This window comes from Ruegeria sp. B11, from assembly GCF_056539785.1.
In genome coordinates this window covers 1-461373 of sequence record NZ_JBQFVO010000002.1, presented here as the reverse complement: position 1 = coordinate 461373, position 461373 = coordinate 1, and the positions used below count along the sequence as shown (strand labels likewise).

The window sequence follows — 461373 nt, the reverse complement described above, 5'->3', positions numbered from 1 at the left end:
ACGGCAAGCAGCGAGATAACAGCGCTGGATGCATTGCAGGTTTTGCGCATGTCGGTTGGCCTTGATCCGACATGGGGTCCGGCAACGGCCGAAAATTACATTGCGGCCGATATCACCCGGGATGGATCGGTAAACGCGTTGGATGCGCTGGCAATTCTTCAGGTTGCGGTTGGCCAGCCTTCTGAGCACAACGCTGAGTGGGTTTTTCTGGATGCAAATGCGGATCTATCCGAAATTTCACGCAGCAACGTCACCTACGAAACCGGAGCAGAGGTCACAATAGTTGATAGTGATCTGTCGGTCGACATGACCTCAATACTGCTTGGCAATATCGAGGCAGTTTGAATGCGACTGCGTGACCGGTGCTATTCTCGAAACGCGCGGTAGAAGTAATCTGCCAATGGTTTGACCAGGTAAGAAAGCGGAGTGCGTTCATCAGTTTTGATCATGGCTTCGACAGGCATACCTGGCAACAGTTCCTGACCATTCAAACGGTCCAGTTGTCCTTCGTCAGGCACAACTTCAGCACGGTAGAAGGTAAAGCCGCTTGTCTCATCTGTGAATGAATCTGCTGATACATTGATCACACGGCCATTCAGCTCAGGCGTGTCGCGTTGATTGAATGCGGGAAAGCGCAGGGCGACTTCCTGCCCGCGATGTAACTGATCCACATGCAACGCATCCACCCGTGCTGCGACCAACAAGGGCGTATCCTGTGGCACTACATACATCATCGGCTCACCCGGCTGGATCACAGACTGGATGGCAAAAACCTGACTGTCGTAAACTGTGCCAGCGACGGGTGCACGGATGTCTAGACGCGACAAACGCTCGGAAAGGGAAAGACGACGTTCCGCCAGTTCTACAACGCGAGACTGCACATCCCGAAGCTCGGTGATGGCTTCTTCGCGCCGCGTGGCCTGTAATTCAACAATTTGAATCTCGGTCGTGGCGATCTGGCCTGTCAGTCGCGCAACTGTGGATTCGAGGCTGCCGATTTGCCCTGTTAGATTTGCCTCTTCCCGCTGCAATGCAGAAACGCGGCTGGCCTGTGTCAGGCCGCGATCAAGCAAACCTTGCTGATCTTCGAGCTCCGTTCTGATCAATTCGACCTGAGTATTCAGTGACGCCAATTGCGCCTGCGTCCCCTCAATCTCGTTCTGGATCTGTATCTTCTGTTTCCCAAGCTGGTCGATCTGCTGGGTCAGCGTTTCCAACCTGGCGTTGAACAGACGTTGTTGGCCTTCCAACAGATCGTCGTCGATCGATTCGCGGGCTTTGAGCTCTTGCAGATTTTGCTTTAACGTATCTGCGTTCGCACCATCCCGTTCAGCCTCTAGCCGGGTCTTTCGGGCAAGTAACTCAAATAGCTGAGATTCCACGATCGTTTGCTCCGAGGCCAAAAACGTATCGTCAAGCCGCAGCATCATGTCCCCACGCGCCACTGCGTCACCGTCACGTACGAATATCTCGCCTACAACGCCACCATCGGGGTGTTCGATGACCTGACGATTGCTCTGAACTTCGATCACACCTTGCGAGATAATAGCACCGGCCAGCTCAGTGCGGACGCTCCATAATCCCAGTCCCAGGATCAAAACTGCCAGAGCCAAAAGGCCGACAAAAGCGGGCGCTTTGATACTCCAAACGGGACGTGAACTCTTGTCTGCCATTATTCACCCACCTTGTTCAGGTGCCTTTTGATAACGTTGGCGTTTTGGACCATCGTGTTCAAAACTTCATCGCGCCCACCGGATTTGACGATCTGGCCTTTCTCGACAACGACAAGATCGTCGCATTCCGAGATCGCTTGAGGCCGGTGCGTCATGATAATCGTGGATTTGCCCGCGCTCTTGAGCTCGCGGACCGCATTGTTCAGGGCGAGGGTTCCGTCTGCATCTAGGGCCGAGTTTGGCTCATCCAGAATCAACAATACCGGATTACCATAGAGAGCGCGCGCCAATGCGATCCGCTGTTTCTGCCCACCGGAAAGCTGGCTGTCATTGCCCTCCAGGAAGGTATCGTATCCTTTCTCAAGTCCCAGAATCAGCTCATGTGCATTCGCTGTTTTCGCCGCTGCAACAACCGCTTCGGGATCAGGGGTTTGTGACATCCGGGCGATGTTTTCAGCAACCGTTCCGTTGAACAGCGTCACTTGCTGCGGTAGATATCCAATATGCCGCCCCAGATCGTCGGGTTCGTACTGATCGAGTGTCGCACCGGCCAAACGAATTTCCCCAGCGGCCGGTGGCCAAAGGCCCAACAACGCTTTGGCAAGCGTTGTTTTGCCTGACCCGCTTTTCCCGATCACACCCAGGGCCGTGCCAGGGCGCAACTCAAGAGATGCGTTCCGCACTGTCGGGATCTTCGCGCCCGGAGGGATCACCGTCAGTCCTTTTGCGACAAGATGCGCCTTGGGATCGGGCAGTTTGGTACGAGACGATTCAGGAGGCGTTGAATCAAGAAATGAGTTCAGGTTAATCCATGCCGTGCGCGCGCGTTCGATCATCGACCATTGACCCACCGCCATTTCGACCGGAGCCAAGGCGCGACCCAGAAGGATCGTACCTGCGATCATAGCACCGGGCGTCATCTCGTTGCGCAAAACCAGCAACGCGCCGAGCGCCAGCATAGCGGATTGCAGAAACAGTCGCAGAGACTTCGTCAGCGAGGTAAAACTGCCGGTCCAGTCGCTTGCAGATATGGATTGAGACAGCGCTTCGGTGCGCTGGTTCAACCAGCGTTTTGAGACATCTTCCTGCATGCCCTGAGATCTGACGACCTCGGCAGCTTGTCTGGCGTGTTCAGAGAAAGAATTTGCTTTGGCAGAGGCGATTTGAGCATCTGACACTTTGCGATGGGTCAACGCTTGGTTCAGCAGCGCGATAACAATCAGAAGCGTTCCACCTGCGACGGCCAACCAGCCAAGCAACGGATGGAACAGGAAGATTGCGGCCACAAAAATCGGCGTCCAAGGGATGTCCATAACCGCCAACAAAACGGGCGAGGCGCATAACGCGCGGATCGATTCCAGATCTCGCAATGCAGTCGCAGGTGCTGATCGAACCTGTGGGAACAATGCGCGTCGCATGGTCCCTTCAAACACGCGTTCATCGAGTGCTGATTGAAATCGCGCTCCGAACCGAGCCACGATTCGGCCGCGCGCATAGTCCAACATCGCCATCAGCGCATAAAGCAGCGCGACAAGCAAAAAAAGCGCTGATAAAGTCTCGACCGAGCGCGACCCAAGGACCCGATCATACACTTGCAGCATGAACAGCGGTCCGGTCAGCATAAGCAGATTGACAAAAACGCTGAAAATGAAGGCAAGCGCCAGGAAACTGTTCCCTTGGTTGCGCACCTTTCGCAGCTCATGACGCTGAGGCGGGGTGTTGCGGTTTTTCAAGCTCACGCGTTTTGGCCCTTGATTGCTCACAATTGGAACTCGTCAACAGCCAATCTTCCTGTACCCGAAGGCGGCCTGACATTTCCCGCAACTATATCTGCCTACCTGCACCGGAACAACGCGCGTTTCATGCGGCGCCAGTTGTTTAGGCGGTGTTCGTACCGATGAATTGATTGGAATGGCAGGAAAGTGCCGACATTTTTGCCTTGCGGGTCCAATTCTCAGCGCATTCATCCAGCGCTTAGGACACCGTCAAACCATTCAGAGTTTTGGTCCCGCGTAAGCGGTCATACGAGCGACAGCCGTTCCTAAGTACCATCCGCCAGATGTTCCGGCCCAGCTACGCAGAGCCGGTCGCAGTTTCATTTAAGCACGAACAATATTTTGCTCAGAGGTACGGTATTTACCGCGGGTGTCGATGAGGAGCTTCGCGTGTTTTTTGATCAACTCATAATCAAAGGCATCGTGATTGGTCGCCAGAATAACTGCATCCTGCTGCGACAGAACCTCAGGGGTAAGGGTCTCAGATGACAATTCGAAGAAGTGTTCCCGCATCGTGGGAAACTCGGGCACATGGGGGTCCGAGTAGCTGAGGTCTCCTCCATTGTCTCGGATCAGCTCCATCAAGGTGACAGAAGGGCTCTCTCGCATGTCGTCGACATTTTTTTTGTACGCAATGCCCAAAACCATGATTTTACTGCCACGAATCGCTTTGCTGCGATCATTCAGCGCATTGGCGAGTTTGCCAAACACATATTCCGGCATCGCCGTGTTCACTTCACCGGCCAATTCGATGAAGCGTGTGTTGATGCCGTATTCACGTGCTTTCCAGGTCAGGTAAAATGGATCGATAGGGATGCAGTGCCCTCCAAGTCCCGGACCCGGATAGTAAGGCGTAAACCCGAAGGGTTTGGTCGCGGCCGCGTCGATAACCTCAAAAATATCGATCCCCATGCGGTCAGCAACGATTTTCATCTCGTTCACGAGGCCAATGTTTACCGCCCGGTGGATATTTTCCAGAAGCTTTGTCATCTCGGCAGTCTCGGTCGAGCTTACCGGTACGAGCTTATCAATCGCGTGCTCATAAAGCGCGATACCCGCCTTCAGGCATGCCGCTGTATGTCCGCCGACCACTTTTGGTATTGTATTGGTCGTAAAATCCGGGTTGGCGGGGTCTTCGCGTTCGGGTGAGTAGACAGCAAAAAGATCCTCACCAACCTCAAGTCCATTTTTCTCAAGCCGAGGCAAAACTTCTTCTTTGGTTGTGCCTGGATAAGTCGTGCTTTCCAGCGCAATAACCTGACCCGGACGCAAATGATCTGATATTTGGTCACACGTATCGGTGACAAAGCTCAGATCTGGCTCGCGATATTTGTTGAGTGGAGTTGGTACACACAACATAATGCCATCCGCCTCAGCGATGCGCGAGAAATCTGTAGTGGCCTCGAATCCACTTTTTCGCGCCTCTGCAATGCGGTCATCGTCGATATGCTCAATTGAGCTGTGACCGGAGTTTAAATTCTGCACCTTTGTGGTATCCAGGTCGAAGCCAATCACCCGGTATCCAATTTCGGTATATCTGAGGGCCAGGGGTTGTCCGACATATCCCAGTCCAACAATCCCGATCACAGCCTGCTTCGCAGTAAGCTTTTGTAGCAGGTTGTTTAGTGATGTCTGTGTCATGATAAAATCGCTCTTTATCTAAGTCTGCGCAGGATAGTCAGAGGGGCCCCAAATACGAAGTCGCGTCTCTACTAGTTGCTTTGTTGAAAAAGGCAATGGGTATTTGGGTCGCAAACAGATTTGGCGATTGTAATCTCGCTAGGCACAGAAGCGATTGATTCCCCTATTGGGAAATGAACGGCAGTTGGGCTCAGTACTCATAGCCAATAGATGACGGTTGCGGCGAGCGCGATTGCCGATAGGAAGACTTTGGGGCAGCGATCGTATCGGGTTGCGACATGCCTCCAATTCTTGAGCCTGCCGAACATGATCTCGATCCGGGTGCGCCGCTATTATCTTCGCATGTCGTAATTGTCCGCAGTTATTCACTGGTTTCAACCGGGGGTACAGGCCCGTATCCCTTTGTCTTTCAACGCTTCTCGAAACCAATCAGCGTCACAACCTCGGCCCCCGAGCGGTAGTCGACATCTGGCAGGCTGCTCAGCAAAGCCCGCGCACCATCATGGTCGCTGACTTGACCGGCAGCAACAGAGAGGTTTAGCGGACGCATCTGGCTGTCGCAGATGGCGTGCAGCTTAGTATTCAAGCCGCGCTTCGTGCGATCGATCAGATCACCACACCCCCTTTTTGACGCCCAAACTGTACGCCGTTTGGTGGGTTTCAAGTAGGTCGCGTCGATCATAACAATCCTCTCCTCGCCGCGCTCAGCGGCCAAATCGTTCATCATCTGCGAAAAGATACCCTTACCGCTCCACCGTTACCAACGGTTGTACAGGGTCTTGTGTGGCCGTATTCCGAAGGCGCGCACCGCCAGCGTAACTCATTGCGGTTGATGAAAATAATTCCAGTTAGGACGCGCTAATCATCAACGCGGGGTTTGCCATGGAGCTTTGGGAGATAGGGCTCGAGACGTGCCATCCGCGCGTCGTTCAACCAGAAGAGATCAGACCTATTCACCATTCGTTTTGTGAACAGTGAATCAGGCAGCAAGGCGGAAATCAATGGGTCCTGAGCCTAGGCATTAGCAGAAGTACTAAACGAGTAGATTTCCCATCCACAGTCTTTCAGTAATGTTCCGTCGAAACTCGCGCAGTCGCCTGATATTGAATTTTGCCTTAGAGTTTTCTTGCGATGTAAAAATATGCAAAATACCTTTTTCGGATAAAATGGAGCTGCGCGATAGATTGAGGGATCTCAACATTTTTTTTGCATATTTACTCTTCAGATTTTCATTTTTTTGAAGATTGTTTCCGGAATAAGGGTGATGATCATCATGATCAGCCTCCAAATCGAACGAACATATATCACATTGCGTCCTTTGATCAGTGCGCGAGAAATGGCTTCTGCTACTTCTTCTGGCGCCGCAGTAAGACGTGCAGGCAGGTCCATGCCCTCTGTCATTCGCGTGGCCACAAAGCCTGGCAGAACCGTAAGAACATGGATATTCCGACGAGCCATGCGGTTACGCAGACCGGAAAGGAAGGCCGTGAATCCGGCTTTGGCCGAGCCGTAGACATAGTTGGTGGCACGCCCGCGCAAACCTGCAACAGAGCTGATACCAACGATTTTGCCCGAACCGCGTTGATCGAAGCGATTTGCCAAGACAGCCAGAATGCTGGCGGGCCCTTCATAGTTGGATCGCATGACTGTCACTGCAGCATCCACATCTTGTTCATTCTCTACTTGGTCACCCATCAGTCCGACAGCACAAACAGCGATCTGGGGGAGCTCGGGTAGATCGTCGACAAAACTTGCATGCGTTTCGAATGCGAGAGCGTCAAAGACGTGAAGAGTAACCGGCACATTATAACGCAAAAGCAAATCCTTCTGTGCCGTTTCCAAATGTGCGGGATCTCGCAGTGCGAGCTGTATTGGATGACCGCTTTTTGCGAATTCGTGGGCTATCGCAAGACCAATGTCGGATCGTGCCCCCAAGATTAGCACTGCACCTTTGCTCATAGTTTGAGCCTTTCTGATTGTTTTGAACGAAAACTGCTGCTTAGCCCGGCTTCATCGCGGCGGGCGGCGAAAGCAGCGGCGCGTGGATCAGAACGGTGCAAAGTATCGGCCGGCATTCGGCTGTCTTTAGCTAGATAGAACCGGCCGCCATGGTCCATCGTGATTTGGTCGAGCTGCGACATCAGCGAAAGCGTTCGCTGGTTTACCGGGAAATCCAGAGCCAATGTGTAGCCCAACATTGGGAAAGAAAATGCGCTGTCTTGCTGGCCGAACCGCTTTAGCACCGCCAAGAAAGATCCGGCCCCTGCGGCGGATGTGGCTTGAAGTAGCGCAGTTAGGCCGCGTTTGGAGTGCTCCAGAGGTAGCGCACATTGGAATTGCATTAGTCCTTTGCGCCCATAGATCTTGTTCCAGCCGAGGATAGCATCGAGTGGGTAGAAATAACTGTCCCAATCCACCAGTGTTTCGCCGCTTTCGCGAGAGCCATTCCAATAATAGAGCCCATTGAACCCTCGCACAGACAGTCTGTTTAACAGTCCTTGCGGAAAGTCGAACGGAATAGACAATTTCCTTTTCGTTGGAGTTTCGAAAGGATACCTCAACTTGTCCCCTGATAAATCGGCGCGCGTGGCGTGCTCCCCCAGCATCAAAAGAGAACGACCGAGTTTGTCATCCCGGCTTAGGCAGTCGATCCACGCTACCGAATATGTTGCGTCCTGAGTTGCTTCAAATGCATCAAGCGCTGCATCTAGATTTGGCAACGGTCGCAAGGTTTGACGTATCCAGGCGCTTTCGACTGGGCGTAGACGAAGAGCTGCGCGCAAGATGATACCCGTAAGCCCCATTCCACCGGTGGTCCAGTTGAACAAATCTGCATTTTCCTGCGGCGAACAGCGCTCTATCCTACCTGCTGGTGTGACGACATCAAGCCAGTCCACAAAAGCGCCAATACTGCCCTCTTTGTGGTGGTTCTTTCCATGCACGTCTGCAGCGATCATGCCTCCGAGCGTGACAAATTTCGTCCCCGGTGTCACAGAAGGAAACCAACCTCGTGGAAGGAATGTTGATATCACATCAGCCAGCAATACACCCGCCTCGGCGACTAGAATGCCAGCCGACGCATCAAATGAGAGCATCCGATTGAAATGACGCATCGAAACGGTCTTATTCGATCCAATGGCGCTGTCCCCATAGGCACGGCCATTTCCACGGGCAATGACGGCATGCTCGGATACCAATGCAGACAATTCCGCCTCGTTCCGCGGAGCCTCGGAAGTGCCCTGATAGACGGGAAATCTGCCCCATCCTTCAAGCGTCATGCTGGTTTCGCTCTCTGCGAGTCTGTGAAGACAAATCGGCGATCTAAATGGTATTTAACCACATAACCAATTGTCAGGCCGATGATCGCTCCGATTTCTCTCATCAAGTTGGATTTCCAGATCACCCAGAACGTGGTTTCTGTTGCCCAGAAAATCAATGTCGTGACAATTCCCATGGTGGTATAGAGAGTAAATTTCCGACTGTGCGCGCGGATGCTGCGTGATGTATCGGCGAAGATCCAGCGCTTGTCTAGGAAGTACTTGATTAGAAGCCCCACAAGCGTGCCGCAAAAGACAGCAGATGCAAATCCCCAGGTTGACGAATTGATCGACAGTACCAAGCGTTGCATTCCCAAATTGGCTATGGTCGCCAAGACTGCGAAGACCGTATACCGAAATACTAGGACCTCCACACTCACAATACTGTGCCTCCGATAACAAAGCTAACCATCAGGATAACGCAAATCTGGCTTGTGCGGTCACGTGCTGCAAAAACAACTGGATCATCGTGCATTTGTCCTCGATGCGTTAGCATCGCTATCCGTGATATCCAATAAAACAAGATGCCGCAAATCGCTCCCAAAACTAGGGGTTCGGAGTAGAGAACCATCACGGAAGGAGAATTGATATAGAGCGCCATCACCAATATCGAAACGTAGCCGGAGGCAACTGACATCATTGAGACTACAGGCAAATCTTCGACCTGGTACCCCCTGCCTTCAGCCTTCAACTTGCCACGTGCTGCATTGTCGATTAGTTCGGCCTGCCGCTTGACGGCAGCCAATGAAAAAAAGAAGAATGAAGAAAATACTAGGAGCCATACCGATAGCGGAATGCCTGTGGCCACAGCCCCTGCGGTGATCCTCATCGTATACAGGGCGGCCAGCGTACAAATATCGATGATCATACGGCGCTTCAGCGATAGCGAATATGCCGTTGTAATGATGAAGTACACTGCCATAACAAATACAAAGGGCCAACCTAGGAGCGTGGCAATTCCCGTTCCTGCCCCCATAAGCACCACGAGCATCAGCGCGCCATGCGAAATGGGTAACGCACCTGATGCAAACGGTCTTTCTCGTTTACGCGGATGGGCTCGATCTGCGCGTAGATCCAGAAGGTCGTTCGTCACATACACGCTTGATGCGATTAGTGAAAACGCAACGAAAGCCCCGAGGCTATGTAATATCGCAGAAGCCGAAAAATCATGTGCCGCAAAGGCTGGCAAGAAAACGAGAATATTCTTCAGCCATTGATGTGGCCGGATCGCCCGTAGGTAAGAGCTAAAGCTAGTTTGACTAGTTTGGAGGTGTTCAACACGCGTATCAATCGAGTCGACGACTTTGCGCAGAGACGGTGAGACATTCACCGTGACTGCTTGGCTGGAATGTTCCCAGATGGGCAAATCCGCTGTCGCATCACCCATATAGGCATAACGCCCCGAACCGAAATGCTCCTCCAAGAAAGCGGCCTTGTTAGCCCCTTTGAGGTTCTGCTTTCCATTTGAGCCATGTACTTCGTCGAAGATATTAAGATGCTTCGCGATGCAATCGGCAATTTTTTGATCGCTAGCAGTAACCAGGGCGGTTCGCCCTCCCGCTCTACGCCAACTCTCGATATATTCAATGACCTTCAAATCATAGGGGAGGGTTGACGAGTCGATATCTGCGCGCGCGGCCAGTTCGCGTTTTAGAGCTGATCTGCCCGCGCCCAACGCCTTTATTGCGCGAAACGGTGTGCGCCAGTTTGACGAGAAAGCTGCCCAGAAACTTTCGTGCAGCATATCTGATCTGAGCAGGGTGCCGTCGAGATCAACCACCAAGGTGTCTGGAGATGTGGTTTGCCGGTTTAACATAATACAGTCTTGCTCCAGACAGCATGAGGTTTCACGTTTGAAATCAACTCCTTGAAATCGGCAAAATATATTTGATTTAAGCCCGTGCAGCTATTTGCGATAATGAGGTGGGGGTGATTTAGATGCATTGCTAATCTCTGGCCAATTTGACGCTACAATGCGTAGGTGCCACTCGGGTTGCTTCTTCTGGCACCGGTTTATTGCAAAGCATCCGGTAGCTTCTTCTAGCTGGCAAAGTTACAAGCGCGTAGGCTCAGGTGTACTAATTTAACAAGTATCTTAGGCAATAATAAAATACTAGCAAGATAACTCCTCAAAGCTGTCTAAGTATCATTTGTGCGTCTAAGCTAAGCTCCCGCGGTGTCGCGAGAAACGTCGCATTTGACGCATGTATCAGCCAATAAAATTGGATCCGAAATCGGGCCCGAGTGAAGAATATGGCATATGGAAGCGCTACACCGACACAGAGTACCAGAAACAAGTACTCTATGCGTGGAAACGGGATTCGTCGTCGCATGGCCAAAAGGGCTGTTAGTGGTAGTATCAGGTTTATATAGCTGATAGCAGGATCGCCTCACGCGTATCAATTCTAGTGTCACGATGCATCGATTTTGTTAGCACTGTATATTTAGCAGCTCGGATAGCTGAGCTTTGATTTGAGCGGTCCTTTCGACGCTCTGTAGCCGATGGAAACTTAGGAACGAGAAAGGCATCTTCGCGCGGATGATGGCTGGGCTCGCTGCCGAACACTGCAAGCAAAAGACTGTTATGATCGTGCAATCCATCCGAAATTGCACCATACCGCGACGAGTATGGCTGCCAAAATGGGATGTGGTCGTCTGATTGGTCAAACCAAGGGCGGTATGAACACCAAGCTGCGTGCGATCTGCGATAGCTAGTGGCTACCGGTCAACCTGCTTGTCACCGCCGGACAATTCAGCGACGACGTTGGTGCACACTCGCTGCTTGGCAGCTTTCCTAATTCGAATGGCAGTTCGGGGATCGCGGCTACGATGCTGACTGGACCCGAGAAGCGTTGTGAGACGAGGGGGCACGTGCCTGCATTTCGGGTCGAAAGCAACGCAAGACCCCAGTCAAATATGCCAAAACGCAGATACGAGCGGTGAAACCGCATCGAGATCGTGTTCGGCGGGCTAAAGGGCTGCAGGCGCTTGGCGACGCGCTTCAAGCGCTGTCCAGAGGTCTGTCCCTTTACCATTGCTCTCGTGGCGGCCGTCATCTGTTGGTTATGAAGGTTGACCCTACTGTTAAGTTAATCTGAACCCGCGTCAGTAAATCAGTCACGAGATATCACGTGGAATTTATACTGGCCGTGTGTTAGCGCGGTTTTAGGCAATTATTTATTTGGAGCTACCGTGAAAATCGCAGTTGTAGTTGGCGCGCGCCCTCAGTTTATTAAATTGGCTCCGGTGAGCAGAGCACTTCGTTCCATGCCGGGAGTAACAGAGGTGCTGATTCACACAGGACAGCACTATGACGATTCGATGTCTAAGATTTTTTTCGACGAACTAGAAATTGCAAAACCCGACATCAACCTATCGGTGAACTCAGGCAGTCATGGTGCCATGACAGGACTGATGATGCAGAAACTTGAACCCGTCATTCAAGAACATGAACCAGATGCGCTCCTTGTTTTTGGAGATACGAATTCAACATTGGCTGGTGCATTGGTCGCCTCAAAACTTCATATCCCGGTGGCGCACGTAGAGGCCGGGCTGCGCTCATTTAATCGAAAGATGCCCGAAGAAACGAACCGAGTTCTAACGGATCACGTTTCCGACCTTCTGTTCACGACTTCCAGCGACGCTGTGGAAAATCTGCGAAGAGAAAGCATTTCGGAGAGCAAAATTTTTGAAGTCGGTGACGTGATGTTCGACGCAGCACTACACTTCGGTGAAAAGGCCAAGCAGAAATCAACAATTTTGGCTGACATTGGGTTAGACGCAAACGGATTCATACTTGCGACGATCCATAGAGCTGAAAATACGGATTCGCCAGAAACGTTAACAAACATTGTTGATGGTCTGGAGGCGGTTGCAAAACAACATCCGGTTGTCTTGCCATTGCATCCACGTACTGCCGCAAGGATAAAAGGAATCGGTCGTAAATTCGAACATGTCCAAACGATAGACCCAGTCGGTTACTTGGATATGGTCGCTCTAGAAAGCAATGCGGTGCTGGTTGCTACGGACTCTGGCGGAGTGCAGAAAGAAGCGTATTTCTACGGCGTCCCTTGCGTAACTCTTAGAACGGAAACAGAATGGGTTGAGCTTGTTGAAAGCGGCTGGAATCGTATCGTTTCGCCCATAGAAGGGGATATCGAGGATGGTATGCTAAGTGCGATAGGGACTAGCGGAAATCAGATAGAAATCTATGGTGATGGAACCGCTTCGCAACAAATCGCACAGATACTAGCCGCGCGAGTTTAAATACCTTCATAGAGCGCCGCCAACTTCTTGGCTTGCGCAGGCCAGCTGTAGGTCTCCCAAAGCTTCCTTCTGTTGTCGACGCTTAACGTAAAGCGTTCGGGATGGTCCAAGACATCCCGAATAGCTTCAGCAATGCTCTGAGGATTTGTTTCGTCCATTGCTCGTCCGAAACCGAGAGACTCTGCAAACCGACGCATTTCTGGAAGATCTGAAACACAAATTGGTACGCCAGCAAATGCTGCCTCAAAAAGCTTGTTGGGCATTGCGTAGCGGTGATTGAGCGATACGTCCTGAAACGGGCATATAGCGAGGTCTGCTGTACTAATTGCGACTGGTACATCTGGAGCTGCCACAGGTGGAAGCAAGGTAACGCGATCATCCACACCTAAGTCATGAGCGACACTCATGAACCACTTGTCGTTTCGGAGGTGCCGTGGGCCCATCGAAGCTAAGTTGACTTCGGGAAGATGAACCAAAGCCTCAAGAACTTTATCTAACCCACGATGTGACATTTGAATGCCACCAGTAAAAATAATCAAGGGCGCCCCGTCAGCAACGTTTGCCTGAGCACGGATAGAAAGCTGATCCAACGCCTTTTCTTTACGACTATCCATGTAATCGACATCTATCTCTGGAGCATTGAGGATAAGTGTCGGACTATCTTTGAAGCGTTTGGCATACAAATCTGCGATGGACGACGATACGGTGATCATATAATCGACGAAGGGGAGGCAATCGTCTTCTAGGTTTTCTGCAAAGTTCGATCCATTCGACGGATTCTTTGTAGCGCGCGCGGGCTCATACTCATGGGCGTCATAAACAAGTTTTGCGTTGAACTGCCTGGCAAGTACGACGCCTGCAGGGAGACAATATATATCATGAGCGTGGATGACATCAGGGACCTCATCAAATTTAAGGTGGCAAAGGTTTTCTGCGTAAATCAATGATTCCAACTGATAGAGTTTAAAGAAATTTTCTCTGACTTTTCGGGCCATCAACATAAATGACTTGAGGTTTTTCGGGCCTTTTCCAAATCCAAGTCCAAGCCGTGTTTTCCAAAGCAGCCGTTTGTGTACGAGTTTTCTAGCCCGCCTTTCATCACCGCCGAAGTTTTTGTAGTACATCGGGTCAAGCTTTTGGACGTCTTCGTCCGTCAGAAAGGTCTTCAACCAGGTTTTCAAAGAATTCAGCTGAATAGCGGATTCGACATACGGTACGACACGTTGCTCGACTTGAGCGGACGTGCGCTCCATAAACGAGAAACGTTCAAGCAATTTTTCAGTGATGTTCTCACAAGACTGCCAGTTGAATCGAGTGATCCGAATGCCATCGATGCTGTCTTCTTGCGGCAAGCCCCCTGGCCAGTCGCAGAAGATATGTACGTTATGACCCGCTACTTGAAGCGCGCGCGCTTCTTTGAGAACACGCGCATCCGCCGTTATCTCGTGGTAGGTAAGACAGAATACGGTTTTTTGAGATTTCGGGCGGGTGTCTGACATCGGTCGAAGATCAATCTAGCTCTGACAATTCCGAACCGCTCTAACAGAGGTTGATCGGGGTTTCCAGCTTGATTGGCGATGCTTGAAATGCCTTCCACTATTGACTTCCCAAAGAATTTCTTGGAAGCGCTGTAGCACAATTTGAGCACTTGGGACGCACCGAATGAGCAACTTTGCATTAATAGGAACCGCAGGATACATCGCGCCGCGCCACATGAAGGCGATAACGGATACCGGAAACACGTTGTTGGCTGCTCTGGACACAAGCGACTCCGTTGGAATTATCGATAGCCACTTCCCTGATGCACATTTTTTCACAGAGTTTGAGCGTTTTGATCGCTATGTTGACATGTTACGTTGCAGCGAAGCGGGCAAAATTGATTATGTCTCGATCTGCTCGCCGAATTACCTCCACGACAGCCACATGCGGTTTGCCCTTCGTTCAGGCGCCGATGCGATCTGTGAGAAGCCGCTGGTATTGAACCCAGAGGATATCGATGGCCTGGAAGCGATCGAACAGGCGACCGGACAGACCGTAAACACGATCCTGCAGTTGCGCGTACATCCCTCGATCATTGCTCTTAGGGACAAGATTCGAAACAGCCCCAAGGATACCAAGTACGAGGTCGATCTGACTTACATCACGTCCCGTGGACGTTGGTATCTGGAGAGCTGGAAAGGGGATGTCCGCAAATCTGGCGGTATTGCCACCAACATCGGCGTGCATTTCTTTGACATGCTGCACTTCCTCTTCGGAGACCTTCAGGCGAACCATGTGCATCTCAATGCCCCGACCAAGGCCGCGGGCTATCTTGAGTTTGAACACGCCCGGTGCCGTTGGTTCTTGTCGCTGGACGTAAATGACGTTCCTGCAGAGGCGCGAGAAACCGGAGCCAGAACCTATCGCTCCATCACTATTGATGGGGAAGAGATCGAATTCTCGGGCGGATTTGCCGACTTGCACACGCGAAGCTACGAAGAGATTCTGAACGGGAACGGGTTTGGATTGAATGAAAACCGGCCTGCTATTGCGATGGTCAGCCATATCCGCAATGCCTCGATCGAAGCAAGCAAAGGTGAGCAGCATCCGAAGCTGATGAGCAGCACGGTACTCTGATCAAACGGATCGTCTGCATGTTATCCCACCACCCATGACGTTTTGGGCACTGGGCAATACAGGGAAACGGTCCGCCCAGTTATTAGTACTGCGGTAATTCGTGCCAAACAGACCCGTTGTATTAAGTCTTTGCCGACGAATAAACATGGTCGAGCGGTGCCGGATTATGTATGGGAAACTGCAGAGGTACAGCTTGCAGAAATTCCTCAAGAACCAATAGGGCGTTTTAGCGATGCAATTTATTGACCTGGCGGAACAACAGAAACGTATCAAGGATCAGCTTGATGCTGGCATTGCCAATGTGTTGGCACATGGAAAGTACATTCTTGGCCCAGAAGTGGCTGAACTAGAGGCACGGCTGACTGCCTTTACGGGAGCTAAACATTGCATCACTTGCGCCAATGGAACGGATGCATTGCAAATTGCCTTGATGGCGCTTGAGGTCGGGCCGGGGGATGAGGTCGTCACGCCCGGATTTTCATATATCGCCACGGCTGAAGCCGTCAGATTGCTGGGCGCAAAGCCGGTTTATGTCGATATCGACCAGACTAGTTATAACCTTGATCCCAACAAGCTTGACGCTGCGATCACACCCCGGACAAAGGCAATTATACCGGTGTCGCTGTATGGCCAACCTGCTGATTTCGAACGAATTAACGAGGTAGCTGTGGCAAACGGCTTACCTGTCATCGAGGATGCTGCTCAGAGCTTTGGCGGATCTTTGCGTGGCAAACGGTCAGGAAACCTGTCAACGATTTCCTGCACCAGCTTTTTTCCATCGAAACCCCTTGGCTGCTACGGCGATGGTGGTGCTATCTTCACCTCGGACGATGATCTGAGCATCATTCTTCGCCAGATAGCCCGGCACGGGCAGGACCGGCGTTATCACCATATCAGGGTTGGCGTTAACAGCCGTCTGGACACATTGCAGGCTGCGATCCTGCTGTGCAAGCTGGATATTTTCGAGGATGAACTGGTCCTGCGAGACACCGTCGCGGACCGTTACAAAGTGCTACTGAAGGAAACCAATATCGCCGCTCCGACGCTGATGGAGGGGGCGACCAGCGCCTGGGCGCAGTACACGATACGCGTGGACAATCGTGAGGATGTGCAAGCTAAGCTCAAAGACGCCGGGGTTCCGACCGCTGTGCATTATCCACTGCCGTTGAACAAGCAACCAGCTGTTTCTGACCCAAATGCCGATTTGCCTGTTGGCGATCAGGCCGCCGCAACAGTGATTAGCCTGCCGATGCACCCGTATCTGCAGGAGAATTCGCAAGAGCAGATAATCGAGGCACTGAAAAAAGCGATCTGATCGCGCTGACGGTTTAATCGGTGCTGGGGCCGGCGAATTCAGGTTTAGGCAGGTTCGCAGGTTCTATTTACCGTAATATGCGCGATACCAGTCCACGAAGGCCTGTATGCCGTCCCTGATTTCGGTTTTTGGGCGATAACCGGTCAGGCGATGCAGCAGATCGGCATTGGCCCAAGTTGCAGGCACATCGCCCAACTGCATCTCCATATAGTTTCGGATCGCGGGTTTGCCGAGGCTTTCTTCGATGGCGTCGATGAAATCCAACAAACGCACTTTGTCTGAATTTCCAATGTTCACTATGCGATAGGGAGCGACCGGGCTCAGGCTGTCACCTTCGGCGATGTCTTCGGGGGCTTTGGGGCGAACAGGCACAACGTCGATCAGCAGAGAGATTGCGCGCACCAGGTCATCCACATAGGTGAAATCACGATACATGTCGCCGTGGTTGTAGATGTCTATCGGGCGGTCGTTGAGGATCGCGTCCGTGAATTTGAAGAACGCAAGGTCCGGGCGCCCCCAAGGACCGTAGACTGTGAAGAAGCGGAACATTGTTGTCGGAATATTCCAAAGATGGGCATAGGAGTGTCCCATCGCTTCATTTGCCTTTTTGGTGGCTGCGTACATAGTGAGTTGATGATCTGCTTTTTCGCACTCGTCGAAGGGCATGTCAGGATTTGCCCCGTAGATCGACGAAGTCGAAGCCATCAGCAGATGCCGCACTTTGTGCCGCCGCGCAGCTTCCATAACGTTGAACGTCCCGACAACATTGCTTTCGACATAGGCGCGCGGGTTTTCCAGGCTATATCGGACGCCAGCTTGCGCTGCGAGATGGATGATCACGTCCGGTTCAAAAGCATCAGCGATCTGGTCGAACTTGGCGGTATCTTCCAGCATCCCTTCATCGCACGAAAAATTTGGGTTCTCCAGCAACAGCGCATGTCGGCTCTGTTTGAGGCGGACATCGTAATAATCAGTCATCCCGTCAAAGCCATGAACCCGGCAACCGTTCTCAAGCAAAAGTTTGGCAAGATGGAACCCGATAAATCCGGCAGTACCTGTGATCAGAACCTTTTGCATGAGGTATTTCCTTGTTTCGGGGCATCGCGCGTGCGTTCGAAGGCACATATGACGCCAAGAGCCGAAGGGCTCAAGCGGTCATTTCTTGGCTGAGCGAGCATGCATCACTGGTGGTGTGCATTGCAATCTTCAACAAGCCTTCAACCGGGCCAAGGAAGCGAGTAGGTTTTGACATTCGTAAAGAACCTGATGGCCTCGATGACCCCTTCTTTGACACCATTGCCCGAATCCTTGATGCCGCCAAAGGGGGACATTTCGATACGGTATCCGGGTTGTTCCCAGATATTGCAGGTGCCCACGCTCAGCCCATTGATGTAGGCAATTGCGCGGTTCAGGTCATTGGTACATACCCCCGACGACAGGCCGTACACAGTAGAGTTCGAGATGCGCATGACCTCGTCATCGTCGTCGGGCACGCGAATGATGGGAATAATGGGGCCGAAAGTTTCCTCCATCACTAACGCAGAGTCGTGGGGAACGTCGTCGACCACGATCGGCGGCAGCAGCGCGCCCTGACGTCCGGGATGGTAAAGGACTTCTGCTCCCTCTTTCTGGGCCAAGTGAACACGATCTTCGAAAAGCTTGGCCGCATCCTCGTGGATCACACAACCCAGCTCGGTCTCAGGATCCTGCGGATCTCCGAATCTGATCTTTTTGGCCTTCTCCAGCACCAAAGGCACAAAGGTGTCCGCGACACTCTCTTGCACCAGTATTCGCTTGATCGCAGTGCAGCGTTGTCCCGAATTGCCGGTGGCCCCGGCTACGGCGATCGTTGCTGCCCTGTCTAGATCGGCATCGTTGAGGTCATTCAGAACAATCAGTGGATCATTACCTCCCAACTCCAGCGCCTGACGTTTGTAAACCGCCTTCTCTGCGATCATCTTGCCCACGCGAACACTACCGGTGAAGGTTATGATGTCGATGTTTTCATTGGTGATCATCTCATTCCCAATGTCCTGTGGCCAGCCAGTGACCACCTGAAACATCTCAGGCGGCAGGCCTGCCTCATAAAGGATATCGGCCAGCGTCAGGCAGGTCAGAGGCGTCAACTCGGTCGGTTTGCAGACCATGCAGTTATTGGTGGCGATCGACGGAGCAACCTTGTGGCTGACCATGTTGAGTGGATGGTTGAATGGAGTGATCGCGCTGATTGCGGTCACAGGCTCGCGCATCGTGAAAATCTTGCGGGCTTTACCATTTTGGGTCAGATCGCACGCAAAGATTTCGCCATCATCCTTCAGTGCCTCGGCCGCCGCAAATTGAAAGACATCCTGCGCGCGCTTGGTCTCGTAGATCGCGTGTTGATGGCAGATGCCAAGCTCAAGCACCAGCCATTTGGCGAGGTAATCGCGACGTTCACCAATCAGCTCTCCAGCCCGTTGCAGGATTTGGCTGCGTTCATAGCGAGTCAGTTCGGGCTTGTAGTGGGCCGCAATTTCGAAGGCGCGGCGCGCGTGTTCAGCCTGCCCAGCGGGCACATGGCCCACGACCTCATTGGTATAGGGGTAGTGAACCGGGATGGTCTCAGCGGTAATGATGATCTCGCCACCAATTCGCATCCCTTCATTACGGATTTCGGTGACTGCCATGGCAAGAACCATCCAATGAAATCGGACCGCGTACCGGTCTATTACTCTGAAAACACATCAAACGCCTTCAACGCCTTGGCGCTGTAGGCGTAAGACGGGCCGCCGCCCATATAGGTGGCCATTGCCAGCGCTTCGCACAGCTCTTCGCGGGTCGCACCCAGCCGCACCAATGAGCGGATATGGAAGCCGATGCAACTGTCGCAGCGCGTCGCGATGGCAATCCCCAACGCAATGAATTCCTTTGTTTTTTCACTCAGCGCACCATCTGTTTTGGCCGCCTTACCCATGATGCCGAAACCACGCACGGTTTCGGGCACTTCTTTCGAGATTGCACCAATATTGGCCTCGGTCTCGGCCATGAAGTCTTTCCAGTCCATCTTATGCTCCTTATCCGCGCTCATCTGCGCCCATCCGGCGCTCGAGCCAACGCACACCGGCGCTGATGATCAGTACCAGCACCAGATACTCGAAGATCAACAAGGTATAGATCTCAAGCGGGCGGTATTCCGTCACTACCAGCTCATTCGCACGGCGTGTCAGTTCTTGCATGCCGATGACGCTGGCGAATGCGCTCATCTTCACGATGTAGATGAACTGGTTGGCCAGCGGTGGCAGAATGCGCCGGATCGCTTGCGGCAGGATCACATAGCGCATGGTCTGAAAATAGTTCAGGCCAATCGTCTGCGCCGCCTCGCTTTGCCCTTTGGCGATAGATTGTATACCGGCACGGTAGATCTCGGCGGTAAAGGCGCTGTCCGATATCGCAAGGGTGATAATTGCGCCCCAGAAGGGATCGATTGGGATGTCCATACCCATCGACTGAAAGACAATCGGCAATCCGTAGAACACCCAAAACAGCATAGGCAACAGAGGGATCGAGCGAACGAACTCGACATATATGCGGTTTAACAGCCGCCAGCCGCGCTTTTCCGATAAACCGGGCAGGGCGACCAGCAGCCCGATGACAATCGACAAAATCGCCGCAATCAGCGAAATCTGAATGGTCGCACCCATGCCCGAAATCAGGAATTTTACATTGGTCCAGCCTGAAGCCGTGGTTGGGTCAATGACGTACCAACCCCAGGTCTGTGAGGACGAACAGCCCGTGATCAGCAAGAAAAGGGGAAGGAAGAGAAGTGTTTTTTTCATCGGACCCAACTCAATGCTGCAGAATTTGGCTCAGGAATTTCTGACACCGCTCAGACTTTGGATTGGTGAAGAAATGCTCGGGCTTACCTTGTTCGACAATCTCGCCTGCATCCATGAACACCATGTTGTCGGCCACTTTTCGGGCAAATCCCATCTCATGGGTCACCACAACCATGGTCATGCCTTCCTCGGCAAGTTCGACCATCACGTCGAGCACCTCGGAGATCATCTCAGGGTCGAGCGCCGAGGTGGGTTCGTCGAACAAAAGGACCCGGGGCTCCATGCAAAGCGAACGGGCAATTGCCACTCGCTGCTGCTGTCCACCCGAAAGCTGTATCGGGCGCTTGTCGGCCTGATCGGGTATATGAACACGTTCGAGGTAGTGGCGCGCTTTGTCCTCGGCTTCTTTTCGGCTCAACCCGCGGGCCTTGATGGGGCCAAGGGTCAGGTTTTCCAGCACTGTTAGATGCGGGAACAGATTGAATTGCTGGAACACCATGCCAACTTCTGACCGGATGGTGGCTGCAGATTTGGCATCATCGTTCAGTTCGACCCCATCGATGCGGATGGTGCCCTTTTGATGTTTCTCAAGCTGATTGATGCATCTTACGACCGTTGATTTACCCGATCCGGATGGGCCGCAGATCACAACCTTTTCACCACTGTTTACTGTCAGGTTGATGTTCTTGAGCACGTGAAATGTGCCAAACCACTTGTCTACGTCGACAAGCTCGATCGCTGCGTTTGGCATCTGCTGGCCCACTTGTGATTACTATGAGTTAATTAGTTGCTTGAGGTTATCTTTTTCTTTACGCTTAAATCAAGAAGCAATGTCGTGATGAAAAGACTAACGCCACCAACGGGAGAACCACATGAAACGTTTTGTTAAAGTCGCGGCTGCGGCTGCGCTCGGTCTTGTGATCAGCGGCGCTGCGCAAGCTCAGTCGGCTCTGAATGAGATTTTGGATGACGGCGTGCTGAAAGTGGGGACAACCGGTGACTGGAACCCGATGTCACTGCGCGATCCGGCGACTAACAGCTATAAAGGCTATGATATCGACATCATGAACGCGCTGGCCGCTGATCTGGGTGTTGAGGTCGAATATGTGCCCACCGACTGGAAAACATTGGTCAATGGTGTGGTAGCGGGGAAGTACCACATCACCGGTTCGGCTTCGATCTCACCTCCGCGCATGAAAGTTGCAGGGTTTTCCGACAGTTACATCGCGGTTGAGTTGTTTCCCTACACAACCAAGGAAAAGGTCGACAAATTTGATGGCTACGACTCGATCAACAAGCCAGACGTGAAGGTTGCTACTACCCTGGGCACCACCTTTGAAAAGCGCGTGCGCGAATGGTTCCCCGATGCGGATATCAAAGTGGTCGAAGCTCCTGCACGTGGTTTTCAGGAGGTCTTGGCCGGTCGTGCAGATGTGTTCATAACCTCGAATATCGAGGGATCGACCCTTGAAGCAAAGTTCCCGGTCGTCCGCGTCAAGAATGCCGGTCCACGTTCTCCTTCTCCCATCGCGATGCTGTTGCCGCAAAGCGATCAGGTCTGGATCAACTATGTGAACAACTGGATTGAAGTGAAAAAAGCCCAAGGCTTCTTTGACGAAAACCGGGAACGCTGGGGTCTCTGATCAGAGGCCCTAGTAACTGGAGCGCCTGCGAGAGTTTTCAAAGTCATGAAACTTGAGCACATGACATGGTACGAGGTTGACACTCGTATCAATGCTGGTGCGGCCGTGTTGCTGCCGGTTGGATCGACCGAGCAGCACGGCCCGATGGGTCGCATTGGCACCGACACGATTTGCGCCGAGGCTGTCGCGCTCGCTGCCGCCATGCAATGCGAGGGTATCGTCGCTCCGGCGCTGGCCTACACGCCAGCGCCTTTCAACGCGGGATTTCCCGGAACGGTGTCTATTTCAGCCGAAACCTTTCGCACCATCGCAGATGAGGTGATCCGGGGGCTCTTGGAGCAAGGTTTCGTTGGAGTGTTCATAGTGAATGGGCACGGGGCCAATCTGGCGCCTCTTCGGCAGATCGAAAGCGAAATTGCCGATGGTCAATTGCTGATCCGTAGCTGGTGGGAGCCGAACGCAGTGAATGTTCTGCGACAGCAGCTCTATGGAGATTGGGAAGGGATGCACGCCACCCCCTCGGAGATTGCCATAACCCAGTCTTTGCTTGGACCATTGCCTGCCAATCAGGCCGCTGAGCCGCCCCAGAAACTCAGCGCCGAATACATCCGGGATCACGCAGGGGATCGCCATGGTCCACCTGACGAGCATCGCGCGGACTTCCCGGATGGCCGCGTTGGATCGCATTCAGCTTTGGCCAATCCTCAGGATGGCGAGCGTCTGCTGGCGATAGCAGCTGCGGCTATCGCTGCCGAGTTCCGGGCATTCGAACAAGGCCTCTAGTCACGGAGCGCCTGCAACGGGTGTCGCGGCCCTATCCTGCTTCGACCCCAAGCCCGTCAGTCGACAGGTCATCGAGTTTCGGCATCAACCGTAACAGTTCTTGCGCGTATTCGGTTTTCGGACTGGCAAACAGATCGCTGGTGTCCTGAACCTCGACGATTTGTCCCTGTTTCATGACCGCAACTCGGTCACACATCTGGCGCACCACAGGTAGGTCGTGGCTGATGAACAGCATGGTCAGGCCCAGATGCTCTTGCAGGTCTTTCAGGATGTTCAAAATCTGCGCCTGGATTGAAACGTCGAGCGCGCTTGTGGGCTCATCGCAGATCAGGAACCGGGGTTGTGTCGCCAATGCGCGGGCAATCGAAATACGCTGGCGCTGACCGCCCGAGAACTCATGCGGATATTTCAGCCCGGCCTCTGACCCCAAACCCACTTGATCCAGCAATTCGTCCACGCGGCGCTTGACGTCGGCACCTTCCATCAGGCGGTGATGGCGGATCGGCTCAGCCACAATATCATCCACCCGCATACGCGGATTGAGAGACGAGTAGGGGTCCTGAAAGATCATCTGGATGTTCTTGCGGTACTCTTCCTGCACCGCACGATTGCTTAGATCGCTAACCAGTTGCCCGTCAAAGGTGATGGTGCCACCGTCCACTGGATAAAGCCCTGCGATCATACGCGCGACGGTGGACTTGCCCGATCCGGACTCGCCGACAACCCCAAAGACTTCGCCCGCGCGAATGTCAAAGCTGACGTTGTCGACAGCGGTGAAGTAGGTACGATCCCAAGGCAGTAATCCACGCTTTTGCAGGAATTTCTTGGTCAGGTCGCGGATTTCAAAGATCGGTTTGCTGGCGTCGTTATTCACCTTGGGCCAGTGGCGTGCCATATCCTCGATCGCGAAACGCGTTTCACGCCCGCCATAGCTGATCTGAGGGAAGCGATGCAGTTTCAGCGTCGGGCGTGGTACGGCGGCGATCAGGGACTTGGTGTATTCGTGTTGCGGCTGGCCCATCACCTGTGCCGTGGTGCCGCTTTCAACCACCTTGCCCGCATACATCACGGTCACGCGGTCAGTTGTATCGGCGATCACGCCCATATCATGGGTGATCAGGATGACACCCACCTGACGCTCTTGTGCCAGTTCCTTGATAAGGTCCAGAATCTGGGCCTGAACCGAAACATCCAAAGCTGTCGTGGGTTCATCGGCGATGATCACATCCGGTTCGGTGCAAAGTGCCAGAGCAATCACCACGCGTTGCCGCATGCCGCCCGAGAACTGGTGCGGGTACTGATCCAGCCGAGTATCCGGGTCTGGGATGCCAACGCGGTCGATCAAATCACGGGCGCGCATGCTTGCTTCGGCCTCGGATCCACCCAGATGGGCCTGGATCGTCTCGACCAGTTGTTCGCGCACTGTAAATAGCGGGTTCAGCGACGTAAGCGGGTCTTGAAAGATCATCGAGATCTTCTTGCCGCGCAGCCCGCGCATCGCCTCGGCATCGATGCCGCTGATCTTATCGCCGCCCAGCTTAATCTGGCCGCTGGCAATGCGACCTGGGCGTTCCAGAAGGCCCATCACGGCAGCGCCGATGGTGGATTTACCTGCCCCGGATTCGCCCACAAGCCCGTGGATTTCGCCGGGTTCTACAGAAAGGCTGGCGTGGTCCACTGCGGTAAATAGCTGGCGGCGGGTCGGGAATTCGACGGTGAGGTCTTGGATGGTCAGAAGGCTCATGAAATCACCGCAGTTTTGGGTTCAGCGCGTCGCGCAGCCAGTCGCCCAACAAGTTGACCGACAGGGCGAGGGCCAGAAGCGTGCATGCCGGGAAGAACAAAATCCACCATTCGCCCGAGAACAAGAAGCCTTGCCCGATCCGGATTAGTGTTCCCAGCGACGGCTGGGTCGGGGGAGCGCCCACACCCAGAAAACTCAATGTGGCTTCGGCAATTATCGCCAGCGCCAGCGAGATGGTGGCGATGACCAGAACCGGGCTAAGGACATTGGGTAGGATGTGACGGAACATGATCGGGAACGATCCACGCCCGATCAGGCGCGCGGCTTGTACATATTCCTTGTTTTTCTCAACCAGAGCAGCACCACGGACGACGCGTGCGAACTGCACCCAGTCCGACAACGCAATTGCGATGATGAGAACATAGATTGCCATCTCATCGCGGTATTCCGGCGGAGTGATCCCTTTGGCGATCCCAAAGATTAGCATCGCGACCAGAATGGCCGGGAACGTCAGCTGCACGTCTGCGATACGCATGATCAGCGTCTCGATCCAACCTCCGAAATACGCAGCGATCAGACCGAGGATCACGCCGATGATCAAGGCAAGAAGCACAGCAGAGGCACCTACGAACAATGAAATGCGCAACCCGTAGAGGATGGTCGAGAACACATCGCGCCCTTGGTCATCTGTGCCTAGTAAAAAGGTCTCTTGCGTGAACGCATTGGGCGTACCTGGTGGTGTGAACCCGTTCATCAGGTTCAGTGTTGCTGGATCGAACGGGTTATATGGCGCGATCAGCGGGGCAAAGATCGCCGCCAGCACCAGAATGACCACGACCAAAGATGCGATCATGGCTACGGGAGAGTGCCGGAACGACCAAGCGAAATCGCTATCCCAGAACTTGGCCGTGCGCGATTTAGGCGCGACTTTCGGGGTTTCCATCGTTTCGGTCATGTGGCCCTCGCGTCGACACGCAGGCGCGGGTCAATGGCATAGTACAGAAGGTCGACAATCAGGTTGATTGTCACGAACATCACTGAGATCAGCATCAGATAGGCAGCCATAACGGGGATATCCACGAACTGGATCGCGTTGATGAACAGCAGTCCCACGCCCGGCCATTGGAACACCGTTTCGGTGATGATGGCAAAAGCGATGATCGACCCCAGCTGCAGGCCCGTGATGGTGATCACCGGCACAAGAGTGTTCTTCAGCGCGTGGCGGAAATTGATCACCCGGTCCGACAGCCCTCGGGCGCGGGCAAAGCGGACATAGTCGGCGCGCAGAACCTCCAGCATCTCGGACCGGACAAGCCGCATAATCAGTGTCATTTGATAGAGGCCCAGCGTGATTGCAGGCAATATCAACGCCTTGAGCCCCGAGGTCGTCAGAAACCCGGTGGACCAACTGCCAATCATAACGGTCTCGCCCCTCCCGAAACTGGGCAGTAGGTCAAGTTCAACCGAGAAAACATAGATCAGCAGGATACCTATGAGGAACGTCGGCAGCGAAACCCCGATCAAGGAAACAGTCATGATCACATTGGCAGCGATCCCTTGTCGTCGGATTGCAGTAAAGACACCGAGGGCAATGCCCATCGTGATCGCAAGAAAGCCGGACACAAAGGCCAATTCCAACGTCGCCGGAGCGCGCTCCACCAGGATGGTCGAGACCGGTCGCCCCTGGCGATAAGACACACCGAAATTGCCCTGAACAGCGCCTTGCAGGAACTTGGCGTATTGCACAACAAAGGGTTGGTCCAACCCAAGTTCGGTCCGTAGGCGGTCAATGTCGGCCTGCGTGCGCTCTTGCCCCAGCATGTTGTCGATCGGGTCGCCAACAAATCGGAACATCGAAAAGGCGACCAACCCCACGACCAACAGCACTATGACGGACTGGAACATCCGTCTGACGATATATGCGAACATATGTTTCCCTCGTAGATCGGTCTCTCTAGGCCGACCTTGACCAGATGGTCAAGAGAGTGCTGTCAACCCAACGCGACGTTGCCGCCGATCAATTCACATTCACCCAACGCAGCAGGAAGAAGTTGTCCGGACGCTGCGTGACCTCGACATTGCTGCGCGTGCCCCAAACCAACGGCTGGACATACATCGGCACATAAACGTGTTCGTCCTGATAGATTTGGGTAACCTCGTCCAGCATCGCCTGACGCTTGGCCTCATCCAGTTCTGACTGGATCATCGGCAACAGCTCATCGACACGTGCATTCGAGAAGCCGCCGAAGTTCCAGCTACCCAGCTTTTTCTCTTCGTTCGGGGTTGCGACAAGGAACCGGACCGGATGCTCGGCGTCGAACGTACCGGGGCTCCAGCCCAGCAGGTACATGTCGTAATTATCTTCGCGCAGTTCCGGCCAATAGTTCCGCACTGGCATCGCGTCCAGCTCGGCGGTGATCCCGATCTGAGCCAGCATACCAACGACGGCCTGACAGACGGCCTCGTCATTAAGATAGCGGTCATTGGGGCATTTCAGGCCAAATGAGAAACCATCTGCATATCCGGCCTCGGCCAGCAGGGACTTGGCAGCTTCCACATCAAACGCGGGGCGTCCGGCGTTGGCTTCGGAGAACCCGCTCATGGCTGGGCTGACGAGCTGCGATGCGGGCTCGGCATTTCCGCGCATGATCGTGGCCAGAATGGCGTCGACATTCACCGCTTGCGCAACTGCCTGCCGCACGCGCGCGTCACGGAACGGGTTGGGTTTGCCCGCATCGACTGTGTATTTCAGCGTGTCAGCCTCGTGGTCGAAGCCCAGCATGATCACACGCGCTTCAATGCCCTGGATGACATCGACCTCTGCGTTCTGCTGCAGCCGTGCGACGTCCTGAATGGGGACCGGGTTGATCATGTCCACATCGCCCGATAGAAGCGCCGCTACGGCCGTGGCAGGATTTTGGATCGGATTAAATTCTGCACGGGTGATGTTGTGTTCAACATCCCCCCACCAGCCTTCATAAGGTTCCAACACGGTCTTAAGACCCGGCTCGCGCTCGGTCACCTTGAACGCGCCGGTGCCGTTGGCGTTGATGGTGGCGTAGTTTCCGGTTTCTTTGTCGGGGACCACGGCGTCGTTGGCCTCAGTCCAGTCTTGATCCATGATCATCCAGTTGGCAATCGATGACGGAAACAGCGGGTTAGGTGCTGTGGTCATGATATCAACGGTGTAGTCATCAACTACAATGACGTCACTGACAGGAGCGAACCAACTGCGCGTGTCCGCCGCCTCACCCGAGGCGCGTTGGTAGCTGAACAGCACATCTTGCGCGTCAAAGCTGCTTCCGTCGTGAAAGGTCACGCCCTGACGCAGATTGAACCGCCATCCTTCGCCGTCGCCGATTGGCTCCCAACTGACAGCCAACGCGGGCTCAACGCTCATATCCTTACCGCGGCGGACCAGCCCTTCGTAGACGTTGTTCAGGAACCCGAGAACTGGGGCCGAGTTGACAGCGTGAGGGTCCATGGTCTGCGGATCGGTGGTCGAGGCCCACTTAAATTCGGCCGCCTGCGCGGCGCTTGCAAGCAACATGGTCAGGCCGATTGCACTGTTTCTGAGGATCATGGCGAAATCTCCCTGTTAGCGCTGAAACAATCCAGCTTTTTCGCTGCCACGTAAAGCCGTTCCTGCACCGAGATCACAGGTCCGTTACCGACGGCGCAAACAAGAACAGGGCGCGTTTCCGCGCCCTGCATACCATCACAGAGGATAGTTTAGTTCATCTCAAAGTATTTGATCTTCGGTGAATCTTCCGGCTCGACGATGGTGCCCACGCCCGATTTCATGCCCCAGTTCAACACCTGATGGTGGATCGGGATATAGAGCTGTTCATCCTGAACAACCTGCCAGATATCACCGATCTGCTGATCACGTGCGGGTAAATCAGTTTCAGAGGCAAGGGCCACGATTTTGGCATCCAGATCCGGGTTGGAGTAGCGTGTGCCATTCCACGAGCCGTACTTTTCGCCCTTCGAATGGACGAGGAAGTTGAAGATGTACTCCGAGTCATAAGTCGGAACACCCCAGCCCAGCATGTAGAAATCTGTTTCTAGGTTGTTGATCAACGGGAAGTGCTGGGCTTTCGGTTTGGCGTCCAGGTTAACTGTGACGCCGATCTGGGCCAGCATTCCAACCGCTGCCTGACAGATCGCCTCATCATTGATGTAGCGGTCATTCGGGCAGTTCAGGGTCAGCGAGAATCCATCAGGATAGCCTGCTTCGGCCATCAACGCCTTGGCCCCTTCGATATCGGTTGACGAGGACGCATCCATATCTGCATCCCAACCATTCACAAATGGAGGTGAGATCATGCCAGCAGGAGCAGACTGACCACGCATCACGACCTGTTTGATCGCATCACGATTGATCGCCTTTGACATCGCCTGTCGAACGCGGACATCAGCCAGCGGGTTCTTACCATCCACATTGTCCGAGGTCAGATCAGCATCGCCCATGTTCATGCCAAAGAAAATCACCCGGTTCTGCGGCGCGGTGCGTACGTCCAGACCATCGGTTCCGGCTACACGCTCGAGGTCCTGTACGGGCACGTCCTGAATGAAATCAACCTCACCCGACAGCAGCGCGGCAACACGGGTCGCGGCGTTCTGGATCGGGGTATAGATGATCTCGGTCACCTGCAGCGGGAACTCATCCTTGCCCCAATAGCCGTCATAGGCGGCCAGGACGGTTTTCACGTCGGGCTCGCGGCTGACCAGCTTGTAGGGACCGGTGCCATTGGCGTTCTTGGCCGCAAACGTGTCTTCGCCGCCCTCATAGTCCTGAACCTTGACGGCGTTGTTTGCCTCGGCCCAACCTTTGTCCATCATGAACATGTTGGTCAGATTGTTGGGCATGATCGGGTTCGGGCCGTCAGTTTCGATCTCGATCGTGAACTTGTCGGGCGCACGCACCTCTTTCACAGAGGCCAACAGTTCCTTGTAATCCGAATCCGGCGTCATTGCGCGGTTCAGCGAAAACACGACATCCTCGCTGTCGAACTCGGCTCCGTCGTGGAAGGTAACGCCCTCGCGCAGTTTGAACACCCAGACATTCGGATTTTCTTCCGATGGTGCCCATTCGGTCGCCAGCGATGGAACCAGTGCACCTGAGTGATCACGCATGACCAGCGTTTCCATGATCTGGTGCGCCATGGCCGAGGTCGGGCCTTCGTTTTGCGCATGCGGGTCCAGCGTCAGCGCATCACCTGCACGGGCCCATCGCAGCGTCTCCGCCGAAGCGCCCGCCGCGATCATCGCCGTTGCACTGGCGGCAAGCATCAGAGTTTTGAATGACATAAGTCGTCTCCCCAGTTTTTGTTGTGGCCGCATTTTCATACGGTTGACCGAATTTATCGGCCATCATGGGCCAGCATCATCCAGATCATGGTCCGAGTTGCAACACCCGAATGTTAGCGCCCTGCTTTTCTTTCTGTCTGCCGGGGCTTAGGTGAATGTAGGTCATGCAGAAACACGCCTCGTATTTAGCCCTATGACAGGGTTGCCGCCTAACGTTTATTGAAGGCGTCTCTAAGAGCGTCACCAAAGGCCCCGTTCTGGGTGCTCTGACCCCCATGGCTGCGCCGCTGTTCCCCTGGCTTGGGTGTTCGTGCCGGTTTGCCCTTGCCACGGAGTGCATTGCCCTCGCGTGCCGAAGCGCCACCGTCCTTGCGCATGGACAGCCCAATGCGCTTACGTGGAACGTCGACTTCGACCACCGTCACTTTGACAACTTGCCCGGTTTTGACCACCTCATGCGGGTCCTTCACGAACCGATCGGCCAGTTGGCTGACATGAACCAACCCGTCCTGATGCACGCCAATGTCGACAAACGCGCCGAAGGCGGCGACGTTGGTGACGGTACCCTCCAGCACCAACCCGGGCTTCAGGTCCGTGATTTCCTCAACCCCGTCCGTAAACGACGCTGTTTTGAAACTGGGTCGCGGGTCTCGGCCGGGCTTCTCCAATTCGGTGAAAATATCCCGAACCGTAGGCAAGCCGAAGGTTTCACTCACAAACTGCTCGGCGCGCAGGTTTTTCAGCGCGCCTTCATGCCCCATGATTTGGCGAATGTCGCGCCCACATGCTGCCACTACCTGACGGGCGACATCGTAAGCCTCGGGGTGAACCGAGGAGGCATCCAGAGGCTCTGAACCGTCACGAACTCGCAGGAAACCTGCACACTGCTCGAAGGCGCGCGGACCAAGGCGGGCCACCTTCAGCAAATCCTTGCGAGACGCAAAGGCACCATGAATATCTCGGTGCGTGACGATCGCCTCGGCCAATCCCGGTCCCAGACCCGAGACGTGAGAAAGCAAGGGGGCTGAAGCGGTATTCAGATCCACGCCCACAGCGTTCACCACATCTTCGATCACCGACTCCAGTGACTGTGACAAGCGGTGCTGATCCACATCGTGCTGATACTGGCCGACGCCGATGCTCTTGGGTTCTATCTTGACCAGTTCAGCCAAGGGATCCTGTAGCCGGCGGGCAATCGAGACCGCTCCACGTAGCGAGACGTCGAGGTCGGGAAATTCGCGCGCGGCAAGCTCGGATGCCGAGTAGACCGAGGCTCCAGCCTCGGAAACGACGACCTTGGTGGGCGCTTTGACGGTCTTGGGCAGAAGCGACAGCGTATCGGCCACCAAACGCTCAGTCTCGCGGCTGGCTGTGCCGTTGCCGATGGCAATAAGCTCGATTTTATGTGTAGTGATAAGGTTCAGGATTGCCGCTTGTGCACCACGCAGATCATTCTTGGGCTGAAACGGATATAGCGTATCCGTTGCAACCACCTTGCCGGTTGCATCCACCACGGCGGCTTTAACCCCGGTGCGAATGCCGGGATCCAACCCAAGCGTCGGACGTGCCCCCGCCGGAGCAGCGAATAGCAGATCCTTTAGGTTGCGCGAAAACACTTGAATTGCCTCGTCTTGTGCGCGGCTGCGCAGGTCGGCCATCAGCTCGACCATCATCGAAAGCGATAGCTTGACCCGCCATGTCCAGCCCGCGACCTTGCGTAGCCACTTGTCACCAGGAGTATCACCGCGCGTGTTCAGATGAGCCGCAACCATGGCCTCGGCCCGCGCGGCTCCCGCTTCGGGTTCGGGAGCAATGTCGAGCGTTACGATCCCTTCCTTCGAGGCGCGCAACAACGCCAGCGCTCGATGCGACGGGGTTTTCGACCAAAGCTCGGAATGATCAAAGTAATCGCTGAACTTGGCACCTTCCTGTTCCTTGCCCTCGACGACCTTTGCGCTCAGCAACGCCTCACGTTGCATGAAGTTTCGGAGCTCTCCCAGCAAAGCAGCGTTTTCGGTAAGCCGCTCTGTGATGATGTCCCGTGCACCATTCAGCGCGTCTTTGGTCGTGGGGACAGCCTCAATCAGATACCCTTCAGCCAGCCCTTCTGGTTCAGCCAACCGGCCCGACAGAATCGCATCGGCCAGCGGCTCCAGACCATTCTCGCGGGCAATCATCGCCTTGGTCCGGCGTTTGGGCTTGTACGGCAGATAAATGTCTTCCAACTGCGCCTTGGTTTCGGCTTGGGCGATCGATTTCACCAGATCGTCCGTCAGTTTCCCCTGATCCTTGATCGAGGACAGAATCGCCTCGCGCCGGGCCTCAAGCTCACGCAGATAATTCAGTCGCTCGGAAAGGGTGCGCAATTGGGTATCATCCAGCCCGCCGGTCACTTCCTTCCGATAACGGGCGACAAAGGGCACGGTCGCACCTTCATCCAACAACCTGACCGCGGCCCCAACCTGTTCCGCGCGGGCGTTAATCTCGGTGGCGATGGTGCGGGCGATACGGTCCAAAGGGGCCTCCTGACTTGCGGTTGGAAGATCGTCTTAGCCACCGGCACGCACAAGGGGAAGAGGCTGCGCTGCGAAAAGCACCTCTGCACAAAAAATGCACGACCCTTACGCGGTGATCTGCACCTGCCTAGGCCAGACAGAACCAACACAAACAAGGAGCAGTTAAATGGGACAGTTCATCGTGCGCGGTGTACCGACATCAGTTTTACAAGATAGTTGGTGGCTGGACACCCCTGATCGAGGCACAAACCGAGCCGATGGCTTAGCGGAACCCGGCAATCGCCACGCTTTTTTGGGTTTGGTGTTTCTGGTTGCGCTCGCCGATTTTCTGTTTTTCGACCATTCTCCTGGCCTTTCAATCGCACTCTTTACGTTGGCGGTTTCCGCTGTAGTGTTTGCCTTGCTGCGCCGCCGTGGTGGACTTGTCGGGCCAACCCTTCTTTTGCTGCTTAGCATTCTTCCGGTGGTGGAATATGTTCAAGCCCTGTCCGTAGCTTTCTTGCTGGGTGGATCGACCATTGCGCTGTGTTGGGCCGTGCTGGGCAATCATGAGGTCGCTTCGGTTCGCCGGTTTCTGTCTCTGTTTCCAATATTGGCGCTCAGACACGGGATAGAGGCGGTTCAGAAAGGTCATTCGGTTTCCCGCGTTGACGGGGTTACCCTTCGTGCACTGCGCAACTGGAGTTTCCCGATCGGAGGCGCACTGATCCTTGCTTCGCTGATGGTTGCGGCCAATCCGGTCTTGTCTGATTGGATCGATCGGATTTGGCGATTTGATATGCGGTTCGACCGACTGCTATTCTGGATCGGGGCGGCAATCACGATCTGGCCCTTTCTTGCGGTCACCTTGCGGCCTGACTTGCTTACCCCCCGATTTGGCCCCGGACGCAAGCGCCCATTGCCTGCCTTTGGCCTGAATGCCCAATCCGTTGCTAATGCGCTAATGGTGTTCAACTTGCTGCTGGCGGTGCAAACTGGGATGGACATGGTCTTTCTCTGGGGCAACGCCAAGTTGCCCGAGGGGATGACCTATGCTGAATATGCTCATCGCGGGGCATACCCACTCTTGGTCACAGCTTTGCTGGCGGGCGCATTTGCCTTGGCCGCGCGACCCTATCTGAACGAGCGGCAGGGGCTGACAAGATGGATGATGCTATGGCTGGCGCAGAATGTACTGCTGGTGATCTCATCGCTGATGCGCCTGTCGCTTTACGTTGATTTCTACGGGCTGACCTATTTGCGTGTTCATGCGGCAATCTGGATGGCGCTGGTTGCTGTGGGCTTGTGTCTGACCGGTTGGCAAATTTTACAGGGTAAATCGAACCGTTGGTTATTGCTGCGATCTGCGATCCTGGGGATTGGCGTGCTCTATGCATGCTGCTTCGTGAATTTTTCAGCCTTAATCGCCCGTTGGAATCTGGAAAATCCGATACGGTTTGATACCTACTACGCATGTCAGCTCAATGAGATGGCGGCGGCAGAGTTGCTGAAGGACAAACGGGTACGCGCTTGCGCAACCCCTCCGGTCGTCGACAATTGGAGGAATTGGGGCTTTCGCGCAGATCGGGTGATCCGTAATCTGGCCGTCGAACCCATGCCGGAGAAGGTAGATGAAAATCCTCGTCGTGGATGATGATCCACGCCTGCGAGAGCTGGTCTCGATCACGCTTGAGCGCGCGGGCTACCAGACGGTTACCGCCCGCGATGGCCAAATGGCGCTAACCCACGCGATGCGGGAAGCGCCTGATCTTGTCGTGCTGGATGTCGGCCTGCCTGAGATCGATGGGCTTGAGGTTTGCCGCCGCTTGCGGGCACGCTCGGACGTACCAATCTTGTTCCTGACCGCGCGTGATGACGAGATTGATCGCATTTTGGGCCTCGAGTTGGGAGCGGATGATTACGTGACCAAACCTTTCAGCCCCCGAGAGTTGGTTGCGCGGATCAAAGCCATCCTGAAACGCAGCAAACCGGGTGCTGCAGAGCTTCTCCTGCGGCATGGCCCGGTTGAAATGGATGTGTCGGCGCATTCGGTTCGGGTCGACGGCAATGCGCTTGCCTTAACCGCAACCGAGCTGTCGATTTTGCGTCGCCTGATGCAAACGCCCGCCGCCATCGTCTCGCGACCACAATTGGTTGATGCGATTTATGGCGCAGGCAGTCCGGTCTCGGATAGGACACTGGATAGTCATTTGCGGAACTTACGACGCAAGTTGGGGGATCAGGGCTGGGCCGGTGCCATCGAAACCGTGCATGGGATCGGATTGCGGATGGGTGCATGGCCGGGCTGAGACGCAAATGGCGCCCTTCGCTGGGTTTTGTTCTTGGCGGAGGTCTCGCGGGTACGCTCGCCCTGTCTCTGCTGGGTCTGATCGCGCTGCGGTATCTTGGACCTGAGATCGGGTTTCGAAACGCTGCGGGCTTGCTGGCGATCGTGATCGGATGTGCGACCGGAGTATTCGGATACCTTATGGTTCGGCTTCTGCTCCGCCCCATAACGTCGCTGGCGACCTATTCAGGGGCCATTGAACAAGGGCAACGCGCCGAGCCGCCCGATCACTACGGCACACAAGAACTGTCGCGCCTCGCCGGTTCGGTTCTGAGCATGGCGGATACACTGCAACGGCGCGAAGCTTCGATCCGCGTCTTTGCAGATCATGTCACGCATGAGTTGAAAACCCCTGTCACCGCGATCCGTGCGGCAGGAGAGTTGTTGGCCGAGGCCGAAACGCTCTCGGAGCAGGATCACGCATTGCTGCAACAGATATTGGGCGCAAGCGATCAGATGCAAACGCAGCTCAGCGCTCTTAACACGGTTGCACAGGCACGAGTGCCGGAACACCATGGGGAGGCAAGCCTGAACGATCTTGCCGATCAGTTAAGCGCTTCGTTTCCCGAACTGGACATCAGCATAGAAGGCGGCGATCAGGCATTGAACCTTGCAGCCTCTGGCCTGAAAATTGCCCTGCAACATCTTCTGGACAATGCACGCCGTCACGGGGCAAGGCAGGTGGTCCTGCACGCAGAACTCGGTCGATTGGTTGTCCAAGACGATGGTTCCGGCATATCCGACGGTAATCGGGACCGCATCTTCAACCCATTCTTCACAACCGCGCGCGAGAAGGGAGGGACCGGGATGGGCCTGACCATCGTTACAAACCTGTTGGGGGCACATGGCGGGCGGATTTTGCTGGTGCCTTCCAAGACCGGTGCGCGATTTGAGTTGGTGTTTCCGGGTGTGTGATATCACTCAATAGCCCAAACTAATTCGACCCGTGTCAATTTGCGCCGCTCAATACGATTGATCCCAAGCCAATCCTCATTTAAGGGAGGCCCTGTCAAATCAGAGTCACCCGTGGGGCCGTCATGTCCCCTTTGGGATTGGTGCCTATGTCACGGCGGCACATGCTCTTGGATCGCACGCCCCTGAAAGGCTTAAAAAAGGTAAGGGAATATGGCAGAAAAATCGAACTTCGACGTATTGTATACCATTGTAGACGAAGCGCCCGAGCTGGCGAGCGCCTCGTTCCTGCCCATTATCCGCAAGTTTGCGTCAGCAGCCGGTGTCAGCGTCGGAACCAAAGACATTTCGCTGGCCGGGCGTATTATCGCGACCTTCCCCGAAAAGCTGACAGACGAACAGCGTATTACTGATGATCTGGCTGCTTTAGGTGAGCTGGTGAAAACACCGGACGCAAATGTCATTAAACTGCCCAACATCTCGGCGTCGGTGCCCCAGCTGGTGGCAGCCATCGAAGAGCTGCAATCACAGGGTTATGACATTCCGAACTACCCCGAAGAGCCTTCGACGGACGACGAAAAGGCGATCCGTGCGCGTTATGACGCCATCAAGGGTTCGGCCGTGAACCCGGTCCTGCGCGAAGGCAACAGCGATCGCCGCGCAGCGCGCGCTGTGAAGAACTATGCCCAGAAGAACCCTCATTCGATGGGAGAGTGGAGCGCGGACAGCAAGACCAAAGTGTCTTCGATGCCGGGCAATGATTTTTACGCCAATGAGAAATCGGCAACGATCACTGCGGCGCAAGCCGGCGATGCCAAGATTGAGTTTGTGGGCAAAGATGGCAGCGTTACGGTACTGAAAGACGCTTGGCCACTGGCCGAAGGCACCGTGGCCGACGCAACATTCATGTCGGTCAAGGCGCTGTCGTCGTTCCTGACCGAAGCCATTGAGGACACCAAGAAAGACGGCACCATGTTCTCGCTGCACATGAAGGCGACGATGATGAAGGTCAGTGACCCGATTATCTTCGGCTATGCAGTCAAGGCGTGGCTTGCCCCCGTGTTCGAGAAATTCGGTGCAGAGCTGGACGCGCTGGGTGTAAACCCGAACTCGGGTCTGGGGGACCTGCTTGAGCGGGTTCAGGGCAACGCAGACATCGTCGCCGCAATCAATGCGATTAAAGGGGATCGTCCGTCGATGTATATGGTGGACTCGGACCGTGGCATCACCAACCTGCATGTCCCGTCTGATGTTATCATCGACGCCTCGATGCCCGCAGTGATCCGTGCTGGCGGCAAGGGTTGGGACGAAACCGGCGCCAAGGGCGATACTAACTGTGTGATCCCTGACCGTTGCTATGCACCGGTGTATGACGAGGCCATCAACTTCTTCAAAGCCAATGGTGCACTGAACCCAGCCACCGCAGGAGCCGTCGCCAACGTTGGATTGATGGCGCAGAAGGCCGAGGAGTACGGCTCGCACCCGACGACGTTTGAAGCGCCCGCAGATGGTACAATCCGTATCGTTCTGGCCAATGGCGAAACGCTGCATTCCCATGACGTCGAAAAGGGCGACATCTGGCGCGCCTGCACCGTCAAGAAGGCCCCGATCGAGAACTGGATCCAGCTGGCGATGGACCGTCAGCGCCTGACCGGGTCCGAGGCGATCTTTTGGCTGGATGCCAACCGCGCACATGACGCCGAGCTGATCAAGTATGTCAAACCAGCGCTTGAAGCTGCAGGCGTGGCCGACAAGTTCTTGACTATGGCCCCGCGTGAAGCAACCCGCCAGTCGCTGGAAACTATCACGGCGGGCAAGGACAGCATCGCCATCACCGGTAACGTATTGCGGGATTATCTGACCGACTTGTTCCCGATCCTCGAACTGGGGACGTCGGCCAAGATGCTATCAATCGTTAAACTGATGAATGGCGGCGGTCTGTTCGAAACCGGTGCAGGTGGTTCGGCGCCGAAACATGTTCAGCAACTGGTTGAAGAAAACCACTTGCGCTGGGACTCCATGGGTGAATTCTGTGCGCTCGGAGAATCCCTGAACTTCCTCGCTGACAGCAAGGGCAACGCCAAAGCGGGCGTCCTGGGCGCCGCTGCCGAGGCTGCCACGCAGGGAATTTTGGATAACAACAAGTCACCCAGCCGCAAAGTCGGCCAGCCGGATAACCGCGATAGCCACTACTGGTTCGCTCGTTACTGGGCCGAAGCTTTGGCGGGGCAATCCGATGATGCTGGGCTTGCCGCCGAGTTTGCACCGCTCGCGAAAGAGTTGGCGGACAAAGAAGAACAGATTTTGTCCGAGTTGGCGGCAGCGCAGGGCGCACCCGCCGATCTGGGTGGATACTACCACACTGATCCGGCCAAAGCGGCTGCGGTGATGCGGCCAAGTGCAACCCTGAATGCGATCATCGGATAAGCCAGGGTTGCATAAACGCCTAAAGAGAAACCGGTCCGAAGAGGGCCGGTTTTTTCGTGCCCTGAAAAAGAAAAAGGCCAGCCCCCATAGCCAGCCTCTTTCTGAGTGAGTGGCGGGGCTTACGCCTCACCGGTGCAGTTGAGTTCATCCTACGCTTATCGTTCACGCTGAATATTCGGGGATTCCCGTAGACGGCCGCCTTTTATGAGCGATTAAGGATAAAAATAATCATTATGTATGCGCAAATAAGACCAAATGCTGACTGCGCCACGTCTGAGGCCTAGTCAGTTGGCTTTGCCGTTGTCATTGAAGATACTGACCCACCGACAAAAAAAGGGCCAGTCCGAAGACCGGCCCCAAAGAAAGGTCATAACGACCGAGGGATTAGTTTGATGCTGCGTTCAGCTTTTCATTTTGTTCGCGCAGCGTGTCGGAAATAATCGCGTACCATTCGCCGGACTCGCGCATCTCGATCAAACCCTTGTTCATCATCGCGATGTACTCGCGCGCGAATGGATTGGTGCGGTGTGCAAGGAAGCTCATCGAAGACAGTGTCGAGACATACGGGTTCTCAACAATGTCCGCCGAGGTCAAACCCATGTCTTTCATTGTCGAGGCAAACAGATCAACTTCGAATGCAGCCACGTCTGCTGTACCGGTCAATACGGCATCGAGACATTCGCGGGCCGAATTGGGTTGGACCACGGTTGTGTTCTCGCGGTTGAGCCCTTGTTCTTCCAGCACCACCATGCTCCAGCCTGCCATGCGGCAAACGGTCGAGCCCTCAAGGTCGGAGAAATCTGTCGCCTTTGCGTATTCGCTTTCAGGCAAAGTGAAGAAACCACCGACAATGTCATATACCGGAACCGAAGCGACAAATTGGGTACACCGGGCTTCGGTCTCTGCAGACCACTCATAGGAGCGGTTGGTACAATCCGGTACAGTCCACGCGATCGAAATATCAAACGCACCCAGTGGCAACAGTGTGTCCAGATGCGAACTCCAGTCATCTACAAAGCTGACCGAGAAATCGCGGCTGTTACCAGCACGCTGAAGGCTTGTCGTCGCCAGACGGGTCATGATGCCACCGCCGCTCAGATCTTCAGTAGTGAACGGTTCCCAACCGTTGCCAGCGACCATCTTGATCGGAGGCGCGTAGACATTCGAGCGCTTGACGCTTGCAGCACGTTGTTCTTCTGCCGCGATCAGTTCTTGCGCGCTCTGACCGTTGGGCAGGCTGCCATCCTCACAGGGCAGCGCCAGTACCAGACCGGGGGTTAGCGAACCGGGATTGGTGATTGCGTTGCGGTTAGCGTTAAAGATCGGCTGATAGTTTGAGGTGCCGTAGGCGGCAATGGCGATGGTCGCCAATGTGTCACCATCCTGAACCGTATAGTTGGAGCAGGCCTCTTGAGCGGCGGCTGCACCTGCGCTCAGGGCGGTGAAGGCTGATGCCGACAGTACTGCTTTCTTCAATTTCTTGTTAAACATGTCCACTTCCTCCAGACTTTGTTTCGTTGGGCCAATCAAGGCCTTAGCCATTTTCCATTTGATAGCGCAGTGCGGTAGATACGATGTCGCGCCACTCGCCTGATTGCTGCATGATCGCCAGACCCTGGTTGAGCGTCTCAAGGATCGCTTCCCCATCCGGATTATCTTTGTGGGTCATGACGTTAAGCGACTTGATTGCCGCTAGGTTGGGGTTTTCGATGATCTGATGTTCGTAGCCCAGACGCCCGATTGCTTCGACCGCCAGATGCGCTTCGATCGCGACGATATCGGCTGTGCCATCCATGACCGCGCGAAAACAATCATCGGGTGAAACGGGGCGCATCAGCGTGATTGCAGGCTCGTAAAGACCAACTGCATCCATATGCGACAATGACCAACCTTCCGGCCTACAGATCGTTGTGCCCGCGAAATCTGCATAAGTCAGTGTCTCTTCGTAACCCGAACCGCTTTTTGCGAAGAACGTATCAACGACCTCGTAGAATGGGTTTGAGAAATTATAGGTTTCGCACCGTGAACGATCATTTTCCGACAACGTTGCGGCTTGTTCACAGTTCGGCCGCGACCAAGGGAATGTGGCGTCAAAGGCGAGAGTCGGCATCAATAGGTCCAGATGCGACGACCAGTCATTAACGAACTGAATCTTGTAGGACTGCTCGGGCGCGGCCCGCAGCATCGCGGTTTCAACCAAGTTGGTATAAAGCCCACGATTTGGCAGCGCTTCATCCGTGAACGGGGCGTAGTTACCACCCGTGATCAACAAAATCTGACGGTCACGAATTTCAGGGCTTTCGCCACCATCCGCGTTGCGGATCAATGCGGCACCTTCCGCACGCGCTGCTTCGATCTCTTTCTTGGCCGCAGCCTTGGCCGCGATTACGGCTTCTTCGCTGGTCTTTTTAGCTTCGGCCTCTGCAGCGGCCACGCGGGCTTCGGCCTCGGCAATGGCTTTTTCAGCCCGTTCCTCGGCAGCTTTGACCAGTTCCGAGGCCATTTCGGCAGCCATGCGGCCAGCTTCGGTATCCGGCAGTTGCGCCGCGCGCCCGATATCTTCAAGACAAGGGAAAGTCAGGACATCACCGACGCGAATGATATTGGGGTTCGACCCTATCGTTTCCCGGTTCGCATCATAGATGACCCGGTAATCTTCCGTCGCGTAGACGGCAATTGCCAGTTCCCGCAAGCTGTCACCGGGCTGGATTTCATAAGTCGAACACGCCTCTTGCGCCGATGCTGCACCTGTTGCAGCAGCAAGAGCGAGGGTGGATATGATAAGATGGTTTCGCATTTTGTCCTGTTTCACTGCCTGTCTAAGTCTGTGCCGGTTTGACCACGGCGATTGAAATGTTGTCCTGATCCGGGTCTGCCTTTGCATGCAGTGCTTGAAGCAGCGCATCAGCAATATCGCGAGCCGGGGAATGAATATGCGTGCGCACCAGCGTTTCGATCTCGGAATTGCCGAGATATTGCAGACCATCACTGCCAAGGATCAGTACATCTGCCGCAATCAGCGCTAATGGTTGTTCCGGACAATCCACTTTTGGAATCGCAGCCCCCATGATCACCGAAGTCAGTTGGTTACGATCCGGATGGCCTTGTGCCTCTTCCGCGCTCAGTAATCCTTGTGCGAGCTGTTCGTCGATCACCGGGGCCATCGAGTGATCTTCGTTGACCTGTGACAGGGCATCATTGCGGAACAGGTAAAGTGGACTGTCACCGATCGAGATCCAGAATACTCGTTGATCCAGCATCAACATGCCCAGAAGGGTGGAGCCCAGATTGACCTCGTTTTCCTCACTATGGCTCGCCATAGCGGCGTTGGCCTGCATTGCGGCCAACGGCAGAGCGTCGAGCAGTGCGCTCTCAGCAAGGTCGGGCCCATCCAACTGGGCATCCATCGCATCGCGCCAGGCTGAAATGACCAACTGCGAAGCGACTTCACCCGCTTCATGACCACCCATACCGTCGGCAATCACGACATAACCCGCGTCTGCCGCGTCAGAGACCCGCGCAGCAATCGCGTCTTCCTGCGAGTCGCGCTGACCCTGGTCCAGGATCAGGGCAATATCATATGCAGGGGTCGCCAGCATTAATCGGCATCCCGCCAGTCAAAGCCGTCATCACAGAAAGCGGTGAAGCGGATCGAGGTTTCGCTGATCCGGATCAGATCGCCGCTGGACAAGGCTATGGTGCTGAGCACAGGCTTGCCATTCAGGCGCACCAAGTTGGCCTTGCCGCCATGGCCCAGATAGCATTTCCGGTCCTCTGGGTCATATGCGATGACGGCGTGATTGCTGCGAGAGATCCCGGTGTCGCCGAAATCCAGCTGAATAGCCTGATCGTCATTCCGACCGATCTGCATCAATCCCTCGGTCAAGGTAATCGCGGCACCCCGACCCGGTCCGGCGGTCACGACCAGCCAGCCAACCGGGAATGTCTGTTCGGCCGCTTCTGTCTTTTCAACGGGCTCAGCTGTTTCCATCAGCTCCTGAACATGCGTGTCTGCACGCTCGAAACCCAAAAACGTCGTCTTCACACGAGAACGCCGATCTTCAGCCGGTGCAGGTGCAGGTGCGACCATGGCGGGTTCCGGGGTTACATCAACAGGCTCCGGTTCCGGTGTGGGTTCTCCGACGATTTCCACCTCGCCCGCAACTTCAGATACGACTTCAGGTTCGATGGCCTCTGGTTCTTCTACGGTGACTTCGGGTTCATCGTCCTGAACCTCGTCTTCCGCAGTCAGATGAAGCGTGACAATCTGTTCATCTTCTTCGACCTCTTGAACCTCGGCCACTTCTTCTTCGGTCGCCTGATCTTCGATCTGGTCTTCCGAAAACTCGGGCATCGGTTCTTCGGGGATCAGTTCGTCTGCTTCCTCGTAGCTGTCCGAGCTAACGTTTCCACCCGCAAGGGCCGCGCGCAGGGCGTTGAAATCCGCAATCGGAGCGGCGCTTTCTGTTTCGACCGCTTCCGCAACGGTTTCGGTTTCGGTTTCCACCGCATCTTCTTCTTTCGGTTTTCCGGCACCTTCTAGAAGCCGGCTCAGAGGGCTTTTGTATTTGAACATGGTGTCGTCACCTTCTTTGATTTCTGATGCGGGGTTTTACCCGCGGGACTGCTACAAACCGCTTCGCCGTAGGCGCAGGGCACTGATGAAGAGGAAACAGAGAAACATTTACGTCGCGACGGGTTGGTCCCCGACGGGGTGACGCGATGGGCGGCACCCCCAGCACACTGACCTGGCGATAGTCACATCAACTGGGCGATCACTCCTGCGTTAGTTGCATGACCGCAGTACTTTCAGCTCCGTTGCGCAGAATGCTTAGGCGCGCCTCGGGTTGGTTGTCGGAAACAAGTTGAGCAAGGATGCCGTCCAGACTCTCGGGCTCATTAATCGAGACACCAGTCTGTGTTTCGCGCAGCAGCACATCCCCCCGCTGCAAACTGCCAGCAACTTCTTCCGGAACAGATGCGACGACGGTTTGCCAACCTGCCTCGCCCGCATGAGCCACATCAAACGAATAACCGTTCAGAAGGCCAAAACTGCGGAAGGCGGGCAGGGCCAGCAATCCATTCTGCGCGCGCGTTTCGCCCAGACTGCGATAGCGCGCTGCTACACGGATATACCCGTCTGGATCGACCGAGAAATTATCTAGAACATACGATGCAAGCGTTGTGTCCGGACGAATAGGTTCACCATTCAGAGTAAAAATCGTAGCGCCCCGTTCGACCCAATCCCCGATCACCGACCTATCTTGACCGGCGTTCAATCCATTGATGGCAATGACACTCCCGGTCGAGCTGCGACGCTTGGACATCGTGAATGGAATCTCAATATCCCAGTGCCCAAATGCAACCTGGTTTTCGGCTAGATTTACCGGCGTCGCAGGTGCGATGGGTGTGATGTCTTCAACCGTAGGTTCCGTCACTTCAGGTTCCACTACTTCAGGTTCCACCAAAGCGATTTCTTCGGGTTGCTGCTCTGACACAATGGCGGCTTCCGGCACCTCATTAGCCTGCTCGACAGGTTGTTCCTGCGCCGCTTCTGGTTCTGACGCCAAAGCGACTTCGGCCTGTTGCGGCTCTGTTGTGGCTTCGGCGGTCTGCTCGACGGGTTCCGGAGCTGCTTCTGCGGGCACCGGAGTAGTCGGAGCCTCTGCAGTCACCGGAGTTGCCTCGGGCGATTTCTGATCGCCCGTCATTACGAAGTATCCACCTCCGGCCAGTGCCGCCAATACAATCGCGATACCCGCGATCATCTTGCCACTGCCGCCCGAGCCGCTTTTTACAACGGTGTCGACTGCAGCAACGGCCTCGTCCTGAGGTGCAAATTTAGCAAGAGTGTCTTCCGTTTTTTCCTCGTTCCCGAGGGCCAGATCAGAGTTCCCGGCCAGCAGCGCGGTCACGACGGCCTCCGCATTCTCGCTTTCGGCTTTGATCCGTTCTTTTTCGGCCTCTTCGTCTTTGCGATCCATGCCAACAATGACCGAAACAGGGCGATACGCGAAACTGTCGAACATCACACCGGGACCACGGAACATACGCAGCCAGTCCAATGCGGTTTGCACACGGTCAGTGGCGTGCACTTCCATTGCTTTGTCGATCGCCTCAAGGAACCCGTCAGGATAACCTTTGAATCGCCCTGTCAGCGGTTCATAAGGATCGTCTTGGCCGTTGTTGAACGCATTCAAACGTGTCTGGCCATCAATCGGTCGCTCGCCGCTGATCGCATGATACAGCGTTGCAGCCAGTACATAGAGGTCACTGCTGGGGCCCTGATCCGCGCCACGCACATAAAATTCGTGCGGCGAGTACCCGTCCTTAATCACGCGCAGCGTCAATAGCGCCGCTGACTTGTGTGCCGCCTGCTCGCGTGCTGCGCCAAAGTCGATCAGGATGGGTTCGCCATTCTCATCGATCAGGATATTGTCGGGTGAAATATCGCGATGTAGCATGCCGCTTTGGTGAATGAACGACACCGCAGACAGCATTTTTTCGGTGACCTGAACGATAAAGTCCGGTCCGCTCTTGTTTTCGGGTTTTTCGACATAATCCAGAAGATCGCATCCGCGGATCAGGTCCATCGCGATATAAGCGGTGTCGTTGTCCTCAAACACCTGATGCACGTCGACGATGTTGGGATGAACCAGCCGCGCATGGTTGCGTGCTTCCTGAATGAACAGGTCGATAATGGAGCGCAGGTCTTCTTTGTGGTCAGGGTTGGCAGGTTCGACCAGATCACCATTCCGCTGACAGAGCGCCCCCGGATAGCATTCCTTGATGACCACATCGCGATCCAGACTATCGCGCGCGAGATAGGTGATCCCAAACCCGCCGTTGCTTAGGAACCGGAGGATTTCATACTGTCCGCGCAGCAGCTTTGCGCCTGGCTGCAATACTTCGATCTGAGGTTCGTCGTGCGTTGCGCCGACCGCCTGGTTGTGGCTCATTTCTTCCCGCCCATTCTACTCGTTTATTGCGGCATAAATAACCAGGGCTTCAGCCCGCGAACTCACAACCAAACACAACCGCAGGACACTTAAGACGGTTAGACGTTTCAAATTTGACTTTATTGGGGCCGCCTGATGGCTTCACTATGGATCACAAAAAATGAAATCGCCTATATAGTCGGTCCAAACCTTCATTACACTATATGTTGTGTTTGCCTGATGGAAGAAATGGATTCTATACCGCCGAAATAGAGGCTTGGTCCACGAATTCGAAACAATATCGCGGCGATTCCGAACGCTTCGAATCGCTGCGATGCGGCTCAATTCAAGCGGGAAAAACTTATGTGCCGGTTCTTGGGGGCGCCGACGCAACAGAGCTGCCCGCCCAAGCCAGATTGTCGCTGAGCTGTGCGAGAATGCTTATTGCATCCTTCAGCGGTGCGTCCCCGGTTTCAAACTGCAGCAACAGCAACAGGTCAGTGGCCTTTTCAAACTCGGCCGGAATCCAGTCTGCTTTGGGATCGATTTCGGTACCAGATTCTAACCTTTCGGCAAAATCCTCGACGATTTCCTGACAGCTTTGCAGGAAGGCCGCCGGTTCAATATCTGAGCTTTCGCGCAGATCGTTGTAAATGCTGGCGATGGCCGCAAGCCAGTCTTCAAGGATTGGATTGTCCAGGGGGGGCAGGGCGGCCTCTAGGCTTGCCTGCACAGTATTGCCGTCGGCCTCAGCGCCATCTGTCGAAGCCGCACCAGTAAGGTTCTCCAGATAAGGCATAAACTCTTCAGCCAGATCTTTTTGGGCGGCCTCAAGATCATGGCGACGGTGATCAGAGGCAATGTGCAAAACCTGTTCTGCCAAGTTCTGCCCGCCACAGGTTTCCCACAAAGCAAAGTCGGGTTCAGGCTCTTGTTCCATGGCCCGTACCGCTACCGGGGTGCCGATGGTCACAACCGCGCGAAACAAATCGCCCTTCTCCTTGTTCAGGCGTGCGACTACCCGATCCAGAGCATCCCGCACCGGAGGCAAATCGGCATGTGTTACAGCCAACAAGCTGTTATTGCGCAGCTTTTGAGGGACCTGCGACCACAAATGGCGTTCGGTTTCACGCCAGGCGTTGGTGCCATTGGTGCACCAGATCGCACAATCCACATAGTCGAGCAAATTTAGAGTCTGTTTGTAGGTATCATCCAGTGCACCGGCACCGGGCAGATCAAACAGCGAAATCTCCTGCAGGGCAGGGGTGTTCAACCCGACCGAGATGAAATCGGGTTCGTCCGCCGCTGCCTTTTCCAGCGCTATACCCGAATAGACTTTGGGTTCCTTGTCCCACCAACCAACGGTTGTCTCAGGCGTATCAGCATAGGCCACGATCACCAGGGGCAATTTCAGATGCTGCGGCCCGGTGGGCAGAATGTCTGCCCCCGCCAGCATGTTGGCAAGGCTGGACTTTCCGGCTCCAAACTCCCCGGCAAAACCAATGGAAACCGCGTTCGAAAGCCGCTCGGCATGGGCCAGCGCGCGGGCGCGCATATCATCCAGCTCTGCCGATGAGGGAGCATTTTCGGTGGCGGTCAGGAAACGCTCTAGCTGGCGCACTTCCTTCTCGGTTCCGGGGAATTCAATCATTCTGCGGCCTCTGCCTGTCGAGTGTCCACTGGTGCAGTTCCGTGTACCGCCCCTAGTTCATCGCTGATGCGCCGCGCTTCGTCAACCGCACGTTGCGCTTCGGCGCGCGCGTTCGACCCATCGGGGCCTGCGCGATGTTCCAGATGCCCGGCCAGCAGCGCCATATAATGGTCAAGAACGGTTTTCATCCGTTCGATAAGGTCGCTTCTGGCGGTATCTACAAGATCGTCTCCGATCATCTCAAACTCTTGAACGATCATCCGTTCGGCGCGGTTCAACACACTGCGACGCGATATCAGTCGCGACAGCCATGTCACACGCAACTCAACCGTGATGCCACGCGTCAGTGCGCTTGTATTCGGACGGAACCAACGCACCGCGCTGGTATTCATGCGATTGTCCGCGGGTTCCTGCCATCCGGGCAGGGCGCGCAAAGCAGCATTGGTCTGCATATCGATTGCGTAAAGCTCACTAAGCATGCGCTGCCGCACCACCTGGGTCGCGCCCTGGACAAGCTCGCGCATTCGCTCACGCAGAGGCGTAAAGTTCAGCTCGGTATCTCCGTCTTTGGCCAGCAAAGGCGATTGCCCATCAGGGCCGCGCACAACGATCGAGACAGCCTCGGCGACGGTGTCATCCATAACACCTCGCAAATTGGCCAGTACATCGTCCATATCATTGGTGATGGCCTTGGATTTATCTTCAACTAGCGCGCGCAACTCAGAAAGCGTTTTGTTGTTTTCTTCGACATCCGCTGTGTCGGGACCATCCTTTTCTTCAATCGCACGAAGCCGCGCAGTGCTGCGCTCAAGCTCACCTTGGGCAAAACTGTTGAGGTGCTGCCACGCAATATTAAGCTGTTCTTGGCGCGGTCCTTCGGTCAGGGCTTTGGTCACATGACGGCGCAGATCGGGCAGGCCCGACGCGATCATCGCGGCAAATCGCAATACACCTTCGCGGCTGATGGGGCCGGGGCCTTGCTTGATCTCTTCGACGCCGTCAAGATATTGCTTCATCTGTTCGGGATGCGCCCGCAGCCACGCCAATATCTGATCATGGTCGATTCCGGTTTCATCCCCGGTCAGCGCATAATGGGCCCATTGGGCGCTGCCCATCAGAACGTCAATCTCCGAGTTGCCAAGCGCCTGTTCGAGCCCATCCAATACGTCAGTGCGCACCTTGCCGGCATCTTCGGCGCCACCACCCAATTCGTCCACGCGGTTGATGAAGACCACGATCTGACCAAGCTCTAGCGCTTGCATCAGGCGGAATAGCTTCAGATCGGCCCGCGACAACGCCTGATGCGCAGACAGCACGACGACGAAAAAGTCGGATTCCTTGAGATACTGGCGCGAGATCTCTTCACGGATCAGCAGCGGGTCATTGACACCGGGTGTGTCTGTGACTGTCACCGGATACGGAAAATGGCCAATGTCAAAATAGACCTCGGCCTTACGGGTGATGTCGCTGTAAAGGCCCCGATCTGAACCGGGGTCATACTGGTCTTCATCTGTCGGGTCATCCCCGGCGCAGACATAGCGCGCCAGGTCATCCGAGGTCAATTCATCCAGATCGTGATGCTCGCCAAGAAGGTGTTTGTAGCTTTCCCCCAAGCGTAGCTTGGCGCGGGTTTTCATTGCCTCGACCTGCTCTTCGATCATCTCGCGCTTGTAGCTGTCCTCTTCATCAGGGAACATGTTGCGTAACTCTTCACCTTCGGCGATCAGGGCCTGCCATTGGCGATTGTCAAAGAAATGAAACTCGGCGCCCGACGTCCGACCGGACGGATGACCGAAATGCATGTCGGTGATCACTGTCGTCCATGGGTTCACGTCCGAGGGCAGATATTCTGCGTGCCCGGTGAAACCGTTGATCAAGCGCGATTTTCCGGCCTTGATTTGACCTACGAATGCTATCGAAGGCTTGAGGTTCGACAAGTCGTCAACGATGCGCGAGATGAAGTGACGCGTTTCGTCATTGCTCGTCCCGTTCATGTCTTCTGCGATGCGAATAAGCTCGCGGCGATTTAACTCACTCATAAGATTTACCCTGGTAACTCGTATTTTGTTTAACTTTGCAAAGTGGACACTATTTGGCAGGAACGCGGTTATTCAACGGCGCTATTCAATGTTTTCCATAGGTTGACGACAGCGCCCAGCTTGCGGGCGTCATGAACGGCGGCGGCGGTTTCCTGACCGTCGCGCAAGATGGCGAGACCCGCGCCTTGTCCACCTGTCGGACGAATGACGATCAGCTGCGGATCAGTTAAAGCATCGGAACCATCGGCCTGCCATCCGGCCAGATCCCGGGTGAATCTGGTCAATATATCCGTGCCCGGATGTGTGTCTTGGCCCTGCGCACACAACCCATCAAATTGCATCTCGTCTTCAGTCGACCCGATCAGTATTCGACCTAATGCGAACCGATCCGCGCCCTCAAAGAATTTTCCGGCAATACTGGTGGCGCCTTGTGACGCAGTTTCTGGCTGAGCTTCCGGTTCTAAGGTCTGGTCGGAAACGATGGCCATGCGCGGCTCATCGGTTAGTTCAATCCGCGCGCAGGCCGCTTCGACCTCCGAAAAGGTAACCCCTACGTCATCAACCTCAAGCGCCGTATCCGGGCGCAGAGAAACCAACTCAAGCGGGCCGGGTGCCGTTGCAATTTCCGACACCACTTGCGCCAGTCGTTCGATCAGTTTTTCGCGTGCTTCGGTTTCAAAATCCGGGACAGGGCCCGAAGCACAGCGGAACACGTCGGTGACCCGAGAGCTGTTGACTTCGATAGCCAAAGTTGCCCCGTCAGCCGCCGTAAATTCCAAACGCCGAGGCAAGATCGTGCCCCGGATGGCCCCCAGCACCTCATTCCGGCGTAACAGTGCGCTGCTACCCGATAGGTAGATTGCAGGCGATAAGCGCGCGACCGAAGTCCGCCCGATCCCTTCGAGCATATCCAGTATTTCACTATCCATCATGCGTGACCCCCTCTGGTCCCGTCTACACCGCGGCCGCCACCGGCCCGAGGCTGAGATGTGATTTCGTAAGCGCCAGCCCGACATTCGCGCTGTCGCGGCAGATATAGCATACCACGTGATCAGGATATTCTGTTGTCCTGAGAAAGATGTGCAGCCGGTCGTTTGAGAACACCGCGATTTCCCCAAATCCGGGGTGTTCAGTATCGTCGATTTTTGCCGCACGCAGAAGTTCTTCGAATCCCTTCATACCGCGTCCCTGAAACAGATTAGCTACTGCAAGTGCGAGATTTTCGAGCGCATCAGCGCTGTCTTGGTCCGACGCGTCGACGCCCAATAACATGCCGGTCTCCATGTCGACATACCCGGCTGCGATGCAGTCGGGTATGGTTTCGATGGCCGAAGCCAGAGCAGATTCAATCGACATTCAGATGCCCACCTTCGGGTTTAATCTAAATCGCATGCCACTCCGCTCCGCCGTTTTTGCGAGCCTCAGAAACGGCGCGCGGTATGTCTTGATTCCGCTTAGCGTCATGTTCCAACGCAATCTGGTCAAACTCGGACAAGAATGCTGCAAAGGCGCTTTTCAGGCCATTTGCATCGTCAGGCAGGTTCTCACGCGCCACGATTTCACCCCACATTGCTGCAGCACTGAGTGGCGTTTCTATGAGGCGATCGCCCAAATCATCTGCCTTGTCATCGGCTGCATCTTCAATCTCTTCGGCAGCAGCTTCACCCACCATTGATACGACGCGGTTTGGAGCCAGCGCATTCGATTCGGGCTCCGGTTCATATTCGTCTGCCGAGTTTTCCGACTGTTCCGCCAACAGGGCCGTAATCGACGAAACCGATACTTCGATATCTGATGATTCTTCGGCGTCTTCTGACGGCTCTTGTTCGGTGTCCGCAGCTTCGACTGCTTCCGCTTCGTCCTCTTCTTCGCCCAAGACGATCAGTTCGGCATCTTCCTGCTCTTCCTCATCATCGTCATCCATGAAATCAAACTCATCCACGTCGGTGATGGGGTTTGCCAAGAGGTTCAAATCCAGCGGATCTTCCGTCTTGTCAGAGAACAAGGCACGTAAGTCTTCATCAGCAGGCTCCGCTTCGGTCGCCATTTCCGCGCGCATCCGCTCGGCTTCTTCTGCATCAATCCGCGCCTGTCCGGATTCCTCGGTGCGACGCTCCACGCGGGCAGGGCGTACCGGGAAACTTGTAACCACATCATTCTCGGCAGAGTCATCTTCCATCGGCGTGACAAGTTTCAGCGGTGCATCGCCAGAGGTTTTCTCGGGCCGCGATGGCTGAACTTTGGGTGCGTCTGACAGGGATTTGTCAATTTGATAGCGCGACAGCATATCCGCACGGCTGTCCATGATCTGCTCAGTGATCTCAAGGAAACTGTCGACCATCTTGCCGCCGCCGCTGCGTGACCACAACTCGGCGTCGCCGGTTTTGTCACGGGCCATGATGGCATCACGGGCCGAGAACAGGATCGTGCGATTGAACAAATGACCCGCTTCCCGATTTACACGGCGTAAGACCTTTTGACGGTCTTTCTGATTCAAGGCATCTGCGCGCGTCACCAATAGCAGCGACTTGTGCTGCAGACGTTCTGGCAGCGAAACCCAAGTGGCACGTTCAGTCTCCCGCCAAGCTTGGGTCGAGTGCGTGCACCACAACACACCATTGGCCTGGCCAACTGCGCGTTGCCAGACATCCGTCGAAATCTTCGGGTCCGAAATGCCGGGTGTGTCGATCAGGTCGACCGCCTCAAGAATGTCGGCTTCAAGGAAGATGCGAATGAACTGGGCGTCGTTGACACCAACCTGTTCAAGCTGATCCAATTCGATATTCTGCGTACTACCATCATGGCGTTTGATATAGGCGGGTCGATTGCCCCAGCTGAACCAGATCGGCGGCAGTTGCGTCGCTGTGACCTGCGTCGGCAGTGCCTGTTTGCGCAGCAGGAAATTCATCAACGTCGATTTGCCTGCACTGAATTCCCCCATGAGCGCAAACACAGGTTTGCGGCGGGACCACTGCTCGATGCGGTTCCAAGCCTTGGGAGAGACGAAGCGGGTTTGTGATTCTTTTACCATAACTCTTCTTATGCTGCTTCGTTACTAAGGTCTTTCAGGATATCGCCCAGAATATCGTCACGTGATTTCTGCGGCTTCTGCTCGGCCATCTGGGCCGCAGCCCTTTCAGGCGATTGCGAGATGCTGAGCAGCGTGTCCTTCTGTTCGGCAATAAAGTCGGTCAACGTGGCCCGCACGTTCTCTAAGACGGCGGCGATCTGGTTTTCCTCGATGTCTTTGGTGATCGAGTTCGCCTCCGACGCGATCAGTCGCGTATAGTCTGCGGCATAAGCTTCAAACCCTTTGCGGCGTTGCCACCAACGTCGCCACCATGTGCTCTGCAGGTCCAGTGCGATTGTGCGGCCAATCCCTAATGGCGGGGGTACACGCGGCACGATCGGGGCTTCGATGTTGAATTCACCTAAGTGGTTGCCCAGCAGCTTCTGATACAGTGCCTCGACATCCGCTGCAGCAGCCGAATACAGAGCACCGGCATCCTTACGCATGGATCGGGCAAAGCTGAAATATGCCGCCTTCTGCAAGGTGCGCAGACCTGCCGGATCATATTGCCATGTACCCTGCTCACCATTCTGTTCCAGATGTGAGATCAGAGAATCCGTCGCACGTTTGACAAAATTTGCTTCTGCAGACGCAAGTCGCTCTAATACCTTGTCGCGCAGCTTGGTTGTCAGTTCCGAGGCTTTCTTTTCGTACTCAGCCGAAACCTTTGCGATCGCTTCTTCGGGCGACGCACCGTCCAGATCCCGAACGATACCGTCAGAGTTAGACAGCGTCTTGGCCACTGCAGTAGCCCGGATCTGGCTGGCGATGTTGCGCGCCCGATGGCGAACGCGATCCAAAAGACGCGTTCCTGCACCCTCAGCGATACGCTCATTCATGGCGAGCAGCAGATCAGGCAATCCTGATAGCGCCCAGATCTTATCCAGCGATGCAGCCTGATCGCCAAATCCAGCCGCCAGGTAAAAGGTGTTCAACGCCTCGCGCGATTCCTCAGTTAGAATGTCCGGGTTTCCGGTCAGCGCAGCCTCGGCCCACAGAGCGCTGCCAAAAACAACGCTGGTGTTGGCGTCTATGTTGTTCTGTTTCAGTGTGTCTTGAATACGATCACGTATCTCAGGCACTTGATTGACCGGGTCTGACAATTCATCGATGCGGTTCACGAACAGGATGATCTGGCGGTTCTCGAACTGTGCGATGATCCGCATTAGCGCCATGTCCATCGTGGTCAGCGCCTGGCTGGCAGCCAAAACAACAACACACACCTCTGATCCACGCAGGCTGCGTAGGGTGATTTGTTCGCGTACCATAAAGGTATCGTTCACACCTGGGGTATCGCAGAGCTTGAGCGAGATCGGATATTGCGGGATATCCATGAACAACTCGGCCGATTTAGTCACATCGGCGAAACGGCCCGTCTTGGGGTCGATATCCGGGTCATCCTCATCCCCGAGGCAGACATATCGCTGAATCAGTTCATCGTCGAAATAATCATACTGGTGGCTCTGACCGAGAATCAGGTCAAAGTGCTTCCCAAGCCGCTCTTCTGATTTGGCCTTCATCTCGCCGATTTGACGGCGAATATCGTCCATCTCATCATCGGCACCGGCTCGATTGGCCAACTCGCCCAGACGACCGCCGCCAACCATCAGATTGTCCCATTCTTCCTGCTCGAAGAATGTGAATTTGGAACGGGTGTCGCCTTCTGTGCGGGTGTTGATGTTCAGCGTTGTAACCACCGAGGTCCACGGGTTCACATCCGAAGGCAAAAGATTTGGCCGCCCGGCCAATATGTTCACGATCGAGGATTTGCCGGCCTTCACCTGCCCGACCATCGTGACACTGGCGGTGAAATTCTCCATTTTGGTCTTGAGCGCAGCCAGCCGTGCGGAAGACCGCGCATCCGCCACCTCTGTCAGTTGGTCGATCTGTGTCGTCAACGAGGTCATTGCCTCTGTCATCTCAGACAGGGACTCGTTTCCGACAGACAGAAGGTGGTCGTTACGCGCCATGGTCAGCCTCCGGTACCAGTTGCAGCGATGTGGTTCCCTGCCCCGTCAGGCAGGCTTGCAAGCGTGTCGATTCGTGCGATCAGGTCCAGCGCGTTGCCGAGGATTGCGGCCTCGGTTCGCGGTGAAATCGATTCATATGCGAAAGAATCAGCCAGAACTTCGATTGAACTGAAGCCTTCACCATTTTCCAAACAAGCCACACGGCGTCCGGTCGGAAAATCATCTGTTTTGTTGGCAGGCAGCGGCATGCGGGCATTAGCCAGCAAGTAGCGATTGCCCGAATGCGTACGGAGAGCGACGCCGAATCCTGTGCCAGGGTGCTGACGGTTCAGGGTTTTCAGTTCGCCAATAAAGCTTTCACGCGCAAGGCTGACAGCGTCTTGCTCGGAAGCAACGGATTTGATCTGGTTGGTCACGACAGAGACCCTTGTTCTGGAGTTGAGCAGAAACTCGCACGGTGCCAGAAGGCAAAAAGACTCATTAACTCCTGCGCCCAATCAATTACGATTACCGCGGTGTTATTTTGACGCGAATAGGATATTTTGGCGTTTGAAATGTGGCACAATTATGATGGCGTCTCATAGAAAAACCTCAACCTATGAGAGTGTAAGCCACGACGTTGACGAGTTGTCCAAGTTTTTATGGCTTTGATTGCTTGTTAAAAAGTCCGAGGTTCCGTGGCGTCAAGGATTTACATGCTGCTTCTTACTTTTTTGAAATATATAGAAATAATTTCTATTTCTGTGATCGAAGGAACCTCTGATTGAAATTCGATACGAAACCACTCACCTCAAGTTACACTTTTTTGAAATGTGCCCCACACAAAGTAATCTCTGAGCGACTCAACGTATGCGAGTTTAAGATAAAGAGAAAAATTGCGATAAATGTTCGCTAAATGGAAACAAAAAGAAGGACCAGAAAACGGGCCTTCACACAGGTGAAATTACGACCAAAACCAGCACCTGAGCACTGTTCGTGCTGAAAAGACTGGCCAAACCGCATTCTCACTGTCCAAGGCACGTTCTTTAACATTTGGCACATGCGAGTTCTGGTTAAACTTACTTGGGCAAAAGATTGTTTCCAGCGAGACGATAATAAACTGCCCTCTCGCTTGATTTTACCTCTCGCACTCATTCAAAAGCTTTGCTATTCAGCGCGTCGTCGCGGTGCTTCGGCATCGGGTTGCGGGTGTGGCGAAATTGGTAGACGCACCAGATTTAGGTTCTGGCGCCGCAAGGCGTGGGGGTTCAAGTCCCTCCACCCGCACCAACACGACTTCTTACCATCAATGTGACTTATCGCTGGCGAACTTACGCAGTTCAAACGCCGTAGCGGGCCATAAACATGTCGACGGCCTGCAATGCGACCTCGTCGATTTCGTTCTGGTCAAATCGATTTTGGATACCGAACGCCGCGCGGCCCCATAGTCGGACTTTGCACAGTTCAGAAAACTGCTCGGCCGCGATGTTGACGTCTTCAACCGCCAACTCACCTTTGCTAACCGCCTTGGTCAAATATTCGGCCATCTGGCGTTGGCCGTTCCTCGGTCCTGCTTCATAAAACGCTTTACCAAGCTCGGGGAATCGGTCGCGTTCGGCCACACATATGCGAAAGACCTGTTGCGCGAAGTCCGAGACGAGAAAAGCCGTAAGCTGAGTGGCTGCTATCGTCAGCACCTCGCGGGCTGGCTTGGTCTCATCGATCATCGACAGGATGCGCTCGGACATCAGGCGACATTCGGTCTGGGCAACCTCGGTGAACAACAGTCGCTTGTCGGGGAAATAGCTGTATAGCGTTGCCTTCGAAACACCCGCCGCACGCGCGATGTCATCGACGCTTGCACCTTCAAACCCATCCGCCATGAAAACCTCTCGGGCCCCACGTAACACCTGGTCGAATTTACGGCCTGTACGCAGGATGGTGGCGGCTTGGGTCATGGTGTCTCCGGATTGCGATATCCTGCAACACTATAAACCGTTCGGTTCAGTTTCAACGCTTTTCACTCCGATAGCGGTTTTGGCACAACGTTACGGCTTCAATCGTACCGCCGACCGTGCGTCAACCTTGCGAGCCTGACCAGCCATGTTAACACGTTGCCATGGTCGAGATATTTCTGCGCACTCTCCCCTTTTTCGCAATCATCGGCCTGGGGTTCTGGGCCGGACGCAGCCGGTTTTTCCCTCCCGAGGCGACAGCATATCTAACCAAGTTCGTGTTTTTCTTTGCTTTGTCGGCTATGCTATTCCGGTTTGCCGCCACCCTGCCCTTTGCCGAAATTTTCAACGGTCGGCTGGTTCTCGGGTATCTGATCGGCACTGCTGGCGTCTATGCGCTGGCGACGGCTATCGCTTATCTCCGAGGGCTGGACATCCCCACCGCCGCGGTCGAGGCGCAATGTGCTGCTATTGGCAATGTTGGGTTTCTGGGCCTGCCCATGCTTGCGCTTTTATTCTCCGATGCTGCCATAGGTCCAGTGATGTTGGTGCTGACGGTTGATCTGGTTGTGTTTTCCTCATTGATCGTGATCCTGATCAACGGTGGCCGCGATGGTCGACTCAGCCTGGGGACGATGCGCCTGATCGGGATTGGCCTGCTGAGAAACCCCATGATCTTGTCAATCTCCGCCGGATTGATCTGGTCTGCGTTAGAGGTGCCTGTACCAGCCCCGCTTAATGATTTTCTGACAATTCTGGGCGGTGCGGCTACGCCGGGGGCGCTGTTTGCCATCGGGGCGTCACTGGCAGACAAATCGGCCGAGCGCATCCAGATCGCGGGCTGGTTGAGTTTTTGCAAACTGGTGCTGCATCCGTTTATCGTGGCACTTATGGTGATTTGGCTGATCCCGGTTGCCTCATTCCCTGCGATGGTCGCAATCGCGGCGGCGTCTTTACCAGTTGCAGGCAATGTTTACATGCTGGCTGCGCACTACGGTGTGGCCCCGCAACGGGCATCTGCTGCCATCCTGTTATCTACCATCGCCAGCATTCTGACCGTCCCGCTGGCGATAGGATGGGTCAGCGGATTCTGATCTTCACCTTTTCGAAAAATGAGCTTTCCAGAGGTGGCTGCACTTTACGCCGACGCTGCAGAGCGGTAGCCATGGCCCGGACACAACGTAAGGATCAGCTTGATGGAAACCCTTTCGGAAAATGCCTGTTTTGGTGGTGTGCAGGGCGTTTATCGCCATGCTTCCTCGGCCTGCAAATGTGATATGACATTTGGCCTTTTTCTTCCAGCCGAAGCCAAGGACGGCCCCGTTCCTGTTCTGTGGTATCTGTCGGGCCTGACCTGCACCCATGAAAATGCCATGACGAAGGCGGGTGCCCAGGGTTGGGCGGCCGAACAGGGCATTGCGCTGGTGTTCCCCGACACTTCACCACGCGGCGAAGGCGTGGCAGATCACGAAGACTATGACCTTGGCCAAGGCGCAGGGTTCTATGTCAATGCCACGCAAGGCCCTTGGACGCCTCACTTCAACATGTGGGATTATGTTGCCGAAGAGTTGCCGGCCCTTCTGGCCGAGAACTTTGCGATTGATCCTGATCGTCAGGCCATCACAGGACATTCGATGGGTGGGCATGGCGCATTGACGCTGGCGATGAACCTGCCCGGGCGTTACCGGTCTGTTTCGGCCTTCTCGCCGATCTCGAACCCAATGGGGGCGGATTGGGGCCGCAAGCAACTCAGCGCGTATCTGGGCGATGATGAGACCGCATGGGCCAAGCATGACGCGTCGGCGATGATGAAAAGCACAGGCTTTGACGGACCGATCCTGATCGACACCGGTGCAAACGATCAGTTTATGGATCTGTTGCGCCCGGAGGCACTGGCGCAGGCAATTGCCGAGCGTCGCCAGCAGGCCACCTATCGCCTGCAGCCCGGCTATGACCATTCCTACTATTTCGTGTCCACCTTTATGGAGGATCACATCACCTTCCACGCCGAAGCGCTGTATGGGGACTGAGGCATGAGCAAATATGACTATGACCTGATCATCATCGGCTCGGGCCCTTCAGGCCGAGCGGCGGCGATTCAGGCAGGCAAATTGCAGCGCCGGGTGCTGGTGATTGACCGCAAAGATCGTTTTGGTGGTGTCTCTGTTCATACCGGAACGATCCCATCGAAAACCTTGCGAGAGACGGTGCTGAACCTGTCAGGCTGGCGCGAGCGCAGTTTTTATGGGCGCTCCTACCGGGTCAAGGATCAGATCAGCGCAGAGGATCTGAAAGCACGGCTGCACATGACACTCGATCATGAGGTCGATGTGCTGGAGCATCAGTTCAACCGCAACCATGTTGAAACGCTGAACGGGTTGGCGACGTTCACGGGGCCACACGAGATCGAGGTGGCTACGGATGCAGGCGAATCCACGCGTCTGACAGCAGCCAAATTCCTGATCGCCACCGGCACCAAGACCTACCGGCCAGATTACGTGCCTTTCAATGGCAAAACTGTCGTCGATGGGGATGATTTCCTTGAGATGGAGGAAATCCCGCGTTCGCTCTGCGTGATCGGTGCGGGCGTGATCGGCGTTGAATATGCAACTATGTTCTCGGCGCTTGATGTCCGGGTGACGTTGATCGAACCGCGCGAGACGTTTCTGGATTTCATCGACAAGACACTGATCCACGATTTCACACATCAGATCCGTGAAAATGGCGTCGATCTGCGGTTGGGGGCAGCCGTCGAGAAAATAGAAGACGCCGGTAGCCATGTTGAGATCACGCTGGACAATGGGCGGCACGTCCGGGCCGAGATGCTGCTGTTTGCAGCCGGCCGGATGGGGGCGACCTCGGCGCTGAACTTGGACGCGGTTGGCATTGAAACGGATCATCGCAATCGTATCAGCGTGGACCGCAAGACCTATCAGACCTCGGTGCCGCATATCTATGCCACCGGAGACGTCATCGGGCATCCGTCGTTGGCCTCAACTTCGTTGCAACAAGGGCGGGTCGCGGCCTGTCATGCGCTGGAGACTCCAACCCTGCCGGAAAGCCCCTGGTATCCGTATGGGATCTACTCGGTCCCCGAAATCTCAACCTGCGGGATGTCCGAGGAAGAACTGCAGGAGCGTGGTATTCCCTACGAAGTGGGTGTGGCCCGGTTCCGCGAAACCTCGCGCGGGCACATCATGGGGTTGGAGCATGGCATGCTGAAGATGCTGTTCTCGCTCAAGACCCGCCGGGTCTTAGGGGTTCAGATTGTCGGCGAAGGCGCAACCGAGCTGATCCATATCGCGCAGGCGGTGCTGAACCTGAAAGGCACGGTGGACTACTTCGTGCAGAACACGTTCAACTATCCGACCCTTGCCGAAGCTTACAAAATCGCGGGGCTGGATGCCTTTAACCGGATGCCCATTCCGGACGAATTCAAGGTGCGCAAATCGACGCCAAAGGCAAAGTCAGCGCCAAAGGTCAAAGAGGCGTGACGACGCTATACATCGACGGGGATGCCTGCCCGGTCAAGGCCGAGGCTGAACGGGTGGCAACCCGGCACAAGGTGCCGATGGTTCTGGTCTCAAACGGAGGCCTACGCCCCTCCGCCAACCCGTTGGTGCAGGTAGTGATCGTCGCCTCGGGAGCAGATGAGGCGGATAAGTGGATTGCCGAACGCTGCGGCACCGGCGATATTGTCGTTACCTCTGATATACCGCTGGCCGCCAAGTGTATTGAAGCCGAAGCACGCGTGCTTCGGCCCAGTGGTGAGGCTTTCACCGCGGCCAATATCGGTCAGCAATTGGCAATGCGCGATCTGATGGCGGACCTTCGCGCGGCAAACCCGCTGGGGACAGGTGGCGGAGGAAAACCATTTGGCAAAGCCGACCGTTCGCGTTTTCTGGATGCGCTTGAGCGCGAGATACGCGCTGCCCTTCGCAGGTAGTGCTCCCGCCGGTCAGAGACGCATCAAAGATGCATATCCTTCCGTTGGGCTGGGCAGCGCGTGCCGCGCGGCGGTTGGCGCTTGCATCTCTGACCTGCGCTTGGTTCAGTCGGTGGTGATTGAACTGGTATGGGATTAAGTCATGGCCATTGAAGCCGTCATCTTTGACATCGGAAATGTGCTGATCGAGTGGCAGCCCGAGCGCTATTATGATCGGGTAATCGGCGAGGATCGTCGTCGCGCCATGTTTGACGAGGTCGATCTGCATGGGATGAATGATCTGGTAGATCAGGGCCATCATTTCACGGATACGATTTACAATTGGGCGGACAAGTACCCGGAATGGCGCGATGAAATCCGAATGTGGCATGACAACTGGATCGAACTGGCCGCGCCCGAGATCCCACATTCAGCGCGACTGCTGCGCGCGTTGCGGACCAAGAAGATCCCGGTCTTTGCCCTGACGAATTTTGGGGTTCAGAATTTTGACTATGCCACTACTGTTTATCCGTTTCTGAATGAGTTTGATCGTCAATATGTCTCGGGTCGGATGAAGACGGTCAAACCTCATATGCCAATTTACGAAATGGTTGAGGCCGATTGCGGCATCCCTCCCTCGGCGCTTTTGTTTGCAGATGACAGGATCGAGAATATCGAAACAGCAAGGGCGCGCGGATGGCAAACGCACCACTTCATCGATCCGCAGGGTTGGGCGGATCGATTGGTTTCTGAGGGGCTGCTGACCGCTGAAGAGGCCGCATAGCTCAGGCTGTCACGCCGGTTGGTGAGCGATTTTCGCGGATGGGCAGGTGAATGATGGCGCTGAACGCTCCGATAGCGACGCCGATCCACCAAACCATGGTGTAATCACCGAATTGGTCGTACATGCGCCCGCCTAACCAGATGCCCAGAAAACTGCCGATCTGATGGCTCAGGAATACGATCCCGTAGAGCGTGCCCATGTACCGCAGGCCATAGAGATGTGCGACAAGGCCAGATGTTAGCGGTACGGTCGCCAACCAGAGCGACCCCATCACAAGCGAGAATGCGATCACGGACAAGGGCGTGATTGGGAACACGATGAAGGCACCTGCGGCAAGCGTTCGGCCGGTGTAAACCGCCGCGAGCAGGTACTTCTTCGGAAAGTGATTTCCAGCCCATCCGGCTAAAAGGGTTCCGCCGATATTGGCCAACCCAATCAACGAAATCGCAATCGCCCCCAAGGCTGAAGTTGTGGTGATCCCCATCGAATGTAAGAGGCCTCCGGGTTGGATCGGGCCGCACATCTCGGTGACGAAGGCGGGGAAATGGGCTGTGACAAAGCCCAGTTGATAGCCACAACTGAAAAAGCCGATCGCAATCAGCGAATAAGACGGGTCGCGGAATGCCTTGGACAGGATCTGCCCCATACTCTCTTCTAGCTCCGTCCTGCTGACGGGCTGAGGCGCGCGCATGAATGGCAATGTCAGGATCAATGCAAGGATAGCCACCGCAAAGATCAGAAACACTTGCTGCCAGGGTAAGAAAGTCAGCAACCACTCTGCTGTGGGTGCGCCAATGACTTGCCCGAAACTGCCCGCTGCGGTGACAATCGCCAATGACATCGAGCGGTTCGCATCCGATGAGGCACGACCTACGACCGCAAGGACCACGCCAAACCCCGTCCCAGCGATCCCGAAACCCACGAGCCAGGCATACATCTGATGTTCAAACGGGGTAACGGACCATGCCGTCAGGACCATTCCCGCCGTATAGGTCAGAGCGCCCAGAACGATGGCGCGCCGATCACCTATCTTTTCCGCAATGGCGCCAAAGATCGGCTGGCCGATCCCCCAAGCCAGGTTTTGTATGGCGATCGCCATCGAAAAATCGCTGCGTAGCCAGCCGAACTCATCTGCAATCGGTATCTGGAACACACCAAAAGAGGCGCGTACGGCAAAACTGACTGTAATTACGATGCAGCCGACGATCAGGATCGGGTTCAGCAAACGGGTGGATTGCGACATTAAGGCTCCGAAGATTGGTTCCAGCAGACGTTAGCGGTACAACTCGGCGCGTCAATTCAGGAGTTTTGTGACGCCAGTTCAGCAAAATTGATGTGTCTGGAAAAAAGGTTTCTTTTCAACACTCGAAGCGATCGGTATGGCTCAACTCATGACGGATCTAATTTCACACTATGAAGATCTTATTGCTGATGGGACACTGACCCGGGACGACGCGCAAGAGGCTGTGCTGCCCAGGTTTGAGCGCATTCGGGCAGCCTTGGCCGAACCGGTTAAACGTGGATTATTCCGCAAAGCGCCGCCTCCACCCAAGGGTTTGTATCTTTGGGGAAGTGTTGGGCGCGGCAAGTCGATGTTGATGGACATGTTTGTCGAGACATTGGGTGAAATCCCAGTTCGACGGGTGCATTTTCATGCGTTCATGCAGGAAATCCATACCGGTCTGCACAAGGCGCGTGAAGACGGCGTTGAGGACGCGCTGGTCCCTGTGGCCGATGCAGTCATCAAATCGGCGCGGGTGCTGGCCTTTGATGAGATGCAGATCATCGATATCACCGACGCGATGATCGTGGGGCGGTTGTTTGATCTGCTCTACAAGGGTGGTGTCGTTATCGTTACGACTTCGAACAGACATCCGGATGATCTATATAAGGATGGGTTGAACCGGCAGCTTTTTCTGCCTTTCATACAGCACATCAAAGAGCAACTGGAAGTGTGGGAGTTGGTTTCACCCACGGATTACCGGCAGAACCGACTTGAAGGCTCGCCGGTTTACTTCACCCCCATTGGGCCCGAAGCGCGGGAGAAGATTCGTGGGGTTTGGAATGATCTGTCGGGTGGACCGGCAGAAGAGCTGGCCCTTCAGGTGAAGGGTCGCGAAGTTGTCCTGCCCGCCTTTCGCAACGGCGTGGCGCGGGCCTCGTTCTATGATCTGTGCGGGCGAATGCTGGGCCCGGGGGACTATCTGGCCATCGCAGAAGCGCTGAAGGTGCTGGTGCTTGAGGACATCCCGCGTTTGTCACGCAACAATTTCAATGAGGCCAAGCGCTTCGTCATCCTGATCGACGCGCTCTATGAAGCGAAGGTCCGGCTGATCTGTTCTGCCGCCGCGGAGCCCGAGATGCTCTATGTCGAAGGGGAAGGCACGTTTGAATTTGAGCGTACGGCCTCGCGCCTGCGCGAGATGCAGGACAAGGATTGGGGTAAATAGGGGGTGCTGCCCTGGCGCAGGATTTTTTTCATCAGGCGTTTTCTCTAAGGATGTTTCCCGCAAGATAAAGCGACCCGCAGATCAGAATGCGTGCATCAGGGGTTTGAGCGGTGATCGCGGCGAGCGCGTCTGTGACGCTGTCTGCTGTAGTGGCGGTCAGATTCACCTTAGCAGCAGCGGTGGCGGTTTCGTCCGCGCTCAGTGTATTCTGCTCACCCGGGATCGATACGGCCGTCAGGCTGTCTGCCCTTTGGGCCAATGGCGCGAGATAACCGGTGACATCTTTGGTATTCAACATACCACAAATCAAATGCGTGGGACGTTCTGGTAGTGACGCTAAAACCTCGGCCAAAGCAGTGCCTGCAGCCGCGTTGTGACCGCCATCCAACCACAACTCAGCTTGAGGGGCCTGCTCAACCAGAGGACCGATTTTTAGTCGCTGCATGCGCGCGGGCCATTCGGCCTTGGCCACAGCGGCCTCGTAGGCATCATCGCCCATTTGCAGGTGGCGCAACGCAGCCAGAGCCGCGCCTGCATTTTCGATCTGATGAGCACCCAGTAGGTTTGGCATAGGCAGATCGCGCAAACCGGTTTCGTCCTGATAAATAAGGCGACCGTTCTCAGTATGAACATGCCAGTGCTGCCCGTGGACCAATAGCGGAGCGCCCAGACGGGCTGCGGTATATTCGATGACTTCCAGCGCCTCATCCTGCTGCGGGCCGACGATGCAGGGAACGCCCGGCTTGATGATTCCGGCTTTTTCAGCGGCGATCTTGCCCAAAGTGTCGCCCAGGAACTGCTCATGGTCGATCGAGACGGGGGTGATGACCGTCAACTCGGGCCGTTCAATCACGTTGGTGGCGTCCAGCCGCCCGCCCAGCCCGACTTCGAGCAGCGTATAGTCAGCTTTGGTGCGGGAAAATGCCAGCAGCGCGGCGCAGGTGGTGATCTCAAAATAGGTGATGTTTTCACCACCATTGGCGGCGTAACACTCATCCAACACTGCGGTGAGGTCGGGCTCGGAAATCAGCTCACCTGCCAGCCGGATTCGTTCATGAAACCGGGCTAGATGGGGTGAGGTATAGGCATGGACCGCTCGCCCTGCGCCTTCAAGACCCGCCCGGATCATGGCTTGGGTCGAGCCCTTGCCATTGGTTCCAGCGATATGAATGACCGGAGGCAGCTTAACCTGAGGATTGTCTAGTGCCGCCAGCAAACGCCATACCCTATCCAAGGTCAGGTCGATGATCTTGGGGTGCAGCGCCATCATCCGGTCTAGGATGGCATCCGAAGATGGGGAGGTCATTTTTCGACCGCGTCCTCGGTGGGTGCCTCGGTTGGGGCTTCTTCCGGCTCGGGCGCAGGAAGGTCGCCTTTGACCGCAGGGGGCTGCTTCATCAGCATTCGGGTGATGGTGATCAGCTCATCCCGCATCTCGGTGCGTTTGGTCACTCGGTCGAGCATCCCGTGATCCAGCAGATATTCAGCGCGCTGGAATCCTTCGGGCAGTTTCTCACGAATGGTTTGTTCGATCACACGGGGTCCGGCAAAACAAATCAGGGCATTGGGTTCCGAAATATGAACGTCACCCAGCATCGCATATGAGGCTGTGACGCCGCCTGTAGTCGGGTGGGTCAGGACGACAATATAGGGCAGGTTTGCTTCTTTGAGCATCTCTACGGCGACCGTCGTACGCGGCATTTGCATCAGGCTCAGAATACCTTCCTGCATCCGCGCACCGCCCGCTGCAGAAAATAGGATCAGGGGCCGCTGTAGCCTAACAGCCTCCTGTGCTGCAGCAATGATGGCATTGCCTACATACATGCCCATCGATCCGCCCATGAACGAAAAATCCTGCGCGGCAGCCACGATCGGGGTACGGCCGATTTCGCCAACGGCGACCAGCATCGCTTCTTTCTCGCCGGTCTTTTTCTGGGCCGCCTTCATACGGTCAGGGTATTTTTTCTGATCCCGAAACTGCAGGGGATCGTCTTTCGGTGCCGGGACATCAACCTCGGAAAAAATACCGCCATCAAACAGATGTTGGAACCGATCGCGCGGCGTGATTGCCATGTGATGGTCGCACTGGGTGCAGACATTCTGGTTTTCCGCCAATTCGCGGTGGAACAGCATGGTTCCACACTCATCACACTTGTGCCAAAGGTTTTCGGGCACTTCGCGGCGCGAGAAGATCGAATTGATCCGGGGGCGGACGTAGTTTGTGATCCAGTTCATGTCGGAACCTTGATAATGCGGCGTTGACGTCAAATAAGACGCAATGCCGGGAAATGCAATCAGCGCCTGAGGACCAATCTTGCGGTGAGCCACCCCACGATCATCAGCGCAAAGTCGACTAGCAACCAAGGTCGCAACGCTTCGGCGTCCGATGCCTCATAAGGAAGATGGAACAAGGCCAGGCCACCAAGGTTGTCGGGAAGCGAAATGACAAGCAGAGCCGCGATGTTATTGAAAAAATGCAGCGCAATGGCGGGGCCCAGCGTACCCGCTCGCGCGGTCAGATCGGCGGTCAAAAGCCCAAATGTCAGCGCCCAGATGGCAATCAAGACCGCATTGTCTCCGACCGTCGCGGGGCTGTAGTGGCCAGCTGCGAACAAGATTGATGGCAGACCCATCCAGATCAGCGGAGACCGAAACCGTGCGGCGAGGCCCTGTTGCATATAGCCTCGGAACAGGATTTCCTCGGCGCTGGTCTGAATCAGCACCGCAACAGCGGATAAGGGAAGCAGCAAAAGCCATTTGGTTAACGCGAGATTCGCCACCAATGGTGCACCAAGGTCATAGGGGGGGAGTATGAATATGACTGCACCCAGCAGAAGCAATGCGCGAACAACGCGCCAAAACTGCCAGATTGCGATGGATTGTTCGCCCAGGACCGAGGCAAGTGACCGGTGCTGAAATAATCGTGCCCCCAACGCCACGCCAATAGTGACAAAAATAAAGCTGGAGAGCACAATAAGGAGCGCTGTTGGCGACGATCCATTCAAGAATGTGACCGCCGACCCTGATGAGCCAAGACTGGCAACGATTGCGAACAAGATTGCATTGAGCGTGACCACAACCACTGAGACCAGCGCAAGACCAGCCAACAAGCGCCATATCTCGGGATATCTGCGGGCGGCACCTAGTAATTGCTGATGACTTGAATAGGTACCCCGCCTTTCGTTAGTGCTCATCGGATTGCTCAGCACTTACAGAAGGCAGGTCATCCCCAATTGGAGTGTTGGGGTCACGCAACCGCTCGGACACCGTGGACAAATATCCGGCCACGGTTTCAAGCAACCTCATCGCAACGCCCGCGTCACTTTCAATCACAGCACGCAATTCCTCCGCGCCGATCCGCAGGAACGAGCAATCCGTGAGGGCTACCAAATCCAATTGTCGCGGCTCATTGGTGATAATCGCAAGATCGCCGATAAGGCGCCCGGGTTCTACTATCGAGAGCGAACGCATTTCACCGTGTTCATTCAGCCAATTCAGGCTCGCCGAACCCGAAATACACAAATACGCCGCATCGGGAGCCTGGCCACGTGCGAAAATGGTTTGACCTGCCGCGACCTCGTACCATTGGGCCGAAAACGCCAGAAGACGCTGGTTGCGCCCATCGACTCGTGAAAACAACTCGGTAGAAGAAATGATCTTGAGTTTCCGGCTCAGGTCGTCCGTCCCGGTATCTTCGGCATCGGTGGACACGCGCGAGACACCATCGATGCGACCGTCCTTTATTTCAACAAACAAATCATAGGCTTCCGGATGGGCAAAATGATCCTCCATAAAGATCATAATCGAGTCGGGTAATAACTCGCGCAGCTTCAGACGGGTCCGCAGGCGGCTTTCAGAGTCGTGGCTGGCCAGTGCCTTGTCGAGTATCAGGATATCGGGGCGTTTGATCCCGGCACGAGAAAAGGCAGCACGCTCCTGAAACACTGTCGGAAGGTTATTCCCACCTAACCCGGACGGCAGGTCGTAGATGATCGCGGCGGCCCTTCGGCGCAGCCCGGCCTCGTTCAGAACCTCCGCGACCAGATCTTCGATCTCTTCTGCATGAGCACCAGCCATGATGGATACCCGACCATACAGAGCGTTTTCCATTGCTGTCAGGCGGGGAACGTAGACGTCCGGTGACACCGGCACGAACATCGCACCCATAGCGCCCCGCAGCCGTTCGGCCTGACTGTGACGAATGGAAAGGATTTTGTCCTTGTACTCCTCAGGGAAACTCGGGCCGATTTGTTCAGCGGTCAGCATGAATGGGACGGTCAACAGCAGCGCACGTTCCTGATCGCCGATGGCTTCCTCGCCCTTGGTTTTGCGGCGCTCTTCGATATCGAGCAGACGGTGGTACATGTCTTTTGACATGCCAAGCCGCAAGAACAATGGGTGATCGGCCCCATCTCGCCCGAAAGTCTGGTTTAGGGTTTCCAGAACGGCCTGAGCGATGCTGAGCGCGTCATCATCAAGGCCATTGCCCGTAAGCAACGACAGAAACCGGTGGTCCCCCGCCAGAATGTCCGGTGCGATATCATGCGTCGGTGAAGCGAACAGCAGGTTCCCGCCCAAGGGCACGGCGGGATTGAACTGGTCAGGATCGAACCGATAGACATACTTGTCCAACCCGCGCTCTTGCAGGCGTGTCGCAACGGTATCTCGCAGATCGACTATTTCTTTCGCCAGTACCGGGTGTACTTCCGGGTCGAACTGAGAGCGCAAAGTGCGCCGGAACATAAATTCATCAATGCCCATCGCTTCGACAAGCTGGAACCACCAATCACGAATATCCTCGATGTCATCAAGACCCGCGAGGCTTGGGTCGATCCATTCATCGGACAGTGAATCGGGTGGGTTCCCGGCGCGCACGGCTTCGATCTGGCGGCGTGAGGGGGCCTGCAATGCACCACTTTCGTGTTGAGGATGCGTGCGCAGCGGCATTAGCAGGTTATCACCCAATGTTCCGTCGAACAGGTAAGGGCGTGAATAGGCATAGCCGATCCGCGCCGCAATCACCGCCTGATGCAGGCTGTTGAGGTTGTGGCCAGCCATCAGAACCTCGCCTTGAACCGGCAGCACTTCGCGCGTCAGCAACTGCGCAAGCGCACTGCGTTCCGAAGCGTGTTTCGACTGAATCGCAACCCGAGCGCCTTGGGGAATGGTAAGATCAATATCCTCAAGGATGGTCTTGCCGTCATCATCACGAACGGTCACGTTGCGCAGTTCGATATCGCCGGTCAGGTGCGGGATTGCCTCGGGGACGCCCTCAAACAACTGTTCGGGTATCATATTCGATGGGGCAAACCGTTCGGTCACAATTTCCCAGCGCAGTGACATGTCCTGTACTTGGTTGTAGTAGGTCAGAAGATCCTTCCAAGGGCCGCTGAGGTCTTTATATGCACCCAACGCGGCGACCAATGCGCCTACTGTCACCTCGCCCGTGATCGCCAGATAGCCGCCTACTGAATAGAACAGGAAGGGTGTCATCTGAGTGATCAGATTGTTGAGGAACTTCATGAAGAACTTCTTGTTGTAGATCTTAAAGCGGATCTCGAACAAGGTTCCTAGCCGATGGCTGAATTGCGCCAGACGATAGCGCCAGCCGCCATTGGTGCGCAGATCGCTGATACCAGCAGCACTTTCGCCAATCTCAGAGCTCAGCCGCCGGACCTCCTGAATGCGATCCTTGTTTAGAAGGTTGATCTGACGCTGCAATTTGGGAATCAGCCAGGCCTGCAAAGGGATCAATGCAATACTGGCCAGACCAAACCACACGCTTTGCATGAAAAGAAACGTGACGATCGTCATCATCTGGCCGAACTGAAAAACGGGCTGCGCGATGGCATCTCCCATCAACCCGCCCATGGGTTCGGCCTCGGACGTGATCATCGATACCAGTTCACCTTGGCTGGTGGTGGCGAAATAGGATTTGGGAAAGCGCATCGAGCGGCTGATCAAGGTAAAGCGAAGGCGACGCAACATCCGCTCGGCGAGAATGCCTTTCATGGTATTGATGCGCATTTTCATCACGCCACTGGCGATGACAGTTGCCAAAAAGGCAAAGCACAGAATCAGCAGGTACTGCACCTGTGTCACGGTGATACCGAGTACTGTCACGGTGTCTGCGGGCGCACCAATCGCGTCGTTGATGATCTGCTTGGGAAGCTCCAACGAAGCGTAAAGGAACGGAAATGACAGAACGGTCAGCAATAGTAGGACCAATTGCTGTTTTTTCGAATGCTTCCATATGAATGAAAATAGGGTGGGTTCCATTCCCCTGCCTCATGATGAGCCTGCATGATCCGGGACAAATGCCGATTGCCCGAGCGCCGACGGTAAGCCTCGGCCCGAGCTATTGCAAGAATGGCGGCTCTTTGCGACGCAGAAACCAGCTGGATAGGAGATCACATTTAGGATTCGGGAAGATTTATCCGCTAATCAAGTAAGACTGGTTTGTCCCCTGCCCCGACTTTGACTAAAGAGAGGCTGTCTTGAAAGATGGGGCGATGGGCAGGTTACTGGATCGATATATTCAACTAAAGGCTCTGGGGCGCTGGCAGCGTGCCGCGCAGCAGTCTGACCACCTCGCACTGCCTGAGCTTCGCCGCCAACGTGATGACGCCCGGCGGTTGCGCGGCAAACTTGAACAAGCAATTCAAAAAGCTGATGCTCGCCTGATCCAACCCTTGATTGGGGCGACGCAGTTTCCAAAACCCCTGGGAACGGATTGGTCGTGGCGACCGGACCTGTGGCGGACGCCACTGATCCGCAAAGGTATAGCCTCGGCCCCGCGCAAGGCGCGGATGGATGGGCAGGTCATCCTGTTTCACGATTGCAGCCAGGTCGAGATCGGGCTGCAGCAAATCCGAAATCGGCGAGACAAGGATTTGGCGCCTTTCAGTCTGGCCGTTGAGGTATTTGATTTTCAGGGATCTTTCCTGTCGCTTTCCATTGATCTGCCCACGGATGCCGCCATAAATCTGTCCCGCCAGCATCTGATGCGGGTCGACACTCTGGTTGAGTGCGAGCGTTCTACTGTTGTCTTCGCCCGCCTGAACATTCAGCATGGCCCTAATACCGAGCAGGTTCTGCGCGAACTTGATCTTTCAATACCTGCGGCGACTGTAGATTTTGATCTGGCCCATCTGAACGTGAATGAGCGTCGAATTGAAAAACTCTGGCTGGATCTGATCATTGATCAACCCGCGATGAACCGTGTGGTGTTTCGTGACCTGACATTCTGCCGTTACCACCGGGCCGATCTGTAAAGGGTACTCAATGTCTCATACCACCCTGACACCAATCCGCTTCGAAAACGGCCTGTGGGAAGGCCATTTGACCAGCGAAAGCCCCCCTCAGATCAAGGTGCTGTTTCTTGGTGAGCCTTTGACTGATGTGGAGTTGGAACCAGCAAAAGATGGCTGGGCCTTGCGCATCCCAGTGCCGCCCGCCGCCCTGTCGGAAGGTGTCCATACTGTCGTGATTCACGATGGAACAACAGGCCATAAGCTGGGGGATTTCACCATCATCGCCGGTTCACCCGCCGCAGATGATCTGAGGGCCGAAGTCGCTTTGTTGCGCGCCGAGTTGGACATGTTAAAGCGCGCGTTCCGCCGCTCTCAGGCATCTCAAAGCGAAACCTGACCACAGTACCGATAGGATTGTCCCTATCTTTTCAGGTCCATACGTGCATCATTGGATTGGCCTATGGATCGCAACAGCATCATAAAGGTCATCGCGCTGATGGTGACGGGTTTCGGGATCGGGATCGATTTTACCGGTGCCCTGATGCTGGTCCCGGCAATCGAAAACAGCTTTGACGCCGACATCACCAGCACCCAGTGGGTTCTGAATATTTACGCTCTGTTCTTTGCAATGACGATGGTGGCCGGAGGTCGCCTGGGTGACATGTATGGTCATCGCAAGATGATGATCATCGGTCTTTCGATCTTTCTGTTTGCGTCGGTTTTATGCTTTGTCTCACCCGGTTTGGACTACCTGATCGGCGCACGCGCCTTGCAGGGGATCGGGGCGGGATGCGTGTGGCCCTGCACGCTTGCATTTGGAGCCACCAAAGTGTCGAAAGAAGAACACCGCGCATTGGTGATGGGGCTGATACTGGCGGGTGTCACCACGGGTAATGTCTTTGGACCGATGATTAGCGGCGCGGTGGTCAATCTGGGTGATTGGCGGTTGTTTTTCCTCGCCAATGTGGTGTTTTCCAGCATTTCGATGACGACTGCGATCCTGCTGATGGAGCGTGAGACCGAGCATAAGAAAGGTGAACACATCGACTTTGCCGGGATGGGTATCCTGTCTTTTGCAGTTTTGCTCTTGCTTTACGGTTTGGACGTTGGTGCCGATTGGGGCTGGACTTCGCTGCCGCTTTTGCTGCTGTTTTTTGTCAGCGCCGTTTTGTTCTTCCTGTTTCCGAAAGTCGAAAAGAGGGTCAAGGAACCCTTGCTAATGCCTCAGTTGATGCAGAACCGAGAGTTTCTGATTACCTTGGGTCTGAATATGTTCAACGTCTCGGCAGCTTTTGTCGGGCTGCTTTATTTTCCGCAGTATATGCAAAAAGTCTTGGGATGGTCTGTGTTCCAATCGGCGCTGGGTTTGGCACCGCTGACGGTGTTGCTAGCGGTCGGATCAATCGTCTCGGGTACGCTGTATAACGATTTTGGGCCCAAGCGACTGCTGTTTTGGGGGTATATTTGCGCCACAGTCGGGGCGGCAAGCGTTGTCATCATGCCTTCCGGGACCGGATATTTTCAGATTCTGCCCGGAATGGCGCTGATTGGTTTGGGCGCAACGCTGACGGTCGGGCCTTCGGGAACAGCCGCTGTATGCGCGGTCAAGCCGGAACGCGCCGGACTGGTTGGCGGCCTGAGTTTCATGACCCATCTTGTCTATGGGGCAATCGCGGTCGCCTGTGCGACGGCGGTCATGTATGTGACAAGCCTGTCCAGCCTGAAAACCCGATTGACCGCGTCAGGCATCAACATGTCCGAGGCTGATCAGAAAGCGATCAATGGTGGAACGCTGAACACAGACTCGGCAAAAGCAGTGCTTGAAAAGTTGAATTCAGGTGAAACTGAAAAGGTTCAGGCCGCCATTGCGGCGGCCTTTGATACCGGAATGAATATGGCTTTTGTATTCGCCACGATCTCAGTCGCTGCTGGAATCGTCCTAGCGCTGATGCTGGATGAGAAAAAGCTGCACAAGGTCGAAGGGTAACCCGTACAGGTGTAAGTATGGGGCCGCTGGTGGCGGCCCCTACCCTTTATTGTGACGGTCCAGTCGGATTGAATGCGGACAGGCCTTTGAGGATATCGATGGCATATGCCAGTTGATAATCCTCTTCGCGCAGCTCTGCGGTGGCTTCAGCTTTGGCGCGATCCTCTTCAATCTGGCGAATCTCGTCCTCGCTGAGGCTGTCATTATTCAGGCTGCCGCGCAGATCGGCCTCGGACCGGGTGCGGGTGTTTGTATCTTCCTCTTCCTCGTCAACCGGGTTGTTGCGTGGTTGTTCGACGATGATGTCCGGGCTGACGCCAAGCGCCTGAATCGAACGACCCGAGGGCGTGTAGTAGCGAGAGGTTGTCAGACGCATAGCCCCGTCACCCCGAAGCGGCATGACCGTCTGCACCGATCCCTTGCCGAAGCTCTTAGTACCAACCACGATGGCGCGATTGTGATCCTGCAAGGCGCCCGCGACAATTTCCGACGCCGAGGCCGAACCACCGTTGATCAGCACAACGATGGGCTTGCCTCCGGTCAGATCGCCGGGTGTTGCGTTGAATCGCTCACCATCTTCGAGATTGCGACCCCGGGTCGAGACGATTTCGCCCTCATCCAGGAACGCGTCAGAGACCTTAATGGCCTGTGTCAATAGCCCGCCCGGATTGTTACGCAGATCCAGAACGATGCCATTGACGTTTTCGATGCCTCCGGCCTCTTCGATCTGTTCTTCCAGTCCTTCCTTGAGGTTCGGATAGGTTTGGTCATTGAAGGTCGTGACACGCAACACGACACTTGTACCTTCGGTACGTGCACGAACTGCGGTCAGCTTGATCGTGTCGCGAACGATCGTCACGTCGAATGGCTCCTGCTCGCCTTCACGCACGACTGTGATCACGATTTCCGATCCCACCGGGCCGCGCATCAGGTCCACGGCTTTATCCAGCGTCAGCCCCAAAATACTCTCGCCATCCACATGGGTGATGAAATCGCCCGCTTCGATACCAGCAGCATCCGCTGGGGTGTCATCGATGGGCGATACAACTTTGACAAAGCCTTCTTCCTGCGTGACTTCGATACCGAGCCCGCCAAACTCGCCACGTGTCTGCACGCGCATCTGCTCGGCATCATCAGGCGACAGGTAGCTGGAATGTGGGTCTAGCGAGGTCAGCATCCCGTCAATCGCAGCCTCGATCAGCTCGTCGGTTTCTACCTCTTCGACATACTGGGCGCGAATACGTTCGAAAATGTCACCGAACAGATCAAGTTGTTCGTAAACACTTGCCTTGTTCTCGGCCTCTTGCGCAAGCAGAGGGCCTGCGATCTGTGTTGTTGCGACTATCCCTGCCACGGTGCCGGCCAGTCCGGCCATCACAAATTTCTTCATACTCGTTTATCCATCCTTGTCCGTCCGGAACCATGATTCCGGGTCCACTGGGCTGTTATCCTGTCTTACTTCTATATAGAGCGTTTCTGACCAGTCAGTTCCAGTGCCATCACCGCTTGTTGACATAATAGCGCCGATTTCCGGAGTTTCACCCGGCATCAAACCTACCGGAGTACCCTCGGGTATCACTTCCCCGGTCAGACCATATACCTCTTGCAGACCTGAGAACACGAATAGCAATCCGGGCTGGGGTTCAAGGATCACAAGATTCCCGAGATCCAGCAAGGGCCCGCGGTAACGGATCGTGGCAGCCGTTGGCGCGGTGACCAATGCGCGGGGTCGCGTGCCCAGCACCAGCCCGGGGCGCGTTACCCCCGCTGCGTCCGTTTCGCCCGCCCAGTGCAGCATGACCCCTTGTGCGGGCAAGGCGATTTGACCTTTCCGGCCCGAGACATCTGCATTTGTATCTTCAATCTCACCATCGGTGATCTCGGATAACCCACTGGCAAACCCATCCAGCGTTTCGGTCGAGGATATCAGGATCGCTGTACGCACAGGATCTTCTACGAAACGGCGAGGCAGATCGGTCCGGTCCGCTATCGCCTCACTAAGCTGCGTGCGGGCATCCTGAACACCCTCCAACCCTTCGGTCAGCGTATTGGCAGCGTTTTGTTGAAGCTGTCGCAGCGTCTGTACCTCTTGCAATTCGTTTGCAAGCGCCTGAGCCTGCGCGTTCAACCCAGGCGTGACTTCGGACAACATCATACCAGTGCGCGCGGCCCCAAGTGGGCCGGACGGGTGCAGCATAAGTACCGGAGGCGCGGTGGTTTCGATCGTCTGCAGAACACCTAACAGCTGCGCCACCTCCTGCTCTTGTACCTGCAATTCTGCAGTCAATTGCGCCTCGCGCAAGGCCGCGCGGCGCAGGCCGTCGCGCATGGCGCTCAGACCAGCCTCGTAGGCTTTTATGGTTTCGGTCAGAGCTTTGACCCGGTCGCGGGCAGATTCGGCCTCAGTCAACGCGATCGAGGCTTGCTCCAGCATCTCGGCCGCTTCTAGTGCCGCCTTTGACGGGCTGGTTTGGGCGACGACAGGGGTGGCCCAAACCAGCGCTGCAGCAACGATCGGGTGCAATCTCATGTCAGCAAGCTTTCCCCTGTCATTTCAACGGGTTTAGGCAATTCCATAAGCTGCAACAAAGTTGGAGCAAGATCGGCCAAGCGCCCATCGCGCAGGCTTGCCCATTCGGGGCCGCCGACCAGAACAACAGGCACGGGATTCAGCGTATGCGCCGTATGTGGACCGCCCGTTTCCGGATCGACCATCATTTCACAATTACCGTGATCTGCGGTCACAATCATCGCACCCCCGACCTGCTTCAGCGCTGCAACCACCTGCCCCAGACCTTGATCAACAGCTTCACAGGCTTCAATCGCAGCTTGCAGATCACCGGTATGACCAACCATATCTGGATTGGCGTAGTTGGTGACGATCAGATCATATCCGCCGTGGATCGCCTCGACGAACTTTTCTGTCACTTCGGCCGAGGACATCTCGGGCTGCAAATCATATGTCGCCACTTTGGGCGATTTGGGCATGAAGCGATCCTCGCCACCCTCGGGCTGCTCTTTGCCACCGTTCAGGAAGAAAGTGACATGAGGGTACTTCTCGGTTTCGGCCAGCCGGAACTGGCGCAGGCCTTGCTTGGCAACCCATTCGCCCAGCGTGTTCACGATATCCCGCTTGGGAAATACGGTCGTCATATAATCGTTATGGCCATCGGAATACTCAACCATGCCCAGTAACGCCGACAACTGCGGGCGCGGACCGGAGTCGAACTCGGCAAAACCGGGCTCCCCAATTGCCCGCAGGATTTCTCGGGCACGGTCGGCGCGGAAGTTCAGGCAAAAGAACCCGTCACCGTCCTTAATACCGGAATAACCAGCAAGAACCGTGGGCGCGATAAACTCGTCGGTTTCGGATTGGGCGTAGGCATGGTCGACGGCCTCATGGGCCGAGGCCACGGTGCGCCCCTGACCTTTGACTATTGCGTCATAGGCCTCGGAGACGCGTTCCCAGCGATTATCGCGGTCCATGGCAAAGTAGCGCCCACAGACGGTGACGACCTTTGCGCCATCGGGCAACCGGTCTTCGAGTTCGGCGATGTAGATAAAGGCCGATTTCGGGGCCACATCGCGCCCGTCGGTGATCGCATGTAGCGCCACAGGCACACCCGCATCGGTAGCCGCTTTGGCGGCAGCTACGATGTGATCCAGGTGCCCGTGCACGCCCCCATCCGATACCAGCCCCATCAGATGCGCTGTCCCGCCTGCAGCTTTCACCTTAGCGATGAAGCTCTGCAGCGCCTCATTGTGAAAGAAAGAACCGTCTTCTATGGCTAGGTCAATCTGCCCCAGATCCATCGCAACCACGCGCCCAGCCCCGATATTGGTGTGACCAACCTCGGAATTACCCATCTGACCACTAGGTAGACCCACATCCGGCCCGTGCGTTATCAGTTGCGCATGAGGACCTTCAGCCATGAGAGCATCAAAGGTTGGCGTATTTGCCAGATAAGGCGCATTGGCCTTGGTGTCGTCGGATAGGCCCCAACCATCAAGGATACAAAGGACAACGGGCTTTGGGGCGGTCATGAAAGCTCTCCGATTGAGGCGGCGTTGCTGTCTTCTACCCCCTGCCCGCTCAAGGTTGAACCGTCATTAGGGCCGCGAATGAAGAATTAATCTGTCTTGTAGTCCCCAAAGGGTCGCGCTTTGCGGTTGCGGTATTTAACGGTCAGCTCAAGCGGCATCTCGTTTTCGTCGTAAATACCGATCACCACGCCTGTTCCTCGGCTTGATCCACGCATGTTTAGCAGTTGTTCTTCCGACCGGGTCGTGCGCTGCGACTGGCGCCGCGTCCAGGTGAACAGGTAATCATACATCTCGGCGATGATGTCTGCATGTTCATCGCTTTCGCCCAGGTCCGTCAGCTCGCTCGGATCATTCTCTAGATCAAACAAAAGCGGGCGATAGCCCCCTTCACAATGGATCAGCTTCCATTTCTCGTTTGCAACCATGAACATGACCGCATCCCGAACCGAGGCGTTCAGTGTCTGCGCAATGGGGGATGCGGAGTAGTCGTACTCACAAATCACCACATCGCGCGGAGTGCTTTCGGCCTGACCGTGCAGGATGGGCAGCAATGAATGCCCCTCCAAAATGTGCCCTGCAGGTTCACCGCCTGCGATGTCTAAAAACGTAGGCGCTAGATCGATGGATTCGACCAATGCATCGCATGTGGTGCCGCGCGTGGCATCAGCCTCGGGCGATGGATCATAGATGATCAGCGGCATTTTGGTCGAGGCGTCATGGAAGAAGGTCTTCTCTCCCATCCAGTGATCGCCCAGAAAATCCCCGTGGTCCGAGGTCAGCACGATCATCGTGTCCTGCATTCGTCCGGTCTGTTCCATCCAGTCAAACAGCCGCCCCATTTGGTCGTCAGCCTGCTTGATCAGGCCCATATAGGCTGGAATCACGGCCTCGCGTACATCCTGACGCGAGAAGGTCTGGCCGATTTTCGTATCTATGAACGCTTTCAGCACCGGATGAGCGTTCTGCCGTTCAGCTTCGGACCGAATGACAGGCAGAACGTGTTCGGGACCATACATCGAGGCGTAGGGTTCTGGCACAATATAGGGCCAATGCGGTTTGATATAGCTGAGGTGGCAGCACCACGGCCCCTCATGGTTTTCAATGAACTCCATGCCGCGAGAGGTGAGATAAGGCGTTTCGCTGTCTTCCTCGGCGATATTCGCGGCCTCTGACGAATTCTTCAGGAACCAACCCGAAAGCACATTGCCCTCTTCATCCAGCCCCGAATTGGCGAAGTCGTGCCAGGGGTTGTCACTCTCATAGCCTTTGTCTTTCAGATACTCGTTGTACCTTTTGGCGCCATCCGGGTCATAAAACCCATCCGGCCCTTCGGGGCGCATCCCGTCATCGCGCTCAAAGACATCAAACCCGCATTCAGCGACGCGTGCCCCGATCAGGCTGTCGGGCTCAAGCCCCAAACGAGCCATACCCTCGGCGTCTGCGCGCATATGAGTCTTGCCAACCAACCAGCAATCCATCCCTGCCTTGCGCAAGTGATCGCCCATGGTGACCTCACCAACTTTCAGCGGGATTCCGTTCCATGACGCGCCGTGCGAATGCACATAGCGGCCGGTATAGGTCGACATACGGGAACTGCCGCAGATCGGAGACTGGATGTAGGCCCGCGTGAACCGCACACCCATCGAGGCGAGACGGTCAATATTTGGCGTATGCAGATGTGGATGCCCGTAGCAGCTGAGATAGTCCCAGCGCAATTGGTCGAACATGATGAAGAGGACGTTCTTGGCTTTGTTCATGCCAAGAGGGTTATCCTAGCCTTCCATCTGTTGCAGCATCTTTTTCGCACGCTTGCACTGCAACTGGTCGCGCAGAGGGCTGTCGGGATCGATATCCTTTTGGCAGACCACACATTTATCGGCACCCGAGATCGCGTTCAGGCCACCGCAGCTGCCTTTGATGGTTTTGCCCATCAACATCACACCCAGCGCCATGCCAACCATGACGATCAGCAACAGGAAAAAGGCCAGAATAAAGGTGCTCATAGCGGTTCCTACCGGTCAGTTGGTCCCCAGCGCATCCTTGAAGGCGCTGCTTTGTACGGTGATATAGGCTTCTTCTCCGCTTGTCACATCCCGAGAGATGAAGAACACGGCAAGTTTATGCTCTTCGGCCAGTTCCAGACCCTTTTCCAGACCCAATGCTAGCATCGCCGTTGCCCACGCATCCGCCATCATGGCGTTGTCTGCTAAAACAGTAACCGAAGTGGTGCGATGAGTAATCGGGCGGCCCGTCGTCGGGTCAATGATATGCGAATAGCGCACCCCGTCCTGTTCGAAGAAGTTCTTGTAATCACCCGAGGTCGCCATTCCCAGATTGTCGAGCGGCACGATCAACTGGATTGATTGCGCGCCAGTCTCGGGTTTTTCGATCCCGATCCGCCAGCTTTCGCCTTTGTCATTCGCGCCCATGGTCACCAGATCACCACCGATCTCGACCATATAGTTCTCGATCCCGGCCTCGCGCAGCTGTGCGGCAACCGCATCGATGCCATAGCCTTTGGCGATCGCAGACAGGTTGATCCCGACTCCGGCATCTGACTTGGCCATAGTGCCCGCTCCGCGATCCAAGTCTAACAGCCGCGCTTGCCCCACTTGCCCAAGCGCTGTCGCGATCTCGTCATCTGCCGGAATTGGGTCTTCAGGTTTTCGCGGTCCAAACCCCCACAATTCGATCAGCGGACCAAGGGTAACATCAAACGTACCACCGGATTTCTCGTGAACCTCATTTGCGGCCTCGATGACGAAGGCAAATTCGTCTGACACTTGCATGGGGTCCGTGCTGCCTGAGGCCGAGAAGGTCGAGACCTCGGAATTCGGGTCCCAGTTGGACATCTTGGCATTGACCTGCGCCAGGGTCTCCTGAACCGCTTGCCCCAGCGCTGCTTCGTCTAAATCATCGCCGATTGCGGTGATATTGAACGTGGTTCCCATCGTCTCGCCAGACAGGCGCACCACATCCGGTTCTTTGCCAAACAAACAGGCCGAAACAGTCAAAAGTAAGGCCAGTGCGATCAGTGGGCGCATGGTGCAATCTCCCGGGAGTGTTCTTGCCCGGCATATGCCAGTGAGCCTGTTCAGAGTCAAACCGGCCTCAAATCTTGAGCGGCAAAAACGCCAATGTGAAAAGTCCGATTGCTGCCGGGATGCCAAACAGCCAAGCGCGCTTTTGCCAACCTTCCGGTTGCTGTTTCCAAACCATGCGAAAATTATGGCCGCAGACCACCACGATAAAGAATATCAGCGCGGCAACTGGTGGCGTCAGATACAGGTTGCTCACAAGCAATTTCCTTTTGAAGTGGCCAAGTTACGCCGGTTTTCGAAATTGCACCCTATACAGGGCCGGTCCCTGCGGTAAGGTAGGTTGTAAGGACAATACCGGTGAAAGAGGAAACCGCCCATGGCCCCAAGCTCTTACCAGCCTCCGATACGCGGCGACAAGGCCGCGGCGACAACCCGCAGTCAATCAGTTGAGACCAATCTGTCGCATACCCAGACAACGGTTGCGAAACTGATGGAAGGTAAAGGGGATGCCGTTTTTTCGGTGCGGCCCAACGACACGATTCACTCGGTCGTGGATATCTTGCGCGAAAAACGCATCGGGGCTGTTGTTGTGACAGATCAGAATGGTGCCCTGCAGGGTATCCTTTCCGAACGTGATATCGTGCGCCGCATGGCGGAAACGCCCGGCCAGACCCTACCCCAATCCGTGGCTGATCTTATGACGACTGAGGTAAAAACCTGCAGCCCCGAAGATTATCTGAACGACGTGCTGAAAACCATGACCGAAGGCCGGTTCCGGCATATGCCCGTACTGAGTGATGGAAATCTGCGCGGGGTGATCACCATTGGCGATGTGGTTCATTTCCGCTTGAAAGAACTGGAATATGAAGCACTTAGAATGAAGCAAATGATCGTAGGCTAGCGACTTACACCGATACGCGCGCGATTCCGGTGTGCGCGGTCGAGATAAATCGGACAGAACCAGGCGAGATTTCCGCAGCCGTCAACTGATCGGTGATGAACGCACCTGTATCAATCGAAATGACATCATGCTCGACCCGAGCTTCGTCGACGATGGTATGGCCATGCACCACCCATTGCTCGTCTTTCCGGCGTTTCTTGCGGAACTGAGGATGCCCCCAAAGGCAAGTTCTGTCCTGTTGCCGATCGACCGGCTGCGAAGGATCAAGCGCGGCATGAACAACCGTTACATTCCCGCTCGTCCAGGTCAGCGGCCGATCATGCAGCCAGTCCAAAAGCGGTTGTCCCATCGCTTGCTGCAGTTGTTCGGCAACGGCTTGCGGGTTGGACTGGTCAATATCAGCAAGCCCAAACGAAGCCAAAGTCTGAGCACCGCCATTATACAGCCAGACACGCTCCATCCGTGTTGGATCAGACAAAAACCCAAGCAGCATATCTTCGTGATTGCCTTTCAGGCAGATCGCCCGGGTTTCAGGGTTCGTGTCGAGGTGGTGTAGCTGACGCAACACCTGCGCGCTGTATCCGCCCCGGTCAACATAGTCGCCTACAAACACCACCGGACAGTCGTTATCCAGCGCAGGTAGGAGCCGTTGTAAAAGATCCAACCTCCCATGTATGTCTCCGATTGCGTAGAATTTTTCTGTAGGCGCCAATGAATACAGATTCACCGGCTGATCAGACGGTGTTTGAGATGCGATAAGCCTTTTGATCCATCCGGTTAACATAAGACCTGCTGCCTAATGCGGAAAAATATGGAGCAGCATTCGCCAAATGCAGACGTTGATATTGGCAGCCTGCCCAACATCAGACCTAAAAATGAAAATGGTCGGTCCCAAGGGTTGGAACCGACCGATGCTGTTTATCCGCCGAAATCATCGAGCATGATGTCTTCGCGGTCCACGCCCAGATCCAGCAGCATGTTGATGACCGACTGGTTCATGATTGGCGGACCACACATGTAGTATTCGCAATCCTCGGGTGCGGGGTGGTTCTTCAGATATTCCTCGAACAAAACGTTGTGGATAAAGCCAGTGTAGCCTTTCCAGTCATCCTCGGGCTGGGCGTCCGACAACGCAACGTGCCATTCGAAATTGTCGAATTCCTTGGCCAGCGTGTCGAAGTCTTCGACAAAGAACATCTCTTTCTTCGACCGCGCGCCGTACCAGAAGCTGATCTTGCGGTTGCGGTTTTCAAGGCGTTTGAGCTGGTCAAAGATATGGCTGCGCATTGGGGCCATACCAGCACCACCACCGATGAAGACCATCTCTTTTTCTGTCTCGCGAGCAAAAAACTCGCCAAAGGGACCTGAGATTGTGACCTTGTCGCCCGGTTTCAGGTTGAAAATATACGACGACATCTGACCCGGAGGGATACCTTCGGACCCAGGAGGGGGCGAAGCCACGCGGACGTTCAGCATGATCATGCCTTTTTCATCCGGATAGTTTGCCATGGAATAGGCGCGTTCGATCGGTTCGGCGACGACGGATTTGTACTGCCATAGATTGAAGCGATCCCAATCCTCGCGGTATTCTTCTTCTACGTCGAAATCCGTATAGGCGAGCTGGTGTGCAGGCGCTTCGATTTGGATGTAACCACCAGCGCGGAAGTTCACGTCCTCACCTTCCGGGAGGTCCAATGTCAGAGCCTTGATGAAGGTCGCTACGTTCTCGTTCGAACGCACCGTGCATTCCCATTTTTTGACGCCGAAGACCTCTTCGGGAACTTCGATGTCCATATCCTGCTTGACTGCAACCTGACAGGATAGCCGGTCACCACAAGACGCCTCGCGCTTGGTGATGTGGCTTTCCTCGGTCGGCAGGATCGAGCCACCGCCGGAATGCACGCGCACGCGACATTGCGCGCAGGTGCCACCACCACCACAAGCGGAGGGTACGAATAGCTTCTCTGCCGCAAGCGTCTGCAGCAGCTTGCCACCCGCCGGGACCGAGATTGTTTTCTCACCATTGATGGTGATGTTCACGTTACCGGTTGAAACCAGCTTGGACCGCGCCGCCATGATGATGGCAACCAGACCAAGAACGATAACGGTGAAAAGGGCTACACCTAAGCCAAAGGTTTCCATTCCGCCCTCCTTACAGTTTCACGCCCGAGAAGGACATGAAGGCCATCGCCATCAGTCCAGCGGTGATGAAAGTGATGCCCAGGCCTTGCAGACCATCGGGAATGTCCGAATACTTCAGCTTTTCCCGAACACCCGCCATCGCAGTAATCGCCAGAGCCCAGCCAAAGCCAGAGGACAGACCGTAAGTCGCCGCTTCGGCAAAATTGTAGTCGCGTTCCACCATGAACAGTGAACCACCCAAAATGGCGCAGTTTACAGTGATCAGCGGCAGGAAAATCCCAAGCGCGTTGTAGAGCGGGGGGAAGTACTTATCCAGCACCATCTCTAGGATCTGAACCATCGCTGCGATCACGCCGATATACGAGATCAGTCCAAGGAAAGTCAGGTCCACATCCGGGAAACCTGCCCAAGCCAGCGCACCTGGTTTCAGCAGATAGTTCAGCAGCAGATTATTCGCCGGCACGGTGATGGCCTGCACCACCATGACCGAGATGCCCAGACCCAGCGCAGTTGAAATCTTCTTCGAAACAGCGATGAAGGTACACATCCCCAGAAAGAAGCTGAGCGCAAGGTTTTCGACAAAGATGGCCTTTACGGCCAGTGAAATCAGACCTTCCATCAGTGGGCCTCTACCTGCTGGATTTTGTATTCACGCTCTTCCACCTGGTTCGGCTTCCATGTGCGGAAGGCCCAGATGATCAGACCGATGATGAAGAAAGCCGACGGCGGCAGCAGCAGCATGCCGTTGGGCACATACCAGCCGCCGTTGTTGACGGTCTCCAGAATGGTGACACCGAACAGTGACCCGGCGCCAAACAGCTCACGAATGAAGCCGACCAGCAGCAGGATCAGACCATAGCCCATGCCGTTGCCCATGCCGTCGATAAAGGACGCGACCGGGGGGTTCTTCATGGCAAAGGCCTCGGCCCGGCCCATCACGATACAGTTGGTGATGATCAGGCCGACAAAGACCGAAAGGGTTTTCGAAATCTCAAACGCATAAGCCTTGAGGATCTGGTCCACCAGGATCACCAGCGAGGCGATGATCACCATCTGCACGATGATCCGGATTGAGCCGGGGATCTGGTTGCGCAGGCACGAGATGAAGAAAGACGAGAACGAGGTCACGAAGATCACCGCCAGCGCCATCACCATAGACACCTGCAGTGACGAGGTCACCGCCAGCGCCGAACAGATGCCCAGCACCTGCAGCGTGATCGGGTTGTTGTCGACAAGCGGGTCGACCAGCATCTCTTTCTTGGTCTGAGACATCAGAGCTCTCCTGCTTGCAGTTTGGCCAGGAACGGGGCGTAGCCCGCGTCGCCCATCCAGAATTTCACCAGGTTATCGACACCAACCGACGTCAGCGTGGCACCAGCCAGCGCATCGACATAGAAATCGGGGCCTGCCGCAGGCTGCGACTTGGCAACGGTGATTTGCAGATCGCCTGCATCATCGCGCAGCTTTTTGCCATTCCACAGCGCCTTCCAGCGAGGATTGTCCACCTCGGCGCCAAGGCCCGGTGTCTCACCGTGCTGATAGAACTGCAGGCCGTAGATATCGTTGCCGTTGTTTTCCAGCGCGATGAAACCATAAAGCGTGGACCAGAGGCCATAACCGTGCAGCGGCAGGATTACCTTATCAAGCGCGCCTGCATCATCACGCAGCAGATAAATCACGCGGTACTTGGACTTGCGCCCGATCCCAGCCGGGTCATCGTCCAAAGCGACGCTCAGTTCTGGATCGCTGGCAGCAGCGATATCATCAAAGGTGGTCGCGTCGAACTGATCGTCAACGAATTCACCTGTAGACAATTCCAGTACATGCGGCTCAAAGGCAGCGAATGCCTCGGTCACATCAATGCCTGGTTCGTAGATGCCGGCAACTTGCAGAACGTTGACTTGCTTATCCTTCAAACGGTTGATTTCCTGCACCGGGCGCAGGCTGACCGCAGCAGCAGACACGACCATCGAGGCTACAAGGCAGACGGCAACGGCAACAAAGATAGTCTTGCCAACCGAATCTGGCGAAGCAGCCAGAAACTTGGCAATCGCTCCCTTGGGTTCATTGGATTGCGTATCAGACATGGCGACGCGCCCTCCGTTTGATGTTTGCCTGGACGACGAAATAGTCGATCAGCGGCGCAAAAACGTTTCCGAACAAGATTGCCAGCATCATACCTTCTGGGAAAGCGGGGTTAATGACGCGGATCATCACAACCATGATACCAATCAGCGCGCCATAGATGTAGCGGCCCATATTGGTGTGACTGGCCGAAACGGGCTCAGTTACCATGAACGCCAGACCAAAGGCGTAGCCCCCAAGAACGATATGCCAGTACCAAGGCATCGCGAACATCGGATTTGTGTCCGATCCGATCAGATTCAGCAGAAGCGTGAAGCCTATGGTGCCCGCAAGACAGCCCACAATCAGGCGATAATTGGCAATCTTGGTCGTCAGCAGGAAGGCCAGGCCGATCATGCAAGCCAGCGTCGATGTCTCTCCAAAGCTACCCTGAATTTGCCCGAAGAACGCATTGGCCCAGGTGATCCCGTCGGCGGCCAGTGCCTGAACGCCTTCAGCAGCGGAGATGCCCAATGCAGTCGCACCGGAAAATCCATCCACCGGGGTCCAGACTGAATCCCCCGACATTTGCGCGGGATAGGCGAAATATAGGAAAGCGCGTCCGACCAGCGCTGGGTTGAGGAAGTTCTTGCCCGTGCCGCCAAATACTTCCTTACCGATCACGACACCGAAAATGATGCCTAACGCGACCTGCCACAATGGCGCTGTCGCAGGCATAATCAGTGTGTAAAGCATCGAGGTTACTAGAAAACCCTCGTTGACCTCATGGCCGCGCACAGTGGCGAAGATGACCTCAAAAATACCGCCCGCAACCAGTGTGGTAATGTAGATCGGAAGGAAATACATCAATCCATGCATCACATTGGCGAAAATGCTGTCAGGGTTCAGCGAGATGCCGAACACCTGCAGGATCGCAATCCGCCAGCCTGTTGCCGAATCCGTTCCCAACGTAGCAATGGCCGAGTTTGCCTGATAGCCAGTGTTATACATCCCCCAGAGGATTGCGGGGATCGTAGCAATCACGACATAGGTCATGATCCGCTTCATATCCACGTAAGAGCGCGCATGCGGCGCGACGGTCGTGACGGTTTTCGGAGTGTAGATAAAACTTTCCACCATCTCGTAGATGGGGAAATATTTTTCGTACTTGCCGCCCTTGGTAAAGTTCGGCTCGATCCGATCGAAGAAGCTGCGCAAACCCATGTGGATCAGCCCTCCTTTTCAATCTTGGTGAGGCAGTCGCGCAGCGCCAGCCCATATTCATATTTCGCAGGGCAGGCAAAGCCCACAAGGCCCAGGTCTTCTTCGTCCAGTTCCAGTGCACCCAGCGCCTGCGCGGTGTCGGTGTCCATCACCAATAGCGCCCGCAGCAATTGCGTCGGCAGATAATCCTGGGGCATAAGCTCTTCGAATACACCCGTCGGCACCATCGCGCGGCGACCACCATTCAGGTTAGACGTGAATGAATAGAGCTTCTTGGCAAAAGCCGATCCCAAAACAGGCTGTACCGCATATTTCGAAGGCATAGGAAGAATCCAGCCCAGTGTGTGCTGATCATGATCTTCGCGAATAATGCTGATCTGGCGCGCAAAACGGCCCAGATAGGCGGTCGGACCATCGGCATGCTGCCCCGACAAGATCGACCCCGAGATGATCCGCGCGATCCCGTCGACGTTCACTTCATCCCGGGTCAGGTCATCCGTCGACGCGCCCATCACGGTGCGGATCAGGCGCGGCTGGCGCGCGCCCGGTCCAGACAAAGCAATCACGATGTTTGAATCCAGATGACCGGTCTGCATCAGACGACCGATCGCGATCACGTCCTGGTAGCCAATGGTCCAAACCTGCTTGTCCCCTCCCAGCGGCTCAAGGAAGTGAATATGAGTTCCAGCAAGGCCCGAGGGGTGTGGGCCGGAAAACGCAGCCGCTTCGATACCTGGCAGATCGGAACCGGGGATGGATGCCCCCTCTTGCTGGCACAGATAAGTCTTGCCGTTGGTCAGGTTTGAGACAGCTGCGAGACCAGCCGCAAATGCCTCGCCCGCATCCGCAATAACCAATGCCGCATCACCTGCCAGTGGATCGCTGTCCATGGCTGTCACGAAGATTGCTGTAGGCTTGGAGCCTGGTTCGGGCATCTTTGAATAAGGACGTGTCCGGAAAGAAGTCCACAGCCCGGCCGCGCAGAGCTTAGCCGTGACACCTTCGGCAGTCTCGGCATCGCCGGTGCCCGAGAAATCTATGCCGGCGTCATTGGCATCCGAAACCTCGATCACCACGCTCTGCAATACACGTCGCGCCCCGCGATTAATTGCCACGACTTTGCCAGTCAGCGGCGCGACCATCATCGCGTCGGGCGCATCCTTGTGGCAGAACAACGGCGTTCCTCGCTGGACCGCGTCGCCCTCTTGCACCAGCATCTTGGGCTTTAATCCGATATAATCACTGCCCAGAACGGCAACCGACGAGAATTCAGGCCCCGGCTGGATTTTCTGTTCGGGCGCGCCTTCAACCGGCAAATCCAACCCTTTTTTTAGTTTGAAAGTTTGCATGTTGCTACGTTCTTCCAAGCCTTTGTCCTGCGCCTGCTGCGCGCCATCTTACAATGATGCCAGGAAATAACACGAAATTTCCCGTCTGTCCGGTCGCGAAAGCGCCATTATCCGACCAGAATCCGCAGGCGTATTTCCGATCACGGCTCCTTTACGCGGGGATGAGTGCAAACGCAAACCTGTTACCGCCCAAAATCGAAAAGGAATGTCACATTCTTTTGAGCTTACGGTCGTTCAGAACAATTTGCCCATTTAATTTGCGTGTCGCACAGGCTGATCAACCGGTGTAAGCAACCACAATGGACAACAATGATAAATTCGAGATTTTTCTGATTGCCACTCCAGGGCTCGAAACGCCTTTGTGTGCCGAGGTCATCGAGCGCGGATTCTCAGGCGCCAGGATCGTTCCAGGTGGTGTTGTGTGCCGTGGCGATTGGCCGGAAGTCTGGCGCGCCAATCTGGAATTGCGCGGTGCCAACAAGGTTCTGGTGCGACTGGGCAGTTTCCCCGCCGTGCATTTGGCGCAATTGGACAAGCGCGCCCGAAAATTTCCGTGGGCGAGTTATCTCAGTCCAGACATTCCCGTGAAGGTCGAAGCAACCTGCCGCAAATCTCGTATCTATCATGCGGGAGCGGCGCGACAGCGCATCGAACAAGCCATATCCGAGGGGCTCGGCACCTCAGTCTCACCCGATGGCAAAGTCCGTGTGCTGCTAAGAATCGAAAAAGACATATGCACGATCTCCGTCGACACATCCGGCGAGCCCTTGCACAAGCGCGGTCATAAGCCTGCAGTCGCCAAGGCCCCGATGCGGGAAACAATGGCTTCGATGTTCCTGCGTGAGTGTGGGTTTGACGGGTCTGAACCGGTTCTGGACCCGATGTGTGGCTCTGGAACATTCGTTATCGAAGCGGCTGAAATTGCACTTGGTCTGCCCCCAGGCCGCTCACGTCAGTTCGCATTCGAAGATTTGGCAAGCTTCGATCCAGATGTCTGGCAAGATATGCGCGCCCAAACCGATCCGCCCGAAACAGAGCTCAGGTTCTATGGCTCAGATCGTAATGCAGGCGCGATTGAGGCTTCCCGCTCCAACGCCCAGCAAGCACATGTGGATCATGCCACCCGATTTCAGCACTGCTCGGTCAGTGACATCAAACCACCAGAAGGCCCAGCTGGGCTGGTCATCGTCAATCCGCCCTACGGGGCACGCATCGGTGATGAAAAGCGCCTGCGGTCGCTCTATGGCAGTTTAGGCAAGGTATTATCCAGTCGTTTCCAACGATGGCGTGTGGGCATCATCACCACCACACCCGGACTTGCCCGCGCAACGCGATTGCCAATGCTTCCCCCCGGCCCAATCGTTGATCACGGCGGAACAAAAATCCGACTGTATCGAACAAATCCGTTGCAGTAACTCAGCGAAATCGCAGATCAGGACAACGGTTTCAATCACCCCTCGAATCCAGCGACGACATATGTGTGTACGCCCAAAATCCCTCTTGCACATCAATATGACGAGGTATAGATCACGCGCCACGGTCGGAGTGTAGCTCAGCCTGGTAGAGCACTGTCTTCGGGAGGCAGGGGTCGGAGGTTCGAATCCTCTCACTCCGACCAAATAAAAAAGGCGCCCAAGGGCGCCTTTGCTGTTTGCAAGACAGTGATCCGAGGTTCATTGAACCTGAACGTTAATCGAACTCCAACGCATTGGCAGCTTTACGCAAGTGATCCGGGCTGTAGCGCGCATAGACGGACGCGGTAATACGTGAGTCTGAATGGCCGAGAAACTGGGCGATCTCATCCATCGAGGCGCCAGCCTCAGCCATATGAACTGCAGCTGTGTGCCGCAGCACATGCGGTGACACATCAGGTAGGTCCGCAGCGACTGCGGCCGCCTTGAAGCCTTTCTTGATCGACTTTATCGATCCTCCTGCCCATTCTACGACATAGTCAGACAAGGCCGCTTTCTGAGCGTTCAAAAGCACAGCATACAGGCTCTTTGTCATGGGGACGATGGCCCTGCCCTTCCTCTGTCCTTCGCCATTGCGGAGGTTGATCTGACGGCGATCGAAATCCACCCGATCCCATGTAAGTTCTAACACAGCCGTTACCCTAGCCGCCGTAGATAACATCAGCCAAATAGCGAGCTTGATGTGCGGTGCACATTCGACAGCCAAGAGCCGTGAAATCTCCTGACGCGTCAGAAATCTTTCCTTGGGAGCCGGTTTGCTGGGGCGCTCAATATAGGGTGCCCTATCAATGAGACCGGTTTTCTCAGCCCAATTCAAACAGGTCCTCAGTTTACTGAGCTGAGTCCAGATTGTGCCATCCTGGATACCTGCCTTCCGCCGATCGACGATGTAAGCTTTACAATCCTGCACGCTAATCTGATCCGGACGAAAGGCTCCAAACCAAGGCAGCACAGAACGGCCGGTGTATTTCATGCTTTCATGCGCCGGCCGACCCTCGACTGTTGCACTATACGCCTTCCAAATCGTCGCCACGGTCAGCTCATCCTTTCCTGCTGTCTGGGCAAGGAGGACATCACGAGCTTCGGCCTCCGCGCGTTCGAGGGTGTCCGCGTCAAGACGATACCGGCGTCTGCGTCCATCTTCCTCATACCAGACAACGACGAAGCGGTCGTTGAGCCGACCAATACTATATTCCTGCACTGCTCATATTCCTCAACCTTGTGTGCCGGGATGCGAAACTGGCGTTGAACTCTGAAATATCCGAGCTGGCCGGATTTGCAGAGCTGACGCACAGTCTCAGAACTGCAGCTCCAACGCTCTGCGAGAGTTTTGGGGGTATACGGCGGGGACAAATTGCGCTCCTTCATTTTGGTAAAACTTCTTACCCTATAGCGTTCTCGACGTGGGATGCGTTTGGGATTTCCAAAAATCTTCTAACCCATTGCTAAAAAACAAAAGAAAATTGCGTCTAGTGCACACGAAATTCGAACATCGGCATGGGAGAAACCGTTCCGCTGAACGATTAACCCCGTCTGATCCCGCTAAATACTCTTGTGATTTTCTGCCAATGAACGGGCAATAAACAGCAGGCTACTTGCATCTTCGTTGATAGCCTAAGGATTGATATTCAAGAACCGGGCTAAGCAGCAATTGAAATGTCGACCAATCATTCACGCTTGATCACGCTATTCTGCGCATAGTGTCTCTACTCCAAATCCACAGCGCCTGCATTGGGCAATTCCAGCACAGTTTTGCCGGACCGGACCCAAGACGCTAGGCAAGACAAGTTGTCAGCGAGCATTTTTTTCGCAAGTGCACATTCCCAGACGATCGCTACACGCCAGCCTAAGTCGAGCAGATCAACCTTCGCCCGGCCATCGCGCTCGACGTTTCTATCAAATTTTTCCTGCCAGAACTCGGTATTGCTCTTCGGGATCGTTGCGAACCGGCATCCGTGGTGTCGGTGCCAGTAACAACCGTGGACGAAGATCACCACTTGATGGCGGGCTAGGACGATGTCAGGGCTGCCCGGCAACTTGCGGACATCAAGGCGGAAGCGGAAGCCTTGTGCATGGAGAAATCGGCGGACCAGTAGTTCGGGTTTCGTATCCCTTCTTCTGTTCGCGGCCATCATCTTAGACCTGACATCCGGACTGACGATATCTGCCACGAAATTACCTCCTTTCCCATCTTTCCTTTTGCGATCATGTGGTCCAGTAATTGGAAAATGAAAGAGATATTCGGAATTGTCGATCTGTTCTCGGGGCCCGGCGGCCTTGGAGAGGGCTTTTGCGCCTATAGAAGCCATGGCTGCCGGCAGTTCGAAATTGACGTTTCCGTAGAGAAGGACCCGATAGCACACGCAACATTACGGTTGCGGGCTTTCCTGCGTCAGTTCGATGGGGGCTTCCCGCCCGAATACACTGACTTTATGAACCAAAGTGGCACTGAGCCGGACTGGGCGGACCTCTACCCGCGGGAATGGGCGCTGGCCGAACGGGAGACATTAAATCTCACGCTGGGGGACGCGGAAACCACCGTCGCACTGGACCAACGTATCGACGAAATACGAAAACGACGCGGTGATCGCATTGTGCTGATCGGTGGCCCGCCTTGCCAAGCCTATTCTCTCGCCGGCAGGGGCAGGAAGCCGAGTGATCTGGGTTACGTCGCGCATGATGAGAATCGCCATCTTCTCTACCAAGAATACATCAACGTGCTCAGGAAGCTGCGCCCGGCAGCTTTTGTGATGGAAAATGTCAAGGGCATGCTTTCGTCCAGCATCGAGAAGCGCAAGGTCTTTGACCTGGTGACCGACGACCTGAGGTCAGGTGGCGGTGCGGCGGAATATCAGTTGTTCCCATTGTCCGGGAGCGCGGACCGGCATGGACATGTGCAGCCGAAGGATTTCGTTGTCGCGGCGGAGGACCACGGCGTTCCGCAGGCGCGTCATCGGGTCATCATTGTCGGCCTAAGGCGTGACCTTATCTCGGGTATGGATGAGTTCGAAGCGCCTAGGCTGGACGGCGTTCCACGGCGAACCTCAGTTCGCGATGTCCTCTCTGAAATGCCACCCCTCCGAAGCGGGATAAGCACTCGGGGCGGATACGTAGATGATCTCATGGGTTGGAAGCGGACAGTCGCGCGAAGTGCGACGAAGATCGCCACCATGTCGCACGGTTTGGAAGGAGATTCCGCAGAAAAATTTGTGAGGGCTCTGGGTGCCGTTGACAGATTGCAAAAGATAACCGTCGAGAAACGCAAGGGCACGAAAGGCGGAACGCTGTTGCCGGAAACCTGCCCTGACGATCTGCGATCGTGGCTGGAGGACAGTCGCTTAACCCGCCTTTCACTTCATGAGACCCGAGGACACATGGTTAATGACATAGAGCGATATCTTTTTGCCTCTTCATGGGCCATGGCGACGGGTATTTCGCCGAAGGCACGGGATTTCCCGGATGAACTTGCCCCGAAGCATAACAATTGGAAATCGGGCAAGTTTAACGACCGATTCCGGGTGCAGCCGTGGGACCTTCCATCGTCCACGGTGACCTGTCACCTGTCGAAGGATGGGCACTATTTCATTCATCCCGACCCAGCTCAGTGTCGGAGCATGACCGTCCGCGAGGCGGCAAGGTTACAGACCTTCCCGGACAATTATCACTTCAAGGGGAACCGGACTCAGCAATATGTCCAAGTCGGCAACGCCGTGCCGCCGTTCCTCGCGCGGAAGATCGCGGCGGCGTTGCACCCAGTATTGGCAAAGGTTTTCGACGCGCCCGCGCAGCCTACCCGGGAATTAGGGAAAGTGACGATACCTGCATGACCGATCGGTTTGGTGACGGAGATGCCTCATATCACGAGGTTCGCCCGAACGCCGGGGCGCTGATCGAGAGCCTTCGAGACATCGGCTACACAATGTCGAGTGCGCTGGCTGACATCGTTGATAATTCGCTAACCGCCAAAGCGACCGAAATTTCGATCCGGGTTCACTCCGACCCGGAGGATGCCGCAATAGGCATCGTCGACAATGGGAACGGCATGTCGCGAGCGGAACTCCTCGAGGCGATGCGTCCGGGGTCCCGATCGCCCACGGAAACGCGGAATACCGAGGATCTGGGGCGGTTTGGGCTCGGTCTAAAGACAGCGTCATTCTCCCAGTGTCGTCGCTTGACGGTGGTGACCCGCTGTGAAGATACCGTTTCAGTGGCTATCTGGGATTTGGACCTTGTCGTCGCCCGAAATGCGTGGGTTGTCGAAACACGCGCGTCGGCTGAGACCATTCGCTTTGCCAACTTGCTGACAAACGACGGCACGCTCATCCTATGGGAGAAGCTCGACAGGGTCGGTTTGGAACTGGGAAGTCAGAACTTCTTACGTATAATGGACGAGGCTTCGAAGCACCTTGAGCTAGTGTTCCATCGTTTCATGAAATCCGAACATGGGCGAAAAGCCGTTTGCATCAACATGAACGGACGAAAACTGGTGCCTGTCGACCCGTTTGCGGAATGGCATGATGCGACGATCAGGCAGGCGGAGGACCGTCGGATCGCAGGCGGCACGGTCACGATCCAGCCGTTTATACTGCCGCACAGAAACAAGGTTTCCTCAGAAGCGGAATGGAAGAGAATGGGCCTTTCAGAAGGCCACATGAAGTCGCAGGGCTTCTACCTATACAGGAACAAGCGCCTGATCCGCCATGCGACTTGGTTCCGGATGGCGCCACAACACCGGTTGACCCAGCTCGCGCGCGTCCGGGTCGACATTGGAAATGAGAGCGACGCGGCTTGGAAGATCGATGTGCTCAAGGCCTCCGCATCACCACCGCCGGCGCTACGGGATTATCTCAGAAGACTGATCGAGGGTCTCGGCGGAAAGTCCAAGCGAGTTTATCGCAAGCGAGGCGCAAAGCTGACAGATGAGAATCCGCTTCCACTCTGGCAACGGACGAAGACAGACAATCGGATCAGCTATGCGTTGAATGGCGATCATCCTTCAATGGCGGCATTCGCAGATAGCCTGACGGAAGCGCAGGAGAACGCATTTGGAGAGATATTGCGGCTTATCGCGGCGGGATTGCCGATCGAGGCGCTCTATCACGACATGGCCGAGCACTTTTCGGATATCAAACAGGAAATTCTCGATGAGAACGAGCTTCGGTCAAGTGGCCGACAATTGATCGATCAGCTGAGGGAAATGGGACATGGAAACAAAGATATCGCAGCAATGTTGAAGGTTGTCCCGCCCTATGCGGGAAACGAGCAGATAATAACTGAACTACTCGAGCAAGAGAAACTAGCACCATGAACATCCTGACGCTGGACAATATCCGCGGTCTAGTCCGAGATTTTATGATCGAGGCTTACCGGACCCAAGAGGAATTGAGGACCGAGATCGAGAAATATGCTCCGCTCGCGCGTGACGAGGTGAAACGCGAGGATCTTGACGAACTCTACGATGAAATGCGTATTCGTCATGGCGTTCTCGTCGAAACGGGAGCGGCACTTGTGGCTCCGGGTTTCACGCCATGGTTCGACGCAAAGCGGCGTCAGAATACAGACTGGTTCTACTGGGAACGTTACCGGACACAGCTCGCACAATCCGGCTTTCCAGGACCGGTTCTTGAAGCCATGAACGAGAAAACCAACCGGGTCATCGAGCTCTGCGGCGATCCGCAAGGGGACGCTCCCTTTGATCGCCGCGGCATGGTGATGGGCGATGTGCAGGCCGGAAAGACTGGAAATTACACGGCGCTTGTCAGTAAAGCCGCCGATGTAGGCTATAAGGTAATCATCATTATCGCTGGGATTCATGAGAATCTGCGAAGTCAGACCCAGACGCGCATCGACGAAGGCCTAATTGGGCGAAATAGCGATGTCTCGAGGTTGGAGAACATCCGGGACGACGGCCGTGTGGGAGTCGGGTTGATCAATCCCTCTCGGGAACCGAGTGCCATGACTACGCGACAAGCGGATTTCCGGAAGGGACAGGCCGATCAGCGTATTCCGCTTGTGAACATGGAAAAGGAGCCAATCGTCTTCGTCATCAAGAAGAATGCCAGCGTCCTTAAGAACTTCCTAACTTGGCTGAAGGCATTCAACCTTTCCCACGGCGGTGAGACGATCAATCAACCCATGATCTTGATCGACGATGAGGCCGACAATGCCTCGATAAACGTCGCGAAAGGGCCGGAGGCAGTCTCGCGGATCAACGGCCAGATCCGCGCCCTATTAAATCTCTTCAGCAAAAGTTCCTATGTCGCATTTACCGCGACGCCTTTTGCCAACATCTTCATTGATCCTGACCTTCAGCACGAAAAGGCTGGACGCGACCTTTTCCCGGAACACTTCCTCATAGCGCTTGACCGACCCGGAAACTATTACGGTGCAGAAAAGGTCTTCCTAGGCGACCCCGAGGATGAAATTGAACGCCCGACACGCGACATCGAGGATAACGAACCGCATCTACCTTTGAAAATGCCTAAAGGACATCAAGTCCGTGATCTTCCCGAAAGCCTGATGACGGCTATCCGAACATTTATAGTTGTTGGCGCAATACGCGATCTCCGCAAGCAACGCGACAAGCATCATTCGATGCTGGTGAACGTTTCGCATTTGACGGCAGTTCAAACTGACGTTGCGAATCTCATCCGTCATCGCCTTAACGAGATCATTCGCCCGGCACTGAATCTGCATTGTTCGCTTTCAACTAAGGAAGCCGAGGCGAATGCCGAGGTGGCCGCTATGCGAAAGATCTTCGATGAGGAATACGCAAATGCAGAGGTGAAGTGGGACGACGTCCTGCCACTCCTTGATCGGGTTGCCGGACGGGCCGCGGTCTATGAGGTCAATAGCAAATCGGGCGAAAAGCTGGAGTATCCGGATATAAAGGACCCGGAAAACGATCAAGTCACCGCTATCGCGGTGGGAGGGTATTCTCTATCGCGTGGTCTGACGCTCGAAGGGTTGACCATCAGCTATTTCCTTAGAAATTCCAAGGCCTACGATACGCTTCTGCAAATGGCACGCTGGTTCGGCTACCGCCCCGGCTATGAGGATCTTTGCCGCATTTGGATCAAGGATGAGGCCCGGCGCTGGTATTCCCATATTGCTGAGGCTTCCGAAGAGCTGCGTCAGGATCTGCGTTACATGGCGGCATCAGGAGCAAGTCCGCGAGACTTCGGTCTGCGCGTTCAGCGTCATCCGTCGGCCTTGGAGGTAACGGCGCGCAACAAGGCAGGTAGCGGCCAAGAAGTCATTGTTGATGTCAGTTTATCGCGGAGCCGCATCGAGACTACCGTGATCCATGACAACCACCCCGGTGACGAAGCCGAAGAAAACCGGAAAGCGGCGATCCGACTTCATGATCGCCTTGCTGATCGTCCCTCAAGGATGGACGGCGAGAGCAGGGTTTTCGAGGCAGTCCCCTCGGATATCGTGAAGGACTACCTTCAGGATTTCCGAAATCATTCAGATGCCGAACGAACACAGACAGAACCGGTCATCCGATACATCGAGGAGCGAGAGGACGAAAATCTCGATAAATGGGACGTCGTCTTTGTAGGTAGTGAAAAGCCGGATGCTGCTACATGGCACGGTTTTGGCTACCCCATGCGCACGCAGCGCCGGACGCCGGCCTCCCGCGAGGACGGCAAGGTGGTCGCGACCAGTCGCCGCTTCTCCTCGCGCGGGGTGGTCCGGTTCGGTATGAACAAAGAAGTATTGGCCACCGTGCGCGAGGAAGCGAAGAATGAAAATACCAAGAACATCGCGGACAGCGCATATCTCGCCAAACGGTCGCGACCGATTCTCGCGGTTCATATCATTGCACTTCAGGACAAGGATACCGGGAAGTTGCTTGAAGAACCACCTGTGACGGCGTGGACCATCGGCTTCCCGACATCGAGTAAGAAGGGAAAGACTGTGAGTTATCAAGTTAATACGATCTGGTGGCAGCAGAACCGCGGCGAGATCGACGAGGAAGTTGGAGAGGCGCTTGACCGAGAAGAGTGACGATCCGTGGTCGGAAATTCCGACTTCGCCAGCCGGCACCCGTCTGAATGGGCGACTAGTAGCGGAAAGTAGACCTTGGGAGGTTTTTCGTGCGCTCGACCATCGCGGGCGGCGCATCTTATTTCTTGTTCACGAACCGGCCGCGACCTCTGGTATCGCTCTCCCGAAAATTGCCGGGCTGGATATCGAGGCACGGCTGCGCTCTGAAGACGACAAGGTAATTCTCTCGGTCGCCCTGGAAAGCCCGGACGACGCGGACATCTTCACGCGCCTTTCGGCTGACATCATCGAAACGGTCGCCAAGGCGGGTGACGAGTCGACAGCGGTCCAGTCTTTCATCGGAAGGATGTGGAAATGGCATGCGCTTTTGAAAGGCGCGCGGAAAACTTTGTTGAGCCGAGAAGCGCAACTCGGCTTGATTGGTGAGCTTTGGACGATCTTGAATGTCATTGTGCCAGTAAGGGGGTTGGACGCGGCAGTTGAAGGATGGCGAGGCTCGCAACGAGCCCCGAAGGACTTCGAGCTCTCCGATCTATGCATAGAATGCAAGGCGCGTGGTGCAGCCGCGCGCAACAAGATCCGGATCACGTCGGAACATCAACTAGCCGATGTGCCCGGTCACAGTTTGATCCTACTCGTTCACACCTTTGCCTCTGCAGCTGAGGATGACGTTGGCGCGATCGATCTGCACGAGATCGTTCGGCAAGTCCGAGCCACCATTGCTTCCGACGCCCCCCAGGTTTCGAAGACATTCGAAATGTCCCTCGAAGAAGCAGGCTACGACGGCACACACGAATACGAAATGAGGGTGCTACATCGCGCAGTAGACGCCTACATGGTCGAGCACGGCTTTCCGCGCATCGTGCCCGGTGTATACCCCAACGGCCCGATCGAGGTAGCCTACGACCTCCCGTTGGCGGACTTGGGTCCATTCCATTTGGGCGAAGCAGATTTCGCCCGTCTTATAGCGGGAGCATGACAACATGAGCGATGTCGATCAATATCCCGATATGCTACGAGAAGACGTCCGGCTTCTGTCCGAAGCAAACGGGACGTCGATGGAAGAGGCATTTTTCGCACGGGTTACCGATACGATAACCGGTTCAGGCGAGGTCGATACCCTAGAGTATTTTCACCATCGGGGCACACCGCAATCCGGTATCCGGGTGGACGGTTGGGGTGGCGACCCGCGCAAATCGAAGCAATTGACTCTTCTCGTTGTTGATCATGCTGACGATCCGAATGCGCCGACGTTGACTGGCACAGAATTGAACAACCAGTTCAAGCGGCCTCTCCGATATTTGAAGGCGGCCCTGGACGAGGATTGGCGAGATCGGCTCGAGGAGACATCGCCGGGATTCGAGTTAGCCGACATGATCGCAGCGCGTTGGTCAACGGTAAAGAAGATCCGGCTTCTCCTCCTCACCGACCGCAAACTCAGCAGCCGCGTCGATGGTCGTGAGATGACGGAGTTCTTAGAACGTCCGGTCAGTTACAGCGTTTGGGATGTGACCCGCCTCGAGCGTATCGAGAGTTCCGCGATGGGGCGCGAGGACATTATCGTGGAACTCGACCAGCATGGAGGCGCGATCCCTGTGCTTCCCGCTCATATGCCGGACTCCCCCTACGAGGCATATCTCGCCGCACTTCCCGGATCGGTTCTCGCCTCGATTTATGATCGATGGGAAGCTCGCCTTCTCGAACAGAACGTGCGCGTGTTTCTGCAAGCGCGCGGCAACGTAAACAAGGGCATTCGAAAGACGATCGAGGAAGATCCTTCCATGTTTTTCGCCTACAATAACGGGATCACGGCGACAGCCGAGGCTGTCGAGATCGAACATCGCAACGGCGTCCCATTAATGACCCGCCTGACGAATCTGCAGATTGTGAATGGAGGGCAGACCAGCGCATCCATCCACGCCGCTCTACGCGCCGGGACAGATCTGTCAAAGACGTTTGTCCAGATGAAGTTGTCCATCGTCGATGCGGAAAAGGCCGAAAAGATCGTGCCGGACATTTCCCGATATGCAAACAGTCAAAATCGGATCGCGGCAGCGGACTTCTTTTCCAATCACCCCTTCCACGTCCGAATCGAGGAAATATCGCGCCGGCTCTACGCCCCTGCGAAAGACGGCAATTTCACGCAGAGCCGATGGTTCTATGAACGCGCGCGCGGCCAGTTCGCAGACCGCCGCTCCCGCCTGACACCGGCTCAGCGGCGTAAGTTCGACCTCGAACATCCTAGGGCACAGCTCTTCACTAAGACCGATCTCGCCAAGGCCGAAATGGCATGGCGTGGCCGCCCTGAAATCGTGAGCCTCGGCGCGCAGAAGAACTTCGCCCATTTCGCGCACGCGATCGGCAAGGAATGGGACAAGAGCGATGAGGCTTTCTCGGAAGAGTGGTTCCGCAACGCGGTATCGAAGTTGATTTTCTTTCGCAAGACCGAACGGATCGTCTCGGATGCAGCCGGTTCATGGTATACCGGTGGCCTCCGCGCGAACACGGTTTGCTACGCGATATCGAAGCTTGTCCGTGACATCGAACAGCAGAAACAGTCGATCGACTTAAAGAAGATCTGGAATGCACAGGACCTACCCGACCCGCTGATCGATATTCTCGATCAATACGGAGAAGCCATGCACATGCATCTCCTGTCTCCTCCGACTGGTGGCAGTAATCCGACGGAATGGGCCAAACGGAAGGCGTGTGTCGAGGCCGCGATGGAAATCGAACTCGATTTCCGCAGCGACATTTCGGACTTTCTGATAGGCACTGCGGAACGTCGCGAAAGAGCTTCGGAAGGCCGTCGCGATCAACGCATGGTTGACGGAATTCAAGCGCAGGCAACAGTTGCAGAAATTGGATCACATGAATGGGCTTCTTTGCGGGACTGGGCACGCAGTTCCAGCATGCGTCTCACTCCCACCGAGAATGGTATCCTAGAGGCGGCTACACAGCTTCGGCTGCGACCTTTGTCAGAAGCGCAGTCGGTCAAGGCGATGGCAGTTATGGAGCGGGCGCGAGAGCAGGGATACGCACCCTCAAGAAAATGACGAAATGTGCAACGCTTGGTAGTTGAATCGCCGGGACGTATTGTTCCCTAGTCAGATGGTGCATCAAAGAGGGCATGCTTCTTAACCGGACTGAGTTTGTCCCGAACAAGTTCCTTATTAGTTGTTCATTGACCCGTTGATTGTGGCGCGGGATTTGCCGAAACGCGTTTCAGATATTGCTAGGACAATTGTTAGTTTGGCCGGTTAGTTTCTTGTGGACGACCTCCGAGTTGCGCCCCTCAAACGACGCAAAGGCGAACCTAAACAGATTGTAGACGCGGATCTCTCATTCTTAGCAGCCTCCTTCCTTCCGATCGCGTTCTCCCTCGCGTGGCCTTCGGCCTCTCTCGGTCCGATGAGCACCTCCCTTCGGTCGGCGCTCAGCCAAGTCACTTTCCTAGCTATAGAGTTCTGATTGCTGGCAACTCGTTCCCTTCCTCCAAGCGATAGAAAAGCATTACGACCCAAGTGCAGGTCGCATTAAGATGGCTTGAAAAGGAAGTAGCTGGTCACCTGCAGCGTTGCAGACAGGCCCCTGGCGGTTACCTAGATGTTCATGAACTCCCGAAACACAACGAATTTTTCGAAGTGCGTCTCCTCTGCGTTCATTTTCGTAATATACCGGATAACTCCAGCAGATTCAATGCTCTGGCAGTCAAAAGACCCCTGACGCACTAGGCTCAGCCAATGCATATTCCCGATCTCGGGCAAGCGCTCGGTGCGAGCGGCTCGTGCGGAAGACTCGATGTCTGGATCCACTTGCACAATCATGTGCCAGTGGGGGTTCACATCCAACTTTTCCGGGAAGGCAAACCATACCAGTCGCTCGTCCGGGCGCTTGCCCCACTTTGGCCCATTAATCTCGCGGTTTACACGTGCATCCCACTCTTTCAGCAACACACGCATTTGCGTATACCCCAAGGGTTGGTAATTAGATGCCAGCGTGATGAAGTGGGTGAAATCGTAGTCGAGCAATTTGGTGCGCAGCTCCCGGCGCATGCGCTGATGCAGGGAATGGCACCTGCTGCGGCCATTTTCGTCCCAAACTGCCCAGTCCTTCATGTATTTGGCTCCTTGGATGATTTTGTTCTAGATAAAATTATAGCAAGCTCGTTCTCGGGATGCGTAACCTCAGACAAAAAGTTTCCACATCCCGAGGTGCCGGAACTGACCGAGCAATCGGGAAACTCGCCAGACCTACTGAAGGGCTTTCTAGAAAGCACATTAGGTTACCGTCTGCAGGCACAGGTAGCAATCGTCCCCATGGACCAGACAACTGTCATGCTTTCGCAATCAAATTGGGTCACCTGAATTTTGCCAATCACAGAATGATACATGCACGCTGAGCGTGTTCAGCGTTTGGTTTGTTGTTCCACAATGCCAAATCGCTAATGGGAGTTTTGGACCATCCAAACGCTGTGGCGCCAGAACCCATCCCCTTTATCATGCGCCGGGAAACCTAGGACATCGATATTGTTGGGCTCTGGCGAACGGTCTAAAGCGAAGCGCTGAACCATTCCTCACTCACTTGAGTGATCGGGCCCATTGTTTGCGAGTCAGCACCCATCAGACAGATCCAGCTGTTGCTGGTCTCCATTTTTTCAAACCCGAATTGCCCCTTCGACTCACGCTCTGGCCGACCACAACAGAGCCGATAACTATGGCTGCTCCTATAGACTGAGTGAGGCTAAGCGTTTGTCCCAAGTATACCCAGCCGAGCACGACAGCTGTTACAGGACTCATCATGCCGAGCATCGAGACTGCACTGGGCTCCAGGCGCGCAATGCCACGAAACCAAAGCGCATAGGTTGCTGCAGCACCGATCAACCCAAGCCAAATAAGGCCGGCGACATTTGTCGCGCTGAGCGCAGGTAGAGACGGCTCAAGGAACAGTGCGACTGGCAGCAGTATCAAACCACCGGCTGTTAATTGCCACGCTGTGAAACTCAGCGCCGAGACCGGAGGTTGCCATTTCCGGCTGAGAACAGTGCCAGCAGCCATTGACGCAGCTCCTCCCAAACCCGCTGCTATACCGATCCAATCAAGTTGTGCTTCTGGTCCGATCAGCAGCAGAGACACACCCATTACGCCAGTCGCTGCGGCGCCGAGCGCACTAAGTCGGATTGGGGTTCCCAACCATCCCCACGCCATCAAAATCACGATCATTGCTTGCAACGATCCCAGGGTGGCGGCCACACCACCGGGCAACCTATACGCAGCAACGAAGAGGAGCACCCAGAACAGAGCGAAATTGAGGCTGCCTAAAACGAAAACTCGACCGAGCCATTCGCGTGATGGAACACTGCGCGTCATTGCAAGCAGCAACAAGCCAGCAGGCAGAGCTCGTAACGCAGCCAGGGTAATCGGATAGCCAGCCGGGAGCGCTTCGGTAGTTACCAGATAAGTGCTTCCCCATACCGCTGGGGCGAGTGAGGTGAGTAGAATATCGGTTGAGCGTGACATGGTATGTCTCCCGGCTGAGGCGTTTGAGAATTTGAGTGAGACGTCAGAGGCGCGCGGGTTACGCTGCTTTCGCTTGGAGGTTTGATCCAACGAGGCACGCTGCAATACTTGCAACATGAGCGCCCTGGAACCGCGCTCCGGCTAGGTCGGTTTCAGTAGGTGTGCGGGAACCATCAGCACCGGCGATCGTTCCGGCACCATATGGTGCGCCGCCAATGATTTCTTCTGATGTAGTCTGGCCAGCAAATGTGTATGGCATTCCGGCAATCAGCATCCCAAAGTGTTGAAGAGGGACTTGCGTTGTCAGAAGGGTGGCCTCGTGCCCACCGTGTTGCGAACCTGTTGATGCAAAGACCGCCCCGACCTTACCAACCAGTGCGTTCCTTGCCCAAAGCCCTCCGGCCTGATCAAGGAAAGACTTCATTTGGCCAGCCATCATGCCAAATCGGGTCGGTGTTCCAATGATGATTGCATCATAGTTTTCCAGATCTGTCGGCAAGGCGGCAGGTGTATCATCTACGACATAGCCAGCCTGCTGGCGGACTTCCTCAGGGACAGTTTCGGGCACACGCCGAACGTCAACTTCGGTGCCGGGAACACTTCTGGCGCCTTCAGCTTCGGCATCGGCCAATGTGCGGACGTGGCCATAGCTTGAATAGTAGAGAACGAGAATACGTGACATAGGATACCTCTCAGGGCTGTGACTTGTTCCCTGAGAGAATGGAATTTGTTGCGCCGCCAATTAAGTCGCGCTCTTTGACATCACTCTTTACCTGTATTGAATAATGTCAGGACCTGAGAGCCAGACGCAGATGATCAAGAAAGGCTGTGACCTTTGCATCCATTCCCAAGCGAGATGCAGTAACGGCGAATACTTCCGGCGCGGGCAGTTCGTGGTCAGGAAGAACTCTCACCAAGGCCCCGCTAGCTTCAGGAGCATCAGAAACGAACTCGGGCAGAGTTCCGATGCCTTGCCCGGCTATCAGCAGATCACGCAAAACGAGGCTGTTACCAACCCTCACACGCGGATCAAGTTCCAATGATGTGACGCAGTTGGCAGCCGAGAGCTTCCAGCTCGTCAAATGATCAGCAAGCAAAAAGCCGATGATTGCGTGGTTTTTCAGATCCGCCGGCTGGGTCGGCGTCCCGCATCGCTCCAAATAGTCAGGAGACGCAAATATTCTTTGCCGCATCACGCCGATCCGTCGGGCAACAAGTGCCGAATCCGGCATGGCAGCACGGATACGTATCGATAGATCGAACCCGCCCTCGACCATATCGATCACCTTGTCGTCCATCGAAAGAGTAAATCGCAGATCGGGATAGGTTTCCAAGAACTCTGGAAGCATCGGTGCGATAACGGTTTGGCCGAAGGAACTTGACGCATTCACCCGAAGGTGCCCACGCATCGCTTTTGCACCTTCCCTGATGGTCTGTTCCGTTTTTTCGACAGCGTCGAGTATTCCAATTGCATCTTGGTAATAGAGACTGCCGGTGTCAGTCAGTGACATAGATCGGGTCGTTCTGGTGAGGAGGACGGTTCCCAGACTTTCTTCCAGAAGCTTGATTTCTCTGCTGAGAAGCGCAGGAGAAACACCAAGGTCTTCCGCCGCACGGGCAAAGCTGCCGCGTTCAACGATACGGCGAAAAGCTTGCATGACTGACAGTTTGTCCAAGTTATCACCCTTCGAAAAAGCTGCTTTTGATGTGTTACGCGATAGATCGGGTCTACGACATGCCCAAACTCACATTCTTTCAGGTCGAGCTGATCCAGTTCAATTCTGTTTGCGGAGCATCCATCACACCTGTGAACTTGAGCTCGGGAACAGTTTTCGGTTCTGAGAGCTCCTCCCTACAATCTCCCGTCACCAGCCTCCCTATTAGATTACCAGCTTTTAGGACGGACATAGCACTACTTGGCATATCTAGGCACAGTCAGCCTCTATACGGTGCAGCTCACTATTCACGACTAATCCCCCACTATTAGCAATCGTCGGTTTCTTCTCTCCGGAGTAGCTCAATACACTGCCTGGCATAGACCTGTGCTTACGCTCTCAATGTGGTTATCTCTCAGGAGCGTTGTGAGCAGGCCTGAGTTACGTCCGTTCACTTATGTGTGTGGGCAGTCTGGTCTGTGTTTCGTCGCTGTGCGCGCTTTTCTGGCCTGTTTTCGGATATGTGTTTTCTGAGAACCGTTGTTTTTATGGGTTTGTCTGGTTCAGTAGTTTACATTTTGGTCTGAAAAACCTGATTCCGGTCCAGATTTGTCAACTTAATGTAAACTTAGTGTAAACCTTTTGGCCTGATTTGAGGTGTTTTTAGGTCGAAAGGTTTACATTCCGTCGATCCCGGGAAGGCGAATGTAAACCTTTGTCAACCTTGTGCAGCCTCAGTTCAATCAGCGAGGGACCCGGCGAGGCAGGGTTCACCAGCCATTCCTCGCCGCAATCTCGGAAACCCATTCCATTTTTCTTTGTGAGGTCGACAAAGGCGCCTCAATAGCTGCACTCTCTGTAAGGTAGGTTCAGGATCTCTGCCGTTGCTCACGTCGCGCAGGAACCGCAACCAGGCGCGCTCATTCAATGTCAGGACATCTTTCTGGTCATACATGGCTCCTACCTCCCGAAGATAGTCTTGATCGCCGTCTCTGACCGGCTGGTCAGCCGAGGATCGGTGTTGTTGGAGGCCTTGCGTATTGCTTTCAGCCAGCCAAGTTCATTCGACGTGATAGGTTCTCCGAACACCTCGACGACTGCCTCGGCTGCAGTCAGGCCGATCGACTGCTCAATTGCGAGGCGCATAAGGTAGGCAGCGTCGCATTCCAGAGCTTTCGCCAAAGCCGGGACGCGATCCAATGCTACCTTGGAACCACCCTGCTTGATCATCGTGATCATGTTCGGGTTGACGTATCCCACCTGCGCCGCGATCTCGGCTTGGCTCTTGGTAGGTTTCAGTTCGAGCACCCTCCGTTCGACATACTTCGCCATCCGGGTGTCTCCATACGGTTTGTTTATCATCGCTATCCTCTCATAAGTGATGCAGCACGCGCTGCATGTCTTTGATATAGCGACGGTGAGAATGGGAAATTGCGGAGGGAAAAAATCAATCAACTAAAATGTTTAGCCGATTGGCAACGACTCATTCTAACTCGGCCCATCTATCCGGGCGGAAAAACAGCGGTCTTTTTCACTGTTCCATAGACAAAGCTGGTATCGATCGAAGCTATCCCACCGATCGGATGAATTCGGTGACGAATAAATTCCTCGTAGGCCTCGAGATCCGATACCAAAACCCGCAACTGATAGTCCATCGCCCCGGTCAACACGTGGCATTCAAGAACTTCATCAATCATCCGAACACGCTTTTCGAAGTTCTGAACGTCCGTTTTATTGTGTCGCTCTAACCGGATACGAACGAAGACGGTAATGGCCATCCCATACGCGGCAGCGTCAACGTCGGCGCTGTATCCCTTTATCACTCCGTTGGCTTCAAGGTTTTTGACCCGACGCAAACACGGTGAGGGAGACAGGTTCACTTCGTCGGCAAGATCCTGGTTCGTCATGCGCCCGTCCCGCTGCAGCGCTCGAATAATCTGCCTATCCTTAGCGTCCATTTCACCCTCTTTCTTGGCAGAATATGCCAATATCGCCGATCAAGTTGGCATATTTAGCAACCATTAGCTCAAAGTAAAGGCGCAAACTGGCTCCAACATGATTCAGGAGCTTGCAATGACTCGTTCAACCGGATTTGCCACCCGCGCCATTCACCACGCTTACTACCCACTGGAAAATGATGGTGCGCTGACACCACCGCTGCATTTGACGTCCACGTTTACCTTTGAAACCGCAGAGGCTGGTGGAGAGATGTTCGCCGGCGAGCGTGAAGGTCATATCTACAGCCGCATTTCGAACCCCACATGCGACCTTCTTGAACAACGCATTGCCGTGCTTGAGAGGGCCGAGGCCGGGTTAGCTCTATCAAGCGGCATGGGGGCGATCACGGCAGTGCTCTGGACGCTGCTGTCGCCAGGTGACGAAGTTATCGTGGACAAAACGCTCTATGGCTGCACCTTCGCCTTCATGCGCCACGGTTTGGCGAAATGGGGTGTTACGATCACGCATGTCGACATGACAGATCCTGAGAACTTGAAAGCGGCCGTTTCTGACAAAACCCGCGTTGTCTATTTCGAAACACCGGCCAATCCGAACATGCGCTTGGTGGACATCGCCGCCAGCGCAGAGATTGCGCATTCGGTCGGTGCGACGGTTGTCGTCGACAACACTTATGCCAGCCCGTATCTGACCCGCCCGATCGAGCATGGTGCAGATATCGTTCTGCACTCCGCTACCAAATACCTGGGCGGACATGGCGATGTTGTCGCCGGTCTGGTTGTCGGAACTGCCGAACAGATTGCTGAAATCCGCCTTGTTGGGATGAAGGACATGACAGGTGCAGTGATGGCTCCTTTCAACGCAATGTTGATCCTGCGAGGGCTGAAAACACTAAACCTACGTCTGGATCGTCACTGTGCGTCCGCCAAGGTCGCCGCGGAATTCCTCGAAGCGCACCCCGCCGTCGGTGAGGTTTATTTCCCCGGTCTTGAGAGTTTCGCCCAGCATGATGTCGCACAGCGCCAGATGTCCCAACCCGGCGCTATGATTGCATTTGAAATTAACTCCGGCCTGTCCGGTGGGATTGAGTTCATGAACCGCCTGAACATGATTCAGCGCGCTGTGTCCTTGGGCGACGCGGAAACACTGATCCAGCACCCTGCATCTATGACGCATTCGACGTATACCCCAGAAGAGCGGGCCGAGCATGGGATCAGCGATGGCCTGATCCGCCTGTCCGTCGGGCTGGAGGATGTCGAAGATATCCTTGCAGACCTAGAACAGGCTTTGCCCTACCCTGCTCGCAGCGCCGCCTGAACCCGGAGACCGCCATGCACATTGATCCCACCCAACTGAAGATCGTCGAACAGCGCCTGCTGTGGTTGTCTCATTGGATGATCCACCATGCCAACCATGTCCGACCAAAGGTGGATGGGATCAAGATCGGTGGCCATCAGGCTTCGTCTGCTTCGATGGTGTCGATTATGACCGCGCTCTATTTCTCGGCCTTGCGTCCAGAAGACCGGGTTGCAGTCAAACCCCATGCCTCGCCAGTTTTTCACGCGATGCAATATCTCATGGGCAATCAAACGCGCGAGAAGATGGAGAATTTTCGCGGGTTCGGGGGTGTGCAAAGTTATCCCAGCCGGACCAAGGATATCGACGATGTTGATTTCTCGACCGGGTCAGTGGGTCTGGGTGTCGCGATCACCTCGTTTGCCTCGATCATTCAGGATTACATCAGGGTCAAAAGCTGGGGCTCAGACGCCCCAATGGGACGTATGGTGGCCCTCGTGGGCGATGCCGAACTGGACGAAGGCAACGTTTACGAGGCGTTGCAGGAAGGCTGGAAGAACGACCTGCGAAACACGTGGTGGATCATCGATTACAACCGACAGTCACTGGACGGTATCGTCCGGGAAGGGCTGTTCGAACGGATCGAGAAAATCTTCGATGCGTTCAGCTGGGATGTCGTGCGTGTCAAATATGGGGTTCTGCAACGCGCGGCCTTTGAAGAGCCCGGCGGCAACCGCCTGCGTGACTGGATCGATGCGTGTCCAAACCAGGACTACTCCGCTTTGACTTTCATGGGTGGCGCGAATTGGCGGCAGCGCCTCTTGGACGATCTGGGGGATCAGGGAGATGTGACCGCTCTGATCGAACGGCGCACGGACGCGGAGCTCGCGGCCCTGATGGAGAATCTCGGCGGCAACTGCGTCGAGACCATGGCCCAGACATTTGCCGCCATCGATCATGATCGCCCAACGTGCTTCCTAGCCTACACCGTCAAAGGATGGGGCACCCCCATTGCGGGCCACAAGGACAATCACGGCGGGCTGATGAACAATAGCCAGTTTGCCGCGTGGCAGTCGCATATGGGTGTGCCGAAGGGCGAAGAATGGGAGCCGCTTGCAACAGTGCAGGACCCAGAAAAGCTCAAGGATTTCCTTGCAAATACGCCTTTCTTTGCCAAGGGTCCGCGCCGCTATTTTGATGGCAAGCTGGAAGTGCCGCCAATCGAAATCGACACCAGCCGCGAAATCTCGACCCAGATGGCGTTTGGCAAGATCCTTGACGATCTGTCCAAAGGCGACGGCCCAATGGCCGAACGCATAGTGACGACCTCCCCAGATGTGACAGGCACGACAAGCCTTGGTCTTTGGGTGAACAGGCGCAAGCTATTTGCCCGATCCGAACAATCCGACGCCTTCATAGAACACCGGATCCCTTCGACGGCGAAATGGGAATTCACGCCCGAAGGGCAGCATATCGAGCTTGGTATCGCCGAAATGAACCTCATGTTGCTTCTGGGAGCGGCGGGCCTGTCGCATTCCCTGTTCGGTAAGCGGCTGATCCCAATTGGCACCGTCTATGATCCATTTGTCAGCCGCGGCCTCGATGCGCTGAATTACGCCTGTTATCAGGACGCGCGCTTCATGCTGGTTGGCACACCATCGGGCGTTACATTGGCCCCCGAAGGTGGAGCGCACCAATCCGTTGGAACAACGCTGATCGGGATGAGCCAAGACGGGCTGGCCGCTTTCGAACCCGCCTTTGCCGACGAATTGGCAGTGATCATGGAGTGGGCCTTTGATTACATGCAGCGCGACGGCGAAGGACAGCCCGACGAACGCACATGGCTGCGCGATGAAACTGGAGGGTCTGTTTACCTGCGCCTGACCACCAACCCGATTGAACAGCCCGGCAAACGTGTCGACGATGAGTTCCGCCATGGCGCCATCGATGGGGCCTATTGGCTACGAAAACCCGGGCCCAATTGCGAAGTTGTAATTGCCTATCAAGGAGCAGTCGCGCCGGAGGCAATTAAGGCCGCCGGTATGATTGGCGAAGGCCGTCGCGACATTGGTGTGTTGGCCGTGACATCGGCAGATCGCCTGAATGCCGGATGGACCGCCGCTCAACGAGCACGTTCGCGTGGTAATCGAGCGGCACGCTCTCACATCGAAACCCTGATGTCCGACCTTCCGCCACACTGCAAGCTTGTCACCGTTATCGATGGTCATCCTGCAACTCTATCCTGGCTCGGGGCAGTGCTTGGACATCAGACTATTCCCATGGGCGTCGAGCATTTTGGTCAGACCGGAACAATCGGCGATCTATATCGCCACCACTGCATTGACGCAGACGCTATTCTGGAGAAAGTGAATGGGCTGACCCATGGCAGGGCTCTTCACCGTGCATAATTGGGCTGGACCTGGGCAATAATGTAGAGAACAAACTAGCACTGAGCATAGACCAAGAAAACTAGCGGACCATGTAGACAGTGCTCTTAGGTTCAATGAACCTGCCGAACCTGAACTTGGCTGGTTTGATTGGCGATAACGCCCGGAAAACAGGGCTCCTTTGACTAAAAATCAATAACTTGGCCCTCTGCACCGGTCTTCGGGAGGCAGGGGTCGGAGGTTCGAATCCTCTCACTCCGACCAATAAAATCAAGTGTCAAATGCAACGGTGTATTGCGTTTTGACAGTGGATATTACCTTTCTACTAACTAATGTTGCCTGCGGCGGTTTGAATTTCTGCTATTTCGAATTTTCAATAAAATGACCTGAACCAGTCTTGGGCAAACCGTCAAGATGCTCCGATGCAGCTCGTCGTTCATGTCACTCGCTACAAGCGCGTTGGCCGCGTTCACGCGAACTCATTAACCGCTGGGCAAACCTTGCTATTGCTATTGTACAAGGCATGCCCTGCCCGTGCATTTCTCGAAACTAGTGCCGTGATGTCTTAAGGCGCGCTTGACCAATATTGGGATCATGTTTCCCAAGGTGGATTTGAGCCAATCTCTGCGATCAGAAAATCCATGAATACCCGAACTTTGGGGGATAATACGTTGGACTTGGGATAGATAAGCCATAGTACATTGTCTTCCGTAGCCTCAAAATCTGGCAGAATTTGCATCAACCGGCCCGATTTCAGGTGATCATACACGCTCCACAGTGCGTTCAGGGATATTCCGGCGCCGGCCAGAGTGGCGCAGACCTGGCTTTGGCCGTCGTCTATGATCAATTGACCCTTAGCCATCGCTGGGTCAAATGCGGTTTTCTCACCTGCCTTACCCGTTAGCGTGCGCAATTGGCGATTTTGGAAAGCGATCAGGTGGTGGCTTTTCAGATCGGCAGGTGTTTTGGGTGTGCCGTATGTGTCAAGATAGTGCGGCGCGGCGCACAGTATGCGTCGGTCATCAGCCAATTTTCGGCCTTTCAGGCTGGTGTCGACAAGCGGCGCATTTCTTAGTGCAAGATCGTAACTCCCCTCGATAAGATCGAACTGCATATCCGACAGGCGCAAATCGAGCGTCAGATCGGGGTGCTGTTGAAGAAATTTCGGCAGGATTGGAGCAATGTAGAGCTGAGCAAAGGTGCTGGGCGCAGCGAAGCGCAATGTACCGCGGATGGTCGCTGTTTGTTTGCCCAACGCCGTAAGTGCCGCCTCTTCCTGCGCAATAATCTCTCGGGCGAAGGGCAGGAAATCGGCACCTTCAACAGACAGCGACACCTTGCGCGTTGTGCGATGTAACAGTTCGGAACCCAGGCTTTGCTCCAACTTGGCAAGCTTTGCGCTCGAGACAGCTGGAGCCATGCCCAAAGCGCGCCCCGCCGCACTGATGTTCAGCCTTTCTGCCGCCGCTACAAACAATCTCAGCGCGTCTGTATCAAGCCCCATTATATCGAAAACCCGAATTATCAATCCATGAATGGGCAGTTTATACGCAAATAGATTAGCGTTAAATCCCCTTCATGGATGCAATTCGGCATGGGAAGGAGACGCAGATGACGCGGACAGCCACTGTCAACTACCACGTTCACAAGCCCTGGCGGCAAGCCTTTGAACTAGATGCAGGCGGGATTGCTGGTAATTTGATTTCGCCCGAACTGGCCAGCACGGCTGTTGCATTGACAGATGCCCGCACCACGAGCAACACAGTTACATTCGCGTCTGATGCTGTTGAGTTCGCGCTGCTGGAAACGCAGATACAAGATTTTACCGGCGAGGTCTGGAAACCGACATACGATGCGGAGCTAACGGCAATGCTCTCGAACAAGTTAGGTGCGCGCGAGGTTGTGGTTTTTGATCACACGGTTCGGATAGATGACCCAGGAGCGACGCGCAAACCCGCGCGCAACGTCCACAGTGACTATAGCAAGGACGGAGCCGAACAGCGGCTTGTCGATCTTTTGGGTGCCGAGGCCGCAGCGGAGTGGGCGCGCGGTCACTATGCTTTTATTAATGTGTGGCGCCCTGTGAATCATCCTATCAACTCAGCACCCCTGGGCTTTGTTCGCCCGTCATCAGTTGAACCGTCTGACTGGATCTTACTGGACCTGATCTATCCCGACCGCAATGGGCAAATAATGGGGCTGGTAGGAAACCCCAGGCATGAATGGATTTATCAATCGAAGATGACGCCGGATGAGGTCGCGATCTTCAACATCTATGACAATCAAGGTGCTCCGTCGATCGCGCATAGTGCGCTTGATATGGTCGAAGATTCAAACGTCAACACCATTCGCAAAAGCATCGAGAGCCGCACATTGGTGCGCTATTAAAGGAGAGCCGGACATGTTGGATAAAATGCAGCCTGCTGATTTTGCCCAAATCAACGTGGCCTATAACCAGGTATTTCGACCGGGACGGCTAAGCGTTGGCCTTGTGTTGCCGCTCGAAGCATATGCAGTCGGTGCAGAGCCGACGCTTCGGGATCATCTGGAAGCGGCTCGGAAAGCGGAGAACCTCGGGTTTGCATCACTTTGGCTGCGCGACGTGCCATTCAACGTTCCAAGCTTTGGTGATGCAGGACAGATTTTCGATCCATTTGTCTATCTGGGTGCGCTTGCTGCGGTGACGGACCGAATTGCCCTTGGAACGGCGAGCGTGATCCTGCCATTGCGTCACCCCGCTCATGTAGCCAAGGCGGCGGCGAGCGCGGATGTGCTCTCGGGCGGACGGTTGCTCTTGGGTGTAGCCTCCGGGGACCGGCCTGAGGAGTATCCGGCTATGAACCAGAGCTATGATGACCGCGGGGCACGTTTCCGCGACAGCTTTGACTACATCCGCGCCGTTGGATTGGACTATCCCGAGCGTGAAAGTGCGCAGGGTACGCTGTCTGGCGGGATTGACCTGCTGCCAAAGCCGCATGGGACCCGCCTGCCGATGATTATTACGGGTGGTAGCCAGCAATCCCCCGATTGGGTGGCGCAGAACGGCGATGGTTGGATGACCTATCCGCGCAATGCGACTGCTCAAAGGCAGGTTATTGCGGACTATCGGAGGCGCGGGAAGGAAGCGGGCCAGCCAGACAAGCCTGTCATGCAATCCCTGTATATCGATGTCGTTGCCGATCACGCCGCACCACCGCGCCCGATCCATCTTGGGTTTCAGTCTGGCACCGATTTCCTGCGTAGCTATCTACGTGAAATAGAAACGCTTGGGGTCAATCACGTTGCACTGAACCTACGGTTCAATCAAGCGCCCATCGATACAACGCTCGAACACCTGGCGGATACCGTACTGCCCGACTTTTCCTAAAGGATCAGATCAATGACCAAGACTATACTCATTACAGGTTCAACCGACGGCATTGGTTTGCTCACGGCAAAGAAGCTGGCCGCCGATGGACACAAAGTACTTCTGCATGGACGCAGTACCTCCAAATTGGACAGCGCTGCCACCGACGTCGGCGGCTATGTCGAAACTTATACCGCTGATTTGAGCGATCTGTCCGCAGTGCGAGAACTGGCTGAAAGCGTAAAGGCCAAACATGACAAACTGGACGTGTTAATCAACAATGCAGGTGTGCTGAAAGCTCCGCAAACTGTGCTTGCGAATGGGCAGGACATCCGCTTTGTCGTCAACACACTCGCACCCTATTTGCTCACAGAATTGCTGATGCCCATCATTCCCGCCGACGGGCGCGTCGTGAACCTGTCATCGGCAGCGCAGGCCCCGGTGAATATAAATGCACTGGAGGGCAGTGTTCCGCTGGCTGATATGGAGGCTTATGCGCAAAGCAAGCTGGCGATCACCATCTGGACCCGGGAATGGGCCAAATCTCTGCCCGATGCACCCGTCATGGTCGCGGTAAATCCGGGATCGCTGTTGGCCTCAAAGATGGTGAAAGAAGGATTCGGCCTAGCCGGGAACGATATGAACATCGGCGCTGATATCCTGATTGACGCAGCATTGGGTGATCGGTTCGCTGATGCGTCAGGTGCCTATTTTGACAATGACAGCGGTGCCTTCGCGAATCCACATGCCGCAGCACTAGACAAAGCACATGTTGCCGACGTCATGAACTCGATCAGAGGTTTGATTAACCAGACCAACTGACCCGCGCTGCGCTAAATCCAGACGCGCTTCCAACTTTAACCTCCCTTACCCCTCGCGCGTGCCGCGTCGAGGCCCAAGAAAGGACTGTCTGATGAAATATGAGAGCTTTCAAACCTTTGACGTTGCTGTTGAAAACGGCATCGCAACAGTCACATTCAACTTTGGCACCGTAAACGTGCAAGGCCAGGAAATGCTGGCCGACCTCAACAGTCTGGCCATGCGGCTAGAGCGAGACCGCGAAACCAAGGTCGTGATCTTTCAATCCGCCAACCCGGAAATCTGGGTCTGCCACTACGATACCGAGCTGCTCAAGGATATGTCGACTGAGGCCGTATCCCGCGAGGACGCACAGCTTTTGGACCTTCAATCGGTCTGCGAGCGGATCAGCAAGGTGCCACAAGCCACCATCGCAAAGCTGGAAGGGTTCGCACGTGGTGGCGGACACGAGTTGGCGTTGGCGCTCGACATGCGATTTGCGGCGCGGGGTAAGTACAAGTTCATGCAGATGGAAGTTGGAATGGGCATCCTGCCTTGCGGCGGCGGTGCTTCGCGCATGGCACGTCAAACCGGCCTTGGAAAAGCGCTTGAGATCATCCTGAGCGCACAAGACTACGATGCGGATGATGCAGAACGTCTGGGCACCATAAACAAGGCTTTGGAGCCAGATGAGATTGGCCCGTATGTGACAGCGCTCGCCGAGCGGATCGCAAAATTCCCGGCAGAGTCGATCAATGCCTGCAAGCAGATGGTCTATGAATCCATTGACAAACCAATTGATGAAGCGCTGAAGGCCGAAGCCTATTGGCTGTATCAGGCCACAAGCAAAACCCCGGCGGTCAAACGGTTCACCATCGCGGATGAACAGGGTCTGGAACACGACATCGAAAACCAGCGCAAGTGGGGCGATCTGGTTATGCAGGTTCAGGATATCAACTGATCCGTCCTCCAACACAATGATCACGTCAGGCGTGCGCTGTTCAATGCCGCGCCTGACACTTCGTCAAAAAAAGGAATATCCCAATGAAAGCAATGGTTCTGAACGACTACGGACCCGATGCACCGTTCGAGCTTGTAGAAATGCTCGAACCGGTCGCAACGTCTGGGCATGTAGTCGTCAAAGTGGCCGCGACCAGCGTCAATACCGTCGATACAATGATCCGAAGCATGGGCGCGGATCTACCTCTGACCCCCAATTTGCCCGCGGTCCTTGGCATGGATTTTGCTGGCACAATCACAGCCGTTGGCGAAGGTGTTACAGGTTTTTCCATAGGCGATGAGGTGTATGGCTGCGCCGGTGGTTTGATGGACCTCCCTGGTTCGCTAGCCGAGTACATCAATGCGGATGCCCGCCTGATTGCACACAAACCCAAGACGCTGAGCATGCGAGAAGCCGCGGCGCTGCCTCTCGTGGGCATCACCGCCTACGAAGGATTGACGCGCGCCGGTGTCGGCGAAGGGCAGACCGTTCTGGTTCAAGGCGGTGCTGGTGGCGTTGGTCATGTTGCCGTTCAAGTTGCGCGCCACTTTGGCGCAACCGTTTCGGCAACAGGTCGCGGAGCAGATCAGTTAGCCCTGATCGAGGGTCTCGGTGCGCGCGCGTTGGATTTCACAACCCAAAAGGTCGAGGACTACGTGGCCGAACACACTGATGGCGTGGGCTTCGATGTGGTGTTTGATAGCGTGGGTGGGCCTAACATGACGAACTCGTTCGAAGCGGCCAAGCTCAATGGCCAAGTCGCCTCAACCGTCGCGATGGTCGAGATTGATCTGACACCTGTGCATTTCAAAGGTTTGTCTCTGCACGTCGTCTTCATGCTGATCCCGATGATGCATGATGTCGGGCGTCAATCCCATGGTGACATCTTGAAAACTCTGGCGGAAATGGCGGATGCGGGCCAACTCAAACCAATTGTTGACGAACAGAGGTTTGGGTGGACCAATGTCGATGCAGCCTATGAGCACCTGACAAACGGAGCGGCGGTCGGAAAAGTTGTTGTAGAGCTGTGAACGGAACCGGTCGGGATTGGTGCGTAGAGATATAATTGCGCACCATTCCAGTATGGCCTGATATTGATATCGACCGTCAGTACTCAGCCAAGCTGTATCCAAGTTGCAGCTCAGATTGCTATGAACTCAAAGCACTGGTCGGAGCTGACGCAGCACATGGATCCCCTCCGCTGCTGGCGATATTAACTGATACCGCCATTGCGGTTTCCAGTCCCAAGAACCTTTACTTCCAGCCAGTGGAAACCAAATGCGATCACGCCCGCGACGAGAATATAGAATACGGCCAACAGGATGAGCGGCTCGTAAATAATGAAAGTGTCGGAGCGCACACGTGAAGACACGGCGTAAATGTCGACGACAGTGATCGTCGCAACCAATGGAGTTGCTTTGAGCTGCAATATGGTTTCACCGCCCAATGTCGGCAGGACGTTGCGGATAGCCTGCGGCAACCAGATACGGCGAAACATGGTGAAACGTGGCATGCCAAATGCCTTGGCTGCCTCAAGCTGGCCCTTGGCGACCCCTTTGAAGGCACCGCGCATCACCTCTCCTTCGTAGCCGGCATAGGACAACGTCAGCGCCAGTACTGCATATGGCCAGGCCTGTCGCAAATAGGGCCACAACTCGGAAGAGCGTATCCAGGGGAACTGCGGAAACAAAGACCCAAGCCCATAATACAATAACCAGAGTTGCAGCAGCAGCGGTGTGCCACGGATGATAGTGCAAAATGCCTTGGCCGGGGCGGCAAGATACCAAGGCCCAACCGCCTGTGCCAATCCAAGAGGAACGGCGAGTAGGAAACCCAAAACTACGGTGACCACCAACAGCCAGATTGTCGTCCAAATGCCCTGAAGGGCGAGCGGCGCATATTTCGGGATCCAGTCCCACTGAAGAGAGACGGCGCACCAGACAACGATTCCAGCGAATATCAGCATCATCACAATGCGATGTGGTTGCATCAACGATCTGAAATCAATCATCTGCCCCCTCCCTTCAGAGAGGGTTGGCCGCGACGCGCCCATTTCTCAATCCGAGCGAAGATGCCGCCCGAACATAGCGTTACCATGAGATAAAGAAATCCCGCTGCCAGAAAGAAAGTAAAATAGGCGCGTGTACTGCTTGCAGCCTGGCGGGTTTCCAGTGTCAGCTCGTTGAAACCCACAACAGCGAGCAACGCGGTATCTTTGGTTGCAATCAGCCACAGGTTGGCAAGACCTGGCACGGCGAAGCTCATCATGGCCGGGATTGTCACGCGGCGCATGGTCATGAAGGCGGGCATACCGTAGGATTTGGCGGCTTCGATCTGACCGGGCGGAACCGCCTGAATTGCGCCGCGCAAAATCTCGGTCGCGTAAGCACCCTGGACAATACCCAGCACCCATATGCCTGCGCCAACACCACTGACCTCAACCCGACCCCCGCCCATTGCGGCGGAGATTTTGTTTATGATGTCAGATCCGACGTAATACAGGATCAGGATCAGGACCAGCTCGGGCACAGCCCGGATCACCGTCGTGTAGATGGCGAGAAGATCGCGCGTGACCTTCCCGCCATAGAGTTTGCCATAAGCTCCGAACAATCCGATCACGAGACCGAGGGCATAAGCGCCGAAAGCGATCTGCAATGAGTGGGCCAATCCGCGCAGCAGATTGGCCCCCCATCCCGGCGGCGAGAGCGACAAAAGCTCTGCGCTCTGCGCCAATCCAAGTGATTCCAACAGTCCGTTCACGGCAGCGGCTTAGTAAATGCTGGCCGAGAAATAGTTCGATGTGATCTTCTCGTGCGTGCCATCGGCAAGTATTGCGGCGATGCCTTTGTTCAGCGCCTCACGCAGGTCATCTTGCCCTTTGCGCACGCCAGCCCCAACGCCGCGTCCCAGAATAGCGGGATCATCTGCAACGGCGCCTTTAATTTCACAGCAAGCGCCCGCATCCGAGTTTACAAAGTCGGCCATTGCGATGCTGTCTGCTTGAGTTGCATCAATACGGCCTGCGAACAGGTCCTGATTGGCCTCATCCTGTGTCTGATAAACCCGCAGCTCAGCATCCTTAAAATATTCCTGCGCATAGGCCTGGTGGATGGTCGAAGCCTGAATGCCGACAACTTTACCCGCCAGCGACTCGGGTGTCGCTTCGATATCCATCGATTTGTCCGCAACGATTACAGCGGGTGTGTTGTAGTAAGGATCGCTGAAATCAATGGTTTTCAGCCGCTCCTCGGTGATCGACATAGAGGCCATGATGGCGTCGATTTGCTGCCCGGTCAGCGATGGGATGATACCATCCCAGGCTACAGGCGTTATAACACAGTCCAGTTCAGCAGCGGCACAGACAGCATTGATAACATCGATCTCCCATCCAACCCAGTTGCCTGAGCTGTCAAGCGAAGCGAATGGTGGATAAGGTTCAGCCGCGATACCGATCTTGACCTCTTCGGCACTGGCGACACCAACTGAAAGGATGGCGGCGGCAACTCCGGACGCAAGCAGTTTCTTAAGGTTCATTTTGTTACTCCCTTTTGGTTCATTAGTTTGTTTTGACTGGATCAGGCGACCGAGCTGAGGAACTGCTTCAACCGCTCTGATTTTGGATTACCGAAGACCTCGGCAGGTGGCCCCTGCTCTTCAATGCGGCCTTCGAAAAGATAGACAACGTGGCTGGCAACTTCGCGCGCAAATTTCATTTCATGGGTGACGAGCAGCATGGTGCGTCCTTCACCAGCGAGATCACGGATCACGTTCAAAACTTCGCCGACCAACTCGGGGTCCAGCGCCGATGTGGGCTCATCGAAAAGCATCACCGAAGGATCTACGGCAAGCGCACGGGCAATGGCGGCGCGTTGTTGCTGACCGCCAGATAGATAGGCCGGAAAGGTGTCGGCCTTGTCACCAAGCCCTACCCTTTTCAACAGGTCGTGCGCCCGCGAGATAGCCTCTGCCTTTGGCACCTTGAGGACATGTATCGGCACTTCAATCACGTTCTCCAAAAGCGTGCGATGAGTCCACAGATTGAACTGCTGAAAAACCATTGCCAGCCGCGTTCGGATACGCTCGATCTGGCGGCGGTTCGCGGGACTGCCATCGGCGTGCATTTCAACCAATTCACCGCCAATGGTGATTTTTCCCGAACTCGGCGTTTCCAAGAAGTTGATGCAGCGCAGCATGGTGGATTTGCCCGAACCTGATCCCCCGATGATTGCGACAACGTCCCCCTTGTTGGCAGTCAGGGAAACACCCTTCAGGACCTCTAGCGCACCAAAGGATTTGTGCAGGTCCTCAATCTTTATCGCCTCAACGGACGCAGTGGCTTCGAGTGTGGGTGATGCTGCTTCGGCTGTGTCCATATCCAACAATCTTCTGATTTCAGCTTGCAGTAAGCCTCGAATCTCGCAATTATGCAAGTGTATAATAACTCCATGCCATGGATGACACTGACGTGCAGGACGACAGCCGCAAATTTAAACGTGAGTCTGCTGAGTTTCGGCGCGAGGCGCTGATATTGGCGACTTTGGACCTGATCGCCGAGATGGGCGTCCGCGGTGCCACGGTGCGTGAGATTGCAGCCCGCGCGAACGTGACCCAAGGGTTGATCCGTCATTATTTCTCTTCAAAAGAAGAGTTGGTTCAGGCGGCGTATGAGCACCACATGAATACGCTAACCGATCAGACAGCAGCTTCGTCAGGAATGGGAAGCGCGGTATCTCAGTTGACCAACTTCGTTGACGCGTCGCTACGACCACCAATCGTTGATCCAAGCGCCGTGGCGTTGTGGGCCAGCTTTCTGAACAAGGTGCAACATGATTCAAAAATGCAGCGCATTCACCAGCAGACCTATAACTATTTCCGGGGTCACCTCGAGGAGCTGATCGTCGCCGCATTGCTGGAAACCGGACGTTCAGTTGCTGCAACGGAGGCAACGCAACTGGCCATTGCTTGCAACGCGGTAATCGACGGCCTTTGGATGGAAGGCGGTGCGCTTCCGGACGCGTTTTCCGAAGGGCAACTGGCGCGGATCGGCTTGGACTCCGTGAGCGCCATCCTGGGGATACCATTAAACAAAGAGGCGGAGCAGCCATGAAGACAACATCTGTGACTGAGCGTTTAGCGGGGTTGGGTGGTGCCAAATGGGGTGTGCACCTGAAAGCACGTGACCTTATCAAAGCCGGAGTGGATATCGTCGAAATGACGATTGGAGAACCGGATGTGCCCGTGCCAGCCGCATTGGTAGAAGCCACCGTAACCTCCTTGCGGGCACAACGGACAGGGTATTCCAACGGGCGCGGTGAAGCCGGACTGCTTGACGCGCTTGCTTCTCGCTATTCAGCCTCTCGTGGGCGGCCCTTCGGACCCGAGAACTTTTTGTGCTTTCCCGGGACGCAAACCGCCCTTTTCGCAGTGATGTCCGGGATTGCAGAGGCCGGAGACGAAGTTTTGGTTGGTGACCCGATGTACGCGACATACGAAGGAGTCGTGCGCGCATCCGGGGCGGATATCGTGCCTGTGCCGCTTCGGCCAGAGCAAGGGTTTCGCATGCAAGCCGAAGATATTGCTGCACGCATCACTCCACGCAGCCGCGCCATTCTTCTGACAACGCCACACAACCCGACAGGTGCAATTCTGACTACCACGGAAATTGCCGAAATCGGGCAGCTCGCCATGGCGCACGATTTATGGATCATCTCGGACGAGGTCTATGAAGAACTGATCTTTGACGAGGCCGAATTTGCTTCACCATTGGCTGACCCGAAACTGGCGGATCGTGTCATAGGTGTATCATCCATCTCGAAATCACATGCTGCCCCAGGGTTTCGTAGCGGTTGGTGTGTCGGACCAGCAGCGTTTTGTGAAGCGCTGCTGCCGTATTCCGAAACAATGCTCTTTGGCAATCAGCCCTTCATCGCGGACATGACCGAAAAGGCAATCCGCGACGGGTCCGAGGTTGCGCCCGGCATGGCCGCTCGTTTCTCTGGCCGCGCCACCCTGCTGGCTGATCGTCTTGAAGCAGAAACGGATCTGACGGTTCATCGCCCAGAGGCGGGAATGTTCGCCCTCATCAACGTTTCTGCCACCGGGTTTGATGGCGAAGCTTATGCGTGGGATCTGTTGCAGGCCGGGGTGGCTGTCATGCCAGGGTCCGCCTTTGGCGACGGTCTGAAAGACTGGGTCCGGGTCGCGCTGACGATTAGTGACGCCGATTTTGCCACAGCGGTTTCTCGCATCATTGATCACGCCAACAGCAAATCACGCGAGGTTGCATGAGCGGAATGACAATCGGTGAAGCTTTGGTTGCCAAGCTTCGCCAAAGAGATGTGACCTGCGTCTTCGGAATTCCGGGCGTTCACACGGTCGAACTTTACCGCGGTCTTGCGGCTTCGGGCATTCGTCATATCACGCCCAGGCATGAACAGGGTGCTGGTTTCATGGCTGATGGCTACGCGCGTGTTTCGGGGAAACCGGGTGTGACCTTTGTGATCACCGGCCCCGGATTGACCAACACCTTGACACCGATGGCGCAGGCGCGCGCTGATTCAATTCCGATGTTGGTGGTCTCTGGTGTCAATAAAACCGCTTCGCTTGGCAAGGGCTTAGGACATCTGCATGAATTGCCAGACCAACTGGGGCTGGCCAGAACAGTTGCGTTGGTGTCAGAACAAGTTCCCGACTCCAACGCTCTAGACCCGGTCTTGGACCGTGTTTTTCACGACCTTACCAACGGTCGCCCAGGGCCGGTGCATATAGAGGTCCCGTTGGATGTAGCAGCAGAAAAATATCAAAAAACACCAGTCGAGACGCTCGATCCAGCACCCCCGGTCAATCCAGATTTAATCTCACAAGCGGCAAGGCAACTGGCTAAAGCAAATCGAGTTGTCATTCTGGCGGGCGGTGGCGCGAAACAAGCTGAAACCGATTTACAGACATTGGCTGAAACCCTCGATGCCCCCGTCGTGCAAACCGTCAACGCACGGGGCATGATGCACGGACATCCACTGACCGTTCCTGCCAGCCCGAGCCTCAAAGCAGTACGCGAGCTGATAGAAAGCGCTGATTGCGTTCTGGCTTTGGGAACCGAATTGGGGCCAACCGACTATGACATGTACGCCACCGAGCAAATAGCAGGAAGGTCAGGCCTGATCCGGGTGGATCGCTGCAGCGATCAACTGGCGCGACATGAGGCAGCGCTAACCATTCAAGGTGACGTTAATTTGGTTGTACCGGCGCTGTTTGGGGCATTGTCCAATGAGGCAAAGCAAGACGACGGTGCCGAACGCGCCAGCAAAACACGCCGCGCCGCCTGGGAGGAAATTGGTCCGGGCTATCGCCATCAGGTCGAAATCCTGAACGCTATTCGCTCGGCAGTTCCGAATGCATTGATGGTCGGAGACTCAACCCAACCAATTTATGCCGGCAATCTTTTCTACGACCACGACCGGGCCGGAGGTTGGTTCAACGCAGCAACGGGATATGGCGCGCTCGGCTACGGGATACCCGCTGCCATCGGCGCGTCAATCGCCGATCCGACTGCAAGGGCGATCTGCATTGTCGGCGATGGAGGTGCACAGTTTTCATTGCCTGAAATCATGGCCGCAGCAGATGAAAACCTGCCGGTCACCTTCGTGATCTGGAACAATCATGGATACCAGGAAATTGCCGCGTCGATGCGGGATGTGGGTGTGACCGTCATAGGTTGTGATCCTTCGCCCCCGAATTTTTCTGCATCAGCCAAGTCTTTTGGCATTCCATTCACCAAGGTTCCGGCCGAACCACAGGCCGTCGCGCAGGCGTTGCGCGAAACTGTCGCTTTAGATGGGCCTGCAATGATCGAAGTCATCGCTCCGAAATGTGAACCTCAGAAAGATTGAAACATGTCAGACCCGACCTTTGAGTTCTCCCGCGCCATCACCCGCCGCCCGGCTGCGACCATTGCTGGCGGTTTGCGTGCAAAGGATATTGGAAACCCCGATTTCGAAGGGATGATGGCGGCACATAAGGCTTACGTGGCTGCACTGAAAAGCACCGGGTCTGAAGTGATCGAACTTGATCCCCTTGACGCGTTCCCCGACGCACAGTTTGTCGAAGATACGGCCCTTTGCCTGCCGCAAGGCGCTGTGCTGATGCGGCCAGGCGCACCATCGCGGATGGGTGAGGTGGCAGAAATGGCGCCAAATCTTCGCGCTTGCTACGAGACGGTTCTGGAAATCAACGGCCCCGGCCATATCGAGGGCGGAGATATTCTTGTAACCGGTCGCGAAATTTTGGTGGGCAGATCAGACCGCACTGACGCTGAAGGTGTCGCCGAGCTGTCTAAAATCACCTCCGCGTGGGGCCACAAACTGCGCGAAGTGTTTACACCGGAAGGCGTTTTGCACTTCAAGACAGATTGTTCACTGATGGATGCCGAAACAATCCTGTCTACCCGAAGACTTGATGCATCAGGCTGCTTTGAGGGCTACCGAGTGCTTCATGTTGCTGATGGGGAAGAAGCTGCTGCCAACGCGATCCGCTTCAACAATCTGGTGCTGATGGCTGCAGGCTTCTCACGCACAGCGGACATGTTGGATCGTGAAGGGTTTGAGATCGTAGAAATTGACAACACCGATTGCGCCAAGCTGGATGGCGGCATGTCATGTCTCTCGCTAAGATTTTGAAGGGTTATTCGTCAACCTTTGGTTATCGGCGGTCTTTTAGTTGGCTAATGAATATCAAGCTTTTTAACCGAAAGCTAATTTGCGATTGCCCTCCAAGGTACTAAAAATAGTAAGGATTTTGCGGCGAAGCTTGTATAAACTGCATTCTGAGCAAGATTGGCAGTACTCGATTGACGCTCCTTCCTTGTTCAATGAACGAGATACAAAAAAACGGGTGAACCTTGCATATCCTTTAGTGGGCACAGCGAATGAGCAATCTCTTCCAAAAGACAATCCTCAGCTAGCTCGAACGCTGGTTAGGTAAAACCGATAACGATGCGCCATACTTGACGCCAATTATGGATCTGATTGAATAGGAACACTAACTACCGCCTTCCTTCAGCATGGCCTGGTTGTCACTGGATGACATACCCCAAAGCCCGTTAATCATTGCAACCGTCAACCTGCTGGCCACGACCGAAACGATGTTAGTTTGGAGAACAAACGCATCAACAAGGTTCGGATGGATATTGGGTCCTGAAAGTCCACCCTTTCTATCAGCACTGACATTGGCTGCTATCCCGCGCGAAGCCCTTTTGGAAGTTTTTGAAACATAACCTCGCTAAGAAACTCCGCTCCAAATGGCGAACTAATCGCGGTTTCAATTGTTTCAATAATATCTCGGATCACTTGATTGACACGTTCGTCGTCAATTATCACCAGACGGGTCGGACGCTTCTAAAGGCGAACATCGTTCTTTTCGGGCGTAATTATGATACCAGCATCAACAAGGAAGCTACCGCTCGTTTCGAGGTTTGCCTTTATAGATTGGACCGAGAATATGACTGCCATCAACCATACTTAGAAAACTGAGCCGAACTGCATGTGATATCCATATGCCCGACAACAAACTCGCCTCAACCAATTGTAATCGCGTAACGACCTAAAGCTTCTGCTCCAACGGCGGTTAAGATAATAGAAAAGCGCATTTCCGACATTGGCGCGATTTGCCTTGTCAGTCACTTTTGGCTCCACAGCGGTCATCGGAGCAAATGCTGCATCCTGTGATTTTGTATTGCATCAACGCCGAGCTGTCGTTGTTGGCGGGCATGGCGGATCGGAACATCAGCCATGGAAACGCCAAACTTAACTGCTATACGCTCACTTCGTCCAGCCTGGAACGAAAGGCGTATTGCAGGTTAACAGCGCCCGCTGAAACCAAAACACGTTTGGGCGATCCAATTGCTCCACGAGCTCGCCGAAAATCATCGAGATCTAGCGCCCTTCAACATGGTAATCGATAGCAAGTTGCGCGGCTGCGATCTGATGAGGCTGAAGGTGGTCAATGTTAGATCATCGAGTCAGATCGATCGGCCGCAAAGCCAGCGCCTAAAGAACCCGTTCAATAAGAGAACCAAGGTCACTCAGATCTACAAGATGCGCCCAGCGTACGCGGTCTTCGCAATTCGTTACATAACCGTTGGCAGCACCGGAGCGATAAAGGCATCTTTGCGCCGAGTTTGATAGAGTTGGCTGCTGATTAACGGTGAGGAAATGAGCATGATGGTTGACGCAACATATCTCGGAGTCAGTCGCACGGCGTTCAGTCTTTCGATGATAAAGGGAGCGCGGGCGCCTGATTGGCAGAACCAAGGTCGAAATGAACACAAATCTGTACGCGATCTGCAACAGCCTCGAGAGCCAAATAAACCTGTTTGAGACCGCCGGGCAGGTCAGCGATCACTTCCGTGCGCTGGCATTGATGAGCAGCCTGCCGTTATGCGACGCGGCAGGATCATATAGCGGAAATCTGAGGCGAGTTTCTGCGAGTTCGGTGGGGTCATAAACTGTTTCAGATCGACCTTGTCGATCTCAGACCGTCTGTATAAAACTGGGGCTTTAGATAAGATTATCTCTGCCACATAATCTCGCTTGTTTTGGCGTTTTTCATTGCCCCAGCTATACTTTCGAATACCACGAACGGTACAACATCATGGGTAGCGGACATCCGGTCGATTGCCTTGCAGTTCAGACATGTTGTTGCCTTTGAAGTCTAGTCCCGTTTGAGCCTTCCTAAGGCTCTCTGGCGCATAAAAACTTGTAATAACTTAACCAACATCAGAAAAAGCGAAGCTGACCGGCGGGTATTGCCACTTCATAAACCGCCTCGTAATTTGATCTATGCCCAGCACATCAAGGGCTCAAAATATAGGAGAGTTTATGGATCTCGGAACTTACGATTATGCAGTAGTAGGCGCCGGGATTGTCGGAGTAGCTACCGCGCTGGAGCTTTCCAGACGAGCGCCCAAAGCGCGGATATTGCTAATCGAAAAAGAAGATGCTCCAGCACGTCACCAAACCGGCCGTAACAGCGGTGTGGTCCATACTGGTGCCTACTACAAGCCGGGCAGTAAAAAGGCGCGATTTTGTCGTGAAGGACTGCTTAGAACGAAGCACTATTGCGAGACAAAGGGCTTGAAGTACGAGACACGCGGGAAGCTCTTAGTCGCCACGAACGATCAAGAGAAAGCTCGACTTGGCGACCTGGCGGATCGCGCGCGCCAGAACGGCGTAACAGTTCAAGACCTGTCTTTGGCCGACCTAACTTCCTTGGAACCCAACGTAGCGGGGTGCGCCGCTGTTCGGCTACCAGACACCGCGATTGTAGACTACTCCCAAATAGCTCGGTCACTCCTTGAGGACTTCGTGGCTAATGGAGGGACATTTCTATATTCCACCCCTTTGGTAGGCATCGATAACAGTTATGGAAAAACCGCGCTCATCACACTAAAGGGTATGATCGGGTGTGAGCATCTTGTTGTTTGTGGAGGTTTGCAATCCGACCGTATAATTCGCATGGCGGGACTTGCGTGCGATGCCAAAGTCGTACCGTTTCGGGGGGAATATTATCGTCTTCCAAAACGAAAATCCAAACTGGTCAAGCATCTGATTTATCCTGTGCCTGACCCCAACCTACCGTTTCTAGGTATCCATTTGACGCCTATGATTGATGGATCGATCAATGTCGGTCCGAATGCCATCATATCATTGGCACGCGAAAGATACTCCAAGGTGTCATTCAGCTTAGCAGACTTTCGTGAAATGGCCTTGTTCGCAGGCTTTTGGCGATCTCTTGCCAAGCATCCTTGCGCCATAGCCAATGAAATTCGAAGCGCGGTGTCAAAGCGTTACTATCTCAAACAAGTTCAGAAATACTGTCCAAAAGTTGAATTGCGGGATTTGTGTCACTACGTGGCAGGCCATCGTGCCCAGATCGTTCATCCTGACGGGCGACTTGAAGACGATTTTCTGTTCAGATCTCAGGATCGTATGACGTTCGTATTAAATGCGCCTTCGCCGGCAGCAACAAGCGCTATGCCAATCGCTCAGGAAATATGCGAGCGAGTACTGAGCCAATAGCTAGCTGCAGATAAATCGATGGTCACCGCGCCAACAGAGGTTCCCGCTGTTGGCGTTGTAGTTGGTGCAAGTTTTTGATCGTAGAAATTGGTCGGGCGCGACAGCGTGCTTGAAAGGCCGGTTTGGGATGCTTCCAGAGTAATGGGCAGAAAGCGACTGGTTTTATTCAAAAACAAAGTGTTACGCGCGCAGAATGCAATGATCTGAACACGGCAAAAACGCCTTCCCGATTAGGCTTTGCGTGTTTGTTACGGTGCGGTAAAGATATTGACCCATTTGTGTATGTTCTGGGCGGTGGCAGTGAGGGTTAATTTTCAATTTGCGCCATACGGGCCACAAAATCGGAGCCGTCCTAACCCAAGTACGCGTTTGAAGTGAGCGAAGAGCGTTTCGTTCTTCTTCCGCAGCTTCATCGAGATATCCTACCGGCGGGTCTTTCAATTAGATGACCCTGCTGCACCATGTAACAGCCGGTTCTTTTTCTTGTACGGCTGAACAATGAGAACAAAAAGAAGGAGACTTTTATTTGTTCTTGAGAATTTACAGATAAAACTCAATTGCTTATAAGATGATCTTGGACAAGTTGACCGCATCAATTCACCCCGACGGGTCTGTTGGTTTCCTGCAAACTAGCCGCAGTGCCGTCCACAACATTCTAGGGAGTAATCCATGAGCAAGTGTTCAGATAACCTTAGAAATAGATGCTTGCCTAAGTGATCTTGGCGCATACTCTGACATCGCAACGGCGCCCTGTTACTGACAACAAACGAGTTGTAAACACGCGAGCAGGCAGGAACGCTTAGAAAAACCCATACTATTTCCAGCAAAACAAAAGTCGCTAGTCATCCCAGTTCAGTTCAAGCTCTTCGCGAAAGGCAAACCGTTTTAGGTGATCGGAAATCACTGTCTTCCAACTGTCCAAGTCATCGCGTGGCTGCGCCGAGGCGCGAACTTCCAGTGCTACTGGCGTCGCCTTTAGTTCGACGGCATTACCACTGTCAAAAAAAACGGTTCCAGTATTTACATCGAACTCGACCTGTCCCTTATGTGACCAATGTTTGCACAATTGCTGTAAGTACTTGCTGGCATTTTCTGTTGTCGCCGATCCGATTGCGTTCTGTCGCGGCAAAAGCGCGAGGCCGTTTTGCGCTTTGGCGCGCATGCTTTTTGCGAAAAGGGTGACGTCAATTTCAGTGGCCAGAAAGGTCACGCCGATCTCAAGGCACCTACGCTGCATTGCTGGGTCCAGTGTTAGGATACCCGCGGCTTTACCTGCCGCGACGATGCGGGTCAGCGCGTCTTCAATGGCCTCCACAACATCTGGATGCCCGGCGTTGCCGATATGACCCATGTCGGCGGCCAGATCTGCAGGTCCGATAAAAACTCCGTCTACTCCATCAATCGTCAGAATGTCGTCCAGAGCAGCCATGCCCGCGTTGTTCTCAACCTGTAGCAGCAGACAAATCTGCTCATCCGCCGTATCGAGGTAGTCCGGGATCTCGGCAAATTGCGAAGCTCGCGCAAGGGATGATCCCACACCTCGCACGCCGTGTGGGGGGTATTGCACCGCGCGTACCAGTTCGCGCGCCTGATCAGCGCTTTCGACCATCGGCACCAGAATACTCTGAACACCCGCATCGAGATATTGCTTGATCATCCATGTCTCACCAATCGGTAGACGTGCAACGGGCGCGCTGCCCGAACTTTCGATCACTCGCACCTGTTCAAGGGTCGAGCGCAGGTCGTTTGGTGCGTGTTCGCCATCGACCAACAACCAATCGAACCCTGCGGTCGCGGAAATTTCTGCTGCATATGCGTCGACCATTCCGATCCAGCACCCGACCTGAGGCTTTCCAGCCTTTAATGCGGCCTTAAAGGTGTTCTTTGGTGCGGGCATGTCGCTGCTCCTTTAGGCAAAATTGATGTCGACGGATCCGAACGATCCGAAATCGGCGTGGATTTCCGCACCCGATGGGCATTCGATTGGGCGAATGAAGCTGCCGGACAGGATTACGTGGCCGGGTTCAATGCTCTGGCCGTATTGCGCCATGCGACGGGCCAACCAGACCACACTTTCGACCGGATCATTCAATACGCCCGCACCCAGGCCAGTTTCCTCGATTTCGCCGTTGCGGAAGGTTAGGGCCCCTACCCATCGCAGGTCAAATGCATCCGCTGGGTGGCGTTCCGCCCCTAGTACAATGCCGGCATTTGCGGCGTTGTCGCTGATTGTGTCGAATACAGTGCGGGACTTTCCAGTCCCAGGGTCTGCCCGCTTAATACGAGTGTCGAGGATTTCAATGGACGGAGTAACATAGTTGGTCGCTTGCAAAACCTGATCGCGGGTCACATCTGCACCACCAATGGCATCTTTCATCACAAAGGCAATCTCGGCTTCGATCCGGGGCTGGATGAAACGACCAGCGGGAACGGTGTCTCCATTTCCGAAAGCCATGTTGTCAAACAGAATACCGCTGTCTGGAATATTAATGTTCAATGCATATTGCATCGCCTTCGAGGTCAGCCCGATCTTCCAGCCGATGACCTTGCGCCCTTCCGCCAGCTTGGCCCGATAGATGGCATTCTGCACTTCATATGCGTCATCCATCGCCATTTCGGGATACCGCAATGTCAGTAGACCGATCTGCTGTCGCGTCCTTTCCGCGTTCAGCAGATCGGCGGCAGCGCGCGCGTGGTCTTCCGGGGTCATATCTGCTCATCCTCGATGGTGTTGCTCAGGGTGCCTATACCTTCGACGGATACCTCAACCACATCGCCAGGGGCCAGGTATTTTGGCGGATCAAATCGTGCACCTGCGCCGGTTGGGGTGCCGGTGACGATTATATCGCCCGGTTGAAGCGTCATGAAGGTCGATATGTATTCAATCTCACGCCGGATCGGGAACATCATTCGGTTCAACGTATCGTCCTGCCGCAATTCACCATTCACATGGGTCTGAATGCGGGCGTCGTCCAGTTGGGCGGCATTGGTGAACGGGACCAGCCAAGGGCCGATGGCACCCGATTTGTCCCAGTTCTTGCCTTGCGTGACGTTGAACTTGGCGTGCCGAACCCAATCGCGGATTGTCCCTTCGTTGCACAGGGTCAAGGCTGCGATATGGCCATAAGCATCGTCCTGCGAAATCCGGCGGCCTGCTTTGCCGATCACGATGGCCACTTCACCCTCGTAATCCAGCGTGTGATTTTCGGGCGGGCGGATCAGAGGGCGATTATGGCCGGTAAATCCACTGGCGAAGCGCGGAAACAGCGACATGTATTTCGGCTGGGCACTGCCATCTTTGTATTCCGCGTTGCGATCTGGAAAGTTCACACCAACGCACAGAATGCGACGGACATCCGGCATCACCATCTCAAAGGTAAAATCCGTATGGGTTACCGGCTTTCCTTCGGCAGCCTCGGCCAATTGGCCAAACGCACCAGCGGCGACAACCTCGTAGAGGCTTTTGAACTCGGCAAATTCGCTGTTTAGTGCGACCGCGCCTTCATCAGTGATCGCACCAAAAAATGTTTCACCGTTGGCAGTGTAGGTTGCAATGCGCATCAGGCCTCCTCGGCGTTATGGAACCCGCCCATACTAAGATGTTTTAGATCAAGCATACTTTGCTTACGGTGCGATGATGGGAGACGCAGATAGGTCTGGCTCGTTTACATCCACACCGACAAAGGATGTGCCGTGTTCAAACCAACTGCGCGGCGCCGGAGCGCCCCAGAGCGTCTGACGCTGCGGGTCCTTCAGGTCCCATTTGATCGGCTCCAGATCGGGGTCAACGGTCTGATAATCCGAGCAATAAATCTCAATCCGGTGTCCGTCGGGATCGAGGATATACAGGAAGAAAGCATTCGAAATACCATGTCGCCCCGGGCCGCGTTCGATGTTGTCCACATAGCCGGTGGTGGCCATTAGATCGAGCAAATCGATGATGTTCAGCGGTGTTGGCACCCAGAAGGCCACGTGGTGCATCCGTGGGCCTTTGCCATTGGTGAAGGCCATATCATGCACCCCACCCTTGCGGTGCATCCACGCGGCCCACAGTTTCTTGCTGTCTTCGTCTTCCGTATACTCGGTCACGCGGAACCCGAAATCACTGTAGAATGCGACACTGTCATCGACATTGGTCGAGAAGCAGTTGAAGTGATCGATCCGCAGCGGTTTCACACCACGATAGAGCGCGTATTTCTGATGGATCGGCTCCAGGCGATCCATCTTGTGATAGAACTCCAGCGGTATGCCCATATTGTCCGAGGTTAACAGAGTCCGGCCCTGATAGGGGCGATCAACCCATGAGGTCGGTCGGCCTTTGGATATAAAATACGCCTCGGCCCGATCCAAATCATCCTCGTCGAATGTTTTGAAGCCCATGACCTCGACAGTCGCCGGCTGATCGGATTTCTGCAGGATCACACAGTGGTGTCCACGTTCTTCCATCGCGCGCAAATAGACGTGCGTGTCGCTTTCGTCCGAGACCTGAAGGCCAAGAACCTCTGAGTAGAATTTACGCGAAGCTGACAAATCGCTGACGTTCAGGCAAACATGGCTCAGCCGGATTGTGTTGAAGTCGGGATACAGGTTGGGGGCTGGAACGGGCATTTTAACCTCCTGTTATACGGGGAAGATGACGTTTGTCTGGCCGGTGCCGGAGCTTGGGAAATACTCAGTCACAATCTCGCATTTCTTGTCATAGGTATCCCACCCCAGCGCTCCGTAGAGCATCGACGTGTCATGCATCGAGCCTTCGCCGCAGCAGAAATTGGCATAGTCGCCCAGCATTTTCAGGAACGTGGCGTGGTCGCCGTTCTTCCACATCTCAAGCACATGCAAGTCCATCTGACGGTTGAATTCCGAGCTGATGGTGAAAGTGCCGTTATTGGCGGCATAATCCTTGTTCGCCCAGATCTTGTGCGACAACGAGCCTGACGCGACCAACAGCACCTTTTCATTGCTGGCCTCAACCGCTTCACGGATGGCTTCACCAATGACCCGGCTTTCGTCATGGCTATGCACCGTGGCCCAGGCCGCGACTGAGACGACTTTCATATCATGCTCGCGGCTCATGAAGCGCATCGGGACCAGCGTACCGTATTCCAGTTCGAGACTGTCCAAGTGATGCGCTAAAGTGTAGACGCCTTTGTCCGACGCGATCTTTGCGATGGCATCACCCATTTCAGGATTGCCCTCATAGGAATAGGGCAGGTCCTGGATGAACTGCGGGAACTCGTTCGACGTGAACAGACCTTCGAATTTTTCATTGGCGTTGATGTGGAACCCGGCATTGATCACCCAATGCGTGTCGCAGATGATCACCGTGGTCGCCCCCAGCGCTTTTGCACGGCGCGCGATCTCGCGGTGGCCATCAATGGCGGGCTGACGTTTGCCTTTAACCGGGCCTTCCTGCTCAGACATGAGCAGTGTCGGCACATGGGTCATTTTGGCGGCAAGAACGATTTCTCCCATAGTCTGCTCCTGGAGTTAAGGTTTTTCGCGCGATTGTCGTCTGAGGGGCCGCTATAGCTTGCCCAATTGCATGATCTTGTGCTGGCCTGTGGCAAAGCCGATATGCTTTTGTTCCATGTAGAACTCAAAGCTCCAGTCGCCGCCGTCGCGCCCGATGCCGGATGCTTTGACCCCGCCAAACGGTGTGGGCAGATGGCGCACGTTTTCCGAGTTCACCCAGATCATTCCGGCCTCAAGCTTGTCCGTGAAACGTAACGCGCGGGTCAGATCGTTGGTCCAGACATAGCCGGTCAGACCATATTGCGTGTCATTTGCGATCTGCAGCGCCTCCTCCTCAGTCGAGAACGGGATCACGGTCAGGACAGGGCCAAAGATTTCCTCGCGTGCGATGCGCATTTGATTGTTGGCGTTGGTAAACAGGGTGGGCCGTACGAAGTACCCCTCTTCGCCCACCTTGACGCCACCGGCCGCGACGGTCGCGCCGTCTTCCTTGGCGATGCCGAAGTATGAAGTGACCTTGTTGTAATGCTCTTCCGTTACAAGCGGGCCAATCTCGGTTGCAGGGTCCAACGGGTGGCCGACTTTGATATTGTTCACGCGCTCGATCAGCTTGGCTTCGAACTCTTCCTTGATTGTATCTTGTACCAGCAACCGCGAAGAAGACGTGCAACGTTCGCCGTTGATCGAATAGATCATGAAGATCACCGCATCCAGCGCGCGATCCATGTCGGCGTCGTCAAAGACGATGACCGGGTTCTTACCGCCCAACTCCAGATGCATCCGTTTCAGCGTATCTGCGCCTTGCTTGGTAATGATGCTGCCCGTACGGCTTTCACCGACAAAGGCAATGGCTTTGATCAATGGATGTTCGGTCAGCCGCTTACCTGCGTCTGGACCAAAACCGTTGACAGTGTTCAGCACACCCTTGGGCAGACCGGCTTCTTCCGCGATTTCTACCAATAGCCGCGCAGACAGCGGTGAATCTTCAGCCGGTTTGTGGACGACCGTACAGCCAGCGGCCAGTGCCGGAGCGATCTTCCATGTCGACAGCATGAACGGGGTGTTCCACGGCGTGATGACACCAACGGGCCCGATTGGGACGCGGGTGGTTATGTTCATCAGTGTCGGTGATTTCAGGTGTTGACCATCCCGCGCCTGAACCACCTGATCGGCAAAATAGCGAAAATTCTCAGCCCCTCGCAGGGCGGCTTTGGACATAAAGCGCAGGGTCTGGCCGGTATCCCAGCATTCGCACAGCGCGATCTCTTCGGCTCTTGCCTCAATGCCATCTGCAACTTTAAGCAATATCCCGCGGCGCTCCGTAGCGGGCATGTCGCGCCAGTCTGCAAAGGCATTATGCGCGGCCTGTGCTGCTGTATCGATATCTTCTGCAGTGCCATGGGCGACGTCGCAGATCACCGATTTATCCACCGGAGAGATCGACTGAAACACCCCTGCTGACCCATCTTGATCTTCTCCTGCGATCCGGTTCTTGATCCCGGTCTTCTTGAAACGGGCAAGGAAGCCATCAAGCCGTTCAATATTCTTGTGCAGGTCACTCATGGTCAGGCCTCCAGATGGTCGCGGATCGTGCCGGTTTTGGGGGAGAGGTCGGGATCGATGTCGCGCATCTCAAGCGACAGCGAGATGGAATGCTGCCTCATGGCGGATTCCAGATAGGTTCGGGCCGCCTCGAAGATGCGCTGCGTTGCGTCCTTCTTGATGGCCTGCGAACGACCGGCCCGCAGCCGGATCGAGATATCGATGAACCCATGCTTTGGATTTCCGTCTGCGATGGCATAGTGATCAACACGGATCGCTCGGACGCGAATGCCTGCTAGCGGAAAGGTGTCAACCTCAGCGGCCGTTGCACGGATGCAATCGCACAGACCGCCCATGTCGATCCTGTCTTCCAGATTCCCGGAATATTCGACGTGAAAATGCGGCATGATTCCTCCGTTATTAATTAACATGTTTAGCATTATAAGATTATGTCGTCAAGAAGTTGCGTTGTTAATCTTTGCATTTCCTAGGGCAGCACACTAGAAGGCGGTATGAACACTCAAAGCCATACCAAGAGCACCTCAAGGTCGCTTCCTATTGCATTATTGCGCGCCCGCGAAACGATCATGGCCCCCATCAGGGACATGCTGCAGGACATCCAGATATCCGAGCAAAAATGGCGCGTCCTGCGCGTACTGGATGAGCTTGGCGAGGTCGAGCAAAGCGCTATCGCCAAAGAAGCTTGTCTGTTGCTGCCCAGCCTGACGCGAATATTGCGCAGCATGGAAGCCGATGGGCAGGTCACACGTCGTCAGGACAGCCAGGATAAAAGGCGGACGATGGTGATGATTACAGATGCGGGTCGGCAGATTTTGAAAGACAACCTTCAAGCGTCATTGGCCATTTCAAATAGTATTGAGGCGCAGATGGGGCGAGAGAAGCTTGATGAGCTACTGGACCTACTTGAAGAGCTGCAGGCTGTTAAGGTTTGACCCCGCCAGTTGGCAAGCGGGGTCTGCGCGACGACTACAAACTCGACAATCCTGTATCCAGCGCTGACAGGATCTTGGCAACATCGTCGGATGTGACAATCAGAGGTGGGGAAATGATGATGTTGTTGCCAGATACGCGCACCATCACACCATCCTCATAAGCTGCCTTTTGCACCTGTATTGGCAGTTGTTTGGCAATCGGTGCTTTGGTTGCGCGGTCCGAGACCAGTTCCAGCGCGCACATAAGGCCCTCGCCCCCTCGGACGTCACCGATCACCTCGTGCTTTTCAGCCAGTTTCTTCAAGCCCTCGAACAGCTCATCCCCGCGTGCTGCAGCGTTTTCCCAAATCCGCAGACGATTGATTTCCGAAAGAGCTGCCAGTGCCGCCGCCGCGCCGACGGGGTGACCAGAATAGGTGTATCCCTGATCAACGGATGCCAAGCCGGTTGTGTCATTTTCAAATACCTCGGCAACTGCCCCCGAGATCATCGCGGCGCCAAACGGGAAATAGCCATTGGTGATCGCCTTGGCCGTCGTCATAATGTCAGGCTGGACGCCCCAATGTCTCGCTCCGCTTTCACTACCGGTTCGACCAAACGCCGTGATGATTTCGTCTGAAATCAGCAGAATACCGTTCTTCGAACAAACCTCACGCACCATGGGCATAAAGCTTTTGTGCGGCGGAATTACGCCGCCTGCGCCCAAAATCGGCTCCATGATGAAGGCGGCAACCGTGTTGGACCCCTGGAACGCAATCTCGGCTTCAAGCGCTTTGACGCAAAGCTGAGCCAGGCGTTCAGGGTCGGTTTCGTCAAACGGGTTGCGATAGGTCCAAGGCGCAGGCACATGAAAACAGCCTGGCATCATGGGTTCATACACGGCGCGGAACTTCTGATTGCCATTAACCGAAGCGGCAGCGAAATGGGTGCCGTGGTATCCCTGTTTGAGACTGATGAACTTGGTGCGACCGGCCTCACCCCGAACTTTGTGATACTGGCGCGCCAGCTTAAGTGCGATTTCCACCGAATCCGATCCGCCCGAGGTGAAAAAGGCGCGTGTCAGCCCATCAGGAGCAAAGAACTGTGCCAACTCGTAAGACAGCTCGATCGCCTTGTCGTTGCTCGTACCCCGGAAGGTCGAATAATACGGCAGCGCATTTAGTTGATCAGTGATCGCCTGTTTCACCGGATCGCAGGAATAGCCCAGATTAACGTTCCAAAGGCCACCCACGGCGTCGATGGCCTTGTGCCCGTCCACATCGATGATGCTAACCCCTTCCCCGCCGGTCAGAATGGTCGGAGGGTTGTTCCGGCTGTCGGCCGGGTGCGCCATCGGATGCCAGAAATGGCGGGCGTTGTTCTCCTTAAGAAAGTTGGAGTCTTTCATGTTGCGGTTCTCCGGGGGTTGTCCACTTTCGCTTATGGGTGGAACTCGGTTGGAAAGGCCTCGGGCATTTGGCCGCCGAAATTTGCGGTCAGATCGCGCGAGAGGGATTGAAGTGATTTCAGGATCAAGGGCAGGCGCTCATAAGTGGCTCTAATCTCGGGCACGGCGATCGAAATGGTTCCAAGGGCGATTTGATCGATGCCGAAGATTGGCGTTGCAAAACCAAAAACACCTTCTTCGTAGCTGCCGTTGCTGTTGGCCCAGCCAGCCCGCTGGATCAGGGCAACTTTTTCCTTGATCAGATCCGGGTCTGTCAGGGTGGATTCGGTGAAACGTACCTGCGCTTCCTGATCCAGACGATCCAGCAGGAAAGGTGGGCCAAAGCTGAGCATACATAGACCCGCCGCAGTCGCGTTGACCGGGATGATCTCGCTTGGATCAAGGCTGACGCGAACGCTGTGCTTGGTTGTCTCAACCACGATGGCGGTTTGCAGGCTGCCCTGTTCCAGCAGCGTTAGGTGCAGGCTTTCGCCAACCTCCTGCATGGCCAAGTGCATTTTTTGGCGCGCGCCTTCAAGGCCGGGTTTGGCAATCTCGCGCAGTGCCGCAAGCCGCAGCGCAGCTGGTCCGATGGTATAGGTCTTTGACTGCGGGTTTTGTTCGATCAACCCGAATTCTTCAAGCGCTCGTAGGTGACGCAGGGCTGTCGCCTTGTTCAATCCTGACAGGCGCGCGGCCTGACTCAGGCCGATTTCGGCCATCGTGTTTGAGAATAAGTCCAGCATTTTTAGCGCATTAAGTGCGGCACCCATGTGTTTTGCCTCCTTCCGTTGATGTTATCCTTGACAGAATGAACTTAACAAAGCAAGATTATTATTGTTAACTCGGTTCAAATAATGAACCATACACTGGGAGGTGTAAATGAAAAAGTTTATTGCGGCAGCCGTGATGGCCGCCTCGGCAACGGCCGCTTTGGCAGAATACCCCGAAAAGCCGGTATCCTTTGTGGTTCCTTGGCCTCCGGGTGATCTTGAAGATGTCCTGACCAGAATGATCGCAGATGAATTTCAGGCGATGTACGGGGTACCGGCAGCTGTTGTGAACAAGCCCGGCGGCGGTGGTGGTCCTTTCCCCGGCGCAGTCGAAGTCGCCACAGCACCGGCGGATGGCTATACGATCGGGTCGTTTGTGATTGGTGTTCCGGTCATCGGGCCCGAGATTGGTATTCCTGAATTGAACCCGAACCCGTTTGAACCGATCGGCATCTTCCTGACCTACCCGTTCGTAATCGCGTCGAGCAAAGACGCCCCGTTCCAAAGCTGGGATGAGTTGGTGGAACACGGCAAGTCAAACGACGTGGCACTCGGCCACTTTGGCTCGGTTCTGCCACCCACGCAGGTTACTTTTGCCGCCGCTGTCAGCAGCGGTTTCGACTTTGCCAGCGAAGCCGCGTTCGATGCGCTGGACTGCAACACCTTGGCGTCCGGTGACGTTGATGTCATCAACACCACGCTCCAGCTTATTCTGCCCTGTCTGGATGAAGTGAACGTGCTGGCCAGCATCGGCGGCGACCGGATCGCTCTGGTACCGGATACGCCGACAGTGGTTGAGCTTAACCCAGACCTGCCATTGGCGCTGTGGAACGGACTGTTTGTTCACAAAGACACGCCGCCCGAGGCTCGCGAAAAAATCACCGCCGCAGCCCAAAAAGCACTGCAATCGGACAAGGCTAAAAAGCTTGCCGAAGAAACCGGTGCGCTGATCTATTGGCAGGATCCCAATGCTTCGAATGCCCAGATCGAGCAAGATAAAGCGTCATTCGCCAAAATAGAAGAGATTCTAGGCGAGTAACACCCCGGATCGAGGCGCGGGCAGTGATTTCCGCGCCTTCTTCATAGGGCTGGGAGGATGAAATGATCGCAAGAACGCTTCAGGACATGTTCAAACGGTATCGCCGTCCGGGTGATATTGTGTTTGCCGTATTGTTCCTGGCTTTCTCGGTGTTTCTACTGTCTCAGCTTGGGGAGCAGACGCAGGTCGTCAAGCGGACCAAATGGTTTGCTCAACCCGGTCTGTGGCCCACCGTTGCCGTGTGGTGCATGGTCTTGTTCAGCTTTTTGCATTGGCTCAGCTCTGCCTTATCCGATCGGATCGATGGTCGTTGGGCCGAGGTCGGGTTTTGGGTCCGGTCTCTGGAATATGTGGCTTATTTCCTGATTTATGTCCTACTGGTGCCACAGCTTGGCTATCTGCCGTCCACCATGTTGTTCGCGGTGTTTCTGACCCTGCGTTCAGGGTTTCGAGGCTCGGGCGCGATCGGCATCGCAGCCCTGTTCGGCTTCGTCGTCACCATCGTGTTCCGAGCGTTTCTGCAAGTCAAAATCCCGGCAGGGGCTGTCTATGAATACCTTCCCGACTCGATCCGCGCCTTTGCGCTGACATATTTGTAGGGAGGCACGTATGGATACCCTTCTGTCCGGTGTTTCAATCCTGCTGCAATGGCAGGTCATCGTGGCCTTGTTCATCGGCTCGATCGGTGGTGTCATCATCGGCGCGCTGCCCGGTGTGGGCGCTGCCGTTGCCATCGCCATCCTGTTGCCCGCAACCTTTGCCTTTGAGCCCATCGTCGGTCTGACCTTGTTGTTGGGGATTTACGGATCATCCATGTATGGCGGCGCGATCCCGGCCATCCTGATCAACACGCCGGGAACAGCGGTCAATGCGCTGACTACCTATGATGGCTATCCCATGACCAAGCGCGGCCAAGGCCACAGGGCGTTATCGCTGGCCTATTCAGCCTCATTCTTCGGAGGTGTCTTTGCGATCATCTGCCTTATGGTGCTCTCGCCCGTGTTGGCCATGATCGCCCCGCATTTTGGCAGCCGAGAGATTTTTCTGGCCGCGTTGCTAGGTATTGTTCTGGTCGTTTTAGCCCATCGAGGACAGATCTTTGCAGCAGGTATGCTTGCTGCCTTTGGCGTCTTTTTGAACACGGTCGGACTGGAGCCCGTCAAATATACGCGCCGCTACACTTTCGATCAAAGCTGGCTGGCGTCAGGCGTTGACCTGATCGTGGTTGTGCTGGGTCTGTTTGCGCTCAGCCAGGCATTTCTTTTGCTGTTGGAAAAGAACCATGCACCAGAAGACACTCACGTCAGCGGTAATATCTTTGCCGGATTGAAGGAACTGTTGGGCCTGAAACGGATCGCTACCGTTTCTTCAAGCATCGGGGTATTTATGGGCATGGTGCCGGGAACAGGTGAGTTCACTTCGCAGTTTCTGTCCTACACCTATGCTCAGAAAAGCTCGAAAAATCCCGACAAATTCGGCGATGGCTCGCCCGAAGGGTTGGTGGCATCCGAAGCCGCGAACAACGCCGTGCCGGGGGCAGCGATGATCCCCCTACTCGCCCTCGGTATACCCGGCGAAGCGCTTACGGCGATGATGCTGTCGGTCTTCTATGTTCACAACGTGATCCCCGGCCCGCAACTGTTTGAGAACCAGATGGATTTCGTCATGGCCCTATATATGGCGCTGATCCTGCTGAATGTGATCGTTCTGGTCTTTCTGCTGTTTTCGACAAACCTGTTGTTAAAGATCATTCAGATTCCCACACGCTTCCTGGGTGTGATGATCCTGATCTTAGCCTTTGTCGGGGTTTATAGTTTACGCAACTCGATCACCGATTGCGCGATCGCTGCTGGGTTTGGTGTCTTTGGCCTAATCCTCAAACGGCTTGATCTGCCGATCGTCCCGATCATCCTGGGCATGGTATTGGGCGGAATCATGGAAACCAAGCTTCGCAGCGCAATGGCACGGGTCAAGACGCCACTGGACTTCATCGACCGGCCCATCGCAGCCATCCTGTTCTGCCTGATCGTGCTGATCCTGATCCTGCATTTCCGCACACTGTACTACGAGTTCAAAAACAAGCTGCGCCCCGAACCCCATGTCCCAGCCGTGGATTCCGACCACCCGAACCAACAAGGATAGCTTTCATGGAACAGTCTTCCATCAATGCCTTGCGCGTGCAGGAGATTGCCACACGCGGACACTTTATCAATGGCGATTTCCGTGCCGGTGAAACTGGCGCCCAGCATGAGGTGCTGTCGCCCATCGACGGCCAGCCTCTCGCTCAAATCGCCGAGGGCAGCCCGGCGGATGTGAATGCAGCGGTGCGCGCCGCGCGGACCGCGTTTGAGGATGGCCGGTGGTCGCGCATGGCCCCTGCAGGACGCAAGAAGGTTCTGCTGAAACTGGCGGATCTGATCGAATCCCGTGCGCTTGAGATCGCGGTGCTGGGCGTACGCGACAACGGAACCGAGATCAATATGGCCTATAAGGCCGAGGCGCTCTCGGCTGCGGCCACTTTCCGCTACTATGCCGAAGCCATCGACAAGATTTACGGGCAGATTGCCCCGACGAGCCACGATGTTCTTGGCCTCGTACATCATGCGCCTGTCGGAGTTGTCGGGGCGATTGTGCCTTGGAATTTCCCGTTGATGATCGGCAGTTGGAAAATCGCCCCTGCCCTTGCGGCGGGCAACTCCATCGTCTTGAAGCCTGCAGAAAGCGCATCGCTCAGCCTGCTTAAAATCGCTGAGCTGGCTGCCGAAGCCGGAGTTCCGGATGGCGTCTTCAACGTTGTGACCGGGCGTGGTTCGGTCGCGGGCGAAGCTTTGGCCTTGTCGATGGATGTGGACATCATGGTCTTTACGGGATCGGGCGCGACAGGTCGGCGACTGCTGGAATACTCGGCGCGGTCCAATTTGAAACGCTGCTATCTGGAATTGGGTGGCAAGTCTCCGAATATTGTTTTCGCTGACGCGCCTGATTTGGCGGAAGCTGCCAAAGTTTCGGCCGCGGGGATCTTCCGCAATTCCGGTCAGATCTGTATCGCGGGCTCGCGCCTGCTGGTGCAGCAGGACATCTACGAGGATTTTGTGGCCGAGATCACGCGCCACGCCGCAGCCCTTCGTGTTGGTGATCCGTTGGACCTGAACAGCCAGATCGGTGCAGTGCACAGCCTTTCAGAGCTGGAGGTCAACCTGGATTTTGTCTCAACAGCCGAGTCAGAGGGGGCTGAACTCCGCACAGGCGGTGACCGCATTCTGACCGAAACCGGCGGGTACTACATGTCCCCCACTGTCATGGCAGGTGTCAAAGAAACGGATCATCTGTTTCAGAACGAAGTCTTCGGCCCAGTCTTGGCCGTGACCCCGTTCAATGACGAAGCCGAGGCGATCCGGCTTGCCAATGCCACAGTCTATGGGCTCGCAGGCGCAGTCTGGACTTCGAACCTCAGTCGCGCGCATCGCATGGTGGCCGAAGTGCGGACCGGGGTCATGCATGTGAACACCTATGGCGGCTCGGACCTGACCGTTCCGCTTGGGGGCGTGGGTCAATCCGGGAACGGGCATGACAAATCTTTGCACGCGCTTGAGAAGTACTTTGAATTGAAAACCGCCTGGATAAAGCTCTGACTGCGGGGTGTCTGTACGACATGTCTTCACCGCTTTGTCTGGGGCCCATAGGTCGCATGAATAGGAGGAACCAATGACCACAAAGACAATCCTGCTGATTGGGACCTACGACACGAAAGAACCCGAGATGCGGTTCATCGAACAGGCGATCAAGGCGCAAGGCGCGGATGTATTGACGATGGATGTCTCTGTATTGGGCGACCCTTTGGAGCCAACCGATATCTCCAAGCACGACATCGCCCAAGCGGCTGGAATGACCATCGAAGATGTCATCGCACAAGGGGATGAGAACAGGGCCTTTCGCGTGATGTCAGACGGTGCCTCAAAGGCCGTTACCCAAGCCTATGCGGATGGGCGATTTGACGGGATGCTGGCGACCGGGGGCACTATGGGCACCGATCTGGCCCTGGACTGTGCTCAGGCCTTGCCCATGGGGGTGCCTAAATACATCGTGTCGACCGTCAGTTTTTCTCCGCTGATCCCGCCGCACCGACTGGCTCCGGACATTCAGATGATCCTGTGGGCCGGGGGGCTCTATGGTATGAATTCGATCTGCCAGTCTTCGCTTGCGCAAGCGGCCGGCGCTGTTGTTGGTGCCACAAAGGCTGCCACAATACCGGATCGCAGCAAACCGCTGATCGGGATGACCAGTCTTGGATCCTCGTGTTTGCGCTACATGAAAACGCTCAAACCAGCGCTGGAAGAGCGCGGGTTCGAGGTTGCCGTTTTTCATTCCACCGGAATGGGCGGCATGGCATTCGAAAAACTGGCGGGTGAAGGGGCGTTTGCCTGCGTCATGGACTTCTGCATGCAGGAATTCGGGAACCTGATGGCGGGTTCCGTGGTCTCCAGCGGTGAGGATCGCGTGACAAATGCCGGGCGTGTCGGCACGCCACAACTGGTTGCACCGGGTGCGTTGGATCTTTTGGATTTTGCCGGATGGCAGGACATCCCTGACCAGTATGCCGACCGCCCATTCCATGAACATAATCGCCTGATAAAAAGCTCGGTCTTCAATGGCGATGAACGCCGTGCATGGGTGCGGGAGCTTACCAACCGATTGGAGGCCTCAACTGGCCCGGTTCACTTTTTTCTGCCCGTTCACGGGGTCGAAGCCTGGGACAAGGAGGGTGAAGAGGCGTATAATCCCGAAGCCCTGGCCGAGATGATGGATGAGGCCCGTAAAGTCATGCCCGGGCGCGTTCCTATGACCGAAATAGACGCACATATCAACGATGCCGCGTTTTGCGATCATGTATTGGCCCAGTTCGACGAATGGGTCGCAGAAGGCGTGGTCGCAACATAAATTCAGGATTTACGCCCGTCTTTATGATATACACGCAGGTCAAACACAGCCTCGGTGGCGGTGAGGTCGGGCGCATTCTTCCACGTGCGGCCGACTTGCAGCTGGATGCATAACCTTCACCGCTTGGATACTTGTTAAAGACTATTTTTCGGCGGAACCGTGTCACCGGTTCAAGGTGGCCAAAGACCTGCGCAGTAAGTGAAGAATTGAACTCAACAAATGCCCAGGATTAGCGACCCGTTCCGCCGGTGACGTTGCCAATATTGAGCGGCAACCAAACCGTTGGACCCGCATTTAGACGATCGGTCCAACCCATGAAAGGAGCGAGGAAATGCTAACCACGATTGCGATTTGGTATCTGAACCCAGAAACCCGGTCCGAAGGTATTGCTGCACTCCGGCAGCTTGCTAGGGACGTCAAGAAAAACGAACCTGATACCTGGGGTTACCTTGTGCACTCAGGTGGCGCGGACTCGGTCCCGCCATGCGATGACGATAAGACTGTGTTCGTGGAAATATCCACGACAGTGACTTTGGGCAATCGATAAGAACCCAACGGGCGCGCATTACATGCCAGTTGATGGTGAAACAGCGAAACTAACGCATCGCCAGTCATCTCCCGTCAGCAATCGCTTTCAGAGACGCAAATGTGGGCACGCAAACGCAGACGCGAAGACCTAGGGTGTTTTCTGGACCGTGAATAGCTCAATCTCCGAGGGATTGGACTTGCAAAGGTCCAGACCCTATTAACCGCAATCAGCCGCCGCTCAGTCGTAAGCTGCCGTCACGATCATTTCGACCTTCAATACATCACGGGCGAGCTTGGATTCTCCGCAGGCGCGGGCGGGCGCGTGGCCTTCGGGCACCCAAGCGTCCCAAACGGCATTCATCTCGGCAAAGTCTGCCATATCCGCCAACCAGATTTCGCATTTTAGGATGCGGGTCTTGTCGCTGCCTGCCTTTTGCAAAAGATCCTCAACCTTGGCCAGAATGTCCTGCGTCTGATCTGCCACGGTCGGCGCGTCCGAAGTCTGACCGCACAGGTAGGCAACGCCGTTGTGTTTGACGATCCGGCTCATGCGCTGACCGGTTTCGATGCGGGTGATTGTCATAACTTGTACTTTCTCATTGTTGAATTTAGCAGTGATTTGAGCTGCCCACGGCACACGCGTTGAAATGCCAATGGGAGCCATAGATCAGAAGCCGGCATTCCGAGGCCGAGTTTCCTTCAAGTCAGATTGTCCGCCAGTTCATTTTGATATCCAAAAAGGGCCGGCAGCCCGCCGGTGTGCAGCAGAATGACCTTCTGACCCGGTTTAATCTTCTGGCTTTCAACCAGATGCATCAAACCGGCGAATGTCTTGGCGGAATAAACCGGGTCGAGGAAAACCCCTTCGGTCCGTGCCATTTTTTCCAGTGCGGCACGCGTTCTTGCGTTCACTTTGCCGTAACCTGGCGGCAATGCATCGTCATAGACATCGATCCGCGCCTGCAATAGAGCGGCATCAACATCCAGCAAGTTTGCAAGTTTCTGTAGAACGATCATCATGCGGGCGTGTTGCTTCTTGCGATCTCTACGCACGCATATTCCAAATACCGGGGCCGTGCTGCCTTCCAGTGCTAGACCGGTCAGCAAACCGCCATGCGTAGCACCACTGCCTGACGGCACAACCACCGCATCGAAATTGGGCATCTGGGCGCACAATTCCTGTCCGCCAACGACATAGCCCAACGCCCCAAGAGGTGGATGATTCAAGCCCAGATGAATGACGTATGGCGTGCGGCCTTGGGCCTTCAATTCGTCAGCACGCGCGTGCAATGCCGCGTCGGCCCCGGCTTCGTCTTCGCCCTCGGGATAGCTCATATGCTCGGCACCCAGAATCTGTGCCAAAAATACGTTCCCGGACCTGTAATACTCTTCGTCCATATTTGGGACACGCTCTTCTAATTGAAGCACGGATTGCATGCCCAGCTTAGCGGCCGCCGCAGCTGCAGATCGGACAAAATTGGACTGAACAGCACCGGTGATTAGAATGGTATCGGCACCTTGTTGCTGTGCATCGCCGAGGTAGAATTCGAGCTGCCGTGTTTTATTGCCGCCAAACACAAGCTCTGTCAGATCATCGCGCTTGAGCCAGAGATCGATCCCCAATTCCGCTGACAACCTGTCCAAAAGTTCCAGAGGTGTCGGGCCCGACATAAGCCGGGCGCGAGGAAATCTCTCCAGATTGTCGTTTCGTTGCATCGTGTACCTCCCGGGATTATGCAATCATATAGGCGCGCTGGAACAGGACACAGCAAGCGATGAAAGAAACCACGCGGATCGCGGCTATGACGACCGACTGCGGCAAGTAAGGGCCCCCTGCCCGTCCAAGCAGGCTGCCTACCAGCGTGATTATGACAAAGCCGAGCAGTTGCGGCCCGTATGTGATGGCCTGCGTTTCGGACAGGCTGTGCAACAGGAATGCAATGCCATAAGCCACCAGCGCGATGGGTTGCACCAGCTTGGCCACCTCTTTGGCTGAGCGGCCCTTTGCGATCAAACCAAACACCATAAGTGGGCCCGGTGTTGCCGCCCAGACGGTTGCAAGCCCGGACAGTCCTGTAATGGCTGAAAACCCAAAACGCCCGATTGTGCCGCGCAAGGGAAGCAGGGTGGTGATTAAGCCGATCAACAACAAGCAGGCCGTCAAGGCCAGAACAAACGCCTCGTTCAACAACGGATAAACAGTAAGACCGGCAACTACACCGACACAACATGCGATGATAGCATTAAGAATGAGTGGCTTGTTGTTCTTCAATACATGACGATCCGTCGCGACTACTGACACAAGGGTATTCAGCAACAGCAATATGGGAACTGCCGTCGAGGTGCCGAGCAGGATCATCATCGGGGGACCCGCGATGATACTGAAACCGATGCCCACGCCAACCTGCAGCATTGCCCCGAGGCAAATGGTGGCCATCAAAATAGACAGATCAATGGTCACATAGCACTCCTGCAGCTTTGGCATTGTTGCAAGACCTCAGATATCCTGAGGTTACGGCCATGGTCCATGTCATTCCTTCATTCGAATTGATTGGCACGCACTAACGCTGCCAGGGCATCAATCCAGAGTATAGCTCGCGGGCCGCTACGGAATGTGCCATTTGCGCAAGTGTCGTCAGATCATACACGGGTAGGCGCAGTTCTTCCTGAAGGCGCGATGCGTAGGGCGGCAGGTCTGTACACTCCAAAACCAGTGAGCGGATATCAGGGGCCGCAAGCATCAGGCTACGGGCTGCGTTCAGGACCTCGGCCTCGATCAGGTCTGTGTCCATACGGGTGCGGGTATTCCGCAAGATCACTTCTGCAAATTCACTAGTGTCCTCCAGTCCCTTCACCGCCACCGGAACACTGGCGGCACCGACGCCTTCAAAATGCCGGGCGGTCAAAGCAGACGCGTCTGCAGTCAAAACACCCACCGGAGCGTTCGCGCCGGTCATGTGATAAGCCAGCGGCACCTGGATCAGGCTGGAAGCAAACACCGGAACTGAAACCGCTGCAGCCAGTTCTTTTTGAAACAGCGCAAGAAAGCCACAGCTGCCGGTAATGGCGCGCACGCCTTCGGCCTCAAGCCGTTTGGCACCTTCGATGAAGGGTTCAAGCAATTCCGGCGTAGGGTTGTTCAGAAGTGTCGGGACAGTCACCCCGTCGATCATTTCATACAGAACCGGAAATGGCAGGCTGGACGGATTCTTGATATGGCCCGGTGGCTTTGGGAAATAGCTTTCAAGGCAAAGCACACCGATTGAGGCCCCGCAGATATTCTGGCCGCCTTGATAAATTGGCATTGTCTTCAGGTCCTTTTTTGATTTGAAAGTTCAAAACCGGGTTGGTGTATACGGTGCTAGATCGATATTCGGGATGCGATCCGAGACGATATCCGCAACTAGCTCGCCGGTTTTCGGGGCCATCATCAGCCCGTAATGAGAATGCCCGAACGCTGCATAGAGTCCCTCTTGGTCTTTTACTTGCCCGATTGCGGGCAAGCTGTCCGGGAATGACGGGCGCCGACCCATCCAAAACCGCGCCTCACCTGTATCAAGCTCGGGCATCATGGCCTTGGCCTGTTGGGACAGGATTTGCTTCTTCCGTGGGTCAGCGGGTGCATCGGCGCTGCCGAATTCAGCCGTACCGGCGACCCTAAGCCCCCCAAGCATCGAACTTGCGACCACCTTTGCATCCACATCCATGACCGAGTTGTTCAGTTCGACCGCAGGGGTTGGGAATTCGACATGATAGCCCCTTTCGGCCACGAGAGGCATAGGCAATCCCAATGGTTTCAACAGGTCGGCAGACCATACGCCTGCCGCAAGAACAACATGGCTGGCGGTTAGCGTATCCTGCGCAGTTGCAATCTGCCAACCACCCTCTTCTGCGGGGGTAAGCTTGGTGACTTCGGTTTGCACAATTTCAGCACCTTGCACTTGCGCCTTTTCGGCCAAAACCGCTCCCACGCGTCCCGGAGCGGTTACACGCGCTTGCCCTTTGATCACAATCGCACCTTTGAACGCTTCGGACATAGCGGGCTCCAATCGGCGCAGTTCGTCACCGTCGACGCGTTCCAGATCGCCGCCTTTTTCTCGGCGGATAAGATATCCAAGCCCGTCCAGATCAGCCTGTTCTGGTCGGCGAAAGGCGTGGATGTAATAGCTATCGGTGATCAGGTTCTCGTGCCCGGTACCATGTAAATGACGCCGGTACAGATCGACGGAGGGGCGACAAAGAACCTCCATCGCGTCCGAGACTTCGCGAACAGTTTTTTCTCCTGAGTTTCCGAGAAATCGTAACCCCCAAGGAATCATTTTGGGCCAGAAGCTGGGCCTAACTGACAGCGCGCTCTTTGGGTCAAGCAGCATTTTGGGCAGCATTTTCCAGATACCGGGCATTGCTTGCGGAATGATCGACCAAGGCGAAACCACACCAGCATTCCCGAACGAGGTTTCCTGACCCGGCTCACCTCGATCGATCAGCCGAACCTGAATGCCCCGTTCCTGCAGCGACAAAGCGCAACAGATGCCGACGATCCCTGCGCCGATGATGGTCACTTGTTCTGTCATCAATTCAGGCCGGAGATTGGCTGCGGCTGCGCGCGATCAACTGGGTGACGATGACGGGCGAGGCCACGGCCAGCGCGATCAAATCTGCCGTCAGGCTGGGCGCGACAAAGATAATCCCCGCAAGGGCCATCAGAATCCGCGCCGCAACATTCATCGGTTTCAGCCAGTAGCCCACAACCGCAGCCGATAGGGCGATGACCCCGGCGATACAGCTGGCGGCGGTGTAAGTGAACTCCCAGAAATTGAAGCCGGTTGAGGATACGAACAGCAGAACTGGCGCATATACGAAAGCCATCGGCGCAATCACCTTGCCCAATCCAAGAGTGAATGCCGACAGGCCAGTGCGGAACGGATTCGAGTTGGCAATTGCAGCAGCCGCGTAGGCTGACGTACAGACCGGTGGCGTGATCTCGGACACCACGCCGTAATAGAGCACGAACAGGTGGCTGGCGATGGGCGGCACGCCAAGCTGCGCCAGTGCAGGCTGTGCCACCGAGACCAGCATGATGTACAGCGCTGTGGTCGGGATACCCGCGCCCATCAGGATACAGACGATGGCGATGAAGACCAGTGAGATGAATAGCTGCAGGTCTTCCATGGCAAACAGCTGGAAGCTGCCGAAAGAGATCATGTTGTAGATATCTGACGCCAGATTGCCCGCGCCCTGTGTCACCATGAAGCCAATGCGAAAGCCGATGCCAGTGGTGTTGATCACTCCGACCACGATGCCAACCGCAGCCGCTGCGGCACCAACGGCCAGCGAGTACTTCACGCCCAGTTCGACCGCTTGCAGCATCTCGGGCACTTCAATCCGTTTCTGTGGATTCAGCGTGGCAATAACCGACAGGCCACAGAGGATTGCGGTCATCGTCAGGTCGAACCCGCCATCCGAGAATTTCCAGAGCACAAAAGCCAGGAAAGCCGCGGCATAGACCAGCGTTGGCGGCTGCTTGATCCGCGACATGCCCGCGATAACCGCCAGAGAAATACCGCAGAAAGCGGACATGAACGGCGTGTAGCCCGTAAACAGCACCACCAGCAGGCCGATCAGTGGCATGATATTGGCCCAGCCTTCCGCCCAGACGGCTTTGAGTTGCGGCAGTTGCTCTTTCGCCAGGCCCTTCAGGTTCAGCTTGCGTGCCATCAAGTGCACCACAGCGAAGACGCCGACATAGTGCAGAATTGCCGGGAAGATCGCTGCGATCACAATGGTGGTGTACGGAACCTCAAGGAACTCGGCCATGATGAAGGCTGCAGCGCCCATGATCGGCGGAGTGATTTGGCCACCAGCAGAAGACGCAGCCTCAACCCCGCCCGCAAAATGGCCAGGGTATCCGAGGCGCTTCATATTGGGGATAGTCAATGCTCCGGTCGATACGGTGTTGGCCACCGATGAGCCCGAGATCGTGCCAAAGAAAGCCGAGGACACCACTGATACCTTTGCCGGACCGCCAGTATAACGGCCCGCAAGTATAGTCGCGTTGTCGATGAACAGCTGCCCCAGACCGGTGCGCTGAGCGATGACCCCAAACAAAACAAAGTGGAATACGATGGTCGAAACCACCCAGAGCGTGACGCCGTAGATACCTTCCTGCGGGAAATACATCGACGAGACGAAGGTTTTGAAATTCACGCCTGGATGCTGCAGCAGGCCGGGGAAATACGGCCCCAGCAGGGCGTATGAGATGAAAACACAGATGATAAGGGGCAGTACCCAGCCCAGCGTGCGCCGCGCAATGTCCAGCACCAAAAGGATGATGACGACGCCCAGAAATACATCATAGTTGTTGGGGTTGCCCATCCGGAACGTTTGTTCCTCAATCCCAAGGAACGGAATGCCGCGCCAGGCAACGCCGACGTAAAGCGCGGCAATGATGCCAAGCGCCATGAAAACCAGATCATAGAGCGGGATGTTACCGATGCGGAACCGGCTGACCTTAAGTGCATATAGGCTTTTGGCCCCGACAATCGGGATTGTGGCGTAGACCAGAATGAACAGCAGGGCGAGATAGATGCCCATGTGCCAGTGGTCTGCGGGCAGGCCGAATCCGGCCGTGAAGAATTCGTAGAACGCTAAAATCAGGGCCACAACACGGAGAACTTTTCCAGCGGTGGGCGTCACCTGCCGGACGGCGGCACCTTCATCGAACTGTTCCTCGATGGCCGCTAGTTCCTCGGCTGTCAATTCGTGGTCATCAAGTTTCTGGGTCTCGGACATGATGGCCTCCCGATTTCGCATAGTTCCAGTGTGCGGTGCCCCACATAGGGGCACCGACGATACAGTTCAGTCTGTTACGTTTACTGAAGAAGTCCGGCCTCTTTGTAGAACTTCTCGGCACCCGGATGCAGCGGAACACCCAATGCCTCTACACCATCCAGCGCGGTATCGGGCGTGATCTGCTTACCCTTGGCATGGCCGTTGTCCAGTAGCTTGCGGGTGTTGTCGTTCCACAGGGCTTTGGTCAGCTGATAGACCAGATCTTCCGACAGATCCGAGGACACGACCAACATAGCACTGACCGCAGGGGTCTTGGTTTCCGCGTCTATGCCTTCATAGACACCACCCGGAATGGCCGAAGGGATATAGGCCGGAATGATCTCGTTGATCTTGGCCAGATCTTCATCGCTGAACGAATGCAGGTTCATGCCTTTGGTCGAGGACAGTTGCACCATCGCAGCAACTGGCCAGCCCGCAGCGTAGAAATAGGCGTCTAACTGACCGTCAGCCAAACGCTCGGCGCTTTGACTGTTGTTCAGTTCGGCTTCATCCATATTGTCGCGGTTTACACCCCAGGCGTCGAGCATCTGCAGAACAGCAACCTGCGTACCCGATCCAGCCTGTGCGATACCGACGCGCTTGCCTTCCAGATCACCCAGGTCGTTGATCGTCTGACCGGCGGGCAGCACGAGATGCAGGTCCTCGGGGAACAGATTTGCTACGATGCGAAGGTTAGGATGAGGTTTACCCTCGAACTTGCCTTCGCCCAGATACATTGAACGGGTCACATCGGCTGCGGCCAGACCGGCCTCAAGCTCACCATTCTGCACTGCGGCATTGTTGAACACCGACGCTGTCGTGGATTGCGCGATTGCGATCAGGCCCGGGACGCCACATTGGCCACCTTCTTCGCACGGGCGAGATCCCGGAGGGGCAGAAATTCCGTTGGCGATGGTGCCGCCGATGGGGAAGTAGGTTCCGCCTGCGCCACCGGTCCCGATGCGGAAGAATGTTGGATCCTGCGCCAGCGCAGGGGCGGCAAGCGCGCCTGCCAAGGCCAGTCCGGTCAAACATTTCACGAATTTCATAATCATCTCCGTTGTTGGATCGCTGGATTCGGTTTTCCCGAATTCGATCTTCTCAGCGTAGAGACGATTCGCATAAATGCAAATTTTTTATACTTCACAAAACTAAGGTTTTATTTATACATTAACCATGAACCTTATGCAGCTCACAGTGTTTCGCGAAGTGATGGAGACCGGCTCTATCTCGCAAACTGCCAAGAAACTGAATCGCACTCAGCCGGCGATTAGCCTTGCGTTGAAAAACCTGGAAAAAACGCTGGGACTGACCCTGTTTGAACGCAAGGGAAGACGCCTGGTTCCGGTTCCTGAAGCGCACTACCTTCTGGCCGAAACCACAGGCATTCTGGACCGTCTCGCCACCATCTCCAGCACAATGGAAGGGTTGATCAAAGGGCATGCAGGCAGCCTGAACATCGCAACGATGCCCGGACCGTCCGCCTTTTTGTTCCCGCGTTTTATCAGCCAGTCGGTCGGAGAAAACCCCGATATTCGCATCACTCTTTCCACCCGCAGTTCACCTCAGATTATGGAGCTTGCAGGGACCCAGAACATCGACTTCGGATTTGCTGATTTCGAACATTCAGCGGGCAAAGAACCGCAGTACTCTGCCGAACTAATCAAAGCAGATTGCTTCTGTGCCATTGACCGCACCCACCCACTTGCTTCGCGTAAGAGCCTGACACTGTCTGATCTGAACGATACGCCCATGGGCGGCTTGCATGCGTCACACCCATTCCAGCGCAAAATCCGGCAGGAATTCGAGGAGGTCGGTGCTGAGTACAATCCGACAGTGACCTGCCAGTATTTTCAGCCGCTCATCCCCTTCGTCAGCTCCGGGCAATGTTGCAGCATCGTTGATCCGCTGACCGTCGTGACCGAGCAAGAATTGAACCTGTCCGACGGAAAGGTCGCTTTTTTGCCATTCAAGAAACCGCTCAGATATGAATACGCGATCCTTGAACCCAACCACCGGCCGCCGTCTCAACTGGCTTTAAAGATCAAAGCTGGATGGAAAGCCGAGGTCTTAAAAATGTTGGAAGACGTGAAGGCGAATCCTCACACAGAATGGATTTTCCAGGCCGGGCGTGAGTAAAACTGATCGGCCCCAATGAGTTGATCTCTTGATCGCTCGAAGCGATTTACAGCGTCAAGTTGATTTGAGAAGAAAGACGGCTGGTCGCAATTCACGGATTTAGAGTAACGCAGTTTTCGGTCGACACCGATAACGCACCAACCATCGAGTATTCATACGAATTGTTTCAAAGGAGCGTTTCAACCGTTTCAGATGGCTCAACAATTACCCCTTTTGGACACAATTTTGTCCCAAAATAAAATGTAATTGCACTCAATAGTTATCAATGTGGCATGATCATGATGCTTGTCGTCCAAATACCGGCGCTTAACGAGGAGGAAACCCTTGCCGAAGCGATCGCGGCAATTCCCCGATCGATTCCTGGCGTCAGTAAAGTTGAAGTACTGGTCATCGACGACGGCTCCACCGATCGGACCGTTGAAGTCGCCTGGAACGCCAAAGCTGATCACGTTCTGGAAATGAGCAGCCATGTCGGCCTCGCCCGTGCGTTCAGTGCCGGCATCGAGTATGCACTTTCATTGGGCGCGGATGTGATCGTCAACACCGATGCAGACAATCAGTATTGCGCTGACGACATTCCGGCCCTGATTGATCCGATACTGAAGCGTAAGGCACAAATCGTGGTCGGCGCTCGCCCGATCAGAGAGATCGAGGGCTTCTCGCCGTTGAAGAAAACCCTTCAACGGCTGGGCAGTTGGGTCGTGCGACTGGCTAGCAAGTCAGAAATCCCTGATGCGCCCAGCGGATTTCGCGCCTATTCCCGAGATGCCGCTGCCCGACTCTGTGTTGTCAACACTTATACCTACACTCTGGAAACCATCATTCAGGCCGGACGCAAACATATCCCGATGACCTCGGTGCCTGTTCGGGTCAACAAGGTAACACGCCCGTCTCGTCTGTTCAGAGGTATCGGAGAGTATGTCACCCGCTCCGCAAGAACTATTCTGCGCGTTTTTGTGATCTATGCACCATTGAAGTTCTTCCTGACGCTTTCGGCAGTATTCGCCTTGCCTGGCTTAATCGGGGTTGGGCGATTTCTCTATTATTACGCGACAGACGGGGGGGCTGGGCATGTTCAGTCGCTGGTTCTGTCCGGTGTGCTGCTGGCAATGGCCACGATACTGTTCGCCGTTGGTATCCTGGCCGATCTTATCGCCACCAACCGTAGTCTGCTGGAAGACATCCGGGCCCGAGAGTTGCTGCGCGCGCCGATTAGACCTACTGAAGTAATTTCCCTCGACCCGGTCAGGGCGGTAGAGAATGGATAATCCGGCGCTAGGCGATCAGCGAAACGCCGGACTGGTAGGGGCTATCACTCTTGATCGAGTGGTACGTGCGAGCATTGTCGTTGTCTTCGTGTTTATGCTGGTGCTGGCGTATACTCATAATGTGAATTGGGACGAATTCTATTTCCTGTCACATGTCCATGCCTTCCTCGACGGTCGATTGGACCGTCCAATGCAGACCTTCTTCGTGCATGGTTTCACATGGCTCGATGCGCTGCCGGGTCATGAGATGGAACAGATATTTGCAGCCCGGCTTGTGATGGTTGCATGCGTCGGGCTGACCACAATTTCTGTGCACCGTATCGCCCTGTATTTTACCGAACAGCGATTTGCCGATATCGCTGCTCTGGGTTTCCTGACTTCAGGCTACGTTTTGGCCTATGGCGCCAGTTTCCGTGCCGATCCCATTGCTGCGGCGTTACTGACTTCTTCGATTGCAATCTTGCTGACCACGCGCCTGTCTGTCTGGCAAACACTGGCGGCAGCGCTTCTGAGCGCTCTGGCCGTACTGGTTACGATCAAATCGGCACTCTATCTGCCCGCATTTCTGGCCGTGCTGATATGGAGGATCGAAGATCGAATAGCGGTACGGCGCATCACTATCACGGGTATCTTGGCGGCTGGCATTTGCGTGTCATTCTACCTCTGGCATGCGTCTGGCCTTCGCGTCGCCGAAGGCAACCAGACGGCAAACAATGCAAAGGACGCGCTGAATACGACGCTGTTGAAAAGCGGCATATTCCCACGATCAACTGAATTCATGAGTTGGGCTATGCTCAGTCTCCCACAGATCATTCTTGTGGGGATCGGACTGTGTGCCGGTCGGAATGCTCGGCGGGTTCTGTTGATTGCGCTCTTTGCTGCACCGCTCCTCTCGGTGGTGATCTATCGCAATGCCTTTGTCTATTTTTACCCCTTCGCTACCCCACTCCTGATGGCAGCCGTCGCGATCGGAGCACAGAGGCTTGGATCATCACGACGCTCGGCACAACTGGTGATGGTGATGCTTGCGGGGCTTTTTGTCCAGGCAGCCCTAGCACTGCAAGATCGTGCAGGAAACCAACGCGCCACTATTGCGGAAATTCATCGCCTGTTCCCAGATCAGGTCGCCTATATTGATGACAGCCACATGATCGCAAGTTTCCCGAATCCTGGTTTCTTCATGTCAGGCTGGGGCGTTGCACGCTATCAGGCGGCGGGCCAGCCCGTATTTGCCAGAATCATCGCAGAACAGCAGCCACCTCTACTTATCGCCAACAAAACTGCTCTGACGCTGACGATGGACCCAAGTTCGGCCAATGGAGCCGAGCCTGTGCTGCTGCCTGAGGACCACAAGATACTACGCGAGTCATATGTGCACTATTCGGGATCGATCTGGCTTGCCGGAGGATCAGTGAAGCTGACCGACGAACCGGTTGAATTGGCACTTCCGTTCCCCGGACGATATCGGGTCGAAACCAGCCAGCCAGTACAGATTGATACAAGTGCCGTCGCATCTGGAGACATTCTTAGCATTGGCGCAGAGGCAGTAACAATCAACGGACCGAAAGGTGTTGCTGTCGGGCTGATCTGGGATACTGGTGTGGCTCCGGTCGCGCCAGAAAGCTTGGATCGAGAGGTTTATACCGGCTTCCGGATGCTTTCGCCATGAATACCGATATGCCTCTTTCCCCTCCGGTGGTCAGCACCACTCCGATACCATCTGAGCCCGGCAACAAGCGGGTGATTTTTTGGGGAACATATGATCTTAGCAAACCGCGTACTCGAATTCTCCGAACTGGATTGCAAGAGCTCGGCGTAGAAGTAATTGAAATCCACGCAGAGATTTGGCCCAAACACGCGGATAAAAGCCAGTTGAACATGGCTGTGATGATCCGAGTGTTGTTCAGCGCGCTCTTGGCCTATCCGCTTCTGATCCTGCATTATTTGCGTGCGCCTCGTCATGATTCAGTGATGGTTCCCTATCTTGGCGCGCTCGATACATTGGTGTTGTGGCCCTTTGCCCTGCTACGTCGGCGGCAGATCACCTGGGACATGTTCCTTTCGCTTTACGACACTGTCGTTAACGATCGAAGTATGGTTGGGGCCAAGTCACTGCCGGGCCGGATGCTTTGGGTCACTGAATGGCTGGCCTGCCGGGCAGCGCATCATGTCTTGCTCGATACGAAGGCGCATGCCGAGCATATTGCACGGATCTTCAATTTGCCTGAATCCAGGATTGGAGCAGTGCCGGTGGGAGCTGAGCCGGGATCCTTCCAGCGTCTGCCTCCTCCTGCGCGCCACGACGGTCCCACTAGAGTGTTGTTTTATGGACAGCTCATCCCGCTGCATGGGCTTAAAACGATATTGACGGCAGCTACCTCGGATCGAGGTCGCGATATCAATTGGCACCTGATTGGCACCGGGCAAGAGCGCCTATTGCTCGAGACAGCTCTGGTGGATGCGGAGCATAAGCATATCTCCTGGCAGAAGTGGGTTCCCTATGAGGAACTGACTGAGGCAATTTCAAATGCCGACATCTGCCTCGGCATTTTTGGCGCCTCAGGCAAGGCTGCGTCAGTGGTGCCGAACAAGGTTTATCAGGCGCTGTTGTCAGGGCGTTCAGTGATCACCCGGAGCTCACCTGCCATGATCGAAACATTTGGCAACGAAGCTCTCGGGGTGAAGCTTATCCCTCATTCAAATCCCGAAGCGCTGCTGGATGCCATCGCTGAATTGAGGCACGAGGGCTATCCGGTAATGCCTGAAGACAGACTGAAAATGGCCCAGCCGCATGAGATCGCGCGGACTCTTTGCGGATACTTGTTTCATTGTGCACCTCAAGCCGGATAAAACTGTGGTCGACATGACTGATACCGCCATTAATTCCGCAGAGCATAGTGCTTCTGCCATCTATCACAGGCACTTTGGCCCGGCCCTGCCGCAATCCAATTGGGTGCCCGCGCCGCGGTATCTTCTAAGGCGTGATCGGGTTATGCGGCATCTCAAAAATCTGAAGCCTTGCAGAGTGCTTGACATCGGGTGCGGACCGGCTGCGCTATTGTCAGAACTGGCAGAACAGGGTTTTGAAGCTTATGGCGTAGATCGTTCGCAGCAAGCCCTTGAACTGGCAGATAAGCTCAACACTCAAGCCAGCCCTATGACACTCTTGGCCGAGCTTGACCCGGATTGGAAAAACTCCTTCGACCTGATCATGTCATTTGAAGTGATTGAGCACTTGGAGCAAGATATTGAGGCCATGAGAGAATGGCAAACTTATCTGAAACCCGGTGGAACAATGATCTTGTCGACGCCTGCGCACCCATCCCGCTGGAATGCGGCCGACGTTTGGGCAGGGCATGTTCGACGCTACAGTAAAGAACTTTTAGTACATTCGGTTCAGGACGCCGGCTTCACCGTCGAAACTGTTGAGTGCTACGGTTTTCCTTTGGCCAATATTATGGAGTATTGGCGTGCTCGGGCCTATGGACAGATATTAGAAACCAACGCCAAATCTGGTAAAACAGCGAACGACCTTACCAACGAGAGCGGTAGCGATCGTTCCATTGAGCGGCGCTTCTGGCCTGTGTTTTCTTCCATACTCGCAGTCACGGTCATGCGGCTTTTTTTCCAGCTACAACGCCCGTTCCTTAACACCGAATTTGGAAATGGTTTTCTTGTAGTGGCGCGCAAAACGTAAACACATGGCTACCGCCCTGCGCTATATCGGCACCGCTGCTGCCCTGATCTTCATCGGAATCATTCTGGTTCGACACGCAGGAGACATTGCAGTGCTCGACCTCGGGTCAGGCCGCGCCCGTTATGCACTGCTAGGTGGGTTTACCCTTTATGTGCTGTCGCAGCTCGTAGGTGCTGTGGCTTGGGGGGTGACGCTAAACATCTATGACGTTGCCCTAACGCGCACACGCGCTGAAAGTCAGTTAATGGTATCGCAGATCGGGAAATACATCCCCGGCAATGTTGCCCACCTTTTGGGACGTTTCGCCCTCGCACGGAGTGATGGAGTGCCATCCGCAATTATTGCGTCATCTCTTTTGCTCGAGATCGGTTTTCTGCTCGCCAGCGGTGCTCTGGTCGTCGGAATTGTGCTCCTGACCATGCCCGATCTTGTCGCCGCAGTAATTGCAGACCTTCCAGGATCCTGGCTCGATGGACAGATGACAATCATCTTCCTCGGAATTCTGGCCTGCATCATGATTGGCCAGATTGTGATCTGGCGCAAAGCGGGAAAACCGAAACTTACATTTTCAAAATGCCTGATCCTGTTGTTTCTGCATAGCTTCAACTTTTTGATGCTGGGTTTGTCACTTTGGTGTGTCGCACGGGCGATCTACCCTCAGGGTGGTGCCGGTATATTGCAATGCATCGCAATCTTTTCGACAGCCTGGGTCATCGGTTTTCTGATGCCGGGCGCACCCGGTGGTATCGGTATTCGAGATGGAATTATTGCTCTCGGACTTGGCCTTTTCACTGATCAGGGAGTCGGTCTAAGCGCTGCGATCGCGCATCGCGCGATCTCGGTTCTGGGGGATGTAGCTGTGTTTGGGCTTGGCGTAACCCTGCGCCGATATCTAAGCAGTGGTGAGCACGAAGCTGTATAGGTTTAAAAATTTGGATCGGGTCAGCCAGACAATTTGCAGCGGAGTCTATCGTATCTGAAGGTCGCCATGCGCTGTCTCAGGCGCTAGGGTGCCGTCTTCAATTCGTTTCCAAACATAGTGCGACTTCTGGTGCGTACTACATTCCTTGAGCGCACCCAGCATCGCCTAAAGCCAGGGTTGAGGTCGTTCAAGTTTGACCCAAACCTATCGTGAGTTTTCAGCAGGCAGCCGATCAATGTGCTTTTTCACAACATCGTTCGAGAGGGTCGCGTTCAGTCGCCACTCACCTAACGGGATGACCGGCTTGTTTGCGGCCTGTGCATCAGGTTCAAAAGTAACAACAATGGTTTCACGCTTGTCACTTTCATCAAGATCAAGCTGGATCATGAGCCGTGTAACGCCTGAATTCGGATTCTGCATCGCACATTCAGAATTGAATGCCGTTTCGCAAGGATTGGCTGAAAGTTGAGAGAAGGTGGCGTTTGGCGGCGACAGTATGCGTGCGGTTAGTTCTTTCCCATCCTGACGCAATGTGGCTTTGGAGCCATCAACTGTTAACTGCGCTTCGGTATGCATTGCCCACGCCACCCGCCCCCGTTGATCAGAGCTAATTTCATCCTGAACCAACACTGTCGTTCCGTCGACAAGAGCTATGCCTCGTCTGACCGTTCCCTTGGGCTTTCCATAGGCGTCTGAAAGATCGGCGATTGCAAAATCGAAACCCGGAAACTGCGCCAACTCCTCAACATAGGCCCGCCCCGTTTCGATTTGATTTGCCATGTCAAAGGTCAGTGTATTCTGCCCGATCGTGGCCGTTCGATAATAGTCAAAACGTTTGTCAGTAAAGTAGCCGGGCAATTGGTAATTTCCGAGCCCAAGATCCACCCCCCAACGTACACCGTCGCCTTCAAGCACAAAGGTGCCCGCATCAAGGTCATTGTGATGGCTGCTAAGCGGCCCAGCCTTGAGGCCGATATAGCTGGCCTTAGGGTCATTCCAACCAGACCGCATGGTTACGATCCCAAGCCCTCCAGACCAATAGGATGTTGATCGGGCAGTGATTGGTTCACTATTGCGTCGCTGCTGCCAGATCAGCTCGAATGCTGGATGGGAAGACCCCATTTTGCTATTCATCTTAAGGTCGTAGCCCGGACGATTGAACCGCGACGCCAGCCAGGTCAATACAACAAGGTCAGTGCTTGTATCGCTGTCTCCAAAGTTAAACAGCATGCCAGTTGGCCCAGATGCATGGATCAGGAACTCCCCAAAATCTTCCAACCCTACCATTTTAGAGAGATCAAAATCATGCCCGAGGACGGAAACAAGCGCATCAAACGCCACCGCCGCGTCCCGGGCGGACAAAGCCCCGTACATCGGTCCTTCTGGCCAAGCCCCATCCGGAGCGAACATTGCCAACCCATTTCTAAGTGAAACCTGCGCTTGCTCAATAATATGATCAGCCAGTTCCGGTTCTGTTTCTGACACAACCAGAGCGGCGACGATCATTCCTGCATTGCAAACGATGTTCCAGTTGAAGGAAGCAACGGGCCAGGCGATATCCGCAGTAGCCGTCCCATCAGGAAGCGACGCGGGAACAGACACTGGGTTCACCCAGTGTTGGGGGGCGATCCAACCCTTGTCATAATAATGCGTATCCAGATCGTAGATTTTGGCGGCTTCTTTCAACCCCTTCTCGACAAGTGCCGATCGAATGATTTGATGATCCTCTTCGTCCAGATTGTCACTAATCCAACTGTATCCGAGCGACACCGCCAATGTGACACGGCTTAATCCCAGAAAGTGTGCGGGCTGCCATGTCTCCAGTTCCGAAAATTGCAAGAGTTCGGTTCTGGCGCGATCGGCATAGCGACTGTCACCGGTCAATCGCCAAGCCAAAGCCAGTGTGGTGAGGCGTTCGACCGGACGTTGTCCAAATCCACGAAAAGCCTCGTGAAGCTGACCATCTCCATTCCGAACTGCCTCAACAATAGTAGGCGACTGCAAATGCGCTTCTGCACTCTCAATCAATGCCTGATAGTCAGCCGCGAACACCTGATCGGCTGCGCGCTGTGTTTCTATGCGCTGGACGATCTCATCCGTTAGAACGACTTGCGGCACTGAGTTTTGGGACAAAGCGCTTGTAGCGCAAAAACAAGCGAAGGACAAAACGAACAAAAAGAAGGCTTTAATCGGATTCACACTTCTAACGGTCGCGATCATGGACTTCTTCCGCATTGGAAACACCTGCAACCCGACTCTGCAGCGGTGGCCAAATTCTGTCAAAGACATCCGATTAGTTCGGCTTAGCAAATTGATATGCTAAACGCCCCGTCCGGCAGCCTATTGGAGTAGTGTTTAAGTAGAGCCGGAAGGACAAACGATAAGAAAGCCAGCCACGAGAACCTAGCGCAAGCGATCCGAGCATTAATATTATGGTCGCATGGCTTGATCACGGAACCGAACCGGAAACGAGGCCAGTGCCCATCGATTTTCATGTGTTTGTTTTCGTTCCCGGCCTAGCGCAGACCGGGAACCACTTATTGGAGTGCCTCAGGCGATGGACATGCCGAGCGCTTCAAGTTGGTCTGTCAGGGCGCTTTCTGCTTCGGCAACACTGTTCCAGTCATCAGCCGTCAGGTTGCCAAGATCCAGATCCTCGGCCTGAACATCCTGAAGTGTAACGGTATGGCCGCCATTTCCGATAACTTCAAAGATAAGATCGCCATCAATTTCGGTGACCGACACATCGCTTTCGCTCAAAGCGTTGAAATCGATGATATCTTCATCGGCATTAAAACCGATAATCTGGGTCTTTACCCCCCAGTTCCAGGTAAGCTCTGCCACATCCACTTCAGCGCCGAAGGTCACAACTCCTGGGGTTTGGCTGTTTCCGGGTTCGTTGGTTCCACTACCGATATCTGGTTGGGTCGATCCCCCTGTCAGATCTCCGACCCGTGTCTGATAACCGTCTGTCGTCGCCCCGACAGGAGCCTGTGGGGTCAGCAGTATGGTGCGAGCAACCAACGTCACATCGTTCTGGTCAAAGCCAAATGGTACCTCGAGATTGTCTTCCATCACCTGATCAAAATGGAATTCGACCAGACCCGGGATCAGGTCAGCCTTGGTCACGCCGGTCAGCGTGATGCTTTGTCCTGTCGGCAAGGATGAGATCACCAGACCATCGCTACTGTCCTCGACGCTAAGCCGCTCGCGGGTTCCGAAATACAGGAAGCTGATCTTCATCGTTGAAGGATCAAAGCCGTCAATAACTTCGTGCACGCCATATTCGTGGCTACGAACATAGACTGTGTCAGCATCGCGAGGTCCTACGCCCTGCTCCCAACTAAGAACGCCGCCCATATCCTGACGGAGGTGTTCGTTGCCGACCACACCAAAGCTGTCGATGGTCACGTCCTGGAAGGTGACACCTTGCACGATTTGCGCCGCGTCCGACCATGGGCTGTCGATAACAATCTCGCCGGCCTTGGATTTGGTGACGATCATGCCGTGAACCGACGTACCGCCAAAGTCCAACTCGTCCACACCGGGGCGGAATCCGGTTATGTCGTCAGCGTTGCTATCGGCCCGGTATTTCACCCCGCCCGTGTCTGCATTGCCGGTGATCGCGGGCGGGTTTGACCCGTCTGCATCATAACTGAGGTCATAGCCCTCTCCGTCTCCCGGCGAGACGATAACTTGCCCCAAAGCTGTGGACACTTCGTTCAACACCGTCTGATCCGTGATAGAGAAATTGCTGAGCGAAAGATCGGACAGGCCAAAGCCAGTGAATACGATCTGCTTGGTTACATTGCCCGAGGTCAGCTCAATTCTAACGGTCTGCCCCAGAGCGTCCCCACTCTCTTCGAAAATCGAGAAGTTATCAGTCCCAATGTCCGGTCCGATTTCAATGACATCTCCCATCGCGGGCAGGAAGCCTTCGACCGTCTGTGCCTCGCTGGCAAGGCCCAGCATGACGTGCATATGTTGGTGGCTATGGCCACCGCCACCACCATCTCCGCCACCATCGCCACCGCTGGTCGGCATTGAACCATCAGTGCCTATCAGCCCAAGCACTTCAGCTGCGGCGGTATTGTCCAGAATAGCGAAGTTTGCCGGGCTCAGCTCAGCAAGTGTCACACCGCTGAGGGTCGTGACCTGGTTATTGGACGGGATCGAGAACACAACCGCGCCATCAACCTCGGCAACCTCCAACGCGTCGGCACCGACCCATGCGATGAAGATCGTATCTGTCGTAGGGTCGAAATCCGGGATCGTTGCATTCGTGCCCCAAGCCCAGTTAATCACCACATCCGCAGTATCTTCTGTGGTGTCAGCAGTCCCGTTGCCGGTTGGTTCCGTGGGTTCCGGATGTATGACCGGTGGGACAACGGGCGGCGACGTATTCCCGTTATCGGTGCCGCCATTTGTATCCGTGGGCAAGACACCGTCGGTGTATACCTTGATAGCGTCTTCGATACTCGGCGCGTCATAACCGCCGAATTGCGAGACATACCGCAGGATCGAAGTACCGTATTCATCGGTGGATACACTTCCACCCTGAAGCAGAGCCAACGTACCCCATGCCCCCCGCAGGTGCGCGGCGGCCATTATGCCAGGAAGACTGAGCGTGACAGAGACGGCCTGGCCATTTTCCAGATAAGTGCGTGTCGTGCCGAGATAGTCGGACAGGCTCTCTCCCTGATAGCCCAGCCCGGTTTCGATGACTTGAAGATTGTAGCCAAACGCTTCTTGAATAGCGCGCTCTTGCGCTTCGGCGGTTGTGAACTCTGCCAGCGAATTCACCCCGTTCTTACCGGTCCATGTGCCATCCCAGGTGTTCGAAGCCGCGCCATTCCCATAATAGACATCATCGGTGTAATACCCGAGGTCAATTAACAGCGCCTCGCCGAACTGATATCCAACAAAACCAAGCGAGTTCATCGAGCGATAGGACATCGCGTCCCATTCATCACTGCTTAGATCAGACCAGCTGGAATAGCTTGGATAGAAGTCGGCAACGGCCCCTCCCGCCCATTGGTTCAGCTGCCAATCCTGAATGATTCCTGCGTCGTATCGATCTCGATCCCAACCAGATTCAAATGCACGCAAAGCGTCGCGAAATTCTTCATATGTTCCATTACTCATCTTGAAACAGACTCCCATCTTGTCGTTGTTTCAGCCCAAATATTTCGGCTTTACTAGCCCGATGAATTCAGGCCCAACTTGCGTAACAAGTCAGAAGTTCAGGACACGTTAAGAGTTCATTAACGAATTAATCTGAGCGGATGCGGGCCTATGCCAACCTTTTGATGCGCTAAAAAACGCTGTACGTCAGTGGGTTATAGCGGGGTTTGAGCAAAAGATCGGTGCAGTTGCGCGAGTCTTCGCCAAATTTGGAATGTCGCAATAATTAACTTTGCATTATTGCCAGATCGAACTGTTAAGAAAGCCTCAGCCGATCCAGACCGGCTGAAGCTTTTTTGGTAATCAGGCGATGATCAGAGACCCCAATCCTGTGATTGCTGAGCCGTCAGCTCGCTGATGTGCTGCATGACATCGAAATGCTCATCAACACCCTGTACGCTGATCACCTTTTGGCCATTTGCCGTGACCCAGTGAGTGCTGGAACGCCATTCGATCTGAAGTTGATCCAGAGACGAGATCCCGAACCCTTCCAGATCGATAACAATCGAGTCGTCAGCCTCAAAATCCCGGATCACCTGACCACCATACTGGCTGCCCGGGCCGGTGATGACAAAAGTATCGCTGCCTTCGCCACCGAACATATTGGCAAACCCGGCTTCTGAAGACTGGTCTGCATCAAGGATGATGACGTCGTCGCCGTCTCCACCATTTGCATTGGTGATCATCGCGCCTTTGCGGATCACGATGGTGTCATTGCCGTCGCCGCCGTTCAGAGTAGCGAACTGATTGAGCGCACCGCCAACAATGTAGTCATCACCAGCACCACCATTCAGGGTCAGTCCACCACTGCCGGTGTCGCCGATCATGTAGTCCCAACTATCGGTGCCATCTACGTTAACGAGCTCTTCGCCGACCTCGGCATCAATCCGGTTGCCATACTTCTCGAACCACTCCAGCGTGTTTGCACCAAAGGGCGGTTCGTAGACAACCTGATAGCCTTCTTCATCGTTGCCAACCAAGCTGCGCAGGTCGATGTATGACGGGTCAAATCCGTTCCCGTCATCGTCATAGCGCACGATGATCTCGTCTGTCAGCTTGTTGAACAGCACGATCTGGCCGTTTTCGATGCGGTGATCCAGATCAAACCAACCGGTCATCCCATAAGCGTCTAGATCGATCTCGATCCGATCGCCTTCATTGGCATCGAAATCGGTGATCGTGTTCTCGCCGCCGTTCAGAATGAAGGTGTCAGCTCCTCCGTTACCGGTCAGCACGTCTTTGCCATCACCCGAAGTGAAGACGTTATCGCCCTCGTCTCCGATGATCACATCAGCATGGTCGCTGCCATAGATGTTCTCGACGCTCCAGAGCAGATCATAGCCTTCCTTGTCGCGAATCTCGTCATTGAGATCGAACGGATTGGCGCTGTTGCCATGCCAGGCCCAGTAATACTCACCGCTGGCATCTTCCGCCTTGTTGTTCATGTCGACATAGATGCCGCTCAGGCTGTCACCATACCAGGCCGTGTCATTGCCTTCTCCACCATACAGCTTATTAAAGCCGCCACCGCCAGCCATGATATCGTCACCGCCAAAGCCGTAGAGAACATCATTGCCGTCATTGCGGATTTCGGCCTCGTTTCCGCCGTGGGTATCGCGCTCGGACGTATAGGCTTGCAGAACGTCGTTGTGGTTTGTTCCCAACTGACGATCCTCATCGTGAAAGCCGACCATCGAAACACCGCCGAACGCCCCGAATGTGACGAACTTGCTGGTTCCAAGACCTGCAAGGTCTTCACTGCTCAGGCCAAGGTCTATCTTTTGGCCCAAGCCATAATGCGCACCATCCGGCCCCGTGATCAGAGCGGTTTCTTTCAACCGTTGAATGAAGGCATCTGTGTTCTGCTGCGAGATACTTGTTGCGCCCGGAAAGATGTTCGACGCCTCATCCCAATAGAAGGTTGTAATCACCTTGAACTTGTTGTCGGCCGGATCAAGCGCGACCAGATCGAATGCCGCGCCATCGACGATCGATGCTTGCAGGTCCAGCGTTACTGGCCCCTCCACGTTGACTGGTACAATGATCTTGTCTTCAAGCGGGTTGAAGTCGAGGATCTCGACCAGAGACACCTTCGGCGGGTTGACGGTTTCGACAACCTGCTCCTCGGTCTTGAACATGTTCTTGATCCCGTCGATCAGGCCTCTGGCAAGGTTGATGAACAGCTTCGCGCCCGGCAGCATCTTGGCGAGTGCCAGATTACCTGCCTCTTCCAGCCACTCTTCGCCCAGACCATTCGATTGGTTATGGTTGGGATCATGAGTTGTTGGTTCAGGCACAGAGCCAATAACGAACGTGTCGGCCCCTTTTCCACCGTAAAGCGTGTCGGCAGAGGTTTCGTCGATATGCCCGGTAAACAGGACATCATAACCGTCACCGCCGACAAGAAGGTCGTTACCAGTACCACCGTACAGTTTGTCGCCTTCATTCCCGGCAATCAGGATGTCATCGCCTTCGCCGCCAACAAGGATGTTCTTGCCTCCGCCGCCAATGATCTTGTCGTTGCCGGATTCGCCGAACAGCTGATCATCACCTTCACCTCCATCGATGTAGTCGTGGCCACCGCCACCATAGATGACATCATTACCGCCATCACCGAACAACTGGTCGTTCCCACGGTAGGCGATGATGATGTCATCTCCGTCACCGCCCGAGATATTGTCCCGATGATGATAGTTGGAATAGTAATTCTTGATCGAGGTGCCGCCATCATAGTTATCCCAGTTTTCGGGGTTCCAACCTTGGATGACGTTATCCCCGTCATTCCCTTCGATACGGGTGTAAAGATATGTCCCCTTGCTTTGCCCACTTGAGAGACGGTGCATCAGGTTTTCAAAGCTCACCTCACCGCCTGCCATTTTGTATTCACCACGGGCTTTGACATCGCGGCCGACATAGGTGCCGCTGGTGTCATGCAGATGGGTCCCATATTTATCCCACCAACCGCTGTGGCCATCGCCAGGTGATTTACCACCGGTCCAGACGGGAATATCAGGTTTGTTGCTGGCCACAGTCTCGTCGTCCGAGGCTGAATCTTCCCAGACGTAGTCCTGCAGTTCGCTGCTTTCTTCCGACAGCAGACTAACCGGCGGGATCACGATAGGATCGTCATCCGTTTCACCAAGACCAACCGATATGTTGAGCGTGCTCGCCGAGTTGGGCTGGAATTTTGATTTGCGAACATGTTTCATGTCTTTCCTCCTGTTTCCTGGATGGTCGACACCCGAGGTTCGGGCCCATACGCATCACAGATCATAGGAAAGATGTGGTTTTTCAGGCTGTTGATCTCAACAGGCGAAAGTCAGTTAAGTTGTTACAAAGTATGACAAAAATGGAATTCACGGCCTGAGAAAACCAGCGATCCGGCTGGCGCCTGTTTCAGGCCCCAGCCGGTGAGTTTGGTTTTCCCTCTGTTTGCCCGGGCGTCCGTTTCAACAGGAACTAAGACGCCCGGATTTTGGTTGTGCAGCGATAGATGATCGCTGAGTTTTCGCCCCACTTAGGCAACCATATCGACAAAGAAGCTGTCGGTCGGAACGGGGGTTCCGCAGATGTCTTCGCCGCCTGCAGTCGGTACGATTTCGCACAGCGGCGGAGGCGCCATTTCCGTCAGGTCATACTCATCCTCCGGTACTTCGGTGCCGCATTTGGGCAGCGGCAGGATCGGGGGTACAGCGATGACGTCATCACCCTGATCCAGAACGATCGGATCAAAGGGCAGCGGGTTCACTGCAACCAGATCTTCACCGTCCTGAGGCACTTCGGTGCCGCAACGTGGATCAGGCATGATCGGGGAAACTGCGGTCACATCGTCACCTTCACCAGCAGGAACCGCACCATAAGGAAGCGGGGCTACTGCGATCAGGTCTTCACCATCCTGCGGAACCTCGGTACCACACCGGGGGTCAGGCATGATCGGGGAAACTGCGGTGACGTCGTCACCTTCACCGGCAGGAACCGCACCAAAAGGCAGCGGGTTCACGGCAACCAGATCTTCGATGGGATCGGCAACCAGCGGATCAATCGGCAACGGATTTACAGCCACCAGGTCTTCACCATCATTTGGCACCTCGGTTCCGCACTTTGGAAAAGGCTGAATTGGGGGCACGGCGATGACATCGTCGTTGGCTTTCTCGAAGCTCGTAGCGGTTACATGTTTCATTGTATTTCTCCTTGTTACACACTTTGTTTAGCACCCAAAAAATCTTAGAAACTTCCTCCTCGGGTATAACAAAAAGGTGGTTATCCGGCCCCTTCATTACAACGCGAAAAAGGGGGCTAAATTGTTACAAAGTATGACAAAAATAGGCTCTTAAGCGGGCATCATCTCTTTTCAGACAGGACGCGCTTCCAAGATGTGGACCAGCACCCGCTCAGGTACCACCTTCGCCCCTCCTCGCCTTCAGGATCGAAAAAACCAGCGCCATTTCTGGCGCTGGTTTTAGCTGTTTCTTCCTATTGGGCAGCTCACATCATGGGATCGATCAGACCTCCCGGAACGTGGTCCGGATTTGCTTACTGAGAGGATCAAGAAGGTACTGTAAAAGGGTCCGTTCGCCGGTTTCGATGAAGACGTCAGCCGGCATACCCGGCAGCAGGCTCAACTGGCGGTCAGACAAAAGTCCGACAGCCTCCTCGCTTAGAGCAACCCGCGCCTCGTAGTAGGGTAAGCCAGTCATCTGATCTGTTTTCAAATCAGCCGAGACAAACTCAACGTGCCCATCCAACCGAGGGGCAACATGTTGATCGAACGCCCCGATCATCACGCTCGCAGCCTGGCCCAAGGAGACATTGTTGATGTCCTGTGGCATGACACTAGCGGTCACCACCAACCCGTCATCCTCGGGCACGATCTGCATCAGCGTTTCGCCCGGAGACACTACGCCGCCGACTGTATGCACCCCCAATTCATGCACGATGCCATCCGCCGGAGCCCGAAGGTCAACCCGCGCCAGCTGCAACGCGGCCGCGCTCCGACGTTCTTTCAAGCCATCCAGTTCGACCTCCAGCGAGGAGATCTCGTTCATCACCTGCTCGCGGAAGGTCTTTTCCAGTTGCAGGATATGGATACGCGTCTCACTGATACGACCACGGGCGACTGCAATCCGAGAGGTCAGGCCGCCACTATTACCGACAAGACTGCTTCTTTGACGCTGCAAAGTCGTCACCCGGGTACCAGGCACTAAACCCTTTTCAAAGAGCTGCGTCAGACCCTCCAATTCGCTGTCGATCAGTTTGATCTCTTCTTCGGAAGCCTCGCGCTGCGCCTCCAGGCCCACAATTTCCTGCTCTGCCTGTTCGATTTTCTCTTCTAAGGCCGCGACCTCACCATCCTGCGACAGACGACGTGCTTCCATCACCACGCGCTGCGTTGCGAGTGCGCGGTCAATTTTGTCTTCGTCTTTCCGGGCCGCAAGCTCCTCGGACAGTACGAGATCGTCCAGACCATCGCGCTCGGCCGTCAGACGAACTAACTGCGCTTCAAGCGCCACGAGCCTGTCATCGACCAAGGCTTGGCTGCCTGACAACAGCTGATCATCAAGTGTCAGAACAACATCGCCAGCCTGAACCCTATCTCCGTTTTTGACGTGAATGGCGCCGACAATACCTCCGTCGGGATGTTGCACAGCTCTGAGGTCGGACGAGACCACCACACTACCAGCCGTCACGACCGCCCCGGACATCGGGGCTTTCATCGCCCAACCACCGAATCCTATGGCGAGCACAGCAATTGTGACCAGACCAAAGCCGATGGATCGGGCAGAACGATCCCTAAACCCTTCGGTCTTCGTGTTGGAATTCTTGTTGGTATTCATGACTTCCTCCATTCATTCTGTTTACAGCGCGGGACTGGGTCAGCCCGTGGCGGCAACGATTTCTGTTTGTTGGGGTTGTTCGACGGTCTTCTGTTCAGCGGCAGGCCGTGCAGCTCCGGCGGCGGCCTGATTGCGTTGACGCAACCGCTCCATCACTTCTGTTCGAGGACCAAAATCTCCAGCGCGACCGTCTTCCATGATCAGAATCTTGTCGACTGAACCCAGCACACTCGCCCGGTGCGCGATGACGATCACAATCGCCCCGCGTGCCTTGGCGGCGAGAATGGCATGGTTCAGTGCGGCCTCACCCACGGCATCCAGATTCGAGTTGGGCTCGTCCAGAACCACCAGAAATGGATCACCATAAAGCGCTCGTGCAAGGGCAACACGCTGTCGCTGACCACCGGACAAGGCCGCGCCACGCTCGCCAACCGAGGTGGCATAGCCGTCTTTGAAGCTAGCGATCAGTTCGTGAACACCCGCTGCCTTGGCGGCGGCAATCACCATCTCGTCCGTCGCCTCGGGATCAAAACGCGCGATGTTCTGGGCGATCGTTCCGTCAAAGAGCTCAACATCCTGCGGCAGAAAACCGATCTGGGGGCCAAGCTCCTCAGGCAGGTACTGGTCGATCGGCACACCGTCGAGGCTGATGCTGCCTTTGGCCGCCGACCATGCACCAACAAGTGTGCGCGCCAAGGTTGATTTTCCGCTGCCGGTCGTCCCAATCACAGCCAGTGCCTCGCCTGCTTTCATATCGAAACCAACACCTTTGAGAACAGCGGCAGTGGCCATCGGAGGGGCAGCGATCAGGCCGTCAACGGTCAGCGACTTCTGTGCCTTGGGCATGGAAATACGATGGTCAGCTTCGTCACCAGAAAGAGTTTGCTTCAGCTGAGCCCATGCTTGCCGGGCAGCAACCAGATTGCGCCAACTACCGACCAGAGTCTCGATAGGCTGCAAGCCACGGGACATGATGACCGATGCCGCAACGATTGAGCCAGCCGATATATGTCCATGGATGGCAAGATAAGCGGCGACCGCAAGAACGGCGGACTGAAGTGCCAGGCGGAACACCTTGGTAAAGCTACCAGACACTCCGACAGTAGTGGCCGCCTTAGCACTCGCACCAAGGTGGAGATCATTCACATCTTGCCAGGTTTTGCCCAGATTGGACTGCATCCCCATCGCACGAACCATTTCGGCATTCCGGCGGCTGGCTTCTGCCAGACGGTTGCGCTTGGCCGAATGCTCAGACTGAACGCACGCGGCAGCGCGGACTTTGATATCCGTAACGATGGCAATGGCAACCAATGCCAGCGCGCCAATTACACCGACCATACCCAGCCACATGTGCATGGCAAAAACCAATCCCAGATAGACCGGGATCCACGGCAGATCGAACAAAGCTCCGGCACCTTGGCCCGACAGGAAACCGCGAATTTTCTCGACATCCTGAATTGCCGCCGCCGGGTTGCCACCCGGACGGTTGCGCGACGGCTCGGACAAAGTGCAATCAAACGCTGTTCGGGTGAGCCTTTGTTCAAAGCGATGCCCCATGGCAACCAGCACACGGGTCCGCGCGCCGTCAATCAAGGCCATGAACAGGTACAGACCGGCGACAAGTGTGCTGAGCGCGACAAGCGTATTCACGCTTTGGCTAGACATCACGCGATCATAGATCTGAAGCATGAAAATCGGCCCTGTCAGCATCAATAGGTTCACAACACCGCTGAAAACGCCGGTGGCAATCAGATTGCCCCTCAGCGCGCGCCGGGCGCTGGCAAGTTGTGGATGAACGGATGAATGCTTTGACATAGCTGGCTCCCAATAAAAACTCTGTGGGTGATACTTGGAGACCAGCCGCCGATGCCCCAAGGGCTTGTCACACTTTGATTCAATTGACGAATTTGGCCGGTTGTTTGCCGATCTGGCGAAACCGAGTGCCCCGAAATGCGGTACCGGTGGGTGAAACCCCTTTGCGTCATCAGCGGCATGGTGGTTGCAATTTCCGCTTGGGAATGCGGCGGTATTTGAATTAGCGTCCCAAGTGAGGGGGATGGGACAGGGAGCCTACGCGCAATGCGCTGGAATGATCTGACACTTCGAACACAAGTTATGAGCATCGTGCTTATCAGCTGGACGATTGTCGGCGTGTTCTCGGTAGTCACCGACGTGGTCCAGATCCGAAACTCTCGCGCTGAAGAGATCCGAAACAGGGGCGATGCCTTTCTTGCGCAGGTGGTTTCAACCCTGGCCCGCGTGCCTCCTGACAGCCGCTCCGAAGCAGCGCTTGGTTTCTTTCCTGCAGAATGGAGTGTCAGGGTCGGCACGCAGGATGCAGCAACCACTTTGGCCAATGGCCGCGACCGCCCGAATCTGGCTAACTGGCTGACGGCGCGGCTGGAACACCGCGGGATCGCCGTCGCGGAACTGTCCGTGGCAGACACGGTCGTTGACGCCAAACACGACCAAAGCGCGCTGTTGCAACTGTTCAAGAGCCACTCGGGCGAACCTATCGATGCAGAAAGCGTTGACGCGTTTCTGGTGAGCGTTTTTTCGGTCCGGCTCAAGGATGATGACGAATGGCTGAACTGCTATTTGCTCATGAAAAACAAGAACATCGTACCTTTGGTCATCGTTGGCTCAATCGACAGTCTGGTCGCGCTTACCCTGCTTTGCGCACTTGCGTTTCTTATTCAGAAAGTGATGCGACCGCTGAGCGCGATGGCCGTCAATGCCGAGTTGATCGGCCGGGGTGAAGAAGTCGGCCCACTCGTCGAGGCGGGTGCCATTGATATCCGCCACACAATTATTGCGTTCAATCGCATGGAAGCCCGGATTGTTCTGGCGCTTGAGTACAAGACAACCTTGCTTCGTAGCCTCGGGCATGACCTGAAGGGACCGATTGCCCGGATGCACGATGAGATCCGGAAACTGGAACCAACGGCACCAAAAGAGCAACTGCTCAAGCGGTTGGAAACCATCAGCGATATTGTGAACTCCGTCACCGACCTCAATCGTGAAACGCATCACGATGGAGAGCTTGCACGCCTGGATTTGCGCTCACTGGTTGAGGCGTTGGTAGACGAGCAGGTTGAGGCGGGTCGCGATGTGACCTGCACCATCGAACAGTCTGCGGTGGTCAAAGGAAGACACAACGCGCTTACCCGGGTTCTTAGAAACTTGTTGGAAAATGCGGTCAAATACGGGGGCCGAACAAGTGTCTCTTTGACCACCTCGAATGATATGGCCGCAATTCACATAGACGATGAAGGACCAGGTATCCCAGCCGAACAACTTGAAACAGCGTTTGAGCCTTTCCAGAGACTAGGCGCCACCGAACCCGGAACGGGCCTCGGCCTCGCCATAGTCCGGGCGATTGTGGTTGATCAGGGGGGCACTGTAACGCTTGAGAACCGCCTGAGCGGAGGCCTTAGGGCAAATGTGCTGTTGCCGCTTGATACCGGAGTTCAGCCGGGACGAAAGATGTAACCCTGCCCCCAGACCGTTCGAATATATTCCGGATTTGAAGGGTCGCTCTCAATCTTCGATCGCAACCGTTTGATCAGAGCATCAACGCTTCTGTCTCCTGCACCGCCATGCTGTCGGGTCCGGGCAACGGCAAGAAGGTCTTCTCGGGTACACAACACGTCCGGGTTTTCAGCAAAGAAGCGCATAACCCGCACTTCGCTTGAGGTGAGTGTGATGAGATGACCATCTTCACTTTTGAGATGTCGCTCGTTTTCAACGAGCTCCCATTCTCCGAACCGGGTAACCCGGGATTTTCCCTGCGTGCCACCAGCACGCCTGCGCAGCACAGCACGCACGCGCGCGAGGAGTTCCAACTCGTTGAATGGTTTAATGATATAATCATCCGCGCCCAGTTCCAGCAGGGAAATCCGCTCGGCGTCGTCATCAATCGAACTGATCATGATGATCCCGGCATCTATGCGCGAAGCAATCTCGTGACATAACACCTTACCACTAGTTCCTGGCATCACGAGGTCCAGCAGAAACAAGCTGTAGGTTTCATCAGCCATCATCAACCGCGCAGCGGGTACATCTTGCGCGTGTTCGATTTTGTACCCTTTGTCAGTCAGAAATGCACAAACACCCTGAGCAAACTCGATGTCATCGTCACAAATCAGAATGTGCTCATCATAGCCAGCGGATTGATCCGCGACGTCTTGCATAGCTCTTCTCCTCGGGACGATGCCTGCCGTTACGATAACAACATTTGCTATTCGAAGCTGTCAATGTTGCAGAGAACGATCAAACTGTCCGGTACGCAGCGACCGCAATCGCCACTCATGGCTAAACCAGACAATCATCCACCGGGGCATTCCGGACGATTGAAAAGTTTGTCACGCCAAACAGCAAATTCCTCCAACTTCCGGGACATTCCGCAGGTGGCTGCGTGCAACAAAGCAACCTTTGTCAGAGACTTGGTAGCAGGCCTTGTATTTGGTGTATCGCGTGCGCCCCGACTTAAGTGCAGTTTTGATCGTAACAGTAGGCTCTGAACAAGATTTGGGTGCTTCTGAAACCCTTAAAAGCTACTGCTGCATCCACGCTACGAATGAGGCTCCGAGTCCGACAGAGTAATATCATAGTCAGTTTCCACCAGAGCTATCTACGGCCTTGCGGAAATCCGGCTTAGATTGTTTCGATTGTCTCCAGCCAGCGCAGCAGCGCCGCCGTGGTTTGCCGCGGTTGTTCCAGAGTTGGCAAATGCCCCGCGTGTTCGATGACTTCCAACCGGCTTTGCGGCAACAGGTCATGCATCAATTCGTGGCGTTCGACTGGGCATAACGCGTCATGACGACCGCAAAGGACCAGCGCAGATCCCTTGAAAGCGCGCAATGTGGGACTTTGATCCGGGCGATCTCGTAGGGCCATGGATTGGTTAACAAAAATCTCCGGCCCCAAGGCCATAGCCATATCCATGCATAGGTCCAAAATTGCCTGTCGATCAGGGCCATCGGTCAGATAGTTGGGCTTCATTTCCTCGGCCATCACATCGCGTAGCCGACCGTTTTTAACCGCCTCTATCTGGGGCTCACGCCTCGCCTTGACCTGATCCACCTCTGCCAGCGGGTTGGTGTCCATCAACGCCATCCCCGCTACACGCCCCGGTGCTTGCCGCAGTATTTCCATCGCAACAATGCCTCCCATGGAAAGACCGGCCAAGGCGAACCGGTCGGGCGCATGACTTAAAACCTCGGCGGCCAGAGCCTGCATCGTATCATGTGCACCAATGGGGGCGACAAATATCGGATATCTGCCAGACAATGCACCAATTTGCGGCGAGAATAGCCGAGCATCGCACATCATGCCCGGCAAAAGGACAAGTGATGTCATTTGACCAGAGCAGCCCCTTCGGCCAGCGCACCCAGTTTGGCATAGGCGATATCAGGATCGACAGCGCCAAACCCCGCAAAAGTGCCAAAACCGCAATCCGATCCGCCGATCACCCGCTCCGCTCCCACGATGTTCACGAACCGCTCAAGACGTTGCACGACCAGTTCGGGGTGTTCCACAAAGTTTGTGGTGGTATCGACCACACCCGGCACAAGTACCTTGTCATCCGGTATCTCGGACTTGCGGTCGCGGAACACCGTCCATTCATGTGCATGGCGCGGGTTCGAGGTTTCAAACAGCACATAGCGCGACTTGGTTGACATCAAAGTCGAGAACACCTTGTCCATTCCGATATCGCAGCAATGCGGACCTTCGTAATTGCCCCAGCAGATGTGAACCCGAACCTTGTCGGCGGGCACATCCTGCAATGCATGGTTCAGCGCTTCGACATGCATTTCGGCAATACTGACAAATTCCTCGTCAGAAAGGTCGGTGAACAGCATATGGCGCGACAGGGCAAGATCGGGACAATCCAATTGAAGATCCAGGCCCGCCGCGACGATGGTTTCATATTCGGATTTCATCGCATCGGCCAGCGCGGCCAAATACGCCTCGCGCGTCGGGTAATAGTCGTTCTGCAGAAAAAGAGAGATCACACCCGGGCTGGCAGCATTCATAAATCCGCGCTCAATCCCGTGCTCCACCATGGCTCTTTTGAGGTTGTCGATATCCTTCTGCAACTCGCCCTGCCCTTTCGAGCGCACATCGCCTACGCACATGGGCCGCGCGTATTGCGGAGTACCGCCATCATTCGCCAAACGTTGAAGAAAGCCCGGAAACATCTTCAGATCAGCCGGAGCGTTGCGCGGGCTGTCGCCTGCAAACCCGGTGTAGCGGTCCTTGACGTAGGTCGCGTAAGAGATTTTCGAAGTCTCGCCATCCGATACAATATCGATCCCCGCTGCAGCCTGTTTGCCTACGGTCTCGGACACCGCGTTCGTCATGCAGGCATCAAAATCTGTCTGATCGAACGGTTCCTCCCGCTCACGCGCGAAGATGAAATCGACGACTTCCTGACTGCGCGGCAGACTTCCCACATGGGTGGTTGAAATTCGGGTCATCTTGTCATCTCCAATTCAATTACTTCCCTGTGCCGAGTCCAAAGTGAAGCACGGGTCACATACTGCGCGCCCCGAAAAAGATCGGAGCGCGCAACTTTGCCTTTATGCACCGGTCCAGGTAGCACCGGCGGGATCGTCCGTTGCCGTGATACGATACAGACCTGCCTCTCCGGTCATTGAGGGCACGATACTGTAGCTTTCACCTGACAGAACCAGCGCTGTATCGCCTGCGGACAAAGTTGTTTCATAGCCATCGACTGTAATCCGCCAATGACCACTCGCAGGCATGAGGACGACGGGCATATGCGCCGCGACGGGTTCGTTCAAACAAGAGCCGCGTCCGAGGAAATCGACCTCAAACCCCGGCTTATCCGTGATCAGGGCATCTTCGCCAATCACTTTGGCTGGCTTGTTAGCGGAAAGCGCCATCAGATCCCAATAGCGTGCCACATATTTGCCGATAACATTTTCGACCGGAACTTCCGGATAGCTCTTAAGCTCTTCTTCGTTCAGCAGCGGCATGGGGCGCACGTTGTGGGGCAGTTCCTGACCCTTCTTGCTGTCATACAGCACGCCATTGTCGCCCAGCATCAGCCCATGCGCCTGCGCGTCTTCGATCACCTGTGGTGCCCAGGTGACACCGCCACCCGCATCATCGCCGCCCAGGATCGACATGATCATCCCATAATCCTGCCCGACATTTTCGAAACCGCGAAAGATGCCAGTTGGAATGTTAAATATGTCACCTTCCTCGGCAATAAACTCGCCCGCAGTGCCATAGCGACCCCAGAAGAACCGCCAACGTCCTTTGGCGACAAAGAACACCTCGGCCGTGGTGTGGCTGTGCAGCGAATTCCGGCATTTCGGAGGTTGCCCCGCCGCGCCAATATTGAAACCGATTTTGTCGGTGATGTGGACATGCTGATCGGGGCTTTCGGATACGCCACCGCCTACGATGGTAAAGTTTTCCTTCTGGTCCGAACCGGGCGTGTGCGCGTCAATAAATGCGGTTTTACAAGGCTGCAGTTCGCCGTAGCGGACAATGCGTTGTTGGATCGTGCTCATAATGGTCTCCGTTCATTGAATTGGTACAAGAGGTCTCGATCCTCATGCACCCGGAGGGCGATTATTCAGCCGCCGCGCCCGCAAGGACGCCCGGTGGCCGTGGTACCGCCGAGTTCCTTCACTGGCATCCAATGCGACGCGCGTTTGAAGCATCAGAGATCCCCGGTTTCCAACAGAAGCTGTTTCCAGACCGCGGTTTCATCGAATAAGGTCCATTCGCGTCGCAGCCTGATGTCGCCTCCAACCAACTCGCCCCATTCGGCATGGCTGATCCCCAGCACATACAACTCAGCACCTGTTGGTTTGCCGAACACGCCCCAACCGTCATGCTTGCCATGCAAGCTCCAGCGCAGGGCCGAGCGGGGCGGCATATTCGGATCATCGCGCCCGATCTGATGATGGATGGTGAACGTTGCGCTTGGCATGGCTGCACGCAAAGACATCCAGAACCGATCAGCCGAATCCCAGCCATGGCCCGTGACACCGCCGGGATATTCGGTCTGCACGCCTCGGTCATACTCTCGTTCAATCGCGCCCATATCTGCATTCATTATCCGTGTCAGCAGATCCGCGTGGCGGTGTCCCCATTCATTGTCATTGCCGTACCCCTTGTAGGGGCCTTCGATGTCGTTCTTGGGTGACAGAGGCTTCACACTGGCCTCGGCCCCACCTTCACGCGCTATCAGATCGGCGGCATATTCCTTGGGATCCCAGCCCATTTGCCGGACAATCGCACCCTGATCTCGGATCAGCCATTCGTCATCGATCATGTTGTCGATGGCGTGGCAGTCGGCCAGAATTCGGTATCGCAAGCGTGTTCCGGTGGCTTTGCCATAGACACCATTGCCCCGATGCGTGGCGGTCGACAGGATACGATGCGAGCTCAGCATGCCTTCTTCCGGGGTGCCCGACCAGATCACATCCTCGCCCAGCAGCTGACGGTCGGGGAACTCGGCCAACGTGGCCATTGTTGCACCAATGACATTCTGGTTACCCAACACAACCGAACCGGGCGAGCGGACGACGATGTCTGGGCTGTAATATTGATGCAGAGTCGCAATGCCACGGTCTTCCCAAATCTCTTTGGTGATGCCGATGATATAATCCGGGAAATCTTTGAATTTGGGATCAAATCCCTTCATGTCTTCCATCCTTCAGGTATGCGGGCGGAGCCGCGAACGATCAAAGGTCCGTCAATCTCGGTGCGGCGCGGCGCAACAGCGGGATTTTCGATCTTGCTAAGTAGAATATCGACGGTTTCGGCAACCATCCGATTGGCAGGCTGACGAATAGTTGTCAGATTGTAGGCTGGCCAAGAGGCAACGGCGACATCGTCATATCCCAGAACCGAGACGTCGGCCGGAATTTGCAGGCCCAACTCGAACCGCAGCGTGTCCATCACAGAGATCGCCATGTGATCATTGGCCACGAACACAGCGTCCGGTGGATCGGACGCGAACATGCGTAGCGTTGCCTCACGCGCCTGTTCTGCGATGAAGTTTCCAGCTCCACGGGCGTGCAGTTTGACACCCGCCTCTTGCAGGGCCGCTACGAATCCCGCTTCACGATCGCGCTGGGTCGAAGCGCCCTCCCATCCGGCGATATATCCGATCTTCTCATGACCGCCAGCCAGCAGAAACTCGGCTGCCTTTCGGCCACCGGCGACATTGTCGGATGTAACCGATGACATAGTGAGGTCATCCTGTGCCCGATTGAACAACACCATCGGCACGCCAACGGTCCGACAACGTTCATACAAGGTCGACGACAGGGCCACCGATGCCGCGATTATGCCGTCGACTTGAAAGTCGAGCAATTCCTCGACCACGCTATCGACGTTTTCGGCCTGGTTCGATGCCATGAATATCATCACATGGTAGCCGCGCTCCTGCAGCGTATTCGTCAACCTTTCCAGTGCTTCAGGATAAAACTGATTATTCAGATACGCCACAACAAGCCCAATGATCCGGCTTTTGCCGGACACTACGGCACGCGCAAGGACGTTCGGCCGATACCCCAGTTGCTTGGCGGCCTGACGAACCTTTTCAATCGTCTTCTTCGAGGCTGAAGCCCCCGGAGTGAACACACGGCTAACGGCAGACTGGCTGACCCCGGCAAGGCGGGCGACCTCCATGGATGTAACTTTTTGCGCCGCCATCAGTCTGCTGTCCAACCTCCGTCTATCATCAACGCGGTGCCCGTCACCAAAGCCGATGCATCCGAGGCAAGATAAACCACTGCCCCCATGATGTCTTCGATCTCGCCCGGACGGCCCAACTTGATCTTGTCCAATATCCATGCGCGCTTGTCCGGGTCATCAAAAGTCGACTTGGTCAAATCGGTCAGAATAAAAGTTGGGCAGATCGTGTTGACCCGAATTTTTGCAGGGCCGAACTCCAGCGCCATCGCCTTGGAAAAGCCTTCGACCGCGAATTTTGACGCGCAATAGACCGCCCTTTCCCGCCCGCCCACATGGCCCATCTGGCTGGAGATGTTCATCAGTGATCCGGGGCGCCCAGCTTCTAACAATCCTTTTGCCACCGCTTGGGTCAGAAAATAGGCCCCTCGGACATTGACATCCATTACCGCATCAAAATCCTCGGGCCGTGTGTCCACGGCCCTGCTGTGTCGGGCCAGACCGGCTGAGTTCAGCAGGATATCAAACGGCCCGTTTTGCGCCACAGCATCAGCAGTGCCTGCAACGTCAGAAACATCCAGTTCAAGTATATTCGCCAACCATCCCCGAGCGTTCATCTCTGTTGCCAGATCCTGCAACGCATCCTTGCGCCGCGCCGCCAGTGTCACTTCGGCACCATGCTCTGCCAGCGCTACGGCACAGGCCATGCCGATACCGGACGACGCGCCCGCGACCAATGCGCGTTTGCCGTTAAGATTGAAACTTGGGGTGCTGGGAAATTGGGACATATCAAACCTCGCCAACCGGAAATGGAATGCGGCCCGGAACGCGCGCCATGTTGAACTCTCGCAACCGGGCAAAGACGTCAACACCCAGCTGGCGATAGGTATCCAGCAGATCAACTAAAACCCAGTTCTCGCGAATCTTGCCATTTTCAAGCCGCCAGAAATCGAGGCTGCGCAGCGTGATCTTCTTGCCCGACGGTGCAATCCCCATCCAGCCATCATTGGTGACAGTCTGGATCATGTTGGGCCAACCCGTAACAGCCGCATAGTCACCGTCGCCAAAGAAATGACAGGTGATTTCATCTACATCCTGCCCGCGATCCGGCATTGCGTTGAGGAATGGAATCTGATGCCAATTACGGAACCCCGCAATACCCCGCCCTGTGCCGATCCCCGAGGGGCCGTACCAGTTCATCCGAGGATGCCAGAACCGCTCCATCTCCATCACCTCCGGACCACCTTCTGCGGGATGTTTGGTCAGATGATTCAGCATGTCGACAATGTGCTGGCAAGTCTCTTTGCCCTTGGCCTCGTCATACGGGCCGGGCACCAGCCCGTCCTGCGTCGCGGGTCCCGGAACATGCCATTCCCGCCCCAAACCGGGTGCCATGGGCCAGGCCTGCGCTTGCATCATCACTTCGGGGATGTCCCAAAGCGCCTGCACCTCGGCGATTTTGCCATTTTCGATCCGGTAAAACTCGTGAAACCGCATGGTGACCTGATGGCCTGTCGGCGGAATCTCCAGCCATGGCCCCGCGAAAGTGCCGGTATAGTACCCGCCGCATCCAACCCAATCAGCCCCGAATTCATCAGGTCCAGCCATGACGATATAATCGCGGCGCTCAAGATCGGGCCATGCGGTCAGAAGATCGCGATAGCAACAATCGTAATAAGCACTACTCCCATTGGTGTCGCCAAACGGATAGCTCAGATGGAACACAGCGTCGGGAGAACAAATCTTATCCAACGCCTGCCGGACACCGGCTTCGGTAAAGTCATACATCGCAGCCCTGACCTGTGCGATCAGGGTCTTGTGCTCAGTATGCCTGTCACTCATTCTGCGGCGTCCCTGTAAGGTGCAGGCGCGCCGTAGGGGACATTGATGCCGCCGTAACGCCGTACGCGGACGTTACATTGCTCGGCGTGCCCCACAAAACCTTCGAGCATACATAGGCGCGAGCCATATTCGCCGATCAAGGTTGCTGCCTCATCAGTCAGAACCTTTTGATAGCTATGTGTTTTCAGATATTTACCCACCCATAGACCACCAGTATAGCGGCCAGCTTTTTTGGTGGGTAGCGTGTGATTGGTGCCAATAACCTTATCACCGTTCGAGACATTGGTACGCGGGCCAAGGAACAGTGCGCCATAACAAGTCATGTTCTCAAGGAACCAGTCGTCGCGATCGGTCATGACCTGCACATGTTCAGATGCAATGTCATCAGCAACCTGCAGCATCTCATCATACATGTCGCAGACGATCACTTCGCCATATTCCTCCCACGATACTTTTGCGGTGCCCGCTGTCGGCAGAATGCCCAGCAGCCGGTCCACTTCGGCCATCGTGTCCTCGGCCAGTTTGCGAGAATTGGTCAGCAATACGCAGGGGCTGTTATACCCATGTTCAGCCTGACCCAGAAGATCGGTCGCGCACAGCTCTGCGTCTGCGGCGGTCTCATCAGCAATCACCATGGTCTCGGTCGGGCCGGCGAATAGGTCGATACCGACGCGGCCAAATAGCTGACGTTTAGCTTCTGCGACAAAGGCGTTACCCGGACCGACAAGCATGTGGACTGGATCAATCGTCTCGGTTCCCAACGCCATGGCGCCGATAGCCTGAATGCCGCCCATCACGTAAATCTCATGCGCCCCACCCAAATACATGGCGGCGATCACCGCTGCGTTGGGTTTGCCCTGAAACGGAGGGGTGCAGGCGATGATGCGCGGCACGCCCGCCACCGAGGCCGTCGCCACCGACATATGCGCCGAGGCCACCATCGGGAATTTGCCGCCGGGCACATAACACCCCACCGATTGTACGGGGATGTTCTTGTGGCCCAAAATGACGCCCGGCAGAGTCTCAACTTCGATATCCAGCATCGAGTCGCGCTGAGCTTGTGCAAAGTTGCGCACTTGTTCCTGCGCGAATTTGATGTCCGCCAGCTCTCGATCCGTCAGCTGATTGATCAGGTCGTCGATCTGGTCTTGAGACAACCGAAACGATGCTGGCGAATAGTTATCGAACTTCTCGCTTAGCTCGCGTACCGCAGCATCGCCACGTGTTTCGATGTCTTTCAGCGTCGCTTCGACGACAGCGCGTGTTTTGGCGTCATCCTCGGCTCGGTCAGCATCGGACTTACCACGTTTCAGATACTCGATTGTCATTGTCCTAATCCTTAGTTTCAGGCCGGGGCGGAGACTTCTCACCCCGGTCAAATGCTTCCCAGCCTTCGCCGTTAAACAGATCGACACCCAGCTGTGCCGCTACATGGGCGAAATCCACATTCACCCAATTGTCGACGATCTTGCCGTCGACCACTTTCCAGAAATCCATATATCGGATCTCGACCCGCTTTCCGGTGGGGGCGATCCCCAGGAACTCACCCGAATGGGTTGCTTCCTGTCGGCCAAACGCAGCCGCCCATTCGCCCATGTAAAGGCGCGCTTCGTCGATGCAGGTCTTGTCCGAAAAAGCCGCCTGAAACGGGCGTTGCCAATTGTCCTGAAACTCTTTCAGGCCAGTTTTTGTGCCACAGCCCTGATTGCCCATCCAGCGGAAGCCTTCCGAGAAGAATTCGCCGATGTCATCGATACGGTGATCGTTCAGACCATCCACCATGGTTTCAATCACACGGCGGGTGTCTTCTGTTTTGTCGAGGTCCGTATCACGTGTCAGCACGGCCTGTTCCGGGCGGGAACCCTTCATCTTTCTCATCCTTGTATTGGTGCCAATAGAAATTCTGTCTTCATCGGGTAGCTCAATCAGCTGACAGAAAATCCCTCGGCATCCGGTTGAGCGCCGGGTGGCGGCCAACGGCGTTATGTCTTGCAGAGCTGCTCATGCGGCTTGCTCGGCGATGTCGGCAAAAAGGTCATATCCCAGCTGCAACAACACATGCGGGATGTCGACGAAAACCCAGTTTTCGACCAACAGATCGTCCTCTCGACGCCACCAGTCGCAGACCCGCATGAAGACGCGTTTTTCGCTTGCGGGCTGGTCGAGGAAGGGTTTCACCTGGACACCAGTCAAGGAAGGCCAGCCACCCGAGCATACGTAATTGCCTTCGCCGAAGCGGGTGAAATGCGCAGTCATGCCATTTCCCGCACTACCTCCGGACCAACCTTCGAAGGTGGCCTCGAAAGGCACCTGGAAGCTTGCAAAACTCTCGAGCCCGACGAAAGAACCGAAGGCGCCGGGGCCGTACCAGACCATGTTGTCATGCCAGAATGGGCGCCAGGCCTCGTTCTTGGTGGCAAGCTTGGCCAGCATTTCTGTGACCATACGATAGCTCTTGGCCCCCTCGACTGGGTCTTGCGGCGTGGTCAAGATGCCATCATGGCTTGCTGGACCCTGAATCATCCCGGTGAAGCCACGGGTCTTGCCCGGGCTATCGGTGATCGGCCATTGCCCTGCAGCCAGCATCAGTTCTGGGATATCGAAGAAGATATAGCTCTCCACCGCCTTGCCATCCTGCATGCGGTGGAACTCGCCGAAGCGCAGATAGGCAAGCTCACCTGTGGCGCGGATACCAAGCCAGTCGCGCGAGAACCGACCGACGAAATAGCCGGTGGCGCTGATCCAGCCCTGTCCTTCAAATACACCGGCCATGACGATATCATCGCGCCGAAAAAGCCCATCGAAGGAGGCTGCGAGCGGGGCGATGACGTGATCGTGCAGCCCGAGGCCACCCGCGACCTCGTTGAATGGATGCACCACGTTGACATGTGCACCGGGGGCGAAGAATCCCTCATAGGCTGGCCGGAAATTGCCTGGATGGCGTTGCGCGGCGGTGAATTTCAGAAAGGGTTTACGGTCGAGGCGTTCCATTAACTTTGTCTCTATAGGATCTGTTCAAGGCGTCTGCGGAGAAACGCCCCGCAAGGCCCTGCGCGCATCAAAGCAAAAGGAATTCGCCCTGGTCGCCTTGCCCGGCACGCAGCCATATTCAGGCTGGCTGCGTGCGCATGGGCAAATACGGACTGAGGATGCGTGCGTCCCATCAGCGTCAGCCTTTCACAGCCCCGGCGGTCAAACCGCCCACAATCTGACGCTGGAAGAACATCACCAAGATGAACAGAGGAACCGTCGCAGAAACCACGGCCGCAACGGCGAACATTACGTTGCCCTCGGTTTGCGTTGTACCAAGGAACGCGGCGATGGCTGGAACCATTGTGCGGTTGCTTTCTGACAACAGCATCGCCCCAACGGCAAAGTCGTTATAGGCCAGAAGAAACGAGAACAGCCCCGTGGTGATCACACCCGGCCACATCACCGGAATGATCACGCGGCGGAAGGCCTGAAACTGGTTGCAGCCGTCGACCTTTGCGCTTTCGTCAAGCTCGCTGGGGATGTTCTTGAAGAAGGCGTGTAGCATCCACAGGGTGAACGGCTGGTTGATCGCGACAAGTACGATAATTGTCGTCGGAAGTATCCCCCAGATATTCCATTCAAAGAAGGGCAACAGATAACCCGAAACCAACGTGATCGGCGGCATTGCGCGGAAGATCAGCGCCGTGATCAAAAGCCAGAATGTGTAGTTATAGCTCGACCGCGAAAGCGCATAGCCACCCAGCGTTCCGATGGTCAGCGAGATGGCGACCACAAAGACGCAAACGATCCCCGTGTTCAGAACATTCCGCCAAAATTCTTCCTGAATCCAAGCCCCTTCGTAACCGGTGGTGGTAAAGGGTGAGCCATAAACTGCCTCGGTCCGCGCGCCGGTTAGAGCGTTGGTCCAATCGGCGATCGAGAAGAAATCCAGCTCTACCTTGAACGACCCCCAAACCGTCCAGAGGAACGGGAAAGCGGCCAGGATGAACCAAAGGATCACAAAAAGCGACGAAGCAATCCGAAGGCTTTTGGGCATTCTTTGCGCACGACTGGCCATGTTATCTTGCTCCTTTGAAGTCACGCCAGGTGCGGACAAGCACGGGCGACAACAGAATGGCGACCCCGATAATCGTGATCACAGACGTAGCGGCTGCAGAGGACAGCTGTCGCGTTTCACCGCCGAGGTCGTTGAAGATGAAAGTACTGAGCGATTGCGCATGGGCACCGGCGCTGAAGCCAATAATCGGTTCAAACACCTTGAAATTATCCATCAACTGGATCAGCGCCACAAACGTAACCAGTGGCATGAGATGGGGAACAACCACGAATTTGACCTGTTGCCAGCGGGTTGCCCCATCGATCTGGGCCGCCTCGATCTGATCTTTGGGCAAAGTTTGCAAACCGGCATAGAACACCACGAAGGCAAAGGGGGCCGAACTCCAGACGCCATAAACCATCAGCGCCACCCACATCAGCCCGGTCGAAGCCTTTAGACTGAAATCCGGATCTCCGGCCAAGTTTACAAGGGCGTTGCCGATGACGCCACGACTGTCAATCATCCAAAACAGAATGAGCGAGCCGATCAGCGGTGTCACAATCATGGGCAAGAGCGAGAAGAAGATCATCAAACCCTTGAGGTGCCGGTGCAGTGAGTTGACCGCCAGCGCAATCACCAGCCCCAGAATGATCGTGAGGGGTGTCACAATGAATGTGAAGGTCAGCGTAAAGGCCATGGCCCGATAGAAGGGCAAGTTTCCGACCTCTGAGAAAAGGTCGCCCCACGTATCGCTCGCCGCCCAGATTTCGCCAACCTCCTGTATCGCCAGGTGGCCGCGATCAAAGTAGATATCCAGCCCGACAAATCTGCCCAATGGTTGTTCGGCACGAAGCGCTGCGGTGGCTTCCTGATCGATGGTGGTCTCGGTTGTGCACCCGACAAGCGGAGTACAGTTTTCGACTTCCACCAGAACCGCCGGGTGTGGGGCATAAATGGATTGGATCACCACCGAGACGATGGGCATTGCAATGAACAGCAGCATTGCAAGTCCTGTGGGCAGGAAAAACCAAAGGAATGTCTTATGGCGCATGTCGCAATTCCCGTGTCGGCTTGATTGGGCGGGTGCCCGAATTGGGCACCCGCGAGGGGCGTTTTACTGTAGGAAGCCCTGTTCGATTGCCGCGGCGCGATAGGCGGCCTCGACATCGGCCAGCGCCTGTTCAGCGCTTTCCTTGCCCTGCATGAAATCGGCAAGTTCATTGCCGAGTGCACTGTGCATCAAACCCATGTAGGGCAGCATCGGATAAGGCGTCGTGCCCATTTTGGCAGCGTCAAATACACCCTGCGCGTCGTCTGCAGGTTCGTACCCTTCGATCAACCAGACTGCCAGCGGCGTGGTTTCATCGTTCAACATTTCGGGGCGGACGCCATGCGTCATCGCGACAAAAGTCGCCTCAGCCTCTTCATCCGAGATGTTCTTGCCGACGGTCCATCCGTCCCACCAAAGGGTCGAGGCCGGAGTCGTGCCGCCACCCACGGTCAGCGGCGCTGCAATTGCATGGCCATCAATTACTTCCTGCAAGACACCTTCGGTTGTGGTCTGCTGTGACGCCCGTGACCCCCACATATTCATGATCGCCACATTGCCCGCGCGGTATTCCGCATTGGTGGCATTGGAATCATGGGTCAGAAAGTCGGGGTTCATATACTCGGACAAAGCCTTCATCATGTTCAGCGCTTTGACACCGGCCTCGGTATTGACGTTGGGCTCTGCGCTGCCGGGCTTGAAATGAGTACCTCCATAGCCAAGGAACATGTTGTTGAATTCCTGCGCCAGATTCCATCCCGCAGCGTAAGCACCACCAACCGGGTTTTGCATTATGCCCTGCGCGCGAATGGCTTCGGCCGCCTCGAGCAGTTCTTCATACGTGGTTGGCACTTCGACGCCTGCCTGTTCCAGAACGTCCTTGCGGTACATCAGGTGCTGAGCGTTGGCCATGAAGGCGATGGCCATGATGTCATCGCCGATCTTGATCAACTGTCCCGGCTGCAGGTTCTGACCATGTTTTTCGACCAGGTCATTGAGCGGTCGGATAACGTCTTCATTCATCAACGCCACAATCGAGCTGTTGGCGATGATGGCTGAGGTGTATTCCGACGGATTGCCCGACAGACCGGCGACGTTGATGGTTTGGTGTTCGGATGTCAGGTTGGATTCAACAGATGCGCCCGTGCATTCCTTTGCAGCAGCGGCCACAGCCTGAATGGCGGCAAATTCGTTGCCGACGATGTTGACCCGATCCGTGATCTCGCAGGCATAACCCGCGCTCGCAGCAAAGGCGGTCAGTGACCCGGCCAATGCGATTTTCTTTAGAAACATTTTGATTCCTCCCTAGGTGATTGGGTGCATCTTCGAAGCCTGCACCCGAGATTGTCCCGTCATTGCGGGATTGGTTTTCGTCTCTCAGATCTCAAGGCGCGCGCCGGTTTGCGCATCGAACAGGTGACAGTGATCGGTATGGATATGAATCGACACCTGATCGTCGATTTCAGCACGATAGGTTTTGTCGGCCTTGACCGAGACCAGCGCTCCGCCGATCCGAACCGAGACCATGGTGCTATCGCCCAGCAATTCCTGCGTATAGATGGGCGCGTTAATCTCGCCCCCGCTTTCTACGACATTGGCGTCCTCGGCGCGGAAACCCAAAGTTATTGGGCCATCCGGAGCATTCAGACCATGCACTTCGGTATTCTGCGCGCGGAACACACCGCCCTGAACATCGCCATCAACCAGGTTCATCGCCGGGTTGCCGATAAAGCTGGCGACAAACGTGTTCGCAGGCTCGTCGTAGATCGCCGTCGGAGAGCCAACCTGCTGGACAACACCCTGCTTCATGATCACCACGCGATCGGCCAGTGTCATCGCCTCGATCTGGTCATGTGTCACATAAATCGTAGTCACCGCCAGTTCATGGCTGAGGTTCTTGATCTGCGCGCGAGTCGAAACGCGCAGTTTTGCGTCAAGGTTGGACAACGGCTCATCCATCAGGAACACGTTGGGCTCGCGTACAATCGCACGCGCCAGAGCCACCCGTTGACGTTGCCCACCTGACAGCTCTGCCGGCTTACGATGCAGAAAGTCGTCCAACTCTACCATCGCCGACGCACGGCGCACTTTTTCGTCATGGGTGGAAGCGTCGATGCCACGTACCCTCAGCGGGAAACGAATGTTCTCGTAGACATTCATGTTCGGATACAAAGCGTAAGACTGGAACACCATCGCGACGTCGCGGTCTTTTGGCTCCATATCGTTGACGCGGGTACCGTCGATCAGAATATCACCCTCGCTTGCGTCTTCCAAACCTGCGATCATGCGCATCGTCGTGGTCTTGCCGCAACCCGACGGGCCGAGAAGCACCAGAAATTCCTTGTCGGATATTGTCAGGTCGAAATTGTCCACTCCAACAAACGAACCCCAACGTTTTCCAACATTGCGCAGTTGAATCTCGGCCATACTGTCCTCCCAGTTGCACCTGAGTGCATACGTTTGCAAAAGCATAGACATCCAAAGGAACATCTGGCAAGTATTTTTTGCAAGCGAATGCAAAAGCGTCCGCAATCTTGCTAAAGACTGACGCTTCCCTCCGGGCAAAGCATTGAAAGTAAAAAATATGTCTTACGAAGCCGAGAAAGAAATTGTCCTGAACTTCTACAAAGCTCTGAGCGATGCAGAGGAATCGGCCCACTCTGATGTGATCGCTGAGTATTGCGCCGAGGACCTCCTGTGGCGCGGCTTTCACCCATTCAACGAGCAGCGTGGCGCTAGCAACGTGGCGCAAAAATTCTGGCAGCCGCTGAATCACAGCCTAACCAACTTGCAGCGTCGGATGGACGTATTCATGGCTGGTCAAAATGAAATCGACGGGTTCAATTCAGTCTGGGTTGTTTCGATGGGCCATCTCATGGGGCTGTTCGACAAGGACTGGCTGGGCATTGCGCCAACCGGAAAAATGGCCTTGCTGCGCTATTGCGAGTTCAACAGGATTGAGCACGGTAAGATTGTCGAAACCGCGATGTATTTCGACATCCCGCATTTCATGATTCAGGCCGGGTTGCAGCCCTTCCCGCCGCAGACCGCCGCACAACTTGTCCAGCCCGGGCCCATGACCCATGACGGCCTGATGTTCACGCCTCAACCCGCCGAAGACGGCCAAAAGACATTGGCCGCTATCAACGCGATGATCTCCGATCTTGGGCGGTGGGACAGCGGGCTCAGCCTTGAAGATGAGTTGCGCCGCACATGGTGCGAAGACATGATCTGGTGGGGGCCATCCGGTATCGGTGCGACCTACACAATCGAACGTTACGCCAAACAACACGCTGGCCCGTTCCGTGCTGGGTTTGCCGACCGGTCAAATACCAACCATATCTGCCGCATGGCCGAGGGCCACTATGGCGGCTTTTTTGGCTGGCCGAACTTTACCGCCCGACCAACCGGCGGGTTCATGGGGATGCCTGCCACTGACAAAGCCGGTGAGTTCCGGGTGATAGACATTTATCGTCGCAAAGGTGATAAACTGGCCGAGAACTGGATTTTCATCGATCTGCTTCATTTCTGGAAGCAACAGGGTGTCGATATTCTGGACCGCATGGCGCGAGTGGGCCTTTAGATCATGGCCAGACCCGTCATGTTGGTCGGAATACGGTAAACGGACGTGCAGGCAGTGATGTACAGCATGCTGAACCCGGCCCCACCAAAGCAGAAGTTGGTAGATTTCTGCGGCGTCAGAATGACACCAAGGCAGTGCGCTTGGGCATCAAACAGATGTACACCGCCGGGACCATTGCACAAAATCTGGCCGTCGCGGGTGCACTTCATACCGTCCGGCACCCCTTCCCCATCGCCAACAACATCGGCCCAGACCACCCCACCGGTCAGTGAGCCATCAGTGGCGACATCAAAGACGCGGATATGACCACCCCAACTGTCATTGACAAACAGCCTTGTTTCGTCAGCTGACAAACACAACCCGTTGGGTTGCTGAAAATCATCCGCGACAAGGTGTAACGTGCCGTCGGGATCCAGCCGGAACACGCCTTGCACCGGCAGTTCTTGCTCTCTCAGAATGCCAAGATCCTCTCGGATACGACCAAAACTGGGATCAGTGAACCAAATCCGACCGTGCGAGTCGCAGATAACATCGTTGGGGCTGTTGAGTTCTTTGCCATCAAAATGCGTGGCTATCGAAGTAACCCGCTTGCCGCCGTGATCATGGCGTACCAAATGCGAACTGGCGTGCTCGCAAGAGATCACTGCCCCACTTTTGTCGAAGCAATTTCCGTTTGCTTGGTTGGAAGGGGTGCGAAAAACGCGAACTCCCTCACCCTCGCTCCACTTGTATTGATGGCTCTCCTGAATGTCCGAGAATACCAGCCAATGCTCTTCGGGGTGCCATATTGGCCCTTCGGTAAACCCCAGACCGCTAGCGATTTCTTCCAGTTGAGCGTCAGGGTGCACCAGGTCTGTGAAGCATTTGGAACGGATATCGAATACCATGAGAGCACCTTTTCAGAGTTGCGCCTGCCAACACTACCGGCAAGTCCCGACAAGAACAGCGTTTCGGGTGAAAACGCAATAACGACTGTTCGATAGTCTGGCCCTGCCAACTTCAATGCTCTACGCTATGGCCGATGTTTCCAAACCGCTTGGCTGCCAATTGCCATGTGCCGCCCAAACAAAACCGTCAGGACTTTCCCATGAATTTCAAACAACGCATGCTTGCTGGCGAGCCTCTCGTCGGAACGTTTCTCAAGACACCAGCCCATGAACTGGTCGAGATAATTGCCAAGTCAAAACTGGACTTCTTGTGCCTGGATGCGGAACACGCACCCTTTGACCGGGGTCGGTTGGATGTTTGCCTCGCCGTCGCCCGGGCTCTGGGGTTGCCGACGTTGGTGCGGGTGCCGACTGGGTCTGCGGACGAAATTCTCAAGGCGCTCGACAGTGGCGCGACAGGTATTGTTGTGCCGCATGTTGACAGCGCCGAAAAGGCCCGTCGCATTGCGCGCGAGGGTCGTTTTGGCCATGGTGGTCGCGGCTATGCCGGATCAACCCGGTGGGCAGGGTTTGCGACCCGATCCATGGCTGATGTCCTCAAGCAAAGCGAAGAGGAGACGATTATCATTGCCCAAATCGAAGAACCAGAAGGCGTCGCAGAAGTCGATGATATCGCCGGGACCGAGGGCATCGACGGGATTTTTGTAGGACCTGCGGATCTTGCGGTATGTTACGGCGTGACCGATCAGTCCGACCCACAGGTTCTTGATGCAATGCGACGCTCGGGCGATGCAGCCAACGCACATGACAAGACGCTGATGACCTTTGCAGCCAGCGCAGAAGCCGGACTCAAGCTGCGCGACTATGGGGTGACCATGATCTTCGTCGCTTCAGAACACGCCTTCATGCTTCGCGCTGCAAACGCGGAAGCGGAGAACTTCCATGGCACCGCGAGGACGTGAAACGCACAGGGCTTTTTAGTGGAAAGGGCCTTGGGGACGAAATATCCGCGGGCTGGTAAATGCTGCGACGACAGTACTTTCTTTGCTAGAAAGGCGATGCGCGATTGCGGATTATTCGCATTGTATAGTCTTAGATTTCCAGCGTGGCACTCTACCTAAGGGGGCCAAAATCTCATACCGCAAAACCAGTATTGCTAGGCTTATTGATTCAGAGTGGATCCTGTTAAACAGCATAAGGCCGGTGCGCCTTAGCGGCGACCGGCCTTCTCCAATCAGAAATGTGCCGAATTGGAATTTGCGGGCTTGGCGACCGGAGGTGCAAAGCGGGTCAGGTCGATCCCTTCGACAGCGGCCTTGTATTCCTCGATTTTCGGAGTTCGCCCGAGGATGGCAGACAGTACAACTACCGGTGTGGAAGCCAGAAGGGATTCACCTTTCTTATCTTCCGAGTCCTCGACAACACGCCCTTGGAACAAGCGGGTAGATGTCGCCAGAACAGTATCACCTTTCTCAGCCTTTTCCTGATTACCCATGCAAAGGTTGCAGCCCGGACGCTCAAGATACAGCGTATTTTCATATTCGGTTCGCGCTGATGTCTTGGGGAAAAGATCGTCGAATTCGAAACCGGAATATTCCTGAAGAATACTCCACTCACCTTCTTCCTTTAACTCATCAACGATGTTGTAGGTTGGCGCCGCGACGACCAGAGGGGCCTTGAATTCAATCTTGCCCTCCTTCTTCTCAAGGTTCTTAAGCATCTGCGATACGATGATCAGATCACCCTTGTGGACCATGCAAGATCCGACAAATCCCAGATCCACTTTCTTTTCCCCTTTGTAGTAGGAAACAGGCCGGATCGTATCGTGCGTATAACGCTTGGAGACATCCGCGTTGTTCACATCAGGGTCGGCGATCATGGGCTCGTTGATCTCGTCCAGATCAACGACCAGCTCGGCAAAATACTCGGCATTTTCATCCGGCCTCAGGGCTGGAACTGCGCCGGATCTGATCTCTGCAATGCGTGCGTCGGCTTTGTCGATCAGGCCTTGCAGGGTCCGCGCCTCATTCTCCATGCCCTTGTCGATCATGATCTGAATCCGACCTTTGGCGATTTCCAGTGACTCGATCAGGGTCTCGTCTTCGGAAATACAGATCGAGGCCTTCGCCTTCATCTCGGCCGTCCAGTCGGTGAAGGTAAAAGCCTGATCCGCCAGCAGGGTTCCGATATGAACTTCGATAATACGCCCTTGGAACACGTTATCGCCGAAAGCCTTCAGCATCTGCGCCTGTGTCGCGTGGACCACGTCGCGGAAATCCATGTGATCGGCCATTTTGCCTTTGAACGTCACCTTCACAGATTCCGGAATGGGCATGGTTGCTTCGCCCGTGGCCAGTGCCAAGGCAACGGTGCCCGAATCCGCCCCGAAAGCCACACCTTTGGACATGCGCGTGTGCGAGTCGCCCCCAATGATGATGGCGCGATCATCCACGGTGATATCGTTCAGAACCTTGTGGATCACGTCGGTCATCGAGTGATATTCACCCTTGGGATCGCGCCCTGTGATCAGGCCGAAATTGTTCATAAACGCCATCAGTTTGGGGATGTTGGCTTGCGCCTTCTTGTCCCAGACCGAGGCGGTGTGGCAACCGGACTGATACGCACCATCGACGGTTGGAGAAATCACGGTCGCCGCCATCGCCTCAAGCTCTTGCGAGGTCATCAGGCCAGTGGTGTCCTGCGATCCTACGATGTTGACCTTGACCCGTACGTCCGACCCGGCGTGCAAGACCGTGCCTTCCACTACTCCCAAAGCGTTGCGGTTAAAGATCTTTTCGACCGCGGTCAGGCCCTGTCCATCTCGGCTGATCTCTTTCGAAGGCGCAAATGCCGACTTCAGCTCGACTCCCAGTGTCTGTGCTGCAAATGTTTGCAACTTCTTGCCGAACACGATGGCGTAGGATCCGCCGGCCTTCATGAACTCCTGCTTTTGCGGAGTGAAGGACGAGGCAATATCAACAAGCTCTTTGGCGCCATCGGCGTCATAAAGCTTTTTGTCTTTCGTATTGATCGTGAGCACTGTCCCGGTTTCGACCGAGTACTTTTGCTCCAGGATAGGGCTGTCGTCATTGTTGAGGATCGGATTCCCCTCGGAATCGACTTTTTTGACCCAGTTTTTCAGGTCGATACCAATCCCGCCCGTCACACCAACGGTGGTCAGAAAGATCGGAGAGATACCGTTCGTGCCGGCCACGATCGGGGCAATGTTTACGAATGGCACATATGGGCTGGCCTGCTTGCCGGTCCAAAGCGCCACATTGTTGACACCCGACATCCGGGACGAGCCAACGCCCATTGTCCCTTTCTCAGCAATCAGCATCACGCGTTTATCTGGGTGCTGGCGCTGTAATTCTTGAATCTCGTCTTGCGCTTGCTGCGAGATTAAGCACTTGCCATGCAGCTCCCGATCCGAGCGCGAGTGTGCCTGGTTGCCTGGCGACAGCAAGTCAGTCGAAATATCGCCCTCGGCAGCGATATACGTGACAACTTTGATCTCTTCCTCGATATCGGGCAGCTTGGTGAAGAACTCGGCCCGCGCATAGCTTTCAAGAATGTCGCGTGCGACCGGATTTCCGGCAGAAAACGCCTCCTTCAAACGATCCGTATCAGCCTCATATAGGAAGACCTGTGTTTTCAGCACTTCAGCCGCCTGCCCTGCGATCTCGGGATCACCACCCAAAGCCAGATCAAGAAGAACCTCAACCGAAGGACCGCCTTTCATGTGCAACAACAGTTCAAAGGCAAAGGGTACTGAAATTTCGTCAACCAGCGCTTCGCCCAGAATGATCTCTTTCAAAAAACGTGCCTTCTCGCCAGCGGCGCTGGTCGTGCCGGGCAGCGTATTATAGATGAAATAGTTTAGAGAATCCGCACGATGCGCATGATCGACGTCCTTGATCTGTGTAACAAGCTCTTTGACAAGCGCGCCGTCATCAATCGGTTTCGGATGCAGACCCTGCGCTTTGCGGGCTTCAATTTCGTCGAGGTAGTTGGTGTAAAGGCTCATGGCTCGTTCCGGTATATGTGGCTCGATTAGCAGGGGCTCAAAGACGTTATGAACGCCCGAGGATCCTAATTGTATGCGGCGGTATACTAAATGACCGGAACTTGCAAGCCTTGCACCTGTGGCGCGATGTCCCGTCTAAAAGCAACACTTCACAAAGGATTTTGTGCCAGCCAATGACTTTCGATAAGTCCGCTATGTCCTTATCTGAACCCTGTTCCTGGACGATATGCATATAGACCGCCGAGATAATGAATAGCCATAAGGCGTAAACCGCCCCTGCTTCGAATTGCGTCAGGCAGTTGCTCGGGTCAGATAATCCTGAACCATGTCGCCAAAACTCTGTTCAACCGCAAACTCAAAACCAGCCTCGTAGCGCATCACAAGTGCTTTTAGGCCAAACAACTCGGAATAGGTTACTGCGTCTTCATCAAAAGCAGTGACATGCAGATCAAGCGGGCAGGCAATAGCCATCACTTCAGCGGCTTGGGGTCCGGCGACACTAAAGAAGGTAAGGGTGTCCGATATCCGCACTATACTGATGTCCGCAGGGCAATCCGTTGGTTTGAGCTGTGCTTCCAGTGCCTCTTCCAGTTCCAGCGAAGCACGTACAATCCAGTGATTGCGTCCAATGTGATATACCTCAAACGCTTCCTGCATCGCCCTCGTGTTGGGGCGGCTTGGCAGAGAAAATTCGGCCCAATTTTGAACGACCTCGGGATCCCCTTTGAGGTCAAACAGCGCATTCAGGGTTTGGCGTTCGATCTTGACGTCGTAGCTCATCTCAGGACCTCAGGCGCTGACCCTCGGGGTCATGGAATACAGGCTTTGTGATGGTCACCGGGATCACCTCGTCTTTCAGCCGAACATGCGCGGTTTGCCCGTGTCGCTCCTGCCCGTTCTTCAGCAACGCCAGGCCAACCCAGCGATTGTTGACGACGCTCCAGACGCAGGCGGTAACCAATCCTTCGGTCGCTTCTTTGCGACCTTCAGGGGTTAGTGGCGCGCCTTCGGGCACTTGCTTGTCAGGGTCTTCGGGCAAGATGCCGACCAATTCCCGGCGTTCCCCTACCGCTTCACGGCGCAAGTGGACCGAGCGCTTGCCTAGGTAGTCGGGCTTTTTCTTCGACATTGCCCAGCCCATGCCCAGGTCATAGGCGTCCACGGTACCGTCGACCTCGTGCCCCAGCGAAAGAAAGCCTTTTTCCACACGCAAGACATGGCTGGATTCCGATCCTACAGGCAGGATACCAAAGGGTGCACCAGCCTCCATCACCTTGTCCCACAAGGCGGCCATGTGGCGTGGGGCAACGTTGACCTCATAGGATAGTTCACCGGTGAAACTGACGCGCACAACCCGCGCAGGGAACCCCGCAACCGTACCGTCCCGGAACGACATGAAGGGGAATGCCTCGGGCGACAGATCGATATCCGTACACAGCGCGTGCATGACATCGCGCGCGCGGGGACCACAAATGGTGGCGTTGTTCCACTGGCTTGTCACAGTTGTGATCATGACTTGCCAGTCAGGAAACTCGGTCTGAAGCAGCTTTTCCATGTGCTGGTTGATGGCGTCCGCGTGACCTGTTGAGGTCGAGATCACCCAGCGGTACTGATCCAGCCGAAAGGCCACCCCGTCATCTATGATCAGACCGTCATCCGACAACATAAGACCATAGCGACCATCGCCGGGCTTCAGGCTGGACAGGATGTTCGAATACAGAAAATCCAGAAAGCGCGGAGCATCGCGCCCTTTAAGCTCGAACGTGCCGAGCGGCGAACCGTCGTATACGCCAACGCCTTCACGCACCGCGCGGCATTCCCGGTTCACCGCCTCTTGCAGGCCCTCACCGGGTTTGGGAAAAAACCCCGGACGGCGCCATCGGGCACCAGCCTCATACATCACTGCGCCATAATCCTTGTTCCATTGGGTCACCGGCGTGTGTCGGTAGGGAAACAGCACCGAGTCCTCGCGCAGCCCACCGATCGCGCCGAATGAGATCGGCGTGTAGGGAGAGCGGAATGTCGTCGTGCCAACCTCTTGCAATGGAACGCCCTGTTGCAGTGCGACGGTACCGATGATGTTGATATTGCCCGTCTTGCCCTGATCTATGCCCATCCCCCCAGTGGTGTAGCGTTTGACATGTTCGACGTTGTCATATCCTTCACGCAGCGCCAGATGCACATCGCTGACCGCAACATCGTTCTGAATATCCAGGAATGCCCTTCCGCGTTGCCCTGGCACATCTACGCGCCATAGCGGTTCAATCGAATAAGGCAGCTCTGAACCGTCATCGATGATCCGGTCCAGTGTGAGATCCCCCGCCGCCGCGCCGACGGCCCGACAGGATTGAATCGGTTGATCGGGCAAAAACGCAGCGAGTTCTTCATCAAACCGAAGTGTGCTGCGGGACTGAGACCACAGGTGCAAGGTTGGGTTCCAGCCTCCGGAATGGGCCAGCAGATCGCAGTCGATCCAGATTCCAGTGCCTCCGGTCTTGTGAACGGCCTTGACGGCACGGATGCTTTTGTACCCTCGGATATCGGCGGCGACTGTTCCGGCATGGACGGTTATCCCCGACACCAGATCAAGAGCTTCCCTTGGAACGGTGTCGCGGCTATCGAGGATCGCGTTAACCGTTACCTCAGCTGCGACCAGATCGGCGGCCACTGCGTAAGCGCTGTTGTTGTTGGTGAACAGAACCACACTCTGACCGGTTGTCACGCCCCAACGATTAACATAGGCCTGCACGGATGAGGCCAACATGACGCCCGGCCTGTCATTATTGGCAAACACCATCGACCGTTCCGTGGCCCCGGTGGCAATCACCACCTCAGCAACACGGACCCGCCAGTTGCGTTCTAGAATGCTGGCCTGATCCGGCTTGCGTTCATTGACGATCATTAGGTTGTGTTCGCGATAGGCCCATACGGTCGCGTTCTGAAGATGGGTGACGTTTGCCATATGGCTTAGTTCTTGAACCGCTTCGCCCACCCAATCCATCGCCGGACGCCCGCCAATGGTCAGGGTGCGGTTCAGGAGGCTGCCGCCCGCTTCGGTTCCCTCGTCTGCGAGGAAGACACGCTTGCCCGCTCGACCAGCCTCAAGTGCAGCTTGCAGGCCAGCGGGACCTGCACCTGCAATCAAGACATCTGCATGAGCGTAGCGCGCTTCGAAATGCCCCGATGAAGGCGGTTGCGCAGGCGCTGCTGCCAGCCCCGCCGCCTTGCGGATGTATGGTTCAAACAGATGCCAGTTAGGCCATTTGAAAGTTTTGTAGTAGAAGCCCGCAGGAATAAAACGGCCAATCAATTGATTGATCCCGCCCAGATCAAACTCGGGCGATGGCCAGCAATTGACCGAGCGTGCATTCAGCCCTTCGCGCAATGGAACCGTGGTCGCAGGACGGTTGCCCGAGGCGTCCTCGCCTTCCAGCTCCACAAGCGTTCCTGGCTCTTCGGGACCGTGTCCGACAATGCCGCGTGGGCGGTGGTACTTGAAACTACGGGCTGTTACTCGCACCCCGTTCGCCAGCAGGGCCGAGGCCAGAGTGTCCCCTTCGAACCCTTCGTAAGTTTTCCCATTGAACTGGAACGTCAGAGGGCGGCTTCGATCAACACGACCACCCACTGCGCGGCGATTAATCTGAGCCATCGGGCACCTCCACAATGTCATGTTTCACGGTATCCCGCCAGATTGTCAGCCACTCGCCGCAGCCCCGTGCGTGCCACCACCGCTCTTGCACAGGCCCCATCGGGTTGGGCGTTATGGTCAGGTATTCGACCCAATCAGCATCGCTGACGGCGTTGGTATCGGGTCGAGCAGCTCCGACCGGGCCGCCATAGACGAACTCGCTTTCATTGCGCTTGCCACAGAATGGGCAGGGGATGAGCATCATGATCCCGTCCCTTCCTATCTCGCCGTTGTGGTGCCGGCTTCCATCACAAACTCTAGATGGCGGAAGCGGTCCAAAGTGAACGAGGCCATCAGCGGATGCGGCTCGCCTTTGGCGACTAGATGCGCAAGCGTCAGTCCGCCCGCAGGAATGGCTTTGTATCCGCCCCACCAGCCAGCGGTCACGAACAGCCCCGGTACTTCAGTCTGATCCATGATGGGCGAGGCATCATGGGCAATATCAAGATGCCCACCCCATTGGCGCATTAGTTTGAGTTTCTTGAAGCTCGGGAAAAGCGACAGCATCGCGGTCACAGTGTCTTCGAACACATGTTGCTTGATGTCGCGACGAAAGCTTTGCCCCATATCAGGAGCGCCGCCGATCACCATCTCGCCCTTGTCAGACTGGCTGAAATAGAACCCACTGTCCGGGCAATTTACGATGACATCCACCAAGGGCTTCACTGGTTCGGACACAAAGGCCGTCAGGTTCATCGTGCGCAATGGCAGCTTGAGCCCCGCTGTCTCGGTCAATGTCGTGGTATGGCCCGATACGGCCACAACAACCTTTTTCGCCCGCACGGTGCCGCGATTGGTCTCGACACCTTCGATGCGCCCATCAGCGCCACGGATCAATGCTTGCACGGCGGTCTGTTGGTGCATCTCCACCCCCATCGCATCCGCCGCGCGGGCATAGCCCCAGGCCACCGCATCATGACGGTTTACACCTGCGTCCGTGTGGACCATTCCGCAGATGATCGGCAGGCGCGCATCTGGCCCACCGCCTGTCAGCGCAGGTATGCGTTTGCGCAATTCTTCTGCGGTGATTTGTTCATATGTCGAGCCATAGATGTCCATGACCAATTGCCGTCGCCGCAACTCTCGCAGTTTGGGCCAGGTCTGCACCACATCCACCATGGTGCGCTTGGAATGCATCATGTTGAAGTTCAACTCATGCGTCAGCCCTTCGTACATCTCGACGGATTTGACGTAGAACGGGATCGACTCGTCACGCATGTAATTTGACCGAATCGTAACCGTATTGCGCGCTATGTTTCCGCCACCCAACCAGCCCCGTTCCAGCACGGCGACGTCGGTTATGCCAAACTCTTTGGCCAGATAATAAGCCGTGGCCAGCCCGTGACCCCCTGCCCCGATCACCACCACCTCGTACCGGTCTTTGAGCGGCGGGCTCCGCCAGGCTCGGGACCAGTTCTTATGACCAGAAATTGCGTTACGGGCGAGTGAAAATGCCGAATATTTTTGCATAGCAAGCACAATATTTATCGGAAAAAATATATCGTCAATAAATATATTTACCATTACGCAAAAACAGCTTGGGCAATCAAAGGTCGTGGGCTACCATGGCGCATGACCTTCAAAATTGAACAGTTTCATCGGAATCTTGCTGGCAAATGGTCGGCCCGATCCCGCTGGCCCTGCTTCATCATAAACTGCCGCAGTTCACCCTCTCTCTGACTCCATGCAGACCGTGGCGCTTTGCGCCTGAATTCAAACCCGCCGGGAAATGAGGCGGATGCTATGGATGGAAGAACTATGATAAACACACCGGATACAGATACTGTTCAGCAAGCGTATGCGCGCGACGGCGTCGTTTTATTGAGAAACATCCTCACAGACGATTGGTTAAACAAGTTGCGTGATGCCGTGGACGAAGAGGTCAAAAAGGGTGACCGGTATTTTGCCTATAAAAATATGCGTGAAAAACCGGGTATCTTTCAGGACTATTGTCTGAACTCAGATATTGGAAAGCGCGTGGCCGAGGTGGCGGGCAGCCCCTGGACTTCGTTGATCTATGACCAAATTTTCGTGAAAGAACCTGGCACACGCACCCAGACCGGCTGGCATACAGATCAGCCCTATTGGCCTGTGGCCGGTCCCATCATGACAATGTGGATCGCACTTGATCCTGTCGACCCAGACAATGGAGCGCTGGAATTTGTCCGTGGCTCGCACGCTTGGGGCGCAAAATACCGGCCTTTCAAAACTGACCAGCTTGGCAAGTTTCTTCACTATCTGGAAGAGGATAACCCGGACTATATCGACATGCCCGATTTCGAGGCGGATCGCACTAAATATGACATATTCCACCATGAACAGATGGAACCTGGCGATGCACTGGCCTTCGATGGAATGACTGTGCATTCGGCGATGGGCAACCGAACCTCGACCCGTCGCAGGCGTGGATATGCGGTACGTTTTGCCGTTGAAGGTGCCACCTATGAACCGCGCGATAGCGTCACTGAATGGCTTCATGATGACGACCTGAAACCGGGTACTCCCTTTGCCTGTGGGCGCTTCCCTGTCATCTATAGCAACACCTAAGATAAGGGGACGGGAACTGGCCTCTGTTCAAGTTTCAGGCTTGCCGAATTGCACCCTCTGGCACAGCGGCCTCGGCCTCGATCGCTCGGTCGAGCACGCGTCGGTATGTTTTTGCCCCGGCATCCAAACCCAGATCAATATGCGGTGTCTGAGCATTTTTCATGCCCTTGTGCACTTTTTCCAGCACATCTTTGTCTTCAAGAAACGCCATCCGGGCACCTTCATTCATGAACTTTGAAACCTCGGCATTGTCCGGATCAGAGTTGCGATGCTGGAACCAGAAATACCTGGTCTGATCCTCGTTGATTGGCGTCATGAAGTTGTAAGAGATGTTGATGAATGTCTCATCGACAGGATCTTTGTCATATCCACCCGTGCCAACCGGAGTATAGATGGACTTATTCAGCCCGATTGCGGGCATGCACATTTCGTAATGCTGCAAGCGGTCGCAATCGCCGTCGAACGAGACCAGTTTGGCATAGTAAGGCGATGGTGGTTTGTTTTCGATCCAGCGCGAGACAATCACGCCGCGATCTGTCTTTTTGACGTCCAGAGGCTCTTCATCCGTTCCCGCGCCGGCGAATGACGAGACATGTACCCAGGCCACATGGCTGGGATCAAGCAGGTTGTCGCAAACCCAAAGATAATGGCAATCGATATCCATCACCCCGCCATCGGTCAGGCCCCAGCTCGTGTCATCAAAGTTTTCGATTGGGAAAATCAAGTCCGGATCAGTCAGTTCAGGATCGCCCATCCAGATCCAGAGCAGGCGATAGCGGTCGACAACTGGATAAGACTTCACCACCGCGCGCCGAGGCGTCATCCCCCGCTGCGTTGGGCTGTCCGTACATTTGCCCGAACAATCGAATGTCAGCCCGTGGTAGCCGCATTCGACCAGATCCCCTTTCAGATTGCCATCGGATAGCGGGAGCTTGCGATGCGGGCAGGCATTCTCAAGCGCAACGGGCGTCCCATCCTGCTGACGATAGAGCACAATGTTCTCACCCAGATATGTCTCAGCTTTCAGTTCGCGCCCGATATCCTTGCTCCAGGCGGCAACATACCAGCAATTTCTGAGGTACATGGTTTGCTCTCCAATTTGATCAGTTGGCTTAGCGCCATTATGGCAGCGTCAGTGCAATACACCATTCTGGATTCGTAATGATACATATAAGGCAAGCTAATTCGGCAGCATAACCGACGGGGGCAGATCGGGCTGCGAAGCAACTTCGGCCTTGATCCAGTTCAGGAACTCGCTGACTTTTTGGCTGTCTTTGCTATCAGGGCGCCGGACGAGCCAATAGGAAAGTGGCGATTGAGTCAGTTGCTGAAACGGTCGCACCAGACGGCCATCGCACAAGGCATCAATCACCAGCGGTTCGCGCCCAAGCGCCACCCCCAGCCCCTCAATCGCTGCCTGTATGACCATGTTTGATTGGCCCAATCGGCGCGTGCGCACTCCAGACGGCAATGTCAGATTGGATTGCCGCGCCCAGAACTCCCATGTTGGGCTGGACGTACCATGGTGCAGATTTTCATCTACGAGCAGTGTGTGCTGTGACAAATCTTCAATGCGCTTCAGTTCAGGCAACAGCGCGGGCGCGCAGACGGGAAACAGCCTTTCCGGCATAAGCAAATCCACTTCAAACCCGGGATATTCACCAAGACCATATCGAATGCCGATATCGGAATCTGCGCCGGAAAACGGATAGTATCCCGTATCAGTCGCGATCGAAATAGACAGGTCCGGGTGGGCCAAATCAAAGTGCAGAAGCCTTGGAAACAGCCAGTTGAATGCAAACCCCGGCAAGCATGAAATCACGATGGTCCGGTCCGCACGCGTTCGATCGCGAAGTTGCGCACACACATCTGAAATGCGGCCCAGCCCATCCGAGATTGCCTGCGCCAATTGCTCACCTTCGCGGGTAGGTCGCGATTGCCGCGCACCGCGCACCAGCAAATCCCGCCCAAGCCATTCCTCGAGCGATCTGACGTGCTGGCTGACGGCACTTTGGCTGACCCCCAGTTCCTCGGCGGCGGGTGAAAAGCCGGAATGGCGTACAACTGCCTCAAAGGCTCGCAGCGCGGAGTATGGCAGATTCAAGATCATATTAGTCATCCTAATGTCAGCCATTATCACTTTCAAATGGATTGCCGGCGGCCTTAGGCCGTAAGTTGATAATGTCAAGTAATCAGGAGATGTCGATGTCCGACATGACGCCAGAGCGGGGCGCTTACAATCTGCTGGTCAATTGCGCCCGCGCGGCGGCGGGTGAAAGGCTGCTGATTGCCTATGAACCTGCAGAGTTTGGATATTTCGACGCCGACAGCGTGAATGTTGTCAGTCAGGCGGCCTGTCAACTTGGGCTGGGGGTCGACACGATTGATGTGGGCTTCAATCCGGACAATCCGCAATTATCGCCCGATCTGCTTGCCCGGTTCGAAGCGGCAGACATCATTCTATTTCTGGCCCGTCTTGGGGATCAGTTGCGGTTCTCGGACATGCCGCAGGGTAAGAAAGTCATCGTTAGCTTCGCTTTAACCAAAGAAATGCTGGGATCTGGTTTCTCCAACGGCCACCACGATGCGTTCATGGAGCTTAAGGCCGATATCAACGCGGTCTTGGACGCGGCCAGCGAGGTGCGGATCACTTGCCCTTTGGGCACTGATGTAAGCGGTCGGCCAGTGATGAACCTGCAACCATCGGGCGACACCTCGATCCTGCGCTTTCCGATGTCAGTCTTTACTCCGGTTCCTGCCCACAGTTTCTCGGGCCGTGTGGCGATCAGTTTTCTGACGGGAACGGGGTCGAAGTATTACGATGACTACACCATCGAATTCGACCGCCCCGTCTTTGCGATGATGGAGAATGGGCGGCTGCAGCGTTTTGACGGCGATCCCGCCAATGCCGCACGGGCCGAGGCGCATTATGACCGGGTAGCCAATCAGTTGGGAATTGATCGCAATTTCGTGCACTCTTGGCATGCAGGTATTCATCCGGGCTGTGGCTACCCATGGGATATGCGTGAAAACTATGAACGCTGGGGCGGCTCCGCTTTCGGAAATCCACGCATCCTGCATTTCCACACCTGCGGGGCGTACGCGCCCGGAGAAATCAGCTGGAACGTTATTGATCCGTCCATCGAAATCGATGGCGTAACTTATTGGGACCGCGGTACATTCCATGCCGAACGGCTGCCTTGCGGTCAATCAATCCTGGATCGGCACCCTTGCGCGGCCGCCCTGTTCGCCCATCCCGATCCGGATATCGGTCTGCGTGCAGTTGGCTGATCAATAGCGGCTTGATCGAATCACGAGCTGTGGAAATACTCTTAGATAATAGGGTCTGTTCGAGTTGGCCCTATGGTGCGGAGCACTCCCGTCTCCGGTGCCGGAATATGCGCAGAGGGCAAGACCCCCGCTCCGGCAAAATCATGGAAATCACATGTCAAAAGCTATTGTTACGCCGCTGACTCAGGCTCTGGGCGAAGGAAAACTGACGCGCGAAGAACTCAAGGGATTCATGCAACGCTCGAACGCGCACGGGTTACGTCATCTTGCAATGTGGATCTTAGTGCTGGCCTGCACGACAACATTGATCACCCTAGCCTGGAACAGTTGGCTGATTTGGCCCGCGATGTTTCTGCAAGGGGTCGTCTTGGTGCATCATTTCTCACTTCAGCATGAGTGTGTGCACTATACCGTGTTTCGCACCCGGTGGTTGAATGATCTGGTTGGTCAGATTTGCGGGCTGATCATCATTCTGCCCCATCGGTTCTTCCGATACGAACATTGTGATCATCACACGTATACGCAACTGAACGGAGAGGATCCCGAACTGATCCCGCTGCCCAAATCCCTTGGCGAGTACTTTTTGTACCTGTCAGCCCTGCCTTATTGGCGCGGTAAGTTTACTGAGCTGTTCCGACATGCCTTTGGGAAGCTCAGCAAGGCCGAGTTGAGTTTCATTCCCAAAGAGGAGCATCAGTCGGTCTATTGGGACGCGCGCCGCATGCTGGCCATTTACGCTTTGATCTTTCTGGCTATGGCCTTCACCGGATGGTGGGGATTGATCTGGTATTGGATCATACCCCTGTTTCTGGGTGAGCCGGTGATGCGATTCATACGAATGACCGAGCATGTCGGACGTCCCACCGTGGCGCAGATGTCAGAAAACACGCGCACCAATCTGGTGTCAAAGCCGATGTCATTTTTATGCTGGAATATGAACTATCATGCCGAACATCACTATGTCGCCTCAGTTCCCTTTCACGCTCTGCCCCGTCTGCATGAGAAGTTAAAGGATCATATCTTCGTCGAAAAAGGTGGATATCTGGCTGCGCATCGCGACATTCTGCGGCAGATCATGCAACGCAAAGCCGAGGCCTGAGAGATGGCGGCAGACAAATCTTGGCGCGATGTGATCGAGGCATCGAAGCTGGAAGAAAACTGGGTCACGCGGGTTCAGATCGGGCCGAGATTGATTGCAGTTTATGATACACCCAGCGGTGTCTATGCCTCGCTGGCATTGTGCAACCATGGTGGGGCTGATCTGTGTGACGGCTATTTCGATGGGCATGTTATCGAATGCCCATTGCACCAGGGCGCGTTCGATGTGCGTGATGGCAAGCCCGTTTCAGCGCCTGCGACCCGAGCAATGCGGGTTTTTGAGACACGGATTCAGGATGGAATGGTTCAGGTCCGAATGTGACCTGAACCTAGCGCTTGTCAGATCGTTTCTCTAGCCGCGCAAAGATGCGGCTGAGGCCGAAGCAGACGACAAAATAGAATGCAGCCGTTGTGATCCATGCCTCAAAGATCATCCGGGACGAGGCGACCAGTTCGACGGTCTTGTAGGTCAGTTCCTGAACCGAGATCAGCGACAGGATTGAGCTGTCCTTGATTAATGAGATGAACTGATTGGCCAGCGGCGGCACGACCTTTTTCATCGCCTGCGGCAGCACGACATAGCGAAGCTCTTGCAAACGGCTCATCCCGATCGAGCGTGCAGCTTCACGCTGACCTTTGGGGATCGATTGAATACCGGCACGGACAATTTCGCCGACAAATGCGCTTTCAAACAGCGCCAGAACGATGACACCTGAGACAAGCGACGGAAAGCGCCGCATCTCACCAAAGAAAAATGTCCAGATCTGGTTGTCTTCTTGCCGCGCAATTCCACGTGCCCAGCGTTCAAGGTTTAGTGCGTCGATCAGTTGCTGCGACAGGAAGAAAAAGAAAATAAAGACAACAACAACCGGTGGCACATTACGCAGAAATTCAAGATAAGTGCGTGCCAGCATGCGTATGGTCAGGTTGGCAGAACAGCGCGCGATCCCCAGAATTGTACCCAGAATGAGCGCCAAAATGCCGGAATAGATGCTGATACGAACCGTCGCCACCAAGCCTTGCAGCAATAGATTGGCAAAATACTCTTCTCGCCCAGTATGCCAGCCGACGATGTAGCTGGGGATCAATTCCCACCGCCACTTATAGTTCAGCGTACCCTCGATCGACAGCCAGATATATCCGAAGAAGGCGATCAATACCGCCACGATCAGATAATCTGGCCATCGGAGTTTTCTAAGAAATTCAGGCACCTGGGCGCTCCACTTCAGGCCCGAGGGCGGCTGACCCGCCCCCGGCTAATTGGTTATTGGGCAACCTGGTCTGCCCACTCTTCAGTTGCGAACCAATAGTTGTGACGCTCTTCCAACCAACCCGACCGCCAGTTCTGAGCGATCCAATTGTTGAAAAAGTTCATGGCATCCGGATCGCCCTTGCGTACTCCGAACGCTTCGCCACGCGGATCATAGAGGTTATCGAACGGAACGGTCAGAGTTTCCGGATGGCGACCGGCCTCGCGGTTCGGCGTAGGTTGAGCCGCCATCGAAGCATGCGCGTTTCCGTTTAGCACTTCTTGCGTTGATGCACCGTCTTCATCAAACAACAGCAGCGTCGCGTTGGGGAAGTTTTCCGCGATCACTGTAGCTGGTGTCGCACCGCGACGAGCGGCAAAGGTGACCTCAGGTTTATTGAAATCTTCCAAAGACATACCATCGGTCAACTGTTTGTTAGCCATAATAGCCAGGCCCGAATACGCGTAGGGATCGGTGAAGTTGATCGTCAAGTTTCGCTGCGCAGTCACCGACATGCCCGAGATGATCACGTCGAAATTGCCGGATACGAGCGCCGGGATGATGCCATCCCAGGCGGTCGGTACAAACTCGACCTCTACACCCATGTCCTCGGCCAGCTTGCGACCGACATCCAGTTCGAACCCGATCAGATCACCATTCTTGTCGCGCATCGACCACGGCACGAACAGCGAAAGACCAATCCGGATTACCCCATCCTGTTTGATCGTTTCAATCACACTTTCGCGGGACAGTTCCTGAGTCGCACTTTGCGCCCAGCCTGAGGTCGCCATGCCTGTTGCCACGACCGCGCCCAGGGCCGCCCCGAGCATTCTGCGAGATAGCTTCATCTTGGTTCTCCTTGTTGTCCGGTTAAGTTCTTGTGGTTATTGGTCGACGGCATATTTCTTCTCCAGATAGCTAACGCCAATCGACAGGATCAGGGTCACCACCAGATAGACCAGCGCGATAGTAAACCAGATTTCAAAACTCATATACGTGTCGGATATAATGTTGCGCCCGAAGGTGGTGAGTTCGGCCACGGCAATGACGCTGACAATAGCCGAGGATTTGATCAAGTGGACGACCTCGCCCGTCATGGGCGGTAGCATAAAGCGAACAGATTGCGGCAGAATGATATATCTGTAGGTCTGATAGTGGGTCATACCGATAGACTTGGCCGCCTCCCACTGACCAGATGGGATGGCGTTGATCCCCGCCCGCAGGATCTCTGAAATCAAGGCTGAATGAAACACCGCCAAGGTCAAGATGCTGGCGGTATATCGATCAAATCCAAAGATTGGCCCTAGCACATAATAGAACAGGTAAAGCAGAACCAGTAGCGGGATATTGCGGATCAGTTCAAGGTAGGCAACCGCGACAGCCGTGCCAACTACCAAGCCGGACAAGCGCAGTAACGCCACTAGCAACCCGATAGCTGTGGCCAGCAGAAACGAGGTAACTGACAGCTTGATCGTGGCAACCAGTCCGATGGGAATTTCGCCCCACTCGAACCCAATCTCGGTGTTGCGGTACAGGAATTGGGGCACGCGATACCACTGCCAATTATAGCCCATACCCTGCGCGCCAACATATGACCCGTAGGCGATCAACCCGACAATAACCGCATAGATCACGACGGACACTAACACCGAGCCAAAGAACCGCTTGTATAGTGGTGGCTTCGGCAGCGCTTGCCCGCGTCCTTGTGATATGCCCAGATCGGTCACGTTAGTGTTCCAATATCTGGTTCAGGAATAGACGGCAGCGCTCGCTTGACGGGTTGGTGAAGAACTGATCGGGCGGCGAGATTTCAACGATCTGCCCCGCCTCCATAAAGACCATCGTGTCGGCGACCTTGCGCGCAAACCCCATCTCATGCGTGACAACCACCATGGTCATGCCCGTATCGGCCAGTTCAACCATCACATCCAGCACTTCATTGATCATTTCGGGATCAAGCGCGGATGTAGGTTCATCAAACAGCATGATCCGTGTTTCCATGCACAAGGACCGCGCGATAGCGACGCGCTGTTGCTGCCCCCCCGACAATTGCGCCGGGTACTTATCGGCCTGCTCAGGAATATGAACGCGGTCGAGATAATTGCGCGCGGTTTCCTCGGCCTGCGCCTTGGATAGCTTGCGCACCTTCATCGGTCCTATCATCAGGTTTTCAAGCACAGTCAGGTGCGGAAACAAGTTGAACTGCTGGAAGACCATGCCGACTTCCTGTCGCAGTTCACGGATTTCCTTGGCACCTTCATAGACTTCGATCCCATCGATCACGAGACGCCCGGAATTATGCCACTCTAAACCGTTGAAACAGCGGATCAGGGTGGACTTTCCCGATCCGGACGGGCCGCAGATTACCACCTTCTCGCCCTGATGAACGGTCAGATCGATGTTCTTGAGCGCATGGAAAGTCCCATAGAACTTATCCAGATTGGTCACTTCGATCATGGGGGAGAGCTGTGTCATGCCGAACCTGTCAAGATGCGGATCAGCTGGCGTCGCTGATCTATGACGCTGTGGTGGTGCGATCGCAACATGAGGTCATGCACGCATGGGCACGAGGTCATTCGAGGGGATTCAGGCAGTGTGGAGAGATCTGGCAAAGCTTCAGAATCCTCAAATTCGTTGCGCGCTGTTCAATATGGTTGCTTAATGTGCAATATTCGTCAATAAAAAACTCAGCCGAACGGCACACGCCGCGAAAATAGAAACAGAAAACACGAGAGGAAACGTGAATGTCCGCCTGGATTCGGATGATATCTGACGAAGATGCCGACGAGCACCTGAGAGCGACTCTGGATCTGGCGCGCACACCACACGGGACCGTGGACAACGTGATGCGCGTGCATTCACTGCGTCCCAACACCATGAAAGGTCACGTCATTCTGTATCGCGCGTGCCTGCATGATGAAGCCAATTCCATACCCATGTGGTTTCAGGAAGTCATCAGCTCTTACGTATCGACGTTGAACACCTGCCCCTATTCTTATGCCAACCATTGGGCAAACGCCCGACATCTGATCGGTGACGACGCACGCGCCGACGCAATCGAGGCCGCGTTAAAGGCCCATCGTCCGCAGGACGCATTTGAAGGTGCGCAGTTGGCCGCGCTGATCTATGCGCAAAAGCTGACCCTGTCGCCGGGTGCAATGGAGGAATCCGAAGTTCGCGCATTGAAAGATGCCGGCTGGGAAGACGGAGAGATTCTCGAGATCAACCAGATCGTCGGATATTTCAATTATGCCAACCGATTGCTGAATGGTCTGGGTGTCACAACGGAAGGGGACGTGGTGGGCTACTACGCCGAGGATTGACGGATTGAATCATGCACGATGACACGCCGGGAAGACAGATTGATCGCGCTATTGGTGCCTCGCTCAGGGAGCTGCGCCAAAGCCGCAAGCAATCCGCCCGTCGGTTGGCAGAACAGTCTGGTATCTCGGCTGCAATGGTCAGCCGTATCGAAAACGGGTTGGTCTCTCCGTCAATCGATACGCTGGCTGCACTTGCCGAGGCGTTGGAAGTACCAATCGTATCGCTGTTTCGCGAAGCGCGGACAGATCACACCGACTATACGCTGGTTCGCCATGGCGAAGGGCTAAAGTCTACGCGACTGGCGGGCGGCCATTCGCACGAATACGTCAACCTTGCGCTGCATTCCCGGAAGGACCTGCGCTTTCAGGCCCGTCGTGTCACGTTGTTGCGCGACGAGGGGCAGCCGCCCACTTATGTCGGCCATGGCGTCGTGTTTGTGCAGGTTCTCGAAGGGCAGGCCATCTATCGCTACGGCGAGGCCCGATTTACTCTTTCAGCAGGAGACAGCATCAGCGTCGATGCAGAGCTGAATCACGGCTTCGAAGAGGTACTGACCCCCGAGTTCGTCTTCCTGACCGTTCAGGCCGAACGTCCGTAGTGGCCAGTTGATATGGCCATCCCAACTGAAATTGATCTGACGCGCGGGCCAATCTCGACCCATTTCCGAACCCTGGCGATCCCGGGCGCAATCGGGATGTTGTTCAACACTCTCTACAACGTTGTCGACATGTTCTTCGCCGGCCTTCTCTCGACCAGCGCGCAGGCTGGATTGGCACTAGGGTTTCAGGCCTTTTTCATTGCCATTTCGGTCGGGGTCGGGTTGGGTGCCGCGATGAGCGCGCTGGTCGGCAACGCATTAGGCGCTGGAGACACTCGAGCAGCGCGGCGGTTTGCGGCACAGGGAATGATCTATGGCTTCATTGCAGCCTGTGTTCTGGCGGCGGCTGGTCTCTGGTACGGCCCTGCGCTGATAACTCTGGTTTCGGAACCGGGACCTTATCGCGATGCAGGTTTACGTTATTTCCACTGGCTCCTATTGGCCTTGCCCGGATTTCTACTGGCCTTCGGTTGCAATGGCATTCTCCAGGCACATGGTGACGCGGTATCGATGCAACGCGCCCTCATGGTGGCGTTTTTTGCCAATATCGGTCTGAACCCCCTCTTGATCTACGGCATTCCGGGCATGATCCCGGGCATCGGATTTGATGGCCTCGCTGTATCGACGGTGATCAGCCAGACCGGTGTGATGGTGTTTCTGATCCGTCAGGTCCTCAGACGCCGCAGGATGAGGCGCATGCGCCCCCGAAACTTCATTCCGCGCCTACAGAAGTTCAAGGAGATCTCGGTTCAGGTACTTCCCACAGCGACATCTTTCTTCGTGATGCTGCTGTCAGGTTTCGTCATGCAGTTCGCCCTGAAAATCTTTGGAGAGCACGCAATCGCTGGCTTTGGCATTGCCATTCGGCTTGAGCAGATTTTGCTTTTGCCGGTGCTGGGGGTCACGGGGGCACTGCTGCCCATCGCGTCCCAGAATTTCGGTGCCCGCGACTATGAAAGGGTACGCGAGGCACTGTTTTATTGCTGGAAAGTCGGGTTCATCATGACCGCCATCGCAGCCCCCATATTGTGGATATTTGGCCGCCTTATGATGGGCTTTTTCACCGACGATCCCGAAGTGATCCGCGTCGGACTTAGCTATCTACGTGTCGATAGTCTGATCCTCCCGATCTACATGATGCTGTTTTCCATCAACTCGCTATTGCAAGCCTTGAAGCGACCGATCTGGACCGTGTGGATCAGCCTATATCGTCAGGGATTTGGCGTCGCCTTTTTTGTCTGGATTTTCGTCGGCCTGCTCGGCTTTAACGAAATTGGTGTCTGGTTCGGCACCGCAGGTGCCGTGGTGACTGGCTGGATGATCGCGTTGCTGATGACGTCCCATGTGGCTCAAAAAGAGCTGGGCGGGCTTTGGCTCAGGACGAGAACCGATCTGGGCTGAAGGCTTCTATATCGATGTCCGGTGATCTGCCAGCAATTACATCTGCGATTATACGCGCCGTCGTCGCGCCTAGTGTCAGGCCAAGCTGTCCGTGACCCGTCGCAAAGGCGACGTTAGCCAGTCGCCTGCTGCGGCCAATGATCGGACGTGTGTCCGGTGTAAACGGGCGGCGACCCATCCGGCGTTCCGCATTATCGGTCTTCAAACCCGGTAATACGCGGCATGCACGCCTGACCAGCACATCGGCTCGGTTCCAATTCGGCTGCGCGTTCAGGTCGGCAAATTCTGCGGTACCGGCCACTGCCAGCGCCTGCTGATACGGTGTAATGCCAAACCCGCCTTTGGCATAAAACACCGTATGGCGGAGCTCGACCCCGCTATCTTTCAACGCAGTCGAATATCCGATCACCCCTTCCATCCTCAATTGAACACCCAGCGTCTTGGCCAAATTCCTAGACGGCGTTCCCGCAGCGATGACGAAATCATCTGCGCTGATCGATCGCCCATCGCTCAGCTTCACGCTTTTCACATGTTGTCCGTCCTGCGTAAAACCGATTGCTCTTCCTGCCACGACTGCCCCGCCGCGGCTGCTAAAACTCTGCGTCAGCGTTTCAACCAATACCTTAGGGTCCGTCACAAAACTCCAGTCTCTAAGCAAAGCTGCATGTTTGAAATCAGATGCTATTGCAGGATCGATTTCATGCGCTTCCTGACCTGTAACTTGATCAATCGTGCAGCCCAACTCACGCGCCAACTCAAAAGCTGGGCGCATGGTCGCAAGGTCATTGTCGTCGTCAAACAACTTGATTACCGGCCGTTCGACCAAAAGCTCAGGATGGCCTACATCTAAAAGCTGAGCCTTGAAATCCGCTGTTGCAGCAAACGTAAGTCTTGCCAGATCGGAGGCGATTGCGCGCATTTTCGAGCGACGCGCATTGGCCGTAAACCGTGCAAACCACGGCAGCAATTTCACCGCTGAGGCCGGGCGCAATGTCAACGGGGCCTCGGCATCCAGCAACCAGCCCGGTACTTTCATCAGCATCCCCGGCTGCGACAACGGCACGATCTCACCCACTGCGATACACCCGCAGGAAGCCCAACTCGCGCCCTCACCAACCGGACCCGGTTCTACGACGGTGACCTCGTGGCCCTGCGACTGCAATGTCAGCGCACAGGATATTCCAACGATGCCGCCGCCAATTACAACCACCCGTGCCATTACTGGGACCCCTACAGAAGTTCGCGAAGTTGCTTCATCAAGTCCGCCGTGACGCGAACACCATCCGCTTCGGCGGCAGCACGGTTCTTCAAGCGGCCATCTCCGGGAACGCGGGCATCCCCGTTACCTTCAATCTCAGCGCAGATGCGTTGGACATAGCCTTCAAATGCGGCATTCCCGAAACGCGCCGGATCAATCGCGATCAACGTTGAACCGCCCTTGATATTCAAGGCACCGTGCGCTTCGCGGTTGGCATTGTCCACGGACAATGTTCCACCGGCCAGTGCCGCGCCAAGAACTTCGATCAGGAAGGCGATCGCCGCGCCTTTGTGCTCGCCAAACGGCAACAGACTGCGGGTCTCCAAAATCGCGTTGGGATCGCTGGTTGGCTGACCGTTCGGGTCAAGCCCCGCAGGGCGCGGCAATTCGTGCCCTTCGGCCGCGGCCATCCGGATGTCCATCAGCGCAACCATTGACGAGGCCTGATCCCAAACAACCGGCGCACGACCCGGTCGCGGGCAAGCAAAGGACATCGGATTGGTGCCGAAAACAGGGCGGATGCCGCCTTGCGGCACCACCATCGAGAGCGAGTTCACAACACCTAGCGCGACCAGCCCAGCGTCCGCCAGCGGACCTGTATCGAAACGTAGTGCCCCCAGATGGTGGCAATTGGCACAAGTAAACGCGGCAATACCATTCGCGCGCGCCATTTCAATAAGCTCGTCTCGCGCTTTGGCGGCCACGATCTGGTAATAGCCATTGTCACCATCTCCGCGCAGAACCCCCGGTGCGATCCGTTCGACACTCGGGTCGGCCTCGGGGTTGGCATATCCCGAAGAAAAGCTCTGCGCATAAACAGGTAACATCCTTAACCCATGGCTACGCGGGCCGTCGCGCTCGCTCATCCGCACAAGCCCGGCCAGAACCGTGCTGCCATGTTCATCCATGCCTGCTGCCACAAGGACAGATTTTGCCAATTCCTCTACTTCGTCGAGTGAGAGAGCGATCGTCGAGTTATCGGCCATGTGCCTAATCCTGTCGTTGGTTGAGGAAACGGGTACATAAGTACCCGCTTGCAGATCTGTTTAGGCGCTGTATTCCACCCGCTTCTTAGCGACGAATTCATCCAACGCCCCGCGCTGATCGTCCGGCATTGGTGGCTGGACGTAGGTGTTCAGCATACGCTGCGCCTCTTCCGTGCCAACGGTTTCTGCGGTTTTAGCACCTTCTGCTTCCCACTGTTCAAAACTGTCATTGTTTTGCAAGTGGTTCATATGCATTGGGTTTTCGCGCGTATGGTCAGTACCAAGGAAGTGCCCACCCGGTCCGATTTTGTCAATGTCGCCCAGCAACGTGTCCAGATTTTCCTCTTGCAGGCCGCTGAAGAAACGGTGGAAGTTCTCCAACTGCAACGCGTCCTGCACCCATTTTGAGTAGCTGACCCCAAGCGCGCCTTCTAGGAAGCCTGCTGAGTGTACGATGTAGTTTGCGCCACCCAGCAGCACCGGCCACATGGTGTTTGCGGTGTCGAACGCAGCCTGCATATCCGGGGATTTCGATCCGGTCCACATGGTACAGGTCCGCCATGGCAAACCATAAAACCGTGCCATCTGCCCCACCAGAAGGTTCATTAGCCCGGGTTCCGGAGAGCCCATCATCGGTGCACCTGTCTTCATCGAAACGCCCATGATTGCCACCCCCAGCACCATCGGGGCTCCGCGCCGGATGATCTGGCTGTAGGCCATACCGGCCAGAGATTCTGCAATCAGCAGCGCGACACCACCCTGCGGGCTTGCAGGTGTGCTCGCCCCGGCAAGAACAAAGGGCGACAGCAGGCAGGGCTGGTTGGCGGCGGCATAGACGCGTAGGCTCTGCAACATGGTCTCATCCCAGACCAACGGTGTGTTGCAGTTCAGCAGGGCTGCCATCACCACATTGTTGTCAACAAACTCCTCACCAAACACGATGCGAGTCATCTCTACCGAGTCCAACGCTGCCTGTTCGGATAGAACTGAACCCTTGATAGGTTTGTCGGTCAGCGTCAGTGCGGCATGAACCAGCTCCAGGTGGCGTTGCGGGACGGGTACGTCCTGCGGCTCGACCGGCAAAATACCCGGCACCATCATCGACTGACTCATCTGACTGAGTTTGAAGAAGTTATGCGCATCCTCCAGCATCGAAGGGCGGCGCACACCATCCAGACCATAGACAAATGGCGCGCCATACGCATTGGCAAAGACCGAATGCCGATTGCCCACCCGCAGCGAGCGTTCCGGGTTGCGCGCGGCATAGCCCCATTCCGAGGGAACGGCCGAGATCAGGTCCATCAGCATCTCGCGCCCGATGCGCACTCGCTCACCCTGCACATCCGCACCGTACTTCTTCCAATCAGCTAAGGCCACCGGATCGCGGAACTCAATCCCTGTGGTTTCAAGTATAGTCATGGCCGCGTTGTGGATTTTCTCAACGCCTTCGGGACCAAGCAGATCAATCGGACCAACTTTGCGGTTCAGCGTCGACAAGTAGACAGGGGGCGGGTTGGTGCGAGCCTTGACCCGCGCGGCACGTCCACCGCCACGGCCCGAGCGTGCTTTGACTTCTGCCATCTCAAATCCTCCTGATCAGGCGCGCGCGCGGGCGCTGGTGGGATCAACGGCGCAGGTATCGATCACTTCTGCCTCGCGCATTTCATTGTGGATGAGCACCTGCATTTTGGTGCCGGGTACCGTCATCTCGTATGGAACCAGCGCCATCGCAAGGTCGTGGTTGCAGTAATACGAGAACCCGCCCGAAGTGACGCGTCCGATCAGCTTGCCATCGGCATAGACACCTTCGTCAAACATCACCGAGGTGTCGCAGAACGGCAGCTTCAGTGTGACCAGTGTGTTGTATCCACCCTGCAGCTGCTGCTTTTGCAGCGCGGCTTTGCCGACGAAATCACGTTCCGCCACCTGCCCGCCGATCTTCTCGGTCATTGCAACGAAACGGCCCAAATCGGCCTCATATGGGGTCAGGTCCTTGCAGATTTCGCGGTTGATCGCGCGATAGGATTTCTCAAGCCGCATCGACTCCAACGCTTCAAGCCCGAAGGGTTTCACACCCGATTTCAGCAGCAAATCAACGAGGTGGCGATTGTACCCGACCGGGTGGTGCAATTCCCATCCCAACTCACCGGTGTAGGAGACGCGCAACAAGTGCACGCCTTTGGCATAGCCCACCTCGCCCATCTGTGCCGACAGCCATGGGAATGCTTCGTTCGACAAATCATTATCGGTCAATGGTTGCAGGATGTCCCGTGCCTTGGGCCCGGCCAGTGCGATCACGCCCAGCTGTTCTGAGATATCCTCGATCACCACCGAGCCATCACCTGGCAGCACGCGCTGTAACTGATCCCAATTGTAGGCTCGCCAGTTCGGCGTCGATATCAGGTAGAAATCGTCGTCGGCATAGCGCACGATTGTGTACTCCGCATCCATGCCGCCCTTATCGTTCAACATCAGCGACAAGGTCATGCGGCCCACCTTGGGCAGCTTGTTGGCCATCAGGCTATCCAGCCATTTGGCTGCACCCGGTCCACGCACTGTGAACTTGGTCATCGGCGACATTTCGATGAAGCCAGCCTCTTCACGGGTGGTGCGCACCTCTTCCTGAACACGCTCCATATGGTTGGTGCGGCGGAAACTGTGTTCGGGGATCGCCTCTTCGGGCGATTTGGCAAACCAGCGAGGAAATTCGTAGCCGTTAAAGCTGGTCCAAACCGCGCCCTGAGCAGTCAAAAGATCATATGACCCCATGGTCTTCATCGGGCGCGCATCCGGGAAGTCCTCACCCGGAACATGCGCATCCATATGGGTGCCCCATGTCTCGCGCACCTTATCCATGGTCCAACGTTTTGAGGCGTAGTCCGAGAATCGACGCGGGTCGAGCTCCGACATATCCATGCCCGGATCGCCATCGACGATCCATTTGGCCAAACGGTTACCAACGGTGCCGCCCCAGAGGATGCCACCAGGCATGCCTTCGGCTAGCCAAAGGTTCTCATGCCCCGGTGCGGGTCCGGCCAGAGGCAGCTCGTCCGGGGTCATCTGGAACGGGCCACGGGTGTTGGCCTTGATCCCAACTTCACCCAAGGTCGGCACACGTTCGATGGCGCGTTCCCATTGGGTTTCCACGGCATCAAAATCCTCGGGCAACAGATCGGCCCCGAACTCGGGCGGGACACGATCCTCGGCGAATAGTTTGAGGTCTTTGGTGAATTCATACGGCCCGAACTGGATCCCGCCCACATCTTCGCGCAGATAAGCGCCGTAGTCCTCATCCCGCAGGATTGGGAATTCGGGCAAGCCTTGCGCCCGGCGCTCTTTCAACAGCGGCACCGTCTCGGTCGTCCAATACTGGTGAACGATCGGGATACATGGCAGGTCCAGCCCCACGCGGCGCGCATTTTCGCGGGCGTAGTTGCCGGTGGCAAAGATCAGATGCTCGCAGGTGATCTCACCCTGATTGGTGGTCACTTTCCAGTGGCCATTGTCCAGCTTCTCATAAGCCTGCGCTTCGGTGTTCTGGTATACCTTGGCGCCGGCATCCCGCGCGAGCTTGGCCAATGCCATAGTAATGTCGGCGGGATTCACATAGCCGTCTTCCGTGTGCAGGATACCACCCCGAATATCCGGGCTTTGGTTCAGCAAGGGATGAACCTCGGCAATCTCCTCTGGCGTCAGCAGCTTACAAGGCACGCCGGCGGCTTCGGCGATCGAGATATAGGACTGGAACTCATCCCAGCGCTTTTCGGTATTAGCCACCCGCAGCTGTCCTACCTTACGCAGTCCGACCGAACTGCCCATCTTCTCTTCCACCTCGGTGTAGATGCGGATGGTTTCCATCGTCATCTTCGACACGTTGTGCGACCGCACAAAGGTCACTAGCAAACCAGCCGCATGCCACGTCGAACCCGAGGTCAGTGTGGTGCGCTCCAGCATAACGGCATCAGAGCATCCATGTTCGGTCAGCCCATATAGAATTGACGCCCCGACGCATCCGCCACCGACAACCACGACTTTTGCATGTGACTGCATACTGCAACTCCTTCAAATTGTGCACGACCAACCGGGGATCGAATTGCATGAGGAAAGATCGATATGATGTCCAAGGGGCTTGAGGACCCTTGGCACATCCCTTGATCATGTCTCAAACGGTTGTGGCGAATTTTCACATTGAACTGCTGGCGGGCAATTGCAAAAAGATTCACTCTGCATAAGATGAACTAAGCCAAATCGCTGCTGATTGCGTTCTTATTATCGGGTTTTCAACTTGTCACAGGTCAAAACATCTTGCCCAACCGCCCATATGATCTTCCGCCCCTAAGCTCTCTGATCAGCTTTGAAACCGCAGCGCGGCATGTGAGTTTCAAAACTGCTGCTGAAGAGCTGAATGTTACGCCCGCAGCGATCAGCCATCAGGTCAAAGCGCTTGAGAACGAGCTGCAATGCGCGCTGTTTCTGCGCCATCATCGCGGCGTCGAACTTACCGAAAGCGGAGCCTATTTGCTGGTCGCCCTTCAACGTGGCCTTGAAGGGATCAGCGAGGCCCTTGGGCAGTTGCGCCGACAGTATGACCACAAAGGCGTGACGATCCGTTCCTCTACGGCGGTCAGCTCGCTTTGGCTTACACCACGGCTTGCCCAGTTTTGGAAAACGCATGGCCATGTTTCTGTGACACAAGTTGTGACCGATCTCGGGGTCGATACCTCAAAATGTGATCTAAGCATTCACTACGGTGATACACGCCGCGATTCAGGGATTATCAAGACCTTGTTTCACGACAACATCATGGCCTTATGCAGCCCTCGGTTTGCGAAACAGAACCCAATCGAGCATGTCGGCGAGATCGCCAAAGTGCCGCTCATCCATCTTGATGCACCAGATACCGGTTGGACCGATTGGCGGGCCTGGACCCGTAAACTGGGCTATGAAGGCCCGCTGAATTCCGCGCATCGGGTCAACAATTACACGATTGCGCTTCAGGCCGCTCAGGACGATATGGGCGCAGTGCTGGGATGGGAGGGACTGACCTCGGAGCTGACCGCATCCGGAAAACTGGTCAGACTGTTGCCGCAAACCATCTCATCGCAACTGGATTTCTACGTGAAACTACACAACACCTCATCCGACCGAGCCAAGCTTGTGTTCAAGTGGCTCGGCCAAGCGGTTGACGGAAAGGTTTAAACTCGGCTCAGACCTGATCAGGACGAAATATCTTGGGAGCGAAGATCGAGGGCCTTACCGTTGATTTCTCGCTGTCCTGAATAAAAGCAAGAACACAAACACCGATCCGATTGAAGTTGTGACGATCCCCACCGGCAATTCCTGCGGAGCCAGCAGTAGCCTGCTGAGAATGTCAGAGCCGGTCAACAAGGCAGCACCAACCATAGCGGCGGTAGGTAGAAGGTTTTTGTGCAGGGGACCTGCGATCCCGCGTGCAATATGCGGCACCATCAGACCGACAAAACCAATCACTCCGGCTACGGAAACAAACACGGCCGTTGCCAAAGCTGCGGTGAAAAACATGCTGAACCGCAGACCCCGAACCGGCACACCCAGAGTAGCGGCAGTCAAATCCCCGGTCAGCAGCGCATCCAACCAGCGGCTGCGATAAAGCGAATAGCTCAGGATCAGCAGCAGACCGATGCACACCAGCGGGAACGTCTCCCAACGGGCCAGGCCCAGCCCCCCCAGCATCCAGAAGATGACAGAATGGGCGGCGCGGCTATCACCGGCGAAGATCAGATAGTTGGTGATGGCCGAAAACAAAAACGACACAGCCAGACCCGCAAGGATCAGCTTCTCCGGTGCGCTGGTGCGAAGCCCATGAACCAGCGCCAGCACGATGCCCGACGCCACAAGACCGCCGCAAAAGGCAGCCAGAGGCAGAGTCCAGAAACCCAGAATATCTCCGGTCACGGTAATTACAAACACCGCCCCCGCTGCCGCGCCCGAGGACAGGCCGAACAGAAATGGATCGGCAAGGTCATTACGTGTGGTCGTTTGCAGCACCACGCCAACGATGCCCAGCCCGGCACCGATCACGGCTGCAAACAACGCGCGGGGCAATCGCAGGTCGAATACGATCCTATGCAGCGGCGACATCTCTCCGTCCTGCAACCCGGTACCGTGCAAGATCGCGGTGAAGGTGTCGGACAAAGGAATCGAGGTTGTGCCGTAGATCGTGGAAATCAGCAAAAGGGCGGTCAGAACGACCGCCCCCAGCAACAACGTCAGGCCCAGTCGGCCCATATTAGCTCTGACCCGGATGCATCGCGCGCGCCATCTTCGAGATCGCTTCGATATTTGCCGGTCCGGGCGTCAGCTCTTCGTAGCGCAATCCGATCCAGCGTTCGTTCTTGACGGCATCAGTCTGCGACATGACGGGATGTTCCTGCAGGAACTTGAAAGTGTCCTCGGCGCCATTGCCGGTCTGATAATCCAACAAAACCAGGAATTCCGGGTTCGATGCGGCAACGGCCTCCCACGAAGTGCGGCCCCAGCTCGTGTCCATGTCATGAGTGACGTTTTCACCACCGGCGGCTGTGATCATCGCATCGGGAATCGCGAATTTACCGGCGGTAAACGGAGCATCTGCAGGACCATCCAGAAGAAAGACGCGGGGCTTGGGCAGTTCAGCAGTCTTGGCTTCGATCGCTGCCAGCTGCTCTTTCCAGCCCGAGACCAGAGCTTCGGCCTTGTCTTCGACTTGCATCACCTTGCCCAAGCGCAACACATCGCCAAACAGAAGATCCATGCTGGCTTCGGGGCGATCCTTGTCCAGATGGACACAGCTTTCCGTTAGAACCAAGGTCTTGATTCCGAACGGTTCCAATGTATCTGGGGTCACATCACCACCCGGCTTCATGCCATAGTACCAACCGGCAAAGAACAGGTCGGGTTCAACCGCCACCAAGTTTTCGACGGTCGGATATTTCGGCGCAAGCTCGGGGATGTCGCCGCGCAGGGCATCAAAATCAGGGCTGGTCTTGTACCAGCCGGTGATGCCGGTCAGGCCGACGATCTTGTCCTGCAGACCCAATGCAAAGGCCATATCGGTCATGTTCATGTCATGCACAACCAGGCGCTCGGGCGCGGTATCAAAAACCAGCGGTTCGCCGCAGTTGTCTACGGTGACTTCTTGCGCAGCAGCACCGCTTGCCATGGCGGTGGCCAACGCCACGGGCCAGATGTATTTCATCTCAGTGTGTTCCTTCGACTAAGTTGAGATTGTGGTTCTTCGAATATCAAGCGCCGGGATCACGCGGCCTTCGTGGAGAAAGCAGAGGAAATCAACGCCAAAAGTTTCGCGGACTCTTTCGGGTGTCAGCACCTTGTCCACCGATCCAAACTCGATCATGCGGGTCGATTTCATCAGCGCCACGTGTGTGGCGAATTCGGGGATCATGACCAGATCGTGTACGATCATGACCACGGTGATCCCAAGCTCGGCGACCAAAGACAGCATCCGCCCTTTTGCATCAGGATCCAGATGGTTGGTCGGTTCGTCCAGAAACAGCAACGAAGGGTTCTGCGCCAAAGCGCGCGCGATATGGGCACGCTGACGTTCGCCTCCGGACAGTTGGGCCATGCGCTTGTCCGCGAGATTGGCGAGACCGGTCAGGTCTAAAATCCGGTCCAGCTCTTGCGCGTGGCCTTCGGCAGATCGGTCCGCACGGATGGGTATTTGCCCCAGCGCAACATAATCGCGTAACGCCAAGCGTCCATCGGGCAGTTCCTGCTGACCTACCACTGCAATCATGCGCGCACGCTCTTTGGCGGAGAGCTGTTTCAGACTGCGTCCTTTGATCCGAACATCGCCAAGTGCCAGCGGCTCAGCGCCGCACAACAGATTGAGAAGCGTCGTTTTCCCCGCCCCGTTCGGGCCGGCGATGGCTAGAATGGAACCCTCGTCCAACTCGAACGAGACGCCCTGCAACAGGACATCTCCGTTAAGGGCATAATACTCAAGGTTTTCGGCAATCAGAAAGGGTGGCAACGTCATTGCGATGCCCCCTGTTCGATCCGCGGCATGCGCGAGAGGGTTTTATTGAACAACGCCTGCGGGCGATCCTTGGCATTTGTCCAGCCATCCGGGCTTTCACGATACTGGGCTGCAAACTCAGCCAGCGCCTGCACCTCATCCGCGGTCTGAATGCCACCAAAAAGGTATTGCGCCTTTCCTACGGCCTGGAACCCAACCGTTCTGGGACTATCGCAGCCTGCCATGCAAGACGACGCGCGGATCGCAAAGCCGCGAGGTAATTTCCCAGTCAACGCATCGCAAATTTCATCGAGGCGCAGCCCTTCAGTGCAGCTTTTGCAGACTAGAATGAAATGATCAGGCGTATCTGGCATGGTCCACTCCACTTGTTTCCAAGCGCATGCGGAAGCTGCCGACAATGTAAACACGCGATTGACGCGCCATCAAAGCCTCCTTCCAGGACGCCCCGCCCCGGGTTGGTTAAACATCTGATGGCAGGTCTCCTGACTTGCGGGTCCGCGCTCGGCCAACCTTCCCGATCCTGTGGACCAGTGGCTGTTTGGCCTTGCTCACCGCTTACAGTTGCGGGGGCAGTTACGGAATTGGCACCTTTTGGCAAACCTCACCGTATTCCCTTTTCATCCCGCGGCAACACCACCGGGAACCATCAATCGATTGAGTGCCCGAGAACACCGGACACGTCAATGATAAAGTCGAAGGCGCCCAACTCTGGTCGAGGATCGAGCGCCGGCAACCACGTGTCCGAAGCACCAACCGAATAGCTTGGGCTGCGCGCCGAATTTGTCTGGCCACGGCTGTCCATAGTTGGTGTGTTTGGAAATTAGACAATCTGAGGTAAGCTGAACAAATTTAGAGGTTTAGCTTTGTCAGCGCCTTACCCCTGATTGATCATTGCCTGGGTTTATCCAAGGAGACGGTTCTTTGACGCATGTTTCGCAAAACGCATTGCCGCCGGATATTGTTGATGATGTCATTGACCACAATCTCGAGGCCGTTGCACGGTGGAAAGGCCATCGCTTAAGGGCTCAGCATGGGCGCAGTCACGGGTGTGTGGCTGCAACATTCACCGTCAGAAACGATCTACCAGAACAGTTCCGTCACGGCCTGTTTGAACAGCCCGCTGCCTATTCAGCCGCACTTCGCTTTTCCAACGGCGCGCATCTGGATGACCGGAAATCGGATGCCCACGGGATGGCGATCAAGCTTTTTGACGTGCCAGGCCCCAAGCTGATCGACGCCGAGGCACTTGCGCATCTGGGGACCACACAACTCAGCGACGAGTTCGATTTCGTATTGGTCGATCAGGATGTGTTTCCCAGCTACGTCCCCGATGAATATGAGCGATTGGGCAGGCTTGTCGCCACATTACAAGCGGTCCAGCACGCGATCAAAGGGCGACGAAAATGGAGCCTTAGGTTGATCACCAAAGGGCTGCGCGCAGGATTTCGCGCCTTCCTCACTCGTGAAGGCAAGCGTCAGTTTCGCGTCGCGAGTGATTTTGCCTCGAACTATATGCACTCGCCTTTTGAGGTCCATTTCTGGTCGACAACACCGTATCGGCTGGGCCCCGATCTAACGGTCAGATACTTGGCCCGCAGCGCGAAACCAAAAATTCCGGCACATCCGGTAGACGACCCAGATGGGATCGGGCAGTGTTTGCGGCAAGACGTGGCCGATGGAGATAATCACTTCGAGGTGTGTGTGATTGAGCCCCCGCGCCCGGCCGACGAATTCGATGTGCTCGACAATCGCATCCGGTGGGCATGCGATCCGCAACCAGATGCACCTCTTGATCCGTACCATCATACCGTCACGCCCGTGGCGGATATCACGATTCCCAAAGGTGCAGAATTTGATCCGCAGAATGGAGACGCGATGAGCTTCTCGCCCTGGCGTGTCACGGCAGATCACGAACCTTTAGGACCGATTAATGCGATCCGGCTCAGAACCTATCTGAGCTTGGCCCGCGCCCGGTTCCCGAATCGATGACCAAACGGAGATGTATTGATGCTGGACGTTGATGATCTGATCAAACTCGGATTCAAGATCTCCCCACCCGTTACGAGCTATTTAGCCGCGATCAGGCTTGCAAACGCCGCGAAGATCCACCGACCGCGGCCCTATACGATGGGCGCAGACTACACGACATGGCCCGGCGTGTTTTCCCATCGCTGGATCGGTCGGCATACAACGCCAGAAGACCTCTCACCCATCCTGCCGTCGGAAAGCGAAGTTGCTGATCTCTTTCGCCGACGGACACAAATGGATGGCAGCCCGCTTACCTTGATGTGCCCGCAAGGATCGACACTATTGTTTATCTCGGCCGCACAATGGTTTACCGACAGTTTCCTTCGCACCTTTGGGGCGAAAGGACCGGTTGATCAGACGGATTCGAACCACGAAGTCGATCTGTGCCAAATCTACGGGCTGAACGATTTTCAGACCGACATGCTGCGCGAACGCGATCCCGATACCAATGAACTAACCCACCGGCTGGCCTTTCGTCTGGATACACAGGGCGAGATGTGGGCTCCGAAGCTGTTTCAAAAAAACCAATCCGGTGGTGTTAAGCTAGCACCCCCTTTTGATGGCAGTCTCGCCACTGGCGAGAATTGCGGAAAGCCGTTGCACGATCCCTGCAAGCTGTGGAATGCGGTGAAACGGGCGCATCCGGGTCTCAGCGATCACGCAATCGACCAGCTACTGCTCGATTTTCATGCAACCGGGCTCGATAATGGCAATGGTACGATAGGCTATATCACGATCAATACACTGATGTTGCGCGCCCATAACACCTTTGCCGATCTGTTGTGGCGCGAAAAGCGCGGCATATCAGGCTGGGATAAAGAGCGTGTGTTCCAGACTACACGCTGCACCTTGATCGCATTGCTGATCAAGCTTGTGCTTGAGGACTACATCGCCCACATCGCCAATATGCCTTTCAAACTACCCGTTGGCGTCAATCGCTGGCAACCGTGGCATCATTCCAACCAGATCGCGATTGAGTTCAATTTGCTCTACCGCTGGCATTCGATGATCCCCGAGCGATTCATAATCGACGGCGCACAGGTTGGCCCGGAGGGGTTCAGATTCAATCCACGACTGGTCGAACAAACAGGCTTGGCGGAAATGATCCGATCATTGTCGCGCCAACCTGCGGCCCGCATGTCGCTGCGCAACACGCCCGATTTCCTGTTCCAAAGGCCTGCGCCCGGTGCTCCTGCCCCTGTCGAAGCTACAATTGCCCTGACGCGTAAGGCGCGTCTTCCGTCGCTGAACACTTATCGTCATCATTTCTGCCGCAAACCGCATTCAAGCTTTACTGAGATGATTGGTGATCAGCCGTTTGCGGAAGAATTGATTGCCGACCTGAGCCGGCTCTATTGCGACGTCAATAGGGTCGAGTTGTTCCCTGGTCTCTTTGCGGAACAGCACAAGGGCGATGTGATCATGGGCGATCTGATGACATCGATGGTGGCGTATGACGCGATCACGCAGCTTATGAACAACCCGATGGTATCCAAAAATTTGTACTCGGCTGAGACTTTTTCAGAGAAAGGTTTTCAGTTGCTGAAGAAAACTTCGTCATTCTCGCAGGTGGCGCGTTTTGTTGGCTTGGACCTGCAACCCGAAGACTGCACTTTAGGTCGACGTCCCGGCGGGACCTAAGGCGCGACCGCGCTCTCTTCCAGCTCAGTAATCCGCGCGGCAATTTCCGTATCGGCTGGCCGGATGCAGGCAAGATCACTCAGCGCGCGCAATTCATACAGCGCCGCGCCCTGATCATTTGCCACGGCTATAGCTTCACGCAAAGCCGCCTCAGCCGCGCCGAACGGACTACCTTGTTCCAGTAGAAGAGCCGCCTTTATCCGGTGGATTTCAGCCTCATAGTTCCGCTCGTCAGTGTTTTCTGCACATGTCAGACCAGCCTCCACCGCATCCAACCCTTTCTGAATCTCACCCAGAGCAAGATAGCCCCGTGCGAGCTCGGCGTTGACGAGCACGCCAGCCGCCTCGGCACCCGTTGCGTGCATCCTTCCCCAAGCGGCCTGCAGCATGGCCACGCCCTCTGTGGCCTCGCCGGTTCTGATGGCAGCCCCGGCAAGATGGGCCGTCGCAACAGCTTGGTAATAAGGGCCGCCCTTGTCCTGAACAGCCGCGCTCAGCGCCTTGGCCATGCGCGCATAATCCGGGTGGTCCATCTGCATGTGGATTTCGGTCAACCAATGCATTGCATTTGCAATGATCAAGGGCTGGCCCGACGCCATCGCGGCGTCAACTGCCCGCTTGGCTTTGGCGAGTGCCACCTCAGTTTTGCCCTGAAAGCTGTCGACCAGCGCGCTCATACTCTCGATTTGTATCACGGCTGCAATATCGGGGCTGTTTCCAGCTTCGGCGCAATGCGCATCCGCATGAGACGCCGCTTGTTCCAGAGCTGCTGCCGCATCCTGAAACCGACCGCGCGGGGATAGCGCGGCCCCACAGATGTAGTTTCCAACCATTCGGGTGTGGTGATCGTCATACGCATCGATGATCGCTTGCCCCCATTGCTCGGCGTTCTGGTAATCACCTTTGACCATTGCAGCGGTAAACAGACCCCTGCCCGCGCGCACAAGAGTACGCCTGTCGCCCAGCTTTTCAGCCAGTTCAAAACTGCGCCCAAAGGCATCGATTGCGGGCTTGGCACCATAACCGACATGCACGCGCTCGGCAGCGGCCAGAAGGAATTGCAAGTTCAATTCAGCTTTATCGCGTTGGTCTGCGGGCAACTCGTCCAACAGCCGCAATCCGTTTCGGGCATGCTGAGCCCCTTCGCGATTTGCGTGCCGCCTCAGGTTCAGCCGCGCGGCCTCCGACCAAGCGGCCACCGCCTTCGTTGTTTCACCGGCCAGTTCCCAGTGCCGCGCTATTTGTTCAGGCTGTCGGGCGGCTTCCGGTTGGGCGGCAAGGGCTTCTGCCGTGCGTCGATGCAAATGAATGCGACGGTCCCGCACAAGGCTTTGATATGCCGCCTCACGCACCAATTCATGGCGGAACCGCCAGATCATTTCTGCGTCGTCATTCGCGCCGGGCAGATGTTGCAAAATACCCGTGGCGGCGAGCCCAAAGATCGCGTCTTCGGACTCGTCTTCAGTCAGTTCACTGATCTGAGCCAGCAAAGGCGCCCCAAAGGCACCACCAATAACAGCGGCCTCGATCGCGGCACGTCGGAGTTCTCCGACCTCGTCAACCTGTTGCGCCAGGAGGTCATGCAAGGTGGCGGGAATGTTGTCCACGATACGTTCAGGCGACGCAGCGATGGCGGCAGAGCACTCCTTGATGAAAAGGGGCACGCCATTGCCCCGCGCCAAAATCTGCGCCGTGGTGCGGTCGTCAAGGCGCTCACCCGAGGCCGCCTTGGCCAGTTCTGACGATGTCGCATCATCGAGCGGTGGAAGCGACAATTGCTCAAGAGACGGTATGCTCTCTTTGATCGCTGATGGCGCCGGCATCCGCGAAACCATCAACATCAGGACGGGAAGTGATGTCAGATGCTCGGCCACGTCGCGCAGCACCGAAAGGGTCGATGGGTCGACCCATTGCATATCCTCAACCACGACAAGCACCGGCCCCTCTCGGCTGAGTTTTTGGTAGACGCGGATGAATATGTCACTCAGTTGCGCGCGCAGTTCGTCCTCACTGGTCGTCCCGCTGTCGCCAGGGCCCGGGGCAAGAATGAAATACAGCGTGCGAAGTTGCGCGTCGTCCAGAATATCGCTCAGATGTTCTGACAACCGGTTGCGACGCGCGGCAATATCGTCCTGATTGTGGATGCCGCACCACCGTTCGACCTGTGATATGAAGGGAAAGAACGGTGTGCTGACATGGAACGGGCTGCAGTGATAGGTCACCCATGCCTGCGGCCCGACCGATGAACGCAGATCACGGATCAGGTGCGATTTGCCAATCCCTGCCTCACCCAATATGTGAATCACCCGCCCTCTTCCGGCTTCCACATCTTTCCACGCGCGGCGGAGTTGTCCGCGTTCGGCTTTGCGGCCAAGCAACGGGGTGCGGTTATGGCGGCGTGCCTGATCCTTGCCTTCACCGGTCAATCGATAAACTGGAACAGGCCGGTCGAACCCCGCGAGGTTCTGAACGCCTTGCGGCTCGAACTCCATTTGTTCGGCCCCAAGCGCTCGTGTTGCCGCAGAAACCATTGTTCCACCGGGGGTCGCCAACGACTGAAGACGTGCGGCAAGATTTAGCGTCGATCCAAAAATCGCGTCCGGCTGAATATTGGTCCCAAGCGCGATGTCCCCGACAAGAACTACGCCGGATGCGATCCCAATCCGGCACCTGAGATCGAGCGGACCCGCCATTGCGGGCAGATCAGTATGGATGCGCAGCGCCGCGCGTAGAGCGCGCTCGGCATTATTTTCAGACGCAGCAGGCCAACCAAAGGCGACGAGGATACCGTCGCCCACGATCTGCAGCACCCTGCCCCCGAACTCATCGGCAATTTGTTCGACCAGTTTATGATAACGTAATGTCGTAGACAGCAAGTCTTCGGGCTCAAGCATTTGAGCCAATACCGTGGACTCGACAAGATCCACCATCATGACAGTCAGATGGCGGTGCTCCATCGCGCCAAGATCAGTTTCCGGGCCGGTGGGGTGCAGCACCATCAGCGCGCTCCGCGACCGGCGCTCATGCGGCGTGGAGATGCAGGGCCAACGCCTTTCCCGGAACCCAAAAACGAGAACATGCCCCCCATCGCGAAGCCTTAAAATAATTAACAGATTGCACGCGCCGCCGCTCGACACCACGAAAACTGATTGTGAGACTATATGAAGCTTCGCATTCTGGCTATGCCCAACGCCTGCTGAAGCGAAGAAGTGCCTGATATTACATGTAGGATTGAGAATGCGCGCCAGCGGTCGAACGAATGCCATCGTAGGAAATCCGATCTGGCAACGAATCTTGATCGCAACACGCCGTTCTTCGCCGAGACCAGATAGCCAGTTCAACGCAAGCCACGAACAGCACTTGAACAATTCACCACAACAAGCATATTCGGTCGCCAAGAGACAGTCTGATGATTTTGCCCTATCGCCCGCAACACCTCAGAAGTGCCGAGCTGTTGTCGAAAGCAAGCCGGCAATGCCTAGGCGGTTGTAATTATCGAGCCCCAAAAGCTCTTAGTTCAGCGGTTGAAAGAGACCAGGAAATGCGCCATTGGCGAAACCCAAAAGAAGGAATTCGATAAATGCGCATTGCGATGATTGGCACCGGATATGTTGGTTTGGTGTCCGGGGTTTGCTTTTCGGACTTTGGCCATGATGTAATTTGCGTCGATAAATCCGATCGCAAGATCAAGATGCTTCAGGATGGAGAGGTGCCGATTTACGAGCCGGGCCTTGATGTGCTCATGGCCAAGAACGTGGCAGCTGGCCGCCTGACCTTTACCACCGACCTGGCCGCTGCGGTCGACGGCGCGGACGCGGTGTTCATCGCGGTAGGCACACCTACGAGACGCGGGGATGGGCACGCTGATCTGACTTATGTGATGGCCGCCGCCGAAGAAATCGCTCAGGCCATCACCGGCTATACGGTTATCGTAACCAAATCGACTGTCCCGGTTGGCACCAACCGCAAGGTTCATGAAGTTGTCTCGGGTGCAAATCCGAAGGCGGAATTCGACGTCGCATCGAACCCCGAATTCCTGCGCGAAGGCGCCGCAATTGATGATTTTATGCGCCCAGACCGTGTTGTCGTAGGGATCGAAAACGAACGAGCGGCGGATGTCATGGCCGAGATTTACCGCCCGCTTTATCTGCGTGACTTTCCGATCCTGACCACTGATCTAGAAAGCGCCGAGATGATCAAATACGCGGCGAACGCATTCCTGGCGACCAAAATCACGTTCATCAATGAAATCGCCGGTCTTTGCGAGCGGGCAGGCGGCGATGTCAAAGAGGTGGCGCGCGGTATTGGTCTGGATGGGCGGATCGGCAACAAGTTTCTGCACGCAGGCCCTGGCTATGGCGGCTCGTGTTTTCCGAAAGACACCGCTGCACTTGCCCGGATCGGACAGGATTTTGCCCACCCGATGCAGATCACCGAAACCGTCATTCGTGTAAACGATGAGGTCAAGAAGCGGATGATCGAGAAGATCCGGGATGCCTGCGATGACAGCTTCAATGGCAAGACCGTGGCGGTTCTGGGTGTGACTTTCAAGCCCAACACCGATGATATGCGCGACGCACCTTCCCTGACTATCGTTCCCGCCCTGATCGGTGGCGGTGCCCAGGTCCGCGTTGTCGATCCGCAAGGCCGTGCCGAGGGGGAGGCGCTGCTTCCTGGCGTCAAGTGGATGGATGATCCCTACGCCGCGGCCAAAGATGCGGACGTTGTTGTCTTGCTGACAGAATGGAACGAGTTCCGCGCCCTGAACCTGAGCGAGCTGGCAGAGACTATGAGATCCCCCCGCATGGTCGACTTGCGTAATATCTACTCGTCCACGATGGTTCTGGGATCGGGATTTGAGACCTATGTCGGCGTCGGGGTTGGGGATCAGCGTTAGGGCTGGCACCGCCAATGCCTCTCGCCCAAATCAACTGGTTGTGGCAGCCGTCTGATACAGTCGGCGCATGATCAGCGGCGTCAGGTACATCGGTATCTGATAGGCCCCGATGAACACCATGATCGGCGCGGTCACTTCAGGTGGCAGTGCCACGAAGAATATCGCGATGTTCCGGTTTCCGGCGATCAGAGACACCGCCGTAGCCTCGGCACCGGGCATTCGAGTTCGTGTGAATTGGAATGAGACAACCTGAGCCCCAAAGTTGATCAGACAGGCAAACGCGATCCAGAACAGCGCGACACGCGGGTCCACAAGTGCGGTTGCGCTCAATGATGGCATCAGGCCAACAACGAAAACGGACAGAGTAATCGTTGCCGCACCTTCTACGTTCAAAAGCGTAGACTTTGAAGGTTGGCGCAGCACCGTGCGGCGCAATATGACAGCCGCGAGAATCGCTATTGTGATGGTAAAAAAGAGCCGAAGCGCGGTCATCAGGACCGCCCTGAGATCACCCAGTTCCGGCATCAGCCAAAAGATCGGCAACGCGGTCAGCGGCAAAACAGCCGTTCCAACCACGACCAGTCGCATCGCCGGTTCCGCAGAATAGCCCATCATCAGACACATATTGGGGCTGCCGGATATTGATGGGGCTGCAGCCATGACAAGCAATGCCAAAAAAACTGGCGAACCGGTCCATCCGCAGGTAATTCCAATCCCAACGACAGATAACGGCAAAACCAATTGAAAGGCGGCAATCGTTCCCGCAACTTTTCGCAGGTCAACCAGCGAACCCACAATGGCCCCCGGCTGCATTCGCAGCAGCGTCAAAAACAGCAGGAGCATGACCAAGGGCGGTAAGAGAGGCCGCATCGGTGCGGCCAGCCCCGGCAGCAGAAGGCCTGCGGCAAGGCCCGATACTAACACATATGGGCCGTGACGCGCCGCGAGGTGAAGCGGGTTCAACGGCGTCTACCCACCGGGGCTTTGACGCAGGTTTTCGGGCAGCCACGTCGCCAACTCGGGGAACCAGATCAGAACGAACACCATCAGCACCATGATCAGGAACATCGGGATCGCAGCGCGGGCGATATAGCTCATTTCATGATTGGTCATGCCCTGCATCACGAACAGGTTGAAACCGATGGGCGGTGTGATCTGCGCCATCTCGACAACGACCACGATGAAGATCCCGAACCAGATCAGATCGATCCCGGCGTCCCGGATCATAGGCTCGACAACAGCCATAGTCAGCACAACCGAAGAAATCCCATCAAGGAAGCAGCCCAGAATGACGTAGAAAACCAGCAGAACCATGAGCAGTTCGAACCGGGTCAGTTCCCACCCCGCGATCAAATCCGCAAGCCCCCTCGGCAGGCCGGTAAAGCCCATCGATAGTGACAGGAACGCAGCGCCTGCAAGGATCAGGGCAATCATGGCGCTGGTGCGGGTCGCGCCCATCAAACTTTCAGTGAAGGTCTTCCAGTTCAACGATCCCTGCCCTGCTGCCAGTAGCAGTCCGCCAATCACACCGAAAGCCGCCGCCTCGGTCGCCGTAGCATAACCCAGATACATCGATCCGATTACCACCATGATCAGCAGGATCACTGGCAACAGAAAGCGAGAGTTCTTAACCTTTTCGGAAAAGGTCAACTTGCTCTCGTCGTTGGGGTTCCAGTCTTTGCCAACTTTGGAATAGATGGCGACATAGCCCATGAACATGGCAGCCAGCACAAGACCGGGTAGGATGCCTGCAAAGAACAGCTTGGTGATGGACTCGTTGATCGTAACGCCGTACACGATCAACGTTAGCGACGGTGGGATCATTAGTCCAAGTGTTGCCGCGCCGGTCAGCGTGCCGATGACCATGCGTTCGGGATAGTTGCGCTTTCGCAGTTCCGGGATCGACATCTTGCCAACCGTGGTCAACGTCGCGGCAGATGACCCCGATACCGCGGCAAACACCGTACAGCCTACGATATTCGTGTGGACCAGCCCGCCGGGCAAAGGTGCCATCCACGGCGACAGGCCTTTGAACATGTCTTCGGACAATCGCGTTCGGTAGAGGATCTCGCCCATCCAAATGAACATCGGCAAGGCGGTCAGCGTCCAGGATGACGAAGCCGACCAGATCGTCGTGATCATCACATCACCCACCGGGCGCGTCGTGAACAGCTCCATCCCGACCCAGGCGACGCCCATCAGGGCCAGCCCGACCCAGACACCGGTGCCCAGCAAGGTGAAAAGGACAAAGAGGAAGAGGATAATAACGGATATATTTTCCATGCTCTTACTCTCCGTGGCTCTGATCGGCCAGATCACGGGTGATGCGGTGATCACCCTTGAACAGGACATGGAACAGGTGATCGGTCAGCGCGATGGCCAGAATGACCGCTCCGATCAGCATGGTAGATTGCGGTATCCAAAGGGAGGTTTTATCTTGCCCCTGGCTGATATCGTTGAACTTCCAGCTCCAGTACACAAAGCGATAGGCATACCAGCAGAAATACCACATGACCGCCGAACCAATCGCAAAGCACCAGATTTCCAGAATTCTGCGAAAGCCATCGGGAACCGCATTCAGGAGAATGGAGACTCTAATATGGCTGCCTCGGTTCAGGGCGTTGGCGAAGGCCAGAAAAGACGCAGCGGCCATCGCGTATCCAGCATAGTCCGGCGCGCCGGGAAAAACTTCGCCGGTCCAACGGGCCAGCATTTGCACCACAATGAGCACCAGAATGGCAATCAGGCTGAGCGCCGCCAGAACCCCTGCTGCCAGATAAATGAAATCCAGTACGGACCTGAGCCCTCGCATTGCCGCCATGCTGTCCCCGCTGTGCTTTTTGTGGATTGGGAGCAGGCGGCAGGATGAACTGCCGCCCGCATTCGAACGATTATTGAGAGTTAAACGCGTCGACGATGGCTTTGCCTTCGTCACCGGCGGCCTCAAGCCATTCGTTGGTCATGGTGACACCGATTTCTTTAAGCTCATTCGTCATCTGTTCGGATGCAGGACCAACTGTCATGCCGCCATCGCGCAGACCCTGAAGCGTAAAACCGGTATATTCCTTGGCACGCCAGTTACCTGCATACTCGGCCAGTTCCGCACAGCCTTTGATGACGTTCTTGTTCGCATCCGAGACACCGGCCCAGACGTCTGAGTTGACCATCACGTAGTTGCGCGGCAGCCAGGCATCCACTTCATAGAAGTAGTTCAGACTTTCCCAGACCTTCCGGTCATAACCGGTCGACCCGGACGACACCATGGAATCCGCTACTCCGGTGGCAAAGGCCTGGCTGATCTCAGCCGCCTCGATGGTGACGGGCAGCATACCAGTCAGTTCGGCCAGGCGTGAGGTGGCGTTGTTATAGGAGCGGAACTTGATCCCCTCCATATCCGCAACCGAGTTCACTTCGTTCTTGAAATAAAGCCCTTGCGGAGGCCACGGCACTGCATAAAGCAGGGTCAGGTTCTGTTCAGCCAACAGCTTTTCAATCGAAGGTTTGGCGGCATCCCAAAGCTTGGCGCTATCATCGAATGACGTGGCCAGGAACGGGATGGAATCAAAGCCGAACAGCGCGTTTTCGTTCTGGTGCCCAGACAGCAGACGCTCACCAATCGGGGCTTGCCCGGTCTGGATCGCACGCTTGATGTCGGCACCTTTGAACAGCGAGCCGGAAGGGTGCGTGACAATCTCAATCTCACCACCGGTTCCTGTGGTGACACATTTGGCGAACTCCGCGCCCGTGGCCGAGTGGAAGTTTGATGCCGAATAGGCCATCGGCATATCCCATTTCTCAGCCATTGCAGGTGCGGCCGCGGCGGCTGTCAGAGCGGTTGCCGCCAGAAGGCTTGTCAGTTTTTTCATCATGTTTCTCCCTGTTGAGTTTTGAGACGCCGGCGTTCTTCGCCAGTCATTTCTATGTTGCGAAACGTGAGGGCGCGTAGACGCTCATGTCAGTGTTCGGTGTTCTGCCCGCAATCATCTGGGCCAGAAGTCGCCCCGTTTTCGGCCCGCCTGTCAGGCCAATGTGATGGTGCCCAAAGCCCATATACGCACCGCTGATCCCCGGAGCCTCACCGATAATCGGGATCGAGTCGGTTGGTGCTGGGCGGTGCCCCATCCATTCCACTTCCTCCTTCCATGTCAAACCCGGGAAGGCCACCCGGGCATTCTTGCGCATCAATTCAAACGGCGCGCGTGAGGGTGGCGCATCAAGTCCGCCAAACTCCACAATGCCCGCCAAACGAATGCGGCCATCCATCGGTGTGGCGACAAATTTGCCAGAAACCACCATGACCGGACTGCGCGGCATGGCAGAAGGCTCCACCAATTCAAGATGATAGCCGCGTTCGGTTTCAAGGGGAACAGAAATGCCCAAAAGCTTAGCCAAAGGCCCCGACCAAACGCCCGCAGTTACAATTGCCGTATCACACGCGATGGTTTCGCCTGCCGCCCGTATACCGGTTACGCGACCATTTTCCTGAACCACGTCATCGACCGCTGCACGTAGGATTGTGCCCCCATGTGCCTCGACATACGCCGCCAGATCTTTGACGTACCGACCTGGATCCGTGATATGGCCATGATCCGAAAGTTTCGCCGCAAAACCGATATCTTCACTATAGACCGGGTCGTAGGCGTGAAAGCCCGGGCCTTCCAATTCGTCCCATGTGAATCCGTTTCTGCGCCGAATGTCCCAGCCAAACGCATCATCATTGAAATGCGCGCGGTCCTTGTACAGGAACAGATAGTCAGACGGCACGATCCACTTTTCAGCGCCTGTGCCCTCGGCCAACGCTTTGTGGTCGTTCAGGCTATCGCCAACAATTGGCGTCAAAGCTGACGCGATGCGTTCCACATCTGATGCATTCGCATGACTCAGATAGCGGGTTAGCCAAGGGATCAGCTTTGGAAGATACCCCCATCTCAGGAACAACGGCTGAGACGGGCTTAGCAGCATTTTGGGCGCCTTCCGGAGCAGCCCTGGAACAGTCACCGGAACAATCGAGCAGGACGCCAGCACGCCCCCATTGCCATGTGAGGTGCCCTCTCCCGGTCCGGCCTTGTCGATCAGGATTACCTCGTGACCATCCCGCTGCAGCCATACCGCAGCAGACACGCCAACGATCCCGGCGCCGATGATCGCTATGGTCTTCTTCTCGCTCATGCCCCCACCGCCTTGGCCACTGCATAATCCTCAAGCTTGGTTACATCAGGCCTGTTGCCGAGCCCGGGTGCGTCAGGAACTACAACTTCGCCGCTGCTTACTTGGAAAGGGCTTTCCAGAATGTCTTCTTTCAGGAAGTAGGAGGCTTGATAGAACTCGCAGCCCAAAGTGATTTCAGGGGTTGCCGCGATCATATGCGTGCCTGCCAGATGGGCCAATCCGGCTTCGAACATATCACCACCATAGGCCATCAGACCATGTGCTGCAGCAATACGCGCGACGGTTTGCCCGCGCGTAAGGCCACCGGATTTCATGATTTTCACCGATATGCCATCGCAGATACCATCACGCGCGGCGCGCTCCATGTCTTCGGGGCCAAAGACGCTCTCATCAGCCAGAAGTGGGACGTCAATCATCTGTCGCAACTTGCCCATCATGCTGAATTGATGAGCGCGGACAGGTTGCTCAATGAAATCCGGAGCGAATTGCGCAACATCGCGAACCTGTGCCGGTGCATCCTCGATACTGAGTCCCTGATTGTAATCAACACGAACCCTGAAATCCGGATGGTTCTGCGCGAGATACTCCAACCGCATGATATCGAAGGCGTGATCTTTGAACCCGGTCTTGAGCTTTACAATCCGAACGCCATCGGCCTGCAATTGTGACAGCAGCTCAACATCCTGAGCAAAATCCGGGTTCGCAATTGAGCAACTGAGTGGAATGGTTGCCCGGCACTTCCCGCCCAGCAGAGACCAAACAGGAACCCCGCTGATTCTGCCCGCAAGATCCAGCAAAGCGGTTTCCAATGCAGCTTTCGCCTCGGTGCAATGAGCCACGGCATAAGCTGCCTGTGCCATGATCGCTGAACGATCACCCACTCTGGCTCCAACCACAAGAGGGCGCAAATAGCGATCAAGGGCTGCATAAGTGGCCTCTGGGGTGCCCGTGAAGACAGACCAGGGAGAGGCCTCTCCAAATCCTTCATTGCCGTCCTCGGATCTCAGCCGTAGGACGACTACTTCGCATATTCCTTCGACGGACCCGATGCCATGATCACGGCGAGACGTCACGGGCAACTCAAGATGCCAGAGATCATAGCCGATTATTTTCTGTGTCAGATCGCCCATTGCACCCTCTGCCAATGGCCAAAGCCTGCCTTGACGGGGATATCATTTCAAATACTATATTATCTAGAGGTCATCAGGAAAAATGATACTATAGCGATGTCCCTGCGATTTCGTCAGCTACAGGCTTTTCACGCCATCATGGAAACCGGCACTGTCACGGGTGCGGCCTCGGTGCTTGGGATTTCACAGCCCGGGATCAGCAATCTGTTGGCACAGCTAGAGCGCGAAGCGCGTTTGCCGCTGTTTGAACGCAACAAAGGCCGGTTGCTGCCTACGCCAGAAGCTGAACTTCTATACCGCGAGGTTGATACGGTTGTTCGGGGGCTGGATCACGTGGCGCAGGCGGTCACGGATCTGCAGAACAAGCATCCGGGTCAATTGCAGATCGCCGCACCACATCTGCTATCCTTCGGCTTCATGCCGCGTGAGATCGCTCGCTTCGCAGAAAGCCGCCCGAACCTGTCGGTAAGCTTTCAGTCGCAGTATTCCTCGAAGATTCAAGAATGGGTAATCTCTGGCCTGTTTGAGATCGGCATTGTCGAGATGCCCATTCTGCATGACACACTGAACTATCAGGTCTTTGAGTTCGAAACGCTGGCGACCTTTCCGGAAACCAGCCCTTTGGCAGATTATGATGTGCTCACACCCGAAATCCTTGAAAACGAACCATTCATCGTGATGGGGCCAGAGCATCAAACCCACCGACGAACTCGGGACACCTTCCAATCAGCGGGGCGCAACTGGCGGACCCAGATTCACACCCATCTGTCAGAAAACCTGCTAAGTTTCGTCAAGCAGGGCATGGGGGTCGCGATGATCGATCCCTTCACTGTCACCTTTGACGACGAGAGCGGGTATCAAACCCGCCCCTTCCGACCGGCTGTGATGCTTGATCTGGCCATTATCACCGCGAAAGGGCGACCCCTATCAACGATTGCACAGGATTTTCTGGCTCAGCTAACCCCTTCGATCGCCTCTTATGCCACCCATTCCGAAACCGGTGCAGCGGCCTCGTGAAGCGGTTGTGAGTAAATGTCGACCAATGTCGGGCCATCATGCTCGATAGCCTGTTTCAGAACTTTGGACAGGTCTTCGGGATCTTTGACAGTCCATGATTTCACACCAAAGGCGCTCGCAACAGCGGCGTGGTCGGTGCGGTTGAAATCAACATTGTAGTATCTCTGCCCAAACCCTGCTTCCTGTCCGGCCTTGATCCAGCCAAAGACCGAGTTCGAGAATACAATTGAGGTGATCGGCATGTTGTGCCGCACCATGGTTTCGAACTCACCACAGGCAAAGCCGAATGAGCCGTCACCCATCACCGACAAGGTTTTGACCGAAGGCCGCCCAAAATGCGCACCCATTGCAGCACCCAATGAATACCCCAACGCCCCATGCGCCCGGTTAGTGATGAAATGCCGCCCCGGTGTCCGCCAGCGGTAATGCGCGCTGAAATATGGGCATGGCGTGCCGGGATCAGCGACAACAATCGCATCATCATCCAGGATATCCATTAGCGAATCCATGACAGCCTCGGGCCGGATCGGCGTTTCTCGGCTGGCTGCAAGCGGGGCGAACGCAGCCAGTTTGGCCGCCCATGCCGCGTTTGATTTGGCCGCCCCGCCCAGCCTGGGCAGGTCTTGGCGTGCCGCCAATGCGTCCGCCAATGCTTCCAGCGCGAGACGCGCGTCGGCACAAATAGCGACTTCGGTCGAATAGTTGGCTCCGATCACCATCGGGTCACTGTCGATATGAATGATGGTGGCATCGCGCGCAGGGCTTCTCCAGCGCTCGGTCGTGACGGATCCTGCGCGACATCCGATGAACAGAACGACATCCGCCGCATCTACCACAGCGCGGGTGGCAGGCACCCCGCCATTCGATCCGACAACACCAAGCGCGAGCGGGTCTGTCTCGGCAATCGAGCCCTGCCCCGACACGGTCGTGGCGACAGGCATATCCAACAGTCCCGCAACCCGGCGCAGTGCGTCGCTTGCCCCTGATAGAACGGGTCCACCGCCACAAACGGCTACAGCGGATTTAGACTTTGAAAGTAACTCAGCTGCCGCCTGGACCGCATCCATATCGGGGCCTGCACGTTCCGCGGGATAGCTGCGATGTCTTGCATCCGCCCATATCTCTGCCTCGTCCACCGGCGCTTTCTGAGTGTCGAAGGGCAAGGCAAGATGTGTGGCCCCAGGTGTACCGGTGGTCATTGCACGGAATGCCGCCCGAACCATGGCCGGCAATCGTGTGGCGTCATCCAGCGACGCATTCCACTTGGCCAGCGGCTTGAACAGCGCGGGTTGGTCCAATTCGGTCAGCGGGTACTTTCCCCGGCTGGTTGTCGCCACATCCGAGGTGATCGCAAGAATAGGAACCGAGCTTTCGTTGGCTTCGACCACGCCAGGTAGAATATAGGTCGCCCCGCCCCCAGACGGGCCTTCGCAGACACCCGGCTTACCTGTCACCCTTGCATAACCATCCGCCATGTAGGCCGCATGACGTTCATCCCGCGTCAGAATGTGCTGAATACCGTGATCCATCCGAGATAGCGCATCATAGAATGGCAAGGTTGTATCACCACATAGGCCGAACATGTGCTTCACGCCATGTGCCTCAAGCATACGGACCATTGCCTCGGCTCCGGTCAGGTAATTCGTTCCTGTCATGGTCTGCGACTCCCTTAATCTAATCTGCACACAGACCTGTATACAGTTTTGTATATTGATTTCAAGACTGGCCTGTGGCACCTGTGGGGCAACGACCAAAAGGCAGTACCAATGGCAGGTCCACGCGTTGATGATATCTACGATCAGGTGAAGGCCATGGCGGTTTCATTCCGCCTGCGTCCCGGCGATCGTTTGAACGAGGTCGCCCTGTCGAAAGAGCTGGGCGTCAGCCGCACCCCTTTGCGCGAAGCACTGAACCGGCTGGTCGCCGAAAGTTTGTTCGACTTCCGCCCGGGACAGGGTTTCTTTTGCCGCCCATTGGATGCCCAAAGCATTTTTGACCTGTTCGAGCTGCGCCAAATCATCGAAACCGCCGCCGTCCGCGCAGCGTGCACCAAGGCCACCACAGAACAACTGCAGGCGCTTCACGACGAACTTTATGCGACGGGTATCGATATCACCGGGCTTACGGTTGAAGAGGCCGTCACGCGAGATGAAGCGTTTCATCTGGGCATCGCCCGGCTGTCTGGGAACATGGAATTGCTGCAAAACCTGATGCGGATTAATGAGCGCATTCGCTATATCCGATGGATTTCCATGAGTCTGGACCGGGTCCAACGCTCAAAAGACGAACATAAGCGCGTCATGCAGGCCTTGATGAACCGCGACGCTGATGAGGCCGCGCAGGCTTTGGGCACCCATATCAACAAGCGGATGGATCAAGTGCAGGACGCGGTGCGCCATGGGATATCAAGCATCTATATGGAAGGGTCGGACGATATCTCGACCCGCATCATTCAGGAGGCGCAGTCATGATCGCGCAGGGCGGAAAATCCATATACGGCGCATCTGTCGGCATCCTGATGTTGGACGCACAGTTTGCACGTATTCCCGGTGATATGGGCAACGCTCGGACATGGCCGTTTCCCGTGCTCTATCGCATCGTGCGCAACGCCTCGCCTGATCTTGTGGTCCGACAAGGTGCTGAAGGAATGCTTGGAGCGTTCATCGATGCCGCACGGGAACTTGTCAAAGACGGGGTTGACGGGATCACCACCAATTGCGGCTTTCTTTCGCTGTTTCAGGATGAACTGGCCGAGGCGGTTCCTGTTCCGGTCGCGACGTCCTCGATGATGCAGGTCGATATGGTGAACCGTATCCTTCCTGCAGGAAAGCGCGCCGGCATTCTAACCATCTCCGCCTCAACACTTACGGATGAGCACCTGCGAAAGGCACAGGTCCCCGACGGAACTCCAATTGGCACCACCGAAGGCGGCAGCGAATTCACAACCGCTATTCTCGAAAACGCATTGACGCTGGATGTGGACAAAGCCCGCGACGACAATGTCGAAGCAGCGCTTGCGCTGCAAGCGGGCAATCCCGACCTTGGTGCAATTGTACTGGAATGTACAAACATGTGCCCTTACGCGGCGGACATACAGCAGGCGACTGGTTTGCCAGTGTTTTCTATTGTTACTTTCATCAACTGGTTTCAGGCCGGACTAAACCCGCCAAGGTTCTGATCAAGTGAACAGTAAGTCCAGAGTAGCCGCCGCCTATAGCCAGATGGCGATTCTGGACCTATCGGCAACAGCTTGACGGTGAACCAGAACCAAGCAATCAAGAAACGAAATCAGAACAGCGCCAAAACGATCATCGTTAACCTCAAGGCACCTGTTCTGACGCCGATTAACAACAGTTCAGGAACCGAGACGCATGACGAAAACACCGATCGAGCTGTTGGCGGCCAGTGCCTCGGAAACCCGCCCAATTGTAGCGCTGAGCGAAGGCACCGATCCCCGCATTGTTGCCGGAGGATTAGCCGCCCATAAGGCTGGTCTGGCCAATATTATTCTCGTTGGACCTGAGGCCGACGTTAAAGCGGCGCTCGCGGCAGAGGGTGGCTCAACCGGGGACGGTATTGCCATCCATGATCCTGCGCATTCGGAACTGACTGACGCTTTTGCGGCCGAGTATTATTCTCTGCGCAAACACAAAGGTGTCGATGAAGCCAAGGCACGCAAAGCCGCAGAATCGCCGCTGGTCTATGCCGCGATGCTGGTGCGAATGGGGCACGCAACAGGAACCGTGGGCGGGGCGGTCCATACCACAGGCGATGTGGTCAGAACTGCCATCCAGGTTATTGGAATGAAGCCCGATGTTGGAATGGTATCCTCGTTCTTCCTGATGTACCCACCCGAGGCCGCCGCTGAGGGCGCTCGCGCCATGCTCTATTCAGATTGCGGCTTGGTGATCGATCCGACATCCGAAGAACTGGCAAACATTGCGGCCGCTTCAGCGGTGTCCGCGCGGGCATTGCTGCAGGAAGAGCCAAAGATCGCGATGTTGAGTTTCTCAACAAAAGGCAGCGCCCAACACCCAGCGGTGGACAAGGTCGTCAACGCGACAGAAATACTGCGGGCGAAACACCCAGAGTTGAATGTGGATGGCGAGCTGCAATTCGATGCCGCCTTCGTGCCGTCGATTGGTGAGCGAAAATCCCCCGGGTCCTCGGTCGCGGGTCAGTCGAACGTCAAGATTTTCCCAAATCTGGATGCCGGAAATATCGGGTACAAGATGACTCAACGGCTGGGCGGTTATCTGGCGATCGGTCCGGTTTTGCAGGGGCTCGCCAAACCGGCCAATGATCTATCGCGCGGATGCAGCGCGGAAGATGTGACGCAGATCATCGCGGTGACCATCCTGCAGGCGCGCGAACCCTAAACTCGGCAGCCCGCCTGCTTTATCGCGCAGGCCCGCGACCCATTCATTACAAACAAAGGACCATCCGTTATGGCGTCCGCCGATCCTTCAGCCCTATCCCTCACCGAGCGGAGCAAGGAGCGTGTTCGCACGCTCTTTCCCGGCGTCATGATCGCCGTAACCGTTGCCGTCGCCGCCAAGTTCCTGTCCGAGCATTATGCTACCCCGGCCATGCTGCTTGCCCTTCTTTTGGGGATTGCGGTCAGCTTTCTGGGCGAAGAAGGAAAAACCGTTGAGGGGATCGGATTCGCCGCACGCACACTTCTGCGCCTTGGCGTGGCCTTGCTGGGTGTGCGCGTGTCGATGACCCTGATGCTGGGTCTGGGCTGGGACCTGATTGCCCTTGTGATCGTCGGAGTGCTGTTGACCATAGGATTTGGCCTGTCCGTAGCTCGTTTTTTTGGCCACAGATGGCGCTTTGCCTTTCTGACCGCCGGTTCGGTTGCAATTTGCGGTGCATCGGCGGCAATGGCGATCAGTGCAATCCTGCCCAAGGACGAACGCTCGGAAGAGCGTCTGATTTTTACGGTCATGGGCGTGACCGTTTTGTCCACCATCGCCATGATCGCCTATCCGATCCTGGTACGCACATTGGGGATGAACGAGATTGCGGGCGGTGTGTTTCTGGGTGGCACCATCCATGATGTGGCTCAGGTTGTCGGCGCGGGATTTTCGATCTCGGAGCAAACCGGAGATACAGCGACGCTGGTCAAATTGTTCCGCGTGGCGATGCTGGCACCGGTGGTTTTGGTCGCTTCACTGATTATTCGTGGCTTTGCCGAAATGGACGCAGACGGGAAACGCCCACCGCTGTTGCCGGGATTCGTGTTAGGATTTCTGGTTCTCGCTGCGGCATCCTCATTCGGATTGATCCCGCCAGCGATTTCAGAATTTCTAAGCCAATGCTCTCGATGGTTGTTGCTTGTTGCGATCGCAGCTGTTGGGATGAAGACAAACCTTAAACAGATCCTGTCGGTCGGTGCAGCCGCAATCGCCCTCATCATAGTGGAGACGTTGTTCATCGCCGTGGTAATTCTGGCCGGGATTAACCTATTAACCTGAAGCAGTTACCAAGAGTTTTCCGCCAACTGCGACGGCTGAACGGCAACCCCTGACAGTCCGGTGCGGGTTTGTCGATTGCCTTCGTTCGCGGTGTTTGGTTCATTGGCGACTGGCGCTTTGCAGCGCTTTTTCGTTCGATTCCGAATGGTCCCTCAAGCGAGATGAAGAATATGGACAACACCTTGCCTCTGCCACCCGGCCCGCATTCCGAACCGGGCTTTTGGCTTGATACATCTGAACACCGCACGTGGTTGAAAGATCAGACTATGCGACAGTTGGCGTTTTTCAGCGCAAGTTGTCGGACCGAGCCAGGATTTTTCATCCTCGACCATGATGGCAGCCCGCTGCCAAACACATTGCAGGAACTGCACACGACTACACGCCTAGTGCATTCTTACGCTCTGGGGCATCTGATTGGATTTCAAGGCGCAGAGCGGATCATCGATCACGGTATGGCCTACCTCAACAGCCACCACAAAGACCGGGATCACGCCGGTTACCTTTGGGCTTTGGATGGTGACAACATCAAGGATGATCGCAAACTTGCCTACGGGCATGTCTTTGTTCTGCTCGCTGCCTCAAGCGCAAAACAGATAGGGCACCCGGAAGCTGACAAACTGCTGACCGAAGTCCGAGATGTTTTGGACACCCATTTCTGGGATGATGAGGCCGGGTTGTACTGTGACGAGTGGAACCGCGATTGGACTCCGTTTTCCACATATCGCGGAATGAACGCGAATATGCACGGAGTTGAGGCACTGCTTGCAGCTTTTGAGGCGACAGGCGACGAAATCTATCTTACCCGCGCCGGTCGTATTCTGGATTTCTTTATCGGCCGGATCGCACCTGCTGAAAACTGGCGCTTGCCCGAGCATTTCACCTCAGATTGGCAGATTGACCGGGGCTATGCCGGTGACCCGATGTTCCGTCCCGCAGGCACGACCCCGGGCCATTCGTTCGAGCTTGGGCGACTTCAGCTGCAGCATTGGGATTTATCAGGCCGACCAAACTCGGGCGCGCCCGAGTCATCGCGACGATTGATTGAGCAGGCCCTCAAGGATGCGTGGCTGCCCGGCGGCGGCATGGCATATACGCTGGATTTTGGGGGTCGGGTCGCAAATGCGTCGCGGTTCTGGTGGCCCGTAGCTGAAGCCATTGGTGCGGTTGGAGCCCTGATCGCACTGGATAAAAGGCAAGAGGATGAAATTTGGTACAGAAAACTCTGGACCTTTGCGAATGAAACGTTCGTGGATCACCAACATGGCGGCTGGTTCCCGGCGGTGGATGAATCCGGTGACATCGTGACATCCATCTTTGACGGCAAACCGGATATCTATCATTCATTGCAGGCTTGCCTGTTCCCGCTATCGGGGCGCTTATCGCGGATGGTGCCGCTTTAGCGCGCGGATTCAAGCAGAGCGAGACCCGCATCGAGCCGGCTCAATTGAAGAGTCGGGGCAAATCTGCTATGTTTAATGCATTCAACACCATCCGACGACCTGCGAGTTCGGATGCGTTTCTTGACGAACGGATAGGAGAGTTGAATGGCAAATCAAGCACGTGGAAAGCGAACGACCCGAAAGGGCACACTTGAGGTGAGACCACAACCATCGGCCCATTCCGCCCTGAGCGAACGGGCCAGTGCGTCAGGCCTCATGACCCCGCAAATGCTGAGCGAACGCGATGAGCGCGTCTCAAAAACTCGCAAAAAGGGCGGGCCTGCTTTGGAAGAAGATAATTCGGATCAATCCGGCAATGACGCTGATCCGACGGAACTGGATTACTAATCAATTACGCACATTTTTTTGACATGAGTAGATTACGGAGGCTGCTATGCCCTCGACCCATCAGCCAAGGATTTTCAACACAATAAACCTTACAGATTTCGATACTAACGGCCAAACCTCTACTGTGGGCGAGCCGACAGTTTCCAGCAACGGAGGTCAGATTCTGGCCACTGGCAACTGGTATGCAAGTCGGTCACTGGACGGCGGCCAAAGCTGGTCTCACATGAGCCCTTTCACGTTGTTCCCACCTGTTGACGGGGGGTTTTGCTGCGACCAGACCACGATTTACGACCCAAGCAGGGATCTGCTTATCTGGCTGCTTCAATATATCGAACAGGGGGGCACCAACACACTGCGGGTTGCGGTCAAACAAGGGCGCACCTTGGGGAACGACACATGGAACATTTGGGATTTCACCCCCGCCGGGCTTGATCCCGCGTGGAACAATGAGTGGTTCGACTATAACCACGTTTCGTTGTCCGAAAACTATATGTATGCGGGCACCAATGTGTTCTCGGCCGGGGCTAACCAGTTTACCCGCTCGGTCATTCTGCGGATTTCACTGGACGAACTGGCGACCGCGGCAACGCTATCATTCGACATATTCGAAACAGAAGACAACTTTTCTCTGCGCTGCGTACAAGGCGCACGCGGCGCGATGTACTTTGCCAGCCACAACACGAACTCGCAGATCCGCGTATTCAGATGGGCCGAGAACGCCTCGGACATAGATGAATTCGACATCGATGTCACGCCTTGGTCCGCAGGCAATTATTCCGCGCTGACCACCGGTGGCGACTGGATGTCGCGCACTGATCCACGCATTATGGCTGGTTGGCTGGGACGCGGCGTTCTGGGCTTTATGTGGACAGCTAATCGTCAGACCAACAGGCCACTCCCTTTCGTCAGGACCGTCCGCATTGACGAAGCAACCATGTCATTGATTGACGAACCGGATATCTGGAACAGTCAGATCGCGTTCGCCTACCCCTCAACAGCTGTAAACCGGGTTGGTGATGTAGGGCTTTCGGTCTTTGCGGGTGGTGGGAATTTGCATCCGAGCCATGTTGTTGGCTCATACGACGATATCGATCTGACTTGGCGGCTGGCCCTCGCTCGACGGGGCACAGACACTCCGGGTCTGGGAAAATGGGGCGACTACACCAACTGTGCCGAGGTTGCCGATGATGGCTTCACCTGGCTGGCAGCCGGGTACACGCTGCAGGGCGGGAACACCCAAACTGACATCGAACCAACCATGACCTGGTTCGCACAGCAGCGCTATGACGCACCACGTCGCCATCCGCCCGTTATCGTCTAAAACATTATAACCATTTATAATTCAGGGATATACATCATGCACAGAGCGATTAAATCACAAGGCGTAAAGTCATTCTTGCGGCAGGAAGCCCCCTGGCTACTTATCGCCTTTGTTATTGCTGACCTATTCTACAAATGGGGGTCATTCGCCCTGGAATGCGTCGGCTTTCTGCTGACTTGGTACGTCCTGAGCCTTCTAGCCAGCCTGGTGTCACGTATGCTGTGGGGGGAAAACTCAGCTGTCGGAGATTGAACCATCGATCAATCTTTTTAAGCTTGCGGACTATTGGTTTGCCTCCCGCCCTGGTACATTACGAGTTTGTTGCGCGTAGGTCTGAAATCACTTCGGACAACAGCTCAATCCCTTTTCGGATAGAACCGGGTTGGATTGACGAGACGCCAAGACGAAAGTGGTATCTCCCTGCGGTTTTATTTGAAAAACAGGGCCCGATCGGCTCCACAATAACACCGCGTTTTAGGGCGGCTTGACATATCGTCATGGCATCCAACCGGGCCTCGGGATCAGAAAGCACAAAAACCGTTCCGCCAAATTCGCCCGTTTTCAGGAAATGGGGTAGCTTTTCACGGATCGTCGTATCAGCCAGATGCCAGCGCAGCTCATAATTCTGGCGAACCCTGCGCAACAAGCCATCATAGTACCCCAAGTTAATAAACGCGGCAGCAGTGTGCTGAAGAATCATCGGTGGATGGCGCATCATCATTCCCCGGCAATCGCGCGCGGCGTCAATAAATTCTGGCGCAGCCGCCAGATACCCCAGGCGCAAACCTGGTGAAAGACCTTTGGAAAGGCTGCCCAAATAGATCAGTCGATCCGTGTCATCCAGACTGCGCAGCGGCAGCAAAGTAGAATGCCGGTAATCCACATCGCATTCGTAATCGTCTTCGACTATGTAAAAATCATACTCTTCAGCGGCCTGCAGCAAGGCCTTGCGGCGGCGCTCGGACATCGTAACGGTGGTTGGGTGCTGGCGATTGGGGGTTACGAATACCAGGTCAGCCTCACGCAGACGTTCATCGACGATCAAACCCTCGCTATCAATGGGTTGAAACCTTACATTCCCAAAATTTGCCTGAAGGATCTTGCGTGCATCCGGATATCCCGGATCCTCCATAACCGCAGTTTTATCGCGCCCGCCGAACAACAGGCTGGTGATAAACAACCCGTTTTGCGAACCCAATGTGATCAGGATTGAATCGCTGGGTTCAAAAATACCGCGACGGGGCAGGATGCGCTGCCGGACCTGCTCGATAAGTTCAAAGCAATCCTCGTACAGCCCGTCTGCAGACCAGATTTTCAGATGCTTTCGATTCATGGCCAACCGAGTGCATTCGCGCCAATCCGCAACCGGGAATGCGCCATCATCGATTTGGTTGCACACAAACGGATAGTCGTACTTGTACCAGTCATTTGGGCGCTGGATGGTTTCGATCTCTTCGGTGCGGCGCAGTTTGTTCAGTTTCTGGCCAATCGATGTGCGCTGTCTGGTGCTGGTTCGCCCAATCGCATCACCGTCCGTGCGAATCCCTACGTCAGAGCAGACATAATAACCCGAGCGGGGCCGGGCCTCGATCAGTTGCTCTTCTTCAAGCTTTCGATAAGCCGCGACGACCGTATTGATCGAAACATCGAGATCCCGCGCCAACCCCCGACATGAGGCAAGCTTTAGTCCAGACGGCATCAAACCTTCAAAAATGAGTCGTGAAATCTGCGAGACGATCTGATCTCGCAAACCGCTGGACTGAGTTTTGTCGATGCTCAACCGTTGTGTCATGTCCTGTCAGGCTCTAGTCGCAAATTCTGCGACGCGATTTGCAAACTGTATCCATGTTTTCAAGTGCTCCATACAAAGTGGAAACGACGCCAAATTTCCCAATTCTGTACTGGCAATGCTGAAAGCAATTGCGCTCTTACCAAAAGCGGGTTGATGATAACTCAAAAAAGAGACTTCAGCCAACGCTATGTTTTTAAAGCACTTATACCGACCTGAGATGTGCTTAAGCAACCTGCGCTGCCATTGTTGAACTTGTAACATCTTATCGCTCGGGACTGAATCGCGGCATCGAGCAGTCACTCGGCGCGATGAAATCTGTACCCATTATTACAAACAACTGTATCTTTCTCAGTCGAACTCCTTCGCGTTTGCTGTAGCGATCCGGGAAGTTCCATGTCGAAATTAGGGATCACCCGGGCCGTTCGATGCGACTAGGGAGGGAGACCGTTCGCATGGTTTTGCAGGAGTGGGATATGCGTCGACTCTGTGAACAGCGATTCAGCAGACGTTTCTCTGATGTCCGTCCGAACCCCGACGCGAAGGGTCCGGTACATCAATTCAGCGCACAGATTTTTTGAGGGAGAACCAGATCCATGAAAAACACAACGAGGTTGGCATGCTGATGCGCGGTCTGGAAAAGCTGACAAGCGCAATCTCAGAAGTCATGGGCCGCATCGGCTGGTTTCTCATCTTGTATTGCATGGCGTTTGGCGTGTCGGACGTATTCATGCGCTATGTACTGAACGCGCCCTCCCAGTGGATCGGCACCACATTGCAAGCTGCGATGGTGTTGTTGGCCTGCACCGGCGGCGTCTATGCATTGCAGCATGACAGTTTCGTCAAACTCGACCTGTTTTATGCAAACGCCAGCAAGCGGTCAAAGGCGATTTTGGATGTCCTGACGGCACCGATTGCAATCCTGTTTCTGGTCGCATTGATCTGGAAGGGTTACGAAGCCGCATCGCTGTCTCTGATGCTTAATCAGAAGACCCCGACATCCATTCCGATCCCGATTTATCCGATCAAATTTGCGATCCCACTCAGCGGTGCAATGGTTCTCTTGGTGGTCCTGAAACACTTGCTCCGCGATCTGCAAACGATCTTCGGGCGCAGTTAGACACGCTGTTCTGGGCGCCTGCAAATACAAACGAAAATAGACTGATCCACTAACGAGGAGGAATTAACATGAAACCAAACAGGTTTGTGCACACAACCATTTGGGCAGGCGCCATAGCCGTGACCGCAAGCATTGCCGTCGCACAAGATGGGCCGCCGGATGAAGTAACCGAGTGGACCTTCCAGCCCGCATTTGACCAGACCGATGCCGGCTGGGACAATGGCCTGATCCCTTGGGTTGAAGCAGTTGAAAAAGCGACTGAAGGCACGGTCAAAATCCGTGTTGAGCCCGCAGGGGCGCTGGTCAGTGGTGCAGAGGCCTTTGGCGCAGCGGCGGCTGGTCTGACCGATGGTTACGCGGGCTGGGGTTCAGTCTATGGCGGCGACATGCCCGAAGGCATGCTGGCGTTTGGCATGGCCATGGGCGCCGACAACACCGAAGAAGCGTGGGAAGTGATGTGGGGCAACCCCGACTACCGCGTTGGTGACATCGTGCAAGAGGCCGCCAATGCGCGGAACCTGCAGTGGGCAGGCTGGACCAACCAGGGACCGAACGCAATGTTCACCAAGTTCCGGGTCGAAAAACTGGAAGATCTGGAAGGCCGCAAGATGCGCGCCGGTGGACCCCAGGCCATCTTTCACTCGACCATGGGCGGCGCGCCGGTCTCGATGAACGGTGGTGAGATTTACACCGCAATCAAACTGGGCACCATCGAAGGCACCTACTGGGATACAGGCGGCATCGATGACATGTCGTTCCAGGAAGTAATCGACTATGCGATCATGCCCGGCTGGAACCCTGCTCAGCACCAGGAGATCTTCATCAACCTGCAGAGCTGGAACGCACTGACCGACTGGCAGCGCGAAAAGATCAACGGAGTTTTCGAAGAAACCTATTTCGAAACCAGCCGCATGCATGCGGAAGGTGTCGAAGAAGCGCTTCAAATCCTGCGCGATGCCGGTGGTGAAGTAATCGAGCTGAGCGATGAAGAAGTTGCTCGTATGCGCGAGAAATCCATTGCCGAGGTTTGGCCGCAGGTTGCGGCCGCATCCGAGGGCAACGCCAAAGGCGTGGAAATCTTCAAGAGGTTCCTGGAAGACAAGGCGAACGCGCAATAATCCCGCGCAATGTCATCTTTCCAATATAGCTAAAACTCTTTCGCTGGCCCGATCGTCGGGCCAGCGGACCAGACGGGCGCATGTCAGTGTTAAAAGCACTGCTGACACGCAACCCGGCAAAGACCGCGCGAACGGCCACTAGGTAGGGAAACTAAAGATCATGAGCCTCGAACTAATTACAGCGCTGTATTTCTTAATACTGTTTGGGATCCTTTTCATGGGGCTGCCGGTTGCGTTCGGCTTGGGCGGAACAGCGGTTCTATTTGCCCTGGTTTTCGAACCTCGCGCGCTGTTGTCCGTGCCCAGTGCATTCTATTCAACGCCTTGGAATTCGGTACTGGTCACAGTGCCTTTGTTCCTGTTCATGGGCTCACTCATAAGATTTTCGGGGATAGCCGAAACGGCCTATGATGCCGTTTACAAGCTGATCGGCCACATTCATGGTGGTCTCGCGATGGGTACAGTTCAGGTCTGTACTGTTTTTGCTGCAATCACCGGCATCACGCCACCGGCGACCACCACGATGGGTCAAATCGCCTATCCTTCGATGATGCGCTACAAATATGATCGCCGTATCGCGATCGGTTGTATCGCGGCAGGCGGTGCGTTGGGTGCGCTGATCCCACCAAGCGTTCCGTTCATCTTCTATGGATTGCTCGCCAAGGTTTCGATCGGTGACCTGTTCATGGCGGGGTTGCTGCCCGGCCTGATGCTGGCCACGTTCTACACGATCTACATCGGCGTACGTTGTAAAATCCAGCCCGAGCTGGGCCCCGCCCTGCCCGCTGATCAGAAATTCACCCGCACCGAAAAACTGACCGCCGTTCTCAGCATCTGGCCGTTTGCCTTACTCATCATCATCGTTCTGGGCGTCATATGGGGCGGTATCGCAACACCGGCGGAAGCTGCCGCATTTGGTGCCGCAGGCGCCTTTGTCATCAACCTGATCTACGGCAAACTGACCTGGGAGGTGCTGAGGGAATCGTTGGTGTCCACCTTGAAGCTCAGCGGTATGGGGCTTTGGATTCTGATTGGTGCCACCGTCTATCTTAATGTGTTCAACACGCTTGGCAGCCAGGACCTGCTGACCAATCTGGTTCTTTCCATGCCCGGCGGTGCAACCGGCATCCTGCTGATGATGATGCTGATCATCCTCGTCTTGGGTATGGTGATGGATGATTGGGCCATCATCATGCTGTGCACACCACTGTTCATCCCGATTATCGACGAATTGGGGATCGACAAGCTGTGGTTTGGCGCGCTGTTCATCGTGAACATCCAAATCGCTTACCTGACACCTCCGTTCGGTTTTGTGCTGTTCTGGATCAAAGGGGTTCTGCCCAAGGATGTCAGCATGGGGGATGTCTACAATTCGGTTGGCCCGTTTGTGGCACTCCAGTTCGTTGGCCTGACACTGATCTTCATCTTCCCGCAGATCGCCACCTGGTTGCCCAACATCCTGAAATAATCCGGAGGTACAGATGTATAACCATATCCTCGTTCCAGTCGCCCCTGATCACATCAACGACTGTGCCAAATCTCTGGATGCAGCAAGCCGCTTGCTATCGGATGGCGGGACAGTATCGGTGCTGTCCGTTCTCGAAGAACTACCTTCGTATATCGGGTCGTACTTTCCACCCGAGCAGGTTCAGAAAAGCGTTTCTGATTTTGAGGACAAACTGAACGCATCGATGGAGTCTCCGAAGATCGGCACCCATGTTGTTACAGGTCATCCAACAAATTCCATTCTGGATTGGGCCGAGGAACACAAAGTGGACTGCATAGTAGTGGCGTCACACCAACCGGGCCTTTCGGACTATCTGATCGGTTCAACGGCGGCACGTGTGGTCCGTCATGCACATTGCAGTGTCGTGGTACTGCGCGACAAGTAGAGCAGAAGCATAACACCTGACAGGTGTTATGCGTGCAAGATGGCTGGCCAATGAGGCCAGCCATTGTCGTTCAGAACCCTTGCATCAGCATGTCTACGGCCACGGTGATCTGCTCGAAATCATCTTTCAGATGACCCACTGGTGATTTGAGGAGCCCCACAGGAACAGCAGCCATGAACTGGGTCACCATTACAACCTGCTCACCATCTATCAGGAACTCAGGGTTGAGGCGGGTCGCTGGTTTCGGCGCATGTGCTTTTGGTAAAAGCGGCACCACCATGCGGGTATTCAGATCGCTCAGAAGATCGGTTTGCACATCCAGAAGATAGCCATCGCCGGATGGGTTGTGGAATACATCGTATTTCGGCATCAGAACTGACGAAAGCCATCCAAGGGCAACCCGTGCCGTTCAACATACGAGTTTGAGCTTAGCAGTGCCTCCGCGTTTTCGGCCCTCCACTGTGCTGCCTTCGCAGCGGCAACGGCGGCACGCAATCCTTCTTCGGCGGCACGCGACAGGTTCACGTTCAGCGCTCTGGCCTCGGTGAGCAATGCGCTATCAAGTGATAGATTGGTCGGTTTGCGTGGTTGAGTGTTCATTCTTTCTTGGCCTCCATGTGCCTGAGAATATCAATATACTATATGCGCGTCAAATATGCGCATATCTCCTAAAGGACTTCTCTGGCTTCGTGGCTCGTTCTTATGGTATTTCATTCAATGCTTATTGAACGAGAACCTAACGATTTCGGTTGAAATCGTCCTCTCATCCCCCTAATCACGACCCTACCTCGGGGTGCGCTAAAGACCGCGCTGAGATGCTAATTGGCAAACCCGTTGAACCTGAACCGGCTAGAACCGGCGGAGGGAAAGGTACAGGTTTCATCCATCCTTACCCTCTCGCCGCATTGGAGGATGATATGAAACATCTGGCAATTGCTGCGGGAATACTGACTGCGACTTCGGCTGTGGCAGCCGATAAGCCCACGTTGACCGTATATACTTACGACAGCTTCGTTTCGGACTGGGGCCCCGGCCCGAAGGTCGAAGAGGCGTTTGAAGCGCAATGCGAATGCGACCTGAACCTTGTCGGCGTCGAAGATGGCGCGGCACTGCTGTCACGCATTCGGCTGGAAGGCGAAAACAGCGACGCCGATATTGTATTGGGTTTGGATACCAACTTGATATCGGCAGCTAAAGAAACCGGCCTGTTTGCACCTCATTCAGTCACTGCCGAGTATGCTCTGCCCATCGAGTGGACCGACACAGTTTTTGCCCCCTACGACTGGGGTTACTTTGCATTTGTTCACAATGCAGATTTTGCCGCTCCTAACAGCTTCCGCGAGTTGGCAGATAGTGACATCAAGATCATCATTCAGGATCCGCGTTCATCGACGCCGGGGCTGGGACTTCTGCTGTGGGTCAAGGCCGCGTATGGTGATGAAGCCCAAGAAATCTGGGCTGACCTTGCTGACAATATCGTGACGGTTACCAAGGGCTGGTCCGAGTCATATGGCTTGTTCCTTGAAGGTGAGGCCGACATGGTTCTAAGCTATACGACCTCGCCAGCCTATCACCTGATTGCCGAGGAAGATGCCAGCAAAGCAGCGGCAGCCTTTGACGAAGGTCATTATATGCAGGTCGAGGTTGCGGCCAAGCTGGCCAATTCCGATCAGCCCGAGCTGGCAGATCAGTTTCTGAACTTCATGGTGTCTGACGCGTTTCAGACGATCATTCCAACAACCAACTGGATGTACCCGGCCGTAACTCCATCTTCCGGTCTGCCCGAAGGTTTTGAAACTCTAACAATCCCTCAGAAGTCTCTGCTATTTGATCAGGACCAAGCCGCCATCGCGCGGGAACAGGCGCTTTCGGAATGGTTGGGCGCACTCAGCCAGTAAACCCACTCCCCGGTGTCAGTGCGGCGGCCATCGTTGCCGCACTGATATTGGGCACGTTGTTCATGGTGGCGGTGCAGGCAGATGCAGGCGGCGGGTTTGGTCCCGCCGACTGGGCTGCCTTACGCTTTACCCTGCTCCAGGCGACGCTCTCTGCAATGTTCAGCGCCGGTCTGGCTATTCCGGTCGCCCGCGCACTGGCGCGCCGCCGGTTCACCGGCAGGCGAGTCCTGATCACGCTGTTGGGTGCACCTTTCATCCTACCGGTCATCGTCGCCATTCTGGGATTGCTTCAGGTCTTTGGCCGGGCAGGATGGATCTCGGACGCGTTGGGCTATTTCGGTCTGCCGCCCATTCGAATCTATGGGCTGCACGGTGTCGTTCTGGCCCACGTATTTTTTAATCTACCTCTGGCAACACGCCTGATCTTGCAGGGTTGGCAGGAGATCCCTGCCGAGCGTTTCCGGCTAGCGGCCCAACTTGGGTGCGAAGGAATGGCAATGTTCCGTTTGATCGAACTGCCAATGCTTCGCCGCATTCTGCCCGGAGTGTTGGCCGTGATCTTCGCCATTTGCCTGACCAGTTTTGCGGTTGCCCTGACGCTGGGTGGAGGGCCGCGCGCCACCACGATTGAACTCGCGATCTATCAGGCCTTTACATATGATTTTGACTTAGGGCGCGCCGCCTTATTATCCGCTTTGCAACTTGTCCTGACTGCAGCGGCTGCGTTGGCAGCCTTAAAGTTCTCGCGCGGCGACGGGTTCGGTACCGGCCTGAATCGTGAGATCCGGCGCTGGGATGGCCGAGGACCACTGCTGGATGCGTTTTGGATTATCATCGCCGCCGCGTTCCTGCTGCTACCTCTGGCATCCGTCACGATTTCGGGTATCGCTGGGCTGTTTGAGATGCCGGTTTTGGTGTTCCGTGCCGCTATAATTTCAATCTGTGTTGCCGCCGCCAGTACCATGCTCCTATTACTGCTGGCACTGCCCATGGCGACAGCCGTCGCGACAGGCCGGTTCGGCATCGTCGAACTTGGCGGACTTCTTGGCCTCGCCGCCTCGCCCTTGGTCATTGGTACGGGTCTCTTTATTCTGATCCGCCCGCTGGCCAATCCGACAACTCTTGCGTTGCCGGTAACCGCGCTTGTGAACGCGGTCATGGCCTTGCCCTTCGCCCTTCGAATTTTGGTTCCCGCAGCGCGTGATGTATTGGAACGGCACGGGCGGTTGGCACTGGCCCTGAACATGAACAACTGGTCCTTTTTCTTGCGTGTCATGCTTCCGCGCCTGCGCCCCCAGGTCGGTTTTGCCGCGGGCCTGACGGCGGCACTGTCCATGGGTGATCTGGGTGTGATCGCCCTGTTTGCAGATGCGCAGATCGCAACGCTGCCCCTGCAAATCTACCGCCTGATGGGCGCCTACCAGATGCAGGCCGCAGCAGGAGGCGCGCTGCTGCTGCTTATACTATCGATGGGTGTTTTCTGGGTTCTGGATCGAGGGGGTCGCTGGCATGCTGAAGCTTGACAATTGCATCATCGCAAATGGCGATTTCCAATTAAGCGCTGACTTTGAGGTCAAGGCCGGATCCAGCGTTGCGATCATCGGTCCGTCGGGGGCAGGAAAATCAACACTTCTTGAAACTATCGCCGGTTTTCGAGACCTGAGAAGTGGGCACATCCACTGGAAGGATCATGACCTGTCGACATTACCACCAGGCAGTCGACCGATTGCAATGCTGTTTCAGGACGGAAACCTGTTTCCTCACCTGAGCGCCGAACAGAATGTCGCCCTGGGCCTAAGGCCCAATGGAGGTTTGACTGCAGACGACCAACACCACATTCAATCGGCCCTCGGCCGCGTTGGCCTGCAGGAAATGGCGGCCAGAAAGCCCGCCGAATTGTCAGGTGGTCAGCAAAGCCGCGTGGCGCTGGCGAGGATCCTTGTGCAAAAGCGTCAGGTGTTATTGCTCGACGAACCTTTCGCCGCCCTTGGCCCTGCCCTGAAAACAGAGATGCTCGATCTGGTCGCTGAATTAGTCGCCGAGACCAAAACCACCCTGCTTATGGTCAGCCACGACCCACGGGATGCGCTTCGGATAACCGACCAAACCGTATTGGTTGCGGATCAAATCGCACATCCACCTGCTGAGACCGAGACACTCTTCAACAATCCTCCGCCAGCGCTGCGCGATTATTTGGGCTGAATGAACTGATCCAGACAAGCGTCCAGCACCTCGTGCACACGCGGACCAATCTCGGGGGCCTCCGAAGCGCGCGGGCCTGCAATGTTCAGAACAGTAACAGGGTTGGCGCTCAGCCAATCCCGCACCTGTAGCGCGCAATTGGCCTCTCCTTTTCTGATGTCCACCACCAGATGCGGTTTTTCAGCATCAACTGCAAACTCAACCGTTTTCCGCGTGCCGGGACTGTCTGACCCGTCGATAAAAACAAGCGTGGCGTCACTGGCAAAGACGTTGAGCCTTGTCCGTTCAGCGACATCTTCAGACTTCGTTTCAACAAGCCCGCTGAGATGAGCCGGGATCAGCCCATCCTCATTTGTTCGACCCTTCGGCACCCAGCCGCCGTAAGGGATGCCGTTTGCGCGGGCAAACTCCAATGCGGCAGTGTCTACGCCGGTTTGTCCACCTGATACGATTTTCTGAACACGACGCCCGAATGGGATTCCGTCTTGCTCGTCTCCCTGCGTCAACGCGCAATACCAAATTGAAACGGATCATTCTGCGCAAAGAAGAGCTTACCCTCTGCCATCACATGCGCCTGGCCAGTTAGCTGGGGAACAATGCCTCCGCCCTGCCCCGGCTGATAGGACAGCCTGTACGAACTTCCGATGATGCTTTCCTGAACGATTTCTTCCCCAGCGGACAAGCGCCGACTGGCCGCGAGGCAGGCCAGCCGGGCCGAGCTGCCGGTGCCGCAAGGCGAGCGGTCATAGTCATCGTCGGGGCACAGAACAAAGTTTCTGCTATGAATACCTGCATTCGGTGAGGTGCCCTGAAAGATCACGTGATCAACCGGCTCGCCATTTTCGCCACCAACTTCTTGCGCAATGCAGGCTTCGCGAATTGCGATAGCCATGTCGGTCAGCGGGCGAATGTTCTCAGGCGCAATCGGGATCGGGCTTGGCTCGACAATGAAGAACCAATTGCCGCCATAAGCGACATCGCCGGTGACGGGGCCATACTCTGCAGTCTCGACCGTCACGGAATGATGTACGCGGCGGCTTTCAATGTTGGTGACCTGCACGGTGTTGGCGTCCAGCAGATCAATCTTAACCTCACCTACCGGAGTTTCGATTCGGTGCGCGCCAACCTCGATCTGTCCAAGATGCGCCAATGTTACGCCCAACCCGATCGTCCCATGGCCGCACATGCCCAGTACCGCATCCGCGTCAAAGTAGATCACGCCCGCTTTGCATTCAGCACTGACCGGTTCGACAAGGAGCGCCCCGACCATGCCGGGCTGGCCGCGCGGCTCCAGTAGAAAAGACTTGTAGAACCGCTCATGTTCCGTTGCCAGTCGCTTGGCGCGTTCAGCCAGTGATCCTGAACCCAGATCAGGCCCCCCTTCCAGAATGACCCGTGTGGGCATTCCACCGGTATGGCTGTCAATCACATGCATTCCGCAATGACCCCACCCTGACGAACCCAATCGGTAAACCACGACTTAAACAAATTGTACTGTTGCTCGCAGTAATTTCTCTGGGCGTCGGATAACACGTCGGTTTCATTGAAATGCAGGCGGTATTCTTCGTCGCCGTTCAGCACCAGCAGATGCTTGTAGTAAAGAACAAGATCCGTGCCTTCGTCAAAACTTGCCAGAACGCCAAATGCCTCGTCCAGTTCGCGCGCACGCAACCGTGCTTCGGCATGTCCCTCTGCTGCCTTTTTCGAAAGCGCCGCAAGCAACAATGCCTCTTTGGGCAGCGCCGTTCCTATCCCGGTGATCGATCCGGTGGCGCCGCAATTCACAAACCCATGGTAGACTTCAGTATCGACGCCTACCATCAAAGTGACCTGATCGTCCTGCGATGTAATATGTTCGGCGGCATAGCGCAGGTCGCTCTTGCCCCCGAACTCCTTAAAGCCAACCAAATTCGGATGCTCGGCCCGCAGTGCAAAAAACAAATCCGCACGAGTGGCAAACCCATAGACAGGGCTGTTGTAGATGATCGCAGGCACGTCCGGTGCCGCAGAAAGAATAGCCTTGAAATGGTTCTTTTGCGCGGCAACCGATGAGCCTCGTGACAGAACCCGAGGGATAACCATCAACCCTGCCGCGCCGACCTTCTGTGCATGTGCTGCGTGCGCCACAGCGGAATTCGAGTTGATGGCACCCGTCCCCACGACAACCGGCAAGCCAGCGTCGACCAGTCGTTCCACGCCCTCCATCCGTTGAGCATCCGTCAGAAGCGGCCAATCCCCCATCGAGCCACAATAGACGACAGCGGACATGCCGGCCGCGATCATCTCTTTGCCCTTTTTGACCAGCGCGTCAAAGTCAGGTGTCCTGTCGGCCTTACACGGCGTCATAAGGGCAGGCATAGTTCCAGTGAAAATAGTCCGGTCCATGAGATATCCGTTTGCTCAGGTTAGTATTGGTATTCTGCGCGAAAGCGCCGTGGCCTAACGTGTCATTCCAGCGAAACCCACAGGACCCTGGCGTCTTCCTTACTCGTAGAAATACAGCCATGCCCCATACCGCTATCGTAGTACAGAGAATCTCCGGGTTTCATCGGTAAGGGGCGGTAATGCTCGGATACGAATATCAACTCGCCACTGATAACGTACATAAATTCTTCGCCTGTGTGCCTGATCCAGTTCTCATATTCTGATATGTCACGCGCTTTTATCGTCGCGATATAAGGAAGCATTCGCTTACTGGTCAGGTCCGAGCACAGCAATTCATGCATGTAGGTCGGCGTATTTCTTATCTCGCCTTGCCCTTTCGGCGTAAAATCACGTCGCCCCGAAATTCCCGATTGGGCGGACTGCAAGAACAGCTGTGGCGTATTCATGTCCAAGGCCTGTGTCAGCCGCCGCACGATCTCGAAACTTGGACGTGTCTGGTTGTTTTCGATCTTTGAAAGTGTTGATCGACCGATTCCCGCTTCGCGCCCGGCCTCCTCCAGTGTCCAGCCTTTTGCGCGGCGTGCATCCCGGATCGACCGACCCAAAGCCGCCCCCTCGTCCTGTTCTTCCGGTCCGGCACCATCTTTCAGGTTGTCCTCAGACATGGGAATCTCCTTGTTTTATCAAAGCTTACTCATTTCCCCCGAGCCAAACAACTTTACTGTGATGAAATTTTTGTTGCCTTACGTACACTAATTCCACTATAGGAAACAAAATTTCGTACACTGGAAACGAGATTACAGGAGGAGATCATGTTCACAAAACCGCTCACCGAGGCTGATCCCGTCATCGCAGTATCGATCGCACGCGAGGGCATACGCCAGGCTGAACAGATCGAACTGATCGCTTCCGAAAACATCGTCTCTCAGGCAGTGATCGATGCGCAGGGTTCCGTACTTACAAACAAATACGCCGAGGGCTATCCGGGTCGCCGCTATTATGGCGGGTGTGAATATGTGGATGAGGTTGAGGCAGAAGCCATTGATCGCTTGAAGAAGCTGTTTGGCTGTGAATATGCAAACGTTCAGCCGCACTCAGGCGCGCAAGCCAACGGAGCGGTTAAGCTGGCACTACTCAGCCCAGATGACACGATTCTTGGTATGTCGCTGGATGCTGGGGGTCACCTGACCCATGGCGCAAAACCTGCCCAGTCCGGCAAGTGGTTCCGTCCGGTTCAATATGGCCTGACCCAGGCCGGGCTGATTGACTATGATCAGGTTGAAGAATTGGCGAAAGCCGAAAAGCCCAAACTGATCATTGCAGGCGCATCGGCCTATTCGCAAAAGATCGATTTCGCACGCTTCCGCGCCATTGCCGACGAAGTTGGCGCGTGGCTTCTGGCAGACATGGCCCACATCGCGGGCTTGGTTGCGACCGGCCTGCACCCCTCGCCCATCGGGCACGCACACATTGTTACGTCGACTACGCACAAGACGCTGCGCGGTCCGCGCGGTGGGATTATTCTTACAAACGATGAAGCGCTGGCAAAAAAGATCAACTCGGCTGTTTTCCCGGGTCTGCAGGGCGGCCCCCTGATGCATGTGATCGCAGGCAAGGCAGTCGCATTTGGTGAAGCGCTGCAGCCTGAATTCAAAGAATATATGCAGCGCGTTGTCGACAGTGCCTCGGCACTGGCCAACGTGATGATGGCGCGCGGGTGCGACATCGTTTCGGGCGGCACTGAAAACCACCTTATGCTGGTTGATCTGCGCCCAGTCGGCGTAACCGGCAAAGACGCCGAAGCCGCGCTGGAGCGTGCAGGATTCACCTGCAACAAAAACAGCGTTCCGGGTGATCCCGAAAAGCCCACTGTCACCAGCGGCATCCGTCTTGGTACGGCCGCAGGCTGCAGCCGTGGGTTTGGACCAGAAGAGTTCAAACAGATTGGCCACATGATCGGTGATGTGTTGGACGCGCTGGCACGATCGTCTGACGGTGACGAGACCGTCGAAAAGGAAACCCGTGAAAAGGTCCGCGCGCTCTGCGCAAGCCACCCGATCTACTGAAAGAAGACCAAATGACTTACGATCTTATTGTCATCGGGGGCGGTCCGGGCGGCTATGTCGCCGCGATCCGCGCGGCACAGCTGGGCCTGAAAGTCGCTTGCGTTGAAGGCCGCAGTGCGCTTGGCGGGACCTGTTTGAATGTGGGGTGCATACCCTCCAAAGCGTTGCTGACCTCCTCGGCCAAATATGCCGAACTTGCACATCTCTCCTCCCACGGTATTGCGGTCGAGGGGGCCAGCATCGATGTACCCGCAATGATGGGACGCAAGGACAAGATCGTAGGCGACCTGACCAAGGGCATTGCGTTTTTGTTCAAGAAAAACGGCGTTGATCTGATCGAAGGGTGGGCCAGTATTCCGGCCGCTGGTCAGGTCAAGGTGGGTGACGAAGTCCATGAGGCCAAGAACATCCTCATTGCCTCTGGTTCTGAACCTACCCCGTTGCCAGGGATTGAGATTGACGAGCAAGATATCCTCAGTTCGACGGGCGCGATTGCGCTGGAGAGTGTGCCCGAGCATCTGGTGGTGATCGGTGCCGGTGTCATCGGACTGGAACTTGGGCAAGTTTGGGCGCGTCTCGGAGCCAAAGTTACGGTCGTCGAATATCTAGACCGCGTGCTGCCCGGCATGGATGGTGAAATTGCCAAACTGGCGCAACGCGCGCTGTCAAAACGTGGCCTGAAATTCCAGCTGGGCCGGGCACTGAAATCCGTCGACAAAACGGATACTGGCCTGACACTAACTGTGGACCGCGTCGGCAAGGACAAAGAAGAAGTGATCGAGGCCGACAAGGTGTTGATCGCCGTGGGTCGCCGCCCAGTCACACGTGGCCTTGGCTTGGAAGAGCTGGGCGTGGCCGTGAACCAACGCGGTTTCATTGAAGTTGACGGCGCATTTCAGACATCTGTCCCGGGCATCTACGCCATCGGTGATTGCGTTCCCGGACCTATGCTGGCGCACAAGGCCGAAGAAGATGGTGTCGCCTGTATAGAAATGCTGGCAGGCGAAGCTGGCCACGTCGATTACAACACTGTTCCCGGCGTGGTGTACACCGACCCCGAAGTCGCCTCGGTTGGTTTGACCGAAGAAGCACTGAAAGAATCCGGTGCCGAGTATTCGGTCGGCAAATTCGCCTTCATGGCGAACTCGCGCGCGCGTTCGACCGGTGAAACAGACGGTGCAGTGAAGGTTCTGGCAGACCCGAACGGCCAGATCCTGGGTGCGCATATTTGCGGAGCCCATGGCGGCGATCTGATCGCTGAACTGGTTCTGGCGATGACAAAGGGCGCAACGGTGTCCGAAGTCGCTGCAACCTGCCATGCGCACCCGGCCATGGGCGAGGCCGTCAAAGAAGCCTGCCTCGACGCCCTGGGCCGCGCGATCCACGCATAAGGGAGACCAGCCAGATGACCATCCAGCTTCGTCCTCGCCACCCGGAAAAAGCCAAAAAGGCCGACAGTGTCATCCCGCGCAAGCCCAGGTGGATTCGCAAGAAAAAGGGCGACAGCGCTGAATACTATGAAACACGACGCCTCATGCGCGAGCATGATCTGGCGACGGTCTGCGAAGAAGCCGCCTGCCCCAATATCGGCGAATGCTGGTCCAAGCGCCACGCCACCATGATGATCATGGGTGAGGTTTGCACGCGGGGTTGTTCGTTCTGCAATGTCTCAACGGGTCGCCCGGATGCTCTGGATGTGTTTGAACCCGGGCGAGTCGCCGCCGCCGTCAAGAAGCTGGGCCTGCGTCATGTGGTGATCACCTCGGTCGATCGCGATGATCTGGCAGATGGTGGGGCCGAGCATATCGCTCAGACCATCCGTGCCGTGCGCCATCAGAACCCCGGAACGACTGTCGAGGTTCTGACACCCGATTTTCTTGGAAAAGGCACTGCGTCAGAGATCGTATTTGAAGCGGCGCCGGACGTTTTCAACCACAATCTGGAAACTGTGCCGCACCTTTATCCAACTGTGCGACCGGGTGCACGCTATTACACCTCGCTGCGTCTGCTGGATGATGCCAAACGCGCGAACCCGGAGCTTTTTACCAAATCTGGCCTGATGGTCGGGATTGGCGAAAGTCTGGACGATGTCCGTCAGGTCATGGACGACCTGCGCGCGGCCAATGTCGATTTCCTGACCGTCGGCCAATATCTGCAACCGACCCCTAAACACCATCCGATTAACCGGTTCTGGACACCGGAAGAATTTGCCCAACTGGAACAGATCGCGCGTTCCAAGGGCTTTTTGCACGTGTCGGCAACTCCGCTGACCCGATCATCGTTCCACGCGGACGAAGACTTTGCCGCCCTCAAGCAGGCCCGCCAGCGGGCTTTGGCGAACAGGGCATAAACCTAACGCAAATGGGAGGGAAACCATGGAAGCGTTAAATTCAATCGTAGGGGCCATCAATGGCGTCGTGTGGGGGCCGCTGATGCTGGTTCTCATTCTCGGCGTTGGCTTCTTCCTGCAGGTCGGCCTGAAGTTCATGCCGATCCTGCGCATTGGCACGGGCTTCAGCCTGCTGTTCAAAGGCCGCGAAGGTCAGGGCGAGGGCCAGATCAGCCCGTTCAACGCGCTGATGACCTCGCTATCTGCGACTATCGGTACGGGCAACATCGCTGGTGTGGCCACTGCTGTCTTCCTGGGCGGTCCGGGTGCCTTGTTCTGGATGTGGATGACCGCCCTGGTGGGCATGGCCACCAAATATGCCGAAGCTGTCTGCGCGGTGAAATACCGCGAAAAAGACGAGCTTGGTAACTATGTCGGCGGCCCGATGTACTACATCAAAAATGGCCTCGGCGCGAAATGGGCCTGGCTGGGTGTTGCATTTGCTCTGTTCGGCGCAATCGCGGCGTTCGGCATCGGCAACGGCGTACAGGCCAATGGTGTTGCACAGGTTCTGGAGTCGAACTTCGGCCTGAACACTTCGGTTACCGGCGCTGTCCTGATGGTTCTGACCGCGGCCGTGATCCTGGGCGGCATCACCCGCATCGGTGCGGTTGCAGGTAAACTGGTTCCGTTCATGGCGATTGCCTACATCGTCGCAGGCCTGCTGGTTCTACTGATCAACATCGGTAACATCGGCTCCGCTCTGTCGCTTGTTTTCACCTACGCCTTCACCCCGTCGGCCGCCGAAGGTGGTTTCGCGGGTGCTGCCGTTTGGGCCGCGATCCGCTTTGGTGTGGCACGTGGTGTTTTCTCGAACGAAGCCGGTCTGGGTTCCGCTCCGATCGCACACGCCGCAGCCGAGACCAAAGGTCCGGTCAACCAGGGCCTGATCGCGATGCTGGGTACGTTCATCGACACAATCATCGTCTGCACCATCACCGGTCTGGCGATCATCTCGTCGGGTGCGTGGACATCGGGTGAATCCGGTGCAGCACTAACCAGTCACGCGTTCGAACTGTCGCTGCCGGGTATCGGTGGGTATCTCATCGCCATCGCTCTGTCGATCTTTGCCTTTACCACCATTCTGGGCTGGTCCTTCTATGGCGAGAAATGTGTTGAGTTTCTGCTAGGCGTGAAATCCCTGATGCCCTACCGCGTCCTGTGGATCGTCATGATCTATTTTGGCGCAACAGCGGATCTGGGCTTCATCTGGCTGCTGGCCGATACGCTGAACGCGATGATGGCCATTCCGAACCTGATCGCCCTGGCGCTGCTGAGCCCGATCGTCTTCAAACTGACGAAAGAGTTCTTCGCTTCGGGCGGCAAGTCCGAAGAGCCAGGCGGCACACCCGCCGAATAATCTCGGATGAAAATACGGGGGGCCATCCCGGCCCCCCGGCTTCAAACAGAATTCCATTTCTCGAGGAGAGACGTGATGGCCACGAAAATCCTGCTGCCGATTGATCACACCGACGACCGTTCGTGGAAGAACGCCCTGCCGCTCGCACAAGAACAAGCAAAGTTCTACGGTGCCGAATTGCACGCGATTGCCGTCATTCCTGAGATCATCCAGTTGCCGAACCTGCCCGCCAACTATGGCGCAGGCGCAAAAGACCACGTGCGCAATGCGGTGCAGGCCATACTGGATCACAACGGTGCATCTGATGTGGCGATCCATATCGAAGAAGGCAGCGTCTATCGTGAGATACTGAAGCTCGCCTACAAAGAGGGCTTTGATCTGATCGTCATGGCTTCGACCAAAGGCGATTTTCCGAACTACGAGATTGGCCCGAACCTGGCCCGCGTCGTGCGCAACGCGCATTGCACCGTCACGGTTGTTCGCGACCAGTCCCGCTGATTGAAAGGTTAGTCTGATGACCGAACTAAAACGCACGCCTCTTCACGCTTTGCATGTTGAGTTGGGGGGTAAGTTGGTTGATTTTGCGGGATGGGAGATGCCTGTTCAGTATCCTTTGGGGATCATGGGAGAGCATAAGCAGTGTCGTGAGAAGGCGGCGGTGTTTGATGTGTCTCATATGGGTCAGGTTATTCTGCGCGGCGAGAATGTGGGCGAGAAGCTGGAAGCTTTGTGCCCGCAGGCTTATGCGACGCTGAAAGAGGGCAAGGCGCGGTACGGGTTCTTTACGAACGCAGAAGGCGGGATCATGGATGACCTGATCGTGTCGAACGCGGGCGATCATTACTTTGTGGTGGTGAACGCGGCGCTACGCCATCAGGACATTCCGCATATGCGTGAGCACCTCGAAGGCGTCGAAGTGATCGAGATTTTCGACCGCGCGCTGGTGGCGGTTCAGGGCCCTGCGGCGGAAAACGTTGTGGGCGAACTGTGCCCCGCCGCGCGGGATCTGAAGTTCATGGAAACCACGGTGGCCGAGATCAACGGCGTCGAATGCCGCATCTCGCGGTTGGGGTACACGGGCGAGGACGGGTACGAGATCTCGATCCCCGAAGACAAGGCGATCGAGATCACCAAGGCGTTTCTGGCGCATGAGGATTGCGAAGCGGCCGGTCTGGGCGCGCGCGACAGCCTGCGGCTTGAGGCAGGTCTGTGCCTTTATGGCAATGACATCGACCAGAGCACCTCGCCGGTCGAGGCCTCGCTGGGCTGGGCGATGCAAAAGCGCCGCAAGGAAGAGGGCGGTTTCCCGGGCGCGGCCCGCGTGCAAAAGGAACTGGCCGAAGGTCCCGCGCGCAAGCTGGTGGGCATCAAGCCCGAAGGCCGTGCGCCTGCGCGTCAGGGTGTGGAAGTGCGGTGCCTTGAGGGCAACAGCATCGGTCAGATCACCTCGGGCGTGTTTGGCCCCACGGTGGGTGGACCGGTGGCGATGGGCTATGTGAGCAAAGGCCATGGCGAGCCGGGCGAGAAGGTGAACCTGATCATCCGGGGCAAGCCGCAACCGGCTGAGATCGTGGCGCTGCCCTTCGTCAAACAGAATTACAAGCGTTGAAGTCAGGAGAGAGAGACATGGCAACCTATTATTCCGAAGAGCATGAATGGCTGAGCGTTGACGGCGACACCGCCACGCTGGGCATCACCAAACACGCCGCCGAGCAGTTGGGTGACGTGGTGTTCGTGGAACAGCAGGAAGCAGGCGACGAGTTCGAAAAAGGCGGCGAGATCGGCGTGATTGAATCCGTCAAGGCGGCGTCCGAGCTTTACGCACCGGTCGACGGCGAGATCACCGAGGTGAACGAGGCGCTGGCCGACAATCCCGGCGCGCTGAACGAAGACCCCGAAGGCGAGGCCTGGATCTACAAGATCAAGATCGCGGACGCCTCGCAGCTCGAAGACCTGATGGACGAGGCCGGCTACAAGGCCTTCATCGGTTAACTCAGGCGGCGGGTCCGTGCGCGGCCCCGCCCCTTCATCTGTTTCCAAATACTTCCGCCGGAGGCTCCTGCCGTCTCCGCCGGGCCTGACCTATCCTTGAGGAGCGCACACATGGCCTTCAAACTGACCGATTACGAAGCCTATGACTTCGCCAACCGCCGCCATATCGGGCCCAGCCCGACCGAGATGCGCGACATGCTCAAGGTGATCGGCTTCAAGACACTGGACGAGCTGATCGACGCCACCGTCCCGCCGGCGATCCGGCAGAAAGAGCCGCTGGACTGGGGTCCGGCGATGACTGAGCGCGATGCGCTCTTTCACATGAAAGAAGTGGCGAGCAAGAACAAGGTTCTGACTTCGCTGATCGGTCAGGGCTATTATGGCACCACCACGCCGGCGCCGATCCTGCGCAACATTCTGGAGAACCCGGCCTGGTACACGGCCTACACGCCTTATCAGCCCGAGATCAGCCAGGGCCGACTTGAGGCGCTCTTGAACTTCCAGACCATGGTCAGCGACCTGACCGGGCTGGACGTGGCCAACGCGTCCTTGCTGGACGAAGCGACTGCTGCGGCGGAAGCCATGGCGATGGCCAAGCGCGGTGGCCGGTCCAAGGCCAACAATGCAGCCTTCTTTGTCGACAAGAACTGCCACCCGCAGACCATCGCGGTGATTAAAACGCGCGCCGAGCCTCTGGGCATCGAGGTGCAGGTGGCTGATCCGGACACGCTGGATGCGGGCGCGGTCTTTGGCGCCATCTTCCAGTATCCGGGCACGCACGGCCATGTGCGCGACTTCACCAAGGAAATCGCGGCGCTGCATGAACACAAGGCGATTGCCATCGTCGCCGCCGATATCCTGTCGCTGGCGCTGCTGAAGTCGCCCGGCGAGATGGGCGCGGATATCGCCATCGGCTCGACCCAGCGCTTTGGTGTGCCGATGGGCTATGGTGGCCCGCACGCCGCGTATATGGCGACCACCGACAAGCTGAAGCGCTCGATGCCGGGCCGGATCATCGGTGTCAGCATCGACAGCCGGGGCAACAAGGCTTACCGCCTGGCGCTGCAGACCCGCGAACAGCACATCCGGCGTGAGAAAGCCAACTCGAACGTCTGCACCGCGCAGGCGCTGCTGGCGGTGATTGCCTCGATGTATGCCGTGTATCACGGCCCCGACGGCATCAAGGCCATCGCGCAATCGGTGCACCGCAAGACCTCGCGTATGGCCGCCGGTCTGGAAGAGGCAGGCTTTGCTGTGGAGCCGGAAGTGTTCTTCGACACGATCACGGTTGAGGTTGGCCATCTGCAGAAAACGGTCATGGAGGCCGCTGTGGCCCGGGGCGTCAACCTGCGTAAGGTCGGCGACACGAAAGTGGGCATCAGCCTGGACGAACAGACCCGGCCCGAGACCATCGAGGCGGTCTGGGGGGCCTTCGGCATCGACCGCAAGGATGACAGCTCAAACGTGGCCTATCGCCTGCCGGATTACGCGCTGCGCGAAAGCGAGTACCTGACCCACCCGATCTTCCACAAGAACCGGGCCGAGGCCGAGATCACGCGCTACATGCGCCGTCTGGCCGACCGCGACCTGGCGCTGGACCGGGCGATGATCCCGCTGGGCTCGTGCACCATGAAGCTGAACGCCACGATCGAGATGATCCCGGTCACCTGGCCCGAGTTCGGCAACCTGCACCCGTTCTGCCCCGAAGATCAGGCGCAGGGCTATCATGAGATGATCGATGATCTGAACGACAAGTTGTGCCAGATCACCGGCTATGACGCGATCAGCCAGCAGCCCAACTCGGGCGCGCAGGGTGAATACGCAGGCCTCTTGACCATCCGCAACTATCACTTCGCCCGGGGCGAAGGGCAGCGCAATGTCTGCCTGATCCCGACCTCGGCGCATGGGACCAACCCGGCCTCGGCGCAGATGGTCGGCTGGCAGGTTGTGCCTGTGCAGGCGGATGAGAAGGGCAACATTGATCTGAATGACTTCCGCGCCAAGGCCGAAAAGCACTCCGATCATCTGGCCGCCTGCATGATCACCTACCCCTCGACCCATGGCGTGTTCGAGACCACCGTGCAGGAGGTCTGCCAGATCACCCATGATCACGGCGGTCAGGTCTATATCGACGGCGCCAACATGAACGCCATGGTGGGTCTGTCGCGTCCCGGAGACATCGGCGGTGACGTCAGCCACCTGAACCTGCACAAGACCTTCTGCATCCCCCATGGCGGCGGCGGCCCCGGCATGGGTCCGATCGGCGTCAAAGCGCATCTGACCGAGCATCTGCCCGGCCACCCGGAATACGGCACTGCCGTGGGTCCGGTCTCGGCGGCGCCCTTTGGGTCGCCCTCGATCTTGCCGGTTAGCTGGGCCTATGTGCTGCTGATGGGCGGCGCGGGTCTGACGCAGGCCACGAAAGTGGCGATCCTGAACGCCAACTACATCGCGGCGCGGCTCAAGGATGCCTACCCGATCCTCTACACCTCGGAAACGGGTCGCGTGGCGCATGAATGCATCCTCGACACCCGCCCGCTGGACGAAGCGGCCCATGTCAGCGTCGATGACATTGCCAAACGTCTGGTGGACAGCGGCTTCCACGCGCCCACCATGTCCTGGCCGGTGGCCGGCACCCTGATGGTCGAGCCCACGGAATCGGAACCCATGGACGAGCTGGACCGCTTCTGCGACGCCATGCTGTCCATCCGCTCCGAGGCACAGGACATCATCGACGGCAAGATCGATGCGGAAAACAACCCGCTGAAAAACGCCCCCCACACGGTGCGCGATCTGGTCGGCGACTGGGACCGTCCCTACACCCGTGAACAGGCCTGCTTCCCCCCAGGCTCCATGGGCGTCGACAAATACTGGTCCCCCGTCAACCGCGTCGACAACGCATACGGCGACAGAAACCTCATCTGCACATGCCCGCCAATGACCGAATACATGGACGCAGCTGAATAAACCTTAATCAATAAACCCCCGCCAACTGGCGGGGGTTTTCGCCCATCGGAAACCTGTGTTCCGATCTGAGCCCATTTCCAGTGTCGTTTTCCGCTGATGAAGCGTCTTTTATGCTTGCTGCAGGTGCAAACGACCCATACCTCTGTGCGTGGGACACCCCTCCCCAACGAGGGGCGTGTATCTGGAAGGGTAATACACATGACTATCGAACAACCGGCGACGCGGCCGGCCAACCCGCGTTTTTCCTCGGGCCCCTGTGCCAAACCCCCCACATTTGATCTGACCAAACTGGCGGATGCCGCCTTGGGCCGCTCGCATCGGGCTGCTGTCGGCAAGGACAAGCTGAAGGCGGCCATTGAAGGCACGCGAGAGATTCTAGGCATACCGGCGGATTATCGCATCGGCATTGTACCAGCCTCGGACACCGGTGCGGTTGAGATGGCGCTTTGGTCTTTGCTGGGTGAGCGCAAAGTTGAAATGCTGGCCTGGGAAAGCTTTGGCGCGGGTTGGGTGACTGATGTGGTCAAGCAACTGAAAATCGACGCTGAATTGAAAACCGCCGAGTACGGGCAGATCGTCGATCTCGCGTCCGTCGATTTCGCCAACGATGTGGTGTTCACATGGAACGGAACGACTTCGGGTGTGCGGGTCCCAGATGGCGACTGGATTGCCGATGATCGTCAGGGTCTGACGATCTGTGACGCGACATCCGCTGCGTTCGCGATGGACTTGCCATGGGACAAGTTGGATGTGACAACGTTCAGCTGGCAGAAGGTACTAGGCGGAGAGGCGGCTCATGGGATGCTGATCCTGTCTCCGCGCGCGGTCGAGCGCTTGGAGAGTTACACCCCGTCATGGCCATTGCCGAAGATCTTCCGCCTGACCAAAGGTGGCAAGCTGATTGATGGGATATTCACCGGCGCGACGATCAACACACCCTCAATGCTCGCGGTTGAGGATTACCTTTTCGCGTTGGATTGGGCGCGTTCAGTCGGAGGTTTGCAGGGGCTGATTGCTCGTGCGAATGCCAATGCTGGCGCGGTTCATGCGTTCTGCGACCAAAATGACTGGATCGCCAATCTGGCCAAAGACTCGACAACTCAATCAAATACGTCGGTCTGTCTGAAGTTCACCGATACGCGCATTCAAGATGGTGCCGTTTTTGCCAAAGCCGTCGCCAAACGGCTTGAGGCCGAAAACATTGCGCTTGATATCGGTGCCTATCGCGACGCCCCTGCGGGTCTGCGCATCTGGTGCGGCGGCACGGTTGAGACATCAGATATCGAGGCGATGCTGCCCTGGCTTGCATGGGCTTTTGAAGCCGAGATTGCAGCGCAAACCGAAGCTGCCTGACCTTTTCTACCGGGCCGCATCCGGCCCGGACCTTCCACAATGTTCAAGGACCAAAAATATGGCTCCCAAAGTACTCGTCTCTGACAAGCTGAGCGAAACCGCCGTTCAAATCTTCCGCGACCGTGGCATCGACGTGGATTTCATGCCCGATCTGGGAAAGGACAAAGACAAGCTGGCCGAGGTGATCGGTCAGTATGACGGCCTCGCCATCCGTTCTGCCACCAAAGTCACGCCAACCATTCTGGAGAAGGCAGACAAGTTAAAAGTCATTGGTCGTGCCGGGATCGGCACCGACAATATCGACAAGGATGCGGCCTCGAAAAAAGGCGTGATCGTGATGAACACACCGTTCGGCAATATGATCACCACCGCCGAGCATGCCATCGCGATGATGTTTGCCGTGGCGCGGCAGATCCCCGAAGCCAGCACCTCGACCCATGCGGGTAAGTGGGAAAAGTCCAAGTTCATGGGGATTGAGCTGACCAACAAGACCCTGGGCGTGATCGGCGCGGGCAACATTGGTGGCATCGTATGCGAGCGTGCTTTGGGTCTGAAGATGAAGGTCGTCGCCTATGATCCCTACCTTGGCGAAGAGAAAGCCGCGCAGATGGGTGTGGAAAAGGTCGAACTGGACGAGCTTCTGGCCCGCGCTGACTTTATCACTCTGCACGTGCCGCTGACCGATCAGACGCGCAATATCCTCAGCCGTGAGAATCTGGCCAAGACCAAGAAAGGCGTACGCATTGTCAACTGCGCCCGTGGCGGTCTGGTCGACGAGGACGCGCTGGCCGAGGCGTTGCAATCTGGCCATGTGGCCGGGGCGGCATTTGACGTCTTCAGCGAAGAGCCGGCCAAGGACAACGTACTGTTCAACCTGCCCAACGTAGTCTGCACCCCGCATTTAGGAGCGGCGACCACTGAAGCACAGGAGAATGTTGCGCTGCAAGTGGCCGAACAGATCTCGAATTACCTGCTGACCGGAGCGGTCGAGAACGCACTGAACATGCCCAGTGTGACGGCAGAAGAGGCCAAGGTCATGGGGCCGTGGATCAAGCTGGCCGGGCATCTGGGCAGCTTCATTGGTCAGATGACGGATGAGCCGATCAAGGCAATCAACATCCTCTATGACGGTGTCGCTGCGAACATGAACCTGGCTGCGTTGAATTGTTCGGTCGTTGCCGGAATCATGAAGAAATTCAACCCCGAGGTGAACATGGTCTCGGCCCCGGTTGTCGCGAGAGAGCGTGGCATCCAGATATCGACGACCAATCAGGACAAATCCGGTGCGTTCGAAGGCTATATCAAGGTCACTGTGGTGACGGAAAAGCGTGAACGCTCAATCGGTGGCACGGTGTTCAGTGACGGCAAGCCGCGGTTTATTCAGATCAAGGGCATCAATATCGATGCCGAGATCGGGGCGCATATGCTCTATACGACTAACGAAGACGTGCCGGGCATCATTGGTGCTTTAGGACAGGCCATGGGCGAGAACGATGTGAACATCGCGAACTTTACTCTTGGACGATCCGAAGCCGGCGGTGAGGCGATTGCGTTGCTTTATGTTGATGAACCGGTACCAGCCGAGGCGCGCGCCAAACTCGCCGAGACAGGTCTGTTTACTCAGATCAAACCGTTGGAGTTTGACGTGGCCTGACGGTCGCTGTTGAACTTCTGTGACAGATTGATGCCCGCGCTTGTCCAAAGCGTGGGCATCGCCTTTTCAAAGTGCTGATTTTGCGCCAGAAGTGCGGCAATCACCATTGCCCGAGGGGAAGCTGATGACCAATCCGATCTACGCAATTGGAGATTTGCACGGCCGCGTGGATGAGTTCGAGCGCTCCTTGGCGCTGATCGAACGCGATGGCGGCCCCGATGCCGAGATCGTGTATCTGGGCGATTACGTTGATCGGGGCCCCGACAGCCGGGGCGTTCTGGATCGGCTGATCGCTGGTCGCGATGCGGGCAAGCGCTGGATCACTCTGCTGGGCAACCATGACCGGATGTTTTCATGGTTCCTCGAAGATGTCCCGCGTCACGATCCGCATATGTTGGTCGGATATCATTGGCTGCACGAGCGGTTGGGTGGTGTAGAAACACTACAAAGCTATGGCGTGTTATTCGATCAGCAGACTCGGCTCGAGGATCTGCATGCAACAGCGCGGGGTGCGGTTCCCGATGCGCATCGGATATTTCTACAAGGGCTCATCTCCATGCATCAAACGCGCGAGATTGCTTTTGTCCATGCGGGCATTCGGCCCGGTATTCCGCTGAGCGAACAACGGGAAAATGATCTGGTCTGGATCAGGCAAGCCTTTCACAACCACCGAGATCCGCATCCGAAACTGATCGTCCATGGGCATACACCGGTGGATCAATCAACGCATTACGGCAATCGCATCAACCTGGATAGCGGCGCAGGGTATGGCCGTCCGGTTGGCGTTGCGGTGCTCGAAGGACAGGATTGCTGGTTGTTGACGGACACGGGTCGCGTTGCGCTTTTGCCTTGAAGATCAGGTCTTGGTGAAAAGGTCTTTGCAGCGGTCACGCAGGATGTTCTTTTGCACCTTGCCCATTGTGTTGCGGGGGAGCTCGTCCAGCAAGATCAACTGGCGGGGATGTTTGAACCGGGCAAGCGCGTCCCGAACCGCACCCATGATGGCCTCGATATCTGGCGTGTGACCGGGGGTAGGGACCAGAATGCCAACCGGGGTTTCTCCGAAATCCGGATGCGGGACGCCAATTACCGCGCTTTCCAGCACGCCGGGTTGTTCGTCTAGCAGCAGCTCGATCTCTTTGGGGTAGATATTATACCCGCCCGAGATGATCAGGTCTTTGCCACGCCCGACGATATGGACATAGCCATCTTCATCGATCCGCCCCAGATCACCGGTGATGAAGAACCCGTCTTCGCGCAGTTCTGCGGCGGTTTTGTCGGGCATTTGCCAGTAGCCCTGAAACACATTGGGACCGCGTACCTCGATGATGCCGATCTCACCATCTGCTAGGGTTTGACCTGTTTTGGGGTCTGTGACCTTCAGTTCAACATCCGGCAGGGGAAATCCGACCGTTCCCGCCCGGCGTTCGCCGTCATAGGGGTTAGAAGTGTTCATGTTCGTCTCGGTCATGCCATAGCGTTCCAGAATGCGATGACCTGTACGGTCTTCAAATTGAACGTGGGTATCTGCCAGCAAAGGCGCTGAACCTGAGATGAACAGCCGCATATCCTGAGTCAGATCTTGGGCGAAGCGGTCGTCGCTTAGCAGGCGGGTGTAAAACGTCGGCACCCCCATCATCGCCGTTGCCTGTGGCATCAGGCGTAACATATCTTCCAAGTCGAACTTCGGCAGAAATATCATCGACCCGCCCGATGCGAGGACGACATTTGTCGCAACAAACAGTCCATGCGTGTGAAAGATAGGCAGCGCGTGCAACAGCACGTCATCATCTGTGAATCGCCATTCCTGCACAAGGGTCTCCGCGTTCGACAGCAGATTCGCCTGCGTCAGCATTGCCCCTTTCGAACGCCCCGTCGTGCCTGAAGTATATAGAAACGCAGCCAGATCATCTTCTGATCGGTGGGCCGGCTGAAAGGCCGGAAGCATGCCTAGGGCGCGTCGCATCAGGCTGCCTGAACCGTCGGCGTTCAGCGTTTCAAGCCGGGCATTGTTCTTTTGCACGATCTCGGCAAGCCCTGCCTCGTTTGCCTCATCGCACACCACCAGTGAGGCTCCGCTGTTTTCGATGAAATAGCTTAGCTCTTGCGTCGTATAGCCCGTATTGAGAGGTAGAAAGATCAGCCCCGCTTGGACACAGGCGGCATAAAGCGCCAGTGCCTCAACGGATTTCTCCACCTGCACCGCCACGCGGTCGCCCGGTTCCATTTCCAGTCCTGTCATGGTGTTGGCCAGACGGGCTGCCGTGTCCAGAAACGTGGCATGGGTCAAAGTCTGACCATCCGGAAGGTGCAAAAATGGCGTATCCTTGCCTGCATGGATGCCCAGCAAACGATCATAAAGCGGGTTGCCCATCCCGATATCCTTTCCAGCAGACGCGCACATTCTGCAGCAAATCTGTCGTGGAATTGGGGAAGCGTAAAGCCCGGACAATCAGAACTCGGTTGTCATCCGATATCCGGCCGCAAAATACATCTTGGCAAACGTTACCGGCTGACCCTGCAGCCATGTGATACGCTCGGCAGTAAAAACGGGTTCACCCTCGGGAACGTCCAGAAATCCGGCCAAAGTGGTATCTGCGCGGCTGGCCAGAAAGGTCAACTCGACATTGGTGAACGGGACTGTTTGCACCAGCCAGTCATTGGGTCCGACGCTAGTGAAATCTGCCTGCGTGACCTGAGGTACGCTGTCTATCACGATCCAGCGGTCTTCGAACTGAAACGGTGAATTGCCGGAGAAATGCATACATCGCACGTGCATCACACTTTGATCAGCACGTAGGGCCAACCGGGCCGCCAGCCAGTCTGGGGTGATTTGCGTTTCACATGACACAAGAGCGTAGCGATAGGTTCCGCCCGCCGCTTCGATTTCATCTCGGACCAGTGGAATTTTGAAGCGCGCCTGTCGCTGCGGTGCGCTAAGGACCCGGGTGCCTGCCTTTCGGCGCCGTTCAAGAAACCCTTCATCCGCCAGTTCCCGCAGAGCTCTGTTGACTGTGGTGCGGGTGCACGAAAACTCGACCGCTAATTCTTGCTCATTGGGAAGCAGAGCGTCGGGCTGCAAATCGCCCGAGCGGATGCGGCGCAGGACGGTTTGCTTAATGTCTTTGTAGCTGGTTGTGTCGCTGGTTTGGGTCATATCAGATCAGATGTCTTCCAAAAGGTCATTCATCGCGGCACGGTAATTGTTCAGGATCGCATCGCGGGCGATATGCCGCCCGCCGCGCACCTGATGTCGCCCGGCAGACCAAAGGTCGGTCACTGTTCCGTCAGGCGCGGCAAAGCTCAGGCCGTCAATCAATTGATCGTCGCGCAAAGTACACAGGGTGGGGTGACTTCGATCGATCGCAACCAGATCGGCCAGATGACCTATTGCGATCTCTCCGGCGTCGCGCCCCAGCGCCTGTGCGCCACCGCGGGCGGCTCCGGTATACAGCGTTTGACCGACCGAGCCTTCGCCACGTACCAGCACAGTGCGGGCCTTGTCGCGCAGACGTTGAGAATACTCCAGCGTACGCAATTCCTCGGGCAGTGAAATGCGCACATTCGAGTCTGAACCGACACCAAAGACACCGCCCTGCTCGATGTAGACGGCACCATTGAAAATACCATCCCCCAGATTGGCCTCTGTGATCGGGCACAGACCGGCCACAGCCCCGGATCGGGCAAGAGCTCGGGTTTCATCGTCTGTCATATGAGTGGCATGGATCAGGCACCATCGTTCGTTCACATCCACGTTGCTCAGCAGCCAATCTACCGGTCGTTGACCCAGAGCGGCTTCTACATCCGTGACCTCCTTCTCTTGTTCAGAGATGTGGATGTGCACCGGGCCTCGTGGGGTAGCGTTCAGCACTTGCCGTAGATCATCAGGCGAGGTCGCACGCAGAGAGTGCGGCGCGATGCCGATCTGGCTGTCTGCATAAGGCATCAGCGGCTTACAGTCCTCGACAAGCTGCAGGAACCTTTCCACCTCATTGCCGAACCGCAATTGACCACCGGTCAGAGGCTCTTGCGCGACGCCGCCATAGGTGTAGAGCACTGGTAGATGTGTCAATCCAATCCCGGTTTGGCTGGCTGCCGAGAAGATGCGCTGACTCAGCTCAGACAACTGCGCATAAGGCGTGCCGCCGGGTTGGTGGTGGACGTAGTGGAATTCCCCGACCGCAGCATACCCGGCTTCCTGCATTTCCATATATACCAATGCGGCAATGGACTCGATCTGTGCAGGAGTGAGGCGGTCCAGAAATCGGTACATCAAGGTACGCCAGGTCCAGAAGCTTTCGCGCCCTGCTACGCGCGTTTCGGTCATGCCCGCCATGGCGCGTTGAAAGGCATGGCTGTGCAGGTTCGCCAAAGCGGGCAGCAACACGTCGACCCGAGTGTCTTCGGGTTTTGGCTCGGTCCCTGATTTCAGCGCAGCGATCCGACCGTCCTCGATTTCGACTCGTAGGTTGTGCACCCACTCAGAGCCTAACAGGGCCGTTTTAGCATGAACCGTCATCGTAATTCCATTTTGTGTAGACTTTATATATTTAGCCGTATACGAAAAAATCAAGCGCAGGGGGAGCCCAAAAGAATCGCCATGACGAAAAAAACTGTTCTTCGTAGCAAACATTTAGCCACCATGGGGGGCGACCAACCCTATGGGATGATCGACGATGGTGCGATTGCCATCGATGGGTCGGAAATCGTTTGGGTTGGCGCTCGGCCGGCAATGCCGCCGTCATATGCCGAGTGGCCGCAGAACGACTATGGTGACCGCTTGATCACGCCTGCTCTGATTGACGCTCATACTCATGTTGTGTTTGGCGGCAACCGCGCGGTTGAGTTCGAAATGCGCCTGAAGGGCGCGACCTACGAAGAAATTGCCCGCGCGGGTGGAGGCATCCTGTCGACCGTACACGGCACGCGGGCAGCAACAGAAGAAGAGCTGCTTGCAGGCGCGCTTTCGCGCGTGGACGCATTGCTGGCCGAAGGTGTGTCCTGCATCGAGGTGAAGTCGGGTTATGGGCTCGATGCCGAAACCGAACTGCGTATGTTGCGCGCGGCGCGCCGTATTGCGCGGGAGCGCCCTATTCGGGTCAATACCAGTTTTCTTGGCGCACATGCCGTTCCGCCAGAATATGCGGGTCGGGATGACGCCTATATTGACGAGGTCTGCATTCCGACACTGCGCGCGGCCCATGCCGAAGGGCTGGTGGACGCGGTGGATGGGTTCTGCGAAGGCATTGCATTTGATCCCACACAGATCGAACGGGTTTTTGTTGTCGCGCAAGAGCTTGGCCTACCGGTGAAGCTGCATGCTGAGCAACTTTCGAATCTAGGTGGGGCTAAGCTGGCGGCAGCTTACGGAGCGCTATCCGCTGATCATATCGAATATTTGGACGCCGACGGCGTTACCGCCATGGCTGGGGCCGGAACGGTCGCGGTCCTGCTGCCCGGCGCGTTTTATACGCTGCATGAAACGCAAGCTCCGCCGATTGAATTGTTGCGCCAGAAGAATGTTCCCATGGCACTGGCGACCGATTGCAATCCGGGGTCCTCACCCCTGACTTCTCTGCTGCTAACAATGAACATGGGGTGCACTTTGTTTCGCATGACGCCTGAAGAAGCATTGGCAGGTGTTACCCACGTCGCGGCCCGCGCTTTGGGTCTGGATGATACCGGCGTGATCGCGCCCGGATTGCGCGCTGATCTGGCCGTCTGGGATGCTACTCACCCTGCAGAACTGTCCTATCGCATCGGTTTCAACCCTCTGCATAAACGTATTTTTGGAGGTCTGGAATGACACCTCTGTTGCTTGTCCCCGGTCAGGTTTCGCTGGATCAGCTTGCCCAGATCTACTGGACCGAAGCCGCCATTTCGCTTGACGCCACCTGCCAACCCAAGGTTGAGGTCGCTGCTGCCCGCATTGCGCAGGCTGCCGAAGGGACCGAGCCCGTCTATGGCGTCAACACCGGCTTTGGCAAACTGGCGAGTCACAAGATTGCGGCCAAAGATACCTCAACCCTGCAGCGCAACCTGATCCTCAGCCATTGTTGCGGGGTGGGTCCGGCAGTGCCGCGTCGTCTGGCGCGGCTGATGATGTCACTGAAGTTGCTGTCATTCGGCCGAGGTGCTTCGGGTGTCCGCTGGGAACTTGTCGAATTGCTGCAACAGATGCTGGCGTGTGGTGTGACACCTGTGATCCCGGCACAGGGTTCGGTCGGCGCGTCTGGCGATCTTGCGCCACTGGCCCATATGACCGCTGTGGTGATCGGTGAGGGCGAGGCAGAGGTGAACGGTGTTGTTATGCCGGGTGCAGAGGCTCTGAAAACAGCTGGGCTAGAGCCGATTCAACTTGGTCCAAAGGAGGGCCTTGCGTTCATCAACGGGACGCAATTTTCGACTGCCTTTGCTCTGGCCGGATTGTTCGAAGGTTGGCGTTCAGCACAAAATGCGCTGGTGATTTCGGCGGCTTCAACTGATGCGATCATGGGATCCACCGCCCCTCTGCAACCCGAGATTCACACGCTGCGCGGGCATCGTGGGCAGATTGAAGCGGCGGCGGCGATGCGGGCCACTCTGGAGGGCTCTGAGATCCGCGAAAGTCACCGTGATGGGGATACGCGAGTGCAGGATCCATATTGCATCCGCTGCCAACCACAGGTGACCGGCGCAGCGATGGATGTGATCCGGCAGGCGTCCGCAACTCTTGTAACTGAGGCCAACGCGGCCACTGATAATCCGCTGGTTCTGACCGATCCGGATGCAATTGTTTCGGGCGGGAATTTCCACGCCGAGCCGGTAGGCTTTGCCGCCGATATGATTGCTTTGGCCCTGTCAGAGATCGGGGCGATCGCACAGCGTCGGATCGCATTAATGGTCGACCCGGCGCTTAGCTTTGATCTGCCGCCCTTCCTGACGCCCGAGCCGGGGCTGAACTCGGGTCTGATGATCGCCGAGGTCACGACGGCTGCGTTGATGAGCGAGAACAAACATCTGGCCAACCCATGTGTGACCGACAGCACACCTACATCGGCCAATCAGGAAGACCACGTCTCGATGGCGGCGCACGGGGCGCGGCGTTTAGGCCGGATGGTTGATAATTTGAACTATATTCTGGGGATCGAACTGCTCTGCGCCGCGCAAGGCATCGAGTTCCGCGCACCTCTTGCGACCAGCAAAGCGCTGACCAGCGTGGTTGGGCGTTTGCGCGACGATATCCCGTCGCTTGGCGATGATCGCTATCTGGCGCCTGAATTGGAAACCGCGAAGTCCCTAGTCGAAAGCGGAACTATTTTGCAGGCAGCTGCAATGCCCATGCCGGAGCTGTCGTGATGCAGGTTTTCAGTGTTCAGCGTGGCGATGGGCCCATCGTGCTGGGACAGCCGCATGGCGGCACGTATGTGCCCGACGACATTGCTGCGCGACTGAATGCGAATGGGCAGGTTCTGGCGGATACGGATTGGCATATCAATCAGCTCTACGATGGGCTCATTGCCAACGCGACGGTCGTGCAATCCCATATCCACCGCTATGTCATTGACGCTAATCGAGACCCTGCGGGTGTATCATTGTATCCTGGGCAGAACACAACAACTCTGGTGCCGTTGACCGATTTCGACGGTCAGCCGATCTGGGCCGAGGGGCAGGAGCCCTCAATCGATGAGATCGAGGTACGTCGAACCGCCTACCACGCGCCCTACCACAACGCGCTTGAGCAAGAGCTTGAAAGGGTGCGGGCAATACACGGGGTTGCGATCCTGTTTGACTGCCACTCGATCCGCAGCAAGATTCCGTTCCTCTTTGAAGGCACCCTGCCGGATATGAACATCGGCACGGATGGTGGCGCGACCTGTGCCCCCGGCATTGAGGCCGCGGCCTATGAATTTTCGCATTCCTCCCCTTACAGCACCGTCCTGAACGGGCGATTCCGAGGGGGTTGGACGACCCGCCACTATGGCCGTCCTGATGAAGGCCAACACGCGATCCAGATGGAGCTGGCGCAATCTACCTATCTGTCCGCCGAAACCCCTCCGTGGGCGTTTGACGAGGCGAAAGCCAAGCGCCTGCGTCGCTGGTTGGTGGATATTCTCGACGCCATCCAAGACACTGCATTGGAGCTTTGACATGACCGATCCTCGCAAGAATACCCGCGATATCTATCCGCCCACCGGCCCCGAACTGAACGCAAAAAGCTGGGTGACCGAGGCGCCCTTGCGGATGATGATGAACAACCTGCACCCGGACGTGGCCGAAAACCCGCACGAACTGGTGGTTTATGGCGGCATCGGTCGCGCGGCGCGGACATGGAACGATTTCGACCGGATCGTCGCAGGGCTGAAAGATCTGGAAGAGGATGAAACCCTGATCGTCCAGTCGGGCAAACCGGTGGCGATCATCCGCACCCATAAGGATGCGCCTCGAGTTCTGATCGCCAACTCAAACATCGTGCCTCATTGGGCCAATTGGGATCACTTCAACGAGCTCGATAAGAAGGGGCTGATGATGTACGGCCAGATGACGGCCGGTTCGTGGATCTATATCGGTACGCAGGGCATCGTACAGGGCACCTATGAAACCTTTGCCGAGGCTGGCCGTCAGCACTATGGCGGCGACTTGACTGGCAAGTGGATTCTGACTGGCGGTCTGGGCGGCATGGGTGGCGCACAGCCTTTGGCGGCAGTGTTCGCCGGGGCCAGTTGTTTGGCGGTCGAGTGCAATCCGGATTCTATCGATTTCCGCCTGCGCACCAAGTATCTGGACGAAAAAGCCGAGACTCTCGACGAAGCGCTTGAGATGATCGACCGCTGGACCAAGGCGGGCGAGGCGAAATCTGTGGGTCTGCTAGGCAATGCGGCTGAGGTGTTCCCCGAAATTTATGCGCGGATGCAGGCCGGTGGCATGCGCCCCGATATCGTCACTGACCAAACCAGCGCCCATGACCCGATCAATGGGTATCTGCCGATTGGCTGGAGCATGGCGCAGTGGAAGGACAAGCGCGAAACTGATCCTAAAGCGGTTGAAAAGGCCGCCCGTGCCTCGATGAAACAGCATGTCGCTGCAATGGTCGATTTCTGGAACGCGGGCGTTCCGACGCTGGATTACGGCAACAACATCCGTCAGGTGGCGCAGGATGAAGGCTTGGAGAATGCCTTTGCCTTCCCCGGCTTTGTGCCCGCCTATATCCGGCCGCTGTTCTGCAAGGGCATCGGCCCGTTCCGCTGGTGTGCATTGTCGGGTGACCCCGAGGATATCTACAAGACCGACGCCAAGATGAAGGAGCTGTTCCCCGAGAACGAGCATCTGCATCGTTGGCTGGATATGGCGCAGGAACGCATTGCGTTTCAGGGTCTGCCCGCACGTATATGCTGGATCGGCCTTGGAGATCGCCACCGCGCGGGGTTGGCCTTCAACGAAATGGTTGCCAATGGCGAGTTGAAAGCGCCTGTTGTCATTGGGCGTGATCATTTGGACTCGGGCTCGGTCGCCAGCCCGAACCGCGAGACCGAGGCGATGCTGGACGGCTCGGACGCGGTGTCGGATTGGCCGCTGTTGAACGCTCTGATCAATACGGCCAGCGGTGCGACCTGGGTCTCGCTGCATCACGGCGGCGGCGTTGGTATGGGCTTCAGCCAGCACGCGGGTGTGGTGATCTGTGCAGATGGTACCGAAGATGCCGCACGGCGATTGGAGCGTGTTCTGTGGAACGATCCCGCCTCGGGGGTCTGGCGCCACGCGGATGCGGGGTATGAGATCGCCAAGGACTGCGCCCGCGAACATGGGCTGCGCCTGCCTGGTATTCTCGGTTAGATCAATCTGCCTCTGGTGAAAATGCTGCACCTGCGATATCCCGCAGGTGCGCTAATCGGAGGCCTGATATGTATGTAGCTACTCTGCTGACCAACCCTGCGGCCCCTTCTTTAGAGGCGACGTTGGTTGAGTCGTTGCGGAATGCATGGGGCGGGGGTGATGCGAACTGGCTGAGCCTCGATGAGGCGGCCGAGTTTTCCCTGCCAGAAATTCCCGACAATCGCTGGGACGTTTGGGGCGAGTTGCAAGAGATGGGCGTGGACCTGGTCGTGCAAAAAGCTGACGGTCGCCGGAAAAAGATGCTGCTGGCCGATATGGACAGCACTATGATCCAACAGGAATGCATCGATGAACTGGCGGATGAGGCTGGTGTCGGTGATCGGGTCAAGGACATCACCGCGCGAGCAATGAACGGCGAGCTGGATTTCGAAGGTGCGCTGACTGAGCGTGTGGGCTTATTGAAAGGGCTGGATGAAAGCGTGATCGGCAAGGTTCTGAATGAACGGATCACGCTGATGCCCGGCGGCAAGGCGTTACTTGCCACGATGCGCGCGAATGGGGTCTATGCAGCGCTGGTCTCGGGTGGGTTCACGGCTTTTACGGCTAAGGTCGCCGAAGAGCTTGGGTTTGATGAGAACCGGGCGAATACATTGCTGGCTGAGGATGGCAAGCTTACCGGTGACGTGAAGCGGCCCATTCTTGGGCGACAGGCCAAAATAGAGGCTTTGGAGCAGATCACAACACGCCTAGGTATCTCCGAGGTTGACGTGATTGCCGTTGGCGATGGAGCGAATGATCTGGGAATGTTGGGTCGGGCGGGGACGGGTGTCGCGTTGCACGCCAAGCCTTCGGTCGCTGCCGAATGTGATGTCCGCATAAATCACGGCGATCTGACAGCGTTGTTGTATCTGCAGGGCTATGGCAGGTCAGAATTTCAAGGCCTCTAAGGGGCTTCCTTTAATTTAACTATTGTGTTAAATATAGCCATGAATACGCTTCTGGTCACATTCTCCGCTTTGTCTGATGCCACTCGGTTCTCGATTGTCGAGCAACTGATGGACGAAGGCGAACTGCCCGTCGGTAATTTGATAGAAGGCAAGGGCATGTCAGGGGCCGCGATCTCGCGCCATTTGAAGGTTTTGCGCGCGGCCGGGTTGGTGCAGCAGCGGGTACACGGCACGCAACGGATGTACTCGGTGCAGCCCGAGGGTCTGCGCGCGATAGCCGAATGGACGATTTCGAAACGGCAGTTCTGGGAAAGCAGCCTCGACCGTTTGGAAGAGCTTATTGAAAGGGAAAATTCATGGCCGACCTGAAACTGGAACGAGATTTTCCCGTTAGTCCCGAGGTCCTGTTCGCATGGGTCAGTGATGGTGCGAAACTTCTGCAGTGGTGGGGGCCCGAAGGGTTGCATGTACCGGAACATGATCTCGACTTTTCGCGCATTGGTCCGTGGTATTCGGTTATGCAGAATGGCGAGGGTCAGCAGTTCAAGGTCTCGGGTCACGTTACCCATATCGATCGACCAAAATCTGTTGGATTTACGTGGGCTTGGCATGACGATCAGGACCAGCGCGGTGCGGAAAGCCATGTGACCTTTTCGGTTACCGCGACCAACAGCGGATCACGGCTGGTGGTTGATCACCGTGAACTTGTCGATGCCGAGTCGGCCACGAACCACAACGAAGGCTGGACATCGTCGCTGCGCAAACTCGAAGCACTTTGCAAATAGGTTTTCATCAGGGAGGAGCGATATGCCCCAATATTTGTTTGTTTATCACGGGGGTCACACCCCAACCGATCCCGCCGAGATCGAGGCGACCATGGCCGCTTGGGGCGCTTGGTTTCAGGAAATCGGCGGCTCATTAGAGAATCCGGGAAATCCTGTAGGCCAGTCCTACACGGTCAGCAGTGGTGGGATCGAAGACAATGGTGGTGCAAACCCGGCCTCGGGTTTCACGGTGGTCAAGGCTGATAGCATTGACGCCGCAACCGAGATGGCCAAGGGTTGCCCGATGGTTGTGAACGGCTCGGGTTCGGTCGAGGTGGCCGAGGTCCACGAGATCGAGATGTAATCCTCAGCCGGGGAAGCCCGGTGCAGGTTTGATAGCGCCGCATTCCAGCCCACGACGGCTGTATTGCGTGGCGTTCATGAATTTGCGAGTGGCCGGGTGATCGGCCTCTAGCACATCTAAATGCACTAGAATCGCGGCGATGGCGCATTCGCTGGCGCGGGTAGTGCCGTCAGTGATTTTTAGCGCAACGCCCATGCGCTTTTCCGGGATGATGGCAACAAAGACGGCCTCGGCCCCTGTCTTGATTGCAACGCGCCCGTTCATCGCTCGCATCAACTCGGTACAAGCGCGAGTTTCACCTGCGACAAGTTCGGGATGTTTCACCATTGCTTCTGTGAGCTGTACCGCTGCTTCGCTGGAGCGGTCCGAACGGTCTGCCGCAGAGGCAAACCAGGCCATTGATCGCGCAAGTCCCGCCAGAGACGTCGCAAAATTCGGCGCCGAGCACCCGTCGATTCCGTAGGTGGGACTGGTTTCGCTTGTGGTTTCTTCGATGGCAGACAGGCAGGCCTGCTGAACAGGATGATCTATTTCCAAGTATTCCGGCCCGGCCCCCATATGCTGCGTCAAAGTCAGGAAACCGCAATGCTTGCCTGAGCAATTGTTGTGAATCTGGCAAGGCGTGTCATCTGCCAGTATCAGCCCGTCACGGGCCGCCATGTCGGCAGGTTCCTGCGGGCCGCAGCGCAGATCGGGCTCGGACAGGCCGAGGTGATCGAGCCATGCGGACACGCGGTCAGTATGGATATGCGCCCCGTTATGTGAAGCACAGGCCAAGGCCAGATGTTCGCTGTTCAAACCGTATTTTGCAGCTGCTCCCGAGGTGATCAGCGGCAGGGCCTGGATCATTTTGGCCGAGGAACGGGGATAGATCACCGCGTTTGGATCACCCCAGCTGCGCACGATCTGACCACTATCGTCACAGATCACTGCATGGCCCATATGCAGGCTTTCCAACAGTGACCCGCGCCAGAGTTCTGTCATTGGTACGGCTTGTGTCATGTCCACCCCATCAATCATGCGCAAAAATCTGCCAATCGCCCTTTCGCCTGTGGCGAAACCTGCGTTAGTGTGTGTATGTCGACAATCATCGGAATACGCAACTGAACAGACGAACCGGCAGAGTTCGCACGTATTTCCGATGGGTATGAGGTAATAGGTCGGGCTAGGAGGCTGAACCGATGGGATTAAAGCTCGTCCGCGTAATCGCGGGCCTGTGCATGGCAGGAATGGCGACAACGGCAATTGCGCAGCAGGCGACCAGTACCAATCGCGTCGCTGCAAAAACGGACTGGAGCGTGTTTGTCGAGGACGACCCAACCGAATGCTGGAGCGTTTCTGCCCCGAAAGAGACCGTGAACACACGCGGTGGCCGGGTCGTTTCCGTTCGGCGCAGCGATATCCTGCTGTTTGTGTTCTATCGCCCGAATGCCGAGGTTAAAGGGCAGGTGACCTTTACCGGCGGCTATCCGTTTGCGTCTGGTTCTACTGTCAATTTGGTTGTCGATGGCAGCGAGTTCGAGCTGTTCACCGATGGTGAGTGGGCATGGCCTGCGACCGCCTCGGATGATGCCAAGATCGTCACAGCGATGAAGCGTGGAAGTGAGGCGGTGCTGACCGCCCGTTCGGAACGTGGTACGCAGACCAAGGACACTTTCTCGTTGCTGGGCTTTACGGCCGCGATTGAAGACGCGGAAACGCGCTGCACGAACTAAGCCACAAGCAGATCAAATTCCGAAACCCCGCTTTCCGGCGGGGTTTTATTTTTTTGGTCCGATCCTGTGTGTTTTCAGAAATTTACGCTACGTAGAGCGGTGTTTCTTGATCCGTGTCAAAGCCTGCGTCCCCGTTTTCTGAACTAATTAGTTCAGAATTTGTTGAGGAGTCGGCAATGAACTTAAGCAAAAACCTGGCAGTGCTCTTGATGGCGTCTGCGGTGATCCTTGCAGGTTGTGAGAAAGGATCGGAAACCTATCCGATAACGGGTGAGCAATGTGGTCCGGAAGATCCCGTAAAGACCCTGGATGCAGAAGATTGCTACATCCCGCCCGCAGTAAACTAACAACAGTGGGCCGCTTAAGTTTCTGCTTTAGTGGCCCATCTTGATTGGGCGCGCATCTTGATCTGTGATAGACAGATATCTCTGTCTGGAGGATTGATGGATGCGATGGGCATTTGTTTTTTTGATGTTTCCGATATCCGCAATTGCGGATCCAACTATGGAGTGTATTGACGCCGGTTCGCAGGTGGAAATTGGATCTTGTGTTTCGGATATGGAGTTGCGGGTAAACGCTGCGATAGACTCCAGCTATTCGCTGGCGCTCGGCTCCGCACAAGAACTGGACGAGGTCACTGGACGGGTCGTCGCTGTGCCTGCGCTGGAGGCCTCGCAAAACGCGTGGGTGGCCTATCGCGATGCGCAGTGCGAAGCGGTAGGTGCTTCGTTCGGCGGAGGATCGGGTACGGGGATCGCCATCACAGCCTGTCGGGTTGACCTTGGCCGGGCGCGGGTTGACGAATTGTTGCGTTACGCAAATTGAAGCACGAATTCTTTTGATCTTTACGTGTGTTCCTATATAGAGGCGCATCCCAAGCCAGAATCCACCGAGATACGCCAATGTCGCCCAAAGCGCCGATCACTCAAGACGTCATGACCATCCCCCGCAAACTGCCCGAGGGGAAGATGAACCTTGTCGGTTTGACCCGCGATCAATTGCGTGAGGCGCTAATTGAACACGGCACGCCCGAAAAGCAGGCGAAGATGCGCACGGGGCAGATTTGGCAATGGATCTACCAATGGGGTGTGCGTGATTTTGGTGAGATGACCAATCTGGCCAAGGCCTATCGCACGCAACTGGCCGAGCAGTTCGTAATCGAAATCCCCGAAGTCGTGACCCGCCAGGTTTCAGAGGACGGCACCCGCAAGTATCTGTGCCGCATCGCGGGCGGGCATGAGGTTGAGGTTGTCTATATCCCTGAAGATGATCGCGGAACGCTATGCATCTCATCTCAGGTGGGCTGTACGCTGACTTGTTCCTTCTGCCACACGGGCACGCAGAAATTGGTGCGCAACCTGACAGCGGCCGAAATTGTCGGGCAGGTCATGATGGCGCGTGACGATCTTGAGGAATGGCCAACACCGGGTGCGCCCAAAGATGAAACACGCCTGCTGTCAAATATCGTGCTGATGGGTATGGGCGAGCCGCTTTACAACTTTGAAAACGTCCGTGACGCAATGAAGATCGCGATGGACCCCGAGGGGATTTCTCTGTCCCGTCGCCGCATCACGCTGTCGACCTCGGGTGTGGTACCCGAGATCGCGCGCACGGCTGAAGAAATTGGATGCCTGTTGGCGATCTCGTTCCACGCCACCACTGATGAAACTCGCGACATACTTGTTCCGATCAACAAGCGCTGGAATATCGAGGAACTGCTGCAGGCGTTGGCCAGCTATCCCAACGCGTCGAATTCTGAACGGATCACGTTCGAATACGTGATGCTGGATGGCGTGAACGACAGCGACGAAGACGCGCATCGTCTGATCGCTCATATCAAGCGCCATAACATCCCGGCCAAGATCAACCTGATCCCGTTCAACGAATGGCCGGGCGCGCCCTACAAGCGCAGCTCGAACAATCGCATCCGGGCCTTTGCCAACATCATCTATCAGGCGGGCTATGCCTCACCCATCCGCAAAACGCGGGGTGAGGATATCATGGCGGCCTGCGGCCAGTTAAAATCGGCCACCGAACGGGCCCGGAAATCGCGAAAGCAGATCGAGGCTGAAGCCGGGCTAAACCGCTAAGGGCATGCGCCGTGGCTTCACGCGAAAAACTTAATGAATTGAGTGCTGTTTCCTTGTTCAAAATTTGGTATCTTCGGCGCAGACCCGCTCTGGATGGGGAACTCACCGACAGACACAAGGTGGTGAGATTGCCGGGGCGGTGCTGGTAACACCAATTAAGGCCGCTACCATTTTTCTGAAGCAAAGCGGCATTTAGGCGAACTGATCAGTCAGGGAGGCCACAATATGATTGTAAGTCACCGGCAAGTCTTGGGTATCACGGCTGTTCTGGCGATCTCGGGATTTGTTCTCCACGCGGCATCTGCTCAGACCAAAGATCAGGATGCGCATTTGGCGATTGAAAACCCAGCCGATCTGACCAAGGAGCAAGCGCAGAAACACTATCAGTCATTGATACGACGCATGTCGCGGGGTTATGCGGCGGCACAGATGGACTTGATCCGAAACTATCAGAACTGGCCGTTGTTCAACGATGCGCCCTACATCTCGGCCACGCATGGGCAGCGCTATGTCAACAGCTATGCGAACCGCATGGCCCACAATTACGGCACATTGCAAGAAGGCGAAGAGCTGCCTGCAGGCTCGGTCCTAGCCAAAGACAGTATGACTGTCACAGATGAGGGCAATATCCATCCCGGTGCCCTGTTCGTGATGGAGAAACTGCCAGAAGGCACCAACCCGGAAACAGCCGACTGGCGTTATATCATGGTGATGCCGGACGGTTCGCTGTTCGGTGATACGATGGGCTTTCGCGCGTCAGAGGTCGATTACTGCCATGTCTGCCACGAGGCCGTCGCGGACCGGGACTATACGTTTTACGTACCCGAAGAGTATCGTGTCGCAGAGTGATCTTCAGGCCGCCGGGTCAGGCAGCTTCAGCTCGGTCGCTTCCTGACGACTGAGTTGCTCACCGTGTTTGCGTTTGGATAGGACCTCGCGGGCGAGCGCGTATTTCTCATCCTGCCAGAAGATCAAACAGCCGTTGCAGCCTTTGCCGCAACATCCCTCGGTTCCGATACGATTGGTTTTGAAGCGGCGCTCATTGCCGTCTTCGCCGATTTTCTCGACCAGCTCGTCACGACGGCGGGTATAGGCCTTAGGGTTGTCGCGACCTGAGGTTTCCAGCCCCTGCACCAGCTTGTCAAACCGAATGCGACTCCAGTGTTCGTCGGTCAGGGCACGTTCTTTGCGCAGGACGGAGTAGACCGGGAAACGGGCGCGCAGATCGTCGATATCCTCGTGATCGAACAGGGTGAAGGGAAGGCGGATGATGGTTTTGGTACTGCCATGCACAACGTCCAGCCGCGCCCCATCATGAGCGCGTTCAAAGTCATAGACCCGCAGCAGAACCGTCTCGCGCGAAATCGGAGAGACGAAATCCAATACATCCCCCGGTTCCAGCTTGTTTTTCACCTCGACCAGAAAGGCATCCTCGGTCACCTCGGTGACGATCCCGGCATATTCCCACTGCGCAATCGAGGCTGTGTGTTCGTAATCATGTGCATAATTGGTCAGGCGGCCTTCGTGGAAAGCCAGCGTGTAGCCGCGGTTCCCGACTGTTTCGAGTTCACGCATATAGGGCTTCGGGTCCCAGTTCTCGGGGTCGGCGTGATAGTCGTCGATGGCCATACGATAGGCGCGCGCGACGATGGCGGCATAATACTCCGATTTGCCGCGCCCTTCGACTTTCAGACTGTCGACACCGATCTTCAAGTATTCATCCAGCTTGGGCATGATGCACAGGTCGCGGGAATTGAGGATGTAGGATCCCCGATCATCCTCTTCGATGGGCATCAAATCACCGGGGCGACAGCCTTCTTCCAGCAGGAATTCGAATAGGTCGGCGTTTTCATCGGTAATGCGCAGCTCCTGATGCGTTCCATCTTTCAGACGCAGTTTCAGACCATAGTTCCAGCGGCAGGAATTGGCGCAGTTGCCCTGATTGGCCCCGCGTTCGGCCATGAAGTTCGACAGTAGGCAGCGGCCCGAATAGGTCATGCACATGGCCCCGTGCACAAACGCCTCAAGCTTGATATCGGGGCATTCCTCGCGAATCTCGACCAATTCGGGGTATGAGACTTCGCGGGCCAGAACCACAAGCTCGGCCCCCTGATCCTGCCAGAACTTCACCGACAACCACGAACAGATATTGGCTTGCGTCGAGATATGCAGCGGCAGTTCCGGCGCGCGTTCGCGGACGTATTGGAACACTCCGGGGTCGGCGATGATCAGCCCGTCAGGTTTCACCTTGCGGACAGTGTCGATGTATTCGTCCAGCTTCGGAATGTCCTTATTGTGCGAGAACAGGTTCAGTGTCAGGTACGCGCGCCGGCCATGGTTGTGGCAGAACTCGACTCCCTCTATCACCTCTTCCAGCGAGAACTCGGACTTTGTCCGCAGCGACATATCCGGTGTGCCCAGATAGACCGCATCCGCGCCATAGAGGATGGCGAGTTTCAACTTACGCAGATTGCCCGCAGGCATCAGCAATTCGGATCTGGACTGGGTCATGGGGATACCGGGCTAAGGATCAAGGGCGCCTTCTACGCCAAAATCCCGGCTCCCAAAACCCCGTTAACTGCGACGGAATCGCGCTGTTCCGATCACTTCGATCAGTTGTTGGCGAACCGGTTCCGGTTGCGCCTCGACTGCGTTCAAAACCTCGCGCAGTTCGGCGCGCAGCCCATGCATCTGGTCGATCAGAGAGATCATCATCGACAGTGCATCGGCCTCCATGTCGTACTGGTCATGCAGTTCGCATGCCAGTTCCAGACGTGCAACGTCGATACGCTGATATCGCAGACCTTGCTCCGATTGCTCGGGGATCACGATCTCAGCGGCCAGATATTCGGTCAGGCGATCCGAAGTCAGGCGGGTGATGGCGTCGATCAGTTCGGCTTCGGTCAATGTGCGGCTCATGACGGCATTCCTTTGCGCGGATCATAGCCGTGGGTTTCGCGCCATGTCTCCATGAAGTGCTTCAATTCATCGTCTACCTTATCTGGCATTGCGACGGTCAGTTCTATGAACTGATCGCCCCGCTCGGACGAGCCGCGTTTCTTGACTCCTTTGCCACGCAGGCGCAGGGTTTTGCCGCTGCTGGTCCCCGCTGGGACACTGACATTGACGCCACCGTCGATGGTGGGGGCGGGAACCTTGCCACCCAGAACGGCCTCATCAATGGTGATGGGCAGCGTGATGTGGATGTCATCGCCCTGACGGTCGAACACCGGGTGATCCGCAACCGAGATCGTCACAAGCGCATCGCCGGGAGGCCCATCGCCGTACCCCGGGGCCCCTTTGCCACGCAGGCGGATGGTTTGCCCGGTCGTGATACCCGCAGGTATCTTCACTTCAATCCGGTTCCCATCTGGCAGGGTCAATTTCTGGCTGGCTCCGAAAACGGCGTCCAGAAAACTGATCTGCAGCGAGTAGTTCAAGTTGTGGCCCGGTGCATGGAACTCCTGCGTGCGCTGTCCATATCCACCCCGCCCGCGCATGAATTCGGCAAAGATGTCGGACATATCGTCCTGTTCAGCCGCGTGACCGCGATAAGGGTTGCCTGCAGCCTCGGCATATTCGCGATAATACTGCTGCTGCGGACGTTCCTGTCCCGACGCATCAATTTCGCCATTGTCGTAGCGTTTGCGCGTCTCGGGGTCTTTCAGCAGGTCATAAGCAGCAGCAGCGGCTTTGAACTTGGCCTCTGCCTCGGCATCGCCCGGCTTGAGGTCCGGGTGGCATTCTTTGGCGATCTTCCGATAGGCTTTCTTGATCTCGGCATCGCTGGCGTCTTTGGCGACGCCAAGTACGGAATAGGGATCGTCGCTCATCTTGCCTCTCGTCGATGTGGGGTTTGGCCTTGATGAAGGTATTTTATCAATTGATTTCAACAGGTCAAAAAGAAGAGGCGGCTAAATTGTCTCGTAAATCTGTCAAGCTCTGCTAATATTAAGATGTTTCAGATTGATCATTGACGGAGATCACCCCATGACGCGCAGGCTCAAATCGGTGCTGGCATTGCTGGCTGGGAACGCCATCGGGCTGCTATTGGCCAGTTTGCTGCTGTCAGAGTTTGCGATCCGACCGATTTCCTTCATCGTGGTGGTAGTCGTGTTCACCCTGGTCCAGGTGATAGCCGAACCGCTGATCCTGAAGCTGGGGGAAAAGAAGGCGCCGGCGCTGAAGGGCGGAATTGCCTTGATCGTAACCTTTGTTGGTCTTCTGGTCACCGATCTGATCACATCCGGTCTGACCATTGGCGGTATCTCAAATCTGTTGGCCGCAACCTTGCTGGTATGGTTGGGCGCTCTGATCGGCAGTATTGTGCTGCCGATCTACGTGTTTCCCGAACTGCGCGACCCTAAGAAATAGTCATATCGCGTCTAAACTGGCCTCGATGGCCTGCCACAACTCGTCCACCGGTTCGCACCCCACGGACAGGCGGATGAAAGCAGGATCGACAGCATCCCCCCAACGGGCGCGCCGCTCGGCCGAACTGTGGACGCCGCCGAAGGATGTAGCCGGACGCAATAGTGGGCAGCTGTTGATGAACTGTTCGGCTTTGGTCTCGGTCTCAAGCGTGATGCTTAGCAGAAACCCGAAGCGCGTGGTTTGAGCCGTCGCCAATGTGTGCGCCGGATCATCGGTCAGTCCGGGATAGCGGATCTGTTTCACGTCCGGGTGCGCCGCCAGCCGTTCAGCCAGTATTTGTGCTGAGCTACACATCCGATCAAACCGCACATCCAGAGTCTCCAAACCCCGATGTAGCAACCACGCTTCATGTGGCCCCGGGATCGCACCGGAGACGCGGCGCCATTCCTCAACTCGCTCCATGATTTGCGGATTGCGGCTGGCTAAATGACCCATCAACAGGTCCGAATGCCCACCCATCGCTTTGGTATCTGAACTCACAACCACATCAACGCCAAGGTCCAGTGGGCGCTGGCCCAATGGGGTCATCGTTGTGTTGTCGGCGATGGTGATGCCGCCGGCCTCGCGCACGGCCTCGGCGATTACTGGCAGCTCAAGCATGTCCAGACCGGGGTTCGAGGGGCTTTCTAGAAACACCACATCGAATTCATCAAAGCCACCTTCGGCAAAGTCGGTGGTTGGGCGTTCGATAACCGAGACGCCCAGATTTGACAGGAACCGATCAGCCAAAAGGCGCGTCACATAATACCCGTCGGACGGGATCAGCAGCCGCGACCCGGCTTGGACCGTCGCAAACAAGGCCGCCGAAATCGCACCCATACCCGAAGGAAAGCTGAGGCAGGGTGCATCTTCGAGATGCGACAGAACGTGTTCCAGATGCAACCAGGTCGGGTTGTCGACCCGGCCATAGCTGGCATGCCCATCCGGCGCACCGGGCAGATGGTACATGCTGCTTTGGGTCAGCGGCAGGGCCACAGGCTCGCCCTTGTTCAGGGCATTCCCGCGCAAGTGCAACATTTCGCCGGTCTTCGGGCTCATGGCTCAGCGCCCCGGTATTTCATCGCGTGGGGGCGCGGGTTCCCAATTCTCGATGATCTCGACCGCCTCTTGCGCGGTGTCGACAAAGCGGAACAGGTCAAGATCTTCGTCCGAGATGGTGCCCGCATCAGCCAGAGCCTCCCAGTTGATAACCTTTTCCCAGAACTCACGCCCGAACAGCAGGAAAGGGACGCGATCCATGCGGCCGGTCTGGATCAAGGTCAGGGATTCGAACAGCTCATCCATGGTGCCGAAGCCGCCGGGGAAGATGGTGATGGCGCGAGCGCGCATAAGGAAGTGCATCTTGCGGATGGCGAAGTAGTGGAAATTGAAGCTGAGATCAGGCGTCACGTATAGGTTCGGAGCCTGCTCGTGCGGAAGCACGATGTTCAGGCCGATCGAACACCCGCCTGCATCCTGTGCACCACGGTTACCCGCCTCCATCACGCCGGGGCCGCCACCGGTGACGATCACATTTTCGCGGCAGCCCGTCTGATTTGATTTCTCTGTCATCAGACGCGCAAACTCGCGCGCCTCATCGTAGTATTTCGACAGCCCGGCCAAGGTCTCGGTCCGCGCTGTGTGTTTCTGAGCGGGTTCCGGAATGCGCGCGCCACCGAACATGACGATGGTCGAGGTGATCTCACGCTCGGTCATGATCATCTCGGGCTTCAGCAGCTCCAGTTGCAGCCGCACGGGGCGCAGCTCATCCCGGCACAGGAAGTCATCATCAGCGAAGGCAAGGCGATAGGCCGAAGACCGCGTCTGCGGGGTATCCGGTACCTCGCTTGCGGTCGAGCGGTCGGTCTGTGCGTCGCGAAAGGGGCTGAGGCGATCTTCTCTCATAAACGGGGTTCCCTGCTTGCGTGTTTCCAAAACAGCTATAGGGTTCGCGGGCAGAGTGCCAGTCACGGAAAGACAAGAATGGATTGGAAAAGTGAAATATTGGCAGCGCGGGATCGCATTGCCGGACACGCGCAGGTCACGCCAGTGATGGAAAGCCAAATTCCGGGCTATCCGGTTGAAATGAAACTTGAACATATGCAGCACACCGGCAGCTTCAAAGCGCGCGGGGCGTTCAATACCCTGCTCAGCATGGATGTGCCTGCGGCAGGCGTCGTGGCGGCTTCCGGTGGCAACCACGGTGCGGCAGCGGCTTATGCCGCGCAATCACTGAGCTACCCAGCGAAGATTTTTGTGCCCGAACTTGCAGGTCCCTCCAAGATTGCGCTGATCAAGCGGATCGGGGCTGATCTGAGTGTTGTTTCGGGTGAATATGCCAATGCACTGACCATGGCGCAGGCGCATGAGGAAAGCACCGGCGCCATGCAAATCCACGCCTATGATGCGCCAGCGACGGTGGCAGGGCAGGGGACATGTTTTGCTGAATGGGACGCGCAGGGCTTGCAGGCGGACACAGTATTGGTGGCCGTGGGAGGCGGCGGGCTGATTGCCGGAGCTTTGGCATGGTTTCAGGGTGCGCGCAAAGTCGTGGCGGTCGAACCGGAAACCTCTTGCGCGCTGAATGCGGCGTTGGCTGCGGGCGAACCGGTTGATGTTTCCGTTTCGGGCATCGCAGCGAACGCACTGGGCGCACGGAGAATTGGTGAGATTTGCTTTCGGCTGGCCCAAGGCATGAGTTCGGTTCTGGTTTCTGACGATGCGATAGCGCAAGCCCAGAATGCTCTGTGGCAGACGCATCGAATACTGGTTGAACCAGCAGGGGCTGCTGCGCTTGCCGCACTGATTTCGGGCGCTTACCAGCCGGAGCCGGGTGAGCGTGTCGCAGTGCTGATTTGCGGCGGGAACATCGCGCCAGATCCGCTAACAGGTTGAGAATACGGCTTGTAGATGTTGTTCATGGATTTTATCTATAATTAATGACCGCGACCATTGCCGACACAATCTATAATGCCCTGAGCCAGAAAATCATCACCGGCGATCTTCCTGCCGGTGAAAAGCTGCGTCAGGACCATATCGCGCGCGACTTTGAGACCAGCCATGTGCCGGTGCGCGAAGCACTGCTGCGGCTTGAGGCGCATGGATTGGCCAAAAGCGAACCGCGAAAGGGCATGCGCGTCACCGCGTTGGACCCTGCCGAAGTGCGTGAGGTGATCGAAATGCGTGTCGCGCTGGAAACGCTGGCAATGCAGCATTCCGTGCAAAACATGACTCCACCTGCTCTGAAGGCCGCTGATGATGCACGAAAGGCGTGTGATGAGGCAGAGAGCATGCCTCAGTGGGAGGCGCGGAACAGGGTGTTTCATCGTGCCATCCTGACACCATGCGGGTTGCCCCGTCTTTTGCATGCTGTCGATGATCTGCACATTGCCAGTGCCAGGCACCTGTTTGCACATTGGCGGCCCAAATGGGTGCAGCGCGTCGATACGGATCACGCTGCGATCATTCAGGCACTGAAGAGCAAAGACGTTTCCGCCGCAACCTCGATACTTGTGCGCCATATCCGTCGTGCAAGCTGATACTTTCTGCCTTTGAAACTACAATCTGTGCCTCCTCAGAAGATTTGACTTGATTTTTAATAGATAAAAATGATGATTAATTCAGAATAAATGCAATATTATCTATAAAAAGAGAATGACGATGAAAGCTACTCTGCAATCCACCCTCCCGGCCGCCGGAGTAATAACCCCTGCGGGTCAGATCCTTCGTGTCGCGTTGGGTATTCTTCTTTTGACCGCCAGTGCAAAAGTCCAGGTGCCATTTTGGCCTGTGCCCATGACCCTTCAAGTCGCCGCTGTCATGGCTGTCGCCGCGGCATTTGGGCTGCGTCTCGGTTCTGCAACCGTGATCGGTTACATGGTTGCCGGGGCAGTGGGTTTGCCGGTGTTTGCCGGAACGCCCGAAAAAGGCATCGGGCTGGCCTATATGATGGGCGGAACCGGAGGTTATTTGCTGGGTTTCGTGGTCGCCTCGGTCATGGTTGGATGGGCCGCGGACAATCTGCGCAAACTGTTTCTGGTTCCGGCGATGCTGGCTGGACTTGCGGTGATCTATGCGCTGGGTCTGGGTTGGTTGGCTCAGTTCGTGCCTGCAGACAAGGTTCTGGTTTACGGTTTCAGCCCTTTCATTCTGGGTGATCTCGTGAAGATTGCATTGGCAGCCGTTCTCGTGATTGGCCTGCCGACGGGTCTGATGCAGAAAATCCGTGGGCCGCAGCCAGATGCTTGATACCGGGCAAGATATCCGCAGCGATTGGACCGTGGATGAAGTGGAGGCGCTGATGCGCCTCCCAATGTTGGATCTGGTAGGTCGCGCAAATGTAATTCACCGGACGTATCACGATCCAAACGACATCCAAAAAGCCAGCCTGCTGTCGATAAAAACCGGAAGCTGTCCCGAGGATTGCGCCTATTGCCCGCAATCCGCTCATCATCGAGAGGTCGAGCTGACCAAGGAAAAGCTCATGAACCCTGCGCATGTCATCTCGCTTGCCAAACGGGCGCGCGATGCGGGGGCTGAACGGTTTTGCATGGGTGCTGCATGGCGTCAGGTGCGCGACGGCGAAGAATTCGACAATGTGCTGGACATGGTGCGGGGCGTGCGTGATCTGGGCATGGAGGCTTGCGTCACCCTGGGCATGCTCAAGCCACATCAGGCCAAACGATTGGCCGAGGCGGGACTTACCGCGTACAATCATAACCTGGATACTTCGCCGGAATTCTATGGCGAGATTATTGGAACTCGTACCTATCAGGATCGTTTGGAGACCCTCAGCTATTGCCGGGACGAAGGTATTGATCTGTGCTGCGGCGGCATTATCGGTATGGGTGAAAGCCTGCGGGATCGTGCCTCGCTGTTGCAGGTCCTTGCGAATTTTGACCCGCATCCCGAAAGCGTACCGATAAACGCGCTGATCCCGATCAAAGGCACGCCGCTGGCGCATCTAGAAAAAGTAGGCATTTTTGATCTGGTGCGCATGGTTGCGACCGCGCGGATCGCCATGCCGCAAACACGGGTGCGCTTGTCGGCAGGACGGTCGGACTTTTCAACTGCCGAGCAGGCTTTGTGCTTTCTGGCTGGCGCAAATTCGGTTTTCTACGGCGATGTGTTGCTGACCGCACCCAATGCTGGAACCCAAAATGACCGGGATATGTTTGCCGCACTCAGCGCACTTACCGATGATTGACGCAAACCGAGGTATCCGCGTCGCATTGCGCCATGGGTCTCGCTTGCGTATAGGCCACATCAACGTGAACAGATTCTCTAGGGAGACGCCCCATGTCCAATGCGCAACTGGAAGCCGCCATCGAAGCCGCCTGGGAAGTACGTGACACAATCACCCCTGCGACCACTGGCGAGCAACGAGAAGCAATCGAAGACACGCTGAGCGCGCTGGACAGCGGTTCGCTGCGAGTGGCTGAAAAGCTCGACAGTGGTGATTGGCACGTGAACCAGTGGGCGAAAAAAGCAGTTCTGCTGGGGTTCCGCATCAAGGACATGGAAATCCAGACCGGAGGCCCGCAAGACGGCGGCTGGTGGGATAAGGTCGACAGCAAGTTCGCCGGCTGGGGAGAGAACCAGTGGCGCGCGGCAGGGTTCCGCGCCGTGCCAAACTGTGTGGTCCGCAAGTCGGCCTATGTCGCACCTGGTGTGGTGCTGATGCCCTCGTTCGTGAACCTTGGCGCTTATGTCGATGAAGGCACGATGGTTGATACCTGGGCCACCGTTGGTTCCTGCGCGCAGATCGGCAAGAACGTGCACTTGTCGGGCGGCGTCGGCATTGGAGGCGTACTGGAGCCGATGCAGGCCGGTCCGACCATTATCGAGGACAACTGCTTTATCGGTGCGCGTTCGGAAGTGGTCGAAGGCTGCATCGTCCGCGAGGGTTCGGTTCTGGGCATGGGCGTATTCATCGGTAAATCCACCAAGATCGTGGACCGCGAAACCGGTGAAGTCATGTATGGCGAGGTTCCGCCCTATTCGGTGGTTGTTGCGGGCTCGATGCCGTCCAAGAACAATGTAAGCCTGTATTGCGCGGTCATCGTGAAACGCGTCGATGAAAAGACCCGTTCGAAAACTGGGATCAATGAGCTACTGCGCGACTGATCCCCTCGTTTCAGTTTGAATAGGCCGCAGAGTGCATGCTCTGCGGCCTTTCTTATTTTGGCATGAACTCCAGCACTGTTTGCTGAAAGAAATCAATCGCCGCCTCACCTCCGGCCCCTTTGGCCAGAGGGCCGACTTGATATCGGGGCGATTGAAGGGCGCGCTGCATCTTTTCGCACACCCAGACATCCTCGGTCTGAAAATCCCCCGTCTCCAGTGGGTGCAGGGTCCAGTGAGAGGATTTGATCCGACCGGATTCCGGGTCGTATCCGGGTATGTCCGCCGCGCGATGCGTATAGGTGAACCAGCCTTTAGGCGACCAGTTTCTGACCCGCAGCAGAGTTGTGTTGGCGTCGACCGGTTCCATGGTCGATATCGAAAACCCCCAGGGGTTTGGCGTCAGGATCGTGGTCGGAAACAGCATGTAGACCCCACCATAGCCCGGCGTTTCGGCATTCCGTACCGTTTTCAGGCCGGACCCTTTGGCCGAGTTTTCAACAAACTGAGGGATACGATGTTTGACGCCTTCGCGCTCGGTCGACCACCAGACCATGTTGTGGCCAAAAACCTCCCAAAGATTCTTGTCATGGGTTGGCCCGCCCAACGTGTCTTTGTGCAGATAGGCCAGATGATAGCCGTCGATTGCATTTTCAAAGAAGACCTTCCAATTGCAGTTGATCTCATAGACCACGTCGTCGGGGTTCTCTTGTAGCTCGCTTGATGCCAGATCATGAGGCCAAGGTATTTGAGCCAGATCGCCAAGCCACGCGTCAAAGCTTTGATCCGGTTCTGGGTGAACAAAAACAAGGTTGCGGAAGACACCGACTGAGGCACCGAACAACGCGGTTGCCTTCTTGTCCAGATCCGGAAAGCACTCGCGCTGGGCTGGTACTCCGCGCAATGCGCCATCCAGATTGTAGACCCAGTTGTGATAAGGGCAGACAATGGTCTTGCCTGCGTTGCCGCAACCTTCCAACAACTCGGTTCCGCGATGGCGGCATTGGTTGTGGAAGGCGCGCAAGTCGCCATTTGCGTCCCGTATGACGATCAGAGCGTAGGCCCCGGCCTGAATCGTCCTGAAATCGCCGGGTTCGGTGAAATCCATAGTCACGCCGGCAAAACTCCAGCACTTGCTGAACAGGGTTTTCTGTTCGGCCTCATACCAACTGTCCGAGACATATGCCTCACGCGGCAGTTGTTGCTTGGGTTGATCCGGAAGTGCGTCAGGCGGCATTGTTGAGTCCGTTTATTGTCAAAAATGATAATCATCAATATTGACAATAAACCTTCGAATGTCCAGATTTCACCTTAAGATTTTTCTGAACCCGCTTGGAGGCAGGATGACTTTTATTCAAACCCTGAGGAATCAAAGGTGGATGACACTGCTAATTCTGGCGGCGCTTCTTGTCTCGACCTTCGCCGGGTATTACGGCCTTTGGGGTCTGTTGTTCATATTTTGGGGGCTCTTGGCGGTGCGCTCGGGGCAGGCCTTCTTGATCGAACCGATAAACCGCGCGACAGATCCGGCACTGTTCTGGTCGCTGACGGTTTTGTGGATCGGTTTGGGCGTTCTCTACGTTCTGGCGGATGTTTTTCCACCAGTTTCGAACGGATTCTGATGCCCCGTCCCAGTATGAAAGACGCCAGATCCGAGCAAATCCTGAACGCATTTATGCGTTGTGTCGCGCGGTACGGGCTGGATGGCTCGACCCTGGCGCGCATATCAGAAGAGGCGGGCGTCGGGCGGCCATTGCTACGCCACTATCTGGGCAACCGGGATGAGATGGTTCGCAAGCTGCTAGATCACGTCCTGAAAGTCTTCGCGGATCAGGTTGAGGCGCTCTTCGACACTCTGCCGTGTACTGATCGGGTTGCAGCGATGCTGGACGCTTTGTTCGGACGCGGCACCTATTCTTCGGAAAGTGCTGCGGTTTTTGCCGCTTTGGTCGCAGCCTCAGAAAGACACGCGGATTTGCGAGAACCCTTGCTTGGGTTTGTCTATGACTTCGAGGCAAGGATCGCTGCTGAAATCATGAACGAACTGCCTGCTGCCAATGTGCAAGGAGTCCAAGCCGTGGCAGCGGGTATGTCCGCAATTTATTTCAATACGGATGCTGTGATGCCATTGCGACCCCGGGCGGAATGGCGCGACACGCAGCGCGTGGCAGCGCAGATGCTGTTGGACCACCTATACGCCAGCACCTGCGACTGAGTTGACCGTGCCATCGGGCCAGCGTATTGCGGGCACTATGGAAAAGCAGAAAAAACCTTCGCGCCAGCAAGTCTATACGTTGTTGGTTCAGATCGGTCGCAAAGATGGCGACGGCCTGCCCGAAGGCGCGACCGGGGCGGCGTTGATGTGTTTTGCCAGCGGCGTGGACGAGGCCGAAGCCGTGCGCGAGACAGTAGCGATCCTGAAGCAGGCCGATACTGCACCGCTGGATGTCACCGGCTATGGCACCCTGGCCGAGCGTGAGGCGCAAGGACATGATATCGATCCGGATGAGCGGGCATTGATGCAACGGGCGCTGGATGAAAACGCGGTTATCGTGGCACAGATGACGCCATTCTTCGGCGACGAGGAAACTGCTTAGTTTCTTACCCCGAACCACTTGCGATAGATTTCGTCATAGGTGCCGTCTTCGCGCAGGGACAGCAGCGCCTGATTGACGTCTTCGACCAATGGCGATCCGGTTGGAAATGCGATCCCATAGTTTTCACGCAGGAAGATGCCCCCGGTCATTGTCGCCATTCTGCGCCCTTCGTGGCTGGCATAATAGGACAGGATCGGAGCGTCGAAAACGACCGCATCCAAATCCTTATTCTCAAACGCGTTCAGCATGTCCTGCAGATCGCCATAGCCGGTATAGTCGATCTCGCGCCGGTTCAGGAAACTGGCGGCGGTTGAATCGGAAATCGTCCCGACCTGTTTGCCGTAAAGGTCGTTGACCGAATTGACGCTGCCGGTGATTGCGTCCACCGTCATCACCGAGGTGATCCGGGCCGTGAAAACGGAGACGATGAATAGGGATGACACCACCAGTACTACACCCAACAGGCGGCCAAACGGGGTGCGCGGCATCCGCTCTTCAAAGCCACCGTTCACCACCAGGTTGAGGGCCCACCAGAACGAGGGGAACCACGCCTCATTCAATTTGCGATCAAAGTAGGGCTGCGCGCGTTTCTCAAAACTCCACATCAGCATGCCGCCACCAAGCAGGATCGCAAAGGCCAGCCCGATGGCGATGAACAATTCCCGAGACAGCAAAGCGTGCAACAGCGATGGCTGGCGAGCGGCCTCTGACGGGACCATGATCTGTAATCCGGCCTCAAATATCGGTTGCGTGAAATCCATTCGGGTTTCGCGCAAGGCGGTGATCGATATATTAGCGATCGCCAGATCGGCAGAGCCATCCTGAACCGCGCCCAACATTTCTCCAAATGTCTCGACGCGGTTGACCGAGTATTCCCAGCCGAGTGATTCAGACAGTGCCGCCAGAAGATCCATCGAGAAACCGGTCTGGGCACCGTCCTCGACAAATGAGAACGGAGGACGGGTTACCGTTGTAACCGTAAGAGACTGGGCCTGGCTTTGCTGCGCAAGAGTCGCGAAAGTCAGGCAGATCAATGCGAAGAAGACACGCTTCATGTGGAATCACCTGTTTCGCGGCCCTCTAACGCACTTAAGGGCAGCGCGGCAAGGCAGCCGCTGGGTCAACGCTCATGTTTTGTTGGGGTGCAAAATCAAGCCGCTTGGGCATTCGGTCTCGGAATTCGACTATTCGGGGTTGGCAATCCGGGCAATTCGTTGAATCTGTGCACGAACACAGGCACCCCTAAGGACAAGAGGCCCAATATGACCGATCCAGTTGAGCTGACAGCAAATCTGATCCGTTGCCCATCAGTCACACCTGATGAAGGCGGGGCATTGGTCTTGCTGCAGCAGGTGCTGGAGGAGGCCGGGTTTTTTTGCACTCGCGTAGATCGTGGTGGAATCTGCAACCTCTTCGCCCGGTGGGGGCAGAAGGGTCACGCGCGCAGCTTTGGCTTTAATGGTCATACGGATGTGGTTCCGGTAGGGGATGAAGCAGCCTGGACCATGCCCCCATTTGGCGCCGAGGTCCGGGACGGGGTGATGTACGGCCGGGGCGCAACGGATATGAAATCGGGCGTGGCAGCATTTGCGGCAGCGGCTATCGATTTTGTGCGTGACACGCCCCCGGATGGGGCGGTGATCCTGACGATCACAGGTGATGAAGAAGGCGACGCACTGGATGGCACTGTTGCTTTACTGGATCACATGGCCGCAACGGATGAGCGGATGTCGGTTTGTCTGGTGGGCGAACCCACCTGTCCGAACAAGATGGGCGAAATGATGAAGATCGGTCGGCGCGGTTCGATGACTGCGTGGTTCACTGTGACCGGAGTGCAGGGGCATTCGGCCTATCCGCATCGGGCAAAGAACCCGGTGCCCGCGATGGCGCGGCTGATGGATCGGCTGGCCAGCCAAGAACTGGATCAGGGGACCGACCACTTTGACGCCTCGACCTTGGCGGTTGTCACGATCGACACCGGTAATCCGGCGACAAATGTGATCCCGGCGCAATGTTCTGGGACAGTGAACATCCGGTTCAATGACCTGCATTCCGGGGCCAGTTTGAGCGATTGGTTGCAATCCGAGGCAGACACCGTTGCCGAGGCGTTTGGCGTCGATGTCGAGACCCGGATCAAGATTTCGGGTGAAAGCTTTCTGACCCCTCCGGGGGCATTGTCTGATCTGGTAGCTTGCGCTGTCAAAGCAGAAACAAATATTCGCCCCGAGCTTTCGACCACCGGCGGGACCTCGGATGCCCGCTTCATCAAAGATCATTGCCCGGTGGTCGAGTTTGGTCTGGTCGGGCACACCATGCATCAGGTCGATGAATGTGTCGAAGTGGCGCAAATTCATCAACTCAAGGCGATCTACACCCGTATTCTGACGGATTACTTCGCCTGATCCATGCAGAAAACGCTGGTCATCATGGTGAAAGAGCCACGTCCAGGGCGGGTCAAGACCCGTTTGGGGCGCGATATCGGCATGGTTGGGGCTGCTTGGTGGTTTCGGCATCAAACGCGATCTCTGATCCGGCGTCTGCGTGATCCGCGCTGGCAGATTGTACTGGCGGTCTCTCCGGATAGGGAGGGAATGAACAGTCGGGTCTGGCCTGTTGATTTACCCCGGAAGCCTCAGGGGCGCGGAGATCTGGGCGACCGCATGGGGCGGATGTTGCGCGGTGCTCCCGATGGCCCGGTGTGCCTGATCGGTGCGGATATTCCGGGCATCACACGGGGTCACATTGCGCGGGCCTTTCGCGCGTTGGGCCGGGCTGAGATGGTGTTCGGGCCCGCCCCGGATGGCGGCTATTGGCTGGTCGGTGCGCAGCGCTATGGGGCGCTGCCCTCAGGGTTATTCCGCGATGTGCGCTGGTCAACGGAACACGCGTTGGAAGACACACTGAATTCGGTTCGCGGGTGCCGAGTAGCGTTGCTGGATAATCTGCGCGATGTGGATACCGTGGCCGATCTGCACGGCTGACATGAGGCACCGCTTTTTGACCATGACGCGGTCGCATGCCCGTGCTAGGCCAAACTCATGACACGCATTCCGACCAAGCAAGAGGTCCTCGACTGGATCTCGGCGAACCCTACCCTGACCTCGAAACGTGATATCGCCAAGGCTTTTGGCATCAAAGGCGCGGATCGGATCGATCTGAAGCGTATCCTGAAAGAACTTGAGGCCGACGGCCATCTGGAAAAACGCAACCGCAGCTATCGCGATCCGGATCGTCTGCCGCCGGTCAGCGTGTTGCAGGTGAAGGCCCCGAACGTAGATGGCGACCTGTTTGCGCGCCCGTTGGAATGGCACGGAGAGGGGGTCGAGCCCATCGTTCTGCTCGTAACGCGTGCCAGCGATCCGGCGCTGGGTGAGGGTGACCGCATTCTGGCCCGCCTGACCGTGGTGCATGAGGAAGATCACAATTACGAAGCCCGCTTGATCCGCCGCATCGGCACCAACCCGCGCAAGATCGTCGGCATTTTCCGCAAAGGGGCCGAAGGCGGGCGGATCGTGCCCATCGACAAGGCTGGTCAGACAGAATGGCTGGTCGCGGACGGGGCCGTTCTGGGGGCCAAGGATGGTGAGTTGGTTGAGGCCGAACAGGCCGGACCCAAGAACCGCATGGGTCTGCCGCGTGCGCGTATTGTTGAACGGCTCGGCGATCCGACCGCGCCCAAGGCTGTCTCGTTGATTGCCATTCACCAACACGGTATTCCCGACGATTTCCCGGACAAGGTAATCGAAGAAGCCGACAAGGCCAAACCCGTTGGACTGAAAGGGCGTGAAGACCTGCGGGATATGCCCTTGCTGACCATCGATCCTGCGGATGCACGGGACCACGACGACGCCTGCTATGCCCATGCCGATGACGATCCCAAGAACCCGGGTGGCCATGTGATCTGGGTCGCCATAGCTGACGTCGCCGCCTATGTGAAACCCGGTACGGCGCTAGATCGCGAGGCACGCAAGCGGGGCAACTCCAGTTACTTCCCGGACCGCGTAGTGCCGATGCTGCCGGATCGCCTGTCCGGCGATCTATGCTCCCTGCACGAAGGCGTGCCGCGCGCTTGTATCGCGGTTCGGATGCAGATTGATGCCGAAGGCAACAAGATCGGCCACCGTTTTGTACGGGCTCTGATGCGCTCTGCCGCCTCGCTGAATTATAACGAGGCGCAGGAGGCGATCGACGGCAACCCGAACGACCGCACCGGGCCGCTGTTGGATACGGTGCTGAATCCGCTTTACGCCGCCTATGCTGCGCTGAAAAAGGCGCGTTCCGTGCGGCAGCCGCTGGAGCTGGACCTACCTGAACGCAAAATCGTACTCAGCGATGCGGGTGAGGTGACCAGCGTCGCGTTCCGTGACCGGCTGGATGCGCATAAGCTGATCGAGGAATTCATGATCCTCGCCAATGTCGCCGCTGCCGAGACCCTGATCACCAAACGCCGCCCGCTGCTGTTCCGCGTCCACGAAGAGCCCGCGCCCGAAAAGCTGGAAAGCCTGAGAGAGACGGCGCAGGCGGCGGGATTAAACCTCGCCAAAGGGCAGGTATTGCAGACCCGACATCTGAACGCGCTGCTAAACGCCGCCGCTGGTACCGAGGATGCGGAGCTGATCAACCTGACGACCCTGCGGTCGATGGCGCAGGCCTATTACAACCCCGAAAATTTCGGCCATTTTGGGCTGGCTCTGCGGAACTATGCGCATTTCACTTCTCCCATCCGGCGCTATGCTGATCTGATCGTGCATCGCGCGCTGATCTCAGCCCATGGCTGGGGCAAGGACGGTTTGACCGAGGATGAGATTGCACGGTTGGAAGAAACGGCAACCCATATCTCGGATACCGAGCGCCGCTCGATGATGGCCGAGCGCGATACGACTGATCGCTATCTGGCGGCCTATCTCAGCGAGCGGGTCGGCAATGAGTTTTCTGGCCGGATCAGCGGTATTGCCCGGTTCGGTGCCTTCGTGAAGATGGACGAGACCGGAGCGGACGGTCTGGTTCCAGTGCGTTCGCTGGGGCGAGAGTTTTTCCATTTCGACCGAGAGGCCGGGACGCTGATGGGCTCGGACACCGGGCTGATCATCGCCATTGGCCAGCGTGTCACGGTGCGGTTGACCGAGGCGACGCCGGTGACGGGCGGATTGGAATTGGAGTTGTTGTCCATCGATGATCAGGCGCTGCCGCGCGGCCGTGGCCCCGCCAAGCGCGGAACGCGGCGCAAGGCCGCCAGCACCAAGCGCAAGAAGGACAAGATCAAGCGCAAGGTCGAACGCAAACGCCGTCAGAGGTGATAAGTAAGCGCGCGCGCAATCAGCCAGCCATGGCGCGTAGGATCAATCTGATCGGGCCGGTCGAACAGAATCGCGCGATTGCCGTCGATCCGATCCTCTCCAGGAAAGGCGGAGGTAAAATCCCCCATCAGTCGGCTTTGGCAGTGTACGAACAACGCAAAGCAAGCCGCCTTGTGTCCGCCCAAACGAATCGTCGAGCCTTTGGGCGCCAGATAGGCGGGCTGGCCCCACCGCAACGCTTCTTCCAGAGGCTGAGCGCGTGGCAGCGAGGCCGCAGTTTCGAAGATCAACTCGCGCAGCGCTAATGCCCCATTGCGCGTCTCTTCCGGTAGCGCCTCATAGGCTGCAGCGACTTTTTTGTTCTCAAAGGCTGTCATGATAGCGGGATCGCCTGCTCCATTCGGTCGATATAGCTGTTGAGCAGCTTATCTTGTTTAATCCGACGGGTCAGGGGGGTGTCTGATGGTGTCGCGCGCATCGCCGCCAGCATTGGACCGACGCTCATGTCCGCCGAGGTTGGTTTCTCTCCCATCAGATAAGGCGATTGCCAAAGATAGGCCGAGATCGCCTCAAAGTCGCGCTCCAGCCGGTCTTGTCGTTCGACGGGCGAAAAGCGGGATACACCTTGAAACGCGAGCCCCTTGAGAACGGATTTCCGGATCGAATTCGAAACCGGCTTGCGGATCAGTGCGGGAATGACGGTAAAGAAAGTATCGCGCAGAATTGGCCAAACCTCATCATTGGCCCAACGGTCCTGGACTACATGGAAGTACAGATGTTCCTCGGCCATGCGGACCAGTGCGCGGGACTGGGCCTTTTGCAGGTCAGTCAGGCCAGCATCGAAATCGGCCCCCTGAGCCTCAAGCCAGTCGCGGATCAGGTCGCTGTCCGGAATCAGACGTTCAGGCGTGCGCAGAACCGGCAGCTTCTGGTGTGGCATCTTGCGTGGATCCAGCAGATCGGACCGTTGCCAGCGCAGGCCCGCGTTTTGAAGCATCAGGGCCGTTTTCACACAGAATGGGCTGGCGCTGAACAGGCCAAAGGCAGAGGGGAAGGTGAGAAGGGTCAGCATCATCAGCTCCATAGTTGGGACGCCTGATGGATACGCCGGACTGATGACATATTCTGACATTAGGCTTAGAGTAGAATATACTATGTCCCGCACCGCTCGTCTTTTTCAGTTGATGCAGGCCCTACGATCTGGCCCCTCGCCCAGGACGTCGGTTCAATTGGCGCAGGATTTAGGCGTTTCGCCGCGCACAGTGCACCGGGATATCGATGCATTGCGTGGCCTCGGGGCGATAATCGACGGAGAGGCCGGGTTCGGGTTCACCCTAATCGAGGATGCGACCCTACCGCCGCTGGGTTTTACCAATGATGAGCTTGAAGCGTTGGTTCTGGGTTTGCGCGAGGTGCAGCTGATTGGTGACCCGGCGCTGTCGGATGCCGCAAGCGCGGCCCTACGCAAGCTGCAGGGCCGGTTGCCGCAGCGCCAGTCGCACCGATTGAGCCACGCCGTTTTGACCGCCACGCGATTTGACAGGCCGGCCGTGCCAACCATCGATGTCGCCGAACTGCGCCAAGCCGCGTGGGACGAACGCGTGATCGAGTTCGCCTATACCGATGCCAAAGGCGCAGACACCCGTCGTCGGGTCAATCCGCTGAGCATCGTCTATATGGACCGTGCCAGCGTATTGCTGAGTTGGTGCCACCTGCGACAGGATTTCCGAGTGTTTCGGCTGGATCGTATGCAGGGCATGGATGTGACCGAGGATAGCTTCCGACCCAATCGCGTATCGCTGTTGCGTGATGCCATTGCGCGTATTCGCGCGGAACGTGAGGAACAGGATCAGGAAACCTGACGTTCTGCGTTTTGAGAAATCCCGATTGTGCGCTATCATCGGCTCTGAGCAGTAATCAGGATAAAACGGAATGCGTAAGTGTGTAGGTGGCGTTATGACCGCCGCATTATGGGCATCCATCGTGCAGGCGGATACAACAGACAATTCGATACGGCCTCTGGCCCGACCTTTGGTCGACAATGTGCAACTGGCCTCGGCGGATGTGACGGTCTCGGTACGGCCCGTGCTGCGGCCTAAGGTCGAGGTGCAACGTGTATCGGCAGACGGGAATGCCCGATTTCAGGCTTGGCTGGGGGCATTTCGCAAGCGGGCGCAAGAGCAGGGCATCTCGGTCAATACGCTGGATCGGGCGTTGGCTGGGGTGACCTATGACAGTGACATCATCAAACGCGATCGCAATCAGGCGGAGTTTTCCAAACCGATCTGGGAATATCTGGACGGAGCGGTTTCAAAAACGCGGATTTCCAACGGTCGCGTTGGACTAGACAAGCACCGAGAGACTTTGACCCGGATCGAAGCCCGGTACGGCGTCGAAAAAGAGGTCGTGACCGCGATCTGGGGTCTTGAGACTTCGTTCGGCACCTACCGAGGAAGCAAGCAAACCATTCGGTCACTGGCGACTTTGGCCTTTGATGCTCGACGAGCAAGCTTTTTTGAGGAACAGCTGATCGCCGCGTTGCAGATACTGCAGGCAGGGGATGTCGACCCTGAGAATATGGTTGGCAGTTGGGCTGGGGCGATGGGGCATACACAGTTCATGCCGACCTCGTTTCTTGATTACGCGGTTGATTTCGATGGAGATGGGCGTCGCGAGATCTGGTCGGATAATCCAACTGATGCCTTAGCATCAGCCGCTTCTTATTTGGCAAAACATGGATGGACCAAAGGCCAACCTTGGGGGGTCGAAGTGCAACTACCATCCGACTTTGACTACGCCAACGCGCGGCGAGATTTCACTCTGATGCCGTCGGAATGGGCGGCCCGTGGGGTTCTTGCTTACTCGGGCAAGGCAGTGCCCGATCACGGGCAAGCAGCAATCTTGTTACCGGCGGGTGGTCGGGGTGTCGCCCTGATGATCTTCAATAATTTCAAAGTGATCGAGGCCTACAACGGCGCCGATGCCTATGTGATCGGCATCGGGCATCTGTCCGACCGGCTTGCAGGAGGCTCTCCGTTTGAGGCCGATTGGCCGCGTGGCGATCGCGTATTGAGCTTTACTGAAAAGAAAGAACTACAGCGTCGGCTGACTCAGGCGGGCTTCGATACACAAGGGATCGATGGGCGCACCGGGCCAAATACGATTAACGCGGTGCGCGCGTTTCAGGTTGCTCAGGGGTTGATCCCGGATGGATACCCGTCGCTCGGCCTGCTGGAAAGGATGCGCTGATAATCATGGGCGACCCAATTGGGTCGCCCATGATCTAGTAATCAGGACGCAGGCTTCATCAGACCTTTTTCGTTGATTTCAACCAACGCATCATCCAACGATTTTTGAATGCGCACGAACATCTCGTCGATTTCGGCCGGGGTAATGACCAGCGGCGGAGAGATGACCAAGCGGTCGTCCACATGACGCATGATCAGATTGTTTTTGAAGCAATGTTCGCGGCAGATATATCCGATCGTGCCGGGATCTGATGCGAACTTGGCTCGGCTTGCCTTTTCAGGCGTCAATGCGATGGACCCCATCAAGCCTGCGATCTTTGCCTCTCCGACCAGCGGATGCTCGACCAATGCGTCCCATTTCTTTTTCATATAGGGCGCGGCCACGTTGCGCACATGATCGACGACGTTTTCTTCTTCGAGGATGCGCAGATTTTCGAGCGCAACTGATGCGGCAACAGGGTGGCCGGAATAGGTGTAGCCATGGTTGAACTCGGTGGCGCTGATGACACGGGCGACTTCGTCGCAGACGATCGATCCGCCAATAGGTGCATAGCCTGAGCTAAGGCCCTTGGCGATTGTCATGATATGCGGTTTGATCCCGACGGTTTGCGAGCCAAACCAGTTGCCGGTTCGGCCAAACCCGCAGATCACCTCATCCGCGATCAGCAGTATATCGTACTTGTCGCAGATGCGCTGAATTTCAGGCCAATATGTGTCGGGTGCGATTATCACGCCGCCTGCGCCCTGCACAGGTTCGGCGATAAAGGCAGCGACGCGATCTTCGCCCAGTTCCTGAATGGCTTCTTCCAGCTCGCGCGCGCGGGCAAGGCCGAATTCCTCCGGGCTCATATCGCCGCCTTCCGCCCACCAATTTGGCTGGTTGATATGGTGGACATTCGGGATTGGAATGCCGCCCTGCGCATGCATTCCTGCCATGCCACCCAACGACGCCGATCCAACAGAGGAACCGTGATAGGCATTCTTGCGACTGATGATGATGTTCTTGTCGGGCTGACCTTTTTCGGCCCAATAGGTGCGCACAAGACGGATGTTGGTGTCGTTGGCCTCGGACCCGCTTCCGGCAAAGAAGACATGGTTCAGATCACCTGGCGCAAGCTCAGCCAGCTTTGCAGCCAGCGCAATGGCGGGCGTATGGGTCGTCTTGAAGAAAGTATTATAATACGGCAGCTCGCGCATTTGACGTGCGGCTGCATCGGCCAGTTCGTTGCGGCCATATCCGATATTTACGCACCACAATCCGGCCATACCATCCAGAATTTCATGACCTTCGCTATCGGTCAGATAAACGCCCTTGGCACGGGTGATGACCCTGACACCTTCGTCTGCCAGCGCCTCATTGGTCGAAAAAGGATGCAAATGGTGTGCTGCGTCCAGCGCCTGCAATTCGGCAGTGGGCATGTGATTGGTGATGGTGGACATCTCGGATTCTCCAGCAAGCGTCGTTGCCAGATAGAATATGATCAAATTTTATGCTGTCAATCGAATCGCTGGTTTCTAGGTGCTTGGCAAAGCATCGCCCATCATTCCCATACCCTGCTCAATGTCCTGCGCTGTTGCTAACGCGGCCTTTTCTGCATCTCGCTCACGTAGCGCGGCAATAATGTCTTTGTGTCTGTCGGGCAGGCTTTGAGTGCCGAAGCGACCGCAAACGATGCGCAACGAAGGGCCGAATCGCAGCCATAGCCGTTCGGCTAGATCAACAAGTATCGGAGCGTCCGCATGGGAATACAAAGATTGGTGAAAGGCGTGGTTCAAACGCAGGTAACCCCCTACGTCCCCATCCGCGATCATATTGTCCAATCGTTGATCCAGCTGCTCAAGATAGTCGATCTCGGTTATAGATATGTTCTTTGTGGATCGCCTGGAAAGCTCTGTTTCTATTGAAATTCTTGCAAAAATCATCTGCTCGATGTCGTTGGCTGAAAGCAGCGGGACGCTCACGCGACGATTGCCCTGAAAAATGAGCGCGCCGTCGGAAATCAGACGGCGTATTGCCTCGCGCACCGGAGTCATGCCGACACCAAGCGAATCAGTCAGGCCCTGGATCGTGACGGGCTGCCCGGGCACGAGATCGCCAAACAGAATCTGGGATTTCAGTGTTCGATAGACCTGTTCGTGCGCTGGGCGTTTTTCTTCATCTACCGGAGGTGTATCTGCTTTATTTTTGATCAAATCCAAAAGGTTTGCCCCAATCCAAGTGTTTCTGTCTTGCCAGAATCTTCACCTATTCCGACCATAGGTGAAACCGTCGTGAAACGCAAAACTTGATCAAATCCAAAAAAAGGTCAAAATGGCCGCACAGTTGCAGGGAGAAAAATATGAAACTGAAAACGCTGGGGATGACAGCGATCGTCGCATTGGGGACTTCGGCCGCGTTTGCTGAAGAAGTGCGCGTCTATAACTGGTCCGACTACATCGACGAAGATCTGCTGAGCAAATTCGAAGAAGAAACAGGGCTAACCCTGATCTACGATGTGTTCGACAGCAACGAGGTTCTGGAAACAAAAATGCTGGCCGGTGGGTCAGGCTATGATGTGGTTGTGCCTTCAGGCACGTTCCTACAACGCCAGATCCAGGCCGGCGCGTTCCAGGAACTGGATGCCGCCAAGCTGTCGAATGCAGGCAACCTATGGGATGTGATCCAGGAACGAACCGCAGGGTATGACCCCAACAACGCCTACTCAATCAACTACATGTGGGGCACGACAGGTATCGGGTTGAATGTCGGCAAGGTCAAAGAAGTGCTGGGCGACGATGTTGCACTTAACAGCATGGATCTGGTGCTCAAGCCCGAGAACATGGAAAAGCTGGCCTCGTGTGGGGTGCATTTCCTCGACGCACCGTCTGAGATCATTCCGATGGTGCTGCAGTATATCGGCGAAGACCCTGACAGCCACGACACAGACGTAATTGGGAAAACCGAAGAGATTCTGACCAGTGTGCGCCCGTATGTTCAGAAATTCCATAGTTCGGAATACATCAATGCGCTCGCCAATGGTGATATCTGCGTTGCTGTCGGCTGGTCGGGCGACATCTTGCAGGCACGCGACCGTGCGGCGGAAGCGGATAACGGCGTGGAAATTGAATACCATCCCTTTGCGGAAGGCTCGCTGATGTGGTTTGACCAGATGGCTATTCCGGTCGACGCACCAAACCCCGAAGGCGCGCACCAGTTCCTGAACTTTATCCTGGATGCCAACAACATGGCTGCGGCGTCGAACTATGTGTACTACGCCAACGGCAACAAGGCCTCGCAGGAGTTTCTTGAAGAGGACGTGATCGGTGATCCGGCGATCTATCCGGATGATGCGACCATGCAGAACCTCTACATCACCACACCTTATCCGGCAAAGACCCAGCGGGTGGTGACACGTCTCTGGACCAAAGTGAAATCAGGCACCTGATCTGATCATAGCGCAAGGCGGGCCCACTGCCTTGCGCCATTTTTATCCTGACCGATAAACGGGGGCCGCCTTGAATTCTGAAGTCTTTGCGCCGTGGGATGACCCGCAGGCGAAACCCTTGATCCAGTTCCAGAACGTCACCAAGCGTTTTGGCGCATTCACCGCAATCGACAATCTTTCACTGGATATCTACGAGCGTGAGTTCTTTGCGCTGCTCGGCCCGTCGGGCTGCGGCAAGACCACGATGATGCGGATGCTGGCCGGATTCGAAACCCCTACCGATGGTCACATCCTTCTGGGTGGACAGGATATCGACCCGATCCCGCCCAACAAACGGGCGGTAAACATGATGTTTCAGTCGTATGCGCTGTTTCCTCATCTCAGCATCTGGGACAACATCGCCTTTGGCCTGCGCCGGGACAACATGCCCAAACGCGATCTGGAAGAGCGGGTCGATGAGATGCTGCGCCTAACTCGGCTGGAACAGTTCGCACGCCGCAAGCCGCACCAGATCTCGGGTGGTCAACGCCAACGCGTTGCGCTGGCTCGGTCATTGGCCAAAGCACCAAAACTGCTATTGCTCGACGAACCTTTGGGCGCTTTGGATAAGAAACTCCGTCAGGATACTCAGTTCGAGTTGATGGACATTCAGGAAAAAACCGGCACGACCTTTGTCATCGTGACGCACGATCAGGAAGAGGCGATGACCGTTGCCAGCCGAGTGGCCGTGATGGATCAGGGCAAACTGATGCAAGTGGCAACCCCAGATCGAATCTATGAGACGCCAAACTCGGTTTATGTTGCTGATTTCATTGGGGATGTGAATATCATTGAGGGACGAGCTACTGCAGCAGGCGACGAAAGCTATCAGATCGAGTGGGCAGAAGGGCAGCCCCCGTTAGCGGCGTCTTCTGCGACCCAACTGTCCAATGGTCAGAGCTGTCATCTGGCGATCCGGCCTGAAAAGGTCGCGATCTCTGCCGAGCGCCCGGTCGATGCAATCAACGCCATTCAAGGCAAGGTGCATGACATCGCCTATCTGGGCAACTTGTCGACCTATCATGTCGAACTGCCAAACGGCACGATCATCAAGGCGCAAACAGCGAATACCCGCCGCATCTCGCGCCGCTCGTTCACCTGGGAAGACCCGGTTTGGCTGTCCTGGACAGCGACTGCCGCAGTTCTGCTGGAAAACTGATGCGCCGCGCTGTTCTTATCGCTGTCCCGTATGTCTGGTTGCTGGCACTGTTCTTGGTGCCGTTCTTTATCGTCCTAAAGATATCGCTTTCAGACACCGCACTTGCCATTCCGCCCTACACTCCGACGCTGGACCTGTCCGCAGGTTGGGCGGGTATCAGGGATTTCTTCAGCCAGCTTGATCTGGAAAACTTTGTCTGGCTGACTGAAGATGATCTTTATTGGAAGGCCTATCTGTCCAGCGTAAAGATCGCGCTGATCTCAACGGTGTTGACGCTGATTGTCGGGTATCCGATCGCATATGCGATGGCGCGCGCACCTGAAGAGTGGCGACCTACATTCATGATGCTGGTCATCCTGCCGTTCTGGACTTCGTTCCTGATCCGGGTCTACGCATGGATGGGTATCCTCAGCAACGAAGGCTATCTGAACCAATTGTTGCTGTGGACGGGCATCATCTCGACCCCGCTGACCATTCTGAACACGAATACCGCAGTTTATATCGGTATCGTTTATACCTACCTACCTTTTATGATCCTGCCGATTTATTCGTCGCTTGAACGGATGGACGGGTCGCTGATCGAAGCCGCTGAAGACCTTGGGTGTTCGCGTCTGCAGGCATTCTGGTTGATCACAATCCCCTTGTCGCGCCCCGGTATTATCGCGGGCTGCTTCCTCGTGATGATTCCGGTGATTGGGGAATTCGTAATCCCCTCGCTACTGGGCGGATCGGGGACCTTGATGATCGGTAAGGTGCTGTGGGAAGAGTTCTTCTCGAACCGCGATTGGCCCGTCGCCAGCGCGGTGGCCGTGGTTCTGTTGCTCATCCTCGTGATCCCGATTGTGCTGTTCCAGCGCAACCAGCAAAAGCAGACGGAGGCAGAACAATGAACAGGCTGAGCTGGTTCAACACTGTCTCACTGACGCTGGGACTTGCCTTTCTGTATATCCCGATGATCATCCTGATCATCTTCAGCTTCAACGAAAGCAAGCTTGTCACCGTTTGGGCCGGGTTCTCGACCAAATGGTACGGCGAGTTGATGCAGAACGAAGCCTTTCTTGATGCAGCCTGGGTCACGCTGCGCGTTGCCGTATTCTCATCAACGCTGGCCACGATTCTGGGCACCGCAGCGGCCTATGTTCTGGTACGCGGTGGGCGGTTCTTTGGGCGAACACTGTTTTCCGGGATGATCTATGCCCCGCTCGTGATGCCCGAAGTGATCACGGGTCTGTCGCTGCTGTTATTGTTCATTGGCATCGGATTGGACCGGGGGATCTTGACCATCGTTCTGGCGCACACGACGTTTTCGATGTGTTTTGTCTCGGTCGTCGTGTCCTCGCGCCTTGTGACCTTTGATCGATCGCTGGAAGAGGCCGCACTGGATCTGGGCTGTTCTCCTGCGCAGGCGTTTCGCTTGGTGACCTTGCCAATCATTGCTCCGGCAGTGATTTCGGGATGGCTGCTGGCTTTCACCCTGTCGCTGGATGACCTAGTGATTGCTTCGTTTACATCTGGGCCTTCTGCCACCACCTTGCCGATCAAGATTTTCTCGGCTGTGCGTTTGGGCGTCAGTCCCGAGATCAATGCGCTGTCAACATTAATGATCGCGGTTGTCACGGTGGGCGTTATTACCGCGTCCCTGGTGACCAAGCGGGCGATGGTTAGGCAGAAACAGGATGAGTTGGCCGCGGCAAGCGCTGAATGAGGCGTATATTTCCTGATTATGCCTACGGCCCCGCGCCACGCGCGGGGTGTTGGTGGGATGAGACGATCGCGACCCCTGCTTGGCCAAAGCTCAAAGACGATATCAGCGTTGATGTCGCCGTCATCGGGGGCGGGTTTACCGGCTTGTCCGCCGCATTGCATCTGTCCGAGGCAGGGGTTTCGGTCGCTGTGTTCGAGGCGGAAACACCGGGCTGGGGGGCGTCCGGTCGAAACGGGGGCTTTTGTTGTCTAGGCGGGTCAAAGCTCAGCAAGGCTGGCCTGACCCGTCGCTATGGTCAGGTGGCAACGCAGACCTATTACCAAGCGGAAGAAGACGCCGTTTCACTGGTTGCTGACCTTCTGCGTGATAACCAAATCGACGCCGAAACGCATTCCAAGGGTGAAACTCAACTGGCCCATTCACGGCGCGCGATGGAACGATTGAGCCGGTCGGCCGATCCGGCCGGACAATTACATGAGATTGACGATCTGCAGGGCCTCGGGCTGGGTGGGGCGTTTTTCGGCGGCTATACAACGCCAATTGGCTTTGCCCTGAACCCCCGAAAGTATCTGTTCGGTTTGGCTGGCGCCGCCCAGGCAAAGGGCGCAACTCTGTTCCAGAACAGCCCGATCACGCAGATCAAACAGGCCGCCTCGGGATTCGTGCTGACCTCGCCTGCGGGTCACGTTCGTGCTTCGAACGTTCTGGTGTGCACAAATGGCTACTCAAGCGAGGATCTGCCGCCCTGGTTGGCCGCGCGTTATATGCCTGCACAGTCAACGGTTCTTGTGACGCGGCCTCTGACTGATGTCGAGCTGCAGGCGCAAGGCTGGACGTCGGATCAGATGGCCTATGACACGCGTAATTTGCTGCACTATTTCCGATTGATGCCCAATCGACGATTTCTGTTTGGGACACGAGGGGGGCTGCTTTCATCCCCTGGGGCTGAGGCGCGCATTCGGCAAAAGGCCTTCGGGGATTTCAGGCGGATGTTCCCCGCCTGGGACACGGTCGATGTCACACATAAGTGGTCCGGCATGGTTTGCCTTGCCCGGAACCTTGTGCCCTTTGTGGGCCCGGTTCCTGAGCATCCGGGGATGTATGCAGGGTTTGCTTACCACGGCAATGGCGTGGCGATGGGAACATATAGCGGTCGTGCTTTGGCGCGACTGGTGCTGGGGCAATCCGCAGACATTCCGTCCCCTATTGCGGGTGCGCCGGGGCGGTTTCCCTTTGGCCGTTGGCGTCGCGCTGTCATGCCGCCAGCCTATGCGTATCTGGGTCTGGCGGACCTATAAGGCCTCAACTTCCAACTCATACCCAATGGCATAATCAGCCGCACCGTTTTCGGCCCGCCAAAGACAATAAGCGGCCATGCGCCAGGCAAACCAAGGCCTCAATGACAGATAGCGTTCGGTGATATCGGGTTGGTCGTAGGCCTTAAGAAACAGCGTCTCTTCGGCCTCGGATAAGGGTGCGCCACGATAGAGTTGCTGCATCGCAGGTGAAAGGAATATCGCCAAGTCTTCACATGGGTCACCGAAGGCCGGGCATTGCCAATCGATCAGCGTCAGCCCATTTTTCGATTGCAAGATGTTTCCCGCGACCGGATCGCCATGGATCAAGCACCGCGCGGATAATGGCGGTACTTGGGCCTGAGGTTTTTTTGCAAGCAACGATCGCCGCTCTTCCGCGTGGCAATCAGCCAGAATTTGACACGCGTGCTGTTCCAGATCTTCGCTGCCATTGCAACCGTTAGGGAGGTCCAGATTGACCGGAATTTGGTGCAACCTTCCAAGCAGATGGGCCACGCCCGAAACATCGTCCTGCCAAGGGACGCCCGGTGCGTGGTCATAGTAGACCCAGCTGTCGTCTCCAAAGGAACCCGTGGCACGTAAATTGGGCACGAAGCCAAAGCTGTTGAGCGTGCGCAGACATTCTGACTCAAGCCGGGCATCGTTGCGAAACAAGGGGTTCTGAAACCGCGCACTGTATAGCTTAAGCACGGCATCACTATTGCCGGACAAAACCTTCCAGACATGATTGGTCCGCCCACCGTACAACACCTCGAAGGTCACGTCGTGGCGGATCAAACCTTGGGTGCTGAGCTGGGCAACGAGACCCGGGGGAGGTTGGTGATGATCAGACAGGACAGATACCGGGTTAGGGGGCGAGTCGCGATGCGCCAAGCTTTGGCCCGCCTTGCCTTCCAGATCAAGCGCCCGTGCGGATTTGCGTGACCATTTCGGCGGACACCTCTGCACCGCTCTCCAGTTTCAGGATGATGCCACCTTCGCTGACCTGTGCCTCTACCACCCGACCGAAGGCAGATGCGGGCGTGCTGGTTAGTAACTCACCTCGTTTGAAGCTCTCCAATGTGGCTGAGTAACTGCCAGCGGGAAAGGGATCACCGGCACTGCTGACCCCGGCCCACTCGAATTCGGCCTTATCGAGAGGCACAGGGACGCGGTCGACAACGGTGCCTTGGTCGTTGCGAATGACCAATTCGGCCCGATCTGCGGTTGCTTCGGCCTGCGCAAAGATCGGAACAGGCTGATCTTCAAAGCGAAACGGTGCGTCGGTTTTGACATTCATCCCAACCCAGCCGGTAAGCTGGTTCAGATTGACAGCACCTAGTGTCAGCGCCAGATCAGACAGAAGCTCATTGGCTTTGACCTGTTGTTCAACCATCGAAAACTGCGCCAGCTGAGAGGCATATTCGGAGGAATCCAGTGGCTCAAGCGGATCCTGATTGCGCGCCTGCACGGTCAGCATGAGCAGAAAGGTCTCGAAATCCGAAGTCAGTGCCGAACGTTCCGAATTGTTGTTTGCGCCGGGATTTGCACCCGTTACGGTCACTGAATTGGTCACTGAATTGGTCGCTGAAATCATCGGTTAAAGCCTCATATCAAGGCCCCTGTCAGGGCCGGTCGGGAGAGTAGGTGCCTCATGGTCAGAGTCGCGAGTCATTTCGCCGGTTTCTGAGGAGGGATCAGACTCTGACGGGTCACTATGCTGGGACGTGTCCCCGGACATGTTCAGATCAAGCGACAGATCCCCATATCCCAGCTTTTCGAACTCGGCAGTCAGGATCGCAATGTGGCGGCGCATCAGGTCCAGTGTTTCGGGCCGTTCAGCCGCGATCGTAAGATGAAACCCGTCCTCTCGACCGTTGAGCGTGATTGAGACGCGGCCAAGCTCTTCGGGGTTCAGGGCAATTTCAACGCCGCCGGTGCTTGGGCGGGCCGAAATCGAAGCGGCCAGTTGCCCCGCAATCGCGCGCGCGGTTTCCGCGCGGGCCATGGCGACGGGCATCGTTTGCGTCGTGTCGCGCATCGTGTGGCTTGCCGCTATATCTTTGACCACGGACGGGTCATCAAATTCCGCGCTGATCGCGGTATCAGCGATAGCATCGCCCGGTGCCCACCCGAGGCCCTGGGCCGCTATCTGCGGTTTCAAGGCGGCGGACATAACCGTTTGCCGCGCCATTTGCTCGGCTGCAGGCTCGACTGCTCGGGCAACGAGACGCGTCTCTGGTTCGGAGCTTGGCTGTTCAAGTTTCGAAACCGTATCCCCCACAAGGGATGCATCTAGCGCGCGTGGGGCCGGCATTTGGTATAGATATCCATTTCCGCTAACATCAGGGATCGGAACTTGGGTTGGCGCTCGAAGCACGTTTGCGTCAGGCCTTGGGGCAGCCGCTTCGGTCGAGCCTGCCTTTTGTCTCAGGGCCGAATTGCCAGCGACCAACTGCGAAATTTGCTGTATCGGGCTGGGCGGAGTGACAAAGTCTGTATCACCGACCGTGAAATCCGCTTGGCGGTTGGGCGCAATGGCAACCTCCTGCGCTACCATCTGTGGCTCGGCGGGCTCTGATTCCTTGGCTTTGATCGCCTCAGCTGATTCAGACACGGCAACAGATGCGATATCTGATTGCTCAGCTGGCAGGCTGGATTCAGCCGTCACCAGATCAACATCCTTCAACTCGATCTGATCGGCATCCTCATTCAGCACATCCTCAAAGGCAAACCCGCCATTGACATCCCGCTCCTTACCCTGAGATGCCCCGGGTTTGTCGCCCGTGGCAGGTGCAGCCGTCATGATCGTCAGCGGGTTGGGCATTTTTTGCTCCGGGCTTTCGTTGGTCTGGCCCGCACTGTGCCCAAAGGAAGTTACGTTTATTTTAACCGCTTTCCTCTTTGATCGAGAAAGTTCGAAGCAATTTTTGGAGAATCCGATGACGATTACAGCGACCGGTACGACGGCGTATTCCGCCCAGATTCCACAGAAGCTGAAAGCCGCCTCGGTTGAGCTGGAGGCCGCATTTCTGGCTGAAATGCTCAAGTCTGCAGGCCTCGGCCAAGCGCGAAGTTCCTTTGGCGGTGGCGCGGGTGAAGATCAGTTTTCCTCATTTCTGGTGCAACAGCAGGCGCAGCAAATGGCCAAGGCGGGAGGAATCGGCCTTTCTGAAGTTTTGTTCAATGCAATGATGGAGAAGTCGGATGGATAAAGACCCGGTTCACGCACTGGAAGACCTTTTGGATCTTGAGCGCACGGCCCTGATTCAGGGCGATTTGACCGATCTGGATCGATTGGTGCCTGAAAAAGAGAACCTGATCGGTGCAATAAATGATCTGCAGGTGTTGGACAGCGATGATCTGATCCGGGTTCAGAAGAAGGTCGTGCGCAACCAAGCCCTTTTGAACAGCGCGGCCGAGGGTATTCGGGCCGTAGCGGACCGAATGTCGGAACTGAACCGGGTTCAGCAGGAGTTCAGCACGTATGACGCCTCGGGTCAGCGCAACGGGTTTGTTTTGCGATCGCAGGCAAAGCTGGAAAAACGGGCATAGCATAAGGTTTGATTCAAATCCGAAATTTCGGATTTGCCCGTCTTAGCACTCCGTTAGGAGATCAGGGTCAAATGTGGCGATGCACCTGAAACAACGGGTGGCGCGAAGGCCACAAGGCACGACGCACAGGTCAGAACGACAGAATGCCTGCCGGTTTGGTGGGTCCAACATGGGCGTCAAACGCGCCCGAACGCTAAGAGGATGACAAATATGTCAAGCATTCTGACGAACAATGGCGCAATGGTTGCGCTGCAAACTCTCAAATCGGTCAACAAGAACCTCGCACAGACGCAAAACGCGATCTCGACCGGCAAGGATGTGGCTACAGCCAAGGATAACTCGGCTGTCTGGGCCATCTCAAAGGTGATGGAATCAGACGTCAACGGCTTCAATGCGATCAAGGACAGCCTGGCCTTGGGTGAATCCACTGTCGCAGTTGCTCGAAACGCCTCAGAAACTGTGACGGATCTGCTGAACCAGATGAAAGGCAAGATCGTTGCGGCGCAGGAAGACAACGTTGATCGTGCTAAGATCAACACCGATGTGGCCGCGCTTAGGGATCAGATCGAATCGGTTGTCGGCGCTGCCCAGTTCAATGGCCTCAATCTGGTGAACGGTGGGGCTGGCGCAAGCATTCTGTCCTCTTTGGATCGAGACAATGCAGGCAACGTGACAGCGTCTTCCATTAGTGTATCGGCGCAAAACCTGTCGACAGGTGGTTACACTGCTGCCGACGTGTTCACTGGAACTGACGGGGTCACTGCGGATACGGCCGACGCATTCGGATTTTCGTTGGATGGAAACGGCGGAAGCGATGATGATGGAAGCATCGTGATCGCTGATCCGGGCACATTGTCCGCTGGTGATACTTTCACGGTCCGACTGGGCGACGATGTCGCGTCTTATACAGTCCGGGCTGAGGATATCGCCGCAGGCAACGCGCCCGAAGAGATCATCGCTGCGGGGCTGAAAGCTGCCATCGAAGCTTCGGATGCCAATGTGTCGGTCGTCTATGATCCGGGCACGAACGCTGCACAGCTCGATATCACCAACGAAGGTTCAGATTCGCTGCAGATCAGCGGTCAATATGCCAACGCCAACTCTGGCGGTCTAGGCGCTCTGGCCTCGATTGATGTGTCGACTTCTGCCGGCGCATCCGCAGCGCTTGGCGCGATCGAAGGCCTCATCGATACTGCGATTGATGCCTCGGCGGCTTTTGGTTCGGCGCAGGGTCGGATCGAGACCCAGAAAGAGTTCATCTCGAACCTGTCTGACTCGTTTAAATCCGGTATCGGCTCGTTGGTTGACGCTGACATGGAAGAAACCTCGGCCAGACTGCAAGCGCTGCAGGTCCAGCAACAGCTGGCGACACAATCGCTATCGATCGCGAACCAGGCGCCACAGTCCATCCTGTCACTGTTCCGTTAAACATGAAACTTCTCCGGGGCGCGCGCGCCGTGCCCCGGGCTTAACTGCCCGCTGACGGACAATTGGAAGGATTTCAAGTGACACCCCAAACGCTCGCCCAACGCGCTTATGCGCAATCTGCCGCACCGACGCGAACACCTCGGGATACAGAGTATGAGGCGATTTCCAGGATTACACATCGGTTGAAGGCTGCTTCCACGCGGAAAACGGCTGATTTCCGAGGGTTCGTTCAAGCCTTGCACGAAAATCGCCGCCTGTGGACTGTGCTGGCAACCGATGTGGCGGATGCGGATAACGGGCTGCCGAGCAATCTGCGTGCGCGGATTTTCTATTTGGCTGAGTTTACCGAACAACACAGCAGCCAGGTGCTGGCGAACAAGGCGACCGTTGAGCCGCTGCTTGAGATCAACATGGCCGTGTTGCGCGGGCTACGTCATATGAGGGGCAACTGATGGGGGGTCTGGTCCTGAAACTTGCCCCAAAGGAACGGGTTCTGATCAATGGTGTTGTAATCGAAAACGGGGATCGACGCAGTCGGTTTTCGATCATGACACCTCAGGCAAATGTCCTGCGCCTGCGCGATGCCATTCACCCGGAAGAGGTCAACACGCCGGTACGCCGTGTCTGCTATGCCGCGCAGTTGGTTCTGTCAGGCGATACCGAACCTGAGCAGGCGCGCCAGCAACTTCTGCGGCGCGTGGAAGAGCTGAGCCAGGTTTTCACGGATGCCGACAGTCGCCGGGTCCTGGCCAACGCAACTGAAGCATTGGTGGCAGAGCAATACTATAAGTGTTTAAAGGCCTTGCGTTCACTGTTGCCGCGCGAAGAACGTCTGATGGCGTATCAGCAGTGACCTTCCAGCCGGTCATACCTTCAGGTGGTCTGGTTGGCTGGCGCTTTTTGCAGCGTACCTATGATGCGCAGCTTCAAAGCTATTCTGCCTCGGGGATCAATGAACGGGACGCAAGGTATTTTCTAGACAATATCGGCAAGGTCCAAACGGCCGAGGATCTGGTTTCGGACCGACGGTTGTTGCAGGTGGCTTTGGGTGCGTTTGGCTTGGAAGGTGATCTCGACAATCGGTATTTTGTCCAAAAAATCTTGTCCGATGGAACGCAGGCTGACGATGCGCTTGCGAACAGGCTGGCCGACGGCAGGTACCGTGATTTTGCCAATGCCTTTGGACTTGGTCCCGGCGATGTGCGCAAGACCGGATTGGTGGACGCCATGGAAAAGATCGCCGACGACAACTTGATTGCGCGATTTGAAATCTCGGTTGGTGAAGCAGATGAATCGATGCGTATCGCGTTGTACACCCAGCATGCATTGCGCGATCTGGCTGGCCAGGGTGGCAGTGAGGACAGACGGTGGTTTGATCTGATGGGGCTGCCCCCCTTGCGCAGTATGATGGAAACTGCATTGGGCCTGCCATCAGCATTTGCGCAACTGGATATCGACAAGCAGCTTGAGGTGTTCAAGGATCGGTTGCAGCGCGTTACGGGTTCATCCGATCTGGCGCAGTTCACTGAAAGTGAGGCAATCGAAAAGCTGACCGACACGTATCTGGCCCGCAATCAGATCAATCAAATCCAACAGACGATCTCACCTGCGCAGACGGCTCTGATCCTGCTGGGCGGTGGTTTTTGAACCATTGATGTCAACCAGACACGGTGTGTACGGTATCTCGCGCAAGGCCCTAGGTTGCCCGATCCGAGATAGTGGGTGGCACATTTTGAGGTTCAACTCTTGCGAAGTAAACTGTCAAATCAGGCATCGGCTGAGGTTTGCAGGGCAAATGATTTGATCGGTTGCGAGACGTTGTGCAGCTTGATCGCCCCTAAAGGGATCGCCTGTTTGCAAACAGGTTCGATATCTTGCGAGACAACAATTCTATGTCCGACGGTTTTGCCATATTCGCCCAATCTGGCAGCGACATTGGCGGCCTGACCGATCACGGTAAAGTCCAACCGTTCGCGCGAGCCCACATTGCCATAGGTGACGCGGCCATAGGCGACACCAATCGTGCAGTCGAAATCATGATCACTTCCGTCACTGCGCAATTCACCCAGTTTTTCGACGATCTCAGTTGCCGAAAGCTGCGCGCTGGATCGGGCTTTGGCGGCATCGTCACCCGCCGGGAAGACGGCAAGAACAGCGTCGCCGATGAATTTCAGAACTTCTCCGTCATGGTCGTGCACGATCCCTGAAACTGTCTCAAAAAACGCATTCAGTAGCTCGATATAGTCATCACGCCCCAGTTTTTCTTCCAATGCGGTTGAATTTCGAAGATCGCAAAACATGATCGCCGCATCTATGTCATCGCCATCACCGCGGCGAATCTCGCCCCCCAGAACGCGCGCACCGCTGCGCTTGCCTACATAGGTTTCCAGCAGAACCTGCGCGTTTTCGCGCTGCATGAAGACCTCGTAGAACCGCGCGATGACGGTAGAGCATTCAAAAACCAGACCCAGATTCTCAGTCGTGAACCCATCGGGATGATCGCAAGTCAGGGTCAGGACATTCGTTCGCCCATCCGAGAAAGGCAGTGGCATGGCAACGTAATCGGTGGCCCCTTTTGCGCGCAGGTCTTCGATGATCGGAAAGCTGTTATGCGGATTGTCGTTGTTCAGGCGCTGGCGGACACCACCCAACCCGTTTGAAACGTGACGCAGAGGGCTATTGGTAAAGGCAGGGTGATCATGAATTTCATAGGTCGGAGTGTGGGTCGAAATCTCAGCCGAGTCTTTCTCCCAGATATAGTGTTTGCCTGCGATCAGCGGATGCAGCGACCAGACCAGAATGCTTAGGCGTTGAATGGCGATGCCATGTTCCAGCATTTTCTCGGCCAGCGTTTTTGTAAAGGCATCAGGAGTGTTAATTTCGGACGCACCGCGCATCAGCCAATCGATCAGGGGGCCGCTGATATTGCCATCGTCGGGTTGACGCAGTTGGTTGTCGCCGAGGTCGATCCGCGTCGCGGTATCCGGCATGAATCCAATATGGCCCTGAATGGCCGCGCTTTCAGGGAAGGCGTCTTCATAAGCCCAAATCGAGTTCGTAAGGCGCTCTTCCGGCAGGCTAATGTCGTGATAGGTTGCGGTACCCTTGAAGGGGCAGAACGTCTGCAATTCGGTCTCAGGGCTGAGTTCGACGCACAGGTCTTCGCGCGGAACATAGATCGCGGGAGGTAGCCGCGTTTCGTACATCACTTTGGCGTTGTGGCTTTCGGCCAGCAGTATTTCACCACGGTAGATCGCGATCCGTCCCTGCAGCGGCTCAACTGATATCCCATAGCCTTTGACATTCGGTGTGGCATGGACGTTCATCTGCAACCTCCCTTGGCCAAGCCCTTATATCATGGGTCTTGAGGGCGAGAATTCCAAGATGCGCACGTAGATTTTACCGCAATGGCATCCTCAGACCATTTGAATAACGTCTTTCTCAATCGACAGCATATAGCCCTTCTTGGCGATGTTCTTCACCAGCAGCTCACTGACCATCTGATTTCCCAAGGCGTCGCGCAGGCGTTTGATCCGGGTTGCCCCGGCGGCCTCATCGCAATCTGCAGCGTTTCTGCCCGAGATCATCGCTTCGATCTGGGCACCCGACAGGACCTCGTCATCCAGCCGGGATTCAGCCAGAACCGAAAGCGTTTCCATCGCGGCGGGGGTCAACTTAAAATCCATGTTGTTGAGATAAACGGTATTCTCTTCACGGCTGATCAGCAGGGATGTTACCTGGATCCCCGTCCGTTCAATCTGGGCCATGCGGCGGTTCAGCAGAACCAGCATGACCAGAAAAACAAGCGCGGTGATCAGCATGGCGCTGGCAAAGACCAGCAGCACGAAGATGACCATTCGATAGCTGGATAGCGTATCGGCAAAGGCGGTGCCCGATTGCGCCAGAATCTCGAGCAGACGGATTTCCGATTGCGAGGTCAGGTCAGCCTCGACAAACAGCCGTTCAACCCGCGCGTTGAAGGCATTTGCGTCCGGTAGCGTCCAGAACAGGAAAACCGCTGCAGTCACCAGGATCGCGACGATTGCCGCAATCCCCAGACCAACCAGCCGAACCCCCGAACGACGCGCCTCAGTAACGGAGATAGTATTTTCCGGCATTGGCCTTCCTTTGATCCAATCCACCCGCCTCGAAAACGGTCATCACGTTCAGCAGGGTCCAGCCGTTTGATTTCAGCCGCTTGGCGACTTCTTTGCGGGCCGAGCCTTTATCGCAGCTTGAGACCTGCATGACGCCATAGTGCAGGCGTAAGGGATTGTCCTGCTTGGCCTTGTAGTCGGCATAGCAATCTGCCGCGATGGCTTGCGACCCAACCGATATCAGGGCCGTCAGAGCCAGAGAAGAGAGGATCTGTTTCATGGGCTGCATCCTGCGCATGGGTTGGGTGGATATTCAATAACCTCAGGGGGTTTGTGGTGCTGATATTGAATAACAGTATGCCGTTATTGCTTGTCTGAACGGGGTGGTCGCAGTGTCAGGTTATCAAATTCGCGGTCGGTAACCGGCCTGCCCATTATCCGAAAGGACACGCATCATGCACCGGAAATTTATCGCTCTGATCATAGCAACCGCCGTCGCCATTACGGGGATCTCAGCGTCGCAGGCACGGGCGGCAGATACCCGAGATATTCTCGGCGGATTGGCTGCGATCGCGCTCATAGGTGCTGCGGTCAACCACTATCATCAGGAGAAAAAGCGCGACGAAGAGGCAGAGCGCCGCAAGCGTCACAAGCAGGCTGAAGCCAAGGCGAAGAAGGCCAAGAAAAAACATGCTGTACGCCCGTTGCCAAAGCGGGTGGCGCGGTATGACCTACCGCAGCGTTGCCTGCGCACGTTCAATGCCTATTCGAACAAGCGTCCGCTGCTTGGGCCAAATTGCCTGAAGAAGTACTATAAACATGCCGATAGCCTGCCACACCAATGCAAGGTTGGTTTCTGGAATGGTAAAAAGGTAAAACGGGCATACGAACCCGCCTGCCTGCGCCAGAAAGGATACCGTGTCGTTTACCAGTAACAGGTTTCGAGCAGGAGTGGCGCCATAGAAGCGCCGCGCGGGAGAGGGTGGCGCAAGCTGCCCTCTCTTTTTACTTGCGAAGCGCTACGAAACGCGATTTGCCAAGGGTATGACGACACCTGATTATGAACTCGAACGGGCTTTGCTGGCACGCGGATATGTCCGAATTGCCGGGGTGGATGAGGTTGGGCGCGGTCCGCTGGCCGGCCCGGTTGTAGCCGCAGCGGTTATTTTGAACCCGGATGACATTCCCGCTGGGTTGAACGATTCAAAAAAACTGACGGCCAAGCGTCGCGGCGGTTTGGATGAGATATTGCGCGACCGGGCAGAGGTCGCGGTGGCCGAAGCCACGGTTGCAGAGATCGATCAGCACAACATCCTGCGCGCCTCGCATCTGGCGATGGTACGCGCGGTAGCTGCGCTGGACCCGGCTCCGGATTTCTTGCTGATTGATGGCAACATGATCCCGCGCGGTATGAAATTGCCTTCGCAGGCGGTGGTGAAGGGCGACGCACGGTCGGTGTCGATTTCGGCAGCGTCGATCATTGCAAAAATCTGGCGTGATCAGCTGATGGTGGATTTGGCGCAACAGCATCCCGGCTATGGGTGGGAGGCGAATGCCGGATATCCGACAAAACAGCACCGCGAGGCGTTGCAAAATCTTGGCGTGACCCCACACCATAGACGTTCGTTCAAACCGGTCCACAATATCTTGTATCAAGAGTAAATCGTAAGTCGCTGATTCAAAAAAGAAATTGACGGCGAATCATCTTTGACTCATCCTTGTCTCAACCAAATGAGCGCAAAAGCGCCGTGGAACTGAGGCAGTGATATGACCACAATCAAAACAAAGGGCGCAGCCGCGCTCCCTTTAAACACGATTCTATCCGGTGACTGCATCGAGGCGATGAACAGTCTGCCCGAGGCGTCGGTTGACCTGATTTTTGCGGACCCCCCGTATAATTTACAGTTGAAAGGTCAATTGCACCGGCCCGATAATTCTCAGGTCGATGCGGTCGATGATCACTGGGATCAGTTCAGCAGCTTTGGGGCTTATGACCAGTTCACGCGGGAATGGTTGAAGGCTGCGCATCGTCTGCTAAAGCCCAATGGTGCGATCTGGGTGATTGGGTCTTATCACAACATTTTCCGCGTGGGTTCCGCCCTGCAGGATGCGGGCTATTGGATCCTGAACGACGTTGTGTGGCGCAAGTCCAACCCGATGCCAAACTTCCGTGGCAAGCGATTTACCAACGCACATGAGACAATGATCTGGGCGTCCAAGCGTGAGGGGGCCAAGTACACTTTCAACTATGAAGCGTTGAAGGCACTGAACGAAGGTGTGCAGATGCGCAGCGATTGGGTACTGCCGATCTGCACCGGGCATGAACGGCTCAAGGACGAAAACGGCGACAAAGCGCATCCGACACAGAAACCGGAATCACTGCTGCATCGTGTCCTGATTGGCTCGACCAATCCCGGTGACGTGGTGCTGGATCCGTTCTTTGGCACGGGCACCACAGGTGCTGTAGCGAAAATGCTGGGGCGTGAGTTCATTGGGATTGAGCGCGAAGAAAGTTATCGCAAGGTGGCTGAAAAGCGTATCTCAAAGGTCCGTAAGTTTGACCGCGAAGCGTTGGAAGTCAGCGCCAGCAAGCGTGCTGAGCCGCGCGTGCCCTTTGGCCAATTGGTCGAACGCGGCATGCTGCGCCCTGGTGAGGAACTGTATTCGATGAACCAACGCCATAAAGCCAAGGTCCGCGCCGACGGGACTCTGGTAGGGCAGAACGTCAAAGGTTCGATCCATCAGGTTGGCGCGCATCTGGAAAATGCTCCGTCTTGTAATGGCTGGACCTATTGGTGCTTCAAACGCGATGGCAAAACCGTGCCCATCGACGTGTTGCGTCAGCAGATCAGGGCCGAATTGCATAACTGAATACCGCCGGTGCCTGTGGCCTGACACAAGGCACTACGCCTTGCCCCGCCGTTACCGGCGGGGTCTTTTGTTTTTGCCTGTGAGATGATTGCATAGGGCAGCCCCTGACAGCCCTTTTGGGAGATAAAGGCAATGACCGAGACCACCGCCAGTCAATCCCGCCTTAGCCGGTTCTTTGTTACGCAACCCGACAACTTCGATCTGGACAACAAATATACCGAGGCAGCACTGGAACGACACAAGCGAGAGGGGCTTGAACTGGCCGTTCGTGCACGTTGGATCGCGATGGCGTTGACCGGGCTTTTGCTGATCTATCTGAATCCCCAGTGGGAGGTCTTATGGTACCATTTCATCCTGCTTCTGATCTGCGCCAATGGTTGGCTGATCCAACGCGCGGGTCGTGTGGGGCAATCCCGGACCGAGTTGCTTTTGATCTTCGTCGATCTGCTGATCATGACGCTGGGGATGATTGTGCCCAACCCGTTCAGCGACGACGTGCGACCACTGGCGATGCAGTATCGGTTCGACAATTTTCAGTATTTCTTCATTATCCTGGCAGCAGGGACGCTTGCCTATTCCTGGCGCACTGTCATTGCGATTGGTTCGTGGACGGCGATGATGTGGACGGCTGGATGGGTGATCGCTTGGTGGGTCGCCACCCCGATCCCTGGGATTAGCGAGCGTGTGGCCGAGGCTTTGTCAGGCTACCCGGATGTGGCCGAGTTCATGGATCCCAACAGTTTCATGCCAACCCTACGCATCCAGCAGGTGATCGTTTTTGTCATGGTCGCAGTGACGCTTGGGGTGTCGATGCGCCGCCTCAATCGCTTGCTGATGTCCAATGCTGGGCTTGAACGTGAACGCGCGAATCTGTCTCGATACTTTTCGCCGAATGTGGTGGATGAGCTGAGCCAGAACGACGAACCTCTGAAGCAGGTCCGCAAAGAGGATATCGCGGTTCTATTTATCGACATCGTTGGCTTCACCAAGTTCTCGGCTGGCCGTGATCCATATGAGGTTATTGAAGTTTTGCGTGGTTTCCACGCCCGAATGGAGACCGAGGTGTTTCGCCATCACGGAACACTCGACAAATACTTGGGCGATGGGCTGATGGCCACGTTTGGAACCCCCGTACCCGGAGAACTGGATGCAAGCAATGCGCTGGCATGCGCGCGGTCCATGGTCGAGATGATCGATCGTTGGAATTTGGAGCGCAAGCGCGCGGGTGAGCCAGAGATTCGTATCGGGGTCGGGGTTCATTATGGCTCGGTCGTACTGGGGGATATCGGTGCAAACCGGCTGGAATTTGCAGTGATCGGCGATGCGGTGAATGTTGCCGCGAAGCTAGAGGCCCTGACGCGCGATTTTCAAGCGCGCATCATTGTCAGTGATGCATTGCGGTCTCAGGCCCTTAGCGAGACGCCAAATGCGCAAGACATGATGACCGGGTTTGCACAGCACTCGGACCAGCCTGTTCGCGGTGTTACAGCCCCGATGGATGTCTGGGTGCTGTAGCAACCAGGGCTCCCGCCTGTCAGCACCGGATCAAAGATGTGATCCTTCCCGTTGGGCCGGGCAGCGCGCTGGTGCGCGCTGCAGTCAGGTGCGAGGGGCAGGGTTGTGCGCTTTGTTGTAAGGCTTCCAGTTGGTGATTTCGGGATAGTATTGACGCCGCCAAGCGCGGACCCTCGGATTCATGATACGCCGCCACAAGGGCGGGATCATCGCGGCAAGGGTCATGACCGGATATCCATGAGGCAGTTGCGGCGCTGCGTCCTGCGTATGGTGTTGCAGCAATGGAAAGCGCCGGTTTGGCTTGTAGTGGTGGTCCGAGTGGCGTTGCAAGTTTATCAACAACCAATTCGAGGCCTTTTGTGACGCGTTCCAGGAATGGCGCGGGTGCACATGCTCATATTTGCCATCGCCCAGATATTTGCGCGTCAGCCCGTAGTGCTCGACATAGTTAACAAGTTCAAGCTGCCAGATCGCGGTGCCGGCCTGTACCAAAAACAGGCCTAGCCCTGCCCATCCGCCGATCAGAAATGCTAGCAGCAGCATGGCTCCTTGCAGGCTCCAATAGCGCCAGAACGGGTTTGCCGGGTCGGTCCACGGGCGGTCTTTGCGGGCCAGTTTTTCCCGCTCAGCCCGGAAAGCTGAAATCAGGCTTTGGCGCAGAACGCGCGGATAGAACCGGTGGAAACCTTCGTTGTAGCGAGCGGTTACCGGATCACGCGGGGTTCCGACGTAGCGGTGGTGAACCAGCAGGTGCTCGGACCGGAAATGGGAATAAAGGACCATCGACAACAGTAAATCGCCAAGCCAGCGTTCCAGTTTGCCTTTCTGATGCATCAGCTCGTGGCTGTAGTTGATCCCGATCGTTCCGGAAAGGACGCCCATGCCGAAGAACACGCCGATTTTTTCGACCGAGCTCATATTTACGGCTCGGGTAGTGTACCAGATCAGCCCATAGAGCGTGAGGAATTGCACCGGCGCCCAGGCTTTGGTCAGCCAGATATACCATTGCAGCCCCGCATCTGGCGTATCCGGGTCGGCGTTTTGAAGGTTTAGGCCGGTCAGCCGGTCTAGCACCGCAAAGACCCACCATGTCGAAAGCGGTACCAGCAGGACCCACCATCCGCCTGCCGTAGTGGTCATCCAGATCAGTGGGATCAGGAGGTATGAGACCCAAAAGGGAAGGGCGGATTGCCATCGGGACAGGGTGTCAGATGCGATCATGTTGAGGCTCCGAAACGTTGGCGGCACCGTAGACCGCGCACTGGGCTTTGCCCAGCGGTCTATTGGCCGCGCCAGAGGTCAAAAGCCTTGCGCATAACCGTGGGCAGGTCGCTGGGCCTGAATTGGTGTTTGTCCATGACTGTCAGACCGTTCGGATCGCAACCGTCTGGCAATTCGGTTGTCCAAATACGCAGGATCAGGTGAAAGTGGGTGAAGGTGTGTCTCACTTCACCGGGGATTTCGTGCCATCGCGCCGGGAACGGAGGGCTTTCCAGCGGTGTTTCGGACCAGTCCGAGCTAGGCCAGCCCAACATTCCGCCCAGCAAACCCTTGTCGGGGCGGCGTTCCAACAGCAGGGCACCATCTCCGCGTTGGGCGATGTAGATGTGGCCCAGCCGGGTGGGTTTGGGCTTCTTGGGCGTTTTTTGCGGCAGTTCCACCTGCGTCCTCGCCTTCCGCGCCAGACAGGCCGCATGCAGGGGGCAAATACCGCAAGTCGGAGATTTTGGAGTACAGATCGTTGCACCCAAATCCATGACAGCCTGCGCGTAATCTCCGGGCCGGTGCTGCGGGGTCAATGCCGCGGCTTTTTTCTTTAACAGGGGTTTTGAGGCGGGCAGGGGTTCGTGAATATCATAGAGCCTTGCCATGACCCGTTCGACATTGCCGTCCAGGACAGTTTCTGGTCGATCAAATGCGATGGCTGCTATGGCCGCCGCCGTATAGGGGCCAACGCCCGGCAGTTCCAGTAGTGCATCGTAATTGTCGGGAAACTGCCCGTTATGCGCGGACGCAACCACCCGCGCGCATTTCAGAAGGTTGCGGGCGCGGGCGTAATAGCCCAGGCCAGCCCATTCCCCCATGACCTGATCATCTTGCGCATTGGCAAGGGCTTCGACGGTTGGCCAGCGCGTGGTGAAACGAACAAAATAGTCGCGAACAGCGGCAACGGTCGTTTGTTGCAGCATCACTTCGGATAGCCAGACGCGGTAGGGGTCTGGTGCTACGCCTGCGGCACGCGCTGCCGGGCCAATACGCCAAGGCATTTCACGTGCGTGGCGGTCGTACCAATCCAGCAGCGTATTGCTCAGGTCAGATTCGGTGCAGTCACGCAAGTTTTATGTAACTCTCTGTCGGGTTTCACTGGCGTCCGGGTATCAGCCTATTACAATAGCGGCGCAGGAGTTGGAAACCAGATGCAACGCAGACGTTCCTCGACCCGCGGGTTCAAGCGCACCGCCACTTTGCTGAACGACCGGATCAGGCAGGCCGGGGAAAGCCGGGGATTTGCCGTCTCGCGCCTTTTGACCCATTGGGCCGAGATTGTGGGCCAGGACATCGCGTCGATCGCCCGGCCGGTGAATGTGGGATACGCCAAGGGTGGCTTTGGCGCGACACTGACGGTGCTGACAACCGGGCCGCAGGCGCCAATGCTAGAGATGCAGAAAGAACAGCTGCGCGACAAAGTGAATGCGGTCTATGGTTACAACGCGATCAATCGGGTGCGTATCACCCAGACCGCGCCTACCGGATTTGCTGAGGGGCAGGCGAGTTTCGATCACAAACCGAAACAGACGAAACCGGTTGTTTCACCAGAAATCGCAGCTGAGGCCGACAATGTGTCGCGCGCGGTTGATGATGAAGATTTGCGCGCGGCCCTTGAACGTTTGGGCCGCAACGTTTTATCCAGACAGAAACGCTAAGAAAGGGCTGATGAATGAGCCGGATTGCAACCGTAATATGTGCGGCTGTCGCCGTGGCCGCTGGCGGCTATTGGCTGACAACGTCGAGTAACACGATCCCTTCGAACCCGCTTGTTGGTGCTGCTGAGGCGCAAGAGGCGGATTTGGACACCTCGACCATCGTCGAGATGGTGCAGGGGGCCGAAGACGCGCCAGTCGAGATCATCGAATATGCATCGTACACCTGCCCGCATTGCGCGAATTTCCATCAGGGCGCGTACAAGCAGCTCAAAAAGGACTTCATCGATACCGGCAAGGTAAAGTTCACTTACCGTGAGGTGTATTTCGACCGCTATGGCCTGTGGGCCTCGATGGTCGCGCGCTGTGCAGGACCTGAAAAGTTCTTTGGCATCACCGACCTGCTGTATGAAGGCCAGTCGGAATGGACCCGTGCCGGAGGTCCTGCCGAAATCGTTGATGAACTGCGCAAGATCGGGCGTCTCGCTGGCATAGACAATGATCAGCTTGAGGCTTGCCTGCAGGACGGTACCCGCGCGCAGACACTGGTGGCCTGGTATCAGGAAAATGCCGAACGCGATGGAATTCAGGCGACGCCTACTTTCGTCGTGAATGGGAAGAAGGTTGAAAATCAGCCTTATGACGACTTCAAGACGCTGATCGAAGCCGAGCTTGGCAGCTAAATCCTGAATGGTCAGCCTGTTTTGGGCTGGCCATCTGCCTAAGGTGAAGGCGCGGCCTTCGCCAACAACTCTTTGACTTTGTCATCCTGATTGATTTGCAACCGAACCGGTAGGGTCAGAACTTTGCTGCGGAAAGTGGCGGGCAGGCGCACGGCGTCTTTCTCGGTTGTCACCAGTTGCGCGCCCAGTGCTTTGGCCTCGTTCTCAAGCCGCGTCATCAGCGCTGAAGTCAGTGGTTGGTGATCATCCAGTGCCTCGGCCCGCAGCAGTTTCGCGCCTTGCTGTCGCAGAGTTCCAAAGAACTTATCCGGATAGCCTATGCCCGCAAAGGCCAGAACCGGTGTATTGTTCCAGTCCATTCCGGTTTGGAGCGGATACACCTCGCCGGTGGCGTGTGGGACCGTCAGGGCAGGTTCCCATCTTTCTGAAAATGTTGACTGCGCTGCGGCGTCCCCAAGCGACAACACGAGATCGGCACGTTTCAATCCAACGGCCACAGGCTCTCGCAGTGGACCAGCAGGAAGGCAAAGGCCATTGCCAAATCCGAGCCGCGCATCCACCACGATGATGGAAAAATCCTTGGCAACTGCGGGGTTCTGAAAGCCGTCGTCCAGCACGATCGCGGTCGCCCCTGCCGCTGCGGCTGCCTGCGCGCCCGCTGCACGATCTTTGGCGACCCAGACCTCGGCAAACGCGGCGAGTAACAGGGGTTCATCCCCGACCTGAGCCGCTGTGTGTTTGCGCGGGTCGACCTGCACCGGGCCTTCCAGCGAGCCACCATGGCCTTTGGTCACGACATGAGGTTGATGCCAGGTATCCCTCAAATATTCCAAAACCCAGATCACCGTCGGTGTCTTCCCTGTGCCACCGGCATTCAGGTTGCCAACGCAGATAACCGGTACGCCCGGCGAGATGCCTTGCCCGCTCGCCACGCGACGGGCGGTTGCAGCGGCATAGAGGCGACCAAGTGGCGCCAACAGCCTGGCGCGCAGATCCAACCGATCAGGGGCTGAGTTCCAGAAGTCAGGTGCCCGCATCGTCACGCCCTCGCCGGTCCAGTGTATCCTGTACCATATCGATCAGTTGGTCCGCCTGTGGAGCCCCTTCGGTGACAATCCGCCATCCGGCCAATGCCATGTCTGCTGTGCGGTCAGGTGCCAACAATTCGACAACGCCATCGCCCAACTCTGTTGCGGTTCGTATCTTCAACGCGGCTTTTGCCTGCCCCAATCTGTCATAGAGACTGCGATGCTTGCTGACATGAGGCCCATGGATTACCGCAGATCCCAAGGCGACTGCGGTCAGAGGGTCGTGCCCCCGCGCCCCGCGTTCCAGTGAACTTCCCATGAAGGTAACTGCGGATACACGATGCCAAAGGCCCAGATCCTCGGGCTCGGCTGTTAGAATCACTTGTGTGGTGTCTTCGATTGGATGGCCTTCATCCCAGTTGGCGCATCGAAGGTCCATCGCTTCGAGGCGTTTAAACAAGGGCGCTGACTCGGACATATCCGCCACATGCAGGACCAAAGCCAGACGTGGCAGCATCCGCAAGGCCTGACGATGGGCCGTCAGAACCGAGATGAATTCCTTGTCCTGAACCCATGCGGCCAGCCAAACCGGGCGCCCGGCCATTGTGTGAGTGGTTTCGATCAATTCATCTTCGGGCCAGGGCTCTGGGTTGGGGCTGATATGAAGTGGTGGCGCGACCGAGATTTTTGCCGAGTTCACTCCCAGGCGTCGGATTTGGCGTGCGCTGTCATCATTGGGCGCAAGTATCGCTGTAAAGCAATCCAGCGTGTATCGCGTGATATCAGGTAGCCAACGTCCACCCCTTGCGGTTTTCACGTCGACCACAGCCTCAAGCAAAATTAGCGGAATGCCCCGCTCCTGTGCGCGTGTTATGACATTGGGCATCAGCCCACCGCCAAACCACAGCCCCATATCAGGGCGCCAGTGATCCAAGAACGTGCGCGCCGCGCCGGTATGCTCGGCGGGCAGCATTGTGATCGGGGTATCGCAATCTTCCCAGTCCTTCAGATCAACATCGGGTGGGGCGGTCAGCAACAGCGAAAGTTCTGGTCGCACAGACAGCAGCCGACGGCAAATATTGTCGACGGCCCGCAACCGATCGGGTGTACTGACATGGACCCACAGAAGTTCACCTTCCGGGCGCGCAATCTCGGGGTGACCCGTGCTTTGCGGGACGCCCCAGGACAGGACTCGATAGGCCGCAAGGCTCAGAGATCGCGGCTTGCTCATGCCGGAATTCCGGCCCCATTCGGGTTAAGTCGGGTCTGAAGGTCCGAATGCACCGCTGAACCTGCCGCCACCACGCCGTTCAGGCGCGGGTGGGTATTGTTGAAGCGCAGAGGTTGCCCCAAACGATCGGTACAGAGCCCGCCTGCCTCGCGCAGGATCAGATCTCCGGCGGCGATATCCCATTCCCAACTGGGTCGCAACGTCAGCATCCCGTCAAACCGTCCCTGCGCAACCAGCGCCATCCGATAGGCCAGAGACGGGCGGTATACACGGCGAAAGTCAGGTGCAGCACCGGATTGCCAGTGGCGCGGATCTAGATTGGGTTTTGCCGCCAAAATCTCGGCTTCGGGCAGGTGCGCTTGCCCTGACACTTGGATGGCAGTGCCATTCAACGTTGCACCTTGCCCTTTTGCAGCCGCATACAGCAGATCACGTAAGGGCAGGTAGATGACGGCTGCCGTGACCTCACCGTTCTCGGTTACGGCCAGCGAATGGGCCCATGTGCGCGACCCCTCGGCAAAACTGCGGGTGCCGTCGATGGGATCGATGACGAAGACCCGATCACGGGCCAGACGATCGGGTGAATCCTCGGTTTCTTCGCTCAGCCAGCCATAATCCGGGCGGGCCGCCTGCAGATCACGTTCTAGCATCGCGTTGACGGCCAGATCGGCCTCGGTCACCGGGCCTGCGCCTTCGGGTTTATCCCAGCGCTGGGCATCAGGACCCGAATAGCGCGTGGCGATCTTTCCGGCCTCAAGCGCAGCGTCGATCAGCAGGGGCAGGTCAGTTGCCGGCAAGTGTCATCCCTTCGATCAACAGCGAGGGTACAACGCGCGATAGGTAAGGCCGCGCATCGTTTGCCGGAATGATTCGCATCAGCATGTCGCGAAGATTGCCAGCGATGGTACACTCGTTGACGGGATGGGTGATCTCGCCGTTCTCAACCCAAAATCCCGAAGCGCCGCGTGAATAGTCGCCGGTATTCGGATTGATGGTCGATCCGATCATCGAAGTGACCAAAAGCCCGGTACCCATGTCGCGCAACAACTCGGCGCGGGTCTTCTCGCCTTGCGTCAGGCTCAGGTTCCAGTTGCTGGGCGACGGCGGCCCGGATACGCCGCGCGCTGCGTTGCCGGTCGAGGTCATTCCCAATTTGCGGGCGCTGGACAGGTCTAACGTCCAACCGGTCAGAACGCCATCTTCAACGATTGCCCTGCGCCGTGTTGCCAGCCCTTCGGCATCGAACGGGCGCGAGCCCGAAATGCGCGGGCGATGCGGGTCTTCAATCAAAGACAAATGTGCCGGTAGAACCTGTTGCCCAAGGCTTTCCTTCAGCCACGAGGCCCCGCGGGCTATCGCCGCGCCATTGCTGGCGGCCAGCAGATGGCCGATCAGGGATGATGAAATACGTTCGTCGAACACCACCGGAAAACTGCCGGTCTGGGGCTTGCGTGCTCCCACGATCTGAACCGCACGTTCACCAGCCGTGCGACCAATCTCGGCGGGGCTGCGCAGGTCAGACTGAAAAGTCCGGCTGTCACCGTCATAGTCACGCTCCATTCCCGTCCCTTCGCCGGAAATGGCGACGCATGAGGTTGAACGGCTGCTGCGCATGTAGCCATCCGAAAAGCCGTTTGTTGCGGCAAGATGGACCCGGTGGGTACCATAGGCGGCCGCAGCGTCGGACACCTGTGAGACTCCCGCAACGTCCAGCGCTGCTGCCTCTGCCGCCAGCGCATCCTGCATCAGAGCTTCAGCGCTGGGTTCAGGGGCTGGGTCAAACAGCTCCAGCGCGTCGATATTACAGTCGGCGACCAATTGGTCAGGCGCGGCCAAGCCGGTGAACGGATCTTCGGGCGCTTCCCGTGCCATGGCCACGGCGCGCTCGGCCATCGCGGTAAGCGTATCGGGGCGACTATCCGAACTGGATACGATTGCCTGCTGTTTGCCAAGGAAGACCCGCAGCCCCAGATCGGTCGCTTCCGAGCGTTCGGCATGTTCCAATGCACCACTACGTACTTCCACAGAAACGGATGAGCCATCAATTACTATGGCATCCGCTGCCTCGGCACCTGCCTTGCGGGCTGCATTCAGCAGCTCTTCACTGATTGTTTGAGGTGTTCGCGTCATGAGGCCTCCGGTCTTGTTGTTCTGGACCTAGCCTCGGATAGCCTGTCCCGCAAGGCCTGCAGCCCACTGGCTTTATGTGCCTCGGGCGGGAAAGGCCAGCGCAGCGGCCTTTCCCGATTTGTTTGTCACTTGATACGCTGACCGTTGGCCAGGATCTGTCCATCCTCGGTAAACTCGATTTTCGAGTTCAACGTGTCCGGTTCTTCGCCCGGAACAGCCATCAGACCCATCATCATACGCGCGCCCAGCGCGTCGTTTTCCGACACAAAGCCCATGCCGATCAGCTTGTCCAGCAGAGCGTTGGCCCCAACAAGTTTCAAGTTGGCGACACCCGACGGGGCAGGCAGGCCATCAAACTCTTCCGTGTTGGAGTTGTCGAACGCAAAGTCGCCATCACCGCTCAATTGGGCTCCGACCAATGATACGAGAAGCTTATTGATCTTCAGCGAGTGCAGCTCGCCCGGAACGATATCAGATGTCTCAAGCTCTTCGACGGCTTCCGGGTCCATGAAATCGACCAGAACTTTGGCGGTGCCGGTTGCATCCAGCGCGATGGTCGCCGGATCGCGCGGCAGCGCACTAGCAGGGTCGAACATGCTCCACAACACGTCGGACATGGTGAAATCCGTCAGGTTCATGCCAAATCCAAATGGCTGGATTTCTTCCGAGGCCTGCACCGGAAGCTCGAATTTCAGCCCTGCATTTGCCATCGCGATCTCGATTGGAAAAGGCAGATCCGACGTGGTGACGGCTAGTTTGGTGCTGTTCTGCGCAAGATCGTAGACAAGGCGCTGTGCATCGATGCTGCCGGTAAAGCTGCCTCCTTCGGAACTGCTGCTGAGCGAGAATGGCTCACCCTCGGCAGTGCCTGCCATTTCGGTGCTGCCCGAGGCGTATGTGAATGTACCTGAAGCGGCAAATCCGGCCTTGTAGATGTCTTCAATGTTGGCGACATCCATACCGGGTGGGATGATTGTATCGCCATCAAATTTCAAACCATCTAATTTACCGCTGATCCGGCCCGTGTCTTCACTTTCGGGCTCGTTGAAGGCCACATCATAGGACAGGCTGCTGGCCGTGAACTGCTGCGCGATATCGCGCATCTCGCCGATCTGCATCTGCGATGTGCCTGCGATTTCGTTCATCTGAACGTTCAAGGCAAACATGTCGCTGGATACGGTTTCGCCATCAAACTCCATCGAGTCCATCGACAGAGTCAGGCTGTTCGCCGTATAGTCATATGTCATGTTTTCGGGGGTACCCGAAACGACCATTTCCAAGGCGTCGTGAGCGTACATCAGATCAGCCGAAAATGTCTCGCCCTCGGCTTCACCGGAAATTGTCATCGGGAAGCTGGCAGGAAAGCCGATATTGACTGTACCGTCGCCATTTTCGGTCAACGTCATCTCGGGGATGACCATGTCGAAGGTGCCTTCGGTGTCCGGAATGGCCATGGCCATCGTCATGTTCGCGATGGTGGTGACGTTGCCGGAAACGCTCTGATCGCCAGTGACGTCATAGCCCATGCCGCCCAGATAAGCCTGCCAATCGGCCCAGACATCATTGGCGGTAACATCTGCAAACGTGCCGTTGGTTGCAACAGCATAGGCCAAAGCTGCACCGCAGCTACGGCGAAGGAAAACAGTCATAATAGAACCCTTCTTGATCAATTTGCCGGCATGGTCGTGCCTGTAGCGGCCAGCGTCAAGGGGGAAGGGGTGGACCAATTCCCCATTTGCAGGGTACGAGTTAAGACAATTTCAAATGCAGGGATTTAAACGATGCATATGCAAGGGAAAACGGTACTGATCACAGGGGCAAGCCGAGGCATCGGAGCGGAAGCCGGGCGCGTTTTTGCCGCAGCTGGGGCCAATGTGGCCTTGGTCGCCCGCAGCCGCGATCAGATTGACGCTCTGGCTGCGGCATTGGGTGAAAACGCCATGGCGCTGGCCTGCGACGTCAGCGATTTTTCCCAGTTTGAACAGACAGTTGCCGATTGCATCGACCGGTTCGGCAAGCTGGATGTGCTAATCGGGAACGCGGGCGTCATTGATCCGATCTTTCATCTGTCGAATGCCGACACCCGGGCCTGGAGCCAAGCAATCGACATCAACCTGAAAGGTGTCTTTTACGGAATGCGTGCCGTCCTGCCCATCATGCGGGCAGCAGGCGGCGGGACCGTTCTGACAGTCTCGTCCGGTGCCGCGTCGAACCCGGTCGAAGCCTGGAGCCACTATTGCGCATCAAAAGCCGGGGCCAAGATGCTGACCGAATGCCTGCATCTGGAAGAGGCGCATCACGGTATTCGCGCAATGGGCCTGTCCCCGGGAACTGTGGCCACAGATATGCAGCGGGTGATCAAGGCCAGCGGAATCAATCCAGTAAGTCAGCTGGATTGGGACGATCACATCCCCGCAGACTGGCCCGCGCGGGCGTTGATGTGGATGTGCTCGGCAGATGCGGATGAGTTCTTGGGGACCGAGATATCGCTGCGCAACGAAGACATCCGAAAAAGGGTTGGGCTGACGTGATCGAACTGACACAGGATAATGGGCTGTGGACCGTCACGTTGAACAATCCGGATAAGGCCAATGCGCTGACCTCAGCGATGCTTAGCGAATTGGTACGCATCGCAGAGGCGGCAACCGAGGCACGTGCATTGATCCTGACGGGGGCGGGCCGGGTCTTCAGTGCGGGCGCCGATCTTGAAGAAGCGCGGGCGGGCCTTGCGACCTCCGATCTTTGGGAGAGGTTGTCGGGTGCCATTGCCGCCTTGCCCTGCCTGACGGTGGCCGCGCTCAACGGCACTTTGGCCGGTGGAGCCAACGGTATGGTGCTGGCCTGTGACCTGCGTATCGCAGTGCCCTCGGCCAAGTTCTTTTACCCGGTCATGAAGCTGGGATTCTTGCCGCAGCCCTCGGATCCCAAGCGGATGGCAGAGTTGATCGGTCCGGCCAGAACCCGACTCATACTGATGGCGGGACAGACGATTTCTGCAGAAGAAGCTTATAGCTTTGGGCTGGTTGATCGGGTGGTTGAGCCCGAACATTTGATACCAACTGCACAAGAACTTGTAGCCGACAGCCTGTCCGCAGATCCGTCGGTTGCTGCGGGCATAGCCGGATTGTGCCCATGAGGTTGGCCGCGCTCCGATTGCGGGTGGCGGACCCAGATGCGTTGGCGGCGTTTTATCGTGATGCGCTTGGCATGTCTGTCAGGGTTGAAGGCGCCAATCGTCGTCTTGGATATTCCGGTCAGGATGCCGATCTGTTGCTGATGCCGGGCGGCGGGGGCTACCGCCATGATCCGGGGCAGCGGTATTGGAAGATCGGGATCACGTTGCCGGATGTTGATCTTGCCGCAGAACACCTGCGCCAGAAGGGTATCCCGGTCAGCGCGCCGCGGCAGTTTCTGGATATCGGCTATATGTGCCATCTGAATGACCCCGAAGGGTTTGCCATTGAACTGCTGCAGCAGGATTTCGAGGGCAACCGACCGGTTGATGCTACAAGCCCGGACGCCCCCTTCGCGAAGGCCTGTATCGGCCAGATCACTTTGCGAACCGGCGATATTGTCGCCGAAGATGCGTTTTGCCGATCCATGGGACTGTCTTTGCTGTCTCTGCAGGATGTCGAACCTCACGGGTTCGATCTGCATTTCTATGCGTTCACCGCAGAGGAGCCTCCCAACCCCGATCTCTGGGCGGTTGAGAATCGCGAATGGCTGTGGAAGCGCCCATATACCACGTTGGAATACCAACACATCCCAAATGCCCGGTTTGCACCGGTGCCGGACTATCTTGGGATCGAAATTGAAGGGCTGGCTGACCCGAAAAAGGATGCATTCGGTGATCCCTGGCTTCCTGCCTGATCATCGCCCGCGTCGTTTTCCCGGCACTTTTGAGCGAAACCCCGGCGGGCGTTTGCGCACCCACATCAGGAACTTCTCGAGCCTCGGGTGGGCGCGGAGCGCATCGACAGTGTGGAAGTCACGCGCCAATTCGGCCTCGGTCAGTGTCGCGTGGATCTCTTTGTGGCATATCTGATGCAACAAAACGGTGGGCCCGCCCTTGCCTCCCTTAAGCTTTGGGATCAGATGGTGCAGGCTTCCACCACCTTCGGGGATCGGACGGTTGCAGAGCGGGCAGATCGGATCGGAATTTGCCATGACCTAACTTCGCGCTGATGCGTGTACAGGGCAAGAGGGACACAATGGCGCAAACCATGGTCATCGGGGCAGGGCCAGCGGGGTTAATGGCCGCCGAACAGCTTGCCGCCGCCGGGCACGAGGTTGCAGTGGCCGAAGCCAAGCCGTCTGTCGCGCGTAAATTCCTGATGGCGGGGAAGTCCGGCCTGAACCTGACCAAGGATGAGCCTTTTGACATGCTTATGGGCGCATACGGGGATGCAAAGGATTGGTTGCATCCGATGATACAAGCGTTTGACGCACAGGCGGTGAAGGCTTGGGCCGGTGATCTTGGGCAAGAGATGTTCACGGGCTCTACCGGGCGGGTGTTTCCGAAAGTCATGAAGGCCTCACCCTTGCTGCGGGCCTGGCTGGCCAGATTGGATCAGGCCGGTGTTCAGATCAGGACACGCTGGTGCTGGCAGGGATGGCAAGGTGGGGCGTTGGTTTTTGAGACGCCAGATGGCATGCAGTTTTGCTCGCCCGACGCGACGGTTTTGGCATTAGGGGGTGCCAGCTGGGCGCGGTTGGGTTCGGATGGGGCTTGGGCCCAATGGCTTGCGGACAGCGGAGTTGATCTAACACCGTTTGCACCGGCTAACGCCGCTCTGTCAGTCGATTGGAGCCCCTATATGCAGCCACATTTTGGCGCGGCGCTCAAATCGGTGCGGTGGATGGCGGGCGATCTGGATAGCCGTGGTGAGGCCACTATTTCCGCAAAAGGCCTGGAAGGTGGCGGTATGTATGCCCTGACCCCTGCGCTGCGGACGGGGGCGCCGCTGTTTGTTGATCTGGTCCCGGATGTGACGGCTGAAGGGATGCAGGCGCGATTGGACGCGAAGAAATCAAAGGCAACGCTTTCGCATTGGTTGAAGAATGGTCTGCGTCTGTCTCCGCAAAAGATCGCTTTGTTCCACGAAATGACTAAGAACCGCGCATTGAAGCAAACGCAATGGATCGGTGCGCTGAAAAACCTGCCCATCAGGTATGCTGGGCTACGCCCGATGGATGAGGCGATCTCAACCGCTGGCGGGGTAGCATCGGGTGCCGTGGACAGCGGTTTGATGCTGACTGCATGTCCGGGCGTTTTTTGCGCGGGCGAGATGCTGGATTGGGAAGCCCCGACCGGTGGTTATCTTCTGACCGCCTGTCTGGCGACGGGACGTTGGGCCGGTCAGTCGGCGGCAACGTGGTTGGCGCGCTAGGCCTTAACCCGATCGGGCCAGCATCGCCAGTCGGATCATTGCACGCTCTACCAGTGCCATCGCAGGTGCGGTTTGACCTGCCGAGCGCAAGGATAGGTCCGTATCTGTAAGGACGGTTAAAGCGGTCTGCAGCTTGGGCGCCCCCCATCCCTGAGCTTGCCTCAGGATCCGGTCACGTCGTTTGCCATAGACCGGAGGGCGCAGCTTGCCGATTCCCTGCGCCGCGCCTCCAGGGTCGGATGCGCAGGCATAGAGCGTTCGGAAATGCCGCGTCGCCCCAATACACAAGGTGACCCCGTTGGTGCCCTGCGCCTGCAGGCGTCGGATCAGGGGGCCGATTTCCTGTGCCCGGCCCTCGGCAACGACGTTCAATACATCATCCAGCGCCGCCTCGGTCGACCGCGGCGCACAGGCTTCAATATCTTCAATCGTCAGTTCACCGGCGTCACCGCGTTTGTAAAGCGACAGTTTCTCAACTGATTGAGTGAAATCACCAGGGCTGAGCGCCATTGCAAGTTCGCTAAGCGCCGACATCGAATCGCGCGGAATATTCTTCAATCCGGCTTGCGCCAGAATGCGCTCCACCTCGGCGCGCGAGGGCGGGTCATCGTAGATGCCAACAGCGTATGCGGCAGGGTTCGCTTCGAATGCTTTGCGGATTTTCGAGCTGGGTTTGAGCTGCCCGGCCGTTACGATGATCTGTGCATCACCATGATCCCAGTCTTCAAGGGCTGTTAGAATCGCAGGCGCTGCGACATCGGTGGCGTCTTCAACAAACACCGCGCGGGGACCGGGGAAAAATCCGACAGCCTTGACCGCGTCCAGCAACAGGGCCGGATCGCTGCGTAGATCGCTTCCGGGAATGCGGGTCAGGCGCATTTCCTCTTCAGCGCCGGATCCCAACAAAGCCGCCAGAACTTGCTGACGCTTTAGAGCAACGCGCATCGCGTCCGCCCCGTAGATCAACAGCCCGGCTTTGTCCGCGTCCGGCTTGGCAAAATACCCATCAGCCTCGCGCGGGCTCAGCTTCATGTGGACAGGCCCGGCGTGGCGTAAAGGCGATTTACGATCTGATCGGCCAGAATCACCATCAAGCGCTCGGTCGCGTCGCGTTCATCTGCCAGTGTAGACACGGTCGAGCCTGCAGCAGAATAACCGACAAATTCGGTAACGTTGCCCGAGGCGATGATTTGCCCGGTCGCATTGGATTTCAGCGCGTAAGTCGCATTCCCGTCGATCGTATAGCGATTGGTTTCATTCGCTGTGGTAATCGAGGCCCTGCGGGTGACCGTCGATACCCCGACATCCAGCTTGTATTCGTTGCCCGAGGTCGCGCTTCGACCTAATTTACGTTCCAGGTTTTGGACCAGCAGAAAGCTTTCGACCGTATTTGGTGCGGACACCTCGACCTTGCCATCCAAGGCCGAGCCTGATCCTCCGGGCGCATAAACCGGCTCGAACCCGCAAGCGGTGAGCGCCAGCGGCATCAATAACAGGGTTCTACGATCAAACGACGACATTAACGATCCGGCCCGGAACAACGATCACTTTCTTCGGTGCAGCGCCATCCAGCGCCTTTTGCACAGCTTCGGTGCTGAGGGCGATTTTTTCAACCTCTGCTTTATCCAGATCTTTGGCTACGCTGATCTCGGCCCGACGCTTGCCGTTGATCTGAATCGGCAGGGTTATGGTGTCATCGATCAGCATCGTCTCATCCGCGATGGGCCAAGGCGCGGTTGCAACCAGGCCTTCGCCGCCCAGCATCTGCCAAAGTTCTTCGGACAAGTGTGGCGTCATCGGCGACATCAGCTGCGCTAGTGTCTTGGCAGCCTCGCGCTTGACTGCAGAGCCCGCTTTGGATTTGGCAAGCGTGTTGGTGAATGCATAAAGCTTTGCGATAGATGCGTTAAAGCCAAAGGATTCGACCCCGCCCGATACGTCATGAATGGCTTTGTGCATCTCACGTAGCAGCGTTTCGTCATCTGCTGTGGCCGGCAAGTCCGATTCTGCGATTTCTGCGGCGATGCGGTGCACGCGGCTGAGATGTTTGAACGCGGCTTCGGCGCCCGACGCGGTCCATTCCACGTCGCGCTCAGGTGGGGAGTCGGACAGAACAAACCAGCGCGCAGTATCCGCACCAAAGGCCGAGATGATGCTGACCGGATCGACGACGTTCTTTTTCGACTTGGACATTTTGGCTGAGGGGATGATTTCAACCTCGGTGCCGTCGGTCAGCTTGCCGTCGGTCACGTCTTCGGGCAGGTGATATACCGGGCGACCGTTGGCGTCGCGTGTCTGATAAATTTCATGAGTCACCATGCCTTGAGTGAACAGCGCGTTGAACGGCTCAATCGCTTTCTTCGGCAAATGACCAGTGATGTTCATCGCCCGCGCGAAGAAGCGCGAATAGAGCAGGTGCAGAATCGCATGCTCGATCCCACCGATATATTGGTCGACATTCATCCAATACTCGGCTTCGGCAAGATCGGTGGGTGTTTCAGCGCGCGGGGCGGTGAAACGGGCGAAGTACCACGACGAATCGACAAACGTGTCCATCGTGTCAGTTTCCCGCTTGGCTGGAGCGCCGCAGGAAGGGCAAGGGGTGTCGCGCCAGCTGGGGTGGCGGTCCAGCGGGTTGCCGGGGATCGAAAAATCTATGGGTTTGCTGTTGCCGTCATCATAAGGCAGCTCGATCGGCAGATTATCTTTCTTCTCGGGGACCGTGCCGCATTGATCACAATGCACAACAGGAATCGGGCAGCCCCAATAGCGTTGGCGGCTGAGCCCCCAATCGCGCAGGCGGTATTTGGTAACACCTTCACCCCAACCGGCCTTTTCGGCGAAATCAACGGTGGCATTGATGGCCTCGTCACCCGTTGCCTCGGTGAGACGCGCAAAATGATTCACCCAGCGGACTTTTTCGGTTTTCGGTGGAACAAACGCGATTTTGTCGACTGGAGTGTCATCATCCAGTGCAAAGAATGTATCGACCACAGGCAGGCCGTATTTGCGACAGAAATCGAGGTCGCGTTGATCATGAGCTGGGCAGGCAAAGATGGCGCCGGTGCCATAGTCCATCAGGATAAAGTTGGCGATCCAGACCGGCAGCTCCCAGCTGGGGTCGAGTGGATGTTTTACACGTATGCCGGTGTCGTAACCCAGCTTTTCGGCGGTTTCGATCGCCTCTTCGGTGGTGCCGCCCTTGCGGCATTCGGCAACGAATTCAGCGACTTTCGGGTTTTCTGCCTCAAGCTGCTTGGCAATCGGATGATCGGGCGAGATGCCAACAAACGACGCGCCCATCAGCGTATCGGGCCGTGTCGTGTAGACGGTGATCGGCTCACCTCCATCGGTGCGTTCGAACCCGAATTGCAGGCCACGGGACTTGCCGATCCAGTTCTCTTGCATCAGGCGTACCTTGGCGGGCCAGTTATCCAGCGCATCCAGCGCGTCGAGCAGTTCCTCGGAATAATCGGAAATCTTGAAAAACCACTGAGTCAACTCGCGACGCTCAACCAAGGCGCCTGAACGCCAGCCACGGCCGTTTTCTACCTGTTCATTGGCCAAAACGGTCATATCGACCGGGTCCCAGTTCACCACGGCGTTCTTGCGATAAACCAGACCGGCCTTGAGCATATCCAGGAACAAAGCCTGCTGCTGGCCATAGTATTCCGGATCACAGGTGGCGAATTCACGAGACCAGTCGATCGACAGGCCCAGCGGCTTCATCTGTCCGCGCATGTCGGCGATATTGCCGTAGGTCCAATCTTTGGGGTGGCCACCACTGGCCATTGCGGCGTTTTCCGCAGGCATCCCGAACGCGTCCCAGCCCATCGGGTGCAGCACGTTATGACCGGTTGCGAGCTTGTGGCGGGCGATCACATCACCCATCGTGTAGTTGCGTACATGCCCCATGTGGATACGGCCAGACGGGTAGGGGAACATCTCAAGCACATAGTATTTCGGCTTGTCCGCCTTGTGATTGGCGGTGAAGATTCCGGCCTTGTCCCAGGCCTCCTGCCATTTTGCTTCGATTTCGTTGGCCGAGTAGCGCGACATCATGCGGTCCTTCGTGAATGAAAACGCCGGGTAGGAACCCGGCGTGGTAATAGTGTGATTTTTGTCGGGTTTCTAGAACTTGTTGTCCGCAATGCGTAGCTGACGCGCGCGAGACAGGATCGCATCTTCGACGGCGCGCGACGTTGCAGCGCTGACCGGAGAACCGCCACTGGTCTGAAGAGCTACGGACAAAGAACGCGCTTCCAAAGCGGGATCACTGATGTGAACTGTCGCGCGATAGGAACGCCCGCCGCCGGGCGGTGTGCCATAACCCGTTACGATCACTCCGGTAAACGGATCGACCTCTTGGATCGGCAAGAAATTCAGTACATCCAGCGATGCGGCCCACAGATAGCGATTTACCTGAGTGACCTGCTCTGAGGTGTTCGGGCCGAATACGTCCCAGATCGTCGAACGATTCGGGTCATTCAGTTCGCGTTCCTCTGTCGAGCTGCCATCAGCGGTCAACACACTTGCATCGCCCGGCGGTGGCCCTCCGCAGGCTGATAAGGCAGCCGTTACCATGATCAAACCTGGAATCGTAATACGGCGCATCGTTGGAAGGTCCCGTGTCACTTGTTTTGCTCTGTCGAGTGATACTCCTAGACAAGGACCCGTACAGCAACAACCCTATTCTTTTATGATCGACTCGCGCGAACCGCACGATCCGTTGAATTCGACTGTGGCATCCTTGCACCAATTTGGGCCGAATGACGTCTTTGCGTTTATGCCAAGCTTGCGCAACGGGGGCAAAAAAAGCGAAACGGTGTCCGTGCTGAGACGCGTGCTTTGCATGTGTCGAGTAGAAAATCTTTGAAACCGAGGGAAACAAGATGAAAAAAGTTCTCTTCGCAACGACCGCACTGATTGCAACCGCAAGTGTTGCAGCGGCCGAAGTAAAGTTCAGCGGTTACGGCCGCTTTGGTCTGGGATACCTGGAAGACCGTACAGGTACCGTTGACGCAATTGGTGGTGGTGAAGCGACCGGCGTAGAAACCGACGAAACCATCCTGGTCTCGCGCTTCCGTCTGAACATCGACGGAATCGTTGAAACTGACGGTGGCGTTCGCTTTGAAGGCCGTGTTCGTCTGCAGGCAGACGAAGATGCCGGCAACGGCGAAGCAAACTCCGCTGGCCTGAACGGCGCACGCTTCTCGGTCATCTTCGGTGGTCTGCGTGTTGACGCCGGTAACGTAGCCGGTTCGTTCGACAACTTGGCAAACTACTACGGTAACGAGCCTGGCCTGGAAAGCTTCATTGGTCAGTACTCGGGCGTCGACTATGACTTCCTGGCGTATTCGTCGACCGGTTCGGGCGCAAACGCTGTGTTCTTCCAGTACGCAGTTGGCGACTTCGCCTTCGGCGCGTCGTATGACCAGCGCACATTTGCTGACGAAGCTGTTGCGGGTGCGGACACTGATGATGCAGACCGCTGGGACATCAGCGCGACCTACACCTTCGGTAACGTAACTGCCGCTCTGGCCTACGGTCAGACCAGCGGTCTGGGCGACGCCGACAAGCAGAGCCTGACCGTTCTGACCCTGGGTGCAGAATTCGGTGACTTCTCCGGTACTCTGTTCGTCGCAGACGATGACGTTGCAAACGATGACCGCAACGGCACCGCATACGGTCTGTCGGCAGCCTACAACCTGGGCGCGGCAACCACTCTGACCTTCGCTTACGGTGACGGTTCGGCAGACGACGATCTGCAGCAGTACGGCATCGGTGCCATCTACGACCTGGGTGGCGGTGCATCGCTGCGCGGTGGTATCGGCAACCAGAAGCGTGGCGACGGCGACAGCCAGCTGCGTGCCGACTTTGGTGCTCAGTTCAACTTCTAAGTTGATCTGAACCACAAGGTTCATGGGCAGGTCTTCGGACCTGCCCTTTTCTTTTGCCGCCACATGGTGTTTTGCTGCTGCAAACGCAGAATGAGGGACCCATGTCGCTGCAAGAAATCACCGATCGAATAGCCATAGCTGAATCTGCGGCAGGACGCGCCGAAGGCTCGGTGCAATTAATCGCGGTTTCCAAGGTGCAACCTAATGACCGGGTCGAAGCCGTGTTGAAGCAGGGCCACCGGTGTTTCGGAGAAAACCGTGTGCAGGAAGCCGCTGGCAAATGGCCTGCATTTCGCGAGAGTTTTCCGGACATCGATCTGCATCTGATCGGTCCATTGCAAACAAACAAGGCACGGCAGGCGATTGAGCTTTGCAATGCCATCCATTCAGTTGATCGACCAAAGCTCGCCAAAACATTGGCACGATTGGCGCAAGAGATGGGTAAGTGCCCGGATCTTTTTATACAGATCAACACAGGCGAAGAGGATCAGAAAGCCGGTACTCTTCCACAAGATGCTGATGCGTTCATTGCTGAGTGCCGCAGCCAGGACCTGCCCGTCCGAGGTTTGATGTGCATTCCACCGGTTGAAGAAGAACCCGCGTTGCACTTCGCGTTATTGGCAAAAATCGCAGAGCGGAATGGGCTGGAGGGTTTGTCGATGGGAATGAGCAGTGATTTTGAATCGGCAATCGCCTTGGGTGCCACACACGTCCGTATTGGGTCTGCCATATTCGGGGCGCGGGTTAAGCCTCAGGGATGATCAGCCGTGTGCCCAGCGTGATTTTTTGGGCAATCCAACGTAGGTGGTCGCGCCTGAATGCGATGCAGCCTTCGGTCGGAAACCGTGGGCGTCGCCATTGATGCAGGAAGATGGCCGATCCCCGGCTGGGTTCTGAATTGGGATAGTTCCAATCGGTTATCAAGATCAGGTCATAAAGCGGATCTGGGCGACGCAGTTTCTCGTGACTGAAATCATGAGGCGCCCGCACCAAATGGTTATACGCATCGTCCTCTACGTCGTCTGACCATAAATCGCGCGGTCCGATCGGTCGTGCCCAATGCGCCGGCCGTGGCATTCGGTCTGCGCGATAGAGCATACCCACAATGTGATGCACACCTGTTGGTGTTGTTCCGTCACCTTCCTGCTTGGTTGGGCTCAAGCCCCCTTTGCCTATAGCGCAGGGGAACAGGTGCCCGAGAAACCGAATGCCACGTGGTGTAAGAACCAGATCGCTTGGTGTCACAGCAGGTGGCCTGACTTTGCCGCTTTGGTCGCCAGATACGCGCGGTTGAAATCTGTTTCACCTACTTTCAACGGAACACGTTCGGTGACGGCGATACCTGTGCGTTCCATCATCGCGATTTTTGCAGGGTTGTTGGTCAGTAGACGGACCGAATTGAAGCCTAGCGATTTCAGGATATCCGAGCCGAGCCTGAAATCCCGTTCATCGTCTTCGAATCCAAGCCGGTGATTGGCCTCGACTGTGTCAAATCCCTGATCCTGAAGAAAATAGGCGCGCATCTTGTTGGCAAGCCCGATCCCACGCCCTTCCTGATTCAGATAGAGCAGGACGCCCGCACCCTCGTCCCCCATCTGGGCCAAGGCCCCGCGCAGTTGCGGGCCACAGTCACATTTCAGGCTGCCCATGAGATCGCCCGTGAAACAGGCCGAATGCAGCCGCGCGAGGACGGGCTTGTCGCGGTCAGGGCGACCGATTTCAACCGCATAGTGTTCCTCTCCACCATCTTCGGGGCGGAATACATGCAGGCGCCCGGCCTCCGACACTTCCATCGGCAGGCGTGCGGCGACGACAGGGTGCAGAGCACTGCGATCTGTCAGATGTGGCGCGGCCCGGGCATGGTCAATGCAGGTCAGACCATGATCTGCCGCAAATTCGCGCCCGTCTTGAATAGGGGCGACGACGGCGGCCGGAAGCAAGTGCGCCGACTTGGCCAACGCAATAGCGATCCGGTGCAGATTTGCGCTGCCTTGCCGTTCGGTCATCAGCGGGCCCTTCATCGGGGCGTTCAGATCATCGGACGGGTCGGCCACCGCCTGCACCCAGCTCAGCCCAGCATCCGCCGGGATCATGACGCGAGCAAGATCGCCGTCATATGCACGCGCTTTAAGTGTTTCAGCGCGCCGAACCGTGATGGCGACAACGGGATCCCCGCCCAAGCCGCGCAAATCGGCCAACCTTTGCGGGCTCAGGGACTCGGTGGCGAATGCGAGTACTCCAAATCCCAGTTCGTCGGTCAGAACAACGGGAACACCCATACGCAGGTCAGCCCGCGCCCGTGCCAGCAATTCGGTGATGTCGGGAGTGAGACTCATGCAGTTTACCTTGAAACGATCAGACCCTGTCCTACCCCGATCACTGGAAAATGTGAAACATTTCCTCGGCGTCAGACACGAGGGCGTGAGACGACTGCAGTAAATCTTGCTGATTGCATTCTTCATACGCAAGTGATGGAAAAGACTTAGGAGGACCGTACATGGCTCAGCTCAAGAAAATCCTGCTGGTGGATGACGACGAAGACCTGCGCGAAGCGCTCAGCGAGCAACTTGTCATGACCGAAGACTTTGACGTGTTCGAGGCGTCCGATGGCGCGTCGGCAATGGAACGCGCGCGCGAAGCAATATACGATCTGGTGATTCTGGATGTCGGCCTGCCGGATACCGATGGCCGTGAGCTGTGTCGCCTGATGCGCAAGCAGGGCGTCAAAAGCCCGGTGCTGATGCTGACCGGGCACGACAGCGATGCTGACACGATCCTGGGTCTTGATGCTGGCGCAAATGATTATGTCAGCAAGCCTTTTAAATTTCCGGTTCTTCTGGCCCGGATTCGGGCCCAACTGCGCCAGCATGAACAATCCGAGGATGCGGTCTTTGTTCTGGGGCCCTACACCTTCAAACCGGCCATGAAGATGCTGATGACTGAAGATGATCGCAAGATCCGCCTGACCGAGAAAGAGACTAACATTCTCAAGTTCCTCTATCGATCAACTGACGGCGTCGTTGCACGTGATGTTCTGTTGCACGAAGTCTGGGGTTACAACGCGGGCGTTACAACACACACCCTTGAAACCCATATCTATCGTCTGCGTCAGAAGATTGAACCCGACCCGTCGAATGCACGCCTTTTGGTCACAGAATCGGGCGGATATCGCCTTGTTGCTTGACTAATGGTGGATTGACTTGGATCAAAGTGATACTCTTTAGGTATCTTTAGATTACTCCCAACCCGCGCATGTCCGGGTTATGACATGCACCTCCCTGTTGGACTGCCGGGCCTGATGGCCCGGCTTTTTTCGTAGGGTGCAACTGTATCGTGCAGGGCGATATCGGCACCGGGCATCCGATTTCATTCAATGAAATCGGACCGGAAACTTTGCAAGTTTCCGTAACCGCCGGGTCAGGCAACATTGCTTTGTTTTTCGATGGCACCTCGCTTGGCGCCGCGCTAACCTGCGGCAACTTCGACAAAGGAACCCCCGGATATGCCCTTCACCCTTGCCACATGGAACATCAATTCGGTCCGCCTGCGCGAGCCTATCGTTCTGAAATTGCTGCAGGAAGAGGCGCCGGATGTGCTGTGTCTACAGGAATGCAAATCGCCGGTCGACAAAATCCCGACCGAAGGGTTCGCCGAGCTGGGCTATACGCATATGATTGCGCGGGGCCAGAAGGGGTATAACGGCGTTGCCATCCTGTCGCGCCTTCCGCTTAAGGAAGTAGGGGATAAGGATTTCGCGGCTCTGGGTCATGCGCGACACATTGCGGGGCGGTTGGAGAATGGCGTGACCATTCATAATTTCTATGTCCCCGCCGGGGGCGATGTGCCGGATCGCGAAGTGAACGAAAAGTTTGGCCAAAAGCTGGATTACCTCGCTGACATGCGCGATTGGTTCCGTGCGGAAAAGCCGAAAAAGTCCATTCTGGTAGGCGATCTGAATATTGCGCCCCGCGAAGATGATGTCTGGTCGCACAAGCAGTTGCTGAAGGTGGTCTCACATACGCCGATCGAGGTTGAAACGCTGGCCGAGACTCAGGATGCAGGTGGCTGGGTCGATATCACCCGGCAGGATATTCCCGAGGGCCAGCTATACAGCTGGTGGTCTTATCGGGCACGAGATTGGGATGCCGCCGACAAGGGACGCAGGCTGGATCATGTCTGGGCTACGCCCGATATCTCGAACGCGGGTCATTCCAGCCGCATTCTGCGCGACGCGCGCGGATGGGATAAACCCAGTGATCACGCCCCGGTATTCGCCACGTTTGACGTCTGACCGAAGCAAATTCGCCGAACTCTCCCCTTGGTTTCTGCCGCATTGGACTGCATATAGGGCGCAAGTTCGAACCAGAGAGTATAAGCCATGGACCTTCTGAACGGCGCAGGCAGCCCCCAAGCCACTGATCTGATTAAAGACGGGACCGAGGCCACCTTCATGGCCGATGTGGTCGAAGCCTCACAAGAGACTCCGATCATCGTTGACTTCTGGGCGCCTTGGTGCGGCCCCTGCAAAACGCTGGGCCCGGCGTTGGAAGAGGCCGTGACCGCTGCCAAGGGTGCGGTCAAGATGGTCAAGATCAACGTGGACGAAGCGCAGATGATTGCAGGACAACTGCGCATCCAGTCGATTCCGATGGTCTATGCATTTCACAAAGGCCAACCGATCGACGGGTTTCAGGGCGCTTTGCCAGGGTCCGAGATCAAGGCCTTCATAGATCGTGTGATCGAAGCCGCGGGCGGTGAAAGCCCGGGTGGTCAACTAGATGATGCTGTGCAAGCTGCCGAAGAAATGTTGACCGAGGGGGCCGCTGTAGACGCGGCACAGACTTTTGCCGCCATACTGGGTGAAGACCCCAATCACGCTGCCGCTTATGGCGGGTTGGTGCGCGCGCATATTGCATCGGGGGATCTGGATCAGGCTGAGGCGATCCTCAATGGCGCTCCTGCCGAGATTTCCACTTCACCCGAGGTTGAAGCGGCCCATGCGCAACTGGAATTGGCCAAGCAGGCTGCAGATGCTGGTCCGGTAGGTGAGTTGACTGCAACAGTTGAGGCCGAGCCAGACAACCATCAAGCCCGTTTCGATCTGGCGCAGGCCCTGCATGCCAATGGCGATGTCGAAGAGGCAGTGGCTCAACTGTTGGAATTGTTCCGCCGCGATCGCGAGTGGAATGATGGGGCGGCAAAGGCGCAGCTCTTCACAATTTTCGATGCGCTCAAGCCCAATGACCCGATTGTTCTGAACGGGCGGCGCAAGCTCAGCTCGATGATATTTGCCTAATCCCCGATCAGAACTAAACTCGGGTACATGATGCATCCTGCCGATTTGCCGGAAACGGTATCCGTTTTCCCTTTGCCCGGAGCGCTGCTGCTGCCACGGTCTCGCCTGCCGCTGCATATTTTTGAGCCGCGCTACCTACAGATGCTGGACGACGCGCTGAAAACGCAAGAACGCCTGATCGGGATGGTGCAACCGAATACCTGTCAGGGCGACGAAACCAAGCTGCACCAGATCGGCTGCGCTGGACGGGTCACCCAGTTTTCCGAGACCGAAGATGGCAGGTATCTGATTACGCTGACGGGAATCTCTCGGTTCAGGGTCAAATCAGAGTTGGACAGTTTCACCCCGTATCGCCGGGTTTCGGTGTCCTGGGACGGGTTTGACCGTGATCTGGGCAAGGCCGAGGTGGATGACGGTTTTGATCGGAACAGGTTCCTGCGGCTGTTGGAACGGTTTTTTTCGTCCCGTCAGTTGTCCACCGATTGGGACACAATGAAAGATGCCGATGATGAGCTTTTGGTCAATTCCCTGTCGATGATGCTAGAGTTTGACCCCGAGGAAAAGCAAGCCCTGCTTGAGGCCCCCTGCTTGCGCACCCGGCGCGAGACATTGGTGACATTGATTGAATTCGCCATGCGCGGCGGATCGAATGAGGAAAAACTGCAATGAGCGATACCGAACACGCCTTTGACCGCCATATGCTTGAGGCGTTGATTTGTCCGCAGACCCACACGACGCTGCACTATGATGCCGAACGGCAAGAGCTGGTGTCAAAAGCCGCCGCTCTGGCCTTTCCAATCCGCAACGGTATTCCAGTGATGCTAGTGGATGAGGCCCGAGAGCTGGACTAGATCGGGTGTCCCTGCAGCAGCTTAGGTAGATCGCCGGTCAAACCTGCCGCTTCGCGCACAAAGCCTCGGCGCAGTCCGGGTAGCGACCCGACAATACCCATTCCAATATCCCGACCTATGCGGAGCAGGGGATTGTCGTTCGAAAACAGCTTGTTGAACACATCAGTCGCCATCGCAAGCGAGGCGGTGTCGAACCGGCGCCACTCCTGATAGCGCTCCAGCACAAGCGTTGATCCGATATCCTCGCCACGTCGTCCCGCAAGGGTCAGAACCTCGGCCAATGCACCGACATCACGCAGACCTGCGTTCAGGCCTTGCCCGGCGATGGGGTGCATGCCATGGGCGGCGTCTCCGACCAAAGCCAACCGGTCCGAGATGAAGGAATTGGCGATGGTCAGGTTCAACGGGTATGTGAACCGGTCACCCTGCAGGCGGATATCCCCCAGGAAATCGCCAAAGCGCGGGCGCAGAACTTGTAGGTAATCTGCCTCGGGCAGCGCATTGATCTGCGCGGACGTCTCAGTGCGTTCGCTCCAGACGATGGAACTGCGGTTCCCGGTCAGCGGCAGAATCGCCAACGGGCCGGGGGGCATGAAGAACTGATGGGCGATACCGTGATGCGGTAGCTCGTGTTCAATGGCGCAGACCAGAGCGGTCTGGCCATAGTCCCAGCCGGTTCGTTTGATTCCGGCGCGCATAGCGGTGCCGCTGCGGCGGCCATCGCAACCCACCAGTAGGCTGCCGGACAAGGTGGCCCCGTCATCCAGCGTCAGCGTTGCCCCGTTTGCCGAGATGTCCTGAGACACGACCGTTTTGCCGCTGATTTCGGTAATCCCGTCTTGTTCGGTCATGGCCTCCAGAAAAGCCCGCCGCAGGTGGCGATCTTCGACCATATAGCCCATCGGGCCTTCTTCGATCTCGGCATGGTCGAAATGCATAAAGAACGGGGAAGGTCCGGCACCGGCATGACCATCCGTTACCTTGATCTCCAGCATAGGCTGGGCGTGCTTTTCCACCTTTTTCCAAACGCCTATCGCGTCGAGCAGACGTTGCGACGCCAATGCAAGCGCATAGGCGCGCCCGTCGAAGGCCGCATTCTTGCGCACTTTCTCTGCCAGAGCGTCAACAACCGTGACTGAATGCCCGGTCTGGGCCAGCGCCAGCGCAAGGGCAGGGCCGTTCAGGCCACCACCAACGATCAGGATATCGGATCTGTGTTCCATGTGCTGCAATATGCGCGCCCTTTCGGGATTGTCCATGTGCGGTCCTGTCGCTACCGTCCGATCACGGAATTACTCGGGAGGGGACCGGATGCAAGACTGGCTGACCATGACGGCATGTGATTTGGGCCGTGGTATCGGAATGGGGCAGATCGATCCGGTTGAACTGACAGAAACTTATCTAAGCGCGATTGACGCCCATCCACATCGCGATCGGATCTATGCCTGGGTGACCCACGATCGCGCCCGCGCCGAGGCCCTTGCGGCGCAAGAGCGGGCAAAGCTTGGCCTGCGTCGGTCTTTGTTGGATGGCGTCCCGATCAGCTGGAAAGACCTGTTTGACACGGCAGGCGTAGGGACCGAGGCCGGTTCAGCCCTGTTGGAAGGCCGCGTGCCCGAATCCGATGCGCAGGTGGTGCGGAACGCGACCGCGATGGGTACGGTCTGTCTGGGTAAAACGCATATGAGCGAATTGGCGTTCTCGGGTTTGGGTCTAAACCCTGTGACGGCTACGCCTCCATGCGTGAATGACGAAGACGCAGTGCCGGGCGGCTCATCTTCAGGTGCAGGAGCTTCGGTGGCTTGGGGGCTTGCTGCAGGCGGCGTTGGCTCGGACACGGGTGGATCGGTGCGGATTCCCTCGGCCTGGAACGATCTGGTGGGGCTGAAAACCACGGCGGGGCGCGTTAGCCTTGAGGGCGTCGTGCCGCTGTGTCTGAAATTCGATACCGTTGGGCCGCTGGCGCGATCAGTTGAGGACGCCGCACATATGCTTGCCGCGCTTGAGGGCACCGCCCCGGCTGATCTGCGCGGGGCGTCATTGAGCGGTCGCCGCTTTGCTGATTTACAGAACGTCGCCAAGGACGATCTGCGCGAAGCTCCAGCCAACGCCTATGATGAGGCGCTGGCGCGCCTGAAAGAGGCCGGGGCCGAGATCGTTCCGCTTGACGTGCCTGAGCTGAACGAAGCGATGAGCCTGTCGGGTGTGCTCTATACAACCGAAGCCTACGGCTTGTGGCGAGATGTGATAGAAGCGAACCCCGAGGCGATGTATCCCGAAATCCTTGAACGGTTCCGAATGGGCAAGGCCTATTCCGGCCCCGATTACGTGGCTGCTTGGTCGAAACTAACCGCTTGTCGACAGGCTTGGGATGCGGCCACTGCGGGCTTTGACGCCGTGCTTGCGCCGACGGCCCCGATCCTACCGCCCAATCTCGACCGGTTGATGAATGATCATGACTACTATGTTACCGAAAATCTCTTGGCTCTCCGCAACACCCGGATCGGCAATCTGATGGGGCTTGCGGCACTGACTTTGCCCACGGGAACACCCGGTTGCGGGCTGATGATGTTGGGCTATCCGGGGTCGGAAGAGGCCTTGTTACGGCTCGGCTCAGCAGCCGAAAGGGCTTTGACCTGAATGCCACAATCCCCTGATTCGGCACCTCTTTGTCTGGACGAAGCCCGGGTCGATCTGTAATCTGCCATAAAACGGGGCGCAAAATGACCCCGAAATTGAGGCAGTATCATGAATTTCCCCGAGCGGTTTTCGAACCTACCGGAATACGCATTTCCGCGTCTACGCGCCCTGTTGGATCATCATCAGCCGGGTGGTGAAGTCGTTCACATGACCATTGGCGAGCCCAAGCATGATTTCCCATCTTGGGTGACCGACGTGATCATGGAAAACGCCGCCGGGTTTCAGGGCTATCCCCCGAACGAAGGCTCACCTGAATTGCGCGCAGCGATCACGGGTTGGATCAACCGCCGCTATGGTGTGTCGATGGATGCAGATGCCAATGTGATGGCACTGAACGGTACGCGCGAGGGTCTTTATAACGCTGCAATGGCGCTCTGCCCCGAGCAGAAAAACGGGCAGCAACCGATCATTCTGTGCCCGAACCCCTTCTATCAGGTCTACATGGTTGCCTCGATTTCGGTCGGTGCGCAGCCATATTTCGTGCCGGCAACCGCTGCCACTGGTCATTTGCCAGACTATGCAGGCCTGCCCGAAGAGGTTCTGAACCGTACTGCTGTAGCCTATATCTGCTCGCCCGCGAACCCTCAGGGGGCGGTCGCCTCGCGCGATTACTGGGTTGAGCTGATTCAATTGGCTGAAAAGTACGATTTCCGCATCTTTGCCGATGAATGCTATTCCGAAATCTACCGCGACGCCGCGCCGGTTGGCGCGCTGACCGTTGCGCAGGAACTGGGTGCTGACCCCGAACGTGTCACGCTGTTCAACTCTCTATCCAAGCGGTCGAACTTGGCCGGGCTGCGGTCGGGGCTGATCGCAGGTGGACCTGAAACAATCAGCCGTGTCAAACTGTTGCGCAGCTATGCGGGTGCCCCTTTGCCCGCCCCGCTGCAGGCCGCCGCCGTCAAGGTTTGGGCCGATGAAGCGCATGTGCAGGAAAACCGCGCGCTGTATCAGGAGAAATACGCCGTCGCGGATGAGGTTTTCGCAGGCGTACAGGGCTACATGCCGCCCGAGGCCGGGTTCTTCCTGTGGCTACCCGTCGAAAACGGCGAAGAAACCGCATTGAAGCTTTGGCAGGAAACCGGCGTACGGGTTCTGCCGGGTGCATATCTTTCTCAAGGTGATCTGGGGCAAAACCCGGGCGAGCAATTTATCCGGGTCGCGATGGTGGCCCCAAAAACAGAGATGAAGCGCGGGCTGATTACACTCCGCGACTGCATCTATTCGTGAGGTACGAGGGCAAAATGGCATCATATAACGCGCGAAACCGTGACCCGCTGCTGGACAGCAACACGCAAGCCGCCATTGAACGGCGTAGCAAAGAACTGATCGGGATCGCTTTGATCCTGTTAGGGTTGGCCGCTGCAGCGATGATCTGGTCCTATACGCCCGATGATCCAAACTGGATGGTTTCGACCGATGCGCCCGTGCAAAACTGGATGGGGCGCGTCGGGGCCTCGATTGCCGCGCCGTTGTTTATGATCGTGGGTTGGGGCAGCTTGGGTGTCGCCTTGGTGCTGATCACTTGGGGCGTTCGATTTGCAGGTCATTTAGGTGAAGACCGTGCCATTGCCCGCCTGATTTTTGCGCCGATCTGGATCGCCGTTCTGGCTGTCTATGCAGCGACTCTGGTACCGGGTGCCGAATGGCGGACGACGCACAGCTATGGCTTGGGTGGTCTATTCGGCGATACAGTGATGGGCGCGATTTTGACTTTGTTGCCGATCTCATCGCACTTCCTGGTCAAGCTGATGTCGCTGGCGATGGCGGTCGGTATGCTGGCTCTGGGTGTATTCGTGTTGGGTTTCGGCAAAGCGGACGTTCGCAATGGCTTCCGGGCGTTTCTGTTGGGACTGGTCATGGCCTATGATCTGTTGATGAACGCGCTGGGACGCGGGGCATCGGCGACAGCGCGGGCAGCACGGGACCGGAAGGCCCAATGGGCCGAGCGCAAGGCCGAACGTGCAGTTCCGGTTCAGGCGGATTTTGACGACGACCTGGCCTACGCTGATCCGGTCTTTGAAGACCCTGAGATTGAAGCGCAGGAACCTGTCGCCAAGACAGGCCTTCTGGCTCGGATGCCTTCCCTGATCCGTCGTCCTGACCCAATGCCCGAGCCTGAGTTGGTCGAAAACGTTGCGGTCGAAGGGTATTACGACATGCCGGGTGAGGATCGCATCCGGTCCAAGATTTCCGCCGCTGTGCGCAATCGTAAAGCGGCCGCTGGTGTGCTAACGCCCGAACCCGATCCCAACTTGCCATTGACCAAAGGGCGGGGCAGGGGACCTGACCCGTTGATTTTGAACTCTGGCGCGGCAGACGAGTTGCCGCCCGAACCCCCGATGACCTCTGCAGGTTTGCCCCCCGAACCACCGCTGACAGCAGGATCTGATGTTGAGACGCTGGCGGCTGACTCCGAGGCTGATAATTGGATGCAGCAGGACTATGTTTCCGAACCGGACTATGATGATGAGGCCGTGTTTGATGATGCCCCCGAACCCGCGCTCCAACCGAGACAGGCTGTCAAGATTCCTGTCGCTGAGCCGCGTAAACCTGTAGTAGCTCAACCGGTCCGACGCACTCCTCCACCTTCGCGCAGGGCGCAAGCCGAAGCACAGCCGACACTTTCTTTTGAGGAACGGCATTCCGACTTCGAACTGCCACCGCTGGGCCTTCTGTCCAACCCTGCAAGCATCCAACGCCATCACCTAAGCGATGAGGCGCTCGAGGAAAATGCGCGGATGCTGGAAAACGTGCTGGATGACTACGGCGTCAAGGGCGAGATCGTAAGTGTCCGCCCCGGTCCGGTTGTGACCATGTACGAATTGGAGCCTGCACCGGGTTTAAAAGCCAGCCGTGTGATCGGTTTGGCCGACGATATCGCGCGCTCAATGTCGGCTTTGTCCGCGCGGGTTTCAACTCTACCGGGGCGCTCGGTTATTGGCATTGAACTGCCCAATGAAAACCGTGAGATGGTGGTGCTGCGCGAAATCCTCGCCAGTCGCGATTTCGGCGATGGTAATCATGCGCTGCCCTTGGCGTTGGGCAAGGATATCGGCGGTGAGTCCGTGGTGGCGAACTTGGCAAAAATGCCTCACCTCTTGATCGCTGGTACGACCGGTTCCGGTAAGTCGGTGGCAATCAATACGATGATCCTGTCGCTGCTTTATAAGCTAACGCCGGATGAGTGCCGCCTGATCATGATCGACCCCAAGATGCTGGAACTGTCGGTCTATGACGGTATCCCGCACCTGCTCTCGCCCGTTGTGACCGACCCGAAAAAGGCGGTTGTGGCCCTGAAATGGGTCGTGGGCGAGATGGAGGATCGCTATCGCAAAATGTCCAAAATGGGCGTGCGCAATATCGCGGGCTACAATGGCCGCGTGAAGGATGCGCTATCCAAGGGCGAGATGTTCAGCCGCACGGTCCAGACCGGCTTTGACGATGAAACCGGCGAGCCAATGTTCGAGACCGAAGAATTCGCGCCCGAAGCAATGCCTTATATCGTTGTGATCGTCGACGAGATGGCTGACCTGATGATGGTCGCGGGCAAGGAGATCGAGGCCTGCATCCAGCGTCTGGCGCAGATGGCGCGGGCTTCGGGCATTCACCTGATCATGGCGACGCAGCGTCCCTCGGTCGATGTGATCACCGGGACGATCAAGGCGAACTTCCCAACGCGGATTTCGTTCCAGGTGACCTCGAAAGTCGACAGCCGCACCATTTTGGGCGAGATGGGTGCCGAGCAACTGCTTGGGCAGGGCGACATGCTGTATATGGCGGGCGGGGCGAAGATCACCCGTTGCCACGGTCCGTTTGTCTCGGATGAAGAGGTCGAAGAAATCGTCAACCACCTGAAACAGTTCGGTCCGCCGGCCTACATGAGCGGCGTGGTCGATGGCCCGGCCGAGGAAAAGGCTGACAATATCGACGCTGTTCTGGGCCTGAACACGGGTGGCAACACGAACGGAGAAGACGCCCTTTACGATCAGGCAGTAGCGATTGTGATCAAAGATCGCAAATGCTCGACGTCCTACATTCAGCGAAAACTTGCCATTGGCTACAACAAAGCTGCGCGGCTTGTTGAGCAGATGGAGGACGAAGGCGTTGTTTCCGGGGCAAATCACGTTGGAAAACGCGAAATCCTCGTCCCCGAGCAGTAAGATATTTAATAACAAGGGCAGAACGCCTATCTGGGTCCTATGAAACAGATTGCTTTTGCCCTTGCTCTGACACTGGCTGCGCCCGCCGCGTGGGCGGCTGAAAAGCTGCCACTGTCGCAAATCTCTAACTACCTGAACCAGATGAAGACGGTTCAGACCACATTCACGCAGGTGAATGATGACGGATCGCTTAGCACCGGTAAGCTGTGGCTCGAGCGGCCCGGAAAAATGCGGTTCGAATATGATCCGCCCAACAGCGCGGTAGTTTTGGCGCGGTCGGGGACGGTGCAGATCTTTGACCCGAAATCCAATCAGCCGCCCGAACAGTACCCGCTGAAACGCACACCGCTGTCACTGGTGTTGGCGCGGAATGTCAATCTGGGGCAAGCCAATATGGTTGTTGGGCACGATTTTGACGGTACCGCCACGGTTGTGACGGCTCAGGACCCCAAGAATCCGGAAAGCGGGCGGATCGAGTTAATGTTTACATCCAATCCGGTTGAGCTGCGCAAATGGGTGATCCACGACAACGCTGGAAGTCAAACGACCGTACTGCTGGGGCCGTTGACTGAAGGCGGAAACCTCGATTCCAGCGTGTTTTCAAGCAAAACCCGTATCAGGTCAGACGATCGCTGACCTGACAGGGTTTGTTTAGTAACGGCAGTTCGCCAGCTGCGCCTGATACAGTTGCGCTCGGGCGTCTACATCGTTCGCAACGTTCAACAGCCAAGATTTGCTGTTGTAGCTGCCACGAGCGTAGCCGGTTTGCCCTTCGTGATAGGCCAGGTATTGGTTGCGCGCGTCGGTGGGATGAATCCCGTTCCGCTCATAGCTTTTGTTCATGTACCAGCCAATGAAATCTGACGCATCACGGATGCGATCCCGCTTGGCGCGGCGTTTGCCGGTTTCGCGTTGATACTGCTCCCACGTGCCATCAAGTGCCTGACCATAGCCGTAAGCACTGCTTTGGCGACCCATCGGGATGACGCCCAGCACGTATTTGTGCGGTGTGCGCGCATCTGCGCGATAACGGCTTTCTTGGTAAATCGTGGCCATCTGAACGTGAACGGGGACACCCCATTTGCGCTCGGTGCTTTTGAAAGCCTTGATATAATCGGGTTTTTCGCGCGCAATGCTGCACGCGTCATTCAGTCTGCTCGGTGGCTGTTTGGACCCGCCACCACAGGATGCCAAAAGCAGCACCCCGAAGAGTACGAAAAGAATTCTGCTCATGTGCCTCGTGCCTTTTTTCTTTATTCTAGCGCAGATTGAGCTCTGAGGAAATCACAATCGTTACAGAATAATAGCGAGAATTATCGGTAATGCGGCGACCGACAATACTGTCGAGACCATGACCATGCCTGCAACCGCGTCGGAATCCACATCAAACCGCTCTGCCAGCAGGTATGAGGTGACGGCGACCGGCGCACACATTTGCAAAACCAGAACTCCGAAGGCTACAGGACCCAGTCCAAAACTGATGGCAAGAGCCCAGCCCAACCCGAAGCACACCGCGAGTTTCAGCAGGGACAACCATATAGCCTGTTGCAGCTTCTGTGTTGTCAGGCGTGCAATCGCGACCCCAAGGGTGATCAGCATCATAGGCACCGCCATCTGGCCCAACAGTTCCAGCGTGTTGGTTAGAAACAGTGGCGTCTGCCATCCACGCCACAGAAACAATGCCCCCAGCAGCGTGGCCCAGACCATCGGCTCGCGCAGAACCTTGCCAAAGGCGCCGCGCCCCGCGACCAGATAGATACCGTAGGTAAAAGAAAACAGAGCCGTAACGGCCAAAAAGATCACCGCGAAACCCAACCCAGCCTGCCCAAAGGCAAAGATGCACAAAGGCAGGCCCAGATTCCCAGTGTTACCGAAGATAAGAGGTGACAGATAGGTCCGCTGCTCAAGCCCTGAGGCACGTACAATGACCCAGAAAACCACCGCCAAAGCAACATGTGATGCAATCGCAGCGAGCGTGAAAACGGTCAATTCACCGCCAGGAATGTCGGTTTGCATCAAAGCTACGAAGATCAGGCTGGGCACTGCAAGCGTCACCGCAAACCGCGTGACAAATTGTAACCGATACTCGAAGCCGAGCTTGACCCACGCAAACCCGATCCCGGCCAGAAGGAACACCGGGGCAACGATTTCGAACACTGTTAGGAGTAGGTTCACAGACTGTTTCCCCGAATTTCAGCTCATTGGTTGGCTTTTCTGCCCGAAAAGATGTACTAAATGCTTTGGGGGCCGAAACAATGCTAAAGACACAAGCCAAGTACCGCCTGGGACAGGTGGTTCGACACCGTAGACACCCTTTTCGAGGGGTTATTTTTGATGTCGATCCGGAATTCTCGAACTCGGAGGAATGGTATCAGGCCATTCCTGAAGACAGTCGCCCGCTGAAGGATCAGCCGTTCTATCATTTGCTGGCTGAGAATGATCAATCCTTCTATGTCGCTTATGTTTCAGAACAAAATCTGGTTGAGGACCAATCGGGTGAGCCGGTAGACCATCCCGATATCCCCAACATGTTCGGCCCGTTTCAGGATGGATCTTATCCGCTGCACTTTCAGTTGAACTGAATATGTCCGTCATAATGGCGTGTGTCAGTAGCCTAATGCGCAACCATCTTTACGGGGATCGCTAGCACCTTCCAGAACTCCGTTTGAACAGATTCGAATGGCTTGCGCACCACCCAGAGACGTTTCCGGTATTTGGACAGTGTGCCCCATATCGGATAATTGTTGCAGAACGGCATCGGAATAGCCTCGCTCAATTTTCAGAACACCCCCATCTGCAAATGCCCGAGGCGCATCGATGGCTTCCTGCAGCTCTATGTCGAAATCCGTGAGATTTGACACTAACCGCGCGTGTCCGGTTGGTTGATAGGCACCTCCCATGACACCAAAGGGCATCGCGATGCGGCCTTGGGCGCGCAACATTCCCGGTATGATTGTGTGCATTGGTCGCTTTCCACCGGCAAGCTCATTTGGATGACCGGGTTCGAGGTTGAAACCAGCACCCCGATTCTGCAGCAAAATGCCGAACTTTTCCGAAGCGATGCCCGACCCGAACCCGTGGTAGATCGAATAAATAAGTGAAACGGCCATGCGATCCCGGTCAACCACGGTGATATAGACGGTGTCTTTGTGAACAGACTCGGTCAATGGAGCGGCGGCAGCCACGGCGCGTTTCGGATTGATCAGCGCGGCAAGTTGGGCGGCTGTCTCAGGTGCAAGAAAATGAGCCATCCGCGTGCTGTGGTCGGGATCGGCGATGAAACGATTGCGTGCGTCGTAGGCCAGTTTGCTGGCCTCGGCTTCGATATGTACGCGTTCAGCCCCCCAAGGGTCCATTGCGGCCAGATCGAAGTGCTTCAAGATATTCAGCAACAGGATTGCCGTCGCGCCCTGACCATTCGGTGGGTGCTCGACCAGTTCGACACCGCCATAATCTCCGCTGACGGGCACAGTTTCATCGCTTTGCACGGCCGCGAAATCCTGCGCAGTCTGTACTCCACCCAGATCGGAAAGGGCCGCAAGCATGTCATCGGCAATCTCACCAGAATAAAATGCCTTTTGACCGTGTTGGGCCACGCGCCGAAGAACTTCTGCCTGACCGGGTGCGCGAAAAACCTGCCCGGTTTGCAGGGGTTTGCCGTCAATCAGGTAATGATCACGGGCCGCGCCTTGCAGGGTGGATGCGCTGTTCATCCAATCAAAGGCAACGCGAGGAGCCACCGGAACACCTGACTCGGCATAATGGATTGCGGGTTGCAGGATTGCTTCCAGGCCCAGCCGACCTTCGGTTTTTGCTAGACGGCAGAATGCCTCAACCGCTCCGGGAATTGTCACGGCATCCGGGCTGGTCTCGGGAACCGAATTTGAACCGCGATCCCGCAATGCCTGTGCATCCGCTGCTGCCGCGGCCCGACCCGAACCGTTTAGTGCGCGAACAGTCTGCTCGCCTGCGCGATTGTACAGAACAAAGCAATCTCCGCCCAAGCCGGTCATTTGCGGCTCGCAAATTCCCAGAAGCACCGCGCCTGCAATGGCTGCGTCCATGGCATTGCCGTCCTGCTGCAGAATATCCAGCGCGATTTTGGCGGCCAACGGATGGGACGTTGCGCACATCCCTTCGGTTGCCAAAACTTCAGAACGGCCTGTCTTGTGAAAATCGCGCATGGGTCTTTCCTTCTGCAAACACGCAGACACTAAGCCGCAGCTGTGAATTGTCCAATGCTATCAGAGGAAGGAGGTCCTCGGCGCCGCTCACTGGGTGGGGGCTGTGACGCTAGGCGCCGAGGGAAGCTATCTGAGCTACCCCTTACTTATGACCTTTGTTTGCGGCGCGACAATGGTTCGATCTAGGCCTTATTGTGGCCATTTGATGCCTGCTAGGGCATCTCGTCAAAGTCGAACCGCAAGCAGAGCAGGTTCCCGCCGCTTTTGCGTTCATATTGTATGTCGCTGGCAAGTTGATGAATCAGGTGCCAGCCAAAGCCGCCCTCGGGCAGGTCCTGCAAAGCAGTGTCGACAGATGGTGGAGTGCCGCTCGGTATCCGCAATTCAGGCATCGGGTCGCCGGTATCGGTGATCTGAATCACCAGCTTCTTTGCACATAATGAGCAATCGATTTGAACGTCAGCGGCGGCCACCCCGGCATAGGCATGTTCGACCACGTTGTTGATCGCTTCCGTCAGCGCGATTCTTACGTCATCTGCTTTGCTTTCCGGCAATCCCTGCGCCGCCAGCCGTTCGCTCAATGCCGCGATCCCTGCGCTGGCCTGCACTTGTGTCGCGGGAAAGCTCACCTCCAGGCAGTTTTGTTTGCAATTCGAGCACACGCTGTTCCACCTCTGCCGGTCGTCAGTCTGCACCTGCGCCGATCGCCTCATCCAGCGATTTGAACAGTCTGAACACGGTGTCCATGCGGGTCAGGCGGAACACTTTTTCAACGATCGGGCGCAAGCCGGCCAGATCCAATCTGCGCCCTTTTTCCAATTGTTTCATCGAGGCGACAATGGCGCCCAGACCGCTGGAGTCGATGAATTCGACAGAAGACAAATCCAACACCACCCGTTTGGCAGGGGTTTGGGTTTCCGCGCGCATATCTTCCTTGAATTGAATCGCCATCGCGGCATCAATTCGATCACAATGAACGGATATTATCTGTGTCTCGCCGGTGATCTCGCTGCTGAGCCCCATGTTCGTCCGCCTTTGGCAATGCAAAATGATGGTAGAAATACGCTAGACGGTAATTCTTACCATTCGGTATCCATAGGCTGGAAAGTTCAAGGAGATTTCGGATGAACGAGGTTGTGATAGCAGGTGCCGCGCGTACACCAATGGGCGGCTTTCAGGGCATGTTTGACGGCGTCGCCGCTGCTGATCTGGGCGGTGCTGCTATCCGCGCAGCGCTGGAGGGTGCGGGCACTCGGGCTGTGGATGAGGTGCTGATGGGCTGCGTTCTGCCTGCCGGCCAGGGACAGGCCCCGGCGCGTCAGGCTGGGTTTGCCGCCGGTCTGGGGGAAGATGTACCTGCCACAACGCTCAACAAAATGTGTGGCTCAGGCATGAAGGCCGCAATGATCGCGTTTGATCAGATCGCTTTGGGCCATACTCAGACCATGGTCGCTGGCGGGATGGAGAGCATGACCAACGCGCCCTATCTGCTGCCCAAGATGCGCGGCGGTGCCCGGATCGGACATGGGCAGGTTGTCGATCACATGTTTCTAGACGGACTCGAGGATGCCTATGACAAAGGTCGGCTTATGGGCACATTTGCCGAGGACTGTGCAGAATCCTATCAGTTCACGCGCGAGGCGCAGGACGAATACGCCCTGCGATCGCTTTCGAACGCGCTGTCCGCGCAGGAAAATAATGCGTTCGACCAGGAAATTACACAGGTCAAGATTCAGACTCGTAAAGGCGAGGTTGTGCTGGACGCGGATGAGCAACCAAAATCGGCGCGGCCCGAGAAGATACCCACACTGAAACCAGCCTTTCGCAAGGATGGAACGGTAACGGCGGCCAATTCTTCTTCGATCTCGGATGGCGCAGCCGCCCTTGTGCTTGCCTCGGCAGAGGCGGCAGAACAGCAGGGCCTGACCGTGCGCGCACGAATTCTTGGCCACGCCAGTCACGCGCAGGCACCGGGGCTGTTCACAACTGCTCCGGTTCCGGCAGCGCAGAAATTGTTGGACCGTATCGGTTGGAAAAAAGAGGATGTCGATTTGTGGGAGGTTAACGAAGCCTTCGCCGTGGTACCGATGGCCTTCATGCACGAAATGGGCTTGTCCCGTGAGATCGTGAATGTGAATGGCGGCGCATGTGCGCTTGGCCACCCGATAGGTGCCTCGGGGGCTCGGATTATGGTCACGCTGCTCAATGCGCTGGAAAAGCGAAATCTCAAGCGCGGTGTCGCTGCAATCTGCATTGGCGGCGGAGAAGGGACGGCCATCGCAATAGAACGCGTTTGACGCTTTGTCTTTTTGCAAATACTCGGGGAATTGGCGGCAGCGCCCGCAGTTCCCCGGATGCAAGGTCTACCAACATGAAAGCCGACTACGACACACTCGCCAAAACCATAGCCGCCTTGACCGACGGTGAAACCGACGAGGTTGCATTGATGGCTACGGTGGCATGCGAAGTGCATCACTCGGACGACCGATTCGACTGGACGGGATTTTACCGCGTAACTGAGCCCGAAGTGCTAAAGATCGGGCCTTATCAGGGGGGGCATGGCTGCCTAGTAATCCCTTTTGAACGCGGTGTGTGTGGTGCGGCTGCCCGTTCAGGGCAAGTGCAATTGGTTTCGGATGTAGATGCTTTCCCCGGCCATATCGCTTGTGCGTCATCCACTCGGTCCGAGTTGGTTCTACCGGTGCGGGATGCGAATGGTAACGTGATCGCTGTCTTTGATATCGACAGCGACCAGCCCGACGCGTTTACCAAAGATGATGCGACCGCACTTGGTGCTATTCTAACGGATGTATTTGCGCGTTAGAGGCTTCCGACCTATCGCAAAAATGCGCCAAGATCTCGGGACATAATCAGATAGCAAAGCCCGGCCTGAAACGTTGTGATCGTGTATAGCCAAGCCGAGAAACCGCGCTTGCGGGTCTTGTGCCCGAAGATCCAGCGACCCAGTAGCGCGGCCAAGCTGCCACCTAGTGCCGCCAACCATAACAAGCGCCGCTCGGGGATGCGTCGCCTTCTACGGCGCGCGCGCAGCTTATCCCAGCCAAACGCTATCAAAGTCAGGGCATTAATGGCCCAAAGATAGATTACGGCAATCCACATGGACCGTGCATAACCAACTAAATTTGCAGACCCAAGTGAAAAAATGCTTGGAAATTTCACCGATTCGAGGCACCGTGAAAAAGTAACAGAAAATTTCACGCAGACTCGGAGCGCAACTTGAATTCGCAAGCCCCTCATAGCGCATCCCTCGGTGCCGATCTGCGCGCACTGCGCAAGGCGCGCGGGCTGACTCTGACCGAGATCGCCAACCGATTGGATCGGTCCGTTGGCTGGCTCAGCCAGGTCGAGCGTGACATGTCCGAGCCGTCGATTTCGGATCTACGCCAGATTGCCGAATGTCTGGGTGTGCCGATGTCGATGCTGTTTGCCCATTCCGCTGCGCCGGTGGATGAGCAAGGGTATATTGTGCGGGCAGGGTCCCGTCGCCCGATGGGCTCTGGCGAAGAAGGGTTGATCGAAGAACTGCTTTCGCCTGACCTGACCGATGATTTCGAGATGGTGCATTCGACCTTTGAGCCGCATTCGCAGATGCAGACCCCGGCAAACCGGCCGACGCAGGAAGTCGGCTATATGGTTTCAGGCCGTCTGGAACTGACGATCGGCTCGCGCAGCTTTCAGGTCGGCCCCGGCGATAGCTTCCGGATCAAGCACGAGCCCTACACTTGGTCCAACCCCTTTGATGAGCCCGCTGTGGCCATCTGGGTTATCGCCCCACCGGTGTACTGATGAGTTTCGAGGCCTGGACCATATTCGCCCTGTTCTGGGTGGTGTTCGTTACCACCCCGGGGCCTAATGCGGTCAATTGCATCTCAAATGGGATGAGCCTGCCGTTCTCCAAGGCTATGTTGGGTGTCTTGGCTATTTTGACTCAGGCGTGTGTGTTCCTGATCCTCTCGGCTGTGGGAATCACAGCGTTGATTGCCGCGTCGCCAACAGGTTTCTTTGTCGCCAAGCTGATCGGGGCCGGGTTTCTGATCTGGATGGGCATTCGCGGTTGGATGAACGCAGCGAAACCCGCTCCGGCGTCAGAGCGTCCGGCGCGACATGTTTACTTTCACGCGTTGGCTGTTGCCACGATCAACCCCAAAAGCGTCGCCGGATACCTTGCGGCGTTTTCGCAATTTGTGCAGCCGAATGTACCCATCTGGCAGCAGATGGCGGTGATCATGCCGACGGCACTGGTCATCACGACGCTCAGCTATACCGGGTTCACCTCGCTGGGGGCGCTGATGGGCAAGGCTGCGTTGGGGGCGGTGTTTAATATCTGGGTACGCCGCGTGATGGCGACCTGTTTCATCATTTATGGCGTTTTGCTGGGTGCCAGTTCGACGCCGACAGCGAGGGGGTAAGGATATGCATACCGGTTCCTGCCTGTGCGGCGCGGTCGCTTTTGTTGTTGACGGAGACCTCACGCCACCAAATGCCTGCCATTGCGGGCAGTGTCGCAAACAGTCGGGTCACCTGTGGGCCTCGACCGTTACGCAACAGGACAATCTCAGCTTTACCACCAGCGAAACGCTGGGCTGGTATCGCGCCTCTGACATTGCCAAGCGCGGATTTTGCCGCGCTTGTGGCTCGTTCCTCTTCTGGCAGCACAATGACGAGGACACGATCGCAATTTCCGTGGGCTCACTGGATGAGCCGACCGGGTTGAAACTCGCCCAGCACATCTTCGTTGCGGACAAGGGCGATTACTATGACATCAAAGACGACCTGCCCCAGCGGGCACACTAATAGGGAACCAAACACATGAGTGATTTTCCAACCAAGGCCCGTGTGGTCATCATCGGCGGCGGCGTTGTGGGCTGTTCATCGCTGTATCATCTGGCCAAGAAGGGCTGGACGGATTGTGTTCTGCTGGAAAAGAACGAACTGACCGCAGGCTCGACATGGCACGCGGCGGGTAACGTTCCGACGTTTTCGACCTCGTGGGCGATCATGAACATGCAGCGCTATTCGACCGAACTGTATTCGCGCCTCGCGGACGAGGTCGACTATCCGATGAACTACCACGTTTCCGGGTCAATTCGTCTGGCGCACAGCAAGGAGCGGATGCAGGAATTCGAACGGGCCATGTCTATGGGCCGCTATCAAGGCATCCCGATGGAGATGTGGACTCCGGAAGAGGCCAAGGAACGCTATCCTTTCCTGGAGACCCATGATCTTGAAGGCGTTCTGTATGACCCGACCGATGGTGACATTGACCCGGCGCAGCTGACTCAGGCTCTGGCCAAGGGAGCGCGGGATATGGGGCAAAAGATTATCCGATTCTGCCCGGCAACCGGTGTGACACAGCAGGACGACGGCACATGGACCGTGCATACCGAAAAGGGTGATATTGCCTGCGATTATGTGGTGAACGCCGCCGGTTACTATGCGCAGCGCGTAGGGGAATGGTTCAAACCCTTTGGCGGCCGAACCGTCCCGGCAATGGTCATGAGCCATCAGTATCTGTTGACCGACGAAGTTCCTGAAATCGAAGCGTGGTCGAAAGAAAACGGTGGCAAGAAGCTACCGCTGCTGCGCGATGTCGATATCTCGTACTATCTGCGGCAAGAGAAGAATGGCTTCAACCTTGGCCCTTATGAGCCCAATTGCAAGGGCCACTGGATGACCAAGGATGACCCGATGCCCGAGGATTTCAGCTTCCAACTGTGGAATGATGATCTGGACCGGATCGAGGATATCGTCACCGATGCAATGGAACGGGTTCCGCTGATGGCAACCTCGGGCGTTGGTCGCGTCATCAATGGCCCGATCCCCTATGCGCCAGATGGTCTGCCGTTGATTGGCCCGATGCCGGGTGTGACAAACGCGTTCGAGGCTCATACCTTCACTTTCGGTATCGCCCAAGGTGGTGGTGCAGGCAAAGTTCTGGCCGAATGGATCGTCGATGGTCACACCGAATGGGATATGTGGGCGGTCGATCCGCGTCGTTACACCGACTACACCGATCAGGATTATTGCAATCAGAAAGGGATGGAGGTCTACGGCAACGAATACGCCATGCATTTCCCACATCACGAATGGCCTGCCGCACGCGACAAGAAGGTCTCGCCTGTGCACGCCAAGGTCAAGGAATTGGGCGGTGTCATGGGCGCGTACAACGGCTGGGAACGCGCAAACTGGTTTGCGCAAACCGGCGATGACACGTCACTGGAAGCCACCCATACCTGGGGACGTTCGGGCCCTTGGGAGCAACGGGTCAAAGAAGAATGCGAAGCCGTGCGCGATCACTGCGGGGTGCTGGATCTGCCGGGCTTCTCGCGGTTCTGGATACAAGGCGAGGGGGCGGATGACTGGCTGCGTGGCTTCTGTACCGGAGGTATCCCTAAAGCAGGGCGCATGAATCTGATCTATGTCTCGGATGAAAGAGGGCGCATTCTGACCGAGCTGTCCTGTATCCGTCTGGCTGAGAACAATTTCGTCCTAATCACTGCTGCCACGGCACAGTGGCACGATGGTGATTTGATCCGCAATTCGGTGCCCGAAGGTGTGACCGTTCGGGAAACCACAACCGAGCGCGACACACTGATCGTGACAGGACCGATGACGCGGAACGTATTGTCCGGCATCACCGATGCAGATTTGCAGCAAGGGTGGCTGACCCACCAATTCGCCAAAGTGGCCGGGCAGGATGCCTTCTTGATCCGTGTATCTTTCGCGGGTGAGTTGGGTTGGGAAATCCATGCTGAAAATGATGCGATGCCCGCCATCTACGAAGCTGTGCTGGCCGCTGGAGCGAAACCCTTTGGCATGTATGCGTTGAATTCGCTGCGGATCGAGAAAGGCTATCGCGCGTGGAAAGGCGACCTAAGCACGGATTACTCTCTGCTGGAAGGTGGTTTGGGGCGCTTTGTCAAGCTCGATAAACCGCAGGATTTTGTTGGCAAAGCAGCCATTCAGAACGAAAAACAGCAAGGCGTTAAAAAGTCCTTTGTCACTCTGATCGTGGACGCAGGTGAGGTCGATGCGCCTTACATGTCCTGCATCTGGAGCGGTGATGAGATCGTGGGTGAAACCACATCGGGTGCGTGGGGGTATCGCATTGGTGCCTCGGTCGCGCTGGGCATGGTGCGCGCAGATCTGGCTGTCCCGGGAACTGAGCTAGAGGTTGAAATCTACGGACAGAAATGTCGTGCTGTTGTTCAGGAGGATCAGCCGCTCTGGGATCCTGCAAATGAACGGTTGAGGGCCTGACCCCTACGACAGAAAGGCGCTGATATGACCCGGCAGATGGAAGGCGTATATCTGACTGGCCATGGAGGTCCTGAGGTGTTGGAATGGCGGGAAGGCGTCCCCGTTCCGACCCCCGGTCCAGGGCAGGTTCTGGTGCGCGTCGCCGCTGCCGGGGTGAACAACACCGACATCAACACGCGGATCGGCTGGTACTCGTCGGATGTTACAGAATCGACGGATGCGGTAGATCAGCAGGTTGAGGCCGGCGGGTGGGGAGGTGCGCTGCACTTTCCCCGCATCCAAGGCGGTGATCTGTGTGGGATTGTTGAAGAGGTTGGACCGGGGGCAGCGTTCAAGCCCGGCCAACGCGTGACCTGTCCTATCAACTTGCCACGCCCGGGGCCGGGTAGACCGCATGGTTTTATCGCGCTTGGTTCAGAAATCGACGGAGCGTTTGCCCAATACTGTCTGGTCGACGCGGGTGATCTCTATGATGTGACCGCCTCGCCCCTATCAGACGTGGAAATCGCCGCTATTCCCTGCGCGTTTGGGACCGCAGAAAACCTGCTGACTCGCGCTGGTGTATCGGCAGGCCACACAGTGCTGATTACAGGGGCTTCAGGCGGTGTGGGCCTCGCCGCGATCCAGCTCGCGGCCCTACGAGGAGCGACGGTCTGGGGGGTGACAAGTGCTGCCAAGGCGGATGTGGTCAAAGCGCAGGGGGCGTCGGCAACCTTTGACCGGGATGCGCAGCTGCCGAAGGATATGTTCGATGTCGTCATCGATGTGGTGGGCGGCTCGGCTTGGCCCGATCTCATACTGGCGCTGAAACCCGGCGGGCACTATGCGGTGTCAGGTGCAATCGCTGGCCCCATCGTCAGCGCCGATTTGCGAGACATCTATCTGCGCGACATCACAATCCATGGCTGCACCCATCAGCCTCCCGAAGTCTTTGGCCGACTTGTTGTGCTGATGAATGCAGGTCGGATCAGGCCTTTGGTCTCAAAAACCTACCCGTTGCGTGACATTGTTCAGGCGCAAGAGGATTTTATGTCCAAGACCTTGCCCGGGAAACTGGTATTAATACCGTGAAAGGGGGGTAGATGGCTGACATTACGCTTTTAGATGGCTCGATCGGGCAGGAGCTGGTGAAACGCAGCGGTGACCAGCCCACGCCTTTGTGGTCAACGCGGGTGATGATCGACAAACCTGACTTGCTGACCGAAGTTCACGCGGCCTATTTCCGCAGTGGCGCGACGATTGCCACCACGAATACCTATGCCATTCACCGCTCGCGGCTGGTGCGTGAGGGGATCGAAGACCAGATGCCACTTCTGATCGAGGCTGCTCTTTCGCGGGCCGAGCAGGCTTGCGCGGGAACTGACGGTCGTATCGCTGGTGCGCTTGGTCCGCTTTTGGCCAGCTACCGGCCCGATCTGAACCCCGACCCAGACGATGCTGCTGAAAAATTTGCCGAGCTGGCTCAACTGATGGCAGACCGGGTTGATCTATTCCTGATCGAAACCGTGTCCTCGGTTCTGGAAGCCGAAGGTGCGCTTCGCGGTACCGAGAATTGCGGCAAACCCGTCTGGCTGGCATTGTCGGTTATGGATGATGACGGCACGCGATTGCGGTCAGGCGAAGCGCTGGAGGACATCGCCCCGCTTGTTGTGCGTTACGCCCCCGAGGCCGTTTTGATCAACTGCGCGCGCCCGGAAGCGATTCCGGCTGCACTGGAGATCATCGCAAAGCTGGGTCGCCCGTTCGGCGCTTATGCCAATGGCTTTACTGGTATCAAAGACGGTTTTTTGAAGGATGCCCCGACGGTTGACTCTCTGGAAAGCCGTCATGACCTAGACCCTGACGCCTATGCGCAGCATGCCATGGGCTGGGTGGCGCAGGGCGCGACGATTGTTGGCGGTTGCTGCGAAGTTGGGCCAGATCATATCGAAACCCTTGCCGACAGTTTACGTGCGGCCGGGCACACAATTGTTTGAGTGTGCCTCATGTCGATCCGCAACAAACCTGAACGGCGAAAAGATCGGGATCAGCAGCATTTCGATATTCTGGTTGCACCCGGTTTCGTGTTGCTTGAATTGGCCTCGTTGGTCGATGTGTTGCGCCTGGCCAACCGGGTTTGCGCGCATCCTCCGTTCACATTCACATACCGGTCCCGAAAGGGGGGGCCTGTTGAAAGCAGCAGTTGCGCGACGGTGTCGACCGAAACCATACCTGCGCAGCCCGATGCGGATTATCTGTTTGTGATCGGAAACTCGGATCCGGATCAGCCAGAGCTTTCTTTAGGTCGCGTCGTGCCCGACTATACGTACCGGGGAGCCCAGGTCTTTTTGCTGGCCGAAGCGGCAAGCAGGTACATCGACGAAAACGGCGCTGATCATATGGCAACCCATTGGGAAAACGCTTCTTTCTTGCGCGAACGTGGCGCGCGGTTTGAGGCCAAGCTTTCAATTGCGACCGAACAGGGTTCGGTGGTCACCTGCGCGGGAATGGAGGCAACGACGGATGTGGCACTGGCGGTGATTGGGCGGCACATTTCGGGTGCCGCCAAGATGACAGTTGCGGATATCATGCTGCACGAGAACATTCGCGATTTCTCATCCATGCAGCCGTTTTCTGGCGCTATGAATACAGCCACGGGTGATGCAAAGCTGGATCAGTGTATCAAGCTGATGCAGGCAAATATTGAAGAACCGCTACCGATCAATCAGATCGTTGACATGTTACACGTGTCGAACAGATCGCTTGAGCGCAAGTTCAAGGCAACTTTCGCAACCACTCCAAACGGATTCTACCGAGAAATGCGCTTGGCCAAAGCCAACAACCTGCTTTTGAACACAACGATGAGCGTGCGGGAAATCGGCTTGGTGTGCGGCTTTCCAAACGGATTCTCATCCGTTTACAAAAGCGTCTTTGGCGTCACTCCGTTTGTTCTGAGACGTCAAAAAAGACGTGCAGAATATAGGTGATTTTCGCGATTGAGATGACGTTTTTGACGCTTTTTTTGTCGATCCTTCATGGCATTTTGCAAAGAACCTGAGACAGCGGAGACATCAGGATGGTTGATCTTCCCACCAAGGCCCGTGTGGTCATCATCGGCGGCGGCGTCATCGGATGCTCGGTCGCGTATCACCTTACCAAGAAAGGGTGGACCGATGTTGTGTTGCTTGAGCGCAAGCAACTGACCAGCGGCACCACATGGCATGCTGCAGGTCTGATTGCGCAGCTGCGCGCGACCGCAAACATGACCAAGCTGGCCAAGTACAGTCAGGAACTCTATGGCGCACTTGAGGAAGAAACTGGCGTTGCCACAGGGTTCAAGCGTTGCGGATCGATCACGGTGGCGCTGACTGAAGAGCGCAAGGAAGAGATCTATCGTCAGGCCGCCATGGCACGTGCTTTCGGGGTTGAGGTCGAAGAGATCGGCAATGATCGTGTGCAAGAGCTGTATCCCCATCTCAACCTCGAAGGGGTCAAGGGGGCGGTTTATTTGCCTTTGGACGGGCAGGGTGATCCAGCGAATATCGCTCTGGCTTTGGCTAAAGGTGCGCGTCAGCGCGGTGGCGTCGTCAAAGAACGTGTGAAAGTCACAGACATCGTCAAGCAGGGTCGTAAAGTCACCGGCGTGGACTGGAGTGCGGACGATGGCAGTTCCTCGGGCCATATCGAATGCGACATGGTGGTGAACTGTGCGGGCATGTGGGGCCACGAGGTTGGTAAGATGGCAGGTGTGAACGTGCCGCTTCACGCCTGCGAACATTTCTATATCGTGACCGAAGGGATCGACGGGCTGACCCAACTGCCGGTGCTGCGCGTACCGGATGAATGTGCCTACTACAAAGAGGATGCCGGCAAAATCCTGCTGGGCGCGTTTGAGCCAAATGCAAAACCCTGGGCGATGAACGGCATCCCCGACAGTTTCGAATTCGACCAGTTGCCAGAGGATTTCGATCACTTTGAACCAATACTCGAAGCGGCCTGCAATCGGATGCCGATGTTGGCCGAGGCGGGGATTCACACCTTCTTTAACGGCCCCGAGTCCTTTACGCCGGATGATGCCTATCACTTGGGACTCGCCCCCGAGATGGATAACGTTTGGGTCGCTGCAGGGTTCAATTCTATTGGTATTCAGTCGGCGGGTGGTGCCGGTATGGCACTGGCCGAGTGGATGGACTCGGGCGAGAAACCGTTCGATCTGGGCGATGTTGACATCAGTCGCATGCAGCCGTTTCAGGGCAACAAGCAGTACCTCTTTGAACGTTCGAAAGAGACGCTCGGCCTGCTTTATGCCGACCACTATCCCTATCGCCAAAAGGCCACCGCGCGCGGTGTGCGCCGGACACCGTTTCACCATCACCTGATCGAACAGGGTGCCGTGATGGGCGAATTGGCTGGGTGGGAGCGCGCCAATTGGTTTGCCAACGAAGGGCAGGAAAGAGAATATCAATACAGCTGGAAACGGCAGAACTGGTTCGAGAATTCGGCTGCCGAACACCGAGCCGTGCGCGAAAATGTAGGCATGTATGACATGTCGTCCTTCGGCAAAATCCGCGTCGAAGGGCCGGATGCCGAGAAATTCATGAACTATATCGGCGGCGGCGATTATTCAGTGCCCAATGGCAAGATCGTCTACACCCAATTCCTAAACCGTAGCGGTGGGATCGAAGCAGATGTCACGGTCACACGGTTGACTGAGACCGCCTACCTGGTCGTCACCCCCGCGGCGACCCGATTGGCGGATCAGACCTGGATGATGCGTCATGCAGGCGGCTTCAATGTGGTTATCACCGATGTCACCGCTGGCGAGGGCGTTTTGGCCGTCATGGGGCCGAACGCACGTGCATTGCTTGAAAAGGTTTCGCCCGCTGATTTCTCGAACAGGACTAACCCCTTTGGCACGGCGCAACAGATTGAGATCGGTATGGGTCTCGCTCGCGCCCACAGGGTGACCTATGTGGGTGAGCTAGGGTGGGAGATCTATGTGTCGTCCGACATGGCAGGTCATGTTTTTGAGGCGTTGCACGAAGCCGGACAAGATATGGGCCTGAAACTCTGCGGCATGCACATGATGGACAGTTGCCGGATCGAGAAGGGTTTTCGCCATTTCGGTCATGACATCACCTGCGAGGATCACGTGGTCGACGCGGGATTGGGATTTGCCGTCAAAGTGGACAAAGGCAGCGATTTCATCGGTCGTGAGGCGGTGATGGCCCGCAAGGAAAGCGGGCCCAAGAACCGGCTTGTCCAGTTTAGACTGACTGATCCCGAACCACTGTTGTTCCACAACGAACCAATCGTGCGCGATGGTGAATATGTAGGTTACCTTAGCTCGGGCAATTATGGTCACACGCTGGGTGGTGCCATTGGTCTGGGCTATGTGCCCTGCGAGGGCGAAAAGCCTGCAGACGTGCTGGCCTCGACCTATGAGATCGATGTCTGTGGTGTGAAAGTCCAGGCAGAGGCGTCGTTGAAACCGATGTATGATGCGAAATCCGAGCGGGTCAAAGTCTAGAAAACATCGACAGTGGTAGGCTCTGCCCCACCGTCCGTACCGGGCGACGCTCGCGAGAGTATTTGTGGCCAGATGAATAAGGGATCACCTGCTCATCTGGCCAACAATATCCATGAGCGTGAGACAGCGCTTCGCATATAGGTTGGCTGCAGAACGCGCGACCTATCAGAAACTTTGATGCCCTGCTTCACAGTTTTGATAGTTCCCAAGCCCATCTGATTTGCCGTAGAGAAACACGGTATCAGTCGGAGACTCTCTGTGGCAGACACCCGCGTACCACCAAACAATACCGATACGCCCAAAGGGCTGGCGTTGGCTGTGATGGCCTATGTGCTTTGGGGCTTCCTGCCACTTTACATGAAAGCAATGGAGCATATCGGCCCGATCGAGGTAGTTGCGCATCGGGTGATCTGGTCGGTGCCGGTGGCCGGGCTGCTGCTGATAGCGCTCGGGCGGACCGGCGATCTGAAAACTGCACTTCGCAATCCCAAAATGTTGGGTATGGCGGCAATTACAGCGGCGCTGATCTCGGTGAACTGGGCGATTTATGTCTGGGCGATTTCATCGGGGCATGCGCTGGACGCGGCTTTGGGCTATTACATCAACCCTTTGTTCAGCATTGCGTTGGGTGCGATATTGCTGCGTGAACCTCTGAACCGAACACAGTTGGTTGCGGTCGGGTTGGCCGCTTTGGGGGTGTTGGTACTGGTGTTTCAGGCGGGAAGCTTACCCTGGGCGGCTTTGGGCTTAATGTTCAGCTGGGGGTTTTATGCGTTCTTCAAGCGCTCACTCCCAATTGGGCCCAACCAAGGGTTTTTGTTGGAAGTCCTGATTCTACTGATACCCGCCCTGGCCTACGTCACCTGGCTTGGAACAAGTGGTGCCGGGCATTTTGGAGCAGCCGTGTCAGACACTGCGCTGCTTGCAGGCGCGGGGCTGGTGACTGCAATTCCGTTGCTGCTTTATGCCAATGGGGCCAAACTGGTGCGTCTGTCGACGATGGGCATCCTGCAGTACATCGCGCCCACGATGATTTTTATCACCGCGATCACGTTGTTCGGAGAGCGTATTGATCAGGCAAGATTGATCGCGTTCCCCCTGATCTGGGCCGGGTTGATTGTATATTCGATCCCGATGATCCGGCAAATACGGTCTCAGGCCTAGCGAATGAGCTGGGCAAGCTGTTCCGCCCAGATTGCATAGGCCTTGGGGCTTGGATGATATCCGTCCGGCGCGGCGAGCGCCGGGTCATCGGGCAGGTTCAGCGCCAGATGTGAAACTTGCGGATATGCTGCAGCCACCGTCTGCAAGCCGTGATCCAGCCTTGCAGCCTGTTGCCCCAAAAACCAGGCGAGCGGCTGAGGCAGAGCGGGAAAACGCGCCATCTGAGGAACCGCAGACACGATCACCCGCCTGGCTTTCATCGGCCCGGTCAGAAGGTCCAATAGGCGTGCTTGGTGGTCCTCAAAGCTCTGTCTACTTCTCGCTCGAGTCACGTCGTTCACACCCAGCGCCGTTATGGCTACATCAAACTGTTCGGAAAGCCCTTGCAGCTGCTCAATTGTGTTTTGAGTGGTATGCCCGGTGGCCGCCTCAAGCCGCCATTCCACGGTATAACGCTTTGCCAATTGGCCGACCAGTTGCCCGGATAGCGCCTGGCCTTGTGTGCCCGCCCCAACGCCAGCGGCCGAGCTGTCCCCGGTGATCAACAAGCGCAGTCTGGGCCCGTGCCCTGCACACCCTTGGCGGGGACCAGTCGGTTCTGGCAGAAATTGCGCATTGCGCCTTACCGCGAACCCCTGAATTGCCAGAATAGGCAAAAGCGGAATTCTGAGAATCTGATCGGCGGCAACAGGCAAAGGAACCGTTAGCTCAGCGCATCTTTGAACTTTAGAAAGCGCGCATCTTTCATGACTCGTGCCATCATGGCTTCGCGCAAGGCTCCGACGGTCTTGTAAGGACGCATGACGACCTCAAATTCCTGAATAAGTCCGTCTGCGTTCAGCGTGATCAAGTCTACACCCACGGCGTCCAAGGCACCGACTTTGCATTGAAACTCCAATGCCCAATCGTCGCCGTCGCCCATGATCCGGCGATACTGAAATTCGGAAAACACCTGACCCACATGACCCAGAACCGCTGCAACAGGTTCACGCCCGGTCCAGGTGCTGTAGTAAGTGGGTGGTGAAAACCGCACATGTTCGGCCAGCAACTCTTGGATCAGGCCTTCATCGCCTTTGGCCACCACTTCCTGCATTCGTTTGATCGTCGGGTGCATACCGTCTTCCCTCTTGTTGACCAAAGAGTTGCTGAACCTTTTCACTCACGCAAGGACGACGTTGCGGGAGGGGGCCGCCTGAGATAGGCAAGCGCGCATGAGCGAAACCTATGATCCCCCAAACTCCCCTCTGGATGTGCTGTTTGAAGACACGCAATTGATCGTGGTGAACAAGCCGGCGGGTTTGTTGTCCGTGCCGGGGCGGGGCGCGCATCTTGCTGATTGCCTGCTGACCCGCGTACAAGTTGCGTTTCCACAAGCGCTGCTGGTGCATCGGTTGGATCGGGATACATCCGGTGTAATGGTGTTTGCACAGACGCCGCATGCCCAGCGGCATCTGGGGCTACAGTTCGAAAATCGCCAGACCCGCAAAACTTATGTCGCGCGCGTATGGGGGCGGGTAGAACCAAAAACGGGAACGGTTGATCTGCCGCTGATCGTCGATTGGCCCAATCGCCCCCGTCAGATGGTCTGTCACGACACCGGCAAGCCTGCTGTTACGGATTGGCGCGTGGTTAAATACGAGGGCGAGACAACGCGTGTTCGCCTGTCTCCCAAGACCGGACGATCGCATCAGTTGCGGGTTCATATGCAGGCGCTGGGGCATCCTATCTTGGGTGATCCGTTTTATGCCGATGGCGTGGCGCGCGACTTCCCGCGGTTGATGCTTCATTCGGAAGAACTGCGCCTCAAAAATCCCGAAGGCGGGGTGTCGATGAAATTTCGCGCGCCAGCCGAGTTCTGATTCTAAGCGTTACTGGTCCAAAGCATCTTCAGGTTTCCGAGCGAAAACCGCCTGGTGCGTTTGACCGGGCGTATAACTTGGCTTTCCCGTGCGGCAGCAATTTCACGTTCGATTTCGAATCCGCGCAAAACGTGATCTTGGGACCAGCGATCCAGTTTCAAGGTCATCATGACGTGATTGTCGAGGTAGGGCATGGTCACTCTCCTGAATTGCAATTGCCCAATCTTCGCCCAACACTCCTGACACCACCTTGTCAGGGGGGTGTGCTAAGTTGTCAGCAGATCTTTAGGAGACCCGGATGCGCCGATCGACACGTCTGTTCGAAATCATTCAGATCTTGCGTGCTGCTGAAGCGCCCGTGACGGCCGATGCGTTGGCCGCCAAGCTCGAGGTTTCGGTGCGCACCGTCTACCGCGATATTGCCGCGTTGCAGGCCCAGCGTACGCCAATCGAAGGCGAAGCGGGTGTTGGCTACTTGATGCGGCGCGGCTATGATCTGCCGCCATTGAATTTCGATGCGGAAGAGGTTGAGGCTCTGTGGGTGGGCCTGTCGATGCTGGCCCGCACTGGTGACAGTACCCTGCAACAGGCCGCTGACCGGGTGTGTCGTAAGATCGAAGCCCTGCGCGCGCCAGCTGACTGGCTTCAGGTTGCGCCTTGGGGCGCGCCGATGGATGATCCGGAAAAGGGCTGTGTGCCGGTCGTAAACTACCGCGAAGCGATCCGGGCTGAACGCAAAATACGCATCACCTACGTGAATTCGGAAGGCGAACGTACCGAACGCACGGTGCGGCCCGTCGCCCTGATCTACCACATAGAATGCACTATGCTGGCCGCGTGGTGCGAGCTGCGAAACGGGTTTCGCCATTTCCGCACAGATCGGATCTGGGCATGCGAACTGACCGAGGATCATTTCTGCGGGCAAGGGGAACTACTGCGTGCAATCTGGCAAGAGCAGAACACCTGGGATAACTCCGCAGGGGTGGCCTGAATGGCGGGTATTCGCCTATTTCACTTAATTGTTGCTTGAGGCCCATTGTTCTCACTGTGTTATACTAAGCGTAACGAAACAAACCCGGTGAACGGGTACGTGAGCAGAAGGTGATTCAATGACGATTTCCAAATGTGTACTGACGGTTGGACTGTGTTCAGCCCTGTTTTTGGGGGCGTGTACCGACCCGGGCACCCTCAGCGTGCAGAACGATCCCAACCAGAATGCCAAGCAAGGCGCGTTGCTGGGTGGTCTGATCGGCGCTGGTGTGGGCGCAATTGCCAATGACTCTGACCCACTGTTGGGGGCGTTGGCCGGTGGGGCCATCGGTGCTGCAGGCGGTGGCGTGATCGGCAACCAACTTGACCGGCAGGCGGCAGAGCTGCGGCAGCAGTTGGCAAATGACGGCATCACGATCGTCAACGCGGGTGATCGCCTGATCGTCACGGTTCCGAATGACATCACCTTTGACACCGACAGTTCCACCGTGCGCCCGGCCTTGCGTGCCGATTTGGTGAAGGTGGGGCAGAATTTGGTTAACTACCCGAATTCGAATGTCCAGATTATCGGTCATACTGACAGTGACGGAGAGGCGTCCTACAACCTCGGACTGTCTGAACGCCGCGCCAATGCGGTGGCTGATATTCTGCAGGCCAATGGTGTCAGCTACGCCCGTATCACTACTATCGGGCAAGGTGAAAACAACCCGATCGCATCGAACCTGACACCTGAGGGGAAAGCCCAGAACCGACGGGTCGAGATTGTGGTGGTTCCCAGCGACAACACCTGATCACGCGTCTCGCGCACAATGACTGCGCGTCATCGGGCCTTTGGTTCGATGGTGTCTCGGGATAACTAAGGGGAAACACCAAAGCGGAGTTTCCCCATGTCCCAACCGATCCTTCTTGGCCTTTCCGGCTCGCTACGGCAGGATGCGACCAACCGTAAATTGCTGCGCGAAGCTGCACGCCTGTTCGAACCCGGCACGTTCATTGAGGCTGATCTCAATCTGCCGCTTTATGACGGCGATCTCGAAGTTGGCGAAGGCATACCTGAAACCGTGCAGGTTTTGGCCGATCAGATTGCCCAGGCCCACGCGGTGATCATATCAACGCCGGAATACAACAAAGGGCCGTCGGGTGTTCTAAAAAACGCGCTGGACTGGGTCAGCCGGACGAAAGGCAAGCCATGGATGGATAAACCGCTCGCCGTCATGTCTGCGGCTGCGGGCCGGGCCGGGGGGGAGCGGGCGCAAATGATCTTGCGGTCCTTCATGGTCCCCTTTCAGCCACGCATTCTGCAAGGTCCCGAGCTTCACTTGGCGGACAGCTCGAATGAATTTGATGCAGGCGGGCGGCTGTCTAACGACCGCTACGAGCATACGCTGCATAACCTGATGCAGAAGCTGCGGGCAGAGGCCGGGTTTTAATACCCTTTGCTTGCCGGTCTGCACCGCAACTTCTAGGTTATGCGGATGAAGGATCAAGACCAGATAGAGACTCAGGCCGATGTCGTAGATCCTGCCCGAGCGGCTGCACTGCAGGTAGCATTGGGGCAGGAACCGACGATTGAGGCAGGCTCAGTACTACCTCCCTTCTTTCATCAGCTCTATTTCTGGTCGCCGCATGTGCCGAGCAATCTGGGGCGTGATGGACATCCTCGGGTAGGCCAAGGTCTGATCCCCGATATGGGACTACCAAGGCGCATGTGGGCAGGTGGGCGACTGCAGTTTCATCAGCCCTTTGTGGCAGGGGTCGCAGCCGAGCGTCGGACGGTCAGAGAAAGCGCCGTGGCAAAGACAGGACGTAGCGGACCGTTGGCATTTGTCACACTGCGTCACGAGATTTGGCAAAAGGGCGCGCTGAGCGTGACCGAATGGCAGGATCTGGTTTATCGTGAAGATCCCTCATCAGACGCACCGGCTCCAAAAGTTCCGATGGCTCGAACGGATGAGTTGGATCACCGCATTGTTGAATTTGATACAACCCTGTTGTTCCGCTATTCGGCGCTGACGTTTAACGGACACCGGATCCATTACGATCTTGACTATGCACGCGACGTGGAAGGCTATGCCGGGCTGGTTGTCCATGGGCCTCTGCTGGCCCAATTCCTCATGTTGTTCGCAACCGATCTGATGGGGCCTCTGGCGGAGTTTACGTTTCGCGCATCGTCGCCGCTGATGCATTTCGAAACGGCGACCCTGTGTCGGAACGGTCAGGAGTTTTGGGTGCGTGGACCCGGAGGCCGACAATGCATGTCAGCCAAGGCAATACCGCAATCAGAGTGAAGCTTCGGGCAGAAAATCCTGCGGGATTCTATCGCGTCCTTCCAGCATCAAGTCGGCCATGACCTCGGCCACCTTCGGTGCCATACCAAAACCGATCTTGAATCCCCCATTGGCGATAAACTGCCCTTTGTGCAGGGGATGCGCGCCCAGCATCGGCGCGCGGCTTTTGCTGCGGGGGCGGACACCGGCCCAGCGTTCGATTACTTCCGCCCCGTGCAGGACCGGCACGGCACGCATGGCGCGGTCCAGTACATCGTCCAGAGCGGCATCTGTGCTAGTCGGATCGTCGTATTCGCGTTCTGATGTCGAGCCAATGGCCAGCGTACCATCGGCATGAGGCACGATGTGAACGGCATCGGCAAACAACTGTGGTACGTCACCCGCATCAAATCGCAGCAACGCCGCCTGTCCTTTCACGCCGTTACCGATTGTCTTGCCAAACGCCTTGCTGAGCTCTTGCAGACCCGCAAGTCCAGTGGCGTGTACGACTTGTCCCTTGTCGGGCGCTTCGGCGGTAACTTCTACTCCCATTACGGCAAGCGCGGCCACCAGCGCCACGCAGGCACGCCTTGGGTGCATGCGCGCGCTTAGCGTATCGTGGACGACATATCCCGTCGGGCTGGGTGGGCACCAGGCACCAATCTGATCTACCAGCCGGACGCGCCAATCAGCCTGACCCTGCCAGAGTGTTGCAGCTGTTTGTTCACGCGCTTGGGCCAGCTCCAAACCGCGTGCGTCTGGTATGGGTTGCAGACGCCCAAGACGTGCGTAGCCGGGCGACACACCACCGGTGGCCTCGACCTGTTTCCAGAACGGTTCAGCCATGATTAAACTTTCAAACTGGAACGCCTTTTTGGTGTTCCAGTTTTCGGGCACATGTGGGGCCAGCGCGCCAACAAGCCCTCCACTGGACCCCGCGCCCGGACCAAATGGGTCGACGATCTGAACCTTCGCGCCGCGCCGTGCGCAGGTCCAAGCGATGGAGAGGCCAAATATTCCTGCGCCCCGCACCGTCACATCGACCATTGCCAATCCCCTTTTCGTTGTTCAGTGTCGCGCCGCTTAGCTACAGGATTCCCCGATGGCAGACCAGCGTGCCGAACTTACTTGGACGGAAGACCAGATCCCGGTCTCGGATCGGTTCGATGACCCCTATTACTCGTTGCAGAACGGGTTAGAGGAAACGCGTCATGTGTTTCTGGCAGGCAACGATCTGCCATCGCGCTTTGTACCGGGGTTTCACATCGCTGAACTGGGCTTTGGCACAGGGCTGAATCTGTTGACCGCGTGGTCGGCGTGGGAAGCAGCAGGGCAGACTACACCTTTACGGTTCACCAGTTTCGAGGCCTATCCGATGGCGCCTGACGATATGGCGCGTGCTTTGGCGGCCTTTCCCGAGGTGGCACCGTGGGCCGATCGCTTTCTGAAAACATGGAATGGGCAGAAATGCGTGCTGGACACGTTGCATCTTGAGGTCATGGTCGGAGACGCGCGCCAGACCTTGCCCACATGGGCAGGTGAGGCAGATGCGTGGTTTCTGGATGGCTTCTCACCCGCAAAAAACCCCGAGCTGTGGGAGGCTGACCTGATGCAGCAGGTGGCGGAGCACACGATTCAAGGCGGTACAGCGGCAACCTATACTGCCGCGGGTTTCGTGCGTCGGGGCCTATCCGACGCAGGTTTTGATGTTACCCGCAGCCCCGGCTTTGGCCGTAAACGGCACATGACCCGGGCGGTGAAGCAATGAACCAGAAGAACAACGTCAACGCCGGTATAGCGCTTATGGTCAGCGCGACGATCGTGTTTGCTTTGCAGGATGGGATTTCGCGCCATCTGGCCGGTACCTACAATACGTATATGGTGGTGATGATCCGGTACTGGTTCTTTGCCGCATTCGTGATTGCTCTGGCTGCGAGATCTAGCGGAGGTTTGCGGGCGGCGGCGCAAACCAGCCAGTTGGGACTCCAGATATTCCGGGGTGTGTTACTGGCCGCAGAAATTTGTGTCGCCGTTTTCAGCTTTACCATTCTGGGCTTGATTGAAAGCCAGGCCGTTTTCATCAGCTATCCGCTGCTGATCGCTGCCCTCAGCGGCCCGGTTCTGGGTGAGAAAGTCGGCTGGCGTCGCTGGGCTGCCATCGGGGTCGGCTGCATCGGGGTGTTGATCATCCTGCAGCCCGGTGCCGGTGTGTTCAACCCTTGGGCTGTGATCCCGCTGATCTCGGCGTTTATGTTCGCGATTTATGGCCTGCTGACACGGTATGCGGCTCGGCGGGACAGTACTGCGACCAGTTTTTTCTGGACTGGGGTGGCTGGTGCAGTCGCAATGACTGCTGTTGGTGTCTGGTTTTGGGAACCCATGGCCAGCAGCGATTGGTTTTGGATGGGGTTGCTTTGCATCGCAGGCGCTCTGGGACACTGGCTATTGATTAAGTGCTACGAAATGGCCGAGGCCAGCGCCGTGCAACCCTTTGCCTATTTCCATCTGATGTGGAGCGCAATTCTGGGCATCACGATCTTCCACGAGACGCTGCGCCCCGAGGTTGTTTTGGGCGCAGCTTTGGTGATCGCTGCGGGCCTGTTCACCTTATGGCGCGAACGACGAAAGGGTCGAACCGGTTAGTTCCTTTGAGAATGGCACTGGTAAAGCTGGCTGCCCAAGCCGAGCGCGATAGACCGGCAGGCTTTCGGCGACACGCATGACATAGTTGCGCGTCTCCTTGAAAGGAATGGTCTCGATCCAGTCGATCACATCCACCTGGCCCCGGCGCGGGTCGCCATAGCGTTCCATCCACGAAATCGGCCGTCTTGGCCCCGCGTTATATCCAGCGGCCATCATCACGACATTGCCGTTGAAATCCTCTGCAAGCGTTGCAAGATAATTCGCCCCCAGCTTTGCGTTATATTGCCAGTCCGAGGTTAGGCGCGCGGTTTTATGGCCACCCAGAATACCCAAATCCTGAGCCACAAGTTTGGCGGTAGCGGGCATGACCTGCATCAAACCGCGCGCGCCTGCGCCACTGATGACTACCGGATCGAACTCACTTTCGCGTCGGGCAATTGCAAGCGTCATTTCCTTCGCCATGGGAAGTCCCATATCTGCGACCGGGTGCACTGGGTAATAAGCGGCAGGCAAAACAACACCGGTTGTTGCCGCGCGCTTGGCGATCATGACGGCCAGATGCGGTTCGTTCAGTTCGATCACCAGGTCACCCAGCTGAGCGGCCTGGGTTTGATCGAGACCTTCCACCAAATGGGTAAGAAACCGTTCTGAAAGGTTTCCCTCTCCTGCGCGCTGCAACAGCAATCCAGCCTCCAACACGCTTGAGTCAGCGAATGCGGCTTGTTTCCAATGCGGCGCGCGGCGTGGGTTGGCCAATTCGCTGTCAAACGGACGGCCGATTTGTTCCGCCGCCAGCAACCCGTAGAACGAGGTCTGATAGTTCGCGCCTTCGGCATAAGCCTCGTGCGCCTTGTCAGCATCCCCCTGCGCCGCATAGGCGCGGCCCAGCCAATATCCACCGCGACCCTTCGAAATCGGCGATTGCACCGCCTCCGAGAAATTCTGGAAATGCCGCACCGCCGTGGCCGGATCATTCAGCTTGCGCAGCGCCAGAAATCCCGAGAGCCACTCCAAATCAGCATAGCCATAGCCCATTTCGGGGGTCATGTGGTGATTGGCGGCAATCGCATAGGCGCGTTCGGCATCTCCCGTGCGCATCTCAAGACGTGCCAGTCTGCGTCGCCCTTCCGCCCATTTGTCGGGTTCACCCAGCGATTTTGGTCCGGTCGAGCGTGCCAACATCAGATCAATGGCGCTGTCGTCCAGTTCTTTGCGATCCCGCCACACGAAACGATCAAATGCCAGGCCAGGGTCTTTGGCCAGTGATTCCGGCACTGCGGCGACTTTGCCGTCCACTCCGTTTTCGCGCTTTTGCAGGGCAATGCGCGCCTCGGCCAGTTTGCGCTGATCAGAGTTGACCAGGGGCAGCATCCGCCCGGCGCTGACCAGATGCCCATCCCACAACATCCGATCCAACCTGGCCTCGTGATGTGGTCTCAGAAGTTTCCCGAAGTTCTCAAGATAATCCTTTTGCAGGCCCGACCCCATCGGCATGGTCCGCCAAGCGGTTACGACGTCGGCTTCTGCTTCACCATTGCGGCCTTGGCTTTTCAAAGCCACGGCATAATTCAAAGCACCTTCTGCTGTTTGCGGAGGCATCCCTTCGTAGAATTTCAGAACTCGATTCGGATCGGCCCCGGTGAATGATGGCTCGCTTTTACGGCGCAGCCAGGCCAAACCGGGCCAATCCGGGCGCCGCTCAAGAAACACCAGCACATCGCCTGAGCTGCCAAAACCTTCGCGTAGCCAATGCCAGACAATAATGTCACGCGCCACCGATCCACGCTGGCCTGCAACGCGCAGCGCGGCATTCCAATCGCCCTTGCGCATCTCATAGAGCCCCGCGCGCAAATCCTGCGTCGCATCCGCCCGAGTGGCATGCGGCTGTAGCATCAGCGCCAGAATCATCGCTATTCCAAGCGACAGAATACGTCTCATCCCTTGCATTCCCCAACAAACCAAGGATACAGCCATGCAGGATAAACCTTGCGCCGCCGGGATCAACTCACAAACCCTTAATCGTGACAGACCGGTGCGCAAAAAACACCTAAGGAGCGTTCCATGTTTAAAGGCTCAATGCCAGCCCTGGTCACCCCGTTCAGCAACGGCGCGTTGGACCTGGAAACGCTCAAACACCTGGTGGAATGGCAAATACAGCAAGGTTCGACCGGTCTGGTTCCGGTTGGTACGACCGGCGAAAGCCCGACCCTCAGCCATGAAGAACATGAAACGGTTATCGCCGAAGTGGTGAAGGCTGCAGCAGGTCGCGTGCCTGTCATCGCAGGCGCGGGCTCTAACAATACTGTCGAGGCAATTCGGTTTGTTCAGTTTGCGCAAAAAATCGGTGCGGATGCGGCGCTGGTCGTAACCCCCTATTACAACAAGCCGACCCAGAAGGGGCTGCTGGCGCATTTCCAAACTCTGCATGACAGCGCCGATATCCCGATCATCATCTACAATATCCCAGGTCGTTCGGTCATCGACATGACTCCTGCAACGATGGGTGAGCTGGCGAAACTGCCGCGCATCATCGGGGTCAAGGACGCGACCGGAGATCTGGCGCGCGTCAGCCAGCAGCGTGCAAGCTGTGGTGCGGATTTCTGCCAGCTGTCCGGGGAAGACGCGACTGCACTGGGCTTCAATGCTCATGGCGGAGTGGGCTGCATCTCGGTCACCGCAAACGTGGCTCCGAAGCTCTGTGCTGAATTCCAGCAGGCAACGCTGAATGGCGACTACAAAATGGCGCTTGAGTATCAGGACCGCCTGATGCCCCTGCACGAAGCGATCTTCATCGAGCCCGGTCTGGTCGGCGCAAAATACGCGCTCAGCAAACTTGGCCTGTGCAGCACCGAAGTGCGCTCGCCTTTGACAGAGCTGGAAGACAGCACCAAAGCTGCGATCGAAGCAGCAATGGTGCATGCTGGATTAATCTGAAATCAATATACGGACTCGTAAGGGCGGCCTCGAAGATCGAGCGCCGCCCTTTCTTAATTCGGGATCCAAACTTCATCTGGCTAGAAATACCTCGGGGGAGGCGCGGCTTGCCGCGACGGGGGCAGAGCCCCCATCAACGCTTGCCGTAGTACAACCCAACCACATGCTCTGCTTGCGCGAAGAACAACCAGCGTGAAACAGCAACGCCGGTGACATGCGACAACACCGCCACAAGCGCAAAGACATGCTTGATCAGAACGCCGCCAAAGGGGATCAGAAGCAGCAGTAAAGGCAGCACAAAAGCCAGACCAAAAGATATCATCCGTAGTTTCTGCGCATGCTTCCGACCGACCACATGCACAAACTCACGCAGCAGATAGTTTGTACCTGTATGAGGTGGTTCGAATGCGCGGACAGCGCCTCGCTCACCAAGCCCTGTCGCGGTTGCCAGCGTGGTTCCCGATCGGGACAACGCATCGTCGCCCTTGGCCCAATAGGCAAGCTGTACAGCGCCGGCAATAGCCAGCAACCAAGGGGCAAGCGCTTCCGCTCCGGCCAACAAAGCACCGCCTGCAAGGCTGAACGACAAGAACATGGCCGGTGTCAGGTTCATGTTCCAGCGAGGGATGGTCTTGAGCTGCGTGTAGATCATCGATGTGGTGAAGACCGTGGCCAGCGAGAATGCCGCCCCGATCCAGCCCAGCACACCCCAGCGTTGGCCTAGAAAGACCGCACCAATTGCATAGAGCCCCATGACGAGCAGCGCGATGACCGCGCACCAGCCCTCGCGGCTGAGCCAGCTTGAGCGCCACTGGGTGAAGGCTTTCCAGGCGCGCTCTGGGTGGCCGAGGTGGAATGTCGACGCGAGCAAACCGCCAACGGACAAGCCATAGGCAATTGCAAAAAACACAAACGCGACCCAGCCCGAGACGTCAGGTATGCCGAGCCCCAGGAAGAACAAGAGTCCAAATCCGAGGCCGGACAGGGTGGTAAAGATGATAACGGAAGGTGCCGGGTGCATCAGAGCTTCTCCAGGGTCTTGTCGAGCCAGCCGAGGAAACCCTTGGGCTCTTCGGCGACCGGGGCCAGCAGAGGGGCCAGGATGTCAATCTGCTCCTCAATTTTGTCCTTGGGTCGGGGCGGCAGGTACTTGTTGACGGGTTTGGTGCCCTGTTCAGGCATCAGGTCCATGCCGCCACGTTCGACGACCAGCTTGCTGACATCACTGCCAGGGTCGCCGAGATCGCCAAAATGCCGAGCACCCGCCGGGCAGGTGCGCACACAAGAAGGCACACGATCCACCTCGGGTAGGTTCTCGTTGTAAATCCGATCGACGCAAAGCGTGCATTTCTTCATTACGCCTTCGGCCTGATCCAGCTCGCGCGCGCCATAGGGACAGGACCATGCGCACAAGCCGCAGCCGATACAGTCACTTTCGTTGACCAGAACGATGCCGTCCTCGACCCGCTTGTAGCTGGCACCGGTGGGGCAGACGGTCACGCAGGGTGCGTCTTCACAATGCAGGCAGGATTTTGGGAAGTGGATCAATTGGGCATGCCCTTCGGCGGGTTGCACCTCGTAAGAGTGCACCCGGTTCAGGAAGGTGCCTGAAGGGTCAGCACCATAAGCATCCTGATCCGACAGTGGCGCGCCGTAGTTTTCGGTGTTCCAGCCTTTGCATGAAATGACGCAGGCATGGCAGCCAACGCAGGTATCCAGATCAATGACCAGACCCATCTTGCGTTCGGTTGATTTGGGGAGCTGGGTCATGACTGCCTTGCCTCTGCGATTGTGGTCAGGGCGGGCTGGGGCTCTGCCCCAGACCCCGAGATATTTATAGCCAGATGAAGAACGGATCGGGTCATTTGCCCACCTTCCAGGCCAAATCCTTTGGCCCTTGCCCGACCGGCGATTTGATTGGAGCGAATTCTGGCTGGCTTTCAGCATCGCTTGGAGCGGCGGCCTTTTCGATTTTTACCTTCAGATCGAACCAGGCGGCCTGACCGGTGATCGGATCAGAGTTTGCCCAGCGCAGGCCGTCACCTTTGGGGGGCAGCAGCTCGTGGATCAGGTGGTTGAGCAGGAAACCCTTGGTGGCCTCGGGGGCGTCTTTCTGCAAGGCCCAGGCCCCTTTGCGCTTTCCGATGGCATTCCAAGTCCACACGGTATTGTTGTTCAGCGCAGCCATCTCCATGACGGGTACCGTGATCTCGCCATGTGGAGAGCTGACTTTGGCCCAATCGCCGTCTTGCAGCCCGTGTTCACGCATCAGCTTGGTCGGGACGTATAGCGGGTTGCGCCCATGCAGCTGACGCAACCAGGCGTTTTGTGTGCCCCAACTATGATACATCGCCATTGGCCGCTGGGTCAGAGCGTTGACGGTGAAGCCTTCATTGCCGGTCTGATCGGTTTCGTACCAAATGGGCAGGGGGTCCATTGTATCTTGGATCTGCGCGCGCAGGTGATCTGGGGGCTGGCGTTCCCCGTAGCCTTCGGCGGCCAGTTGGAATTTACGCATCGGCTCGGAATAGAGCTGGAATAGATAGGGCTGTGGGCTGTCATAGATACCCATGCCCACAGCCCAGTCTTGATAGGCAGTGTTCCAAGGTTTGTAGTAATCCGCACCTTCGGGAATATGCGCGACATAGAAGCCACCATTCTCGATGTATTGGTTCAATTGGTCGGGGTTAACCTCGCCACGACCTTCCTTGTCGCCGTTTTCGCCCCGGAAACCGGCAAGCGGTCCAATCCCCGGCTTGCGTTCGTGGTTGACGATATAGTCGGCGTAATCCGTCCACTTGGCGCTGCCATCATCGTTGGTAAAGCCGGGCAGGCCCATGCGGTTGGCCAGATCGATCAGAACCGACTGGAAGCCGCGTACGTCGCGGTCGGGTTCAATCACCGGCCAGCGGATCGCGTCTGCCGCTGCCTCGGCCTCGCAGATCGGGCGGTCCAGTAGCGAGATACAGTCGTGTCGTTCCAGATAGGTTGTATCGGGCAGGATAAGGTCGGCATAGGCCACCATTTCCGAGGAATAAGCATCGGAATAGATGATATGCGGGATCACGTAGTCGCCGTTCTCATCCTTGTCCGTCAGCATGTCCATGACACCCTTGGTGTTCATCGTCGAATTCCAGGACATGTTGGCCATGTACATGAACAACGTATCGATCTTGTAGGGATCGCCTGCATGGGCATTCGAGATCACCATGTGCATCAGCCCGTGGCTGGACATCGGGTTTTCCCATGTAAACGCTTTGTCGATCCGCGCCGGGCTGCCGTCTTCTTTCAGCGCCAGATGCTCGGGGCCGCGAACAAACCCCAGATGCGGCCCGTCCAGCGGTGTATTCGGCGTCACCTTACAATGCGGAGTCGGATGCGCCTCAACTGGCTTGGGGTAGGGCGGCTTGAAGCGGAAGCCGCCGGGGACTTCGACCGTTCCAAGCAGGATCTGCAATACATGTAGGGCGCGGCAGGTCTGGAAACCATTGGCATGGGCTGAGACACCACGCATCGAGTGCATCGCGACGGGGCGACCAATCATCTTCGAGTGCTTCTCGCCCCGGAAATCGGTCCATTCATGGTCCAGTTCGAACGCTTCATCAAAGGCCACACGGGCGAGCTCGCCAGCAATCGCGCGAATGCGGGTCGCCGGTACGCCGCATTTATCTGCGATTGCCTCGGGGGCGTATTCATCCGCCAGATACCGTTCTGCCATGTGGTGGAAGACGGGGCGGTGGGTGACACCGTCCTTTTCGTAGGTCGCTGATAGGTCAGGGCGGACGCCGGGGGTGTCGAAAGCAGTCAGCTTGCCGGTATTGCGGTCGATGACCAATGGCTTGCCGTCATGGTCTTTCAGGAACAGACCCTTTTCCGGACCGTCGGATGCGTTGATCAGGACCGGCGCGTTGGTGTAGCGACTTAGGTAATCCAGATCGATTTTGCCTGCCTTCATCAGCACATGGATCATCGACAAGATGAACAGGCCATCGGTACCGGGGGTGATGCCGACCCAATCATCTGCCACGGCGTTATAGCCCGAGCGGATCGGATTTACCCCAATCACACGGGCACCGCGCGCCTTGATCTTGCCGATGCCCATTTTAATCGGGTTGCTGTCGTGGTCTTCTGCCACGCCGAACAGCATGAACAGCTTGGTGTGATCCCAGTCGGGCTGACCGAATTCCCAGAATGCACCGCCCATCGTGTAGATGCCACCGGCTGCCATGTTGACCGAACAGAACCCGCCATGGGCCGCATAGTTACAGGTGCCGAAATTCTGTGCCCAGAAACTGGTGAAGCTCTGGCTCTGATCACGGCCGGTGAAAAAGGCCAGTTTCTCAGGATTGTCTTCGCGGATCGGTTTTAGCCAACCGACAGCGATCTCGAGCGCCTCGTCCCAACTGATCTCTTCGAACTCGCCAGACCCACGCGGGCCGACGCGTTTGAGCGGTGCGCGTAGGCGCGACGGGGCGTTCACCTGCATAATCCCCGCGCTGCCTTTGGCGCAGAGAACGCCCTTGTTTACCGGATGATCCCGATTGCCTTCGATATAGGCGACCTTCCCATCCTTCATGTGCACGTTGATACCGCAGCGGCAGGCACACATATAGCACGTGGTCCGGCGGATCTCGTCTGACACGGGTGGGGATAGGTTGAGGTTCGGTTGTTGATTCACGCTGTCTCTCCCTGTGGCGGATCGCCTTGGTACCTGTACGTGTTGAACACACTGGAGCGTAAGCACACCGGGCTCAACCATATAGAGGAAGAGAGTGCAGGCACCCCCTTCCTCTGCTTTTTTTAAGGGGACCGGTTGAACCCGGTCCGACTTATGTTTTTGACAGCAATCAAACCTGCTGCAGACGCATGTCGCTTGCGTCGATACCTGCAACCTCAACCGGCTTCTTCATCGCGTCGCGACGGAAGGGTTCACCCAGTTCCTGATTGATCATTGCTTCGATCAGGGTGGTGATGCCGTTCTTCTGATCCTCGATCGCCTGGCTCAGCGCCGCCGTCAGCTCATCCTGAGTGCGTGCGATGACGCCTTTCAGGCCACAGGCGTTGGCGATGCCGGCATAGGACACTTTTGTGTCCAACTCGGTGCCGACGAAGTTGTCATCGAACCACAGGGTCGAGTTGCGCTTTTCCGCACCCCACTGGTAGTTGCGGAACACAACCTGAGTGATGGCTGGCCATTCTTCGCGACCGATGGCGGTCAGTTCAGTGACTGCAATGCCAAAGGCACCGTCGCCAGAGAAGCCGACAACTGGTACATCCGGGCAGCCGATCTTCGCGCCAATGACCGAAGGCAGACCATAGCCACAGGGGCCGAACAGGCCGGGGGCCAGATACTTGCGGCCTTCTTCAAACGAAGGATAGGCGTTGCCGATGGCGCAGTTGTTGCCGATGTCGGACGAGATGATCGCCTCTTTCGGCAGCGCGGACTGGATCGCGCGCCATGCTTTGCGCGGGCTCAGCCAGTCCGGCTTGGCAGCGCGCGCGCGTTCGTTCCACGTGGTGCCCGGATCGTCCTGCTCGTGGTCCATCGAGGTCAACTCTTGCGCCCAACGCGATTTGGTTTCGGCGATCTTAGCCTTGCGCGCGTCGCGGCCTTCGTCACCGGCTGTGTCGGACAGTTGGTTCAGGATGCTGGTGGCAACGCTCGCCGCATCGCCCACGATACCAACCGAAACCTTCTTGGTCAGGCCGATGCGGTCGGGGTTGATGTCGACCTGAATGATCTTTGCATCTGCAGGCCAGTACTCCATGCCGTAGCCTGGAAGGGTCGAGAACGGGTTCAGGCGTGTACCGAGGCACAGAACAACGTCTGCTTCCTTGATCAGCTGCATACCGGCTTTTGAGCCGTTATAGCCCAGCGGGCCAGCGAACAGTGGGTGCGAGCCGGGGAAAGCGTCATTGTGCTGGTAGCCAACGCAAACCGGAGCGTCCAGACGCTCGGCCAGTGCTTTCGACGCTTCGATGCCGCCTTTCGACAGAACGGTGCCTGCACCGTTCAGGATAACGGGGTTCTTTGCGTTCGACAGCAGAGCGGCAGCTTCGGATACGGCCGATGCACCACCCGAAGGCAGTTCAAACTCAACAACAGCAGGCAGCTCGATGTCGATCACCTGAGTGAAGAAGTCGCGCGGAACGTTGATCTGCGCAGGTGCCGAAGCGCGCTTGGCGTTCATGATTACGCGGCTCAGAACCTCGGCCATACGGCTGGGGTCACGCACCTCTTCCTGGTAGCAAACGCAGTCTGCGAACATGCGCATCTGCTCCATTTCCTGGAATCCACCTTGACCCATGGTCTTGTTTGCGGCCTGCGGAGTGACCAGCAGCAGCGGAGTGTGGTTCCAATAGGCAGTTTTGACGGCGGTCACAAAATTGGTGATGCCGGGGCCGTTCTGGGCGATCATCATCGACATCTTGCCGGTTGCGCGGGTGTAGCCGTCAGCCATCATGCCGCCGGACCCTTCGTGGGCACAATCCCAGAAAGTGATGCCTGCTTTGCCAAAGATGTCGGAGATCGGCATCATGGCCGAGCCGATGATACCGAACGCATGTTCGATGCCATGCATCTGCAGGGTTTTTACAAAGGCTTCTTCAGTGGTCATCTTCATCTGCGTAATCTCCGATCATAGAAGGATGGAACGGGGGTTTTGCACCCAGTTTTCTGATCGGTTTTGGCGTACGGGTGTCTGTGGCGTTAGGGCCAGAACCGGTAGCGGTTTAAGTCCAGAGTGCTTAAGAACGCCGGATCGCTTCAGCAATCTGTTGGATTCCCGGTTCGATACGATCCGACGAGATTGAAGAGTAGCCCAGCCGATAAAAGTTCTTTGGCCTGTTCTGGCTTGAAAAAAATGCCTCACCCGGTTCGATATGGACGCTTTGGCGCTGCAGGTCTCGGGCCAGTTTGCTGGTGTCTACATGCAGCGGCGCTTGCATCCAGATCGATGATCCGCCCAGCATCCCGCGCCCAGCAACAGTCAGACCATATTGTCCAATCGCCTCCTCAATCGCTTCGCGACGGCGTTGCAGCGTTTTAGACATGCGCCGGATCTGAGCATCATAGTGGCCGAGCGATAGGAAGTAGGCTGCGGTTCGCTGCATGTGGCCAGGAGGGTGACGCAAGACCAGAGATCGCAGGGCGCGCGCTTCACGGATAAAGGGTTCGGACCCGACCATGTAGCCCAATCGAAGCCCCGGAAACAGCGACTTGGAAAAGCTGCCCACGTAGATCACCCGCCCATCGCGATCCATTGACCTGAGCGCCGGTGACGGGGCTCCGAGAAATGACATTTCAAATTCATAGTCATCCTCGACGATCATTGCATCCAATTCGCGGGCACGACGCAGCAGTGCATGTCGGCGGTCCACCGGCATGGTCGCGGTTGTCGGGCTCTGGTGGCTGGGGGTGGTGAATATGACGTCGGTATCGTCAGGGATTGTTTCCGGGGGCAACCCGTCCCGGTCGACCTTCAGATAAGACAGCTTGCATTCCGAGTGAATCAGAAGATCGCGCAGGGCGTAATAGCAGGGGTCCTCGATCGCTGCCCTACGGTTCCGGTTCAGCAATATGCGAGACGCCAGCCAAAGGGCGTTCTGAGCGCCCAGGGTGATCAAGATTTCTTCGGGCCGGGCTACAATTCCACGGCGGGGAAGAGTATGCCGGGCGATGAATTCAAGCAGCAGCGGGTCATCTTGATCGACATAGTCCCCGGTCAGAGAATCAAAGTCCTTATGTCCCAACGCCCGAACTGCGCAGAGACGCCAGTTTGCATGATCGAACAGCTTTCTGTCGACTTGGCCATAAATGAAGGGATAGCGGTAGTCACGCCAGTTGCTGGGTTTTGTCAGCACATCACCGCCCGAGAAACGGCGAGCAAACGCCTGATCCCAGTCAACCACTTCGGTGTCGCGCCGCACTGGCGTGTAGGTCGGCGGCACTGGCGCATTTTCGGAAACATAGTATCCCGACCGGCCTTTGGCGGTCAGGTAATCATTGGCCAGCAGTTCAGTATAGGCAAGCGTGACCGTAATCCGGCTGACACCCAAATGGGCAGCAAGTTTACGGGACGAGGGCAGCTTTTCCCCGACGTGGAAGCGTCCTGACAGAATGCCTTCGGCAATCAGCTGTTGCAGCTGCGCCTGTAAGGTGCCTTGCCCATTGCGTTCCAAAAAGAATGTGTCGACCGAAATACCCATTGCATCGTTATAGGTTGGACCTAAGGCGGTGGCAATCTGGACTTATGGCCCTGCGAACCATGTTGGGAGTTTTACGCACACGTGTGGTTGACGCAGGATACGAATTAAACTAAATAACCAGTAATCTAGTTTAATGGAGGTAAAGGATGTGGGAAGAAGCTGCCGCAGGTTTCTCTGCCATGGGCTCGGAAGCCCGATTGAAGGTTCTTAAGACCTTGGTTCGTGCTGGGGAAGCAGGCCTGACCGTTGGAGAAATTCAAACGAGGACAGGAATCGCGCCCTCGACTCTGGCGCATCATCTGCGGTTTCTGGCTGCTGGCGGAGTAGTTGAGCAAGAGAAGATCGGGCGTAGCACGATCAACCGCGCGTGCTTTGACGAATTGAGAAACCTGGCGCAGTTCATCCTTAGTGAATGCTGCGCAGACGAAATCGGAAAGGCCGCAAACGATGGCTGAACTGACCCAAAACCCCAAGCCACTTTCCAGAAACCTGATCGACCTGATCAAAACGCCCTGGGCTCTGATCGTGGTCATACTGGCACTGGTGGCCATTCTTGATCCGGGCAACTGGACCGAGGTTGTGAGTTTTGCCGCCAAAGCGCTTGCGCATACGGGCCAGTACATCCTGTTTGCTGTTCTGCTGCTATCATACCTGAAGGCAACCGGGGCCGAAGTCATGGTCGCCCGCGCATTTGAGGGTCGCGAGACACGGATGATCTTTCTGGCCGCGTTGTTTGGCGGGCTGGCCCCATTTTGTTCCTGCGAAGTGATCCCATTCATCGCGGGATTGCTGGCTCTGGGTGCGCCATTGTCGGCCGTGATGGCATTCTGGCTCAGTTCACCGTTGATCGACCCCCCGACGTTGCTGATTACTGCGGGTGCGCTGGGTTGGCCGTTTGCAATTGGTAAAGCGGTTGCTGCTGTCGCGTTGGGTTTGTTCGGCGGGTTTGCCGTGCGCACCCTGATGCGGGGAGGTGCCTTTGCGCAGCCGTTGCGTGAATACAAACCCGCTGGTTGCTGCGGTTGCGGACCAAAGCAAGATGACAAACCCGTCTGGAAGTTCTGGCAAGACCCTGACCGTCGGACGCGCTTTCGGGTTGAGTTCGTTCACAATGGCCTGTTCCTGCTCAAATGGCTGGCATTTGCCTACGTGCTCGAAGCATTGCTGGTCAGCTATGTTCCGGCAGACCTGATCGCCCGCGTTGTTGGTGGTGAGGGTGTTGTGCCAATTGTCATCGCTGCCTTGGTCGGAATGCCTGCCTATCTGAACTCCTACGTCGCACCACCGCTTCTTGCGGGTCTGATGGAGCAGGGTATGAGTGCGGGTGCTGCGATGTCGTTCATGGTGGCCGGCGCCGTCAGTTCGATACCTGCGATGGCGGCCGTGTGGTCACTGGTGAAACCGCGCGTCTTTGCCACCTATCTGGGATTGGGCATCAGCGGCGCTATCGTAGCAGGCATCCTGTTTCAGATGATCTGAACAAAAAAAACCGCCCGGTTGAGCCATCGGGCGGTTTTGCTTTTCTAGCTCGCTTCGCAATATCGTGGCAGTTTGAACCGATACCTTGGCTCTCCACTTTCAACGAAAACCCGTTTCTCGATACAGGCTTGGGTTCCAACTGTCTGAGCAATCGGCCCTTCGGTCGAGGTGATTGATGCTGCTGAGCCATCCGGCAAGCGCACCGAAGCAATGACCCCGTTCTTGAGATCGCCATTGATCGGTGTCGCCGACAAAACCGCGACGGTGAGAAACGCCTCGTGCTCGTGCTTGCCGTCGTCATTCAGCAACAGCAAGCCAGCGACTATCGCAATCATCACTACGGCACCTGTAATGGCCAACCACCAGGATTTCAGGAACACATAGATTGAAACGGCACGATGCGCGTCGAAGAATAAGGATAGAACCTTTAGCATCAAATCACCCAAAAAATCGGGTCCCGGCTATTCGAGGCCGGGACCATGCGCATCTCAGGGGCGCAGATCGTCTTCGTCTTCTTCATCACCACCACCCTTGGGCAGGTTGAAGAAGCTATCCGCATCGACGATGGGCTCTTCGTCTTCCTTCTCGTTGGTGTCCTCGGACAACGAGAATGTCTCGAGACCTTCGATCGCGGTCGGGATCTTGGGCGCTGAATCCATCTCAAGCGACTGTTCGGTCGAGACCAGTTTGCGACGCTCATCATCGCTCATCACGCCACCTTCGGCTGCTTTCTTGGCCGCGGCCTTTTGCACGATGGCATCCAGTTCGGATTGTTTGCACAGACCCAGGGCAACCGGATCGATCGGCTGCATGTTCGAGATGTTCCAGTGCGTCCGCTCGCGGATCGACTGGATGGTCGGCTTGGTGGTGCCGACCAGCTTGGCAATCTGGCCGTCGCTGAGTTCCGGGTGGAACTTGACCAGCCACAGGATCGAGTTCGGACGGTCCTGACGCTTGGACAGCGGGGTGTAGCGCGGACCACGGCGTTTCTCTTCGCCTGATGCCGCCGGATTGAATTTCAGCTTCAGCTTGTGCAGCGGGTTGTTTTGCGCGGTGTCAATTTCTTCCTGAGTCAGCTGGTTGTTGGCAATCGGGTCAAACCCTTTGACACCTGCAGCCACATCACCATCCGCAATACCCTGCACTTCCAGCTCGTGCATGCCTACGAAATCCGCGATCTGCTTGAAGCTGATCGTGGTGTTGTCCACCAGCCATACGGCGGTTGCCTTGGCCATAAGCGGTTTTGCCATCAGCCCGTCTCCTATAAATACATCTGTCCCGTCGCCGGAATTCGGCGGCCCCGAAGCTATGGGGCAGGTTTCCGTTGTCGGGGAACTTGGGGCCTATATAGTCGCGACAGCTAAAGAAGGGAAGAGGCGAATGCGCTGGGCGATTTTGTGGGTGCTGAGTGCCATGGCTGCGATGGCCGAGGGCGAAAAGGCGGGCGATTTTGACTACTACGTCCTGTCGCTCAGCTGGTCGCCCAATTGGTGCGCCCGCGAAGGCGATGCGCGCGGCTCGGATCAGTGCGACACGCGACACGATCATGGGTGGATATTGCATGGGCTCTGGCCGCAATTCCATCAGGGCTGGCCTTCGTATTGTCGCACGTCCGAAGCGCCACCCACACGCCGCATGACGCGGGAAATGGAGGATATTCAGGGCTCATCCGGGTTGGCCTGGCATCAATGGAAAAAGCACGGCACCTGTTCGGGCCTCAGTGCACCCGACTATTTCGCCCTTTCACGGCAGGCTTATGCAGGAGTTGCGCGCCCCGAGGTGTTCCGCAAGCTGGACGCGACGGTCAAACTGCCCGCTTCGGTGGTGGAAGAGGCCTTTCTCAAGGCCAATCCCACGCTCGAGCCTGACATGATCACCATCACCTGTAAGCAAGGCTATATCGAAGAAGTCCGCCTATGCCTGTCCCGCAATCTTGACCCGGTGCCCTGTGGCCGCGACGTGATCCGTGATTGCACCGCTAAAGACGCGGTGTTTGATCCGATTCGTTAGAGTTTTTTGTTCTGGCAGTCGCGCGCATAATCCAGCGCTTTGGCGGTGCCTTTCAGATCAATCGCCATGACGGTTTGACCTTCGGGATTGTAGACGGTCATGGTCTTGTTCTGCGCAATCGAGGTGACGAAACTCCGGTCCGTAAAGAACACCGTCGCGCCGGGCACGCGATCCTGCTTGAACCCGATGGCGGTGGCATCAAAGCTCTTGCCGTCCAGCTCAAACCGGATTGGGTATTGTTCCCCCGGTTTAATGTCGCCCCAAGCCTTGTTGTAAACGGTGAAATACCCGCGATTATCCAACGCGTCATAGCCTAGCCGCACCACCGAGAGGTCCTGATACACGGTTTGTATCAGGCACCCATTGCCAAGATTGGGGTCCATCATGATGTTCCAGCCTTCGACAAAACCTTTGTCGATAAGTTCCTGCGACAGGGCAGCAGTGGCGGCGAAGGCGGCTAAGGTGAGTGCGAGAAGGCGGGTCATTATGTGCTCCAAGTCTTTCGCTCAGTGGAATTTAACTCTGTTCGTTTTTCAAGCTAATTTGAGATTTGAATCTAAAGGACACCAAAAACACTTATCCGCCAAGATCATTGCAAACTACCCGTCTTGGTCAAGATCGTCTCGGTGCCGTTTGACAGGCGGAAAACACATCCTTGGGTCCTGGGAAGTTTTAACAGATCGTTGATGCCAAGGCCCAGCCAAATCCCGCGCAATATCAGTGACGTAACCCCGTGCGTCACCACGATTGCGGATTCGTCTTGCTCGTCTAAGAACGATTGTACCCTCTCATAGATCTCGTCAAAGCTTTCGCCATCCGGGCTGCGAAAATACCAATGATAGGACTCGTATGGGCAATCGATTTGAGTCCGAATGAATTCCCGCGTCGCGCCTTCCCATTGGCCAAATGCGATTTCCGTTAACCGGTCATCGTTTGCGAAATCAAACTGGGGTGCAATCGCCAGCCTTGCGGTGTGTTGCGCCCGCTCCTGCGGGCTGACGAACACGCGTTTGGGGTGGTTGGGGATACGGCCAAGTATCTCCCTCTGCTGCCGCGCCTGATAGATACCGGTTTCCGTTAGCGGAGAGTTCTTGCGGCCTTGAAACTTGCCCAAGGTATTCCACTCGGTTTCGCCATGTCTTAGGACAAACAGATCGGGGTACTTGGTCAATGCGGTTTCCTGAATTACCCACAAGCTAATTTCTAGTGTAGATTGACAGTGCATGCCGAACACACTTTGTCAGATTTCCTTCCTCGCCCGCAAAGCCGCCGTAATCGTCCCATCATCCAGATAGTCCAACTCGCCCCCAATCGGCACACCTTGTGCCAGGGATGTCAGACGAACCTGCCCCTCCAACTGATCCGCGATGTAGTGGGCGGTGGTCTGACCATCGACGGTGGCGTTCAGGGCGAGGATGATCTCGGTGATACTCTCGGCCACAACCCGGTCCTTCAACCGGGGGATGCGCAATTCATCCGGGCCGACTCCGTCCAAAGCCGACAACGTGCCGCCCAAAACGTGATAGCGGCCCTTGAAGACCCCGGCGCGCTCCATCGCCCAAAGATCTGCGACGTCTTCGACTACGCACAGTTCTCCGGTTGCGCGGGCCTCATCATTGCAGATGTCGCAGATATCAGTGGTGCCCACATTGCCGCAGTTCAGGCATTCACGGGCAGTTACGGCTACCTGCTGCATGGCGTCAGAAAGCGGCGTCAGCAGCAGGGCGCGTTTGCGGATCAGGTGCAGGACTGCGCGGCGGGCCGAGCGGGGGCCGAGACCGGGCAGCTTGGCCATCAGGTCGATCAGATTGTCGATGTCACTGTTCGAACTCACCGTGAGACCCTCGCAATTGGGCCAGGGAAACACGCCCCGGCCATAGATCCGTCAGGAGGGTGTATCAGAACGGCAGCTTGATGTCTGCGGGCAGGCCCATGCTTTCGGTCAGCTTGGCCATTTCTGCCTGCGAACGTTCCTGCGCCTTGGTTTGGGCGTCCTTGATCGCGGCGAGGATGAGGTCTTCGACTACTTCCTTGTCGTCACCGTTAAAGATCGACGGGTCGATATCCAGACCTTTCAGCTCACCCTTGGCGGTCGCGGTGGCCTTGACCAGCCCGGCACCGGATTCGCCGACGACCATGATGGTGTTCAGCTCTTCCTGCATATCTGTCATCTTGGTCTGCAGATCCTGCGCGGATTTCATCATCTTGGCCATGTCACCCAAGCCGCCTAAACCTTTTAGCATCGGTAATCTCCTGTCACTCGATTTGTGGCCTAGATACGAAGCGTAACCGCGCGGCACAAGAGGTCAGGATACTCCCGCCTGTCGTCAAGGTCTTTGGCAAGACCTTTCCTCCCGTTGGGCCCGGCGGCGAGTAAGGCGCGCTGCCGGGTCCAAAGCCGCTCAGGGGTATCGGCGTCAGCCGATGGCCCGCGGCGGGTGCGGGAGCATTTGGGTGAGGGGCGCTATGCACGAAGGTCAGTCTTCTTCGAACGGGTCCCATTCGTCTTCAACCTCGGGCAGGGCCTCGATTTCGACCTGAGCGGCGCGTTGTTCGGCGCTTTCGATGCTCTTAATCCGCGCTTTGGGGAAATGGGTCAGCACTGCTTGCACCAGAGGGTGCTGTTCCGCCTCGGCCTTCAGGGCCAGCTCAGCGGCATCCCGAACCTCGGCAATCGTCGGGGCGTCGCCCTCAGAGACAATAGAAACAGCCCAGCGGTTGCCTGTCCAACGCTGCAGCGACGCGCCCAATCGTTGCGACAGGTCGGTCGGGGCGTTGTCGGTCGGTGCGAACTCGATCCTGCCCGGTTGATAGGAAACCAGACGCACGCCGTTTTCGACCTCGACTAGCAGCTTCACGTCCCGGTTGGCTCGGATCAGTTCAACCACATGTTCAAATGTAGGATAACGTGCCAGCGCTGCCTGCACATCCTGGGCCAGCGCGGCCGTTGGCCCGCCCGCGCTGCCGCCAATCCCCGATGCGGCATAGGCCGGTCGGGCCACAGCCTGTGGCGCGGAAGGAGCATGTCCGGGCGCACCGATTCCCTTGCCGGGGCCACCATTGGGCGGCGGAGGCGTATCTTGCAGACGCTTGATCAGCTCCTCCGGGCTAGGCAAGTCGGCCACATGGGTCAGGCGGATCACGGCCATTTCCGCAGCCATCATTGCGTTGGGTGCGGCGGAAACTTCCTCGAGCGCTTTCAGCAGCATTTGCCACATGCGTGTAAGGACTCGCATGGGCAGAGCCTCGGCCATTTGTTGACCTCGGGCGCGTTCGTCGGGGGAAACGGTGGGATCTTCGGCGGCATCCGGGGTGATCTTGACCACCGAAACCCAATGCGTGATTTCAGCCAGATCGCGTAAGACGGCGAGTGGATCAGCCCCTTCGGCATATTGCCCGCTCAGCTCGGTCAACGCGCCTGCAGCATCGCCGCGCAGGATCATATCCATCAGATCCAGCACCCGGCCCCGATCGGCCAGCCCCAGCATCGCGCGCACCTGATCCGCGCTGGTTTCACCGGCCCCGTGCGAGATCGCTTGATCCAGCAGTGAGGTCGCATCCCGCGCCGATCCCTCGGCGGCCCGGGTGATCAACGACAACGCATCCTCGGCAATCTGTGCCCCCTCGGCACCTGCAATTTTGCGCAGCAGTCCGATCATATCCTCCGGCTCGATCCGGCGCAGATCAAAGCGCTGGCAACGGGACAGGACGGTCACCGGGACCTTGCGAATCTCGGTGGTGGCAAAGATGAACTTCACGTGTTCGGGGGGTTCTTCCAGCGTCTTGAGCAGCGCGTTGAAAGCGCTGGTCGACAGCATGTGAACCTCGTCGATGATATAGATCTTGTAGCGCGCGGACGCAGCGCGATAGCGGACGCTGTCGATGATCTCGCGGATGTCATTGACACCGGTGCGGCTGGCGGCGTCCATCTCCATCACATCGACATGGCGGCCCTCCATGATGGCTACGCAGTGTTCACATTGACCGCAGGGTTCGGTGGTAGGGCCGCCGCTGCCATCGGGACCGATGCAGTTCATACCCTTGGCTATGATCCGAGCGGTCGTCGTCTTGCCGGTACCGCGGATGCCGGTCATGATGAAGGCCTGCGCGATCCGGTCCGCCTCGAAGGCGTTTTTCAGAGTGCGCACCATGGCGTCCTGACCGACTAGATCGGCAAAGGTTTCGGGGCGGTATTTGCGGGCAAGAACCTGGTAGGCGGGGCTGGGCGTCTCGGTCATGTCTGCTCTGTCGGATTCGCGTTACGCCGCAGCGTAGAGGCCCCCGCCGCCCGCGTCCACAGCCGGCCGGGACGATTTTCATTTTGGAATGCGTGGGTATGCGGCTAAAATCCACTCTATTCTATTTACTGGACCAGTATGTTGTTGGGTGAAGTTTGTTTGGGGGGAGATTATGTCGCAACTGGTGGTTTATGCGTTGCAGGTTGGCGGAGGCACCTTGGCCTTGTCATCGATGCCCGGGCGCGGAGGCACTTATACCGAAGACCTCGATCTTATCGCAGACTGGAAGCCGGGACTTGTGATCTCGATGACGACTGAGGTCGAGATGATTCAGGATGGTGCGCGGAATTTTGGCGCTGATATTCAGGGGCGTGCCAGCAGATGGGTGCATTTGCCGATCGAAGATTTTGGCACGCCACCCAAAGAGATTTTGGACCGCTGGCCCCGCGTTGGCGCGACTGCCCGTCAGGCGTTGTCAGGTGGTGGCCGTGTGCTAGTGCATTGCCGTGGTGGCTGTGGCCGATCCGGGATGGTGGTTCTGCGTCTGATGGTTGAATGCGGTGAACGGCCTGAGGCGGCATTGAAGCGATTGCGTACGGTGCGTCCTTGCGCAGTCGAGACAAATGCCCAGATGCTTTGGGCCGTTGAACCGGCCCGTGTTCAAGCCGTTTGACGGCTTAGACACCAACATGTGGCGAGATTTCGCCACCGTTGTGCTGCACCAGAAGCGAAGCCTCAAGCATGGCGCAAGGAGGATTCCTTAGCAGGTCTGCGGGTAGGCTGCGGTACTCGGTTCCGAACATCATGTCTGCGTAGTCATCCAGCCGGCCGGTATCGATTTCAGGATCGGTTCCGCAGAATACACGTATCTGGTCGCATTGGGCGCGAAAGCGGGCGGTACATCCCTCTGGGCAGTGCGACAGGTCAATACTGCCTTCAATCTCAAACCCAGATTTTGTGACCGGTTTTGTGGTGGACATGGCCTGCGTCAGAGCCCGCGCCATTTGCGCCAGTGCGGGGCAGGTTGCCCCAGTACGTTGGCACACGGTCGCCGCGAATTCGTGCGTTTTAGTCTTCCAGATCATCAATGCGCCCTCCGCGCGCAGGGCGAGGGCGTGGCACAGGTTGGTCGGTGCAGAGCACGATCAAACCCGTCCCGGACACCCCGCCCGAGTTTCGGTTCTACATCTGATGGCAGGTCTCCTGACTTGCGGGTCATCGCTTTGCCGACCTTCCCAGCCTTCAAGGCCAGTGGTATCTCGGCATTGCTCTCCGCTTACAGTTGCGGGGGCAGTCTCGGACTAGGTTCTTTCCGGTTTTCTCCGTGCAGAACCGCACCGTGTTCCCTTTTCATCCCGGCCCGATTGGGCGCGAGAACCATCGCGACATGGCTATCGGCTGCGCCGTGCCCGAGTCAAGAAGATTGCGTCAGGCAAGTGACGTACGGTCCAGCCACGTCAACCTTGACTTGAGGCGCTTCGGGTGAACTGATCAGTTCAGTCGGTATTGGAGGGCACCATGTTGGACACGCAGCAGGCGGTTGTGACCGAGGATTTTCAGATCCCGTCCGACCCGGCAATGTTGTCGGCGCGGCTTTACCGTCCGGTTGCCGACCCCGAAAAGGTGGTCGTCATAAACGGTGCGACTGGGGTGCCGAGGGATTACTATCAGCACTTCGCCCGATGGCTCGCCGAAGAACAGGGCATGGCCTGCCTGACCTATGACTACCGGGATTTTGGTCACTCTTTGGTGGGTTCGCAAAAGCGGTCAAATGTCACCATGGCCGATTGGGCGTTGATCGACATTCCAGCCGCCCGGGCCGAGATGCGCCGACGGTTTCCACAGGCCAAGCTATGGAGCATCGGTCATTCCTTGGGCGGAATGTTTGGCCCGATCCAACCCGATATCGATCAGATCGACAGGATGATCTGTGTCTGTTCGGGTCTGGTAACGCTGGCGGATCACCCTTGGCCTTATCGCGCTTTGGCGGCGTTGTTCTGGTATGGTCACGCGCCGCTGGTGGTCAAGGCGCTTGGCTACCTGCCCGGACGGTTGGTCGGGTTTGGATCGGACCTGCCTGCCCAAGTCTATTGGCAATGGCGCAAATGGTGCACCGCCCCCAAAAGCTATGTGCCAGAGATCGGCACGACACTGCCCGCCGCCCGCTGGAAAGACTTGGGCAAACGTGTCGATCTGTTTACCTTCGCAGATGATGAAATGGTGCCGCCGGATGCTGTCTGGCGTCTTGCCGATCTCTATGGACCCAAAGCCGGGCGCCATCTGCTTGCACCAAGCGAATTAGGAGTGTCCAAGATCGGCCATATCGGTGCATTCGCAAGACGGAATGCGGCAGTCTGGCCTAGACTGATCGCCTGATAGCGCTGGGCACCGGTAGGTCGGTGCCCAGCTTCGTTATAGCCCTTTACGGGATTTTTTCTCGTGCATCACGCTGCGCACCATCTTGCCGAACGCCTTGTCGCGGGCGCGGGCCTGCGCCACCGAAGCGGAATTGTGTTGGTCTTCGCGCCGCAGCTTGCGCCAGCGGTCCAGCCGCGCGGGATCAAGCGTACCAGCGTCGATTGCCGCCTGCACCGCACATCCGGGCTCGGTCTCGTGCTGACAATCCGAGAAGCGGCAATTCAGGCTGAGGTCTGAGATGTCCGAGAACACCTCATCCAACCCCTCTTGCGCATCTAGCAGACGTAACGCGCGCATGCCGGGCGTATCGATCAGCCAGCCGCCATTGCGCATGCGATGCAAGGCGCGTGAGGTTGTTGTGTGCCTGCCGCGCGCATCGTCTTCGCGAATACCTGCGGTGGCCTGATCCTGCCCCGTCATCCCGTTGGCGAGCGTCGTTTTCCCAACGCCGGATGATCCAAGCAAGGCGCTGGTTTGTCCTTTCGGACACCACGACAGAACTTGTTCGAGATCGCCGTGATCCAGCGCGTTGACCGCAAGTACCGTCAGAAACGGGGCGAGCGATTGGGCTTGATCTACATAAAGGCTCGGATCATCGCACATGTCCGATTTGGTCAGAACGACCACCGGATAGCAGCCTGCCTGATGTGCCAGCGCAAGATACCGCTCCAATCGTGGCATATTGAAATCGGCGTTGCAGGAACTAACGATGAACAGCACATCAACATTTGCAGCAATCAGCTGCGCCGCTGCCCCTGTACCTGCGGCCCGGCGCTGCAGCAGGCTGCGCCGGTCCAGCACTCGGCGTATGCGTTTGTTTTCATCCGCCAGAACCCAATCCCCAACGGCATATGCGCCGGTTGATTGATCCAGAGATAACAAAGGCGATTCACCTTCAGGGCTCAGCCCGATCAGTCGATCCCGGTGTACGGCCGAGATGCGATACGGTAGAAGTGACGGATCAGCCGCATGCTGAGCCGCGAAATGAGAGGACCATCCGAGGTCCGATAAGGAAAGTAACATTGGTCTGCCTGTGATCAGAAACAGCAATCCCGCCGGATGGCAATCGCGCATCCGCTGGTGATGTGTTCAGGCAGTCAGTTGATCGGAAAGGATCAGAACCGGTCTGCCCGAAGGGAATTTGCTACAATCATAAACGCCCTCCTGCGGCTGATGGGTTCTAAGTGAGAGGTTGGACATCGACCCAAGCGGGGCTCGTTGTGGCTGCTTCCTTCCGGACCTGACCAGGTTGGCGAGGCGCTCGCCCGCGCCAACCTCTCAAAGCCGATATAGGTGCATCCCCTGAAAATGGCAACCCGTCAGAAGGTCAGATGAATACGCATGAAACCATCCGCATCGTCGGGCAGAATGCGTGGATGATACTCAGCAAGCTCTGCAACATGGTGTAGCGCGCGCGGCCCCGTTGTCAGGATCGCGCCCTGCCTTTGGTTTGGTACAAAAGAAAAGGGGCGCGGTGCATGTGCAAGTGGGTCGGCGGGCAGTGTGCCAGCGACGTATTTGCATAGAATATCCTGTATGCTGATCTGAGGCAGGTCAATCATACGGGCTTGTCGCGCAATTGGAAAATGACCACCGCCATTGGCGCGGTAGTTATTGGTGGCGACAAGGAAACTCTGGTCAGGCGCAATCGGCTGCCCATCGAATTCCAGGTTGCGTATGCGGGAAAATGCCGGATCAATCACTCGACCGAGCGTATCGAACCGCGCCGGTTGCGAAAGATCGATCTGGTAGGTGACGCCATGCAGGACATCGAAGTTGAAGCCCGTGCGCTGAGGATCGGCAAGATCGATCGGGGCGTCTGATCCAAGTTGATGGAACAGCCCGGCTGACATCTCAAGCCAGTCCCGAATCTGAGAACCTGAGGCCAGCACCGCGCGCAATTCATTAGGAAAGACACTGAGATCGGCGATATGTCGAACTGAAATCTCACCTGAGGGGATATCCGTGTAGTACTTGCTTCCTGTGCGCCCGCCGAACTTTGCCGGGGCGGCTGACGATATGATAGGCAAATCTGCCCAGTCGGTATCGACCAAATGCGGGCGTAGGGCAGCGACCTGAGCCGCCGCAACCAAGGCCAGACCGCGATCCGGTAAGCAATATGAGAAGTAGCTGTGCAGCGTGTGTGGGATTGTGCCCACTGGCCTGGTCACCCTTTTGCGCGTCGCAGCGTGGCCGGTCGCAAACAGCTCTGTGATCCTTTGGCATTCGGGTATTTCTGTGCCCGATTGAGCGATTGCCCGCGCTTCGACATGGCTGCCTGTAATGCGCCAATCGCCGGTGGTATCTTTTTGCAGTGTCAGATCAATGATCCCAAGATGAGACCCGGCCCAACCCTGCATGACAACCGGCGTTCCATGGACAAGCCCCCGCGTACTGTCGACGAATGGATAACCATCATGCGCCTTTCCGGGCAGTGTCAGATGGGTGTGGCCTGCGACGACGGCATCAATCAGCGGCATCTCGGCCAGCGGGATGATCGCGTTTTCCATATCCGGCTCGGCCATTGCCGATCCCAGTCCGGTATGCGCAAGGGCGACAATCAGGTCGCAACCTTGCACGCTGAGATCTTCAGCAGCGCGCCGCGCAGCGGCCAGAATGTCTGTTACCACGACCCGGTCCGTTAGCAGATGTGCTTCCCACTGTGCGGTTTGAGAGGGCAAAACAGAAAGAACCCCGATGCGGATTGCGGTGTCCTGTCCATTTAGTCTGACAACCCGATGCAGAATCGTGTGTGCATCCCAACCTTGTTCGGTCTGAGTGGTTTGCATATTGCTGCAAATCATTGGGCAGGCGGTTTGGCGAGCGATGCGATTGACGAGTTCCAGCCCAAATCCGAAATCGTGATTACCCAATCCGATCGCGTCATAGTTCAACGTGTTGAACGCGCGTGGCAGGGGATGGGCGTCTGACACGTTTTCAGCTGCCCAGTTGCCAAATGGCGTTCCCTGCAGGCTATCACCATTGTCAAACAACAGCACGAGGGCTTCGTCGCGTTCAGCCTGTCTGCGCGCCTCGTGAATCAGGCTGGCGGTACGGGTCAAACCAATCGCAGGTTCGGCGCGATCCGAATAGTAGTCATATGACGTGAGGTGCATGTGTAGATCGGATGTTGCAAGGATTCGAATCCGTGCGCCATCATCTGCATCTCTTCGTTGTCGCATTAAATGCTTTGATTTCAATATCTTCAACTTCTAGCTGTCAGTGTGCCAACGTTTCCACCATGAGGTCGATTTAATGCAATTTCCGGGGCGATGCTGCGGTCATTCCGCGGCAGGGTCGAAAAATGTTTGGTCGATACCCGTTGCACGATCAGGTAAGACGTGGCAGCCCTTTGCGCGGCAGTCAGGAACGGCAGGCATGAAACGCGCAGAACAGGTGACATTTGGCGGCTCGGCACTGGATCGGGCGGGTTTGCTGCGCGGCGACGCGGACAAACTGGCACAGGTTTATCGTGACCCTTTGGCAACATGTGTGTTGCTGTGGCGCGGCAAACTGTTGGTTGAGGGTGAGGCACTGGACCGGCTCGTCCGGCTTCCGATGACGCACAAGATTCTCGAACAGGGCCCGGGCGGTGTGATCGAGCAACCGATTTTCCTTGGAAAATCCGAGGATGGATCGCCGCTTTTTGCCATGGACATCTCGGGCTGGGCGGCTGAAGGGCTGGATTTATCCGGTGTCGGAGATTTTGTCGACCGCAGCGAACAGCAGCACCCCGATCTGCCCGAGGGGTGTGTCTTTGCCGAGCTGCGCCGCATCATGACACGCCTCAACCCACGAGACGCAGAGATTGCGGCAACCGCCAAGGCGGTGATCGGCTGGCACGAAACGCATCAATTCTGTGCCCGATGTGGTGCCCGCAGCGAGATGTCTCAGGGTGGATGGCAGCGCAGTTGCCCGGCCTGCGGCGGCCAGCATTTCCCGCGCACCGATCCTGTGGTCATCATGTTGATTACCCATGGCAATTCGGTGCTGATGGGGCGCTCTCCGGGCTGGCCTGAAGGCATGTATTCGCTTTTGGCTGGTTTTGTTGAGCCCGGTGAAACGCTGGAAGCCGCTGTGCGGCGCGAAGTGATGGAAGAGGCGGGCGTGCCCGTGGGTGCGGTGAGCTATCTCGCAAGCCAACCCTGGCCCTTTCCCGCATCCCTGATGTTTGGATGCGCAGGCGAGGCGTTATCGCGCGATATCCAGATCGATCCGGTCGAGATCGAGGATGCGATCTGGGTCACCCGGACAGAGATGATGCAGGCCTTCGCTGGGGATCACCCTAAGCTGTTGCCTGCCCGAAAAGGTGCGATTGCGCACTTTTTGTTGCAACACTGGCTTGCAGACACGTTGGACTGACGAGAAACTGAACCCAATCTAGGGCAGAGAAAAGCAAACATGCAGTTTTCAGCGCAGGAAGATATCGATGTCCCAATCGAGACGGTCTTCACCATGGTCTCGGATTTTGAACGCTTCGAACGCAAAGCCTTGCGGCGCGGGGTCGATGTGCGTCGGGTCACGGGGTCGGTTGTGCCGCAGGCCGGAATAACCTGGGAGACCGAATTCAAGATACGTGGCAAGCCACGTCATATCATTATCGAGATGACTGAATGCGACCGCCCGTCCTTGATGCGGTTCCAGTCCAGCAGCAAGGGAATGAACGGCGACACGGTGATCGAGCTTTTGGCGCTTTCCCAACGTCGGACACGGCTGCGCGTTGAAACATCGCTGGGTGCGAAAACGCTGCCCGCCCGCCTATTGCTTCAATCCCTGAAGTTAGGGCAATCCCGATTCAGGCGGCAGTTCCAGACCCGTCTCAGCGAATTCGCGCGCGATATGGAGGAACGACACCTCCATGGTGTCTGACAACCGAGAAGTAGATGAGCACTTTAACGAGACCGATCATACGCGACGCTGTCGAAGCCGATGCGGATGGCTTGTCCGGTGTGCTAACAGCGCTTGTAACGGCCGGAAAGCGGACCAAGCCCGCCGACAGCGCCTTTGCACTGACGCATTACATCTGCGACCCTGAGCGGATTCAGTGTAGCCTTACCGTTGCGCCGGACGGACAGATACTGGGTTTCCAGTCGTTGAAGCTTGCCACCCGAAACAACACGTATGGCGTTGCGGTCGGGTGGGGCATCATTGGGACGCATATCAAACCGTCCGCTGCGCGATGTGGTATCGGTCGGGCGTTGTTCAAACGTTCTCTTCAAGCCGCTAGGCAGCAGGGATTGCCCGCTATCGATGCTACGATCGGGGCCAATAATTTCGACGGCCTTGGCTATTATGAGGCGATGGGATTCAGAGAGTATCGGCAGATGGATGGCGCGATATGCAAGGTCTTTCGCATGGGGACCGGAGTGACCAACCCGTAGTCCGCCGCACTTTCAGGATGTCGCACCGAAGGACTCAAGTTACCGTTCTAAGCTGCAAGCGTAGCTGCCCCGCCTATCCAGGCCGTTCCTTTGAAGGGGCGAGCCGATTGCCTGCACTATCCACGAGGTTGCGCCGCCGGATAAACACCGAGGACTTCTACGTTGGTGGTAAAATGCTCAAGCTCATCCATCGCCAGTTGCACATTTCGATCGCCTGGATGACCCACGATATCGGCATAGAACTGGGTCGCGGTGAAGGACCCGTCGACCATATAGCTTTCCAGCTTGGTCATGTTGATTCCGTTGGTGGCAAATCCGCCCATCGCTTTGTACAGCGCCGCCGGGATGTTACGCACCTGAAAGACAAAACTTGTGATCATGCCGTGATCACCACGGCGCGATTCGTCGGCCTCACGAGACATCACCAGAAAACGGGTCGTGTTGTCGCCCTGATCTTCAATGTGACGGGCCAAAACGTTGAGGCCGTAAATCTCACCTGCCAGCTCACTGGCTAACGCTGCGGAGTGTTTGTCGCCGATCTCGGCGACCTCGCGTGCGGCACGAGCATTATCCGGGCTGACCCTGCCACGAATTCCGTGTTGCTTCAGGAAACCTGCGCATTGTGGTAGCAAGACGAGGTGGGAATGCGCCTCAGTGATATCCTCCAGAGTCGCGCCCGGTACGCCCAACAGGTTGATGTGCACGCGCACAAATGCTTCGTCGATGATGTGCAGCCCGCTATGCGGAAGCAGGCGGTGAATATCGGCCACACGACCATAGGTGGTATTTTCCACCGGTAGCATGGCCAGATCAGCCTCACCTGAGCGCACTGATTCGATCACATCTTCGAAAGTGCGGCAGGGCAGGGCGTCCATATCCGGGCGTGCGTTCCGGCAGGCTTCGTGACTGTATGCGCCGGGTTCTCCCTGAAATGCTATGCGATTGGTCATTTGGTCGTTTCCGTGCAACAAGTTCTTGAATTGGGCGTTTAGTCGCGGTGTCTATACCTTGCGTCTTCTCAGGGGAAGCCTTAGACACCCCGCAGACAGCTGAAATGGACACGCGATCAAAATGTTCGACACGATGACAGTTACCAAAGCCGCAGCCGGCTTGTTTGGCACCTTCCTGGTGTTGCTTCTGGCAAAATGGGGGGCGGATGTCCTCTATAGCTCTGACAGCCATCTTGCCGAAGCTGCTTACATTATCGAAACCGAAAGCTCGGGCGAAAGCGCGGACGGCGAAGAAGTGGTCTTCGAGGATATGTTGGCTGCAGCCGACCCTGAAAAGGGCGCACGTGTATTCCGCAAGTGCACCGCCTGCCACAAGTTGGAAGACGGCGCCAATGGTACAGGTCCTTACCTTTACGGTGTCGTAGATCGCCCGGTTGCCTCAGCTAAAGGCTTTACCGGTTATTCGGCCTCGATGCAGGCGCATGGTGGCAACTGGACACCCGAAGCCCTGGACGCGTTCCTGGAACGCCCAAGCGCCTATATCTCGGGCACTTCGATGAGCTTTGCTGGCCTGAAAAAACCACAAGAACGCGCCGATCTGATTGCGTATCTGCAGACCATCGGCAACTGATCTGTTGATCAGATTTGCAGGATTTAAAGCCGCTGCCTTGCGCAGCGGCTTTATTTTTTTGTCTGAGAAGAACTTCACAAAGCGTTCACGCATTCTAAACTTGCAACTGACAGTGCTGGACCTTTAGCTGGCGGGCACGACAATGAAGATGACAGAAATTCAGAGGACGAGCCTGATGAAACCCCTGCTGCCCCAGATGCGCTTTACCGGAATTCACGCTTGGGCTGCGGCTTTTGGGATTTCGGCGACACTGGTTCTGGGCAGCAGCGATCCTGCCCGTGCCAATGAAGAGGGCGTCACGCGTAGCCACGGGTATTCCTATTTCGGAAATCTGGATTATCCGGCCGACTATCCGTACTTGAACTACGTCAACCCAGACGCACCAAAGGGCGGAGAGCTGTCTTTATCGGGCTCAGGTACGTTTGATTCCCTGAACCCTTATTCGCGCAAGGGGCGGGCAGGCGCTTTGACTACGCTTCAATATGACCCGCTGATCGAAAGTACCGCGGACAGTGTCGGGCAGTATTATGGGGTTGTTGCGGAAAGTATGGAATATGACGAAGGGCGCAATTATGTGATCTTCAATCTGCGCCCCGAAGCTATGTTCTGGGATGGCACCCCGGTGACTGCCGAAGACGTCGTCTATAGTCATCGTTTGTTCATTGAGCAGGGTTTGCCGTCTTATGCGCAAGCCGTCGGGCGCATGGTTACAGGGGCTGAAGCTCTGGATGACCACACTGTAAAATTTACTTTTAGTCCGGATGTCACCCGGCGCGGGTTGATCGAAACCGTCGGGTCGACCCCGGTATTTTCAAAAGCCTGGTTCGAGGCCGATGAAAGCCGTCGTCTGGACGAACCGCGGCTGGAGGTCGCCGTTGGTTCAGGTCCTTACAAACTGGACAGCTATGACATCAACCGTCGTATAGTCTACAAGCGTCGCGACGATTATTGGGGCAAGGATCTGCCGATCAACATAGGCCGCAACAATTACGACACTATCCGGATCGAGTATTTCGCGGATCAAACCGCCGCCTTCGAAGGGTTCAAGGCGGGCGAATACACGATGCGTATCGAAAGTGACCCCAAGCTCTGGGCCTCTAGTTACGATTTCCCGAAACTCAGCGAAGGGTTTGTCGTGCAGGACGAGATCGTGGATGGTAGCCCACCGACGCCGTCGGGTTTCGTTTTCAATCTGGGCAAGCCTCAATTTGCCGACAAGAATGTGCGTAAAGCGCTGGCGCTGGCGTTCAATTTCGAATGGGCAAATGAATCGCTGATGTTCGGTCTGAACGCACCGCGCAGTTCATTCGTGCAGGGGACACATCTTGAAGCGACAGGCGTGCCGGAGGGTGCCGAACTGGCGTTTCTGGAAACGCTGGGTGACGTGGTTCCGGCCGAGGTGTTCAGCGAGCCTGCGCTTGTCGTCCACGAATCCAATCCAGCTCGGTTGAACGACCGTCGCAATTTGCGGCAAGCCTCGAAACTGCTGGACGAGGCTGGTTGGCCCGTCGGCGACGGCAATCTGCGCCGCAATGCCGATGGGCAGACGCTGAAGGTCAATATTCCGTATGCGTCGAGCATTCCAACCTCGACCGCCACCATGATCGAGACCTATGTGCAGAACCTGCAGTCGATCGGTGTGGATGCTTCGGCCGAGAAGGTAGATCCTTCTCAATTCACCCTGCGGCGGCGTGAGCGTGATTATGATATGGTATATTCGAACCGCTATGGCTCGTTCCTGTCGACCGGCGGGGGTCTCAGTCAGATGTACGGATCGGAAGAAGCCGCGTTTAGCTTGTTCAACCCTGCCGGTCTTGCCAGCCCACTTGTTGACGCTGTGATCGAAGCGTCATTCGACACGACAAATCAGGCGGAACAGGATGCTGCGCTGATGGCGTTGGATCGTGTCTTGCGTTATGAGTTCTTCGTCATTCCCGATGGGTATGTGGCGGATTACTGGACGGCTTATTACGACATGTACGAATACCCTGAAAACCTGCCTCCATTCTCGCTTGGGTATCTCGATCTGTGGTGGATCAACCCCGAGAAAGAGGCTGACCTGAAAGCGAAAGGCGCGCTGCGATAACATGGGCGCCTATATCCTAAGACGCCTGTTGCTGGTCATTCCGACCCTTCTGGGCATCATGATCGTCAACTTCACGCTGGTGCAGTTCGTGCCCGGTGGTCCCATTGAACAGATCATTGCGCAGATCGAAGGGCAGGGCGACGTCTTTGCTGGGTTCGCCGGTGGTGGCGATGCCGGAGCCGGGGCCGAGCCCGCAGGTGGTGCCTTTGATGACAAATACGTCGGTGCGCGTGGCCTTCCGCCCGAATTCATCGCTGAACTGGAAAAAGAGTTTGGCTTCGACAAACCGCCACTGGAACGCTTTCTAGGCATGATGGGCAACTACCTGACGCTGGATTTTGGCGAGAGCTATTTCCGCTCGATCAGTGTGATTGATCTGGTGCTGGAAAAGATGCCGGTGTCTATTTCGCTGGGTCTGTGGTCGACGCTGATCGCCTATCTGGTCTCGATCCCGCTAGGTATCCGCAAGGCGATCAAGGACGGGTCGAGCTTTGATACTTGGACCAGCGGTGCGATCATCGTGGCCTATGCTATCCCCGGTTTCCTGTTTGCCATTCTGCTGCTGGTGTTGTTCGCCGGTGGCTCTTACTGGCAGATTTTCCCGCTACGGGGTTTGACCTCGGACAATTGGGACAGCCTCAGCCTGTTTGGAAAGATTACTGACTATTTCTGGCACATCGCTTTGCCGATAATCGCGCTGACCATCTCGGCCTTTGCGACGCTGACGCTGCTGACCAAGAACTCGTTTCTGGATGAGATCAAGAAGCAGTACGTGATGACCGCTCGCGCCAAGGGTTTGAGTGAAAGCAAGGTGCTGTATGGTCATGTCTTCCGCAACGCGATGCTGATCGTGATTGCAGGTTTCCCTGCTGTATTCATTGGTGTGTTCTTCGGTGGATCGATCATCATCGAAACCATTTTCTCGCTCGATGGTCTTGGGCGTCTGGGCTTTGAGGCGGCAGTGGCGCGCGACTATCCGGTGATTTTTGGTACGCTTTTCATATTTGGCCTGATGGGGCTGGTCGTCGGCATTATCAGCGATCTGATGTATGTGCTCGTTGACCCGCGTATCGATTTCGAAAAGCGGGAGGGGTAAATGGCACTCTCCCCTCTCAATCAGCGCCGTTGGCGCAATTTCCGGCGCAATGGCAGGGCGTTCTGGTCGCTGATCATCTTCTCGGTGTTGTTCGGCCTATCGCTGTTTGCCGAGTTCATCGCCAACGACAAACCGATCCTGGTAAAGTACCGGGGTGAAATCTACACGCCTGTCTTCAACTTTTACGCTGAAACGGAATTCGGAGGCGATTTCCAGACCGAGGCGATCTATCGCGACCCCGAGGTCATGTGCCTGATCGATAGCGGCGGATTGGATCAGTGCTTCGACGACCCCGAAGGTATCATCGACGAAATCAAGGCGGGCACGTTCGAAGCGGATGGGTTTGAGCGAGGCTGGGCCATCTGGCCTCCAATCCCGTATTCCTTCAACACCAGCGTGGACCGCCCGGGCGCTGCACCGCTGCCGCCTAATGGTCAGAATCTGCTCGGCACTGACGACACCAAGCGAGATGTGCTAGCTCGTGTCATCTATGGCTTCCGCCTGTCGATCCTGTTCACTTTACTCGTCACCGGCGTGGCCAGTCTGATCGGCATTTTTGCTGGGGCCATTCAGGGGTTCTTTGGCGGTTGGCTGGATCTGATCTTCCAACGTATTATCGAGATCTGGTCGGCGACACCCTCGCTTTATGTCATTATCATCATGTTCGCGATTCTTGGGCGAAGTTTCTGGCTCTTGGTGATTCTGATGATCCTGTTCAGTTGGACCGGACTGGTGGGCGTCGTGCGCGCTGAATTCCTGCGGGCACGAAATTTGGAGTATGTCCGTGCCGCGCGGGCGCTGGGCGTGGGTAACATGACGATCATGTTTCGCCACATGCTGCCTAATGCGATGGTCGCCACGCTGACCTTCATGCCGTTCATCGTGACCGGAACCATCGGTGGGCTGGCTTCGCTGGACTTCCTTGGCTTCGGTTTGCCGTCTTCAGCCCCGTCGCTTGGAGAGTTGACTTTGCAGGCGAAACAGAACCTTCAGGCACCGTGGCTGGCCTTCACTGCCTTCTTCACCTTTGCCATCATGCTGTCGCTGTTGGTCTTCATTTTTGAAGGCGTCCGCGATGCGTTTGATCCCAGAAAGACCTTCTCATGAGCCTTTTGGATGTGAACAACCTCAAGGTCTCGTTCCGGCAGGACGGGCAGGTGAGTGCGGCAGTCAAAGGCGTGTCCTTTACCGTCGACCGGGGTGAAACGGTGGCTTTGGTGGGCGAATCCGGCTCGGGCAAATCCGTTACGGCGTTGAGCACTGTGTCGCTGCTGGGTGATAGCGCAATTGTCGAAGGCTCGGTCACTTATGAAGGGCAAGAGATGATCGGCGCGTCCGAAGACAGGTTGATGGACGTGCGCGGCAACGACATTAGTTTCATCTTTCAGGAGCCGATGACCTCGCTCAATCCATTGCACACGATCCAGAAACAGATGGCGGAATCGCTGGCTCTGCATCAGGGCGTTACCGGCGATGAGGCGCGGGAACGGATTGTAGAACTGCTGACCAAGGTCGGCATCCGAGACCCCGAGGAGCGGCTGGACAGCTATCCGCACCAGTTGTCCGGCGGGCAGCGTCAACGCGTGATGATCGCGATGGCGTTGGCGAACAAGCCGGACATTTTGATCGCGGATGAGCCGACAACGGCGCTGGACGTCACCATCCAGGCGCAGATTCTGGAGTTGCTGGCCGAACTGCAAAAGTCCGAGAACATGGGTATGTTGTTCATCACCCATGACCTTGGCATCGTCCGCCGCATCGCCGACCGGGTTTGCGTGATGAAGGACGGTGAAATTGTCGAAGCCGGAGTGACAACGGAGATTTTCGACAACCCGCAACACCCCTATACTCGCAAGCTTCTGGAGGCCGAGCCGTCCGGGCACCCCGACCCGGTGGCCCCGGATGCCGAAGAGGTAGCCCGCACCGATCACCTGAAAGTCTGGTTCCCGATCCAGCGCGGTTTCCTGAAACGGACCGTAGGCTATGTGAAGGCCGTCAACGACGCGACCCTCAGCGTCCGTGCCGGGGAAACGATTGGGATCGTGGGGGAGAGCGGCTCGGGCAAGACGACGCTGGCGCTGGCGATCATGCGTCTGATCGCGTCCGAGGGCGGGATCACTTTCCGCGACCAGAATGTGCGCCGCTGGTCAACGCGCGAGTTGCGGCGGTTGCGCAAGGACATGCAGATTGTATTTCAGGATCCGTTCGGCAGCCTCAGCCCGCGGATGACCTGCATGCAGATCATCGCCGAGGGGCTGGCCATCCATAAGGTCGATCCTCATCGCGCCCCGCGCGATCTGGTGGCCGAAGTGATGAACGAGGTCGGATTGGACCCCTCTGCGATGGACCGCTATCCGCATGAGTTTTCCGGCGGGCAACGCCAGCGGATCGCCATCGCCCGCGCCATGGTGTTGCGGCCCAAGCTGCTGGTTCTGGACGAGCCTACAAGTGCGCTGGACATGACCGTGCAGGTGCAGATCGTTGACCTGCTGCGTGACCTGCAAAGGAAATACGGGCTGGCCTATCTGTTTATCAGCCACGACCTGAAGGTCGTGCGCGCGATGTCACATAACGTAATCGTCATGCGAAACGGCGATGTCGTCGAGATGGGCGCTGCCGAAGATTTGTTCGAACACGCCCAGACCGACTACACCCGCGAACTGATCGCGGCAGCGGGCTGATACGCAGCCCGCGCCTTCGATGTCAGGCTATTTCCTTGTTTTTGGCTGACGCGGGAACGGGGCCGCGCAGTTCTTCATAGTGATCGAATTGCAGTTTGACCCAACCGGTGCCACGGGTGGCACTGGCGAGGGTTCGGTGCAGTTCATCTTCCGCAACGGCGGGGAGTGTCGCATTGAAGATTTCCCAGCCTGAGGCGTTGGGGTTGCCTTCGAAACCTAGGACTTGTCCCTGCAGCGAGCTGATCGTTGGAACGAGATCGCCTACGAAGGTTGACGGCAGATGGATCTCGGCGTTCAGGATCGGTTGCAGCACGACTGGTTTCGCTTCGGGCAGCGCTTCACGCACCGCGTTCTTGCCAGCGGTGCGGAAGGCATAATCCGAACTGTCCACGTTATGGTGCTTGCCGTCGCTGAGCGTCACCTTAACGTCCACCACAGGGAAACCTTCGGGGCCTTCGACCAGTGCGTCCTTGGCCCCGTGTTCAACCGAAGGAATGTAATTCCGGGGTACGGCCCCACCTTTCACCACTTCCTCGAACTGGAACCCCGAGCCGCGCGGCAGCGGAGCGATGGATATGACCACATCGGCAAACTGCCCCGCACCGCCGGATTGCTTGCGGTGGCGATGGCGATGATCGACCCTTGTGCGAATGGTTTCGCGATAGGCGGTTCCGGCGGCCTCGGCCTCGATCTCGATGCCAAAATCCTCGGCGAGTTTGGCGGTCACGCGCCGCATATGCTGCGGACCTTGTGAGCCCAGAATGGAATGACCGCTCAGCTCGTCTTGCTCCAGATGCAGGCCGGGGTCGATCTCAACCAGCCGGGTCAACGCATTCGACAGGCGCACGTCGTCTCGCTCATGCGCAGGTGATACGACCTGACGATGCGCGGCAGGATGGGATGAGGCCCATTCCGGCAACGGCGTTGCCGCCGCGCTGTCATAGATGAAGCCAGGATTAAGGTGGTCGGATTTGACAGCAAGGCCAATATGTCCGGCTTCAAGCGCGCTGATCTGTGTCTTGGCGTCCAAGGTTGTCAGATTTCCAACAGTTTCGCCACCAAGGGATTCATGTGCTTTCACGCCGTCGCCCAGACCGCGCAAAACGGTGATCTTGCCGATATGCTTCTTCACATCCGCAAAGCCGGCAATGGCACAGGCGTTTTCTTCGGCCTCATCCCGGTCAGCTGCAATTTTGAATTCCGGTGCTTCATGACGCAGCGCTTTCATCAAGCGGGTCAGACCGTTGCCATGGCTCGCGGCACCTAGGCAGGCCGGGATAAGCTGATGGTTCTGCAAGACCTGTGCGGCCAGCTCGTAGACCTCGTCGCTTGGGGGCTGTTTGTCCTCAATCAGTTGCTCCAGCAGATTGTCATCGAAATCCGATAGGGTCTCCAACAACTCAGTGCGTGCTTCCTGTTCGCGGTCTTCCGCTGATTGCGGTAGCTCGATCAGGGCCGAGGGCTGCCCCTCCTGATACTTCCAGGCGCGCTCCGAGATCAGATCGACTGCGCCGATAATGGTGTCTCCGTCGCGGATCGGCACCTGCCGCAGAGCGATGTGGTGGGCGCAATAGGTCTGCAGTGCAGCAACGATGTCGCGGATGCGACCGTTGGGGCTGTCCATGCGGTTGATGAATAAAAAACAGGGAATGCCCGCCTCTTCGACCAACCTCAGATACGGGGCACACAGAACGGCAGCATCGGGGTCAGGTGGAACAACCACAACTGCTGCGTCCGAGATCGCCATGGCCGGGCCGACATAGGCCAGCGCATCGCCGCCTCCGTCTACGTCCACCGCGCACCACGGTTCGTTTAAATAAGAAAAACCGTGCAGATGCACGGTTCCGGCAACATCGAATGTGGTGGGCCGCCCGTCGAGGCGGCTGATCGCTTCGACCAAGGTGGATTTGCCCGATTGGCTGGGGCCGAGGACGGTGAAAACGCGCATGAGTGCTGTCCCTCTTTCAGGTTGCAGTATGGCTGCACGAAAAGGGCTGTCGAACGCATGCGCGTCGGCAAGAACTGTCTGCGTTTGCCTGCCTCAGGCTGTGAAGAGGTGGGTCTCTCCACCCCTTGAGTGTGGAGAAAACCGAAGGCATGCGTCAAGCCCCCGTGCCGGTTTGTAAGGGAAGGTCGCGAAAAACGACCTGCCGAAGAGTGTTCAGATCGCGGAACTATGCCCAGCCTTACTCAGATCATAAGTGTCAAAGCTGCGCGCGATCATGCGGGTCAGCGCACGTGCTTCGGGCGGTATGAACAATCCGTTTTCATCCACGCGTAGCAACCCGTCGAAGGCCGCGTTTGCCGTTGCGTACATTTGCTGCAGTTCCGCAGTTGAAATGTCATAATCGCGCAGAATCTCGGCCGAGTTGATCTGAAAATCGCACATCAATGCTTCGATCAGACGAGACCGTAGAACATCCTGATCTTTGAACAAATGCCCGCGCGACGTCGAGAACCGCCCTTCGCGTATGGCCTTCGTATGAGCCGAGGTTGCCGGTGCGTTTTGCGCATATCCTTCCGGAAAGCGTGAGATCGAGCTGGCACCCAAGCCAATCAGAATAGGAGCTTGATCGTCTGTATAACCCTGGAAATTCCGTTTCAATCGACCAGCGCGCAGCGCATGGGTCAGCCCATCGTCCTGCGTTGCAAAGTGGTCGATCCCGATCTCGGCATAATTGTCCCATAGGAACAGTCGCCGGGCGGTTTCAAAAAGTTCCAGTCGCTGTTCCGGTGTGGGCAGGGCATCTGATGGAATCAACTGCTGGCGCTTGGCCATCCACGGCACATGCGCGTAGCCATAGAGTGCGACCCGGTCAGGGTTCAGCGACAACAGCTTTTGCACACTTTCGGTCATGCGTGCCTTGGTCTGGTGGGGCAGGCCATAAAGGATGTCCGCATTCAGGCTGGATATACCACGCGCGCGGATCATCTCGGCAGCTTCGCGGGTGGTGTCATAGCTTTGAATGCGACCGATGGTTTTCTGGATTTCGTCGTCAAAATCCTGAACGCCGATCGATGCGCGGTTCATCCCGGCTTCGGCCAGTGCATCCAGCCGGGCTTCGTCGATCTCATTCGGATCGATCTCGACGGAAAACTCGGCGTCTGGGCCTAGAGGCACAATCTCAAGGATTCGCGCGGCCAGATCCCGCATCAGGTCTGCATTCAACAGCGTCGGCGTGCCGCCGCCCCAGTGCAGCCGCGACAATGTAACACCCTCTGGCAGGCGTGCCGCCAGCAAATCCAGCTCGGCCTTTAGCACGTCGACATAGGCGATGACCGGGTTATCCGTCTGGGTGCCTTGTGTCCGGCAGGCGCAAAACCAGCACAGCCGACGGCAGAAGGGTACGTGGATGTAAAGCGAGATTGAACTGCCCGGAGCAATCCCGGAAATCCAGTCGCTAAACAGATCGGCCCCAACGTCATTGCTGAAGTGGGGTGCGGTGGGATAGCTTGTGTAACGCGGTACTTTCGCGTCAAAAAGTCCAAGCCGTGCCAGTTGAGGTTTCAGTGTCATAAAGATATGACTATAGCTGGAGGGCCCAGGGTACTTTGACCGAAATCAAATGGAAGCGCGAATGACACTCAAGGCCCAATTCGACCACACCAATTGCGCAGAATGCCCGATCCGGCATCGTGCGGTGTGCGCGCATTGCGAAAAGGACGAGCTGGAAGAGCTTGAGAACATCAAGTACTACCGCAGCTTTGAGGCGGGGCAGACGATCATCTGGTCCGGCGATCCGATGAATTTTGTCGGCTCGGTCGTGTCGGGAATCGCGTCTTTGACACAGACGATGGAGGATGGGCGCAGGCAAATGGTCGGCCTGCTGCTGCCCAGCGATTTCGTGGGTCGCCCCGGACGGGACAACGCGCCCTATGACGTGGTTGCAACCACCGATCTGATGATGTGCTGTTTCCGCAAAAAGCCGTTCGAAGACATGATGATCACGACGCCTCACATCTCGCAGCGCCTGCTGGAAATGACGTTGGACGAACTAGATGCGGCCCGTGAATGGATGCTGGTGCTTGGACGCAAGACCGCGCGAGAAAAGATTGCTAGCCTGCTTTCGATCATCGCGCGCCGGGACGCGTCGATTCATCAAGCCGGAATGGTAGCTCCGATTGTCTTTGACCTGCCACTGACGCGCGAGGCGATGGCCGACTATCTTGGGCTGACCCTGGAAACTGTCAGCCGGCAGATTTCCGCCTTGAAGAAAGATCAGGTCATTACTCTGGAAGGTAAACGCCATGTAACAATCCCCGATATGGGGCGCCTAATGGAAGAGGCGGGCGACGATACCGATGGCGGATTTCTGGTCTGATGCCTCAGCCCGCCGCCCTCGAACAATTGGGAGTCCCTTATGGAATTTAGCGGTTTACTCGCCATGCTGTTAATCGGCGCGATTGCTGGCTGGCTTTCGGGAAAAATCATGGAAGGGCGTGGGTTCGGCCTGATCGGGAATATTATAGTCGGGATTGTCGGTGCGTTTCTGGCAGGCACGATCTTTCCAGCCCTGGGCTTTGCGGTTGGCGGAGGGCTCATCTCTTCGATCTTCTTTGCCACTATCGGCGCGGTGATCCTGCTGTTCCTGATCGGCCTGATCCGCAAGACATAAAGCCGCACCAGAGACGGGCGGCTTTTGCGTTCGTTGGCGTCGTCAGTGCGCCAGAAACACGGGGATTTCTGATTGCTCCAGCATATTGCGGGTCGCACCGCCCAAAATGGCCTCGCGAAAGCGCGAATGGCCATAGGCCCCCATAACGATCATATCGGCCTCGGTATCGGCAGCGTGGCGATTGAGGATGTCCGAGACGCGCGTCATGGTCTTGCTGAGCACGTCGATTTCGCACTTCACCCCATGTCGCGCCAGCATCTGAGATAGCAGACCGCCCGGGTCCGATCGATCCGGCCCATGACGCGGTGGATCAATCACAACAATCCGTGTGAGTTCGGCCTGCTTCAAGAATGGCAACGCGCGACGGATGGCGCGCATCGCTTCGACGCTTTCGTTCCAGCCCACCATGACGGTTTTTGGGGCCGAAATCGGTTTGTTATCATCGGGCACTAACAGCACCGGCGAATGGCCTTCGAACATGGCGGCCTCGACGATGGGTTCAGCTTCTGCGTCGCGGTCTTTTCCATAAGGTCGCGGCAATACCACGAGATCCGAAAAGCGCGCGCGACGTGCGACATGTCGCCCGAGATCAGCGATCTGAGCTACCCCGTTTTCAGCGGACCAGCGCACGCCCGACTTACCCAGATAATCCTGAGCGTAGGCGAGTATCTCGTCCGCCTCGGCATTGGCGCGGCTCAGGGTCTCCTGCAGAATCAAAGCGTTTGCACCGGCATAATAATAACCGGTCTGACTGCGATCGACGCCAAGACACAACGCTTCGACATGGGCGTCCTGCCCTTCTGCCAATGCCACCATTTGTGCCAGTGCGTTCTGAGAAAGCTTGGTTTCCGTCATGACCGTAAGAAGAGATTTAAATGCCATGTCGACCTCATGTTTCCGGCGCTGTCCGTTGCCAGCGCGTGTCTGTTTCTGCAAAATACCTCTCACAGAAAACAGGGGCTTGTCTTGATGCAGATCAAAGCGTCAAAGGCGACCTCGCTGCATTACAGCATGCAGTCAAAAAGGTTTCGCGTGACACGAAGAATCGCGCGAGGCATGGCAAAGGGACGCAATATGTCAAATTACATCAAGCTGATCGTGCTTGGGCTGGTGGTGCTGTTCGCAGCCATCGGCTCTAACTACGCACGGGATTTGGCGTATCAGGTGCACGCAATTCTGGTGATGTTGATCGCCGGCGGTCTGTTCATCTGGACGCTTAGAAACACGGAAGAGCCAGATATCCTCGTCGACCGCTCTGGTGAGTATATGGATGATGTGATCCGCTACGGCGTGATCGCAACCGCATTCTGGGGGGTAGTCGGGTTCCTGGCGGGGACTTTTATTGCGTTCCAGCTAGCCTTTCCGGCGCTAAACTTCGAATGGGCGCAGGGCTATCTTAATTTCGGGCGTCTGCGGCCTTTGCATACATCGGCGGTTATCTTTGCCTTTGGCGGTAACGCATTGATCGCAACTTCGTTCTATGTCGTACAGCGCACCAGCGCTGCGCGACTTTGGGGTGGAAACCTGGCATGGTTCGTGTTCTGGGGCTATCAGCTGTTCATCGTGCTTGCGGCAACCGGTTATATACTTGGTGGAACGCAGTCGAAAGAATATGCCGAACCTGAATGGTACGTTGACCTGTGGCTGACTGTTGTCTGGGTTGCCTATCTGGCTGTTTATCTGGGCACGATCATCAAGCGGAAAGAGCCGCACATCTACGTGGCAAACTGGTTCTATCTGGCCTTTATCGTGACTGTCGCCATGCTGCACCTGGTCAACAACATGACCATCCCGGTCAGCATCTGGGGATCGAAATCGGTCATCGTCTGGTCTGGTGTTCAGGATGCCATGATCCAGTGGTGGTATGGCCACAACGCCGTGGGCTTCTTCCTGACTGCCGGTTTCCTGGGTATGATGTACTACTTCATCCCGAAACAGGCTGAGCGTCCGGTATTCAGCTACAAGCTGTCGATCATCCACTTCTGGGCGCTGATCTTCCTGTATATCTGGGCTGGTCCGCACCACCTGCACTATACTGCGCTGCCTGATTGGGCCTCGACCCTTGGCATGGTGTTCTCGGTGATCCTATGGATGCCTTCGTGGGGTGGTATGATCAACGGTCTGATGACCCTGTCGGGTGCATGGGACAAACTACGCACTGACCCAGTGATCCGGATGATGGTGATTTCGGTCGGCTTTTACGGCATGTCCACGTTCGAGGGTCCGATGATGTCGATCCGCGCTGTGAACAGCCTCAGCCACTATACCGACTGGACTATCGGTCACGTACATTCGGGCGCGCTGGGCTGGAACGGTATGATCACCTTTGGTGCTCTTTACTTCCTAGTCCCTGTTCTGTGGAAGCGTGAGCGTCTGTACTCGCTGCAGCTGGTCAGCTGGCACTTTTGGCTCGCCACCATTGGCATCGTTCTCTACGCGGCGTCGATGTGGGTCACCGGTATCATGGAAGGCCTGATGTGGCGTGAAGTGGATGCCAATGGCTTCCTGGTGAATTCGTTCGCTGACACCGTTGCCGCGAAGTTCCCGATGTATGTGGTGCGTGCGCTGGGTGGCGTGATGTTCGTCGCTGGCTCGCTGATCATGTGCTACAACCTGTGGATGACTGTACGGAAAGCGCCGGCCAAAGAGGCCAGCCTGACCGTCGCGGTCCCGGCTGAATAAGGAGGGCCGGAGCAATGGCAATTCTCGACAAACACAAGATCCTCGAGACCAACGCGACCCTCCTGCTGATCTTCAGCTTTCTGGTCGTGACCATCGGTGGCATCGTACAGATCGCGCCCCTGTTCTATCTTGAGAACACCATCGAGAAGGTGGAGGGCATGCGCCCTTACACCCCTCTCGAACTGGCGGGGCGTGAGGTTTATCTGCGCGAAGGCTGCTATGTTTGCCACAGCCAGATGATCCGCCCAATGCGTGATGAGGTTGAACGCTATGGCCACTACTCGCTGGCGGCCGAATCCATGTATGATCATCCGTTCCAATGGGGGTCCAAACGCACCGGGCCGGATATTGCCCGCGTCGGTGGCCGGTATTCGGATCAATGGCAGGTGGACCACCTGCGCGATCCACAATCGGTGGTGCCGGAATCGGTGATGCCGAAATACGGCTTCCTTGAGGATCGTAAGCTAGACGGCAAGTATATCGGTGACATCATGGCGGCAAATGCCGTGGTCGGCACCCCGTATACCGACGAGATGCTTGAACAGGCGCAGGCCGATTTTCGGGCGCAGGCCGATCCGGACAGCGATTATGATGGATTGTTGGAACGCTATGGCGACAAGGTCAATGTGCGTAACTTTGACGGTCAGCCCGAGCTGACTGAAATGGATGCGTTGGTTGCTTACCTCCAGATGCTGGGCACGCTGGTCGATTTCTCGACCTTCACCCCGGACGCAAGCCGTTAAAGGAGGGTGTGATGGAACTATACACAATTCTAAGGCAGTTCGCGGATAGCTGGATGTTGCTGCTCCTGTTCTCGTTTTTTATTGGCATAATCATCTGGGTTTTCCGCCCTGGTGCCAGCAAGGAATACAAGGACACCGCCAACATCCCGTTCCGGCACGCTGATGCCCCAGCGCCCCGTCGGGGCGACGACAAACCCGCCACATCCAAGGAGGCGCGGCAATGAGTAAGACACCTGAAAAACAGCCGGGCGATCCTAACACCACGGGTCACAGCTGGGACGGAATCGAGGAATTCGATAATCCGATGCCACGCTGGTGGCTTTGGACCTTTTACGCGACCATCATTTGGGGCGTGATCTACACGATCATGTACCCCGCATGGCCCTTGGTTCAATCGGCAACCGCCGGTGTGCTGGGTTGGTCCTCGCGCGAGCTGGTGCAGCAGGAAATGGTCGCGTTCGAAGAAGCGAATGCGCCGTGGAATGCCAAGTTGGTGGAAACACCGCTGGAAGAAATCTCGGCCGACGCGGAGCTGCAACAATACGCAGTTAACTCTGGTGGCGCTGTGTTCCGAACCTGGTGTGCGCAGTGCCACGGATCGGGCGCGCAGGGTGCGCCGGGTTTCCCGAACCTGCTGGATGATGCCTGGCTGTGGGGCGGCTCGCTTGAGGATATCGAGTACACCATCGCCTATGGCATCCGGAACGAGGAAAGCGACGACGCGCGCTATTCCGAGATGCCGGCCTTTGGTGAGATCCTCGAAAAGGATGAGATCACTCAAGTGGTTCAATACGTCATGTCCCTGACCAACGCCCAGACCGATGACGCGGCGGCGCAGGCAGGCAAGGTTGTGTTCGAAGACAACTGCGCGGCTTGCCACGGTGATGACGGCAAAGGCGACGTTTCCCAGGGTGCGCCGAATCTGACCGATGCGATCTGGCTTTACGGCGGCAGCCAAGAGGCCCTGACCGAGACGGTCACCTACAGCCGCTTTGGCGTGATGCCCCCATGGGAAAATCGCCTGACCGACGCGCAAATCCGCGCCGTGACGGCGTATGTTCATCAGTTGGGTGGTGGTCAGTAAGGGTTAAAAGAACACCTCCGGGCGGTCTCCCGCCCGAAGGTCTAGGCACCGGCTGTTCCATCTGTTCGCGCGTTTCCAGAACAGCCGGTGCCGATTTTCAAACAATAGGGCTGCAATCTCTGCCGGTCCAGATACGGCATTCAAACCAGTATCAAAGATCGTTCAGATTTACATCGCGCGGGTTTTCTCTCCACCAATGATGTTCGGGCAGCCAGCGCCGCTTGCGACGGCCCGGCTTTGGCGCATCGTAGATGTGAGGCGTATTGATGCGTGTCGCGTTCAAAAAAGATCTGGCGAATACGGTCAGCATGGTTTCCCTCCTGTGCAGAGTTGTTTCTGAGCTTTAAGATTGACCTTTCGCACGCCGAATGCGACTCAATTACCATTTCAATGTGTAAGTAGGGTTTACATATGGACTGGCTATCACTGCCGCCGTTGGCCTCTCTCAGGGCTTTTGCAGCCTTCGCTGAGAAGCGAAGTGTTGTCGAGGCCGGTGCTGCGCTCAATGTTAGCCACGCTGCAATCAGTCAGCAGCTTCGCGCGCTCGAGAAACATCTGGGCGCGGCTCTGCTGGACCGAACGGGCAAAGCGCTGACACTTACCGCGGAAGGTGAGCATCTGGCCCGTGCCCTGCAGCTTGGATTTGGTGCGATCGAGGCTGCTGTGGGTGATCTGGCTCGCTCGGCTCAGGACCGCCCGGTTCATGTGTCGCTGACGTCTTCCTTCGCTGCATCTTGGCTGATGCCGCGACTGCCGAGTTTCCGCGCGACGCATCCCGACGTAAACCTGATCCTAGATCCAACCTTTGAGGTGGTCGAGCTGCAACCGGGTGGCGTGGATGTTGCGATCCGTTATGGCGCCGGCGGTTGGCCGGGGGTGGAGTGTGAGATGTTGTTGCAGACGCCGATGGTCATCGTCGCCTCACCCACACTATTGGGTAACAAGACCGATTGGTCCCCGGCAGAACTTGCGCAGTTGCCGTGGCTTGAGGAAATTGGCACGACTGAGGGGACAAAATGGCTGACTGAGCGAGGTGTCGGACCCGAACGCGGCGCGGGGCGTACGCAGCTTCCCGGTAACCTGCTGCTGGATGGTTTGCGGTCTGGGCAAGGGGTCACCGTCACTGTGCGACAATTCGTCGAAGCGGACATCAATGCGGGCCGCATCGTCGAACTGTTCGCCGAGCCGGATACGCGCGGGTATCATATAGTTACGCAAAAACAAGCTCTTAGGCGATCCGTGAAAATCTTCATCAACTGGCTGAGGCGCGAAGCGCGAAGCCAGCAGTAATTCACGCGTCTAAAGGTGTCTGCACGATGCGCGTTTTGACCCATGTCAAAGTCCCTTGCCTCGTGATCTGGAAGAACACACACTCAGAATAGCCAGTTGCGGAGCCAGCCTGTGAGCGATTCCAATCCCACCCCCAGTCTCTACGCCGCCAGAGAGCCGATTTTCCCGAGACGTGTGTCCGGCCCGTTTCGCAATCTGAAATGGATCATCATGGCGGTGACGCTGGGCATTTACTATGTGACGCCTTGGATCAGGTGGGATCGCGGTCCAAGCCTTCCGGATCAGGCCGTTCTTCTGGATCTGGCGAACCGCCGCTTCTATTTCTTCTGGATCGAGATTTGGCCGCACGAGTTCTATTTTGTCGCTGGGCTGCTGATCATGGCAGGATTGGGTCTGTTCCTGTTCACCTCGGCGCTTGGGCGGGTCTGGTGCGGATATGCCTGCCCGCAGACGGTTTGGACGGACCTGTATATCCTTGTCGAGCGCTGGATCGAGGGCGACCGTAATGCGCGCCTGCGTCTGCACAGGCAGAAAAAGCTGGATTTCCGCAAGGCGCGGCTGCGCCTGACCAAGTGGGTCGCTTGGTTCTTCATCGGGCTCGCGACCGGTGGCGCCTGGGTTTTCTATTTTGCGGATGCACCAACTCTGGCGCGTGATCTGGTCACCGGAAACGCGCATCCAGTGGCCTATACGACGATGCTGATTCTGACCGGCACCACGTTTTTCTTCGGTGGCTTTGCACGCGAACAAATCTGCATCTATGCCTGCCCATGGCCGCGCATACAGGCCGCGATGATGGACGAGGATACCCTGGTCGTCGGATATCGCGAATGGCGGGGTGAACCACGCGGCAAAGGCAAACGTACGGCTGACAGCGAGCTGGGCGATTGCATCGATTGTATGGCTTGCGTCAATGTCTGCCCGGTAGGGATCGACATCCGAGACGGTCAGCAACTGGAATGCATTACCTGTGCACTTTGCATCGACGCCTGCGATGACATGATGGCCAAGATAGGCAAGCCCCGTGGTCTGATCGATTACATGGCGCTGAGTGATGAGGCCCGCGAACGCGAAGGTCAGCCACCCAAAAACGTTTGGAAACACATCCTGCGTCCGCGCACGATCCTGTACACGGCGCTATGGTCACTGGTCGGATTTGCATTGCTCTTTGCGCTGTTCATTCGTTCGGATATCGATTTGACGGTTGCGCCGGTGCGGAACCCGACTTTCGTTACCCTTTCAGATGGCACGATCCGTAACACCTATGATGTACGCCTGCGCAACAAACATGGCGAGGATCGGCCATTCAAACTGACGATTGCGGGCGATCCATCGCTGCAGATTGAAATCGAAGGTGTTGAAGGCGAGACTGTTAATGTCACTGCAGATACGGCACAATTGACCCGCGTCTATATCACCGCTCCGCAGGGTACTGCCCCAGCGGCGGCTGACAGCACCTCGGTTCGCATCTGGGTCGAAGATCTGGAAAGTGGTGAGCGGGCCTACAAGGATACCAGTTTCAACGGACGAGGAAGCTGAGAATGGCAGAACGTCAATTCACAGGCAAACACGCATTGGCGGTATTTGTCGCGGCCTTTGGCGTGATCATCACGGTGAACCTCGTCTTGGCTTATAGTGCAATCAAGACCTTTCCGGGGCTTGAGGTGAAGAACTCTTATGTAGCCAGCCAGGAGTTCAATGAACGTTTGAAGGAACAGCAGGCCTTGGGTTGGAACATCAAGGCCGAGCTGACCGGAGGGCTGCTGGTGCTATACATAACGGATCAGACCGGTTCCCCTGTTGAAGTGGCAGATCTGCAGGCCGTGGTGGGGCGCGCCACCCATGTGAAGGAAGACTTCTCGCCGGACTTTACTTTTGATGGCATCGCCTATGCCGCTCCGGCTGCCCTTGGCGAAGGGAACTGGAACATTCGCCTTGTGGCCAAAGCAAAAGATGGTGCCGAGTTCGCGCAACGTGTGCCCCTGTATGTGAAAGGTTAGAGATGGTTGCGCAAGCCACTCCATCTCGGGCAGCCTGTCCTGGCTGCATCGCAGCCCCGGCGGAAGCGGCGCGGCCAATCCCAGAGGATGTGCAGATCGCGCTGTCGCTGCCGGGCATCCACTGCTCGGCCTGCATCTCTACGGTCGAGCGTGAGTTGAATGCCCATCCCGGAGTTGAAGACGCGCGGGTCAATCTCACGCTGAAACGCGCGATGATCAAGGCGGCACCGGATACGCGCGCCGCCGATCTGATCCCGGTGCTGGAGCGCGCTGGCTTTGAAGCCCACGAACTGGATCCGGGTGCGCTTTCGGCTACGCAAACCGATAAGGCCGGGCGCGATCTGCTGATGCGGCTGGCAGTGGCGGGTTTTGCTTCGATGAACGTGATGCTGTTATCGGTGTCGGTCTGGTCCGGCGCCACCGATGCGACGCGCGACATGTTCCACTGGATATCTGCGGCGATTGCGCTGCCTGCAATTGCGTTCTCGGCCCAGCCTTTCTTTTCCAACGCCTGGAGCGCGCTGCGCGTACGCCGGTTGAATATGGATGTGCCGATTGTTTTGGCGATACTGCTAGCTCTGGTCACGTCGCTTTGGGAAACTGCACTCAGCGGTGAACATGCTTATTTCGACGCGGCTTTGACCCTGACATTCTTCCTGCTAGCGGGCAGGTATTTGGACTATCGCACCCGTGCCGCGGCACGTTCGGCTGCCGAAGAACTAACCGCGCTGGAGGTCCCGCGCGCCATCCGGCTAGTGGATGGGACCGAAGCGGAAGTGGCGGTGGCGAGCCTTAACGTGGGTGATCTGATTCTGGTGCGCCCCGGAGGGCGTATGCCAGTGGATGGCGAAATCATCTCGGGCCAGTCCGAGTTGGACCGGTCGCTGCTGACCGGGGAAACCCTCCCGGTCTTTGCCGAGGCCGGGCTGAACGTCAGTGCTGGTGAGGTTAACCTGACGGGCCCTCTGACCATCCGTGCGACGGCAGTCGGGGAAGATACCTCGCTGCACCTTATGGCGGATCTGGTAGCCATCGCTGAATCGGGCCGATCACGGTATACCTCGCTGGCAGACAAGGCGGCCAAGCTTTATGCGCCGGGGGTGCATATACTGTCCGCGCTCAGCTTCTTAGGATGGTATATTTATTCGGGCGATATCCGGACGGCGCTGAATATCGCTGCGGCGGTTTTGATCATCACATGTCCCTGCGCGCTGGGCTTGGCAGTGCCGGCGGTAACCACTGCAGCATCAGGCCGATTGTTCCGCAGTGGCATGCTGATCAAACACGCGACCGCGTTAGAACGGCTGGCCGAAGTGGATACTGTGGTATTTGACAAGACCGGCACCCTAACATCCGGTGCGCCTGAGTTGACCAATCTTGGTGATCATTCGCGTACCGATTTGCAAGTGGCTCTGGCATTGGCCGAAGCGTCTTCGCACCCCTTGTCTCTTGCCCTTGCAAAGGCTGCGCGTGAAGCCGGGATCAAGCCTGCCAAGTTGCACGATGTTGTTGAGGTGCCGGGATATGGCACTGAGGGCGTTTACCGTGATCAGCAGGTCCGGCTGGGTCGAGCGGCCTGGGTCGGTGGCGAAGATGGTGAGCAGACCGCAGCCTGGCTCGCAATCGAATCGCGGACGCCATCGCGCTTTACGTTTACCGACAGTCTGCGCGCAGGCGCTGCCGAGGCGGTCGCGGCTTTCCGTGCGGCAGGCAAAGACGTCATCCTGATTTCCGGCGATACGGAAGGCGCGGTTCAGGCCTTGGCGGGCAAGCTTGGCATTGAGAACTGGATCGCCCAGGCCTTGCCTCAAGACAAAGCTGCCAAAGTGCAGGAACTAAGCGATCAGGGTCGGCACGTTCTGATGGTCGGCGATGGGCTGAACGATACGGCGGCATTGGCGGCGGCGCATGTCTCGATTTCTCCGGCCAGCGCCTTGGATGCTGCGCGGGTGGCGTCGGATATCGTGCTACTGGGCAATGATCTGTCCCCGATCGCTGAGGCTTGCGATACAGCCGTCAGGGCGACGCGCCGGATTCGCGAGAATTTCCGGATCGCCACTGTCTATAACATCATCGCGGTCCCGCTGGCCGTTGCCGGGTTGGCGACACCCCTTATTGCGGCATTGGCGATGTCGACCTCGTCGATTACTGTGTCGTTGAACGCCTTGCGGCTGAGGTAACTCTGATGGAAGTGCTTGCCTATCTGATCCCGATTTCCCTGCTTTTGGGCGGGGTTGGCTTGGTTGCGTTTATCTACACGGTCCGCTCGAACCAGTATGAGGATCCGGAAGGCGATGCGCGCCGTATCCTCAGCGACGAATGGGATGACAAGCCCAAGCCCTGACAAGGGCGTCAACAGCCCTTGAAATTGCCGCAATGCCCGGCTATGTCCGGCCCATCCGCTAGAAGAGAGATTGTAGCCTCATGGCAACCTTAAACCCGATCCAGTTCATTCAGCAGGTCCGCGCCGAAGTCGCAAAGGTCGTCTGGCCGACCCGTCGTGAGGTGCTGTTGACCACGGTCATGGTGTTCATCATGGCTGCGCTGACGGCTGTGTTCTTTGCGCTGGTTGATCTGGGCATTCGCGGCGGTCTGCAACTGGTACTCGGCGCGTTCAGCTAAGCCGGTTTGGGCAGGCCGAAACGCGACTGCCCCCTTGCACAGCTTGCGATGTCAGAGTAGGTGACATGACTATTCGGAATGGGCGTGCGGCGAATCGGGCTGCGCGCCGCTTTTTATTCCGGGTGACGCAATAGGATTTCAACGAAGGGCGCGATGCGTCGCAGCCCAAAGGCAAACAAGGACGACAGGTTCATGGCGAAACGGTGGTATTCGGTCAGCGTTCTTTCGAATTTCGAAAAGAAGATCGCAGAGCAGATCCGCACGTCGGTGGCTGAGCAGGGCCTTGAAGACGATATCGACGAGGTTCTGGTGCCCACCGAAGAGGTGATCGAAGTGCGCCGGGGCAAGAAGGTCACCACCGAACGCCGCTTTATGCCGGGTTACGTGCTGGTACACATGGAAATGTCGGATCAGGGCTATCACCTGATCAACTCGATCAATCGCGTTACCGGCTTCCTGGGCCCTCAGGGCCGCCCGATGCCGATGCGCGACGCCGAGGTGAACCAGATCCTCAACCGCGTTCAGGAAGGTGAAGAAGCGCCCAAGCTGATGATCAGCTTCGAGGTCGGCGAGAAGGTCAAGGTCAACGACGGCCCGTTCGAGGATTTCGACGGCATGGTCGAAGGTGTGGACGACGAGAACCAGAAACTGAAAGTTTCGGTTTCGATCTTTGGCCGCGAAACACCGGTCGAGCTGGACTTTACGCAGGTCACCAAGCAGAGCTGATTGGTTTCCATCGAACCATCGTTTGGGGTGCCTTATGGGCACCCTTTTTACGTTTGGGGCGTGCTCATCTGCCAGACAGTTTGATCCTCACCAAAACCTTTAAGTGATACAGTTCCGACCGGTTCGCAGAGTTTCGGGAGAAATGCTGCGGCTGTATCCGAAAGGACATGGTCGCAATCCAAGTCTGTGGCCGCCGCTACAAGTCTAGCCGCCAAATTGACGTCGGGACCGATGGCCGTGAAATCCAGCCGATCCCCGCCACCTACATTTCCATAGTGGAAGCGACCATGATGGATCGCAGTCCGTACGCCTAGCTTGTGCTGGAAATCGGCCTCGGCCAGCGACGCCACACCCTCGCGCACCGCTGCGATGGCGGCCTGAATCTGCACCTTTGGCGGAAGATCCGTGCTGGTTGGGAAGATGGCAAAAAAGCCGTCGCCCATGAACTTCAGAATCTCTCCGCCGTGGTCCATGACCGACGGGACAAGGCAATCAAACGTGTCATTCAGCAGCCGGACCAGCGTATCGCCGGAAACCGAATTCGAAAGGCGGGTAAATCCCTTGAGATCCGCAAACAGGATAACGGCCTCGATTTTGCTGCCATCACCGCGATGTACTTTACCGTCCAGAATGTGGGCGCCACTGTTACGGCCGACATAGGTCGACAGCAGGTAGGTCGCGTCGAGCCGCAGCATATAGGTTTCGGTCAGGCGGGCGAGCGGACCGCGAACCCGGTTCAGGATCGCCAGATCACTCTCTGAAAACCCACCGGGCGTGGCACTTGACCAGGTGCAGACATGGGTATCGCCGTTGAGATAGATCAGCGGTTGCGCCAGGTAATCGGTGAAGCCCTGCTCGCGCAATTCGCCAACAATGATGTAATCCTCGGGGCAGTTGGGATCTTCCAGATGGCGGCGGATGGGTCGCTGACGCTCAATCACATGCGGAAGGGGGTTATCGGTGTAGATCGCCTCGGTGAACAATTGAGACGGCGCGTCGACACGATCAACGCCAGCGCCCGCTTTCCACAGGAAACGTCGACCCATCAGATTGGGATGCAGCGTCCAGATGAACAAACCGAACCGGTCGATGGCGACACCGGCATCCAGCAGACGGGTACAGATACCTTCGATGATATCGACCGCATTTCCAGCTGGACGGGCACCGTCAACCATCCACTCGATCAAAGCGTCGATCTTGCCCTGTTTTGGGATCGGTTCCGGTGGGGTCGGCATAGTGGCACCCTCAAGATAGAACGCCGCGATGCAAACAGACACCGCGGCGTTATTTGTATCAGCCTCGCAGTGGCTGAAACGACTGAGTGCGCGACTTACTGCGCTTGAACCATAGCCGCACGCAACAGTTGCGGGCGGTCGGTCTGGGACGGCAGGAAGACGGCTTGCGAACCGGCATCCAGTGCCGAAAGGCTCGCATCGTACCACTGCATCGCAAGATCGCGACGCTGTTGCACACCAAAGCCTTCGCGCAGGTGGTGGCCGATCAACTCTCCATAGGCAGGCTCACCCATCGCGACTAGCATCAATGCGGAACCGACTGCCGTGTCCATGTTGTCCTGACGGTAGCCCATCGACAGACAGACCTTGCTTGTCGCGGCAAGATCAGCGGGGCTGAGGCCCGAGTCCAGCGCAAGCTTGCGTACCTGGGTTTCAGCTTCTGCCTTCGAGCTGATCGAAAGCGCATCAACTTGCGGTGCCAACATTTCGCCGTACGAGTCGCATTGTGCGCTCACCTGATCCGGCGTCAGCCCCTGGATATCCGCCATCAGATCTTCGCCACGCGCCATTGCATAGCTGCGAGCAAGGCAGAACTGTTCGCTGAGGGCAAAATCGGCATCCGTCATATTTGACAGCGTCGTGTAGCCCCCGTTTGTCGAGGTCTGCAGCATCACCCCGCTACACCGATTGGCCAGCGATGGGCCGCCGGTCCCGCCGGAAAACAGGCTTGGCAGGCTGGCAGAGGCGGTTTCAGTTGTATTGGCCTCGGGCTCTGGTTCCTGAGCTTGAGGAACCACAACCGGAATCGTGGTTGCTGGGGCTTGTGCTGGTGCCTGAGGGGCAGCAGCCAGGGCAGAGCCGGTTTGTATCTGCCGACGGTATTCCATCAAAAGCGGTTGGCCTGCGAGTTGGGTTGTCGTCTGACCGCCGCTTGTCGCCCAGTAGTAGGCCTGCATCAGGAAGTCGCGCTGATAGGGCTGGAAGTCATAGCCATTCACGGGGTAGCCCATCGAGACCTGATAGCGTTCGATCGCAGACCGTGTGCCACGACCGACTTGACCATCAACGCGACCCGCATTGTAGCCGAAATAGTTGAGCGCGGTCTGGGTTTGCGCCCCTTGTGTGGTCGACGGAATTCCGGGGCGATAGGTGCGTGTTGTTGTTGACCTCGTCCGGGCCTGCTGTTTTCTCTGCTGATCCCGGCCGATAGCGTAGCCGATGACGCCACCAACCACAGCACCGCCCAGTATCTCGCCAGCATCGGCCCGCGCGGTCTGAGGAGAAGACGCCGCAAATGACAGCGCGATGCCAACTGTTATTAATAAACGAATGATCATAATTAACCTCCACCAAAAATACTAATTTCGTCGAGTATAGCACAGCTGCGAGTATTGAGGTGAGGGGGGTGGCGGAAACCCGACCATCCCGCAACCACCGCGCAGATTCTGCATTGATATTAATTTCTTAAGAGTTGTCAGTCGCACCTTGTTAGTAACGATCTGTACTCCGTGAGCGTATAAGACCCACTTGGGGGCTTGATTCGATGTGTGAGAGCAGGGCAGGCCACTTGCCAACCCCGCCGTTCCGCTGTAAGTGCCGCCCCTATCGTCTTCGGGCGAGATTCTCTCGTGGGAGGTTGCTGGGATCGCGATCCCGGATCGGACCACGCAACATAGTCTGGGTGAAACGCGTTTCACCTAAGTTGAAAGGAAAACCAAATGGCCAAGAAGCTTGCTGGTACAATGAAGCTGCAGGTTCCTGCAGGTCAGGCGAACCCGTCGCCGCCAGTTGGTCCGGCGCTGGGTCAGCGCGGCATCAACATCATGGAATTCTGCAAGGCGTTCAACGCCAAGACCGCAGACATGGAGCCCGGCGCCCCGTGCCCGACCGTGATCACCTACTATCAGGACAAGTCCTTCACCATGGACATCAAGACGCCGCCCGCGTCTTACTACCTGAAAAAAGCGGCTGGTCTGAAGCCGGTCGGCAAGCGGAACCGCCCTCGTGGTGCGGAAAACCCAGGTCGTGAGACCGTGGCAACCGTAACCTCGAAGCAGGTTCGTGAAATCGCCGAAGCCAAAATGAAAGATCTGAACGCCAACGACGTCGAAGGCGCAATGCAGATCATCCTGGGCTCGGCCCGCTCAATGGGCATCGAGGTGAAGTAAGATGGCAAAACTCGGTAAACGTACCCGCGCTGCGCGCGAAGCTGTCGCTGGCAAGGAAAACCTGTCGGTCGAAGAAGCTGTTTCCCTGGTCAAAGGCAACGCAACCTCAAAATTCGACGAGACCATCGAGATCGCTCTGAACCTCGGCGTTGACACCCGTCACGCGGACCAGATGGTTCGCGGCGTTGTTGGCCTGCCGAACGGTACCGGCAAAGCGATGCGCGTCGCTGTATTTGCTCGTGGCCCCAAGGCAGACGAAGCGAAAGAAGCGGGCGCAGATATCGTTGGCGCGGAAGACCTGATGGAAACCATTCAGGGCGGCACCATCGAATTTGATCGCTGCATTGCAACCCCGGACATGATGCCGATCGTCGGTCGTCTGGGTAAAGTGCTCGGCCCCCGCAACCTGATGCCGAACCCCAAAGTTGGCACCGTGACCATGGACGTGAAAGCGGCTGTGGAAGCAGCAAAAGGTGGTGAAGTTCAGTTCAAAGCGGAAAAAGGCGGCGTTGTGCACGCCGGTGTTGGCAAAGCGTCCTTCGACGAAGCCAAGCTGGTCGAAAACGTCCGTGCCTTCATCTCGGCTGTGGCCAAGGCCAAGCCGTCGGGTGCCAAAGGCACCTATATGAAGAAAATCGCGCTGAGCTCGACTATGGGCCCGGGTGTGACTCTGGACGTGGCGGCTGCTGCGGGCGAATAAGCCTTAGCGTTAAGCTGTGAGAACTTGATCCCGGGTAGTGAGAACTGCCCGGGATTTTTATTGCGTGCCACATGAGAAACAGGCTGTAGCTGTGTGATAGCGTGGTTGCTTGCACCTCAATTGAAATCTTGAAGTTTTGCCAATTTCAAACCCGGTTACAGCTACGCTGACTAAAAAGCAGCGATACGCACAAACATAGATTCAATGCCTCAGCAGCGGTGGCTAAAGAAGCGATTGAACTAGGGGGTGCGGTCTGACACAGTTCCCCCATTGTCGTGTAGTAGCTGTTCGAGAATACCCATCAATGAACCAAAATATTCGTCAGAAATCACTTCCAGAAGATCGACGCGCCTTTTGGGACCAGTTTTATGCGAAATCGGCAGGGTCATGGGAGCTTACCTTGCCGTCGCAATTCGCAGCGTTTGTGGCAAATGAGATTGATCGGCAGTCACATGTCATCGACGTAGGGTGTGGGAATGCCCGTGACAGTTTTTTCTTTTCACGACACGGGTTCAAAGTGACCGGCATGGATGCGTCTGAGGCAGCGATTGCGTCAGCGCAAAAGCATGCACAAAAGCAGGGCGGCGACGATCTTGAATTTGTTCAGACCAATCTCGAAGATGGATTGGTTGAGCGTGTGTTGTCCGAGCGACGATCTGAAATCGTTTGCGTTTATGCTCGGTTCTTTTTGCATGCGATCACAGATGATGAAGAAGATGCTCTGATCCGGGCGCTGCGGAGCGGGTGCAAGCCTGGCGACGTCGTGGCGTTCGAATATCGAACGTTGGCGGACCGAGCCACAACGAAAATTGCGGCGCCGCATTTTCGGCGATACGTAAGTGCGACGGATCTGGATTCAAAAATGGAAGCCTCAGAATTCCGAAAGTGTTATGGCGTCGAAGGCAGTGGTTTCGCAAAATATAAAACAGAAGATGCGATCGTCGCCCGCGCGATCTATGAAAAAACACCATGACAGAAGAAGAATTAATCAAGGAGCTTGCCTCACTTCGAGAGCATGTTTTTACCCATGCTGCGGCACAAACTGCACTACCACGGCCTCGTAAAACGCGTTTGGCTGTCAATTCGCTAAAGGAACCAATAAAGCGCTTGGAAAACCAAGCGCTCTTTGATGACTGGGAAGAGACCTATATCCTTCTTTGCTGCCATGGGAGAACAAAGCCTGCCCGTACGCACGGTAGGCTAAAGCATATGGAGACTCGCTATGCGGATCAGGGCAAAGAGGCGCGCTTTGCCTCATTTTTTGAGCGCGTGAAGCAGACGCTACATCCCGATTTCATTACACCGCATGGCTATAACAGAACATTCGGGGAAAAGGCTGGTGATGAAATCTTTTCAAAACTTGACGCCGAGCTTAAACCCGTAATTCGTTTGGGGAAGCCGATCATTCTGTACGCTGGCGCTTTGTTGGGTCATGTTCGCGAGGGTGGATTGATTGGTCACGACGACGATGTCGATTTTGCGGTGTATCTGGGTGAGTCAACGCTTGAAGGTGTTGCAGGAAAATGGGCCGAATATCAGCGAGAATTGCTGGAAAGCGATTGCTTGGATGCCAATTCGCTAAAAAACAGCATACCTATATTCAAAGTCAAAAATAACTTGGGTATTGATATCGATCTGTTTCCGGCTTGGACGGAAAACGGGCGCTTTAGCGTGTATCCGTACTCACTTTATGATCTGCCGGAAAGCGCGATTTTCCCGCTTAAATCTCTTAACGGTGGGGAAATCATGCTACCGCAGGACGCGCCCGCATTGCTGGCGCAGAGTTACGGTGAAAATTGGCGGATACCGGACCCGCTGTTTCATTTCGCTTGGCGAAGGGCGCGCCGCAAGTTTGCACCTTTGCTTCAGCACGACTTTAGTATCGGTTGAAAGCACCGCATCATCGTGTCCTCAAGCAACAGTCGCATTTGCGTCACGGGATAAACTGGAGGAATACTTGTCTAGATCAATATGCGGATAGGCGCTAAGTCGTGGCTGGGGCGAAGCTATGGTGCGCGTAGCGAAATCCGCAAGCCTTAGTGTCGGCTCGTTTTCTGGAAACCGAGATGCCTCAGAACAATTTCAACTATGTGGCAGCCCCTGCGCGGGAGGTGCAAGCCGCCTAAATTTACCTCTTGGAAACCCGGCCTATCTGTCCTAAGTAGACCTGCGGAATAAAGCGTGCGATTCGTCGTGCGCTTTATTTCGTTTCGTCCAAGACGGTGGGTGGGTCCATCTGGCCCCTTAATTCCCTGCCTGAGACGGGTAAGACCAAAGAATTCTGAGGGTCACGATCCTCGGGCGCATTTTGGCCAATCCCGTAACAACGGACCTGAACGCCGGAGCGAAAGCTGCGGCAAATATGAGCCGGGGTGAGATATCACCCCTAACTTGGAGAGAACTGTGGATAGAGCCCAGAAAGAGAAAGTGGTCGAGGAACTCGGCCAAATCTTCGAAAGCTCTGGCGTCGTAGTGGTTTCGCACTACGCCGGTCTGACAGTTGCCGAGATGCAGGACCTTCGCGCACGTGCTCGTGACGCGGGTGGTGCCGTGCGTGTTGCCAAGAACAGGCTCGCCAAAATCGCCCTTGAGGGTAAGCCGTGTGAAAGCATGGCCGACCTGCTGACAGGGATGACCGTTCTGACCTATTCCGAGGACCCTGTGGCAGCTGCCAAGGTGGCCGAGGACTTCGCCAAGGATAACAAGAATTTTGAGATCCTTGGCGGTGCAATGGGCGAGAACGCTCTGGACCGCAAAGGCGTTGAAGCCGTTTCGAAAATGCCGTCTCGTGAAGAGCTTATTGCTTCGATCGTGGGCTGCATTGGCGCACCTGCTTCGAACATCGCCGGCGCGATTGGCGCACCTGCAAGCAACATCGCAAGCATCCTTTCCACCATCGAAGAGAAGGCGGAAGCTGCGTAAGCGGTTGGCACTGAATGATCTGCGTAGGGGATCCACCCTGACGTTGGAACACACACTGTAAAACGGAAAGAGCTAATACAATGGCTGATCTGAAAGCACTCGCAGAAAGCATCGTGGGTCTGACCCTGCTGGAAGCACAAGAACTTAAAACCATCCTCAAAGACGAATACGGCATCGAGCCTGCAGCTGGCGGCGCCGTAATGGTTGCAGCTGGTGGCGACGCCGGTGGCGCAGCTGAGGAAGAGAAAACCGAATTCGACGTCGTTCTGAAGAACGCCGGCGCTTCGAAAATCAACGTGATCAAAGAAGTTCGCGGCATCACCGGTCTGGGCCTGAAAGAGGCCAAAGAGCTGGTCGAAGCTGGCGGCAAGATCAAAGAAGGCGTGTCGAAAGACGAAGCCGAGGAAGTCAAAGGCAAGCTGGAAGCAGCTGGCGCCGAAGTCGAGCTGGCCTAAGCCAACCGACAGGCGCATCGCTGATGCGCCGCAAAATTTGGCTGGGTCCGGAGAAATCCGGGTCCAGCCGAACCTGTCTTAGAAAGGGCCTCAACCCAGGGGGCGTTTTCTAAGACACGGTTTTCGGATCGGGAGGCCGCCTTCGGGACGGTGGCCACGAATTGATCCGGACGTGTCGTCTCGATTGTGCAAGATGCCGGGGCCCGACGGTGTCTTTGCCCGCTGAGAACATCGAAAGGTGACATCTGACATGGCTCAAACGTTCCTTGGCCAGAAACGTCTTCGTAAATATTACGGCAAAATCCGCGAAGTTTTGGAAATGCCGAACCTCATTGAGGTACAGAAATCTTCTTATGATCTTTTCCTGCGCTCCGGCGATGCAGAACAGCCTACAGACGGCGAAGGCATCAAAGGCGTGTTCCAGTCGGTTTTCCCGATCAAGGATTTCAACGAAACCTCCGTGCTGGAGTTCGTGAAATACGATCTGGAAAAACCCAAATACGACGTCGAAGAGTGTATGCAGCGCGACATGACCTACAGCGCGCCGCTCAAGGTCACTCTGCGTCTGATCGTGTTTGATGTCGATGAGGACACCGGCGCGAAATCGGTCAAAGACATCAAAGAACAGGACGTGTTCATGGGCGATATGCCCCTGATGACACCGAACGGCACCTTCATCGTGAACGGTACCGAGCGTGTGATCGTCAGCCAGATGCACCGTTCGCCCGGTGTGTTCTTTGATCACGACAAGGGCAAGACCCATTCATCGGGCAAGCTGCTGTTTGCCTGCCGCATCATCCCGTATCGCGGCAGCTGGCTGGACTTTGAGTTCGACGCCAAGGACATCGTGTTCGCCCGTATCGACCGTCGTCGCAAACTGCCTGTGACAACCCTGCTTTATGCGCTGGGTCTGGATCAGGAAGCGATCATGGACGCGTATTACAACACCGTGTCCTACAAGCTGGACAAGAAGAAAGGCTGGGTCACGCCCTTCTTCCCCGAGCGTGTGCGCGGTACCCGTCCGACATATGATCTGATCGACGCGAAATCGGGCGAAGTGATTGCCGAAGCGGGCAAGAAAGTCACCCCTCGCGCGGTCAAGAAGCTGATCGACGAAGGTGCTGTTACCGACCTGCTGGTGCCCTTCGACAACATCGTCGGCAAGTATGTCGCCAAGGACATCATCAACGAAGAAAACGGCGCGATCTATGTCGAAGCCGGTGATGAGCTGACCCTAGAGTATGATAAAGACGGCGACCTGATCGGTGGTACTGTCAAGGACCTGATGGATGCGGGTATCACCGACATCCCGGTTCTGGACATCGACAACGTCAACGTTGGCCCCTACATGCGCAACACCATGGCTCAGGACAAGAACCTGAACCGTGAAAGCGCGCTGATGGACATCTACCGCGTCATGCGTCCGGGCGAGCCTCCCACCGTCGAGGCTGCGTCGGCTCTGTTCGACACCTTGTTCTTCGACAGCGAGCGCTATGACCTGTCCGCCGTTGGTCGTGTGAAGATGAACATGCGTCTGGCTCTGGACGCGCCGGACACCCTGCGCACGCTGCGCCGCGAAGACATCGTGGCCTGCATCAAGGCGCTGGTGGAACTGCGTGACGGCAAAGGCGACGTGGACGATATCGACCACCTCGGCAACCGTCGTGTGCGTTCGGTCGGCGAACTGATGGAAAATCAGTACCGCGTTGGCCTGCTGCGCATGGAGCGCGCGATCAAAGAGCGTATGTCGTCTGTCGAGATCGACACCGTCATGCCGCAGGACCTGATCAACGCGAAACCAGCTGCGGCTGCTGTTCGTGAATTCTTTGGCTCATCGCAGCTGTCGCAGTTCATGGACCAGACCAACCCGCTTTCGGAAGTCACCCACAAACGCCGTCTCTCGGCGCTTGGCCCGGGCGGTCTGACGCGTGAGCGTGCGGGCTTTGAGGTGCGCGACGTGCACCCGACCCACTATGGCCGGATGTGCCCGATTGAAACGCCAGAAGGTCCGAACATCGGTCTGATCAACTCGCTGGCCACCTTTGCCCGCGTGAACAAGTATGGCTTCATCGAAACACCCTACCGCGTCGTCAAAGACGCCGAGGTGACCGATGAGGTACACTACATGTCCGCGACCGAGGAAATGCGTCACACCGTGGCGCAGGCGAACGCGACCCTGGACGCCGATGGCAAGTTCATCAACGATCTGGTTTCGACCCGTCAGGCTGGTGACTACACTCTGGCCCCGCGCGAGAATGTGGACCTGATCGACGTGTCGCCGAAACAGCTGGTCTCGGTTGCTGCATCGCTGATCCCATTCCTTGAAAATGACGACGCCAACCGCGCTCTGATGGGCTCGAACATGCAACGTCAGGCGGTTCCGCTGCTGCGGGCCGAGGCTCCGCTGGTCGGTACCGGCATCGAGGAAAAGGTTGCGATCGACTCGGGTGCCGCGATTCAGGCGAAACGCGCCGGTATCATCGACCAGGTTGATGCCCAGCGTATCGTTATCCGCGCCACCGAAGATCTGGAACTGGGTGACGCTGGCGTTGACATCTATCGTCTGCGCAAGTTCCAGCGGTCGAACCAGAACACCTGCATCAACCAGCGTCCGCTGATCAAGGTGGGTGACACCGTCCAAAAGGGCGAAGTCATTGCCGACGGTCCGTCGACCGATATGGGTGAACTGGCGCTTGGTAAGAACGTGGTCGTCGCGTTCATGCCGTGGAACGGTTACAACTACGAAGACTCGATCCTGATCTCGGAACGTATCGCGCGTGACGACGTCTTCACCTCGGTCCATATCGAGGAGTTCGAAGTCGCCGCCCGCGACACCAAGCTGGGCCCGGAAGAGATCACCCGCGACATTCCGAACGTCGGTGAAGAAGCGCTGCGCAACCTCGACGAGGCAGGCATCGTTTACATCGGTGCGGATGTTGAGCCGGGCGATATTCTGGTCGGCAAGATCACTCCGAAGGGCGAAAGCCCGATGACCCCGGAAGAAAAGCTGCTGCGCGCCATCTTTGGTGAGAAAGCATCTGACGTGCGCGACACCTCGCTACGCGTGAAGCCGGGTGACTACGGTACGGTCGTTGAGGTCCGCGTCTTCAACCGTCACGGCGTCGAGAAAGACGAGCGTGCGCTGCAGATCGAGCGTGAGGAAGTCGAACGTCTGGCCCGTGACCGGGACGACGAGCTGGCGATTCTTGACCGCAACATCTACGCGCGTCTGCAAGGTCTGATCCTGGGTAAAACCGCTGTCAAAGGCCCGAAAGGCGTCAAGGCAGGGTCGGTGATCACCGAGGATCTGCTGGAAACCCTGACCCGCGGTCAGTGGTGGCAGTTGGCGCTGGAAGGCGAGCAGGATGCACAGATCGTTGAAGCTCTGAACGAGCAATACGAAGTGCAAAAGCGTGCTCTGGACGCCCGTTTCGAGGACAAGGTCGAGAAAGTCCGTCGTGGCGACGACCTGCCGCCGGGTGTGATGAAGATGGTCAAAGTCTTCATCGCCGTGAAGCGTAAGCTGCAGCCGGGCGACAAGATGGCCGGTCGTCACGGGAACAAAGGTGTTATCTCCAAGGTTGTTCCGATGGAAGACATGCCGTTCCTGGCCGATGGTACTCCGGTTGACTTCTGTCTGAACCCGCTGGGTGTGCCTTCGCGTATGAACGTCGGTCAGATCCTTGAAACCCACATGGGTTGGGCCGCACGCGGTCTGGGTCTAAACATCGATGAGGCTCTGGGTGAGTACCGCCGTTCCGGCGATCTGACCCCGGTGCGCGAAGCGATGAAGCTGGCTTATGGCGAGGATGTCTACGAAGAAGGCATCACCGGTCTGGACGAGGATGGCCTGATCGAGGCTGCGGGCAACGTGACCCGTGGTGTTCCGATCGCTACTCCGGTCTTCGACGGTGCCAAAGAAGCAGACGTCAACGACGCGCTGGTGCGTGCGGGCTTCTCGGAAAGCGGTCAGTCGGTTCTGTTCGACGGTCGCACCGGTGAGCAATTCGCGCGCCCGGTCACCGTGGGCATCAAGTACCTGCTGAAATTGCACCACCTGGTGGACGACAAGATCCACGCGCGTTCGACCGGGCCGTACAGCCTGGTTACCCAGCAGCCGCTGGGTGGTAAGGCGCAGTTCGGTGGTCAGCGCTTTGGTGAGATGGAGGTCTGGGCTCTGGAAGCTTACGGCGCCGCCTACACCTTGCAGGAGATGCTCACCGTGAAATCGGATGACGTCGCCGGTCGGACCAAGGTCTATGAGTCGATCGTCAAGGGCGAGGATAACTTTGAAGCGGGCGTACCGGAATCGTTCAACGTTCTGGTTAAAGAAGTCCGTGGCCTCGGCCTGAATATGGAACTCCTGGATGCGGAGGTTGAGGAGTAAGGGCCTCGGCCCTTCCTCCCGTCCCCCCTTCCGCAAAATTTGAGGTATCAAAATGAACCAGGAAATCACCAACAACCCGTTCAACCCGCTGACACCGCCGAAAGTCTTTGACGAGATCAAGGTTTCGCTGGCCAGCCCTGAACGGATCCTGTCTTGGTCCTATGGTGAGATCAAGAAACCCGAAACCATCAACTACCGCACGTTCAAGCCCGAGCGTGACGGTCTGTTCTGCGCGCGTATCTTTGGCCCGATCAAAGATTACGAATGTCTATGCGGCAAATATAAGCGGATGAAATATCGCGGCGTTGTCTGCGAGAAATGCGGTGTGGAAGTCACCCTGCAGAAAGTCCGCCGCGAGCGTATGGGCCACATCGAACTGGCCGCGCCCGTCGCACACATCTGGTTCCTGAAATCGCTGCCGTCCCGCATCGGTCTGATGCTGGACATGACGCTGCGCGATCTGGAACGCGTTCTGTACTTTGAAAACTATGTCGTCATCGAGCCCGGTCTGACCGACCTGACCTACGGCCAGATGCTGACCGAAGAAGAGTACATGGATGCGCAGGATGCCTATGGCATGGATGCGTTCACCGCGAATATCGGTGCCGAAGCCATCCGTGAGATGCTGGCCCAGATCGATCTGGAAGCCGAAGCTGAGCAGCTGCGCGCTGATCTGGCCGAAGCAACCGGCGAGTTGAAGCCCAAAAAGATCATCAAGCGTCTGAAGGTTGTCGAATCCTTCCTCGAGTCGGGCAACCGGCCTGAGTGGATGGTCATGACCGTGATCCCGGTCATTCCGCCGGAACTGCGTCCGCTGGTTCCGCTGGATGGTGGCCGGTTCGCGACCTCGGATCTGAACGATCTGTATCGCCGCGTCATCAACCGGAACAACCGTCTGAAGCGTCTGATCGAGCTGCGCGCGCCTGACATCATCGTCCGCAACGAAAAGCGGATGTTGCAGGAATCCGTGGACGCTCTGTTCGACAACGGCCGTCGTGGCCGCGTGATCACCGGCGCCAACAAGCGTCCGCTGAAATCGCTGTCGGACATGCTGAAAGGTAAGCAGGGTCGTTTCCGTCAGAACCTTCTGGGGAAACGCGTCGACTTCTCGGGCCGTTCGGTCATTGTGACCGGCCCGGAACTCAAGCTGCACCAGTGTGGTCTGCCCAAGAAGATGGCGTTGGAGTTGTTCAAGCCGTTCATCTACTCGCGCCTTGAAGCCAAGGGTCTATCTTCGACTGTCAAACAGGCGAAGAAACTGGTCGAGAAAGAGCGTCCCGAAGTGTGGGATATCCTCGACGAGGTGATCCGCGAACACCCTGTCATGCTGAACCGTGCGCCGACGCTGCACCGTCTTGGCATTCAGGCGTTCGAGCCGGTTCTCATCGAAGGTAAAGCCATCCAGCTGCACCCGCTGGTCTGTTCGGCCTTTAACGCCGACTTCGATGGTGACCAGATGGCCGTTCACGTTCCGCTGAGCCTTGAGGCCCAGCTGGAAGCGCGTGTTCTGATGATGTCGACGAACAACGTTCTGTCGCCTGCAAACGGCGCGCCGATCATCGTTCCGTCGCAGGATATGATCTTGGGTCTGTACTATGTGACCCTCGAACGCGAAGGTATGCCGGGCGAAGGCAAGGTCTTCGGTTCGATCGAAGAAGTTCAGCACGCGCTGGACGCGGGGGAGGTGCATCTGCACTCGAAAATCACCGCGCGGATCACGCAGATCGACGACGAAGGCAACGAAGTTCAGAAGCGCTATGAAACCACTCCGGGCCGTCTGCGTCTGGGTGCATTGCTGCCGATGAACAACAAAGCCCCGTTCGAGCTGGTCAACCGCCTGCTGCGGAAGAAAGAAGTGCAGCAGGTGATCGACACCGTCTACCGTTACTGCGGTCAGAAAGAGTCGGTTATCTTCTGTGACCAGATCATGTCGATGGGCTTCAAAGAAGCGTTCAAGGCGGGCATCTCGTTCGGTAAGGACGACATGGTCATCCCGGATGACAAGTGGGGCATCGTTGATGACACCCGCGGTCAGGTGAAGGACTTTGAACAGCAGTACATGGACGGCCTGATCACTCAGGGCGAAAAGTACAACAAAGTTGTTGATGCCTGGTCGAAGTGTAACGACCGCGTCACCGAAGCGATGATGAGCACCATCTCGGACGTTGCCAAGGCCGAAGACGGGTCGGATCAGGAACCGAACTCGGTCTACATGATGGCCCACTCGGGTGCGCGTGGCTCGGTCACTCAGATGAAACAGCTGGGCGGTATGCGCGGCCTGATGGCCAAGCCGAACGGTGACATCATCGAGACGCCGATCATCTCGAACTTTAAAGAAGGTCTGACCGTTCTCGAGTACTTCAACTCGACCCACGGTGCCCGTAAGGGTCTGTCGGATACCGCTCTGAAGACGGCGAACTCGGGTTACCTGACCCGTCGTCTGGTGGACGTCGCACAGGACTGCATCGTTCGCGAGATCGACTGTGGTACTGAGCGTGCGATCACAGCCGAAGCCGCCGTGAATGACGGTGAGGTTGTTGCCTCGCTGGCCGAACGTGTGCTGGGTCGTGTGGCGGCTGACGATGTTCTGCGTCCGGGCACGGATGAGGTGATCGTGGCCGCTGGTCAGTTGATCGACGAACGCATGGCGGACACTATTGACGAAGCTGGTGTTGCGTCGATGCGCATCCGCTCGCCTCTGACCTGTGAGTCCGAGGAAGGCGTCTGCGCCACCTGCTATGGTCGTGACCTTGCACGCGGCACCATGGTGAACACAGGTGAGGCTGTCGGCATCATCGCCGCGCAGTCCATTGGTGAACCCGGTACGCAGCTGACGATGCGTACTTTCCACATCGGTGGTGTTGCGCAAGGTGGTCAGCAGTCGTTCCAGGAAGCCAGCCAGGAAGGCGTCGTTTCCTTCGAGAACCCGCAGATTCTGGTCAATGCCGCAGGCGAAAGCCTCGTTATGGGCCGGAACATGAAGCTGGTGATCAGCGACGAACACGGCGAAGAGCGTGCCAGCCACAAGCTGGGCTATGGCTCCAAGCTGTTCGTCAAGGACGGCACCAAGGTTGCTCGTGGCGACAAGCTGTTCGAATGGGACCCCTACACCCTGCCGATCATCGCCGAGAAAGCCGGTACCGCGAAATATGTCGACCTTGTTTCGGGCCTTGCGGTCCGGGATGAGACCGACGATGCAACCGGCATGACCCAGAAGATCGTGATCGACTGGCGCGCGGCCCCCAAAGGCAGCGACCTCAAGCCCGAGATCATTCTGGTCGGTGAAGATGGCGAGCCCGTCCGCAACGATGCGGGCAACCCGGTTCACTATCCGATGTCGGTGGATGCGATCCTGTCCGTCGAAGATGGTCAGACCATCGAAGCCGGTGACGTCGTTGCGCGTATCCCGCGTGAGGGCGCCAAGACCAAGGACATCACCGGTGGTCTGCCGCGTGTGGCCGAACTGTTCGAAGCCCGTCGTCCGAAAGATCACGCGATCATCGCAGAAGCCGATGGTTACGTGCGCTTTGGCCGCGACTACAAGAACAAGCGCCGCATCAGCATCGAACCGGCTGACGAGACCATGGAGACCATCGAGTACATGGTCCCCAAGGGCAAGCACATCCCGGTCGCCGAAGGGGATTTCATCCAGAAGGGTGAATACCTGATGGACGGTAACCCGGCTCCGCATGACATCCTGTCGATTATGGGTGTCGAAGCGCTGGCGGATTACATGATCGACGAGGTGCAGGACGTCTACCGCTTGCAGGGCGTGAAGATCAATGACAAGCACATCGAAGTCATCGTGCGCCAGATGCTGCAGAAGTGGGAGATCCTGGATTCAGGTGACACCACCCTGCTGAAAGGCGAACATGTCGACAAGCAAGAGTTCGACGCAGCCAACGAGAAGACTATCTCGCGTGGCGGTCGTCCGGCTCAGGGTGAGCCGATCCTTCTGGGGATCACCAAAGCTTCGCTGCAGACGCGTTCGTTCATTTCGGCGGCCTCGTTCCAGGAAACCACCCGCGTGCTGACCGAAGCTTCGGTTCAGGGCAAAAAAGACAAGTTGGTTGGCCTGAAAGAGAACGTCATCGTCGGTCGCCTGATCCCTGCCGGTACAGGTGGGGCCACTCAGGCCGTCCGCCACATCGCGCAGTCGCGTGACAACGTGGTAATCGAAGCCCGCCGGGAAGAGGCCGAAGCGGCCGCTGCTCTGGCCGCTCCGACCTTCGACGACGACATGGTCGGTGATGAGCTGGACGTTCTGGTGGAAACACCGGAAAGCCGCGAATAGGCACCCTCAATAACTAAGAAAGGCCCCGCGATCTCGCGGGGCCTTTCTTGTTGTGAGCGCTCCGAGGCGAACTCTCACAAAGATAGTTACTAATGTGACCCGGTTTGTGGCATGCTTTCGTCAACAGAGGAGGGGGCCGCAATGACAACCCGTCAAACGCATGGGCGAAAGCGCCTGTATGACAGTATTTTGGACACCGTCGGAGACACGCCAAGCATACGAATAAACAGGATCGCGCCCTCAAACGTGACGGTCTATGTGAAGTTCGAAGCATTTAACCCGGCCAGTTCTGTCAAGGATCGCCTTGCCCTCAACATCATCGAAGCGGCAGAACGCGACGGTAGCTTAAAACCCGGTCAGACAGTAGTTGAGGCGACCTCGGGGAATACCGGTATCGGGCTGGCGATGGTCTGTGCGGCCAAAGGCTATCCCTTGGTTGTGACGATGGCCGACAGTTTCTCGGTCGAGCGGCGCAAGCTGATGAGGTTTTTGGGGGCAAAAGTTGTCCTGACACCGCGCGCGCAAAAGGGGTTCGGCATGTATACAAAAGCTAAAGAACTGGCCGAGCAGAACGGTTGGTTCCTGGCCAGCCAGTTTGAAACCGCAGCCAACGCCGATATTCACGAAAATACCACCGCGCAGGAAATCTTGGGTGACTTTGATGGGCAGAATCTCGACTATTGGGTTACGGGCTATGGCACTGGCGGGACCGTCTCGGGCGTGGCCCGGGCTCTTAGAAAAGCGCGCCCTGAGACCAAGATCATCCTGACAGAGCCTGCCAACGCAGCCATTGTGTCGTCAGGATATGTGAACACGCGCAATGAAATACACCAGCCGACCGAGAGCCATCCGAACTTCGAGCCGCATCCGATCCAAGGCTGGACGCCTGATTTTATTCCGTGGGTTCTGCAGGAGGCCATTGATAACTCGTACTATGATGAGTTGATTCCCGTTCCCGGTAGCGACGGTATTGCATGGTCGCGCCGTTTGGCCGCGGAAGAGGGGATTTTTACCGGTATTTCTGGTGGCTCGACCTTTGCGGTCGCGATGAAACTGGCCGAGACTGCTCCGGAAGGTTCCGTCATGTTGGTAATGCTGCCAGATACGGGCGAGCGTTACCTTTCGACACCATTGTTTGATGGCGTAGAAGAGGAGATGACGGATGATGAGATCGAGATCTCGAAATCTACGCCTTCCGCCCAGATGACAGATTGAAACGACTGACAAGCCGACAGTTGGTGTAACTCGTCGGAACTATTACCGTAGGATTGTCAGGCGCAAATTGACTTCGTGATCGATTGAACAGTGAGTACGACGATATATTGAAGACCGGGTGTTGATTAAATGAATCCTAACGTTAAAGGCGCATTGCTGATGATGGGCAGCATGGCTGCCTTTACGATCAATGACACCCTGGTGAAACTGGTCGGACAGGCTATTCCCCTGTTCCAATTGGTTGCGATGCGCGGAGCATTGGCAACGGTTCTGGTGTTCTTTCTGGCGCGGCATCTTGGTGCGCTTCACATCGACTTTTCGCGCCATGACAAATGGTTGATTGCCTTTCGCTGTGTAGCCGAGCTGGCGGCGACATTCTTTTTCCTGACCGCGCTGATGCATATACCGCTCGCCAATGTTACCGCCGTTTTGCAGGCACTGCCCCTGACCGTGACTTTGGGCGCCGCCCTTTTCTTTGGCGAGGTGATCGGATGGAGGCGGATCGTTGCGATCGCACTGGGGTTCTTCGGTATGATATTAATCGTTCGCCCCGGCCCTGACGGTTTCAGTATCTACGCGATATATGCATTGATAGCGGTTGCCGCTGTCACCGCCCGTGATCTCATCACGCGACGTATGTCGGCAGACGTCCCTTCGATGGTAGTGACTTTGGCAACATCACTCTCAATCACATTAGCCGCAACCATTGCCTCTATACTCGAGGGTTGGGTGCCAATTTCTACTGGACCCGGCATGATGATAGCTGGCGCTGCGGTATTTGTTCTGATGGGGTACCTATTCAGTGTCATGGTCATGCGCGTGGGAGAAGTCGGCTTTGTTGCCCCCTTCCGGTATTCCAGCCTGATTTGGGCGCTTGGGCTTGGATGGGTGGTGTTCGGAGACTGGCCTGACGGAATTACAATGCTGGGCGCGGCATTGGTTGTTGGGGCAGGGATGTTCACTCTGTTTCGCGAACGGTCGCGTCAGGCGGAGAAGTGAGGCAAACGTACGAAACCGGGGTTTAGCGCGAAACGCGTGGCAAAATCGGTCTCGATTTCGGGCGTGATCGGCGCAAGCTGCGCCTTCTGCTTTTCAGCGCGCGGCGAGTCGTTGGAGTTGTTCAATGTCCTGATCCACATCGGGCGATTAGGATAACTGACCACTGGCATGAAACGCCCGATCCGGTTGTGGGTAAAACTTATGATCGTGTGGGCGCACCCGCCCGCGATAAGCATGCCCAAGCCCACCCCAAGCAGAGATTTGTAGACTTGTGCCGCCCGAACCCCATTCGGCCCAAAGCTGGCCTGGTATCCGTTGTTGAAATCGAGGCCTATGGCCTGATTTTTTCCAATCAGCCCGGCAACATCATCGGCGGACTCGCGCAGTCTTTCGATGAAATCAATCGAAATGCTGTCGTCGTCATCATGGCGAAATTGAAGACAGGGCCGGTCCGGGTTTGAACGCGCTTCTTGAAGGATTCGTTTCATGACCTGCCGGTGTTTATGGCTTGGTTCGACAGGTCTTTGGACAATTCGTACCTGCTTGATGTCAGCGGAGAGGTCCTTAAGCCGGTCGAGCGCCTTTCGCGGCAGACAGTCCCCAACAACGACCAGAAGCTGATAGTCCCCATCTGTCTGCGTGCGAAAGCTGGGCAACGTCACAGATTCGAACAAGCGGAACCGCTCTTCCAGACGAGCAGGGTTGTAGAGATGGGCGCGCCGATCTGCGACCGTGTCATGTTCGATCTGGAAATCGCCCAGAGCAGGGAATGAAAATCGGCACAGGCCAAAGACTTGCATGGGGCATCCAATGGTTTGCAGGGCATGTTCACTATGCATCCGGTGCCGAAGTGCTGCAATGTGTCGGCGCAGTGGGAATCTCCATTAGTTCCTGATAGACGGCCGGAGCTCTTATGTACAATACGCCTTTCCCGCTGGGCTGTTGACACTTGGGCCGACTCCCCTTAATACGCGCGACATCTCGGTACCGGGGGCCGCCCCATAACCGATTTCAGTAATGAACTGGTCAAGGCCCGGACACTTTTATCGTTCGCGCCCTCTGATAACAAACCGCGACGTTCACCTCGGAATGGGAACGCTCGCGGGTTTTGCGCTTGTGGACGCATGAGTGCAGCGAATTTAACCGCACGCAACGCGCGTGCATGTCATGTGTGTTGCAAAACGGGGAAGAAACCGGAATGCCAACTATTCAACAGCTGATCCGCAAACCGCGGCAGCCCAAAGTAAAACGCTCGAAGTCCATGCACCTGGAGCAGTGCCCGCAGAAGCGCGGCGTTTGCACCCGCGTGTACACCACCACACCGAAGAAGCCGAACTCGGCTATGCGTAAGGTTGCCAAGGTGCGTCTGACCAACGGGTTCGAGGTCATCTCGTACATCCCGGGTGAAAGCCACAACCTGCAGGAACACTCGGTTGTTCTGATCCGTGGCGGCCGTGTAAAAGACCTTCCCGGTGTGCGTTACCACATCCTGCGCGGTGTTCTGGATACTCAGGGCGTCAAAGATCGTAAGCAACGTCGTTCGAAATACGGCGCGAAGCGTCCCAAGTAAGAAGGAGAGGCTGATATGTCACGTCGTCACGCCGCCGAAAAACGCGAAGTCCTGCCTGACGCCAAATTTGGCGACAAGGTACTGACCAAATTCATGAACAACCTGATGATCGACGGCAAGAAGTCGGTCGCAGAGCGCATCGTTTACAACGCCTTTGATCGCGTTGAGAACAAGGTAAAGCGCGCTCCTGTCGAAGTGTTCCACGAAGCGCTCGACAACATCAAACCGTCGGTCGAGGTTCGCTCGCGCCGGGTTGGTGGTGCAACCTATCAGGTTCCGGTCGAAGTGCGCCCTGAGCGCCGCGAAGCACTGGCCATCCGTTGGCTGATCACCGCTGCGCGCGGCCGCAACGAAAACACCATGGAAGAACGCCTCGCCGGTGAGCTGCTGGACGCTGTACAGTCCCGCGGTACTGCCGTGAAGAAGCGCGAAGACACCCACAAGATGGCCGAGGCGAACAAAGCCTTCAGCCACTACCGTTGGTAATTCAGAGGCTTATCAAAAATGGCACGCGAATATCCGCTCGAACTATACCGTAACTTCGGTATCATGGCGCACATCGACGCAGGTAAGACCACCTGCTCGGAGCGTATCCTGTATTACACTGGTAAATCCCACAACATCGGTGAGGTGCACGATGGTGCAGCCACCATGGACTGGATGGAGCAGGAGCAGGAACGCGGCATCACCATCACTTCGGCTGCGACCACCACTTTCTGGGAGCGCACCGAAGACGGTCAGACCGCCGAAACTCCTAAGCACCGCCTGAACATCATCGACACCCCCGGCCACGTTGACTTCACCATCGAAGTTGAGCGTTCGCTGGCGGTTCTCGACGGTGCTGTCTGCGTTCTGGACGCAAACGCCGGTGTTGAGCCCCAAACCGAAACCGTGTGGCGTCAGGCTGACCGCTACAAGGTTCCGCGTATGGTTTTCGTCAACAAAATGGACAAGATCGGCGCTGACTTCTTCAACTGCGTCAACATGATCGAAGACCGCACCGGCGCACGCGCTGTTCCGGTTGGTATTCCGATCGGTGCCGAGTCCGAGCTGGAAGGTCTGATCGACCTGGTCACCATGGAAGAGTGGCTGTGGCAGGGCGAAGATCTGGGCGCAAGCTGGATCAAAGCTCCTATCCGGGACAGCCTGAAGGACATGGCTGACGAATGGCGCGGCAAGATGATCGAAGCGGCCGTCGAAATGGACGACGACGCGATGATGGAATACCTGGAAGGCAATGAGCCCGACGTTCCAACCCTGCGCGCCCTGCTGCGTAAAGGTACTCTGGAAATCGCGTTCGTTCCGGTTCTGGGTGGTTCGGCGTTCAAGAACAAAGGCGTTCAGCCTCTGCTCAACGCTGTGATCGACTATCTGCCCAGCCCACTGGACGTTGTTGATTACATGGGCTTCAAACCCGGCGACGAGGAAGAAGTTCGTGACATCGCCCGTCGTGCAGACGACGACATGGCCTTCTCGGGTCTGGCGTTCAAAATCATGAACGACCCCTTCGTTGGCTCGCTGACCTTCACTCGGATCTACTCGGGCACCATGAACAAGGGTGACTCGATCCTGAACTCGACCAAAGGTAAGAAAGAGCGCATCGGTCGTATGATGATGATGCACTCGAACAACCGGGAAGAGATCGAAGAAGCGTTTGCAGGCGACATCATCGCGCTGGCGGGTCTGAAAGACACCACCACCGGTGACACCCTGTGTGACGCGAAGGATCCGGTGGTTCTGGAAACCATGACCTTCCCCGATCCGGTTATCGAGATCGCGGTTGAGCCCAAAACCAAGGGCGACCAAGAGAAGATGTCTCAGGGTCTGGCCCGTCTGGCCGCCGAAGACCCGTCCTTCCGTGTGGAAACTGATCTGGAATCCGGTCAGACCATCATGAAGGGCATGGGCGAACTTCACCTGGACATCCTGGTTGACCGTCTGAAGCGCGAGTTCAAGGTTGAAGCGAACATCGGTGCACCTCAGGTGGCCTATCGTGAAACCATCTCGATGCCGGTTGAGCACACCTACACCCACAAGAAACAGTCGGGTGGTTCGGGTCAGTTCGCGGAAGTCAAGCTGGAGATCCAGCCGACCGAAGCGGGCGAAGGTTACTCGTTCGAAAGCCGCATCGTTGGTGGTGCCGTTCCGAAGGAATACATTCCGGGTGTTGAAAAAGGCATCAACTCGGTCATGGACAGCGGCCCGCTGGCTGGCTTCCCCGTGATCGACTTCAAGGTTGCCCTGCTGGACGGTAAGTTCCACGACGTTGACTCGAGCGTTCTGGCGTTCGAAATCGCATCGCGGATGTGTATGCGTGAAGGCATGCGCAAAGCTGGCGCGAAACTGCTGGAACCGATCATGAAGGTCGAAGTGATCACCCCGGAAGAATATACCGGCGGTATCATCGGTGATCTGACCTCGCGTCGGGGCCAGGTATCTGGTCAGGAACCGCGCGGCAACGCAATCGCGATCGACGCGTTTGTTCCGCTGGCCAACATGTTCGGCTACATCAACACTCTGCGTTCGATGTCGTCGGGCCGTGCCCAGTTCACCATGCAGTTCGATCACTACGATCCGGTCCCGCAGAACATCTCGGACGAGATTCAGGCGAAATACGCATAAGCGAAGATTTGAGGGAGCGCGGCTAACGCGCTCCCTTCATTACCGAAAAAGGAGGCCATCATGGCAAAGGAAAAGTTTGAGCGTAATAAGCCGCACGTCAACATCGGCACGATTGGCCACGTTGACCACGGCAAGACCACGCTGACCGCAG

At 56.3% G+C, this 461373-nt stretch carries 417 protein-coding genes, 2 tRNA genes, 1 other RNA gene, 4 pseudogenes and 3 riboswitches (1 of these 427 only partly in view); of the genes and pseudogenes, 214 read left to right on the top strand and 210 right to left on the bottom strand.

The annotated features are described in order from the left end of the window. Positions 1-345, top strand: the final stretch of a protein-coding gene (locus ACR0I1_RS09850; RefSeq protein WP_480706181.1) for a M10 family metallopeptidase C-terminal domain-containing protein. The gene continues 1569 nt to the left of window position 1, outside the view; only the last 345 of its 1914 coding nucleotides appear in the window; the start codon falls outside the window, past its left edge; its stop codon occupies positions 343-345. 20 nt (positions 346-365) lie between these two features. Here ACR0I1_RS09850 and ACR0I1_RS09845 read toward each other — a convergent pair whose 3' ends face one another. From ACR0I1_RS09845 to ACR0I1_RS09810, 8 genes and pseudogenes are all read right to left on the bottom strand, one after another. After that, positions 366-1673: an HlyD family type I secretion periplasmic adaptor subunit gene (locus ACR0I1_RS09845; protein ID WP_170394559.1), complete on the bottom strand. Its 1308-nt coding sequence runs from the start codon at positions 1671-1673 to the stop codon at positions 366-368. Continuing rightward, positions 1673-3412 (bottom strand): type I secretion system permease/ATPase, encoded by a 1740-nt coding sequence (locus ACR0I1_RS09840; protein WP_170732718.1) that lies wholly within the window; start codon positions 3410-3412, stop codon positions 1673-1675. Before ACR0I1_RS09840 ends, ACR0I1_RS09845 begins: the two co-directional genes overlap by 1 nt. 360 nt (positions 3413-3772) lie before the next feature. Beyond that, positions 3773-5089: a nucleotide sugar dehydrogenase gene (locus tag ACR0I1_RS09835; RefSeq protein ID WP_480706179.1), complete on the bottom strand. Its 1317-nt coding sequence runs from the start codon at positions 5087-5089 to the stop codon at positions 3773-3775. 197 nt (positions 5090-5286) lie between these two features. Next, positions 5287-6049: pseudogene (locus tag ACR0I1_RS09830) on the bottom strand (IS5 family transposase). Positions 6050-6310: 261 nt separating this feature from the next. Continuing rightward, positions 6311-7048, bottom strand: a complete 738-nt coding sequence (locus ACR0I1_RS09825; protein ID WP_480706177.1) for an SDR family oxidoreductase — start codon at positions 7046-7048, stop codon at positions 6311-6313. Next, entirely contained in the window at positions 7045-8367 is a 1323-nt protein-coding gene (locus tag ACR0I1_RS09820) for an FAD-binding oxidoreductase (protein WP_480706175.1), read from the bottom strand. The genes ACR0I1_RS09825 and ACR0I1_RS09820 overlap by 4 nt, the downstream gene beginning before the upstream one ends. After that, positions 8364-8780 (bottom strand): GtrA family protein, encoded by a 417-nt coding sequence (locus tag ACR0I1_RS09815; RefSeq protein ID WP_480439083.1) that lies wholly within the window; start codon positions 8778-8780, stop codon positions 8364-8366. The genes ACR0I1_RS09820 and ACR0I1_RS09815 overlap by 4 nt, the downstream gene beginning before the upstream one ends. A gap of 2 nt (positions 8781-8782) precedes the next feature. Continuing rightward, complete coding sequence (locus ACR0I1_RS09810; protein ID WP_480706174.1) at positions 8783-10222, bottom strand: UbiA family prenyltransferase; 1440 nt, start codon at positions 10220-10222, stop codon at positions 8783-8785. A 672-nt stretch (positions 10223-10894) separates the two neighbouring features. Between ACR0I1_RS09810 and ACR0I1_RS09805 the strand changes: the two are divergent. Together ACR0I1_RS09805 and wecB are read left to right on the top strand one after the other, a co-directional pair. Continuing rightward, positions 10895-11475 (top strand): annotated as a pseudogene (locus ACR0I1_RS09805) (IS5 family transposase); the annotation flags it as partial. Positions 11476-11598: 123 nt separating this feature from the next. Further along, a complete protein-coding gene (gene wecB, locus ACR0I1_RS09800) occupies positions 11599-12672 on the top strand; it encodes a non-hydrolyzing UDP-N-acetylglucosamine 2-epimerase (protein ID WP_170635825.1) in 1074 nt (357 codons plus the stop codon). Here the strand turns inward: wecB and ACR0I1_RS09795 are convergent. Continuing rightward, positions 12669-14171 (bottom strand): glycosyltransferase family 4 protein, encoded by a 1503-nt coding sequence (locus tag ACR0I1_RS09795; RefSeq protein WP_480706171.1) that lies wholly within the window; start codon positions 14169-14171, stop codon positions 12669-12671. The genes wecB and ACR0I1_RS09795 overlap by 4 nt on opposite strands. Positions 14172-14334: 163 nt before the next feature. On the opposite strand from ACR0I1_RS09795, the gene ACR0I1_RS09790 reads away from it, so the two are divergent. Together ACR0I1_RS09790 and ACR0I1_RS09785 are read left to right on the top strand one after the other, a co-directional pair. Next, positions 14335-15288 (top strand): Gfo/Idh/MocA family protein, encoded by a 954-nt coding sequence (locus ACR0I1_RS09790; RefSeq protein ID WP_480706169.1) that lies wholly within the window; start codon positions 14335-14337, stop codon positions 15286-15288. A gap of 232 nt (positions 15289-15520) precedes the next feature. Then, on the top strand, positions 15521-16603 hold the full coding sequence (locus ACR0I1_RS09785) for a DegT/DnrJ/EryC1/StrS family aminotransferase (RefSeq protein WP_480706167.1): 1083 nt from the start codon (positions 15521-15523) through the stop codon (positions 16601-16603). 63 nt (positions 16604-16666) lie between these two features. On the opposite strand, the gene ACR0I1_RS09780 is transcribed toward ACR0I1_RS09785, so the two are convergent. The 5 genes from ACR0I1_RS09780 to ACR0I1_RS09760 form a co-directional block, all read right to left on the bottom strand. Next, positions 16667-17680, bottom strand: coding sequence for an NAD-dependent epimerase/dehydratase family protein (locus ACR0I1_RS09780; protein ID WP_170393875.1), 1014 nt, complete (start codon positions 17678-17680; stop codon positions 16667-16669). Between the two features lie 140 nt (positions 17681-17820). After that, positions 17821-19269, bottom strand: coding sequence for a phosphonoacetaldehyde dehydrogenase (gene phnY / locus ACR0I1_RS09775; RefSeq protein WP_480706165.1), 1449 nt, complete (start codon positions 19267-19269; stop codon positions 17821-17823). Between the two features lie 41 nt (positions 19270-19310). Beyond that, on the bottom strand, positions 19311-19646 hold the full coding sequence (locus tag ACR0I1_RS09770) for a carboxymuconolactone decarboxylase family protein (RefSeq protein ID WP_480706163.1): 336 nt from the start codon (positions 19644-19646) through the stop codon (positions 19311-19313). A gap of 10 nt (positions 19647-19656) precedes the next feature. Beyond that, positions 19657-20418, bottom strand: a complete 762-nt coding sequence (locus tag ACR0I1_RS09765; RefSeq protein ID WP_480706161.1) for an amino acid ABC transporter permease — start codon at positions 20416-20418, stop codon at positions 19657-19659. A 10-nt stretch (positions 20419-20428) separates the two neighbouring features. Next, positions 20429-21169, bottom strand: a complete 741-nt coding sequence (locus ACR0I1_RS09760) for an amino acid ABC transporter ATP-binding protein (protein ID WP_170407352.1) — start codon at positions 21167-21169, stop codon at positions 20429-20431. Between the two features lie 121 nt (positions 21170-21290). On the opposite strand from ACR0I1_RS09760, the gene ACR0I1_RS09755 reads away from it, so the two are divergent. Continuing rightward, positions 21291-22061 carry a transporter substrate-binding domain-containing protein gene (locus ACR0I1_RS09755; protein WP_480706159.1) on the top strand — a complete coding sequence of 257 codons (771 nt, stop codon included), beginning with the start codon at positions 21291-21293 and terminating at the stop codon, positions 22059-22061. Between the two features lie 45 nt (positions 22062-22106). Then, positions 22107-22844, top strand: coding sequence for a creatininase family protein (locus ACR0I1_RS09750; RefSeq protein ID WP_480706158.1), 738 nt, complete (start codon positions 22107-22109; stop codon positions 22842-22844). A gap of 31 nt (positions 22845-22875) precedes the next feature. Here the strand turns inward: ACR0I1_RS09750 and ACR0I1_RS09745 are convergent, their stop codons facing one another. The 6 genes from ACR0I1_RS09745 to ACR0I1_RS09720 form a co-directional block, all read right to left on the bottom strand. Next, entirely contained in the window at positions 22876-24588 is a 1713-nt protein-coding gene (locus tag ACR0I1_RS09745) for an ABC transporter ATP-binding protein (protein WP_480706156.1), read from the bottom strand. A 4-nt stretch (positions 24589-24592) separates the two neighbouring features. Then, positions 24593-25543: an ABC transporter permease gene (locus tag ACR0I1_RS09740; RefSeq protein ID WP_170393891.1), complete on the bottom strand. Its 951-nt coding sequence runs from the start codon at positions 25541-25543 to the stop codon at positions 24593-24595. Then, positions 25540-26517 (bottom strand): ABC transporter permease, encoded by a 978-nt coding sequence (locus ACR0I1_RS09735; protein ID WP_170393893.1) that lies wholly within the window; start codon positions 26515-26517, stop codon positions 25540-25542. Before ACR0I1_RS09735 ends, ACR0I1_RS09740 begins: the two co-directional genes overlap by 4 nt. 88 nt (positions 26518-26605) lie before the next feature. Beyond that, on the bottom strand, positions 26606-28171 hold the full coding sequence (locus ACR0I1_RS09730; protein ID WP_170562058.1) for an ABC transporter substrate-binding protein: 1566 nt from the start codon (positions 28169-28171) through the stop codon (positions 26606-26608). A 149-nt stretch (positions 28172-28320) separates the two neighbouring features. Continuing rightward, positions 28321-29901 (bottom strand): ABC transporter substrate-binding protein, encoded by a 1581-nt coding sequence (locus ACR0I1_RS09725; RefSeq protein WP_170393897.1) that lies wholly within the window; start codon positions 29899-29901, stop codon positions 28321-28323. A 209-nt stretch (positions 29902-30110) separates the two neighbouring features. Beyond that, on the bottom strand, positions 30111-32417 hold the full coding sequence (locus ACR0I1_RS09720; protein ID WP_480706153.1) for a Tex family protein: 2307 nt from the start codon (positions 32415-32417) through the stop codon (positions 30111-30113). A gap of 166 nt (positions 32418-32583) precedes the next feature. Between ACR0I1_RS09720 and ACR0I1_RS09715 the strand changes: the two genes are divergently transcribed. From ACR0I1_RS09715 to ACR0I1_RS09700, 4 genes are all read left to right on the top strand, one after another. Then, positions 32584-34050 (top strand): DUF4153 domain-containing protein, encoded by a 1467-nt coding sequence (locus ACR0I1_RS09715; RefSeq protein WP_480706151.1) that lies wholly within the window; start codon positions 32584-32586, stop codon positions 34048-34050. Next, on the top strand, positions 34028-34705 hold the full coding sequence (locus tag ACR0I1_RS09710; RefSeq protein ID WP_170407329.1) for a response regulator transcription factor: 678 nt from the start codon (positions 34028-34030) through the stop codon (positions 34703-34705). Before ACR0I1_RS09715 ends, ACR0I1_RS09710 begins: the two co-directional genes overlap by 23 nt. After that, positions 34693-35658 carry an ATP-binding protein gene (locus ACR0I1_RS09705; protein ID WP_170736048.1) on the top strand — a complete coding sequence of 322 codons (966 nt, stop codon included), beginning with the start codon at positions 34693-34695 and terminating at the stop codon, positions 35656-35658. The genes ACR0I1_RS09710 and ACR0I1_RS09705 overlap by 13 nt, the downstream gene beginning before the upstream one ends. A gap of 210 nt (positions 35659-35868) precedes the next feature. Further along, entirely contained in the window at positions 35869-38082 is a 2214-nt protein-coding gene (locus ACR0I1_RS09700; RefSeq protein WP_170407323.1) for an NADP-dependent isocitrate dehydrogenase, read from the top strand. 384 nt (positions 38083-38466) lie between these two features. Here ACR0I1_RS09700 and ACR0I1_RS09695 read toward each other — a convergent pair whose 3' ends face one another. From ACR0I1_RS09695 to ACR0I1_RS09640, 12 genes are all read right to left on the bottom strand, one after another. Further along, positions 38467-39573 carry a transporter substrate-binding domain-containing protein gene (locus ACR0I1_RS09695; protein WP_170393909.1) on the bottom strand — a complete coding sequence of 369 codons (1107 nt, stop codon included), beginning with the start codon at positions 39571-39573 and terminating at the stop codon, positions 38467-38469. A 43-nt stretch (positions 39574-39616) separates the two neighbouring features. Then, the gene (locus ACR0I1_RS09690; protein ID WP_170511889.1) at positions 39617-40879 is read right to left on the bottom strand and encodes a transporter substrate-binding domain-containing protein; all 1263 of its coding nucleotides are present in this window, start codon (positions 40877-40879) and stop codon (positions 39617-39619) included. A gap of 22 nt (positions 40880-40901) precedes the next feature. Next, positions 40902-41681 (bottom strand): PP2C family protein-serine/threonine phosphatase, encoded by a 780-nt coding sequence (locus ACR0I1_RS09685; RefSeq protein WP_170393913.1) that lies wholly within the window; start codon positions 41679-41681, stop codon positions 40902-40904. Further along, positions 41681-42658: an FHA domain-containing protein gene (locus ACR0I1_RS09680; protein WP_223118646.1), complete on the bottom strand. Its 978-nt coding sequence runs from the start codon at positions 42656-42658 to the stop codon at positions 41681-41683. The genes ACR0I1_RS09685 and ACR0I1_RS09680 overlap by 1 nt, the downstream gene beginning before the upstream one ends. A 199-nt stretch (positions 42659-42857) precedes the next feature. Next, the gene (locus ACR0I1_RS09675; protein WP_480706147.1) at positions 42858-45041 is read right to left on the bottom strand and encodes a serine/threonine protein kinase; all 2184 of its coding nucleotides are present in this window, start codon (positions 45039-45041) and stop codon (positions 42858-42860) included. Positions 45042-45381: 340 nt separating this feature from the next. Further along, positions 45382-46671 carry a dynamin family protein gene (locus ACR0I1_RS09670; RefSeq protein WP_480706145.1) on the bottom strand — a complete coding sequence of 430 codons (1290 nt, stop codon included), beginning with the start codon at positions 46669-46671 and terminating at the stop codon, positions 45382-45384. Continuing rightward, entirely contained in the window at positions 46668-48710 is a 2043-nt protein-coding gene (locus ACR0I1_RS09665) for a dynamin family protein (protein WP_480706143.1), read from the bottom strand. The genes ACR0I1_RS09670 and ACR0I1_RS09665 overlap by 4 nt, the downstream gene beginning before the upstream one ends. A gap of 68 nt (positions 48711-48778) precedes the next feature. Further along, positions 48779-49642 (bottom strand): hypothetical protein, encoded by an 864-nt coding sequence (locus tag ACR0I1_RS09660; RefSeq protein WP_480706141.1) that lies wholly within the window; start codon positions 49640-49642, stop codon positions 48779-48781. A 22-nt stretch (positions 49643-49664) separates the two neighbouring features. Continuing rightward, entirely contained in the window at positions 49665-50066 is a 402-nt protein-coding gene (locus ACR0I1_RS09655; RefSeq protein ID WP_170393925.1) for a hypothetical protein, read from the bottom strand. A gap of 25 nt (positions 50067-50091) precedes the next feature. After that, entirely contained in the window at positions 50092-51741 is a 1650-nt protein-coding gene (locus ACR0I1_RS09650; RefSeq protein WP_170393927.1) for a dynamin family protein, read from the bottom strand. 8 nt (positions 51742-51749) lie between these two features. Beyond that, entirely contained in the window at positions 51750-53750 is a 2001-nt protein-coding gene (locus ACR0I1_RS09645; protein WP_170393929.1) for a dynamin family protein, read from the bottom strand. Between the two features lie 2 nt (positions 53751-53752). Next, positions 53753-54166: a hypothetical protein gene (locus ACR0I1_RS09640; RefSeq protein WP_170393931.1), complete on the bottom strand. Its 414-nt coding sequence runs from the start codon at positions 54164-54166 to the stop codon at positions 53753-53755. Between the two features lie 768 nt (positions 54167-54934). Here ACR0I1_RS09640 and ACR0I1_RS09635 point away from each other — a divergent pair. Then, positions 54935-55019: transfer RNA gene (locus ACR0I1_RS09635), tRNA-Leu, on the top strand. 50 nt (positions 55020-55069) lie between these two features. Here ACR0I1_RS09635 and ACR0I1_RS09630 read toward each other — a convergent pair. After that, positions 55070-55687 carry a TetR/AcrR family transcriptional regulator gene (locus ACR0I1_RS09630; protein WP_170407287.1) on the bottom strand — a complete coding sequence of 206 codons (618 nt, stop codon included), beginning with the start codon at positions 55685-55687 and terminating at the stop codon, positions 55070-55072. Positions 55688-55848: 161 nt separating this feature from the next. Between ACR0I1_RS09630 and ACR0I1_RS09625 the strand changes: the two genes are divergently transcribed. The 5 genes from ACR0I1_RS09625 to ACR0I1_RS09605 all read left to right on the top strand — a co-directional run bounded on the left by ACR0I1_RS09625 (position 55849) and on the right by ACR0I1_RS09605 (position 60393). After that, positions 55849-56778, top strand: a complete 930-nt coding sequence (locus tag ACR0I1_RS09625) for an AEC family transporter (protein WP_480706139.1) — start codon at positions 55849-55851, stop codon at positions 56776-56778. 102 nt (positions 56779-56880) lie between these two features. Continuing rightward, positions 56881-57714: an S-formylglutathione hydrolase gene (fghA, locus tag ACR0I1_RS09620; protein WP_480706138.1), complete on the top strand. Its 834-nt coding sequence runs from the start codon at positions 56881-56883 to the stop codon at positions 57712-57714. Between the two features lie 3 nt (positions 57715-57717). Continuing rightward, complete coding sequence (sthA, locus tag ACR0I1_RS09615) at positions 57718-59178, top strand: Si-specific NAD(P)(+) transhydrogenase (protein WP_170393939.1); 1461 nt, start codon at positions 57718-57720, stop codon at positions 59176-59178. Beyond that, positions 59175-59630: a YaiI/YqxD family protein gene (locus ACR0I1_RS09610; protein WP_170393941.1), complete on the top strand. Its 456-nt coding sequence runs from the start codon at positions 59175-59177 to the stop codon at positions 59628-59630. Before sthA ends, ACR0I1_RS09610 begins: the two co-directional genes overlap by 4 nt. Positions 59631-59772: 142 nt before the next feature. Continuing rightward, positions 59773-60393, top strand: coding sequence for an HAD family hydrolase (locus ACR0I1_RS09605; RefSeq protein WP_170625675.1), 621 nt, complete (start codon positions 59773-59775; stop codon positions 60391-60393). A gap of 1 nt (position 60394) precedes the next feature. On the opposite strand, the gene ACR0I1_RS09600 is transcribed toward ACR0I1_RS09605, so the two are convergent. Beyond that, on the bottom strand, positions 60395-61636 hold the full coding sequence (locus ACR0I1_RS09600) for an MFS transporter (protein ID WP_480614051.1): 1242 nt from the start codon (positions 61634-61636) through the stop codon (positions 60395-60397). 148 nt (positions 61637-61784) lie between these two features. Here ACR0I1_RS09600 and zapE point away from each other — a divergent pair, with 148 nt between their 5' ends. Next, positions 61785-62843 (top strand): cell division protein ZapE, encoded by a 1059-nt coding sequence (gene zapE / locus ACR0I1_RS09595; protein WP_480706135.1) that lies wholly within the window; start codon positions 61785-61787, stop codon positions 62841-62843. 31 nt (positions 62844-62874) lie between these two features. Here the strand turns inward: zapE and ACR0I1_RS09590 are convergent, their stop codons facing one another. The 4 genes from ACR0I1_RS09590 to ACR0I1_RS09575 are packed head-to-tail and all read right to left on the bottom strand — an operon-like array spanning position 62875 to position 69122. Continuing rightward, complete coding sequence (locus ACR0I1_RS09590; RefSeq protein WP_480706134.1) at positions 62875-64149, bottom strand: bifunctional folylpolyglutamate synthase/dihydrofolate synthase; 1275 nt, start codon at positions 64147-64149, stop codon at positions 62875-62877. Continuing rightward, positions 64146-65078, bottom strand: a complete 933-nt coding sequence (gene accD / locus ACR0I1_RS09585) for an acetyl-CoA carboxylase, carboxyltransferase subunit beta (RefSeq protein WP_170393952.1) — start codon at positions 65076-65078, stop codon at positions 64146-64148. The genes ACR0I1_RS09590 and accD overlap by 4 nt, the downstream gene beginning before the upstream one ends. Positions 65079-65137: 59 nt before the next feature. Further along, complete coding sequence (locus tag ACR0I1_RS09580) at positions 65138-66037, bottom strand: type II CAAX endopeptidase family protein (RefSeq protein WP_170393953.1); 900 nt, start codon at positions 66035-66037, stop codon at positions 65138-65140. After that, the gene (locus ACR0I1_RS09575) at positions 66027-69122 is read right to left on the bottom strand and encodes an ABC transporter transmembrane domain-containing protein (RefSeq protein WP_170407253.1); all 3096 of its coding nucleotides are present in this window, start codon (positions 69120-69122) and stop codon (positions 66027-66029) included. Before ACR0I1_RS09575 ends, ACR0I1_RS09580 begins: the two co-directional genes overlap by 11 nt. Before the next feature lie 233 nt (positions 69123-69355). Between ACR0I1_RS09575 and ACR0I1_RS09570 the strand changes: the two genes are divergently transcribed. The 3 genes from ACR0I1_RS09570 (at position 69356) to ACR0I1_RS09560 (ending at position 72083) form a co-directional block, all read left to right on the top strand. Further along, positions 69356-70117 (top strand): DUF6478 family protein, encoded by a 762-nt coding sequence (locus ACR0I1_RS09570; RefSeq protein WP_480537105.1) that lies wholly within the window; start codon positions 69356-69358, stop codon positions 70115-70117. A 10-nt stretch (positions 70118-70127) separates the two neighbouring features. Next, positions 70128-70493 (top strand): hypothetical protein, encoded by a 366-nt coding sequence (locus tag ACR0I1_RS09565; protein WP_480537106.1) that lies wholly within the window; start codon positions 70128-70130, stop codon positions 70491-70493. 63 nt (positions 70494-70556) lie between these two features. Beyond that, positions 70557-72083, top strand: coding sequence for an MFS transporter (locus tag ACR0I1_RS09560; RefSeq protein WP_170422711.1), 1527 nt, complete (start codon positions 70557-70559; stop codon positions 72081-72083). A 46-nt stretch (positions 72084-72129) separates the two neighbouring features. Here the strand turns inward: ACR0I1_RS09560 and ACR0I1_RS09555 are convergent, their stop codons facing one another. From ACR0I1_RS09555 to ACR0I1_RS09525, 7 genes are all read right to left on the bottom strand, one after another. After that, complete coding sequence (locus ACR0I1_RS09555; RefSeq protein ID WP_170393963.1) at positions 72130-73473, bottom strand: S41 family peptidase; 1344 nt, start codon at positions 73471-73473, stop codon at positions 72130-72132. Between the two features lie 6 nt (positions 73474-73479). Then, positions 73480-74613, bottom strand: coding sequence for a murein hydrolase activator EnvC family protein (locus tag ACR0I1_RS09550; RefSeq protein ID WP_480706130.1), 1134 nt, complete (start codon positions 74611-74613; stop codon positions 73480-73482). Then, positions 74610-76127, bottom strand: coding sequence for a 2,3-bisphosphoglycerate-independent phosphoglycerate mutase (gpmI, locus tag ACR0I1_RS09545; protein ID WP_480706129.1), 1518 nt, complete (start codon positions 76125-76127; stop codon positions 74610-74612). The genes ACR0I1_RS09550 and gpmI overlap by 4 nt, the downstream gene beginning before the upstream one ends. Positions 76128-76213: 86 nt before the next feature. Continuing rightward, positions 76214-77884, bottom strand: coding sequence for a sulfatase-like hydrolase/transferase (locus ACR0I1_RS09540; RefSeq protein ID WP_480706127.1), 1671 nt, complete (start codon positions 77882-77884; stop codon positions 76214-76216). 15 nt (positions 77885-77899) lie between these two features. Continuing rightward, entirely contained in the window at positions 77900-78130 is a 231-nt protein-coding gene (gene nqrM / locus ACR0I1_RS09535) for a (Na+)-NQR maturation NqrM (protein WP_170393970.1), read from the bottom strand. Between the two features lie 15 nt (positions 78131-78145). Next, a complete protein-coding gene (locus tag ACR0I1_RS09530; RefSeq protein WP_480706125.1) occupies positions 78146-79171 on the bottom strand; it encodes an FAD:protein FMN transferase in 1026 nt (341 codons plus the stop codon). A gap of 67 nt (positions 79172-79238) precedes the next feature. Then, on the bottom strand, positions 79239-79424 hold the full coding sequence (locus tag ACR0I1_RS09525; RefSeq protein ID WP_480706123.1) for a hypothetical protein: 186 nt from the start codon (positions 79422-79424) through the stop codon (positions 79239-79241). 120 nt (positions 79425-79544) lie between these two features. On the opposite strand from ACR0I1_RS09525, the gene ACR0I1_RS09520 reads away from it, so the two are divergent. Next, on the top strand, positions 79545-80069 hold the full coding sequence (locus ACR0I1_RS09520) for a CBS domain-containing protein (protein ID WP_480706121.1): 525 nt from the start codon (positions 79545-79547) through the stop codon (positions 80067-80069). Positions 80070-80073: 4 nt separating this feature from the next. Here ACR0I1_RS09520 and ACR0I1_RS09515 read toward each other — a convergent pair whose 3' ends face one another. The 7 genes from ACR0I1_RS09515 to ACR0I1_RS09485 all read right to left on the bottom strand — a co-directional run bounded on the left by ACR0I1_RS09515 (position 80074) and on the right by ACR0I1_RS09485 (position 86848). After that, on the bottom strand, positions 80074-80853 hold the full coding sequence (locus tag ACR0I1_RS09515; RefSeq protein WP_480706119.1) for a metallophosphoesterase: 780 nt from the start codon (positions 80851-80853) through the stop codon (positions 80074-80076). 134 nt (positions 80854-80987) lie between these two features. After that, positions 80988-82211: an NADH:ubiquinone reductase (Na(+)-transporting) subunit F gene (gene nqrF / locus ACR0I1_RS09510; RefSeq protein ID WP_170393981.1), complete on the bottom strand. Its 1224-nt coding sequence runs from the start codon at positions 82209-82211 to the stop codon at positions 80988-80990. A gap of 10 nt (positions 82212-82221) precedes the next feature. Next, positions 82222-82830, bottom strand: a complete 609-nt coding sequence (gene nqrE / locus ACR0I1_RS09505; protein WP_050603817.1) for an NADH:ubiquinone reductase (Na(+)-transporting) subunit E — start codon at positions 82828-82830, stop codon at positions 82222-82224. After that, positions 82830-83483, bottom strand: coding sequence for an NADH:ubiquinone reductase (Na(+)-transporting) subunit D (locus ACR0I1_RS09500; protein WP_152460184.1), 654 nt, complete (start codon positions 83481-83483; stop codon positions 82830-82832). Before ACR0I1_RS09500 ends, nqrE begins: the two co-directional genes overlap by 1 nt. Then, the gene (locus ACR0I1_RS09495) at positions 83483-84298 is read right to left on the bottom strand and encodes a Na(+)-translocating NADH-quinone reductase subunit C (RefSeq protein ID WP_170393983.1); all 816 of its coding nucleotides are present in this window, start codon (positions 84296-84298) and stop codon (positions 83483-83485) included. The genes ACR0I1_RS09500 and ACR0I1_RS09495 overlap by 1 nt, the downstream gene beginning before the upstream one ends. Beyond that, a complete protein-coding gene (locus tag ACR0I1_RS09490) occupies positions 84291-85499 on the bottom strand; it encodes an NADH:ubiquinone reductase (Na(+)-transporting) subunit B (RefSeq protein WP_480706117.1) in 1209 nt (402 codons plus the stop codon). Before ACR0I1_RS09490 ends, ACR0I1_RS09495 begins: the two co-directional genes overlap by 8 nt. Before the next feature lie 5 nt (positions 85500-85504). Continuing rightward, entirely contained in the window at positions 85505-86848 is a 1344-nt protein-coding gene (locus ACR0I1_RS09485) for a Na(+)-translocating NADH-quinone reductase subunit A (protein ID WP_170422696.1), read from the bottom strand. A gap of 299 nt (positions 86849-87147) precedes the next feature. Here ACR0I1_RS09485 and ACR0I1_RS09480 point away from each other — a divergent pair, with 299 nt between their 5' ends. Beyond that, a complete protein-coding gene (locus ACR0I1_RS09480; protein ID WP_170511833.1) occupies positions 87148-88263 on the top strand; it encodes a THUMP domain-containing protein in 1116 nt (371 codons plus the stop codon). Positions 88264-88389: 126 nt separating this feature from the next. Beyond that, positions 88390-88466, top strand: a tRNA-Pro gene (locus ACR0I1_RS09475). Between the two features lie 71 nt (positions 88467-88537). Here the strand turns inward: ACR0I1_RS09475 and ACR0I1_RS09470 are convergent. The 3 genes and pseudogenes from ACR0I1_RS09470 to ACR0I1_RS09460 all read right to left on the bottom strand — a co-directional run bounded on the left by ACR0I1_RS09470 (position 88538) and on the right by ACR0I1_RS09460 (position 90491). Next, a complete protein-coding gene (locus ACR0I1_RS09470; RefSeq protein ID WP_480706115.1) occupies positions 88538-89521 on the bottom strand; it encodes a tyrosine-type recombinase/integrase in 984 nt (327 codons plus the stop codon). 17 nt (positions 89522-89538) lie between these two features. Beyond that, positions 89539-89688 (bottom strand): annotated as a pseudogene (locus tag ACR0I1_RS09465) (MerR family transcriptional regulator); the annotation flags it as partial. Between the two features lie 338 nt (positions 89689-90026). Continuing rightward, positions 90027-90491, bottom strand: coding sequence for a very short patch repair endonuclease (locus ACR0I1_RS09460; RefSeq protein ID WP_480577297.1), 465 nt, complete (start codon positions 90489-90491; stop codon positions 90027-90029). Between the two features lie 57 nt (positions 90492-90548). On the opposite strand from ACR0I1_RS09460, the gene ACR0I1_RS09455 reads away from it, so the two are divergent. From ACR0I1_RS09455 to ACR0I1_RS09435, 5 genes are all read left to right on the top strand, one after another. Beyond that, entirely contained in the window at positions 90549-92147 is a 1599-nt protein-coding gene (locus ACR0I1_RS09455) for a DNA cytosine methyltransferase (RefSeq protein WP_480577294.1), read from the top strand. Next, the gene (locus tag ACR0I1_RS09450; protein ID WP_480706113.1) at positions 92144-93628 is read left to right on the top strand and encodes an ATP-binding protein; all 1485 of its coding nucleotides are present in this window, start codon (positions 92144-92146) and stop codon (positions 93626-93628) included. Before ACR0I1_RS09455 ends, ACR0I1_RS09450 begins: the two co-directional genes overlap by 4 nt. Then, on the top strand, positions 93625-96333 hold the full coding sequence (locus ACR0I1_RS09445) for a Z1 domain-containing protein (protein WP_480577288.1): 2709 nt from the start codon (positions 93625-93627) through the stop codon (positions 96331-96333). The genes ACR0I1_RS09450 and ACR0I1_RS09445 overlap by 4 nt, the downstream gene beginning before the upstream one ends. Beyond that, positions 96317-97312 (top strand): PD-(D/E)XK motif protein, encoded by a 996-nt coding sequence (locus tag ACR0I1_RS09440; protein ID WP_480577284.1) that lies wholly within the window; start codon positions 96317-96319, stop codon positions 97310-97312. Before ACR0I1_RS09445 ends, ACR0I1_RS09440 begins: the two co-directional genes overlap by 17 nt. A 79-nt stretch (positions 97313-97391) precedes the next feature. After that, positions 97392-99389 (top strand): AIPR family protein, encoded by a 1998-nt coding sequence (locus ACR0I1_RS09435; protein ID WP_480706111.1) that lies wholly within the window; start codon positions 97392-97394, stop codon positions 99387-99389. A 546-nt stretch (positions 99390-99935) separates the two neighbouring features. Here ACR0I1_RS09435 and ACR0I1_RS09430 read toward each other — a convergent pair. From ACR0I1_RS09430 to ACR0I1_RS09405, 6 genes are all read right to left on the bottom strand, one after another. Further along, complete coding sequence (locus ACR0I1_RS09430) at positions 99936-100451, bottom strand: hypothetical protein (RefSeq protein ID WP_480577278.1); 516 nt, start codon at positions 100449-100451, stop codon at positions 99936-99938. Between the two features lie 504 nt (positions 100452-100955). After that, the gene (locus ACR0I1_RS09425; RefSeq protein ID WP_480706110.1) at positions 100956-101852 is read right to left on the bottom strand and encodes an EamA family transporter; all 897 of its coding nucleotides are present in this window, start codon (positions 101850-101852) and stop codon (positions 100956-100958) included. A 58-nt stretch (positions 101853-101910) separates the two neighbouring features. After that, a complete protein-coding gene (wrbA, locus tag ACR0I1_RS09420; RefSeq protein WP_480577271.1) occupies positions 101911-102534 on the bottom strand; it encodes an NAD(P)H:quinone oxidoreductase in 624 nt (207 codons plus the stop codon). 106 nt (positions 102535-102640) lie between these two features. Next, the gene (locus ACR0I1_RS09415; protein WP_480706108.1) at positions 102641-103510 is read right to left on the bottom strand and encodes a LysR family transcriptional regulator; all 870 of its coding nucleotides are present in this window, start codon (positions 103508-103510) and stop codon (positions 102641-102643) included. Between the two features lie 957 nt (positions 103511-104467). Then, positions 104468-104839, bottom strand: a complete 372-nt coding sequence (locus tag ACR0I1_RS09410; protein WP_480577267.1) for a helix-turn-helix domain-containing protein — start codon at positions 104837-104839, stop codon at positions 104468-104470. Between the two features lie 170 nt (positions 104840-105009). Further along, complete coding sequence (locus ACR0I1_RS09405; RefSeq protein WP_480706106.1) at positions 105010-105465, bottom strand: Lrp/AsnC family transcriptional regulator; 456 nt, start codon at positions 105463-105465, stop codon at positions 105010-105012. A gap of 115 nt (positions 105466-105580) precedes the next feature. On the opposite strand from ACR0I1_RS09405, the gene ACR0I1_RS09400 reads away from it, so the two are divergent. Then, on the top strand, positions 105581-106780 hold the full coding sequence (locus tag ACR0I1_RS09400) for a methionine gamma-lyase (protein WP_480706104.1): 1200 nt from the start codon (positions 105581-105583) through the stop codon (positions 106778-106780). Positions 106781-106794: 14 nt separating this feature from the next. Continuing rightward, positions 106795-109167, top strand: coding sequence for a 1-deoxy-D-xylulose-5-phosphate synthase N-terminal domain-containing protein (locus ACR0I1_RS09395; protein ID WP_480706102.1), 2373 nt, complete (start codon positions 106795-106797; stop codon positions 109165-109167). A gap of 571 nt (positions 109168-109738) precedes the next feature. Here the strand turns inward: ACR0I1_RS09395 and ACR0I1_RS09390 are convergent. Continuing rightward, a complete protein-coding gene (locus ACR0I1_RS09390; protein WP_480706100.1) occupies positions 109739-110650 on the bottom strand; it encodes a LysR family transcriptional regulator in 912 nt (303 codons plus the stop codon). Between the two features lie 74 nt (positions 110651-110724). Between ACR0I1_RS09390 and ACR0I1_RS09385 the strand changes: the two genes are divergently transcribed. From ACR0I1_RS09385 to ACR0I1_RS09365, 5 genes are all read left to right on the top strand, one after another. Beyond that, the gene (locus ACR0I1_RS09385) at positions 110725-111534 is read left to right on the top strand and encodes a CmcJ/NvfI family oxidoreductase (protein WP_480706098.1); all 810 of its coding nucleotides are present in this window, start codon (positions 110725-110727) and stop codon (positions 111532-111534) included. 13 nt (positions 111535-111547) lie between these two features. Then, positions 111548-112513, top strand: coding sequence for an LLM class oxidoreductase (locus tag ACR0I1_RS09380; RefSeq protein ID WP_480706096.1), 966 nt, complete (start codon positions 111548-111550; stop codon positions 112511-112513). A 12-nt stretch (positions 112514-112525) separates the two neighbouring features. Further along, positions 112526-113314 (top strand): SDR family NAD(P)-dependent oxidoreductase, encoded by a 789-nt coding sequence (locus ACR0I1_RS09375; RefSeq protein WP_223118530.1) that lies wholly within the window; start codon positions 112526-112528, stop codon positions 113312-113314. 91 nt (positions 113315-113405) lie between these two features. Next, positions 113406-114251 (top strand): enoyl-CoA hydratase/isomerase family protein, encoded by an 846-nt coding sequence (locus tag ACR0I1_RS09370; protein WP_170596288.1) that lies wholly within the window; start codon positions 113406-113408, stop codon positions 114249-114251. A gap of 83 nt (positions 114252-114334) precedes the next feature. Beyond that, the gene (locus ACR0I1_RS09365) at positions 114335-115321 is read left to right on the top strand and encodes a zinc-dependent alcohol dehydrogenase family protein (RefSeq protein ID WP_480706094.1); all 987 of its coding nucleotides are present in this window, start codon (positions 114335-114337) and stop codon (positions 115319-115321) included. Between the two features lie 182 nt (positions 115322-115503). Here the strand turns inward: ACR0I1_RS09365 and ACR0I1_RS09360 are convergent, their stop codons facing one another. The 4 genes from ACR0I1_RS09360 to ACR0I1_RS09345 are packed head-to-tail and all read right to left on the bottom strand — an operon-like array spanning position 115504 to position 118663. Further along, the gene (locus ACR0I1_RS09360; protein ID WP_170625582.1) at positions 115504-116301 is read right to left on the bottom strand and encodes an ABC transporter permease; all 798 of its coding nucleotides are present in this window, start codon (positions 116299-116301) and stop codon (positions 115504-115506) included. After that, positions 116298-117050: an ABC transporter permease gene (locus ACR0I1_RS09355; protein WP_480706092.1), complete on the bottom strand. Its 753-nt coding sequence runs from the start codon at positions 117048-117050 to the stop codon at positions 116298-116300. Before ACR0I1_RS09355 ends, ACR0I1_RS09360 begins: the two co-directional genes overlap by 4 nt. A gap of 9 nt (positions 117051-117059) precedes the next feature. Then, positions 117060-117824, bottom strand: a complete 765-nt coding sequence (locus ACR0I1_RS09350) for a transporter substrate-binding domain-containing protein (protein ID WP_170394204.1) — start codon at positions 117822-117824, stop codon at positions 117060-117062. Between the two features lie 41 nt (positions 117825-117865). Then, entirely contained in the window at positions 117866-118663 is a 798-nt protein-coding gene (locus ACR0I1_RS09345) for an ABC transporter ATP-binding protein (protein ID WP_480706090.1), read from the bottom strand. 77 nt (positions 118664-118740) lie between these two features. Between ACR0I1_RS09345 and ACR0I1_RS09340 the strand changes: the two genes are divergently transcribed. The 6 genes from ACR0I1_RS09340 to lhgO all read left to right on the top strand — a co-directional run bounded on the left by ACR0I1_RS09340 (position 118741) and on the right by lhgO (position 126364). Further along, on the top strand, positions 118741-119397 hold the full coding sequence (locus ACR0I1_RS09340; RefSeq protein WP_480706088.1) for a TetR/AcrR family transcriptional regulator: 657 nt from the start codon (positions 118741-118743) through the stop codon (positions 119395-119397). Next, entirely contained in the window at positions 119394-120578 is a 1185-nt protein-coding gene (locus ACR0I1_RS09335) for a pyridoxal phosphate-dependent aminotransferase (RefSeq protein WP_480706086.1), read from the top strand. Before ACR0I1_RS09340 ends, ACR0I1_RS09335 begins: the two co-directional genes overlap by 4 nt. Beyond that, entirely contained in the window at positions 120575-122179 is a 1605-nt protein-coding gene (locus tag ACR0I1_RS09330; protein WP_480706084.1) for a 5-guanidino-2-oxopentanoate decarboxylase, read from the top strand. The genes ACR0I1_RS09335 and ACR0I1_RS09330 overlap by 4 nt, the downstream gene beginning before the upstream one ends. A 3-nt stretch (positions 122180-122182) precedes the next feature. Beyond that, a complete protein-coding gene (locus tag ACR0I1_RS09325; RefSeq protein ID WP_480706082.1) occupies positions 122183-122965 on the top strand; it encodes an arginine deiminase family protein in 783 nt (260 codons plus the stop codon). A 383-nt stretch (positions 122966-123348) separates the two neighbouring features. After that, complete coding sequence (locus ACR0I1_RS09320; RefSeq protein WP_480706081.1) at positions 123349-123561, top strand: hypothetical protein; 213 nt, start codon at positions 123349-123351, stop codon at positions 123559-123561. A gap of 1603 nt (positions 123562-125164) precedes the next feature. Continuing rightward, positions 125165-126364, top strand: a complete 1200-nt coding sequence (gene lhgO, locus ACR0I1_RS09315; RefSeq protein WP_480706079.1) for an L-2-hydroxyglutarate oxidase — start codon at positions 125165-125167, stop codon at positions 126362-126364. 248 nt (positions 126365-126612) lie between these two features. Here lhgO and ACR0I1_RS09310 read toward each other — a convergent pair. The 8 genes and pseudogenes from ACR0I1_RS09310 to ACR0I1_RS09275 all read right to left on the bottom strand — a co-directional run. Further along, positions 126613-126783 (bottom strand): annotated as a pseudogene (locus ACR0I1_RS09310) (IS5/IS1182 family transposase); the annotation flags it as partial. 419 nt (positions 126784-127202) lie between these two features. Next, positions 127203-128261 (bottom strand): aldolase/citrate lyase family protein, encoded by a 1059-nt coding sequence (locus tag ACR0I1_RS09305; RefSeq protein ID WP_480706078.1) that lies wholly within the window; start codon positions 128259-128261, stop codon positions 127203-127205. A gap of 12 nt (positions 128262-128273) precedes the next feature. Further along, the gene (gene hpaH / locus ACR0I1_RS09300; RefSeq protein ID WP_480706076.1) at positions 128274-129074 is read right to left on the bottom strand and encodes a 2-oxo-hept-4-ene-1,7-dioate hydratase; all 801 of its coding nucleotides are present in this window, start codon (positions 129072-129074) and stop codon (positions 128274-128276) included. Next, complete coding sequence (locus ACR0I1_RS09295; protein WP_480706074.1) at positions 129071-129925, bottom strand: fumarylacetoacetate hydrolase family protein; 855 nt, start codon at positions 129923-129925, stop codon at positions 129071-129073. Before ACR0I1_RS09295 ends, hpaH begins: the two co-directional genes overlap by 4 nt. A gap of 63 nt (positions 129926-129988) precedes the next feature. After that, positions 129989-130972: a 3,4-dihydroxyphenylacetate 2,3-dioxygenase gene (gene hpaD, locus ACR0I1_RS09290; protein ID WP_480706072.1), complete on the bottom strand. Its 984-nt coding sequence runs from the start codon at positions 130970-130972 to the stop codon at positions 129989-129991. 12 nt (positions 130973-130984) lie between these two features. Continuing rightward, the gene (gene hpaD, locus ACR0I1_RS09285; RefSeq protein ID WP_480706070.1) at positions 130985-131836 is read right to left on the bottom strand and encodes a 3,4-dihydroxyphenylacetate 2,3-dioxygenase; all 852 of its coding nucleotides are present in this window, start codon (positions 131834-131836) and stop codon (positions 130985-130987) included. Between the two features lie 51 nt (positions 131837-131887). Continuing rightward, on the bottom strand, positions 131888-133399 hold the full coding sequence (hpaE, locus tag ACR0I1_RS09280) for a 5-carboxymethyl-2-hydroxymuconate semialdehyde dehydrogenase (protein WP_480706068.1): 1512 nt from the start codon (positions 133397-133399) through the stop codon (positions 131888-131890). Between the two features lie 2 nt (positions 133400-133401). Beyond that, positions 133402-133785, bottom strand: coding sequence for a 5-carboxymethyl-2-hydroxymuconate Delta-isomerase (locus ACR0I1_RS09275; RefSeq protein WP_480706066.1), 384 nt, complete (start codon positions 133783-133785; stop codon positions 133402-133404). Between the two features lie 105 nt (positions 133786-133890). On the opposite strand from ACR0I1_RS09275, the gene hpaR reads away from it, so the two are divergent. Next, positions 133891-134331, top strand: coding sequence for a homoprotocatechuate degradation operon regulator HpaR (gene hpaR / locus ACR0I1_RS09270; RefSeq protein WP_170394006.1), 441 nt, complete (start codon positions 133891-133893; stop codon positions 134329-134331). A 34-nt stretch (positions 134332-134365) separates the two neighbouring features. On the opposite strand, the gene ACR0I1_RS09265 is transcribed toward hpaR, so the two are convergent. Continuing rightward, positions 134366-135718, bottom strand: coding sequence for an aminotransferase class III-fold pyridoxal phosphate-dependent enzyme (locus ACR0I1_RS09265; protein ID WP_170394008.1), 1353 nt, complete (start codon positions 135716-135718; stop codon positions 134366-134368). Between the two features lie 32 nt (positions 135719-135750). Then, the gene (locus tag ACR0I1_RS09260; RefSeq protein ID WP_170596484.1) at positions 135751-136530 is read right to left on the bottom strand and encodes an IclR family transcriptional regulator; all 780 of its coding nucleotides are present in this window, start codon (positions 136528-136530) and stop codon (positions 135751-135753) included. Between the two features lie 109 nt (positions 136531-136639). Here ACR0I1_RS09260 and ACR0I1_RS09255 point away from each other — a divergent pair, with 109 nt between their 5' ends. The 6 genes from ACR0I1_RS09255 to ACR0I1_RS09230 all read left to right on the top strand — a co-directional run bounded on the left by ACR0I1_RS09255 (position 136640) and on the right by ACR0I1_RS09230 (position 143054). Continuing rightward, entirely contained in the window at positions 136640-137569 is a 930-nt protein-coding gene (locus ACR0I1_RS09255; RefSeq protein WP_480706065.1) for a tripartite tricarboxylate transporter substrate binding protein, read from the top strand. Positions 137570-137631: 62 nt separating this feature from the next. Further along, positions 137632-138168 carry a tripartite tricarboxylate transporter TctB family protein gene (locus tag ACR0I1_RS09250; RefSeq protein ID WP_170394014.1) on the top strand — a complete coding sequence of 179 codons (537 nt, stop codon included), beginning with the start codon at positions 137632-137634 and terminating at the stop codon, positions 138166-138168. A 10-nt stretch (positions 138169-138178) separates the two neighbouring features. Then, positions 138179-139711, top strand: a complete 1533-nt coding sequence (locus ACR0I1_RS09245) for a tripartite tricarboxylate transporter permease (RefSeq protein WP_170509171.1) — start codon at positions 138179-138181, stop codon at positions 139709-139711. 5 nt (positions 139712-139716) lie between these two features. Beyond that, on the top strand, positions 139717-141201 hold the full coding sequence (locus ACR0I1_RS09240; protein ID WP_480706062.1) for an aldehyde dehydrogenase: 1485 nt from the start codon (positions 139717-139719) through the stop codon (positions 141199-141201). A gap of 73 nt (positions 141202-141274) precedes the next feature. Continuing rightward, positions 141275-142507, top strand: a complete 1233-nt coding sequence (locus ACR0I1_RS09235) for a Tm-1-like ATP-binding domain-containing protein (protein ID WP_480706061.1) — start codon at positions 141275-141277, stop codon at positions 142505-142507. A 331-nt stretch (positions 142508-142838) separates the two neighbouring features. After that, positions 142839-143054: a hypothetical protein gene (locus ACR0I1_RS09230; RefSeq protein ID WP_480706059.1), complete on the top strand. Its 216-nt coding sequence runs from the start codon at positions 142839-142841 to the stop codon at positions 143052-143054. Between the two features lie 219 nt (positions 143055-143273). On the opposite strand, the gene ACR0I1_RS09225 is transcribed toward ACR0I1_RS09230, so the two are convergent. The 7 genes from ACR0I1_RS09225 to ACR0I1_RS09195 all read right to left on the bottom strand — a co-directional run bounded on the left by ACR0I1_RS09225 (position 143274) and on the right by ACR0I1_RS09195 (position 150915). After that, complete coding sequence (locus ACR0I1_RS09225) at positions 143274-143618, bottom strand: RidA family protein (protein WP_170394035.1); 345 nt, start codon at positions 143616-143618, stop codon at positions 143274-143276. Positions 143619-143734: 116 nt separating this feature from the next. Next, positions 143735-144751: a D-cysteine desulfhydrase family protein gene (locus ACR0I1_RS09220; protein WP_480706057.1), complete on the bottom strand. Its 1017-nt coding sequence runs from the start codon at positions 144749-144751 to the stop codon at positions 143735-143737. A gap of 16 nt (positions 144752-144767) precedes the next feature. After that, complete coding sequence (locus ACR0I1_RS09215) at positions 144768-145496, bottom strand: TSUP family transporter (protein WP_480706055.1); 729 nt, start codon at positions 145494-145496, stop codon at positions 144768-144770. Between the two features lie 100 nt (positions 145497-145596). Then, the gene (locus ACR0I1_RS09210; protein ID WP_480706053.1) at positions 145597-146340 is read right to left on the bottom strand and encodes an aspartate/glutamate racemase family protein; all 744 of its coding nucleotides are present in this window, start codon (positions 146338-146340) and stop codon (positions 145597-145599) included. A 30-nt stretch (positions 146341-146370) separates the two neighbouring features. Further along, positions 146371-147609, bottom strand: coding sequence for an NAD(P)/FAD-dependent oxidoreductase (locus ACR0I1_RS09205; RefSeq protein ID WP_170611509.1), 1239 nt, complete (start codon positions 147607-147609; stop codon positions 146371-146373). Between the two features lie 4 nt (positions 147610-147613). Further along, complete coding sequence (locus ACR0I1_RS09200; RefSeq protein ID WP_480706051.1) at positions 147614-149827, bottom strand: TRAP transporter permease; 2214 nt, start codon at positions 149825-149827, stop codon at positions 147614-147616. Between the two features lie 80 nt (positions 149828-149907). Next, on the bottom strand, positions 149908-150915 hold the full coding sequence (locus ACR0I1_RS09195; RefSeq protein ID WP_170394045.1) for a TAXI family TRAP transporter solute-binding subunit: 1008 nt from the start codon (positions 150913-150915) through the stop codon (positions 149908-149910). A 148-nt stretch (positions 150916-151063) separates the two neighbouring features. Between ACR0I1_RS09195 and ACR0I1_RS09190 the strand changes: the two genes are divergently transcribed. The 6 genes from ACR0I1_RS09190 (at position 151064) to ACR0I1_RS09165 (ending at position 157892) form a co-directional block, all read left to right on the top strand. Then, on the top strand, positions 151064-152005 hold the full coding sequence (locus tag ACR0I1_RS09190; protein ID WP_480502950.1) for a LysR family transcriptional regulator: 942 nt from the start codon (positions 151064-151066) through the stop codon (positions 152003-152005). Between the two features lie 281 nt (positions 152006-152286). Beyond that, positions 152287-153273, top strand: coding sequence for a glycosyltransferase family 2 protein (locus ACR0I1_RS09185; protein WP_480444193.1), 987 nt, complete (start codon positions 152287-152289; stop codon positions 153271-153273). Beyond that, complete coding sequence (locus ACR0I1_RS09180) at positions 153266-154942, top strand: hypothetical protein (protein ID WP_480706049.1); 1677 nt, start codon at positions 153266-153268, stop codon at positions 154940-154942. The genes ACR0I1_RS09185 and ACR0I1_RS09180 overlap by 8 nt, the downstream gene beginning before the upstream one ends. Continuing rightward, positions 154939-156123: a glycosyltransferase gene (locus ACR0I1_RS09175; RefSeq protein ID WP_480706047.1), complete on the top strand. Its 1185-nt coding sequence runs from the start codon at positions 154939-154941 to the stop codon at positions 156121-156123. The genes ACR0I1_RS09180 and ACR0I1_RS09175 overlap by 4 nt, the downstream gene beginning before the upstream one ends. A gap of 13 nt (positions 156124-156136) precedes the next feature. Beyond that, entirely contained in the window at positions 156137-156970 is an 834-nt protein-coding gene (locus tag ACR0I1_RS09170) for a class I SAM-dependent methyltransferase (RefSeq protein WP_480706045.1), read from the top strand. 4 nt (positions 156971-156974) lie between these two features. Next, a complete protein-coding gene (locus ACR0I1_RS09165; RefSeq protein ID WP_480706043.1) occupies positions 156975-157892 on the top strand; it encodes a hypothetical protein in 918 nt (305 codons plus the stop codon). Between the two features lie 204 nt (positions 157893-158096). Here ACR0I1_RS09165 and ACR0I1_RS09160 read toward each other — a convergent pair whose 3' ends face one another. The 6 genes from ACR0I1_RS09160 to ACR0I1_RS09135 all read right to left on the bottom strand — a co-directional run bounded on the left by ACR0I1_RS09160 (position 158097) and on the right by ACR0I1_RS09135 (position 170725). Then, positions 158097-160025, bottom strand: a complete 1929-nt coding sequence (locus ACR0I1_RS09160) for a heparinase II/III domain-containing protein (RefSeq protein WP_480706041.1) — start codon at positions 160023-160025, stop codon at positions 158097-158099. 417 nt (positions 160026-160442) lie between these two features. Further along, on the bottom strand, positions 160443-163037 hold the full coding sequence (locus ACR0I1_RS09155) for a hypothetical protein (protein ID WP_480706039.1): 2595 nt from the start codon (positions 163035-163037) through the stop codon (positions 160443-160445). A 353-nt stretch (positions 163038-163390) separates the two neighbouring features. Continuing rightward, a complete protein-coding gene (locus ACR0I1_RS09150) occupies positions 163391-166285 on the bottom strand; it encodes a calcium-binding protein (RefSeq protein WP_480706037.1) in 2895 nt (964 codons plus the stop codon). Positions 166286-166593: 308 nt separating this feature from the next. Next, positions 166594-167256 carry a hypothetical protein gene (locus ACR0I1_RS09145; RefSeq protein ID WP_170407091.1) on the bottom strand — a complete coding sequence of 221 codons (663 nt, stop codon included), beginning with the start codon at positions 167254-167256 and terminating at the stop codon, positions 166594-166596. A gap of 322 nt (positions 167257-167578) precedes the next feature. Beyond that, on the bottom strand, positions 167579-168910 hold the full coding sequence (locus ACR0I1_RS09140) for an HlyD family type I secretion periplasmic adaptor subunit (RefSeq protein WP_480706035.1): 1332 nt from the start codon (positions 168908-168910) through the stop codon (positions 167579-167581). A 39-nt stretch (positions 168911-168949) separates the two neighbouring features. After that, positions 168950-170725, bottom strand: coding sequence for a type I secretion system permease/ATPase (locus tag ACR0I1_RS09135; RefSeq protein WP_480706033.1), 1776 nt, complete (start codon positions 170723-170725; stop codon positions 168950-168952). A gap of 300 nt (positions 170726-171025) precedes the next feature. On the opposite strand from ACR0I1_RS09135, the gene ACR0I1_RS09130 reads away from it, so the two are divergent. Beyond that, positions 171026-172402 (top strand): sensor histidine kinase, encoded by a 1377-nt coding sequence (locus ACR0I1_RS09130; protein ID WP_480706031.1) that lies wholly within the window; start codon positions 171026-171028, stop codon positions 172400-172402. Here ACR0I1_RS09130 and ACR0I1_RS09125 read toward each other — a convergent pair. The 15 genes from ACR0I1_RS09125 to ACR0I1_RS09055 form a co-directional block, all read right to left on the bottom strand. Further along, positions 172381-173103, bottom strand: a complete 723-nt coding sequence (locus tag ACR0I1_RS09125; RefSeq protein ID WP_480706029.1) for a response regulator — start codon at positions 173101-173103, stop codon at positions 172381-172383. The genes ACR0I1_RS09130 and ACR0I1_RS09125 overlap by 22 nt on opposite strands. Positions 173104-173566: 463 nt before the next feature. Next, on the bottom strand, positions 173567-174271 hold the full coding sequence (locus ACR0I1_RS09120) for an alpha/beta fold hydrolase (RefSeq protein WP_480706027.1): 705 nt from the start codon (positions 174269-174271) through the stop codon (positions 173567-173569). After that, on the bottom strand, positions 174268-175392 hold the full coding sequence (locus ACR0I1_RS09115) for a cobalamin-independent methionine synthase II family protein (RefSeq protein ID WP_170561879.1): 1125 nt from the start codon (positions 175390-175392) through the stop codon (positions 174268-174270). Before ACR0I1_RS09115 ends, ACR0I1_RS09120 begins: the two co-directional genes overlap by 4 nt. A 102-nt stretch (positions 175393-175494) precedes the next feature. After that, on the bottom strand, positions 175495-176457 hold the full coding sequence (locus tag ACR0I1_RS09110; protein WP_480706025.1) for a cupin domain-containing protein: 963 nt from the start codon (positions 176455-176457) through the stop codon (positions 175495-175497). A 152-nt stretch (positions 176458-176609) separates the two neighbouring features. Next, entirely contained in the window at positions 176610-177599 is a 990-nt protein-coding gene (locus ACR0I1_RS09105; RefSeq protein WP_170422637.1) for a nuclear transport factor 2 family protein, read from the bottom strand. Beyond that, the gene (locus ACR0I1_RS09100; RefSeq protein ID WP_480706023.1) at positions 177596-178615 is read right to left on the bottom strand and encodes a LacI family DNA-binding transcriptional regulator; all 1020 of its coding nucleotides are present in this window, start codon (positions 178613-178615) and stop codon (positions 177596-177598) included. The genes ACR0I1_RS09105 and ACR0I1_RS09100 overlap by 4 nt, the downstream gene beginning before the upstream one ends. Then, positions 178615-179382: an SDR family oxidoreductase gene (locus tag ACR0I1_RS09095; protein ID WP_170422633.1), complete on the bottom strand. Its 768-nt coding sequence runs from the start codon at positions 179380-179382 to the stop codon at positions 178615-178617. The genes ACR0I1_RS09100 and ACR0I1_RS09095 overlap by 1 nt, the downstream gene beginning before the upstream one ends. Before the next feature lies 1 nt (position 179383). Further along, positions 179384-180436: an ester cyclase gene (locus tag ACR0I1_RS09090; protein ID WP_480706021.1), complete on the bottom strand. Its 1053-nt coding sequence runs from the start codon at positions 180434-180436 to the stop codon at positions 179384-179386. Continuing rightward, on the bottom strand, positions 180433-181764 hold the full coding sequence (gene hisD, locus ACR0I1_RS09085; RefSeq protein WP_480706019.1) for a histidinol dehydrogenase: 1332 nt from the start codon (positions 181762-181764) through the stop codon (positions 180433-180435). The genes ACR0I1_RS09090 and hisD overlap by 4 nt, the downstream gene beginning before the upstream one ends. 4 nt (positions 181765-181768) lie before the next feature. Further along, positions 181769-182305, bottom strand: coding sequence for an ester cyclase (locus ACR0I1_RS09080; RefSeq protein WP_170590969.1), 537 nt, complete (start codon positions 182303-182305; stop codon positions 181769-181771). 132 nt (positions 182306-182437) lie between these two features. Beyond that, positions 182438-183427, bottom strand: coding sequence for a nuclear transport factor 2 family protein (locus ACR0I1_RS09075; protein WP_480706017.1), 990 nt, complete (start codon positions 183425-183427; stop codon positions 182438-182440). 178 nt (positions 183428-183605) lie between these two features. Beyond that, positions 183606-184487 carry a carbohydrate ABC transporter permease gene (locus ACR0I1_RS09070; RefSeq protein WP_170394093.1) on the bottom strand — a complete coding sequence of 294 codons (882 nt, stop codon included), beginning with the start codon at positions 184485-184487 and terminating at the stop codon, positions 183606-183608. Position 184488: 1 nt separating this feature from the next. Further along, the gene (locus tag ACR0I1_RS09065; RefSeq protein ID WP_170394095.1) at positions 184489-185517 is read right to left on the bottom strand and encodes a carbohydrate ABC transporter permease; all 1029 of its coding nucleotides are present in this window, start codon (positions 185515-185517) and stop codon (positions 184489-184491) included. A gap of 63 nt (positions 185518-185580) precedes the next feature. Beyond that, a complete protein-coding gene (locus ACR0I1_RS09060; protein WP_170394097.1) occupies positions 185581-186807 on the bottom strand; it encodes an extracellular solute-binding protein in 1227 nt (408 codons plus the stop codon). Between the two features lie 84 nt (positions 186808-186891). Further along, entirely contained in the window at positions 186892-187941 is a 1050-nt protein-coding gene (locus ACR0I1_RS09055; protein ID WP_170394099.1) for an ABC transporter ATP-binding protein, read from the bottom strand. 157 nt (positions 187942-188098) lie between these two features. Here ACR0I1_RS09055 and ACR0I1_RS09050 point away from each other — a divergent pair, with 157 nt between their 5' ends. Beyond that, positions 188099-189097, top strand: coding sequence for an ester cyclase (locus ACR0I1_RS09050; protein WP_480706014.1), 999 nt, complete (start codon positions 188099-188101; stop codon positions 189095-189097). On the opposite strand, the gene ACR0I1_RS09045 is transcribed toward ACR0I1_RS09050, so the two are convergent. Further along, entirely contained in the window at positions 189094-189984 is an 891-nt protein-coding gene (locus tag ACR0I1_RS09045; RefSeq protein WP_480706012.1) for an SMP-30/gluconolactonase/LRE family protein, read from the bottom strand. The two genes, ACR0I1_RS09050 and ACR0I1_RS09045, sit on opposite strands and share 4 nt — an antisense overlap. Before the next feature lie 200 nt (positions 189985-190184). Here ACR0I1_RS09045 and ACR0I1_RS09040 point away from each other — a divergent pair, with 200 nt between their 5' ends. Beyond that, positions 190185-190946 (top strand): HpcH/HpaI aldolase family protein, encoded by a 762-nt coding sequence (locus ACR0I1_RS09040; protein WP_480706010.1) that lies wholly within the window; start codon positions 190185-190187, stop codon positions 190944-190946. Between the two features lie 272 nt (positions 190947-191218). On the opposite strand, the gene ACR0I1_RS09035 is transcribed toward ACR0I1_RS09040, so the two are convergent. The 5 genes from ACR0I1_RS09035 to ACR0I1_RS09015 form a co-directional block, all read right to left on the bottom strand. After that, positions 191219-194011, bottom strand: a complete 2793-nt coding sequence (locus ACR0I1_RS09035; protein WP_170393863.1) for a bifunctional aconitate hydratase 2/2-methylisocitrate dehydratase — start codon at positions 194009-194011, stop codon at positions 191219-191221. Positions 194012-194302: 291 nt separating this feature from the next. Then, entirely contained in the window at positions 194303-194791 is a 489-nt protein-coding gene (locus ACR0I1_RS09030) for a sarcosine oxidase subunit gamma (protein ID WP_480562245.1), read from the bottom strand. A gap of 1 nt (position 194792) precedes the next feature. After that, positions 194793-197663 carry a 2Fe-2S iron-sulfur cluster-binding protein gene (locus tag ACR0I1_RS09025; protein ID WP_480706008.1) on the bottom strand — a complete coding sequence of 957 codons (2871 nt, stop codon included), beginning with the start codon at positions 197661-197663 and terminating at the stop codon, positions 194793-194795. After that, positions 197650-197907: a sarcosine oxidase subunit delta gene (locus ACR0I1_RS09020; RefSeq protein WP_170625702.1), complete on the bottom strand. Its 258-nt coding sequence runs from the start codon at positions 197905-197907 to the stop codon at positions 197650-197652. Before ACR0I1_RS09020 ends, ACR0I1_RS09025 begins: the two co-directional genes overlap by 14 nt. Before the next feature lie 14 nt (positions 197908-197921). Continuing rightward, on the bottom strand, positions 197922-199172 hold the full coding sequence (locus tag ACR0I1_RS09015) for an FAD-dependent oxidoreductase (protein ID WP_170393855.1): 1251 nt from the start codon (positions 199170-199172) through the stop codon (positions 197922-197924). Positions 199173-199460: 288 nt separating this feature from the next. On the opposite strand from ACR0I1_RS09015, the gene ACR0I1_RS09010 reads away from it, so the two are divergent. Further along, positions 199461-200249: a phytanoyl-CoA dioxygenase family protein gene (locus ACR0I1_RS09010; protein WP_480706006.1), complete on the top strand. Its 789-nt coding sequence runs from the start codon at positions 199461-199463 to the stop codon at positions 200247-200249. A gap of 34 nt (positions 200250-200283) precedes the next feature. Here ACR0I1_RS09010 and ACR0I1_RS09005 read toward each other — a convergent pair whose 3' ends face one another. Beyond that, positions 200284-201333, bottom strand: a complete 1050-nt coding sequence (locus ACR0I1_RS09005; RefSeq protein WP_480706004.1) for an aromatic ring-hydroxylating dioxygenase subunit alpha — start codon at positions 201331-201333, stop codon at positions 200284-200286. A 96-nt stretch (positions 201334-201429) separates the two neighbouring features. Beyond that, a complete protein-coding gene (locus ACR0I1_RS09000; protein WP_170732632.1) occupies positions 201430-202359 on the bottom strand; it encodes a LysR substrate-binding domain-containing protein in 930 nt (309 codons plus the stop codon). A gap of 95 nt (positions 202360-202454) precedes the next feature. Between ACR0I1_RS09000 and ACR0I1_RS08995 the strand changes: the two genes are divergently transcribed. The 3 genes from ACR0I1_RS08995 to ACR0I1_RS08985 all read left to right on the top strand — a co-directional run bounded on the left by ACR0I1_RS08995 (position 202455) and on the right by ACR0I1_RS08985 (position 204960). Then, entirely contained in the window at positions 202455-203540 is a 1086-nt protein-coding gene (locus tag ACR0I1_RS08995) for a hypothetical protein (protein WP_480706001.1), read from the top strand. Between the two features lie 154 nt (positions 203541-203694). Further along, positions 203695-204639, top strand: coding sequence for a fatty acid desaturase family protein (locus tag ACR0I1_RS08990; protein WP_480705999.1), 945 nt, complete (start codon positions 203695-203697; stop codon positions 204637-204639). Between the two features lie 3 nt (positions 204640-204642). Next, positions 204643-204960, top strand: a complete 318-nt coding sequence (locus ACR0I1_RS08985) for a non-heme iron oxygenase ferredoxin subunit (RefSeq protein ID WP_170635751.1) — start codon at positions 204643-204645, stop codon at positions 204958-204960. Positions 204961-204967: 7 nt separating this feature from the next. On the opposite strand, the gene ACR0I1_RS08980 is transcribed toward ACR0I1_RS08985, so the two are convergent. From ACR0I1_RS08980 to ACR0I1_RS08965, 4 genes are read right to left on the bottom strand one after another with little or no spacing between them, the layout of a single operon-like run. After that, positions 204968-205849 carry an amino acid ABC transporter permease gene (locus ACR0I1_RS08980; RefSeq protein WP_170562105.1) on the bottom strand — a complete coding sequence of 294 codons (882 nt, stop codon included), beginning with the start codon at positions 205847-205849 and terminating at the stop codon, positions 204968-204970. A 53-nt stretch (positions 205850-205902) separates the two neighbouring features. Further along, the gene (locus ACR0I1_RS08975) at positions 205903-206736 is read right to left on the bottom strand and encodes a transporter substrate-binding domain-containing protein (protein ID WP_170393843.1); all 834 of its coding nucleotides are present in this window, start codon (positions 206734-206736) and stop codon (positions 205903-205905) included. Positions 206737-206772: 36 nt separating this feature from the next. Further along, positions 206773-207615, bottom strand: a complete 843-nt coding sequence (locus ACR0I1_RS08970; RefSeq protein WP_480705997.1) for an amino acid ABC transporter permease — start codon at positions 207613-207615, stop codon at positions 206773-206775. 1 nt (position 207616) lies between these two features. After that, a complete protein-coding gene (locus tag ACR0I1_RS08965; protein ID WP_304621969.1) occupies positions 207617-208363 on the bottom strand; it encodes an amino acid ABC transporter ATP-binding protein in 747 nt (248 codons plus the stop codon). Between the two features lie 269 nt (positions 208364-208632). On the opposite strand from ACR0I1_RS08965, the gene ACR0I1_RS08960 reads away from it, so the two are divergent. Genes ACR0I1_RS08960 through ACR0I1_RS08950 form a run of 3 tightly spaced genes read left to right on the top strand, consistent with a single transcriptional unit; the run spans position 208633 to position 211211 of the window. Further along, positions 208633-209211: a carboxymuconolactone decarboxylase family protein gene (locus ACR0I1_RS08960; protein ID WP_170393839.1), complete on the top strand. Its 579-nt coding sequence runs from the start codon at positions 208633-208635 to the stop codon at positions 209209-209211. Between the two features lie 11 nt (positions 209212-209222). Next, a complete protein-coding gene (locus ACR0I1_RS08955) occupies positions 209223-209810 on the top strand; it encodes a helix-turn-helix transcriptional regulator (protein ID WP_170393837.1) in 588 nt (195 codons plus the stop codon). A gap of 12 nt (positions 209811-209822) precedes the next feature. Beyond that, positions 209823-211211 (top strand): MATE family efflux transporter, encoded by a 1389-nt coding sequence (locus tag ACR0I1_RS08950; RefSeq protein ID WP_170663373.1) that lies wholly within the window; start codon positions 209823-209825, stop codon positions 211209-211211. On the opposite strand, the gene ACR0I1_RS08945 is transcribed toward ACR0I1_RS08950, so the two are convergent. The 4 genes from ACR0I1_RS08945 to ACR0I1_RS08930 are packed head-to-tail and all read right to left on the bottom strand — an operon-like array spanning position 211186 to position 217505. After that, positions 211186-212430 carry an NAD(P)/FAD-dependent oxidoreductase gene (locus ACR0I1_RS08945; RefSeq protein ID WP_480705994.1) on the bottom strand — a complete coding sequence of 415 codons (1245 nt, stop codon included), beginning with the start codon at positions 212428-212430 and terminating at the stop codon, positions 211186-211188. The genes ACR0I1_RS08950 and ACR0I1_RS08945 overlap by 26 nt on opposite strands. Before the next feature lie 11 nt (positions 212431-212441). Next, a complete protein-coding gene (locus tag ACR0I1_RS08940; protein ID WP_170596667.1) occupies positions 212442-213455 on the bottom strand; it encodes an Ldh family oxidoreductase in 1014 nt (337 codons plus the stop codon). 60 nt (positions 213456-213515) lie between these two features. Further along, positions 213516-215036, bottom strand: a complete 1521-nt coding sequence (locus tag ACR0I1_RS08935) for a trimethylamine methyltransferase family protein (RefSeq protein WP_170663369.1) — start codon at positions 215034-215036, stop codon at positions 213516-213518. Positions 215037-215051: 15 nt separating this feature from the next. Next, positions 215052-217505, bottom strand: coding sequence for a GcvT family protein (locus ACR0I1_RS08930; RefSeq protein ID WP_480705991.1), 2454 nt, complete (start codon positions 217503-217505; stop codon positions 215052-215054). A gap of 255 nt (positions 217506-217760) precedes the next feature. Between ACR0I1_RS08930 and ACR0I1_RS08925 the strand changes: the two genes are divergently transcribed. Continuing rightward, positions 217761-218654, top strand: a complete 894-nt coding sequence (locus ACR0I1_RS08925) for a LysR substrate-binding domain-containing protein (protein ID WP_480705989.1) — start codon at positions 217761-217763, stop codon at positions 218652-218654. Positions 218655-218708: 54 nt separating this feature from the next. On the opposite strand, the gene ACR0I1_RS08920 is transcribed toward ACR0I1_RS08925, so the two are convergent. From ACR0I1_RS08920 to ACR0I1_RS08905, 4 genes are read right to left on the bottom strand one after another with little or no spacing between them, the layout of a single operon-like run. Further along, a complete protein-coding gene (locus ACR0I1_RS08920) occupies positions 218709-219722 on the bottom strand; it encodes a FecCD family ABC transporter permease (protein ID WP_480705987.1) in 1014 nt (337 codons plus the stop codon). A 1-nt stretch (position 219723) separates the two neighbouring features. Beyond that, positions 219724-220671 (bottom strand): ABC transporter substrate-binding protein, encoded by a 948-nt coding sequence (locus ACR0I1_RS08915; protein ID WP_170509081.1) that lies wholly within the window; start codon positions 220669-220671, stop codon positions 219724-219726. A gap of 18 nt (positions 220672-220689) precedes the next feature. Next, positions 220690-221475 carry an ABC transporter ATP-binding protein gene (locus ACR0I1_RS08910; protein ID WP_480436385.1) on the bottom strand — a complete coding sequence of 262 codons (786 nt, stop codon included), beginning with the start codon at positions 221473-221475 and terminating at the stop codon, positions 220690-220692. Then, positions 221472-221828 (bottom strand): DUF1636 family protein, encoded by a 357-nt coding sequence (locus ACR0I1_RS08905; protein WP_480436383.1) that lies wholly within the window; start codon positions 221826-221828, stop codon positions 221472-221474. Before ACR0I1_RS08905 ends, ACR0I1_RS08910 begins: the two co-directional genes overlap by 4 nt. 102 nt (positions 221829-221930) lie before the next feature. Further along, positions 221931-222138: riboswitch (cobalamin riboswitch) on the bottom strand. 258 nt (positions 222139-222396) lie between these two features. Here ACR0I1_RS08905 and ACR0I1_RS08900 point away from each other — a divergent pair. Both ACR0I1_RS08900 and ACR0I1_RS08895 read left to right on the top strand, forming a co-directional pair. Further along, positions 222397-223464, top strand: a complete 1068-nt coding sequence (locus ACR0I1_RS08900; RefSeq protein ID WP_480705984.1) for a catalase family protein — start codon at positions 222397-222399, stop codon at positions 223462-223464. Positions 223465-223482: 18 nt separating this feature from the next. After that, entirely contained in the window at positions 223483-225144 is a 1662-nt protein-coding gene (locus tag ACR0I1_RS08895) for a peroxidase family protein (RefSeq protein WP_480705982.1), read from the top strand. Here the strand turns inward: ACR0I1_RS08895 and ACR0I1_RS08890 are convergent. Next, on the bottom strand, positions 225141-228143 hold the full coding sequence (locus tag ACR0I1_RS08890; protein WP_480705980.1) for an ATP-binding protein: 3003 nt from the start codon (positions 228141-228143) through the stop codon (positions 225141-225143). The genes ACR0I1_RS08895 and ACR0I1_RS08890 overlap by 4 nt on opposite strands. 581 nt (positions 228144-228724) lie before the next feature. Between ACR0I1_RS08890 and ACR0I1_RS08885 the strand changes: the two genes are divergently transcribed. Then, entirely contained in the window at positions 228725-230041 is a 1317-nt protein-coding gene (locus ACR0I1_RS08885; protein ID WP_170801565.1) for a UDP-glucose dehydrogenase family protein, read from the top strand. Between the two features lie 30 nt (positions 230042-230071). Here ACR0I1_RS08885 and ACR0I1_RS08880 read toward each other — a convergent pair whose 3' ends face one another. The 6 genes from ACR0I1_RS08880 to ACR0I1_RS08855 form a co-directional block, all read right to left on the bottom strand. Then, positions 230072-230884 (bottom strand): hypothetical protein, encoded by an 813-nt coding sequence (locus tag ACR0I1_RS08880; protein WP_480705978.1) that lies wholly within the window; start codon positions 230882-230884, stop codon positions 230072-230074. A gap of 126 nt (positions 230885-231010) precedes the next feature. Continuing rightward, on the bottom strand, positions 231011-232324 hold the full coding sequence (locus ACR0I1_RS08875) for a TRAP transporter large permease subunit (protein WP_170393803.1): 1314 nt from the start codon (positions 232322-232324) through the stop codon (positions 231011-231013). A 4-nt stretch (positions 232325-232328) separates the two neighbouring features. Next, positions 232329-232862: a TRAP transporter small permease subunit gene (locus ACR0I1_RS08870; RefSeq protein ID WP_170736192.1), complete on the bottom strand. Its 534-nt coding sequence runs from the start codon at positions 232860-232862 to the stop codon at positions 232329-232331. Positions 232863-232932: 70 nt separating this feature from the next. Then, positions 232933-233907, bottom strand: coding sequence for a TRAP transporter substrate-binding protein (locus ACR0I1_RS08865; protein ID WP_010441591.1), 975 nt, complete (start codon positions 233905-233907; stop codon positions 232933-232935). A 52-nt stretch (positions 233908-233959) separates the two neighbouring features. After that, positions 233960-235210 (bottom strand): NAD(P)/FAD-dependent oxidoreductase, encoded by a 1251-nt coding sequence (locus ACR0I1_RS08860; RefSeq protein ID WP_480705975.1) that lies wholly within the window; start codon positions 235208-235210, stop codon positions 233960-233962. Further along, complete coding sequence (locus ACR0I1_RS08855) at positions 235207-236340, bottom strand: enolase C-terminal domain-like protein (protein WP_480705973.1); 1134 nt, start codon at positions 236338-236340, stop codon at positions 235207-235209. The genes ACR0I1_RS08860 and ACR0I1_RS08855 overlap by 4 nt, the downstream gene beginning before the upstream one ends. A 96-nt stretch (positions 236341-236436) precedes the next feature. Here ACR0I1_RS08855 and ACR0I1_RS08850 point away from each other — a divergent pair, with 96 nt between their 5' ends. Next, the gene (locus ACR0I1_RS08850) at positions 236437-237357 is read left to right on the top strand and encodes a LysR family transcriptional regulator (protein WP_480705971.1); all 921 of its coding nucleotides are present in this window, start codon (positions 236437-236439) and stop codon (positions 237355-237357) included. Here the strand turns inward: ACR0I1_RS08850 and ACR0I1_RS08845 are convergent. Continuing rightward, positions 237318-239012, bottom strand: coding sequence for a thiamine pyrophosphate-binding protein (locus ACR0I1_RS08845; RefSeq protein ID WP_480705969.1), 1695 nt, complete (start codon positions 239010-239012; stop codon positions 237318-237320). The genes ACR0I1_RS08850 and ACR0I1_RS08845 overlap by 40 nt on opposite strands. Positions 239013-239123: 111 nt before the next feature. Here ACR0I1_RS08845 and ACR0I1_RS08840 point away from each other — a divergent pair, with 111 nt between their 5' ends. The 7 genes from ACR0I1_RS08840 (at position 239124) to ACR0I1_RS08810 (ending at position 245945) form a co-directional block, all read left to right on the top strand. Further along, entirely contained in the window at positions 239124-239828 is a 705-nt protein-coding gene (locus ACR0I1_RS08840; RefSeq protein WP_480705967.1) for a GntR family transcriptional regulator, read from the top strand. Further along, the gene (locus ACR0I1_RS08835; RefSeq protein ID WP_480705965.1) at positions 239825-240535 is read left to right on the top strand and encodes an aspartate/glutamate racemase family protein; all 711 of its coding nucleotides are present in this window, start codon (positions 239825-239827) and stop codon (positions 240533-240535) included. The genes ACR0I1_RS08840 and ACR0I1_RS08835 overlap by 4 nt, the downstream gene beginning before the upstream one ends. A gap of 193 nt (positions 240536-240728) precedes the next feature. After that, positions 240729-241736, top strand: a complete 1008-nt coding sequence (gene pta, locus ACR0I1_RS08830) for a phosphate acetyltransferase (protein ID WP_480562262.1) — start codon at positions 240729-240731, stop codon at positions 241734-241736. Between the two features lie 69 nt (positions 241737-241805). Further along, positions 241806-242837: a YeiH family protein gene (locus tag ACR0I1_RS08825; RefSeq protein WP_480705963.1), complete on the top strand. Its 1032-nt coding sequence runs from the start codon at positions 241806-241808 to the stop codon at positions 242835-242837. Between the two features lie 170 nt (positions 242838-243007). Next, positions 243008-244237: an AGE family epimerase/isomerase gene (locus ACR0I1_RS08820; protein ID WP_480705961.1), complete on the top strand. Its 1230-nt coding sequence runs from the start codon at positions 243008-243010 to the stop codon at positions 244235-244237. 144 nt (positions 244238-244381) lie between these two features. Continuing rightward, the gene (locus ACR0I1_RS08815) at positions 244382-244624 is read left to right on the top strand and encodes a hypothetical protein (protein WP_170509048.1); all 243 of its coding nucleotides are present in this window, start codon (positions 244382-244384) and stop codon (positions 244622-244624) included. A gap of 46 nt (positions 244625-244670) precedes the next feature. Further along, entirely contained in the window at positions 244671-245945 is a 1275-nt protein-coding gene (locus ACR0I1_RS08810; protein ID WP_480705959.1) for a hypothetical protein, read from the top strand. Between the two features lie 310 nt (positions 245946-246255). On the opposite strand, the gene ACR0I1_RS08805 is transcribed toward ACR0I1_RS08810, so the two are convergent. Further along, the gene (locus tag ACR0I1_RS08805) at positions 246256-247737 is read right to left on the bottom strand and encodes an aminotransferase-like domain-containing protein (protein WP_170393774.1); all 1482 of its coding nucleotides are present in this window, start codon (positions 247735-247737) and stop codon (positions 246256-246258) included. Between the two features lie 616 nt (positions 247738-248353). On the opposite strand from ACR0I1_RS08805, the gene ACR0I1_RS08800 reads away from it, so the two are divergent. The 4 genes from ACR0I1_RS08800 (at position 248354) to ACR0I1_RS08785 (ending at position 251864) form a co-directional block, all read left to right on the top strand. After that, positions 248354-248854: a TRAP transporter small permease subunit gene (locus tag ACR0I1_RS08800; protein ID WP_170393772.1), complete on the top strand. Its 501-nt coding sequence runs from the start codon at positions 248354-248356 to the stop codon at positions 248852-248854. Positions 248855-248973: 119 nt separating this feature from the next. Beyond that, positions 248974-249972: a TRAP transporter substrate-binding protein DctP gene (locus tag ACR0I1_RS08795; RefSeq protein WP_170625728.1), complete on the top strand. Its 999-nt coding sequence runs from the start codon at positions 248974-248976 to the stop codon at positions 249970-249972. 160 nt (positions 249973-250132) lie between these two features. Then, entirely contained in the window at positions 250133-251440 is a 1308-nt protein-coding gene (locus ACR0I1_RS08790; protein ID WP_170393768.1) for a TRAP transporter large permease, read from the top strand. 13 nt (positions 251441-251453) lie between these two features. Further along, positions 251454-251864: a universal stress protein gene (locus ACR0I1_RS08785; RefSeq protein ID WP_170393765.1), complete on the top strand. Its 411-nt coding sequence runs from the start codon at positions 251454-251456 to the stop codon at positions 251862-251864. 70 nt (positions 251865-251934) lie between these two features. Here the strand turns inward: ACR0I1_RS08785 and ACR0I1_RS08780 are convergent, their stop codons facing one another. Both ACR0I1_RS08780 and ACR0I1_RS08775 read right to left on the bottom strand, forming a co-directional pair. Then, positions 251935-252234: a CcdB family protein gene (locus tag ACR0I1_RS08780; RefSeq protein ID WP_170422515.1), complete on the bottom strand. Its 300-nt coding sequence runs from the start codon at positions 252232-252234 to the stop codon at positions 251935-251937. After that, on the bottom strand, positions 252234-252464 hold the full coding sequence (locus ACR0I1_RS08775; protein ID WP_170422513.1) for a type II toxin-antitoxin system CcdA family antitoxin: 231 nt from the start codon (positions 252462-252464) through the stop codon (positions 252234-252236). Before ACR0I1_RS08775 ends, ACR0I1_RS08780 begins: the two co-directional genes overlap by 1 nt. A gap of 179 nt (positions 252465-252643) precedes the next feature. Then, a riboswitch (TPP riboswitch) is annotated at positions 252644-252749 on the top strand. Positions 252750-252781: 32 nt separating this feature from the next. Here ACR0I1_RS08775 and thiB point away from each other — a divergent pair. From thiB to ACR0I1_RS08760, 3 genes are read left to right on the top strand one after another with little or no spacing between them, the layout of a single operon-like run. Next, a complete protein-coding gene (gene thiB / locus ACR0I1_RS08770; RefSeq protein ID WP_170562176.1) occupies positions 252782-253762 on the top strand; it encodes a thiamine ABC transporter substrate binding subunit in 981 nt (326 codons plus the stop codon). After that, entirely contained in the window at positions 253738-255285 is a 1548-nt protein-coding gene (locus tag ACR0I1_RS08765; protein ID WP_480705955.1) for a thiamine/thiamine pyrophosphate ABC transporter permease ThiP, read from the top strand. Before thiB ends, ACR0I1_RS08765 begins: the two co-directional genes overlap by 25 nt. Further along, positions 255272-255964: a thiamine ABC transporter ATP-binding protein gene (locus ACR0I1_RS08760; RefSeq protein WP_480705953.1), complete on the top strand. Its 693-nt coding sequence runs from the start codon at positions 255272-255274 to the stop codon at positions 255962-255964. Before ACR0I1_RS08765 ends, ACR0I1_RS08760 begins: the two co-directional genes overlap by 14 nt. On the opposite strand, the gene ACR0I1_RS08755 is transcribed toward ACR0I1_RS08760, so the two are convergent. The 4 genes from ACR0I1_RS08755 to ACR0I1_RS08740 all read right to left on the bottom strand — a co-directional run bounded on the left by ACR0I1_RS08755 (position 255952) and on the right by ACR0I1_RS08740 (position 259014). Further along, complete coding sequence (locus tag ACR0I1_RS08755; protein WP_223118455.1) at positions 255952-256470, bottom strand: putative molybdenum carrier protein; 519 nt, start codon at positions 256468-256470, stop codon at positions 255952-255954. The genes ACR0I1_RS08760 and ACR0I1_RS08755 overlap by 13 nt on opposite strands. Beyond that, positions 256467-257399, bottom strand: a complete 933-nt coding sequence (locus tag ACR0I1_RS08750) for a 4-hydroxyproline epimerase (protein ID WP_480705951.1) — start codon at positions 257397-257399, stop codon at positions 256467-256469. The genes ACR0I1_RS08755 and ACR0I1_RS08750 overlap by 4 nt, the downstream gene beginning before the upstream one ends. Beyond that, positions 257390-258349, bottom strand: a complete 960-nt coding sequence (locus tag ACR0I1_RS08745; RefSeq protein WP_223118457.1) for a dihydrodipicolinate synthase family protein — start codon at positions 258347-258349, stop codon at positions 257390-257392. Before ACR0I1_RS08745 ends, ACR0I1_RS08750 begins: the two co-directional genes overlap by 10 nt. 62 nt (positions 258350-258411) lie before the next feature. Beyond that, the gene (locus ACR0I1_RS08740) at positions 258412-259014 is read right to left on the bottom strand and encodes a helix-turn-helix domain-containing protein (RefSeq protein ID WP_170393747.1); all 603 of its coding nucleotides are present in this window, start codon (positions 259012-259014) and stop codon (positions 258412-258414) included. 147 nt (positions 259015-259161) lie between these two features. Between ACR0I1_RS08740 and glyA the strand changes: the two genes are divergently transcribed. From glyA to ACR0I1_RS08685, 11 genes are all read left to right on the top strand, one after another. Next, complete coding sequence (glyA, locus tag ACR0I1_RS08735) at positions 259162-260415, top strand: serine hydroxymethyltransferase (protein ID WP_480705948.1); 1254 nt, start codon at positions 259162-259164, stop codon at positions 260413-260415. 11 nt (positions 260416-260426) lie between these two features. Then, complete coding sequence (gene lpdA / locus ACR0I1_RS08730) at positions 260427-261806, top strand: dihydrolipoyl dehydrogenase (protein ID WP_480705946.1); 1380 nt, start codon at positions 260427-260429, stop codon at positions 261804-261806. Positions 261807-261820: 14 nt separating this feature from the next. Beyond that, positions 261821-262765 (top strand): lipoyl synthase, encoded by a 945-nt coding sequence (lipA, locus tag ACR0I1_RS08725; RefSeq protein ID WP_480705944.1) that lies wholly within the window; start codon positions 261821-261823, stop codon positions 262763-262765. A 25-nt stretch (positions 262766-262790) separates the two neighbouring features. Then, complete coding sequence (locus tag ACR0I1_RS08720; protein ID WP_480705942.1) at positions 262791-264164, top strand: alanine/glycine:cation symporter family protein; 1374 nt, start codon at positions 262791-262793, stop codon at positions 264162-264164. A 75-nt stretch (positions 264165-264239) separates the two neighbouring features. Continuing rightward, on the top strand, positions 264240-264662 hold the full coding sequence (locus ACR0I1_RS08715; protein ID WP_170393736.1) for a universal stress protein: 423 nt from the start codon (positions 264240-264242) through the stop codon (positions 264660-264662). A 16-nt stretch (positions 264663-264678) separates the two neighbouring features. Further along, positions 264679-265773, top strand: a complete 1095-nt coding sequence (gene gcvT / locus ACR0I1_RS08710; protein ID WP_480705940.1) for a glycine cleavage system aminomethyltransferase GcvT — start codon at positions 264679-264681, stop codon at positions 265771-265773. A gap of 17 nt (positions 265774-265790) precedes the next feature. After that, positions 265791-266156, top strand: coding sequence for a glycine cleavage system protein GcvH (gene gcvH / locus ACR0I1_RS08705; RefSeq protein WP_170393732.1), 366 nt, complete (start codon positions 265791-265793; stop codon positions 266154-266156). A 111-nt stretch (positions 266157-266267) separates the two neighbouring features. Further along, positions 266268-269123, top strand: coding sequence for an aminomethyl-transferring glycine dehydrogenase (gene gcvP / locus ACR0I1_RS08700; RefSeq protein WP_170663326.1), 2856 nt, complete (start codon positions 266268-266270; stop codon positions 269121-269123). A 198-nt stretch (positions 269124-269321) separates the two neighbouring features. Beyond that, a complete protein-coding gene (locus ACR0I1_RS08695; RefSeq protein WP_480705938.1) occupies positions 269322-270476 on the top strand; it encodes a phosphoserine transaminase in 1155 nt (384 codons plus the stop codon). A gap of 58 nt (positions 270477-270534) precedes the next feature. Then, positions 270535-272130, top strand: a complete 1596-nt coding sequence (gene serA, locus ACR0I1_RS08690; RefSeq protein ID WP_480705936.1) for a phosphoglycerate dehydrogenase — start codon at positions 270535-270537, stop codon at positions 272128-272130. Between the two features lie 124 nt (positions 272131-272254). Beyond that, on the top strand, positions 272255-272983 hold the full coding sequence (locus ACR0I1_RS08685) for a metallophosphoesterase family protein (RefSeq protein WP_480705934.1): 729 nt from the start codon (positions 272255-272257) through the stop codon (positions 272981-272983). A gap of 3 nt (positions 272984-272986) precedes the next feature. Here ACR0I1_RS08685 and ACR0I1_RS08680 read toward each other — a convergent pair whose 3' ends face one another. The 3 genes from ACR0I1_RS08680 to ACR0I1_RS08670 all read right to left on the bottom strand — a co-directional run bounded on the left by ACR0I1_RS08680 (position 272987) and on the right by ACR0I1_RS08670 (position 276649). Beyond that, positions 272987-274504 (bottom strand): malonate--CoA ligase, encoded by a 1518-nt coding sequence (locus ACR0I1_RS08680; RefSeq protein WP_480705932.1) that lies wholly within the window; start codon positions 274502-274504, stop codon positions 272987-272989. 78 nt (positions 274505-274582) lie between these two features. Then, the gene (locus ACR0I1_RS08675; RefSeq protein ID WP_480705930.1) at positions 274583-275287 is read right to left on the bottom strand and encodes a UTRA domain-containing protein; all 705 of its coding nucleotides are present in this window, start codon (positions 275285-275287) and stop codon (positions 274583-274585) included. Positions 275288-275293: 6 nt separating this feature from the next. Further along, positions 275294-276649, bottom strand: coding sequence for a formimidoylglutamate deiminase (locus ACR0I1_RS08670; RefSeq protein ID WP_480705929.1), 1356 nt, complete (start codon positions 276647-276649; stop codon positions 275294-275296). A gap of 81 nt (positions 276650-276730) precedes the next feature. Here ACR0I1_RS08670 and hutI point away from each other — a divergent pair, with 81 nt between their 5' ends. The 8 genes from hutI (at position 276731) to ACR0I1_RS08630 (ending at position 284018) form a co-directional block, all read left to right on the top strand. Next, positions 276731-277936 (top strand): imidazolonepropionase, encoded by a 1206-nt coding sequence (gene hutI, locus ACR0I1_RS08665; protein ID WP_480705927.1) that lies wholly within the window; start codon positions 276731-276733, stop codon positions 277934-277936. Then, positions 277933-279468 carry a histidine ammonia-lyase gene (gene hutH / locus ACR0I1_RS08660; protein WP_480705925.1) on the top strand — a complete coding sequence of 512 codons (1536 nt, stop codon included), beginning with the start codon at positions 277933-277935 and terminating at the stop codon, positions 279466-279468. The genes hutI and hutH overlap by 4 nt, the downstream gene beginning before the upstream one ends. After that, positions 279468-280259 (top strand): N-formylglutamate deformylase, encoded by a 792-nt coding sequence (gene hutG, locus ACR0I1_RS08655; RefSeq protein ID WP_480705923.1) that lies wholly within the window; start codon positions 279468-279470, stop codon positions 280257-280259. Before hutH ends, hutG begins: the two co-directional genes overlap by 1 nt. A gap of 1 nt (position 280260) precedes the next feature. Next, positions 280261-281943 (top strand): urocanate hydratase, encoded by a 1683-nt coding sequence (gene hutU, locus ACR0I1_RS08650; RefSeq protein ID WP_010440659.1) that lies wholly within the window; start codon positions 280261-280263, stop codon positions 281941-281943. A gap of 68 nt (positions 281944-282011) precedes the next feature. Further along, positions 282012-282890 (top strand): phosphoserine phosphatase SerB, encoded by an 879-nt coding sequence (serB, locus tag ACR0I1_RS08645; RefSeq protein WP_170399090.1) that lies wholly within the window; start codon positions 282012-282014, stop codon positions 282888-282890. 39 nt (positions 282891-282929) lie between these two features. After that, positions 282930-283259 (top strand): metalloregulator ArsR/SmtB family transcription factor, encoded by a 330-nt coding sequence (locus tag ACR0I1_RS08640; protein WP_170508994.1) that lies wholly within the window; start codon positions 282930-282932, stop codon positions 283257-283259. After that, a complete protein-coding gene (locus ACR0I1_RS08635) occupies positions 283247-283675 on the top strand; it encodes an SRPBCC family protein (RefSeq protein WP_170399086.1) in 429 nt (142 codons plus the stop codon). The genes ACR0I1_RS08640 and ACR0I1_RS08635 overlap by 13 nt, the downstream gene beginning before the upstream one ends. 22 nt (positions 283676-283697) lie before the next feature. Further along, positions 283698-284018: a YciI family protein gene (locus tag ACR0I1_RS08630; RefSeq protein WP_480705921.1), complete on the top strand. Its 321-nt coding sequence runs from the start codon at positions 283698-283700 to the stop codon at positions 284016-284018. 3 nt (positions 284019-284021) lie between these two features. Here the strand turns inward: ACR0I1_RS08630 and ACR0I1_RS08625 are convergent, their stop codons facing one another. Then, the gene (locus tag ACR0I1_RS08625; RefSeq protein WP_170399080.1) at positions 284022-285020 is read right to left on the bottom strand and encodes an asparaginase; all 999 of its coding nucleotides are present in this window, start codon (positions 285018-285020) and stop codon (positions 284022-284024) included. A gap of 179 nt (positions 285021-285199) precedes the next feature. Between ACR0I1_RS08625 and ACR0I1_RS08620 the strand changes: the two genes are divergently transcribed. From ACR0I1_RS08620 to ACR0I1_RS08600, 5 genes are all read left to right on the top strand, one after another. Next, positions 285200-285733 (top strand): invasion associated locus B family protein, encoded by a 534-nt coding sequence (locus ACR0I1_RS08620; RefSeq protein ID WP_170399079.1) that lies wholly within the window; start codon positions 285200-285202, stop codon positions 285731-285733. 176 nt (positions 285734-285909) lie between these two features. Then, positions 285910-286080: a hypothetical protein gene (locus ACR0I1_RS08615; RefSeq protein ID WP_170399076.1), complete on the top strand. Its 171-nt coding sequence runs from the start codon at positions 285910-285912 to the stop codon at positions 286078-286080. A gap of 157 nt (positions 286081-286237) precedes the next feature. Further along, the gene (locus ACR0I1_RS08610) at positions 286238-286558 is read left to right on the top strand and encodes a lysozyme inhibitor LprI family protein (protein ID WP_480438911.1); all 321 of its coding nucleotides are present in this window, start codon (positions 286238-286240) and stop codon (positions 286556-286558) included. 77 nt (positions 286559-286635) lie between these two features. Then, positions 286636-287823: a dual-specificity RNA methyltransferase RlmN gene (rlmN, locus tag ACR0I1_RS08605; protein WP_480705918.1), complete on the top strand. Its 1188-nt coding sequence runs from the start codon at positions 286636-286638 to the stop codon at positions 287821-287823. Between the two features lie 225 nt (positions 287824-288048). Continuing rightward, positions 288049-288672, top strand: a complete 624-nt coding sequence (locus ACR0I1_RS08600) for a cytochrome P460 family protein (protein WP_480705916.1) — start codon at positions 288049-288051, stop codon at positions 288670-288672. Between the two features lie 3 nt (positions 288673-288675). On the opposite strand, the gene ACR0I1_RS08595 is transcribed toward ACR0I1_RS08600, so the two are convergent. The 3 genes from ACR0I1_RS08595 to ACR0I1_RS08585 all read right to left on the bottom strand — a co-directional run bounded on the left by ACR0I1_RS08595 (position 288676) and on the right by ACR0I1_RS08585 (position 291656). Further along, the gene (locus ACR0I1_RS08595; protein ID WP_480705914.1) at positions 288676-290334 is read right to left on the bottom strand and encodes a U32 family peptidase; all 1659 of its coding nucleotides are present in this window, start codon (positions 290332-290334) and stop codon (positions 288676-288678) included. A 63-nt stretch (positions 290335-290397) separates the two neighbouring features. Further along, positions 290398-290742 (bottom strand): hypothetical protein, encoded by a 345-nt coding sequence (locus ACR0I1_RS08590; protein ID WP_170611369.1) that lies wholly within the window; start codon positions 290740-290742, stop codon positions 290398-290400. After that, entirely contained in the window at positions 290739-291656 is a 918-nt protein-coding gene (locus tag ACR0I1_RS08585; RefSeq protein WP_170399059.1) for a DnaJ C-terminal domain-containing protein, read from the bottom strand. The genes ACR0I1_RS08590 and ACR0I1_RS08585 overlap by 4 nt, the downstream gene beginning before the upstream one ends. 157 nt (positions 291657-291813) lie before the next feature. Here ACR0I1_RS08585 and ACR0I1_RS08580 point away from each other — a divergent pair, with 157 nt between their 5' ends. Further along, positions 291814-292197: a hypothetical protein gene (locus tag ACR0I1_RS08580; protein WP_170399056.1), complete on the top strand. Its 384-nt coding sequence runs from the start codon at positions 291814-291816 to the stop codon at positions 292195-292197. Here the strand turns inward: ACR0I1_RS08580 and ACR0I1_RS08575 are convergent, their stop codons facing one another. Both ACR0I1_RS08575 and ACR0I1_RS08570 read right to left on the bottom strand, forming a co-directional pair. Continuing rightward, positions 292198-293295 carry a cystathionine gamma-lyase gene (locus tag ACR0I1_RS08575; RefSeq protein ID WP_480705911.1) on the bottom strand — a complete coding sequence of 366 codons (1098 nt, stop codon included), beginning with the start codon at positions 293293-293295 and terminating at the stop codon, positions 292198-292200. 3 nt (positions 293296-293298) lie between these two features. After that, positions 293299-294141, bottom strand: a complete 843-nt coding sequence (locus tag ACR0I1_RS08570; protein ID WP_170399048.1) for an LOG family protein — start codon at positions 294139-294141, stop codon at positions 293299-293301. A 78-nt stretch (positions 294142-294219) separates the two neighbouring features. On the opposite strand from ACR0I1_RS08570, the gene ACR0I1_RS08565 reads away from it, so the two are divergent. The 5 genes from ACR0I1_RS08565 (at position 294220) to dapD (ending at position 298362) form a co-directional block, all read left to right on the top strand. Continuing rightward, positions 294220-295131 (top strand): threonine/serine dehydratase, encoded by a 912-nt coding sequence (locus ACR0I1_RS08565; RefSeq protein ID WP_480705909.1) that lies wholly within the window; start codon positions 294220-294222, stop codon positions 295129-295131. 44 nt (positions 295132-295175) lie between these two features. Further along, a complete protein-coding gene (locus ACR0I1_RS08560; protein WP_480705907.1) occupies positions 295176-295775 on the top strand; it encodes a GntR family transcriptional regulator in 600 nt (199 codons plus the stop codon). A 121-nt stretch (positions 295776-295896) separates the two neighbouring features. Beyond that, positions 295897-296484 carry a biotin transporter BioY gene (locus tag ACR0I1_RS08555; protein ID WP_480705905.1) on the top strand — a complete coding sequence of 196 codons (588 nt, stop codon included), beginning with the start codon at positions 295897-295899 and terminating at the stop codon, positions 296482-296484. Then, the gene (bioB, locus tag ACR0I1_RS08550) at positions 296477-297442 is read left to right on the top strand and encodes a biotin synthase BioB (RefSeq protein ID WP_170596752.1); all 966 of its coding nucleotides are present in this window, start codon (positions 296477-296479) and stop codon (positions 297440-297442) included. The genes ACR0I1_RS08555 and bioB overlap by 8 nt, the downstream gene beginning before the upstream one ends. Positions 297443-297534: 92 nt before the next feature. After that, entirely contained in the window at positions 297535-298362 is an 828-nt protein-coding gene (gene dapD, locus ACR0I1_RS08545; RefSeq protein ID WP_170399035.1) for a 2,3,4,5-tetrahydropyridine-2,6-dicarboxylate N-succinyltransferase, read from the top strand. A 52-nt stretch (positions 298363-298414) separates the two neighbouring features. On the opposite strand, the gene ACR0I1_RS08540 is transcribed toward dapD, so the two are convergent. Beyond that, the gene (locus tag ACR0I1_RS08540) at positions 298415-299596 is read right to left on the bottom strand and encodes an aromatic ring-hydroxylating oxygenase subunit alpha (protein WP_170399033.1); all 1182 of its coding nucleotides are present in this window, start codon (positions 299594-299596) and stop codon (positions 298415-298417) included. A gap of 142 nt (positions 299597-299738) precedes the next feature. Here ACR0I1_RS08540 and ACR0I1_RS08535 point away from each other — a divergent pair, with 142 nt between their 5' ends. The 3 genes from ACR0I1_RS08535 to ACR0I1_RS08525 are packed head-to-tail and all read left to right on the top strand — an operon-like array spanning position 299739 to position 300956. Further along, on the top strand, positions 299739-299981 hold the full coding sequence (locus ACR0I1_RS08535; protein WP_480567968.1) for a hypothetical protein: 243 nt from the start codon (positions 299739-299741) through the stop codon (positions 299979-299981). Further along, complete coding sequence (locus ACR0I1_RS08530) at positions 299981-300574, top strand: TetR/AcrR family transcriptional regulator (RefSeq protein WP_170514906.1); 594 nt, start codon at positions 299981-299983, stop codon at positions 300572-300574. The genes ACR0I1_RS08535 and ACR0I1_RS08530 overlap by 1 nt, the downstream gene beginning before the upstream one ends. Positions 300575-300611: 37 nt before the next feature. Further along, positions 300612-300956: a hypothetical protein gene (locus tag ACR0I1_RS08525; protein ID WP_170399025.1), complete on the top strand. Its 345-nt coding sequence runs from the start codon at positions 300612-300614 to the stop codon at positions 300954-300956. Here ACR0I1_RS08525 and ACR0I1_RS08520 read toward each other — a convergent pair. Continuing rightward, entirely contained in the window at positions 300953-302011 is a 1059-nt protein-coding gene (locus ACR0I1_RS08520) for a transporter substrate-binding domain-containing protein (protein WP_170406807.1), read from the bottom strand. The genes ACR0I1_RS08525 and ACR0I1_RS08520 overlap by 4 nt on opposite strands. A gap of 207 nt (positions 302012-302218) precedes the next feature. Here ACR0I1_RS08520 and dapE point away from each other — a divergent pair, with 207 nt between their 5' ends. From dapE to rnr, 3 genes are read left to right on the top strand one after another with little or no spacing between them, the layout of a single operon-like run. Continuing rightward, positions 302219-303358: a succinyl-diaminopimelate desuccinylase gene (gene dapE / locus ACR0I1_RS08515; RefSeq protein ID WP_480705903.1), complete on the top strand. Its 1140-nt coding sequence runs from the start codon at positions 302219-302221 to the stop codon at positions 303356-303358. A 3-nt stretch (positions 303359-303361) separates the two neighbouring features. Continuing rightward, a complete protein-coding gene (locus ACR0I1_RS08510; RefSeq protein ID WP_170425918.1) occupies positions 303362-303937 on the top strand; it encodes a TIGR04282 family arsenosugar biosynthesis glycosyltransferase in 576 nt (191 codons plus the stop codon). 57 nt (positions 303938-303994) lie between these two features. Continuing rightward, positions 303995-306253, top strand: coding sequence for a ribonuclease R (gene rnr, locus ACR0I1_RS08505; protein WP_480705901.1), 2259 nt, complete (start codon positions 303995-303997; stop codon positions 306251-306253). Here the strand turns inward: rnr and ACR0I1_RS08500 are convergent. Together ACR0I1_RS08500 and ACR0I1_RS08495 are read right to left on the bottom strand one after the other, a co-directional pair. Continuing rightward, a complete protein-coding gene (locus ACR0I1_RS08500; RefSeq protein ID WP_170508952.1) occupies positions 306244-306630 on the bottom strand; it encodes a DUF1801 domain-containing protein in 387 nt (128 codons plus the stop codon). The two genes, rnr and ACR0I1_RS08500, sit on opposite strands and share 10 nt — an antisense overlap. After that, positions 306627-307325 (bottom strand): glutathione S-transferase family protein, encoded by a 699-nt coding sequence (locus tag ACR0I1_RS08495; protein WP_480562283.1) that lies wholly within the window; start codon positions 307323-307325, stop codon positions 306627-306629. Before ACR0I1_RS08495 ends, ACR0I1_RS08500 begins: the two co-directional genes overlap by 4 nt. An 82-nt stretch (positions 307326-307407) precedes the next feature. On the opposite strand from ACR0I1_RS08495, the gene ACR0I1_RS08490 reads away from it, so the two are divergent. Beyond that, positions 307408-308115, top strand: a complete 708-nt coding sequence (locus ACR0I1_RS08490; protein WP_170425977.1) for a helix-turn-helix transcriptional regulator — start codon at positions 307408-307410, stop codon at positions 308113-308115. Between the two features lie 70 nt (positions 308116-308185). Continuing rightward, positions 308186-309502, top strand: a complete 1317-nt coding sequence (locus tag ACR0I1_RS08485; protein ID WP_480705898.1) for a lytic murein transglycosylase — start codon at positions 308186-308188, stop codon at positions 309500-309502. Positions 309503-309543: 41 nt separating this feature from the next. Here ACR0I1_RS08485 and ACR0I1_RS08480 read toward each other — a convergent pair whose 3' ends face one another. Next, the gene (locus ACR0I1_RS08480; protein WP_480705896.1) at positions 309544-310941 is read right to left on the bottom strand and encodes an aspartate aminotransferase family protein; all 1398 of its coding nucleotides are present in this window, start codon (positions 310939-310941) and stop codon (positions 309544-309546) included. 75 nt (positions 310942-311016) lie between these two features. Then, positions 311017-311700, bottom strand: coding sequence for a GntR family transcriptional regulator (locus ACR0I1_RS08475; RefSeq protein ID WP_170406782.1), 684 nt, complete (start codon positions 311698-311700; stop codon positions 311017-311019). Positions 311701-311840: 140 nt separating this feature from the next. On the opposite strand from ACR0I1_RS08475, the gene ACR0I1_RS08470 reads away from it, so the two are divergent. The 5 genes from ACR0I1_RS08470 to ACR0I1_RS08450 all read left to right on the top strand — a co-directional run bounded on the left by ACR0I1_RS08470 (position 311841) and on the right by ACR0I1_RS08450 (position 317127). Further along, positions 311841-312926, top strand: a complete 1086-nt coding sequence (locus ACR0I1_RS08470; RefSeq protein ID WP_170398992.1) for a polyamine ABC transporter substrate-binding protein — start codon at positions 311841-311843, stop codon at positions 312924-312926. A 70-nt stretch (positions 312927-312996) separates the two neighbouring features. Further along, positions 312997-314124 (top strand): ABC transporter ATP-binding protein, encoded by a 1128-nt coding sequence (locus ACR0I1_RS08465; RefSeq protein ID WP_170425908.1) that lies wholly within the window; start codon positions 312997-312999, stop codon positions 314122-314124. Next, positions 314124-315014, top strand: a complete 891-nt coding sequence (locus ACR0I1_RS08460; RefSeq protein ID WP_170508943.1) for an ABC transporter permease subunit — start codon at positions 314124-314126, stop codon at positions 315012-315014. Before ACR0I1_RS08465 ends, ACR0I1_RS08460 begins: the two co-directional genes overlap by 1 nt. Further along, a complete protein-coding gene (locus ACR0I1_RS08455) occupies positions 315011-315829 on the top strand; it encodes an ABC transporter permease (RefSeq protein ID WP_480705894.1) in 819 nt (272 codons plus the stop codon). The genes ACR0I1_RS08460 and ACR0I1_RS08455 overlap by 4 nt, the downstream gene beginning before the upstream one ends. After that, positions 315826-317127, top strand: coding sequence for an NAD(P)/FAD-dependent oxidoreductase (locus tag ACR0I1_RS08450; protein ID WP_480705892.1), 1302 nt, complete (start codon positions 315826-315828; stop codon positions 317125-317127). The genes ACR0I1_RS08455 and ACR0I1_RS08450 overlap by 4 nt, the downstream gene beginning before the upstream one ends. Here ACR0I1_RS08450 and ACR0I1_RS08445 read toward each other — a convergent pair. Genes ACR0I1_RS08445 through ACR0I1_RS08435 form a run of 3 tightly spaced genes read right to left on the bottom strand, consistent with a single transcriptional unit; the run spans position 317122 to position 319951 of the window. Further along, positions 317122-318093: a phosphotransferase family protein gene (locus ACR0I1_RS08445; RefSeq protein WP_480438899.1), complete on the bottom strand. Its 972-nt coding sequence runs from the start codon at positions 318091-318093 to the stop codon at positions 317122-317124. The two genes, ACR0I1_RS08450 and ACR0I1_RS08445, sit on opposite strands and share 6 nt — an antisense overlap. After that, positions 318044-318721 carry a flagellar hook capping FlgD N-terminal domain-containing protein gene (locus ACR0I1_RS08440; RefSeq protein ID WP_480705890.1) on the bottom strand — a complete coding sequence of 226 codons (678 nt, stop codon included), beginning with the start codon at positions 318719-318721 and terminating at the stop codon, positions 318044-318046. Before ACR0I1_RS08440 ends, ACR0I1_RS08445 begins: the two co-directional genes overlap by 50 nt. Before the next feature lie 3 nt (positions 318722-318724). Further along, a complete protein-coding gene (locus ACR0I1_RS08435) occupies positions 318725-319951 on the bottom strand; it encodes a flagellar hook-length control protein FliK (protein ID WP_480705888.1) in 1227 nt (408 codons plus the stop codon). Between the two features lie 115 nt (positions 319952-320066). Here ACR0I1_RS08435 and ACR0I1_RS08430 point away from each other — a divergent pair, with 115 nt between their 5' ends. The 6 genes from ACR0I1_RS08430 (at position 320067) to ACR0I1_RS08405 (ending at position 323754) form a co-directional block, all read left to right on the top strand. Further along, positions 320067-320339 (top strand): rod-binding protein, encoded by a 273-nt coding sequence (locus tag ACR0I1_RS08430; protein ID WP_170732842.1) that lies wholly within the window; start codon positions 320067-320069, stop codon positions 320337-320339. After that, a complete protein-coding gene (locus ACR0I1_RS08425; protein ID WP_480705886.1) occupies positions 320332-320679 on the top strand; it encodes a flagellar biosynthesis protein FlgN in 348 nt (115 codons plus the stop codon). Before ACR0I1_RS08430 ends, ACR0I1_RS08425 begins: the two co-directional genes overlap by 8 nt. 210 nt (positions 320680-320889) lie before the next feature. Then, positions 320890-322107: a flagellin N-terminal helical domain-containing protein gene (locus tag ACR0I1_RS08420; protein WP_170406757.1), complete on the top strand. Its 1218-nt coding sequence runs from the start codon at positions 320890-320892 to the stop codon at positions 322105-322107. Between the two features lie 77 nt (positions 322108-322184). Beyond that, positions 322185-322559 carry a flagellar biosynthesis regulator FlaF gene (gene flaF / locus ACR0I1_RS08415; protein WP_480705884.1) on the top strand — a complete coding sequence of 125 codons (375 nt, stop codon included), beginning with the start codon at positions 322185-322187 and terminating at the stop codon, positions 322557-322559. Then, positions 322559-322960, top strand: a complete 402-nt coding sequence (gene flbT / locus ACR0I1_RS08410) for a flagellar biosynthesis repressor FlbT (RefSeq protein WP_170398959.1) — start codon at positions 322559-322561, stop codon at positions 322958-322960. Before flaF ends, flbT begins: the two co-directional genes overlap by 1 nt. Beyond that, a complete protein-coding gene (locus tag ACR0I1_RS08405; RefSeq protein WP_480705882.1) occupies positions 322957-323754 on the top strand; it encodes a DUF1217 domain-containing protein in 798 nt (265 codons plus the stop codon). Before flbT ends, ACR0I1_RS08405 begins: the two co-directional genes overlap by 4 nt. A gap of 119 nt (positions 323755-323873) precedes the next feature. On the opposite strand, the gene ACR0I1_RS08400 is transcribed toward ACR0I1_RS08405, so the two are convergent. The 3 genes from ACR0I1_RS08400 to ACR0I1_RS08390 all read right to left on the bottom strand — a co-directional run bounded on the left by ACR0I1_RS08400 (position 323874) and on the right by ACR0I1_RS08390 (position 326484). Next, positions 323874-325433, bottom strand: coding sequence for a DUF427 domain-containing protein (locus ACR0I1_RS08400; RefSeq protein WP_480705880.1), 1560 nt, complete (start codon positions 325431-325433; stop codon positions 323874-323876). A gap of 90 nt (positions 325434-325523) precedes the next feature. Next, a complete protein-coding gene (locus ACR0I1_RS08395) occupies positions 325524-326225 on the bottom strand; it encodes a winged helix-turn-helix domain-containing protein (protein ID WP_170398951.1) in 702 nt (233 codons plus the stop codon). Then, a complete protein-coding gene (locus ACR0I1_RS08390) occupies positions 326197-326484 on the bottom strand; it encodes a hypothetical protein (RefSeq protein WP_170398948.1) in 288 nt (95 codons plus the stop codon). The genes ACR0I1_RS08395 and ACR0I1_RS08390 overlap by 29 nt, the downstream gene beginning before the upstream one ends. A gap of 175 nt (positions 326485-326659) precedes the next feature. Here ACR0I1_RS08390 and ACR0I1_RS08385 point away from each other — a divergent pair, with 175 nt between their 5' ends. The 4 genes from ACR0I1_RS08385 (at position 326660) to ACR0I1_RS08370 (ending at position 330590) form a co-directional block, all read left to right on the top strand. Continuing rightward, entirely contained in the window at positions 326660-327139 is a 480-nt protein-coding gene (locus ACR0I1_RS08385) for a hypothetical protein (protein ID WP_170425883.1), read from the top strand. A gap of 109 nt (positions 327140-327248) precedes the next feature. Next, the gene (locus ACR0I1_RS08380) at positions 327249-327866 is read left to right on the top strand and encodes a ribonuclease HII (protein WP_170465546.1); all 618 of its coding nucleotides are present in this window, start codon (positions 327249-327251) and stop codon (positions 327864-327866) included. Between the two features lie 105 nt (positions 327867-327971). Further along, positions 327972-329075 (top strand): site-specific DNA-methyltransferase, encoded by a 1104-nt coding sequence (locus ACR0I1_RS08375; protein WP_170398940.1) that lies wholly within the window; start codon positions 327972-327974, stop codon positions 329073-329075. A 132-nt stretch (positions 329076-329207) separates the two neighbouring features. Further along, positions 329208-330590, top strand: coding sequence for an adenylate/guanylate cyclase domain-containing protein (locus ACR0I1_RS08370; protein ID WP_170398937.1), 1383 nt, complete (start codon positions 329208-329210; stop codon positions 330588-330590). A gap of 84 nt (positions 330591-330674) precedes the next feature. Here ACR0I1_RS08370 and ACR0I1_RS08365 read toward each other — a convergent pair whose 3' ends face one another. Beyond that, positions 330675-331811: an alkane 1-monooxygenase gene (locus ACR0I1_RS08365; RefSeq protein WP_170646760.1), complete on the bottom strand. Its 1137-nt coding sequence runs from the start codon at positions 331809-331811 to the stop codon at positions 330675-330677. A 59-nt stretch (positions 331812-331870) separates the two neighbouring features. Then, positions 331871-332926 carry an A/G-specific adenine glycosylase gene (mutY, locus tag ACR0I1_RS08360; RefSeq protein ID WP_480705877.1) on the bottom strand — a complete coding sequence of 352 codons (1056 nt, stop codon included), beginning with the start codon at positions 332924-332926 and terminating at the stop codon, positions 331871-331873. Positions 332927-333007: 81 nt separating this feature from the next. Here mutY and ACR0I1_RS08355 point away from each other — a divergent pair, with 81 nt between their 5' ends. Together ACR0I1_RS08355 and ACR0I1_RS08350 are read left to right on the top strand one after the other, a co-directional pair. Next, a complete protein-coding gene (locus tag ACR0I1_RS08355; RefSeq protein WP_170398930.1) occupies positions 333008-333514 on the top strand; it encodes a DUF721 domain-containing protein in 507 nt (168 codons plus the stop codon). A 14-nt stretch (positions 333515-333528) separates the two neighbouring features. Next, on the top strand, positions 333529-334194 hold the full coding sequence (locus ACR0I1_RS08350; protein ID WP_170398926.1) for a DsbA family protein: 666 nt from the start codon (positions 333529-333531) through the stop codon (positions 334192-334194). Between the two features lie 38 nt (positions 334195-334232). Here ACR0I1_RS08350 and lpxK read toward each other — a convergent pair whose 3' ends face one another. From lpxK to ACR0I1_RS08325, 5 genes are all read right to left on the bottom strand, one after another. Beyond that, positions 334233-335231, bottom strand: a complete 999-nt coding sequence (lpxK, locus tag ACR0I1_RS08345; RefSeq protein WP_480705874.1) for a tetraacyldisaccharide 4'-kinase — start codon at positions 335229-335231, stop codon at positions 334233-334235. Continuing rightward, complete coding sequence (locus ACR0I1_RS08340) at positions 335218-336453, bottom strand: glycosyltransferase N-terminal domain-containing protein (protein ID WP_170508919.1); 1236 nt, start codon at positions 336451-336453, stop codon at positions 335218-335220. Before ACR0I1_RS08340 ends, lpxK begins: the two co-directional genes overlap by 14 nt. Beyond that, positions 336450-337250, bottom strand: a complete 801-nt coding sequence (locus ACR0I1_RS08335; RefSeq protein ID WP_170406723.1) for a 3'(2'),5'-bisphosphate nucleotidase CysQ — start codon at positions 337248-337250, stop codon at positions 336450-336452. Before ACR0I1_RS08335 ends, ACR0I1_RS08340 begins: the two co-directional genes overlap by 4 nt. Further along, positions 337237-338583, bottom strand: coding sequence for a TldD/PmbA family protein (locus ACR0I1_RS08330; RefSeq protein WP_170818408.1), 1347 nt, complete (start codon positions 338581-338583; stop codon positions 337237-337239). The genes ACR0I1_RS08335 and ACR0I1_RS08330 overlap by 14 nt, the downstream gene beginning before the upstream one ends. A gap of 125 nt (positions 338584-338708) precedes the next feature. Beyond that, complete coding sequence (locus tag ACR0I1_RS08325; RefSeq protein ID WP_480705872.1) at positions 338709-340232, bottom strand: DUF2125 domain-containing protein; 1524 nt, start codon at positions 340230-340232, stop codon at positions 338709-338711. 132 nt (positions 340233-340364) lie between these two features. On the opposite strand from ACR0I1_RS08325, the gene ACR0I1_RS08320 reads away from it, so the two are divergent. Genes ACR0I1_RS08320 through ACR0I1_RS08310 form a run of 3 tightly spaced genes read left to right on the top strand, consistent with a single transcriptional unit; the run spans position 340365 to position 342453 of the window. Further along, positions 340365-341114 carry an SDR family oxidoreductase gene (locus ACR0I1_RS08320; protein ID WP_170611320.1) on the top strand — a complete coding sequence of 250 codons (750 nt, stop codon included), beginning with the start codon at positions 340365-340367 and terminating at the stop codon, positions 341112-341114. Then, entirely contained in the window at positions 341111-341719 is a 609-nt protein-coding gene (locus ACR0I1_RS08315) for an enoyl-CoA hydratase/isomerase family protein (protein ID WP_480705870.1), read from the top strand. The genes ACR0I1_RS08320 and ACR0I1_RS08315 overlap by 4 nt, the downstream gene beginning before the upstream one ends. After that, positions 341716-342453 carry a VOC family protein gene (locus ACR0I1_RS08310; protein WP_480705868.1) on the top strand — a complete coding sequence of 246 codons (738 nt, stop codon included), beginning with the start codon at positions 341716-341718 and terminating at the stop codon, positions 342451-342453. The genes ACR0I1_RS08315 and ACR0I1_RS08310 overlap by 4 nt, the downstream gene beginning before the upstream one ends. On the opposite strand, the gene ACR0I1_RS08305 is transcribed toward ACR0I1_RS08310, so the two are convergent. Beyond that, positions 342454-342750 carry an HNH endonuclease gene (locus ACR0I1_RS08305; RefSeq protein ID WP_480705866.1) on the bottom strand — a complete coding sequence of 99 codons (297 nt, stop codon included), beginning with the start codon at positions 342748-342750 and terminating at the stop codon, positions 342454-342456. A 44-nt stretch (positions 342751-342794) separates the two neighbouring features. Here ACR0I1_RS08305 and ACR0I1_RS08300 point away from each other — a divergent pair, with 44 nt between their 5' ends. Next, positions 342795-343973 (top strand): TIGR03862 family flavoprotein, encoded by a 1179-nt coding sequence (locus ACR0I1_RS08300; protein ID WP_480705864.1) that lies wholly within the window; start codon positions 342795-342797, stop codon positions 343971-343973. A 3-nt stretch (positions 343974-343976) separates the two neighbouring features. On the opposite strand, the gene holA is transcribed toward ACR0I1_RS08300, so the two are convergent. From holA to ACR0I1_RS08280, 4 genes are all read right to left on the bottom strand, one after another. After that, the gene (gene holA / locus ACR0I1_RS08295) at positions 343977-345005 is read right to left on the bottom strand and encodes a DNA polymerase III subunit delta (RefSeq protein WP_480567918.1); all 1029 of its coding nucleotides are present in this window, start codon (positions 345003-345005) and stop codon (positions 343977-343979) included. Further along, positions 345002-345493 carry an LPS assembly lipoprotein LptE gene (lptE, locus tag ACR0I1_RS08290; protein ID WP_480705862.1) on the bottom strand — a complete coding sequence of 164 codons (492 nt, stop codon included), beginning with the start codon at positions 345491-345493 and terminating at the stop codon, positions 345002-345004. The genes holA and lptE overlap by 4 nt, the downstream gene beginning before the upstream one ends. Then, entirely contained in the window at positions 345480-348032 is a 2553-nt protein-coding gene (gene leuS / locus ACR0I1_RS08285) for a leucine--tRNA ligase (RefSeq protein WP_480705860.1), read from the bottom strand. The genes lptE and leuS overlap by 14 nt, the downstream gene beginning before the upstream one ends. Positions 348033-348104: 72 nt before the next feature. After that, on the bottom strand, positions 348105-348587 hold the full coding sequence (locus ACR0I1_RS08280; RefSeq protein WP_170398884.1) for a DUF3576 domain-containing protein: 483 nt from the start codon (positions 348585-348587) through the stop codon (positions 348105-348107). 278 nt (positions 348588-348865) lie between these two features. On the opposite strand from ACR0I1_RS08280, the gene ACR0I1_RS08275 reads away from it, so the two are divergent. Together ACR0I1_RS08275 and ACR0I1_RS08270 are read left to right on the top strand one after the other, a co-directional pair. Continuing rightward, on the top strand, positions 348866-349873 hold the full coding sequence (locus ACR0I1_RS08275; protein ID WP_170398881.1) for a porin: 1008 nt from the start codon (positions 348866-348868) through the stop codon (positions 349871-349873). Positions 349874-349974: 101 nt separating this feature from the next. Continuing rightward, a complete protein-coding gene (locus ACR0I1_RS08270) occupies positions 349975-350634 on the top strand; it encodes a YggS family pyridoxal phosphate-dependent enzyme (RefSeq protein ID WP_480705857.1) in 660 nt (219 codons plus the stop codon). On the opposite strand, the gene ACR0I1_RS08265 is transcribed toward ACR0I1_RS08270, so the two are convergent. Then, positions 350618-351118, bottom strand: a complete 501-nt coding sequence (locus tag ACR0I1_RS08265; RefSeq protein WP_480705855.1) for a L,D-transpeptidase family protein — start codon at positions 351116-351118, stop codon at positions 350618-350620. The genes ACR0I1_RS08270 and ACR0I1_RS08265 overlap by 17 nt on opposite strands. Then, on the bottom strand, positions 351115-352209 hold the full coding sequence (ribA, locus tag ACR0I1_RS08260) for a GTP cyclohydrolase II (protein ID WP_480705853.1): 1095 nt from the start codon (positions 352207-352209) through the stop codon (positions 351115-351117). The genes ACR0I1_RS08265 and ribA overlap by 4 nt, the downstream gene beginning before the upstream one ends. 161 nt (positions 352210-352370) lie before the next feature. Here ribA and ACR0I1_RS08255 point away from each other — a divergent pair, with 161 nt between their 5' ends. From ACR0I1_RS08255 to ACR0I1_RS08235, 5 genes are all read left to right on the top strand, one after another. Beyond that, positions 352371-353057, top strand: a complete 687-nt coding sequence (locus tag ACR0I1_RS08255; RefSeq protein ID WP_170398869.1) for a response regulator transcription factor — start codon at positions 352371-352373, stop codon at positions 353055-353057. 318 nt (positions 353058-353375) lie between these two features. Then, entirely contained in the window at positions 353376-354164 is a 789-nt protein-coding gene (locus tag ACR0I1_RS08250) for an exodeoxyribonuclease III (RefSeq protein WP_480705851.1), read from the top strand. Between the two features lie 87 nt (positions 354165-354251). Beyond that, on the top strand, positions 354252-355169 hold the full coding sequence (locus ACR0I1_RS08245; RefSeq protein ID WP_170398864.1) for a thioredoxin family protein: 918 nt from the start codon (positions 354252-354254) through the stop codon (positions 355167-355169). Positions 355170-355196: 27 nt separating this feature from the next. After that, positions 355197-355838, top strand: coding sequence for an LON peptidase substrate-binding domain-containing protein (locus ACR0I1_RS08240; protein ID WP_170398861.1), 642 nt, complete (start codon positions 355197-355199; stop codon positions 355836-355838). Then, positions 355835-356020, top strand: coding sequence for a Trm112 family protein (locus ACR0I1_RS08235; RefSeq protein WP_170398842.1), 186 nt, complete (start codon positions 355835-355837; stop codon positions 356018-356020). Before ACR0I1_RS08240 ends, ACR0I1_RS08235 begins: the two co-directional genes overlap by 4 nt. Here ACR0I1_RS08235 and ACR0I1_RS08230 read toward each other — a convergent pair. After that, on the bottom strand, positions 356017-357243 hold the full coding sequence (locus tag ACR0I1_RS08230; protein ID WP_480705848.1) for an FAD-dependent monooxygenase: 1227 nt from the start codon (positions 357241-357243) through the stop codon (positions 356017-356019). The genes ACR0I1_RS08235 and ACR0I1_RS08230 overlap by 4 nt on opposite strands. Before the next feature lie 88 nt (positions 357244-357331). Here ACR0I1_RS08230 and ACR0I1_RS08225 point away from each other — a divergent pair, with 88 nt between their 5' ends. The 4 genes from ACR0I1_RS08225 (at position 357332) to ACR0I1_RS08210 (ending at position 363519) form a co-directional block, all read left to right on the top strand. Beyond that, a complete protein-coding gene (locus ACR0I1_RS08225; protein ID WP_480705846.1) occupies positions 357332-358660 on the top strand; it encodes an amidase in 1329 nt (442 codons plus the stop codon). Between the two features lie 108 nt (positions 358661-358768). Beyond that, positions 358769-359950, top strand: coding sequence for an aminotransferase class I/II-fold pyridoxal phosphate-dependent enzyme (locus ACR0I1_RS08220; RefSeq protein ID WP_480705845.1), 1182 nt, complete (start codon positions 358769-358771; stop codon positions 359948-359950). A gap of 14 nt (positions 359951-359964) precedes the next feature. Beyond that, positions 359965-362883 (top strand): DNA translocase FtsK, encoded by a 2919-nt coding sequence (locus ACR0I1_RS08215; protein WP_480705843.1) that lies wholly within the window; start codon positions 359965-359967, stop codon positions 362881-362883. 39 nt (positions 362884-362922) lie between these two features. Next, positions 362923-363519 carry a LolA family protein gene (locus ACR0I1_RS08210; RefSeq protein WP_170398828.1) on the top strand — a complete coding sequence of 199 codons (597 nt, stop codon included), beginning with the start codon at positions 362923-362925 and terminating at the stop codon, positions 363517-363519. A gap of 15 nt (positions 363520-363534) precedes the next feature. Here ACR0I1_RS08210 and ACR0I1_RS08205 read toward each other — a convergent pair whose 3' ends face one another. Together ACR0I1_RS08205 and ACR0I1_RS08200 are read right to left on the bottom strand one after the other, a co-directional pair. Further along, positions 363535-364116: a transglycosylase SLT domain-containing protein gene (locus tag ACR0I1_RS08205; RefSeq protein ID WP_170425842.1), complete on the bottom strand. Its 582-nt coding sequence runs from the start codon at positions 364114-364116 to the stop codon at positions 363535-363537. A 60-nt stretch (positions 364117-364176) separates the two neighbouring features. Next, positions 364177-365058 (bottom strand): AEC family transporter, encoded by an 882-nt coding sequence (locus ACR0I1_RS08200; RefSeq protein WP_170425840.1) that lies wholly within the window; start codon positions 365056-365058, stop codon positions 364177-364179. A gap of 80 nt (positions 365059-365138) precedes the next feature. Here ACR0I1_RS08200 and hspQ point away from each other — a divergent pair, with 80 nt between their 5' ends. Beyond that, positions 365139-365465: a heat shock protein HspQ gene (gene hspQ, locus ACR0I1_RS08195; RefSeq protein WP_170398818.1), complete on the top strand. Its 327-nt coding sequence runs from the start codon at positions 365139-365141 to the stop codon at positions 365463-365465. A 24-nt stretch (positions 365466-365489) separates the two neighbouring features. On the opposite strand, the gene ACR0I1_RS08190 is transcribed toward hspQ, so the two are convergent. The 3 genes from ACR0I1_RS08190 to ACR0I1_RS08180 form a co-directional block, all read right to left on the bottom strand. Beyond that, complete coding sequence (locus ACR0I1_RS08190; RefSeq protein ID WP_480705840.1) at positions 365490-367067, bottom strand: gamma-glutamyltransferase family protein; 1578 nt, start codon at positions 367065-367067, stop codon at positions 365490-365492. 212 nt (positions 367068-367279) lie between these two features. Further along, positions 367280-367696, bottom strand: a complete 417-nt coding sequence (locus ACR0I1_RS08185) for an ATP-binding protein (protein ID WP_480705839.1) — start codon at positions 367694-367696, stop codon at positions 367280-367282. Positions 367697-367751: 55 nt separating this feature from the next. Continuing rightward, positions 367752-368090, bottom strand: a complete 339-nt coding sequence (locus tag ACR0I1_RS08180; protein ID WP_480590898.1) for an STAS domain-containing protein — start codon at positions 368088-368090, stop codon at positions 367752-367754. Positions 368091-368191: 101 nt separating this feature from the next. On the opposite strand from ACR0I1_RS08180, the gene ACR0I1_RS08175 reads away from it, so the two are divergent. Continuing rightward, the gene (locus ACR0I1_RS08175; RefSeq protein WP_480705838.1) at positions 368192-369364 is read left to right on the top strand and encodes a thiolase family protein; all 1173 of its coding nucleotides are present in this window, start codon (positions 368192-368194) and stop codon (positions 369362-369364) included. A gap of 74 nt (positions 369365-369438) precedes the next feature. Beyond that, positions 369439-369891, top strand: coding sequence for a GAF domain-containing protein (locus ACR0I1_RS08170; protein WP_480567892.1), 453 nt, complete (start codon positions 369439-369441; stop codon positions 369889-369891). An 11-nt stretch (positions 369892-369902) separates the two neighbouring features. Here the strand turns inward: ACR0I1_RS08170 and ACR0I1_RS08165 are convergent, their stop codons facing one another. Further along, the gene (locus ACR0I1_RS08165) at positions 369903-370187 is read right to left on the bottom strand and encodes a DUF1294 domain-containing protein (protein ID WP_480705836.1); all 285 of its coding nucleotides are present in this window, start codon (positions 370185-370187) and stop codon (positions 369903-369905) included. 117 nt (positions 370188-370304) lie between these two features. Between ACR0I1_RS08165 and ACR0I1_RS08160 the strand changes: the two genes are divergently transcribed. From ACR0I1_RS08160 to rarD, 9 genes are all read left to right on the top strand, one after another. Further along, entirely contained in the window at positions 370305-370874 is a 570-nt protein-coding gene (locus ACR0I1_RS08160; protein WP_170425828.1) for an XRE family transcriptional regulator, read from the top strand. Continuing rightward, complete coding sequence (locus tag ACR0I1_RS08155; protein WP_480454449.1) at positions 370874-371497, top strand: LysE family translocator; 624 nt, start codon at positions 370874-370876, stop codon at positions 371495-371497. The genes ACR0I1_RS08160 and ACR0I1_RS08155 overlap by 1 nt, the downstream gene beginning before the upstream one ends. A gap of 4 nt (positions 371498-371501) precedes the next feature. Further along, entirely contained in the window at positions 371502-371882 is a 381-nt protein-coding gene (locus tag ACR0I1_RS08150; RefSeq protein WP_170406643.1) for a GFA family protein, read from the top strand. 15 nt (positions 371883-371897) lie between these two features. Next, positions 371898-374348 (top strand): GcvT family protein, encoded by a 2451-nt coding sequence (locus tag ACR0I1_RS08145; RefSeq protein ID WP_170508875.1) that lies wholly within the window; start codon positions 371898-371900, stop codon positions 374346-374348. Positions 374349-374372: 24 nt separating this feature from the next. Further along, positions 374373-375419 (top strand): alcohol dehydrogenase family protein, encoded by a 1047-nt coding sequence (locus tag ACR0I1_RS08140; RefSeq protein WP_480705833.1) that lies wholly within the window; start codon positions 374373-374375, stop codon positions 375417-375419. A gap of 11 nt (positions 375420-375430) precedes the next feature. Next, positions 375431-376324: a homocysteine S-methyltransferase family protein gene (locus tag ACR0I1_RS08135; protein ID WP_480705831.1), complete on the top strand. Its 894-nt coding sequence runs from the start codon at positions 375431-375433 to the stop codon at positions 376322-376324. Between the two features lie 9 nt (positions 376325-376333). Next, a complete protein-coding gene (locus ACR0I1_RS08130) occupies positions 376334-377314 on the top strand; it encodes a GlxA family transcriptional regulator (RefSeq protein ID WP_480705829.1) in 981 nt (326 codons plus the stop codon). 89 nt (positions 377315-377403) lie between these two features. Continuing rightward, entirely contained in the window at positions 377404-379857 is a 2454-nt protein-coding gene (locus tag ACR0I1_RS08125; RefSeq protein WP_480705828.1) for a GcvT family protein, read from the top strand. 258 nt (positions 379858-380115) lie between these two features. Then, positions 380116-381021 (top strand): EamA family transporter RarD, encoded by a 906-nt coding sequence (gene rarD / locus ACR0I1_RS08120; protein WP_170406626.1) that lies wholly within the window; start codon positions 380116-380118, stop codon positions 381019-381021. Here rarD and ACR0I1_RS08115 read toward each other — a convergent pair. Both ACR0I1_RS08115 and ACR0I1_RS08110 read right to left on the bottom strand, forming a co-directional pair. Beyond that, positions 381018-381569: an SGNH/GDSL hydrolase family protein gene (locus ACR0I1_RS08115; protein ID WP_480705826.1), complete on the bottom strand. Its 552-nt coding sequence runs from the start codon at positions 381567-381569 to the stop codon at positions 381018-381020. The two genes, rarD and ACR0I1_RS08115, sit on opposite strands and share 4 nt — an antisense overlap. Positions 381570-381724: 155 nt before the next feature. Further along, positions 381725-382135, bottom strand: coding sequence for a nuclear transport factor 2 family protein (locus ACR0I1_RS08110; RefSeq protein WP_480705824.1), 411 nt, complete (start codon positions 382133-382135; stop codon positions 381725-381727). Between the two features lie 97 nt (positions 382136-382232). On the opposite strand from ACR0I1_RS08110, the gene ACR0I1_RS08105 reads away from it, so the two are divergent. Then, positions 382233-382880, top strand: coding sequence for an RluA family pseudouridine synthase (locus tag ACR0I1_RS08105; RefSeq protein ID WP_480705822.1), 648 nt, complete (start codon positions 382233-382235; stop codon positions 382878-382880). A 2-nt stretch (positions 382881-382882) separates the two neighbouring features. Here ACR0I1_RS08105 and ACR0I1_RS08100 read toward each other — a convergent pair whose 3' ends face one another. Beyond that, positions 382883-383074, bottom strand: a complete 192-nt coding sequence (locus ACR0I1_RS08100) for a hypothetical protein (RefSeq protein WP_480705821.1) — start codon at positions 383072-383074, stop codon at positions 382883-382885. 104 nt (positions 383075-383178) lie between these two features. On the opposite strand from ACR0I1_RS08100, the gene ACR0I1_RS08095 reads away from it, so the two are divergent. The 4 genes from ACR0I1_RS08095 to ACR0I1_RS08080 all read left to right on the top strand — a co-directional run bounded on the left by ACR0I1_RS08095 (position 383179) and on the right by ACR0I1_RS08080 (position 386158). Continuing rightward, positions 383179-383871 (top strand): helix-turn-helix transcriptional regulator, encoded by a 693-nt coding sequence (locus tag ACR0I1_RS08095; protein ID WP_170508863.1) that lies wholly within the window; start codon positions 383179-383181, stop codon positions 383869-383871. Positions 383872-383989: 118 nt separating this feature from the next. Next, the gene (locus ACR0I1_RS08090) at positions 383990-384661 is read left to right on the top strand and encodes a YiaD family glycine zipper/OmpA-like lipoprotein (RefSeq protein ID WP_480705819.1); all 672 of its coding nucleotides are present in this window, start codon (positions 383990-383992) and stop codon (positions 384659-384661) included. A gap of 96 nt (positions 384662-384757) precedes the next feature. Then, the gene (locus ACR0I1_RS08085; RefSeq protein WP_170425805.1) at positions 384758-385300 is read left to right on the top strand and encodes an NAD(P)H-dependent oxidoreductase; all 543 of its coding nucleotides are present in this window, start codon (positions 384758-384760) and stop codon (positions 385298-385300) included. A gap of 45 nt (positions 385301-385345) precedes the next feature. After that, complete coding sequence (locus tag ACR0I1_RS08080) at positions 385346-386158, top strand: HTD2 family dehydratase (protein ID WP_480705816.1); 813 nt, start codon at positions 385346-385348, stop codon at positions 386156-386158. On the opposite strand, the gene ACR0I1_RS08075 is transcribed toward ACR0I1_RS08080, so the two are convergent. Then, positions 386150-387184 carry an NAD(P)/FAD-dependent oxidoreductase gene (locus tag ACR0I1_RS08075; protein WP_170636368.1) on the bottom strand — a complete coding sequence of 345 codons (1035 nt, stop codon included), beginning with the start codon at positions 387182-387184 and terminating at the stop codon, positions 386150-386152. The genes ACR0I1_RS08080 and ACR0I1_RS08075 overlap by 9 nt on opposite strands. Before the next feature lie 55 nt (positions 387185-387239). On the opposite strand from ACR0I1_RS08075, the gene mnmC2 reads away from it, so the two are divergent. Both mnmC2 and ACR0I1_RS08065 read left to right on the top strand, forming a co-directional pair. Then, positions 387240-387905 (top strand): tRNA (5-methylaminomethyl-2-thiouridine)(34)-methyltransferase MnmC2, encoded by a 666-nt coding sequence (gene mnmC2 / locus ACR0I1_RS08070; protein WP_480705814.1) that lies wholly within the window; start codon positions 387240-387242, stop codon positions 387903-387905. Further along, positions 387902-388780, top strand: coding sequence for a DMT family transporter (locus ACR0I1_RS08065; protein ID WP_480705812.1), 879 nt, complete (start codon positions 387902-387904; stop codon positions 388778-388780). The genes mnmC2 and ACR0I1_RS08065 overlap by 4 nt, the downstream gene beginning before the upstream one ends. Here ACR0I1_RS08065 and ACR0I1_RS08060 read toward each other — a convergent pair. Next, positions 388745-390718 (bottom strand): lytic transglycosylase domain-containing protein, encoded by a 1974-nt coding sequence (locus ACR0I1_RS08060; RefSeq protein ID WP_170625801.1) that lies wholly within the window; start codon positions 390716-390718, stop codon positions 388745-388747. The two genes, ACR0I1_RS08065 and ACR0I1_RS08060, sit on opposite strands and share 36 nt — an antisense overlap. Before the next feature lie 123 nt (positions 390719-390841). Here ACR0I1_RS08060 and dapA point away from each other — a divergent pair, with 123 nt between their 5' ends. After that, on the top strand, positions 390842-391714 hold the full coding sequence (gene dapA / locus ACR0I1_RS08055; protein WP_480705810.1) for a 4-hydroxy-tetrahydrodipicolinate synthase: 873 nt from the start codon (positions 390842-390844) through the stop codon (positions 391712-391714). 133 nt (positions 391715-391847) lie between these two features. Here dapA and ACR0I1_RS08050 read toward each other — a convergent pair whose 3' ends face one another. The 5 genes from ACR0I1_RS08050 to pdxR all read right to left on the bottom strand — a co-directional run bounded on the left by ACR0I1_RS08050 (position 391848) and on the right by pdxR (position 399922). Then, the gene (locus tag ACR0I1_RS08050) at positions 391848-392735 is read right to left on the bottom strand and encodes a DmsC/YnfH family molybdoenzyme membrane anchor subunit (RefSeq protein WP_170398731.1); all 888 of its coding nucleotides are present in this window, start codon (positions 392733-392735) and stop codon (positions 391848-391850) included. Then, complete coding sequence (locus ACR0I1_RS08045) at positions 392735-393484, bottom strand: 4Fe-4S dicluster domain-containing protein (RefSeq protein WP_480705808.1); 750 nt, start codon at positions 393482-393484, stop codon at positions 392735-392737. The genes ACR0I1_RS08050 and ACR0I1_RS08045 overlap by 1 nt, the downstream gene beginning before the upstream one ends. Before the next feature lie 91 nt (positions 393485-393575). Further along, positions 393576-396392 carry a molybdopterin oxidoreductase family protein gene (locus ACR0I1_RS08040; RefSeq protein WP_480705807.1) on the bottom strand — a complete coding sequence of 939 codons (2817 nt, stop codon included), beginning with the start codon at positions 396390-396392 and terminating at the stop codon, positions 393576-393578. Positions 396393-396561: 169 nt separating this feature from the next. Beyond that, positions 396562-398337: a sulfoacetaldehyde acetyltransferase gene (xsc, locus tag ACR0I1_RS08035; protein ID WP_170425785.1), complete on the bottom strand. Its 1776-nt coding sequence runs from the start codon at positions 398335-398337 to the stop codon at positions 396562-396564. Between the two features lie 124 nt (positions 398338-398461). Further along, positions 398462-399922 (bottom strand): MocR-like pyridoxine biosynthesis transcription factor PdxR, encoded by a 1461-nt coding sequence (pdxR, locus tag ACR0I1_RS08030; RefSeq protein ID WP_170398719.1) that lies wholly within the window; start codon positions 399920-399922, stop codon positions 398462-398464. Positions 399923-400068: 146 nt separating this feature from the next. On the opposite strand from pdxR, the gene ACR0I1_RS08025 reads away from it, so the two are divergent. Beyond that, complete coding sequence (locus ACR0I1_RS08025; protein WP_170398716.1) at positions 400069-400377, top strand: ArsR/SmtB family transcription factor; 309 nt, start codon at positions 400069-400071, stop codon at positions 400375-400377. Beyond that, positions 400370-401401 (top strand): permease, encoded by a 1032-nt coding sequence (locus ACR0I1_RS08020; protein WP_480705804.1) that lies wholly within the window; start codon positions 400370-400372, stop codon positions 401399-401401. Before ACR0I1_RS08025 ends, ACR0I1_RS08020 begins: the two co-directional genes overlap by 8 nt. A gap of 44 nt (positions 401402-401445) precedes the next feature. On the opposite strand, the gene ACR0I1_RS08015 is transcribed toward ACR0I1_RS08020, so the two are convergent. Both ACR0I1_RS08015 and ACR0I1_RS08010 read right to left on the bottom strand, forming a co-directional pair. Continuing rightward, positions 401446-401835: a hypothetical protein gene (locus ACR0I1_RS08015; protein WP_170398710.1), complete on the bottom strand. Its 390-nt coding sequence runs from the start codon at positions 401833-401835 to the stop codon at positions 401446-401448. Positions 401836-401889: 54 nt separating this feature from the next. Next, on the bottom strand, positions 401890-402651 hold the full coding sequence (locus ACR0I1_RS08010) for a DUF1013 domain-containing protein (protein WP_170398707.1): 762 nt from the start codon (positions 402649-402651) through the stop codon (positions 401890-401892). A gap of 130 nt (positions 402652-402781) precedes the next feature. On the opposite strand from ACR0I1_RS08010, the gene ACR0I1_RS08005 reads away from it, so the two are divergent. Continuing rightward, on the top strand, positions 402782-403411 hold the full coding sequence (locus ACR0I1_RS08005) for a ribonuclease T2 family protein (protein ID WP_170508836.1): 630 nt from the start codon (positions 402782-402784) through the stop codon (positions 403409-403411). On the opposite strand, the gene ACR0I1_RS08000 is transcribed toward ACR0I1_RS08005, so the two are convergent. The 5 genes from ACR0I1_RS08000 to ACR0I1_RS07980 all read right to left on the bottom strand — a co-directional run bounded on the left by ACR0I1_RS08000 (position 403408) and on the right by ACR0I1_RS07980 (position 407649). Then, complete coding sequence (locus tag ACR0I1_RS08000) at positions 403408-403896, bottom strand: hypothetical protein (RefSeq protein ID WP_170406567.1); 489 nt, start codon at positions 403894-403896, stop codon at positions 403408-403410. The genes ACR0I1_RS08005 and ACR0I1_RS08000 overlap by 4 nt on opposite strands. A 104-nt stretch (positions 403897-404000) precedes the next feature. Beyond that, complete coding sequence (locus ACR0I1_RS07995) at positions 404001-404582, bottom strand: histidine phosphatase family protein (RefSeq protein WP_170398699.1); 582 nt, start codon at positions 404580-404582, stop codon at positions 404001-404003. A 69-nt stretch (positions 404583-404651) separates the two neighbouring features. Then, positions 404652-405245, bottom strand: a complete 594-nt coding sequence (gene recR / locus ACR0I1_RS07990) for a recombination mediator RecR (protein ID WP_170398696.1) — start codon at positions 405243-405245, stop codon at positions 404652-404654. Between the two features lie 64 nt (positions 405246-405309). Beyond that, positions 405310-405654, bottom strand: coding sequence for a YbaB/EbfC family nucleoid-associated protein (locus tag ACR0I1_RS07985; RefSeq protein WP_170398693.1), 345 nt, complete (start codon positions 405652-405654; stop codon positions 405310-405312). Between the two features lie 234 nt (positions 405655-405888). Continuing rightward, positions 405889-407649: a DNA polymerase III subunit gamma/tau gene (locus tag ACR0I1_RS07980; protein WP_480705801.1), complete on the bottom strand. Its 1761-nt coding sequence runs from the start codon at positions 407647-407649 to the stop codon at positions 405889-405891. Between the two features lie 172 nt (positions 407650-407821). Here ACR0I1_RS07980 and ACR0I1_RS07975 point away from each other — a divergent pair, with 172 nt between their 5' ends. Then, entirely contained in the window at positions 407822-408322 is a 501-nt protein-coding gene (locus ACR0I1_RS07975; protein ID WP_170398687.1) for a phosphatase domain-containing protein, read from the top strand. Positions 408323-408326: 4 nt separating this feature from the next. Here the strand turns inward: ACR0I1_RS07975 and ACR0I1_RS07970 are convergent, their stop codons facing one another. Continuing rightward, entirely contained in the window at positions 408327-408734 is a 408-nt protein-coding gene (locus tag ACR0I1_RS07970) for a hypothetical protein (RefSeq protein WP_170625809.1), read from the bottom strand. A gap of 91 nt (positions 408735-408825) precedes the next feature. After that, positions 408826-409045: riboswitch (cobalamin riboswitch) on the bottom strand. A 122-nt stretch (positions 409046-409167) separates the two neighbouring features. Between ACR0I1_RS07970 and ACR0I1_RS07965 the strand changes: the two genes are divergently transcribed. Further along, positions 409168-410025, top strand: a complete 858-nt coding sequence (locus ACR0I1_RS07965; RefSeq protein WP_480705799.1) for an alpha/beta hydrolase family protein — start codon at positions 409168-409170, stop codon at positions 410023-410025. Between the two features lie 36 nt (positions 410026-410061). Here the strand turns inward: ACR0I1_RS07965 and rsgA are convergent, their stop codons facing one another. The 3 genes from rsgA to ACR0I1_RS07950 form a co-directional block, all read right to left on the bottom strand. Further along, entirely contained in the window at positions 410062-411090 is a 1029-nt protein-coding gene (gene rsgA / locus ACR0I1_RS07960) for a ribosome small subunit-dependent GTPase A (RefSeq protein WP_170611237.1), read from the bottom strand. A gap of 159 nt (positions 411091-411249) precedes the next feature. After that, positions 411250-411348, bottom strand: an RNA gene (gene ffs, locus ACR0I1_RS07955) — signal recognition particle sRNA small type. Between the two features lie 38 nt (positions 411349-411386). Beyond that, positions 411387-413249 (bottom strand): bifunctional 2',3'-cyclic-nucleotide 2'-phosphodiesterase/3'-nucleotidase, encoded by a 1863-nt coding sequence (locus tag ACR0I1_RS07950; RefSeq protein WP_480705797.1) that lies wholly within the window; start codon positions 413247-413249, stop codon positions 411387-411389. 196 nt (positions 413250-413445) lie between these two features. On the opposite strand from ACR0I1_RS07950, the gene nudC reads away from it, so the two are divergent. Genes nudC through ACR0I1_RS07935 form a run of 3 tightly spaced genes read left to right on the top strand, consistent with a single transcriptional unit; the run spans position 413446 to position 415448 of the window. Next, positions 413446-414429: an NAD(+) diphosphatase gene (gene nudC, locus ACR0I1_RS07945; RefSeq protein ID WP_170425765.1), complete on the top strand. Its 984-nt coding sequence runs from the start codon at positions 413446-413448 to the stop codon at positions 414427-414429. Between the two features lie 39 nt (positions 414430-414468). Continuing rightward, positions 414469-414936, top strand: a complete 468-nt coding sequence (locus ACR0I1_RS07940) for an SRPBCC family protein (RefSeq protein ID WP_170508814.1) — start codon at positions 414469-414471, stop codon at positions 414934-414936. Between the two features lie 14 nt (positions 414937-414950). Continuing rightward, positions 414951-415448, top strand: coding sequence for an N-acetyltransferase family protein (locus ACR0I1_RS07935; protein WP_480705795.1), 498 nt, complete (start codon positions 414951-414953; stop codon positions 415446-415448). Between the two features lie 116 nt (positions 415449-415564). On the opposite strand, the gene ACR0I1_RS07930 is transcribed toward ACR0I1_RS07935, so the two are convergent. After that, positions 415565-416398 carry a prephenate dehydratase gene (locus ACR0I1_RS07930; RefSeq protein WP_170398663.1) on the bottom strand — a complete coding sequence of 278 codons (834 nt, stop codon included), beginning with the start codon at positions 416396-416398 and terminating at the stop codon, positions 415565-415567. 121 nt (positions 416399-416519) lie between these two features. Here ACR0I1_RS07930 and ACR0I1_RS07925 point away from each other — a divergent pair, with 121 nt between their 5' ends. The 5 genes from ACR0I1_RS07925 (at position 416520) to ACR0I1_RS07905 (ending at position 422892) form a co-directional block, all read left to right on the top strand. Beyond that, a complete protein-coding gene (locus ACR0I1_RS07925) occupies positions 416520-417029 on the top strand; it encodes a c-type cytochrome (RefSeq protein ID WP_170398660.1) in 510 nt (169 codons plus the stop codon). Positions 417030-417204: 175 nt separating this feature from the next. Further along, on the top strand, positions 417205-419115 hold the full coding sequence (locus tag ACR0I1_RS07920) for an extracellular solute-binding protein (RefSeq protein ID WP_170732480.1): 1911 nt from the start codon (positions 417205-417207) through the stop codon (positions 419113-419115). A 1-nt stretch (position 419116) separates the two neighbouring features. After that, on the top strand, positions 419117-420211 hold the full coding sequence (locus tag ACR0I1_RS07915) for a microcin C ABC transporter permease YejB (protein ID WP_170398655.1): 1095 nt from the start codon (positions 419117-419119) through the stop codon (positions 420209-420211). Further along, positions 420212-421318, top strand: coding sequence for an ABC transporter permease (locus ACR0I1_RS07910; protein ID WP_170398652.1), 1107 nt, complete (start codon positions 420212-420214; stop codon positions 421316-421318). Then, entirely contained in the window at positions 421315-422892 is a 1578-nt protein-coding gene (locus ACR0I1_RS07905; RefSeq protein WP_480705793.1) for an ABC transporter ATP-binding protein, read from the top strand. Before ACR0I1_RS07910 ends, ACR0I1_RS07905 begins: the two co-directional genes overlap by 4 nt. A gap of 22 nt (positions 422893-422914) precedes the next feature. Here ACR0I1_RS07905 and ACR0I1_RS07900 read toward each other — a convergent pair whose 3' ends face one another. After that, the gene (locus ACR0I1_RS07900; protein ID WP_480705791.1) at positions 422915-424840 is read right to left on the bottom strand and encodes an elongation factor G; all 1926 of its coding nucleotides are present in this window, start codon (positions 424838-424840) and stop codon (positions 422915-422917) included. A 213-nt stretch (positions 424841-425053) separates the two neighbouring features. After that, positions 425054-426409 (bottom strand): oxygen-independent coproporphyrinogen III oxidase, encoded by a 1356-nt coding sequence (hemN, locus tag ACR0I1_RS07895; RefSeq protein ID WP_480705789.1) that lies wholly within the window; start codon positions 426407-426409, stop codon positions 425054-425056. A 61-nt stretch (positions 426410-426470) separates the two neighbouring features. Between hemN and fnrL the strand changes: the two genes are divergently transcribed. Together fnrL and ACR0I1_RS07885 are read left to right on the top strand one after the other, a co-directional pair. Continuing rightward, positions 426471-427214 carry a transcriptional regulator FnrL gene (gene fnrL, locus ACR0I1_RS07890; protein ID WP_170406526.1) on the top strand — a complete coding sequence of 248 codons (744 nt, stop codon included), beginning with the start codon at positions 426471-426473 and terminating at the stop codon, positions 427212-427214. Between the two features lie 39 nt (positions 427215-427253). Continuing rightward, positions 427254-427508 carry a GlsB/YeaQ/YmgE family stress response membrane protein gene (locus ACR0I1_RS07885; RefSeq protein WP_480705787.1) on the top strand — a complete coding sequence of 85 codons (255 nt, stop codon included), beginning with the start codon at positions 427254-427256 and terminating at the stop codon, positions 427506-427508. Positions 427509-427550: 42 nt separating this feature from the next. Here the strand turns inward: ACR0I1_RS07885 and ACR0I1_RS07880 are convergent, their stop codons facing one another. Beyond that, on the bottom strand, positions 427551-428390 hold the full coding sequence (locus tag ACR0I1_RS07880; protein WP_170398633.1) for a universal stress protein: 840 nt from the start codon (positions 428388-428390) through the stop codon (positions 427551-427553). A 192-nt stretch (positions 428391-428582) separates the two neighbouring features. Between ACR0I1_RS07880 and ccoN the strand changes: the two genes are divergently transcribed. Genes ccoN through ccoP form a run of 4 tightly spaced genes read left to right on the top strand, consistent with a single transcriptional unit; the run spans position 428583 to position 432017 of the window. After that, positions 428583-430190, top strand: coding sequence for a cytochrome-c oxidase, cbb3-type subunit I (gene ccoN / locus ACR0I1_RS07875; RefSeq protein ID WP_170398630.1), 1608 nt, complete (start codon positions 428583-428585; stop codon positions 430188-430190). A 14-nt stretch (positions 430191-430204) separates the two neighbouring features. Continuing rightward, positions 430205-430933 carry a cytochrome-c oxidase, cbb3-type subunit II gene (gene ccoO / locus ACR0I1_RS07870; protein WP_170398627.1) on the top strand — a complete coding sequence of 243 codons (729 nt, stop codon included), beginning with the start codon at positions 430205-430207 and terminating at the stop codon, positions 430931-430933. Positions 430934-430944: 11 nt separating this feature from the next. Continuing rightward, entirely contained in the window at positions 430945-431157 is a 213-nt protein-coding gene (locus ACR0I1_RS07865; RefSeq protein ID WP_170398624.1) for a cbb3-type cytochrome c oxidase subunit 3, read from the top strand. Beyond that, positions 431154-432017 carry a cytochrome-c oxidase, cbb3-type subunit III gene (gene ccoP / locus ACR0I1_RS07860; RefSeq protein WP_170398621.1) on the top strand — a complete coding sequence of 288 codons (864 nt, stop codon included), beginning with the start codon at positions 431154-431156 and terminating at the stop codon, positions 432015-432017. The genes ACR0I1_RS07865 and ccoP overlap by 4 nt, the downstream gene beginning before the upstream one ends. A gap of 151 nt (positions 432018-432168) precedes the next feature. On the opposite strand, the gene ACR0I1_RS07855 is transcribed toward ccoP, so the two are convergent. Then, on the bottom strand, positions 432169-432327 hold the full coding sequence (locus tag ACR0I1_RS07855) for a hypothetical protein (RefSeq protein WP_170398617.1): 159 nt from the start codon (positions 432325-432327) through the stop codon (positions 432169-432171). A 101-nt stretch (positions 432328-432428) separates the two neighbouring features. Here ACR0I1_RS07855 and ACR0I1_RS07850 point away from each other — a divergent pair, with 101 nt between their 5' ends. The 7 genes from ACR0I1_RS07850 (at position 432429) to nusG (ending at position 438655) form a co-directional block, all read left to right on the top strand. Then, complete coding sequence (locus ACR0I1_RS07850) at positions 432429-433307, top strand: LysR family transcriptional regulator (RefSeq protein ID WP_480705784.1); 879 nt, start codon at positions 432429-432431, stop codon at positions 433305-433307. A gap of 111 nt (positions 433308-433418) precedes the next feature. Next, positions 433419-434846, top strand: a complete 1428-nt coding sequence (ccoG, locus tag ACR0I1_RS07845; RefSeq protein WP_170398610.1) for a cytochrome c oxidase accessory protein CcoG — start codon at positions 433419-433421, stop codon at positions 434844-434846. 2 nt (positions 434847-434848) lie between these two features. Then, positions 434849-435307, top strand: coding sequence for a FixH family protein (locus tag ACR0I1_RS07840; protein ID WP_170406514.1), 459 nt, complete (start codon positions 434849-434851; stop codon positions 435305-435307). Between the two features lie 2 nt (positions 435308-435309). Continuing rightward, entirely contained in the window at positions 435310-437487 is a 2178-nt protein-coding gene (locus tag ACR0I1_RS07835) for a heavy metal translocating P-type ATPase (RefSeq protein WP_480705781.1), read from the top strand. A gap of 5 nt (positions 437488-437492) precedes the next feature. Continuing rightward, on the top strand, positions 437493-437651 hold the full coding sequence (gene ccoS, locus ACR0I1_RS07830) for a cbb3-type cytochrome oxidase assembly protein CcoS (protein ID WP_074737762.1): 159 nt from the start codon (positions 437493-437495) through the stop codon (positions 437649-437651). An 80-nt stretch (positions 437652-437731) separates the two neighbouring features. Further along, the gene (gene secE, locus ACR0I1_RS07825; RefSeq protein WP_170398600.1) at positions 437732-437929 is read left to right on the top strand and encodes a preprotein translocase subunit SecE; all 198 of its coding nucleotides are present in this window, start codon (positions 437732-437734) and stop codon (positions 437927-437929) included. 192 nt (positions 437930-438121) lie between these two features. Continuing rightward, positions 438122-438655, top strand: a complete 534-nt coding sequence (gene nusG, locus ACR0I1_RS07820; RefSeq protein ID WP_152459924.1) for a transcription termination/antitermination protein NusG — start codon at positions 438122-438124, stop codon at positions 438653-438655. A gap of 47 nt (positions 438656-438702) precedes the next feature. Here nusG and ACR0I1_RS07815 read toward each other — a convergent pair whose 3' ends face one another. Together ACR0I1_RS07815 and ACR0I1_RS07810 are read right to left on the bottom strand one after the other, a co-directional pair. Continuing rightward, on the bottom strand, positions 438703-439890 hold the full coding sequence (locus ACR0I1_RS07815; protein WP_480705779.1) for an adenylate/guanylate cyclase domain-containing protein: 1188 nt from the start codon (positions 439888-439890) through the stop codon (positions 438703-438705). Between the two features lie 95 nt (positions 439891-439985). Continuing rightward, positions 439986-441227 carry a peptidoglycan-binding domain-containing protein gene (locus ACR0I1_RS07810; RefSeq protein WP_170398593.1) on the bottom strand — a complete coding sequence of 414 codons (1242 nt, stop codon included), beginning with the start codon at positions 441225-441227 and terminating at the stop codon, positions 439986-439988. A gap of 381 nt (positions 441228-441608) precedes the next feature. Between ACR0I1_RS07810 and rplK the strand changes: the two genes are divergently transcribed. The 10 genes from rplK to ACR0I1_RS07760 all read left to right on the top strand — a co-directional run bounded on the left by rplK (position 441609) and on the right by ACR0I1_RS07760 (position 457030). After that, positions 441609-442058 carry a 50S ribosomal protein L11 gene (gene rplK / locus ACR0I1_RS07805; RefSeq protein ID WP_010440985.1) on the top strand — a complete coding sequence of 150 codons (450 nt, stop codon included), beginning with the start codon at positions 441609-441611 and terminating at the stop codon, positions 442056-442058. A gap of 1 nt (position 442059) precedes the next feature. Next, positions 442060-442758, top strand: coding sequence for a 50S ribosomal protein L1 (gene rplA, locus ACR0I1_RS07800; protein ID WP_010440987.1), 699 nt, complete (start codon positions 442060-442062; stop codon positions 442756-442758). Between the two features lie 304 nt (positions 442759-443062). Then, entirely contained in the window at positions 443063-443731 is a 669-nt protein-coding gene (locus tag ACR0I1_RS07795; RefSeq protein ID WP_480705777.1) for a class I SAM-dependent methyltransferase, read from the top strand. Beyond that, positions 443728-444648: a hypothetical protein gene (locus ACR0I1_RS07790; protein ID WP_480705775.1), complete on the top strand. Its 921-nt coding sequence runs from the start codon at positions 443728-443730 to the stop codon at positions 444646-444648. Before ACR0I1_RS07795 ends, ACR0I1_RS07790 begins: the two co-directional genes overlap by 4 nt. A gap of 513 nt (positions 444649-445161) precedes the next feature. Then, complete coding sequence (gene rplJ / locus ACR0I1_RS07785; protein WP_170406495.1) at positions 445162-445680, top strand: 50S ribosomal protein L10; 519 nt, start codon at positions 445162-445164, stop codon at positions 445678-445680. Between the two features lie 80 nt (positions 445681-445760). Continuing rightward, on the top strand, positions 445761-446135 hold the full coding sequence (gene rplL, locus ACR0I1_RS07780) for a 50S ribosomal protein L7/L12 (protein ID WP_010441182.1): 375 nt from the start codon (positions 445761-445763) through the stop codon (positions 446133-446135). A 250-nt stretch (positions 446136-446385) separates the two neighbouring features. Beyond that, the gene (gene rpoB, locus ACR0I1_RS07775) at positions 446386-450522 is read left to right on the top strand and encodes a DNA-directed RNA polymerase subunit beta (protein WP_170398571.1); all 4137 of its coding nucleotides are present in this window, start codon (positions 446386-446388) and stop codon (positions 450520-450522) included. A 52-nt stretch (positions 450523-450574) separates the two neighbouring features. Next, positions 450575-454816: a DNA-directed RNA polymerase subunit beta' gene (rpoC, locus tag ACR0I1_RS07770; RefSeq protein ID WP_170611187.1), complete on the top strand. Its 4242-nt coding sequence runs from the start codon at positions 450575-450577 to the stop codon at positions 454814-454816. Between the two features lie 141 nt (positions 454817-454957). After that, a complete protein-coding gene (locus ACR0I1_RS07765; RefSeq protein WP_170596851.1) occupies positions 454958-456031 on the top strand; it encodes a pyridoxal-phosphate dependent enzyme in 1074 nt (357 codons plus the stop codon). 129 nt (positions 456032-456160) lie between these two features. After that, positions 456161-457030: a DMT family transporter gene (locus ACR0I1_RS07760; protein WP_480705772.1), complete on the top strand. Its 870-nt coding sequence runs from the start codon at positions 456161-456163 to the stop codon at positions 457028-457030. On the opposite strand, the gene ACR0I1_RS07755 is transcribed toward ACR0I1_RS07760, so the two are convergent. Beyond that, positions 457015-457869 (bottom strand): glycosyltransferase, encoded by an 855-nt coding sequence (locus ACR0I1_RS07755; RefSeq protein ID WP_480705770.1) that lies wholly within the window; start codon positions 457867-457869, stop codon positions 457015-457017. The two genes, ACR0I1_RS07760 and ACR0I1_RS07755, sit on opposite strands and share 16 nt — an antisense overlap. A 359-nt stretch (positions 457870-458228) precedes the next feature. Here ACR0I1_RS07755 and rpsL point away from each other — a divergent pair, with 359 nt between their 5' ends. The 4 genes from rpsL to ACR0I1_RS07735 form a co-directional block, all read left to right on the top strand. After that, positions 458229-458600: a 30S ribosomal protein S12 gene (rpsL, locus tag ACR0I1_RS07750; RefSeq protein ID WP_005621086.1), complete on the top strand. Its 372-nt coding sequence runs from the start codon at positions 458229-458231 to the stop codon at positions 458598-458600. Positions 458601-458615: 15 nt separating this feature from the next. After that, positions 458616-459086, top strand: a complete 471-nt coding sequence (gene rpsG / locus ACR0I1_RS07745) for a 30S ribosomal protein S7 (protein WP_010441203.1) — start codon at positions 458616-458618, stop codon at positions 459084-459086. Positions 459087-459104: 18 nt separating this feature from the next. Then, complete coding sequence (gene fusA / locus ACR0I1_RS07740) at positions 459105-461222, top strand: elongation factor G (protein ID WP_170328783.1); 2118 nt, start codon at positions 459105-459107, stop codon at positions 461220-461222. Positions 461223-461282: 60 nt separating this feature from the next. Beyond that, positions 461283-461373: GTP-binding protein (locus tag ACR0I1_RS07735; RefSeq protein WP_036223564.1), on the top strand; the 91-nt coding region annotated here is incomplete at its 3' end.

Bases quoted from the DNA above. Each gene is read 5' to 3' on its own strand.
- ACR0I1_RS09425 (WP_480706110.1), bottom strand. From the start codon at position 101,852: ATGTCACGCTCAACCGATATTCTACTCACCTCACTCGCCCCAGCGGTA.
- ACR0I1_RS09705 (WP_170736048.1), top strand. From the start codon at position 34,693: ATGGCCGGGCTGAGACGCAAATGGCGCCCTTCGCTGGGTTTTGTTCTT.
- ACR0I1_RS08435 (WP_480705888.1), bottom strand. From the start codon at position 319,951: ATGCCCAACCCGCTGACGATCATGACGGCTGCACCTGCCACGGGCGAC.
- ACR0I1_RS08885 (WP_170801565.1), top strand. From the start codon at position 228,725: ATGCGCATTGCGATGATTGGCACCGGATATGTTGGTTTGGTGTCCGGG.
- leuS (WP_480705860.1), bottom strand. From the start codon at position 348,032: ATGTCGCGCTACTCGGCCAACGAAATCGAAGCAAAATGGCAGGAGGCC.
- ACR0I1_RS08510 (WP_170425918.1), top strand. From the start codon at position 303,362: ATGCAGAAAACGCTGGTCATCATGGTGAAAGAGCCACGTCCAGGGCGG.
- serB (WP_170399090.1), top strand. From the start codon at position 282,012: ATGTATGTAGCTACTCTGCTGACCAACCCTGCGGCCCCTTCTTTAGAG.
- ACR0I1_RS08590 (WP_170611369.1), bottom strand. From the start codon at position 290,742: ATGAGCCGCACATTGACCGAAGCCGAACTGATCGACGCCATCACCCGC.
- ACR0I1_RS09530 (WP_480706125.1), bottom strand. From the start codon at position 79,171: ATGCGCCCACTGATCGCACTGGCCTTACTTTTGACTGTTTCGGCCTGT.
- hpaD (WP_480706070.1), bottom strand. From the start codon at position 131,836: ATGGGAGAAATCGTTCTTGCCGCCAAAATGACCCATGTGCCGACACTG.
- hutH (WP_480705925.1), top strand. From the start codon at position 277,933: ATGACACCTCTGTTGCTTGTCCCCGGTCAGGTTTCGCTGGATCAGCTT.
- ACR0I1_RS09180 (WP_480706049.1), top strand. From the start codon at position 153,266: ATGGATAATCCGGCGCTAGGCGATCAGCGAAACGCCGGACTGGTAGGG.
- ACR0I1_RS08765 (WP_480705955.1), top strand. From the start codon at position 253,738: ATGGTTGGGCGCACTCAGCCAGTAAACCCACTCCCCGGTGTCAGTGCG.
- ACR0I1_RS08825 (WP_480705963.1), top strand. From the start codon at position 241,806: ATGGCGTCCGCCGATCCTTCAGCCCTATCCCTCACCGAGCGGAGCAAG.
- ACR0I1_RS09415 (WP_480706108.1), bottom strand. From the start codon at position 103,510: ATGCAAGCTTTTCGCCGTATCGTTGAACGCGGCAGCTTTGCCCGTGCG.
- ACR0I1_RS08045 (WP_480705808.1), bottom strand. From the start codon at position 393,484: ATGACCCAGCTCCCCAAATCAACCGAACGCAAGATGGGTCTGGTCATT.
- ACR0I1_RS07910 (WP_170398652.1), top strand. From the start codon at position 420,212: ATGGCACTCTCCCCTCTCAATCAGCGCCGTTGGCGCAATTTCCGGCGC.
- ACR0I1_RS08520 (WP_170406807.1), bottom strand. From the start codon at position 302,011: ATGAAGCGTGTCTTCTTCGCATTGATCTGCCTGACTTTCGCGACTCTT.
- ACR0I1_RS09490 (WP_480706117.1), bottom strand. From the start codon at position 85,499: ATGGGTTTGCGCAGCTTCTTCGATCGGATCGAGCCGAACTTTACCAAG.
- ACR0I1_RS09125 (WP_480706029.1), bottom strand. From the start codon at position 173,103: ATGCAAGACGTCGCGGATCAATCCGCTGGCTATGATGAGCACATTCTG.
- ACR0I1_RS08425 (WP_480705886.1), top strand. From the start codon at position 320,332: ATGGATAAAGACCCGGTTCACGCACTGGAAGACCTTTTGGATCTTGAG.
- ACR0I1_RS08540 (WP_170399033.1), bottom strand. From the start codon at position 299,596: ATGCCGCCTGACGCACTTCCGGATCAACCCAAGCAACAACTGCCGCGT.
- ACR0I1_RS09750 (WP_480706158.1), top strand. From the start codon at position 22,107: ATGAAACTTGAGCACATGACATGGTACGAGGTTGACACTCGTATCAAT.
- ACR0I1_RS09055 (WP_170394099.1), bottom strand. From the start codon at position 187,941: ATGGCCGAGATTCAACTGCGCAATGTTGGAAAACGTTGGGGTTCGTTT.
- ACR0I1_RS08600 (WP_480705916.1), top strand. From the start codon at position 288,049: ATGATTGTAAGTCACCGGCAAGTCTTGGGTATCACGGCTGTTCTGGCG.
- ACR0I1_RS07970 (WP_170625809.1), bottom strand. From the start codon at position 408,734: ATGATCTGGAAGACTAAAACGCACGAATTCGCGGCGACCGTGTGCCAA.
- ACR0I1_RS09485 (WP_170422696.1), bottom strand. From the start codon at position 86,848: ATGCAAACTTTCAAACTAAAAAAAGGGTTGGATTTGCCGGTTGAAGGC.
- gcvP (WP_170663326.1), top strand. From the start codon at position 266,268: ATGGCCTTCAAACTGACCGATTACGAAGCCTATGACTTCGCCAACCGC.
- ACR0I1_RS07920 (WP_170732480.1), top strand. From the start codon at position 417,205: ATGAAACCCCTGCTGCCCCAGATGCGCTTTACCGGAATTCACGCTTGG.
- ACR0I1_RS08215 (WP_480705843.1), top strand. From the start codon at position 359,965: ATGGCATCATATAACGCGCGAAACCGTGACCCGCTGCTGGACAGCAAC.
- ACR0I1_RS09350 (WP_170394204.1), bottom strand. From the start codon at position 117,824: ATGAACCTTAAGAAACTGCTTGCGTCCGGAGTTGCCGCCGCCATCCTT.
- ACR0I1_RS07985 (WP_170398693.1), bottom strand. From the start codon at position 405,654: ATGCTAAAAGGTTTAGGCGGCTTGGGTGACATGGCCAAGATGATGAAA.
- ACR0I1_RS09540 (WP_480706127.1), bottom strand. From the start codon at position 77,884: ATGAACAAAGCCAAGAACGTCCTCTTCATCATGTTCGACCAATTGCGC.
- ACR0I1_RS09260 (WP_170596484.1), bottom strand. From the start codon at position 136,530: ATGGGTGCCGCACTTAATGCGCTAAAAATGCTGGACTTATTCTCAAAC.
- ACR0I1_RS09225 (WP_170394035.1), bottom strand. From the start codon at position 143,618: ATGACAATCACCCGCATCGAAACCGGTCAGCGCATGAGCCGGATCGTC.
- ACR0I1_RS08860 (WP_480705975.1), bottom strand. From the start codon at position 235,210: ATGAGCGAGAAGAAGACCATAGCGATCATCGGCGCCGGGATCGTTGGC.
- ACR0I1_RS09410 (WP_480577267.1), bottom strand. From the start codon at position 104,839: ATGGCGAAGTATGTCGAACGGAGGGTGCTCGAACTGAAACCTACCAAG.
- ACR0I1_RS07940 (WP_170508814.1), top strand. From the start codon at position 414,469: ATGCAGTTTTCAGCGCAGGAAGATATCGATGTCCCAATCGAGACGGTC.
- ACR0I1_RS09645 (WP_170393929.1), bottom strand. From the start codon at position 53,750: ATGGCGCGTAACGACCACCTTCTGTCTGTCGGAAACGAGTCCCTGTCT.
- hemN (WP_480705789.1), bottom strand. From the start codon at position 426,409: ATGACACTGAAACCTCAACTGGCACGGCTTGGACTTTTTGACGCGAAA.
- ACR0I1_RS08015 (WP_170398710.1), bottom strand. From the start codon at position 401,835: ATGCTAAAGGTTCTATCCTTATTCTTCGACGCGCATCGTGCCGTTTCA.
- ACR0I1_RS07865 (WP_170398624.1), top strand. From the start codon at position 430,945: ATGGAACTATACACAATTCTAAGGCAGTTCGCGGATAGCTGGATGTTG.
- ACR0I1_RS09150 (WP_480706037.1), bottom strand. From the start codon at position 166,285: ATGAAACATGTTCGCAAATCAAAATTCCAGCCCAACTCGGCGAGCACG.
- ACR0I1_RS08155 (WP_480454449.1), top strand. From the start codon at position 370,874: ATGAGTTTCGAGGCCTGGACCATATTCGCCCTGTTCTGGGTGGTGTTC.
- ACR0I1_RS08355 (WP_170398930.1), top strand. From the start codon at position 333,008: ATGCAACGCAGACGTTCCTCGACCCGCGGGTTCAAGCGCACCGCCACT.
- ACR0I1_RS09140 (WP_480706035.1), bottom strand. From the start codon at position 168,910: ATGAATACCAACAAGAATTCCAACACGAAGACCGAAGGGTTTAGGGAT.
- ACR0I1_RS09790 (WP_480706169.1), top strand. From the start codon at position 14,335: ATGAGCAACTTTGCATTAATAGGAACCGCAGGATACATCGCGCCGCGC.
- ACR0I1_RS08220 (WP_480705845.1), top strand. From the start codon at position 358,769: ATGAATTTCCCCGAGCGGTTTTCGAACCTACCGGAATACGCATTTCCG.
- ACR0I1_RS07835 (WP_480705781.1), top strand. From the start codon at position 435,310: ATGGTTGCGCAAGCCACTCCATCTCGGGCAGCCTGTCCTGGCTGCATC.
- ACR0I1_RS08305 (WP_480705866.1), bottom strand. From the start codon at position 342,750: ATGGCAAATTCCGATCCGATCTGCCCGCTCTGCAACCGTCCGATCCCC.
- ACR0I1_RS08270 (WP_480705857.1), top strand. From the start codon at position 349,975: ATGTCGCTGCAAGAAATCACCGATCGAATAGCCATAGCTGAATCTGCG.
- ACR0I1_RS08095 (WP_170508863.1), top strand. From the start codon at position 383,179: ATGCGCCGATCGACACGTCTGTTCGAAATCATTCAGATCTTGCGTGCT.
- ACR0I1_RS08855 (WP_480705973.1), bottom strand. From the start codon at position 236,340: ATGGGCGATCTGACACAGAAAATAATCGGCTATGATCTCTGGCATCTT.
- ACR0I1_RS09185 (WP_480444193.1), top strand. From the start codon at position 152,287: ATGCTTGTCGTCCAAATACCGGCGCTTAACGAGGAGGAAACCCTTGCC.
- pta (WP_480562262.1), top strand. From the start codon at position 240,729: ATGACGAAAACACCGATCGAGCTGTTGGCGGCCAGTGCCTCGGAAACC.
- ACR0I1_RS09590 (WP_480706134.1), bottom strand. From the start codon at position 64,149: ATGACCTCCCCATCTTCGGATGCCATCCTAGACCGGATGATGGCGCTG.
- ACR0I1_RS08245 (WP_170398864.1), top strand. From the start codon at position 354,252: ATGGACCTTCTGAACGGCGCAGGCAGCCCCCAAGCCACTGATCTGATT.
- ACR0I1_RS07965 (WP_480705799.1), top strand. From the start codon at position 409,168: ATGTTGGACACGCAGCAGGCGGTTGTGACCGAGGATTTTCAGATCCCG.
- hutU (WP_010440659.1), top strand. From the start codon at position 280,261: ATGACCGATCCTCGCAAGAATACCCGCGATATCTATCCGCCCACCGGC.
- ACR0I1_RS08625 (WP_170399080.1), bottom strand. From the start codon at position 285,020: ATGACACAAGCCGTACCAATGACAGAACTCTGGCGCGGGTCACTGTTG.
- nudC (WP_170425765.1), top strand. From the start codon at position 413,446: ATGAAACGCGCAGAACAGGTGACATTTGGCGGCTCGGCACTGGATCGG.
- ACR0I1_RS08080 (WP_480705816.1), top strand. From the start codon at position 385,346: ATGAAGGATCAAGACCAGATAGAGACTCAGGCCGATGTCGTAGATCCT.
- ACR0I1_RS07925 (WP_170398660.1), top strand. From the start codon at position 416,520: ATGTTCGACACGATGACAGTTACCAAAGCCGCAGCCGGCTTGTTTGGC.
- ACR0I1_RS08775 (WP_170422513.1), bottom strand. From the start codon at position 252,464: ATGAACACTCAACCACGCAAACCGACCAATCTATCACTTGATAGCGCA.
- ACR0I1_RS09605 (WP_170625675.1), top strand. From the start codon at position 59,773: ATGGCCATTGAAGCCGTCATCTTTGACATCGGAAATGTGCTGATCGAG.
- ACR0I1_RS09740 (WP_170393891.1), bottom strand. From the start codon at position 25,543: ATGACCGAAACGATGGAAACCCCGAAAGTCGCGCCTAAATCGCGCACG.
- ACR0I1_RS08500 (WP_170508952.1), bottom strand. From the start codon at position 306,630: ATGACAGCCTTTGAGAACAAAAAAGTCGCTGCAGCCTATGAGGCGCTA.
- serA (WP_480705936.1), top strand. From the start codon at position 270,535: ATGGCTCCCAAAGTACTCGTCTCTGACAAGCTGAGCGAAACCGCCGTT.
- ACR0I1_RS08570 (WP_170399048.1), bottom strand. From the start codon at position 294,141: ATGAGAGAAGATCGCCTCAGCCCCTTTCGCGACGCACAGACCGACCGC.
- ACR0I1_RS09075 (WP_480706017.1), bottom strand. From the start codon at position 183,427: ATGGAACGCCTCGACCGTAAACCCTTTCTGAAATTCACCGCCGCGCAA.
- ACR0I1_RS09210 (WP_480706053.1), bottom strand. From the start codon at position 146,340: ATGCCAATTTATCAAGGCGGCCAGAATATCTGCGGGGCCTCAATCGGT.
- ACR0I1_RS08685 (WP_480705934.1), top strand. From the start codon at position 272,255: ATGACCAATCCGATCTACGCAATTGGAGATTTGCACGGCCGCGTGGAT.
- ACR0I1_RS08870 (WP_170736192.1), bottom strand. From the start codon at position 232,862: ATGGCGGCAATGCGAGGGCTCAGGTCCGTACTGGATTTCATTTATCTG.
- ACR0I1_RS09820 (WP_480706175.1), bottom strand. From the start codon at position 8,367: ATGACGCTTGAAGGATGGGGCAGATTTCCCGTCTATCAGGGCACTTCC.
- ACR0I1_RS08145 (WP_170508875.1), top strand. From the start codon at position 371,898: ATGAGTGATTTTCCAACCAAGGCCCGTGTGGTCATCATCGGCGGCGGC.
- thiB (WP_170562176.1), top strand. From the start codon at position 252,782: ATGAAACATCTGGCAATTGCTGCGGGAATACTGACTGCGACTTCGGCT.
- ACR0I1_RS08495 (WP_480562283.1), bottom strand. From the start codon at position 307,325: ATGCTGACCCTTCTCACCTTCCCCTCTGCCTTTGGCCTGTTCAGCGCC.
- ACR0I1_RS09080 (WP_170590969.1), bottom strand. From the start codon at position 182,305: ATGAAGGGTTCCCGCCCGGAACAGGCCGTGCTGACACGTGATACGGAC.
- ACR0I1_RS08715 (WP_170393736.1), top strand. From the start codon at position 264,240: ATGGCCACGAAAATCCTGCTGCCGATTGATCACACCGACGACCGTTCG.
- ACR0I1_RS09810 (WP_480706174.1), bottom strand. From the start codon at position 10,222: ATGTTAAACCGGCAAACCACATCTCCAGACACCTTGGTGGTTGATCTC.
- ACR0I1_RS09580 (WP_170393953.1), bottom strand. From the start codon at position 66,037: ATGAGCACTAACGAAAGGCGGGGTACCTATTCAAGTCATCAGCAATTA.
- ACR0I1_RS08235 (WP_170398842.1), top strand. From the start codon at position 355,835: ATGAGCGATACCGAACACGCCTTTGACCGCCATATGCTTGAGGCGTTG.
- nqrE (WP_050603817.1), bottom strand. From the start codon at position 82,830: ATGGAAGGTCTGATTTCACTGGCCGTAAAGGCCATCTTTGTCGAAAAC.
- ACR0I1_RS08890 (WP_480705980.1), bottom strand. From the start codon at position 228,143: ATGGTGCTGCACCCCACCGGCCCGGAAACTGATCTTGGCGCGATGGAG.
- ACR0I1_RS09725 (WP_170393897.1), bottom strand. From the start codon at position 29,901: ATGTCATTCAAAACTCTGATGCTTGCCGCCAGTGCAACGGCGATGATC.
- ACR0I1_RS09070 (WP_170394093.1), bottom strand. From the start codon at position 184,487: ATGGCCAGTCGTGCGCAAAGAATGCCCAAAAGCCTTCGGATTGCTTCG.
- ACR0I1_RS07930 (WP_170398663.1), bottom strand. From the start codon at position 416,398: ATGACCAATCGCATAGCATTTCAGGGAGAACCCGGCGCATACAGTCAC.
- ACR0I1_RS07915 (WP_170398655.1), top strand. From the start codon at position 419,117: ATGGGCGCCTATATCCTAAGACGCCTGTTGCTGGTCATTCCGACCCTT.
- ACR0I1_RS08390 (WP_170398948.1), bottom strand. From the start codon at position 326,484: ATGAAACAGATCCTCTCTTCTCTGGCTCTGACGGCCCTGATATCGGTT.
- ACR0I1_RS08350 (WP_170398926.1), top strand. From the start codon at position 333,529: ATGAGCCGGATTGCAACCGTAATATGTGCGGCTGTCGCCGTGGCCGCT.
- ACR0I1_RS09565 (WP_480537106.1), top strand. From the start codon at position 70,128: ATGTCTCATACCACCCTGACACCAATCCGCTTCGAAAACGGCCTGTGG.
- ACR0I1_RS07765 (WP_170596851.1), top strand. From the start codon at position 454,958: ATGACAACCCGTCAAACGCATGGGCGAAAGCGCCTGTATGACAGTATT.
- ribA (WP_480705853.1), bottom strand. From the start codon at position 352,209: ATGAGTCTCACTCCCGACATCACCGAATTGCTGGCACGGGCGCGGGCT.
- ACR0I1_RS08620 (WP_170399079.1), top strand. From the start codon at position 285,200: ATGGGATTAAAGCTCGTCCGCGTAATCGCGGGCCTGTGCATGGCAGGA.
- rpsG (WP_010441203.1), top strand. From the start codon at position 458,616: ATGTCACGTCGTCACGCCGCCGAAAAACGCGAAGTCCTGCCTGACGCC.
- ACR0I1_RS07905 (WP_480705793.1), top strand. From the start codon at position 421,315: ATGAGCCTTTTGGATGTGAACAACCTCAAGGTCTCGTTCCGGCAGGAC.
- ACR0I1_RS09060 (WP_170394097.1), bottom strand. From the start codon at position 186,807: ATGTTTCTAAAGAAAATCGCATTGGCCGGGTCACTGACCGCCTTTGCT.
- ACR0I1_RS08420 (WP_170406757.1), top strand. From the start codon at position 320,890: ATGTCAAGCATTCTGACGAACAATGGCGCAATGGTTGCGCTGCAAACT.
- ACR0I1_RS08180 (WP_480590898.1), bottom strand. From the start codon at position 368,090: ATGGGGCTCAGCAGCGAGATCACCGGCGAGACACAGATAATATCCGTT.
- fusA (WP_170328783.1), top strand. From the start codon at position 459,105: ATGGCACGCGAATATCCGCTCGAACTATACCGTAACTTCGGTATCATG.
- ACR0I1_RS08675 (WP_480705930.1), bottom strand. From the start codon at position 275,287: ATGACCCAAACCAGCGACACAACCAGCTACAAAGACATTAAGCAAACC.
- nqrF (WP_170393981.1), bottom strand. From the start codon at position 82,211: ATGGAAACCTTTGGCTTAGGTGTAGCCCTTTTCACCGTTATCGTTCTT.
- ACR0I1_RS08075 (WP_170636368.1), bottom strand. From the start codon at position 387,184: ATGGTCGATGTGACGGTGCGGGGCGCAGGAATATTTGGCCTCTCCATC.
- ACR0I1_RS09795 (WP_480706171.1), bottom strand. From the start codon at position 14,171: ATGTCAGACACCCGCCCGAAATCTCAAAAAACCGTATTCTGTCTTACC.
- ACR0I1_RS08695 (WP_480705938.1), top strand. From the start codon at position 269,322: ATGACTATCGAACAACCGGCGACGCGGCCGGCCAACCCGCGTTTTTCC.
- ACR0I1_RS09755 (WP_480706159.1), top strand. From the start codon at position 21,291: ATGAAACGTTTTGTTAAAGTCGCGGCTGCGGCTGCGCTCGGTCTTGTG.
- ACR0I1_RS08955 (WP_170393837.1), top strand. From the start codon at position 209,223: ATGCACGATGACACGCCGGGAAGACAGATTGATCGCGCTATTGGTGCC.
- ACR0I1_RS08670 (WP_480705929.1), bottom strand. From the start codon at position 276,649: ATGACGGTTCATGCTAAAACGGCCCTGTTAGGCTCTGAGTGGGTGCAC.
- ACR0I1_RS09175 (WP_480706047.1), top strand. From the start codon at position 154,939: ATGAATACCGATATGCCTCTTTCCCCTCCGGTGGTCAGCACCACTCCG.
- ACR0I1_RS08385 (WP_170425883.1), top strand. From the start codon at position 326,660: ATGCACCGGAAATTTATCGCTCTGATCATAGCAACCGCCGTCGCCATT.
- ACR0I1_RS08790 (WP_170393768.1), top strand. From the start codon at position 250,133: ATGAGCCTCGAACTAATTACAGCGCTGTATTTCTTAATACTGTTTGGG.
- ACR0I1_RS08490 (WP_170425977.1), top strand. From the start codon at position 307,408: ATGTCCCGCACCGCTCGTCTTTTTCAGTTGATGCAGGCCCTACGATCT.
- gcvT (WP_480705940.1), top strand. From the start codon at position 264,679: ATGACCGAACTAAAACGCACGCCTCTTCACGCTTTGCATGTTGAGTTG.
- ACR0I1_RS09665 (WP_480706143.1), bottom strand. From the start codon at position 48,710: ATGAGTGAGTTAAATCGCCGCGAGCTTATTCGCATCGCAGAAGACATG.
- ACR0I1_RS08140 (WP_480705833.1), top strand. From the start codon at position 374,373: ATGACCCGGCAGATGGAAGGCGTATATCTGACTGGCCATGGAGGTCCT.
- ACR0I1_RS09655 (WP_170393925.1), bottom strand. From the start codon at position 50,066: ATGTCGATTGAATCTGCTCTGGCTTCGGCCATCGAAACCATACCCGAC.
- ACR0I1_RS09480 (WP_170511833.1), top strand. From the start codon at position 87,148: ATGGACAACAATGATAAATTCGAGATTTTTCTGATTGCCACTCCAGGG.
- ACR0I1_RS07880 (WP_170398633.1), bottom strand. From the start codon at position 428,390: ATGGCATTTAAATCTCTTCTTACGGTCATGACGGAAACCAAGCTTTCT.
- ACR0I1_RS08760 (WP_480705953.1), top strand. From the start codon at position 255,272: ATGCTGAAGCTTGACAATTGCATCATCGCAAATGGCGATTTCCAATTA.
- dapA (WP_480705810.1), top strand. From the start codon at position 390,842: ATGTTTAAAGGCTCAATGCCAGCCCTGGTCACCCCGTTCAGCAACGGC.
- ACR0I1_RS07935 (WP_480705795.1), top strand. From the start codon at position 414,951: ATGAGCACTTTAACGAGACCGATCATACGCGACGCTGTCGAAGCCGAT.
- ACR0I1_RS07855 (WP_170398617.1), bottom strand. From the start codon at position 432,327: ATGCTGACCGTATTCGCCAGATCTTTTTTGAACGCGACACGCATCAAT.
- ACR0I1_RS09825 (WP_480706177.1), bottom strand. From the start codon at position 7,048: ATGAGCAAAGGTGCAGTGCTAATCTTGGGGGCACGATCCGACATTGGT.
- ACR0I1_RS08680 (WP_480705932.1), bottom strand. From the start codon at position 274,504: ATGGGCAACCCGCTTTATGATCGTTTGCTGGGCATCCATGCAGGCAAG.
- ACR0I1_RS08460 (WP_170508943.1), top strand. From the start codon at position 314,124: ATGCGCCGCGCTGTTCTTATCGCTGTCCCGTATGTCTGGTTGCTGGCA.
- ACR0I1_RS09570 (WP_480537105.1), top strand. From the start codon at position 69,356: ATGGGCAGGTTACTGGATCGATATATTCAACTAAAGGCTCTGGGGCGC.
- ACR0I1_RS09515 (WP_480706119.1), bottom strand. From the start codon at position 80,853: ATGTTAACCGGATGGATCAAAAGGCTTATCGCATCTCAAACACCGTCT.
- ACR0I1_RS08975 (WP_170393843.1), bottom strand. From the start codon at position 206,736: ATGAAGCTATCTCGCAGAATGCTCGGGGCGGCCCTGGGCGCGGTCGTG.
- ACR0I1_RS09680 (WP_223118646.1), bottom strand. From the start codon at position 42,658: ATGTTCAAATACAAAAGCCCTCTGAGCCGGCTTCTAGAAGGTGCCGGA.
- ACR0I1_RS09550 (WP_480706130.1), bottom strand. From the start codon at position 74,613: ATGAGATTGCACCCGATCGTTGCTGCAGCGCTGGTTTGGGCCACCCCT.
- lhgO (WP_480706079.1), top strand. From the start codon at position 125,165: ATGGATCTCGGAACTTACGATTATGCAGTAGTAGGCGCCGGGATTGTC.
- ACR0I1_RS08485 (WP_480705898.1), top strand. From the start codon at position 308,186: ATGCGTAAGTGTGTAGGTGGCGTTATGACCGCCGCATTATGGGCATCC.
- ACR0I1_RS09660 (WP_480706141.1), bottom strand. From the start codon at position 49,642: ATGATGGATAGTGAAATACTGGATATGCTCGAAGGGATCGGGCGGACT.
- ACR0I1_RS09380 (WP_480706096.1), top strand. From the start codon at position 111,548: ATGTTGGATAAAATGCAGCCTGCTGATTTTGCCCAAATCAACGTGGCC.
- ACR0I1_RS07850 (WP_480705784.1), top strand. From the start codon at position 432,429: ATGGACTGGCTATCACTGCCGCCGTTGGCCTCTCTCAGGGCTTTTGCA.
- ACR0I1_RS07810 (WP_170398593.1), bottom strand. From the start codon at position 441,227: ATGATCATTCGTTTATTAATAACAGTTGGCATCGCGCTGTCATTTGCG.
- ACR0I1_RS09200 (WP_480706051.1), bottom strand. From the start codon at position 149,827: ATGTCCGAGACCCAGAAACTTGATGACCACGAATTGACAGCCGAGGAA.
- ACR0I1_RS09100 (WP_480706023.1), bottom strand. From the start codon at position 178,615: ATGGCGGCGCAAAAAGTTACATCCATGGAGGTCGCCCGCCTTGCCGGG.
- ACR0I1_RS09130 (WP_480706031.1), top strand. From the start codon at position 171,026: ATGAGCATCGTGCTTATCAGCTGGACGATTGTCGGCGTGTTCTCGGTA.
- sthA (WP_170393939.1), top strand. From the start codon at position 57,718: ATGAGCAAATATGACTATGACCTGATCATCATCGGCTCGGGCCCTTCA.
- ACR0I1_RS09765 (WP_480706161.1), bottom strand. From the start codon at position 20,418: ATGAAAAAAACACTTCTCTTCCTTCCCCTTTTCTTGCTGATCACGGGC.
- ccoN (WP_170398630.1), top strand. From the start codon at position 428,583: ATGTCAAATTACATCAAGCTGATCGTGCTTGGGCTGGTGGTGCTGTTC.
- ACR0I1_RS09235 (WP_480706061.1), top strand. From the start codon at position 141,275: ATGACCACAAAGACAATCCTGCTGATTGGGACCTACGACACGAAAGAA.
- dapE (WP_480705903.1), top strand. From the start codon at position 302,219: ATGACCGATCCAGTTGAGCTGACAGCAAATCTGATCCGTTGCCCATCA.
- ACR0I1_RS07980 (WP_480705801.1), bottom strand. From the start codon at position 407,649: ATGACCGAGACGCCCAGCCCCGCCTACCAGGTTCTTGCCCGCAAATAC.
- ACR0I1_RS08255 (WP_170398869.1), top strand. From the start codon at position 352,371: ATGGCTCAGCTCAAGAAAATCCTGCTGGTGGATGACGACGAAGACCTG.
- ACR0I1_RS09255 (WP_480706065.1), top strand. From the start codon at position 136,640: ATGAAAAAGTTTATTGCGGCAGCCGTGATGGCCGCCTCGGCAACGGCC.
- ACR0I1_RS08720 (WP_480705942.1), top strand. From the start codon at position 262,791: ATGGAAGCGTTAAATTCAATCGTAGGGGCCATCAATGGCGTCGTGTGG.
- ACR0I1_RS08565 (WP_480705909.1), top strand. From the start codon at position 294,220: ATGGATTGGAAAAGTGAAATATTGGCAGCGCGGGATCGCATTGCCGGA.
- ACR0I1_RS08135 (WP_480705831.1), top strand. From the start codon at position 375,431: ATGGCTGACATTACGCTTTTAGATGGCTCGATCGGGCAGGAGCTGGTG.
- ACR0I1_RS08850 (WP_480705971.1), top strand. From the start codon at position 236,437: ATGTCCCTGCGATTTCGTCAGCTACAGGCTTTTCACGCCATCATGGAA.
- ACR0I1_RS08375 (WP_170398940.1), top strand. From the start codon at position 327,972: ATGACCACAATCAAAACAAAGGGCGCAGCCGCGCTCCCTTTAAACACG.
- secE (WP_170398600.1), top strand. From the start codon at position 437,732: ATGGCAACCTTAAACCCGATCCAGTTCATTCAGCAGGTCCGCGCCGAA.
- ACR0I1_RS08895 (WP_480705982.1), top strand. From the start codon at position 223,483: ATGCTGGACGTTGATGATCTGATCAAACTCGGATTCAAGATCTCCCCA.
- ACR0I1_RS09365 (WP_480706094.1), top strand. From the start codon at position 114,335: ATGAAAGCAATGGTTCTGAACGACTACGGACCCGATGCACCGTTCGAG.
- ACR0I1_RS08320 (WP_170611320.1), top strand. From the start codon at position 340,365: ATGCATATGCAAGGGAAAACGGTACTGATCACAGGGGCAAGCCGAGGC.
- ACR0I1_RS08985 (WP_170635751.1), top strand. From the start codon at position 204,643: ATGGCGGCAGACAAATCTTGGCGCGATGTGATCGAGGCATCGAAGCTG.
- ACR0I1_RS09360 (WP_170625582.1), bottom strand. From the start codon at position 116,301: ATGATTGATTTCAGATCGTTGATGCAACCACATCGCATTGTGATGATG.
- ACR0I1_RS09145 (WP_170407091.1), bottom strand. From the start codon at position 167,256: ATGAAACATGTAACCGCTACGAGCTTCGAGAAAGCCAACGACGATGTC.
- ACR0I1_RS08525 (WP_170399025.1), top strand. From the start codon at position 300,612: ATGGAAAAGCAGAAAAAACCTTCGCGCCAGCAAGTCTATACGTTGTTG.
- ACR0I1_RS09165 (WP_480706043.1), top strand. From the start codon at position 156,975: ATGGCTACCGCCCTGCGCTATATCGGCACCGCTGCTGCCCTGATCTTC.
- rlmN (WP_480705918.1), top strand. From the start codon at position 286,636: ATGTCGCCCAAAGCGCCGATCACTCAAGACGTCATGACCATCCCCCGC.
- dapD (WP_170399035.1), top strand. From the start codon at position 297,535: ATGTCCAATGCGCAACTGGAAGCCGCCATCGAAGCCGCCTGGGAAGTA.
- ACR0I1_RS08050 (WP_170398731.1), bottom strand. From the start codon at position 392,735: ATGCACCCGGCACCTTCCGTTATCATCTTTACCACCCTGTCCGGCCTC.
- ACR0I1_RS07900 (WP_480705791.1), bottom strand. From the start codon at position 424,840: ATGCGCGTTTTCACCGTCCTCGGCCCCAGCCAATCGGGCAAATCCACC.
- rplA (WP_010440987.1), top strand. From the start codon at position 442,060: ATGGCAAAACTCGGTAAACGTACCCGCGCTGCGCGCGAAGCTGTCGCT.
- ACR0I1_RS09780 (WP_170393875.1), bottom strand. From the start codon at position 17,680: ATGCAAAAGGTTCTGATCACAGGTACTGCCGGATTTATCGGGTTCCAT.
- accD (WP_170393952.1), bottom strand. From the start codon at position 65,078: ATGAACTGGATCACAAACTACGTCCGCCCCCGGATCAATTCGATCTTC.
- ACR0I1_RS08950 (WP_170663373.1), top strand. From the start codon at position 209,823: ATGGCCATCCCAACTGAAATTGATCTGACGCGCGGGCCAATCTCGACC.
- ACR0I1_RS09020 (WP_170625702.1), bottom strand. From the start codon at position 197,907: ATGATGCTCATCCCCTGCCCATTCTGTGGCAAGCGCAATGAAAGCGAG.
- ACR0I1_RS09115 (WP_170561879.1), bottom strand. From the start codon at position 175,392: ATGACCCGAATTTCAACCACCCATGTGGGAAGTCTGCCGCGCAGTCAG.
- ACR0I1_RS08610 (WP_480438911.1), top strand. From the start codon at position 286,238: ATGGAGTGTATTGACGCCGGTTCGCAGGTGGAAATTGGATCTTGTGTT.
- ACR0I1_RS08190 (WP_480705840.1), bottom strand. From the start codon at position 367,067: ATGCGCGATTTTCACAAGACAGGCCGTTCTGAAGTTTTGGCAACCGAA.
- ACR0I1_RS08275 (WP_170398881.1), top strand. From the start codon at position 348,866: ATGAAAAAAGTTCTCTTCGCAACGACCGCACTGATTGCAACCGCAAGT.
- ACR0I1_RS08020 (WP_480705804.1), top strand. From the start codon at position 400,370: ATGGCTGAACTGACCCAAAACCCCAAGCCACTTTCCAGAAACCTGATC.
- nusG (WP_152459924.1), top strand. From the start codon at position 438,122: ATGGCGAAACGGTGGTATTCGGTCAGCGTTCTTTCGAATTTCGAAAAG.
- ACR0I1_RS09745 (WP_480706156.1), bottom strand. From the start codon at position 24,588: ATGAGCCTTCTGACCATCCAAGACCTCACCGTCGAATTCCCGACCCGC.
- ACR0I1_RS09050 (WP_480706014.1), top strand. From the start codon at position 188,099: ATGTCTTACGAAGCCGAGAAAGAAATTGTCCTGAACTTCTACAAAGCT.
- hpaH (WP_480706076.1), bottom strand. From the start codon at position 129,074: ATGACCCCGGAAGACCACGCGCGCGCTGCCGCCGATCTGCTGAACGCG.
- ACR0I1_RS09275 (WP_480706066.1), bottom strand. From the start codon at position 133,785: ATGCCGCATTTTCACGTCGAATATTCCGGGAATCTGGAAGACAGGATC.
- ACR0I1_RS08880 (WP_480705978.1), bottom strand. From the start codon at position 230,884: ATGCTCCTGCTGTTTTTGACGCTGCTGCGAATGCAGCCGGGGGCCATT.
- ACR0I1_RS09835 (WP_480706179.1), bottom strand. From the start codon at position 5,089: ATGACACAGACATCACTAAACAACCTGCTACAAAAGCTTACTGCGAAG.
- ACR0I1_RS08085 (WP_170425805.1), top strand. From the start codon at position 384,758: ATGTCCCAACCGATCCTTCTTGGCCTTTCCGGCTCGCTACGGCAGGAT.
- ACR0I1_RS09495 (WP_170393983.1), bottom strand. From the start codon at position 84,298: ATGTCTGATACGCAATCCAATGAACCCAAGGGAGCGATTGCCAAGTTT.
- ACR0I1_RS08965 (WP_304621969.1), bottom strand. From the start codon at position 208,363: ATGACACAGCTCTCCCCCATGATCGAAGTGACCAATCTGGATAAGTTC.
- ACR0I1_RS09230 (WP_480706059.1), top strand. From the start codon at position 142,839: ATGCTAACCACGATTGCGATTTGGTATCTGAACCCAGAAACCCGGTCC.
- ACR0I1_RS09520 (WP_480706121.1), top strand. From the start codon at position 79,545: ATGGCCCCAAGCTCTTACCAGCCTCCGATACGCGGCGACAAGGCCGCG.
- ACR0I1_RS08400 (WP_480705880.1), bottom strand. From the start codon at position 325,433: ATGAACGTCCATGCCACACCGAATGTCAAAGGCTATGGGATATCAGTT.
- ACR0I1_RS08740 (WP_170393747.1), bottom strand. From the start codon at position 259,014: ATGTCTGAGGACAACCTGAAAGATGGTGCCGGACCGGAAGAACAGGAC.
- ACR0I1_RS09450 (WP_480706113.1), top strand. From the start codon at position 92,144: ATGACCGATCGGTTTGGTGACGGAGATGCCTCATATCACGAGGTTCGC.
- ACR0I1_RS07760 (WP_480705772.1), top strand. From the start codon at position 456,161: ATGAATCCTAACGTTAAAGGCGCATTGCTGATGATGGGCAGCATGGCT.
- ACR0I1_RS09345 (WP_480706090.1), bottom strand. From the start codon at position 118,663: ATGGACACAGCCGAAGCAGCATCACCCACACTCGAAGCCACTGCGTCC.
- ACR0I1_RS08960 (WP_170393839.1), top strand. From the start codon at position 208,633: ATGTCCGCCTGGATTCGGATGATATCTGACGAAGATGCCGACGAGCAC.
- ACR0I1_RS08865 (WP_010441591.1), bottom strand. From the start codon at position 233,907: ATGAAAAAACTGACAAGCCTTCTGGCGGCAACCGCTCTGACAGCCGCC.
- ACR0I1_RS09105 (WP_170422637.1), bottom strand. From the start codon at position 177,599: ATGAAGGGATTTGATCCCAAATTCAAAGATTTCCCGGATTATATCATC.
- nqrM (WP_170393970.1), bottom strand. From the start codon at position 78,130: ATGAGCACCTTTATTCTGGCCTTTTTCCTGTTGCTGATCGTCATGGTT.
- ACR0I1_RS08750 (WP_480705951.1), bottom strand. From the start codon at position 257,399: ATGCATGTGATTGACAGCCATACCGGTGGAATGCCCACACGGGTCATT.
- mnmC2 (WP_480705814.1), top strand. From the start codon at position 387,240: ATGGCAGACCAGCGTGCCGAACTTACTTGGACGGAAGACCAGATCCCG.
- ACR0I1_RS08100 (WP_480705821.1), bottom strand. From the start codon at position 383,074: ATGCCCTACCTCGACAATCACGTCATGATGACCTTGAAACTGGATCGC.
- rpoC (WP_170611187.1), top strand. From the start codon at position 450,575: ATGAACCAGGAAATCACCAACAACCCGTTCAACCCGCTGACACCGCCG.
- ccoS (WP_074737762.1), top strand. From the start codon at position 437,493: ATGGAAGTGCTTGCCTATCTGATCCCGATTTCCCTGCTTTTGGGCGGG.
- fghA (WP_480706138.1), top strand. From the start codon at position 56,881: ATGGAAACCCTTTCGGAAAATGCCTGTTTTGGTGGTGTGCAGGGCGTT.
- ACR0I1_RS08930 (WP_480705991.1), bottom strand. From the start codon at position 217,505: ATGCAGTCACATGCAAAAGTCGTGGTTGTCGGTGGCGGATGCGTCGGG.
- hpaE (WP_480706068.1), bottom strand. From the start codon at position 133,399: ATGAGTGACCTGCACAAGAATATTGAACGGCTTGATGGCTTCCTTGCC.
- ACR0I1_RS08575 (WP_480705911.1), bottom strand. From the start codon at position 293,295: ATGAGCCCGAAGACCGGCGAAATGTTGCACTTGCGCGGGAATGCCCTG.
- ACR0I1_RS08990 (WP_480705999.1), top strand. From the start codon at position 203,695: ATGTCAAAAGCTATTGTTACGCCGCTGACTCAGGCTCTGGGCGAAGGA.
- ACR0I1_RS08170 (WP_480567892.1), top strand. From the start codon at position 369,439: ATGAAAGCCGACTACGACACACTCGCCAAAACCATAGCCGCCTTGACC.
- ACR0I1_RS08025 (WP_170398716.1), top strand. From the start codon at position 400,069: ATGTGGGAAGAAGCTGCCGCAGGTTTCTCTGCCATGGGCTCGGAAGCC.
- ACR0I1_RS09295 (WP_480706074.1), bottom strand. From the start codon at position 129,925: ATGCGCATTGCAACCTACACTGCCAACGGTGAAACATTTTTTGGTGCG.
- ACR0I1_RS09600 (WP_480614051.1), bottom strand. From the start codon at position 61,636: ATGTCGCAATCCACCCGTTTGCTGAACCCGATCCTGATCGTCGGCTGC.
- rplL (WP_010441182.1), top strand. From the start codon at position 445,761: ATGGCTGATCTGAAAGCACTCGCAGAAAGCATCGTGGGTCTGACCCTG.
- ACR0I1_RS08640 (WP_170508994.1), top strand. From the start codon at position 282,930: ATGAATACGCTTCTGGTCACATTCTCCGCTTTGTCTGATGCCACTCGG.
- ccoP (WP_170398621.1), top strand. From the start codon at position 431,154: ATGAGTAAGACACCTGAAAAACAGCCGGGCGATCCTAACACCACGGGT.
- ACR0I1_RS09625 (WP_480706139.1), top strand. From the start codon at position 55,849: ATGGTCGAGATATTTCTGCGCACTCTCCCCTTTTTCGCAATCATCGGC.
- ACR0I1_RS09000 (WP_170732632.1), bottom strand. From the start codon at position 202,359: ATGATCTTGAATCTGCCATACTCCGCGCTGCGAGCCTTTGAGGCAGTT.
- ACR0I1_RS09385 (WP_480706098.1), top strand. From the start codon at position 110,725: ATGGATGCAATTCGGCATGGGAAGGAGACGCAGATGACGCGGACAGCC.
- ACR0I1_RS07840 (WP_170406514.1), top strand. From the start codon at position 434,849: ATGGCAGAACGTCAATTCACAGGCAAACACGCATTGGCGGTATTTGTC.
- ACR0I1_RS08005 (WP_170508836.1), top strand. From the start codon at position 402,782: ATGCGCTGGGCGATTTTGTGGGTGCTGAGTGCCATGGCTGCGATGGCC.
- hutI (WP_480705927.1), top strand. From the start codon at position 276,731: ATGACGAAAAAAACTGTTCTTCGTAGCAAACATTTAGCCACCATGGGG.
- hisD (WP_480706019.1), bottom strand. From the start codon at position 181,764: ATGACAATCGAGTATCTGAAACGTGGTAAGTCCGATGCTGACCGAGCC.
- ACR0I1_RS09710 (WP_170407329.1), top strand. From the start codon at position 34,028: ATGAAAATCCTCGTCGTGGATGATGATCCACGCCTGCGAGAGCTGGTC.
- ACR0I1_RS09035 (WP_170393863.1), bottom strand. From the start codon at position 194,011: ATGAGCCTTTACACCAACTACCTCGACGAAATTGAAGCCCGCAAAGCG.
- ACR0I1_RS08130 (WP_480705829.1), top strand. From the start codon at position 376,334: ATGTCGATCCGCAACAAACCTGAACGGCGAAAAGATCGGGATCAGCAG.
- gpmI (WP_480706129.1), bottom strand. From the start codon at position 76,127: ATGACCGCCCCAAAGCCCGTTGTCCTTTGTATCCTTGATGGTTGGGGC.
- ACR0I1_RS09240 (WP_480706062.1), top strand. From the start codon at position 139,717: ATGGAACAGTCTTCCATCAATGCCTTGCGCGTGCAGGAGATTGCCACA.
- ACR0I1_RS08635 (WP_170399086.1), top strand. From the start codon at position 283,247: ATGGCCGACCTGAAACTGGAACGAGATTTTCCCGTTAGTCCCGAGGTC.
- ACR0I1_RS08585 (WP_170399059.1), bottom strand. From the start codon at position 291,656: ATGAGCGACGATCCCTATTCCGTACTTGGCGTCGCCAAAGACGCCAGC.
- ACR0I1_RS09025 (WP_480706008.1), bottom strand. From the start codon at position 197,663: ATGGCTCAGATTAATCGCCGCGCAGTGGGTGGTCGTGTTGATCGAAGC.
- ACR0I1_RS08340 (WP_170508919.1), bottom strand. From the start codon at position 336,453: ATGAGCAAGCCGCGATCTCTGAGCCTTGCGGCCTATCGAGTCCTGTCC.
- ACR0I1_RS08535 (WP_480567968.1), top strand. From the start codon at position 299,739: ATGACACTGCTAATTCTGGCGGCGCTTCTTGTCTCGACCTTCGCCGGG.
- ACR0I1_RS08480 (WP_480705896.1), bottom strand. From the start codon at position 310,941: ATGTCCACCATCACCAATCACATGCCCACTGCCGAATTGCAGGCGCTG.
- glyA (WP_480705948.1), top strand. From the start codon at position 259,162: ATGTTCACAAAACCGCTCACCGAGGCTGATCCCGTCATCGCAGTATCG.
- ACR0I1_RS09005 (WP_480706004.1), bottom strand. From the start codon at position 201,333: ATGTACCTCAGAAATTGCTGGTATGTTGCCGCCTGGAGCAAGGATATC.
- ACR0I1_RS09685 (WP_170393913.1), bottom strand. From the start codon at position 41,681: ATGCTGGCGACCCCTGCATATGATATTGCCCTGATCCTGGACCAGGGT.
- ACR0I1_RS09555 (WP_170393963.1), bottom strand. From the start codon at position 73,473: ATGAAGAAATTTGTGATGGCCGGACTGGCCGGCACCGTGGCAGGGATA.
- ACR0I1_RS09250 (WP_170394014.1), top strand. From the start codon at position 137,632: ATGATCGCAAGAACGCTTCAGGACATGTTCAAACGGTATCGCCGTCCG.
- lpdA (WP_480705946.1), top strand. From the start codon at position 260,427: ATGACTTACGATCTTATTGTCATCGGGGGCGGTCCGGGCGGCTATGTC.
- ACR0I1_RS08395 (WP_170398951.1), bottom strand. From the start codon at position 326,225: ATGCCGGAAAATACTATCTCCGTTACTGAGGCGCGTCGTTCGGGGGTT.
- ACR0I1_RS09045 (WP_480706012.1), bottom strand. From the start codon at position 189,984: ATGGTATTCGATATCCGTTCCAAATGCTTCACAGACCTGGTGCACCCT.
- zapE (WP_480706135.1), top strand. From the start codon at position 61,785: ATGACGGATCTAATTTCACACTATGAAGATCTTATTGCTGATGGGACA.
- fnrL (WP_170406526.1), top strand. From the start codon at position 426,471: ATGACACTCAAGGCCCAATTCGACCACACCAATTGCGCAGAATGCCCG.
- rpsL (WP_005621086.1), top strand. From the start codon at position 458,229: ATGCCAACTATTCAACAGCTGATCCGCAAACCGCGGCAGCCCAAAGTA.
- ACR0I1_RS09375 (WP_223118530.1), top strand. From the start codon at position 112,526: ATGACCAAGACTATACTCATTACAGGTTCAACCGACGGCATTGGTTTG.
- ACR0I1_RS09135 (WP_480706033.1), bottom strand. From the start codon at position 170,725: ATGTCAAAGCATTCATCCGTTCATCCACAACTTGCCAGCGCCCGGCGC.
- ACR0I1_RS09715 (WP_480706151.1), top strand. From the start codon at position 32,584: ATGGGACAGTTCATCGTGCGCGGTGTACCGACATCAGTTTTACAAGAT.
- ACR0I1_RS09670 (WP_480706145.1), bottom strand. From the start codon at position 46,671: ATGATTGAATTCCCCGGAACCGAGAAGGAAGTGCGCCAGCTAGAGCGT.
- flbT (WP_170398959.1), top strand. From the start codon at position 322,559: ATGGGGGGTCTGGTCCTGAAACTTGCCCCAAAGGAACGGGTTCTGATC.
- ACR0I1_RS08875 (WP_170393803.1), bottom strand. From the start codon at position 232,324: ATGGAAAATATATCCGTTATTATCCTCTTCCTCTTTGTCCTTTTCACC.
- ACR0I1_RS09575 (WP_170407253.1), bottom strand. From the start codon at position 69,122: ATGGAACCCACCCTATTTTCATTCATATGGAAGCATTCGAAAAAACAG.
- ACR0I1_RS09560 (WP_170422711.1), top strand. From the start codon at position 70,557: ATGGATCGCAACAGCATCATAAAGGTCATCGCGCTGATGGTGACGGGT.
- ACR0I1_RS07755 (WP_480705770.1), bottom strand. From the start codon at position 457,869: ATGCATAGTGAACATGCCCTGCAAACCATTGGATGCCCCATGCAAGTC.
- ACR0I1_RS09435 (WP_480706111.1), top strand. From the start codon at position 97,392: ATGGAAGAGGCATTTTTCGCACGGGTTACCGATACGATAACCGGTTCA.
- ACR0I1_RS09030 (WP_480562245.1), bottom strand. From the start codon at position 194,791: ATGAGCTACGACGTCAAGATCGAACGCCAAACCCTGAATGCGCTGTTT.
- ACR0I1_RS08595 (WP_480705914.1), bottom strand. From the start codon at position 290,334: ATGACCCAGTCCAGATCCGAATTGCTGATGCCTGCGGGCAATCTGCGT.
- ACR0I1_RS08110 (WP_480705824.1), bottom strand. From the start codon at position 382,135: ATGCACCCGACGATCAAACGAATGCAGGAAGTGGTGGCCAAAGGCGAT.
- ACR0I1_RS07885 (WP_480705787.1), top strand. From the start codon at position 427,254: ATGGAATTTAGCGGTTTACTCGCCATGCTGTTAATCGGCGCGATTGCT.
- ACR0I1_RS09205 (WP_170611509.1), bottom strand. From the start codon at position 147,609: ATGACAGAACAAGTGACCATCATCGGCGCAGGGATCGTCGGCATCTGT.
- ACR0I1_RS09155 (WP_480706039.1), bottom strand. From the start codon at position 163,037: ATGAGTAATGGAACATATGAAGAATTTCGCGACGCTTTGCGTGCATTT.
- ACR0I1_RS08805 (WP_170393774.1), bottom strand. From the start codon at position 247,737: ATGACACAACGGTTGAGCATCGACAAAACTCAGTCCAGCGGTTTGCGA.
- ACR0I1_RS09785 (WP_480706167.1), top strand. From the start codon at position 15,521: ATGCAATTTATTGACCTGGCGGAACAACAGAAACGTATCAAGGATCAG.
- xsc (WP_170425785.1), bottom strand. From the start codon at position 398,337: ATGAAGATGACCACTGAAGAAGCCTTTGTAAAAACCCTGCAGATGCAT.
- ACR0I1_RS08060 (WP_170625801.1), bottom strand. From the start codon at position 390,718: ATGAGACGTATTCTGTCGCTTGGAATAGCGATGATTCTGGCGCTGATG.
- ACR0I1_RS09390 (WP_480706100.1), bottom strand. From the start codon at position 110,650: ATGGGGCTTGATACAGACGCGCTGAGATTGTTTGTAGCGGCGGCAGAA.
- rnr (WP_480705901.1), top strand. From the start codon at position 303,995: ATGACACGCATTCCGACCAAGCAAGAGGTCCTCGACTGGATCTCGGCG.
- lipA (WP_480705944.1), top strand. From the start codon at position 261,821: ATGACCATCCAGCTTCGTCCTCGCCACCCGGAAAAAGCCAAAAAGGCC.
- ACR0I1_RS08845 (WP_480705969.1), bottom strand. From the start codon at position 239,012: ATGACAGGAACGAATTACCTGACCGGAGCCGAGGCAATGGTCCGTATG.
- ACR0I1_RS09430 (WP_480577278.1), bottom strand. From the start codon at position 100,451: ATGAAGGACTGGGCAGTTTGGGACGAAAATGGCCGCAGCAGGTGCCAT.
- ACR0I1_RS08150 (WP_170406643.1), top strand. From the start codon at position 371,502: ATGCATACCGGTTCCTGCCTGTGCGGCGCGGTCGCTTTTGTTGTTGAC.
- ACR0I1_RS08065 (WP_480705812.1), top strand. From the start codon at position 387,902: ATGAACCAGAAGAACAACGTCAACGCCGGTATAGCGCTTATGGTCAGC.
- ACR0I1_RS09340 (WP_480706088.1), top strand. From the start codon at position 118,741: ATGGATGACACTGACGTGCAGGACGACAGCCGCAAATTTAAACGTGAG.
- ACR0I1_RS08230 (WP_480705848.1), bottom strand. From the start codon at position 357,243: ATGGAACACAGATCCGATATCCTGATCGTTGGTGGTGGCCTGAACGGC.
- ACR0I1_RS08785 (WP_170393765.1), top strand. From the start codon at position 251,454: ATGTATAACCATATCCTCGTTCCAGTCGCCCCTGATCACATCAACGAC.
- ACR0I1_RS08105 (WP_480705822.1), top strand. From the start codon at position 382,233: ATGAGCGAAACCTATGATCCCCCAAACTCCCCTCTGGATGTGCTGTTT.
- ACR0I1_RS09395 (WP_480706102.1), top strand. From the start codon at position 106,795: ATGCACATTGATCCCACCCAACTGAAGATCGTCGAACAGCGCCTGCTG.
- ACR0I1_RS09770 (WP_480706163.1), bottom strand. From the start codon at position 19,646: ATGGACTGGAAAGACTTCATGGCCGAGACCGAGGCCAATATTGGTGCA.
- ACR0I1_RS08470 (WP_170398992.1), top strand. From the start codon at position 311,841: ATGAAACTGAAAACGCTGGGGATGACAGCGATCGTCGCATTGGGGACT.
- ACR0I1_RS08240 (WP_170398861.1), top strand. From the start codon at position 355,197: ATGATGCATCCTGCCGATTTGCCGGAAACGGTATCCGTTTTCCCTTTG.
- ACR0I1_RS09690 (WP_170511889.1), bottom strand. From the start codon at position 40,879: ATGCGAAACCATCTTATCATATCCACCCTCGCTCTTGCTGCTGCAACA.
- ACR0I1_RS07815 (WP_480705779.1), bottom strand. From the start codon at position 439,890: ATGCCGACCCCACCGGAACCGATCCCAAAACAGGGCAAGATCGACGCT.
- ACR0I1_RS08935 (WP_170663369.1), bottom strand. From the start codon at position 215,036: ATGGCAGAAGTCAAAGCACGCTCGGGCCGTGGCGGTGGACGTGCCGCG.
- ACR0I1_RS08780 (WP_170422515.1), bottom strand. From the start codon at position 252,234: ATGCCGAAATACGATGTATTCCACAACCCATCCGGCGATGGCTATCTT.
- ACR0I1_RS09630 (WP_170407287.1), bottom strand. From the start codon at position 55,687: ATGACCCAAGCCGCCACCATCCTGCGTACAGGCCGTAAATTCGACCAG.
- ACR0I1_RS09265 (WP_170394008.1), bottom strand. From the start codon at position 135,718: ATGAAAGACTCCAACTTTCTTAAGGAGAACAACGCCCGCCATTTCTGG.
- ACR0I1_RS08580 (WP_170399056.1), top strand. From the start codon at position 291,814: ATGACGCGCAGGCTCAAATCGGTGCTGGCATTGCTGGCTGGGAACGCC.
- ACR0I1_RS08440 (WP_480705890.1), bottom strand. From the start codon at position 318,721: ATGATTTCAGCGACCAATTCAGTGACCAATTCAGTGACCGTAACGGGT.
- ACR0I1_RS08330 (WP_170818408.1), bottom strand. From the start codon at position 338,583: ATGACGCGAACACCTCAAACAATCAGTGAAGAGCTGCTGAATGCAGCC.
- ACR0I1_RS09325 (WP_480706082.1), top strand. From the start codon at position 122,183: ATGTCAGACCCGACCTTTGAGTTCTCCCGCGCCATCACCCGCCGCCCG.
- ACR0I1_RS08380 (WP_170465546.1), top strand. From the start codon at position 327,249: ATGACGACACCTGATTATGAACTCGAACGGGCTTTGCTGGCACGCGGA.
- ACR0I1_RS09095 (WP_170422633.1), bottom strand. From the start codon at position 179,382: ATGTCCCAATTTCCCAGCACCCCAAGTTTCAATCTTAACGGCAAACGC.
- ACR0I1_RS07790 (WP_480705775.1), top strand. From the start codon at position 443,728: ATGACAGAAGAAGAATTAATCAAGGAGCTTGCCTCACTTCGAGAGCAT.
- ACR0I1_RS09405 (WP_480706106.1), bottom strand. From the start codon at position 105,465: ATGGACGCTAAGGATAGGCAGATTATTCGAGCGCTGCAGCGGGACGGG.
- ACR0I1_RS09120 (WP_480706027.1), bottom strand. From the start codon at position 174,271: ATGACATCACTTGTCCTTTTGCCGGGCATGATGTGCGATGCTCGGCTA.
- ACR0I1_RS08810 (WP_480705959.1), top strand. From the start codon at position 244,671: ATGCCCTCGACCCATCAGCCAAGGATTTTCAACACAATAAACCTTACA.
- ACR0I1_RS09320 (WP_480706081.1), top strand. From the start codon at position 123,349: ATGGCCTGGTTGTCACTGGATGACATACCCCAAAGCCCGTTAATCATT.
- ACR0I1_RS08995 (WP_480706001.1), top strand. From the start codon at position 202,455: ATGTCCGACATGACGCCAGAGCGGGGCGCTTACAATCTGCTGGTCAAT.
- ACR0I1_RS08800 (WP_170393772.1), top strand. From the start codon at position 248,354: ATGCTGATGCGCGGTCTGGAAAAGCTGACAAGCGCAATCTCAGAAGTC.
- ACR0I1_RS08450 (WP_480705892.1), top strand. From the start codon at position 315,826: ATGAGGCGTATATTTCCTGATTATGCCTACGGCCCCGCGCCACGCGCG.
- ACR0I1_RS08090 (WP_480705819.1), top strand. From the start codon at position 383,990: ATGACGATTTCCAAATGTGTACTGACGGTTGGACTGTGTTCAGCCCTG.
- ACR0I1_RS08365 (WP_170646760.1), bottom strand. From the start codon at position 331,811: ATGATCGCATCTGACACCCTGTCCCGATGGCAATCCGCCCTTCCCTTT.
- gcvH (WP_170393732.1), top strand. From the start codon at position 265,791: ATGGCAACCTATTATTCCGAAGAGCATGAATGGCTGAGCGTTGACGGC.
- ACR0I1_RS08000 (WP_170406567.1), bottom strand. From the start codon at position 403,896: ATGACCCGCCTTCTCGCACTCACCTTAGCCGCCTTCGCCGCCACTGCT.
- ACR0I1_RS08555 (WP_480705905.1), top strand. From the start codon at position 295,897: ATGAAAGCTACTCTGCAATCCACCCTCCCGGCCGCCGGAGTAATAACC.
- ACR0I1_RS08615 (WP_170399076.1), top strand. From the start codon at position 285,910: ATGAACTTAAGCAAAAACCTGGCAGTGCTCTTGATGGCGTCTGCGGTG.
- ACR0I1_RS08310 (WP_480705868.1), top strand. From the start codon at position 341,716: ATGAGGTTGGCCGCGCTCCGATTGCGGGTGGCGGACCCAGATGCGTTG.
- hpaR (WP_170394006.1), top strand. From the start codon at position 133,891: ATGAACACTCAAAGCCATACCAAGAGCACCTCAAGGTCGCTTCCTATT.
- ACR0I1_RS09015 (WP_170393855.1), bottom strand. From the start codon at position 199,172: ATGCAAAAATATTCGGCATTTTCACTCGCCCGTAACGCAATTTCTGGT.
- ACR0I1_RS08210 (WP_170398828.1), top strand. From the start codon at position 362,923: ATGAAACAGATTGCTTTTGCCCTTGCTCTGACACTGGCTGCGCCCGCC.
- ACR0I1_RS08225 (WP_480705846.1), top strand. From the start codon at position 357,332: ATGCAAGACTGGCTGACCATGACGGCATGTGATTTGGGCCGTGGTATC.
- ACR0I1_RS09010 (WP_480706006.1), top strand. From the start codon at position 199,461: ATGATAAACACACCGGATACAGATACTGTTCAGCAAGCGTATGCGCGC.
- ACR0I1_RS09090 (WP_480706021.1), bottom strand. From the start codon at position 180,436: ATGAGTGACAGGCATACTGAGCACAAGACCCTGATCGCACAGGTCAGG.
- ACR0I1_RS08820 (WP_480705961.1), top strand. From the start codon at position 243,008: ATGGACAACACCTTGCCTCTGCCACCCGGCCCGCATTCCGAACCGGGC.
- ACR0I1_RS09695 (WP_170393909.1), bottom strand. From the start codon at position 39,573: ATGTTTAACAAGAAATTGAAGAAAGCAGTACTGTCGGCATCAGCCTTC.
- ACR0I1_RS08835 (WP_480705965.1), top strand. From the start codon at position 239,825: ATGATCGCGCAGGGCGGAAAATCCATATACGGCGCATCTGTCGGCATC.
- ACR0I1_RS09170 (WP_480706045.1), top strand. From the start codon at position 156,137: ATGACTGATACCGCCATTAATTCCGCAGAGCATAGTGCTTCTGCCATC.
- ACR0I1_RS08250 (WP_480705851.1), top strand. From the start codon at position 353,376: ATGCCCTTCACCCTTGCCACATGGAACATCAATTCGGTCCGCCTGCGC.
- hspQ (WP_170398818.1), top strand. From the start codon at position 365,139: ATGCTAAAGACACAAGCCAAGTACCGCCTGGGACAGGTGGTTCGACAC.
- ACR0I1_RS08205 (WP_170425842.1), bottom strand. From the start codon at position 364,116: ATGAGCAGAATTCTTTTCGTACTCTTCGGGGTGCTGCTTTTGGCATCC.
- rplK (WP_010440985.1), top strand. From the start codon at position 441,609: ATGGCCAAGAAGCTTGCTGGTACAATGAAGCTGCAGGTTCCTGCAGGT.
- ACR0I1_RS08915 (WP_170509081.1), bottom strand. From the start codon at position 220,671: ATGAAATACATCTGGCCCGTGGCGTTGGCCACCGCCATGGCAAGCGGT.
- ACR0I1_RS08370 (WP_170398937.1), top strand. From the start codon at position 329,208: ATGACCGAGACCACCGCCAGTCAATCCCGCCTTAGCCGGTTCTTTGTT.
- ACR0I1_RS09110 (WP_480706025.1), bottom strand. From the start codon at position 176,457: ATGAGCACGATCCAACAACGCATTGTCCGCTACGGCGAACTGCAGCCT.
- ACR0I1_RS08920 (WP_480705987.1), bottom strand. From the start codon at position 219,722: ATGGGCCGACTGGGCCTGACGTTGTTGCTGGGGGCGGTCGTTCTGACC.
- ACR0I1_RS08910 (WP_480436385.1), bottom strand. From the start codon at position 221,475: ATGACGTTGCCACCCTTTCTGATTGCCGAAAACCTTGAGTATTATGCC.
- ACR0I1_RS08560 (WP_480705907.1), top strand. From the start codon at position 295,176: ATGACCGCGACCATTGCCGACACAATCTATAATGCCCTGAGCCAGAAA.
- ACR0I1_RS07950 (WP_480705797.1), bottom strand. From the start codon at position 413,249: ATGCGACAACGAAGAGATGCAGATGATGGCGCACGGATTCGAATCCTT.
- phnY (WP_480706165.1), bottom strand. From the start codon at position 19,269: ATGGCAGTCACCGAAATCCGTAATGAAGGGATGCGAATTGGTGGCGAG.
- ACR0I1_RS07975 (WP_170398687.1), top strand. From the start codon at position 407,822: ATGTCGCAACTGGTGGTTTATGCGTTGCAGGTTGGCGGAGGCACCTTG.
- rsgA (WP_170611237.1), bottom strand. From the start codon at position 411,090: ATGTTACTTTCCTTATCGGACCTCGGATGGTCCTCTCATTTCGCGGCT.
- pdxR (WP_170398719.1), bottom strand. From the start codon at position 399,922: ATGGGTATTTCGGTCGACACATTCTTTTTGGAACGCAATGGGCAAGGC.
- wrbA (WP_480577271.1), bottom strand. From the start codon at position 102,534: ATGTCACGTATTCTCGTTCTCTACTATTCAAGCTATGGCCACGTCCGC.
- ACR0I1_RS09040 (WP_480706010.1), top strand. From the start codon at position 190,185: ATGAATTTCAAACAACGCATGCTTGCTGGCGAGCCTCTCGTCGGAACG.
- ACR0I1_RS09330 (WP_480706084.1), top strand. From the start codon at position 120,575: ATGAGCGGAATGACAATCGGTGAAGCTTTGGTTGCCAAGCTTCGCCAA.
- hpaD (WP_480706072.1), bottom strand. From the start codon at position 130,972: ATGCCCGTTCCAGCCCCCAACCTGTATCCCGACTTCAACACAATCCGG.
- ACR0I1_RS09500 (WP_152460184.1), bottom strand. From the start codon at position 83,483: ATGTCTCAGACCAAGAAAGAGATGCTGGTCGACCCGCTTGTCGACAAC.
- ACR0I1_RS08815 (WP_170509048.1), top strand. From the start codon at position 244,382: ATGGCAAATCAAGCACGTGGAAAGCGAACGACCCGAAAGGGCACACTT.
- ACR0I1_RS09305 (WP_480706078.1), bottom strand. From the start codon at position 128,261: ATGCCCGCACCAAAGAACACCTTTAAGGCCGCATTAAAGGCTGGAAAG.
- ACR0I1_RS09195 (WP_170394045.1), bottom strand. From the start codon at position 150,915: ATGAAATTCGTGAAATGTTTGACCGGACTGGCCTTGGCAGGCGCGCTT.
- ACR0I1_RS08455 (WP_480705894.1), top strand. From the start codon at position 315,011: ATGAACAGGCTGAGCTGGTTCAACACTGTCTCACTGACGCTGGGACTT.
- ACR0I1_RS08300 (WP_480705864.1), top strand. From the start codon at position 342,795: ATGGCGCAAACCATGGTCATCGGGGCAGGGCCAGCGGGGTTAATGGCC.
- ACR0I1_RS08840 (WP_480705967.1), top strand. From the start codon at position 239,124: ATGGCAGGTCCACGCGTTGATGATATCTACGATCAGGTGAAGGCCATG.
- ACR0I1_RS09650 (WP_170393927.1), bottom strand. From the start codon at position 51,741: ATGGTAAAAGAATCACAAACCCGCTTCGTCTCTCCCAAGGCTTGGAAC.
- ACR0I1_RS08940 (WP_170596667.1), bottom strand. From the start codon at position 213,455: ATGGCCGATAACTCGACGATCGCTCTCTCACTCGACGAAGTAGAGGAA.
- hutG (WP_480705923.1), top strand. From the start codon at position 279,468: ATGCAGGTTTTCAGTGTTCAGCGTGGCGATGGGCCCATCGTGCTGGGA.
- ACR0I1_RS08125 (WP_480705828.1), top strand. From the start codon at position 377,404: ATGGTTGATCTTCCCACCAAGGCCCGTGTGGTCATCATCGGCGGCGGC.
- ACR0I1_RS08945 (WP_480705994.1), bottom strand. From the start codon at position 212,430: ATGGCACGGGTGGTTGTAATTGGCGGCGGCATCGTTGGAATATCCTGT.
- ACR0I1_RS09735 (WP_170393893.1), bottom strand. From the start codon at position 26,517: ATGTTCGCATATATCGTCAGACGGATGTTCCAGTCCGTCATAGTGCTG.
- ACR0I1_RS08630 (WP_480705921.1), top strand. From the start codon at position 283,698: ATGCCCCAATATTTGTTTGTTTATCACGGGGGTCACACCCCAACCGAT.
- ACR0I1_RS08430 (WP_170732842.1), top strand. From the start codon at position 320,067: ATGACGATTACAGCGACCGGTACGACGGCGTATTCCGCCCAGATTCCA.
- ACR0I1_RS08010 (WP_170398707.1), bottom strand. From the start codon at position 402,651: ATGGCAAAACCGCTTATGGCCAAGGCAACCGCCGTATGGCTGGTGGAC.
- ACR0I1_RS08165 (WP_480705836.1), bottom strand. From the start codon at position 370,187: ATGTGGATTGCCGTAATCTATCTTTGGGCCATTAATGCCCTGACTTTG.
- ACR0I1_RS09245 (WP_170509171.1), top strand. From the start codon at position 138,179: ATGGATACCCTTCTGTCCGGTGTTTCAATCCTGCTGCAATGGCAGGTC.
- lpxK (WP_480705874.1), bottom strand. From the start codon at position 335,231: ATGCGGGCACCTGACTTCTGGAACTCAGCCCCTGATCGGTTGGATCTG.
- ACR0I1_RS09455 (WP_480577294.1), top strand. From the start codon at position 90,549: ATGAAAGAGATATTCGGAATTGTCGATCTGTTCTCGGGGCCCGGCGGC.
- ACR0I1_RS08905 (WP_480436383.1), bottom strand. From the start codon at position 221,828: ATGCCAGATACGCCTGATCATTTCATTCTAGTCTGCAAAAGCTGCACT.
- ACR0I1_RS08280 (WP_170398884.1), bottom strand. From the start codon at position 348,587: ATGCGCCGTATTACGATTCCAGGTTTGATCATGGTAACGGCTGCCTTA.
- ACR0I1_RS08530 (WP_170514906.1), top strand. From the start codon at position 299,981: ATGCCCCGTCCCAGTATGAAAGACGCCAGATCCGAGCAAATCCTGAAC.
- ACR0I1_RS09845 (WP_170394559.1), bottom strand. From the start codon at position 1,673: ATGGCAGACAAGAGTTCACGTCCCGTTTGGAGTATCAAAGCGCCCGCT.
- ACR0I1_RS08745 (WP_223118457.1), bottom strand. From the start codon at position 258,349: ATGGACCGGACTATTTTCACTGGAACTATGCCTGCCCTTATGACGCCG.
- ACR0I1_RS08175 (WP_480705838.1), top strand. From the start codon at position 368,192: ATGAACGAGGTTGTGATAGCAGGTGCCGCGCGTACACCAATGGGCGGC.
- ACR0I1_RS09730 (WP_170562058.1), bottom strand. From the start codon at position 28,171: ATGATCCTCAGAAACAGTGCAATCGGCCTGACCATGTTGCTTGCAAGC.
- ACR0I1_RS09760 (WP_170407352.1), bottom strand. From the start codon at position 21,169: ATGCCAAACGCAGCGATCGAGCTTGTCGACGTAGACAAGTGGTTTGGC.
- ACR0I1_RS09400 (WP_480706104.1), top strand. From the start codon at position 105,581: ATGACTCGTTCAACCGGATTTGCCACCCGCGCCATTCACCACGCTTAC.
- ACR0I1_RS09065 (WP_170394095.1), bottom strand. From the start codon at position 185,517: ATGCGCCATAAGACATTCCTTTGGTTTTTCCTGCCCACAGGACTTGCA.
- ACR0I1_RS09445 (WP_480577288.1), top strand. From the start codon at position 93,625: ATGAACATCCTGACGCTGGACAATATCCGCGGTCTAGTCCGAGATTTT.
- bioB (WP_170596752.1), top strand. From the start codon at position 296,477: ATGCTTGATACCGGGCAAGATATCCGCAGCGATTGGACCGTGGATGAA.
- ACR0I1_RS07795 (WP_480705777.1), top strand. From the start codon at position 443,063: ATGAACCAAAATATTCGTCAGAAATCACTTCCAGAAGATCGACGCGCC.
- lptE (WP_480705862.1), bottom strand. From the start codon at position 345,493: ATGTCGTCGTTTGATCGTAGAACCCTGTTATTGATGCCGCTGGCGCTC.
- ACR0I1_RS09220 (WP_480706057.1), bottom strand. From the start codon at position 144,751: ATGCAACGAAACGACAATCTGGAGAGATTTCCTCGCGCCCGGCTTATG.
- ACR0I1_RS09370 (WP_170596288.1), top strand. From the start codon at position 113,406: ATGAAATATGAGAGCTTTCAAACCTTTGACGTTGCTGTTGAAAACGGC.
- ACR0I1_RS09700 (WP_170407323.1), top strand. From the start codon at position 35,869: ATGGCAGAAAAATCGAACTTCGACGTATTGTATACCATTGTAGACGAA.
- rpoB (WP_170398571.1), top strand. From the start codon at position 446,386: ATGGCTCAAACGTTCCTTGGCCAGAAACGTCTTCGTAAATATTACGGC.
- holA (WP_480567918.1), bottom strand. From the start codon at position 345,005: ATGAAGCTGAGCCCGCGCGAGGCTGATGGGTATTTTGCCAAGCCGGAC.
- ACR0I1_RS09335 (WP_480706086.1), top strand. From the start codon at position 119,394: ATGAAGACAACATCTGTGACTGAGCGTTTAGCGGGGTTGGGTGGTGCC.
- ACR0I1_RS08325 (WP_480705872.1), bottom strand. From the start codon at position 340,232: ATGACTGTTTTCCTTCGCCGTAGCTGCGGTGCAGCTTTGGCCTATGCT.
- ACR0I1_RS09675 (WP_480706147.1), bottom strand. From the start codon at position 45,041: ATGAGCCACAACCAGGCGGTCGGCGCAACGCACGACGAACCTCAGATC.
- ccoO (WP_170398627.1), top strand. From the start codon at position 430,205: ATGGCAATTCTCGACAAACACAAGATCCTCGAGACCAACGCGACCCTC.